Here is a 382928-nt window from a genome sequence, read left to right as displayed (position 1 = left end):
GCTAGGCCGTGTCCGGCAGGCCTCAGAAGCCCACGTCGCCGGCGTGCCCGAAGCCCGCGCCGCCGCCGACCAGGTCGGTCGAGGTGGGGGCGCCGCCCCCCCAGCCCCCCGCGGCGGGGTGCCCCGCGGGGGGGGGGGCGGAGCCCCCCCCCGCCCCCCCCGCCCCCCCCCCCCCCGCCGGCCCCCCGGGGCCCCCCCCCCGCCCCCCCCCCGCGCCCCCCCCGCCCCGCCCCGGGGCGCCCCCCCCCCCCCCCGGCGGGGGGGCCCCCACCCCCGTGCCGGCGGCCGGGGGACCGCTGCCCGGTCCCCCGACCGCCACCCTCCGCCCCCGGCGGACCCGCTCGGCGGTGCGGCTATCGTGCACGGGTGCACGAGGCGGCCCGGGACCCCGGGGCCAGGGCACGTGAGGGGAGCTCCAGGTGATCGGACGGGCGCTGAACGGGCGTTACGAACTCGTCGGGATACTCGGCGTCGGCGGCATGGCGACCGTCTGGCGCGGGGTGGACCGGGTGCTGGGCCGTCAGGTGGCCGTCAAGGTCCTCAACGGAGGCCTCGCCGACGACCCCCGCTTCGCCGAGCGCTTCAGCCGCGAGGCCCAGCACGCGGCCATGCTGGTGCACCCGAGGATCGTCATGGTCTTCGACTCGGGCGTGGACCAGGGCACCCCGTTCATCGTCATGGAGCTGGTCACCGGCCGTTCGCTGGCCGCCCTGCTGGCGGAGCAGCAGGTCCTGCCGGTGGAGCGCGCGGTCGGCATCGCGGCGGCGGTCTGCGAGGCGCTGTCGGTCGCGCACGCGGCCGGGCTGGTGCACCGGGACATCAAGCCCGGGAACATCATGATCACCGACGACGGCGGGGTGAAGGTCGTCGACTTCGGCATCGCCCGGGCCGGCTCCTCCAGCAACCTGACCCAGACCGCGAGCGTGCTCGGCACGGCCGCCTACCTCTCGCCCGAGCAGGCCACCGCCTCGGCGCTGGACGGCCGGACCGACCTGTACGCGGTCGGCTGCGTGCTCACCGAAATGCTCACCGGCGCGACCCCGTTCACCGCCGAGACCCCGGTGGCGATCGCCTTCAAGCACGTCAGCGAGCAGCCGCTGCCGCCCTCCGTCCGGCGCCCCGGCCTGCCGCCCGCGCTGGACGGGGCGGTGCTGCGGCTGCTGGCCAAGAACCCGGCGGACCGCCCGGCCGACGCGACCGCCGCCCGGGCCGAACTCCTCGGCACGGTACCGGGACTGATGGTCGGGGACCCGACGGCGGAACTGCTCGCGAACACCGCCGGCGCCGCCACCCAGCTGCTGCCGCCCGTGCCCTTCTCCCCGCCGTCGAACCAGCCATACCAGCCGAACCAGCTGAGCCAGCCGAACCAGCTGGGCCAGCCGGACCAGCAGCACACCACCCTGCTGCCGCCCCAACCCCCGGCCGCCACCTCGGTGATGGCGCCGATACCCGGCCCGGTCCCCGCCCCGATGCGCGCCCCGGCGCCCGCCCCCGCCGCCAGGCCCGCGCCCGCCCGCGGCCGCCGAAAGCCGCTGGTGCTCGGGGCATTGGGCGTGGCGGGCCTGGCCGGCGTCACGGCGCTGGCCCTGACCGCCTTCGACGAGCCGGCCGGCAACGCGGCCGCCGCCAAACCGGCCGCGGCCACCGCCCCCACCACCCCCGCCGGTCCGGCCGCGACGCCCACCCAGAAGGCCTCCCCGACCGCGACCTCGGCGGCCCCCACCACCCCCTCGGCGCCCCCGTCCGCGCCCCCGGCCCCCACCCAGGCCGTCCCGCGCAACCAGCCCGCCGCGCTGCAGATCCAGGCCTTCCGCCAGGCCGTCGCCCAGGCCCAGGTCGGCAAGGAGCGGGACAAGCAGGCGGAGCTGCTCAGGATCCTCGACACCACCGCCGCCCGCCTCAACGAGGGCAACCCGGACGACGCCGCGCAGGAGCTCAAGGACGCCCAGAAGGTGATCCGGGACATGGGCAAGAAGCACGCCGTCGACGTCCCCACCTACGCCAACTGGAACGCCCGCCTCTCCGCCCTGTACGCCACCCTCCACACCACCGCCGACTTCCAGGACGACTGACGGGCCGCCACGATGGCGGTGTGCCGACGCTCGGTACCGTCGCCCTCGGCGCCGAGCGCGTCGACTGGAAGCGCTACCCCGAGGACCCGGACTTCGTGGTCCTGGCCGACACCGAGGGCAATCGCTTCCGCATGATCGACACCGGCCGATCCTGAGCCCACAGTGTTGTCCACAGGCTGTGGACAACACTGTGCGGCAACTGGTCCGTACGTCGGGCCGGTTCAGCCCCGCTCGCGGATCCTGCGTTCGACGTTGCCGCGGATCGCCCGGGAGGCCGTTCCGGCGGCCGCCGCGAGGAAGACGAAGTTGTACCCGATCTGGAGCACCACCACGAGCCGTGCCGTCTGCCCGGCCGGGGTGATGTCGCCGTAGCCCACCGTCGCCATCGTCACGACGGTGAAGTAGAGCGCGTCCAGCCGGGTCTCCAGTCCGGCGAACTCCGCCTTGTGGGCGCCCAGGACGTAGTACGTGGCGGCGAAGATGGTCAGCGCCAGGAAGATCAGGAAGGCCAACCAGAGCACCGGCTGCCTGGCCGTCCCCCGCATCACCCCGACGATCTTGGCGAGCATCAGCCAGGTCAGCCCGACCAGCGCCCCCGCGAACACCAGCCAGCTCAGCAGCGGCCGGCGCTCGCCCAGCAACTGCAGCGGCAGCAGGAAGTACCCGAGCATCAGCAGCGTGGACGCGCCGAGCAGCCAGGACCAGGCCCGCAGGTCGGCGGGCGGCGGCAGCGGGTTCTCGGACATCCCGCTCAGCCTCGGCCACCGCACCCTCCGGCGCGCGTCGGACTGCTCCGCTCAGGCCAAGCCCGGTGCCCGGGCGGGCCGGCCCGCTCAGGCCGGGGCCCGGGTTCCTTCCCCGGGCCGCCCCGGCTCGTCCAGCAGCTCCAGCACCGCCAGGACGGCGACCAGCCCGAGCGCCAGACAGAGCGTCACCAGCACCGTCGGGTAGCTCCACAGGACGAAGGCCAGCGCCGCGAGCACCACCGCCAGCCAGCCCAGCGGGGCCTTCCAGCGGTGGACGAACCGGCCGACCGGCCCGAGCCGCAGCCCGGACCGTCCGGCCACCCGCCGTACCGCGCCCAGTCCGGCGCGCCAGCCGCCCCGGACGGCGCGTGCCCAGCGCCCGGGGCCGATGACCCAGGCGCCGAGCGCGACCAGCAGCCCGAGGGTGACCACCACCCGGACGGCCGAGCGCAGGTACCGCACCAGGGTGTCGTACACCGCCTGGGCGACGGCCTGGTCGACGTCGGCGGGGAGCCGGTCCAGGTAGACGGCCCGGAACACGCTCAGCCCGATGCCCAGCAGCAGCGCACCGCCCGCCATGCCGAGGGCCGTCGTCACCACCGCCTGGCGCCGCCGGGCCGCGAGCAGCACCCCGCCGAGCGCGCAGGCGCCGGCCAGCACCGGGACCCAGAAGCCGGCCAGGTCCAGCACCCGCAGGGCGGTGCGGACCTTGGGGATGGCGTCGGACTGCACCAGCGGGTACGAGGTGTGGATCTCCGGGATCCGGGAGGCCAGCGGGACGCCCTGGTCGACCAGCGCGGACTTCACCCGGGCGATCACCGGGGCGAGGTCCAGCACCACGGTGTCGTTGCGGACCTCGACGGCGCCGCCGCCCTGTCCGGTCACCATCTTTTCCAGGGCGGCGTGCGCGTTCCGGTTGACCTCCGTCCAGAGGGCGACGAAGGCGTCGCTGTCCACGAGCCGGGCGACCTGGGTGTGGACGAGGCCGCTGAGTCCGTCGGTCAGGGCCTGGCCGATGCCGCCCAGCAGGGCGCCGAGCTGGGGCCGGTCGGCCGGGGCGAGGCCGTCGAGCAGCGAGTCGAGCGGGAGCTGCTTCACGATCTCGGCGGTCACCCGGTCGGTGACGGCCGTCTTGATCCGGGGGTCCCTGGCCAGCGGGGCCATCGTCGCGAGGTAGCGGTCGGTGTCGCTGATCTGGGACCTCGCCCAGAAGGCGAGGGCGCTGAGCGGGGTGAGCACGCAGGCCAGCACGATCAGCAGGGCGGCGAGGAAGGAGCGCACCCGGTGCCGGGGCGGCGGACGGTCCGTCGGCTGCCGCGCCGGGCCGGTCGCCAACTGTCGGGCGAGCCGTGCCTCCTGGGCCTCGACGGCGCTCAGCCGGGCCCGCAGCTCGGCCAGCTCGTCGCCGGGCCGGTCGGTCGGCATGCCGGGACTCCGTTCCTCCGGGGGTGCAATCCAGGAGACAACGGATCAGATCGGACGGCCAGTCGGGAGGCGCGGTGGCGCGAACGGCCCCGCGACCAGCCCCTGTGCGGGCCCGCGAACGGCCCCGCGAACGGCCCGGAACGGCGGAAAGCCCCTGGTGGGGTCACCAGGGGCTTTCCGGAGGAGAAAGGAGGATCAGGCGGTCGTCTCGGGCCGCTTGGTCTCGGTGGCCTTGGTCACGTTGGTCGGCGTGACGGCCGGGCGGTCGGCGCTCTGCTGGGGAGCGGCGGTGCTCTGCGCGGTACCGGCGGCAGCGGCGTCCGCCGGGGTGTCGTCCTCGCGCATGGCCTTCGTCTCGGCCTTCAGGATGCGCATGGACTTGCCCAGGCCGCGGGCCATCTCGGGCAGCTTCTTCGATCCGAACAGCAGGATGACGACCGCCAGCACCACGAGAATGTGCCAGGGCTCAAGACCGTTCCGCAGCATCCCTGGCCACCGGTCCCTTCTTGTCTAGAGTCGTGGCGGGCGCCAGCGCCCGTGTTGGCCAGTATGCCTGGCCATGACGGAGAACGGATACACCAGCTGGGAAACGCTGGCCAAAAACCAGGTGCCGTTCGAGCGGATCGCGAGCGCCGCGCCGTCCACCTGGCCGAATGCGGGTGCCGAAGCTCACACCCGCCGACCGCTCCGCTCCGATCGGTATCCGATCAGTAGATGAACGGCACCAGACGCTTGGACGCCCGGCGGTACTCCGCGTACTCGCTCCCGAGGGCGTCCAGCAGCAGCCGCTCCTCGGCGGAGATCCGCCAGCCGTACGCGGCGAGCAGCAGGGCCGCGACCACCAGGGCGGCGGCCCAGCCGCCGGTGCCGACCGCGTAGCCGACCCAGACCAGCAGGCTGCCGGCGTAGCCGGGGTGCCGGATCAGCCGGTACGGGCCGGTGCGGACCACGCGCTGGGTGTCCACGGTGCGCAGGGTGCGGGTGTAGTAGCGGCCCAGGGTGCGCATGCCCCAGGCCCGCAGCGCCAGCCCGGCGGCCACCGCGGCCACCCCGAACCAGCGGGCCCAGGTGGGCAGTTCGCCGACCGCGGCGCGGTCGAACAGCACCACGGCCAGGACGGAGAGGGCGTAGCAGCCGAGCAGCAGCCGGGTCGACCCGCGGTCGCCGCGGTCGGCGTGCCAGCTGCCGGCGGAGGCGTCCTCGCGCCGGCGCAGCAGCAGCTCGTAGGCGATCCAGCAGAGGAGGCCGAGGAGGGAGAGGAGGGCGGGCAGGGACATGAGGGGCTCCCGGCGGTCGGGTCCGAGGTGTGCCTCCACGGTCCTCCCCGGCGGGCGGCCGGGGCACGCACCCGGGGGTGGACCCACCGTGGTCCACCCCCGGGTGGAGGTCCGGCGCGGGCGGCACGCGGGGATCGGCGCCCGGTGCGGGGTTCGGAGCGCGGAACGGCGGAGAGCCCCCGCCCGGGTGGGCGGGGGCTCTCGATGACTCGCGTGGATCGGGCCGGCCGGGTCAGGCGGTGACGGGCTCCGGGGCGGGGGCGGGGGCGGCGGCCGGGAGGTGGCGCATCAGGCGGTAGGCCAGGGCCGCGGCGCCCAGGGCGAAGAGCAGGCCGACCACGGCGGCGACGTGCAGGCCGTCGGTGAAGGCGGTGCGGGCGGTCTCCAGCAGGTCGGCGCCGAGCCGGCCGGGCAGGTGGGCGGCGACGGTGGCCGCGCCGCCGAGGGTGTCCTGGGCGGTCCGGGCGGCCTCGCCGTCGACGCCGGCCGGGAGGGCGCCGTCCAGCCGGTGGTGGTAGACGGCGGCGCCGGCCGCGCCGAGCAGGGCGATGCCGAGGGAGCTGCCGAGTTCGACGGCGGTCTCGGAGGTGGCGGAGGCGGCGCCGGCCTGCTCGACCGGGGCGGCGGAGACGACCATCTCGGCGGTCATCGTCATGGTGCCGACCGTCCCGGCGGCCAGCACGCCGGCCGCGGTGAGGACGAGTGCCAGCGGGGAGTGCGGGCCGACCTGGGTCATCATCGCGAAGCCCGCCGAGCCGACCAGGAAGCCGCCGCCCATCAGCACCGCCGGGCGGACCCGGCCGGCCAGCGCCGAGCTGACGCCGACCGCCGCGCCGACGCCCAGGCTCGGCACCAGCGACCAGAGCGAGGCGGTCAGCGGGCTCATGCCCTTGACCAGCTGGAGGTACTGGGAGGTGAAGAGGGCGAAGCCCATCATCGCGAACATCGCGATGCTGTTGACGCTGATCGCGCCGCTGAAGGTGCGGATCCGGAACAGGCCGAGGTCGAGCGGCGGGTTCGCGGCGGTGCGCTGGCGCTGGACGAAGGCGACGGCCAGCAGCAGTCCGGCGGCGACGGCGAGCCCGGGCAGGAGGCTCCAGCCCTCGACGGCGATCGTCTTGACGCCGTAGACCAGCGGCAGGATCGCGGCCAGCGACAGCGCGGCGCCGAGCAGGTCGAAGCGGCCGGTGCGGCGGGTGGAGCGGTACTCGGGGAGCAGGACGGGCGCGGTCAGCAGCACCAGGGCCATGACCGGGACGGCGAGCAGGAAGGCCGAGCCCCACCAGAAGTGCTCCAGCAGCAGGCCGCCGGCGACCGGGCCGAGGGTGGCCCCGGCGGTGAGGATGCCGCCCCAGGCGCCGAGCGCGATCTGCCGCTGCCTGGGGTCGTGGAACATCGTGCGGATCAGCGCGAGGGTCGAGGGCATCACGGTGGCCCCGGCGGCGCCGAGCACGGCGCGGGCCGCGATGAGCTGGCCGGCGTCGTGCGACCAGGCGGCCAGCAGCGAGGCGCCCGCGAAGCCGGCGGCGCCGATCATCAGCAGCCGGCGGCGGCCGATCCGGTCGCCCAGCGCGCCCATCGTGATGAGCAGCCCGGCCAGCAGGAACGAGTACATGTCCATGATCCACAGCTGCTGGGTGCCGCTCGGCGCCAGCGTGGTGGAGATGTACGGGACAGCGAAGAAGAGCACGCCCATGTCCATGGCGAGGACGAGGGTCGGGAGCAGGAGGACGGCCAGGCCGATCCATTCGCGACGGCCTGCGCGGCCGGTGGTTGCGGTCATGGGGAAGACGGTACGGATGTGTCAGACGCTTGTCTAGTACATATGTGCAAGACATCTGTTCAGTTCTTCCGTAGGATCGGGGCATGGGAAACCGCGAAGACCTGATGGCCGGCGCCAAGCGCTGCCTGTACGAGAAGGGCTACGGGCGCACCACCGCCCGTGACATCGCGACCGCCTCCGGCGTCAGCCTGGCCGCGATCGGCTACCACTTCGGCTCGAAGGAGACGCTGCTCAACGCGGCGATGATCGAGGCGATCGGGGAGATGGGGGAGGCGCTCGGCGCGGTGGTGATCGCCGCCAACCAGGTGTCGGACGACCCGGAGGTGCGCTTCGCGGCCGTCTGGGACGGGCTGCGGGACGTCTTCGTCGAGCACCGCGGGCTCTGGGCGGCCCAGTTCGAGGCGCTCGCCCAGGCCGGGCACGCCCCCGAGCTGGCGCAGGCCTTCGCGGCGGCGCAGAAGGAGGGCCGGCTGGGCCTCGCCGCGGTGTTCCGGGGGCTGCCGGAGGTGCCGGACACCGAGGAGGAGGTCGCCCGCGGGAGCTTCTACCAGACCCTGCTGGCCGGTTACTGCGCCCAGTGGCTGGCCGCGCCCGAACTCGCGCCCAGCGGGCAGGACTTCCTGCGCGGGCTGCGGCTGGTCAGCGACAGCGTGTTCAACCCCGTGCGGCCGTAGGGAACGTCCCGCCCGTGGGGTGCGTCCCGCCCGCGGGGAGCGCCCCGCGCGCCCGTAGCGGGTGTTCCGCCGCCCGCTACGCGGTGACGGCGGTCAGCAGCACCACCGAGTCGACGTGCGCCAGCAGCCCGTGCCGCTCCTGCGGGACGGGCTCCAGGCGGCCGGCCGCCAGTTCCAGCCGCCGGCCGGCGATGGTCAGCGAGACCCGGCCGCGCAGCACCTGGACGCTGCCCGCGGTGGGCGGGTTGTGCTCGTCCAGCGCGGTGCCGGCGGTCAGCGCGATCACGGTCTGCCGCAGGATCCCGTCGTGCAGGACCAGGTGGGCGCTGCGCCCGTGCGGGCTCTCGGCCGCCCGGGCGGCGTGCTCCACGGCGAGCTGTTCGAGATCGGGCATCGCGCCTCCTCCTCGCTCCGGGCGCACTCCGTGTGCCCAGGGTCGCGGACGCCCGGGGGCCCCGCACCCGGAAGCGCTCCGCACCCCGGAAGGGCCCCGCATCCCGGAGCGGCCCGAGGTGCAGCCCCCGCCGACTGCCCGCATCGTGGAGGCATGGCGACCAACCAGATCTTCAACGGGCTTCAGGTCAACCGCTCGCTGCTGGCCGGCGGCGTGGTGCTCACCGGCGTCGGTTCGCTGCTCGGCGCGGCCGGCGCGGCGATGGTGTGCGCCGCGCTGTTCACCGCCGGCCGCGGCTGGCTGCGGAACCTGGAGACCGCTCCGACCGCGCTCGCCCAGCGGGCCCTGCACGACGCGAAGGTGGCGTCCTCGGCCGGCTGGGACGCCTGGCGCGCCCAGCACGGCTCGCCCAACTGAGCCGGTGCGGCTGTCGGTCCGGGTGCGGCGGGTCACGCCTCCGGGCGGCCCGCCGCACCCGGCCCGGACGACCCGAACGGCCCTACAGCCCGAGCGACTTGGCGATGATGCTGCGCATGACCTCGCTGGTGCCGCCGTAGATCCGGAACACCCGGTTGTCGGTGTAGAGCCGGGCGATCGGGTACTCCAGGATGTAGCCGTAACCACCGTGCAGCTGGAGGCACTTGTCGATCACGGTGGAGGCCGACTCGGTGCAGAACAGCTTCGCCGCGGCCGCGTCCGCGACGGTCAGCTCGCCGTCCTGGTACAGCTCCAGCGCCCGGTCCACCATCGACTGCTGCGCCACCACCTGGGCCTCGCAGTCGGCCAGGGTGAACTTGGTGTTCTGGAACTCGGCCACCGCCTTGCCGAACACCTTGCGGTCCTTGACGTACTGCACCGCGAACCGCACCGCCGCCGCGGACGCCGCGTAGGCGCCGACGGCGATCGCCAGCCGCTCCTGCACCAGGTTGTGGGTCAGGTAGGAGAAGGCCCGGCCCTCCTCGCCGAGCAGGTTCTCCACCGGCACCCGGACGTCGCTGAACGCCAGCTCGGCGGTGTCCGAGGTGCGCAGGCCGATCTTCTGGAGCTTGCGGCCGACGGTGTAGCCCGCGGAGGAGGTGTCCACGCAGAGGATGGACAGCCCGGCCCGGCGGTTCTCCGGGTCGTACGGGGCGGTGCGGCAGACCACCAGGACGAGGTCGGCCAGCACACCGCCGGTGATGAAGGTCTTGGCGCCGTTCAGGACGTAGTGGGTGCCGTCCTCGGAGAGCCGCGCGGTGGTGGTGATGCCCGCGAGGTCGGAGCCGGCGCCCGGCTCGGTCATCGCGATCGCGGTCATGATGTCGCCGGAGACGAAGCCGGGCAGCCAGCGCCGCTTCTGCTCCTCGGTGGCGTACTCCAGCAGGTACGGCAGCACCAGGCCGGTGTGCACCCCCGACGAACCGAAGCTGACGCCCGCCCGGGCGGTCTCCTCGGCGACCACCGCCTGGTACTTGAACCCGCTCTCGCCCGCGCCGCCGTACTCCTCCGGCACCTCGATGCCGTAGACGCCGAGCGCGCCGAGCTGCCGGTAGAAGTCGCGCGGCGGGTGGCCCTCGGCCTCCCAGCTCTCGTAGACCGGGACGACCTCGTTGGCGATGAAGTCCCGGATGGTCTCCCGGAAGGCCTCGTGGTCCTCGTTGAACACGGTGCGGCGCACGGCGGCGCTCCCTTCGACGGCACCGGCCGGGGCTGCCGGCCGGGGCGGAACGTGCCTGGTGATGGCCCCACAAGTTAATCCGGGGTAGCTTCGACTGTCCAGCGTCCGAAGGCTATTGGAGCACGGGCGGCGGGGGCGGCAAGTGAATCCTTGCTAGCCTGCTGGGAGTGTCCGGGGAGACGGCGGGGAGGCGTGCCATGGTGGTCCGACGGCCGCCCGGGCGGCGCGCCCAGATCCTGGCCGTGGCCGCCGACCGCTTCCACCGCAGCGGCTACCACCAGGTCTCGATGACCGAGGTCGCCGCCGGTGTCGGCATCACCGCACCCGCGCTCTACCGGCACTTCCGCGGCAAGCCCGAACTGCTCGACCGCGCCGTCCGGTTGGGACTGGACGCGCTCGCCGAAGGCCTGCGCCCGGCCCGCACCACCGCCGACCTCGGAGCCGCGCTGGCCGCCGTCGCGGTCGGCCACCGTGCGCTCGGCACCCTGGTGCAGCGCGACGCCCGGCTGCTGCCGCCGGCCCGGCGGGCGGCGCTGCGCCGCGAGCTGCGCGCGGACGTCGCCCTGATGGTCGCCGTGCTGCGCGCAGAACGGCCGGAACTCGCCGTCGGGGACGCCGAGTTGCTCTGCTGGTCGGCGCTCTCGGCCTGCGCCGGGCTCTCCTACCAGTCGGCGGCGCCGCAGCCCCGACGGGCCGAGGCGCTGCTGCGCGAGGTGGTCGCGGCCGTCCTCGCGGTCTCCCCGGGCGGTACGGCCGCGGGGCCCGGCGCCGTGGCCGAGCCGCGGCCGACGTCGGAGCCCAGGGCACGGGCGCGCCGGGAGGAACTGCTCGCGGCGGCCGTACGACTGTTCCACCAGCGCGGCTTCGACAACGTCAGCACCGACCAGCTCGGCGCCGCCGTCGGCATCTCCGGCCCCAGCGTGTACCGGCACTTCGACAGCAAGGCCGAGCTGCTCGCCGCCTCGCTGGTGCGCAGCCGCGAGCGGCTCTGGCACGAGGTGGACGGCGCGATCGCGGCCGCCGCCGGGCCCCGGGCGGCGCTCGACGCCGGGCTGGGCGCGTACGTCGACTTCGCGCTGCGCAACGGGGACTACCTGGGCGCGATGCTCAGCGAGACGGAGCGGCTGGCCCCGCCCGACCGCCGGGCCGCGGTGGACTTCCGGCGGGACTTCCTGCGCACCTGGGTCGGACTGCTGCGGCAGGTGCGTCCCGGGTACGACGCGGCGGCCGCCCGGATCCGGGTGCACGCGCTGTTCGCGCTGGTCAACGACGGGGTGCGGAACCGTCCGCACAACGCCCGGCCGGACCTCGGGGACTGCCTGCTGCGGCTCGGCCGGGCGGTGCTGGGGCTCTCCTGACCGAGGCTCCCCCGGGGCGAGTCGGCGGCGGGGCCTAGTAGAGGACGTGCGGGTAGTAGACCTGCGCGTCGACGCCGCGGTCGCGCCGGGGAGCGTCGCTCCGGAGGGACTTGTGCTGGACGGTGTTGCCCTGGTCGGCGCTGACCGTCCCGCCGTTGCCCGTCACCGCGACGCCGTTGTTCTGGTTGCCCGCACCCGAACCGGTGGCCGTCTGCTGGGTGTTGACCACATTGCCGTGGACGGTGCCGATGATGTTGCCGGAGCCGGAGTCGCTCACCACGCTGCCGTTGGAACGGTCGCCCGCACCGGCGCCGGAGCCGCTGTCGGCGTGCGCGGTGGCGGCACCGAGGCCGACGAGGAGGAGTGCTCCGAGGGCGGTGACGGCGGCGGCTGCGCGAATACGGGACACGCTGGTCTCCCTGGCGAGAAGCGAATGGTGGTGCCGCCCGGAGCGGCCGCCCCGGGGCGCCGGGACCTGGCGTCGCGCCTTCAGCATTCACCAGTGGGGTGGACGAACTCCACCGAACGGGTGGCAATTCCCCCGATGGTGGAGGGGTGGTCAATTCGACGTTGTCGAAGTTGACCGCATTCCGTCATTCCATCGGGAAGGCGTCAAGAAGAAAGAAATGGTCGCCAGATAGTCGCACTGGCACACTGAGGACCCATGTCTGATGGTGCCCCGCCCGAGTTCACCCCCGCCGAGGAGCTGCGCACGACCGAGGTCGATCTCGGCGGCCTGGTGAACGTCCTCGCCACCCACCTCTACTCCACCCCGCTGGTCGCCCTGCGCGAACTCGTCCAGAACGCCCACGACTCGCACACCCGCCGGCTCCTGGAGGACCCGGACGGCGACCACCGCCCGCTGATCCGGGTGCGCGCCGACGCCGCCCGGCGGACCGTCGCCATCGAGGACACCGGCGCCGGCCTCACCGAACCCGAGATCCACTCCTACCTGGCCACCGTCGGCACCGGCTACACCCGGATGCTGCGCGAACTGACCGGCAACCAGGAGCTGATCGGCGCCTTCGGTCTGGGCTTCCTCTCCGCCTTCTCGGTCGCCGACGAGGTCACCGTCACCACCACCTCGCACCGTGAGCCGGGGCTCGGCCACCGCTACCGCAGCCGCGGCGGCGAGCAGTACCAGGTCGAGCCGGTGCCCGCCCGGCCCCGGCCGGGCACGGTGGTCGAGCTGGCGCTCAAGGCCGAGCACGGCCACCTCGCCGACGAGGACGTCCTGCGCGACGTGCTCGGCCGCTACTGCGTGCTGCTGTCGGTCCCGGTGCACGTCGGCGAGGACGAGCGGCCGGTCAACTCCGTCGAGGTGCCCTGGCGCGGGCGTCCGGAGGGCGACCCGTACGCCGCCCGGATGCGCTTCGCCGCCGCCTTCGGCCGCCGCTTCGAGCCGCTCACCGCCTTCCCGGTCGAGCCGGTCGAGGGCGCCACCGACGCGGTCGGCCTGCTCTGGGTCCAGGACGGCGGCAGCTACGGCAGCAGCGACAACCGCGACCTCGCCGTCTACCTGCGCGGCATGCTGCTCGCCGAGGACGCCCGCGACCTGCTGCCCCGCTGGGCCGGGTTCATCGGCGGCGTGGTCGAGTCCGACCGGCTCACCCCCACCGCCAGCCGCGAGGACCTCCAGCGCGACGAGCACTACCACGCGCTCCGGAAGGCCCTCGCCGACGCCATCGTGGACGGCCTGTACGAGACGGCCCGGCTGCGGCCCGCCGCCTGGCGCCGCATCCTCACCCGGCACGGCAACGACCTGCTCGGCGCCGCGCTGTGCGACGAGCGGCTGTTCACGCTGCTCGCCGACGACGTCCCGGTGCCCACCTCCCAGGGCGACCTCACGGCCGGCGCGCTGCGCGCGGCGGGCGGCGGCGCGGTGCACGTCGCGCTCGGCAGCGGCGGCGGCTTCGAGGAGATGCTGTACCGGGCGATGCGGGTTCCGATCGCGCGCGGCGACCGCTACGCCGTCCTGCCGTTCCTGCACCGCTACGCCGAACTGCGCGGCTGCCGGGTGGTCGAGCTGGGCAGCGAACGCGGCAACCGCGAGCTGTTCCGCGACCCGGAGCGCCCGCTGCCGGAGCACGAGGCGGCCTGGCTGGCCGGCGCCCTCGCCGACCCGGGCGAGCAGCTCGTCCCGGCCCGCTTCGACCCGCCCGGCCTGCCGCTGGTGCTGGTGCCGGACCGCGAGGCCGAGCTGAAGGCCCGGATCGAGGACGACCAGGCGGACGCCCGGATACCGTCCGCCGCCCTGCGGCTGGCCCGCGCCTTCACCGCCCGCACCGACGGCGGGGTCCGGGCCCGGCTCTACCTCAACCTCGCCAGCCCGGCGGTCCAGGACCTGCTCGCCGCCTACCGCGCCGGGCACACCGGCAGCGCGACCGCGGCCGGGCTGCTCCGCTCGATCAAGGTGATCATGGCCGCGGCCTCGTCCGGCCCGTCCGAGGGCGACCTCACCGCCGCGCTGGCCGGCATCGGCACCGCGGTCTCCGCGCTGACCGCCGCCGTCCCGGCCGGGCTGCCGGAGGTCCCGGACAGCCCCGGCGCGCTCACGGAGGAGCCGTGACGGACGGACTGTCAGTGGGGTGCGGTAGACAACTCATCAGCACGACGCAGGGGGAACAGCCATGACCACCGACATCTGGGCCTGGGTGCGGGACACCCACCGGCAGCTGGCCGAGGCCGGCCACCACCGGCTGGCCGACGCCATCGTCGAGCTGCCCGAGCACGCCACCGAGGGGCGCAACGAGCAGCTGGACGCGCTCTACCCGGAGGCGGTGGCCGCCGCCCGGGCGCTCGGCCTGCCCTGGGTCGAGGTCTACCTGCGGCACTGGCGGATGCAGAACCTGCTGAACAAGCGCCAGCAGGGCGAGGCGGTGCTGCCCGAGGCGGTCGACCTGCTGGAGTTCGCCCACCGGGAGGACACCGAGGGCTGCCCGCAGTCCGTCTGCGTGGTGCAGGACTTCGCGATCTGCCACGCCCGGGTCGACGGGCCGGGGTACGTGGCCGAGCGCCTCGCCGTGGTCGGCGAGACGCTCGACCGGATCGAGCCCGACCGGGCCTGCTACGACTGCCTCTCCCGCGAGTACTCCGACGCCCTGGAGGACGACGGCCGGGCGGCCGAGGCGCTGGACCACCTGGACTCCGCGGCCAACCGGATGCGGGCGGCCGGCCAGCCGGTCTCGCTCCGCTTCCACCAGGCCCGGGCCGGCACCCTGCACCTGCTGGGCCGGCACGAGGAGGTGCTGGAGCTGCTGGCGACGGCCGAGCGGGCCGAGCAGACGCAGGGGCGCCGGCTGGACGAGCGGGACCAGCGCTGGGGCGCCCTGCTGCGGGCCCGCGCGCTCGCCGCGCTCGGCCGTACCGAGGAGTCGCTCGCCCTGCTGCCCGAGCGGGCCGAGGCCGAACGCCACGCCGACCTGCGCGGCACCTGGGCGGAGACGGCCGAGCTGCTGGTCGCGGCCGGCGCCCGGGAGAACGACGCCGAGCTGGGCGCCGTCCTGGCCGGCTGGGTCGGCTACCTGGACGGCGTCGGCGCGCACCGCCCCTGCGTGGACCTGCTGCTGGCGGCGGGCCGGCTCGCGCTCGCCCGCGGCGCCCGCACGGTGGCCCTGACCCTCGCCGCGACCGGAGAGCGCAAGCTCACCCGGCTGCGGCGCACCGACGGCGTGTCGGAGCAGGTCGCGGCCCTGCGCGCGGCCGCCGAGGCACTGCCGGAGCCCGAGCTGCCCGTCCCGCCGGGCGAGCTGACGGCGCACCTGGCCGAGGTCGGGGTGCCCTACGAGACCGGCGCCGACCTGCTCTCCGTCGCCCTGGACCGGTACCGGGGTGAGCAGGCCGGCGCCACCGAACTGGCGGTGCTCCTGGCCACCGTGCTGGGCGGCCTCGGCCACGCCCGCGCCGCGGCCGACCTGCTGTGGCGGCACCTGGAGGACGACCCGGCCGACCGCGAGCTGACCGGCGCGCTCGGCGAGATGCTGATCGACGCCCGGGACGCCGAGGGCATCCGCCGCCTCGCCGACCGGGTGGCCGTCACCGCCCCGGCCGACGGGCACTGGATACGGGCCCGCTGGGCCGCCGCCGAGGGCCGCTGGGCCGAGGCGCTGGAGCGGTGCCAGGAGATCCTGGCGCTGGACGACGAGGTGCTCAACACCCGCCGCCTCGCCGCCCACGCCGCCACCGAACTGGGCGACCACGCCACCGCCCAGCGGATGTACCTGGAGCTGCTGGAGCGCGCGGCGCCGGCCGACGGCGCCGCCGAGGAGGAGGACGGCCACCGGACGGTCCAGGAGCCGGACCTCTGGCACCTGATCACCGCCGCCACCGCCAACCGGGACTGGGCCGTGGTCCGCTCCACCGGCGCGCTGCTCGACATCGAGTTCGACGAGCCCGAGGGCCCGGTGGACGAGGAGTGGCAGCTGGTCACCGTCCGCGCCACCCGCACCAACGGCGCGACGTCCGACCTGCCCGCGCTCCGGACGGGCCCGGCCACCGCCCGCATCCTGCCGGTGCTCGGCGACGACCTGACGCTCAACCACGGCGACGTGGTGGTCTTCGCCCCGGCCCTGCTGGAGCGCCCGCCGGCCGAGGACGCCCCCGAGGAGGAGCGGCAGCGCTGGCGCCCGGTGTTCGAGCTGCTCACCCTGCTCGACCCGGCCGGGTACACCACGTACTGGATCGACGGCGGCTGGCCCGGCGACGAGCCGTGGTCGGCGCTGCGCGAGGAGCTGCACGAGGCCGGGTGCGCGGTCTGGGTGTACAGCGGCGACGAGTACCGGATCACCGACCCGGCGGAGGGCGGCGACACCCTGCCCGGCGTCTACGCGGCCCTCGGCGTGCCGCCGACCGCCTCGGCCGCCGAGGCCGACGCCCTGCTGCTGCGGCTGACCGGCGGCTGGGCGCACCCGCTCGCCTGGCCGGAGCTGGCCAAGGCGGCCGGCGCGGACCTCGCCCGGCACGAGGAGACGGTCGAGCGCTACGGGCTCTGACCGCCCCCGACCGTACGGCCCCGGCGGGCCGGCCCTCCCGGGCCCCCGCCGGGGCCGCACGCGTTCCCGGGCTCTCACCGCGTGCGGCCCGCTCCCTGCCCGCGCCGCGTCCGTCCGTCCGACGGGAACCATCCGGTGCCGCCCCGAGTCTTTGTCAATGCTTTACCATTCCATTGCCAAGACCCGACCTTCGGAGTGCCCGCACCGTGACCAGCCTCGCCCTCGGCCCGTCCTGGCTCGATCCGACCACCCTGATCTCCACCTTCGGCCTGATCGGCATCCTGGCCATCGTCTTCGCCGAGTCCGGCCTGCTGATCGGCTTCTTCCTGCCGGGTGACTCGCTGCTGTTCACCACCGGCCTGCTGGTGGCCGGCGGCACCTACCTGCACCAGCCGCTCTGGCTGGTCTGCGCGCTGATCGTGGTCGCCGCGGTGGCCGGGGACCAGGTCGGCTACCTCTTCGGCCGCAAGGTCGGCCCGAGCCTGTTCCGCCGCCCCGACTCCCGGGTCTTCAAGCAGGAGAACGTGGAGAAGGCCGCCGCCTTCTTCGACCGGCACGGGCCCAAGGCGATCGTGCTGGCCCGCTTCGTGCCGATCGTGCGCACCTTCACCCCGATCGTGGCCGGGGTGAGCAGGATGAACTACCGCGGCTTCGTGGTGTTCAACCTGGTCGGCGGCGTGCTGTGGGGCGGCGGGGTCACCGTGCTCGGCTACTTCCTGGGGCAGATCCCGTTCGTCCGGGACAACATCGAGGCCATCCTGGTCGGCATCGTGCTGGTCTCGGTGATCCCGGTGGCGGTCGAGCTGCTGCGGGCACGCCGCTCCGGTGCGGCCGCCGCCGACCGGCACCGCGCCGGGTAGGCGTCCGCCGCTCCGGCCACGGGACGCCGCGTACATGTGCGTCGGGCTGTTCGATCAGGCAAGGTGTAACCCGAGATCGAGCGGTGGCCGGCGGCCGCCAGGGGCGGCAAGGAGTGGAAGTGCCTAAGCGGGGCCGACCGGGTGCGGGCAAGCGGGCGAGGGGAGGCCGGGCGGCCCGACAGCCGCGGCAGGCGTCCCCGAAGCCGGTGCACCCCGCCGACGCCCCGCCCACCGAGGGCCTGCTCGGCCACCCCGCCCCGGTGGTCGAGCCCACCACCGTCGTGCCGCTCGTGCCGCCCGTCCCGGAGACCAGGGGCCTGCTGGCCCCGGAGCCCGAGCGGGTGTCCGAGCCGGTGCCCGCGTCCGTGGCCGGGCGGGTCGAGGCCGGGCGGGTCGAGGACGAGCGCCCGGTCCGCCGCCGCTCGGTCGCCGAGGACACCCTCACCCCCGAGGAGTGGCGGGCGGCCGGCTACACCCCGCCCACCGGCATCCCGGTCCCGGACCTGACCCCCGGCGCCCCCGGCGAGGCGCCCTGGCCGGACCGGATGCGCACCCTGCTGCGCACCCCGATGTCCGAGCGCCCCGCCTTCGAGCGCACCGCCCGCGAGATGCACCCCTCCGCGGCCGTCACCCGCAACGTCCCGCGCATCCTCGACCTGACGCTGCGCATCGGCGAGCTGCTGCTGGCCAGCGGCGAGGCCGCCGAGGACGTCGAGGCGGCGATGCTCGGCATCGCGCACGCCTACCGGCTGGACCGCTGCGAGCCGCAGGTCACCTTCACCCTGATCGGCATCTCGTACCAGCCCTCGCTGGTCGAGCCGCCGGTCACCGCCGACCGCGTGGTGCGTCGCCGCACCTCCGACTACACCCGGCTCGACGCGGTGTACGCGCTGGTCGCGGACATCACCGCGGAGCAGGTGACGGTCAACGACGCCTACCGCCGGCTCGCGGCGATGCGCCGCAACCGGCACCCGTACCCGGCCTGGTTCCTCGCCCTGACCACCGGCCTGCTGGCCGGCGCGGCGACCTTCCTGGTCGGCGGGAAGATCGACGACAAGGCCTGGCTGGTGTTCGCGAGCGCCTTCGTCGCGGCCGTCCTCGGCGACCGGCTGGCCTCCGCCCTGGCCAAGCGCCGGCTGCCGGAGTTCTACCAGTTCGTGGCGGCCGCGATGCCGGCCGCGGCCTCCGGCATCATCCTGTCGCTCAACGACTGGGGCCTGCGCGGCTCGGTCGTGATCACCGGTGGCCTGTTCGCCCTGCTGCCCGGGCGCGCCCTGGTCGCCGCCGTGCAGGACGGCCTGACCGGCTTCTACATCACCGCCGCGGCCCGTCTGCTGGAAGTGGTCTACCTGGTCGCGGGCATCGTGATCGGGGTGATGGTGATCCTCTACCTGGGGGTCGGCTTCGAGGCGAACCTGCGCCCGGACGAGAGCCTGGTGGGCGTCAACTACCCGCCGGTCCAGATGGTCGCCGCGATGCTGCTGACCCTGGCCTTCGCCACGCTGCTCCAGACCGACCGCCGCACCCTGGCCCTCGTCACCGTCAACAGCGGCATCGGCTGGGCCAGCTACGGCGCGCTGGTGTACAACGCGGGCGTCAACCCGATCGCGGCGACCGGTGTGGCGGCCGGCCTGGTCGGCCTGTTCGGACAGCTGATGGCGCGCTACCGCAACGGTTCGGCGCTGCCGTACGTGACCGCCGCGATCGGCCCGCTGATGCCCGGTTCGGCGCTCTACCTCGGGATGCTCGCCTTCGCCCAGGGGCACTCCAGCGCCGGTCTGGTGTCGGTCTTCCGGGCGGCGGCGATCGCGATGGCGCTGGCGGTCGGGGTGAACCTCGGCGGGGAGATCGCCCGGCTGTTCCTGAAGCTGCCGGTCGGCGCCGAGCGCCCGTCGCTCTACCCGGTCATGCCCCGCCGGGCGGCCAAGCGCACCCGGGGCTTCTGACCGGACGGCGACCCGGTGTTGGGGGAGACGTGGGCCCCGGGCCACGTCACGGCAGGCAGGACGCAGGACCAGGAACGAAGGTAAGACCCATGACGACACTGCTGGACGGCTACCGCGAGCACATCGTCGCCGCGCACAAGCAACCGCTGTTCCTGCTGCTGGTCGGATTCATCACCTCCTTCGTCTTCATCCGGTTCAGCGTCCGGATGATCCGCGCCCAGGTGCGCTGGTGGCCGGGCAACGTGACCCCGGGCGGCCTGCACATCCACCACATGGTGTTCGGCCTGGGCTTCCTGCTGCTCGGCGGCATCGGGGTGTTCGCCACCTACGGCGGGCACCCGTGGATCGACTGGTTCGGGCTGGCCTTCGGCATCGGCTGCGGCCTGGTGCTGGACGAGTTCGCGCTGATCCTGCACCTGGACGACGTGTACTGGAGCGAACAGGGCCGCAAGTCGGTGGACGCGGTGATCTTCGGCATCCTGTTCACCTCCCTGCTGCTGGTCGGGTACGTGCCGCTCGGCGTGGTGCCCGGCGAGGAGACCAGGTGGGGGCTGATCACGATCATCTCGGTGAACTCGCTGGCCTCGGTGGTCACCCTGCTCAAGGGCAAGGTGTGGACCGGCCTGCTCGGGATCATGGTCCCCGGCCTGTCCTGGATCGGGGCGATCCGGCTGGCCCGCCCGAGCAGCCCCTGGGCCCGCTGGCGGTACGCCACGCGCCCCCGGCGCCGGGCGCGTGCGCTGCGGCGTGAGCGCCTGCTGCACCGGCGCGCGGACCGGGCCCGCACCTGGCTCTTCGACCTGATCGCCGGGGCCCCCGACAAGGTGCCCGCCAACCACCCGGCCGCGCACCGGGTGGCCGAGCGGATGGCCGCCCGGGCCAGCGCCCACCTCGACGCGCACGCCGCCCGGGCGCTGGCCCGCCGTCAGGCCCGCCTGGCCGACCGTCGCTCGGCGGCCGCCGCCGGGACGGCGGGGCGGGCCCCGGGTGCGGCGGACCCGGCGGTCGGGCCCGGTCCGGACCGCTCCCGCCTGGCGCAGCAGCGTCGCCGTACGGTTCGGGCGGGGCGCAGCCGGGCCTTCGCCGTTGGTCCGACCGGGCTGGAGAGCCGGCCCGCGCGGCACCCCAGGCTGCGGACGCACACCCGCCGGATCGGCCGGTAGCCCGCCCTGGCCGCCGCCCGCTCTCGTCCGCCCTGCTCGGCCCGCCTCGGGCGCCCGGTCGGAGCCGACATTTGGTCAGATCATCTGATCGTCACCCGACCGGCGGAGCACTTTTCCAGGTGTGAAGCCTGCCGGAATTGAGAACATGAGCGTCATGTGACCGTTCTGTCACGTGATGGGATGATTCATCGGACTCCCCGCCACCACCGGGCCGCCGGGCCGTCGCCCGCCCGCCCCGATGCCGCGCACCGTCCGACGCCGTCCCCTCCGGACCCGTCAGAAGGGATGATGTCGCGTGGCTCGCAGGCTCCTGCCGACCCTCCTGTTGTCCCTCACCGCACTGCTCGGACTGCTCCCCGCCGCCCAGACCGCCCCCGCGCTCGGCGAACCCGTCACGGGTGTACCGGCGGTCGGCCGGCCCGGCGACGAGGAGCCGTACCCGACCACCGAGGAGATCGACCGGGCCCGGACCGAGGCCGAGCGCAAGGCCTCCTCGGCCGCCGCCCTGGAGGCCGCCCTCACCGCCGCCCGGGCCGAGCTGGACCGGGCCGGGCGCACCGCCGAACAGGCCGTCGAGGCCTACAACGGCGCCCAGCTCGCCCTCGCCCGGGCCCGCGCCGAGGAGGCCGCCGCCGCACAGCGCGCCGCGGCCGCCGAGACCGAGCGGGTGGCCGCCGCCGAGGACGCGGCCCGGCTCGCGGCCGAGACCTACCGGCAGGGCGCGGGCGCCGAACTGTCCGCCCTCAACGCCCTGCTCGGCGCCCACGGCCCGCGCGAGGCGGGCGAGCGCGCCGCCGCGGTCGGCCAGGTCAGCGAACGCACCCGGCAGATCCTGGACGCCGCCACCTCCACGGCCGCCGCCGCCCGCCGCGCCTCCGCCGAGGCCCGGGCCGCCACCGGGGCCGCCGGGAAGGCCGCCGCCGAGGTCGGCGCGGCCAAGGCCCGGGCCGAACAGCGGCTGGCCGCCCAGCAGAGCGAGGTGGCCGCCGCCGGGCAGCGCCGCGAGCAGCTGCTCGTCGAACTGGCCGCCGCCCGGAACACCACCGTCGAGCTGGAACGCCGGCGCCGCGAGGCCCTGGAGGCGATCGCCGCCCGCGAGGCCGAGGCCGCCGCCCGCGCCGCCGCCGAACAGGCCGCCCGGGAAGCCGAGGCCGCGGCGGCGGCAGAGGCAGCGGCGGCGGCCGCCGCTGCCAGGGCCCAGGCCCCGCCCCCCGCCCGTCCGTGGTCCGCCGAGGGCGCGGCCGCCGCCATCGCCTTCGCCAAGTCCAAGATCGGCCTGCCCTACGTCTGGGGCGGCGAGGGCCCGGGCGGCTACGACTGCTCCGGGCTGACGATGATGGCCTGGCGCGAGGGCGGCCGGCAGCTCAACCACTTCGCCGCCGACCAGTACGCCCAGAGCACCCCGATCGGCTACCGCCAGCTGCGCCCGGGCGACCTGGTCTTCTGGACCGACACCGGCCGCGCCGCCGACATCTACCACGTCGGGCTCTACATCGGCGACGACCAGATGATCGAGGCCCCGCGGGCCGGCATGCCGGTCAAGCAGGCCAGCCTCTGGATCATGGGCACCCCGAACTTCTACGCCCGCCCCTGACCCCCGGGCCGGCGAGCGGCGGTCAGCACCTCGACGGGGGCGGTCGGCACCACCCCCTCGGCGGCGGCCACGAGGCCGGGGTCGAGGGTGACCAGGGCGTCCGCCTGGAGCCGGGTCAGCGCGAGGTACTCGGCGTCCAGGGTGTCCGGCAGGCCGAGCCGCTCGGCGATCCGCCAGGCGGTGGCCTGCAGGACGCGGTCGCCGAGCAGCCGGATCCGCAGCGCCCGCACCGCGTCGAGCGCGCGTTCGGCGTCCCGCTCGGCCAACTCGCCGCGCCGGACGGCCCCGTAGAGGAGCGACAGCAGCTGCGAGCGCAGCAGGGTCGGGGCCGGCAGCTGGTGCCCAGCGGGGGCCGCGGCCCCGTCCCGGACCAGGTGGAGGGCCACCTCCGGAGTGATCACGTACGTGGCCATGGCGGTGGCGGCCTCCTCGGGGCGCGGGGATCGCCGACCAGTCAACTCCGGCGGGCGCCGCCCGTGGTGGACGCCACGAGGACCGCCGTGAAGGCCGTCACGAAGGCCGCCGCTCCGGCGGGCTACCGGTCGGCCAGGTCGGCCAGGGCCTGGCGGCTGTCGCGCAGCCGCACGACGGTCCAGCCCCAGGCGGCGGCGAACGGGATCGACACGAGGAACACGGCGAGCGCGCCACCGATCCGGCCGATCATCTCGGAGTCGCAGGCCTCCGCCATGTGGAAGCCGGTCGGCTCGTAGAAGGCCGGTGTACCGCAGATCCCCGCGGCCGGGAGGAAGACCAGCCACAGCGCCCAGAGCCAGCCGGCCACGGTCAGCCCGCCGACCAGCTTCGCCGCCAGCGACCAGCTCTCGTAGTCCTTCAGCCGGCGGACGTACTGGTCCTCCATGGTTCCCCCCGAAAACGGATCGTTTGTGCCTGAACCGGCACGAGGATGCCAGGTCGGGCCGCCGGGGCGCCACTGTCGGCGGGTCGCGCTAGCGTGGCCGCCGGACCGGCACTGAGGAGGCGTCATGCGGCTGCGGGATGTTCGGGCGGGGGACGTCGAGGCGTACGTCCGGATGCGGTGCGACCCGGTGATGATGGCCGAGCTGGGCGGGCCGCTGCCCCGGGAGAAGGTGGAGGCGCGGCTGCGCAAGGACCTGGCCGAGGTGGCCGCGGACGGCGCCTGGATCAGGATGATCGTGCCGGACGGCGCCGGGGGCGACGAGGCCGCGGGCGTCGTCACGCTCTGGTCGGACGAGGAGGACGGCGTGCCGGTCTCCGAGATCGGCTGGATGGTGCTGCCCGAGTACCAGGGCCGCGGCCTCGCCAAGGCGGCCGTCCGCCTGGTGCTGGACGCCGCCGCCGAGGACGGCCGCTGGGGCGAGGTGCACGCCAACCCGGGGACGTCCAACGGGCCGTCCAACGGGATCTGCCGGGCGCTCGGCTTCCGGCTGCTCGGCGAGCGGGACCTGGACTTCGCGGACCGCGTCCTGCGGACCAACCACTGGGTGGTGGTGCCGGGCGAGCACACCGGGTCGCGCACGGAATAAATCGGATGCCGCCCCCGAAAGGCCGCCGTACGGTGGCCCCATGGGCAACAGCAACGATCACGCGGCCGTCGACACCGTGAGCGGGCTCCAGGTCCGGGCCGTCTCGGTGGACGAGGTCGCGGAGTGGAACCGGGCGCTCAACTTCGGCTTCCTGCGCCCCGAGGTGGCCGTCGCGGAGGACCTGCGCCGCCGCTACTGGGAGCCCGGCCGGATGCTGGCCGGCTTCGACGGCGAGCGCCAGATCGCCACCTTCCGCAGCTTCGACACCGAACTGACCGTCCCGGGCGGGGCCGTCGTGCCGGCCGACGCCATCACCAACGTCGCGGTCACCGCCACCCACCGCCGCCGCGGCCTGCTCAGCGCGATGATGCGGCGGGACCTCGCGGCCGCCGCCGAGCGCGGCAGCGCGGTCGCGATCCTGGCCGCCGCCGAGTACAACATCTACGGCCGCTTCGGCTTCGGCCCGGCCACCCAGGGCGCCGGCTGGAACATCGAGCTGCGCCGCACCCGCGGTCTGCGCGAGGGCCTGCCGGGCGTCCCCGGCGGCCGGACCGACTTCGTGACCATGGCGGAGCTGCGCGAGCTGGGAGCAGACCTGCACGAGCGCTGGCGGCGCACCCAGCCGGGGGCGATCGAGCGCGACACGCTCTGGTGGGAGCGCACCTCCGGTGAGGTGCGGGCGCCGGGCGACGAGTTCAAGGAGCCCTTCGCCGCCGTCCACCGGGACGCCGCGGGCGAGGTCACCGGCCTGGTGCTCTACCGGATCGCCAACAAGTGGGACGGCGCCTACCCCGACTGCAAGCTCACCGTGAGCGAGTTCATCGCCCTCGACCTGCCCACCGCCGTCGAGCTGTGGCGCCTGGTGCTGTCGGTCGACTGGGTGTCCCGGGTCGAGGTGCCCAAGCTCGCCCCGGACGACCCGCTGCCGCTGCTGCTCCAGGACCCGCGCGCGGCCACCCCGCACGAGGACAACGGGGACCTCGTGTGGCTGCGGGTGCTGGACGTCGAGGCCGCGTTCGGCGCCCGGAGCTACGGCGCCCCCGGCCGGGTGGTGCTGGAGGTCGACGACAGGCTCGGCTACGCCTCCGGCCGTTGGGCGCTGGAGACGGCCGAGGACGGCACCGGCCGCTGCGTCCGGACCACGGACGACGCCGACCTCGCGCTCGGCGCCTCGGAGTTGGGCTCGCTCTACCTGGGCGCGGAGACGGCGTCGAGGCTGGCCGCGGCCGCCCTGCTCACCGAACTGCGCCCGGGCGCGGCCGCCGCCGCCGACCTGCTGCTGCGCACCCCGCTGCGGGCCTGGACGCCGACCGAGTTCTGATCCCGCGCACACGCCGGAGGCCGACCCGTTCGCGGGCCGGCCCTCCGGCATGGCGGCGGACGCAACAGCCGCGCGGGGCTCAGGAGATGGTGTAGACCTGCTTGCTGCTCGCCCGGTAGGAGTCGAGCAGCACGGCGCGCCACGAGCTGACGCGCAGTTCCAGCTTCTCGCCCTTGTTCAAGGTCCCGGAGACCTTCACGTCGGCGACGTGCGGCGACTTCTTGCAGTCCGCCTCGTTGGACTGCTTCCAGCTCTGGCTGGCGCCTCCGTACTCGAGCCACGTGGTGACCCTGGTGGGGCCGTCGCAGGTCGCGTCGGCGGTTCCCGTGAAGGAGTATCCGCCCTCGCCGTTCCAGGACAGCGTGCCCTTGACCGCGCCCATGCCTTCGGCGTTCTGCACCCAGAGGTCGACGGCGGTGGAGCCCGGTGCCACCGAGTTCGGGGCCGCCACCGCGTGGGGCGCGGCCAGGGCCGTCGTGCAGGCGGCGAGCAACACCACGGGAGCCATACGGGACTTGAGAGTCGAGGCCAGGGAACGCATGTGAACTGATCTCCTTGTCTTCCTGTCGGATTTACATGTTCACGCTAGATCGCTGCGGTGGGCGTTTCCATCCCTCGAACGGGTGAATGATCTTCGGCCACATCGAATCCCGGGCCGTCTCGATCCGGCGAGGGAGGGGCGATTGACGATGAGTCAGGACATGGAGGGCGGGCCCCCGAACGCATCCGGCCGGGCACTCCCGGTGGGGGAGTGCCCGGCCGGAGCGTTCCGTCCGTGGCCGGGGCGGGTGCTACTTGACCGCCGCCTTGCCGATGGTGGGCAGGATGAAGTCCTGGATCAGGCCCTTGGCGTCGCGGACGATCGGCCGGAAGACCCGGTAGCGGGACAGGTTGATCATCCGCGCCGCGAGCGGCGTCGAGCGCCGGACGAACTCCCTGGTCCGCTCGGTGTCCGGGGTGCGGTCGAAGACCCAGTACAGCACCACGATCATCAGGTAGAGCCAGAGCACGTCCGGCAGCAGCTCGACCAGTTCGGCGTCCAGCTTGGGCGCCAGCTCCGAGCCCTGGAGGACGTCGCGGAACAGCTCGACCGCCGTCGCCCGGGCCGGGTGGGACTCGTTGGAGAACGGGCTCAGCGAGCTGGTCGGGTCGGCGGCGGTGCGGAAGAACTGCGCGGAGAACTCGTGGTACGGCGCGGCCGTGTCGAGCCAGGAGTCCAGCGCGATCCGCAGCCGCTCGGAGAAGTCCCGGGTGTGGGCCATCCGGCGCCTGGCGTCGGCCGCGTGCTCGTAGGTCATCCGGTCGTAGAACCCCTGGATCAGGAATTCCTTCGCCGAGAAGTAGTAGTAGGCGTTGCCCACCGAGACGCCGGCCTCGGTGGCGATGGCGCGCATGGTGGTCTTCTCGTAGCCCCGTTCCTGGAACAGCCGCATGGCCGTCTCCAGGATCAGGGCACGGGTCGCCTCACTCTTGTCGGTCTTCGGCTGGGCCCGGCCGCCGGGCAGGGGCCCGCCCTCCGGTGCGGGGCCGCCCTCCGGTCCGGGCACGGCCGGAGCCCCGGCCGTGCCGTTCCCGCCGTCCGTTCGGTTCGTCGCTGCCAGGTCGTCCACGAGGACGAGCCTAGCCGGAGACGACGTTCCATCCGGTGTCGGTGTTCGTGGCACCGGATGCCCCCTCCGCACCCGGTACCACGATGACCCCCTGAATTTCGAACGCGTTCAAAAGCTGAGTGGAACTGTAGACGCTTCGGTTGAACATGTTCAACTCCATCTCTGTGGGAGGCTGGTCACATGATCAGTTCAGGACAGATCGTCATTCGGCGCGGCGGAGTGCGGGACGCCGAGGCCGTCGCCGAGCTGCACGCCCACAGCTGGCGCACCACCTACCGGGGGATCGTCCCGGCGGAGGGGCTGGGCGACGGGATGGCGGCCCAGCGGCGCGAGCTGTGGGAACTGCGCCTGGACGCCGACTACGGGGAGCCGGAGAACACGCCCGAGCTCCTGATCGCCGAACGGGCCGGTGCGGTGGTCGGGTTCATCTACCTCGTCCCGCAGCCGGACGGCGGGGTGCTGATCGACAACCTGCACGTGCGCCCCGGCCTGAACGGTGGCGGCATCGGCCGCGAGCTGCTGACCGCGGGCCGCGCCCATGTCGCCGAGCGGCACCCCGGGGCCGCACTCTCCCTGGAGGTGCTGCGGGACAACACCCGCGCGATCGCCTTCTACGAGCGCGAGGGTGCTGAGCGGGTCCGGGCGCAGGAGGGGGAGTTCCCCGGCGGATTCCTGCTGCCCGAGTACGTGTACGCCTGGCCGGCCGAGCGCGTGGCGACCGGGGCCGACCGGCCGGAGCCGGCGGACCGGTAGGAACGGACCGATGGGAACGGATCAGTAGGAACGGATCGGTGGACGTGGAAGCGGCGCCGGAGCGGCCCGGTCAGTCGAAGTCGTAGACCGTCACCGGGACGCCCCGGTCCGTCAGCCGGGCGGTGACCAGCGGCTCGACCCGCTCCCAGCGCCCGCCCGCCAGACCGCAGCCGATCCGCGGCATGTGGACGGAGGCGCCGAGCCGGAGCGCGTGCCCGCCCAGCGCGTCCAGCCCGGTGTCGATCGCCTCGTACCGCACGGGCACCCCGGTGGAGCGCCCCGTCCGGATGCCGCGCTGGCCGACCAGGTTGGCCACCCAGACGTGCGGATCGACCTGCACCAGCTGGACGGCGCCGAGCCCGAAGTCGTTCGTCGCCCGCTCCCGGTGCCAGCGCCGGTACGCCGCCTCCGGCTCGGGCCAGCGTCTGGAGAGCGCGAGCACGAAGCCCTTGCCCCAGCCGCCGAGGTCGTTGCAGACGTGCGCGATCACCTTCACGCCCTTGCCGTGCGGCGTGGTGGCATCGCCTCGGACGTAGGTGATTTCCTCCATGCCTCGACGTTAGAGGGAGGCACTGACAATCCGCTCGGAATTATCCGCCGCAGCCGAACCCGCCGAGGCCGCCGTACCCGCCGCACCGTCCGAGCCGGGGCCCGAGGCGCCGCCGGTCGTCGCCGTCCCCGGCGTCGCCAGGTGCCGCCGCCCCGCCAGCGCGATCAGCAGCGCGAGCCCGGCGGCCGCGGCGGGCAGGGCGTAGCCGGTGCCCGGAGCGGCCCGCTCGGCGACCGCCCCGGCGAGCGCCGCCCCCGCCGAGATGCCGACCACGATGCCGGACACCGCCATCGCCATCCCCTCGTTGAACTGCCGCCGCGGCAGCAGCTCCTGGACCAGCGTCATTCCCGTCACCATGGTCGGCGCGGTGGCGGTGCCGGCCGCGAACAGCGCCACGCCGAGCAGTCCGAGACCGGCCCCGCCCAGTCCGGCGGCGAGCGGCAGCAGCAGCACCGCGACCATCGCCGTGGCGCCGAGCAGGAAGCGCTGGCCCGGCGCCCGACGCGGGGCCAGCAGTCCGAACAGCAGCCCCGCCAGGCAGGAGCCGGCCGCGACCAGGGCCAGCAGCAGGCCGGCCGACGCCTTGTGGCCGAGCGCGTCGGCGTACGCCACGGTGGTGATCTCGGTCGCGCCGAAGACCATGCCGGTCGCCAGGAAGGTCAGCACCAGCACCCGCAGCCCGGGCACCCGCAGCGGGGAGCCGGCCGAGTCGGCCGAGCCGACAGAGCCGGCCGAGACGGGCGGCGGCAGCGGCGGTTCGGTGCGCCGCTGGGCGGCGAACAGCAGGGCGCCGGCGGTGCCGAGGGCGCCGGCGGTGACCAGTCCGGCCTCCGGGGCGAACGTGGTGCAGAGCACCATCGCGAGCACCGGTCCGGCCATGAAGCAGAGTTCGTCCAGCGCCTGCTCGAAGGAGTTGGCCAGGTGCCGGGCGGCCGGGTCGTCCCGGTGCAGGTGCGCCCAGCGGGAGCGGGCCATGCCGCCGAGGTTGGGTGCCGCCGCCCAGGCCGCGGAGCAGAGGAGGAGCGTCCAGTCGGGTGCGCCGAGCCGGACGCAGAGCAGCAGGCCGGTCAGCGGAACGGCGTTGTACAGCGCGGCCGGTACCGTCACCCGCGCCTGCCCGTACCGGTCCACCAGCCGTCCGATCAGCGGCATCCCGATCGCGCCGGTGACCAGCCCGGTCGCCGAGACCGCCCCGGCCAGCCCGTACGAGCCGCGCCGTTCGGAGAGCAGCACCACCAGTGCGACGCCGTTCATCGACAGCGCCAGCCGGCCGAGCAGTCCGGTCAGGGTGAAGGCGACGGCACCGGGGGCCGCGAACAGCCGCCGGTAGGAGGTGAGGAGGGCGCGCGAGGGCATCGGGCTCCTGTGAGCAGGTGGGAAGGGGGTGCCCCCAGCCTGGTGCCGGCGGCGGGCGGCCGTCCAACACCTGTTTCGCCGCACTCACAACACCCTGTTGTTAATCTGCCGCCCATGCCCCGTGACCTGCACCCCCGTCTGCTCCGCGGCTTCGTCGCGACCGCCGAGACCCTGCACTTCGGCCGGGCCGCCGAGCGGCTGCACACCGCCCAGCAGGCGCTCAGCCGGGACGTCCGGACCCTGGAGGGGCTGCTCGGCGACGCGCTGTTCACCCGAACCACCCGCAGCGTCGAACTCACCCCGGCCGGGCGGCGGTTGCTGCCCCGGGCGCGCCGGTTCCTCGCCCTGCACGACGAGATCCTCGCCGAGGCGGCGACCGGGGCCGGGGCCGCCGCCCGGCCGCTGCTGCTCGACCTCAACAGCGACGTCAACGGCCCGGACCTCGCCGCCGACCGGGTGCTCGAACGGGCCCGCGCCGCCTGGCCGGAGGGCGAACTGCTGGCCCGCTTCCACGGCGGGCTGGCCGCGGCCGCCGCCGAGCTCCTGGCCCACCGGCTGGACGCCTCCTTCGGGCGCTTCGCCGGACTGCCCGCCCCGGTGCGCGGTCAACTCGTCCAGCTGCCGGTGCGGTTGGAGCGGGTTTCGGTGATGATGGCGGACACCCATCCGCTGGCCGACCGCGCCGCGCTGCGCCTGTCGGACCTGGTCGGGCACCCCGTCGACGTCTGCGTGGGCAATCCGGCCACCACCGAGTGGGCCGACCTCGGCACCCGGCTGCTGCGCGAGCACGGCCTGACGGCGGCCGCGCCGTACGCGCCGCCGGTCGGCGTGGACGAGACCGCCCGCTACCTGGTCCGGCACGGCGATCCGATGCTGACCACGGTCGGCGGTCCGCGGATGCCGGGGACGGTGAACGTGCCGCTGGTGGAGCCGGTGCCGCTGACCCTGGTCAGCCTGGTGCACCGGCCCGGCGAGCGTCACCCGGGGCTGCGGGCGCTGGCCGCGGCGGCGGACGAGCTCGGCGCGGCCGAGGGCTGGCTGCGCCGCCCGCCGGGCAGCTGGCTCCCCGCGGCGGACGCGGCGCTGCTGCCCCCGGGGTAGGCGAAAACCGCCCCTGCCCCCGGGGGGAGGGGCAGGGACGGCGCTCAGGGGGCGGCCCGCGACGGGGCGAGGCCGGCCGCGACGGGGGCGACCCGCGACGGGGACGGCCGGCTCAGGCCGCCTTGACGGCGGAGATCTCGAAGCTGAGCTTGACCTTCTCGCCGATCAGCACGCCACCGGTCTCCAGCGCGGCGTTGTAGGTCAGGCCGAACTCGGTGCGGTCGAGGACGGCCTTGCCCTCGAAGCCGACCCGGTCGGCGCCGTACGCGTCGGTGGCGCTGCCGGTGTACTCCAGGTCGAGCACGACCGGGCGGGTGGTGCCCTTGATGGTGAGGTCGCCGGTCATCCGGTACGAGTCGCCGCCGACCAGCTGGGCGGAGGTGCTGCGGAAGCGGATCTCCGGGTGGGCGTCGGCGGCGAAGAAGTCGCCGGTGCGCAGGTGCTCGTCGCGCTGGGCCTGGTTGGTGTCGACGCTCGCGACCTTGATCACCAGCTCGGCCGTGGAGTTGCCCGGGTGGGTCCCGTCCAGGTGCAGCGCGCCGTCGTACTCGGTGAAGCGGCCCTTGACGTTGGTGACCATGGCGTGGCGGACCGAGAAGCCGATCTCGCTGTGCGTGGTGTCGATCGTCCAGTCGCCGGTCAGGTGGGCGAGGTCCGGGCCGGACGGGGTCCGGACGGCGGCCGCGGCGGGGGCGGTGACGGTCTTGGTGCGGTTGAACAGGCCCATGGCTTCCTCCTTGGTTCGAAGCCAGTTGTTTAGGCTTCAACTTGTTGGCTCCAGCGTAGGACAACTTCGTTCAACTTTCAACCATGACGTCCGGGCTTCCCCCGAACGGCTCAGCGGACCGGTCCTGTCGGCCCTCCCGGTTAGGCTGCGAAGGACGGTTCCCACCCCGCCCGGAAGGCCCCCGATGTTCGTCCTGCACGCGCTCTGGCGGGCGGACGGGCGGCTGGCGCTCTGGGCCGAGGACGCCCGCGCCCACCCCGGCGCCCCCGAGCCGCACCCCGACCGGCCCGCCCCGCGCGCCCACCCCTACGCCTGCCCGGCCGGCGAGCTGGCCGCCGTGCTCGGCGGCATCGGCCCGGGCCTCGGCTGGCTCGCCGGCCAGGCCCCCGAGCGCTGGGCCACCCTGCTGCTGCCCACCGTCGGCACCGCCCCCGCGCCCTCGCCCGACCTGCCGGTCACCCCGCCGCGCGGCGGTGCCGTGCTCACCCCCTGGCGGGTCCCGGCCCTGCTCTTCGACGCCGGGGCCGCCGCCCAGCTGCTCGGCGAGGTCTTCGACCCGGTCTGGGCCGTCACCGGCACCGACCTGCCCGGCGCCGGACGGGTCGAGGTGGTCCACGGCCCCTCGCTGCGCTGGCTCACCGGGGTGCACGACCTCGCCTGGCGGACGGTCGGCCGGGGCCGGGTGCTGCCGCTGCCCGTGACCGCCGCCGACGGCCGGCCGCGGGCCCGGTGGCGGCCCGACCCCACCCCGGCCGGGCGCCGCGAGGCCGCCGCCCTGGCCGCCGGCTGCCCGCCCGTCCTGCTGGGGGAGTGGCCGCACGGGCCCGGCAGCGGCGAGGCGCTGCTGGGCGCCGCCCTGGGCGCACTGGTGGACGCCGAGGCCCGCGCCGCACTGGCGGACACCCCCTTCCCCGCGCCGGGGGAGGCCGTCGCCGAGCGCTGGCTGCACGCCCTCGCCACCCCCGGCGGCGCGATCGACGGCGCCCCGGCCGGGGAGGTCGCCGAACTTCGCCGCCGGCTCGGCGCCTGGTACGCCGCCGCCGAGCCCGTCGACCCGGCGCTGCGGCTCTGCTTCCGCCTGGTCGAGCCGCTCGGCCCCGACGCGGACGACCCCGAGGGCCGCCCCTCCGACGACGCCTGGCGGCTGGAGTTCCTGCTCCAGGCCGTGGACGAGCCCTCCCTGCTGGTCCGCGCCGCCGACCTGCACGAGGGCGGCGCCGCCCACGCCGCGCTCGCCCGCAAGGCCGCCGACCCGGTCGACGTCCTGGTCGCCGAACTCGCCCGCGCCGCCCACCGCTGGCCCGCCCTGGACGGGCTGCGCCACCGCTCCCGCCCGTCCGCCCTGCCGCTCGACCGGGCCGGTGCGCTGGACTTCCTGCGCACCGCCGCGCCCGCCCTCGCCGAGGGCGGCTTCGGGGTGCTGCTGCCCGCCTGGTGGCGCCGCCGCCCCCGGCTCGGGCTCGCCCTGCGCGCCACCACCCCGCCCGCGCCCGGCACCCTCGCGGTCATCAGCCAGGTGGACCGGGACGCCGTGGTCGCCTTCCGGTGGCAGGCCGCGCTCGGCCCGGAGGGGGAGCCGCTCACCGAGCGCGAACTGGCGGAACTCGCCGCCGCCAAGCAGGGGTTGGTCCGGGTGCGCGGCACCTGGCTGGAGGCCGACCCGGCCCAGATCGCCGCCGCCCTCGCCTTCCTCGCCGACCGGCGCGACGGCGTGCTCGCCGCCACCGAACTGCTCCGGCTCGCCCTCGACCCGGACGCGACGGTCGCCGGGCTGCCGGTCACCTCGGTGCGCGCGGACGGCCCGCTCGGCGACCTGCTCGCCGGGCGGGGCACCGGCGCGGTGGCGCCGGAGCTGCCGCCGGACTTCCGGGCCGAGCTGCGCCCGTACCAGGAGCGCGGGCTGGCCTGGCTGCGGACCATGTCCGGGCTCGGCCTCGGCGCCGTGCTGGCGGACGACATGGGCCTCGGCAAGACCGTCCAGACGCTCGCCCTGCTGGCTGCGGAGAAGGCCTCCGAGAAGGTCCCCGGGAAGGCTTCCGAGCGGGCCTCAGGGAAGGCCTCCGAACGGCCCGGTGCCGCCGCCGGCCCGACCCTGCTGGTCTGCCCGATGTCCCTGGTCGGCAACTGGCAGCGCGAGGCCGAGCGCTTCGCCCCCGGCCTGCGGCGGTACGTCCACCACGGGGCCGGCCGCCTCGGCGCGGAGCAACTCGCCGAAGCCGTACGGGGCGTGGACCTGGTCATCACCACCTACGGGCTGGTCCAGCGCGACCTCGCCGCCCTGCGCGCGATCCGCTGGCGCCGGGTGGTCGCCGACGAGGCCCAGCACATCAAGAACACCGGCACCGCGCAGTCCCGGGCGATCCGGTCGCTGCCCGTCACCCGGCACCGGATCGCCCTCACCGGCACCCCGGTGGAGAACCGGCTCGCCGAACTGCACGCCGTCCTGGACTTCGCCAACCCCGGCCTGCTCGGCCCGGCCGAGCGCTTCAAGGAGCGCTACGCGATCCCGGTCGAGCTGCACCGCAACCCCGAGCGCACCGCCGAACTCCTGCGCCGCACCGCCCCGTTCGTGCTGCGCCGGGTCAAGTCCGACCCGGCGGTGGCGGCCGAGCTGCCCGCCAAGCAGGAGATGACCGTCTGGTGCAACCTCACCGCCGAGCAGGCCGGCCTCTACCAGGCCGTGGTCGCCGACCTGCTGCGGAGGGTCGAGGGCATCCGGGGCGTGGAGCGGCGCGGCACGGTGCTGGCCTCGATCGGCAAGCTCAAGCAGGTCTGCAACCACCCGGCCCAACTGCTGCACGACGGCTCGGCGGTGGCCGGGCGTTCGGGCAAGGTCGCCCGGCTGGCCGAACTGCTGGAGGAGGCGCTGGCCGAGGGCGACCGGACGCTGGTCTTCACCCAGTACGCCGAGTTCGGCGCGATGCTCCGCCCGTACCTGGAGCGCCGGCTCGGCGAGGAGGTGCTCTACCTGCACGGCGGCCTGGCCCGGGCGCGCCGCGAGGAGCTGGTCGACCGCTTCCAGTCCCCGGACGGGCCGCGGGTGTTCCTGCTCTCGCTGCGGGCCGGCGGCACCGGCCTCAACCTGACCGCCGCCAACCAGGTGATCCACCTGGACCGCTGGTGGAACCCGGCGGTCGAGGAGCAGGCCACCGACCGCGCCTTCCGGATCGGCCAGCGCCGGGACGTCCAGGTCCGCCGACTGGTCTGCGTCGGCACCGTCGAGGAGCGGATCGACGAACTCCTCACCGCCAAACGCTCGTTGGCCGAGGCGGTGGTGGGGGAGGGGGAGCGCTGGCTCACCGACCTGCCGGTCGACGCACTGCGCGAACTGGTCGCCCTCACCCGGGAGGACGCCGTGGCCGAGGAGGACGTGTGACCGGCCCTGGAACCGAGGAGGACGCGTGACCGACGAACCGAGACCGCCCGTGGTCAACGTCGCCGCCTACTGGCGCGGCGACTTCACCCTGAGCCCCGCCCCGGCGGAGGAGGAGGACGGCCCGGACGAGCCCTCGCTGCGCCGCCTCGGCCGCTCCGGCATCACCGCGTACGGCCGCGACCTCTCCGCCGTGCTGGCCCCCGCCTACGAGGCCTTCCGGAGCTGAGCGCGACGACTACCGTGCGGTAGCGTCGCGCGGGTGACCGACACCCACGAGACCGGGCCGGCCGGTGAAGCCGGGCAGACCAGCGCGACCGGGCCGACCGACCCCCGGCTGGCCGACTTCGAGCGGCACCGGCGGACGGTCTTCGGCATCGCCTACCGGATGCTCGGCAGCGTCGCCGACGCCGAGGACCTGGTCCAGGACACCTGGCTGCGCTGGAGCGGCGTCACCGGCCCGGTCGCCAGTCCCGGCGGTTTCCTGGCCCGTACGGTCACCAACCTCGCCCTCAACAAGCTGGACTCGGCCGCCGTCCGCCGCGAGTCCTACGTCGGCCCCTGGCTGCCCGAGCCGCTGGTCGCCGAGCCGGACGCGACCGACGGCGTCGAGCGGGCCGAGACCGTCTCGGTCGCCCTGCTGGTGGTGCTGGAGAGCCTGTCCCCGCTGGAGCGGGCGGTGTTCGTGCTCAAGGAGGCCTTCGGTTTCTCCTACCAGGAGATCGCCGAGGCCCTGGACCGCACCGAGGCCGCCTGCCGCCAGGTCGGCAGCCGGGCCCGGGCGCACGTGCGCGCCCGCCGGCCGCGCTACGACGCCCCGCCCGAGCTGCGCCGCCGCGCCACCGACGAGTTCCTGTCGGCCTGCGTCGGCGGCGACCTCAACCGGATGCTGGAACTGCTCGCCCCCGACGTCACCAGTTGGACGGACGGCGGCGGGGTGATCAGCGCCGCGCTGCGGCCGGTCACCGGCGCCGACAACGTCGCCCGCTTCGTCCTCGGGGTGCTCCGCCGGCTGGGCGAGGGGGCCGGTGTCCGTCCGGTGCTGGTCAACGGCGTGCCCGGCGTGCTGGTCACCGTGGACGGCGCGGTCGACTCCGTCACGGTCTTCGAGTTCGCCGAGCAGCCCGACGGCGCCGTGCGGATCTCCGAGATCCGGGCGGTCCGCAACCCGCACAAGCTGGCCCACCTGGCCGGCCCGGCCCCCGTCCCCGTCCCCGGCGCCGACGGCAGCGCCGACGGCTCCGGCCCGGCTTGACCCTCGACCAGGTCGAGCCCGCAGAGTCACCGGCATGGAGAGCGAGCTGCACAGCATCGGCGAACTGGCCCGCGCCAGCGGCCTGGGCGTCGGCACCCTGCGCTACTACGACGGCGCCGAGGTGCTCACCCCCGCCTGGGTGGACCCGCAGACCGGCTACCGCTGGTACCGGCCCGGCCAGCTCGCCGACGCCCGGCTGCTGGCCCGGCTGCGCCGGGTCGGCCTGCCGCTGGCCGGCATCCGCGCCGTGCTCGGCGCCGCGCCCGGCAGCGGCGAGGCCCGGCAGGTGCTCGACGCACACCTGCGCCGGCTGGAGGACGGCCTCGCCGACGCCCGCCGCGAGCTCTCCCTGATCCACGCGATGATCGACCAGAGGGAGCAGCCGATGACCACCACCCCCGCCGGACTCCGGCTCACCGTCCCGGCCGAGGAGCTCGCGGCCGCCCTGGACGCGGTCCGCTTCGCGGTCTGCGGGCGCCCGGAGCTGCCCTCGCTCGCCGGCGTGCTCTTCGAACCGGACGGACCGGTGCTGCGCCTGGTCGCCACCGACCGCTACCGGATGGCCCTCGCCGAGGTGCCCGCCACCGGCGACACGCCCGAGCAGCCGGTGGCCGGCACCGTCGTCCCGACCGCGCTGGTGGACGCGCTGCGCGCACTGCTCGGCGCGGGCCCGGCCGAGGTGGCACTCACCCTCGGGGACGGACCGGTCCGGGCCGAGGTCGGGGAGCACCGCATCGAGGGCGTCGCGTTGGACGTCGACTACCCCGACCACCGGGCCGTCACCCGGCTCGAACCGGAGCACCGGATCACCCTGTCCGCCGCCGACCTGCGCGCCGCCGTCGCGACCGGCGCCACCCGTACCCTGCCCTCCGGCCCGGACGGCGCCGACTGCGAGGTCACCGTCCTGACCCTGGCCGGGGACGGAAGCCTGACGGTCGCCGACGACCCGGCCCCCGAGGGCTACCGACTGGCCGTCAACCGGGACTTCCTGCTCGACGCCCTCGACGCCGGGCGGCCTGGACAGCTGCTCCTCGAACTCGGCGGCCCGATCGCCCCGTTGGCCGTCCGCACCCCCGGGCGGGCGGGCACCTTCTCGGTCCTGATGCCCGTCCGGCTGCCCGAGTCCGCCTGACCGCCTGACCGCCTGACGGCCGCGGCCTGACCGGCTTGACCGGCCGGGCCTGACGCGGGCTCTGGAAGGATCACCGCATGAGCCCGCACCCCGATCCCCGCGCCTCCGAGGTCCACGTCCCGGCCCCCGGCGGCGGCCGGCTGTGGGCGGAGCGCCGCGGCACCGGCAGCCCGGTGGTCCTGCTGCACGGCTCCGGCATGGACTCCCGGCTGTGGGACGCCGTCGCCCCGGCGCTGTCCCGGCACCACGACGTGATCCGCTACGACGCCCGCGGCCTCGGCCGGTCCGCCGCGCCGGAGCGGGCCTTCGACGACGTCGCGGACCTGCTCGCCGTCCTGGACCACTTCGGTCTGCGCCGCGCCGCGCTGGTCGGCCTGAGCATGGGCGGGGAGACCGCGCTGGACTTCGCCCTCGCCCACCCCGACCGGGTCGCCGCGCTCGGCCTGGTCGGCGCCTCGGTCAGCGGCCACGACTGGCCGCCGTCCCCGGAGACCACCGCCTACGCCGAGGCCCGGCGCCGGGGCGACACGGCGGCGCTGGCCGAACTGGAGCTCTCCGTCTGGGCCGCCATGGGCCGCGACGCGCCGGGCGGCGAGCTGGTCGCGACGATGGTCGAGGAGAACGCGGCCCGCCGGATCGTCAGCGAGCACCACCTCGCGGGCGCGCCGGCCCGGGCGGCCGAACCGCTCCTCGGCACCGTCACCGCGCCCGCCCTGGTCGTCCACGGCGACCGCGACCACCCGGAGATCGCGGCGATCGCCCGGCGGCTCGCCGCCGACATCCCCGGCGCCCGCGGCCACCTCGTCCCGGACGCCGACCACTACCTCCCGCTGCGCACCCCCGAACGGCTCATCGAGCTCCTCCTCGCCCACCTGGCCTGACCCCCGGCCCCGGCCCGCCCACCCGGCCGGCCTCCCGGCAGGGCCCGTTTGCTGTCGCTAGCACCCTGCTTGCATTTGCAAGCAGGGTGTTGCAGGCTGTCCGCATGGCCTCACTGAACGTCGGCTCGCTGGGCGAGTACATCCGCGAGCAGCGCCGCAACGCCCAGTACTCGCTGCGGCAGCTGGCGGAGGCCGCCGGCGTGTCCAACCCGTACCTCAGCCAGATCGAGCGCGGGCTGCGCAAGCCGAGCGCGGAGATCCTCCAGCAGATCGCCAAGGCGCTGCGGATCTCGGCGGAGACGCTGTACGTCCAGGCCGGGATCCTGGAGGAGCGGCGGGGCGAGGGCCTGGAGCTGCGGGCCTCGATCCTGGCCGATCCGCTGATCAACGAGCAGCAGAAGCAGGCGCTGCTCGCGGTCTACGACGCCTTCCTCAAGGAGAACGCGTCGTCGGCTCCCAAGCCGACGGCCGACGGCCCAGCCACCCAGAACACCCACCGGGAGGACCGGTAACCATGCCCATCACCGACGAGATCAAGAAGACCCTCGGCGACCCGACCCCGCTGTACGCCCTGGCCGGCGCCGGGGACCTCGCGTACGAGAAGCTGCGCGAGGTGCCGGGCCGGGTCGAGGCGCTGGCGGCGGACCGCAAGGGTGCGCAGGAGAAGGCGACCGCCAGGCTCCAGGAGGCGCAGTCGCTGCTGACCGGGGCGCAGGCCAAGGTCACCGAGACCGTCACCACCCTGCCGACCGACCTCAAGGCCCTGCAGGAGCGGGCCCAGGGCTTCGCCCTGCAGCAGGTGGCCCGCGCGGTCGAGCTGGCGGTGAAGGCCAAGGAGACGTACGACGAGCTGGCCGAGCGCGGCAAGGTCGTGGTGGACAAGGCCCGCCCGGGCACGCCGGACGAGGCCGAGCGGCCCGAGCCGGCCGCGGAGCTGGTCGAGGCCGAGCCGGTGGCGGAGGTAGCGGAGGTCGTGGAGGTCTCGGAGGTCGACGCCGAGCCCGCCCCGAAGAAGTCCGCGCGGGCCCGCAAGGGCGCCGCCGACGCCGCGGAGTGACCCGGGGCGTGTCCGACACGCCCCCGTACCCCGTGGGGCACATCCGGTGACCACGGGACGTTGAGCCCGTCGCGGACGGTCGTCGTGCCAGGATGGGCAGCGGTCGCAGCGCCGGAGTCGAGAGCAGAGGAGATCGAAATGGTCGGAGTGTTGCAGATTCTGGCCTTTTCCTACCTGAACCCGATCTGGTGGGCGACCATCGCCATCCTCGCCTACAAGCTGTTCGCCCTGGCCGACGCGGTCACCCGCCGGGAGGACGCCTACCGGGCGGCCGACAAGAAGACCAAGGGCTTCTGGGTGGCGATCCTGGCGATCTCCTTCGGCTGGGACTTCCTGTTCGGGGTGAACTTCTTCACCGGCATCGGCACCCTGGCCGGCCTGGTCGCCTCGATCGTCTACGTGGTGGACGTCCGCCCGGCGATCCGGGCGCTGACCGGCGGCAGCGGCGGCCGGGGCGGTCGGAGCAACACCGGGCCGTACGGCCCCTGGTAGGAGCGGCAGCCGACAACGTGACGGCCCGGGCGGGGAGTTCACCCGCCCGGGCCGTCACGTTGTCCGCCCTCGTTCTTCGTCGACCGCTTCCGCGCCCGTCCGCGCGTCCCTCGGCCGGGGATCAGCCGAGGATCAGCTGCACCGGGTTGCGCTCCAGCAGCAGCACCGCGACGTCGTCGGTCAGCGCGCCGCCGTTCAGCTCCTCGACCTCGGCGATGGCGCTGTCGATCAGCCGCCCCCGGGTCAGTCCGGCGGCCTGGTGGTCGCCGATCAGGTCCGCGAGCCCGTCCTGGCCCAGCCGGCGCGATCCGGCCCCGACCCGGCCCTCGATCAGTCCGTCGGTGTAGAGCAACAGCCGCCAGCCGGCCCGCAGTTCGACCTCGTGGGCGGGCCAGGCGGACTGCCCGTCGTGGCACGGCAGCAGGCCGAGCGCGGGCCCGGCGAGGTCGGCGGGCAGGGTGATCGGCTCGTGGTCCCGGCCGAGCAGCAGCGGCGCCGGGTGCCCGGCGAGGTAGAGCCGGGCCCGCTCGCCGGTGCCGAGCGAGTCGAGGCCGCTGCCGGGGCCGCCGGGCTCGATGACCAGCATGCAGAGCGTCGCGAAGATCTCGTCGCTGCGCCGTTCGTGCTCCAGCACGTGCTGGAGGGTGGTGAGCAGGGTCTCGCCGGTGAGGCCCGCGAAGACCAGGGTGCGCCACGCTATCCGGAGCGCGACACCGAGCGCGGCCTCGTCCGGGCCGTGGCCGCAGACGTCTCCGATCACGACGTGGACGGCGCCGTCGTCGGTGCGCACGGCGTCGTAGAAGTCGCCGCCGAGCAGTGCGCGGCGGCGGCCGGGGCGGTAGCGCCGGGTGAAGGAGAGCCCGGCGCCGTCGAGCAGCGGGGTGGGCAGCAGGTGGCGCTGGAGGCGGGCGTTCTCCTGGCCGCGCAACTCGGCCTCGACCAGGCGGCGCTGGGACTCGTCGGCGCGCTTGCGCTCGACGGCGTAGCGCAGGGCGCGGGCGAGCAGCGGGCCGTCCGTCTCGTGCTTGAGCAGGAAGTCCTGGGCGCCGGCGGCGACGGCGGCCGCGCCGAGTTCGGCCCCGGCGGCGTCGGTGAGCACCACGACCGGGGTGTGCGGGGCCCGGCGGAGCAGCTCGTGCAGGCCCTCCAGCCCGTCCGAGGAGTCGGTCGGGTGCGGCAGGTCGGCGGGCGCGGCGAGGTCGAGCAGCACGCAGCCGAACTCGGGGGTGCGGGAGCGCCCGCGCCGGGCCCAGTTCACGGGCGGGGCGAGCAGTTCGGTGGCCTGGTCCAGGCCGCGGGCCCAGTGGATCTCGATCGAGGTGCCGCTGTCGGCCACCGCCGCCTTGATCAGCTGGGCGTCCGAGGCGTCGTCCTCGATGACCAGCAGCCGCAGCGGGGCGCCGTCGGCCGGTCCGTCCGCCGCCGGGCCGCCCGGGTCGGAGATGTGGGACGGGTGGGAGGCGTGCGCGGCCCGCGAGCGGGGGTGGGGTATCGGGGGAGCCGCCGAGGCCGGTCCGGTCGTGACGCGGCTTCGGGCATGACCGACGGGGGCGCCGTCATGGGCGCCCGGCAGGCCCGCGGCACCAGGTGCCCGCCCGTCTCCCGTTGCGGGCATCGGTGGTTCCTCCCTTTCCCCGACTGCGTAACGGTCGACGTCCGTCCGCAGTGCCCGCCTGGCACCGCGCGTCGGGGAACTTCTCGCGACCATAACGTGATCTCCGGGGATTTCTCTGGCCGACCGGCGCCGTTGTGGCTATTGCCACGCCGGTGGTGGTGTGGTGACTGGACTCGGACGAGCACCCGGGCTCCGTCGGGTGGCTGCCGGAAGGGCTGCCGGGCGGCTCCGGGAAAGGGGAGAGGGCGATGGTTGCGCGGATCACTCTGGTGGAGGGTGACATCACGGAACAGCCGGTGGACGTCGTGGTGAACGCCGCCAACTCGTCCCTGCTGGGCGGTGGTGGGGTGGACGGCGCGATCCACCGCAAGGGCGGACCGCAGGTCCTGGAGGAGTGCCGTCGGCTGCGCGCCTCGCACTGGGGCAAGGGGCTGCCCACCGGTCGGGCGGTGGCGACGACGGCCGGACGGCTGCCCGCCCGGTGGGTGGTGCACACCGTCGGGCCGGTGTACCGGGCGGAGGAGTACGAGGAGCGGGCGGAGCTGTTGGCCTCCTGCTATCGCGAGTCGCTGCGTGCCGCGGCGGGGCTCGGCGCGCGCACGGTGGCCTTCCCGGCGGTGTCGGCCGGGATCTACGGCTGGCCGCCGGCGGACGCGGCCCGGATCGCGCTCGGCACCGTCGCGGAGGTGCTGGACGGCGGCGACGCGGAGGCGGGCGCGGAGCTGGCGGAGGTGCGGTTCGTGCTGTTCGGGTCGGAGATGTACGGGGTGTTCGAGCGGGCCCGGCGGGAGCTGTTCGGCCGGGAGGTCTGAGGGCGGGACCATCGTGGCGTGTCGGGGCGTCAACACGCCAGAGATATTCGATAACTCGTTCGAGTGAACGTATCGAATCGCTCACCGGCTCCCGGCGCGCACCGCCCGCACGACGGCCACAGCGGCTACGGCGCGAGCGCCGACCAGGGCACCGTGACCTCGCCCTGCCGCCACCGTCCGCGAGCGTCCACCAGCGGCCAGCTGCCCGCCAGCGCCGTGCAGGCCGCCACCCAGCGCTGCCGCGCCCCGAACGCCCCGTACGGCGCGGCCGCGGCCCAGGCCCGGTCGAAGTCGGCCAGGAAGGCGTGCACGGGCCGCCCCGGCACGTTGTGGTGGATCAGCGCCTTCGGCAGCCGCTCGGCCAGGTCGGAGGGCTGGCCCAGGCCGCCCAGCCGGGCCGCGAAGGTCACCGTCCGGGGCCCCTCCGGGCCGAGCGCGACCCAGACGTGCCGCCGCCCGATCTCGTCGCAGGTGCCCTCGACCAGCAGCCCGTCCGGGGCGAGCCGCGCGCACAGCCGCTCCCACACCCCGGCGACCGCCGCCTCGTCGTACTGCCGGAGCACGTTCGCGGCCCGGATCAGCTGGGCCGGCCCGCCGCCGTCCAGCGGCACCTCGAAGCCCCCGCGCCGGAAGGTGAGCAGCGGCGGCTCGGCGTACGGCAGCGCGGCGGCGACCCGCTCCGGCTCGATCTCGATCCCGACCACCCGGACGTCCGGCCGCACCGTGCGCAGCCGTCCGGCCAGTTCGACGGCGGTCCACGGCGCGGCGCCGTAGCCGAGGTCCACCGCGACCGGTGGCCGCCCGGCGGCGCGCAGCGCGCGGCCGAGGGTGTGGGCGATCCAGCGGTCCATCCGGCGCAGCCGGTTGGTGTTGGTGGTGCCCCGGGTGACCGTCCCGACCGGGCGCCCGGTCCGTCCGCGGGCGGGCGCGGCGGGAGCGGGGTCGAAGGAGGCAGCCATGCCCAGAAGGGTAGTCGGGTCGCCGACGGCACCGTGCTGACCTGGGGCGATGGCGGCCGTTCCGGCCGGTGGGCCGGGGCGGGAATGCCGGGCGCGGTCCGTGTGGTTGGCACCCTGATGGTGATGTGTGCCCGGACGGGGCTGCGCACACCGGACAACGGGCGGCCCGGCGCGGACCGCCTCGACGGGCCGCACAGAGGAGGCTTCAGCCAGGTGATCCAGCACCCCGTCCGTTCGGTACGCCGGGCCCAGCCCGCCGCCCCCGCGCGCGGCCGGCTCCAGTCGCTCGTCCCCGGTCGCCGCCGCCCGCGCCGGATAGCCATGCTGAGCGTCCACACCTCGCCGTTGCACCAGCCCGGCACCGGGGACGCCGGCGGGATGAACGTCTACATCGTGGAGCTGGCCAAGCGCCTGGCCGACCTCAACATCGAGGTCGAGGTGTTCACCCGGTCGATCTGCTCGGACGACGCGCCGACGGTCGAGCTGGCCCCGGGCGTGCTGGTCCGCCACGTCACCGCCGGTCCGTACGAGGGCCTGGTCAAGGAGGACCTGCCGGCCCAGCTGTGCGCCTTCACCCACGGGGTGCTGCGGACGGAGGCGGGCCACCGCCCCGGCCACTACGACCTGGTGCACTCGCACTACTGGCTCTCCGGGCAGGTCGGCTGGCTGGCCGCGCAGCGCTGGGGGGTGCCGCTGGTGCACACCATGCACACCATGGCGAAGGTCAAGAACGCCGCGCTGGCCGAGGGCGACACGCCCGAGCCCGCGGCCCGGGTGATCGGCGAGACCCAGGTGGTGGAGGCGGCCGACCGGCTGATCGCCAACACCACCGAGGAGGCCGCCGAGCTGGCGCTGCACTACGCCGCCCGGCCGGACCAGCTGGCCGTCGTGCACCCCGGGGTCAACCTGGACGTCTTCCGCCCCGGCGGGCCGCGGACGCCCGCCGCCGCGCGGGCCCGGCTGGGCCTGCCGCAGGACGCCGCGGTGCTGCTGTTCGCGGGCCGGATCCAGCCGCTGAAGGCCCCGGACGTGCTGCTGCGGGCGGTCGCCGCGCTGCTGGGCCGCCGCCCGGAGCTGCGCGAGCGCCTGGTGGTGCCGGTGGTCGGCGGGCCGTCCGGCACCGGGCTGGCCCGGCCGGAGAGCCTGCACAAGCTCGCCGCCCAGCTGGGCATCGGCGACGTGGTCCGGTTCCACCCGCCGGTCGGCCAGCCGGACCTCGCCGACTGGTACCGCGCGGCGTCGGCGCTGGTGATGCCCTCGTACAGCGAGTCCTTCGGGCTGGTCGCGCTGGAGGCGCAGGCCTGCGGCACCCCGGTGGTGGCGGCCTCGGTCGGCGGCCTGCCGGTCGCGGTGCGGGACGGCGAGACCGGCACCCTGGTGCAGGGCCACGACCCGCTGGACTGGTCGTACGCGCTGGAGCCGTACGTCACCGACCGGGGCCTCGCGGCCCGGCGCGGCGAGGCGGCGGCCCGGCACGCGTCCCGCTTCGGCTGGGACACGGCCGCGGCGACCACCGCCGAGGTGTACGCCGGGAGCATGGCCCGCCCGGCCGGGCGGCTGGCCGGGGTCCGTCGCCGACCGGCCTGAGCGGAGGCCCGGGCGGAAGCCCCGGGGTCGAGCGGCCTGGGGCTGCGCCCGCCCGGTACCGACGAGTAACGTCACCCCCATGGCAATCCGCACCAAGGACGAGGCCCTGACCCTCCTGCGCGCCGCCCTGGACGACGCCGGGGTGGCCTGGGAGCCGGCCGCCACCGACCCGTACACGCTGGTGGCGGCCCTCCCGGGCACCCGCAAGCTGAGCACCACCTGCGCCCTGCGGGTCGGCGACCACACCCTGTCGGTGAACGCCTTCGTGATCCGCCGTCCGGACGAGAACCACGAGGCCGTCTACCGCTGGCTGCTGGAGCGCAACACCCGGCTGTACGGCGTCGGGTACGCGATCGACGCGCTCGGCGACGTCTACCTGGCCGGCCGGCTGCCGTTGGAGGCGCTCACCCCGCAGGTCGTGGACCGGCTGCTCGGCACGGTGCTGGAGAACGCGGACGAGCCGTTCAACACCCTGCTGGAGCTGGGCTTCGCCACCGCGATCCGGCGCGAGTGGGAGTGGCGGACCAAGCGCGGGGAGTCCACCCGCAACCTGGCCGCCTTCGCCCACCTGGCCGCCCCGCGGGACGCCTCGGCCGAGGCCCCGGACACGCCGGACACCCCGGCCGCCGGCTGACCCGCGGGCCGGTCAGGCGCCCGCCGGGGCCTTCCCGGCCGGCTCCGCCGCGGGCTCCGCGGCCGCGGGCGCCGTGGCCGTGCGCGCCGGAGCCCCCACCGCGGGCGCCGGGACCTCCGTGGCCACGGGCCGACGGCGCCCGGCCGCGCCGGTCCGGCGGGCCAGCACCACGTACCCGAGCGCGGTGACCGTCCCGACCGCCCCGCAGGCCGTCCAGAGCACCGCCGGCCCCGCGTGCTGGAGCAGCAGCCCGCCGCCCGCCGGGCCGAGGAACGAGGCGAGCGACCAGGAGAGGCTGTGCACGCCCTGGTAGCGGCCGCGCCCGTGGGTCGGCGCCAGCTCGGCGACCAGGCCCATCATCACCGGCGTGTTGAGGATCTCGCCGACCGTCCAGACGGCCACCGAGAGCGCGAACAGCCAGGCCGAGGACCCGGCCAGCGCGGCCAGCCCGAAGCCCCAGCCGGTGAGCAGACAGCTGGTGATCAGCAGCCCGGTCCGTGAGCGGCCCTCCATCCAGCGGGTCAGCGGGATCTGCAGGACCACGATCAGCAGCCCGTTCAGGCCGATGACCAGGCCGTACTCGGTGGAGGTGATGCCGGAGGCGCCCATGTCCACGGCCAGCGTGGTGCTGCCCTGCTGGAAGACCAGCGCGAGCAGCAGGGTGAGCCCGACCAGCGCCATGAACGGGGCGTCCCGGAACACCGAGAGCAGGCTGACCGGCGGTTCGGCGGAGCCGTCCGCCCGGCCGGGCGCGGCCTGCGGCCTGGTCTCCGGGATCCGGATGAAGATCACCACCGCGCAGACCAGGGTGGAGAACGCGTCCAGCAGGAAGAGCGTGAGGTAGCCGTGGGTGGCGATCAGGCCCGCCACGGCCGCGGAGAGGCCGAAGCCGATGTTGATCGCCCAGTAGTTCAGCGAGTACGCGCGGACCCGGTCCTCGGCCGGCACCAGGTCGGCGATGATCGCCGAGGTGGGCGGCCGGGTGGCGTTGTTGCACAGGCCCACCAGGAAGGCCACCACGGCGATCGCCACCTGGCCGTCCGCGAAGCCGAGCACGGCGGTGAACAGCGCGGTGCCGAGCTGGGCGGCGAGCAGGGTGGGCCGGCGCCCGATCCGGTCGGCCAGCACGCCCGCGAGGATCGCCGCGACGGCCGAGCCGAGGCCGAACAGCGAGGCCACCAGGCCCGCGTAGGAGGCCGAGTACCCCCGGTCGACGGTCAGATACAGCGCCAGGAAGGTGACGACGAAAGCGCCGAGCTTGTTCACCAGCGTGCTCACCCAGAGCCACCAGAACTGTCGCGGCAGCCCGCCCACGGTCTCCTGTACGAGTCTTCGGATCCGGGGGTTGGCGACCAGGGCGACGAGCATGTGGGGGCTCCCGTGGGCAGGCGTCCGCCGAACGGTGCGGCAGGCCCGGTCAGCCGACGCATGTAAGTGTCAGATGCGCTGAGCACACATTACACATCGGCCGAAGGTCCCCACCAGGGGTTTTCCGACCCCCCACTAAGCTGGGGGCCATGGCTGACACGACGTACCGACTCATCCTGCTCCGCCACGGCGAGAGCCAGTGGAACCAGAAGAACCTGTTCACCGGTTGGGTCGATGTCGACCTCAACGAGAAGGGCGAGAAGGAGGCCGCCCGCGGTGGCGAGCTCCTGGCCGCCGAGGGTCTGCTCCCCGACGTGCTGCACACCTCGCTGCTGCGCCGCGCCATCCGCACCTCCCAGATCGCCCTGGACAAGGCCGACCGGCACTGGATCCCGGTCAGCCGCAGCTGGCGGCTGAACGAGCGCCACTACGGCGCGCTCCAGGGCAAGGACAAGGCCCAGACCCTGGCCGAGTTCGGCGAGGAGCAGTTCCAGCTGTGGCGCCGCTCGTACGACACCCCGCCGCCGGTGCTGGCCGACGACGCCGAGTACTCGCAGGCCGGTGACGCGCGCTACGCCGACATCCCGAGCGAGCTGCGTCCGCGCACCGAGTGCCTGAAGGACGTCGTCGACCGGATGCTGCCGTACTGGTACGACGCCATCGTCCCGGACCTCGCCGCCGGCCGGACCGTCCTGGTCACCGCCCACGGCAACAGCCTGCGCGCGCTGGTCAAGCACCTCGACGGCATCTCCGACGAGGCCATCGCCGGCCTGAACATCCCGACCGGCATCCCGCTGGTCTACGAGCTGGACGCCGACTTCAAGCCCGTCACCCCGGGCGGCCGCTACCTCGACCCGGACGCCGCCGCGGCCGCCATCGAGGCGGTCAAGAACCAGGGCAAGAAGTAGGCCGCTTGCCGCTACGGCCCCGTCGCCCGGTCCGACCGGGCGGCGGGGCCTTCGTTCGTTTTCGGTCGGTTCGGGGTCAACCCGCTTGCCTGGTGGGGGAGTTGGGTAGGTGGGAAAATGGTTCAGACCATTGACGGCCGCAGTCGGCGGCTCCTACCGTGAGGGCACCGGACTGGCGCAGGCATGCCAGGATCTCCCCGTCCGGGCCGCCGCACCCCCACGCGCGCGCGTCTGTGCCCCCGGCGCACACTCCATCCACCCCCACGGAGGAGCACCATGCGCACACGCCACATCGTCGGGGCGGCCGTCGCCGCGCTGGCGATCCCGCTGACCCTCGCCTTCCCGGCCGCGTCCCACGGCTGGATCACGACCCCGCCCAGCCGGGCCGCGCTCTGCGACACCCACGTGGACGGCGTCCCGTGGGACTGCGGTGACATCCAGTGGGAGCCGCAGAGCGTCGAGGGCCCCAAGGGCTTCCCGGCCCTCGGCCCCTCGGACGGCACCATCTGCGCCGGCGGCAACGCGCGCTTCGCCGAGCTGGACGACCCGCACGCGGGCGCCTGGCCGACCACGCCGGTGACGGCGGGCGGGCAGCTCACCTTCACCTGGAAGTTCACCGCCCGGCACGCGACCACCGACTTCCGGTACTACATGACCAAGCCGGGCTACGACGCGAGCCAGCCGGTCACCCGGGCCAACCTGGACCTGACGCCCTTCTTGACCGTCCCGTACGGCGGGCAGCAGGTGCCGAGCACGCTCAGCCACACCGCGACCATCCCGGGCGGGCGCACCGGCCACCAGGTGGTCGTCGCGGTCTGGACGATCTCCGACACCGGGAACGCCTTCTACTCCTGCACCGACGTCGCGTTCTGACGTCCGGTCCCGACGCCCGGCCCGACGCGGACACGGGCACGGACGCGAACGAGGTGCACGGCCGCCGGAAGACCGTGCACCTCGGGGACTCCTCGGACGGCGGCGCGCTCAGTGGCCGCCGCAGCAGCCGCCGTCGGCACCGCCGCACTGGCAGGGCGCGCCGGACTGGCAGCCGCAGCCGCAGCCCGGGCCGCAGCCGCAGCCGGCGGCGAGGACGGGGAGCAGCTTCGGGGCGGGTGGCTCGACGGTGGTGTGGGCGGATGCCGGTCGGGTCGGGTGGGCCTTCATCGAGCTTCCCTCCTTGTGACGGGCACAGTCCTGTGCCCCCAACGTCGAGTGAAGCCGCCGAATGGACGGAGCGTCAACGGGCGCGCGGTGGTGGGGCGCACGGAGTGCCGTGCGCCCGCACCACCCTCGTCGCAGGTTTACTCACCCCGGGGGTGAGCCGGGAGCGGCCACGAAGCACCGCCCGGACCGGAGGTCAGTCGACCGGCGCGGCCTCGGCGGCCTCGGTGGCGGCCACGAACTCGGCCACGTGCTCGCCCGTCACCAGGTACACCACGCGCTTGGCGACCGACACCGCGTGGTCCGCGAAGCGCTCGTAGTAGCGGCCGACCAGGGTGATGTCGACGGCGGTCTCGATCCCGTGGTGCCAGCGCTCGTCGATCAGGTGCGACAGCAGCTCGCGGTGCAGGGTGTCGATCGCGTCGTCGTCCTGCTCCATCTCCAGTGCCTTGTCGACGTCCTTGGTGGCGATGACCAGGCCGGCCTTGGCCACCAGGCGCTGGGCGAGCTGGCCCATCTCCAGGACGGTGGAGTGCAGGTCGCTCGGCACGGCGGTGTCGGGGTAGCGCATCCGCGCGACCTTGGCGACGTGCCGGGCGAGGTCGCCGCAGCGCTCCAGGTCGGCGCTCATCCGCAGCGAGGTGACGACGATGCGCAGGTCGGTGGCGACCGGCTGCTGGCGGGCGAGGAGGTCGATGGCCCGGTTCTCCAGGTCGTGGTGGAGCTCGTTGACCTTCTCGTCGGCGGCGATCACGCCCTCCGCCAGGGCGAGGTCCGCGTCGAGGAGGGCGGTGGTGGCGCGGCCCATGGCAGAGCCGACCAGCCGGGCCATCTCGACCAGGCTGTCGCCGATCGCATCGAGTTCCTCGTGGTACGCGTCGCGCATGTTCTCTCCTCAGTAGCTGTGTCGGTGGCGGTGCCGACCGGTCAGCCCGTCCGACCGTCGTTCCGGTGTCCGGGTGACCGCTGCTGGTGGCGCGCATCGTACGCGCACACCCGAGCCGGTGGCCGCTGTTCGGCACACCGATCTCTCCCACACGGGCTGCCTGGCCAACTTTCGGCCGCCTGGGCGACGGTGCACGGCCGCTCCGGTGAATCGGCGGCTACCTGAAGGTGAATTCTCGGCAACGCGTGGTCGATGCCTTGATCGGGTGCTTGGGGACTGGCCTGGCCGTGCGCTTACGCTGGCCACATGGACGTGAACGTGGCCGCCGCCGCTGCCTGTGCCATAGCCGGGCTCGGTGTCGGCCTCACCGCCTCCATCGCCTTCCGCTGGAGCGAGCGCGAGCAGGCCAAGGGCAGGTACAGCGCAACCGGCGGCAGGAACCCCGGCCGGTACCAGTCACTGGGTACCGGCAACCCCGAGCCGCCGCTGCCGCCCGGGGTCGACACCGTGCTCTCCGTGCTCCGCTCCTGCGCGATCGTGCTGGGCGAGGGCGACGAGGTGGTCAAGGCCAGTTCGGCGGCGTACGCGATGGGCCTGGTGCGCGGCGGTGCCGTCGCGGTGGACCAGATGCTCGCGCTGGCCCGCTCCACCCGCCGGGACGGCGAGATCCGCCAGGTCGAGCTGGAGGTGCCCCGGCCGGGCGCGGCCCGCGCGGCCGAGCCGCTCGCGGTCTCCGTCCGGGTCGCCCCGCTCGGCTCCCGGCTGGTGCTGGTGCTGGTCGAGGACCAGACCGAGCGCCGCCGGGTGGAGGCCGTCCGCCGGGACTTCGTGGCCAACGTCAGCCACGAGCTCAAGACCCCGGTCGGCGCCCTGTCGCTGCTCTCCGAGGCGGTCGTGGACGCGTCCGACGACCCGGAGGCGGTGCAGCGCTTCGCCGGCCGGATGCAGGTCGAGGCGGCCCGGCTGGCCAGCCTGGTCCAGGAGATCATCGACCTCTCCCGGGTCCAGGACGACCGGCTGATGATCGACCCGGAGCCGGTCGCGGTGGACGAGCTGATCGCCGAGGCGATCGACCGCTGCCGCCAGCAGGCCGCCGCCAAGCAGATCCTGATCGCGGCGGGCGGCATCGCCGGCCTCTACCTGCACGGCAACCGCGGCCAGCTCGCCGCCGCGCTCGGCAACCTGGTCGAGAACGCCGTCAACTACAGCCCGCCCCGCACCCGGGTGGCCATCGCCACCCGGCGGATCTCCAGCGCCGCGGCGCTCGGGGAGGCGGACGGCGAGCTCATCGAGATCTCGGTCACCGACCAGGGCATCGGCATCTCCGAGAAGGACCGCGAGCGGGTCTTCGAGCGGTTCTACCGCGTCGACCCCGCCCGCTCCCGGGCGACCGGCGGCACCGGCCTGGGCCTGTCCATCGTCAAGCACGTCGCGGCCTCGCACGGCGGCACCGTCTCGGTGTGGAGCGTCGAGGGCCAGGGGTCGACCTTCACCGTCCGCCTGCCCGCCGGGCAGGCACCCACGGAGGACGAGCCCGACGACGCGTTCGACGACGAGTTCGGCGACGAGCCGGACCACACGCCGGACGGCGGCCCCGCCGGCCCCGCCGCCGCACCCCGAACCCTCACCACGGACCGGACGGACCGCGCTCCCCGCGCGCCCCGCACGGACCGTTCGCTCCCCACCGGGGAGCGGGCACCACACCTGTCAGACACAACCCCGCAGCTTGCCCCGGAGGCCTGATCGTGACCCGAGTACTGGTGGTCGAGGACGAGGAGTCGTTCAGCGACGCCCTCTCGTACATGCTCCGCAAGGAGGGCTTCGAGGTGGCCGTGGCCGCCACCGGCCCCGACGCCCTGGAGCAGTTCGAACGGAACGGCGCCGACCTCGTCCTGCTCGACCTGATGCTGCCGGGCCTGCCCGGCACCGAGGTCTGCCGCCAGCTCCGGGTGCGTTCCAACGTCCCGGTGATCATGGTGACCGCGAAGGACAGCGAGATCGACAAGGTCGTCGGTCTGGAGATAGGCGCTGACGACTACGTCACCAAGCCGTACTCCACCCGCGAGCTGGTCGCGCGGATCCGCGCGGTGCTGCGCCGCCGCGGCGAGGACGGCGGCGCGGGCGACAACGGCGGCGGCCCGGGCGCCCTGGAGGCGGGCCCGGTCCGGATGGACGTGGACCGCCACGTGGTGACCGTGGACGGCGCCAAGGTCGACCTGCCGCTCAAGGAGTTCGACCTGCTGGAGATGCTGCTGCGCAACGCGGGCCGGGTGCTCACCCGGATGCAGCTGATCGACCGGGTCTGGGGCGCGGACTACGTCGGCGACACCAAGACCCTGGACGTCCACGTGAAGCGCCTGCGGGCCAAGATCGAGCCGGACCCGGGCGCGCCGCGCTACCTGGTCACCGTTCGCGGCCTGGGCTACAAGTTCGAGCCGTAAACCGTCCCCACCACGCGGAAGGCCCCCGCCGGCAGCAGCCGGAGGGGGCCTTCGCGTCGCTCCGGCGGGCCCTGGAGGGCCCGCCGGGGGCGGGGTGCGGCGTCAGTGCGCGGCCGGGACGGCCGGGGCGGTGGTGCCGGCCGGGACGGCGGCACCGGTGGCCGGCGCGCCCGGGGTGGTGGCGCCGGGGGCCGGAGCGGTGGCACCGGGGGTGGCCGCGCCGGGGGTGGTGGTCTTGGCCGGGGTCGCGGTCGGCGACGGGGTCGGACCGAAGCCCTTGTACAGGCCGCGGCCGTCTGCGCCCGAGTCCGGGCTCACGGCGGCCTGGGCCTCGACCTTCTGGCCGTCCTTGAAGGTGAACACGGTCGGGGCGAAGCCGCCGACGTGGACGGTCGCGGAGGCGGCGGTGGCGGACGGGTTGCCCTGGCCGCCGATCACCACCGCGCCGCGGGCCGGGACGACGATGCCGGACAGCGGAGCGCCGGCGGCGTCCGCGAAGGTGGTGGCGGCACCGCCGACGGTGACGGACTGGAGCTCGGCCGGGGCGTCCGCGGTGTTCGCGATGTTCACGACCACGTTGGCGGGACCGGTGTGGTCGCCCGAGGCGCCCTCCCCGGTGACGACCACGATGTTGTTCAGCCGGAGGTTCGTTCCGAGGGTCGCCGCCGCGTTGTCCGGCTTGATCTGCAGGGTGTCCGGCGTGTTGCCGGCGGCGCAGGAGGACAGCGAGGCGATGGCGATGGCGGCGAGGGCGGCGATGCTGCCGCGTCGAAGGCTGCGGCTCACGGCGGCGGCTTCTCCCTAGGTCACGTGTCGGGTGGTCAGGTCTCAGATTATCGACCTCGCTTATGCGCTCCTCACGGGGTGGTCCCCGTGTCGCACTCCCGGGGGCCGCCGGGGGCCGTCCGGCCGTACGCCGGGGGCGCGTCCGGCGGTACGTCGACATGTCCGGGTCACGCGGAGGACAAGGTTCGACCAAGATCGAATAACGATTCGGCCGCGACTCGAAAAGGGGTGAAAGCTCAAGATCCAATCATGGTTGCGGGGGTGTTGCGCAAGGGTTTCGTCGAACCCCGGAACCGCCTCCGACCTGCGGGAAGCCCCTCTCGAACACCGGTCGCAGCACGTCATGGGGGTCCTTGTCAAGCCCCGAGACCGGCCCTGACCTGCGAAAACGCCCTTCGGGTGGGCCGAGAAGCGTGTTATTCTGGAAAGCCACGGAAGGGGTCCTGTCACATGACGTTCAAGGTTGGCGACACGGTGGTCTACCCCCATCACGGGGCCGCGCTGATCGAGGCCATCGAAACTCGCCAGATCAAAGGTGTGGACAAGACCTACCTGGTGCTCAAGGTGCAGCAGGGAGACCTGACGCTCCGCGTGCCCGCCGAGAACGCGGAGTTCGTCGGTGTGCGCGATGTAGTCGGCCAGGAGGGTCTGGACCGGGTCTTCGAGGTGCTGCGGGCACCGTACACGGAAGAGCCGACCAACTGGTCCCGTCGCTACAAGGCGAACCTGGAGAAGCTCGCCTCGGGTGATGTCATCAAGGTCGCCGAGGTCGTCCGCGACCTGTGGCGCCGCGAGCGCGAGCGCGGCCTCTCGGCCGGCGAGAAACGGATGCTCGCGAAGGCGCGCCAGATCCTCGTCAGCGAGCTCGCGCTGGCGGAGAACACCAACGAGGACAAGGCGGAGACGCTGCTCGACGAGGTCCTCGCCTCGTAGCGCGCCACCGCAGTGCGGTCGGGCTGCCGCCCAACGCTCACAGCGCCCGGTGCCGGCGCGCCACTCCTCGGACGAACCGTCCGGGAGTGGTGCAGTGGCACTCCGGGCGCTGAGGCATGTCCGGACCACGCCACCCGCCCGAGCCAGCCCAGGCCTGCAAGACCGTTTCCGCACCCGTTCTTGCGCGGAACCGTTGCGCGGAACTTGCGGAGCTGTGCGGCGGACGGTGGACCGTGGTTCTTCGGAAGGGGCCCGGTGCGCCCGCCGGGCACGCCATGGCCATACCCACTTCGCCGAAGGAGTGAAACCTGAACGCGTCAGGAGCAGTCGCAGCAGCAGTGGTGCCCGCCGCCGGACGGGGTGAGCGGCTGGGGCCCGGGGCCCCGAAGGCCCTGCGGGAACTGGGGGGCGTGCCGCTCCTGGTGCACGCCGTCCGGGCCCTGGCCCGCAGTCGGGCGGTCGGCCTGGTCGTGGTCGCCGCGCCCGCCGACGGGGTGGCCGAGGTGGTCGCCCTGCTGGACAGCCACGGGCTGGACGACAAGGACATCCGGGTGGTGGCCGGCGGGGCGACCCGCCAGGAGTCGGTCCGGCTGGGCCTGGCCGCGATCCCGGACGAGGTCGGGATCGTGCTGGTGCACGACGCGGCCCGCCCGCTGGTCCCGGTCGAGGTGGTGGACGCCGTCGCGGCCGCCGTCCGGGCCGGGGCGCGGGCGGTGGTGCCCGCGGTGCCGCTGGCCGACACGGTGAAGCGGGTCGAGCCGAACCCGGGCGGCCCCGAGCCGGTGCTCGACACGCCCGAGCGCGCCACCCTGCGCGCGGTGCAGACCCCTCAGGGCTTCGACCGCGCCACCCTGGTCGAGGTGCACGCCAAGGCGCTGGCCGAGGAGAGCGCGGGCACCGCCGACGCGCCCCCGGTCACCGACGACGCCGGGCTGGTGGAGCGCTACGGCGGCCGGGTCGTCGTGGTGCCCGGCCACGAGGAGGCGTTCAAGGTCACCCGTCCACTGGACCTCGTGCTCGCCGAGGCCGTACTCGCCCGCAGGAGGGCCGCCGATGCCTACTGACCCGCAGACCCCCGTGATCCCCCGCGTGGGGATCGGCACCGACGTGCACGCCTTCGAGGTCGGCCGCCCGCTCCGGGTGGCCGGGCTGGACTGGCCGGACGCCGAGGTCGGCCTCTCCGGGCACTCGGACGCCGACGTCGCCGCGCACGCCGCCTGCGACGCGCTGTTCTCGGCCGCCGGGATCGGCGACCTGGGCGCCCACTTCGGCACCGACCGGCCGGAGTGGGCCGGCGCGTCCGGGGCGAAGCTGCTCGGCGAGGCGGCCCGGCTGGTCCGCGAGGCGGGCTTCGAGATCGGCAACGTGGCGGTCCAGGTGATCGGCGTGCGGCCGAAGATCGGCAAGCGGCGGGCCGAGGCGCAGGCCGCGCTGTCCGAGGCGGTCGGCGCCCCGGTGTCCGTCTCCGGCACCACCACCGACGGGCTGGGGCTGACCGGCCGGGCCGAGGGCCTGGCCGCGATCGCCACCGCCCTGGTGTACGAGCGGCGTTGAGCCGGTCGCGGTGAGCGGTCGGGAACAACCCGGACCTGACGGGTGTTCACCGGGTGTTCCCGGGGCCCGAGTCGCTAGTGTTCGGCTCGGGCCCGGACGGGGCTTCCGCTCGGGCCGAACGCCGACGTGAAGGGGTTTCCGATGGGTGTCGAACTTGCGGACAAGGTCAAGGAACTGCTCGACAGCACGAGCTTCGCCGTGGTCTCCACCATCCAGCCCGACGGGGGCCCGCAGGCCTCCGTGGTCTGGGTCAAGCGGGACGGCGACGACATCCTGTTCTCCACCGTCGAGGGCCGCCGGAAGCACCTCAACCTGGTCAGGGACCCGAGGGTGTCCCTCGTCATCAACGACAAGGACAACCCGTACGAGTACTTCGAGGCGCGCGGCGAGGCGACGCTGACCACCGAGGGCGGCCGGGAGCTGATCGACGAGCTGTCCCGCAAGTACCTGGGCAAGGACTACACCTTCGACGGCCCGGAGGCGGTCCGGGTGGTCGTCCGGATCTCCCCGGACAAGGTGCTCGGCAACATCTGAGTCCCGTCCGCGTCCCGCCGTTTCCCCGGGATCACGCCCCCGTTGTCCCGGGGAATGTGGCGGGGCACCCCCCGGTGCCCACTACGCTTGACGCTGTGAGCATTCGTCTGTACGACACCAGCACCCGCCAGGTACGCGACTTCGTCCCGCTTGTACCGGGTTGTGTCTCGATCTACCTGTGCGGCGCTACCGTTCAGTCGGCGCCACACATCGGGCACATCCGGTCGTACCTCAACTTCGACCTCATGCAGCGGTGGTTCGCCTACCGCGGCTACCAGGTGACCTTCGCCCGGAACGTCACCGACATCGACGACAAGATCATCGCCAAGGAGCGCGAGCTCGGCACGCCGTGGTGGCAGATCGCCTACGAGAACGAGCGCGCCTTCAACGACGGCTACGACGCGCTCGGCTGCCTGCGGCCGACGGTCGAGCCGCGGGCCACCGGGCACATCCCCGAGATGATCGCGATGATGCAGGGGCTCATCGAGAAGGGCCACGCCTACGCGGCCGACGGCAACGTCTACTTCGACGTGCGGTCGTACCCCGACTACCTGGCGCTCTCCAACCAGAAGCTGGACGACCTGCGCCAGCCCGAGGGCGAGGGCGAGACCGGCAAGCGGGACCAGCGCGACTTCGCGATGTGGAAGGCCGCCAAGCCGGGCGAGCCGAGCTGGGAGACCCCGTGGGGCCGCGGCCGTCCGGGCTGGCACCTGGAGTGCTCGGCGATGGCCCACAAGTACCTGGGCGCGGCCTTCGACATCCACGGCGGCGGGCTGGACCTGATCTTCCCGCACCACGAGAACGAGATCGCCCAGTCCAAGGCCTACGGCGACGACTTCGCCGGCTTCTGGGTGCACAACGCCTGGGTCACCATGGCCGGCGAGAAGATGAGCAAGTCGCTGGGCAACTCGGTGCTGGTCTCCGAGATGGTCCGGGCGTGGCGGCCGATCGTGCTCCGCTACTACCTGGCGGCCCCGCACTACCGCTCGATGATCGAGTACAGCGAGGAGTCGCTGCGCGAGGCCGAGGCCGGCTTCGGCCGGATCGAGGGCTTCATCCAGCGCGCCGTCGAGCGCTGCGGCACGGTCGACGCGGCGCCCGAGGTGCCGCCGGCCTTCGCCGAGGCGATGGACGACGACTTCGGCGTGCCGCAGGCGCTGGCCGTCGTGCACACCGCCGTCCGCCAGGGCAACAGCGCCCTGAACGCGGACGACAAGGAGAGCGTGGTGGCGCGACTGGCCGAGGTCCGTGCGATGCTCGGTGTACTGGGCCTCGACCCGCTCGACCCGCACTGGGCCGGGACGGAGCGCGGCGAGGACCTCCACGGAGTGGTCGACTCGTTGGTCCGTCTGGTCCTGGACCAGCGGCAGGCCGCGCGCGAGCGCAAGGACTTCGCCACCGCGGACGCCATCCGCGACCAGCTCGGCCTCGCCGGGCTGGCCATCGAGGACACCCCGTCCGGCCCGCGCTGGACGATCAACAGCCAGTAACCCCATCCGACGATCGGGGTGATGGGTGGGCCGTACCGGACCGGTGCGGCCCTCCCGCATGACGTAGCGCATGCCGTCGGCCGCCACCGGGCAGACCGGGACGGCCGGGGCATGCCGGACAGACAGGAAGTACAGCCATGGCCGGCAACAGTGCACGCAGGAACCGTCGCAACCCCGGATCGAAGAAGGGCGCGTCTGTCGGTACCGGCGGCCACAGCCGGAAGGCGCTCCAGGGCAAGGGCCCGACGCCGCCCGGTGCGGAGCGCAAGGGCCACCCGAAGCAGCGCGCCGCCAACGCCGCGATCAAGCGCGAGCGGGACGCCAAGGCCCGGGCCGGCATGCGCCGGGCCGGCGGCGGCGGCCGCGGTGGCCGCGGTGGCGCGGGCAGCGCCGAGCTGGTCTTCGGCCGCAACTCGGTGGTCGAGGCCCTGCAGGGCGACGTCCCGGCCAACGCGCTGTACGTCCAGCAGTTCATCGACACCGACGACCGGGTCCGCGACGCCTTCCAGGCCGCCAACGACCGCGGCATCCCGCTGATGGAGGCCCCGCGGCCCCAGCTGGACCAGATGACCGGCGGGATGAACCACCAGGGCCTGGTGCTCCAGGTGCCGCCGTACGAGTACGCGCACCCCGACGACCTGCTGGTCGACGCCGCCGACGCCGGCCAGGACGCGCTGATCATCGCGCTGGACGGCGTGACCGACTCGCGCAACCTGGGCGCCGTGGTCCGCTCGGCCGCCGCCTTCGGCGCGCACGGCGTGGTCATCCCCGAGCGCCGCGCGGCCGGCATGACCGCCGGTGCCTGGAAGACCTCCTCCGGCGCCGCGGCCCGGCTGCCCGTCGCCCGGGCCACCAACATGACCCGCACCCTGGAGGCCTACCAGAAGGCCGGTCTGATGGTGGTCGGCCTGGCCGCCGACGGCGAGGCCGAGATCGGCGACCTGGAGCTGCTGACCGGTCCGGTCGTGATCGTCGCGGGCAGCGAGGGCAAGGGCCTGTCCCGGCTGGTCTCGGAGACCTGCGACATGCGGGTCCGGATCCCGATGTCCGGCCTGACCGAGTCGCTGAACGCCGGTGTCGCGGCGGGCATCGTGCTGTACGAGGCCGCGCGACTGCGCGCCAAGCGCTGAGCACGGCCGGGTCGCGGCGCGCAGGAGATCTTCCGAATTCCCCGCAATCCGAGTGAAGGCGATCGGGCCCCGACCGGGCCCGATCGCTTTTTTCATGATCACTTCAAGTGTGCGCCGGACATCCACCCGGGAGAGTGTCCTAAGCGGGCGTCACCCGGTTAGACGGGCGTGGACACCAGAACACCTCGGCGCCCCCTGTTCGGCGACGGCAGCACCGGGATAGACGCGGGCCCCGGCCTCAACACCGTCAAGGTGGAGTCGGACCCTTCGCGGCTCAGCAGCACCCAGGCGAGCTTCCGGCTCCGGCTCGGCGGCCCGGTGGCGCCGCTGATCGATGCCCCGGCCGGACTGCTGTCCACCGGTGCCGCATTCGGCGACCCGTACGCCAACCAGGGCCTGATCCGCCGTCCGCTGGTCACCCCGCAGGTCGTCGTGCCCTCCTCCGCCGTCCCGGCGCTGGCCGGGGCCGGGGCCGGCGGCGCGCCGCGCCGCAAGGGCCGGGTCACCGCCGTCACCTGGACCGGCCAGGCGCCCCCCGGGGACCTCGCGGCCACCCGGCTGCTGGAGGCGGTGCGCCCCGGCGGCACCCCGGCCGGCGGCGTCCGCCTGATCGAGGCGGACACCCAGGCGCTCCCCTCCCTCGCGGGCGCCCGCACCCTCCCGCGCCAGCCCCGCGAGGGCGCCGGCACCGCCACCGACGCGGGCGTCGGCCCGGTCGGCGAGCCGCACGGCTGGACCCCGAGCGGCGAACTGCCCGAGGTCTCCGCCGTCGACGCCGCGGGCAGGCAGCCCTGGTACCCGGGCCGCCGGGTCGACCTCGGCCTGGTGCTGCTGCCGCTGCGCGCCGTCCTCGGCTCGCTCTCCGTCTACGCCGGGTTCAGCAAGCTCTGCGACCCGGTGTACTTCGACGGCGGCGAGCGCGGCTCGATGATGCGCTGGCTCTCCTCGCTGCACCCCTGGAAGGTCGCCGAACCGCTGCTGGCCTTCGCCATGGCGCACCCGGTGGGCGCCGGCCTGGTGGTGTCGTTCACCCAGATCGTGGTCGGCGTGCTGACCGTCCTCGGCCTCTGGCAGCGGCTCGCCGCCGGCGCCGCGATGGCGCTCTCCGCCGCGCTGCTGTTCACCGTCAGCTGGCGGGCCGTCCCGGTCTACGACACCCCGGACCTGATCTTCCTCGCGGCGTGGAGCCCGCTGCTGATCGCCGGAGCGCCGTTCGCCTCGCTGGACGGGCGGCTCAGCCTGGAGGCCTGGCGCCGGTACGGCGCGGACGCGCCCGGGGCGCTGCGCCGCCGGGTGCTGCGCCGCGGCACCGTGGTCACCACGGTCGTCGTCGGCCTGACCCTGCTGCTCGGCTCGATGCTCGGCGCCGCCGTCCGTACCGGCGCCCGGGCGCACCAGGCGCCGGACCGTCCGGCCACCGACTACGGCACCCCGGTCTGGCCGTCCGGCAGCCCGTCCGGCGCCCCCGGCGGCAAGGGCACGTCCACCACGCCCCAACCCGCCGCCCCGCACCCGGCCACCCCGACGCCGAGCGCGACCACCCCGGCCGCCACGCCGTCCACCAAGCCGGCCACCCCGACGCCGAGCGGCAAGGCGCACTCGGGCAAGCCGGAGGCCGGGTCGGGCTCCTCCCCGGCCGCGCCCGCCCCGTCCGGCGGCTCCGGCGGCACCGCCCCCGCCTCGCGCGGCACCCCGGGCACCGGCGGCTCGGGGCCGGCGGCCAAGTCCAGCCCGAGCTCCGGCGGGCTGCTCGGCGGAGTGCTGGGCAGCGCGCCGCTGGCCGACCTCTCCGGCGGCCGGACCTCCCACCCGGGGGTGCCGACCGCGACCTGAGGCCCTCGTGACGGCGGTCGGCCGGGTGCTCCGCGGGGAGCACCCGGCCGACGCGTGTCCGCGGGCGGCCGTACGGCTCGCGGCCCGCTGGTTACCTGGGGGACCGGCCGGCGCCGGAGGCGAGCTCCTTGGCCGCCTCGGTGAGGTCCTTGGCGGTGTCGATGGCCCGCCAGTACACGCCCTGCGGCAGCTGGTAGCCCGCCAGCCGCTTGCCGCGGGCGAGCTGGGGGAAGGTGGTGCGCTCGTGGTCGCCCACGTCCGGCAGCAGCTCGGCGAACTCGGGGCTGAACACGTACAGGCCGGCGTTGATCAGGAAGGGCGAGGGCGGCGCCTCGATGAAGTCCAGCACGTTGCCGAACTGGTCGGTCTCCACCGCGCCCCAGGGGATCCGCGGCCGGGCCAGCGCGAGCGTCGCGACGGCGTCCCGCTCGTGGTGGAAGGCGGCCATCTCGCGCAGGCTGAACCGGGTCCAGATGTCGCCGTTGGTGGCGTACCAGGGCTCGTCCGGGCGGGGCAGCGCCTTGGCCGCGTACTTGAGCCCGCCGCCGCGCCCGAGCGGCTCCGCCTCGACCACCGTGCGCACCCGCAGCGGCAGGTCCGCCTTGTCCAGCCACTCCTCCAGCACGTCGGCGAGGTGCCCGCAGGAGACCACGACGTCGGTGACGCCCTCCTCGGCCAGCCAGGCCAGCTGGTGGCCGAGGATCGGCGTGCCCGTCCCCGGGATCTCGACCAGCGGCTTCGGGCGGTCGTCCGTGTAGGGGCGCAGCCGGGAGCCCTGGCCGCCGGCCAGGATGACGGCCTGGGTGACGGGCGTCGTGGTCGGCCGCGGCGGGTGGGGCTGCGGGGGCCGGGCGGACGGGAGGTCGGCGGTGGGGCCGGAGTCAGCGGTCATGCCTGAACAATAAGGCGGCGGACGGGGGCGTCCGCCGCCTCGGGGGCCTGCCTCGGCCCCCTTGCCTTCCCTTGCGTTCCCGGCCGCCTCAGCCGACGACGCCGGCCGCGAACGCGCCGTCGCAGACCGGGCGGGCGAAGGTGCGGGCCCGCTGGACGTCGCCCTGGTACTTGCGCACCGCGGCCTTGCCCAACTCGGTGGCCAGCGAGGTGCAGTACGGCGTCAGCGAGGGCTGCTCGCGCATCGAGCGCTCCAGCAGGTCCAGCGCGGCGGAGGGGTTCTTCGCCCGCAGCTCGTCCAGCAGCACCACCCGCAGCGACTCCTGCGGGGCGAGCCCGTCCGAGGCCTTGGCCACGGCGCCGGCCGCGTTGTTGGAGCGTCCGATCCCGGCGCCGTCGCCGCTGGACGCCGCCACGACCTGCTGGTCGAGCCCGGTCGGCGGGGCCCACGGGACCCTGGTCACGGCGAGGGTGCCGGTGGTCACCAGGACGACCGGCAGGGTCAGGGCGACGGTCTGGCCGATACGGCGCAACAGCTGCTTCACCCTCAGGAGAGTAGCGGTGGGTACGGGCCGGATCGCCCTCCGTTACCCCATCGAGTGACACGGTGTCCGGGTTTGTCCCCTTGCCGTGTTGACGCGGGGGCGTCCGGACGGGGTCGAAGGGGCGGGGGTACGGACGGAGCCCGCCGGACCACGAGGGTCCGACGGGCTCCGGGTGCCGCGCTGGTCGCGGCTGTCGCGCGGGGTCGCGTCAGTTGCTCAGGCGCAGGCCGGAGCTGGTGGAGAAGACGTGGGTCTCGTTGGCGATCGGCACGACGTGGACGGTCTCGCCGCGGGCCGGGATCTGGCGGCCGGGCACGCGGACGACCAGGTCGTGGTCCTCGCCGCCGATCTGGGTGGTGCCGTAGACGAAGCCGTCCGAGCCGAGCTCCTCGACCACGTTCACGGTCACCGCGACGCCCTCGATGCCGCCCGCCGGGACGATCTCGAAGTGCTCCGGGCGGACACCGACGGTCACCGTCTTGTCGGTGCCGGCGCCGGCCAGGTCCTCGCGGGAGATGTTGACGACCGAGCCGCCGAACTTCACGCCGCCGTCCACCAGCGGCACCTCGACCAGGTTCATGGCCGGCGAGCCGATGAAGCCGGCCACGAAGAGGTTCGCGGGCTTGTCGTACATGTTGCGCGGGGTGTCGACCTGCTGGAGCAGACCGTCCTTGAGCACCGCGACCCGGTCGCCCATGGTGAGCGCCTCGGTCTGGTCGTGGGTGACGTACACCGTGGTGATGCCCAGGCGGCGCTGGAGGCCGGCGATCTGGGTACGGGTCGAGACGCGGAGCTTGGCGTCCAGGTTCGACAGCGGCTCGTCCATCAGGAAGACCTGCGGCTGGCGGACGATCGCGCGGCCCATCGCGACGCGCTGGCGCTGACCGCCGGAGAGCGCCTTCGGCTTGCGGTCCAGCAGCGTGGTGAGGTCGAGGATCTTCGCGGCCTCCTCGACCTTGGTGCGGATCTCCGCCTTGTTCACGCCGGCGATCTTGAGCGCGAAGCCCATGTTGTCGGCGACGGTCATGTGCGGGTACAGCGCGTAGTTCTGGAACACCATGGCGATGTCCCGGTCCTTCGGCGGCAGGTGGGTGACGTCGCGGTCGCCGATCCGGATCGCACCGGCGTTGACGTCCTCCAGACCGGCCAGCATGCGCAGGCTGGTCGACTTGCCGCAGCCCGAGGGGCCGACCAGCACGAGGAACTCGCCGTCCGCGATCTCCAGGTCCAGCGCGTCCACCGAGGGCTTGTCCGCCCCGGGGTACACGCGGGTCGCCTTGTCGTACGTGACAGAAGCCATGGTTGTTTGTCTCCTTCACCGGCAGGAACGTGCCGGACGATCCGAGTAAAGGGGGTCTGTTCTGCTCCGCCGGCCCACCAGTGGTCTGAACCACTGCCACGAACCGGCTCCCGGCGACGCTACCTGCGCGTCCGCCGCTTGTCAGCCCCCACCCGACCCGATTTCGGCATCGGTTCCATCACGCCCACCCATCCCACCAACCCCCGGATATACCCCCATCCCGTCACCCGGGCCCGGTAGACTGCCCCCCGGTGCCGCCGTGATCCATCGCGGACGGCCACCGTGCCTCCTTAGCTCAGCTGGCCAGAGCACCGCTCTTGTAAAGCGGGGGTCGTCGGTTCGAACCCGACAGGGGGCTCGTCGTACGGAGGGCCAGTTCGCCGGGGTGATCCGGGAGAGTTGGCCCTTCGTCGTTGCTGCGGTCCTGCTCGGGCTGTGCCACGGGCGTGCCAGAAGCGTCCGGTGTGCCGGACGTCGTGGAAGTGGATGTCCGGGGAGACACCGGCCTTGGCCTTGGCGGCTCCTGGAGAACCCGGGTGCGGCGAAGCTGCCCGATCGAGGAGGGAACCACCCGCTCAGCCCGAAGTGTGCCGGCGGCGCTCGGCACTGTCGACCTTGGTCCGGACGGGACATCCGCTGAAACAGCGCCGCCGCCCGGTGTACAGCCGTAGGCTTCGCACAAACTTCGTGATCATCCTCAGGGGGGCCTGCATGAGTGACTACGTTGACCACGCCAACGCTGCCCGCGCGTACCTGGACCGGCTGCCAAAGCATGTGTCGCCCGATGCTCTCGTCGGAGCCGCGAAGATCGAGGCGTACCTCGCGTTCGCCGCCATCCTCGCGCGCCATCTTGAAGCCCCGGCCGACACGTCCCGTCCGGCCCAGTAGCGGGGGTCGTCGGTTCGAACCCGACAGGGGGCTCCGCGCAGAACGGGAAGGGCCGGTCCGACGGGTTGTCGGGCCGGCCCTTCCGTCGTGTCCGGGGTCAGTTCGGGGGGAGGGTGAGGGTGGCGAGGGCGCCGCCGGCGGGGTGGTTGGCGAAGGTCAGGGTGGCGCCGATGACGCGGGCGTGGCCGGTGGCGATGGTGAGGCCGAGGCCGTGGCCGCGGCCGCGTTCGGGGGCGTTGGTGCGGAAGCGCTGCGGGCCGTGGCGGAGGAGGTCCTCGGGGTAGCCGGGGCCGTGGTCGCGGACGGTGATCCGCGGGCCGTCGACGTGCAGGTGGACCGGGCCGGTGCCGTGGCGGTGGGCGTTGAGGATGAGGTTGCCGAGGATGCGGTCCAGTCGGCGCAGGTCGGTGCGGACCTGCCGGTCGGCGGTGATCTCGACGGTGACGTCCAGGCCGGTGAGGGTGACGGTGCGGCGGGCCGCGCGCTCGAGGGGGACGGCGGAGAGGTCGGGGGACTCGGCGTCGGCGTCCAGGCGGGAGACCTCCAGCAGGTCCTCGACCAGGCCGCGCAGTGCCTGGACCCGGTTCTGCACGAGCTGGGTGGGGCGGCCGGGCGGCAGGAGTTCGGCGGCGGTGACGAGGCCGGTGAGCGGGGTGCGCAGTTCGTGGGCGACGTCCGCGGTGAAGCGCTGCTCGTCCTCCAGCCGGCGGTGCAGGGTGCGGGACATCAGGTCGACGGCGGCGGCGAGGTCGGCGACCTCGTCCTTGCCGTCGACGAGTTCGCCGATCCGGGTGTCCGTCCCGCCGGCCGCGATGCCCCGGGCGGCGGTCGCCGCGGTGCGCAGCCTGCGGCTGATCCGGTCGGCGACGAGCACGCCGGCCAGCACGGTGGTGAAGACCGCGGCGATGACGGTGAGCAGGATGATCCGGTCCAGGTCGGCGATGGCCTGGCGGTCCTGGGTGAAGTCCACCCGGACGGACACCACCCCGTCCGGCACCGGGCCGGCCGCCCACATCGACTCGCCGGTGCCGTCGGCGACGAGCAGCGAGCCGTGCCGGTCGCCGGCGGCGAGGGCGCGCAGCCGCTCGGGCAGCGCCGGGTCGTTCAGGACGGCGCCCCGGCCGACCGCCTTCCCGCCGCCGCGCTCGTAGTCGTTCAAGGCGGAGTCGAGGGTGGCGAGCGAGGAGGAGCGGGCCTGGTCGACGTGCTGGCGGATCATCGCCTGGTGGACCAGCAGGCCGACGGCCACCGCGACCAGGACGGCGATGGCGGCGACGGCGGCGGCGATCTGGCGGCGCAGGGTCATGCCGGGCGCCGCAGCTTGTAGCCGAAGCCGCGGACGGTCTCGATCCGGCCGGAGCCGATCTTGGCGCGCAGCCGCTGCACGTGGACGTCCACGACCCGGGTGTCGGCGCCCCACTCGTAGTCCCAGACGCGTTCGAGCAGGGTGGAGCGCTCCAGCACGATCCCGGGCGCGGCGCTGAACTCCAGCAGCAGCCGCAGTTCGGTGGGGGTGAGCGGGACGAGGCGGTCGTCCACCCGGACCTCCATGCTGTCGGTGTCCACCCGGAGGCCGTCGAAGCTGCGGACGGAGGGAAGGGTGGGCGGGGACGGCGGAGCGGGCGAAGGGGCGGGCGGGGACGGTGAGGACTGCGGGGGCGGAGCGAACGGGGCCGGCGGGGCGTCGGCCGCCGGGGCGACCGGGACGCGGCGCAGCACCGTACGGATCCGGGCGACCAGGACGGCGCTCTCGAAGGGCTTGACCACGTAGTCGTCCGCCCCGGCCTCCAGCCCGGAGACCACGTCCACCGGGTCGGTCCGGGCGGACATCATCAGGATCGGCAGCTGGCTCTCCTCCCGGATCCGGCGGCAGAGGCCGACCCCGTCGAGCAGCGGCAGCATGACGTCCAGCAGGAGCAGGTCGGGCCGGACGGCGTGGAAGGCCTCCAGGCCCTCCAGGCCGTCGGCGGCGGTGGTGACCGGGAAGCCGTAGCGCTCCAGGGCCATCCGGGTGGCCTCGCGGATCACCTCGTCGTCCTCGACCAGGAGGATGTGCGGGTGGGCGGGGGTGGCGGCGGGGGCTGCGGGGGTCATCGCTTCGCTTCCGGGAGCACGGCGGGGACGGAGGGCGCGACGGGCGCGCCGGGCACGGAGGGGGCGGAGGGCACGGAGGACGGCCGGGCGCCGCGCGGGGACGGGACGGCGGCCTCGGGGGCGGCCTGCTTCGGCGCGTACGGGGCGGGGCGGGGCGCCGGTCCGGGGTCGGGGACGGCGGTGGCCGGCCGGCCGGCGTCCGGGCCGGTGGACGGGAGCGGTATGACGCCCTCGTCCCTGCGTTCGTTCAGGGTGAGCCTCTTGCCGTCCCACGCGTAGTGGCTGGTGGTCCGGGCGTCGACGCTGGTCGGCTCGATCAGCCACAGGTCGGTGCCGATGGTCGAGGCGTTGAACGTCGGCTGGACCCGCACCCGGAGGACGGGCAGCAGCCGGTCCTCGGCGAGGGCGTAGACGTGCAGCACGGCCCGCCCGGGGGTGATGACGACGGTGATCAGCTCGGGCTGCCCGTCGCCGGTGAGGTCGCGGAACTCCGGGGCGCGGACCTCGCAGCCGGCGCAGGAGCCGAGTGCCCGGCGCTCCTCCTGGTCGACGTCCGGGTCCTTGGCGAGGACGGTGCGGACGTCGACCGCGGTGATGTCGCGCCCGGGGACGGTCACGTCCGGTACGGGCTGCGGCGGTTCCTGGGTGGTGTCGGTCGCGGACGCGGCCGGCGGCGGGGAGGTGGGCAGGTCCGGCCAGAGCGGCTGGGACACCGCCGGCGGCCTGACGGCCCGGGCCGGGCCCTGGTCGCGCAGCTCGCCGGGGGTGGCCCGGCCGAAGGCCAGGGCGGCGAGGGCGAGGACGACGACCAGGCCGGCCAGGGCGGCCACCGGGACGGCGCCGGGACGGCGGCGGGGTGGTGGGGGTGCTGTTGCTGCCACGGTCGGTGCTCGTCCTCCTGCCGGGCCCGCGCTGTCCGCGCTGCCTGCTCTGCCTGCTCTGCCTGCGTCCACGGCGACGGTTCGGCTCGTCGCCTCCCGTCGCCGCCCCGGTGGTAGGTCGTGCGGGCGGTGGCCGGCGGTTCCCCGACGGCGGTTCGTGCACCGTCAGGCCAGGTCCGCCAGCACGATGATGTTGTCCGTCCAGTGGCCGTCCGAGCCGATCCGGCCACCGCAGGTGATCAGCCGGAGCGCGGGCGCGGGCGTGTCGCCGTACACCTGCTCGGTCGGGAAGCGGTCCTTGGCGGCCTGGAGCAGCTCGCGGACCTTGAAGTCCACGGTGCCGCCGTCCGCGCGCCGGATCCGGATGAGGTCGCCGGGGCGCAGTTTCGGCAGCTGCTTGAAGACCGCCGGGCCGTGCACGGTGTCGTAGTGCCCGATGAGCACGGCGGGGCCGGCTTCGCCGGGGGTGGGGCCGTTGCGGTACCAGCCGACCTCCTCGCCCCGGTCGGCCGGCGGCACCTCGACCGTGCCGTCGGGGTTGAGGCCGAGGTCGGTCACCGGTGCGTCCACTCCGACGGAGGGCACCAGCAGGCGGGTCGGCGGCGAGGAGGCGTACGGCTTCGGGGCGGTGGGCGCGGTGCCGGTCGTGGCCGGGGCGCCCGGGGTGCCCGGGGCCGCCGCCGGGGTGTCGGCGCCGGTGCCGTGCCCGGAGGTCTCGACCCGCACCACCGGGGTCTCCCGGCCGGACAGCGCGAGCGAGGTGCCGAGCACCAGGCAGAGCAGGCCCGCGGTGCCGAAGGCGGTACGGCGCAGCGGGCCGGGGCCGGGCCGGGCGGCGCGTCGGCGCCCCCGCCGGTGGCCCGGGGCGCGTCGGTGGCTGTCGGTCCCCGCCACCGGGGCGGCCCCGGCGCCGCTTCCCCGACTGGCCGGGTACGGGGAAGCGGTGCCGGGGTGCCCGGCGGACTCGGGACCGGTGTCAGCCGCGCGCACCGGAGCGGCGGCGCAGGAGGGCGAAGCCCAGGCCCGCGGCGCCGACGGCCGCGACGGTGCCGCCACCGGCGAGCATCAGGCCGGAACCGTCGGAGGCGGTGGAGCCGTCACCGGCCTGCGCGGCGCCCTTGGGCACCTCGCGGACCTGCGGCTGGGCGCCGCCGGGGGCGGCCGGGGCCGGGGCGGCGCCCTTCGGGGCGGCCACGGCCGGCGAGGCCTCGGGCTTCGGGGCGGCGGAGGGCGTGGCGGGCGCGGGCGGGGCGGTCCGCACCGCGGCGTCGCCGGCCGGGGCGGCGGAGGGCGCGGCCGGCTTCGGCGCGCCGTCGGCCCAGGCCTGCCCGCCGGTGACGGTGGCCAGCAGCGCGGCGCCGGTCAGGGCGCAGGCGGCCAGGACGCGGCGGGCGGGGGAGTGGTGGGTACGGCTCCTGCTCATACGGGGTGTCTCCATCGTGCGTCGGTCGGTCGGTGGGTGGTGGCCGCCGGTCCGCGGTGCGGTTTCGCGGGCCCCGGCGGGCCGGTGTCGCGGGACGTCCGTCGTCGGCGCCGGAGGCGTACGTCCTCGTCGCGGACGCCCTCCGGCCGCTTCACCCGGTTCGACGGGTTCGGCCGGTGGCGTCGGGGATGACGCTAGGAGGGCCGTGTCGCGGTCCTCGGCCGGTCGTGTCACGGCCGCCCATCGGCTGCGTAACGGCGCGGACGGGCCCTCCGGAAAGCCTGACGCTGCCGCCACCCCCGCCCTGCCCTAACGCCCTGCCCTACCGTCCCGCCCTACCGCCCCGATCGCAGGCGGCGGAGCGTCCAGCCCGGGCCGAGCGGCCGGGTGTGGGCGGTGAAGAGTTCGGCGGCGCGGCGGTAGGAGAGGCGGGCGTGGCCGGTGTACGGGCAGCGGTCGCGGTCGGGGGTGCCGGCGGGGGCGCGGCGGTCGGTGAGGAAGAGCGGGCCGGTGGCGCGGCCGGCGACCAGGAGGGGGAGCAGCCGGGCGGTGCCGGACTGCCAGTGCACCGGGGTGCCGGGCGGGCGGGTGCGTCGGCGGGGCGGGTCGAGGTGGTCGGTGTCCAGGGCGAGGACGGTCTCGATCGCGGCGCCGGACTCGTGCAGCAGGTGCCAGAGCGCCTGCTCGCGCAGCGGCGCGCGGAGGGTGAACAGGGCGCGCAGTTCCTCGGGGCTCAACGGGCCGGTGGCCGTGGCGGGTTCGGGCAGTGGGCGGGGGAGCAGGCCGGTGGTCGGGTCGCCGTCGAGCCAGCCGCGGGCCCGCCACCAGGCCACGGCCGCGCGCAGGGTGGAGAGCTCCCGGTTGAGGGTGCGCGGGTCGGTGTCGGCGCCGCGCCGGGCGGCCGCGGCGCGGAGCCGCTCGGCGGCGTCGGGGTGGTCGAGCAGGGCGAGCGGCAGGACGGGCGGCCGGGCCCGTCGCCGTTCGGGGCCGGTGGGGGCGGGCCGGTCGGCGAGTGCCCAGGCCCAGGTGTCCAGTGCGATCCGGTAGATCCGCCGGGAGCCGTCGGCGAGCCCGGAGGCGGCCAGGTAGCGCTCGACGGCGACGGCGTATTCGACCGGTGGGAGTGCTGTCGCGGTTCCTGTCACGATCGCCTTCTTCCGAAGTGTCCAAGTGCCGCAGTAAATAACTGTTCCGGGACGCCTGAACCATAGTCGCTGGGCGCAGTAAACGGCAGGTGAAGAGCCATAGAGGTATGAATTTACTGCGATAGAGCGAATCCTCGTCGAATTGATTCCCAAAGGCTCAACTTTTTTCCCGCAATCCCTTGAATCCGCCCTCCGTCGACGCGCAGACTTTCTGCACATGGCAGTGCAGACCGAACGGATCCCGGCCCGTCGAAGGCGCCTGGGAGACCGGCTCGCCGTGTTCGGCGAGCGCGAGTTCACGTGGTTCTTCCTGGGGTACACGACCTCCCTGATCGGCTCCTCGATGGCGCCGGTCGCGGTCGCCTTCGCGGTGCTCGACGGCGGTGGTGGTGGAAGCGGCAACGGCGGGGGCGGCACCGCCCTGGGGTGGGTGATGGCGGCCCGGATCCTCCCCGTGGTGCTGGTGCTGCTGGCCGGCGGGGCGATCGCGGACCGGATCGGCAGCCGCCGGGTGATGCTGGGCTCGGACCTGTTGCGCGGCGTGGTCCAGGCGCTGTTCGCCGGGCTGCTGGCGGCCGGGCACGCCCCGGTCTGGGCGATGGTCGCGCTGGTGGCGGTCTGGGGGGTCGGCGAGGGGCTGTCCATGCCGGCCTTCGGCGCGATCGTGCCCGACCTGGTGCGCCGTACGGGACTGGTGGCGGACGCCAACGCCCTGCTGGGGCTGGCCCGTTCGGTGTCCACCGTGGTCGGCCCCGCCACCGCCGGCCTGGTCACCGCCGCCTGGGGCCCGGCGACGGTGCTGCTGGCCGACGCGGTGACGTACGGCGTCGGCGCCTTCGCGCTGGCCGGGCTGCGGCTGCCGGTGCGGGCGGCGGCCGGCGAGGGGTCGATGGTCCGGGACCTGCGGGCCGGCTGGTCGGAGTTCGCCTCCCGCCCGTGGCTGTGGATCACCACCGTGCAGATGGGCCTGTTCAACTTGCTGGTCTGGGCCCCCTTCCTGGTGCTTGGCCCGCTGCTCGCGCAGCGGGACCTCGGCGGTGCCCGCGCCTGGGGCCTGGTGATGGGCGTCTACGGCGCCGGCGCGGTGCTGGGCGGCCTGCTGGTGCTCGGCCGGTCGCCGGCCCGCCCGCTCGCGGTGGCGTCCCTGGCGGCGCTGGCCTGGGCGCTGCCCTCCGCGGCGCTCGCGGCCGGGGCGGGGCTGCCCTGGGTGGCCGCCGGCGCGCTGGTGGCCGGGGTCGGCTCGGCGGTCTGCGGGACGCTCTACGGCACCACCACCCAGAAGTGGGTGCCGGTGGAACTGCTCGGCCGGGTGACGGCCTTCGGCGTGCTGGGCTCCTTCGCCCTCGGCCCGCTCGGGCTGGCGGCGGCCGGTCCGCTGGCGGGCCGGTTCGGCGCGGACACCGTGCTGCTGATCGGAGCGGTCTGGCAACTGGCGGCCGGGGCCGTAGTGTTGGCCGTACCGGCGGTACGTGACCGTCGCTGGGAGGAGGGCCCGGACAGCTGACCAACCCCTCGGACGGCTCCGGGGCGCACCCCCGGCCCACCGCGCACCGCGCCCGGCCGGCCCCGGAGCGCAACCGGCTGCCCCACCCGCGCACGTACGCCTCCGCGGCGGGCGGGGCGGCCGACCCGGTCGTACGGTGGAGGACGGGGGTGACGGAGGAGGTCGATCATGCCCGGCTCGCTCACCATCAGCCATCACGGGTCCGCGGTCACCCTGGACCACGCGGACGCGGAGCGGCTCGCCACCGTACTGGCGGACCTGGCGTACCTGCTGGAGATCCCGGGGCCGAACCGGATCAACGACGAACAGCTCGCCGTGCTGTGCGAGGGCCGCGCCCCGGACCGCGCCGAGCTGGTGCACTGGTGCGCGTCGAACGCGCGCGGACTGAAGGGGCAGTTCTGACCGGAGCGGCCCGGGCCCGGGCCGCGGACCGTCCGCACCCGGGCCGCCCGCCGGAGCCCTCGGCCCGTTCGCCGGAGCCCGTTGTCCGCCCGCCGGAGCCCGCTGCCGGCCCGCCCGAGCCCGTGGATCGCGCGCCGTGGCCTGTCGGCCGCCCGCCGTACGATGGCGCGCGGGGCGGGGACGCCCCCCGGACGCCGGGGTGGCCGGCGGCCGGTCCGGCGGAGGGTGGGGGCCCGAACGTGCCGCAGTCCTGGTCGATGTCCTGGCTGACCGTGCCCACGCCGCTGCCCAGCGGGCCGATGCACATCGCGGTGACCCCGCTCGGTGTGGTGTCGGCCGGCTACCGGGGGCCGCGCGAGGGCGAGGCGCCGCCGTGCACCGACGAGTCGAAGATCGCCGCCGTCACCGGGCGGATCGGCGCCTACCTGGCGGGCCGCACCCGCGACCTGGGCCTGCCGATCGACTGGAGCCTGAGCTCGGGCCCGCACCGCGCGGTGCTGCAGGCGCTCTGGCGCGAGGTGCCGTACGGCCGGACCATCACCTACGGCGAACTGGCCGCCCGCAGCGGGGTGTTCGAGGATGTGACGGAGCCCGGCCTGGCCGCCCGCACGGTCGGGCAGATGATGGCCGCCAACCCCGTCCCGCTGCTGGTGCCCTGCCACCGGGTGGTGGCGGCGGACGGGATCGGCGGCTTCGGCGGCGGCCGGGTCGGGATCGAGGTGAAGCGCTGGCTGCTCACGCTGGAGGGCGTGCTGGAGCCGACCCTCGACTGGAACGGCCCGCTCTAGGGGCTCGGCCGCTCACCGGTGCAGCGCCCGGACCAGTGACACCCGCCCCGGCGCCCGGCGTTGAAGCACCGGCCGGATGCCGGACACCAGCGTGTACTCGATGCCGCGCACGTCCGGTTCCGCCCCCGGGTACTCCGGCCGCTCCCCGAGTGCCAGCCGCACCGCGTCCCACGGCAGGTTGAGGCCGCACAGCCGCAGCTGGTGGAGCCCGGCGGCGGGGCGGGTGTTGACGTCGATGACCACCGGCCGGCCGTCGAAGCGGCGGAACTGCACGTTGGACAGGTACGCCATGCCGGTCGCCCGGACCAGCCGCCGGACCGGGTCCAGGTAGCACTCCTCGGTGGTGAAGCCGCGGCGGCGGCCCTCCTTGGTGCGCCCGACCGCGGTGAGCGGGCCGCCGTCCCGGTCGGCGAGGCAGTCCACCGAGACCTCCGGTCCGTCCAGGTAGGGCATCACCAGCAGGTCCACCGGCTCGCCGTCCGGGCCGCCCTCGGCCAGTGCCGCGGCCACCTGATCGACCTGCACCCGGTGGTCCCAGCCGGTCAGCCGCCGCGCTCCGTACGGTTCCCGGGTGAGCACCCGGAAGCCGGCGCCGCCCGCACCGGCGGTGGGTTTGAGGCAGGCGGTGTGCCCGGCGCCCTCGATCCGCTCGACGGCGTCCCACAGCTCGCCGGGGGTGCGCACCCGCCACCAGGGCGGGGTGGGCAGGCCGGCCCCGGCGATCACCGCGTAGCCGTCGGCCTTGCTGGTGAAGGCCGCTATCGCGGTGGCCGGCGGGCAGAGCAGCGCGGTGCCGATCGCCTCGAACTCCGGCCGGGCGAGGGCGATGGCGAGCTGGTGCAGCTGCGGGACGAAGACGTCGACGGCGTGCCGGGCGCAGTAGTCCAGCGCGTAGCCGACGTAGCCGTCCGCCGGCAGGTCGGCCGGCTCGGCGCTGCCGTGGTCGGCGGCGGCGAGCACGGGGGAGTCCGGGTCGCCGTGGGTCGCGTGGACCACCACCGGGCGCGGGGCGGCGCGCAGTTGTTCGATGAAGAAGACGTTCTCGGCGTAGGTGCGGTTCAGCCAGACACGTACGGGTGCACTCATGTGACCCTCTCGGGAAGAGAGTTGACGAAGGGTCAGGGCACCCTAGCGGCCTGTTCGAACGGTCCGGACGGCGGGGGCGCCGCCCGTGGATCGTGGCGCGGGGTGGCGCGGTTCGGGGCGCGGATGGGGGAGGATGGGGCGCCGCGCTCCGAGTTGTTCGAATGGACGGTCGAACAGATATCGATCGGGTGATCTATTCGTACTATTTGTTTAGGCATTCCGAACCACTCGAACGAGTGATTGCGGGGCACCCTCGACAGGGCCCACCATGAAGCTGCAACACGCATGTGCAAGGCGACACTTCATCGGGATATGCGAAGGGCTCCCCCATGTCGACCGAAACCAATGCCGGAATTCCCGCGCCCAGTGCGCAGTCGGAGATCCGGCAGCAGCAGAGTCTGAGCACGGCCGGCGCGCGGAACCTCGCGACGACCACCAAGTCCGCGCCCCAGATGCAGGGCATCAGCCCGCGCTGGCTGCTCAGGAAGCTGCCCTGGGTGCAGGTGTCCGGCGGCACCTACCGGGTGAACCGCCGCCTGCGCCACTCGGTCGGCCGCGGCCGGGTGGGTTTCGTCAAGACCGGTGCCGAGGTGCGGATCGTCGCGCCCACGCTGGCCGAGGTGCCGGTGCTGCGCGGGTTCCAGGACGAGGCCGTGCTGGAGGAGCTGGCCTCGCGCTTCGTGCAGCGGGAGTTCGCCCCGGGCGACGTGCTGGTCCAGGCCGGCGCCCCGATCACCGAGGTGTTCCTGATCGCGCACGGCAAGCTCGACCGGCTGGGAACCGGCAAGTACGGCGAGGAGACGGTCGTCGGCACCCTCGCCGACGGCGACCACCTCGGCGACGAGGCGGTCCGGCAGGACGGCGGCGCCTGGCCGTACACCGTCCGCGCCGCGACGGCCGGCACCGTGATGACGCTGTCCTGGCCCGCCTTCCAGGAGCTGCACGACCGCTCCGAGGCGCTCCAGCTCCAGATCATCGAATACCTGAACGGCTTCCAGCAGGCGCAGAACAAGCACGGCGAGGCCGCGATCGACCTCTCCGCCGGCCACCAGGGCGAGTACGAGCTGCCCGGCGCCTTCGTGGACTACGAGCTCAAGCCGCGCGAGTACGAGCTCAGCGTCGCGCAGACCATCCTCAAGGTGCACAGCCGGGTCGCCGACCTCTACAACCAGCCGATGAACCAGACCGAGCACCAGCTGCGGCTGACCATCGAGGCCCTGCGCGAGCGCCAGGAGCACGAGCTCGTCAACAACCCCGACTTCGGCCTGCTCGGCAACGCCGCGTACGACCAGCGCTTCCAGACCCACTCCGGCCCGCCCACCCCGGACGACATGGACGAGCTGCTCAGCCGCCGCCGCGGCACCAAGCTGTTCCTGGCCCACCCCAGGGCCATCGCCGCCTTCGGCCGGGAGCTCAACAAGCGCGGCCTCTACCCGGACACGGTCGAGGTCGACGGCAAGCAGATCCAGTCCTGGCGCGGCGTCCCGGTCTTCCCGTGCAACAAGATCCCGATCGTCGGGAGCACCAGCTCGATCCTCGCGATGCGAATCGGCGAGGACAACCAGGGCGTCATCGGCCTCCACCAGACCGGAATTCCGGACGAATACCAGCCGAGCCTTTCGGTGCGGTTCATGGGAATCGACGACAAGGCCATCATTTCCTACCTGGTGAGCGCCTACTACTCCGCCGCGATCCTGGTGCCGGACGCGGTCGGCGTCCTGGAGAACGTGGACATCGCGCAGTACTGACGGTTCGCACGGCCGGTCGCGGCGCCGCGCCGTCGTGCCGTCCGTCGGGGCCGCCCATCCGGCCCCGGCGGACGGCGGCCCCGGCGCGTACGGACCCGGCCGGTACGACCCCGGCGCGTACCGACCCTGCCGGTACGACCCCGGCGCGTACCGACCCTGCCGGTACGACCCCGGTGCGTACCGACCCCGTCGGCACGGGCCCGGCCGGGGCGAGGCGCGACCGCGCCCGGCACCGCAGCGCAACTCCGGTCCGCCGTCGGCGGGCCGTCCCACGACAGGCGCCCGACAGGGGGAGAGACCCATGACGAGTCCCACGCTGGAGCGGGACCACAAAGAGGGGCACGAGGCGGCGGACATCCTCGCCCGGACCCGCGCCCTGGTCGACCCGGTCCTGCGGGCCGCCGTCGACTCGCTGCCCGGCACCATGCGCAAGGTGTCCGGCTACCACTTCGGCTGGTGGGAGGCGGACGGCACCCCCGCCGAGGCCCCCGCCGGCAAGGCGATCCGGCCGGCCATGGTCCTCGCCGCCACCCAGGCCCTGGGCGGCAGGCCCAACGAGGCCGTCGCCGCGGCCGCCGCGGTGGAGCTGGTGCACAACTTCACCCTGCTCCACGACGACGTCATCGACCGGGACGACACCCGGCGCCACCGGCCCACCGCCTGGCGGGTGTTCGGCACCACAGAGGCCATCCTGGCCGGCGACGCCATGCACTCCCTCGCGCTGCGCCTGCTCGCCGAGGACACCCACCCGGCCGCCCAGGGCTCGATCCGCCGGCTCGCCGACTGCGTGGTCGAGCTCTGCGAGGGCCAGCAGATCGACTGCGCCTTCGAGCGGCGCGACGACGTCTCGCTGCCCGAGTGCCTGGCGATGGCGGAGGCCAAGACCGGCGCGCTGCTCGGCGCGGCCTGCTCGATGGGCGCCCTGTACGGGGGCGCCTCCGAGGAGGCGGCGCAGGCGCTGGACGGTTTCGGCCGGGAGATCGGCCTGGCCTTCCAGCTGATCGACGACCTGATCGGCATCTGGGGGGATCCGGCGGTCACCGGCAAGCCGGTCGGCGCGGACCTGGTCGCCCGGAAGAAGTCGCTGCCGGTGGTCGCGGCGCTGGGGTCCGGCACCGTGGACGGCAAGCGGCTGGCCGAGCTGTACGCGATCGAACGCCCGCTGAGCCCCGAGGAGTTGGCGCAGTGCGCGGCGGCCGTCGAGGCGGCCGGCGGGCGTGGCTGGGCGCAGGGCGAGTCCTGCGAGCGGATGGCCACGGCGATGGCGCAGCTGGCCGCCGCGGTCCCGGAGCCGGCCGCGGCCGACGAGCTGCTGGCGCTCGCCGAGCTGGTCACCCGCCGCACGCACTGAGCGGGCTGCCCGGGCCGGATGCGTCCCCGGGCCTTTCCCCGGTGTCTCCCCGGGGGTGGGAAGTCGGCCCGGCCGGCTCCCCACTCCCGGCCGCCTCCACGGCCCGGCCGACCGCGCCGTCAGCCGAAGGCGGCCAACAGCCGCCGCTCCTTGGCGGGTTCGATGCCGTGCCGCACCGCCGCCCCCGGCCGCCCCTTGCGCCCCTCGGCGTCGGTGTCCTCGACCGGCCCGCGCGTCCGCAGCCACTCCCAGGTGTCCCGCGCCGTCTCGGCGAACGGCCGGCAGCGCAGCCCGGCCGCCTCCGCCCGGCCGGTGTCGGCCAGCCAGACGCCCGCCAGCTCGGGCAGGTCCGGTGCCCAGAGCGGGAGTTCGGTCCACCAGTCGACCCGGTCCGGCCCCTCGGCGAGCAGCGGCCCGTCCGGGACCCGGACCAGCTCGGTGTCCGCGGCGCCCGCCACCTCCCGGCAGGTCTCCAGCCACTCGCCGAAGCGGAGCCGCCCCGGCGGCGCCGTCGTGACGAACCGCCCCGCCGTCCCGGCCGTCAGCAGGTCCAGCCCGAAGGCGGCGAAGTCCCGGACGTCGATCACCTGCATGGTCCGCCGCGGATCCCCCGGGGCGAGCACCCGCCCGCCGCGCGCCATCCGCTCCAGCCACCAGGGCAGCCGGCCGCCGAACTCGTACGGCCCGACGAGCAGCCCGCTGTTCAGCACCAGCGTGCGCCCGGCGCCGAACCCCGCCAGCACGGCGCGCTCGCAGCCGGCCTTCAGGGCGTTGCCGGGCGGCTGGTCGGGCGGGGTGTCGGCGGGGCAGGGGTGTGGCGCGGAACCCTCGTCGACCACGCGGGCGGGCCAGTCGGCGAAGGCGTGCACGGAGGAGACGAAGGTGTAGTGCCCGGCCCGCCCGCGCAGCAGCCGGGCGCTGAGCGCGGCCTGGGCGGGCTGCTGGGCTGAGGTGTCGACGACGGCGTCCCAGCCGCAGCCGTCGACCAGCCGGGCGAGGTCCCCGGCGCTGTCGCGGTCGCCCCGGACGGCCTCGACACCGGGCAGGTCGGCGGCGCTTCGGCCGCGGTTGAAGGTGGTCACCCGGTGGCCCCTGGCGAGGGCCTCGGCAGCGTAGGCCCGTCCGAGGAAGGACGAGCCCCCAAGCAGGAGGATCTTCATACCGACGACCCTCTCCCGGCCGCCCCGCCGGTACGCCCGGATCAGCGCTCAGCAGATCCCGGCGGGCGGAAGCCGCGCGGCTTCCGGTCCGACATGCCGCCCCACCCGGCCCCGCTTAGCATCCGAGGTGTACCGCGGTCGGCGACCGCACCCCGGCCCGGTGCGCGACCCGTACGGCGGACCCGCCCGCCGCGCCGGCACCGACGGCCCGCCGGCGTCGAGCGTCCCACCGGTGCCGTGCCGGCGGCGCCGCCCCCGCCGACCGGCTGCCCGCCCCGGACGAAGGACCCGTGATGAACCAGCCCGAGCTGGAGGCCCTGGCCGCCGACGCGTACGTCTACGGCTACCCGCTGGTCGCCGGCCTCACCATGGTCGAGCGCTTCGACCGGGGCGGCCTGGGCACCCTGCCGGCGGCGCCGTTCAACCACCTCAGCCACGCCACCCGGCTGGCCGGTCCGGCCGACCGCTTCGTCTCGGTCAACAACGACACGGTCTACTCGATCGCCCAGCTCGACCTCTCCGAGGGCCCGCAGGTGCTGCGCGTCCCGGACACCGCCGGCGCCTACTACGTGCTGCAGATCATCGACGCCTGGACGGACAACGTCGCCTACCTCGGCCGCCGGGCCACCGGCACCGGCGCGCAGACCTGGCTGATCGTCCCGCCCGGCTGGCACGGCACCCCCTCGGACCCCGACCGGGTGATCGAACTGCCGACCACCGTCGGCACCCTCGTCGGCCGCTTCGCCTGCGCCGGCCCGGACGACTTCCCCCGGGTCCGGGCCCTCCAGGCCGCCCTCGAACTGGAACCGCTGGAACCCGGAGGCCTGGTCGCCGGACTCCCCGAACCGGACGCGGACGTCCCCGAGCGGCTGGCCTTCTTCGAGCGGCTGCGGGTCTGGATGCAGGCCTTCCCGCCCGCCACCGCCGACATCGAGTACCAGCGCCGCTTCGCCCCGCTCGGCCTGCTCGACGACGGCGCCTCGCCGTACCGCGCGGCCGCCGCCGAATGGACACTGGCGCTGGCCAAGGGCCTGGCCGCCGGCCGCGAACGGGTCGAGGACGCCACCCGCCCGCCCGAGGACCACCCGCCCGGCGAGTGGCGCAGCGCCCTCCACCTCTTCGACTACAACACCGACCACCTGGGCCCCGGCACCCTCGACGACCCCGAGTGGCGCATCCCCGACCGCCGCGCCGCCTACCTCAGCCGGGCCGCCGCCGCCCGGGCCGGCCTCTGGGGCAACCACGCCTACGAGGCCTCGTACGCGATGACCTACGACGACTCCGACGGCCGCCCCCTCACCGGCCTCCACGACTACACCCTGCGCTTTGACCAGCCGCCCCCGGCCGGGGCGTTCTGGTCCGTCACGATGTACTCCGTCCCGGACTACTACCTGGTGGAGAACCCGATCGACCGCTACTCGATCGGCGACCGCACCCCAGGACTGGTCCACGGCGAGGACGGCTCCCTCACCCTGACCCTCCGGCACGACCAGCCCGAGGACCCGACCGCCGCCGCCAACTGGCTCCCCACCCCACCCGGCGAGTTCCGCCCCATCCTCCGCATCTACCAACCCGAACCCGCCGTCCTGGACGGCACCTACCAAGTCCCCCCGATCCACCGCCTTTGACCCCCCCGGGCCCACCAACGCCCCGCCGCCCCGGACCCCAGCCCGCCCGGCACCCCGGCCCCTACCGCGCACACCCCGCAAGCCGCGCTGCCCCCGGGACCCCGCCGCGCTCGCCCCGCCAGCACCCCAGCTCCCACCCCCGCACGCCCCGCCGCCCCTCGATTCCCACCCCCGCCGCCCCCAGACCCCAACCCGCCGGCACCCCGGCCCCTGCCGCGCCCGCCCCGCCGCCATCTCGGACCTACCGCGCACACCCCGCGTGCCGCGCTGCCACCCCGGCCCCTGCCGTGCCCGCCCCGCCGCCACCCACCTCGGGCCCCACCCCGCACGCCCCGCCAGCACCTCGGATCCCGCCGCGCACGAGAAGTCGGGTGGGCCGACTTCTCGTGCGTTCCCGGTTTTGCGGGCGGGATTATGGCGGTCGGTCTACATATTCGGCTCCTGGCCCGCCCTCGGCGCGCGCGAGAAGTCGGCCTGATCGACTTCTGGCGCGCTCCCGGCTTCGGGCTGGCCGGTGAAATATGCAGGTCGGTCTACAAATCCAGCCAGGCTGGGCCCTGTTGCGCATGAGAAGTCGGCCGGGTCGACTTTTCGTGCATCCTCGGCCTGGGGCTCTGGAGAAGCACGCAGGTCGGTGTATTTGCCCGCTGGTGTTGCGTGGGAAGTCGGGTGGGCCGACTTCCTGTGCGGCCTTGCCGGCTACTGCGGGCGGGATTACGGCGGTCGGTCTACGTATTCGGCCCCTGGCCCGCCCCGCCGTGCACGAGAAGTCGGCCGGGTCGACTTCTCGCGCGCCCGTGCCCTCCGGGTGCCGGCCGGGAGGGAGGGCTGCCGCGTTTGCGCGGGCCGTTAGTGCTGCGACGGGGAGGCCGTTGCCGTGCCCGTCGGATGTGGCGACGAGTTCGTGGCCGTGCCCGAGGGGGACGGGGTGTTCGTCGGTGGGTCGGAGGGCGACGGGGACGCGGTGGGTGCCGCCGTGGGCGAGGTGGTGGTGGAACCGCTGGGCGCCGGTGTCGCCGGAGTCGAGGACGGTGTCGATGACGGTGACGGATCGGCCGGGGAGGAGGCGGAGCCGCCTCGGTTGTGCGGCCCGCCCTCCAGGGTGACCACCGCCTGGGAGGGCGGCAGAGCGATCCGGGCGGTCCAGTGGGTCGTCGGCGCCTGGTCCTCGTCCACGGTGACGATCACGGTGATCCGCTGGCCGGGCGCCAGGGTGCCGGCGTCGCGGCTGAGCCGGAGCCAGCCGGCGTCCGTCACCGCGTGCCAACGGATCTCCGTGGCGCCGGAGTTGGTGAGGGTGAGGATGGTCCGGCTGCCGTACTCGCCGGCCTCGACGGTGAGCAGCCCGGCCGGGGCCGGCTCGCCGGTGCCCGTCGTGGAGGCCTGGTCGGCAGCCGGGGCCGGTGCGGCGACCAGGGTCGGGCTGCTGAGCGGGGTGGCGCCGTGGGCCGGGACCGGGATGGCCGCGCCCTGGAAGGTGAGCCGCGGAAAGCCGGGAGGCAACGTTTCTGCATCGCTTCCGCGGGCGCCGCCCGCGGCCATCCCGGGCCCGGCCCCCGCCAGCTCCATCCCGGGCATGCCGGGCGCACCCGCCCCAGCCGGGCCGTCCACCGCGGGCCGGGGCCGCTGCCCGGTCGGCTGCCCGGCCGCGTCCACCCGTACCGCCGACACCGAGGCCGCCGACCCCGACCCGACACCGCCCCGGTGCCCGGCCCAGAGCGCGATCACCGGCGCCGCCAGTACGGCCGCCAGCACACCGGTGGTCACCACCCGCCGACGTACCGCCAACCCGCGCCCCGCGTCCGGCGCCCGGTGCCGGGGGAAGCCGCTCTGGTCGAACCGCAGCCCCGGCTCCGCGCCCCGAGCACCCGCTACCCGAGGACCCACAGCCCGAGCGGCCGCCGCCGGAGCGGCCGCCCCGTCGGAGGCCGCGGCGGCCCCGAGGAGGTCCGCCGGAGCCCGCAGCAGCGCCAACCCGGACAGCCCCGCCGCCCCCGCCGTACCCTCCGCCGCCTCGCCCGCGGCCACCCGTTCCGCCGTCCCCCGGCAGGTCGGGCAGTCCACCACGTGCTGCACCAGCTCCCGGCGCAGCGCCGGGCCGAGCACCCAGTCCCGCCAGGACTCCGCCCCGGCCCCGCCGAGCCGGTCCAGTTCCGGGCAGCTGCCCACGCCGAGCACCAGCAGTGCCGCCCTGGTCCGGGCGACCTCGGCCTCGGCCCCGGCCAGCAGCGCGCGGGTCCGTTCGAACGGCTGGCCCAGTACGGCCGCCACTTCGAGCGGGGTCAGCCGGTGCCGGACGGAGAGTTCCAGCGCCTCGCGCTGTTCCGGGTCGGTGCCGGCCGCCTCGGGCCAGGCGAGCGAGGAGAGCTCGCGCCGCCGCCGGGCCGCCTCGGCCTCGCCGGGCTCGGCCGGGGCGGTCCGCCCGGCCTCGGCACCGGTCGGACCCGGGGCGTCGCCGGCGAGCCGGCGCAGACAGCAGTACCGGGCGAGGGAGAACAGCCAGGCGCGCAGCAGCCCGGGCTCGGCCAGCCGGGCGCCGTGCCGTCGTGCCAGCTCGCGGACCTCGCGCAGGGCGTCGGCGGCCGCGTCGTGCTCGCAGAGCACCGAGAGGCAGTAGGTGAACAGGCCGTCCACCTGCCGGTCGTACGCCGCGAGCACGGCGGCGGCCCGCACCCCGGCCGACCCGCCGGACCCGCCGGACCCGCCGGACCCGCCGGACCCGCCCGACCCGGCAGGTCTACCCGACCTGCCCGGCCTGACCGATCGGGTCGACCGGGCAGGCCCGTCCGGCCCCACAGTTCTCGTCGTCACCCGTCCGACGGTAGAGAACGCGGACGGCTGACCCCGGCCATTCGCCGCGTATGTACTTCTTTCGGGTAACAACATCGCCCATCTGTGTGGACGCGCGGTCGGCCCGCCCGCGGACCCTGGTCGCCGGCCCCGACCCGGCCCCGCCTGCGGACCGCCGTTGTCGGACCCGGACGCTACGGTGGGCGGCATGCCTCCGCGTTCCAAGACCATCGCCAAGCCCCGCCCGGCGTACCGCTGCACCGAGTGCGGCAACCAGCTGCCCAAGTGGGTCGGCCGCTGCCCGGAGTGCAACGCCTGGGGCACGGTCGAGGAGTACGGCGCGGTGCCGATCCGCACCACGGCCGCCGGCCCGGTCAGCGCGCCCGCCCGCCCGATCGCCCAGGTGGACGGCCAGGTCGCGACGGCCCGTTCGACGGGCGTGCCGGAGCTGGACCGGGTGCTCGGCGGCGGCCTGGTGCCCGGCGCGGTGGTGCTGCTGGCCGGCGAGCCCGGCGTCGGCAAGTCCACCCTGCTGCTGGACGTCGCCGCCAAGGCGGCCACCGCGCAGCACCGCACGCTCTACGTCACCGGCGAGGAGTCGGCCGGCCAGGTCCGGCTGCGCGCGGACCGGATCAACGCCCTCTCCGAGCACCTCTACCTCGCCGCCGAGCAGGATCTCGGCGCGGTGCTCGGGCACATCGAGGCGGTCAACCCCGGCCTGCTGATCCTGGACTCGGTGCAGACCATCGCCTCCGCCGAGCTGGACGGCGCCCCCGGCGGCCCGGCCCAGGTCCGCGAGGTGGCGGGCGCGCTGATCCGGGCGTCGAAGGAGCGCGGCATGGCCACCCTGCTGGTCGGCCACGTCACCAAGGACGGCCAGATCGCCGGTCCGCGCCTGCTGGAGCACCTGGTGGACGTGGTGCTGAGCTTCGAGGGCGACCGGCACGCCCGGCTGCGGCTGATCCGCGGGGTCAAGAACCGCTACGGCGCCACCGACGAGGTCGGCTGCTTCGAGCTGCACGACGAGGGCATCGTCGGCCTGGCCGACCCGTCCGGCCTCTTCCTGACCAGGCGTGACAAGCCCGTCCCGGGCACCTGCCTCACCGTCACCCTGGAGGGCAAGCGCCCGCTGGTGGCCGAGGTGCAGGCGCTGATGGTGGATTCGCAGATCCCCTCCCCGCGGCGCACCACCTCGGGCCTGGAGTCCCCCCGGATCGCGATGATCCTGGCCGTGGTCGAGCGGCACGGCGGGGTGAAGCTCGGCAAGCAGGACATCTACACCGCGACGGTCGGCGGGGTGAAGCTGACCGAGCCCTCCGCGGACCTCGCGGTGGCGCTCGCGGTGGCCAGCTCCTCCACCGACACCCCGCTGCCCAGCAACCTGGTGGCGATCGGCGAGGTCGGCCTGGCGGGCGAGGTACGGCGGGTGACGGGTGTGCAGCGGCGGCTCGCCGAGGCGCACCGGCTGGGCTTCACCCACGCCCTGGTCCCGCCGGACCCGGGCAAGGTGCCGCCGGGCATGAAGGTGGTCGAGGTGGCCGACATCGGCGAGGCGCTGCGGGCCATCCCGGGCCGCCGCCGTTCCGCCGCCAAGCCGCGCACCGAGCCGCGCGGTGAGGCACCGTCGGCGCCGCCGTCCCCGCGTTCCGCCCGGTCCGCGGACCGCCCGGCGGCGTACCCCGAGGAGCTGATGGACGGCTGGGAGCCGCTCGACTCCGACGAACTGCGCTGACCCAAGCCCTGCCGAGGCCACACACAGTTAGACTTTCCCCAGTCTCATTGGCCAGAAGGCAGTACCGAGCGGTACTGAGCGACAGAGCAACAGACCGCGGACCGGCGCACGGCGTGAGGCGCGCGGCACGGGTCGACCGGAGGAGTCACGTGGCAGCCAGCGACCGGGGGGCGGACAAGGCCTCCCGCGAGGAGGCCCTGCTGCGGGCCTCCCTCACCGCCATCGCGCCCGGTACCGCGCTTCGTGACGGTCTGGAGCGGGTCCTGCGGGCCAACACCGGCGGTCTGATCGTGCTGGGCTTCGACCGGACCGTCGAGTCCCTGTGCACCGGCGGCTTCGTCCTGGACGTCGAGTTCAGCGCCACCCGGCTGCGCGAGCTGTGCAAGCTGGACGGCGCGGTGGTGCTCGACAAGGACATCACCAAGATCGTCCGGGCCGGCGTGCACCTGATGCCGGACTCGACCATCCCGACCGACGAGACCGGCACCCGCCACCGCACCGCCGAGCGGGTCAACCGGCAGACGGGCTACCCGGTGGTCGCGGTCTCGCACTCGATGCGGCTGATCGCGATGTACGTCAACGGCACCCGCCGGGTGCTGGAGGACTCCACCACCGTCCTGTCCCGCGCCAACCAGGCGCTGGCCACCCTGGAGCGCTACAAGCTGCGCCTGGACGAGGTGGCCGGAACGCTCTCCGCGCTGGAGATCGAGGACCTGGTGACGGTCCGGGACGTCACCGCCGTGGCCCAGCGCCTGGAGATGGTCCGGCTGATCGCCACCGAGATCGCCGGCTACGTGCTGGAACTCGGCATCGACGGCCGGCTGCTCTCGCTCCAGCTGGACGAGCTGATCGCGGGCGTGGAGCCGGAGCGCGAGCTGGTCGCCCGGGACTACTTCCCGGAGCGGGCCGCCAAGAAGGGCCGGACGGTCACCGAGGTGCTGGCCGACCTGGAGGCGCTCACCCACGCCGAGCTGCTGGACCTCCAGACCGTCGCCAAGGCGCTCGGCTACTCGGGCTCGCCGGAGTCGCTGGACTCGGCCGTCTCGCCGCGCGGCTACCGCCTGCTGGCGAAGATCCCGCGCCTGCCCAACACGGTCATAGAGCGCCTGGTCGAGCACTTCGGCGGCCTCCAGAAGCTGCTCGCCGCGAGCATCGACGACCTGCAGACCGTCGAGGGCGTCGGCGAGACCCGTGCCCGCTCGGTCCGCGAGGGCCTGTCCCGCCTTGCCGAATCGTCCATCCTGGAGCGCTACGTCTGACCGGACGGCGCCACCGTACGGACACCCGAACACCGCGACGGCCCCCGGGGGAACCTCCCCGGGGGCCGTCGCGCGTCCGCACCGCACCCCGGCCGCCCCGCGCACCCCGCCCGCGTCCGCCCCCGCCCGCGTCCGCCGTCCGCCCCCGCCCGGCACCCCGGACACGGCGGAGCCCCCGGCCGAGCGACGGCCGGGGGCTCTGAGGGAAGGTGACCGGTTCTCAGCCGTCCAGCCGGATCGAGGCCCGCGCCGAGACCTTGTCCCCGGAGAGCCCGGTGAGCTCCGCGAGCACCACGTAGGTGCCGCTCGGCGGCGGCGTCTGGTCGGCGGTCGCGCACTGCGGCTTGCTGCGGCTGCGGTCCCAGGTGAAGGTCTCGGTCTGGTTGCCGTTCGCGCCGAGCTGCACCCAGATGCTGCCCTTGTCGGTCGGGCAGTCGCCGGAGGACCAGACCCGGTCGTTGTTGCTGCCGCTCACCGTGATCACGGAGGCGGTGCGGCCCAGGTCCACCCGGCAGTTGGTGCCGGAGGAGTTCTTGACCGTCAGGGCCAGCCGGGGCTTGTCCTTGGGCTGGTACGAGTTCTGGGTGCCGGCCAGCTCCAGCGCCACCTGCGAGGAGGCGCAGACCGGCAGCGCCATGACCTCGGGGGTGTTGACCGGCGGAGCGCCGCCGCCCGTACCGCCGGAGCCGCCCGTGCCGCCTCCGGTGCCGCCGCCGGTCGCCGGCGCGGCGCCGCCCCCGGGGGCCGGGTTGGCCCCGCCGGCGCCGGTGCCGCCGCTGAGGTTGACCTCGGTGCCGCCACCGCCCGCCACCGGTCCGCCCCCGGAGCCGCCGCCCGGGCGCGCCGCGGGGCCGCTCGGTGAGGCGCCGGGCGTGATCGCCTGAGCCGGTGTCTGGTTCTGGGACTGGGAGGGAACGGCCTGTGCGGCGTTGCCCGGTGAGCCGCCGTCACCGCCCCCGCCCTGATCGATCATCAGCCAGGCGATCAGGGCGACGACCGCCGCGACGGCGACGAGCACGATGACGCGCCGACGCCAGTAGATCGAGGCCGGCAGTGGTCCGACGGGTTGACGCAGAGAAGGCACGACCAAACTCTACGAGACTGTGTGTGGCGATTGACTCACCAACACCGCACAGTCGCCCCTTCCTTCACATGATCCGCCATTTGATCCGTTCGAGCGAGCCCCAATCGGACGATTTCCGGTCGGTCCCCCGGTCGGTCCGGAGCAGACTGATCCACTTCGGCCCGGTCGGCGGGCATGGGAGGATCGAAGGGCCATGACTGCCATCACCGCCCCTGCCACCGCCGCCGACGCCGCCCGGCCGCCGATGCCCCTGCCGCTGTTCCACTCGACCGTCCTGGACTGGTACGAGGCGAGCAAGCGGGACCTGCCCTGGCGGACCCCCGACGCGACGCCCTGGGCGGTCATGGTGAGCGAGTTCATGCTCCAGCAGACCCCGGTCAAGCGCGTGCTGCCCGCCTGGGAGGCCTGGCTCACCCGCTGGCCGACCCCGGCCGACCTCGCCGCCGACGCGCCCGGCGAGGCAGTCCGGATGTGGGGCCGGCTGGGCTACCCGCGCCGGGCGCTGCGCTTGCACGCGGCCGCGGTGGCGATCACCGAGCAGCACGACGGCGAGGTCCCGGACGACCACGCCACCCTGCTCTCGCTGCCCGGCGTGGGGGAGTACACCGCCGCCGCCGTCGCCTCCTTCGCCTTCCGCCAGCGGCACGTGGTGCTGGACACCAACGTCCGCCGGGTCTTCGCCCGCGCGGTGACCGGCGTCGAGTACCCGGCCCAGGCCACCACCGCCGCCGAGCGCCGCACCGCCACCGCGCTGCTGCCGGACGACGCCGAGACGGCCGCCACCTGGGCGGTCGGCGTGATGGAGCTGGGCGCGCTGGTCTGCACCGCCCGCGGCCCGGAGTGCGGGGACTGCCCGCTGTTCACCACCTGCGCCTGGCAGCGGGCGGGCCGCCCGCCGTACGAGGGCCCGGCCCGGCGCGGCCAGTCCTACGAGGGGACGGACCGCCAGGTGCGCGGCAAGCTGCTCGCGGTGCTGCGCGAGGCGCACGGGACGGTGCCGCAGGCCCGGCTGGACGCGGTCTGGCCGGACTCGGTGCAGCGGGCCCGGGCGCTGGACGGCCTGGTGGCGGACGGCCTGGTCGAGCCGGTCGAGCAGGGCGTCTACCGGCTGCCCCAGTAGGCGGCGGAACACGAAGGCGCCCCCGGGAGAGGACCTCCCGGGGGCGCCTTCGTGCGCGGGGACCGTCAGACGGCCGCCGCCTCCAGCGAGGCCTCGGCCGGAGCCTCGCCCTTGCCGGTGCCGCGCAGCGGCACCTCGCGGAGGAACACCGCCGCGGCGATCGCGATCACGGCCACCCCGGCGCCCCACAGGAAGACGGTGTGCATGCCGTTGGACACCGCGTGGTGGTAGGCGTCCTGGACGGGCGCGGGCAGTGCGCGCATCGCGGCCGGGCTCATCTGGCCCGGGTCCTTCGCGCCGCCCGCCGAGGCCTGCTCGCCGAGCCGCTCCTTCATGGTGTCGGCCACCCGGTTGTTGAACAGCGCGCCGAACAGCGCGACGCCGAAGGAGCCGCCGATGGTGCGGAACAGGGTGGCGGTGGAGCTGGCCACGCCCATGTCCTTGAGCTCGACGCTGTTCTGCGCGACCAGCATGGTGATCTGCATCAGGAAGCCCATGCCGGCGCCGAGCACGACCATCCAGCAGGCCGAGGTGAAGCTGCTGGTCCCGACGCCCATGGTGGAGAGCAGGATCATGCCACCGGTCATCACGATGGTGCCGATGATCGGGTAGATCCGGTACTTCCCGGTCTTGGTGACGGCCTGGCCGACCACCAGCGAGATCACCAGCATGCCGAACATCATCGGCATCAGCAGCAGGCCGGAGTTGGTGGCCGAGGCGCCCTGGACGATCTGCTGGTAGAGCGGCAGGAAGACGGTCGAGCCGAACATCACGAAGCCGACGATGAAGCCGATGATCGAGACCAGGGTGAAGTTCAGGTTGCGGAACAGGCTCAGCGGGAGCATCGGCTCCTCGACCCGCTGCTCCACGTAGCAGAAGGCGATCAGCGAGGCGGCGGAGAGCGCGGCCAGGCCGAGGATCTCCTTGGAGCCCCAGGCGTACTGCTGGCCGCCCCAGGTGGTGATCAGCACCAGCGAGGTGATGCCGACGGTGAGCAGGATGGCGCCCAGGTAGTCGATCTTGGCGGTGCTGCGGACCTTCGGCAGCTTCAGCGTCACGACGACCACGGCGAGTGCGACGACGCCGAGCGGCAGGTTGATGTAGAAGGTCCAGTGCCAGCTCAGGTGGTCGGTGATGAAGCCGCCGACCAGCGGGCCGCCGATGGTGGCGAGGGCCATCACCGCGGCGAACATGCCCTGGTACTTGCCGCGGTCGCGCGGCGGGACGAGCGCGCCCATGATCGACATGACGCCGACCATCAGTCCGCCGGCGCCCAGGCCCTGCACGGCGCGGAAGCCGATCAGCTCGTTCATGTTCTGCGACAGGCCGGACAGCGCCGAGCCCACCAGGAAGATCACGATCGAGGTGAGGAAGGTGCCCTTGCGGCCGTACATGTCGCCGAGCTTGCCCCAGATCGGGGTGGAGGCGGCGGTCGCCAGGGTGTACGCGGTGACCACCCAGGACAGGTGCTCGGCACCGCCGAGGTCGCCGACGATGGTCGGCATCGCGGTGCCGACGATCAGGTTGTCGAGCATGGCCAGCAACATGGTGACGACCAGGCCGACCATCACGAGGCGGATCTCGCGGGGCGACCGCGGCTGCTCCTCCTCGGTCGTCTTGTCCTCCGGCACCGGGCCGGCGGTCTTGGACTGTGACATGAGGTGGGGTCTCCCGGAGGGTGGTTCGGACGGAGCGTCGTGCCGTGCGGCGGCTCACTTACTTGTCGCCCGGCTAGTTTATCGACCGTCGGCACGGTAGGTTGTTTCCTAGCCGGTCGTCAAGCCAGTTTCCCGACCGGACTTCTGGGCAGGGAGAATGGGCCCGGGGCGGACACCGCTCCGGGGTCCGCAGTAGTCACCGACGCAGTCATGAGGCAGGCCATGGGCACTCCGCACAGCCCCCGCAGCGACACCCGGGCTCGCATCATCGAGGTGTCACTGGAGCTCTTCGCCGAGCAGGGCTACGAGCAGACCTCACTGCGCGAGATCGCCGACCGCCTGGGCGTCACCAAGGCCGCGCTCTACTACCACTTCAAGACCAAGGACGACATCGTCCTGGGCATCGTCGAGCGGATGGCCGCGCCGATCGACGAGTCCATCGCGTGGGGCCGCAAGCAGGCCTGGAGCCCGGAGATGCGCGACGAGCTGATCCGCCGCTTCGCGGACGGGATGGCCGAGCGGGCCCCGCTGCTGCGCTTCTTCCACGAGAACCAGCCCGCGCTGCGCGAGTCCCCGGCCGGGCTGGCCTTCCGGGACCGCATGATCACCATGATGCAGCTGGTGCACGGGCCGGGGGCGGACTTCCACGACCGGCTGCGGGCCGCGATGGCGCTGTTCACCGTCCACTCGTCGCTGTTCCTGCTCAAGCAGGACAAGGCGGACTGCGGCCACACCCCGAACGTGTGGGGCGAGCAGCCGCCCCCCGCCGGCCTGGACGAGGCGATCGGGGCGGCCCGGGACATCGCGCTGGAGATCGGCGCCGGGATCAGCCACCCCGCCCGCACCACCGGCTGAGGGCGCCGGTCCCGCAGGGCCCGGCGCCCGGGGCGGCTCAGAAGTCCGTGACGCCGTGCCCCGCCAGGTACGCGATCGGGTTGACCACCGCGCCGTAGCGGTTGCTGGTGCGGATCTCGAAGTGCAGGTGCGGGCCCGTCGAGTTGCCGGTGCTCCCGGACAGCCCGATCCGCTCGCCCGCGGATACCCGCTGGCCCGCCGAGACGGTGACCGAGGACATGTGGGCGTACTGCGCGAAGTGCCCGTCCGCCAGCCGCAGCACGACCTCCTTGCCGTACGCGCCGTCCCAGCCGGCCGACACCACGCTCGCGTCGCCGACCGCCAGCAGCGGCGTGCCCGGGGAGACCGCGAAGTCCACCCCGGTGTGGTACCCGGCGGCGTAGCTGCGGTTGGCCTTCCCGTACGGGTTGCTGGTCGGCGCGTTCGGCACCGGCGCCGACCACCCGGGAGTCGGCGCGGGCCCGGGCTCCGGCGCGGGTCCGGCCTCCGGGGCCGGCTCGTCGGCGGGATCCGGCTCCGGCTCCGGTGCCGGCGGTTCGAACGGCAGCAGGTTGGGCGCCACCGTCACGAACTCCTGTGCCGAGTCGCCGTCGTCGGGCAGCTTGTACGGGCTGGGGCCGGCCACCTGGACCAGCCCCGCGCTCGGCACCTCCGCCCGCGGCACGGTGAAGGCCGAGCTGCCCGGCGTGGTGGGCCGTACGGTCTGCGCCGAGGCGGTGCCCGGGGTGGCCACCAGCAGCACGCCGGCGAGCAGCGTGGCGACCGCTCCGGCCGAGGCCAGCGCGTGGTCGTGCTCGGCCCGCTGACGGCTGCCGGGCAGGGTGGTGTGCCGGGGCGCCCCGAGGGCGCGCAGCGGCGCGGCCTGGGTGCGGACGGCGTGGCCGATCCGGGGCTGCCAGACGGCGGCCCGGGCCGCCGCCTGGGCGGCGAGCCGGCGCAGGGCCGGCCCCACGGGTGGGACGGTGGACATCTGCCGTACCTCACGGATCGTACGAGGGCAGCACGAAGCGCCCGTTCGGGCGCGTGCTGAGCGGGGGACCACTCAGGTGTAACGGTCACCGGGCGGAGTCCCAAACGCGGTGATGTACTACGGCGTGTAGTCATCGTGGCGCCGGAGATTCAAACCGACGGAGCAATGATCATGAGATCGGATCGCCCATGACCGCTCCGGGCCGTCCACCGCTTCCCCGGCCCCGCTACTACCGCCGGTCGTACCGTGCCGGAGGCCTGTGACCAGCACCACGCGCGGCCGGGGTTTCGCGGGCTCGAACCGCTTTCCGTCCGCACCGCTGACCGGTCCGGCCCGCTGCGGGACCATCGAGCCATGTATGGCAACAGGAGCGAAGACACCGACGCCGGTGACCGCCCGAGCCTGCCGGACCGCCGCTTCGCCGCCCTGCGCGGCTGCGAACGGCTGCTGTCCGGGGCCCGGCCGCAGAGCATCCGCGAACGCCTCGCCGACCTGGCCGGCCCGCCGCCGGGCGCCGCCCCCGACCCGGACGCCGCCGCCGGTCCGCACGGCGCCCCCGACCTGGACGGCCGCCCGGACCAGTACGGCGACGGCGTGGTCCGCACCCTGGAGCACCGGGTCGCCGAGCTGCTCGGCACCGAGGACGCGGCCTTCTTCCCGACCGGCACGATGGCCCAGCAGATCGCCCTGCGGATCCACGCCGAGGCCGCCGGGTGCCGCACCGTGGTCACCCACCCGCTGGCCCACACCGACCGGCACGAGCGGCACGCGCTCGGCGTGCTGTCCGGGCTGCGCAGCCTCTGGCCGACCGCCGAGCCGCGCCAGCCCACCGCCGAGGAGCTGCGGGCCCTGGACGAGCCCTACGCTGCGCTGAGCCTGGAGCTGCCGCTGCGCGACGCCGGGTTCGTGCTGCCCGGCTGGCCGGAGCTGGTGGAGCTGGCCGCGGTGGTGCGGGAGGAGCACGGCGCGGCGCTGCACCTGGACGGCGCCCGGATCTGGGAGTCCGCGGTCGCCCTCGGCCGGCCGCTGCCGGAGCTCGCCGGCCTCGCCGACTCGGTCTACGTCTCCTTCTACAAGACGCTCGGCGGGATCAGCGGCGCCGCGCTGGCCGGCCCGGGCGGCTTCGTCCGCACCGCCCGGGCCTGGCGGCACCGCTACGGCGGCCAGCTCTACCAGCAGTGGCCGTTCGCGCTCGCCGCGCTGGCCGGGCTGGAGCGCGAACTGCCGCGGCTGGCCGGGTACGTGGCGCACGCCCGGACGGTCGCCGGGGCGCTGGCCCGGGCGTTCGCCGCCGTCCCCGGCGCCCGGGTGCATCCGGCCCCGCCGCACACCCACCAGTTCCAGCTGTGGCTGCCGTACCCGGTCGGGGAGTTGGAGGAGGCCGGGCTGGGGCTGGCCGAGGACACCGGGATCGGGCTGTTCGGGGCCTGGCGCGCGGGCGGGCCGCCGGGGCTGTCGGTGACCGAGGTCACGGTCGCCGCGTCCGCCCTCGACTGGACCGCCGCCGACGTCGCGGTGGCTTCCGCCGCCTTCCTGGACCGGCTGCCGGCCGTCCGGTCCTGACAAAGCGTCCGGCCCGCCCCCGCGCGCTGCGGGGACGGGCCGGACGTGGAGTTGTCAGAGCTGCCTGGTCACAGGCCGATCGCTACCCGGGGGGCGACGATCAGAAGTTGTCGACCGGGCGGACCCGGATCCAGGTCTCCAGGTAGTTCGAGGACTCGTTCTCGACCTCGATGCTGGTCCCGGTCTTCGGGACGTTGACACCGCTGTACGGGTTGTCCTTGTTCCACCACGACTTCAGGTCGTTGAACTCGTCGACGCCCTTGGCCTTCGGGATGACGGTCTCGACGCCGGCCTTGTGCAGGGTCAGACCGGAGGTGCGGCGCGAGCCGAAGGTGGAGTCGTAGCCCTGCATGCGCGGACGCATCAGGGTGCCGTCGGTCCACTTCAGCGGAGCCGGGTGCGAGTCGACCGGCAGGATCAGGCCCTGGCCCGGGTGGGCGCTGACGTTGTTGTCGGTCTGCGACTCGTCCCAGTACCAGATCAGCAGGCCGGGCTGGTACGAGTAGTGCTCGACCCAGTTCGGCTTGTCGGCGAAGCCGAAGTTGTACGGGCCGGTCTTCAGGGTCTGGTCGAAGGACACGTACTGCCGGTTCTCCGCGATGTAGTACTGCGCGTAGTCCTTGGTGTACGAGCCGCCGAAGCGGGAGAACCCGTCGGCCACCCAGCCGTTGTCACCGTTCTCGACGTCGTCGCTGAACACGGTGGCGCCGTCGGCGACGACCGCGATGTTGTCCAGCGTCAGGCCGCGGAAGTGCAGGCCGCCGTCGGTGGTGTTGTGGTAGCGGAACTTGACCTTCTGGCCCGCGTAGGCGTCCAGGTTGAAGGACAGGTCGCCCCAGGCGGCCACCTGGCCGCTGATGGCCGGACGGCCGTTCTCGCGCGGCAGCGCGGTCCCGTTCCAGGTGCCGTCGACGACGGTCCAGGTCTTGCCGCCGTCGGTGGAGACCTCGCCGAACGCGTAGTCGAAGTCCTGCTCCAGCTCGTACCAGGCCTTGGCGTTGATGCTGGCCTTGGTCTTGCCGGTCAGGTCGATGTCACGGGTGAGCGTGACGTTCAGGTTGTCGGCGCTGCCGCTCCACCACTCACCGGTGCCGCCGAACGGCTTGTTGATCTCGGTGGTGATGCTCTTCTTCGGCAGGTCGACGATCAGACCCTGCGGCAGGTTGCTGTTGTACTCCGCCGGGCCGATGTGGTGGGTCGACTCGGTGCCCGCCTTGGCGTGGTCGGCCTTCAGCCAGCCCAGCTTGTACTTGCTCCAGGCGTCGAGGTCGTTCGGCATGTCGCCGATGCTGTCCTTGCCCTCGCCGAGCCAGGAACCGGAGGACATCAGCGACCAGAAGCCGACCGAGTTGTCGATGCCCTTGCCGGCGGTGTCGTAGAGGTCCGGCAGACCGAGGTCGTGGCCGTACTCGTGGGCGAAGACGCCGAGGCCGCCGTTCTCCGGCTGCATCGTGTAGTCGCCGATCCACAGGCCGCTGTTGCCGACCTGGACGCCGCCGAGCTTGTTGCCCTCGGGACCGGCCGTGCCCTGCAGGTTGCCGTAGACGTACGAGCGGTGCGCCCACAGGGCCTTGCTGCCCTGCTTGCCGCCACCGGCCGACTTGTCCTCGCCGGCGTGCACGATCTGGAAGTGGTCGATGTACCCGTCGGGCTGGTTGAAGTTCCCGTCGTGGTGCGAACCGTAGCGGTCCCACTGGTCGTACTGGGCCAGCGTGGCCTTGATCTGGGCCTCGGTCTGGCCCTTGGCCTGCTGGTCCTTGTACCAGATGTCCACGGCGTCGCGGATCAGGTCCTGGGCGCTGGCGCAGACGTTGGAGCCGCAGTAGTCGGAGCCGTACCGGGCCTCGTTCCACGGCACCCGGACCCAGTCCGAGACCACGCCGTCGACCGAGTAGCGGCCCGAGGACTGCTTCTCGTAGTAGGTCTTCAGCGAGGGCTTGTCCTTGGCGAAGTACAGGTCCTGGTAGTGCTGCTGGTTGTAGTCGGCCTGCCACTCGGTCGAGTTGTTGGTGGCGGGGTCCGGCTTCTCGATCTCGTTGTGCTTGGGGCCGGCCTCGCCGCCGTACTTGACCTTGCCGTCCGGCGTCTTGGTGGTGTTGTCCACCTGGTCACCGAAGTCGACCAGGATGGTGAAGATCTTGTCCGTGCGCTCGCGAGCGAGCTCGACGTACTTGTCCTTGCCGAGCTTCACGCTGGTGCTGCCGTTGTGCTGCTCGACCTCGGCGGTGCCGTTGAGGAGCTTCTCGGTGGCGGCCTTCTGCTCCGCCTCCACCTTCGCGGTCAGCGGACCCGGAAGGTTGTGCTCGGTGTTCTGGACGGCGTCGGCCGGGTCCCGCGGGACCGGGGCCGAGCCGGCGGCGACGGCGGAGGCCGGGAACAGGCCCGTGCCGAGCGCGACTATGACCGCTGCGGCCGTGGCAGCCGCAGCGGTTCTCCTGGTGTTCTTCAACGTTGTGACGTCCTCCCCGACCAGGGCCCAGCTCTTGGCCAAAGCCCGGCAAACCAAAATGAAAGACAGGTGGACGTCATTTGATCCAAGCGTGCACGGAAAAGATAGACCTTGACCATGACATGGTCACGGCGCTATCCTCCGCGACTTCCCATCATCTGACCGCCTGTCAACCGTATGTTCGTGAAAGGTCGGTGAGAAACCGAGCGCACCCGCACCAGCCAGCGCGGGGGCCAGCCGACCCGGCCCGCACCGGTTCGGTTGGCGGCGGGAGCGAACGCACCGAGCCCCCGGCGTCAACGCCGGGGGCTCGGTGGCTGTGAAGTTGTCTGTTAAAAGTTGGGTTACTTCGTCAGGTCCGGACCGGACGAGGCGACCGCGGCCGGGGTGTCCGCGACGGCCGACTTCTCCTCGCCGCGGAAGGTGAACTTGGCTTCCTTGCCCTCGCCCTCGACGTCGACGACGACGATATGGCCGGCCCGCAGCTCGCCGAAGAGGATCTTCTCGGAGAGGTGGTCCTCGATCTCGCGCTGGATGGTGCGGCGCAGCGGACGGGCACCCAGGATCGGGTCGTAGCCGCGCTTGGCCAGCAGCTTCTTGGCCTCGACGCTGAGCTCCAGGCCCATGTCCTTGTCCTTGAGCCGCTCGTCCACCTTGTCGATCATGAGGTCGACGATCTGGATGATGTCTTCCTCGGACAGCTGGTGGAACACCACGATGTCGTCGACACGGTTCAGGAACTCGGGGCGGAAGTGCTGCTTGAGCTCCTCGCCGACCTTCGCCTTCATCCGCTCGTACCCGGTCTGGGTGTCACCCGCGGCCGCGAAGCCGAGGTTGAAGCCCTTCGAGATGTCCCGGGTGCCGAGGTTGGTCGTCATGATGATGACGGTGTTCTTGAAGTCGACCACGCGGCCCTGGGAGTCGGTCAGGCGACCGTCCTCCAGGATCTGCAGCAGCGAGTTGAAGATGTCCGGGTGGGCCTTCTCGACCTCGTCGAAGAGGACGACCGAGAACGGCTTGCGGCGGACCTTCTCGGTCAGCTGGCCGCCCTCCTCGTAGCCCACGTAGCCGGGCGGGGAGCCGAACAGCCGGGAGACGGTGTGCTTCTCGGAGAACTCGGACATGTCGAGCGCGATCAGCGCGTCCTCGTCGCCGAACAGGAACTCCGCCAGCGTCTTGGACAGCTCGGTCTTACCGACACCGGACGGGCCGGCGAAGATGAACGAACCGCCGGGGCGCTTCGGGTCCTTGAGGCCCGCACGGGTGCGCCGGATGGCCTGGGAGAGCGCCTTGATGGCGTCCTTCTGGCCGATGACGCGCTTGTGCAGCTCGTCCTCCATGCGCAGCAGGCGGGACGTCTCCTCCTCGGTCAGCTTGAAGACCGGGATGCCGGTGGCGGTGGCCAGGACCTCGGCGATGAGCTCCTCGTTGACCTCCGCGACGACGTCCATGTCGCCGGCCTTCCACTCCTTCTCGCGCTTGGCCTTGGCCTGCAGGAGCTGCTTCTCGTCGTCGCGCAGGGACGCGGCCTTCTCGAAGTCCTGCGCGTCGATCGCGCTCTCCTTCTCGCGGCGCACGTCGGCGATCTTCTCGTCGAACTCGCGCAGGTCCGGCGGCGCGGTCATCCGGCGGATGCGCATTCGGGAGCCGGCCTCGTCGATCAGGTCGATCGCCTTGTCCGGCAGGAAGCGGTCCGAGATGTACCGGTCGGCCAGGGTGGCGGCGGCGACCAGGGCGGAGTCCGTGATGGAGACCCGGTGGTGGGCCTCGTAGCGGTCGCGCAGACCCTTGAGGATCTCGATGGTGTGGGGCAGCGAGGGCTCGGCGACCTGGATCGGCTGGAAGCGGCGCTCCAGCGCGGCGTCCTTCTCCAGGTGCTTGCGGTACTCGTCCAGGGTGGTGGCACCGATGGTCTGCAGCTCGCCACGGGCCAGCATCGGCTTGAGGATGCTGGCGGCGTCGATGGCGCCCTCGGCGGCGCCCGCGCCGACCAGGGTGTGCAGCTCGTCGATGAACAGGATGATGTCGCCGCGGGTGCGGATCTCCTTGAGCACCTTCTTCAGGCGCTCCTCGAAGTCACCGCGGTAGCGCGAGCCGGCCACCAGGGCGCCCAGGTCCAGCGTGTAGAGCTGCTTGTCCTTGAGCGTCTCCGGGACCTCGCCCTTGACGATCGCCTGGGCCAGGCCCTCGACCACGGCGGTCTTGCCGACGCCGGGCTCACCGATCAGCACCGGGTTGTTCTTGGTGCGGCGGGACAGCACCTGCATGACCCGCTCGATCTCCTTCTCGCGCCCGATGACCGGGTCGAGCTTGGCCTCGCGGGCGGCCTGGGTGAGGTTGCGGCCGAACTGGTCCAGGACCAGCGAGGTCGACGGGGTGCCCTCGGCGGGCCCGCCGGCCGTGGCCGACTCCTTGCCGCCGCCGGTCTGGTAGCCGGAGAGCAGCTGGATGACCTGCTGGCGCACCCGGTTGAGGTCGGCGCCCAGCTTCACCAGGACCTGGGCGGCGACGCCCTCGCCCTCGCGGATCAGGCCGAGCAGGATGTGCTCGGTGCCGATGTAGTTGTGGCCGAGCTGAAGGGCCTCGCGGAGCGAGAGCTCCAGGACCTTCTTCGCCCGGGGGGTGAAGGGAATGTGACCGGACGGGGCCTGCTGGCCCTGGCCGATGATCTCCTCGACCTGCTGGCGAACGGCCTCAAGAGAAATCCCGAGGCTCTCCAGGGCCTTGGCGGCGACGCCCTCGCCCTCGTGGATCAGACCCAGGAGGATGTGCTCGGTGCCGATGTAGTTGTGGTTGAGCATCCGGGCTTCTTCCTGAGCCAGGACGACAACCCGCCGCGCGCGGTCGGTGAACCTCTCGAACATCGTTTATCGCTCCTCAGAGCGGTCGGGCAGTTCGGGGTCCGTCCCCGCCCTGTCCTTCCGCATGCTAGTCCCGCTCAGCGGCGCGGCCCACGGATTCACTCCCCGGTAGAGGAGCGAGATGCTGCGCGACCAGCCGACACCAATCCCAACCTGGTGTTGGGAAACGGTGTTCCCACAGGTGGGCCGGATGCACCGGATTCCGCTACGCCATCGGCGAACACGTGCCGCCGACGCCGCCGCCGGAACCCCTCCGGCCGGTCGCACATACTGCCCCTGGACGGGCCGAAGAACCCGTCCACCTGCATTCATACCCGGTATCGGGGCGGTTCTCGCGCAGTTTCCGCGGTGGCGGTGTTCGCCTGGCGAGAAGTCGGGCCGCGGTGACGGCGGTTCGACGGCGGACGGGGTGCCGGGCACGTCGCCCCGGTGCCGTCCGCGTTGCCGCTTCGCCCCTACAGCGTCGCACGGCCCGTGATTGTTCCGCCGCCCGAGCCGCTACCCGAGCCGGTGCCCGAGCCGCTGCCCGGGACGGCCCCCGGGGCCGGCCGCGGCGGGCTCCTCCGGGTACGCGCCGCGGGGCGCGGAGGAGACTCCTCCGCGCCCCGTGCGTGTGATGGTGGCGGCCGTCCCCGGCCGCCGGGCCCCGCACCCGCTCCGGCGGGCCCGCGGCGCCGGGATCAGGACGCGTTGGCCTTCTCGTAGGCCTCGCGGACGTTGCTCGGAACGCGGCCGCGGTCGTTGACCTCCAGGCCCTGCTCCTTGGCCCACGCGCGGATCTTGGCGGTGTCCGGGGCGCCGCCGCCGGCCGGACGCGCCGCGGTGCCGCGGCCCGGACGACGGGCACCGGCGAGCCGGCCGCTCTGCTTGCGGCCCTTCTCCACGTACGGCGCCAGCAGGCCGCGGAGCTTGTCCGCGTTGGCGCTCTTCAGGTCGATCTCGTAGGCAACGCCGTCGAGGGCGAACGTCACCGTCTCGTCCGCCGAACCGCCGTCGAGATCGTCTTCAAGAATGACCTGCACCCTCTGTGCCACGGGCTTCCCTTTCCGCTAAACGACCCATTGCCTAAGGAAAGGAAAGCGCCTTTCTCCGGAAAACACAAACCCTTGACCCGGTTGGAGCGGCTCAGAGGTGCAGCAGCATGCGCGAGTTGCCCAGTGTGTTGGGCTTCACCCGCTCCAGGTCGAGGAACTCGGCGACGCCTTCATCGTACGAGCGGAGGAGTTCTTCATAGACATCCGTAGCGATCGCCGCCGGGTCTGTCGTACCATCATCGGTTTCCTGGACCTCGCCGATCTCGACGAAACCGTGTTTCGCGAAGAACGCGACCTCGAACGTCAAGCAGAAAATCCGACGGACGCCCAGCCAGCGCGCGGTCTGCACCAGCTTCTCCAGCAGCAGGTGCCCGATCCCGGTGCCCCGGGCGACCGGATCCACCGCGAGCGTGCGGACCTCGGCGAGGTCCTCCCACATCACGTGCAGTGCGCCGCAGGCCACCACCACGCCGTTGTCGTCCCGTTCCGCGACCCAGAACTCCTGGACGGATTCGAACAGTGTGACTGTGGGCTTGTCCAGCAGAATGCCGTCGCGTGAGTAGGTGTCGATGAGCCTGCGCACTGCCCGCACGTCCGTGGTCCGCGCCCGGCGGATGGTGACCTCCATGGTCGGGACGTTATCGCGCCGCTCCCGGTTCCGTCCCACCGGTATCCGGTCCGCCGTCCGCGGAATCCGCGCCGGCCGGATCGGGCGGGAACAGAGCGGCCACCCGCAAGGCGTCCCGGAGCGCTTCGCGTTGCTCGGGCGACATCAGGCCGAAGAAGTGCACCAGGGCCGCCGCCGGATTGTCACCGGTGGCCCAGGCGTCGTTCATCAGGGCCGCCGTGTACGCCTCACGCGAGGAGACCGGTTCATAACGATAGGCCCGGCCGACCCGCTCGCGGCGCAGCCAGCCCTTTCTGTGGAGCTTGTCCAGGACGGTCATCACCGTGGTGTACGCGATTTCGCGTTCCGACCGCAGATCCAGGAGAACCTCGCGAACCGTGACCGGTCGGTTCCACTGCCACACCCGGGTCATGATGGCGTTCTCAAGTTCGCCGAGTTGCCGGACCATAGTGCGGCCAGGATAGGGAGTGAATGGGGCAAATCTTGTGAAGTGCGCCAAACCGGCGCGCCGCCACCCCCGGGAATCGGGAATGGCGGCGCGCCGGTCGTTCGGGGCGGCTGACGGGGTCAGTCGAGGTCTTCCTTGGCCCGCTGGGCCCCGCCCTGGCTGCGGACGATGGCCCGCACCAGGAATCCGAAGCCGATCGCCATGACCAGCGGCGGCACGATCGCGCTGACGTAGTCCATCAGGTCACTCCTCCTCGGTCTTCTCCGCCGTCGCGGCGGAAGCCTTCGGCTCCGGCTTCACCAGCGGGAAGAGCACCGTCTCCCGGATGTTCTTGCCGGTCAGCAGCATGATCAGGCGGTCCACGCCGAGGCCGAGGCCACCGGTCGGGGGCATCGCGTACTCCAGGGCGCGCAGGAAGTCCTCGTCCACCTGCATCGCCTCGACGTCGCCGCCGGCCGCCAGCAGCGACTGGGCGGTGAGGCGGGCGCGCTGCTCGACCGGGTCGACCAGCTCGGAGTAGGCGGTGCCGATCTCGGTCCCGAAGATCACCAGGTCCCACTTCTCGGCCACGCCGGGCCGCGAGCGGTGCTGGCGGGTCAGCGGGGAGACCTCGGTCGGGTAGTCCTTGATGAAGGTCGGCCGGACGGCGTTCTCCTCCAGCAGGCGCTCGACCATCTCCAGCACGATCTGACCGTGGCCCCAGTCCTTCTCGAACGGGATGCCGTGCTCGGCGGCCAGCTTGCGCAGCTCCTCGACGCCGGTCTCCGGGGTGACCTCGACGCCCAGGCGGGCCGAGATGCCCGGGTAGACGCCGATCTCCTCCCACGGCTCGGCCAGGTCGATCTCGTGCTCGACGCCGTGCGCGTCCACGCCCCTGATCACCGTGGTGCCCAGCGCGTCCCGGGCCGCGTTGACGATCGTCTCGCGGATCAGCTCGGCCTGGGTGTCGTAGTCGCCGTACGCCTCGTACGACTCCAGCGAGGTGAACTCCGGGTTGTGGGTGGAGTCCGCGCCCTCGTTGCGGAAGTTGCGGTTGATCTCGAAGACCTTCTCGGCGCCGCCGACCACCAGCCGCTTGAGGTACAGCTCGGGGGCGATGCGCATGTAGAGGTCGATGTCGTACGCGTTGATGTGCGTCTTGAACGGACGCGCGTTGGCGCCGCCGTGCACCGGCTGGAGCATCGGGGTCTCGACCTCGATGTAGCCGCGGTCCTCGTAGGTGCGGCGGATCGAGCGGACGACCTTGCTGCGCAGGTGCAGGATCTCGCGGGCCTCGGGGTTGACGATGAGGTCCACGTAGCGCTGGCGGACCCGGGCCTCCGGGTCGGTCAGGCCCTTGTGCTTGTCCGGCAGCGGACGCAGGCACTTGGCGGTGAGCTCCCAGCGGTCCACCATCACGGACAGCTCGCCGCGCTTGGAGGTGATCACCTCGCCCTCGACGCCGACCTGGTCGCCGAGGTCGATGTCGGCCTTCCAGGCCGCCAGCCGCTCCGGGCCCAGCTTGTCGAGGGAGAACATCACCTGGAGGTCGCCGGTGCCGTCGCGCAGGGTGGCGAAGCAGAGCTTGCCGCCGGTGCGGGAGAGGATCACGCGGCCGGTGACGCCGGCCCGCTCGCCGGTCGCGGTGTCCGGCTCCAGGTCGGGGTGCTTGGCACGCAGGTCCGCGATGGTGGTGGTGCGGGGGAAACCGACCGGGTACGGGTCGACACCGGCCGCCCGGAGCCGGTCGAGCTTCTCGCGCCGGACGCGCATCTGCTCGGGAAGGTCGTCGGTCGCGGGAACAAGGCTCTGATCGCTCACCCCACAAGGGTAGCCAGCCACACACGGTGCTCCGCGCCGGGATTGCCGCGGGGGAGGCCGCGACGGCGGCCTCCCCCGGATCGGACGCGGACGGCTCAGCCGGTGCCGGTGGCGAGTTCGACGTCCTCGGGGGCGTCGTCGGCGGGCGGGGCGGGGTGGGCGGGGGGCTTGGGGCGGCGGCCGAACAGCTCGGCGGGGGTGGGCATCCGGTGCGGACGGGGCGGGGTCTTCGCGGCGGCGGGCTGCTCCGGGCGGGAGTCGGTGCTGCTCATGGGGGTCCGTCCTCCTACAGGGGTGGGGTGACTGTGCGGCGGTGCGGCGGGACTCGGTACGGCCACCAGGTGGCGGGGCGGTCCGCTGTGGAGGGCGAGCCGCTCGCGGACGGCGGCCTCGGCCAGCGCGTGGCAGCGCCCGGCCAGCCGGGAGCGGCGGGCCCGCTCGCCCTGGCCGCAGGGCTGGCGGCTCAGTCCGCGCAGTGCGGTGAGGTCCTCCGGCCCGGGCAGGTACCCGTCGGACACCGCCTCCTCCAGCCGTTCCAGGTAGCCGGGGGCGCTGCCGGGCAGGGCGGAGCGGTAGCGTCCGAGGTCGGCGAGCAGGAAGGCGCGCAGCCGGCCGCCCTCCTGGACGGCCTCGTCGATCGCCTCGGTGAGGCGCAGGGCGTCCTGGACGTCCTCCGCCCAGAGTTCGGCGCCCGGCCCGGCGAGGGCGGGCCGGACGGGCCCCTGGAGGTGGACGGGCACGGCGGGGTGGAGGGCTTGGGCGAGGGCGCGGCGCAGCACGCGGACTTCGTCGGCGCTGAAGGCCATGCCGCCGCGCGATCCGTGTGGCGTAGGCATGGGCTGACACTACGTGACGAATATCCGATTTGTCGGTAACGTCGCGCCGAACCACCCACGGTCGGCCCGGCGAAGAAGCCTTTCGCCGCCACCTGTAACGCCACCCGGGGCGCACCTGGTCATCCAGGTGTCAGGGGAGAACGAGCGAGGGGGCCGGGCAGGATGCGACCGGACGGTTACGGGAAGGCGGCCCGGGGCGGGCGGCGGGACGAGGACTTCCAGGCCTTCGCGGCCGCCCGCGCCAGACCGCTCTACCGGTCGGCCTGCCTGCTCACCGGCGGGGACACCCACCTCGCCGAGGACCTGGTGCAGGAGGCCCTCGGGCGGATCTACGCCCAGTGGCACCGCACCTCCTGGTTCGGGGCCAAGCGCCGGATCGACAACCCGGCCGGGTACGCGCACACCGTGCTGGTGCGGGCCTTCCTCTCGCACCGCGTCCGCCGCTCCAGCGGCGAGCGGCCGGTCGAGGCGGTGCCGGACGGCGCGGCCCCGCAGGGCGACCCGGAACTGCGGCTCGCCCTGGTGGACGCGCTCGGCCGGCTCGCCCCGCGCGACCGGGCGGTGCTGGTCCTGCGCTACTGGGAGGACCGCAGCGTCGAGGAGACCGCAGCGGTCCTGCACAGCACCCCGGGCGCCGTCCGGACCCAGGCCTTCCGCGCGCTCGGCCGGATCCGCACGGTGCTCGGCAGCAGCCTCGACGACCTCGCCGAGCACTGAGCCGGCGCGTCACGTCACGTCAACCCACTTGGTAGAGAGGTTGGTTCAGCATGTCCGCAGAGCACGACGGGCCCGAGGGGCGGTTCGAGCGGGCCTTCACCGAGGCCCTCGGCCGGGCCGGCGCGGCCTACGACACCGAACCCGGCCCGCTGGTCGACACCGGCTGGTCGCACGGCCGCCGGCTGCGCCGCAGGCGGCGGATCGGCACCGCGGCGGGCGCCGCCGCGCTGGCCCTGGTCGGGGTGGGCGGGGTCGCGCTCGGCGGCCTGCTGCCCGGGCGGGGTACGGCGGTGGCCGGTCCGGCGGCGGCCCCGTCCGCCGGTCCGGTCTCCGGCGCGGAGTTCCAGCGGATGCTCACCGAACTCCTGCCGTCGCCGACGGTGCAGGTCGGCGAGGCCCGGGGCACCGAGAGCGACACCCCGCAGCTGCGGCTGGTGGTGGACGACGGCCACGGCCCGGCGCAGTACCTGTTCTGGATCACCCGCTTCCCGGGTGGCGAGGACACCGACTGCCCGGCCGTGCCGACCGGCGACGACACCTGCACCGAGACCACCCTCCCGGGCGGCGGCCACCTGCGCCTCTACCAGGCCGGCACCCGGGACGGAGAGCCGGCCGGATCGAAGACCTGGTCGGCCAAGCTGACCGTGGACGGGTACCAGCTGATGCTCCAGGAATGGAACCGCAAGCCGCTGGAGCAGGGCACGCCGATCACCAGGACCGACCCGCCGCTGACCATGGACGAGCTCGCCGGGGTGGTCACGGCCCCGCGCTGGAAGCAGGTCATGGCGGCCATTCCGCAGGCCTCGGCGGTGGGTTCGCTCCCGAGCCCCCGGTTCGGGGTCTCGGTGCCGCTGCCGACCCCGCTGACGGGGCCGACGCAGTTCACCGTCGACGTGCCCCCGTGGTCCGGCCTGACCCCGCCGCCGGGGGGCGGCCCGATCACCCTGCCGGCCACCCCGACGCCCGCCAGCTGAGCGCCGCTCAGCTGGCGGGGCGGTTGCGCTCGTACACCAGGCGCAGGCCGATCAGGGTCAGCCAGGGCTCGTGCACGTCGATGGTGCCGGCCTCGCCGAGGACGAGCGGGGCCAGGCCGCCGGTGGCGATCACCTGGACGTCGTCCGGGTCCTTGGCGAGCTCCCGGGCCATCCGCTCGACCAGGCCGTCGACCTGGCCGGCGAAGCCGTAGAGGATGCCGGACTGCATGCCCTCGACGGTGTTCTTGCCGATCACGTTGCGGGGGCGGGCCAGCTCGATCTTGCGCAGCTGGGCACCGCGGACGCCGAGCGCCTCGACCGAGATCTCGATGCCGGGGGCGATCGCGCCGCCGACGTAGTCGCCGCGCGCGTTGACGGCGTCGAAGGTGGTCGCGGTGCCGAAGTCGACCACGATGCACGGGCCGCCGTACAGGTGGTTCGCGGCCAGCGCGTTGACGATCCGGTCGGCGCCGACCTCCTTGGGGTTGTCCATCAGGACGTGCACCCCGGTCTTCACGCCGGGCTCCACGATCACCGCGGGGACGTCGCCGTAGTAGCGGCGGGTCACCTCGCGGAGCTCGTGGAGCACGGCGGGGACGGACGAGCAGATCGCCAGGCCCTCCACCGCGGCCTCCTTCACCGCGGTGTGGCTGCCCATCAGCCCTTGCAGCAGCACCGCCAGTTCATCGGCCGTGCGGCGCGGATCGGTGGAGATCCGCCAGTGTTCCACCACGTCCTCGCCGTCGAACAGGCCGAGCGTGGTCTGGGTGTTGCCGACGTCGATGGTGAGGAGCACGGGGACGCTTTCTGCGAGTCGGGACGGGACTGCGGCCGACCTGACGGTCAGGCGCGCAGGTCCAGGCCGATGTCCAGGATCGGCGAGGAGTGGGTGAGCGCGCCCACGGCCAGGTAGTCGACACCAGTCTGGGCGACCTCGCGCGCGCTGGCCAGGGTCAGACCGCCGGAGGCCTCCAGCTTCGCCCGGCCGGCCACCAGCGCGACGGCCTCCTTCAGCTGACCGACGGTGAAGTTGTCCAGCAGGATCAGGTCCGCCCCGGCCTCCAGCACCGGCGTGATCTGCTCCAGGGTGTCCACCTCGACCTCGACCGGCAGCTCCGGGTACGCGGCCCGGACGGCGCGGAAGGCCTCGGCCACGCCGCCGGCCGCGACCACGTGGTTGTCCTTCACCAGCGCGGCGTCCGAGAGCGCCATCCGGTGGTTGGCGCCGCCGCCGCAGCGCACCGCGAACTTCTCCAGCGCGCGCAGGCCCGGGGTGGTCTTGCGGGTGTCCCGGACGACGGCGCCGGTGCCCTCCAGGGCGTCCGCCCAGGCGCGGGTGGCGGTGGCGATGCCGGACAGGTGGCAGAGCAGGTTGAGCGCGCTGCGCTCGGCGGTCAGCAGGTCGCGGGTGCGGGAGCGGACCGAGAGCAGCACCTGGCCGGCCTCGACCCGGTCGCCGTCCTCGACGTGCCGCTCGACCTCGAACTCCTCCTCGCAGACCAGCGAGACGACGGCCTCGGCGACCCGCAGGCCGGCCACCACGCCGGCCTGGCGGGCGGTGAAGTCGGCGGTCGCGACGGCCTCGGCGGGCACGGTCGCCACCGAGGTGACGTCCTCGCCGCCGGCCAGGTCCTCGGCGAGCGCCAGGGTGGCGATGTCCTCGACCTCGACCGGGTCCAGCCCGGCCTGCTCCAGCAGCTCGGCCAGCTGCGGGTCCAGACCGGTCTCGTAGCCCTCGCCGTCCCCGCAGGCGCAGCCGTCGCCGCAGCCGCCCTGGTCGGCCAGGGGGAGTTCCTCGTGGGAGTGGGTCATGGTTCTACTGCTCCTCAGGGGTGCTGACGGGACCGCCGGTGGCGGCGAGGGTGGTGATCAGGTGGCGCCGCCAGTGGGCGTCGTCGCGCTCGGGGAAGTCCTCGCGCCAGTGGCAGCCGCGGGTCTCCTCGCGCTGCGCGGCGGCCGCGACCAGGGCGGTCGCGACCAGCAGCAGGTTGGCGGCCTCCCAGGTCTCCACCCGGGGGTCGGCCGGCTTCTCCTCGGCCACGTGGGAGCGGGCCTGCTCGGCGAGCAGGGCCAGTCCGGCCGCGGTGTCGGCCATCGACGCGGCGGAGCGCAGGATGCCCGCGCCGCGCGACATCAGCCGCTGGATCTCGGCGCGCGCCTCCGACGGGGGCAGCGGGACGGGCTGCGCGGCGCGGGCGGCGGCGACGTCCACCGCGCGCTCGGGCAGGTCGCCGGCCGCGTCCAGCCCCGCCAGGTCGGCGGCGATCCGCTCGGCGAAGACCAGGCCCTCCAGCAGCGAGTTGGACGCCAGCCGGTTGGCGCCGTGCACCCCGGTGCAGGCGACCTCGCCGCAGGCGTACAGGCCGGGGACGCTGGTGCGGCCGTGCCGGTCGGTGCGGACGCCGCCGGAGGCGAAGTGCGCGGCCGGGGCGATCGGGATCGGCTCGGTGACCGGGTCGATGCCGTTGGCGCGGCAGAAGGCGAGGATGGTCGGGAAGCGGTGCTCCCACATCTCGGCGCCGAAGTGCCGCCCGTCCAGGAACATGTGCTCGGCGCCCTGCTCCTGCATGCGCCGGGTGATCGCCTTGGCGACGATGTCGCGCGGGGCGAGTTCGGCCAGCTCGTGCTGGCCGACCATGAAGCGGACGCCGTCCGCGTCCACCAGGTGGGCGCCCTCGCCGCGGACCGCCTCGGAGACCAGCGGCTGCTGGCCCTCGGCCTCCGGACCGAGCCAGAGCACGGTGGGGTGGAACTGGACGAACTCCAGGTCGGTGACGGCGGCGCCGGCCCGCAGGGCCAGGGCCACGCCGTCGCCGGTGGAGACCGCCGGGTTGGTGGTGGCGGAGAAGACCTGGCCCATGCCGCCGGTGGCGAGCACCACCGCGCGGGCCCGGACGGCGCCGACGCCGTCGCGCTGGCCCTCGCCCATCACGTGCAGGGTGAGCCCGGCGGCGTGGCCCGCCGCGTCGGTCAGCAGGTCGAGGACGAGCGCGTGCTCGATCAGCTCGATGCCCGGGTCGGTGCGGACGGCGGCGACCAGGGCGCGCGATATCTCGGCGCCGGTCGCGTCCCCGCCCGCGTGGACGATCCGGCGGCGGTGGTGGCCGCCCTCGCGGGTCAGCAGGACCTCGCCGTCCTCGCCCCGGTCGAACAGGGCGCCGGTGGCGATCAGCCGGCGGACGGCGTCCGGGCCCTCGGTGACCAGGGTGCGGACGGCCTCCTCGTCACAGACGCCGGCGCCGGCCACCAGGGTGTCGTCCAGGTGCTGTTCGGGGGTGTCCCCCTCGCCCAGGGCGGCGGCGACGCCGCCCTGGGCCCAGCGGGTGGAGCCTTCGTCCAGCACGGCCTTGGTGACCACCATGGCCCGCAGGCCGGCCTTGCGGACGTTGAGCGCGACGGTGAGGCCGGCGACCCCGGAGCCGACCACGACCACGTCGGTGGCGGCGGTCCAGCCGGGGGCCGGTGCGGTGAGGCGGTGCGTGGACATGGGTGGCTGGCTCCTTCAGCGCGAGACGGCGTCGGCCGCGCCGTTGCCGTCACCGTACGCCCTGTCACCCCGGAGCAGTCCGCTGCCCTCCGGGGCCTCCGCCGGGTCCCCGCCCAGGCCGGTGATCCGGTTCTGCTTGTCCACGAAGACGATCTTCGGCTCGTAGCCCTTGGCCTCGGCCGTGTCCATCTGCCCGTAGGCGATGAGTATGACGAGGTCGCCCGGGTGGACGAGGCGGGCGGCGGCGCCGTTGATGCCGATCACGCCGGAGCCGCGCGGGCCGGCGATGGTGTACGTCTCCAGCCGGGCGCCGTTGTCGATGTCGACGATGTGGACCAGCTCGCCGGGGAGCAGGTCGGCGGCGTCGAGCAGGTCCTCGTCCACCGTGACGGATCCCACGTAGTGCAGGTCGGCCTGGGTCACGGTGGCCCGGTGGATCTTGGACTTGAGCATGGTGCGGAGCATTGCGGGTCACGCCTCCTGTGAGTGCATGCCTGAAGGGGGTTCTTACTGCGGTACTACCGAACGATGATGCGGACGTTGTCGATCAGGCGGGTCGGGCCCACCTTCGCGGCGACGGCCAGCACCGCCTCGCCCTGGAAGTCGTCCGCCGCCTCGGAGAAGTCGTGCGGGTCGATCAGGGCGAGGTAGTCCAGGGTGACGCCCTCGGCGCCGTCCAGGGCGGCCGAGGCGGCCTCGCGGACGGCCTTCGGGCCCTGCGCGGCGGCGTCCCGGCCGGCGAACAGGGCCTTGGACAGGGCGAGCGCGTGCTCGCGGTCCTCCGCCGAGAGGTAGCGGTTGCGCGAGGACAGCGCCAGGCCGTCCTCCTCGCGGACGGTCGGCACGCCGACGATCTCGACGTCGAAGTCCAGGTCGGCGACCATCCGCTGGATGATCGCCAGCTGCTGGGCGTCCTTCTCGCCGAAGAAGGCGAAGTCCGGGTCGGTGATGTGCAGCAGCTTGGCGACCACGGTCAGCACGCCGTCGAAGTGGCCGGGCCGGGTGGCGCCCTCGAAGCGCTCGCCCATCGGGCCGGCCGCCATCCGCACCTGCGGCTCGCCGTTCGGGTAGACCTCCTCGGCGGACGGCGCGAAGACCACGTCGGCGCCGTGCTCCTCGGCCAGCCGCACGTCGTCGTCGAGGGTGCGCGGGTAGCGCTCCAGGTCCTCGCCCGGGCCGAACTGGAGCGGGTTGACGAAGACCGTCACCGCGACCCGGCCCTCGCGGCCGACCTGCTTGCGGGCGGCCCGGATCAGCGCGGCGTGGCCCTCGTGCAGCGCGCCCATGGTCATCACGACGGCGTTGTCGACCGGCTGCTCGTCCGGCCAGAACGCGGCCTCGAAGTCGTCCACGGTGCGGGTGACGACGGCCCGGTGGACCTTCGGCGTCCGCTGGGGCTTGTTCGGCTGCTTACCGCGTGCCATCAGTGCTCTCCTCGTTCAGTACGTCCAGCAGTGCCGCCGCCGACGTTTCGTCGATGGTTCCGTTGGCGAGCGCCCGCTGCGCGGTGGCGCGGGCCATCGCCCGGTAGGCCGCCGGGATGTCCGGGGACACCGTACTGAGCTGCGCCAGGTGGCGCCGCACGGTGCCCGCGTCGCCCCGGGCGACCGGGCCGGTGAGGGCCGCGTCACCGGAGCGCAGGCTGTTGTCCAGGGCGGCGCCCAGCAGCGGGCCGAGCAGCCGGCCGGGCTCGGCGACGCCGGCCGAGCGCAGCAGCTCCATCGCCTGCGCGACCAGGGTGACCAGGTGGTTCGAGCCGTGCGCGAGGGCGGTGTGGTAGAGCGGGCGGACCTCCTCGGGCACCCACTCCGGCTCGCCGCCCATCTCCACCACCAGCGCCTCGGCGACCGGCCGCAGCTCCTCGGGGGCGGTCACGCCGAACGGGCAGCCGGCCAGCCGGGCCAGGTCCACCGAGGTGCCGGTGAAGGTCATCGCCGGGTGCAGGGCCAGCGGCAGCGCCCCGGCCCGGGTGGCGGGCTCCAGGACGGCGACGCCGTGGGCGCCGGAGGTGTGCACGACCAGCTGGCCGGGGCGGACCGCGCCGGTGGCGGCCAGCCCGGCCACCAGGTCGGCCAGCGCGTCGTCCGGGACGGTCAGCAGCACCAGGTCGGCGGCGGCCAGCACCTGCGGCGGGGTGACGATCCGCACGCCGGGCAGCAGCGCCTCGGCGCGGCGGCGGGAGACGGCGGAGACCCCGGAGGCGGCGACCACGGTGTGCCCGGCGAGCTGGAGCGCCGCGCCCAGCGCGGGGCCGACCCGGCCGGTGCCGACCACGCCGACGGCCAGCCGGGCGGGGCGGTTGCCGGGGTCGCCTGGGTCGCCGAAAGCCTGGTCGGCGAAGTCGGACGGATTCACGTCCACCCTTGTCCTGCCTTGTCCTGAATGACCGTTCCAGTCCGCTCCACGGGTACCGGACGTACCGCCCCAGTCTACGGGGGCGCCCGGACGCCGAAGCGGCTCAGTCGCCGGCCCCGGCCCGGATCAGCCCGGCCTCGTACGCCAGCACCACGGCCTGGACCCGGTCGCGCAGCCCCAGCTTGGCCAGGATCCGGCCGACGTGGGTCTTCACGGTGGCCTCGGAGAGCACCAGCCGGGCCGCGATCTCGCCGTTCGACAGGCCCTGGGCGACCAGCAGGAACACCTCCCGCTCGCGCTCGGTCAGCGGGCCGAGGACGTCCGAGCCGGGAGCGCTCTGCGGGGTGGGCAGCACCTCGGCGAAGCGGTCGATCATCCGTCGGGTGGTGGTCGGGGCGACCACCGCGTCCCCGCCGTGCACCGCGCGGATCGCGGCCACCAGCTCGGTCGGCGGGACGTCCTTGAGCAGGAAGCCGCTGGCGCCGGCCTTGAGCGCGGCGAAGGCGTACTCGTCCAGGTCGAAGGTGGTGAGGATGAGCACGTGGGGGGCGTTCGGCAGCGGGCTGCCGTCCTCGGCGAGGCAGATCCGGCGGGTCGCCTGCACGCCGTCCAGCCGCGGCATCCGGACGTCCATCAGGATCACGTCCACCTCGGTGCGCCGCAGCTGCTCCAGGGCCTGCGCGCCGTCGCCCGCCTCGGCGGCGATCTCGATGTCGCCCTGCGACTGGAGGATCATCCGGAACCCGGTGCGCAGCAGTTCCTGGTCGTCGACGAGCATCACGCGGATGGTCAAGGTGGGACTCCTTGGAGGGGGTGGACGGCGGACGGGGCTAGTGGGCCGCCTTGAGCGGCAGGACGGCGCGGATCCGGAAGCCGCCGCCGGGGCGGGGGCCCACGTCGAGGCTGCCGCTGACCATGCCGACCCGCTCGCGCATGCCGATCAGGCCGTGGCCGAGGCCGTCCGCGCCGCCGGCGGCCAGGTGCTCGTCGGTGCTGCCGCGCCCGTCGTCCTCCACCAGGACGGCCAGCTCGCGCTCACCGAAGTCGACCGCGACCCGGGCGTGCGCGTCGGGGCCGCCGTGCTTGCGGACGTTGGTGAGCGCCTCCTGGACGATCCGGTAGACGGTCAGCTCGACGCCGCGCGGCAGCTCGCGCGGGTGCCCGGAGGTGGCGTAGTCCACGTCGAGCCCGGCGGTGCGGACCTGCTCCAGCAGCTCCGGCAGCTCCTCGACGCCCGGCTGCGGCACGTACTCCTCGGCCTTGGTGTCGGCGGTGCGCAGCACGCCCAGCAGGCGGCGCATCTCGACCAGCGCCTGGCGGCCGGTGGAGGCGATCGTGCCGAGCGCCTCCTTGGCCTGCTGCGGGGAGTTGTCCAGCACGTACGCGGCGCCGTCGGCCTGGACGATCATCACCGAGACGTTGTGCGCGACCACGTCGTGCAGCTCGCGGGCGATCCGGGCGCGCTCGGCGGCGACCGCCACCTTGGACTGGGCGTCCCGCTCGCGCTCCAGCCGGGCGGCGCGGTCCTCCAGCTCGGTCAGGTAGGCGCGGCGCACCCTGGTCAGCCGGCCCCAGGCCCAGCAGAGGATGAACGGCGTGCTCATCAGCAGCGTGATCAGCGCCGCCTCGCCGAAGGTGTACGGGCGGGTGTGGGCGTCGCCGGCCCGGTCGAAGACCGTCTTCACCGGCATCATCTGCCAGAACACCAGCGGCCCGGAGGCCAGGCCGGCCGTCAGGGCCAGCCGGGAGATCCACTTCTGGCCGAAGGCGGCGCCGGTGTAGGCGAAGACCAGGTAGGCGATCGAGGAGCCGGCCGGCGAGATGTCCACGAGTACCTGGCCGACGCCGATGGCGGCGGCGGCGGACACCGTGAGGTCGGGGAAGCGCCGCCGGACGACCATCAGCAGCGGCAGCACCACCGCGATCGCGAGCGAGACGTCGAAGCGCCAGCCCTCGTCGATCGAGGCGTCGTTCGGCACCAGGCCGGCGAAGAGCACCATCGCCGCCCAGGCGGCGTCGACCACCATGGGGTGACGGCGGAGCCAGGCGTTGAGTCGATGCACGTGTCCAGCGTAGGCAGTCGCTCCGTGTGCCCAGGTCCGCCGGTAGGGCGATCCGCCCTACTCCGTAGGTCGGAGAAGCACCCGATCCGATGGGGAGGGTCGACCGGGCGCCGGGTAGCGTCCAGCCCCATGACTTGGATGCGGTGGGCTCCCGCCATGGAACGGGCCCTGTACGACCCCGGGCAGGGCTTCTACCGCAGGCCGGAGGGCCCCGCCGGCCACTTCCGCACCTCCGTGCACGCCTCGCCGAGGTTCGCCCGTGCGGTGGCCCGGCTGCTGCTGGAGGTTGACGAGGCCCTCGGTCGTCCGGAGGAGCTGGCCCTGGTCGACATGGGGGCCGGGCGGGGCGAACTGCTCACCGGCGTCCTGGCCGAACTGCCCGCGGAGGTGCTGGCGCGGCTGCGCCCGTACGGCGTGGAGGTCGCCGACCGCCCGGCCGGCCTGCCGTCCACAGCCCTGTGGACGGACCGGCCGCCGCGCGGGGTGACCGGGCTGCTGTTCGCCAACGAGTGGCTGGACAACGTCCCGCTGGACGCCGGGGAGGTCGACGAGGACGGGGTGCTGCGCTACGTCGAGGTGGACACCGCGACCGGCGGGACCCGCCTCGGCGAGCCGGTCTCGGCGGCCGACGCGGCCTGGGCCGGCCGCTGGTGGCCGGTCGCGGAGCCCGGCGACGCCGTGGAGTTCGGCGGCCCCCGGGACGCCGCCTGGGCGCGGGCGGTGGCCGGGCTGGAGCGCGGCCTGGCCGTCGCCGTCGACTACGGGCACACCGCCGGGCGGCGGCCGCCGTTCGGCACGTACGCCGGATTCCGGGACGGCCGGGAGGTGGCGCCGGTGCCGGACGGCTCCTGCGACGTCACCGCGCACGTCGCGCTGGACTCCGTCGCCGTGCCCGGTCTCCACAGCCTGTGGACAACGCAGCGGGAGGCGCTGCGGGCGCTCGGCGTGAGCGGCGGGCGCCCGGCGCTCGCGCTGGCCACCAGCGACCCCGTCGGCTACCTGCGGGCGCTCAGCGGGGCGGGGGAGGGGGCCGAGCTGACCGACCCGGGCGGGCTGGGCGCCTTCGGGTGGCTGGTGCAGGCTGTCCGCATGACGGAACCAGTGAGCTTGGCGGGCCTGCCGGGATGGCAGACTCTGGGGGCATGAGGGAGACCACGGTCGGCATCGGGGCGGGAGCCGAGAACTTCACCGGCGCGGCGGGCACCACCGACATGGTGCTCAACATCGGCCCGCAGCACCCGGCCACCCACGGCGTGCTGCGCCTGAAGCTGGTGCTGGACGGCGAGCGCATCGTCAGCGCCGAGCCGGTGATCGGCTACATGCACCGGGGCGCGGAGAAGCTGTTCGAGGCCCGTGACTACCGGCAGATCATCATGCTGGCCAACCGGCACGACTGGCTCTCCGCCTTCTCCAACGAACTCGGCGTCGTCATGGCCGTCGAGCGGATGCTCGGCATGGAGGTCCCGGAGCGGGCGGTCTGGATCCGCACCCTGCTCGCCGAACTCAACCGGGTGCTCAACCACCTGATGTTCCTCGGCTCGTACCCCCTGGAGCTCGGCGGGATCACCCCGGTCTTCCACGCCTTCAACGGCCGCGAGGACCTCCAGCACGTGCTGGAGGAGGCCTCCGGCGGCCGGATGCACTACATGTTCAACCGGGTCGGCGGCCTCAAGGAGGACCTGCCGGCCGGCTGGCTCGGCCGGGTCCGCACCGCCGTCGCCACCGTGCGCTCGCAGCTGCCCGTCTTCGAGGACCTCGTCCTCGGCAACGAGATCTTCCGCGCCCGCACCGCCGGGGTCGGCGTCCTCACCCGGGCGCAGGCCGAGGCGTACGGCGTCAGCGGCCCCATCGCCCGGGCCAGCGGCCTCGACCTCGACCTGCGCCGCGACGAGCCGTACCTGGCGTACGGCTCCGAGGAGCTGCGGCAGGTGCTCACCGTGGTCACCCGCGAGGAGGGCGACTGCCTGGCCCGCTTCGAGTGCCTGCTGGAACAGACCCTCAACGCGCTCGACCTCGCCGACGCCTGCCTCGACAAGCTCGCCACGCTGCCGCCCGGCCCGGTCAACCAGCGGCTGCCCAAGGTGCTCAAGGCACCCGAGGGCAGCACCTACGCGTGGACCGAGAACCCGCTCGGGATCAACGGCTACTACCTGGTCTCGCGCGGCGACAAGACGCCGTGGCGGCTCAAGCTGCGGTCGGCGTCCTTCAACAACATCCAGGCGCTCACCGAGCTGCTGCCGGGGACGCTGGTCGCGGACATGGTGGCGATCCTGGGGTCGATGTTCTTCGTGGTCGGGGACATCGACAAGTAGGCCGGCGCCGCCGCGTGGGGCGGGCACCGGGGGCGGGCACCAGGGAGGCGGGTCAGTCCTTCTTGGCCTTCCTGACCGGGTCCGCCGGGTGCGGGGCCACCTTGCGGTCGCCCTTGGTGGCGATCCGCTCCTCGCACAGCCGGGCCAGCACCTCGTACCCCTTCCGGCCCATCAGCTCGGTGAGCTCGGGGCGGTAGCTGACGTACACCGCGTCCGCGCCCTGGTGGGCCGCCGGGGCGCCGGTGCACCACCAGTGCAGGTCGTGGCCGCCCGGGCCCCAGCCGCGGCGGTCGTACTCGCCGATCGTGACCTGGAGGTAGCGGGTGTCGTCGGGGCGGTCGATCCAGTCGTAGGTGCGGCGGATCGGCAGCTGCCAACAGACGTCCGGCTTGGTCTCCAGCGGCTCGCGGCCCTCCTTGAGGGCGAGCGCGTGCAGGGCGCAGCCGGCGCCGCCCGCGAAGTCCGGGCTGTTCACGAAGATGCACGCGCCGCCGACCCGGCGGGTCTGGCGGTCGCCGTCCTCGTCCAGCATGGTGATGCCGCCGTCGGAGACGATCCGGCCCTTGGCGTCGGTGCCCTCGGCGAAGTTCTCCCACAGCTCGGGGGTCAGCCGGGTCGCGTGCCCCAGGACGCGCTTCTCGTCGTCCTCGTCCGAGTAGTGCGCGCCCAGCGTGCAGCAGCCGTCCGACTCGCCGCGGCCCTCGCGGATGCCGTGGCAGCCCTGGCCGAAGACGCAGGACCAGCGGGAGGTCAGCCAGGTGAGGTCGCAGCGGAAGACCTGCTCCTCGTCGGCGGGGTCGGCGAACTCGACCCAGGCGCGGGCGAAGTCCAGCGGGACCTCGTCGCGCGGGATCTCGCGGCGCAGGCTCGGCATCGCGAGGTCGACGGGGGCGGGGGAGGCCTTGGGCTTCGCCTTGGACTTCTTCTTGGACGTTTCTGCTGGTGCCACCCGGCAAGGGTAGAGCTTTCGGGGGCGGGAGCGCGGTGGCGGGACCGGTGGCGGGGTCGGGGCCGGTTTGCGGCGGGGTCGGTGGTGGCGGGGCCGGCCGGGGTGAAGGCGGGGTGAAGAGGTCCGTCGGGCGCTGCGGGCGGGCCCGGGGGCGCGCCTAGGATGGCGGCCGGTCCGCGGCGGGGTCCGCGACGGGACCGCTACGGGGAGGTACGGGGATGGCAGGCGGCAGCACCGGGGCGTCCGGCGGCGCGGGCGGGGAGTTCGTCCTCAAGCCGTGGGAACTGCACGGCGAGGGCCGGGAGTTCGAGAAGCTCGGCGGCGAACTGACGAAGGCCGTCGCCGCCCTGGAGCAGGGCCTCGCCGCGCTCGGCGCCCCCTGGGGCGCGGACCAGCCGGGCAGCGGGTTCGCCACCGTGTACGGGCAGGCGCGCGGTGAACTCGTCGGCGGGCTGCGGGGGTTGGCCGGGCGGGTGGCCGGGGTCGGGGCCGGGCTGCACACGATGGCCGCGCGGACGGCGGACGCGGACAGCGCGGCGGCGGGCGGGTTCGGGGCGACGGCGGTGCCGGGGGTTTCGGGGGCGACGGCGGTGTCGGGCGTTTCGGGGGCGACGGCGGTGCCGGGGGTCGCGGGAGTTCCCGGGGTGCCGGGGGCAACCCCCGGGGTGGTGCCCGCCGTCCCCAAGGACATGTCGGTCTGACGGACCCGGCCCGAAGCCCGGCTCGAAGGGGGAAGCGCGTGTCCCGGAAACTGCCCGAGGAACTGGTCCCGGTGCTGGCCCGGACCGGCCGGCTGTGGCCGCAGGCCGACGAGGAGGGCCTGCGCAAGGCCGCCGGAGTCTGGCGCGAGTTCGGCAAGGAGGCCGACCGGCTCACCCGCCGCTGCGGCGAGTCCGTCCGGCGGGTCACCGCCGACAACTCCGGCCACGCGGTCGAGGCCTTCGGCGCGTACTGGCAGGCCTTCAGCGGCGGCGGCAAGGGCCACCTGGACGACGCGCACAGCGCGGTCGGGCTGGTCGCCGGGGCCTTCGACACGTCCGCGCGGGCCGTGGACACCTGCAAGGCCGAGATCATCGCGACCCTGCGGCAGCTCGCCGCCGAACTCCGGCAGGCCGAGGAGCAGGCGGCCAAGGCCAAGGAGGCGGCCGGCAAGATCGCCGCGGCGGCGGCCGGCGGCGACCCGGCCGGGAGCGGGGTGGCCGGGAGTGAGGTGGCCGGGAACGGGGTGGTCGGCGGATTGCGGAAGGCCGTCGGCGGCCTCGCGGCCACGGTGGAGAACGCCGCCACCGAGCAGGTCGCGGCGGGGGTGGCGGCCGTCGCCGTCGAGACCGCCGCGCTGAAGATCGGCGGACTGCTCGCCGAACTCGGCCGCGCCATGAAGGACGCCCTGTCCGGCGTGCTCGAGGAGCCGGCCGCGGTCGCCCTGCTGAAGCTCGGCAGCGCGTCGGGGACGGAGGTCACCGCCGCCTCGTACCGCAACGGCGCGTTCGACCCGCTCGCCGCCGGGCTGCCCGCCGCCCTCGGCGAACCGGGCGTGCTCGGCGCCGACGGCTCCGGGCTGGTGCTGCTCGCGGGAAAGGACGGCAAGCCGCTGGTCGGCGTGCCCGGGCTGACGGTCAAGGTGGACGAGCAGGGCAAGCCCGTCCTCGGCCCGGACGGGCAGCCGGTCATCCTCCGTGCCGACGGCACGCCGGTGGCCGACGCCACCGGGCTGCTGGTCGTCCCGGGGCCGGACGGCACGCCGGTGGTCGGGGTGGCGGACCTGGCGGTCCGGCTGGACGAGCGCGGGCAGCCGGTGCTCACCGACGAGGACGGCAAGGCGCTCCGCGGGGTGCCGCTCGCCGGGCTGACACCGGGGGCGACCGGACCGGGGGTGGTCGGGCCGTCGGCGGTCGGGCCGGGTGGCGACAAGCCGCTCGCGGGTGCGGCGCCCGACGGGTCGACGGTGCCGACGGTGCCGGGCGCGGTGTCGGTGGCCTCGGTCGCGGTGGCGGACCCGGGGGCGGTCGTCGGCGTGCCGGACGTGGCGAGCGCGGCGAGCGCTCCCGTGGGCGCGTCGGCGGGCGGTGCCGTGGCGGCCGGGGGCTCGCCGGGGCAGCACCGGGCGACGGGCGGTGGGGGCGGCGGTGACTGGGCACCGCTGGCACCGGCCATTGCCGCGCCGGCCCGGCAGAGCGGCGGGTCGGCGGGCTGGTCGGACGGGGACTACCCGCTCCAGGCGCCCGCGGCCGCCTCGCACAGCGGCGGGAGTACGGGCGGGCCGGTGGCCGTACGGACGGACTCGGTGAGCGCTCCGGCCGCGCCCGCCACCGCGCCCGTCACCGCACCGTCCGCCGGAGGACCCGCGTACGGCCCGGCGCCGGAGACCCCCTCGGCGGTCCGGCCGGTCGGGGTGCCCGGGCAGTTCGGGACCCCGGCGTACGGCGGCGGGTACGGCGGCTACCAGGCGGCCGGTCCGGTCGCCACCGTCGGGCCGGGGCCGTTGGCGGGCACCGGCGGCGGACCCGCGAACGTGGCGGCCCCGTTCGGCAGCGGCGTCGGGGCGGGGGCGGCCGGCAGTCCAGGCGGCCCCGGCGGCGTGGTGGGCGGTGGGCCGGCCGTCGGCGGTCCGGCCGCTGGAGGGCCGCCTACCGGCGCGCCGGTGGCCCGGACCCCGGTCGGCGCGGCGCCGCAGCACCCGGTCGTCGGACCGCCGCCGGTCCACACCGCGCCGCCTTCCCCGGCCGCACCCCCAGTCGTCGGGACCACCCCGGTGATCGGCCGCCCCGAGGCGCACCCGGTGGAGGCCCGACGGCGGGAGAACGCGGCGGTCCCTGCCGACCCGACCCTCGCCTGGGGCGCGGTCCCGGTCGCGACCGCCCACGCGATGGCCCTCCAACTCGCCCTGCGCGCCCGGCGCGGAGCCCAGCCGGAGGATCCGGCGTTCCGGCCGCGCAGCATCGCCGACAGCCGTCCGTACGGCCTGCCGGGCGGGCTCGCACCGGTCGACCCGGAGCACCAGGCCGAACTCGAACGCCGCGCCCCCCGGGACGCGGACGGCCTGCCCGTCCGCCACCCCGACCCGGCCGCCGGCGGCTGGGCGGAGGCCGTCAACGACGGCGGCCACCGCGAACCGGGCCGGGCCAACAACAGCCTGGAGATCGCCCTCTCGGCGGTCGAGTGCTACACCGGCCGCCCCACCTGCGCGGCCCCGCGCATCCCCACCGAGGGCGACGCCGGCGAACGCGGGGGCCGCGACCGCGCCGAACGCGAACTCGGCGCCCCCTTCCGGGACCTGGGCGACGGCGCCCCGGCCTTCGACCGCCTCGCCGACGACCTCCGCCGCGCCGGCCACGGCTCCCAGGCGGTGCTCCTCACCCTCGACGCCTACGGCCGCCCGCACGCCTGGAACGCCGTCAACCACCAGGACGCCGTCACCTACCTCGACCACCAGCTCGCCCGCCAGGCCCCCACCCCCCTCCACCCCGCCACCCACGGCCTCTGGGCCATCGCCCTCACCCCCGAAGGCCGCCCCCTCCCCCTCACCCCCGCCGCCTGACCTGCGCCACTGACCCGCACCCCACACCCCGCGCAGGAAGTCGGCCCGCCCGACTTCCTGCGCAGCCGGACGTCGTGCCCCCTGCCACCTCGCCTCCTGAGCCGCACCCCCGCCGCCTGACCCGCCCCCTGCCACCTCGTTTCCTGACCCGTACCCCACACCCCGCGCAGGAAGTCGGCCCGCCCGACTTCCTGCGCAGCCGCACACGACACCCCTTCTGCGGAGAAATCTGTAGACCGGTCGCCATATTCGCCACACGGGAACCGGGGGTAGCCCGCGCGAGAAGTCGGCCCGGCCGACTTCCTGTGCGCTATCGAGCCGGCCAGGTCGAGGTCCACCAGGCGCGGCATAGGAAGTCGGCGGAGTCGACTTCTCGTGCGCAGAGGGGCGAGGCCGGCGGCGATCTATGTAGTCCGACCGTCATATCCCTCGCGCGTGCATTGGACGGGCTCGCATGAGAAGTCGGCTGGGCCGACTTCTTGCGCGCTTACGAGCCGGTTGGGCCTGGCTGTGCCCAGAACTATGTAGACCGGCCGTCATATTTTCCCAGGTCCTACACAGGAAGTCGGCTGGGCCGACTTTTCGTGCGCAGGGTGGGGTGCGGGTCGGCAGGATCTGTAGACCGGTCTGCATATTCCTCTCGGAGGGTGCACGGAAGGTCGGGCTGATCGACTTCTCGTGCGCGGAGGGGCGGGGGCGGCGGCAGGCTATGTGGCCTGGTCTTCGCCCGCGTTGGAGGAGCTCGCGTGAGAAGTCGGCTGGGCCGACTTCCTGTGCGCTTTCGGGCTGGCCGGCCCTGGGTGTACCTGGGGCCAGGTAGGCCGGCCGTCGCATTTATCCGGGTTCTGCATAGGAAGTCGGCGGGGTCGACTTTTCGTGCGCGGGGGAGGTGTGGGGCGTCTCCCGGGGGTGCATGGAAGGTCGGGCTGATCGACTTCTCGTGCGCGGAGGGGTGGGGTCGGCGGCAGAGGGAGCTACGCCAGAAGTCGGCGGGGCCGACTTTTCGTGCAGGGGGTGTGGGCCAGTAAGGGCGTGCAGGCCGGTCGTCGCATACCTCGTGGGGGAGGCGCAGGAAGTCGGCCGGGCCGACTTCCTGCGCGGGGCGGGGAGTCGGTGGGGGCGTAGGGTCGCGGGTCGGGCAGGGTCGGGGTCGGGGAGGGCCGGATGATTTCGCGGGCGCAGGCGGTGGAGGCGGGGCAGCGGTGGATCAACGGGGATCTGCCGCAGGGGGCCGGGGTGGTGCGGCGGGTGTGCACCCATGAGTTCGAGCTCGGCTGGGTGGTGTGGGCGGAGCCCGCCCGGGCGGTGGTCGACCCGCGGACGGGGGAGCGGCGGGCGCCCGAGGAGGTGGGGGCGGCCTGCGCCGTGGTGGACCGGGAGAGCGGGCGGTTCACGGTGTGGCCCTCGGTGCCGGTGGACGAAGTGGTGGGGCTGTACCGGGACTTCGTCGGCGCGGGCGGCTACGACCCGACCCTCCAGCCGGCGACCGGCCGGGGCGCCAGGGCCGAGCTGACCTACCGGGACGGCACCGGCGAGGAGCGGTCGCTGGCCCTGCGGTCCGCGGCGGGCCTGCCGCACCCGGCACTGCGCGGCTGGTGGTGGCTGCGCGAGCAGGGCGTCGCCGCCGAGGACGTGCTGGCCGTCCGGACCGACCTGCGGCCGAGCGCCCTGCCCGGCGGCTACTGGTCGTACGCGCTGGCCGCCGAACTGCCGGACGTCCGGGTCGACTTCGAGCTTCCGTACGGCCCGCGCTTCGACCACCGGGCGGCCGCCGTACGGGCGCTGCCCGCGCCGCCGGACGGTCCGGCCCGCAACCGGGTGCCCTTTCCCCGCGCGGTGCGCGACGCGTCCGGCGGTCCCGGCACATCCGGCGAGCCCGACGCCGTGCTCGCCGCCCGGCTCGCGGAGCGGTTCGGCCCGGCGGGTGTCCAGCGCTTCGAGCCGGCCGACGTCGCCCGCGCCGAACTGCCCGGGGACGCGGCCGCGCTGCTGCTGGCGGTGGGCGTCCCGGTGGCCGTGCCGGGGTTCTTCGCGCTGCACCACCCGGGCGCGGAGGCGATCGCCGACGGCACCCGCCAGGGCACCGTCCTGCCCCCGCTCGCCGCGCACCTGGCCGGACTCGGCCGCGGCACCCGGGTGGCCGAGCGGGAGCGCCTGGCGCTCGCCGGGCAGCTGGTGCTGGGGACGGACGGCTGGGCGCTGCTGGCCCTCGACCCGGTGGACGGCGCCGTCCGGGCGGTGGACCCGGACTACGCGACCGCCCGCCACTGCAACGCGGACCTGCGCGCCTTCGTCCGCTGCCTGGAGGTGTTCGCCGGCTGGTGGCCGGCTCTGCGCGGGCTCGACCCGGTGGCCGCGGGCGGGGCGGTGGACGCCCTGCAGCACGCGCTGGCGGCCGTGGACGGCACGGTCTTCACCGACCCGGAGAACTGGTGGGCCGTCATCGTCGAGCAGCTGTGGGACGGCCTCCTCTGACGGACGGCGGGCCGCCGGAAGACCGGCCCGCCCACCGGCCCGCCCACCGGCCCACCCACCGGCCCGCGGACCGGTTCCGGACCGGCGCGAATACCGTCGCACCCCCTCTCACCAGGGCCCGGATCGCGTAGCGTGGAGAGTTATGCGACTCGGTGTGCTCGACGTAGGTTCCAACACGGTCCACTTCCTCGTGGTGGACGCCCATCCGGGCGCTGCTCCGCTGCCCGCGTACTCGCACAAGGCCGAGCTGCGTCTGGCGGAGCTGCTGGACGAGGGCGGCGCGATAAGCGAGGCCGGGGTCGAGCGGCTGGTCGGCCACGTCGCGTCCTCGCTGCGGGTCGCCGAGGACAAGGGCGTCGTCGACATCCTCCCGTTCGCGACCTCCGCCGTGCGCGAGGCCGCCAACGGCGAGGAGGTGCTGCGCCGGGTGGCCGCCGAGACCGGCGTCGAGCTGCGCGTGCTCTCCGGGCAGGACGAGGCCCGGCTCACCTTCCTGGCCGTCCGCCGCTGGTTCGGCTGGTCCTCGGGCCGGCTGCTCAACCTGGACATCGGCGGCGGTTCGCTGGAGATCGCCTGCGGCCTGGACGAGCAGCCGGACGTCGCCTGCTCGCTGCCGCTGGGCGCCGGCCGGCTGACCGCCCGCTGGCTGCCGGGGGACATCGCCGACCCGGAGGGGCTGCGCGAGCTGAGACGCCACATCCGGGCCGAGCTCGCCACCGTGGTCGGCGAGATCACCCGGCTCGGCCCGGCCCGGCACGCGGTCGCCACCTCCAAGACCTTCAAGCAGCTGGCCCGGATGACCGGCGCCGCCCCCGCCGACGCCGGTCCGTACACCGACCGCCGGCTCACCCGCAGCGGGCTGGCCGCCTGGCTGCCCCGGCTGTCGGCGATGACCGTTGCCGAGCGCGCCCGGATCCCGGGCGTCTCCGAGGGCCGGGCCAAGCAGCTGCTGGCCGGCGCGCTGGTCGCCGATGCCGCGATGGACCTGTTCGGGCTGGAGGAGCTGGACGTCTGTCCGTGGGCGCTGCGCGAGGGCATCATCCTGCGCCGCCTGGACACCATGGACAGCCCGGCCGACCGCCGCCGCCCGGCGCTCACCCCGTAAGCCGGGCGCGGACCCCGGGGCGCGCACCCGGGCGGCCGCCCGGACAGTCGTCCGGACCCGTCCCGACCGACCGCCGACCGACCGCCCCGGGGCAACGTGCCGATGGTCACTGCGCCGGTCATCCCGCCCCGTTCGCCGCGTGCTCCGCATACGCTGTCTCCCGTGGTGCAACCAGCGGGCGAGGACGGAACGCAGGAGGACCGCACTCCCGGGAGCGGGCAGTCGCGGCCGGACGGCCCGCGCCGCAGGCTCGGCAAGGCGGTCACGGGCGCCACCGCCGCCCAGGCCGCCAAGCAGGCCTCGAAGGCGGTCAAGGCCGCCCAGCGCACCGCGAAGACCGCCGCGGCGAAGACCAGCGCGGCGAAGACGGCGCGAACGGCGAAGACGGCGAAGACGCCCACCGCGAAGCAGCCCGCCCCGAAGACGAAGCAGCCCGCCGCCAAGGCCGCCCCGAAGGAGACCCGCACCGCCCGGGCCGCCGGCGCCGCCAAGGCCGCCGTCCAGTCCGTCCGCTCGGTCAAGGCCGCCAAGCGGGACGCCGCCCGCCCGCCGCTGCTGCGCACCACCGACCGGCTGGTGCTGCCCCGGCACCCGGCCCTGCACATCCCGGACACCAAGGTGGCGCTGTCCACCGCCTCGGTGTACCCGGCGAGCACCGCCGTCGCCTTCGAGCTGGCCGCCAAGCTCGGCTACGACGGGGTCGAGGTGATGGTCTGGAACGACCCGGTCAGCCAGGACATCGACGCCCTGCGCCGGCTCTCCGACGCCCACCGGCTGCCCATCCTGGCCGTGCACGCGCCCTGCCTGCTGATCACCCAGCGGGTGTGGAGCACCGACCCGTGGACCAAGCTGGTCCGGGCCCGGGCGGCGGCCGAGAAGCTCGGCGCGAGCGCCGTGGTCGTCCACCCGCCGTTCCGCTGGCAGCGCCAGTACGCCCGGGAGTTCGTCGAGGGGATCCACCGGATGGCGGGCGAGACCGACGTCCGCTTCGCCGTCGAGAACATGTACCCGTGGCGCTACCGCGACCGCGAGATGCTCGCGTACGCCCCCGGCTGGGACGTCACCGACGAGGAGTACCGGCACTTCACCATCGACCTCTCGCACGCGGCCACCTCCCGGATCGACACCTTCGCCATGGTCGAGCGGATGGGCGACCGGCTCGCCCACGTCCACCTGGCCGACGGCAGCGGCTCCGGCAAGGACGAGCACCTGATCCCCGGCCGCGGCAAGCAGCCCTGCGCCGAGCTGCTGGAGCACCTCGCCCGGACCGGCTTCGACGGCCACGTGGTGCTGGAGGTCAACACCCGCCGCTCGGCCTCCCCCGCCGAACGCGAGGCCGACCTGGCCGAGGCCCTCGCTTTTACCCGCTTGCACCTGGCCACCCCCTCGCGCGTACGCTGAGCCGTCCGGTCCGCCCGGGCGTCAACTGCCGTACGAAGGGGGACGCATGACGGAGAGTCGGAACTACCGCGAGGCCGCCGCGAGCTTCGGCGGGGTCGCCGCCGAGTACGAGCAGGGCCGCCCCGGCTATCCCGACGAGCTGTTCGACGCGCTGGAGCGGCTCTGGGGCCGCGGCCTCGCCGGTGCCCGGGTCCTGGACGTCGGCGCCGGGACGGGCATCGCCACCCGGCTGCTGGCCGCGCGCGGCGCGGAGGTCGTCGCCGTCGAGCCCAGCCCCGGGATGGCCGCCCGGTTCCTGGCCTCCTCGCCGGGCCTGCCGCTGGTCCGGGGCACCGGCGACGACCTGCCCTTCCACGACGGGTCCGTCGACCTGGTCGCCTACGCCCAGGCCTTCCACTGGACGTACCCCGAGAAGTCCGTCCCCGAGGCGGTCCGGGTGCTGCGGCCCGGGGGCGCCGTCGCCGCCTGGTGGAACGTGTACGACGAGACCGTGCCGTGGATCCGGGCCAGGAGCGAGCGGATGGCCGCCGCCCTCCCCGGCCGCTTCCACGGCTACGGCGGGATCAGCGGCCACGTCGGGCACTTCGCCCCGGCCGGCCTCGTGGTCGAACGGACGGCACTGCGCTGGGAGCGGCGGGTCACCGTCGAGCACGTGCTCACCGACCTCACCTCCCGTTCCTACCTGGCCTCGCTCAGCCCCGAGGAGCGCGCGCCGGTGCTGGCCGCCGAACGGGAGGCCATGGTCGCCGCGTTCCCGGACGGCGTCGTGGTCGAGCCGTTCAGTCTGGACCTCACCGTGGCCGTCAAGCCCGGCTGACGCCCGGACCCCGCCGCCTGCCCGCACCGCCGTCCGCCAGTGCCTCCGCCTGCCCGCATCGCGGACGGACCGTCCGCCGGCCGGACGGCGGGCGTAGGCTCGGTACCCACAGCGGCCCCCGAACCCTCCCAGCAGCGGGGTGCCCGCGAGAGCCCCGAAGGAGTGGAGCACAGTGCCCGAGCTGAGGTCCCGTACGGTCACCCACGGTCGCAACATGGCAGGCGCCCGGGCGCTTCTCCGGGCGGCCGGCGTAGCCCGCGAGGACTTCGGCAAGCCGATCATCGCGGTGGCCAACTCCTTCACCGAGTTCGTCCCCGGGCACACCCACCTCCAGCCGGTCGGCCGGATCGTCTCCGAGGCGATCAAGCAGGCGGGCGGCATCCCGCGCGAGTTCAACACCATCGCCGTGGACGACGGCATCGCGATGGGCCACGGCGGCATGCTCTACTCGCTGCCCTCGCGCGACCTGATCGCCGACTCGGTCGAGTACATGGTCAACGCGCACTGCGCCGACGCCCTGATCTGCATCTCCAACTGCGACAAGATCACCCCGGGCATGCTGATGGCCGCGCTGCGCCTGAACATCCCGACCGTCTTCGTCTCCGGCGGCCCGATGGAGGCCGGCAAGGCGACCCTGGTCGACGGCACCGTGCGCAAGCTCGACCTGGTCGACGCGATCTCCCAGGCGGTCAACGAGAACGTCTCCGACGAGGACATCGCGATCATCGAGGAGAACGCCTGTCCCACCTGCGGCTCGTGCTCCGGCATGTTCACCGCCAACTCGATGAACTGCCTGACCGAGGCGATCGGCCTCTCGCTGCCGGGCAACGGCTCGGTGCTCGCCACCCACACCGCCCGCCGGGCCCTGTACGAGCGGGCCGGGCAGAACGTCGTCGAGATCGCGAACCGCTACTACGGCGGTGACGACGCCTCGGTGCTGCCCCGGGCGATCGCCACCCGCGCCGCCTTCGAGAACGCCATGGCCCTGGACATTGCCATGGGCGGCTCGACCAACACCATCCTGCACCTGCTCGCCGCCGCCCAGGAGGCCGAGCTGGACTTCGACATGCGGGCCATCGACGCGATCTCCCGCAAGGTGCCCTGCCTGTCCAAGGTCGCGCCGAACGGCTCGTACTACATGGAGGACGTGCACCGGGCCGGCGGCATCCCGGCCATCCTCGGCGAGCTGTACCGGGCCGGGCTGCTCAACGAGGACGTCCATACCGTGCACGCCGACTCGCTCGCCGAGTGGCTCAAGACCTGGGACGTGCGCGGCGGTTCGCCGTCCGCCGAGGCCGTCGAGCTGTGGCACGCCGCCCCCGGCTGCGTCCGCTCCGCCGAGGCCTTCTCGCAGTCCGAGCGCTGGGAGTCGCTGGACACCGACTCGGCCAAGGGCTGCATCCGCGGCGCCGAGCACGCCTACTCGGTCGAGGGCGGCCTGGCCGTGCTGTACGGCAACCTCGCCGAGGACGGCTGCATCGTGAAGACCGCCGGCGTGGACGAGTCGATCTGGACCTTCAGCGGCCCGGCCGTCGTGGTCGAGTCCCAGGAGGACGCGGTCGAGGCGATCCTCGCCAAGCGGGTCAAGGAGGGCGACGTCGTCGTCATCCGCTACGAGGGCCCCAGGGGCGGCCCGGGCATGCAGGAGATGCTCTACCCGACCTCCTTCCTGAAGGGCCGGGGCCTGGGCAAGGCCTGCGCGCTGGTCACCGACGGCCGCTTCTCCGGCGGCACCTCGGGCCTGTCCATCGGCCACGCCTCCCCGGAGGCGGCCTCCGGCGGCACCATCGCGCTGGTCGAGGACGGCGACACCATCGCCATCGACATCCCCGGCCGCCGGATCTCCCTGGAGGTCCCGGACGAGGTGCTGGCCGAGCGCCGCCGCGTCCTGGAGGCCACGGGCGGCTACCGGCCGAAGAACCGCGAGCGCCAGGTCAGCCAGGCCCTGCGGGCCTACGCCGCGATGGCCACCTCCGCCGACAAGGGCGCCGTCCGCGACGTGTCCAAGCTCGGCTGAGCCCGAGGCGAACGCCGGGCCCGCACGGAAGCGGAACACCGGCCCGTACGGAACCGGAACGCCGGGCCGTACGGAACCGGAACGCCTGGCCCGCACCGAACGAGGAGGAGCCGTCCCACCGGCCGGGACGGCTCCTCCGCCGTGTGCGGCGCTCGGGTGATAATCGACGGCGTGAGCGAGCAGCCCCCCACCCCCGCCCCCACTCCCGCCGGCGCCCCCGAGCCGGAGCCGATCCGCTTCTTCGGCACGTCCTGGCTCAACCGGGACAACGGCTACTGGCCGCGCCGGGTCGGTGTCTCGGTCGGTGCCCTGGCCGCGACCGCCGCCGCCGTGCTGGTGCTGCGCTTCGGCATCGAGGGCATCGCGCTCTCCGAGGACGGCACCTTCCTCAACGGGCTGCTGACCGCCGCCATCGCGGTCTGCTCGATGATGGCCGTACGGCGCACCTGGAAGGTGCTCACCGAGGGCCGGGACCAGCTGACCGGCTGGATGGCCGAGGACAAGTCGCTCGGCGCGGTCTGGCTGATCGGCGGGGCCGGCAGCCTGGCCGCCTACTTCGTCCGCAGCCTGGTCGAGGCTCCCGGCGAGGCGGTCCGGCGGGCCGCCCACGAGCGGGCCGTCGCCCAGTACGAGAAGCGCCAGGCGGGCCGCGGCCGCCGGCCCGACACCAAGGCGCCGGGCCGGGCCAAGCGCAAGCGCTGACGGCGGTCAGGTCCGGCTGGCGGAGCCGCAGTTCCCGGTGCCCGGCGGCACCCGGTCCCGGTCGTACGGGTCCGCGGTCGGCCCGGTCGGTACCGGGCCGGGCCGGGTGGACCGGTCGAACTCCGGGTGCAGGAAGCCGTCGTAGCGGCCGCAGGTGCTGTTGCCGAAGCTCTCCACGGTCTCGTCGATCGCGAGCTTCCCCGGATCGACCTGGTACTTGGCCGGGTCGTAGAAGTGGAAGGTGTCCACCTGCCGGACGATGGTCCGGACCGTCTCCGCGAGGTCCGCGGAGCCGTTCGCCGAGGCCGCCTGGTCGGCCGTCTTCGGGCCGGGGCGCAGCGCGTACACGTAGCTGACGTCGGCCCGCATCAGGACGCCGTTCTCCCCGTCGGCCGTGACGTCGATCCGGCCCCGCACCTTGACCACGTCGGTGACCGGGACGGCCTCCCGCGGGTCGAAGCGGGTGAACCAGGCGGTGGGGTCACTGGTCGCCGAGGGGTGGTCCAGCGACGCGGCCGCGGCCTCCCGGGTGCGGCCGTCGAGCATCGCCAGCGCGACGTCCGGGCGGCCGCCGGACACCACCTTCGGGTCCAGGTGGGCCGCCGCCAGGTAGGCCCGCACCGACTGCAGCCGGGCGGCCACCTCGTCGGCACCGAACGCGCCGGTGGCCCGGGGGGTCTTCGGCAGTTCGATCCCGTCCGTGCCGGCGGCCCAGTCCTCGGCGGGGGAGCCGGCCCACGGGTGGTCGGGGGTCGGCTGCCGTCCGTCGCGCTCCGCCGCCGGGCTCGCGGAGACCGGGTGGTCGGAGGCGTAGCCGAAGTGGGTGGAGTACCAGAGCTTCAGCCCGTCGATGTTCAGTGCCACGAGCAGCACGGCGACGGTCAGCAGGACGTAGAGCGGCGTGCGCCACTCCAGGCGGCGGCGCGGACGCGGGTCGCCCCACGCGTCGACCGCCCGCGCCGGGCGGACGGGCTTGCGGACGGGCTTGCGGCGGAAGCGGCGCCCGCGCGCCGCGGGGCCGTCGTTGACCGAGCGGCGGCCGCCCGGATCGACCGGCGGGGTGTGCTTCCAGCGGGCGGACAGCATGCGGGTGCGCCCGCTCTGCTCCTTGACGGTGGCGCTGCGGACGAACTCCTCGTCCAGGACGAGGTCGGCGAACGGGTCCTTCCGGCCCGCCCCGGACGGGTCGGACCCGTTCGGCTCGTCGCCCCCGGCGGGGCGCGGTTCCGGTTCTTCGGCGATCGGCATCGCGCCAGTATGCCGACGGGGTCTGACGATCCCTCGATCGGGGGCACACCGTGTGGTGAACACCTGTGCGTCGTCCGCGGGACCGGTGCCGTTCGTCCGGAAGCGCGCCGGTGCGGGCGCCCGCTCAGTCCTTGCCGCGGGCCTGCTTGACCGAGCCGACCACCCCGGCGATCGCCAGCAGCAGGCCGGCCGGCAGCAGCGAGATGAAGAAGGCGCCGAACAGGCCTTCGTCGCCGAGGAACAGCTGGGCCAGCGTGTTCAGGACCAGCAGCCCGCCGGCGGCCGGCAGCGCCGACTGCCACGGGTGGTCGTTCGCCCAGCGGCGCAGCCTCCGGTCGGTGGTGTCGCGCCGCAGCCGGCCGCCGACGGTGCCGACCAGGAAGAAGAAGAACAGGCCCCAGCCGGCCGGTGAGGCCAGCATGCTCAGCGACCAGTCCCCGGTGATCGCATCGATCCCCAGGGCCGTCGCCCCCACCACCGCACCGACCCCCGCGGCGGTCCGCCACGGGCCCACGGTCGCCGAGGCGACGGCGAGTTGCCGGTTCTCACGTCGGGACATTTCGTCGTGTGCCATGGCTCCACGGTGCGCCCGCGGGAGCCGGGAGGCCATAGGGGAAACCCCCGAGATTTCTCCCTAGGGGCCTGTCCTCCGCCAGGCGGCAGCGCGGGCGGCGACCACGGAGCCGATGGTCCCCGCGCGGGCGGCGACCACGGAGCGGACGGTCCCCGCGCGGGCCGCGACCACGGAGCGGACGGTCCCCGCGCGGGCCGCCGGGCGGTGCGAGGATGGCGGCAGTACCGAGGCAAGGAGCGGGAGCGGACCATGGGCAGCAGCGGAGCACACGGACAGAAGATCGCCTTCCTGGGCACCGGCAAGATCGGCGAGGCCCTGCTCTCCGGTCTGCTGCGGGCCGGCAAGGACCCGGCCGACGTCCTGGTGACCGCCCGCCGTCCCGAGCGGGCGGCCGAACTCGCCGACCGCTACGGCGTGGTGGCCGTCTCCAACGCCGAGGCCGCCAAGCTCGCCGACACCCTGATCCTCGCGGTCAAGCCACAGGACATGGGCGCCCTGCTGGAGGAGCTGGCCCCGCACGTCGGCGCGGACCGGCTGGTGATCTCGGCCGCGGCCGGCGTTCCCACCGCCTGGTTCGAGGAGCGGCTCGCGGCGGGCACCCCGGTGGTCCGGGTGATGCCCAACACCCCGGTCCTGGTGGACGAGGGGATGAGCGTCATCTCGGCGGGCTCGCACGCGGGCGAGGAGCACCTGGCGCGGGCCGAGGAGATCTTCAGCTCGGTCGGCAAGGCGCTGCGGCTGCCCGAGTCCCAGCAGGACGCGGCCACCGCGCTGTCCGGCTCCGGGCCGGCCTACTTCTACTTCCTGGTGGAGGCGATGACCGACGCCGGCATCCTGCTCGGGCTGCCCCGGCAGGTGGCGCACGACCTGATCGTGCAGTCCGCGATCGGCGCCTCGGTGATGCTGCGGGACTCCGGCGAGCACCCGGTGAAGCTGCGCGAGGCGGTCACCTCCCCGGCCGGCACGACCATCGCGGCGATCCGCGAGCTGGAGAACCACGGGGTGCGGGCCGCCCTGCTCGGCGCCCTGGAGGCGGCCCGGGACCGCTCCCGGGAGCTGGCCTCGGGCGGGAAATGACCGCTGCGCGACCCCTCCCGTAATCGCGGCGCACCCCCTACGCTCTCGCCAACATCGTCCTACCGGCCGGTAGCGCGGTTCGTGTGGAGTCCGCCTGGAGGTCCGCTTGAGTGCCGCCCCGCCCGTGGTCCCGCCCGTTCCGCCCGCCGCGTCGCCGTCCCCGGTGGCGCCCGGTCTGCGCACCGGGCGGGCCGCGCTCGCCGCCGCCTTCCTGCTCCAGGGCGTCACCTTCGCCCTGCTGGTCACCTGCATCCCGGAGATCCAGCACCGGTACGGGCTGAGCGACGGGCTGCTGCCGGTCTTCCTGGCCGCGGTGCCGGTGCTGGCCGGGGTCGGGTCGATCGCCTCCGAGCGGCTGGTGAAGCGCACCGGCGCGCGGGTCGTGCTGCGGGTGGTCCAGCCCGCCGTCTGCCTGAGCCTGGCGGCCGCCGGACTGGGCGGGGCACTGTGGCAACTCGCCCTGGCGCTGGGCGCGTTCGGGCTGCTGGTGGGTGCGCTGGACGCCAGTATGAACATGCTCGGGGTGGGGCTCCAGCACCGCTACGGCCGCTCGATCATGATCGGTTTCCACGCCGCGTTCAGCCTCGGCGGCATCCTCGGCGCGGCCCTCGCGGGCCTCGGCTCGCACTACGACCTCGGGCTGCCGCTGCTGTTCGGCACGGCCGCGGCGGTGATCGCCCCGCTCGCCCTGCTGGCCGGCGCCTTCTTCGCCGGTCCGGCCGAACTCGGCGACGCCGTCCGGGAGGCGGCCGAGGCCGCCGCCCGGTCCGTCCCCTGGCGTCCGCTGCTGCCGCTCTGCCTGGCGATGGCCTTCGCGTACATCGCGGACTCCTCGGTCTCCAACTACAGCGTCAAGTACCTCACCGACGGGCTGGGCAGCCGGGAGGACCTCGCCAAGCTCTCCTACCTGGGCTACATGGTCGCGATGCTGCTCGGCCGGGCTCTGGGCGACCGCGCGGTGCAGCGCTTCGGCGCCGTCCCGGTGGTCCGCGTCGGTGCCGCGCTGGCGGCGCTCGGCTTCGGCCTCGCCGCGGTCGCGCCCGCCGCCTGGGCGGGCATCGCCGGCTTCACCGTGCTGGGCTTCGGCATCTGCGCGATCATCCCGCAGGTGTTCGCGGCCGGCGGCCGGCTCTTCCCGGCCGACTCGGACGCCGCGGTGGCCCGGCTCAACCTCTTCAACTACGTGGGCTTCCTGGTCGGTTCGCCGCTGGTCGGGGCGATCGCGGACGCGAGCTCGTACCGCTGGGCGCTGCTCGCCCCGATGCTGCTGGTGCTCGCCGTCCTGCCGCTGGCCGACCGCTTCGCCCCGGCGCCGGCGCAGGCGCAGGCGGTGGCCCCCGCCGCCGGGTGACGGTCCCGGCCCCCGCCGCCGGGTGACGGTCCCGGCCCCCGCCGCCGGGTGACGGCGGGGGCGGTCGGCGGGGCGGGGGTCAGCTGATCACGGTCTGCAGGCCGGGCATGCCGTCGAGGAAGGGGCCGCTCCTGGTCTTGACGACCGGGTAGCCGTACTCGGCGTAGACGTACGGGGCCCAGTTCAGTGTGTACGACCCGGTCCAGGGCGGTGTGGAGGTGATCTTGACGGTGGCCGTGACGGTGCGGGTGGCGCCCGGCGCGATCGGCACCGTGGGATGGAAGTTGACGGAGTTGCCGCCGAACACGCAGTCCACCTGGTCCCCGCCGCAGCCGGTGAAGGTGAACGCGCCGGTCAGCTGGTTGGAGGGGAAGCTCGGCCCGATCCACTCGTACGCGAAGGTGATGGGGGCGGATTCGGTGTTGGTGAGGGAGAGGGTCAGGGTCAGTTCATCGCCCGGTGCCGCCGTCTTCTTGTCGACGGAGGCCGAGACGCCGGTGATCACGCCGTCGTCGCGGGTGGTGGCGGAGGCCGGCTGGGCGGCGAAGATCAGGCCAAGTCCCAGTACCGTGGCGAGAATTACCCCGACGCGTTGCACGCTGAATGGCTTCATGGCGGATGAGAATAGGGAGTTGTGAAGGCCGCGTCTGCGGCTCCTTCACGCCATCTTCAACCGTTGCCGGAAAGCCCTTGCCCCCGCCGTCGGGTGACGGCGGGGGCGTTCGACGGGACGGGGGTCAGCTGATCACGGTCTGGAGCGAGGGCACCCCGAAGGTCCAGGTCTGGTCCTTGGCGGTACCGGTGGTGCCCACCTGGCCGAACTCGTAGTAGACGTACGGCGCCCAGTTCAGCGTGTACGGGGCGGTGCCCCACGCCGGGGTGTCGGTGATCTTGACGGTGAGCGTGACGCTCTTCGTCGCGCCGGGTGCGATCGGCGCGTTGAAGTGGAAGTTGGCGCTGTTCCCGGTGAACGCGCAGTCGGAGGTGTCACCGGTGCAGCCGGTGATGGTGAACGCTCCGGCCTGCGTGTTGGCCGGCCAGGTCGGCTGGACGGCCTCGTAGGCGAAGTAGATGGGACTGTTCTCACTGTTGGTGAGCGACAGCGTCAGGGTCAGCTGGTCTCCCGCCTTCGCCGTCGACTTGTCGACCGCGAAGGTGGTGCCGCTGACCGCGGCGGAGGCCGGCTGGGCGGCAAAGAACACGCCAAAACCCAGTATTGCAGCGAGAATTACCCCAAGGCGTTGCACGCTGAATGGCTTCATGGCGGAGAGGATATGGAGTCGCAAAGCTTTTGTCTGCACCGCCTCAACACCCGCCTCCACAGTCGCCCCACAACTTCCGTAGTTTCATCGCGCACCTGCCGCCCGGCCGTCCCCACGAGCGCCGCCCCGGCGCGCCCTGACGGCGGCCCGGCCACCGCCACCCGCTACGGTGGAGGCCATGCCCGAAGCCGAGCGTGACACCCCCTGCGGCCTGCACCTCTTCTGGGACGAGGCCGTCACCGCCTACGACTTCGGCCCCGGCCACCCGATGGACCCGACCCGGCTGGCCCTCACCATGCGCCTGGTCGAGGCCCTCGGACTGGACACCGGTCCCGGGGTGACCGTCCGCTCCGCGCCGCCCGCCGGCGACTCCACCCTCCGGCTGGTGCACACCCGGGAGTACGTCGAGGCGGTCCGGAACGCCGCCGCCCACCCCGACCGCTCCGACCCGCTGCACGGACTCGGCACCGACGACAACTGGTCCTTCCCGGCGATCCACTCGGCCTCCGCGCTGATCGCCGGCCAGTCGGTGGCCGCCGCCGAGGCGGTCTGGCGCGGCGAGACCCCGCACGCCGTCAACTTCGCCGGCGGACTGCACCACGCGATGCCCGGCAAGGCCTCCGGCTTCTGCGTCTACAACGACCCGGCGCTGGCCATCGCCCGGCTGCTCGAACTCGGCGCCGAGCGGGTCGCCTACGTCGACGTGGACGTCCACCACGGCGACGGCGTCCAGGCGGCCTTCTGGAACGACCCCCGGGTGCTCACCGTCTCGCTGCACGAGCACCCCGCCACGCTCTTCCCGCAGAGCGGCTGGTCGATCGAGACCGGCGGCGAGGACGCCCCCGGCTCCGCCGCCAACCTGCCGCTGCCCGCGGGCACCGGCGACGCGGGCTGGCTGCGCGCCTTCCACGCCCTGGTGCCCGAACTGCTCGACGCCTTCCGGCCGCAGGTCCTGGTCACCCAGCACGGCGCCGACACCCACCTGGAGGACCCGCTCGCCCACCTCGCCGTCACCGTGGACGCCCAGCGGCTGATCGCCGAGGCGCTGCACGACCTCGCCCACCAGCACGCCGGCGGCCGCTGGGTGGCCACCGGCGGGGGCGGCTACGCGGTGGTGGACGTCGTCCCGCGCACCTGGACCCACCTGGTCGCCACCGCCGCCGCCCGGCCCGTCGACCCGGCCACCGAGACCCCCGAGTCCTGGCGCGCCGAGGTCTACCGCCGCACCCGCCGCCCGGCCCCGCTGCGGATGACCGACGGCGCCCGCCCGGCCTGGCGCGACTTCGACTCGGGTTACGATCCGGCCGACCGACTCGATCAGGCCATCCTCGCCACCCGCCGCGCGGTGTTCCCCCACCACGGACTGCTGGCCTGAACCCGCCGTCCCGGAAGTGCCCAGCCCGGGAGGTGCGTACGCCGGGCGGTGCCATCCGCAGAGCGGCGACGTACTGCAACCGTCCTATCTCCCACCGTACGAGGACTGCACTTCCCCTCTTCCCACTGGTACCACCCATAACTACTCTGGGGATACACGTGTGCCGGTGGAGTCACCGGAGGGGAAGCCGGTGCCTTGCACACGGGTAAGGGTCGGGTGATGGTCATGAGTTCCGTCGAGCGCCCCCTTCAGGAAGTCGTCTTCCTGACCGTGGCGGAGGTCGCCGCGGTCATGCGGGTGTCCAAGATGACGGTGTACCGGCTGGTGCACAGCGGAGAGCTGCCGGCCATCCGGGTCGGACGGTCCTTCCGGGTGCCCCAGCAGGCGGTGCACGAGTACCTCAAGGAGTCCTACGTGCGGCTCGAGAGCGCGTAGCGGCGGCGCGCGGGTGCGGGTCCACGACCGTTGGACCCGCCCCCGTTCGCCGTGGATTTCCCGCGAGTTTCCCGGTCCCGGGGAACACGATTACGGCCTTCGCACCATCGACGGTAGGCTAGGCCCTCACGTCAGTCGTATGGACTCCGTCTCTCACGGACGAGAGTCTCAGTGAGCGAGGGTTGTTCCGTGGGCTCTGTCATCAAGAAGCGTCGCAAGCGTATGGCCAAGAAGAAGCACCGCAAGCTTCTGAAGAGGACCAGGGTCCAGCGTCGCAACAAGAAGTAACGCCTGAGCCTGCGCTTCGGCCCCGCCTTCGCGGGGGTCACCCGCGCACTCGCGTACAGCGGCGCAGGAAGAACTCGTTGGCCCCGCCCTTGCGGGGTTCAGGCGTTCCACCGCCCGTCCAGGCCCGTCGTGGCCTGGGCGGGCGGTGTCGTTTCACGGCCCCGTGGGGCGGCGCGGTACGGTGCACGCAGGCCGCTCGGGCCGAGGGAACGGGGGTGCAGCACCGTGGGCGTGGTCGTGCTCGTCACCGGCGTGGCGCGCCGGCTCGGTGCCCGCTTCGCCGCCGAGGTCCGCCGCCGGCCGGGCGTCGACCTGGTGGTCGGCGTGGACGTGCAGCCGCCCCGGCTGCCGCCCGAGGAGCCGTCCGGCCCGGCCGCCCCGTACCGCTTCCACCAGCTCGACCTGCGCCGTCCGGCGCTCTCCCGGGTGCTCGCCGAGCACCGGGTGGACACCGTGGTGCACCTCAGCGTCAGCGCCACCGGCCTGGGCTCCACCAACCGCTCCGCGGTGAAGGAGTCCAACGTGATCGGCACCATGCAGCTGCTCGGCGCCTGCCAGAAGGCCCCCGGGGTGCGCCGGCTGGTGGTGAAGTCCACCACCGGCGTCTACGGCTCCGCGCCCCGCGACCCGGCGGTGTTCAGCGAGCGGATGCAGCCCAAGGACCCGCCCGGCGGCGGCTTCGCCAAGGACGCGGCGGAGGTCGAGGGCTACGTCCGCGGCTTCGCCCGGCGCCGCCCGGACGTCGCGGTGACGGTGCTGCGCTTCGCCAACATCGTCGGCCCGAACGCGGACACCCCGCTCAGCGAGTACTTCGCGCTGCCCGTGCTGCCGACCGTGCTCGGCTACGACCCGCGGCTGCAGTTCGTGCACGAGGACGACGCCGTCGCGGTGCTCTGCCGGGCCGCCGACGAGCCCGAGCCGGGCACCGTCAACACCGGGACCTTCAACGTGGCGGGGGAGGGCGTCCTGCTGCTCTCCCAGTGCGCCCGCCGGCTCGGCCGGCCCACCCTGCCGCTGCTGCTGCCCGCGGTCAGCTGGATGGCCGTGCTGGCCCGGCAGACCCGGCTGGTGGACGTCTCGCCCGAGCAGCTGCGGCTGCTCACCCACGGCCGGGTGGTGGACACCGCGCGGCTGCGCGACACCTTCGGCTACCGTCCGGCGTTCAGTACTCCGGAGGCCTTCGCCGACTTCGCCGCCGCCGGGCGGCCGGGCCTGCTGCCGCCCGAGCGGCTGGCCGCCGTCACCGACCGGCTGACCGCCCTGCTCGGCCCGGAAGCCGCCGGGCCCGCCGGGCCGGGCGCCGGTCCGGACGCCGTACCGAACCGCCCCCGCCGACCGAGGAGCTGAACCCGCGATGAGTGCCGCAGCCGAGAACGCGCCGGGCGAGGCCAAGGTCATCCCGATCGAGACGGCCCCCAGCTGGACGTCGCCCGAGGGGCCGAATCCGGCCGACCGGCTCGCCGAGGCCGTCGGCGGGGCGCTGGCCGGCCCGCTCGGCCCGGTCGCCACCCGGCTGTTCGGCAAGGGCTGGGAGGGCCGCGCCGCCGAGCGGCTGGCCTTCCTGCGCCGCCGGGTGACCGGCGACTACGAGGTGGACGAGTTCGGCTTCGACCGGGAGCTCACCGAGGAGGTGCTGCTCTCGCTGCTGCGCCCGCTGGCCGAGAAGTACTTCCGGATCGACGTCCAGGGCGCGGAGCACATCCCGGCCGAGGGCGGGGCGCTGATCGTCGCCAACCACTCCGGGACGATCCCGCTCGACGCCCTGATGACCCAGGTGGCCGTCCACGACCACCACCCCGCCCGGCGGCACCTGCGGATGCTCGCCGCGGACCTGGTCTTCGTGCTGCCCGGCGTCAACGAGCTGGCCCGCAAGGCCGGCCACACCCTGGCCTGCAACGAGGACGCCCAGGCCCTGCTGGAGCGCGGCGAACTGGTCGGGGTCTGGCCGGAGGGCTTCAAGGGCATCGGCAAGCCGTTCTCCGAGCGCTACAAGCTCCAGCGGTTCGGCCGCGGCGGCTTCGTCTCCTCGGCGCTGCGGGCGCGGGTGCCGATCGTGCCCTGCTCGATCGTCGGGGCGGAGGAGACCTACCCGATGATCGGCAACGTGAAGACGCTGGCCCGGCTGCTGGGCCTGCCGTACGTACCGATCACCCCGACCTTCCCGTGGCTGGGCCCGCTCGGGGCGCTGCCGCTGCCGACCAAGTGGACGATCCGCTTCGGCGAGCCGATCGCCACCGACACCTACCCGGCGGAGGCGGCGGACGACCCGATGCTGGTCTTCGACCTGGCCGACGAGGTGCGCGAGACCATCCAGCACACCCTCTACGAGCTGCTGGTGCAGCGGCGTTCGGTGTTCTTCTAGGAGAACCCGAGGGATCCCGGGGGTTCCCGGGGGTTCCCGGGGGTTCCCTGGGGACGGCGAGGGCCCGGCGGATATCGCACTCCGCCGGGCCCCCACCGCCCTGCTGTCAGCCGCCCAGGATGCGCAGCCCGGGCAGCAGGTCCGGAAGCAGCGGGGGAACCTCGACGCCCTGCGGCTGGGCCGCGTTCGGGGCGCTGGGCGAGGCCTGCTGCGGTCCCTGCGCCGGGGCCGCGTCGGCGCTCGGCGAGGGCTTGGTGCCGGTGAGCCCGCTGGTGAGACCGCCGACCAGGCCGTTGACGGCGTCCGGGGCGCTGCTGGGCAGGGTGTCCGGCAGGACGCCGCCCTTGCCGCCGTTGCCGGAGGCACCGGCGCCGGGGTAGGCCGGGGCGTGCTCGGTGGCGCCGGGGCGGTTGCCGGCGGCGCCGGAGCCCGGGGCCTGGTCGGTGCCGGCCGAGGTGCCGGAGCCGGCCGCCGGGGAGCCGGCCGGGGAACCACCGGTCGAGTGGGACGAACCGTCGCCCGCTCCGTCGCCGGCCGCGCCACCGCTCTGAGCGGGGGGCAGGACCAGGCGCAGGGGCGCGACGTCCTCGCTTATGTCGTCGAAGAGCCGGTTCACCAGGTCGGCCTGCTGGGTGAGCTGGACGGGCAGCCGGCCCTGCAGCTCGCTCCACCGGCCGTCCTCGTCGTGGGCGAAGCCGGCCAGGGCCCGCATCGGGTCGAGCGAGCCGTTGCTGCGGTAGACCGAGCGCAGCAGCTCGCGGCCCTTGAGGGCGTCGGCGTGCATGTCGTCCAGGGCGCGGCGGACCTGTTCGACGGTGGCCGGGCTGAGCGCGCCGGCCTGGTCGGTGCGGCCGACCAGGGTCTTGGCCTCGCCGAGCCGGGTGGCCGCGTTGTCGAGCAGCATCTCGCCGCGTTCGGAGTCGGAGCCCGCGAAGTCGAGCCGGAGACCTTCCAAGCCGCGTTTGAGGCCGTACAGGCTGTCCCCGGGGAGGGCGTTGGAGCTGGCCGCGGCGACGCCGGCCAGGCTGCCGACGGCGAGCCCGGCGACCAGCCCGCCGATCGCGAACCGGCGGCTCCAGCGGCCGCGCGGCGCCGTCCGGATCGCCCGGTGGCGGCGCTGGCGGGGCACCGGGGTGCCCGTCCCGCCGGCGAAGGCCTGCTCGAACGCGGCCATCAGCTGGGCGCGTTGGACCGTATGGACCTCCCGGTCCAGCACCGGCCCGGGCAGTGCCCCCAGTGCGTCGGCCAGTCCGACCAGCCCGGCCATCGCGGCCGAACCCGCGCCGGTGGCAGCGGTGTTGTCCGATTCGGCGTTGGCCGCAGCGCGTTGCTCCGCCTGGTGGGCCTCCAGCGCCTCGGCGAAGGCCTTCGCCCGCCGGTGCTCAAGCACGTTTGCCGTCACGGGCCACACCTCCCTTCGTCGTTGTCGACAGCCCGGCCCGCCGGACGGTTGCCCCGGCTGGCCAAAGCCACTCCATCGGGTGATAGGCCGCAATTCGACTTGACCGTACGCCTGGTGGGGGCTTGCACGTTGGCCAACGAGCGGTGCGGGCGGTCGGTTACGCACGGCAGATCATCGGACCTACCGTTCACCCTGACGTGTCGGCCGGGCGCGAACGATGACGGCCGGCCGGACCGTACGGTGCCGGACCGCACGGAGCCGGTGCCGTCCTCGGCGCGGTTCATCGCGCGTCGGGCGGGAGCAGCCGGGCCAGGGTGCGGACGGCGCGGTACTGGAGGGTCTTGATGGCGCCCTCGTTCTTGCCCATGATCCGGGCCGTCTCGGCCACCGACAGCCCCTGCAGGAAGCGCAGGGTGACGCACTCCTGCTGCTGCGGGTTGAGCCGGCGCACCGCGTCCAGCAGGGCGGCGTTGGAGAGCGACTCCAGCACCGACTCCTCGGGGCTGCGCTCGCACTCGTTGGAGTCGAGCATCTCGCCGGTGGTGACCTCCAGCCGGAAGCGGCTGGACTTGAAGTGGTCGGCGACCAGGTTGCGGGCGATGGTGACCAGCCAGGCGCCGAAGTCCCGGCCCTGCCAGGTGAAGGTGCCGATCCGGCGCAGGGCGCGCAGGAAGGTCTCGCTGGTGAGGTCCTCGGCGGTGGCCCGGCTGCCGACCCGGTAGTAGATGTAGCGGTAGACGGTGTCCGCGTAGTGGTCGTAGAGCCGGCCGAAGGCCTCGCTCTCGCCGGCCTGGGCCCGTTCGACCAGCTCCATGACCGGGTTGTGCTCGGTCTCGTAGCCGGGGCTGGGCGCGGTCCGGGCGCGGCCCCGGCCGGCGCTGCCGGTGCGGCCGCGCGAGCCGGTGCCGGTCGAGCCGGCGGCGGTGGTGCGCAGTGCCAGGCCGGGCGGCTGCGGCTGCGGCTGGACGAACGGTCCGCCGGCGAGCGCGAGTTGGGGCGTGGCGGCGAACTGGCTGCGGAGCAGGGTGCGCAACAGGGTCAGGCCCGTGGAGATCTGCCGCTCGGCGGTCGGCCGGTCGCGGAGGCCGGTGCGGGGACGCAGGGGCGCGGACGACGGGCGGGAGGGTGCAGGCGCGTCGTTCCGGACGGGTGGGTACACGGGACTCCCAGAGGCAGAACTGTGGACGGATCACCTCCGCCTGCGCGGAGAGCACTCCCCGAAGCGTCCGTTCGAGCGGGGCGCGTGGTGACGTGCATCCAGGAGAGAATAACGCTTTGTGCAATGACAGCTACACCGTGTGGTCGAAGTGGTCGTTTGGGATCCATTTGTTGCGCATGTTCGGCTGACATTGACCGGAGCTGTCATCGTTCATCCGGCTTAACGTGATCGAACGGGCGCTCAGGGTGACCAATTTGGCGGCCTGGGGGGCGGTTTCCCAGCCTTGGGGCTCGGCAACCCCTGACTTTCCCGGCCTGGCGAACGATCAGAACCGGTCACCGGGCGACAGGTTCGAGCAGGTGACGCGGACTGCCCTGTGACGGCGGGGAGTTCGCCCGTAAGAGGGGCCAGGTCAGAGGCCTTGTTGACGACCGCTCACCCGCCGGGGCGAGCCCCGACCGGGCGGCCTCCGAACGGCCCCGGAGAGCCCCGGAGCGCCTCGGAGAGTCTCCGGAAAGCTTCCGGAAAGCCTCCGGCGGCCCGGACGGCCGTCCGGCGCGAGGCTCGGGGCCGGGGTTCCGGGCCGGGGTTCCGGGCCGGGGTTCGGGCGGGTGGTTCAGGCCCGGTGGCGGCGCCGGTTCAGCGCCACCCCGGCCGCCGCCGCGCCGGCCAGCACCCCGAGCGCGGCCGCCGCCGGCAGCCCCACCCGGGCCGCCTTGCGCCCGGTCCGGAAGTCCCGCACCCGCCAGCCCTGGGCCCGGGCGTGGCGCCGCAGCGCGCCGTCCGGGTTCACCACGTACGGGTGGCCGACCAGCGAGAGCATCGGGATGTCGTTGGCCGAGTCGCTGTAGGCGGCGCAGCGGTCGAGGTCGAGGCGCTCGCGCCGGGCCAGGGCCCGGACGGCGGCGGCCTTGGCCGGGCCGTGCAGCAGGTCGCCGACCAGTCGGCCGGTGTAGCGGCCGTCCCTGGCCTCGGCGACGGTGCCCAGCGCGCCGGTCATGCCGAGCCGTCGGGCGATGATCCGGGCCACCTCCAGCGGGGCGGCGGTGACCAGCCAGACCCGCTGGCCGGCGTCCAGGTGCATCTGGACCAGGGCGCGGGTGCCCGGCCAGATCTTGTCCGCCACGACCTCCTCGAAGATCTCCTCGCAGATCGCCTCCAGGTCGGCGGTGGGCTTGCCGGCCACGATGCCGAGGGCGGACTGCTTGGCGTCCGAGATGTGGTCCGGGTCCTCGGTGCCGTGCAGCCGGAACCAGGCCTGCTGCCAGGCGAAGCGGGCGATGTCGCGGCGGGTGAGGAAGCCGCGGCGGTAGAGGCCGACGCCGAGGTAGAAGATCGCGGCGCCGCGCAGGATGGTGTTGTCGCAGTCGAAGAAGGCGGCGGCGCGGGGGTCGTCCGGGTCCGGGGTGTGGTTCTCGGCGGGGGCCTTGGGGGTCCGTCCGGGCTTGGCCGCGGCCGGTGCGTCCGGCCCGGCGGCGTCCTCGGGGCCGGTGGTGCCCCCTGGTCCGGCGGTGTCCCGGGGCCCGGCGTCGGGTGCCGGCTCGGCCCGCAGCGCGGCCTCGGCCGCCTCGGCCGCGGCTTCGCCGGCCAGGGCGCTCCGCTCGCTGCTGGAACGCCTTGCCTGGGTGAGCCTTCTGAGCACGGCCATGTCATCGAGGATAGCCAGCCGGGCGCCCGGCGGCCGTGACGCAGCCGTGCCCGCGGGGTGAACAGCTCCACCGGGCGCGGGCCCCGGGGGCGGGTGGGCGCCATGGCGGAGAATGGGGTGGTGAGCCCACTGCTGCGACGTAAGAGCCCCGAGCCCGCGGGCCGGACCGTGACCCTGGTCGGCAAGCCCGGCTGCCACCTGTGCGACGAGGCCCGCGAGGTGATCCTCCGGGTGACGGGCGAGTTGGGCGCGTCCTTCGAGGAGCGGGACATCACCCGGGACGAGGAGCTGTACCGCCGTTACTGGGAGCAGATTCCGGTCACCCTGATCGACGGTCGCCAGCACGACTTCTGGCGGGTCGACGAGCGCCGGCTGCGCACCGCCCTCGGCGGCTGAGTGTGCGGCCGGGCGCGGCCGGGCGGCGGCTGAGCGGGGTCTGACCGCGCGTTCGTCCGCGCACCGGCCCCCCGCCGATCGGCGGGGGCGGTTCGCCGAATCGTTGCCAAAGACACTCCGTTCCGGCTTGGGACGGGGCGGGTTGGTCGGCTTACGATCGAACGCGTTTGCGCCCGTGGGGGGCTGAGCACACGAGGAGTGCGCCATGCTTCCCGGTCCTGTCCCTGGGGCCCCCGGAGCCCCGGAGTTCCGGACGGCCCCCCGGGGCTTCGCCGTGGTGGACGTGGAGGCGACCGGCCGCAGCCCGTGGCGGCACCGGGTGGTCGAGGTCGCGGTGGTGCTGCTCGACGAGCGGCTCCGCGCCGAGGGGGAGTTCGCCACCCTGCTGGACCCGCTGGGCCCGGTCGGCCCGACCCATGTGCACCGGATACGCCAGTGCGACGTCGAGGGCGCCCCGCGCTTCCGCGAGATCGCCCCGTGGCTGCTGGAGCTGCTGGCCGGCCGGGTGCTGGTCGGTCACCACGTCAGCTGCGACCACGCGTTCCTGGATCGTGAGTTCGCCCGGATCGGGGTGCCGCTGCCGCCCGTCCCGCTGCTGTGCACGATGCGGTTGGCCCGCGCCCACCTGCCGGAGGCCCGGAGCCACGGCCTGGCGGCCTGTGTGGAGGCGGCGGACCTCGGCTGGTACCCGGCGCACACCGCGCTGGGCGACGCCCGGGTGACCGCCGAGCTGCTGCGGTACTGCCTGGACGCCCCGTCCTGTCCGTCGGACGACTGGGCCGGCCCGCTGCGGGAGGCCGCCCGGCTGCCCTGGCCCCGGCTCGGCCGGGCCCGTTCCCGCCCGTCCGGTGCCGCCGTCCCGCTGCTGCGCCGGGAGGCGTCGTACGGCCCGTGGCTGCCCGATTCCCAGGCCCCGGAGGTCGTGCTGACCCAGGCCGGTGCTATGCGTTCGATGGCGTGATGCGCATCACTGTGCGGGGACAAAACGGACACCATCTTTGTGCACACGTTCACAAACACATAGCCTGGCTGCCTAAGCCCAGCTTCACCCACAGGAGCACCGTGGCAATCGGCCGATCACCACAGAGCAGTTCGCAGACGCCCGACCAGGGCGCCGCGCGCCGACCCTCGCGTGCCCGGGGCATCCCGGAGGCGACGGTCGCCCGCCTGCCCCTCTATCTGCGGGCCCTCACCGCGCTCTCCGAGCGCTCGGTGCCGACCGTCTCCTCCGAGGAGCTGGCCGCCGCCGCCGGCGTGAACTCGGCCAAGCTGCGCAAGGACTTCTCCTACCTCGGCTCCTACGGCACCCGCGGCGTCGGCTACGACGTCGAGTACCTCGTCTACCAGATCTCCCGCGAGCTCGGCCTGACCCAGGACTGGCCGGTCGTCATCGTCGGCATCGGGAACCTCGGCCACGCGCTCGCCAACTACGGCGGGTTCGCCTCCCGCGGCTTCCGGGTGGCCGCCCTGTTGGACGCCGATCCCCACGTGGTCGGTTCCACCGCGGCCGGACTGCCGGTGCGGCACATGGACGAGCTGGAGTCGATCGTCGAGAGCCAGCACGTCTCCATCGGCGTGATCACCACCCCGCCCGGCGCCGCCCAGCAGGTGTGCGACCGGCTGGTGGAGGCCGGCGTCACCAGCATCCTGAACTTCGCCCCGACCGTGCTGTCCGTCCCGGACGGCGTGGACGTGCGCAAGGTGGACCTCTCCATCGAGCTCCAGATCCTGGCCTTCCACGAGCAGCGCAAGGCCGGCGAGGAGCCGGACGACCGCGCCGAGTCGGTGCTGGACCGCGCCCCCGGTCCGGTCCGGGCGGCCGCCGCCAAGCTGCGCCGCGCGGCCGGCGGCAGCGGCAAGGGCCGGGGCGCCGCCGAGCCGGCGGCCAAGGACCAGGCCGAGCAGGCCAAGGGAAAGTCCGCCAAGGGCGGCGACGGGGATCTCTCCGCGGTGATGCCCGCATGAACACCGAGAGCTGTGGGGGGCGGGCATGAGCCTTCTCGTCGTAGGGCTGAGCCATCGCACGGCCCCGGTCGGGGTACTGGAGCGCGCCGCGCTGACCGGTGAGGTGCCGACCCGGCTGCTGCACGACGCGGCCGCCACCGCGACGGTCGGCGAGGCCGCGCTGCTGAACACCTGCAACCGGATCGAGCTGTACGCGGACGTGGACAAGTTCCACGCCGGCGTCGCCGAGCTGTCGCTGCTGCTGGCCCACCACAGCGGGGTGGACCTGGAGGAGCTGACCTCCCACCTGTACGTCCACTACGAGGACCGCGCCGTCCACCACCTCTTCTCGGTGGCCTGCGGCCTGGACTCGATGGTCGTCGGCGAGGGCCAGATCCTCGGCCAGCTGCGCGACGCGCTGGCCAAGGCCCAGGAGGAGCACACCGCCGGGCGCGGCCTGAACGAGCTGTTCCAGCAGGCGCTGCGGGTCGGCAAGCGGGCGCACAGCGAGACCGGCATCGACAAGGCCGGCCAGTCGCTGGTCACCTTCGGCCTGGAGCAGGTCGCGGCGGGCGCGGGCGAGATCGCCGGCAAGCGCGCGCTGGTGGTCGGGGCCGGCTCGATGAGCTCGCTGGCCGCCGCCACCCTGGTCCGCTCCGGCGTGACCGACCTGCTGATCGCCAACCGGACCCCGGCCCGGGCCGAGCGGCTGGTCGAGATCCTCGGCCCGGACGTGGCCCGGGTGCTGGACCTCGCCAAGGTGCCGGAGGCGCTCGCCGACGTGGACCTGGTGATCTCCTGCACCGGCGCGGCCGGTGTGGTGGTCCGGGCCGAGGACGTGGCCGCCGCCGTCGCCTCCCGCAGGTCCCCCGAGCCGCTCGCCCTGCTGGACCTGGCCATGCCGCGCGACGTCGACCACGCCGTGCACGAGCTGCCCGGCGCTCTGCTGGTCGACCTGGAGAGCCTCTCCCACGCGCACGCCGCCAGCCCCGGCGCCGGCGACGTCGACGAGGTCTCCCGGATCGTCTCCGACGAGGTGACGGCCTTCGGCGCCGCCCAGCGGGCCGCCCGGATCGCGCCGACCGTGGTCGCGCTGCGCTCGATGGCCTCCGACGTGGTCGCCGCCGAGCTCGGCCGGCTGGACTCCCGGCTGCCCGACCTGGACGAGCGCTCGCGCGCCGAGATCACCCAGACCGTCCGCCGCGTCGTCGACAAGCTGCTGCACGCCCCGACCGTCCGGGTGAAGCAGCTGGCCGCCGAGCCCGGCGGCGCCTCCTACGCGGAGGCGCTGCGGGAACTGTTCGACCTCGACCCGGCTGCCGTGCACGCCGTGTCGGGCACGCCCGTCGGCGGCGCGCCCCAGCCCTCGGCCGGGGGCACCAGATGAACCGTCAGCCATCCCACGAGTACCACCGGGACGATCACCTCATGAATGGTCAACCGATCACGGAGCAGCCCTCGGCCACCGCGGCCCTGCGGCTCGGCACCCGGCGCAGCGCCCTCGCCATGGCGCAGTCGGGCATGGTGGCCCGCGAGGTGACCAGGGTCACCGGGCGCCTCGTCGAGCTGGTCGAGATCACCACGTACGGCGACACCTCCCGGGAGTCGCTGGCCCAGATCGGCGGCACCGGCGTGTTCGTCTCCGCGCTGCGCGACGCGCTGCTGGAGGGCCGGATCGACTTCGCCGTGCACTCGCTCAAGGACCTGCCCACCGCCGCCCCCGAGGGCCTGGCGCTGGCCGCCGTCCCCGAGCGCGAGGACGTCCGGGACGCCCTGGTCGCCGCCGAGGGCCTGGCCCTGGAGGAGCTGGTCGAGAAGCTCGCCGGCGCCGGCCGCCCGGCCCGGATCGGCACCGGTTCGCCGCGCCGGATGGCGCAGCTGAACGCCTGGGCCAGGGCCCGCGGCGCCCAGCTGGAGACCGTCGCGATCCGCGGCAACGTGGACACCCGGATCGGCTTCGTGACCAGCGGCGAGCTGGACGCGGTGGTGCTGGCGACGGCCGGCCTGAACCGGCTCGGCCGCAGCGCCGAGATATCCCAGCACCTCGACACCGAGGTGATGATCCCGGCCCCCGGCCAGGGTGCGCTCGCGATCGAGTGCACCACCGCCGACGAGGAGCTGACCGCCGCGCTCGCCGCGCTGGACCACGCCCCCACCCGGGTCGCCGTGGCCGCCGAGCGCGCCCTGCTGGCCACCCTGGAGGCCGGCTGCTCGGCGCCGGTGGCCGCGCTGGCCACCTGGGGCCGGGAGAACGAGCTGCGGCTGGACGGCGTGGTCGGCGACCCCGACGGAACCGCCCTGCTGAAGATGTCCGCCAACGGTCCGATCGTCCTCGACGAGACCGCCGAGCAGCGGGCGGCGGCCCTCGGCCGCACGCTGGCTGACCGGCTGCTCGCCGCGGGCGCGGCCGCCCTGATGGGGGAGCGAGCCCGATGAGCCCCACCACCGCCGCCACCGACGCCCTGTTCCCGGCGGGACAGCCCGCCACCGGACGGTGCACCTTCCTGGGCGCGGGCCCCGGGGACCCGGGGCTGCTGACCCTGCGCGCGGTCGAGGTGCTGTCCACCGCCGACGTGCTGGTCGCCGACCCGCTGACCGCCGCCGCCGTGCGCAGCCACTGCCCGGCCGGCGTGCAGGTGCACGCCCCCGCCGCCGAGGGCGCCGACTTCGACCTGGCCAAGGTGGTCGCCGAGGCCGTCCGCTCCGGCAAGCACGTGGTGCGCACCGTCGACGGCGACCCCGGCCTGGACGGCTGCGCCGCCGAGGAGATGCTCAGCTGCGCGGGCGACGGGATCCCGTTCGAGGTGATCCCGGGCGTCGCCCAGTCGGTCGGCGTCCCGGCGTACGCGGGTGTCCCGCTGCGCGCCGGTTCCGGCACCGACGTGCGCTTCGTGGACGGCGCCGCGCTGCTGGCCGGCAGCCCGGTCGACCTGGGCGCGCCGGAGACCACCCTGGTGGTCCGCACCACCCTGGGCCAGCTGCCCGCCACCGCCGCCGCGCTGGTCGCGGGCGGCCGCAAGCCGGAGTCGGCGCTGAGCGCCACGCTCTCCGGCACCACCACCCGCCAGCGGACCTTCACCTCTTCCCTGTCCGGGATCGCGGCGGACCTGAAGGCCGCCCGGGTGCTGCCCTCGCCGGTCTCCGCCCCGGTCGACCCGGCCACCTCGGTGATAGCCGTGGTGGGCGAGCAGGTGGCCCACCGGGCCTCGCACTCGTGGTTCGAGACCAAGCCGCTGTTCGGCTGGAACGTCCTCGTGCCGCGCACCAAGGAGCAGGCCACCGGCCTGTCCGAGCAGCTGCGCTCGTACGGCGCGGTGCCGCAGGAGGTGCCGACCATCGCGGTCGAGCCGCCGCGCACCCCGCAGCAGATGGAGCGGGCCATCAAGGGCCTGGTCACCGGCCGCTACGAGTGGATCGCCTTCACCTCGGTGAACGCGGTGCGCGCCGTCCGGGAGAAGTTCGAGGAGTACGGCCTGGACGCCCGCGCGTTCGCCGGGATCAAGGTCGCGGCGGTCGGCGAGACCACCGCGCAGGCCCTGGTGGACTTCGGCGTGAAGCCGGACCTGGTGCCCTCCGGCGAGCAGTCCGCGGCCGGGCTGCTGGAGGACTGGCCGCCGTACGACCCGGTCTTCGACCCGATCGACCGGGTGCTGCTGCCGCGCGCCGACATCGCCACCGAGACCCTGGTGGCCGGCCTGGTCGAGCTGGGCTGGGAGGTCGACGACGTGACGGCGTACCGGACGGTGCGCGCCTCGCCGCCGCCGGCCGAGACCCGCGAGGCGATCAAGGGCGGCGGCTTCGACGCGGTGCTGTTCACCTCGTCCTCGACCGTCCGGAACCTGGTCGGCATCGCGGGCAAGCCGCACAACGTCACGGTCATCGCCTGCATCGGCCCGGCGACCGCCAAGACCGCCGAGGAGCACGGCCTGCGGGTCGACGTGATGGCCCCGGCGCCGTCGGCGGCCGCGCTGGCCCAGGCGCTGGCGGACTTCGGTGCCAAGCGCCGGGACACCGCGACGGCCGCCGGTGAGCCGGTCTACCGGCCCAGCGAGCGCCGCCCCGGCTCGCGTCGCAAGGCCCGCTGAGGATTCTTAACTATGCTGCCGGGGGCGGCCGTTCGTCGCCCCCGGCACTGCACAACCGTTCGGAGAGAGAAGCCGTGTCCGCTGAATTCCCGTACGTTCGCCCCCGCCGGCTGCGCCAGAGCCCGGCGATGCGCCGGCTGGTGGCCGAGACCCGGCTGCACCCGGCGGAGCTGATCCTGCCGCTGTTCGTCCGCGAGGGCGTCAGCGAGCCCGTCCCGGTGACGTCGATGCCGGGCGTGGTCCAGCACACCCGGGACACCCTGCGCAAGGCCGCGGTGGAGGCGGCCGAGGCGGGCCTGGGCGGCCTCATGCTGTTCGGCGTCCCGGAGGTGCAGGACGCCGTCGGCAGCGAGGGCACCAACCCGGACGGCATCCTCCAGCAGGCGATCCGGGACGTGGTCTCCGAGGTCGGCGACTCCCTGGTGGTCATGTCGGACCTCTGCCTGGACGAGTACACCGACCACGGCCACTGCGGCGTGCTGGCCGCCGACGGCAGCGTCGACAACGACGCCACCCTGGAGCGCTACGCCGAGATGGCCCGGGTGCAGGCCGACGCCGGCGTCCACCTGGTCGGCCCGTCCGGCATGATGGACGGCCAGATCGCCGTGGTCCGGCGGGCGCTGGACGAGGCCGGGCACCAGGACGTGGGCATCCTCGCCTACACCGCCAAGTACGCCTCGGCCTTCTACGGCCCGTTCCGCGAGGCCGTCGGCTCCTCGCTCAAGGGCGACCGCAAGTCGTACCAGCAGGACCCGGCCAACGCCCGCGAGGCGCTGCGCGAGCTGGAGCAGGACCTCGCCGAGGGCGCCGACATGGTGATGGTCAAGCCGGCCATGGCCTACCTGGACATCCTGCGCCAGGTCGCCGACGCCTCCCCGGTGCCGGTCTCCGCGTACCAGGTGTCCGGCGAGTACGCGATGGTCGAGGCGGCCGCCGCGAACGGCTGGATCGACCGGGAGCGGATGATCATGGAGACGCTCACCTCGATCCGCCGCGCGGGCGCCGAGCAGATCCTCACCTACTGGGCCCTCGAAGCCGCCGCGATGCTCAAGTAGCGGACCCCGTACGGCGGAAGGCCGGGCCGCTCCCGTGGGGGAGCGGCCCGGCCTTCCCGGTTCCCGCTAGGCCGTGTCCGGCAGGCCTCAGAAGCCCACGTCGCCGGCGTGCCCGAAGCCCGCGCCGCCGCCGACCAGGTCGGTCGAGGTGGCGGCGCCGCCACCGAAGCCGCCGGCGGCGGTGTCCCCGGCGTGGGCGAGGCCGAAGCCCCCGCCGGCCAGGAACGGCTGGTCGGCGGAGGCGACGAGCTCGCCGCCGCCGACGACGCCCACGTGGGCGAAGGCCGGGGTGGCGGCACCGGCGAGCGCCAGTGCGGCGGCGGCGGTCAGGGCGGCCTTGGCCAGCTTGCTCTTCATGGAACTGCCCTCTCTCTGGGAGCGCCCCCGCGGGCGCTCTGACACGTGTTCACATCCGGCGGTCCGGACCGGCCCGCCGCTCACCCGGCCGGACCGCGCTGCGGCGGTCGGCCGGACACTTCGTCCGCACAGCCCGGAGGGCCCGGGGAGGTGTTCCTCCCCGGGCCCTCCGACCGTGCCGTGCCCCGTGATCAGCCGATCAGGTGCGAGACACCCGCGTCGCCCGTGGACTGGGTGTTCTGGCCGACGTTGCAGATCTGCTTCGGCTGGTTGTTCAGGACCGGGACCTCGACCGGAACCGCGATGCCGATGACGGCGACCGCGATGTTGTGGACCTCCGGCAGGCAGATGTTCGGGTTGTCCAGAACGTGGCTGTTCGGGCTGCCGTTGCCGGCGGTGCCGGTGTGGTTGGTGCCGCCGTTGCCCTGGACGGAGGTGGCGGCGCCGTCCGAGTCGACGATGGCGGAGGCCGAGCCGGCGGACATCGCGAGGGCGGCGGCGGCCAGGCCGGCAGCGGCGAGGGACTTCTTGATCATTTCTGGTTTTCCTCTCGGGGTGAATCGGGGGGCGATTCGAAGGTGGAACAGCGGGTGGTGCAGGGAGATCAGGGCGGCGACCGATCAGCCGATCAGGTGGGACACGCCGCCGTCGCCCTGGCTCTGGGTGCCCTGGCCGACGGTGCAGTACTGCCGACCGCCGTTGTTGGCGATCGGGACCTCGACCGGGACTGCCACACCGAGCACGCCGACGGCGATGTTGTGGATCTCCGGCAGGCAGATGTTCGGGTTGTCCAGGAAGTGGAAGTTCGGGCTGTTGTTCCCGACCGTGCCCGTGAAGTTGGTGCCGCCGTTGCCCTCGATCGAGGCGGCGGCGCCGTCCGCGTCACCGATGGCCGAGGCCGGGCCGGCGGCACCGGCCAGCGCGGCGACGGCCAGGCCGGCGGCGGCGAAGGACTTCTGGATCATGGGAGATCCCTCTCTGAAATGCTCTTTGGATTCCTTGCGTACGGCGCTGAGAACGCTCAGACCCGGTCGGCAGTCACTGACGTTCAGATCAAAGAATGACGGCACGGAAGGTTACGGGGATTCTGGAAAAGAGTCCCGGAGGCGCGACGGTCAACGGAATCCGGTCGGATTATTAAGCCGAACCGGTTAACGGCCGCAATCCGAGCTCCCGGTCACTCGTTGAGCAGAACGCTTTCCGGCTGCGCCCCCGCAGCCGCTCCCAGTGATCCCCAGTACGGACAGCAGAACGGTGAAAAGCATGAAGTTCTCCAAGCGGGCCGGCGTGATGCTGCTGGCGGTCGGTGCCGGTGTGCTCGCCTCCCAGGGGGCGGCCTCTGCCGCCGCCCCGATCGGCCCCGACCAGGTGGGCGCCCTGGAGGACTCGCTGGCCACCCAGCAGGTCCCCGCGGACATCCCGCTCGCCCCACTGGGCAGCCGCCTCACGGCCGGCATCCCGACCTCGCTGCTCATGCCGCCGGCGCCCGGCCGGACCACCAGCTCCGACGGGGCGCTGCTCCCGGAGCAGATCGTCCCCCAGCTGACCACCGGCAAGGTGGGCCCGAGTGCCAAGGCCGAGCTGCCGCTCCCGCTGGTCGACCAGGGCGCCGACCTCGGCAAGGTGCTGCTGGACGCCCCGGCCGCGCCGCTGCACGCCAAGACCCCCGGGCTCACCCTCGGGCAGCCGCTCTCGCTCGCCCGGGACGGCGCCGGCCAGCTCGCCGACGGCCGGCTGAAGGTGGACGAGATCGACCCGCGGCTGGTCTCCGGCGCGGTGCAGGTGATCCCCGGGGCCAAGGCCAGCCTCGGCGGCGACGACAGCCGGCTCTCGCTCACCGACACGGCGGGCGCCCTGGCCGGCACCACCACCACGACCGCCACCACCGTGGTGGGGCAGACCGGCCTGACCGACCTGACCCAGCTCTGACCCGGCTCTGACCCGGGATCCCATCCGGTACGAGAGCCCGGCACCCCGGCCGCGCGGCGGGATGCCGGGCTCTCGCGCGCCCGGTGGGGCGCTCAGCCCGGCAGGACGCCGGTCAGCCCGCCGACCAGCGGGAGGTCCTTGACGCCGCCGCCGGCGCTCAGCGGGCCGGTGAGCGTCCCGGTGCCGATCGCGGGCAGGCCCTGGTCCGGCTGGAGGGCCGCGCCGTTGTTGAGGAAGTCGGCCGAGGAGTTCGCCCACGGGTCCAGCCGCAGGCTCTTGATCGGCGCGACGCCGTAGCCGAGGCCGGTGGTCGTCCCGCCCAGCGCCTGGCCGAGGTCGGTCTTGGTCAGCTTGGCCGGGCCGGCCGGGGCCTCGCCCGGGGCGGTGGCGGCCTGCGCCGAACCGGCGCCGAGCAGCACCGCGGCACCCACGGCGGCGGCCAGGCCGGCCGCGCTCTTCTTCGAAACCATCGTGATCACCCTTCGGTGGATCGGAGGTACCGGACGGTTGTCCGGAGACGCCGAACTGCCCCCCGGCCGACTGGTCGGGGGGCAGGACGGCCGGTACGCGTGCCGATCGGGATCAGCAGTCGTCCGCGGGCTGCGGGACGGCCTCGACGTTGGCGCAGGCGTTGCCGAAGGCCGGGTTCAGCAGGCCGACGACGTTGATGCTGTTGCCGCACAGGTTGATCGGCACGTGCACCGGGATCTGGATCTGGTTGCCCGAGACGACACCGGGGGAGTTGGCGGCCACGCCCTCGGCGCCGGCGCTGGCGGCGGCGGAGCCCGCCGCGCCCAGCACCAGGCCGGCTGCGGCGGCGGAGAGGACGGCGGCCTTCTTCATGTTCTGCATGGGGGGTTGATCTCCTCGATCACACACGGGTGGAGCGTGCCGCGCCCCGGCGCTGCGGGGCGCGGCACGGGCTCGGTGAATCAGCTGTCGCCGACGTGGCGACCGCGGGTTCAGCCGACGTTGGCGCACTGGTTGCCGAAGGCCGGGTTCAGCAGGCCGATGATGTCGATGCTGTTGCCGCACAGGTTGATCGGGATGTGGATCGGGATCTGGATCTGGTTGCCGGAGAGCACACCGGGGGAACCGGCGGCGACGCCCTCGGCACCGGAGCTGGCGACCGCACCGCCGGCGGCGCCGAGCACCAGGCCGCTGGCGGCCAGCGACAGGACGGCGGCCTTCTTGAAGTTGCGCATGTCATTCCTCCGATTTCTGCCCGACGGAAGGGAAATGTCGGGAGTCGGGCGAGCACGAATACTCACCCGAAGGCTGTAGGGATTTCCGTGATTGTCACTCGGGCGGCGCACACCGGCGTGTTCCGCCCATGGCTCGGGCGTGGCCGCGGCCGCCGTGTCGCGATGCCCCGCGAAGCGATTCCCGCACGGCCGGGAAAGGCTTCGGACAAAGGCGCGACGGTTGGAATTCCGGTCAGGCGTTCCGGCACGGATTGCCGGACGCCGGGTAGGGGAGGCCCGCCGCGCCGACCGAGCCGCCGGTGGCCGCGATGCCGACGACGGCGTGGGCGTGCTTGCGCATGGGCGGTACTCGATTCGTGCGTAGGGGCCGGTGGAGACCGGGTTCCATCAGGGAGAACGAGGCACCGCGGGCGGGGAAACGGTCGGACCCTCCGATCACCCGAATGCCCGGTCCGCGGCACCGTTGCGCCGGATGGGTGACAGTGCGGGGAGCGTCGCAACCGGTCCGGTGGGGTCTCGTTCTAGATGTCGCACTCCCCGTGCATATCTGTCGAACAGTCAGGAGGCTCGTATGAGCATCAAGAAGACCGCCGCTGTCGGCGCGGCCGTGGTGGGCATCGTTGCCACCGGCGCCGGTACCGCGATGGCCAGCTCCGGCGCCCAGGGCGTTGCCGCCGGTTCCCCCGGTGTCATCTCGGGCAACCAGATCCAGGTCCCGGTGCACGTTCCGGTCAACGTCTGCGGCAACACCATCGACATCATCGGCCTGCTGAACCCGGCCTTCGGCAACAAGTGCGCCAACGTGGGCTGAGCCCGCACCCGGTTCGGCCGGTGCGAGCCGCCGTTCCGCGCTTCCCTCCTGGGGCGTGGGGCGGCGGCTCTTCGTCGTGCCGGGGCGGCGACGCCCCGTCAGTTCCCGGTGGTGTCACAAGCCTTGTTGCGTTACTTGTCAGTACCTAGAATGTGAGACCTGCTCACCTTTCCTGCTCCTCTCTTGCTCCGCGCCGCTCGGCGCCCCGCCCGGGCGGCCCCCCACCCCCGCAAGGAGACGCGTGTGACCAGGTCCCCACGGTCGGCGGCGCGGCGGACACGCACCGGGTCCTCCCGGTGCGCCGCATTGCTCGCCACCGGAACCCTCCTCGCCACCCTCGGCCTGGCCGGCGCCCCCGCCGCCCTGGCCGACCCCGCCCCGGCCGCGCCCGCGGCCACCCGACCGGCCGCGGTCGTCGCCCTCGGCGACAGCGCCATCTCCGGGGAGGGCGCCGGCACCGACACCAACGACGGCTACTTCCCGGAGACGGACAGCCCCACCAACTACTGCCACCGCCACCCCAAGTCGGAGATCTTCGTCACCGACATCCCCGGGGTCACCCCGATCGACCTCGCCTGTTCCGGAGCCCAGACCGGCGACCTGGTCAGCGACCCGGAGCTGGCGAAGGTCACCGGCCCCGGCAGCGGCGACTTCGGCGAGCCCAAGCAGGACGTCAAGCTGGCCGACACGGCGGCGAAGTACGACGTCAAGATGGTCGTCGTCACGATCGGCGCCAACGACGACTTCGACTTCAGCGGCATCATGATGCACTGCCTCGCGCAGTACTTCCCGATCCCCAAGGACCAGGGCTGCCGGGACACCATCGGCAGCGACGAGATCCGCCGGCGCGCCAAGGGCGTCCAGCCCAAGGTGGTCGCGGCGCTCCAGAACATCCGTCAGACCATGCGCCGGGCCGGCTACGCCGACTCCTCGTACCAGCTGGTCTACCAGTCGTACTTCAACCCGATCACCCCGGACATCCGGCGCAACGACTACCTCGGCAAGGTCGCCGACGGCTGCCCGGCCTTCCCCGAGGACCTCGCCTGGGGCCACAACTGGGTGGTGCCGACGCTCAGCGACGCGCTGCGCGGCGCGGCCGAGCAGGTGCCCGGCGTCCGGTACCTCGACCAGCGGCGGGTCGCCTTCGGCCACGAGGTCTGCGCGGAGTGGACGAGCTCCCCGTACGAGTACACCAACGGGGACGTCATCAACCTCTCCGAGTGGGTGCGCAACGGCTGCGACTCGCAGATCGGCATCCCCGGGCTGTGCATGAACATGGTCCGCCAGTCGTACCACCTGCGGGTGGCCGGCTACCGCGGCGAGGGCGTCTGCCTCGGCCAGTTCTACGCCCGGCCCGAGCTGGCGCAGGCGTACTGCACCCTCAACCAGCAGAACACCACCTCGATCCAGCCGCTCACACCCGGACAGCCGTTCGGCGACGTCCCCGAGGACGGCGCCTGGTACCAGCTGACCAACGCGGCCAGCGGCAACGCGCTCGACCTCACCGGCGGCGGCAGCTACGGCGACTCGACCAACGGCCGGGCCGCGATCACCTATCCGGCCACCGGCGGGCTCAACCAGTCCTTCGTCCTGGAGGCGAAGGCCGGCGGCAGCTACGAGCTCGACTTCAGCGGCAACCGGAACATGTGCCTGGACGCCAACGCCGCCTCCACCGCCCCCGGCACCCGGATCCAGCAGTGGGGCTGCACCGGCGGCGGCAACCAGCACTGGGTGTTCAAGCCGGCCGGCAACGGCCGCTACAAGATCGCCGACTCCCAGGACCAGGGCAAGGTCCTGGCCGCCGGCGCCACCCTCGACGCCAAGGGCAACCCGTACGTCGAACTCGCCGCCGACACCGGCGCCGCCGACCAGCTCTGGCAGCTCACCAAGCTCGGCATCGTCTACGTCCACGGCTGATCCGCCCCGCACGTCCTGAGGCCCCGGCCGCCGCCGCCCCCACCCGGGCGGCGGCGGCCGCGTGCACGACCGGGCCGGTGTGGTGCTCGGCACGGGTGGCGTGGTGCTGCGCGCCGGTCCGGAGGGCGCCAGGGGCCGTCGGTTCGGGGTCGTGCCGTAGGCTCACGGGAAAATCGTTGCGCCGGAGCCGCGCGGACCACGAGCGGGGCGGGGAGTACCCAGACCAGATGAGCACGGCATCGAGCACCGAGTCGTCCAGCACCCAGCCCGGAGCGCCCGGGGCGGCGCCCGCGGAGGCCCCCGAGGAACGGACGGGCCCGGCGTCCGGACGGTTCGGGGCACTGGTGGACCGCTTCGCGCCCGCGCTGGGCGCGTACGCGGTGGTCAAGGCCATCGGCCTGACCGTCTTCCTGCTGCTGCTCTCGCACACCGGCGACTACCTGAAGAAGCAGCCGGGCCGCGGCGGCGGCGCCCACGCCTGGGACGTGCTGGGCACCTGGGACGGCATCTGGTACCAGCGGATCGCCGAGAACGGGTACAACCCGCAGCTGATCCCGCTGCACGGCTTCCCGCTGGCCACCTACTACGAGAACTCGGCCGCCTTCTTCCCGCTCTACCCCTGGCTGATGCGGCTGGTCGGCGCCGTCACCGGGCTCGGCCCGTACGGCTCCGGGATCGTCGTCTCGGTGATCGCCTCGCTGGTCGCCGCGGCCGGGATCTTCGCCGTCGCCGAGCGGCTGGGCGGCTTCCGGGCGGGCGTGATCGCCGCGGTGCTCTGGGGCCTGTTCCCGGGCTCCGGCGTGGAGTGGGCGGTCTACTCGGACTCGCTGTTCGTCGCGCTGTCCGCCTGGGCCTGCTACTGCGTGATGACCCGCCGCTGGGTGGCGGCCGGCCTGCTGGCGCTGGTGGCGGGCCTCAACCGGCCGACCGCCGCCGCGCTGATCGCCGCCGTCTCGATCGCCGCGCTGGTCGCGCTGGTCCGCCGCACCGACGGGGTGGCCCGCCCGCTGACCGCGATGCTGATCACCCCGTGGGGCCTGATCGGCTACGTCGCCTGGGTCGGCTGGAAGATGGGCGACTGGGGCGGCTACTTCAAGCTCCAGCAGGGCGCCTGGAACCGCTACTTCGACGGCGGCGCCTCCACCCTGCGCACGATCATGGACGTGATCACCGGCCACTGGGACTTCTGGCAGTCCAACCCCGTCCCGGACCTGATCGCGATCGCCCTGCTGATCGCCCTGCCCGGCTTGCTGGTACTGCTCTGGCGCACCCGGCCGCCGCTGGTGCTGTGGGTCTACACCGCGCTCACCATCATCACCGCGCTGAGCAGCAACCAGATCTTCGGCAACATCTCGCGCTACCTGCTGCCCGCCTTCCCGCTCTGCATCGGCCTGGCGGTGGCGCTGCGCAAGCTGCGGACCTCCTCGCTGGCCGGGCTGCTGGCCATGCCGGTCCTCGCGGCGGGCTGGTACGCGGGCTATGCGCTGTTCGAGTTGGGCATCCCGTAGACCCGGCGTTGGTTGGCAACGGGATCATCCGGCAGCAGACGGGCCGTTGCTAACCTCGGACGTATGACGACGACCCCGCCGCCCGTGCGCCAGATCCGCGACATCTCCGGGCTGATGGACCACGCGAGCCACGTGCTGGCCACCCGGATGGCGGCCGCCTTCACCGAGCTCGGGATCACCCCGCGCGCCTACTGCGTGCTGTTCCACGCGCGGGCGGGCGAGCGCACCCAGATCCAGCTGGCCGAGCTGGCGGACCTGGACAAGACGACCATGGTGGTCACCGTCGACGAGCTGGAGAAGGCGGGCCTGGCCGAGCGCCGCCCGTCCGCGACCGACCGGCGGGCCCGGATCGTCTCGGTCACCGAGGCAGGCGAGCGGGCCGTGGTGCGGGGCAGCGCGATCGCCGACCGGGTGCACCGCGAGCTGCTGGAGTCGCTGCCGCAGCCCGAGCGCGAGGTGTTCCTCTCGGCCCTGATCCACCTGGTGGACGGCCACCTCGCGGAGCCCGTCGAGGTCGAACGCACCGTCCGCCGCGCCCGCCGCTCCCGGGGATAGTCGCCGGCCGCCCGCCCCGGACCGCTTCCGCGGGCTCGCCGCCACCGTCCCGTGGTCGACCGGGTGCGAGAATCGACCGTCCGTCAACTCGCTTGAATGCGACCGGTGTTCGAAGGGTCAGCCTGGATCCGGCCCGCGTTCGAACGGCGGACCGGACCCCGGGGTGCTACGGCCAGACCAGGCAGTACAGCTGGTGCCCGGCCTCGTGCAGCCGGTTGGCGAAGTCCTGCCACTCGTGCAGCATGCTGTAGATCACGAACGCGTCCCGCGGCCCGCGCCGGTCCGGCACGGTGGACCAGATGAAGGCGGCGGCGCCGAGCTCGGTCTCATCGGCCTTGCGCAGCGGCTCGACGACGTTGTGGGGGAGCTGGACGACGGCGTAGTCGGGGTGCAGCACCACCAGTTCCAGCGGCGGCACCTGGTGCAGCGGGACGCCCTGGATGCCGGTGAGCACCATGGCGCTCATCGTCTCCGGTTTGATCTTGGTGGAGAGGTGGCCGGTGGGGGAGCCGCTGGTCTCCATCAGGTCGCCGAGGCGGCCCAGTGCGCCGAGCTCGCCGGCCTCCAGGCCGAGCCCGCCCGGCCCGAGGGCGGTGGGGACTCTGGCGGCCGTCGCGCGGTCCGGGGCTCCGAAGTACTTGTAGGTCACCCCCACGCGTCCCTCACCCCGCCTCTCACCGCCGCGACGACCACGACCCGTACCCGCTCCCGTACCCCCGCGTGCGGTCTCGGCGGGCCTGCGGGAGCCCCCCGCGGCCTCGTCGTAACCGTCCTGCGCCTCGGACACTCGGACCATCCTCACCGGAATTCGCCGGAATCGACAGACCCCCGCACGTCCGGCGCCCACCGGACGTGCTCCTTACCCGTCATGCGCCGCCGTACCCATTCGCGGTACGCGGCAGTCCTCTCCACACCCCTGCACACAGACCGGAGGTCCTGTGCACTCTGTGTACACAGTCTGACTGGTCCCCGGTCCGGTGAAGTCAGCGGCCCCTGCTGTACGGACAACCGTACAGACAACGGTGCCCGGATCATCGTTCCAGATGATCGGGTCGGACATGCAGAGCGTGAGGACACGATTTGAGACCATGTCTTTTGTGAGCTACCCCTACGAAGCCCCCCAGTCCCAGTCGCTGTTCGACCGCGCCTCCGTGGTGACGCCCGGCGGCGTCAACTCCCCGGTGCGCGCCTTCCGCGCGGTCGGCGGCACGCCGCGCTTCATGGTGTCCGGCACCGGTCCCTACCTCACCGACGCCGACGGCCGCGAGTACGTCGACCTGGTGTGCTCGTGGGGTCCGATGATCCTCGGCCACGCGCACCCCGCGGTGATCGACGCCGTCCAGCGGGCCGTCTCCCGCGGCACCTCCTTCGGCACCCCCGGCGAGGGCGAGGTCGAGCTGGCCGAGGAGATCGTCGCCCGGGTCGCCCCGGTCGAGCAGGTCCGCCTGGTCTCCTCCGGCACCGAGGCCACCATGTCCGCGATCCGGCTGGCCCGCGGCTTCACCGGCCGCGCGAAGGTGGTGAAGTTCGCCGGCTGCTACCACGGTCACGTGGACGCGCTGCTGGCCGCCGCCGGTTCCGGCGTGGCCACCTTCGGCCTGCCGGACACCCCGGGCGTCACCGGCGCCCAGGCCGGCGACACCATCGTGCTGCCGTACAACGACCTGGCCGCCGTCGAGCAGGCGTTCGCCGCCCACCCGGGCGAGATCGCCTGCGTGATCACCGAGGCCTCGCCCGGCAACATGGGCGTCGTCCCGCCGCTGCCCGGCTTCAACGGCGGCCTGGCCCGGCTCTGCCGGGAGAACGGCGCGCTGTTCATCTCCGACGAGGTGATGACCGGCTTCCGCGTCTCCAAGGCCGGCTGGTACGGCCTGGAGGCGGCGCACGAGGGCTGGGCGCCGGACCTGCTGACCTTCGGCAAGGTCATGGGCGGCGGCTTCCCGGCCGCGGCCTTCGGCGGCCGCGCCGACGTGATGGCGCACCTGGCCCCGGCCGGCCCGGTCTACCAGGCGGGCACCCTGTCCGGGAACCCGGTCGCCACCGCGGCGGGCCTGGCCCAGCTGCGCGGCTGCACCGACGAGGCGTACGCGACGGTGGACAAGGTCGCCGCCGAGGTCTCCGGCCTGGTCGCCGACGCGCTCGCCAAGGAGGGCGTCGCGCACCGGCTGCAGACCGCCGGGAACATGTTCTCGGTGTTCTTCACCGAGGCCCCGGTCACCGACTACGACGAGGCCAGGACCCAGGAGGCGTACCGTTTCACCGCCTTCTTCCACGCGATGCTGGCCGAGGGCGTCTACCTGCCGCCGTCCGCCTTCGAGTCCTGGTTCGTCTCGGCGGCCCACGACGAGCGGGCGATCGAGCGGATCGCCGCCGCCCTGCCGGCCGCCGCGCGCGCCGCTGCCGCCGCCACGGCCTGACCGCCGCGGCCCGTACCCCGATTCCCAGGAGTAGTCGAGAAGTGAGCGCCAAAGAGATCACCGTCGTCCACGTGATGCGGCACGGCGAGGTGCACAACCCGGAGGGCGTCCTGTACGGGCGCCTGCCGGACTACCACCTGTCCGAGCTGGGCCGGAAGATGGCCGAGCGGGTCGCCGAGGACCTGGCCGACCGGGACGTCACCCACGTGGTGGCCTCCCCGCTGGAGCGGGCCCAGGAGACCGCCGCGCCGATCGCCGAGGCGCACGGCCTGGACATCGCGGTGGACGCGCGGCTGATCGAGGCGGAGAACGTCTTCGAGGGCAAGACCTTCGGGGTCGGCGACGGTTCGCTGCGGAACCCGGGCTACTGGAAGTACCTCACCAACCCGTTCAAGCCGTCCTGGGGCGAGCCCTACCTCGACCAGGCGGTGCGGATGATGGGCGCGATCGGCGCGGCCCGGGACGCCGCGCGCGGGCACGAGGCGGTCTGCGTCAGCCACCAGCTTCCGATCTGGATCCTCCGCTCCTTCGCCGAGCGCCGCCGGCTCTGGCACGACCCGCGCAACCGGCAGTGCTCGCTGGCCTCGCTGACCAGCTTCACCTTCGAGGGCGACCGGATCGTCTCGGTCGGCTACCGCGAGCCGGCCCGCGACCTGCTGCCCGCGCACCTGGTGGGCAAGGGCCGCAAGGGCGACAAGCCGGTGGGCAAGAGCTTCGGCGCCTAGCCTCCCGTAAGCGGCGTGTAAGTATGACTTCGGGTCACCCGGCGACTGCCGGGTGACCCGATTTCGTCGCAGGTCAGAAGGGGTGCGACGCGCAAGGGAGGACCCCGGCGAACCGGCCCGGAACTCCATGCGAAACTTTTCACATGTCTGCCATGACGCGCCCCCGTCCCCGTGTCGCCGCAGCAGCCGCCGCCACCGTCGCCGCCGCTGCGCTCGCCCTCACCGGCTGTTCCTCCTCGGGCTCGTCGGGCGGCGGCGAGGGCCAGGTCGGCTTCGTCACGGTCAAGGGCACCAACCTGTCGAAGGCGGACGCCGGGAAGCGCGGGGACGCGCCGGACATCTCCGGGGACACCCTGGAGGGCACCCCGGCCAAGCTCTCCGACTACCGGGGCAAGGTCGTCGTGCTGAACGTCTGGGGCTCCTGGTGCGGCCCGTGCCGGGCCGAGGCCAAGAGCCTCCAGAACGTCTCGGAGAAGTACAAGGACCAGGGCGTCCAGTTCCTCGGCATCAACACCCGGGACACCGAGAAGCAGAACGCCGTCCGCTTCGAGCAGGAGCAGGGCGTCACCTACCCGAGCCTCTTCGACCCGGCCGGCACCCAGCTGCTCAAGTTCCCCAAGGGCAGCCTCAACCCGCAGTCCATCCCGACCACCCTGATCGTCGACCGGGACGGCAAGCTGGCCGCCCGCGCCGTCGGCGGCACCACCGAGGACGCGCTGGAGTCGATCCTCCAGCCGGTGGTCGCGGAGCAGAAGCAGTGAGCCTGCCGCAACAACTCGCCGACAACACCGGGACCCTCCAGAGCGGAGCGCTGCTGGTCGCCGCGCCGATCGCGCTGGCGGCCGGACTGGTGTCGTTCTTCTCGCCCTGCGTCCTGCCGCTCGTCCCCGGCTACCTGTCGTACGTGACCGGCTTCTCCGCCGCCGACCTCGCGGACGCGCGCGGCGCGCGGCGCGGCCGGATGCTGCTCGGGGCGACGCTGTTCATCCTCGGCTTCACCGCCGTGTTCGTCTCGGGCGGGGCGCTGTTCGGGCAGTTCGGCGACACCCTCCAGGAGCACAAGCGGGTCATCTCGATCGTGCTCGGGGCGGTGACGATCGTGATGGGCCTCGCCTTCATGGGCCTCGTCCCCGGTCTGAGCATGCGCGAGGTGCGCTCCCACCGCCGTCCGTCGGTCGGCCTGCTCGGCGCGCCGCTGCTGGGCGTGGTCTTCGGCGTCGGCTGGACCCCCTGCATCGGCCCGACCCTGGCGACCGTCCAGAACCTCGCCCTGAACCAGGCCGACGCCGCGCGCGGCGCCCTGCTGATGACCTTCTACTGCCTGGGCCTCGGCGTACCGTTCATCGTGGCCGCGCTGGCCTTCCGCCGGGCGCTGGGCGCCTTCGGCTGGGTCAAGCGGCACTACCCGCTCGTCATGAGGATCGGCGGCGGCATGCTCGTCGCGGTCGGTCTGCTGCTCGTCACCGGGATCTGGGACTCGATGCTGAGCCAGCTGCAGTCCTGGACCGCCGACTTCCAGATCGGAATCTGACCGTGAGCAACACCACGACCGAGACCGAGCAGCCCCCGGCGCCGGACGACGTCGCCGCCGAGCGGCTCAGCACCGCGCCGGTCGAGTCCGACGGACCGACCGGCATAGGGGCGTTCGGCTGGGCGCGCTGGATGTGGCGCCAGCTGACCTCGATGCGGGTCGCCCTGATCCTGCTCTTCCTGCTGTCGCTGGCCGCCATCCCCGGCTCGCTGATCCCGCAGTACCAGAACGGCCAGGGCCAGCTGAAGGTCGAGGCCTGGAAGGCGCAGCACGCCACGGTCGCGCCGATCTACGAGAAGCTCCAGCTGTTCGACGTCTACAGCTCGGTCTGGTTCTCCGCGATCTACATCCTGCTGTTCGTGTCGCTGGCCGGCTGCATCGTCCCGCGCACCTGGCAGTTCGTCGGCGTGCTGCGCTCCCAGCCGCCGGCCGCGCCGCGCAACCTGACCCGGATGCCGGTGCACGCGGCCTGGCGCACCGAGGCGGACGCCGCCGCGGTGAACGCCGCCGCGCACCGGCTGCTGCGCAAGCGCGGCTTCCGCGCCCACCTGTCCGGCGGCGCGGTGGCGGCCGAGAAGGGCTACCTGCGCGAGGTCGGCAACCTGCTGTTCCACCTGTCGCTGTTCGCGCTGCTCGGCGGCTTCGCCTGGGCCAGCCTGGCCTCGGGCACCGGCGGCAAGCTGATGGTCCAGGGCGAGGGCTACTCCAACACCATCACCCAGCTCGACGACTTCAACGGCACCCGGTTCTACGGCAACCAGGACCTCGACCCCTTCTACCTGAAGCTGGACAGCTTCACCTCGAAGTTCCAGACCAAGGGCGACCAGATCGGCGCCGCCCGGCAGTTCACCGCGAACGTCGAGTACTACGAGGGCAGCGACCAGTCGAAGCTGAAGAAGTCGACGATCGAGGTCAACCACCCGCTGGAGATCGGCGGCAGCAAGGTCTACCTGATCGGCCACGGCTACGCCCCGTTCGTCAGCGTCAAGAACGGCAAGGGCGAGGTCGTCTACCGCGGCGCCGTCCCGTTCTTGCCGCAGGACGGCAACCTGACCTCCACCGGTGTCGTGAAGGTCTCCGACTACGGCGTGGGCCCCGACGGCAACAAGACCCAGATGGGCTTCTCCGGCTTCTTCCTGCCGACCGCCCCGCTGAGCTTCGAGGGCACCGGCCCGGTCTCGCTGTTCCCCGGTGACGCCGAGCCCGAACTCGTGCTGAACGCCTTCGCCGGCGACCTCGGCACCGACTCCGGCCTGCCGCAGAACGTCTACCAGCTCAACACCCGCAAGCTCACCCAGCTCACCCAGGACGGCCAGCCGGCCAAGGCCCGGCTCAAGCCCGGCCAGGCCTGGGACCTGCCCGACGGCTACGGCTCGGTGACCTTCGAGGGCTACAAGCAGTGGGCCAGCTTCAACATCTCGCACCGTCCGGGCAACGCGATCGCCCTGAGCGGCGGCGTGCTCGCGATCCTCGGCCTGATCGGCTCGCTGTTCATCCAGCGCCGCCGGATCTGGGTGCGGGCGGTCGCCCTGCCGGGCGGCGGCACCCAGGTGGAGCTGGCCGGCCTGGCCCGCAGCGAGTCGGCGAAGATCGCCGAGGAGCTGGCGGAGCTCGCGGTCGACCTCCAGGACGACGCTCCCGCCTCCGAGGACGAGGAGGACGACGTCCCGGCCCCCGAAGGTGAGGACGGCACCCCGGCCTCCGCGGGCGAGGACGCCGACACCGAAACGGACGTACCCGAGGAGACCGGGACCCCCACAGTCCCGGCGGCCTCCCCGGAACCCGCAGTCCCTGCCGACCAGAACTCCAAGGAGTAGACGGTGCATCTCGCCTCGGCGGTCGACCCACAGCTGGCCGACCTCTCCAACAAGCTGATCTATTCGGCGATGGTGGTCTACACCCTCGCCATGTTCGCCCACATGATCGAGTGGACCTTCGGCAGCAAGGGCGCCGTCGCCGTCCGCTCGACCGAACAGGCGGGCAGCCTGGGCGAGACCGTCGCCGCGGCGGACAAGAAGGCCGCGAAGAAGGTCACCGTCACGGTGGCCGGGGCCGGCGGCGGCACCACGACGCTCACCCGCACCGCGATCGCGGGCGAGGGCGCGACGGTGGTCACCACCGGGCGCGGCGCCGAGGAGGAGGACGGCCCGGGCGCGGCCGGCACCAGCGTGCGGGCCGACCTGGCCGGCCGGATCGCCGTCTCGCTCACCGTGCTGGCGCTGGCGCTGCACGGCGGCGGCATCATCACCCGCGGCCTCTCGGTCTCCCGCTGGCCGTGGGGCAACATGTACGAGTTCTCCTGCGCCTTCGCCTTCGCGATGACGGCCGCGTACCTGGTGCTGCTGGCCGCGAAGAAGAAGGTCCGCTGGCTCGGCCTGCCGGTCGTCCTCGCGGTGCTGCTGACCCTCGGCATCGCCACGACGGTGCTGTACACCGACTCCGAGCAGCTCGTCCCGGCGCTGCACTCGCCGTGGCTGGCGATCCACGTCTCCACCGCGATCTTCTGCGGCGGCGCCTTCTACGCGGCGTTCATCGCCACACTGCTGTACCTCGGCAAGGAGTCCTTCGAGAAGCGGACGGCGGCCGGCCTCACCACCGGCCCGCTGGGCACCTCGGCCTCGATCTGGCGCCGACTGCCCGCCGCGTCCACCTTCGACAAGCTGTCCTACCGGATCAACGCCCTGGTCTTCCCGCTGTGGACGTTCACCATCATCGCGGGCGCGATCTGGGCCGAGGCGGCCTGGGGCAAGTACTGGGAGTGGGACCCGAAGGAGACCTGGTCGTTCATCACCTGGGTCGCCTACGCCTGCTACCTGCACGCCCGTGCGACGGCCGGCTGGAAGGGCCGCAAGGCCGCCTACCTGGCGCTGGCGGCGTTCGCCTGCTGGCTCTTCAACTACTACGGGGTGAACATCTTCGTCACCGGAAAGCACTCCTACGCGGGGATCTGACCGGGGCACACGATCACCCACCGGCCCGGCTCTCTCCCACAGGTAGCCGGGCCGATGTGTGAAACGGGGTAGTGCGCGCCGGCCGCCGGCCGGTGCGAGAGGGAACTGAGGAGGAAATCGCGCAATGGAGTGCGACGAGGTCATGCTGACCGTCCGAATCACCGCCGCCGAGCGCACGCTGCTCCGCAGGCTCGCCCAGGGACACCGGAGCGACGTGTCGGAGGTGGTGTCCGACGCGCTGCTGGACATCATCCCGACGCTCAGCGCGCCGGGGGACGCCTACCGGTTGCTGGGGGCGCTGGCCGTGCCCGCGCCGTGCGCCCTGACGGTGTGGCTGCCGACCCCGCTGGCCGATCTGCTGGTGCCGGGCGCGGCCCGGATCGCGCAGATCACCGACGTCCGGGTCGAGTCGGCCAGCGCGGCCCTGGGCGCGGCGCTGCGGCTCTGGCTGTCCCAGGACCCGGTCCGGCTGGCGACCAACCTCAGCGTGATGCACGCGGGCCGGCCGGCCGCCCTGGTGGCCGCCTGACGGGCCCGGGGCGTCCCTAACTCGCCAGCGGCAGCCGGGTGCCCCCGAGGCCCGGCAGGGGAGGGCCGGGTACGGCGGGGCGGCCGTCGTAGGCGTCCCGCCGGACCGGCACCCCCGGGCCCTCGGCCGGTCCGTCCACCGGCACGGTGAGCAGCAGGCACTCGGCCGCCGTCCGGCCGTCCTGGAGCAGCTCGACCCGTACCGCGAGCCGCCCGTTCGCCGCGGCCGGCCCCTCGGTCGGCCCGGGGGCCGGTTCGGGGGCGGCCCGGACGAAGCAGGGCCGGTCCAGCTCGATGTAGTGGTCGAAGGAGGTCACCAGCTCGACCGGGACCACCGGCTCGGGGTGGCGCAGCCGCTGGGCGGCCTGCCGGGCGGCCTCCAGCACCAGCATCCCGGGCACGTGGTCCAGCTCGTGGTCGAACAGCACCGGGTGGGTGGCGTCGGCGCGCAGCAGCCAGGTGTCCGGCGCCAGGGTCGGGCTGAGCACCACGTCCGCCGGCTGTGCGCGGCCGACCAGCTCGGGCGCGGCGGGCGCCGGCGGGCGCGGCGGGAGGGTGCGCCGCGCGGGGCCGCGCAGCCGGGCGTACGAGGCGGGGGAGACCACCCGCAGCCGTCCGCTGCCGCGGCCGATCGGCCGGCCGTTCCGGGTGACGTCGACGCAGACCCGGAGCGAGGCGAGCTCGCCGTGCCGCATCCGGACGTCCTCGCAGCCGACGGCCAGCATCAGCGAGGCGGGGCCGGTGGTGACGGCGAGGCCCGGCAGGCCGGTCCCGTCGAGCGCGTAGGAGAGGTCCTCCATCATGAAGTGGTGGCCGCGCGGCACCCCGAACCCGGCGTGGCCGATCAGCAGCCCGGTCTGCCGGATCGTTTCGGCCAGCAGCACCGGGTCGTGGTAGCGGTCCCCGGGCAGCCGGTAGAAGCCGTGCAGCCGGGGCCACTGGGCGCCGAGCAGGAAGTCGTACGGGCCGGTGGCCTGCCAGCCGGTGAGGAACACCTCGGACACCGAGGCGCGGTGCACCAGGTGCCGGGAGACGGTCCGGTCGTGGAAGTCGTAGCCGGTGGCGGGGCCGTGGTGGAAGTCGTAGCCGGTAGTGGGGCCGTCGTCGAACCCGAAGCCGCCGGCGCTGCCCGGGCCGGGGTGGGCATACGGATCGTGCGGGTCCGGCTCTACGATCGATGGCATGACGGGCCCCCGCTTCAGGGTGTCGGTCGGAGCGGCCGCCACGGCCGTCCGAGCAAAACATACATACCACCCGGTTTGTGTTCGGCGGCTGGGGTGCCCAGGCCGAACGCTCCGGCCCGGCCACGCTACCTGCCCCCCTGGGCTGCGGGAATGCCCGTTCGGGAGGCCTCGGACCATCGGTGGGGGGCCGTCCCCGCTGGACGGCGGGGGCGAAGCAAGCGCTAGATTAGATACCAACCATGCGGTTTCGGAGGGTGCCGTCCGCATGCGAGCGCCGCCCCCGCAGGGGCCGCGCCGACAGCAGCCGGGTGGGGCGGGGATCGCGCCCGGCCGAGTCCGGAGGGGGCCAGTGGTCAAGCAGGAGCGGGCTGGGCGGACCCGGCGGGCCGTACTGCTCGCCGCCGCGGAGACCTTCGCGCGGGTGGGCTTCGAGGCCGCCAGCCTGGTCGACATCAGCCGCCGGGCCGGGGTGAGCAAGGGGGCCCTCTACTTCCACTTCGTGTCCAAGCAGGCCCTCGCCGACGGGGTGCGCCGCGCCTCCGGGCGGGAGGTCGGCTCGGCCGCGCTGCGCGCGCTGCGGGCCGACGGCCCGGCCCTCCAGGGGCTGATCGACTTCTCGCACGAGCTGGCCCGGATGCTGCGCGAGGACGTGGTGGTGCGGGCCGGCGTCCGGCTCGGCCGCCAGGGCCCGCGCCGGGACGGTGCCCAGGAGGGGCCGGACGGCCCGCCCGTGGCCTCCGACGTCGCCTGGCGCAGCCTCACCGCCGTCGTCCACCGGCTGCTGGACCGCGCCGCCGAGGCCGGCGAGCTGCGCCCCGGGGTGGACCGGCGGGCCGCCGCCGAACTGCTCACCGCGGTGGCGGCCGGCCAGGTGCTGCTCGCGGGCGAGGAGACCGGCCGGCCCGGTCCTGAGGCGGTGAGCCGGCTCTGGACGGCCGCGCTGCCGGCCCTGGTGGCGGCGGAGCACCGGGCGGGCTACCGGGTCTGACCGGCCCCGGCCCCGGGGCTCCCGGAGTCGGGGCTCAGGCGCGCTCGGCGACGCTCAGCCGGGCGAGCGCGTGCGGCTGGACCAGGCCGGGCAGCAGCAGCGTCCAGAGGTCGGACAGCCGCTGGATCAGGTCCTGCCGGTCGGCCAGCACCTGGGAGCTCAGCTGGATGCCGGTGACGGCCCCGGTGATCACCCCGGCGGCCGCGGTCAGGTCGACCCCCGGGTGGAGGTCGCCGGCCTCCCGGGCGTGCTCCAGCAGGACGCGGACGGTGTCCATCCAGCCCTGGTAGGCCGCGAGCTGCGGCTGGGTGAAGCTGCCGTGCTCGATCGTCAGCCGGATGCTGCCGCGCACCAGCGGGTCGGTCTGGAGCGCGCGGGCGAAGGCGTACCCGAGGTCGATCAGGTTCTGCACCGGGCTGTCCGAGGCCGGTGTCCAGCCGGAGATGAAGACGCCCTGTCCCTCGATGACGGCGAGCGCCAGCTCCTCCTTGGAGCGGAAGTGGAAGTACAGCGCGCCCTTGGTGACGCCGGCGCGGTCCAGGATCTCGGACATCGTGGCGGCGGCGTAGCCCCGCTCGTCGAACACCTCGGCCGCCGCGACGAGTACCGTCTGGCGGGTCGCCAGCGCGCGGGCCTGCCTGGCCATCGCAGCCTCCCTGGAAAGTTCTGGTCTCGGCAGCGGCCGATCCTATGGGGGCGGACGGGGCGGCGGACGCATACCGTCCAGTAGGCATCCTACCGAGCCCGCCGCGGGCCCCTCCGGCCCCGGCCGACCGGGCGGGAGCACCGCCGACGCGGCCCCGGACCAGCGCCGACGCGGCTCCGGACGAAGCCCGAGGCGGCCCGGGCAACGCCGGACGGCCGGTCACCCGAGCGGGGTGACCGGCCGTCGGCACGGGCCGTGGGCCGTCAGGCCGCCTGCTGCCAGCTGAACGGCGAGTAGTACGCCGGGCGGCGCTCCAGGCGCTGCCAGTTGGCGATCGGCTCGATCGGCGCGGCGGCGGCGGCCTGCTGCGCGACGGCGGCGCGCGCGGCGAGGACGGCGGTCAGGGCGGCGAGTTCCTCGTCGGTGAGGCTGCCGCGGACGATGCGGACGAGGGGTTCGGCGGAAGCGGTCATGTCCTGGTTTCTCCCCCGGGTGGCTGCGGTCTGAGGTGGTGGCGCGTCGGTGCGGGCTGCTGCTGCGGTGCGGGCTGTCGCGGCGGTGCGCGCCACTACATCGGCGGGTTGCCGTGCTTGCGGCTGGGCAGGTCGGCGTGCTTGGTGCGGAGCATGGCCAGGGCGGAAGCGATCACCTGGCGGGTCTCGGCCGGGTCGATGACGTCGTCCACGAGGCCGCGCTCGGCCGCGTAGTACGGGTGCATCAGCTCGTTCTTGTATTCCTTGATCTTCTGGGCGCGCATGGCGTCCGGGTCCTCGGCGGCGTTGATCTCGCGCCGGAAGATGACATTGGCCGCGCCCTCGGCGCCCATCACGGCGATCTCGTTGGTCGGCCAGGCGTACGAAAGGTCGGCGCCGATCGAGCGGGAGTCCATCACGATGTACGCGCCGCCGTAGGCCTTGCGCAGGATCAGCGAGATGCGCGGCACGGTGGCGTTGCAGTACGCGTACAGCAGCTTGGCGCCGTGGCGGATGATGCCGCCGTGCTCCTGGTCGACGCCGGGCAGGAAGCCGGGGACGTCGAGCAGGGTGACCAGCGGGATGTTGAAGGCGTCGCACATCTGGACGAAGCGGGCGGCCTTCTCGCTCGCGTTGATGTCCAGCACGCCGGCCAGCGACTGCGGCTGGTTGGCGATGATGCCGACGACGTGGCCGTCGATCCGGGCGAGCACGCAGAGCACGTTGGTGGCCCAGCGCTCGTGGACCTCCAGGTACTCGCCGTGGTCGACGATCTCCTCGATCACCTTGCGCATGTCGTACGGGCGGTTGCCGTCGGCGGGCACCAGGTCCAGCAGGCTGTCGTTGCGGCGCTGGACCGGGTCCTCGGTCACCACGGACGGCGGCATCTCGCGGTTGTTCTGCGGCAGCAGCGACAGGAGGTAGCGGACCTCCTCGATGCAGGACTGCTCGTCGTCGTAGACGAAGTGCGAGACGCCGGAGACGCCGGCGTGCACGTCGGCGCCGCCGAGGCCGTTCTGGCTGATCTTCTCGCCGGTCACCGCCTGGACCACGTCCGGGCCGGTGATGAACATCTGCGAGGTCTCGCGGACCATGAAGACGAAGTCGGTCAGCGCGGGGGAGTACGCGGCGCCGCCGGCGCACGGGCCGAGCATCACCGAGATCTGCGGGATGACGCCGGACGCCTTGGTGTTGCGCTGGAAGATGCCGCCGTAGCCGGCCAGGGCGGTGACGCCCTCCTGGATGCGGGCGCCGGCGCCGTCGTTCAGCGAGACCAGCGGGGCACCGGCCGCGATGGCCATGTCCATGATCTTGTGGATCTTCTGGGCGTGGGCCTCGCCCAGCGCGCCGCCGAAGATCCGGAAGTCGTGCGCGTACGTGAAGACGGTGCGCCCGTGGACGGTGCCCCAGCCGACGATCACGCCGTCGGTGTGCGGCTTCTTGGCCTCCAGGCCGAAGCCCTGGGCGCGGTGCCGGCGAAACGGCTCGACCTCCTGGAAGGAGCCCTCGTCCAGCAGCAGCTCGATGCGCTCGCGCGCGGTCAGCTTGCCCTTGGCGTGCTGGGCCTCGGTGGCCTTGTCGCTGGGGCCGCGGCGGACCTTCTCGCGCAGCTCGTGCAGCTCGGCGACCCGCCCGCGGGCGTCGGCCGGGACCTCGGGGACCTCGCCGTCGACCGGCGCCTCATGCACAACCGTCATCTCGAACCACTCCAAGGGTGAGGGAACTGTCCGACAGCCAACGTCTGCTGTGCCCCCGGCTGCGAATCACTTTCTTCACTTATGACTGTACGAGGGGCCGTGCGCTGGTTTCGGCGTCGATTCCGTACAAGGTCGAGTTCGTTTAGCTGTCAGGCCTGGACAGAAGCGGTCGGATCGTTGACTGAGCGCTCGGTGTTCATTCGGATACCGGGGGTTGTCGGACAGATGATGGTCCGATGATCTGAGCATGAAGGAAAGCGCAGGTCAGGGCCGTCTCCCAGTACTGTAGGCCGGTCCTCTTGGGCCCCGCTCAAGGTCCGCTCAAGCCCGGCGGGCAGGGGGTCGCCGTCCGGGTTAGGGGTTGCGCAGTCGTAGGGAAGCACCAAAAATGCCGCAGCCCACCCCGCACGGTGGGGGTGGGCTGTCCGGGCGAGCGGGCGGACCCGCTCCGATCAGCTCTTCCTGCCGTCCTCGGGCTCGTCGCGGTCGCGCAGCTCCCGCTCGCGACGGCGCAGATCGGCCTCCCACTGCTTGAGCATGGACTCGTGGTCTTTGTCGTCCTTCTTCAACGAGGCGAGGAACTCGGGGTCGTCGTCCGGCGCCAGCGGGCGCCCGCCGCGCGCGGCGGGACGGCCCGCCCGGTCGTCGGCCGGGTACCCCGGGTGGGCCCCGGCGGACGCGGCCCGCAGGAAGCCGCGCTGCTTGCCGGCGATCAGCCAGGCGATCGGGCCCAGCGGCGGGAAGAGCAGCACGATCAGCACCCAGACCACCTTGGGCAGGTGCTTCACCTCGTCCTCGGGCGTGGTCAGGCAGTCCACGAACGCCCAGACCCAGAGCGCGAGCGGAAGGATGATGGTCAGAAGAATCCTCGGCACGGCTGGGATCTCCCCCCGGGCGGCGATGGTGGCGGGCGCCTTCCAGGGGCCCTTGACCCGGCCAGGCTATCGGGTGGCGGATACTGACAGGCATGGCATACGACGATCTCCGCTCGTTTCTCCGGGCCCTCGACCGTGAGGGCGACCTCAAGCGCATCAAGGCGGAGGTGGACCCGCACCTGGAGATCGGCGAGATCGTCGACCGGGTGCAGAAGGCCAAGGGCCCGGCGCTGCTCTTCGAGAACGTCAAGGGCTCGTCGATGCCCCTGGCGATGAACGTCTTCGGCACCGAGCGGCGGCTGGCCAAGGCGCTCGGCCTCAAGGGCCCGGACGACATCTCCGAGAAGATCGCCGGCCTGCTCAAGCCCGAGCTGCCGCAGGGCTTCACCGGCTTCCGGGACGCCTTCGGCAAGCTCGCCTCGATGGCGCACGTCCCGCCCCGGCACGTGAAGCCGGGTGACGCCCCGGTGCAGGAGGTCGTGCTCACCGGCGACGACGTCGACCTGGACGACCTGCCCGCGCTCTTCACCTGGCCGCAGGACGGCGGCTCCTTCTTCAACCTGGGCCTGACCCACACCAAGGACCCGGACAGCGGCATCCGCAACCTGGGCCTCTACCGGCTCCAGCGGCACGACCGCCGCACCATCGGCATGCACTGGCAGATCCACAAGGACAGCCGCAACCACGCCGCGGTGGCGGCCAAGCGCGGTGAGCGCCTCCCGGTCGCGATCGCCTTCGGCTGCCCCCCGGCCGTCACCTACGCGGCCACCGCGCCGCTGCCCGGGGACATCGACGAGTACCTCTTCGCCGGCTTCGTCGCCGGGGAGCGGGTCCGGATGGTCGACTGCAAGACGGTGCCGCTCCAGGTCCCGGCCGACGCCGAGGTGGTCCTGGAGGGCTGGCTGGAGCCCGGCGAGATGCTGCCCGAGGGCCCGTTCGGCGACCACACCGGCTTCTACACCCCGCAGGAGCCGTTCCCGGCGCTGAAGATCGACTGCGTGACGATGCGCCGCCGCCCGATCCTCCAGTCCATCGTGGTCGGCCGCCCGCCGACGGAGGACGGCCCGCTGGGCAAGTTCACCGAGCGGTTCTTCCTGCCGCTGCTGAAGATCATCATCCCGGACATCGTCGACTACGACCTGCCCGAGGCCGGCGGCTTCCACAACTGCGTGATCGTCTCGATCGACAAGAAGTACCCCAAGCACGCCCAGAAGACGATGCACGCGATCTGGGGCGCGCACATGATGTCGCTGACCAAGCTGATCATCGTGGTGGACGCCGACTGCGACGTGCACGACTACCAGGAGGTCGCCTGGCGGGCCTTCGGCAACGTCGACTACAGCCGGGACCTGACCGTGGTCGAAGGCCCGGTGGACCACCTGGACCACGCCTCGTACCAGCAGTTCTGGGGCGGCAAGGCGGGCATCGACGCGACCCGCAAGCTGCCGGAGGAGGGGTACACCCGGGACGGCGGCTGGCCGGAGATGGTGTCCTCCGACCCGGCCACCGCCGAACTGGTGTCGCGTCGCTGGAAGGAATACGGACTGTGAGCACGGCCGCTGTCGAGACACCGGGGCGCACCAGGGCGTTCCTCCGCCTGGTGATGATCGAGCACTCGGTCTTCGCGCTCCCGTTCGCGTACATCGCCGCGCTGACGGCCATGTTCCTCGCGGACAAGCGGGTGCACTGGGGCGAGCTGTTCGTCGTCACCGTGTGCATGGTGGGGCTGCGCACCTTCGCCATGGCGGCGAACCGGATCATCGACCGGGAGATCGACGCCCGCAACCCGCGCACGGCCACGCGTGAACTGGTCACCGGAGCGGTGTCCTTGAAGACCGCGTACGTCGGCTCGGCCGTCGCGCTGGTGGTCTTCCTCGGCGCGGCCGCGATGCTCAACCCGCTCTGCCTGGCGCTCGCGCCGGTCGCCGTGGTGCCGATGGTGGTCTACCCGTACGGCAAGCGGTTCACGAACTTCCCGCAGGCGATCCTCGGCATCGCCCAGGCGATGGGGCCGGTCGGCGCCTGGCTCGCGGTCACGGGCAGCTGGTCGTGGGAGGCGGTCGTGCTGGGCGTGGCCGTCGGCATCTGGATCGGCGGCTTCGACCTCGTCTACGCCTGCCAGGACGTCGAGTCCGACCGCGAGCACGGGGTCCGTTCGGTGCCCGCGCGGTACGGCGTGCCGGCGGCCATCCGGGGCGCGCGGGTGTGCCACGTCCTGACGACGCTCCTGCTGGGCTGGTTCGCGCTCCTGACGGACGCCGGAGCGGCGTTCTGGATCGGCCTCGTGGTCGTCGCGGGGGCCTTCGTGTACGAGCACACCATCGTGCGGCCGAACGACCTGTCGAAGCTCAACCGGGCGTTCTTCCAGACCAACAGCTTCGTGGGGATCTCGCTGTTCTTCTTCGCGCTGGTGGACCTGGTCGTCCGGGGGCTCGGGATCTGATCCGCGCGTCCGCCGGCGGGCTCACGGGGCGCTCCTCCCGCCTCGTCCGGGCCCGCCCGCCGCTCGGGGACCGGCTCAGCGGAACAGGGCCGCGTGGTCCCTCGCCCAGGCGTGGAAGCTGCGGGCCGGGTGGCCGGTGACGTCCTGGACGGTGCTGGTGGCCGGCTCGGGGGCGGTGAGGCGGGCGTGGACGAGGTCCAGGGCGCCGTCGACGGCGGCCGACGGGCGGCCGGCGGCGGACAACCGGTGGCGGGCGGTCTCGCGGGGGACCTCCTGCCAGGTGGCCGGGCGCCCTGCGGCCGCGCCGATGATCTCCACCTGCTCCGCCTGGGTCGGCGACTCCGGGCCGGTGAGGACGTACCGGGCGCCGTCGTGGCCGTCCTCCACCAGGGCCCGGACGGCCACCGCCGCGACGTCCCGCTCGTCCACCGGGTTCAGCCCGGCCGCGCCGCCGTAGCCCCGCACCGTGCCCCCGGCCCTGATCTCCTCCGCCCACTGCAACGCGGCGGCGAAGCCGTGCGCCCGCAGCACCGTGTGCCGCACCCCGCTGCCGGTGAGCAGCGCCTCGATCCCGCCCTCCGGCCGGCCGGGGACGGCCGAGGACAGGAACACCACCCGCCCGACCTCCCGGGCCAGCACGCCGACGGCCTCCGTGGCCCCGTCCGCCGTCGGGAACGGCCACCCCAGCAGCACCGCGCCGGCGCCCTGCACCGCGGCCTCCAGCGATGCCGGGTCGCGCAGCTCCCGCCGGGGCAGCGTCCGCACCCGCACGCCGGCCGCCGCGAGCTGCAGCCCGACGTGCCGCCCGACCGCTCCGGAGACGCCGATCACCAGCACCGGCGACGTGTCGTCAACTCGCTCATCTGTCATGCATCGAACGTAAGCGAGAAGGATGAGACGCCCAATGCGCACGGGTCTCGGGTCCATGCGCCAGCGTCTACCCCGCGGCGCGCGCCAACTCCCGCACGCCCCCTGATGCTTCGCGCTCTGGGCGGCCGCCGCCCTCCTCGGCCCCGCGGTGCGGGGTGCGGGTCCGGAGGTGCCGCGGGGTCAGTCGCCCAGGTGGGGGGCGTCCGGGTGGTAGGTCCGCTGGCGTTCGACCGGGGCGGCGGCGAAGTCGCCGTTGCCGTTGACGACCTCGCCGACGCCGACCCGGAGGCCCCGGCCGGGGCGGCCTCAGTTGTGCAGGAAGCCCTCCAGCGCCGTCGCGAGGGCCACCGGGGCCTCGTACATCGGGTAGTGCCCGCTGCCGGCGAGTTCCTCCAGCTCGGCGTTGGGGTAGTGGGCGAGGAAGGTGCCGCGCATCACCTCGGCGGTGAGGGCGAGGTCGTGCTCGCCGACGATCACCTTGACCGGCACCGGGTTGCCGTCGATCCGGCGCCGCAGGTCGGCCGTCGTCCAGTCGTGGACGTAGCGGCCGAAGGCCTCGGGGGTGGACTGCCGCAGGGACTGGTCGACCATGCGGTCGAGCCAGACCCGGCCGGCCCGCTGCCCGGTGACCAGGTCGAGGATCGCGAAGCGCTTCTCCCGGTCCTCGGCCGCGCCGTAGAACAGGGCCTCGCCCGCCGCGTCCATCGGGTACTCCCCGGCCGGCACCGGGGCCAGGCCGACCAGCTTGCGCACCCGCAGCGGCGCCTCGGCGAGCACCTGCTGGGCCGCCTTGCCGCCCATGGAGTGGCCGACCAGCGAGAAGCGGTCCCAGCCGAGCTGGTCGGCCAGGGCGAGCGCGTCGGAGGCGATCTCGGCGAGCGTGTACGCGCCGGTGACGCCCTTGCGCAGCCCGTAGCCGCGGTAGTCGAGGAAGGCGTAGCCGAAGGCCTTGCCGTCGAGGTAGTCGAGGAACGGGCCCCAGCCCGCGCTGGTGCCGAACCAGTCGTGCAGGACCAGGACGTGGTGGTCGCCGGTGCCGATCAGGCGGTGAGGGATCGTCATGCCAACGGTCGTTCCCCGCGATCCGCCCGTCCGAACGGACGGTTCGCGGGGATCCGGGGCGGATGCCGCCCGCCGGGGCTCAGGCGTCGCGCCGGGCGAAGGCCGGTGCGTGCTCGGGGAGCGGGCCGAAGGCGATCAGGCGGGAGAGCAGCACCGGGAAGCCGGGGACGTGCCGGGCGAGGGCCACCAGCCGGGCGGGCGGGCCGGCCCGCTCGCCGGTGAGGACCGGCTCGAACAGCACGCTGTGCAGGACCCGCTGCATCCGCTGCATGATCACCGTCGGCCGCAGCCGGCGGTGCTGGACCCGGGCCAGGGCCGCCACGGTCGGACGGCCGCGGCGCAGCGGTTCGGCGAGCAGGGTGGCGGCCGCGACGGCGTCCTGGATGGCGAGGTTGATGCCCACCCCGCCGGCCGGGGACATCGCGTGGGCGGCGTCGCCGATCAGCAGCAGCCCGTCGGTGTACCAGCGGTCCAGCCGGTTGAGCCGGACGTCGAGCAGGTGCAGGTCGTCGAGGCTCGCCAGTTGGTCGACCCGGTCCGCGTACTGGGGCAGCAGCCGGGCGATCCGCTCGCGGAACCGCTCGATCCCCTCGGCGCGCAGCTGCGGGTCGGCGCCCTTGGCGCGGAAGTAGGCGATCTGGAAGTAGTCGGTCCGGGCGAAGCTCAGCACCATGTCGCCGGCCCCGAACCCGGGGACGAGGCTGGGCGGCTGGGCCTGCTCGTGGGGGTGCCGGGGCAGCCGGAACCACCAGGTGTCGAAGGGCACCGGGAACTCCTGGGCGGCCAGGCCGGCCGCCCGGCGCAGGGTGGAGTGCCGGCCGTCGGCGGCGACGGTGAGGTCGGCGCGCAGCTCGCCCTCCTCGCCGTCCCGGGTGCGGTACCGGACTCCGGTGACCCGGCCGCCGTCCCGGAGCAGTCCGGTCGCCTCGGTGTTCATCCGCAGGGTGAAGGTCGGCTCCTGCCGGGCCTCCGCGACCAGGAAGTTCAGGAGGTCCCACTGCGGGATCATGGCGATGTAGTTGTACGGGGGTCGCAGCCGCTCGTAGGCGCTCAGCGCGACGGGGGCGGAGCCGGGGGGCTGCACCACCAGGTTGCCGAGGCGGCTCTGCGGCAGCGCGGCGAACTTCCGGCCGAGGCCGAGTTCGTCCATCAGCCGCACGGTGGAGGCGTGGACGGTGTCGCCGCGGAAGTCGCGCAGGAAGTCCCCGTGCTTCTCCAGCACGGTCACCTCGACACCGGCGCGCGCCAGCATCAGGCCCAGCATCATTCCGGCCGGCCCGCCCCCGGAGATCACGACGCTCATGGCTCTCCCCTTTCAGTGCTCGATTGATCACTGTCCGTGTGGAACCTGCATATACAGAATCTCTGGAACCGTCCCAGGTGTCAAGTAGTACGATGCTTCACATGAAGGAGCTGGTGACGGCCGCCCTCACGGCGGCGAAGGAACGGGGCCAGGACGTCGCGGACGTCCCGCTCACGGCGATCGCCGCGACGGCCGGCATCTCCCGCAGCACGCTGCTGCGCAGGCTCGGCGGCTCCCGGGCGGTGCTGGACGAGGCCGTCCGGGAGGCGGGCGTCGACCCGGGCGGACGGCCGCCGGTGCGCGAACGCGCGATCGCGGCGGCGGCACTGCTGGTGGCCGAGCGCGGCCTGGCCGGGGTCACCCTGGACGCCGTGGCAGACCGGGCCGACTGCTCGCTGCCCAGCCTGCACACCGTCTTCGAGGGGCGGGACGGCCTGCTCGCCGCCGTGTTCGAGCGGCACTCCGCGCTGCCCGACCTGGAGGCCCTCGCCGCCGACCCGCCGGAGACCCTGGAGGAGACCGTCCGGGCGCTCCACGCCACCTTCGCCGCGGCCTTCGTGCACGAGCCGCGGATCGTCCCGGCGGTCTTCGCCGACCTGCTCGGCCGCCCGGACGGCCCCGCCGCCCGGGTGATGGCCGCCACCCTGCCGCAGGCGCTCGCCGGCCTGGACCGGCTGCTGCGCCCGCACGTGCGGGCCGGCCGGCTGAGACCGCTGCCCACCCCGGTGCTGACCCAGCTGATGATCGGCCCGCTGCTCAACCACGCGCTGATGCGGCCGGTGCTGGAACCCGCCCTGGGGGACGGGCTGCCGTCGACGGACGAGACCGTGGAGCTCTTCGCCCAGGCCTACCTGCGCGCGGTCGCCCTCCCCGCGGCGGAGTCCGGGAGCGTCGGCGACACCCCCTGAGGGGGCCCGTGACCGGCACCCCGCGGTGCCTCGTACTCGGCTGCCGGTTCGCGAGGGCCAAGTCGCCCTTCGGGCAAGGGCGGTGACGGACGCGGGGGCGGTGGTCAGCCGAGGAGCAGCCGGTCGCCGACCCGCAGGCGGCCCGGGGCGGCGACCTCGGCGAGGGCGTCGAGCCGGCCGTCGTGGGCGTGCACCACGGCCTTGAGGATCTCGGGGGCGTGCGGCAGTCCGGGCTGCGGGGCGCCGGTCATCGCGCAGCGCTCGCTGGAGGCGACGAAGGAGAGCTTGGCGCTGCCGGGGGCCTCGCCGGAGGCCTGGCGGCCGAGCCAGGCGTCCTCGACGAACGGCGGGGTGCCGGGCGGGGTGCGCAGCACGATGTTGGGGCGGAACCGCCGCTCGTCGACCACGGTGAAGGGGACGGCCTCGCGGACCCAGTCCAGGGTGGCGGTGCTGAGCACGCTGACCGGCAGCCGGTCGAAGTGCGAGACGGCGTCCTCGCGGGCGAGTTCGACGTCCTCGCGCTGGAGGTAGGCGCGCAGGAAGGAGTTCGGCCGGTCGACCGGGCGGCCGAGCGGATCGAACAGTTCGGGGCCGTCGATCCGGTGGCCGAGCCGGGCGGAGAGGCGGAGCAGGCCGTCCATCCGGCGGAAGCGGCGGGTGTTCTTGCCCGAGCCGAGCTTCCCCGCGGCGTCGCGGACGGCGTAGAGGCGGTCGCCGGCCAGGCCGCGCTCGTCCACCTCGACGGAGTCGAGCCGCTCGCCGCCGGTGGACTTCACGGGGTAGCGCCAGAGTCGCTCGATCACTCCGATGATCTCAGCCATGGCCGGAAAGCGTACTGGCGTTGACGGGGGATGGTCTAGACCAAGTCCCCGGCCCGGGCGGAGAGTCCGGCTCAGCCCAGCCGGGCCACCGCCCGTACCGGTGCGCCGTCCGCCGCGACCAGCCGCAGCGGGAACAGCGAGACCTCCACCGGCAGGCCGGCCTCCTGGGCCGCCAGCAGCGGCCGCAGGTCGGTCAGGTTCTCGGCGATCACCCCGCCGCCGGGCGCCCCCAGCAGCACCCGGTGCGCGGCGAGCGTGGGCTCGTCGGCGGCGCCGTGGTCGTGCTCGTCGGTGAGGTCGGCGAGCAGGGCGGCCACCGCAGGGTCGCCCGGGCCCGGGTCGGGGGTCGGGTCGACGCTGAGCGCGTCCACCCCGACCGTCCGCACCCCGGCGGCGACGATCGCCTCGGCGGCGGCCGGGGTCAGGGCGGGGTGGGCGAGGTAGGCGTCGGTGCCCCAGTGCCGGGCCCAGCCGGTGGCCAGCAGCAGGACGGTGCCCTCGCCGGAGTCCGCGACCCGCTCCAGCGCGGCCGCCAGCAGCCCGGGGGTGACGGCCGACCGGGGCTCCAGCCCGCGCAGGTCGGCGACCACGGCGGGGCCGGTGAACCGCTCCAGCGGCAGCCCGTCCAGGGTCGGCCAGGTGACGTCCACGTGGTACGGCGCGTCCACGTGCGTCCCGGACTGCGAGCCGAGGTGCAGGGCCAGCACGTTCACCCCGGCGGTGGCCGTGGTGAGCGCGGGCTCCAGCAGGACGGCCGGATCGCCGGGGTAGACCGGCATCGCGGTGGTCACCTGATGGGTGAGGTCGACGAGGGTCGCTGCCATGCGCCCATCCTCCCAGGGGCGGGCGCTCCCGGACCCCTCCCGGTCGGCCCGGTCCGGAACCACGGGTGGAGCCGGGACAGAATTGCCCCATGGGAACTGCGAAGCGTCAGCCGTGGGTGGTCGGGGTCTCGGGTGCGTCGGGGACGCCGTACGCGGCCTCGGTGATCCGCGCGCTGCTGGCCGCCGGCGAGGCGGTGGACCTGGTCGTCAGCCGTGCCGCCCGGCTCACCATCCTGGACGAGACCGGCATCTCCTTCCGGGACGCCCACTGGCGCACCGACCTCGCCGCCTGGCTCGGGAGCGACGAGGGCCTGGACGACGTCCGCTACTGGCCGGCCGGGGACTTCGCGGCCGGTCCGTCCAGCGGCTCCTACCCGGCCAAGGGCATGCTCGTGGTGCCCGCGACCACCGGCGCGGTGGCCGGGATCGCGCTCGGCCTGAGCAAGGACCTGCTGCAGCGCGTCGCCAGCGTCACCCTCAAGGAGCGCCGCCCACTCGTCGTCTGCGTGCGCGAGACGCCACTCAACGGGGTGACGTTGAAGCACCTGGTGGAGCTCGACGCGCAGGGGGCGGTCGTCCTGCCCGCTTCGCCCGGTTTCTACGCCGGCGGCTCCACCGTGCGCGAACTCGTGGATTTCGTGGCCGGACGGGTGCTGGACGCCGTCGACGTGCCGCATTCCCTGTACCTGCGCTGGGAAGGGGAGTTGGGGGCGGCCGCCCGCAAGACGGCCGCCGGCGAGGGCGCACCGGCTGAGGGGGAGTAAGGAGACCCGGGGCGGGAGAGTATCTTCTCTGCGATATCCGGGTCGTTCGGCGCACGGCGCCTTTGAATCCGGATAATGATCTGTGGGTCTGGTGAGGTTCGGAAGGACGCGGACGGTATATGGACACGGTGGACAGACAGCTCATCCAGGCGCTCCGGGAGAACGGCCGTGCGTCCTACGCCGAGTTGGGCCGGCTGGTCGGGCTCTCCGGCCCGAGCGTCACGGACCGGATCAACCGCCTGGAGCAGGCCGGGGTGATCACCGGCTACCGGGCGACGGTCAACCCGGCCTCGCTCGGCTTCGGCGTCACGGCCCTGATCGGCCTTCAGCTCACCGACGCCGCGGACCACGAGGACGTCGCGCACCGGCTGAAGGACCTCAACGAGGTCGAGGACTGCTGGTTCATCGCCGGTGACGACTCCTACATGCTGAAGGTCAGGGTGGCCGACGTGGCCGGCCTGGAATCGGTGGTCAAGCGGATCTCGGGCACGAAGGGCGTGGCCCGGACCCGCACCACCGTCGTACTCTCCACCAAGTGGGAAAACCGGGTGAGTGAACTTCCTCCTGTAGGAGAGTGACGTATGGCACTGGTCGGACTGGAGGAGCTGCGCGCGGCTCGGCAGCGGATCGCGGGGGTCGCCGTGCGCACCCCGCTGGTTCCCGCCCCCTGGGCGGCCGAGGGGGAGCGGCGGCTCTGGCTGAAGCCCGAGAACCTCCAGCCGACCGGGGCCTTCAAGACCCGCGGCGCCTACAACCGGCTGGCCGCGCTCACCGAGGACGAGCGCGCCCGGGGCGTGGTGGCCCAGTCCAGCGGCAACCACGCGCAGGCGGTGGCGTACGCGGCCCGGGAGCTCGGCATCAAGGCCGTGATCGTGATGCCGGACACCTCGCCCGCGGTGAAGGTGGAGGCCACCCGCTCGTTCGGCGCCGAGGTGATCCTGGTGGCGCCGGAGGAGCGGGACACCCTGCCCGCCGAGCTGGCCGGGAAGCACGGCTACGTCTGGGTGCCCCCGTACGACGACCCGTTCATCATCGCGGGCCAGGGCACGGTCGGCCTGGAGATCGCCGAGGACGCCCCGGCCGACCTGGACACCGTCCTGGTGCCGGTCAGCGGCGGCGGCCTGATCGGCGGGACGGCGGCCGCGCTCAAGCTCACCCGCCCCGGCATCCGGGTGATCGGCGTGGAGCCCGAGCTGGCCGCCGACGCCCGGGCCAGCCTGCGGGCCGGCCGCCGGGTCGAGTGGCCGGTCGCCGACACCTACCGGACCATCGCGGACGGGCTGCGCACCCCGTCGCTCGGCGTGCTGCCGTTCGAGCACGTCGCCGCCTACGTGGACGACATCGTCACCGTCACGGAGGACGAGATCCGCGCCACCGTGGCCGTGCTGGCCCGCCGCGGCCGGCTCGTCGCCGAGCCCTCCGGGGCGGTCGCCCCGGCCGCCTACTTCCACCGCGCCGCCGAGACCGGGGGCCAGTCGGTGGCGGCCGTGGTCAGCGGAGGCAACATCGACCCGACACTGCTCGCCGAGCTGCTCTCGGCATAGGCGTACGCTCATTCCGGCAAGGAATCGAATGTCGGAGGAGGCGGGTCACCGCATGGACGCAGGGCTCAAGCGCGAGCTGGAGGCGAAGGTCTACGCGGGTGAGCGGCTGACCCGCGAGGACGGGATCGCGCTCTACGAGAGCGACGACCTGGCCTGGCTGGGCGGGCTGGCCCACCACGTGCGGACGCGGAAGAACGGCGACGTCGTCCACTTCAACGTCAACCGTCACCTCAACATGACCAACGTGTGCAGCGCGTCCTGCGCGTACTGCTCGTTCCAGCGCAAGCCGGGCGAGAAGGACGCGTACACGATGCGCATCGAGGAGGCCGTCCGCCTCGCCAAGGCGATGGAGGTCGACTCCCTCACCGAGCTGCACATCGTCAACGGGCTGCACCCGACGCTGCCGTGGCGCTACTACCCGCGCTCGCTGCGGGAGCTGAAGGCGGCGCTGCCGAACGTCTCGCTGAAGGCCTTCACCGCCACCGAGATCCACTGGTTCGAGAAGATCAGCGGCCTGCCCGCCGACGAGATCCTGGACGAGCTGATCGACGCCGGCCTGGAGTCGCTGACCGGCGGCGGCGCGGAGATCTTCGACTGGGAGGTCCGCCAGCACATCGTCGACCACGACACCCACTGGGAGGACTGGTCGCGGATCCACCGCCTCGCGCACGGCAAGGGCCTCAAGACGCCCGCCACCATGCTGTACGGCCACATCGAGGAGCCCCGCCACCGGGTGGACCACGTGCTGCGGCTGCGCGAGCTCCAGGACGAGACCGGCGGCTTCCAGGTCTTCATCCCGCTGCGCTACCAGCACGACTTCCACGACTCCAAGGACGGCGTCGTGCGCAACAAGCTGATGGCCCGCACGGAGATGGCCACCGGCGCCGAGGCGCTGAAGACCTTCGCGGTCTCCCGGCTGCTCTTCGACAACGTCCCGCACGTCAAGGTCTTCTGGGTGATGCACGGCGTCACCACCGCCCAGCTGGCGCTCAGCCACGGCGCGGACGACATGGACGGCTCGGTGGTCGAGTACAAGATCACCCACGACGCGGACAACTTCGGCACCCCGAACAAGCTCGGCCGCGACGACCTGCTCGGGCTGATCCGCGACGCCGGCTTCCGCCCGGTGGAGCGCAACACCCGCTACGAGGTCATCCGCGAGTACGACGGCCCCGACCTGGAGCGTCGCGAGACCCCGCAGGCGATGCGCCTCTGACCTGCGAAGATCCCCGCCGCCTGGACCGCTCGTCGGCCCGGGCGGCGGTTGTCTTCACGGCCTCCGCACCTGACCCGGGTTTACCAACGGGTACGGCGTTTGGCAGGATCGACAGCATGTCCGGTTCTCATCGCGCCACCGAGTACCCGTCGTACGAGCCGATGCGGGAGCCGGTGTACGGGGTGCCGCAGCAGTCGTACGAGCAGCCGTACCCCGAGCACGAGGCGTACCGGCAGCCCGTTCCGCAGGAGTACGGCCAGGGCGTGTACCAGCCGTACCAGCAGACTCCTGACGGCTACTCCGAGGCGTACGACCAGCCGTTCCAGGCCTACCAGGGTGAGCCGGAGGGCGGCTACGAGGCGGCGTCGGTGTACCAGCCGGTGCCCGCGCCCGAGACCGTCCCCTTCGAGCCCGGGCCCGTCGTGCTCGCCGCCGCTCCCGCCGCACCCGTGGCGGGCTCCCGGACGGCCGCGCGGGGACGCCGGCGCAAGGCCAAGCAGAAACGTCACGGCAAGGCCGTGATGGCCGGCACCGCGCTGCTGGTCGCCGCCACCGCCGGCTGGTACGCCGTCGGCCAGGACGGCGCCAAGCCCGGCATCGCCGCCGCCGACGGCCCCGGCCCGGAGGGCGTCAGCAAGCCCGACCACCCCGCCCCGGCCCCCGCGGCCGCCCAGGCCGCCTCCGACCGGCAGGCCGCGGCCCCCGCCGCCGACCGCAGCCAGACCCGTACGGACGGCTCGGTCGCCGCGATACCCGGCCTCGGCGCGAAGTTCACCGCGCAGATCCCCGCCGAGACCGCCCAGGTGCTGGTCGCCTCCGGCCAGGACAAGAACACCGACAAGAACGCCGTCACCCTCTGGACCCGCACCCCCGAGGGCCGCTGGCTGGCCGGCGAGACCTGGCAGGGCCACAACGGCAAGAGCGGCTGGACCACCGACCACAACGAGGGCGACCTGCGCAGCCCGATCGGCGTCTTCAGCCTCACCGACGCGGGCGGCCGCAAGGCCGACCCGGGCAGCAAGCTCCCGTACGACAAGGACCCGAGCTTCGTGGTCTCCGGCACGGGCTTCTTCGGGGACCAGCTGGCCGGCTCCTTCGACTACGTGGTCGCGATCAACTACAACCGCGTCCCCGGCAACTCCCCGCTCGACCCGCGCCGCCCGATGGGCTCCAAGAAGGGCGGCGGCATCTGGCTCCACGTGGACCACGACGGCCCGACCCACGGCTGCGTGTCGATCCCCGAGGACAAGATGGCCCAGCTGATCCGCACCCTGGACCCGGCCGCCCACCCCGTCGTCGTGATGGGCGACGCCTCCACGCTGGCACTCTGACCCCGGAGTCCGCGGAAGCCGGGCACGGAACCCGGGCGCCCCAAGGCCCCTTGTCCACCTCCTACAGATCGAGGGGGCGGATCCTGTCGCCGGTCATACCATGCTGACCAGCGGGTAACCCGGTTCCATGGCAGTATGAGCGGTTCGCGCATTGTGGCACTCGGCCACTACCAGCCCCCCAAGGTCCTCACCAACGACGACCTGGCGGGGCTCGTCGACACCGACGACGAGTGGATCCGCACCCGTGTCGGCATCCGCAGCCGGCACATCGCCGAGGACGAGACCCTGGTCGACCTCGCCACCGAGGCCGCGCAGAAGGCGCTCGCCAACAGCGGCCGGACGGCGGACGAGATCGACCTCGTCGTGGTCGCCACCTGCACCGCGATCGAGCGCAGCCCCAACACCGCCGCCGCCGTGGCCGCCCGGCTGGGCGTGCGCTCGCCGGCCGCGTACGACATCAACACGGTCTGCTCCGGCTTCTCGTACGCCCTGGCCACCGCCGACCACGCGATCCGGGCCGGCTCGGCCCGCCGCGCCCTGGTGATCGGCGCCGAGCGGATGTCCGACACGCTCGACTGGACCGACCGCTCCACCTGCGTGATCTTCGGCGACGGAGCGGGCGCCGCGGTGGTCGAGGCCCAGGAGGAGGGCGCCGAGCCCGGCATCGGGCCGGTGGTCTGGGGCTCCGAGCCCGAGCGGGGCGACGCCGTGGTGATCACCGGCTGGGACCCGGTGATCAGCCAGCAGGGCCAGTCGGTCTTCCGCTGGGCCACCACCCAGCTCGCCCCGCTGGCCCGCCAGGCCTGCGAGCGGGCCGGGATCGCCCCGTCCGAGCTGAAGGGCTTCGTCCCGCACCAGGCCAACCTGCGGATCATCGACGCGATCGCGGGCAAGCTGGGCCTCGGCGAGGACGCGGTGGTGGCCCGGGACGTGGTCCACTCCGGCAACACCTCGGCCGCCTCCATCCCGCTGGCCTTCTCCAAGCTGGTCGAGCGCGGCGAGCTCTCGCCCGGCGACCCGGTCCTGCTCTTCGGCTTCGGCGGCGGGCTGGCCTACGCCGGCCAGGTCGTGCGCTGCCCCTGACCCCGACCCGGCGGCGCCACGAGGCCGCCTGAGGGCCGCCACAAGGCCGCCCGAGGGCGCCGCGAGGCCGTCCGGACCCGAACAGCGCCGCTGGGCGGGCACCCTGTCACGGGTGCCCGCCCAGCGGCATGTCTGGCGCGCTTGCGGTACGTCGGCGGACCTCCCCCGAGGACACGGCCGCCGTCCGTCGTTCCCCGGACAGGAGGCCGGGGCTGCGCGCGGAGCGGATGGTGGGTCGGTGGACGGTCCTACTTGGGCGCCTTCTTGCCGGTGACGCCCAGGTACACCAGGGGAGCGAGGTTGGGCTTGAGGTCCTTGACCTTGACGCCCCAGGAGGTGAAGGCCTTCTGGTGCTCGGCCGCCGAGGCGAGCAGCGAGACCAGGGCCCCGGCCACGGCGTTCGGGTCGAGCGACTTGTCGGCCTGACCCTTCGCCTGGAGTTCCCTGACGGCCTCCGCGAGCGGCTTGGCGACCGCGTTGAGGACCGTCATGCGGATCTTGAAGAACCGCTTGTCCCCTTCGGCGGCACCGAGCGTGACCACTCGGAGAATGGCGTCGTTCTTGCGCCAGAAGGCGAGGAATCCGTCGACCAGTTCTTCCGAAGTGGTCGGTCCGGACTTCCCTGCCCAGGACTTTCCGGCCACCAGCTCTTTGAGCTGGTCGGCGTCCTTGGCCATTTCCTCGGCGATTTCGAGGACAGCGCCCTCGACATCCGGGAAGTACTGGTAGAAGGTCGCGGGGGAGGTACCCGCCATACGGGCGACGTCGATGACCTTGACGTCCCGATAGGGCGACGTGCTGAGCATCTCGCGGAGGCAGTCGAGCAGCTTCTGCCGCGTCTCCTGTCCGCGTCGCCCGGCGACGCGACCGTCGACGGTGCGAACTTGTCCTGTCATGCCGTCAGCTTACCGTGGCACGATCTTGGCGCGATTCGGTGATGCGACTATTACTCCGCACGGGGGTTGGTATAGCGGCATGAACCACTTCGGACGGATATTCACCGGGCTTCGAAGCCCCTGTTTGAAGCCCCCCCGTGTGCTTGCGATCTCACAGCGTGACGGCGAGTCCGCTGAGGGGTGGTCGGGTGACAGAGCGTGACGATGACCGAAGAGTGCGGTGCCGTCCGGAAGTGGACGGTCCGGAGCCCCGGGCGCAAGCCGCCCCCGGAGCGGGCGTCAGGATCCGGTCGTTCCGTCCTCGCTGGTCAGAGGCCTGTCCGGGGCGTCCTCCGGGCCGGGACGACGTGTTTCAGGGGGTGGGGGAGGTTGGATATGCGCGGGACGGCATTGGAGAATCGGGTCCGGCACCACGCGGCGGGTGCGGACAACGGGGAGGTGGCAGCGGAGTGGACCAGCTGACGGCGCACGATCCGAGGCGGATCGGGCCCTTCGAGGTGCTGGGGCGGCTCGGCGCGGGTGGGATGGGGCTGGTCTACCTGGCGCGTTCCGCGGCCGGGCGGCGGGTGGCCATCAAGACCGTGCGGGGTGAGCTGGCCGAGGACGAGCTGTTCCGGGTCCGCTTCGCCCGGGAGATCGCGGCGGCCAAGACGGTCGGCGGCTTCTACACGGCGGCGGTGGTGGACGCCGACGCGGACGCCCGGGTGCCCTGGCTGGCCACCGCCTACATCCCGGCGCCCTCGCTGGAGGACCTGGTCGAGGAGTGCGGCCCGCTGCCGGTGGAGGCCACCCGCTGGCTGGTCGCCGGCATCGCCGAGGCCCTGGAGTCCATCCACGCGGCCGGGCTGATCCACCGCGACCTCAAGCCCTCCAACGTCCTGGTGGTCGAGGACGGCCCGAAGGTGATCGACTTCGGGATCGCGGCCGGGGTCTCCAGCACCCGGCTCACCATGACCAACGTCGCGGTCGGCACCCCCGCCTACATGTCCCCCGAGCAGGCCCGGGACAGCCGCACCGTCCGGGGCGCCAGCGACGTCTTCTCGCTCGGCTCGCTGATGGTCTTCTGCGCCACCGGGCACCCGCCCTACCGGGGCACCAACCCGGTCGAGACGGTGTTCCAGCTGCTGCGCGAGGAGCCGGACCTGACCGGCATGCCGCCCGAGCTGATGGACCTGGTCCGCCGCTGCATGCAGCAGGCCCCCGAGCGCCGGCCCACCCCGGCGCAGATCCAGACCGAGCTCGCCCCGCACCTCTTCTCCCGGGACGACGCCACCGGCGAGGCCGGGGACTGGCTGCCCGCCCACGCGCTGGAGCTGATCGAGCGCAAGCGGGGCCGGCGCCCGGCCGCCCAGCCGCCGCGCCCGCCCGCCGAGCCGGCCCAGCCGCCCCCGCACCCCCAGGCGCCGCCCGCGCACGTCCCGCCGCAGCACCCCGGCCCGGCCGACCCGCGCACCAATCCGGGCGGGCGGCACGCCCAGTCGCCGGCCGGGCCGGTGCACAGCCTGCCGCAGCGCGCCCCGGGCTCGGACGCCGAGATCCCGACCGCGAAGATCGCCTCCCCGAACCGGCACCGGGCGCCCACCGGCGGCGCCGTCGAGGTGCAGCTCTCCGGCGCCTCCGTCCGGATAGGCCCGGGGCCGCGGGCCGAGCACGAGCAGCCCGGCCCGAGCACCGCCCCGGCCACGACCGACTGGGTCCGCCGGGCCCCCGTCCCGCCGCCCCCGCCGGTCGCCCGCTGGCGCCCCTGGCGGTTCCGGATGTCCAACGACGTCTGGGGCACCCCGGTGGTCGCCGACGGGACGCTGTTCGTCTCCAGCTTCGAGGTGCACGCGCTGGACATCGCCTCCGGCGAGCGCCGCTACAAGACCCGGGACGTGGCCTGGGCGCTCGCGGTGGACGCCGGCCGGGTGCACGCCGCGGACGGCCCGCACCTGTACACCGTGGACGCCGCGGACGGCACCGAGCGCTGGCGCACCTCGCTGGACGGCTGGGTCTACTCGCTCTCCGCCGCCGACGGCGTGCTCTGCTGCGGCATCAGGGGCGGCGGCGTCCAGCTCCGCTCGGCCGCCAACGGCGCCGAGCTGTGGCGCGCCGACGACGCCCAGCAGGACTTCGAGAACCCGCAGTCCGGCCCGGTCCTGGTGGGCGGCGCCGCCTACTACTACGGCGGCGGGCGGCTGCGCTGCGTCGACCCGCGCGGCGCGGGCCTGCGCTGGTCCTTCCCGGTCGGCGAGGAGGTGCCCTCGCACCCGGTCGAGCGCGGCGGCGTGCTGTACGTGTCGGCCGGCACCCGGGTGTACGCGCTGGACGCGGCCAGCGGGGCCGAGCGCTGGCGCTTCGACGCCCCGGTGGTGCTGTTCACCCCGCCCGCCCTGGACGCCGACGCGGTCTACGTGGCCGACTACCTGGGCACGGTCTACGCGCTGGACGCGGCCACCGGCCGGGACCGCTGGCGCGGGGTCACCGGCCGCCGCCAGGGGGCCGACCCGGTGGTGGTCTCGGACGGCATGGTGCTGGTCGGCAACGGCGAGGTGCTGTACGCCTTCGAGGCGGCCACCGGCCGGGAGCGCTGGCGCTACACCGCCCGCGGCGAGATCGTCGGCTCCCCGGCGGTGGCCGACGGCCTGGTGCACCTGGGCAGCCGGGACCACTCGCTGCACACCCTGGACCTGGCCAGCGGTCAGCTGCGCTGGGAGCTCGGCACCAAGGGCGAGCTCACCGGCTCGCCGGTGGCGGTCGGCGGCCGGGTCTTCGTCGGCTCCAAGGACCGCTGCGTGTACGCGCTGGACGCCTTCTACGGCACGGCGGTGCCCGCCCGCTGAACCGCGGGGCGGACACCGCCGGACGGGCGCCGTCGGATCAGGCCCTGCGGGCCCCGGGGTGGCGGCTGCACCAGCCGTCCCACGCGGAGGAGACCATCTCGGTCACGTCGTGGCGGGCGGTCCAGCCCAGCTCGCGGTGGATCAGGTCGGCGGAGGCCACCACCCGGGCCGGGTCGCCGGGGCGGCGCGGGGTCACCTCGGCGGCGGTGTCGTAGCCGGTGACCTTGCCGATCACCGCCAGCATCTCCTTGACGCTGACGCCCTCGCCGCGGCCGATGTTCAGCACCAGGGAGGTCGCGCCGGCCGGGTCGGCGGCCATCCGCTTGGCGGCCGCCACGTGCGCCGAGGCGATGTCGGAGACGTGGATGAAGTCGCGGACGCAGGTGCCGTCCGGGGTCTGGTAGTCGTCGCCGAAGACCCGCGGGGCCTCGCCGGCGGTGAGCCGCTCGAAGACCATCGGGATCAGGTTGAACACCCCGGCGTCGGAGAGCTCGGGGGAGGCGGCGCCGGCCACGTTGAAGTAGCGCAGGGCCACGGTGGACATGCCGTGGGCCTTGCCGGCGGCGGCGACCAGCCACTCGCCGGCCAGCTTGGTCTCGCCGTACGGGCTCATCGGGGCGCAGGGCGTGGACTCGGTGACCAGGTCGACGTCCGGCATGCCGTAGACCGCGGCGGAGGAGGAGAAGAGGAAGCGCTTCACCCCGCCCTCGGCGGCGGCCTCCAGGACGGTCTGGAGGCCGATCATGTTCTCGCGGTAGTACAGGAACGGCTGCTCGACGGACTCGCCGACCTGCTTCTTGGCGGCGAAGTGCAGGATGCCCTCGACGCCGTGCTCGCGGATCGCGGCGTCCAGGGCGGCGCGGTCCAGGGTGGAGCCCTCGATCAGGGGGACGCCGGCCGGCAGCCGGGAGGCGTCGCCGGTGCTGAGGTCGTCCAGGACGGCGACGCGCTCCCCGGCGTCGAGCAGCTGTCGGACGACGTGTCCGCCGATGTATCCGGCACCGCCGGTGATCAACCAAGTCATGTGCCGATCCTAGGGGCGCGCCTCGGGGATCTCCGGCGCACCCGCGTTCGGATCCGACCGCCACGTTCGGGCGAGTCGAAGCCACAAAGCGGACAAAACGGTGAAAAGCTGACAAGGATTTCCGTGCGCTCATGCCCGCGCCCCCCGGCGTGGTGACGAATCGGAGGCAGCCAGGTGCACCGTCGCAAGGAACACACCAGCCCCCTGCCCGGCGGGCGGCTGCCGGCCGCGGCCGTGGTCGCCGTGGCGGCCGCGCTGGCGCTGGCCGGCTGCAGCAGCGGCACGTCCTCCTCCGCCACCGTCGCCGCCACCGGCTCGCCCTCGTCCCCCGGCTCCACCCAGGCCTCCGCGGCGTCCGGCCAGTCGAACGGCGGGACCCAGCTGCAGGACGCCTACCAGGCGGTGATCGCCAACGTGCTGCCCTCCGTGGTGCAGATCACCACCGGCGACAGCCTCGGCTCCGGGATCGTCTACGACGACAAGGGCGACATCGTCACCAACGCCCACGTGGTCGGCTCCGCGAAGACCTTCACGGTGACCCTCGCCAACAGCACCACGACGCTGGACGCCGGCCTGGTCGCCAGCTACCCCGACTCCGACCTCGCGGTGATCCGGCTGAACAACCCGCCGAGCGGTCTCCGGCCGGCCAGCTTCGGCGACTCGGGCAAGGTCCAGCTCGGCCAGATCACCCTCGCCATGGGCAGCCCGCTGGGGCTCTCCAGCAGCGTCACCCAGGGCATCGTCTCGGCCACCGGGCGGACCGTCTCCGAACCCCAGGGCCCCGGCTCGCCGGGCGCCACCATCGGCAACATGGTGCAGACCTCGGCGGCGATCAACCCGGGCAACAGCGGCGGCGCGCTGGTGAACCTGGACAGCAAGGTGATCGGCATCAACACGCTCGCCGCGACCGAGCCGCAGAGCAACGGCGCGGCCGCCCCCGGCATCGGCTTCGCCATCCCGGCGAGCACCATCACCAACATCGCCGACCAGCTGATCAAGCAGGGCAAGGTCACCAACTCCGGCCGGGCCGCGCTCGGCATCACCGCCCGGACCAGCTTCAACCAGCAGTTCCAGCCGGCCGGCGCGGTCATCGTGGCGGTCACCCCGGGCGGGGCGGCGGCCTCGGCGGGGCTCCGGGCCGGCGACGTCATCACCAGGATCGGCGACACCCAGGTCGACTCGCTGAACGCGCTCACCACCGCGCTCGCCTCGCTCACCCCGGGCAGCAAGGTCACCGTCACCTACACCCGGGACGGCGGCAGCAAGACCGCCGACGTCACCCTCGGCGAACTGGAAGGCGCCCAGACCTCCTCCCCCTGAGCCCCGGTACGGGGACGCCGGGCCGCACGCCGCGCAAGGGTTCAGCGGGCCGGGTGCCGTACCGGAACGGCGCCGGGACCTCGTCTTCGCCTCGACGAGGTCCCGGCGCCCTACTGTGCCGTGCTGTTCCCGTGGTCAGCGGCGGGCGGTGCGGGTGCGCCAGGGCAGCTCGACGGTGACGGTGGTCGGGCCGCCGTCGGGGCTGTCCACCAGGAAGACCCCGTCCACCGCGCGGATCCGCTCGGCCAGCCCGGCCAGGCCGCTGCCCGGGTACGGGGCCGCGCCGCCCTTGCCGTCGTCCTGGACCAGCACCATCAGCTGGTTGTCCGAGCGCCAGACCTCGACCGTGGCGGTGCGGGCGCCGGCGTGCTTGGAGACGTTGGTCAGCAGCTCGCTGACGGTGAAGTAGGCGATGCCCTCGACCGCCGAGTCCGGGCGCTCGGGCTGCCCGTCCGGGCCGCTCAGGTCGACGCTCACCCGGACGCCGCCGGGGACGGTGCAGCGGGCGGCGACCGAGGACAGCGCGGCGTCCAGGCCGCGGTCGGTGAGCACCGCCGGGTGGATGCCGCGGGCCAGGTCGCGCAGCTCCTGGAGGGCCAGCTTCACCTCGCCGTGGGCGTTGTCGACCATCTTCGCGGCGGCCGCCATGTCGTCCTCGGACTCCACCTCGCGCAGCCGCTCCTTGGCCATGCCGAGGTCCATCGCCAGGGCGACCAGCCGGGCCTGGGCGCCGTCGTGCAGGTCGCGCTCGATCCGGCGCAGGTCGGCGGCGGCGGTGTCGACCACGGTGCCGCGGTCGTCCTCCAGCTCGCGCACCCGCTCGGCCAGGGCGCCCGGGAAGAGCAGCGACTCGATCAGGATGCGGTCGACCGAGGCCAGCCCGCGGATCACCCAGGGCAGCACCGGCCAGAGCACGATCACCGAGACCAGGGTCAGGGCGAAGCTGAGCACGCCCCAGGGCAGCATCAGCACGTTGTAGAGCGCCGAGCGCCAGTTCAGCAGGTCGGTGAGCTGGGCGATGGTGTAGCCGACCACCCCCGGGCGGCGCGGCTTCACCGGCTCCGGCTCGTCGATCGCGGAGCCGTACGCGGCGCGCGCCCGCCGCCGGCCCAGCGTGCCCAGGGAGCGCGAGACGGCCAGGCCGCCGGCCAGCATCGGCAGGCCGAGCACGGTGACCGACAGGCCCAGGCCGACCGACAGCGCGGTCATGGCCAGCACGAAGCCGAAGATGCCGAGCGGCAGGTTCAGCAGCAACTGGCCGACCTGGTGCCACATCCTCGTGCCGTACAGCGGTGGGCGCTCCATCCGGGCGTCCTGCTCCTTGATGGCGTCCACGGCGCGGTGCAGCGGCTTCATGCGGATCTACCGTCCCTACTTCGTCGTGCGGCTGGACCAAGCTTCCCGAACCGGGAGCGGTGGGGGCCATGGGGGTGATACATCTTCCCGGCCGGGGGTTAACCCCACCCCCGCGCCCGGTCACCGGACGCCCGCCCGGGTGTCCACCGGCCGTCTTGCGGAGCGGGCAGGGTTCGGGCGGAGCGGAGCGGTCCCCTTAGACTCACGCTTTGGCCATGGTTGGGCCGGTGAGAGCAAACGTCGTAGAACTGTCTTGAGGGCGGGTTCACGGCCGAGGTGGAGGCGAAGGCATGGAGGGGAAGCACGCGGCTGCCGTCGCGGCCGACCCGGCGGTCGGCAGCGGCTACTTCGACGCGTACGCCGCGATGGGCCTGATGGCCGTCGTCGGGGTGCTCTTCGTCGCCGTGGCGTTCACCGCCAACCGGCTGCTGCGGCCCGTGGTGTACTCGCCCGAGAAACTCCTCGCCTACGAGTGCGGGGTGGACCCGGTGGGCGAGGACTGGGCGCACACCCAGATCCGCTACTACGTGTACGCCTTCCTGTACGTGATCTTCGCGGTGGACGCGATCTACCTGTTCCCCTGGGCGACCGTCTTCGCCACCGCCGGGTACGGCGCCGGGACGCTGATCGAGATGTTCCTGTTCATCGGCTTCCTCGCGGTCGGGCTGCTCTACGCCTGGAAGAAGGGCGTTCTGGAATGGACGTGACGCACTCCCACTCGCACGGCGGCGCACAGGGCGGTCCCGTCCCGCTCGGCCTGCCGGACCCCGCGCGCCCCGGTGCCGTCGAGCGCCGCGGCCTCGGCCCGCTGGCCCGGCTCGCGCCGGACCCGGTCAAGGTGGTGCTCAACTGGGGGCGCCGCTACAGCCTCTGGTGCTTCAACTTCGGGCTGGCCTGCTGCGCGATCGAGTTCATCGCCGCCTCGATGGCCAAACACGACTTCATCCGGATGGGTGTCATCCCGTTCGCGCCCGGACCCCGTCAGGCTGATCTGATGATCGTCTCCGGGACGGTCACCGACAAGATGGCGCCCGCCGTCAAGCGCCTCTACGAGCAGATGCCCGAGCCGAAGTACGTCATCTCCTTCGGCGCCTGCTCCAACTCCGGCGGCCCCTACTGGGACTCCTATTCGGTCACCAAGGGCGTGGACCAGATCATCCCGGTGGACGTCTACGTGCCCGGCTGCCCGCCGCGGCCGGAGGCGCTGCTCCAGGGCATCCTCAAGCTCCAGGAGAAGATCGCCGCCGAGTCCCTGCCGGACCGCTACACCGTGCCCGCGCCCGCGGCGGCGCTGCGCCGGCCGCTGGTGGCCGGGCCTTCGGGGGCTTCCGCGGCCGGTACCGCGAGCGGCTCCGCGGCAGGCTCCGCGCCCGAGACTGCGGCCGGGACCGCGGCCGGTTCCGCGGCCGGCGCTTCGACCGAGGGAGGGGTCTCGTGACATCCGCCGAGCAGTACGCGGCGTCGGTCGGGGAGTGGGCGACCGGCGCCGAGGCGTACGGGCTGGTCACCGTCGACGTCCCCGCCGAGCACTGGACCGAGGCGCTCACCAACGCCCGGGACGTCCTGGGCCTGGGCTTCTTCGACTGGCTGAGCGCCGTCGACGAGCTCGCCGAGGGCTTCTCCGTGGTCGCCCACCTGGCCGCCGTCGAGGCGCCCGGCGTCCGGCACCTCGCGCTGCGCACCCGGGTGCCGCGCGACCGGGCCGCGCTGCCGACCGCCGTCCCGGTGTACGCCGGTGCCGCCTGGCACGAGCGCGAGACCCACGAGATGTTCGGCATCGACTTCCCCGGGCACCCCCACCTGGCCACCCTGCTGCTGCCGGACGGCTTCGAGGGGAACCCGCTGCGCAAGGAGTTCGTGCTCGCGGCCCGGGTCGCCAAGGACTGGCCGGGCGCCAAGGAGCCCGGCGAGTCCGACCACGGCGGCGGGCCGGCCCGGCGCAAGATGCAGCCGGCCGGCGTGCCGGACCCGAACGAGTGGGGGCCGCTCAAGGGCACCCTGCCGCCGGTCGCCGAGCGGCCCGCGCGCGGTGCGCGGGCGGCGGGGGCGGCGGCGCGGACGCCCCGGGCGGCTGCGGGTGCGGGCGCGGGTGCCGCTGGTGCGGCCGGTGCCGGTGCCGGTGCCGGTGCGGCTGCCGCGGGCGCCGAGGGCGGTGCCCCGGTGCGGGCGGACCGGCCGCGGCGGACCCGGTCGGTGTCGGAGGGGTCGGCGAGCCAGGCGGGCGCCGAGGCTCCCGCGGCCGCTCCGGCCGAGGGCGCCCCGCCGGTGCGGGCGGACCGGCCGCGACGGACCCGGTCGGTGTCCGAGGGGTCGGCCAGTCAGACGGACGCCGAGGCTCCCGCCGAACCGGTCGCCGAGCCGACGGCCGAGCCCGCGGCTCCCGTACGGCCCCGGCCTTCCGACGCGCCCCGGTCCTCCGACGCGCCCTGGCACAACCCGGTGCCCGCCCACGACGAGAAGCCGTCGGGCGAGAAGCCGGGCGAGCCCGCTGAACCCGTTGAGCCCGCCGAGCCGGGCAAGCCGGTCGAGCAGAAGGACGAGACCTCGGCCGGACCGGCCGACCAGGACGGAGAAGGCGCGTGAACCTGCTCGACACGGTGCTGCGCTGCGTCGCCACCCTCGTCGTCTTCCTGGTCCTCCCGCTGGTCATCGGCCAGACCGAGCACAAGGTCATGGCGCACATGCAGGGCCGGCTCGGCCCGATGTACGCGGGCGGCTTCCACGGCTGGGCGCAGCTCGTCGCGGACGGCGTGAAGTTCGCGCAGAAGGAGGACATCGTCCCGGCCGGGGCGGACCGCCGGGTCTTCCAGCTGGCGCCCGCCGTCTCGCTGCTGCCGTACCTCTTCGTGCTGCTGGCGATCCCGGTCGGCCCGGACGGCTTCGTCGGCCAGGCGATCGACGCCGGGCTGTTCTTCGTGCTCGCCGTGATGGGCGTCGGCGTGATCGGCAAGCTGATGGCCGGCTGGGCCTCGGCGAACAAGTTCTCGCTGCTCGGCGGCCTGCGCACGGCCGCGCAGCTGATGTCGTACGAGCTGCCGCTGGTGCTGGCGGCGGCCTCGGTGGCGATGGCCGCCGGAACGCTGTCGCTGCCCGGGATCGTGGACGCCTGGGAGTGGTACTGGCTGCCCTGGCAGCTGATCGGGGCGTTCGTCTTCTTCACGGCCGGTCTGGCCGAACTCCAGCGCCCGCCGTTCGACATGCCGATCGCCGACTCGGAGATCATCTTCGGCGCGTACACCGAGTACACCGGCCTGCGGTTCGCCCTGTTCCTGCTGTCCGAGTACGTGGGCATCCTGGTGGTGTCCGCACTGACCGCGGTGCTCTTCCTGGGCGGCTGGCACGGACCGCTGCCGGACCAGCTCGGCTGGCTCTGGATGCTCCTCAAGACCTTCGCGCTGGCCTTCGTGGTCATCTGGCTGCGGGTCACCTACCCGCGTCTGCGCGAGGACCAGCTGATGCGCTTCGCGTGGACGGTGCTGATCCCGCTCGCGCTGGTCCAGCTGGCCCTCACCGGCATCATCAAGGTGGCGATCTCATGAGTTTCCCCGGTATCGGGCTCGCCAAGGGCCTGGCCGTGACGCTGCGGACGATGACGAGGAAGAGCGTCACCGCGCAGTACCCCGACGTGCAGCCGGTGCTGCCGCCGCGTTCGCGCGGCGTCATCGCGCTGCTGGAGGAGAACTGCACGGTCTGCATGCTCTGCGCGCGCGAGTGCCCGGACTGGTGCATCTACATCGACTCCCACAAGGAGACGCTGCCGGCCGCCGAGCCGAACGCCCGGGCCCGCACCCGCAACGTGCTGGACCGGTTCGCCATCGACTTCTCGCTCTGCATGTACTGCGGGATCTGCATCGAGGTCTGCCCCTTCGACGCGCTGTTCTGGTCGCCGGAGTTCGAGTACGCGGAGACCGACATCCACGAGCTGACCCACGAGCGGGAGAAGCTCCGCGAGTGGATGTGGACCGTCCCCGCGCCGCCGGCGCTGGACCCGGCGGCCGAGGAGCCCAAGGAGATCGCCACCGCGCGCAAGGCCGCGGACAAGCTGGCGGCCGCCGCCGCGGCGGCCCTCGAGGAGAAGGGTGACGACGCGTGACCGGTGCCACCACGCTTCTCGCGGCGACCGGCTCCCTGGAGCCGGCCGCCCGTTCGTTCCTGTCCCCGACCGGGCAGGAGATCGTCTTCCTGCTGGTCGGGATCGCCGTGCTCGGCTCGGCCGTGGTCTCGGTGACCACCCGGCAGCTGGTGCACGCCGCGCTCTGGCTGGTGGTCGCGCTCGGCGGGCTGGCGGTGGAGTTCCTGCTGCTCACAGCCGAGTTCATCGCCTGGGTGCAGGTGCTGATCTACCTCGGCTCGGTGGTCGTCCTGGTGCTGTTCGGGCTGATGCTCACCAAGGCGCCGATCGGGCGCTCGCCGGACGCCGACTCCAAGAACCGCTGGGTGGCCCTGGTCGTGGCGCTGGCCGCGGCCGGGACGCTGGTCACGCTGGTGGTCGACGCCTTCCGGACCTCCTGGATCGACCTCGGCCAGGGCGGCGGCTCGGCCGCCGTCACCGGGGCCAGCCTGTTCCGGCACTGGGTGCTGCCCTTCGAGGCGCTGTCCGTGCTGCTGCTGGCGGCGCTGGTCGGCGCGATCGTGCTGTCGCGCGGCTCGGGGCGGCGGGTGCCGCCGCCCCGGGCGGGCAGGCTGCGCGCCGGGCGGCCGGTCGGGTCCAACGGGACGGTCGCCGCGAACGCGGCCGCCGGCACGACTGCGGGCGCCCCCACTGCCTCGTCCGCGCCGTCCGCGTCGGAGGAGAGCTGATGCACCTCGCCTACCCCGCCGTCCTCGCCGCGCTGCTGTTCAGCGTCGGCGTGTACGGCGTGCTCGCCCGGCGCAACGCCGTCCTGGTGCTGATGTCCGTCGAGCTGATGCTCAACGCCGTCAACCTCAACCTGGTCGCCTTCGACGCGTGGCTGCGGGACTCGCTGCACGCCGGGCAGGCGCTCACCCTGTTCACCATCACCGTCGCCGCCGCCGAGGTCGGGCTGGGGCTCGCCATCGTCCTGCTGCTGTTCCGGGCCCGGGGCACCGCGGACATCGACCGGGCCACCGCGCTCGGCGACCCGGGCGAGGCGCTCGCCGTCGAGGAGACGCCGGTCGGCGCCGGGACGCCGACCGGAGCCGAGGCACTGAAGGGCCAGGCCGCCGCATGAACCTCGCCCTGCCCGTACTCGTCCCCGCGCTGCCCGCGCTCGGCGCCGCCGCGACCCTGGCCGTCGGCCGGAAGGCGCCCGGGCTGGCCCGGCCGCTGGCGATCGTCCCGGTCGCCGTCGCGGCCGTGCTCGCCCTGGTGGTCGCCCTCCAGCTCGGCACCGGCCGGACCCTGGACGCCGGCACCCGGCTCACCCCGACCGGTGGCCCGGACATCACGCTCGGCCTCCACCTGGACGGCTTCAGCTCGCTGATCTCCGTGCTGGTCGGCCTGGTCGCCACCTGCGTCCAGGTCTACTCGACCGCGTACCTCAAGGAGGACCCGCGCTACCCCTCGTACGCGGCGCTGGTCTCGCTGTTCACCGCGGCGATGTTCCTGGTGGTCTACTCGGGCGACCTGATCGTGCTGCTGGTCGGCTGGGAGGTGATGGGCCTGTGCTCGTACTTCCTGATCGGCCACCACTGGGAGACCGCGGACGCCCGCTCGGCCTCGCTGAAGGCCTTCCTGGTCACCAAGCTCGGTGACGTGCCGTTCCTGTTCGGGATCTTCCTGCTCGGCGCGGACGCCGGCAGCTTCCGCGTCCCGGACGTGCTGGCGGCCGCGACGGAGGGCCGGCTCGGGCACCCGACGCTGACCGCGCTGCTGCTGCTCGCCGGCGTGGCCGGCAAGAGCGCCCAGTTCCCGCTGCACACCTGGCTCCCGGACGCGATGGCCGGCCCGACCCCGGTGTCCGCGCTGATCCACGCCGCCACCATGGTCGCGGCCGGCATCTACCTGGTCGCCCGGCTGCTGCCGGTGTTCCTGCTGTCGGGCGCGGCGCTGGTCGTGCTCGCGGTGATGGCCGCCGTGACGATGATCGGCTCGGCGCTCTGCGCGCTCGCCCAGGACGACCTCAAACGGGTGCTCGCCTACTCCACCGTCGGCCAGCTCGGCTACATGGCCGGCGCGCTGGCCAGCGGGGACCGCGAGGCCTCGGTCTTCCACCTGGTCAGCCACGGCGCGTTCAAGGCGCTGCTGTTCCTGGCCGCCGGCGTGGTGATCCACGCCGCGCACACCAACTCGATCTCCGCGATGTCCCGCATGCCCGGGCTGCGCAAGCGGGTGCCGGACGCCTACTGGACGACGGGCATCGCGCTCGTCGCCCTGGTCGGGCTGCCGCCGTTCTCCGGCTTCTTCAGCAAGGAGGCGGTGCTGACCGCCGCCGAGCACGCCGCCAACGGCGAGGCGCTGACCAACGGGCTCGGCTCGGCCTCGGCGGTGCCGCAGGCGGCCGGGTGGATCGTGCTGATCTCCGCCGGGCTCACCGCGCTGCTCACCGCCGCGTACGCGACCAGGCTCTTCCTGCTGGCGTTCCACAGCCCGGCCGGGGCCGCCGTGCCGACGGCCGCGGCCGCCAAGGCCCGGGTCCAGGTCCTGGCACCGGCCGACCACGAGGCCGGCGCGCCGTACTCGCCCGAACTCGACGAGGCCGACCCGGCCACCGCCGAGCCGCCCGCGATGCGCTGGCCGCTCTGGGTGCTGGCCGTGCCGACCATGGGCTTCGGCATCGTCGGCCTGCGCTCGGACTGGCTACCCGCGCTCCTGGACGGCGGCTCGCTGCGGCCCTCCGCGGTCACGGCGGTCACCGGGACCGGGCTCGCCGCGGTCGGCGTGATCGCCGCGTACGGCGCCTGGCGCTCGGCGACCGCCCGGCTGGGCACCGGCCGCCCGGCCCCGGCCGGAGGCTGGGGGAGGGTGCCCGAGCAGGGCGGAGCCCCGGCCGCCGAGGTGATCGTCGCCGACCCCGGGCGCACCCTGCTGGGCCCGCTGTTCGGCCCGGCACGGCACGGCTTCGGCGTCGACCGGCTCTACCACGCGCTGTTCGTCCGCCCGGTGGGCGCCGCCGCGAAGCTGGTCCGCTTCCTCGACCGCGAGGTCGTCGAGACCTACGTGCGCGGCAGCGGAGCGGGCGCCAACCTGCTCGGCCGGGCCGTCCGGCTCGCGCAGACCGGCAACGCGCAGACGTACCTCAGCGCCCTGCTGGCCGGCGTCGTCCTGCTGGCCGTCCTGGTGGCGGTGTAGCCGGTGCTGCTGTCCTCGACCTCCGCCACCTCGACCGCTGCTGGGAGCCCCCGATGAACGCAGTCCTCATCGCCCTCCTGCTGCTGCCGCTGCTCGGTGCCGCACTCACCCTGGCGCCGGTGTTCGGGCCGGACCGGGCCGTGGCCGACCGGCGGGCACTGCGGCTGAACACCGTCGTCACCGGCGCGGTGCTCCTGCTCGCCGTCGCCCTCGCGGCCGGCTTCGACCACGACGAACCCGCCCGGATGCAGGCCACCACCGACGTGTCCTGGATCCCGGCCCTGCACGTGCGCCTCCACCTCGGCGTGGACGGCGTCTCGCTGCCGCTGGTCGTGCTGACCGCGCTGCTCACCTTCCTCTGCGCGCTGTACTCGGAGAAGCGGCTGCCGGACGGGGAGACCGTGCCCTCGGCGCAGGCCTTCGTCGGGCTGTTCCTCCTGCTCGAGGTCGGCATGCTCGCCACCTTCGCGGTCCTGGACCTCCTGCTCTTCTTCCTGGCCTTCGAGATCGTGCTGATCCCGATGTACTTCCTGATCGCCCGCTGGGGGAGCGGCGCGAAGGTGCCGTCCGCCAACCGCTTCATCCTCTACACGCTGCTCGGCTCGGCCGTGATGCTGCTCGGCTTCCTGCTGATCGGCAGCAAGGCCGGCACCTTCGACATGCAGGCCCTGGCCGCCGCGCACGGCAGCGGCCTGAGCCACACCACCCAGGTGATCGCCGCGCTGGCGATCCTGGTCGGGCTCGCGGTCAAGGCCCCCGCCTGGCCGCTGCACAGCTGGCTCCCCGACGCGCACACCGCCGCCCCGACGGTGGGCTCGGTGCTGCTCGCCGGCGTGCTGCTGAAGATGGGCACCTACGGCCTGGTCCGCGTCCTCCTCCCGGTCGTGCCGGACGGCGCCGCCACCCTGGCCCCCTACCTGGGAGCCTTCGCGGCCGTCGGCATCGTCTACGGCTCACTGGCCTGCCTGGCGCTGGCCCGCCCCGGCGCCAAGGGCGACCTCAAGCGCCTGATCGCGTACTCCTCCGTCGGCCACATGGGCTTCGTACTGCTCGGCATCGCCTCCCTCACCCCGGTGGGCGTCAACGGCGCGCTGTTCGCCAACATCGCCCACGGCCTGATCACCGGCCTGCTGTTCTTCGTCGTCGGCGCGCTCAAGGACCGCTACGGCACGGCCGACCTCGACACCCTGGCCGGCGCCACCGGCGCCGCCCTGTACGGCCGGGCCCCGCGGCTCGGCGTACTGCTCGCCTTCGCCGCCGTCGCCAGCCTCGGGCTGCCCGGCCTGGCCGGCTTCTGGGGCGAGCTGCTCGCCATGTTCGGCGCGTTCGACCCGGCCGCCGGCCTGTCGCGCCCCGCGTTCGTCACCTACATGGTCCTGGCCGGCCTCGGCACCCTCCTCACCGCCGCGTACCTCCTGATCGTGGTCAAGCGCGTCTGCATGGGCGACCCCGAGCAGCCCGCCCCGGTGGCCGAGCTCGCCGACCTGCGCCCGTACGAGGCCGTCAGCTGGACGCCGCTGGCCGCGCTCACCCTGCTCGCCGGACTCTGGCCCGCGCTGCTGCTCGGCCTCTCCGACCCCGCCGTCAAGCACCTCCTCGGGGGTGGCTGACCGTGCTCGCAGCCCAGACCGCCGCACTCGGACCTCACTCCACGGGGCAGCACACTGTGACCTCCCTCGCCGTAGCCAACCCGGGCAGCCTGATCCAGTCCGTGGACTGGGTGGCGATCGCGCCCCCGCTGATCGCCGCCGTGGCCGCCCTCGCCGTGCTGCTCACGGACCTGTTCCTGCCCGAGCGGCACAAGAAGTGGCTCGGCCGCCTCACCGCGGCCGGACTCGCCCTCGCCCTCATCGCGCTCCTTCCCCTCACCGGATCGTCACCCCGCGCCACCTTCTGCGTGCAGAACGTAGCAGGGGGGTCCGACAACGGCGGCTGCTCGTACGTCGCCGACCACTTCGCCCTGGTGTTCCAGCTGCTCGCCCTCGGCGGCGCGCTGATCGCGGCGCTGCTGTCGACGCACACCGTGGAGGACGAGAAGCTGCCGCGCGGCGAGTACTGGTTCCTGCTGCTCTCCAGCGCCACCGGCGCCGCCCTGCTGCCCGCCTCCCGGGACCTCGCCACCATGGTGATCGCCCTGGAGGTCGCCTCGCTGCCCGCCTTCGCCCTGGTCGCGCTGCGCCGGGACGGCCGGGGCGCCGAGGCCGCGTTCAAGTTCTTCGTCTCCTCGGTGACCGCGACCGCCGTGATGCTGCTCGGCGTCGGCTTCGTCTACGCGGCGAGCGGCAGCCTGCACCTCGGCGCCGTCGCCCAGGGCCTGGAGCACGCCCCCGGACAGCTCAGGCCGCTGGCCGAGGCGGGCGCGGTGCTCACCCTGGTCGGCTTCGCCTTCAAGGTCGCCGCCGTCCCGTTCCACTTCTGGGTGCCCGACACCTACACCGGCGCCCCGCTGCCGGTGGCCGGCTACCTCTCGGTGGTCGGCAAGGCGGCCGGCCTGTCCGGGCTCGCGCTCGCCACCACCGTCGCCTTCCGCCCGTACGCCCACACCTGGGGCCTGGTGCTCGCGGTGCTGGCCGCCGTCACCATGACCGTCGGCAACGTCGGCGCGCTGCGGCAGCGCTTCGACACCCGGTACAGCGCGGTGCGGCTGCTCGCCTGGTCCTCGGTCGGCCAGGCCGGGTACCTGCTGGTGCCGCTCGCCGCGGCCGGCTACGCGCCCACCGGCGTCGACCCGCTCGGCGCCACCGCCGCGTACGCGCTGATCTACGGCGTGGTGAACCTCGGCGCCTTCGGGGTGGTCGCCGCCGTCGGCCGCCGGGCCGGGACCAGCGTGGACGACTTCCGCGGCCTGTTCGCCCGCAACCGCTGGACGGCGCTGGCGCTCGCCTTCTTCCTGCTCTGCCTGGCCGGGCTGCCGCCGGGCGTGGTCGGCCTGTTCGGCAAGGTCGTGGTGTTCCGCGCGGCGGTCGACGCCGGGCTGGGCTGGCTCGCCGTGGTGATGGCCGTCAACGTGGTCGTCGCCCTGTACTACTACCTGCTCTGGACGGCCCGGCTGTTCGCCCCGGCGGGCGACGCGCCCCTCGACGGGGCCGCCGCCGGGCACCGCCTGCCGGTGAGCCTCACCGCGACGCTCGGGCTCACCGCCTCCGCCGCCGTGGTCCTCTCGGTGGCGCCGCAGCTGGTCCTCCAGGTGGCGGGCGGCTCGCTGTTCTGAGCCCGGGCCGGGCCGTGGTTCCGGGCCCGGGTCGGGCCGATCCGGGGGTGAGGCCGGGCCGCTCCGCCGTGACGGCCCGGTGACGGTGCGGTGGTACCGGGGGTGCGGCCCGGCGGTGTCACGTCGGTCACAAGGGAACAAGGTCCCCGGCCCCACCCGTTGACCGGGCAAGAGGGACGAGGCAGAAAGGGCTTCCCCACCGCACCATTGGAGGGCCTGACGTGCACAGCCGGCACAACGGACTGAGGACCGCCGTCCTGCTCGGAGGCCTCTCCGCGCTGATCCTGGTGATCGGCGGCCTCTTCGGCCGCACCGGCTTCGTGATCGCCCTGCTGGTCGCCCTCGGGACCAACGCCTACGCCTACTGGAACAGCGACAAGCTCGCGCTGCGGGCCATGCGGGCCCGGCCGGTCAGCGAGTTCGAGGCACCCGGGCTGTACCGGATCGTCCGCGAGCTCTCCACCTCCGCCCGCCAGCCGATGCCCCGCCTCTACATCTCCCCGACCCCGGCCCCGAACGCCTTCGCCACCGGCCGCAACCCGCGCAACGCGGCGGTCTGCTGCACCGAGGGCATCCTGGGGATCCTGGACGAACGCGAGCTGCGGGGCGTGCTCGGGCACGAGCTGAGCCACGTCTACAACCGGGACATCCTGATCTCCTCGGTGGCCGGGGCGCTCGCCTCGGTGGTGATGTTCCTGGTGAACTTCGCCTGGCTGGTGCCGTTCGGGCGCAGCGACGACGACGACGGCCCGGGGCTGTTCGGGATGCTCGCCATCATGATCCTCGGCCCGCTCGCGGCCGGGCTGATCCAGATGGCGGTCAGCCGTTCCCGCGAGTACCAGGCCGACGCCGACGGCGCCCGGATCACCGGGGACCCGCTCGCCCTCGCCAACGCCCTGCGCAAGCTCGACGCGGGCACCCGTCAGCTGCCCCTGCCGCCCGAGCCGCAGCTCCAGACCGCGAGCCACATGATGATCGCCAGCCCGTTCCGGCCCGGCGAGGCCGGTGCGCGGCTCTTCTCCACCCACCCGCCGATGGCCGAGCGGATCGCCCGCCTGGAGCGGATGGCGGGCGGGCGGGTCTAGCAGCGCCCCGGGGCGTCAGTCCGCGAGCTCCTCGTACGCGAGCCGCAGCCGGTGGACGCCCTCGGCGACCTGGGCGGAGCTCTCGGCGGCGGCGTAGCTGAGCCGGAGGTGGGGGGCCGGGGGCTCGGCGGGGTGGTACGGGCGGCCGGGGGAGAGCTGGACGCCGGCGCGCAGGGCGGCCCTGGCGAGGGTGGTGTCGTCGACGCCGTCGGGGAAGCGCAGCCACAGGTGGTAGCCGCCGGGGCGGTGGGTGCCGACGACGCCGGGCAGCTCGCGGTGCAGGGCGGCGACGGCGGCGGTGCGGCGGTCGCGCAGTTCGGCGCCGAGGGTGCGCAGGTGGCGGGCCCAGGCGGGGTCGGAGACCAGTTCCAGGGTGGCCTCCTGGAGCGGCCGGGGCACGAAGAAGCTGTCCACCACCTGGGTGGCCCGCAGCCGGGCCAGCGCCGGGCCGCGCGCGGTGAGGGCGCCGACCCGCAGGTTGGGGGAGGCCGCCTTGGTCAGCGAGCGCAGGTGCACCACGACCCCGTCCCGGTCGTCGGCGGCGAGCGGGCGCGGCAGCGCGGGGGCGTCCGCGTGGACCAGCAGCCGGGCGAAGTCGTCCTCGACCACGAAGGCCCCGGCCGCCCGGGAGATCCGCAGCACCTCCTCCCGCCGTACGGGCGACAGCACCGCGCCGGTGGGGTTCTGGAACAGCGGCTGGCAGAGGAAGACCCGTGCCCGGGTGGCCGCGAAGGCCTCCGCCAGCAGGTCGGTGCGCACGCCGTCGGCGTCGACCGGCACCGGGACGGGCCGCAGCCCGGCCGCCCGGACGACCGCCAGGATGCCCGAGTACGTCGGCGACTCCACCAGCACCGGCGAGCCGGGCGCGGCGAGCGCCCGCATGGCGACGGTCAGCCCGCTCTGCCCGCCGGCGGTGATCAGGACGTCCCCGGCGCCGATCGGCCCGCCGTGGCCGCCGATGTCGCGGGCGAACCAGCCGCGCAGTTCGGTCAGCCCGTCGGTGGGCGGGCGGTCCCAGGCGCCCGGCCGCCGGCCGGCCCGGGCGAGGACGGCGGCGAGCAGCCGTTCGGGCAGCAGCGAGGCGTGCGGGTAGCCGCTGTTGAGGTCGATGACGTCGGGCGCGGGCACCCGGAGGGTGTCGAACACCGGGGCGGCGAGCAGGTCGCGCGGGCCGGAGTCGGCGCTGAGCGCGATCTCCTGCCAGGAGAGGTCGCCGGTCCGGCCGGCCGGCGGGGCGGGGACGGCCGGGGCAGCGGCGAAGGCGGCCGCCCGGAACACCCCGGCGCCCGGCCGGGAGACCACGAGCCCCTCGGCGACGAGCACCGCGATGGCCCGGGAGACCGTCACCGGGCTGACCTGGTGGCGTTCCACCAGCGCCCGGCTGGCGGGCAGTTTCCGCCCCTCCGGGTAGCGCTCCACTTCCCGCCGCAGGATGTCGGCGAGTTCGGTCACGCTGCTACGCTCGTTCATGACGGCACAAGATAGCGCTATCCGCCCGAAGGCGATAGCACCTCGACCGGCCCCCGCTTCCGGTACCGCCCTCGCGGCCCTCGGGGTGGCCTCCTTCTCGCTCACCTTCCCCGCCACCGCGTGGGCCCTGACCGGCTTCGGCCCGTGGACCGCGACCGGTCTGCGCGGCGTCCTGGCCGCTGTGCTGGCCGCGCTCTACCTGCTGGCCGTCCGCGCCCGGCCGCCGCGGCGGGGGCAGTGGCCCGGGCTGCTGGTGGTCTCGGCCGGCTGCGTCCTCGGCTTCCCGCTGCTCACCACGCTCGCCCTGCGCACCTCCTCGACCGCCCACTCGGCGGTGGTCATCGGCGTGCTGCCGCTGGCCACGGCGGTGGTCTCGGCGCTGCGCACCGGCCGCCGGCCGTCCGGGGCGTTCTGGGCGGCGGCGCTCGCCGGGGCTGCGGCGGTGCTCGCCTTCACCCTGGTCCAGAGCCACGGCCGGCCGACCGCCGCCGACCTCTACCTCTTCGTGGCGGTGCTGCTCTGCGCCGCCGGGTACGCCGAGGGCGGGCGGCTCTCCCGGGACCTGCCGGGCGGGCAGGTGATCGCCTGGGCGGTGCTGGTCGCGCTGCCCGCGACGCTGCTGACCGCCGTGCTCGGGCTGGGCGCCGAGCCGGTCCGGCTCGGGGCGAAGGCACTGGCCGGGCTGGCGTACACGGCGGCGGTCTCGCAGCTCGGCGGGCTCGTGCTCTGGTACCGGGGGATGGCCGCGATCGGGGTGCCGAGGGCCAGCCAGCTCCAGCTCGCGCAGCCGCTGCTGACGCTGGTCTGGTCGGTGCTGCTGCTCGGCGAGCACCTGCCGGCCGCGGCGCCGGTCACCGCGGTGGTGGTGCTGGTCTGCATCGCGGTGACCCAACGGGCCCGGAGCTGACCGGGCGGGCGGCACCGGCCCCGGAGCTGACCGGGCGGGCGGTACCGGCCCCGGAGCGGAGCGGCGCCGTACGCCCCCGAACCCTCGCTCCGACCGGATCGGCGCGGCCCCGCGCTCGTTAGGATGAACCCGCGCCCGCCGGTCCGGGCGCGGCATCCGGAGGGAGTGGGCCGTCATGGCAGACCAGAGGCACGCCCCGACGGCCGGGGACGCGCCGCCCCGACGACGAGGCCAGGGCGAGCTGGAGGCGCAGGTGCTCGCGGTGCTCCAGCAGGCGCCCGGCCCGGCCGCCGCGGGGTGGGTCCAGGAACGCCTGGAGGGCGACCTGGCGTACACCACCGTGATGACCATCCTGTCCCGGCTGCACGCCAAGAACGCCGTGACCCGGACCCGCGCCGGCCGTTCCTACCTGTGGCAGGCCTCCGCGGACGCCGCCGGGCTGGCCGCGCTGCGGATGCGCCGGATGCTCGACGGGGAGGCCGACCGGGACGCGGTCCTGGCCAGCTTCGTCAGCGCGCTGCTGCCGCACGACGAGGAACTGCTGCGGGCGCTGCTGGACGCCGCGTCCGCCGATCCGGCGGCGCCCGACCGTGAGAGCTGACCCGTGGGCTTCTTCGTCTTCCTCCCGCTCGTCCTGCCGCTCACCGCGGTCCCGATCGCGCGCCTGACCGAGCAGCACCTGCATCCGCGCGGCGCGGCCCGGCTGATGACCGTGATCAGCGCGGTGATGGCGGTGTGCAGCGTGCTCTGCCTCGGACTGATCGGCGTGGTCGGCACCGCGCAGATCCCCGGCAACCCGCTGCCGGACAGCTGGTCCGACCCGGAGGTGCGGGCCGCGCTGCCGTACCACGAGACGGTCGGCACGGCCGCGATGTGGCTGCTGGCCCTGGTGGTCCTGGCCTGCGCCCGGACGGTCGTCCGGCACCTGCGGGTGCGGAACCGGGCCCGCCGGGCGCTGAGCGGGCTGCCCGCGGAGCCGGGGGAGTCCGGCGACCTCGCGGTGCTGCCGGACCACAGCCCGTACGCCTACGCGCTGCCCGGCTCGCCCGGCCGGGTGGTGGTCTCCACCGGGATGCTGGCCGGCCTGGCCGCCGACGAGCGCGAGGCGCTGCTCGCGCACGAGCGGGCGCACCTGCGCCACCGGCACCACCGGTACCTGCTGACCACCCAGCTCGCCGCCTGCGTCAACCCGTTCCTGCGGCCGCTGCAGCACGCGGTGGCGTTCAGCGCGGAGCGGTGGGCGGACGAGGAGTCGGCGCAGGCCGTGGGGGACCGCCGGATCACCGCGCGGGCGGTGGCCCGGGCGGCGCTGGTCTCGCACGCCGCCCCGGCCCCCGGCTTCGCGGCCTTCGCGACGCCGACCGCGGCGGCGGCCGCGGCCGGCCCGGTGCCGCGCCGGGTCGCCGCGCTGCTCGGCCCGGTGCCGACCTCCCGCAACTGGCCGCCGGCCAAGACCCCGGCGGGCCTGGCGGCGATGGTCGCGGCGATCGGCACGGCGGTGTCGGCGCTGTGCGCGCTCAACGCCGCCGTGGCCCTGCTGGTGGTGCTCAAGGCCGTCACACCGCTGTAGCGGCCGCCCGGCCAGGCCTGTCAGGGCGGCTCAGAGCGTCGCGGCCAGCTCGTCGAGGGCGGCCTCGGCCGCCGCCAGCGACTCGGCGGCGAGCGGCTGGAGGGCGTTCAGCGCCGGGACGTCCGCGGCCCTGGTGAGCTCGGCGGTGACCACGTGCAGGTGCTCCGGCGCGACCCCGATCCGGTCGAAGTACGCCCGCAGGTACGGGACCTGGAAGTCGCAGTGGGCGCGCGGGGCGCCCGGTGTGTAGCCGCCGCCGCGGACGGCGACGACCACCACGCGGGTGTCGCGCAGCAGCGGCTCGCCGGTCTCCGGGTCGTGGTGGACGCCGGGGAAGGTGACCCGGTCGATCCACGCCTTGAGGCCGGCCGAGACGGTGTAGTTGTACATCGGGCTGCCGACCAGCAGGGTGCCGGCGGCCCGCAGCTCCTCGATCAGCGGGCGGCTGAGCGTCCACTCGTGCGCCTCGTCCGGCCCTTCGGCGAGGCGGCCGATGTCGTCCAGCGGGAGTATCCCCTTGCGCTCGGTGCGGCGGCCGAGGGCGTCGTAGGCGGCGAGCACCGCGGGCACCGGGTCGGCGGCGAGGTCGCGGTACCGGTACCGGTCCCGGCCGGCGGTGCCGTGCCGGGCGTGCCAGGCATCGGCGAAGCGGGCGGTCAGGGCGCGGCTGACCGAGCCGGACGGGCTGATGCTGGAGTCCAGGTGGAGCAGCGTGGTGGAGGTCATGGTGGTCTCCCGGTCACCTCGGAGGAGGACGGATCGTCATAGCGGTGACGGGCCGCGCCGAGGAAAGGTGACCGATGGACCGGGACGCGATGTCGGGAGCGGCGGCCGGGGCGGCGGCGGCCCCGGGGCGGCGGGCCGAGGCGCCGGAGGAGCGCTTCGAGGCCGAGCGCGGCCGGCTGCGGGCGATCGCCCAGCGGATGCTCGGCTCGACCGGCGAGGCCGAGGACGCCGTGCAGGAGGCCTGGCTGCGGCTGGTCCGCACCGGTCCGGCGGAGATCGACAACCTGCCCGGCTGGCTGACCACGGTGGTCTCCCGGATCTGCCTGGACCTGCTGCGGGCCCGTGCCGCGCGCCGCGAGGAGCCGGCCGACGAGGCGCTGCCGGAGGCGGCGGGCGGCGGCCCGGAGCCGGAGCGGGAGGCGCTGCTGGTCGAGTCGGTGGGCCGGGCGCTGCTCGTGGTGCTGGACCGGCTGGGCCCGGCCGAGCGGGTCGCCTTCGTGCTGCACGACGGCTTCGCGGTGCCCTTCGACCAGATCGCGCCGATCGTCGGGCGGACCCCGGTGGCCGCGAAGAAGCTGGCCAGCCGGGCCCGGCAGCGGGTCCGGGGGACGGCCGCGCTGCCCCCGGAGCCGCTGGCCGGGCACCGGCGGGTGGTGGAGGCCTTCCTGGCCGCCGCCCGGGGCGGGGACCTGGCCGACCTGCTGGCCGTCCTGGCGCCGGACGTGGTGCGCCGGGCCGATCCGGCGGCGCTGCCACCGGGCCGCGCCCTGGTGGCCCGGGGCGCGCAGGCCGTCGCCCGGGAGACCACGGTCTTCGGCCGCCGGGCCCGGTACGGCGTGGTGGCCCTGGTGGACGGGGTGCCCGGGATCCTGATCGCCCCGGACGGGCGGCTACGGCTGGTGCTGCGGATGGCGGTCGCGGACGGCCGGGTGGCCGGCTACGAGGTGGTGGCCGACCCGGCCCGGCTCGCCGCGCTCGACCTGGCCGTGCTGCCGCTGCCCGGGTGACTGCCGCCGGGATGGGCGCTGCGGCGGAGCACGCGGTGGTCAGTCGGCGATCCGGACCAGCATCTTGCCGGTGTTCTCGCCCCGCAGCATGCCGAGGAAGGCGTCCACCACCCGGTCGAAGCCGTCCACGACCGTCTCGTCCGGGACGACGGCGCCCGAGCGCAGGTGCGGGACGAGGAAGTCGTACAGCTCCGGCCGGGCGTCGAGGTGGTCGCGGACCAGGAAGCCCTCCAGCCGCAGGCTCTTCCCGACCACGTCGAACAGGTTGCGCGGGGCGGCCGGCGGGTTCCCGAGCCGGTTGTACTGGGCGACCGCGCCGCACCAGGCGATCCGGCCGCGCTCGCGCAGGGCGCCGATGGCGGCCTCCAGGTGGTCGCCGCCGACGTTGTCCAGGTAGACGTGCAGCCCGTCCGGCGCGGCCTCGCGCAGTCGGTCCGCGATCGGGCCGTCGTGGTAGTCGAAGGCGGCGTCGAAGCCGAGCCGCTCGGTGAGGCGGGCGGCCTTGGCGGCGGAGCCGGTGCTGCCGACGATCCGTCCGGCGCCGAGCAGGCGGGCGAGCTGTCCGGCGGCGGTGCCGACGCCGCCCGCGGCCGCCGAGACGAAGAGCGTCTCGCCGGGCTGGAGCCGGGCGATCCTGGTCAGCGCGACCCAGGCGGACAGGCCGGTGCCGCCGAGCACCGACAGGTGGGCGCTGAGCGGGACGCCGGCGAGGTCGGGGAGCAGGCTGGCCCGTTCGGCGGTGACCACCGAGAGGGTGCGCCAGGCCTGGCGGTGCTGGACCAGCGCCCCGACCGGCAGGGCGTCGGCCCGGGACTCCACCACCCGGCCGAGGGTGCGCCCCTCCAGCGGGGCGTGCAGCGCCCAGCCGCCCTCCTCCATCTCCTCGCGCATGTACGGGTCGACGGACTGGTAGAGGTTCTCGACGAGGGCCTCGCCCGCCGCGAGGGCCGGGACGGTCTCGTCGACGAAGGCGAAGTCCGCGGCGGTCGGCGCGCCGTCGGGGCGGGCGACCAGGTGGACGGCGCGGGCGGTGGGACGGGACATCGGGGCTGCTCCAGGTGCGCGGGGGGCTCGGCGGGACGTGATCACCGTAGGAAGCGCGGGAGCGGCCGGGCAGGGGCGGCGGTCGATGGAACGGGCCGGTCCATGAGCGGGATCGATGGATCGCGGGCCCGCGGATTAGATTCGGGCGCATGACCGATCTCGCCCCGCACGAGCTGCGGACCCTGGTCGCCGTCGAGGAGGAGCGGAGCTTCACGGCGGCCGCCGCACGCCTGGGCACCACCCAGTCCGCCGTCTCGCACGCCGTCCGCGCCTGCGAGCGGAAGCTGGGCACGGTGCTCTTCGACCGCGGGCGCCACGGCGCACGCCCCACCGAGGGCGGCGCGCGGGCGGTGGCGTACGCCCGCCGGATCCTGCGGCTGCTGGACGCGATGGGCCCCGAGGTGCGCGGCGCGGGAGCGGACGGGCCGCTGACCGGCACCCTGCGGATCGCCGCCTTCCGCAGCGCCGCCGCCCATCTGCTGCCACCCGTCCTGGCCCGGCTCGCCGAGCGCCACCCCGGGCTCGGCACCCGGGTCCGGATCGTCCGGGAGCTCGGCCGGGGCAGCGCCGGGGAGGTCGCCGACGGGCGCGCCGACCTCGGGCTGGCGACGCTCGACGCGGGCGGCCCGCCGCCCGTCCCGGGCCTGGTCGCGGTGCGGCTGTACGAGGAGTCGTACGCGCTCGCGCACCCGCAGGGCCACCCGGCGCCGCGCGAACTCCCGCTGGTCGACTGGGACGAGAACTGCGGCTCGTACACCCGGGACTGGTGGCAGCGGCAGGACTGGATCCCGCCCGCGACCGTGGACGTGGAGGACGACACGGTGGCCGTCTCGCTGGTCGCCCAGGGCCTCGGCATGGCGATCATGCCCCGGACCGCCCTGCTCGGCGCCCCGGCCGGCCTCGCCGTCACCGACCTCGGGCCGCGGCCGCCCAGCCGCTCCGTCGGGTACGTCACCACGCCCGAGCTGGCCGGGACGGCCGCCGTCCGGGCGCTGATCCGGGAACTGCGCGAACTGCCGCTGCCCGCCGGGCTGGTGGCGGCCCGGCTCTCGGGGGCGGCGCGTCCTTCGGCGCCGGCCGGGGCTCCGGAAGAGGCCCCGGCCCCGGCGGCCGCTCAGCCCCCGACGGCCTCCCGGAGCCTGCGGAACTCCTCGGCCAGCCCGTCCAGGGTGTAGTGGGCGTTGAGGCCGCTGGGGTTCGGCAGCACCCACACCTCGGTGTCGCCGATGCCCTCCGGCTGCCGCCCGAGCGGGGCCCGGCGCTGCCCGAAGGCCGTCCGGTAGGCGCCGATGCCGAGCACGGCCAGGGCGCGCGGGCGCAGCCGCAGCACCCGCTCGCGCAGCGCGGCGCCGCCCTCGCGCAGCTCCTCGGTGGTCAGTTCGTCCGCCTTGGCGGTGGCGCGCGGGGCGACGTTGGTGATGCCCAGCCCGAGCGCGAGCAACTCCCGCTGCTCGTCCGGGCGGTACTGGCGCCCGGTGAAGCCGGAGCGGTGCAGGGCCGGCCAGAAGCGGTTGCCCGGGCGGGCGAAGTGGTGGCCGGTGGCGCCGGACCACAGGCCCGGGTTGATGCCGCAGAACAGCACCCGCAGCCCGGGCCCGGAGACGTCCGGGATGGTGCTGTCCTTGGCGGCCAGCAGCTGCTCGGCGGTGGGCTTCATCGGTGCGCTCGGATTCACCCGGCCAAGTCTGCCGTGCCCTTGGCGGGGGCCTCGGTCCGGGCCGTGCCCTCGGCCGGGGCCTCGGTCGCGTCCTCGGCCGAGGCCTCGGTACGGACCGGGGCCGGGGCCTGGGTCGTGCCTTCGGCCGTCGCCTCGGTACGGACCGGGGCCGGGGCCGCGAGCGGGGCCGAGGCCCTGGCCGCCCGGCGGTCGCGCAGCCGGCGCAGGCCGAACACCACCGCGGCCGCGTACGCCCAGCCGACGAAGACGTCGATGATGAAGTGCTCCGCGCCGTACACCAGGGTGAAGGTCATCGCGAGCGGGTAGGCGACCAGCACCGCCCGCAGCCAGCGCTTGGCGGTGGGCCAGAAGAAGAACAGCAGCATCGCCGGGTAGGCGGAGTGCAGCGAGGGCATCGCGGCGACGTCGTTGGCGAACTGGCTGCCGTTCTCCAGCAGCGAGTCGGCCTGCGGCAGCCCGCTCACCGAGATCACCTCCCAGACCACCCGGGACAGGTGCGGCAGGTTGCCCTCCTGGGCGACCAGCCACGGCGGGTCGGCCGGGTAGAGGAGGTAGGTGGCGAAGCCCGCGAAGGTGAGCGTCAGGTAGGCGGCGAGCAGTTGGCGGAAGCGCTGGTGGGCGCGCCGCCAGAGCACCGCGAGCAGCAGGAAGACGACGAAGAAGTGCGAGAGGTAGACGGCCACCGCGGCGTAGTCGTACCAGTGCGGCGAGCCGGCGGTGTAGAGGGCGTGCTGGAGCCGGACGGTCCAGGTCTCGCCGAAGCCGAGCACCTCGTCGAAGCGCAGCTGCGGCAGCCAGTGCGGGGCCCACGGGGTGTGCGCGCCGTAGCCGCGCAGCAGCGAGTACGTCCACACCACGGCCATCACCGGGACCCAGTCGCGCAGGACCAGGAGGAAGCCGCGGGGGCCGTGCCCGCTGTGCACGGCGCCGGTCAGCAGGGCGGCGATCAGCCAGAGGAACAGCACGTCGTTGGCCGCGGGGATGCCCTCGGTGCGCAGGAACCAGAGGAGGCACGTCAGGTAGAGCGGCCAGGCCAGCCATCGGAGTCTCGACCAGCCCGTCACGCGGGGGCGGGGCGGAGGCACCGGGCGCGGCTGCCCGGCCCGCACGTCGTGCGGGGCCGGGGAGAGGGTCTTGGTCATGCGCACTGAAACTAGCAACCCAAACTTGGAGGTCTCTGGGTGAAATATGACCGGATCGTAAGAACGTCCGACCCGGTCGTCACCCGGTTCGACACACGGTCAGGCACCGGAAGGCGCCCTCGGGCACCTGCGGACACCGTCGGGCGCCTTCCGGCACCGTCCGGCGCCCTCAGGCCACGATGCCCAGCTCGTGCGGGGTGTTGTTGAAGCGGCGGCTGCCGGCCGGGGTGACGGTGACGATGTCCTCGATCCGCACCCCGAACCGGCCGGGCAGGTAGATCCCGGGCTCGATGGAGAAGCACATGCCGGGCACCAGCGGCCGCTCCTCGCCCTCGACCAGGTACGGAGGTTCGTGCGTGGTGGTGCCGATGCCGTGGCCGGTGCGGTGGATGAAGTACTCGCCGTACCCGCCCTCGGTGATCACCCGGCGGGCGATCCGGTCGATCTCCTGGCAGCCGACGCCGGGCCGGACCGCCTCGAAGGCGGTCTGCTGGGCCAGCCGGACCAGCTCGTGCACCGTCCGCACCTCGTCCGGGACGTCCGGGCCGACGTGCACGGTCCGGGTGGTGTCGGAGCCGTAGCCGTCCTTGAGACCGCCGAAGTCCAGCACCACCGTGTCACCCGTACGGATGACCCGCTCACCGGCCTCGTGGTGCGGGTCGGCACCGTTCGGGCCGGAGCCGACCACGGTGAAGTCGACCTGGCTGTGCCCGTACTGGATGAGCAGCGCGCCGAGGTCGGCGGCCACGTCGGTCTCCCGGCGGCCGGCGAAGGGGACCTCCAGGATGCCCCGGTAGGCGGCGTCCGCCGCGCCGCTGGCCGAGGCCAGCCGCTCCAGCTCCTCGGTGTCCTTGACGGCGCGCAGCATCGGCAGGCTGTCGGTGAGCGAGGTGAAGGAGACGCCGGGCAGCGCGGCCTGGAAGCCGAGCAGGTGCAGGGCCCAGGTGTTGTCGGAGACGCCGTACCGGCCGGCCGGGTCGAGCAGCGGGCCCGCGGTGGCGAACGGGTCCTCGCCGTCGGACCAGTCGAGCAGCCGGACGGCCGGGGCGCCGACCGCCTTCTCGGCGTCCGGACGTTCCAACTTGGGCACCACCAGGGTGGGTTCGCGTCCGGCCGCGAGCACGAGGGCGGTCAGCCGCTCGGTGATCGCGGTGGGCGAGTAGCCGCACAGGTAGGCCAGGTCGGGGCCGGGGGCGACGACCAGGCCGGCCAGTCCGGCGGCGGTCGCCTCGGCGGTGGCACGGGCCATCCGGTCGGTGTGGTCCTGCACGGTGAAGGGGCGGGGCACGGCGGTTCCTCCTCTGGGGCCGGACGGGCTCTGCTGAGCCTCCGTCGCGTCAACTCCATCACTTCCGGGAGGAGTTGGTGAAGCCCTCGGGGAAGCCCCGGCGGGCCGGCGAGGTGCCGGCGGGTCCGGCGCTCCCCGGCGGGGGCCGCCGCGGCCCCCGCCGGAGGCCGGTCCTGCCGGTCCTGCTGGTGCGATCGGCGGGGTCGGTGCGATCGCTCCTGCCGACAGCCGGAGCGCGAGCGCCGGGACGAGGCCGAGCAGGATGCGGGCCGGCCCGCGGAGCGCCAGGGCTGGTGCGGCGGCGGCCGTCCGGCTCGGCGGGGGTCTGTCCGGCGCATGCATGCGGTCCTCCTCCGTACGGCCCCGGCCGGGAGCGCCCGACCGCGCGGGAGCCGGGGGAGGGGTCGGGAAGAGAGGCCGTACCCGGCCAGTCCACCGGGGCGCCGCGGCCGCCGCATGCCGCGAGCACCCGAGCGGGTGACCGGCGGCAGAACCGGAGGAGCAACGTCTACGGCGCGATCCGGGCCCCGCGGACCGGCCGCGGACCGCTCCAAAGGCCCCGCAGCCTGCTCTACGGTCTCCGACCGGGCACGGAATCATAAATTCCGGGCCGACTGTCGGTGCGGTGGGACACCATGGCCGCCATGTCCTATGAACTCCAGGCGCTGATAGGAACACGGGAGCTGCTGACGGTGGCGGCCGCGGAGGTTCCGGCGGCCCGGGTGGTGCCCTTGGCACAGGGGCTGGCGATGATCCCGGTCACCTCCGCCGTCCTCTCCGCGCTCCAGGGGGACGGCAGCGTGCGCAAGCCGCGCGGCGGGGCCGGGTTCGGCTGGCACTCGGACGGCTTCGAACTCCGGCTGGCCGCCTGGTCGAAGGCCGGCCCGATCGCCTGCGTCGAGGCCGAGTACTTCGGCGGCAGCGGCACCCAGCGCGCCGCCGTCTGGGCGGACGGCACGGTCACCCTCGGCCCGCTCACCATCGGCGAGTTCGAGCCCGCCCCGGCCGACGGCACCCCGATCTCCCACGTCCTGCGACGGATCGGCGCGCGCACCGAGGAGGGCCGGGCGGACGAGTTCGAGTCGGTCGGCCTGGGCCGGCACCGCAGCACCGCCGGCTGGGCGGAGTCGGCCGGCTGACCCGACCCCCGCGCCCCACCGCCCACCGCCCGTCGGCCCCGCCGCCCGCCCCGGCCCGCCGACGCGAACGGCCCCGCCCCCGAAGCGGGGAGCAGGGCCGCGCCGTCGTCCGTCGAACCGGCCGACCGGAGGGTCAGCGGTAGTTCACGTACTGGATCGCGAAGTCCAGGTCCTTGCCCTTGAGCAGGGCCTGCACGGCCTGGAGGTCGTCGCGGCTCTTCGAGCTGACGCGCAGCTCGTCGCCCTGGACCTGCGCCTTGACGCCCTTCGGGCCCTCGTCACGGATGATCTTCGCGACCTTCTTCGCGTCCTCCGTGGTGATGCCCTCCTTGACGTTGGCGAAGATCTTGTACTCCTTGCCGGACAGCTGGGGCTCGTTGGCGTCCAGGGCCTTCAGCGACAGGCCGCGCTTCACGAACTTGGTCTGGAGGATGTCGAGTACGGCGCGCACGCGCTCCTCGCCGTTCGCCTTCATCTCGATCTTCTCGCCCGAGCGGCTGATCTCGGCGCCCACGTTCTTGAAGTCGAAGCGCGTCGCGATCTCGCGGGAGGTCTGGTTGATCGCGTTGTCGACCTCCTGCCACTCGACCTTCGAGACGATGTCGAAACTGGAGTCGGCCATGGGTATTGGTCTCCTTGATGCTCTGGTCTTCACTGGCACGGGCCCGCCCCTCGGGGGCGCCCGCGACCCCAGCCTATCCAGCGCCACACCGGCCCCGCCCGTAGCGGGCGCCCGCGGTTTCTTGATCGTCGCGTGATCTATCGAGTGGCGGAGCACCCCCCGGCATCGGGTATGGTTTACCAAGTCGAACGGGGTGAACACCCCGGGAAACGAAGATCCTGGCTGGTTGCCCGAGCGGCCAAAGGGAGCAGACTGTAAATCTGTCGCGCAAGCTACGCAGGTTCGAACCCTGCACCAGCCACAGGATAGAGAAACAGCCCCCGATCTGCGGAAACGCGGATCGGGGGCTGTTTCGTTTTGCCGGGGCGGCCCTGCCGGGGGCGGGGGAGCGGGGAGTCGGGAGGGCGGGCGCCGGGCCGACTTATTGCACATTGCTTGCAATTACGGGTGCCAGGCAGCAGAGTGGGGCCCGGGGGTGGGAGTCCTTCGACAGAGCTGATCGTCTTCCCAGCCGGCGACCGCCGGGACAAACGGCTCGCCCCACCCCCGCCAACAGCCACCCGACGGAGGCCGGCGCGGCGTGACGGCCGCGTCAAGGGCGCGTCAAGGCCGCTCGTGGCGGCGTCAGGAACGCGTAGGGGCCCGGCGGGCGACGGGCGCGCGGACCGCAGGATCGGAGCAACTACCGACTGCGGAGGTCCCGTCCGATGTCCAGCGCCATCACCACCCCGGCCGTCACGGCCGACTCCGAGCCGCCTGGCACCGGCGCGGGAGACGAGCGGCACCGGCTCAGCGCGCTCGGCGGGCTGGCCGCGCTCTCGCTGGACGCCATGGCCTCGGTCGCGTACGGGCCGGAGTCGATCGTGCTGGTGCTGGCCGCCGCCGGGGCGTACGGGCTGGGCTTCACGCTGCCGGTCACCGCGGCGATCGCCCTGCTGCTGGCGGTGCTGGTGGCCTCCTACCGGCAGGTGATCGCGGCGTTCCCGGACGGCGGCGGCGCCTACGCGGTGGCCAAGGCGCACCTCGGCCGCCGGACCGCGCTGACCGCGGCCGCCTCGCTGGTCGTCGACTACGTGCTGAACGTCGCGGTCTCGGTCACCGCCGGCGTCGCCGCGCTCACCTCGGCCGTCCCGGGCCTGTACGACGACCGGGTCTGGCTCTGCCTGGGGGTGCTCGCGCTGGTCACCGCGGTGAACCTGCGGGGGATCGCCGAGTCGGCGCGCTGGTTCATGGCGCCGACGGCCGTCTTCGTGCTCTCCATCCTGGCGATCGTCGTGGTCGGCCTGTTCCGGGACGCCCCGGCCAGCACCGCGGCCGCCGCCGGCCACGCCTCGACGCTCGCCGAGAACGCCACCACCGTCGGCGCGCTGCTGCTGCTCAAGGCCTTCGCGGCCGGCTGTTCCGCGCTGACCGGGGTGGAGGCGGTGGCCAACGCCGTCCCCTCCTTCCGCGCCCCGCGGGTCAAGCGCGCCCAGCACACCGAGGTCGCGCTCGGCGCCCTGCTCGGCGTGATGCTGATCGGACTGGCCGTGCTGATCGGCCGCTTCCACCTCCAGCCGGTCGAGGGCGTCACCGTGCTCGCCCAGCTCGCCGACGCCTCGCTCGGCCACGGCTTCGGCTTCTACGTCGTCCAGTTCGCCACCGTGGTGCTGCTCGGGCTGGCCGCCAACACCTCCTTCGGCGGGCTGCCGGTGCTGCTCGACCTGCTGGCCCGGGACAACCACCTCCCGCACCTGTTCGCGCTGCGCGCCGACCGCCAGGTGTACCGGTACGGCGTGCTGTTCCTGGCCGCGGTCTCGGCGGCGCTGCTGGCCGGCTCCGGCGGGGACGTCAACAGCCTGGTGCCGCTGTTCTCGATCGGCGTGTTCGTCGGCTTCACCATCTGCCAGGTCGGCATGGTCCGGCACTGGCTGCTGCACCGGCCGTCCGGCTGGCGGTGGAAGGCCGCGCTGAACGGCTTCGGGGCGCTGCTCACCGGCGTCGCGGCGCTGGTCGTCACCGGCACCAAGTTCACCGAGGGCGCCTGGGGCATCGTGGTGGCCCTGCCGCTGCTGGTGGTGCTGTTCGAGGCGGTCCACCGCAGTTACGGGCGGATCGGCGAGCGGCTGGAGCTGGGCCGGGTGCCCGGCCCGGTGACCAGGCAGCGCAGTCTGGTCGTCGTCCCGGTGACCGCGATCACCCGGCTGACCAGGGACGGCCTGTCGGCGGCGCTCTCGCTCGGCGACGAGGTGATGGCGGTGACCGTGGTGCACGAGCCGGCCGCCGCCGAGGCGCTGCGCCGGGACTGGGAGCTGTGGCGGCCGGGCGTGCCGCTGGTGGAGATCCCGGACGTCCACCGCCGGCTGGGCCGGCCGATCGCCGACTTCGTCAACGAGCTGGGGGCGGAGCACGCCTACGACCGGCTCACCGTGCTGATCCCCGAGGTGGAGCCGGCCCGCTGGTGGCAGCGGGCGCTCCAGAACCGGCGCGGCGCCGTGATCGACCGCGCCCTGCGGCGGCACACCGACGCGGTGGTCTGCCGGTTGCGCATGCGGATGTGATCAGGGGACGGGTACGGAACGGCCCCGGACGGCAGCCCGCCGTCCGGGGCCGTTCCGTACCCGGGCGTGCCCCCGGCGGCCCGCCGCCGAACGCGCCCCCGTCCCGCCGCCGTGTCTCGGCCCGATCACGACGGTCTCGGTCCGGTGAAGCGCCCGTCAAGGCCGCGTCAACGTCGCGCTGTCACCCGTATGGAGGGCGTCAGGGCCCCATAACGCGCCGCTGACGGCTGGTTTGCTGCATCTGCCGGTCGTCCGCCGGCGCCGCGCGAGCCCCTTCGGCCCAGGTCGCGGCATCTCCCGAACCACTCTGGTGGAGCCCATGTCCGATCTCATCTACGTCGGTGTCACGGTCGCCGTGTTCGCCGTCATCGCCCTGATCGCGCGGGGGGTGGAGAAGCTGTGAGCGCCGAGAACATCGCTGGTCTGGTCGTGGCCGTCGCGCTCGTCGGCTATCTCGTCGTGGCGCTGATCTTCCCGGAGAAGTTCTGACATGGGATCCACTCTCGCGGGCTGGCTCCAGGTCATCGCCCTCGTCGGCGCGCTGGCCCTGTGCTACCGCCCCCTCGGCGACTACATCGCCAAGCTCCTCACCTCCGCCAAGCACCTCAGAGTCGAGCGCGGCATCTACAAGCTGATCGGCGTCGACGGCGACGCGGACCAGCGCTGGCCGTCGTACCTCCGCTCGGTGCTGGCCTTCTCGGCCGTCTCCGTCCTCTTCCTCTACGGCCTGATCCGCCTCCAGGGCTACCTGCTGCTGAACCTGGGTGTTCCGCAGATGGAGGGCCACCAGGCCTGGAACACCGCGATCTCGTTCGTCGCCAACACCAACTGGCAGTCCTACGGCGGCGAGTCCGCGATGGGCCACCTGGTGCAGATGGCGGGCCTGGCGGTGCAGAACTTCGTCTCCGCGGCCGTCGGCATCGCCGTCGTCGCCGCGCTGATCCGGGGCTTCACCCGCAACCGGACGGACCGGATCGGCAACTTCTGGGTGGACCTCACCCGGATCAACCTGCGCCTGCTGCTGCCGATCTCGATCGTCTTCGCCCTGGTGCTGGCCGCCAACGGCGTGATCCAGAACTTCCACGGCTTCCACGAGGTGACCTCCCTCGCCGGCGAGGTCCAGAAGATCCCGGGCGGCCCGGTGGCCTCCCAGGAGGTCATCAAGCTGCTCGGCACCAACGGCGGCGGCTTCTTCAACGCCAACTCGGCGCACCCGTTCGAGAACCCGACCGGGTTCACCAACCTGGTCGAGATCTTCCTGATCCTGCTGATCCCGTTCGCGCTGCCGCGGACCTTCGGCCGGATGGTGGGGGACAACCGCCAGGGCTACGCGATCGTCGCCGTGATGGGCCTGTTCTGGGCCGCCTCGGTGGCCCTGCTGACCCTCGCCGAGTCGCAGCACCACGGCACCGCCCTGCAGGCCGCGGGCGCCGCGATGGAGGGCAAGGAGCAGCGCTTCGGCATCGCCGCGAGCTCGCTGTTCGCCGCCTCGACGACGCTGACCTCGACCGGCGCGGTGAACTCCTTCCACGACTCGTACACGCCGTTCGGCGGCGGGCTGACGGTCTTCAACATGATGCTGGGCGAGATCGCGCCCGGTGGTGTGGGCTCCGGCCTGTACGGGATGCTCGTGCTGGCGGTCATCGCGGTGTTCGTGGCGGGCCTGATGGTCGGCCGCACCCCCGAGTACCTGGGCAAGAAGCTCGGCGGCCGGGAGATGAAGTTCGCCTCGCTGTACATCCTCACCACGCCGACGATCGTGCTGGTCGGCACGGGTGTGGCGATGGCCCTGCCGGGTGAGCGCGCCGGGATGCTCAACTCGGGCGCCCACGGCTTCTCCGAGGTGCTGTACGCCTTCACCTCGGCCGCCAACAACAACGGCTCGGCCTTCGGCGGCATCACCGTCAACACCGACTGGTACGACACCGCGCTCGGCCTGGCGATGATCTTCGGCCGGCTGCTGCCGATCGTCTTCGTCCTGGCGCTGTCCGGCTCGCTCGCCCAGCAGCAGCCGGTCCCGGCCACCCCGGGCACCCTGCCCACCCACAAGCCGCTGTTCGTGGGCCTGCTGTCGGGCGTGATCCTGATCGTCGTCGGCCTCACCTACTTCCCGGCCCTGGCTCTCGGGCCGATCGCGGAAGGTCTGTCCTCCTGATGTCCACCCCTACGCTCAACCCCGCACCGGCCGACAAGGCGGAGCCCGCCGCGCCGCACAGAGTGTCGAGCGGCCTGCTCGACCCGAAGCTGATCCTCGCGTCCCTGCCGGACGCGGTGAAGAAGCTCGACCCCCGGGTGATGGTCAAGAACCCGGTGATGTTCGTGGTCGAGGTCGGCTCGGTGGTCACCACCATCGCCGCGATCGCCGACCCGTCCGTGTTCGCCTGGGCCATCACCGTCTGGCTCTGGCTGACCACGATCTTCGCCAACCTGGCCGAGGCCGTCGCCGAGGGCCGCGGCAAGGCGCAGGCCGACACCCTGCGCAAGACCAAGAGCGACACCATGGCCCGCCGGCTCACCGACTGGCCGGCCACCGGCGCCGAGGAGGAGGTGCCCGGCACCGCGCTCCGGCTCGGCGACCACGTGGTGGTCGAGGCCGGGCAGGTCATCCCCGGCGACGGCGACGTGGTCGAGGGTGTCGCGAGCGTCGACGAGTCGGCGATCACCGGCGAGTCCGCGCCCGTCATCCGGGAGTCCGGCGGCGACCGCAGCGCCGTCACCGGCGGCACCAAGGTGCTGTCCGACCGGATCGTGGTGAAGATCGCCTCGGAGCCCGGCAAGTCGTTCATCGACCGGATGATCGCCCTGGTCGAGGGCGCCGCCCGGCAGAAGACGCCGAACGAGATCGCGCTCAACATCCTGCTGGCCTCGCTGACCATCGTCTTCCTGGTCGCGGTCGTCACGCTCCAGCCGATGGCCACCTACGCGGGCGCCCCGCAGTCGATGATCGTCCTGGTCGCCCTGATCGTGGCGCTCATCCCGACCACCATCGGCGCGCTGCTCTCCGCGATCGGCATCGCCGGCATGGACCGGCTGGTGCAGCGCAACGTGCTGGCGATGTCCGGCCGCGCCGTCGAGGCCGCCGGCGACGTCAACACCCTGCTGCTCGACAAGACCGGCACCATCACCCTGGGCAACCGCCAGGCCGCCGAGTTCCTGCCCGCCCCGGGCGTCTCCACCGAGGACCTGGCCAGTGCCGCGCAGCTCTCCTCGCTCGCGGACGAGACCCCGGAGGGCCGCTCGATCGTGGTCCTCGCCAAGACCGAGTACGGTCTGCGGGCCCGCGCCCAGGGCGAGCTGACCCACGCCACCTGGGTCCCGTTCACCGCCCAGACCCGGATGTCGGGCGTCGACCTGGACGAGGAAATGGAAGGGGCGGAGCGCAGCGACTCGGACAAGGGCGGTGGTGGGCGACGGGTGGGCGTCCACCAGGTCCGCAAGGGCGCCGCCGGCGCCGTCTCCAACTGGGTGACCGGGAACGGCGGTTCGGTCGGCGACGAGGTCTCCACCCTGGTCGACGGGATCTCCGCCGCGGGTGGCACCCCGCTGGTCGTGGCCGCGAAGACCGGCAGCGCGCCCGCCCGCGTCCTGGGGGTCATCCACCTCAAGGACGTGGTCAAGGAGGGCATGCGGGAGCGCTTCGACGAGCTCCGCCGGATGGGCATCAAGACCATCATGATCACGGGCGACAACCCGCTGACCGCCAAGGCGATCGCGGAGGAGGCCGGCGTGGACGACTTCCTCGCCGAGGCCACGCCCGAGGACAAGATGGCCCTGATCAAGAAGGAGCAGGAGGGCGGCAAGCTGGTCGCGATGACCGGCGACGGCACCAACGACGCCCCCGCGCTCGCCCAGGCCGACGTCGGCGTCGCGATGAACACCGGGACCATGGCGGCCAAGGAGGCCGGCAACATGGTCGACCTGGACTCCAACCCGACCAAGCTGATCGAGATCGTGGAGATCGGCAAGCAGCTGCTGATCACCCGCGGCGCGCTGACCACCTTCTCGATCGCCAACGACGTGGCCAAGTACTTCGCGATCATCCCCGCGATGTTCGCCGGGGTCTACCCGGGCCTGAGCCACCTCAACATCATGGGCCTGCACAGCCCGCAGTCCGCGATCACCTCGGCGATCATCTTCAACGCCCTGGTCATCATCGGCCTGATCCCGCTCGCCCTGCGCGGCGTGCGCTACCGCCCGTCCGACGCCAGCTCGCTGCTGCGCCGCAACATCGGCGTCTACGGCTTCGGCGGCCTGGTGGTGCCGTTCGTCGGCATCAAGCTGATCGACCTGATCGTCCAGTTCATCCCCGGCCTCAGCTGAAGCGGGAAGGAGAGAAAACCATGTCCAAGCCCCTGCCGACGATCCTCCGCACCCACTTCACGGCCCTGCGAGCGCTCCTGGTGCTCACCGTGATCCTCGGGGTCGTCTACCCGCTCCTGATCACCGGTGTCTCCCAGGTCGCCTTCTCCGACAAGGCGAACGGCTCGCCGGTGACGTCCGAGGGCAAGGAGGTCGGCTCCAGCCTGATCGGCCAGAGCTTCAACCTCCCGAAGACCAACCCGGACGACCCGAAGGAGGAGGCCCAGCCGGACCCGAAGTGGTTCCAGCCCCGCCCCTCCGCGGCCGGGACCGGCTACGACGCCTCCTCCTCCAGCGCCAGCAACCTCGGCCCGAACAGCGAGGACCTGCTGAAGGCCGTCAACGACCGCCGCGCCGCCGTCGCCGCGTTCGACGGCGTCGACCCGGCGAGCGTCCCGGCCGACGCGCTGACCGCCTCCGGCTCCGGCCTCGACCCGCACATCTCCGTCGCGTACGCCAAGGAGCAGGTCGAGCGGGTCGCCAAGCACCGCGACCTGCCGGTGGAGACGGTGGGCAAACTGGTCGAGAAGTACACCGAGAGCCGCTCGCTCGGCTTCCTCGGCAACGAGGGCGTCAACGTCGTGCTGCTCAACAAGGCGCTCAGCGAGCAGAAGTGACACCACCTCGTACAGACGGGTGACCGGGCCGGCCCGGGCACGGGGGCACGCCTCCCGCGCCCGGGCCGGCCGACCCGCGTCCGCAGACGTGCACCACCTCCCGATGGAAAGAGCAGTGCCCATGGCCCGCGACCTCACCCCCGGCACCGGCATCCGCGGCGGCCGGCTGAGGGTGTACCTCGGCTCCGCGCCGGGGGTCGGCAAGACGTACCGGATGCTGGACGAGGCCCGGCGCAGACAGGAGCGCGGGGCCGACGTCGTGGTCGGGTACATCGAGTGCCACGGCAGACCGCACACCGAGGCCATGCTGGCGGGCCTGGAGGTCGTGCCCCGCGTCCACCGCGACTACCGGGACGCCGGGTTCGACGAGATGGACCTCGACGGCGTGCTCGCCCGCCGCCCGTCCGTCGTGCTGGTGGACGAGCTGGCGCACACCAACATCCCCGGCGGCCGGCACGCCAAGCGCTGGCAGGACGTCGAGGAACTGCTCGCCGCCGGGATCGACGTCGTCACCACCGTCAACATCCAGCACCTGGAATCGCTGAACGACGTCGTCCGGAAGATCACCGGCATCCCGCAGCGGGAGACCGTCCCGGACGAGGTGGTCCGCCGGGCCGACCAGATCGAACTCGTCGACATGGCCCCGCAGGCGCTGCGCCGCCGGATGGCCCACGGCAACGTCTACAAGGCGGAGAAGGTGGACGCCGCGCTCTCGAACTACTTCCGGGTCGGCAACCTCACCGCCCTGCGCGAACTCGCCCTGCTCTGGGTGGCCGGGCGGGTGGACGAGGGACTGCGCGACTACCGGGCCAGCCACAACATCGACCGGGTCTGGGAGACCCGCGAGCGGGTCGTGGTCGCCCTCACCGGCGGCCCCGAGGGCGAGACCCTGATCCGCCGCGCCGCCCGGATCGCCGACCGCACGGCCGGCGGCGAACTGCTGGCCGTCCACGTCTCCCGCAGCGACGGCCTGGCCGGCGCCTCCTCCGGCGCCCTCGCCCAGCAGCGGCAGCTGGTGGAGACCCTCGGCGGCAGCTACCACGTGGTGGTCGGCGACGACGTCCCGACCGCGCTGCTCACCTTCGCCCGCGCCCACCACGCCACCCAGCTGGTGCTCGGCACCAGCCGCCGCGGCCGGATCAACCGCTTCCTCACCGGCCCCGGCACCGGGCAGACCACCGTGGACGACTCCGAGGACATCGACGTCCACATGGTCACCCACGAGTTCACCGGCCGCGGCCGGCTGCCCTCGCTCGGCCGCCGCCACTCCCGGCGCCGCACCATCGCCGGCTACCTGGCCGGCCTGGCGGTGCCCTGGCTGCTCACCGTCCTGCTCTCGCAGGCGGACCACAGCATCAACCTGACCACCGACGCGCTGATCTTCCAGCTCGGCGTGGTGATCGTCGCCCTGCTCGGCGGCGCGGTGTCGGCCCTGCTGGCCTCGGTCGTCGCCTCGGTGCTGCTCAACTACTACTTCATCCCGCCGGTCCACAGCCTGACCATCGGCGAGACCAACAACATCGTCGCCCTGGTGGTCTTCGCCGCGATCGCGCTCACCGTCTCCACCGTGGTCGACCACGCCGGCCGGCTCACCAGCCGGGCCGCCCGCGCCACCGCCGAGGCCGAGACCCTCTCCACCCTGGCCGGCAGCGTGCTGCGCGGCGCCGACGCGCTGCCCGCCCTGCTGGAGAAGTCCCGGACGGCCTTCGGCATGCGGGCCGTCGCGCTGCTCTCCCGGGGCGACGGCGAGGTGCTCGCGCACAGCGAGGGGGACCACCAGGGCGACGGCGAGGGGCCGCACGAGACCGCCGAGGTCCCGGTCGGCGCGGACGCCCTCCTGGTGCTCACCGGCCGCCGGCTGCCCGCCGCCGACCAGCGGGTGCTGACCGCCTTCGCCGCCCACGTCGCCGCCGCGCTGGAGCGGGACCGGCTGGCCGTGGTCGCCGCCGAGGTCGAGCCGATCAAGGCCGCCGACCGGATGCGCACCGCCCTGCTCGCCGCCGTCAGCCACGACCTGCGCACCCCGCTGGCCGCCGCCCGGGCCTCGGTCGGCTCGCTGCGCAGCCCCGACGTCGAGTTCTCGCCCGAGGACCAGGCCGAACTCCTCGCCACCGCCGACGAGTCGCTGGTCAAACTCACCCGGCTGGTCGACAACCTGCTCGACATGAGCCGCCTCCAGGCCGGCGCGCTCACCCTGCACCTCACCGAGACCCACCTCGACGAGATCCTGCCCCGGGCGCTCGACAGCCTCCCCGACCCGTACGCGCCGGTCCAGCCGCTCGACCTGGACACCGCCCCGCCGGTGCTCGCCGATCCGCCGCTGCTGGAGCGGGTGCTCGCCAACGTGATCACCAACGCGCTGCGGTACAACGCCCCCGGCGCGCCCGTCCTGGTCACCGCCAGCCACCACGCCGACCAGGTGGAGATCCGGGTGATCGACCGCGGCCCCGGCATCGCCCCCGAGGACCGCGACCGGGTCTTCCTGCCCTTCCAGCGCCTCGGCGACACCGACAACACCACCGGCGTCGGCCTCGGCCTCGCCCTCTCCCGCGGCCTCGCCGAGGCGATGGGCGGCAGCCTGGAGGTCGAGGACACCCCGGGCGGCGGCACCACCATGCTGCTCACCCTGCCCGCCGCCACCACCACGCCCAGCACCACCGAGCCTGGAGACTCCGGGGAGGAACCTCCACATGAGTGAACGAAGTGAACGAACCATCGAAAGGTGCGTGTCTCGCGAAGCGACTGCCGAGCGAAGCGAGGCGGGCGCATGAGTGAGATTCTGGTCGTCGACGACGAGCCCGCCCTCCTGCGCACCCTGCGGATCAACCTCAGCGCCCGGCACTACGCCGTCCGCACCGCCGCCAGCGGCGGGGAGGCGCTGGACCGCGCCGCGCACAGCGCCCCGGACGCCGTCCTGCTCGACCTCGGCCTGCCCGACCTCGACGGGATGGACGTGCTGCGCGGCCTGCGCACCCACAGCGCGGTGCCGATCATCGTGCTCTCCGGCCGGACGGACGCCGCCGACAAGGTGGGCGCCCTGGACGCGGGCGCCGACGACTACCTCACCAAGCCGTTCCTGATGGACGAGCTGCTGGCCCGGCTGCGCGCCGTGCTGCGCCGGCCGCTGGGCGACGTGCCGCTGGGCCGGCCGGTGATCGGCGACCACACCGTGGACCTCGCGGCCACCGCGGTGCACGGCCCGAACGGCCCGGTCCGGCTCACCCCGACCGAGTGGCGCATCCTCGCCCTGCTGCTCGCCAACCCGGGCCGGCTGGTGCCCGGGAGGCAGATCCTGCGCGAGGTGTGGGGCCCGGCCCAGGAGGGGCGCGGCAACTACCTGCGGGTCTACTTCGCCGGGCTGCGCCGCAAGTTGGAGCGCGATCCGGCCCGGCCGCGGCACCTGGTCACCGAGCCGGGGATCGGGTACCGGTACGTGCCGTGACGGACCGGCGCACCGGTGCCGGCGCGCCCCCGTCAACGAGCCGTCAAGAGCGGCCCGGTGGGCGACAGGGGGGCGTCAAGGCCGCTCGGCGGCGGTGTTCCGCGGGCGTAGTGTCGGTGTCGAACGAGCGGCCCCTGCTCCGTGTGGGGGAGGTCCGGGGCCGCTCCAGCCGCCGCCCGAGGCGGCCAGCAGGTGGGGGAGGGGCGCGCGACACCAGTCGCGCGCCCCCATCTGCCGTCAGGGGCCATCAGGCCCACTCCGGGACCGGCTCAGCCGTCCCCGCCCCCGGACTGCCGGGGCAGCGCCAGCGCCACCGTGTCCGCGAACTCCCGGACCGCGCTGGTCCGGCTGACCACCCGGCCGCTGTGCACCACCAGCCGGCTGTGCCCGCCCGCGAGCGCCCCGGCCAGGCTGTCCCCGCGCACCGCCAGCAGCTCCGCCGGGAACCCGGCGTCCACCCGGACGGGTGCCAGGCCGAGCGCCGCCCGGGCCTGGTTCGCCACCGCGTCGTACGCCGCCTCCGGGGTCAACTCCCCACCGGCCGCCAGCAGGTAGGCCGACTCCAGCGGATCCGCCCGGCCGACCGGGTTGGACGGGTCGCGCAGCGCCCCGCTGCCCGCCGCCAGCGGCACCCCGGCGGCCGCCAACTCCCGTACCAGGCCCGGCCGCAGGCCCGCCGAGCGGCCCTCCATGCCGGTGCAGCAGCCGTTCTGCGGCAGGCAGACCACCCGGACCCCGCTGGTCGCCAGCACCGTCGACGCGCCCCGGGGCAGCGCCCCGCACGGGCCGAGCGCCACCCGGGGCCGCAGTGGGGCCAACGCCCCGGTCATCCGGGCGAGTTGGGCGGCGTCGCCGGCGCCGGTGTGCAGGTCCACCGGGCAGTCCGCCTCCCGGGCGGCCTCCAGCAGCAGCTGCACGTACCCGGCCGGGTCCGGGTCCAGCTCCGGGCAGCCGCCGGCCGCCGTGGCGCCCAGCTTGAGCGCCTCGCGCAGCTGCGCCCGCCCGTCCGCGCCGGCCCGTCCGGTGAGCAGCCGGGGCATCGCCACCGCCTGGAGCTCGGCCAGCCCGCCCAGCGCCTGCCGGGCGGTCAGCACCGCCTCCAGCCGGCGCAGCCCGTGCACGTCGCCGATCCGGACGTGGGTGCGCTGGGCGGTGGCGCCGTAGCCGAGCGAGGTCAGCGCGGCCTCGGTGACCCGGCGGGTGAGGTCGGCCGGGGTGTCCGGCGGCGGGGTGGGCAGGGCGGCGGAGAAGGCGGTGTCGTAGTGGGCGTGCGCCTCGGCGGGGGCCGGGAGCAGCAGGTAGCCGCGCAGGTCGATCCGGGCGCCGGTGGTGACGGTGGGCGCGCCGGGCAGGGCGGGCAGCGGGCCGAGGCTGCCGACGGTGCCGACCGCCTGGATCCGGTCGCCGCTGATCCGGACGTCCACCACCCGCCCGTCCGCCAGCCGGGCGCCGGTGAGGAGCAGGACCGGGCCGTGCCCGAGCGGGTTGGCCGCCGGGCCGGGCCCGGAGTGCGGCCCGTCGGCGGCTGCGCTGTCCATCGCCCGGCTCCTTCTCGGGCCGGCCCGTGCGGTCGGCCCCGTACGGCTGGCCCGTACCGCCGGCCAGTCCTCCCGATCAATGAGCGTCGAGCCTATGGGCCCGGGGGGCGGGTCGCCGGGAGGCGGGCAATAGTCGTATCGGGTCGGGCCGTGCGGCTCGCGGGCCGATCGAACGCCGGGCCTTGGATCGTCCGTCCGTACCCCTCGCCCACCTGCGGTCTTCGCCGCGGGATACGGATTTCACCTCCGGGCGCGAAACGTGTAATCTCTTCCTCGTTCGCCCCTATAGCTCAGTCGGTAGAGCGTCTCCATGGTAAGGAGAAGGTCTGCGGTTCGATTCCGCATGGGGGCTCTGGTGAGAAGCGGTCAGCTCCGGCTGTGCCGCGGATCACTGTGGCGGTGTAGCTCAGTTGGTAGAGCAAGCGGCTCATAATCGCTGTGTCACCGGTTCAAGTCCGGTCACCGCTACCCCGCGTAGTCGGTCGGGAGATCGCACTCCCGGTCGGCTACTCTTGTTGTGTTCTTATTCGTTGTCCAAGGAAGGCACTCCCGTGGCTGCCACCGACGTCCGCCCGAAGATCACGCTGGCCTGCGTGGAGTGCAAGGAGCGGAACTACATCACCAAGAAGAACCGGCGTAACGACCCGGACCGTCTTGAGATGAAGAAGCACTGCCCCCGCTGCAACTCGCACACCGCGCACCGCGAGACCCGCTGACCCTCTTGCAGGGCGACGGGCCTGTGTGAATTCAGGTCTCTTGCTCCGGGCCGCATCCCTCACAGGGGGTGCGGCCCGGAGTTTTTTTCGTATCCACCCGCGTTCCGAGGAGCCGCCATGGCGCTCGACCCCTCCTTCATCGGGCGTAGCTACCCGCCCACCGAGCCGTACGAGGTCGGCCGGGAGAAGATCCGCGAGTTCGCGACCGCGGTCGGCGACGCCAACCCGGCGTACACCGACCCGGAGGCGGCGAAGGCGCTGGGGCACCCCGACGTGATCGCCCCGCCGACCTTCCCGTTCGTGATCACCTACCGCGCGGCCGGCCAGGTGGTCGAGGACCCGGAGCTGGGTCTGGACTTCAGCCGGGTGGTGCACGGCGACCAGAAGTTCGCCTACACCCGCCCGGTGCGGGCCGGTGACCGGCTGTCGGTCACGGTGACCATCGACAACATCAAGTCGCTGGCGGGCAACGACGTGCTCACCGTGCGTGGCGAGGTGACGGACGCGACCGGCGGGCACGTTGTGACGTCGGTCATGACCCTGGTGGCCCGGGCCGCCGACGAGGCGGGGGAGTGAGCGCGATGGCGATCGACTACGACGAGGTCGAGGTCGGCACTGAGCTGCCGGCGCAGTCCTTTCCGGTGACCCGCGACACACTGGTGCGGTACGCGGGGGCCTCGGGCGACTTCAACCCGATCCACTGGAACGAGAAGTTCGCCCTGGAGGTCGGCCTGCCGGACGTGATCGCGCACGGCATGTTCACCATGGCCGAGGCGATCCGGGTGGTCACCGACTGGGTCGGCGACCCGGCTGCGGTGGTCGAGTACGGCGTGCGGTTCACCCGGCCGGTGCCGGTGCCGAACGACGGGGTCGGCGCGGTGGTCGAGGTCTCGGCCAAGGTCGCCAAGAAGCTGGACGACCGCAGGGTGCAGGTCGACCTGCTGGCCACCACGGGCGGCCAGAAGGTGCTCGGCATGTCCCGGGCCGTCGTCCGGCTCGGCTGAGCGGCCCCGGGGGGCGCGGCGGCCGGGGTCCCGTACGGGATCTCCGGCCGCCGGCGCGGGCCTTGCGTAGATAGTGATTGGCCACTAACTTGGGGCCCATGGCGAAGTCGAGCATCCGGATGAGCGCGGAGGAGCGGCGCGAGAGCGTCGTCCGGGCCGCCCTGACCGAGTTCGCCCGGGGCGGGTACCACGGCACCTCCACCGAGGCGATCGCCCGCCGGGTGGGCGTCTCGCAGCCGTACCTGTTCCGGCTGTTCCCGAGCAAGCAGGCGATCTTCGCCGCGGCCGCCGAGCGCTGCGTCGAGGAGACCTGGCGGGTGTTCGACGAGGCCTCGGCCGGGCTGTCCGGCGAGGCGGCCGCGGAGGCGATGTCCACCGCGTACCTGGGCCTGGTCGAGAACGGCGACCAGCTCATGATGCAGATGCAGCTCTACGTCTCGGCGTCCGCGGCCAGGGCGGCCGGTGAGGACGAGGTGGGGGAGACCGCCCGGCTGCTGTGGGAGGACCTGTTCGACCGGGTCAGGATCCGGATCGGCGGCGGAATGAAGGACGCCACGCAGTTCTTCGCGTACGGGATGCTGATCAACACCCTGGTGGCGCTCGGCTATCCGCCGGACCACCGGATCTGGGCCGGCTTCGACGGGTGCGAGCCGCCCGAGTAGGCGCGCCGCCCGGATGGACGGGCCGCACGGGGTGTCCGTGCGGCCTCTTTTCGGCCCAAAGAAGTTATTGAGCAATAACTACCTAAGGAACCTGGGGGACGTCATGACGGAGAAACCTGCCATGGGCAGAGCGGCGGTCTGGACCCTGGTGATCGTCAGCGCGGCCAGCTTCATGGCCGCCCTGGACAACCTGGTGGTCACCACCGCGCTGCCGTCGATCCGCGAGGAGCTCGGCGGCGGACTGTCCGACCTCGAATGGACGGTCAGCGCCTACACCCTGAGCTTCGCCGTGCTGCTGATGTTCGGCGCCGCCCTCGGCGACCGCTTCGGCCGCCGCCGGATCTTCCTGGTCGGGCTGGCGGTCTTCACCGCCGGCTCCGCCGCGGCCGCGCTGTCCCCGGGCATCGGCGAACTGATCGCCGCCCGCGCCGTCCAGGGCACCGGGGCCGCGGTGATGATGCCGCTCACCCTCACCCTGCTCACCGCCGCGGTGCCCGAGGGCAAGCGGGGGATGGCCTTCGGCATCTGGTCGGGGGTCAGCGGCCTCGCCGTCGCCGCGGGGCCGCTGATCGGCGGCTCGCTGACCGAGCACTTCTCCTGGCAGTGGATCTTCTGGGTGAACGTCCCGGTCGGCCTCGTCCTGCTGCCGCTGGCCTACCTGCGGCTCGGTGAGAGCCGGGGCCCGGGCCGGGCCCTGGACGTGCCCGGAACCCTGCTGGTCAGCCTGGGGATGTTCGGCGTCGTCCTCGGCCTGATCCGCGGCAACCCGGACGGCTGGACCAGCCCGCTGGTCCTCGGCGCCCTGATCGGCGGCACCCTGCTGCTGGCCGCCTTCGTCCGGTACGAGCAGCGGGTCGCCGCCCACCCGATGCTGCCGATGCGACTGTTCCGCAGCCGGGCCTTCTCCGCCGTCAACGCGGCCAGCCTGCTGATGTACCTGGGGATGTTCGGCTCGATCTTCCTGATCAGCCAGTACCTCCAGGGCGTCGGCGGCTTCAGCCCGCAGGAGGCGGGCATCCGGATGCTGCCGTGGACGGCGATGCCGCTGCTGGTCTCGCCGATCGCGGGCATCCTCTCCGACCGGATCGGCGGCCGGCCGATCGTGGTCGCCGGGCTGGCGCTGCAGGCCGCGGGCCTGGCGCTGTACGGCCTGGTGGTGGACGGGAGCACCGGCCTCGACTACGTCGCCCAGATACCGGCCACCGTGATCTGCGGGATCGGCATGTCGCTGTACTTCGGCCCGACCGCCCAGCTGGTGATGGCCAGCGTCCGGCCGCAGGAGCAGGGGATCGCCTCCGGCGCCAACAACGCGCTGCGCGAGGTCGGCGGGGCGCTCGGGGTCGCCGTGCTCGCGGCGGTGTTCTCGGGGCAGGGCGGCTACCAGTCGGTGCGGGCCTTCACGGACGGGCTGGTGCCCGCGCTGTACGTCGGCGCCGCCGCCGTCGGGCTCGGCGCGCTCGCCGCGGTGTTCATCCCGCGGCGGCGGAAGGCGCCGGTCGCGGCGGCGGGGGAGCGGGCGGCGGACCGGGCCGAGCTGGCCCGGGTCTGAACGGGGGCGTAGGGGAGGGGCCCGCCGACGGGAATCGCGTTCCGGTCGGCGGACCCCTCCCCCGTACGCTGGTGGGCGTGCTGGTAGAAAACGACTCCCCCCTCGCCCCGCTGACCACGCTCCGGCTCGGCGGCCCGGCCCGCCGCCTGGTGACCGCCCACACCGACGACGAGGTGATCGCCGCCGTCCGCGAGGCCGACGCGGCCGGCGAGCCGCTGCTCGTCCTCGGCGGCGGCTCCAACCTGGTGATCGGCGACGCCGGCTTCCCCGGCACCGTGCTGCGGATCGCCACCGAGGGCTTCGCCCTGGACGGCACCGCGTTGGAGGTCGCGGCCGGCGAGACCTGGTCCGAGGTCGTCCACCGCACCGTGCGCGACCACGGGCTGGCGGGCATCGAGTTCCTGGCCGGCATCCCCGGCTCCGCGGGCGCCACCCCGGTGCAGAACGTGGGCGCGTACGGCCAGGAGGTCGCCCAGTCGATCACCGAGGTGGTCGCGTACGACCGCACCGCCGACGAGGTCGTCACCCTCTCGAACGCCGAGTGCGGGTTCTCCTACCGGCACAGCCGCTTCAAGGCCGAGCCGGACCGCTACGTGGTGCTGCGGGTGCGGTTCCGCCTGGAGGACAACGACGGGCTCTCCACCCCCGTCCGCTACGCCGAGACCGCCCGGCACCTGGGCGTCGAGCCGGGCGCCCGGGTGGCGGTCGGCACGGCCTGGACGGCGGTGCTGCTGCTGCGCTCCGGCAAGGGCATGGTGCTGGACCCGGCGGACCACGACACCTGGTCGGCGGGCTCCTTCTTCACCAACCCGGTGCTCACGGCCGCGCAGTACGAGTCCTTCCGCACCCGCCCGGGCACCGAGGACGCCCCCGCCTACCCGGCCCCGGAGGGCTGCACCAAGACCTCGGCGGCCTGGCTGATCGACCGGGCGGGCTTCGGCAAGGGCTACGGCGGCGGCCCGGCGACGCTCTCCACCAAGCACACCCTGGCGCTCACCAACCGCGGCTCGGCCACCGCCGAGGACCTGCTGGCACTGGCCCGGGAGATCCGGGACGGGGTCCGCGCGGCCTTCGGGGTGGAGCTGGTGAACGAGCCGGTGATGGTGGGCGTCAAGCTCTAGCCGCGGCCCTAGGTCCTGTCCTAGGCGGGTACGGCGGCCGCCTCCGCGGGGGCGCGGTCGCCGACCAGCCAGGCGTCGATGTCCGCCAGCAGCTCCTTGCGGACGGCCTCCGGCGCGACCGAGCCGCGCACCGACTGCCGTGCCAACTCCGCGAGTTCGGCGTCGGAGAAGCCCAGCACGTCCCGGACCAGCTCGTACTGGGCGGCCAGCCGGCTGCCGAACAGCAGCGGGTCGTCCGCGCCCAGGGCGAGCGGCACCCCGGCATCGAAGAGCCGGCGCAGCGGCACCTCCTCGGGGCGCTCGTAGACGCCGAGCGAGACGTTGGAGGACGGGCAGACCTCGCAGGTGACCTGCCGGTCCGCCAGCCGCTCCATCAGCCGGGGGTCCTCGGCGGCCCGTACGCCGTGGCCGATCCGGGCGGCGCCCAGGTCGTCCAGGCAGTCCCGGACGGACTCCGGGCCGGACAGCTCGCCGCCGTGCGGGGCCGCCAGCAGCCCGCCGTTGCGGGCGATCGCGAAGGCCCGGTCGAAGTCCCGGGCCAGGCCCCGGCGCTCGTCGTTGGAGAGGCCGAAGCCGACCACCCCGTGGTCGGCGTAGCGGACGGCCAGCCGGGCCAGCGTCCGGGCGTCCATCGGGGACTTCATCCGGTTGGCCGCGACCAGGACCCGGATGCCCACCCCGGTCGCCGCGGCGGCGTGCTCCACCGCGTCCAGGATCAGCTCCAGGGCGGGGATCAGTCCGCCCAGCCGGGGCGCGTACGACGTCGGGTCGACCTGGATCTCCAGCCAGCGGGAGCCGTCCCGCCGCTCGTCCTCGGCGGTCTCCAGGACCAGCCGGCGGATGTCCTCCTCGTCCCGCAGCACCGAGCGGGCGGTGTCGTACAGCCGCTGGAAGCGGAACCAGCCCCGCTCGTCGGTGGCCCGCAGCCGGGGCGGCTCGCCGGAGCTGAGCGCCTCCGGCAGCCGGACGCCGTGCTTGTCCGCCAGCTCCAGGAGGGTGGCGGGCCGCATCGAGCCGGTGAAGTGCAGGTGCAGGTGGGCCTTCGGGAGGCCCCTGACGTCTCGCGGGTTCAACAGGCGTTCCATTCACCGATACTGCCGTATACGGCCCCTGAACGGGAACCGCCCCCTCTACATCCCCTGAAGGGGTGAAAGGGGGCGGTGCGCCGGGTGAAACCCTGGCGTCGGGTTGACGTCGGCGGACGGACCCGAGGTCAGTCGCGGGCCTCGCCGAGCAGCTTCTGGACCCGGCTGACGCCCTCGACCAGGTCGGCGTCGCCGAGCGCGTAGGAGAGCCGCAGGTAGCCGGGGGTGCCGAAGGCCTCGCCCGGGACGACCGCGACCTCGGCCTCGTCCAGGATCAGGGCGGCCAGCTCGGCGGAGGTCTGCGGGCGCCGGCCGCGGATCTCCTTGCCCAGCAGGCCCTTGACCGACGGGTAGGCGTAGAAGGCGCCCTCGGGCTCGGGGCAGAGCACGCCCTCGATCTCGTTGAGCATCCGCACGATGGTCTTGCGGCGGCGGTCGAAGGCCTCGCGCATCTCGGCGACCGCGTCCAGGTCGCCGGCCACGGCGGCCAGGGCGGCGCGCTGGGCGACGTTGGAGACGTTCGAGGTGGCGTGCGACTGGAGGTTGGTCGCGGCCTTGATGACGTCCTTCGGGCCGACCACCCAGCCCACCCGCCAGCCGGTCATCGCGTAGGTCTTGGCGACACCGTTGACCACGATGCACTTCTCGGCCAGCTCGGGCAGCAGGGCCGGCAGCGAGGTGAAGGTGGCGTCGCCGTACACCAGGTGCTCGTAGATCTCGTCGGTGAGCACCCACAGGCCGTGCTCCAGCGCCCAGCGGCCGATCGCCTCGGCCTCGGCCTCGGTGTACACCGCGCCGGTCGGGTTGGACGGCGAGACGAACAGCACCACCTTGGTGTTCTCGGTGCGCGCGGCCTCCAGCTGCTCGACCGAGACCTTGTAGCCGGTGGTCTCGTCGGAGACGACCTCCACCGGGACGCCGCCGGCCAGCTGGACCGACTCCGGGTAGGTGGTCCAGTACGGGGCCGGGATGATGACCTCGTCGCCCGGGTCCAGGATCGCCGCGAACGCCTCGTAGATCGCCTGCTTGCCGCCGTTGGTGACGAGCACCTGGGAGGCGTCCACCTCGTAGCCGGAGTCGCGCAGCGTCTTGGCGGCGATCGCGGCCTTCAGCTCGGGCAGGCCACCCGCCGGGGTGTAGCGGTGGTTCTTCGGGTCGCGGCAGGCCTCGACGGCCGCCTCGACGATGTAGTCCGGGGTGGGGAAGTCGGGCTCGCCGGCACCGAAACCGATGACCGGGCGGCCGGCGGCCTTGAGGGCCTTGGCCTTGGCGTCCACGGCGAGGGTCGCGGACTCGGCGATCGCGCCGATCCGGGCGGAGACCCGGCGGTCGGCGGGGCGGATGGACTGGTCGGGCTGCGGGGTGGAAGCGCTCATGCCTGCATCGTCGCAGAACCGGGACCTACCGGGCATCGGGGTATCGGCATCCGTACGTTCCCGTCCGAATCGCGGCCCGACGGTCCGTCGGAAGGGGCCCCGCCGGACCGGACGTCCGCCGGGGGAGCGGCCGGTCCGGAAGAGAAGCCGGAAGAAGAAGTTCGACCAAACACCCCTCGACCACGTACACTCGCTGCTCGACGGCCCGCCGAGAACCGGAGCTTTCACCGCCTGTACAGACAGCGGGGGGAGATACGGTAGGTTGGTCGCCACCGGAGCCGCGAGGCACCGTAGGGCAATAGCTCAATTGGTAGAGCACCGGTCTCCAAAACCGGCGGTTGGGGGTTCGAGTCCCTCTTGCCCTGCTGCTAGATCCGTTTTCAGCCCGTTCGCTCCACAGGAGTGAGCGGGCTTGATGCGGAGATGGCACCGATCAGCACCGCTAGCCGACTGGCCGCCCCCACCGGGTGCGCGGCGAAGCCGGCAGGACCCGGATTCAGGTGAGGACGAGTGACGGAGACCACGGGCTCCACCGCAACGCCTGAGAGCGGCAACCCCGAGGGTGCCGACGGCGCTGCCGAGATCGCATCGGCCGAGGGCGACAAGAAGTCCGGCAAGCAGAAGAAGTCGGGCAAGCGGGCCAAGAAGGGCCTGTTCGCACGGACCGCCCTCTTCTACCGCCAGATCATCGCCGAGCTGCGCAAGGTCGTCTGGCCGACCCGCGGCGAGCTCACCAACTACACCGCCGTGGTCGTCACCTTCGTGGTGGTCATGATGGCCTTCGTGGCCGGCCTGGACTACGGCTTCTCCAAGCTGAGCCTCCTGGTCTTCGGCTGACCGGCCGCCCCACCTCTCGAACAGCCTCCCGACCCGGGCCGATTACTCGGCCCGGGTCGAGCTGTCGGCGCCGGACGTACGCGCGGCTACCGTGGACTCGGTACTGTTGAAGTCTCCGAGACCTCACCTGGCGCCCGCGCGAGCGGCCGTCCGCCGGGCCGGTCGAGGAGCGCGCCACCTTCACCATCTCCAGGAAAGAAGCCGCCACCGTGTCTGAGTCCCCCCTGTACGACGCCGACGAGACCGTCCGCGAGGCGGATGGCGCCGCCGAGCTGGACGCGGCCGAGCCGGCTGACGACGCCGAGTCCGCCGAGCAGATCGTGGACGCCGCGGACAGCGACGAGGACGAGGTCGAGGCGTACGACGAGGCCGAGGCCGGCGAGCCCGCCGAGGAGGCCGCGCTGCACGTGGAGGGCGACGCCGAGGCCGAGGAGTCCGTCGAGGACGCCGAGGACGCCGAGGAGGCCGAGGAGGAGTCGGCCGACGAGGTCGACCCGGTCGCCAAGTTCCGCGAGGACCTGCGCTTCATGCCGGGCGAGTGGTACGTGATCCACACCTACGCCGGCTACGAGAACCGGGTGAAGCAGAACCTGGAGCAGCGCGCCGTCTCGCTGAACGTCGAGGAGTACATCTTCCAGGCCGAGGTGCCGCAGGAGGAGGTCGTCCAGATCAAGAACGGCGACCGCAAGACCATCCGCCAGAACAAGCTCCCCGGCTACGTCCTGGTGCGCATGGACCTCACCCCCGAGTCCTGGGGCGTCGTGCGCAACACCCCGGGTGTCACCGGCTTCGTCGGCAACGCCTACGACCCGTACCCGCTGACCCTGGACGAGGTCGTCAAGATGCTCGCCCCCGACGTCGAGCGCCAGGCGGCCAAGGAGGCCGGCAAGCCCTCGCCGATCAAGCCGAGCGAGATCCAGGTGCTGGACTTCGAGGTCGGCGACTCGGTCACCGTCACCGACGGTCCGTTCGCGACCCTCCAGGCGACCATCAACGAGATCAACCCGGACTCGAAGAAGGTCAAGGGCCTGGTCGAGATCTTCGGCCGGGAGACCCCGGTCGAGCTCTCCTTCGACCAGATCCAGAAGAACTAGTCATACCGTCTTCGGGTTCGGGGCGGGGGCGAGGAGCCTCCGCCCCGAACCCGTTTTGGTCCAGCGGCGCGGACGCGTTAGCCTGGTCCGATGTGTGTGCTGGCGGCCGGGTGTCGCCCCGGTTTCGCACGCACCAGCAATCACCTCTCGGAAGGACCCGGAGAGACATGCCTCCCAAGAAGAAGAAGGTCACGGGGCTTATCAAGCTCCAGATCAACGCCGGTGCGGCCAACCCGGCGCCGCCGGTCGGCCCCGCGCTGGGCCAGCACGGCGTCAACATCATGGAGTTCTGCAAGGCCTACAACGCTGCGACCGAGTCGCAGCGCGGCATGATCGTGCCGGTGGAGATCACGGTCTACGAGGACCGTTCCTTCACCTTCATCACGAAGACGCCGCCGGCCGCGCGCCTCATCCTGAAGGCCGCGGGTGTCGACAAGGGCTCCAGCGAGCCGCACAAGACCAAGGTCGCCAAGCTCACCAGCGCCCAGGTCCGCGACATCGCCACGACCAAGATGCCCGACCTGAACGCCAACGACCTGGACGCCGCGGAGAAGATCATCGCCGGCACCGCCCGGTCGATGGGCATCACCGTCGAGGGCTGAGTTCCCTTCTCGTCCCCTGTGGTAGGGCCCGCGCAGGCCCGTGACACCACAACTCCATTCATCATTCAGGAGCAGCCATGAAGCGCAGCAAGGCCCTGAAGGCCGCGGACGCCCAGGTCGACCGCGAGCGCCTTTACGCCCCCCTCGAGGCCGTCCGCCTCGCCAAGGCGACCAGCACCACCAAGTTCGACGGCACCGTCGAGGTCGCCATGCGTCTGGGCGTCGACCCGCGCAAGGCCGACCAGATGGTCCGCAGCACCGTGATCCTCCCGCACGGCACCGGTAAGACCGCTCGGGTCCTGGTCTTCGCGACCGGCGAGCGTGCCGAGGCCGCGCGTGCTGCGGGCGCCGACATCGTCGGCTCCGACGAGCTCATCGACGAGGTCGCCAAGGGCCGCCTCGACTTCGACGCCGTCGTCGCCACCCCGGACCTCATGGGCAAGGTCGGCCGCCTCGGCCGCGTGCTCGGTCCCCGTGGCCTGATGCCGAACCCGAAGACCGGCACCGTGACCCCGGACGTGGCCAAGGCCGTGAACGAGATCAAGGGCGGCAAGATCGAGTTCCGCGTCGACAAGCACTCGAACCTGCACTTCATCATCGGTAAGGCCTCCTTCACCGACGAGCAGCTGGTCGAGAACTACGCCGCCGCGCTGGACGAGGTGCTCCGCGCCAAGCCGTCCGCCGCCAAGGGCCGCTACATCAAGAAGACCGCGTTCTCGACCACCATGGGCCCCGGCGTCCTGGTGGACCCGAACCGCACCCGCAACCTCCTCGCCGAGGAGGACCCGGCCGCGGTCTGAGCCCCAGTGCTCTAGAGCAGTCCGTACGACGGGCCCGTACCCCCTTCACCGGGGGTGCGGGCCCGCCGTCGTTCCCGGGGAAGGAGCCGGTACGGGGCCCGGCGCGGGCCGGTCGGGCCGACGGGCCGGAACGGTTGCCGGATCGGGACACCGGCGGATGGGAACGACGGGCCGAACCGTCGTACGCTCTGCCGGTCAGACCATGTGGAGCACCTGTGACCGCCGGAGTGTGCCGTGCTGCCCGCCCCTCGCCCCACCGTTCTCGTGGCGGCCCTGCTGCTGCTCACCACCACCGGGTGCAGCCTGCTGGCCGTCCCGACCACCCGTACCCCCGGGGGCCCCGCTCCGGTGCCGCCCAAGCAGGTGGTGCTCTCGGCCGCGCAGGGGCTGGACGACGCCGGCGGCGCCCGGATCGACGTGGTCCAGGAGGGCCCGGCCGGCCGGCGCACCGCGAGCGGCTCCCTGGTCTGGGGCGCCGCGGACGAGGCCGGGCTGGCCGTCACCGACGAGCTGGGCACCGGACGGCTGACCGTGAAGGACGGCGCGCTCGACCTCGTCTACCAGGGCGGCGCGGCCAAGCACGCGGAGCGGAGCACCGCCGAGTCGGTGGACCCTGCGGCGGGCCCCGACCCGGAGGGCTTCGCGGGCGGCTGGACGACCGCGCTGATCACCAACCCGGGCAGCCGGGCGTACGAGGTCGCGCAGGGCGTCAAGCTCACCTCGCTCGGCGGCGAGCAGCTGGCCGGGGTGACCGTGGCGCACTACCGGGGCTCCGCGCCGGTGGCCGAACTGTTCGGCAAGGACGACGAGTTGAGCCCGCAGCGGCGGGCCGCCACGCTGGACTGGTACCAGCGGCACGGGGTGACGGCGATCGGCTACGACGTCTGGGTCGGCCCCGGCATGCAGCTGCTGCGGCTGCGCGAGACGGTCCGGGGGAGTGCGGGAACCACGGTCACCACGACCGATGTCTCGGCTCCCGGAGCGGCGGACGCGACGCCCGCCGCCGGCGGGTGACGGGGGAGCGGATATCCGGCGCGTGGGGCTTCCGGCGATCCGTTAGAGTCCGGATGAGAAACGCATGAGAAGAGCTGACAATCAGCTCTTCGAGGGGGGAAGTCATGGCTGGAACCCGCAAGGCCGCCGTCACCGTCGTCCTCGCCGCCCTGGCGCTGACCGCGACCGCGTGCAACAACGACAAGCCGGCGGACAAGAACGCCGCCCCGGCCGCGCCGACCACGGCCGCCGCCCCGGCCACCCCGTCGGCCGCCGCCCCGACCGGCGCGAAGCCGGAGAAGGTCAGCCCGGCGGTCTTCCTGGAGCAGGTCACCCAGAAGACCGGTGCGGCCAAGTCGGCGAAGGTCGACGAGCTGATCCAGGTCGGCGAGATCACCATGAAGGGCCAGGGCGCGCTGTCCTGGGCCGACGGCCTGGAGGCCGACCTCGCGATGGACCTGTCGGGCTCCCCGCTGGGCAAGGTCCTGGCGCCGATCACCGGCGGGCCGAAGGCGCACTACCTGTACACCAAGGACGCGGTGTTCCTGGGCCTCGGCGGGGAGCTGCTGCAGAACAGCGGCCCGCGCTGGGTGCGCTACACCATGGCCGACATGGCCAAGGCCTCCGGCGGTGCGACCGACCAGCTGCAGAGCGCGGACCCGGTGCAGGGCGTCCGGACGCTGATCGCCGGCGGCAAGGTCACCGAGGTCGGCCCGGAGACGGTGAACGGCAAGGCGACCACCCACTACTCCGGCGTGATCAGCGCCGCGGACCTGGCCATCGCCTCCACCCAGGGCATCACCCAGGCGCAGGCCGACCGGATCAAGAAGGGCCTGGACGCGGCCGGCATCGCCAGCGAGCAGGTCGACGTCTGGGTCGACGCCGACAAGCTCGTGGTCAAGCGGACCGAGCAGGCCGAGAGCAAGGTCGGCGCGGTGAACGTCTCCGTCAGCTACTCGGACTACGGCACCCCGGTGATCGCCGCCACCCCGGTGGACTACATCGACCTCGCCGACCTCCAGAAGGCCGCCGCTGGCAGCTGATCCCCGCCGCCCCGGACCGGAGCCCCGGCGCCGGTCCGGGCTCGGCCGACCCGGTGGACCCGCCCGCCCGAGGGGGGCCGCCACCGGGCCGGTCGGAGACGGGTGGCAAGGTGGCCGGAACGGGGCCGCCGTCGGACGGGGGCGGGCGAGAGGGGAACGGACGATGGCGGCACGGCAGCGCTTGGCGGCGGTGGCCGTCGTCGCCCTGCTGACCAGCGGGCTGAGCGGGTGCGGCGGGGGCGGGGAGACGTCCGCCACGCCGTCCGGCAGCCCGAGCCTGAGCACCGCCTCGCCGTCCACCGCCTCCCCGAGCGCCCAGGCCAAGCCCACCGACCGCTCGCCGCACGGGGTGCTGCTCTCCGCCCAGCTGGCCATGCAGACCGCCCGCCGGGCCAAGGTCAGCTACCGGCTCGGCCCGGACGCCGGGTCCGGCCCGCTGTTCTGGCAGCCCAAGACCGCGCTCCAGATCAAGCGCTCCACCCCCGCCGAGGCCGAGCAGCTGATCGTCGTGGACACCGTCGCCTACCAGGGCGGGGACGCCGCCACCGCGGCCAGGCAGGGCGGCCGGCACTGGGAGCGCTTCACCGTCCCGCCGGACGCGGACGGCCACAAGGAGGTCCCGTACGCCGGGCTGATCGACCTGCTGAACCCGGTCGAGGCGCTGACCGCGGCCACCGCCGAGGGGACGGACCCGGTCTTCGTCGGCGAGGAGAAGTTCGAGGACTCGACCGTCGAGCACTACCGGGTCGCCACCACCGCCGAGAAGTACGCGGCCGCCCAGGCCCAGCTGACCGCGGCCCGCCGGGACGGCCTGCGGGCCGCGCTCTCGCCCGGCGGCTCGGCCTCGCTCACCCTGGACCTCTGGCTCAACGACAAGGACCAGCTGGTCCGGCTCCAGCGGACCGGCACCGGGGACAGCGGCCGGCAGGACGACTCGGTGCTCTACACCGACCTCGCCGGGGCGCTGCTCTCGGCACAGGCGCCGGCCGAGTCGGACACCGTGGACACCGGCGTCCGGACGGTCTCCCCGCTGGCCCGCTGAGCCGACGGCCCGTTGAACCGCCGGACCGTGCCGCGGCGACCCCGGGGGATGCCCCGTCCGAGGGCGATTTGCACCTGGTGAGGGGCTCCGGTTACTGTTGCCGAAGCCAAAGACCGCTGGTTGTCGCCGCGCCCGTCAGGGATCGGTGGCCGAAGGATCTGCGCTTCGTCGCAGGCAGCCCGCGCAGGTGTGTCTGGAGCTTCGACTTCCGGGTCCGCGTTCGCGCGATCGCCCGTCGAGGTCGTCACGAGCCCCGTGCGCCTGCGCACCGGGGCTCATTGCGTTTTCGCAGGAGCTTTCCTTCCCTCCAGTCGGTCCACGGCGACCCAGGTCGACTTTTGCGGTCGGCCCGACTTCGACATCACGGAAGGAGGCGTAAGCCTATGGCCAGGCCCGACAAGGCTGCCGCCGTCGCCGAGATCACGGACAAGTTCCGTGGCTCCTCCGCGGCGCTGCTGACCGAGTACCGCGGTCTCTCGGTGAAGCAGGTCAAGACCCTGCGTCGCTCGCTCGGCGACAACGCCGAGTACGCCGTGGTGAAGAACACGCTGACCAAGATTGCGGCCAATGAGGTCGGGATCACGGAGCTCGACGACCTGTTCAACGGTCCGACGGCTGTCGCCTTCGTCACCGGTGACCCGGTGGAGTCGGCGAAGGCTCTGCGTGACTTCGCCAAGGAGAACCCCGCTCTCATCATCAAGGGCGGTGTCCTTGACGGTAAGGCGCTGTCCGCCGATGAGATCAAGAAGCTCGCGGACCTCGAGTCCCGCGAGGTGCTGCTCGCCAAGCTGGCGGGTGCCCTGAAGGCCAAGCAGTCCCAGGCTGCCGCGCTCTTCCAGGCCCTGCCGTCGAAGCTCGTCCGCACTGTGGACGCGCTGCGCGACAAGGTCGAGCAGGGCGGTGCCGGTACGCCGGCTCCCGCCGCCGAGGACGCGGCCGCCGAGTAATTCGGCAGGCTCACGCCTCGCTGCGGGCCCGTGCCCGCCCAACCCGTACATACGGCACCACCTGCCGATTTAGTGGAAGGACGCCATCATGGCGAAGCTGACCCAGGACGAGCTGCTCGCGCAGTTCGAGGAGCTCACCCTCATCGAGCTCGCTGCCTTCGTGAAGGCCTTCGAGGAGAAGTTCGACGTCACCGCTGCCGCCCCGGTCGCCGTTGCCGCCGCCGGTGGCCCGGCCGCCGTTGAGGCCGTCGAGGAGCAGGACGAGTTCGACGTCATCCTCGATGGTGCCGGCGACAAGAAGATCCAGGTCATCAAGGAGGTGCGCACCCTGACCTCCCTCGGCCTGAAGGAGGCCAAGGACCTCGTTGACACCGCTGGTGCCAAGGTCCTGGAGAAGGTTGCCAAGGACGTTGCCGAGAAGGCCAAGGCCGCCCTCGAGGGTGCCGGCGCCAAGGTCACCGTCAAGTGACTTCTCGCCCCCTCTGAGGGGGCCTGAAGCCGGGCCGATCACCCTTGCGGGTGGTCGGCCCGGCTTTTTCGCGTTCCCGGGCCCCTGGGCCGGGCGCGGGGCCCCGTTCCGCCGCCCCCGGCCGGCCCGGTCCACCGGTGTGGCCGAACGCCCACTCGGCACCGTCGGTGCCGGACGGTATGGTGATCACCGTCGTCGAGGGCGGCCCCACCACGGCTTCTGTAACGCCGAGGGGGTCGCGGTCGATAGACCGGTCGAGGCCCGCACCGTCGGCGGGCCCTTGACGAACCCGGCGGGGCGCGCGATTCTCAAGGCGCGAGTCCGCCCGGTTGGTCCGCTACTGGATGCATAACCAGTGGCTCCGGCGGGAAATGACTCCACGTGAGTTAGAGCAGTACCCGGTGGGCGTCCGCGCTCGCCGGCTACCGGGAGGAGTCTCCGATTCGGTCTCCGAATCAGAGCTGGACAGCAGTGTGGCCATTGGCTACACTGTCCCTTTGCGCTGCCTGTTAGCTGCTCCGTGACTCGTCGCCCGGAGTTTGCGTTGCCCTGAAGGGGTCTGGCATCGCCTCCGCAAAGCGGCTCTGACCTGGGACTTCGATCCCGGCGGAGGCCAGTGGCGAGGAGGCGGGACCAAGCCCGTGAAGGCCCGGCTGGTACGCGCGTAGTGAGCTCCGAGCCCTCGGAAGGACCCCCCTCTTGGCCGCGCCGCGCAACGCCTCGAACAATTCCGCCGCATCCACCGCCCCGCTCCGCGTCTCGTTCGCGAAGATCAAGGAGCCCCTCGAGGTCCCCAACCTCCTGGCCCTGCAGACCGAGAGCTTTGACTGGCTGCTCGGCAACGCGGCCTGGAAGTCCCGGGTCGAGGCGGCCCTGGAGAGTGGTCAGGACGTCCCCACGAAGTCCGGTCTGGAGGAGATCTTCGAGGAGATCTCCCCGATCGAGGACTTCAGCGGGTCGATGTCGCTGACCTTCCGCGACCACCGTTTCGAGCCGCCGAAGAACTCCATTGACGAGTGCAAGGACCGCGACTTCACGTTCGCGGCCCCGCTCTTCGTCACCGCCGAGTTCACCAACAACGAGACCGGTGAGATCAAGTCTCAGACGGTCTTCATGGGCGACTTCCCGCTCATGACCCACAAGGGCACGTTCGTGATCAACGGCACCGAGCGTGTCGTCGTGTCGCAGCTGGTCCGCTCCCCGGGTGTGTACTTCGACTCCACCCTGGACAAGGTGTCCGACAAGGACATCTACTCCTGCAAGGTCATCCCCTCGCGTGGTGCCTGGCTGGAGATGGAGATCGACAAGCGCGACATGGTCGGCGTCCGCATCGACCGCAAGCGCAAGCAGTCCGTCACCGTGCTGCTCAAGGCGCTCGGCTGGACCAACGAGATGATTCTCGAGGAGTTCGGCGAGTACGAGTCGATGCGCGCCACCCTGGAGAAGGACCACACCCAGGGCCAGGACGACGCGCTGCTGGACATCTACCGCAAGCTGCGCCCGGGCGAGCCGCCCACGCGCGAGGCCGCGCAGACGCTTCTGGAGAACCTCTACTTCAACCCGAAGCGCTACGACCTCGCGAAGGTCGGCCGTTACAAGGTCAACCGCAAGCTGGGCAACGCCGAGTCGCTGGACTCCGGCGTGCTCACCGAGCCCGACATCATCGGTGCGATCAAGTACCTGGTGAAGCTGCACGCGGGCGAGACCGAGTGGCGTGACGACGAGGGCCGCGACATCGTGGTCGAGGTCGACGACATCGACCACTTCGGCAACCGCCGCCTGCGCAACGTCGGCGAGCTCATCCAGAACCAGGTCCGTACGGGTCTCGCCCGTATGGAGCGCGTCGTGCGCGAGCGCATGACCACCCAGGACGTCGAGGCGATCACGCCGCAGACCCTGATCAACATCCGGCCGGTCGTCGCCTCCATCAAGGAGTTCTTCGGCACCAGCCAGCTGTCGCAGTTCATGGACCAGACGAACCCGCTGTCGGGCCTGACCCACAAGCGTCGTCTGTCCGCGCTCGGCCCTGGCGGTCTCTCCCGTGAGCGCGCCGGCTTCGAGGTCCGTGACGTGCACCCCTCGCACTACGGCCGCATGTGTCCGATCGAGACGCCCGAAGGCCCGAACATCGGTCTGATCGGCTCGCTGGCCTCGTACGGCCGGGTCAACGCGTTCGGCTTCATCGAGACGCCGTACCGCAAGGTCGTCGACGGTGTGGTCACCGAGAAGGTCGACTACCTGACGGCCGACGAGGAGGACCGCTACGTCATCGCCCAGGCGAACGCCCCGCTGACCGCGGACCTGCACTTCGCCGAGCCGCGTGTCCTGGTCCGCCGCCGTGGCGGCGAGATCGACTACATCCCGGGCTCCGAGATCGACTACATGGACGTCTCGCCGCGCCAGATGGTGTCGGTCGCGACCGCCATGATCCCGTTCCTCGAGCACGACGACGCCAACCGCGCGCTCATGGGCTCGAACATGATGCGCCAGGCGGTGCCGCTGCTGAAGAGCGAGGCCCCGCTGGTCGGTACCGGCATGGAGTACCGCTGCGCCGTCGACGCCGCGGACGTCATCACCGCCGAGAAGGCCGGTGTCGTCCAGGAGGTCTCGGCCGACTACGTCACCGTGGCCAACGACGACGGCACGTACACCACGTACCGCGCCGCCAAGTTCACCCGCTCCAACCAGGGCACCGCCTTCAACCAGAAGGTGCTCGTGGACGAGGGCGCCCGGGTCGAGGTCAACCAGGTGCTGGCCGACGGCCCGTGCACCGACGAGGGCGAGATGGCCCTCGGCAAGAACCTGCTCGTGGCGTTCATGTCGTGGGAGGGTCACAACTACGAGGACGCGATCATCCTGTCGCAGCGCCTCGTGCAGGACGACGTCCTCTCCTCGATCCACATCGAGGAGCACGAGGTCGACGCCCGTGACACCAAGCTCGGCCCCGAGGAGATCACCCGGGACATCCCGAACGTCTCCGAGGAGGTCCTGGCCGACCTCGACGAGCGCGGCATCATCCGCATCGGCGCCGACGTCGTCACCGGCGACATCCTGGTCGGCAAGGTCACGCCCAAGGGCGAGACCGAGCTGACCCCGGAGGAGCGCCTGCTCCGCGCGATCTTCGGCGAGAAGGCCCGTGAGGTCCGCGACACCTCGCTGAAGGTGCCGCACGGTGAGTCCGGCAAGGTCATCGGCGTCCGCGTCTTCGACCGCGAAGAGGGCGACGAGCTGCCCCCGGGCGTCAACCAGCTGGTCCGCGTCTACGTGGCCCAGAAGCGCAAGATCACCAACGGTGACAAGCTCGCCGGCCGTCACGGCAACAAGGGCGTCATCTCGAAGATCCTGCCGGTCGAGGACATGCCGTTCCTGGAGGACGGCACCCCGGTCGACATCATCCTCAACCCGCTGGGTGTCCCGTCCCGAATGAACCCGGGACAGGTCCTGGAGATCCACCTCGGGTGGCTCGCCAAGCAGGGCTGGGACGTCTCCGGCCTCGCCGACGAGTGGGCCCAGCGCCTCCAGGCGATCGGCGCCGACACGGTCGAGGGCGGCACCAACCTCGCCACCCCGGTCTTCGACGGCGCCCGCGAGGACGAGATCACCGGCCTGCTGGACAACACCACCCTCACCCGTGACGGTGAGCGCCTGGTGAACTCCACCGGCAAGGCCCGCCTGTTCGACGGCCGCTCCGGCGAGCCGTTCCCGATGCCGGTCTCGGTCGGCTACATGTACATCCTCAAGCTGCACCACCTGGTCGACGACAAGCTGCACGCCCGCTCGACCGGTCCGTACTCGATGATCACCCAGCAGCCGCTCGGTGGTAAGGCGCAGTTCGGTGGTCAGCGCTTCGGTGAGATGGAGGTGTGGGCCCTCGAGGCGTACGGCGCCGCCTACGCGCTCCAGGAGCTGCTCACCATCAAGTCCGACGACGTCCTCGGCCGCGTCAAGGTCTACGAGGCCATCGTCAAGGGCGAGAACATCCCCGAGCCCGGCATTCCCGAGTCCTTCAAGGTCCTCATCAAGGAAATGCAGTCGCTCTGCCTCAACGTGGAGGTGCTGTCCTCGGACGGCCAGTCCATCGAGATGCGGGACTCCGACGAGGACGTGTTCCGCGCCGCCGAGGAGCTCGGCATCGACCTGTCCCGGCGCGAGCCCAGCAGCGTCGAAGAGGTCTGACGGAGGTTGGGCCGGCCGCAGCAGCGGCCGGCCCGCCCCCAGGCCCCCCTCAGACCACATGAACGACTCTCGACTTACGAAAGAGGGCTTGACGACCAGTGCTTGACGTCAACTTCTTCGACGAGCTCCGCATCGGCCTGGCCACCGCCGACGACATCCGCCAGTGGTCGCACGGCGAGGTCAAGAAGCCGGAGACCATCAACTACCGCACCCTGAAGCCGGAAAAGGACGGGCTCTTCTGCGAGAAGATCTTCGGCCCCACCCGGGACTGGGAGTGCTACTGCGGTAAGTACAAGCGCGTCCGCTTCAAGGGCATCATCTGCGAGCGCTGCGGCGTCGAGGTGACCCGCGCCAAGGTGCGCCGCGAGCGGATGGGCCACATCGAGCTGGCCGCCCCGGTCACCCACATCTGGTACTTCAAGGGCGTGCCGTCCCGCCTGGGCTACCTGCTGGACCTGGCGCCGAAGGACCTCGAGAAGGTCATCTACTTCGCCGCCTACATGATCACCTGGGTCGACGACGAGCGCCGCCAGCGCGACCTGCCGTCCCTGGAGGCGCACGTCTCGGTCGAGCGCCAGCAGATCGAGAACCGCCGCGACTCCGACCTCGAGGCCCGCGCCAAGAAGGCCGAGACCGACCTGGCCGAGCTGGAGGCCGAGGGCGCCAAGGCCGACGTGCGCCGCAAGGTGCGCGAGGGCGCCGAGCGCGAGATGAAGCAGCTGCGCGACCGCGCGCAGCGCGAGCTCGACCGCCTCGACGAGGTGTGGGCCCGCTTCAAGAACCTCAAGGTCCAGGACCTCGAGGGCGACGAGCTGCTCTACCGCGAGCTGCGCGACCGCTTCGGCACCTACTTCTCCGGCTCGATGGGCGCGGCGGCCCTCAAGGACCGCCTCGAGACCTTCGACCTGGCGGAGGAGTCCGAGCGCCTGCGCGAGATCATCCGCACCGGCAAGGGCCAGAAGAAGACCCGTGCGCTCAAGCGCCTCAAGGTCGTCTCCGCGTTCCTGCAGACCACCAACAAGCCCAACGGCATGGTGCTGGACTGCGTCCCGGTCATCCCGCCGGACCTGCGTCCGATGGTGCAGCTGGACGGTGGCCGCTTCGCGACCTCCGACCTGAACGACCTGTACCGCCGCGTCATCAACCGCAACAACCGCCTGAAGCGCCTGCTCGACCTCGGTGCCCCCGAGATCATCGTGAACAACGAGAAGCGCATGCTCCAGGAGGCCGTCGACGCGCTGTTCGACAACGGCCGCCGCGGCCGTCCGGTCACCGGCCCGGGCAACCGCCCGCTGAAGTCCCTCAGCGACATGCTGAAGGGCAAGCAGGGTCGTTTCCGTCAGAACCTCCTCGGCAAGCGAGTCGACTACTCGGCCCGTTCGGTCATCGTCGTCGGCCCGCAGCTCAAGCTGCACCAGTGCGGTCTGCCGAAGGCCATGGCGCTGGAGCTCTTCAAGCCGTTCGTGATGAAGCGCCTGGTGGACCTGAACCACGCGCAGAACATCAAGTCGGCCAAGCGCATGGTCGAGCGCGCCCGTCCGGTCGTGTGGGACGTCCTCGAAGAGGTCATCGCCGAGCACCCGGTCCTGCTGAACCGTGCGCCCACCCTGCACCGCCTCGGCATCCAGGCCTTCGAGCCGCAGCTGGTCGAGGGCAAGGCCATCCAGATCCACCCGCTCGTCTGCACCGCGTTCAACGCGGACTTCGACGGTGACCAGATGGCCGTCCACCTGCCGCTCTCCGCGGAGGCGCAGGCCGAGGCCCGCATCCTGATGCTGTCCTCGAACAACATCCTGAAGCCGGCCGACGGTCGCCCCGTCACCATGCCGACCCAGGACATGGTGCTCGGTCTGTTCTTCCTGACCTCGGACCGCGACAACGTGAAGGGCGCCGGCCGCACCTTCTCGTCGACCGCCGAGGCGATCATGGCCTTCGACGCCCGCGACCTGGACGTCCAGGCCCCGATCGAGCTGCGCCTGCCGGCCGGCACCGTCCCGCCGCGCGGCTGGACCCCGCCGGTGGACGAGGAGGGCCAGTCCGGCTGGTTCGACGGCGAGCCGTTCCGCCTGACCACCACCCTGGGCCGCGCGCTCTTCAACGAGCTGCTGCCCGAGGACTACCCGTTCGTCGACTACGAGGTGGGCAAGAAGCAGCTCTCCGCGATCGTCAACGACCTGGCGGAGCGCTACCCCAAGGTCGTCGTCGCGGCGACGCTGGACAACCTGAAGGCGGCCGGCTTCCACTGGTCGACCCGCTCGGGCGTCACCGTCTCGATCTCGGACGTCGTCGTCCCGCCGAACAAGCCCCAGATCCTGGAGGGCTACGAGGCGAAGGCGGAGAAGGTCCAGCGTCAGTACGAGCGCGGCCTGATCACCAACGACGAGCGCAAGCAGGAGCTCATCGGCATCTGGACCCAGGCGACCAACGAGGTCGCCGAGGCCATGAACGAGAACTTCCCGAAGACGAACCCCATCTTCATGATGGTCGACTCGGGTGCTCGTGGAAACATGATGCAGATGCGCCAGATCGCCGGTATGCGTGGTCTGGTGTCGAACGCCAAGAACGAGACCATCCCGCGACCCATCAAGGCGTCGTTCCGTGAGGGTCTGTCCGTGCTGGAGTACTTCATCTCCACCCACGGTGCCCGTAAGGGTCTGGCCGACACCGCCCTCCGTACCGCCGACTCCGGCTACCTCACCCGTCGTCTGGTCGACGTCTCCCAGGACGTCATCATTCGCGAGGAGGACTGCGGCACCGAGCGCGGCCTGAAGCTGGCGATCGGCTCCGTGGGCCCGGACGGCGTGCTGCGCAAGGCCGACGACGTCGAGACCAGCGTCTACGCCCGCATGCTGGCCGAGGACATCACGGTGGACGGCAAGCTCCTCGCCACCGCCAACACGGACCTCGGCGACGTCCTGATCGACGAGCTGATCCGCCACGGCATCGGCGAGGTCAAGACCCGCTCGATCCTGACCTGTGAGTCGGCCGTCGGCACCTGCGCCATGTGCTACGGGCGCTCGCTGGCCACCGGCAAGCTGGTCGACATCGGCGAGGCGGTCGGCATCATCGCCGCCCAGTCCATCGGTGAGCCCGGTACCCAGCTGACCATGCGTACCTTCCACACCGGTGGTGTGGCCGGTGACGACATCACCCAGGGTCTGCCGCGTGTCGTCGAGCTCTTCGAGGCCCGTACCCCCAAGGGTGTGGCCCCGATCTCGGAGGCGCAGGGCCGGGTCCGCATCGAGGACACCGAGAAGACCCGCAAGCTGGTCGTCACCCCGGACGACGGCAGCGACGAGATCGCCTACCCGGTCTCGAAGCGCGTGAAGCTGCTGGTCAGCGAGGGCGAGGCGGTCGAGGTCGGCCAGAAGCTGACCATGGGTGCCACCAACCCGCACGACGTCCTGCGCATCATGGGCCAGCGTGCCGTCCAGGTCCACCTGGTCGCCGAGGTCCAGAAGGTCTACAACTCGCAGGGTGTGTCGATCCACGACAAGCACATCGAGATCATCATCCGGCAGATGCTCCGCCGCGTGACGATCATCGAGTCGGGCGACGCCGAGCTGCTGCCCGGCGAGCTGGTCGAGCGCGGTCGCTTCGAGCAGGAGAACCGCCGCGTCGTCGCCGAGGGCGGTCACCCCGCCTCCGGCCGTCCGCAGCTGATGGGTATCACCAAGGCCTCGCTGGCCACCGAGTCCTGGCTGTCGGCCGCCTCCTTCCAGGAGACGACCCGGGTCCTCACCGACGCGGCGATCCACGCCAAGTCGGACCCGCTGCTGGGCCTCAAGGAGAACGTCATCCTCGGTAAGCTCATCCCGGCCGGTACGGGTCTGCCCCGCTACCGCAACATCCGGGTCGAGCCGACCGAGGAGGCCAAGGCCGCGATGTACTCGGCCGTCGGCTACGACGACTACGACCTGTCGCCCTTCGGCGCCGGCTCCGGCCAGGCGGTCCCGCTGGACGACTACGACTACGGCCCGTACACCGGCTGAGTCGCGCGTCACTGACGCAGGGCGGTCACCCCTCACGGGGTGGCCGCCCTGCGGCGTTCCCGGGGGCCGTCAGGGGCCTTCGGGGCGGGCCGGGCAGCCGGACCCGCCGGGGGCGGCGGGGAGCCTTCAGGGGGCGGACGGAAGCCGATTAGGTCATTCGGCGGAAGTCGCGTAGAGTCGTGTTTACCGACGCGGGGTGGAGCAGCTCGGTAGCTCGCTGGGCTCATAACCCAGAGGTCGCAGGTTCAAATCCTGTCCCCGCTACAAAGAAGAAGGGCCCGGAGGCATCAAGCCTCCGGGCCCTTCGGCGTTTCCCGGGCCGGGCGTTCGCGGGGCCGGCGCCCCCGGAATTTCGGTGGCCGGGGCCGGGCCGCCGCCCGTACCGTCCGGGGTATGAACGCGAAGCGTCCCCTGATCGCCGTGCTCACCGGCGCGGGCATCTCGACGGACTCCGGCATCCCCGACTACCGCGGCCCGCAGGGCCTGTGGCAGAAGGACCCGTCGGCCGAGGAGCTGGTCACCATCGGGCCGTACCGGGACGATCCGCAGGTGCGCCGGCGGGCCTGGCGGATGCGGCTGGAGACGGGCGCACTGGCCGCCGAGCCGAACGCCGGGCACCGGGCGCTGGTCGACCTGGAGCGCTCCGGTCTGCCGCTGCGGGTGCTCACCCAGAACATCGACGGGCTGCACCAGAAGTCCGGGCTGCCCGCCCGCAAGGTGCTCGAACTGCACGGCACGGCCCGGGAGACGCAGTGCCTGCGCTGCCGGGTGGTCGGGCCGATGGCGGAGGCGCTGGCGCGGGTCGAGGCGGGGGAGCCGGACCCGGCGTGCCGGGCCTGCGGGGGGATCCTGAAGCCGCGCGTGGTGATGTTCGGCGAGAACCTCGACCCGGAGGTGCTCGGGCAGGCCGACGCGATCGTTCGGGCCTGCGACGTGTTCATCGCGGTCGGCACCAGCCTCCAGGTGTTCCCGGTGGCGGCGCTGCCGCTCGACGCGGTGCGGAGCGGGGCGGAGCTGATCATCGTGAACGGCGAGCCGACGCCGTACGACGGGGCCGCGGCCGAGGTGATCCGGGAGCCGATCTCCCAGGCGCTCCCGGAGCTGGTGCGCCGACTTGTCCTGGAGCGGGCCTGAGCAGGGGCCGGAAGGGTCATATTCCCGGACGTACCGCGTGCGTACGATGATCCTTCCGGCTTCCCCCCTCTGGCCTGGAGTGATCGACCGATGACGACGACGGCGAAGTTCGACCCCTGGTCGGCGGCGTTCGTGGCCCACCCGTACGACGCGTACGCCGAGCTGCGCGAGCACGCGCCGGTGACGTACTTCGAGCCGACGAACCAGTGGCTCGTCTCCCGCCACGAGGACGTCAGCGCCCTGCTGCGCGACCGCCGGCTGGGCCGCACCTACACCCACCGCTTCAGCCACGCGGAGTTCGGCCGCCCCGAGCCCGACCCGGCGCACGAGCCCTTCCACACCCTCAACGACAACGGGCTGCTGGACCTGGAGGCCCCCGACCACACCCGGATCCGCCGGCTGGTCTCCAAGGCCTTCACCCCGCGCATGGTCGAGGGCCTGCGCCCCACCGTGCGGCGGCTGGCCGGCGAGCTGGTCGACGAGCTGCTCGCGGCCGGCGGCGGCGACCTGATCGCCACCGTCGCCGAGCCGCTGCCGGTCGCCGTGATCGCCGAGATGCTCGGCGTGCCGGAGGGCGACCGGCACCTGCTGCGGCCGTGGTCCGCCGACATCACCGGGATGTTCGAGCTCAACCCCGGCGAGGAGACCGCCCGCCGGGCCGTCACCGCCAGCACCGAGTTCTCCGACTACCTGCGCACCCTGATCCGCGAGCGCCGGGCGGCCCCGGGCACGGACCTGATCAGCGCGCTGATCCAGGCCCAGGAGGGCTCCGACGCGCTCAGCGAGCAGGAGATGATCTCCACCTGCGTGCTGCTGCTCAACGCCGGCCACGAGGCGACCGTCAACACCACCGGCAACGGCTGGTGGGCGCTGTTCCGCAACCCCGGGGAGCTCGCCCGGCTGCGCGGCTCGGTGGACGAACTGCTGCCCACCGCCGTCGAGGAACTGATGCGCTGGGACACCCCGCTGCAGATGTTCGAGCGCTGGGTCCTGGAGGACATCGAGGTCCGCGGCGTCACCGTCCCGCGCGGCGCCGAGATCGCCCTGCTCTTCGGCTCCGCCAACCGCGACCCCGAGCGCTTCGCCGACCCGGACCGCCTCGACCTCGGCCGCACCGACAACCCGCACATCACCTTCGGTGCCGGAATCCACTTCTGTCTCGGCGCCCCGCTTGCCAGACTGGAGCTCACCGAGTCCTACGGCACCCTGCTGCGCCGGGCGCCGGGCCTGCGGCTGGTCCGCGAGCCCGAGTGGAACCCGGGCTACGTGATCCGGGGGCTCAAGGAGCTGCTGGTCGAGGTCTGACGACTGAGGGGGAGAGGGCCGTGGGCAAGGCAACAGGGGCGCTGCTGGGGCTGGCGATCGGGGACGCGATCGGTCGGCCGACCGAGTTCAAGAGCGTCGAGGTGATCGCTGCCGACCACCCGGACTGGCGGCAGCTCCCGTTGCCGCAGCGGGCATTGGTCACCGACGACACCCAGATGACCCTCGCCCTCGGCCGCGGCCTGCGCACCGCCCTGGCGCGCGGGCCGCTCACCCCCCTCCGGCTGGTGCGGCCCGTCCGCGAGGAGTTCGTCGACTGGTGGCGCTCCCCGCAGAACAACCGGGCCCCCGGCATGACCTGCCTGCGCGCCTGCGAGCGGCTCAGCCACGACGAGTACCGCTGGCAGCAGGCCAGCGACGTCGGATCCAAGGGCTGCGGCGCCAACATGCGGGTCGCCCCGATCGGGCTGATCCGCGAACTGGACGCCCGGCAGCTCTCCGGCGCCGCCCAGCTGCAGTCCGCGCTCACCCACGGCCACCCGACCGCGCTCGCCGCCGGCGACCTCACCGCGTACGCCGTCCGCAAGCTGGCCGAGGGCGTCCCGCCCGCCGGGCTGCCGGCGGTGCTGCGGGCGTACGCGCTGGCGAGCCGCGAGCGCTACGACGAGTTCTGGCTCGGCGACCTCGCCGACCGCTGGTACGGCAGCTCCCCGCAGGCCGTCATCGCCCGTGGCTGGGACGACTGCCTCACGGTGCTCGACCAGCTGGAGGCCGCCCTCGCCGCCCCCGACGTCGAGGCCGACCCCTGCCTGGCCACCGGCGAGGGCTGGGTCGCCGAGGAGGCCTTCGGCACCGGCCTGCTCTGCTTCCTGCTGCTGCCCGACGACCCGGTCGCCGCCGTCCGCCGGGCCGCCTACTCCAGCGGCGACTCCGACTCCCTCGCCTGCCTGGCCAGCGCCTTCGCGGGCGCCCACCACGGCGAGGCGGCCTGGCCGGCCGACTGGGTGGAGCGGATCGAGCACCGGGACGAACTGCTGGAGCTCGGGGCGCTCTGGGACTGACGCCGTACGGGCCGGAACCCGATCCGGGGGCGGCGCGTCGAAGGGCCATGACGAACCGCAGCACCGGAACCCGTCGCACCCTCCGCCGCCCGGCGGCGCTGCTCCTCGCCGCCGCGCTCGCCACGCCGCTGCTCGCCGGCTGCGGCGGCACCGGAGCCGCCGCGCCCGTGGAGCTCCGGGCGGCCGCGCCCGCGAGCCGCCCGGCCGTCGACCCGGCGCGGGTGGCCGCCACCGCGGCCGCCACCGACGCCTTCGGCCTCGACCTCCTGCACGCCCTGACCGCCCAGCCGGACGCCGCCGGCGGCAACCTCGTGGTCTCGCCGTCCGGCCTGGCCACCCTGCTCGCGATGCTGCTGCCCGGCGCCCGCGGCGCCACCGCCGGGGAACTGGCCAAGGCCTTGCACACCGAGCTCGACCCGCTGCAGTACGCGCTCGCCACCGGCGCGCTGAACCGGCCGGTCCCGGCCACCGACCGGCTCACCCTGCGCCGCAGCGACGACCTCTGGACGCAGCAGGGCCTGGCCGTCGAGCCGGACTACCTGGCCGACCTGGCCGCCGCCTTCGACACCGGCGTGCACCAGGCCGACTTCGCCAAGGACCCGGACGGGGCCCGCAAGACCGTCAACGCGGCCGTGGAGAAGGCCACCGACGGCCGGATCAAGGACCTGTTCGGCCGGGACGCGATCACCCCGAGCACCCGGCTGGTGCTCACCGACGCGCTCTACCTGAAGGCCCGGTGGGCCGCCGCCTTCAAGCCCTCGCACACCGCCGACCGCCCGTTCCACAAGCTCGACGGCTCCACCCCGGCCGTCCCCACGATGGCGCAGACCGGGGAGTTCAAGTACGCCGACGGCTCCGGCGGGATCCTCGGCGAGCCCTGGCAGGCCGTCGAGCTGCCGTACGCGGACGGCGCACTGGTGATGGACCTGATCGTCCCCGCGCAGGGCGGCTTCGCCGCCTTCGCCAAGGGCCTGGACCAGCCCCAGCTCGACCGCGTCCTCGGCGCCCTCGCCGAGCGGCCGGTCGACCTCCGGCTGCCGCGCTTCCGCTTCGGCACCTCGAAGGAGCTCACCCCCGCGCTGCGCTCGCTCGGCGTCTCCTCGGCCTTCGACAAGGCCGATCTCACCGGCATCGCCAAGGAGCCGCTGGTCGTCGGCACGGTGGTGCAGAAGGCCACCGTCGAGGTCGACGAGGAGGGGACGGTCGCGGCGGCCGGCAGCGGTGCCGGGGTCGAGGCGGCGGCGGCGCCGAACGCCGACCGGCCGGTCCAGCTGTACCTGGACCGGCCGTTCCTGTTCCTGATCCGGGACGCCCGGGGCGGGGCGCCGCTGTTCCTCGGCCAGGTCACCGACCCGCTGGCGAAGTAGCCGACGGGCCGGGGCGGCCTCCGAGGGGCCGCGGGCTCACCAGGCCGGGTAGCGCCCGCCGAGCGCCGGGTGCCGGGGGTCGCGGCTGCCGAACAGCACCAGCAGGTCGTCCGCGACCTGCCGCAGCTCCGCCCGGCCCTCGACCGCCCCGGCCCATTCGGCGGGCAGCGCCGCGGCGCCGTACGCCGCCCCGACCAGGTTGCCGCAGACCGCGCCGGTCGAGTCGCTGTCCCCGGAGTGGTTCACCGACAGCAGCAGCGCGGTGCGCACCGGGTCGGGGTCCAGGGTGGCCGCCAGCAGCGAGTACACGGCGATGGCCAGGCACTCCTCGGCGATCCAGCCGAGCCCGACCCGGTCCACCGTCTCCGCCGCGGGCTCGGCCTCCTGGGCCAGCCGCACCGCCCGGGCCAGCGCCTGGACGGTCTCCTTGGAGCTCGGCAGCTCGCGGATCTGCTCCACCGTCTCGCCGACCGCCGCCCACGGCTCGGTGCCGTGCGCGAGCCGCTCGACCAGCGCCGCGAAGGCGCCCGCCGCGAGGTAGCCGGTCGGGTGGCCGTGGGTGAGCTGGGCGCACTGCACCGCCAGCCCGAAGGACTGCTCGACGCCCAGCCGGGCCAGCCCGAACGGTGCCGAGCGCATCACCGTGCCGCAGCCCTTGGAACCCGGGTTGATCGGCCCGGTCAGCCCGATCGCGGACGGCGCCTCGAACACCGGGTGCTCGGACACCCCGCTCAGGCAGGCGTTGCCCGGCGCCCGCCGCGCGTACAGGAAGGGCCGGCTCAGCAGCCAGCCGTCGTACGGGCGGGGCTGCGGCCCGGTGTCCGGCGCGTCCTGGAACTGGGTGCGCAGCCAGCGCCGGTAGGCGCCGTGCACGGCCTCCGGCACCGAGCCGCCGCCGCCCGTCCAGCCGCGGACGAAGCCGCGGATCAGGCCCTCGGCGGTGAACAGCGTCATCTGGGTGTCGTCGGTGACCTCGACCGGCCCGGACCCGGCCGGCAGTGTGGTCACGCCCTGCGGCCCGTACCGGTCCTGGATCTGGTGGAGCTGCTGGAACTCCACCGGCCAGCCCAGCGCGTCGCCGATCGCTCCGCCGAGCAGCGTTCCGCGCACCCGGTCCCGGTACCCCGACTCCGCCGCCGGTTCCGTCACGTCGAGCCCCCCTTTGTTCGTGGCGGACTACGTTCTATCAGGTCCCCCGGGAGGCGGGGCGACTCCTGTGGATCTTGCGCGGGTCGGCCGGGGGACCGCCGGGGTGTGACCGCCTACCGGCGGATCGCCCCGGCGCGCCCGTGCAGCGCGGCCCGGTCGGCGGCGGCGCGTCCGGCCGCCCAGCCCACGCCGTCGCTGACCCGCACCCGCTGCGAGACCAGCTTCGGGAACAGCCGGCCGATCTCCTGGTCCACCGCCTCGGAGCGGGCGGCGAGCGCGGGCAGCAGCCGCGCGTCGGGCAGCAGCTGCTCCTCGGTGCCGTCCTCGCGCAGGTGCCGTCCGGCCGCGGCGGCGCTGGTGGCGCGCTCGGTCGCGGCGGTCAGCCGCTCGCGGATCCGCGCCGCGTACGCGACCAGGAAGGACTGCCGGAACGCCTTGCTGCGCGAGTCCTTGCGGGAGCCCGCCTTGTTGAGCGCGTGGGTGGCCTGCACCAGCAGCGAGGTGTAGAGCAGCTCGACGCCGTCCAGGTCGCCGTCGAAGCCGACCACGGTGCAGAAGCCGAACTCCTTCGCCCACACCACCCGGCACCGGTTGGCCGCCGCGACCGCGTCCAGCAGCATCGTCTTGGGGCCCTCGTACGGGTTGTCCACCCCGATCCGCAGCGCCGCCGGGGTGTCGCGGTCGGCACCGGACGCGGCCAGCAGCGCGTCGTCGATGCTGTGCTGGGCCATCAGCTGCTGGGCCTTGGCGGTCAGCGCCTCGGCCTCCTCCGGGTACTCGGTGGACTCGGCCTTGGCCAGCAGCGCCCGGATCCGCGCCAGCATCCGCGGCTCGCCGCTCACCGGCCCCGCGTGCTGCGGCCGCACCGCCTGCCCGGGGGCGGGCCCCACCGGGGCGATCGGCGGCAGCCGGCCCCAGGTGCGCAGCAGCTCCAGGGCGGCGGTGGCGAGCGCGAAGCGGTCCAGCCGGTGCCGGTCGGCGAAGGCGCCGAGGTACTCGTCGTCGCCGGACCACCACACCTCGGCCTCCAGCTCGCGCAGCTGCTCCAGCCAGCGCCGGTCCAGGGCGGCCGCGGGGTGGCGGCGGCCCTCGGCGGCGATCAGGTCCACCGCGAGGGCCAGGTGGACGGGCTTCAGCTCGCGCCGCACCACCCGGGCCAGGTCGGCCGGCCGCCACCCGGCGGACCAGCAGCGGCCGACGGCCGTGTCCGCGTACCCGAGCAGCGCCCGGCCGACCTCCGGCCACTGCCCGGCCGAGGCGGCCAGCAGCGAGGCCCCGGTGTCCAGGGCGAGGTCCAGCGCCTCCTCCGGGGCCGTCACCACCGACCGCACCGCCTGCTCCAGCAGCGGTCCGGCGGTCCCGGCCTGCTGCGCGCGCTCGCCCACGGTGTGTCCCTGCTCTCCTCGACGGTGCCACGACGGCCCGGCTCCTCCTGCCCATGATGCCGGAGCGGCGGCGCGGACCGACGGGAGAGCGGTTCAGCGCTCGACGGCCTTGGCGAGGATCTCCGGGGTGCGGTCCAGCAGGCGGGCCGCCGCGAGGCGGACGCCGAGGGCCGCGACCAGGGCGCCGTACAGCGGGCCGACCAGCAGCACCGGCCAGCTCGGGCCGTCGGAGACCAGGGCCCAGGCGAGGTAGCCGCCGACCGGCAGCGCCAGCAGGGCGACGCCGAGCATCGAGCCGAACTGGTTGAGCAGGATCAGCCCGCCCTGGCCCGGGGCGGCGTTGCGCATCGGGTTGCTGTCGGCCGGCATGGTGTACGGCGCCAGGACGCTGAACATCGCGCCCAGCGCGATCCCGCAGCCGAGCAGCGTCAGCGCCAGGCCGAGCGCGGACGGCAGCTCGCTCCACCGGCCGGTGACGGCCGCCAGGACCAGCCCGAGCAGCAGCGTCACGGGGACGGCGTACGACAGCACCGCGTACGCCCGGCCGCGCAGCTCGGAGCGGGCGTCGGCCGGGGTGCGCAGGGTGGCGGCGACCATCCAGAACGCCGAGCCGTCCATGCCGAACAGGTTGAGCATCTGCAGCCCGAGGAACACCCCGGTCATCGCCAGCAGGTAGACGCTCGCCCAGCCCTGGACCATCGACAGCACGCAGATCACCAGCGTCATCCCGATGCTGGTGAACAGCGCCGCCTTGGCCCGCGGCTCGCGCCAGGCGTACCGCAGGTGCCGCTGCATCACCGCGCCGGTCCGGCCCTGCGGCAGGAACCGCCAGCCGCGCGAGTCCTGCACCCCGCGGGCGACCTCCAGGGTGGAGGAGTCGGCGGTCACCATCAGCTCCTGCAGGCTCCGCCGCCACCAGCGCAGCAGCAGCGCCAGCAGCGCGGCGGCCGCGGCGAGCTGGAGCAGCGCCAGCCCGTACCGGCCCTCGCCGGCGGTGCGCGGCGCGTCCGCCGCGCTGATCGGCGGGATCCAGCGCAGCACGGAGGCGATCGGCTTGAGCGGGCTGAGGTCGATCGGCCCGCCCCGGCGGCCGAGGATGCTCTGCGAGCCGACGTTGGCGACCTGCACCAGGAGGGCGAAGGCCAGGCCGCCGAAGATCGCGAAGTCCTTGCCGCGCCGGCTGGAGAGCATCCGGGCGTTGCCCGCCGCGACCGCCCGGGAGAGCGTGACCAGGCAGAGCAGCGCGAGCGGCACGCCGAGCACCGCGACCGCGGCCGAGGCGCCGCCGGTCGCGCCGGCCAGCACCGCGGCGGTCACCAGCACCAGGCTGACCAGCGGCCCCGGTCCGATCAGCGCGGCCAGCAGGGTGCCGCGCAGCAGCGGGCCGGGGCGCAGCGGCAGCATGGTCAGCCGGGTCGGGTCGGCGCTCTCGTCGCTGGAGAAGAGGAACAGCGGCAGCGCGGCCCAGCTCAGGGTCAGCACGCCGAGCAGCACCACCCCGGCGTCCCCGGAGCCCGCGTAGCGCCCGTTCAGCGCGGTCATGGCGACGGCGACGCCGGCCGCGAGGGCCAGGCCCGCGACGCCGCCGATCACGTAGACGGTGGTCCGGCCGGGGCTGCGCCGCAGCCCGTTGCGCAGCAGCCGCAGCTTGAGCGCCACCAGGGCACGGACCACCGTCCGCCCGTCGGGCACCGGGGCATTGTTCACAGGGTGCCCCCGGCCTGCCCGCCGCCGAGCCAGCCGAGCGCCTGCCCGTCGTCCTCGCGGACGCCGATCAGCTCCAGGAAGGCCTCGTGCAGGCTGCGCCCGCCCCGGACGGAGTCCAGCGGCCCCTGGGCTATCACCTGGCCGGCGTTGACCACCGCGACCCAGTCGCAGAGCTGCTCGACCAGCTCCATCACGTGGCTGGAGAAGATCACCGTGGAGCCGGCCGCGGCGTACCGCTTGAGCACGCCGCGGATGGTCTGGGCGGAGACCGGGTCGACGCCCTCGAAGGGCTCGTCCAGGAACAGCACGTCCGGGTTGTGCAGCAGCGCGGCGGCCAGGCCGATCTTCTTGCGCATGCCGGTGGAGTAGTCGGCGACCAGCTTGTCGGCGTCCCGGCCGAGGTCCAGGACGGCCAGCAGCTCCTCGGCCCGCCGGTCCACCTCGGCGCCGGGCAGGCCGCGCAGCCGCCCGGTGTACTGGAGCAGCTCGCGCCCGCTGAGCCGCTCGAACATCCGCAGGCCCTCGGGCAGGATGCCGATCCGGGCCTTGACCGTGACCGGGTCCGCCCACACGTCGGCGCCGTGCACCAGGACGGTGCCCTGGTCGGGCCGGAGCAGCCCGGTGACCATCGACAGCGTGGTGGTCTTGCCGGCACCGTTCGGCCCGACCAGGCCGATGAACGCCCCGGCCGGCAGCTCCAGGCTCAGCCCGGCCACCGCGGCCTGGGGGCCGAAGTGCTTCCAGAGCCCCTGGATGCTGACGGCGGACGGGGTTCCCGGCCCGGAGAGGTCGGGGGACGGCGGCGCTGACGCCTGCATGGCGGCCTTCTCTGCTCGTGGTGGTGGACGTCGTCGTGGTGCGGGTCTCTCCGGGCTCAGCCTGTCATCGTGCGGACCGGCTGTCGCCCGAGTTGAGCATCCCCTGAGAGTGTCCGCCGAACGGGTGAGGCACGCCGCCCGTTTTCCTCGTCCGGGCGACTACTGGGCCGATTTGGCAACTACTCAGTTCGGCTGTTCGTCCTGCACTATGAGGGAGCAGTGACGTGCGCGGGGGTGCCGCGCTACCGGGAGGTGGCGGATGTCCGTACAACCATGGGGCGAGCCTGGTTCCGGCTATCCGCCCGGCAGGCCGGCGGGTGGCTGGCAGCCGGCGCCCGCGCCCGCGGTGGCGTCGCAGGCCGCGATGCGGGCGGGCCACGCGGACCGGGACCGCACGCTGGACGTGCTCAAGGCCGCGTTCGCCGAGGGGCGGCTCACCGTCCAGGAGTACGAGCAGCGCCACGAGGCGGTGGCCGCCGCGCAGACCTACGGCCAGCTGGCCGTGCTGGTGGCCGACCTGCCCTCGGGGCCGATGACGGCGCCGCCGCCCACCGCGGCCACGCCCGTTCCGGCCACCTTCATGCCGGTCCCGCCGCCGCCCCAGGCCCGCCAGACCAACGTGCTCGCCGTGGTCTCCCTGGTGGCCGGCCTGGTCGGCCTCTCCGCCCCCGCCGTGGTCACCGGCCACATCGCCCGCGCGGAGATCCGCCGCCGCAACATGGACGGCGACTGGGCGGCCGTCCTCGGCCTGGTCATCGGCTACCTGGGCTGCGCGTTCTGGACCCTGATGATCCTGATCGGCATCGCCTGAGGCGGGCCCGCCCGGGCGGCCCGGGGGCGGTTCGTCCGTCTTCCCGATGGGGTCTTCCTCAGGCGTAGGACCTATGATGCCCGGGGCTGCCGCCGTGCGCCCGGAAGCAGTACGGTCTCCGTCACCGGCCGACGCCGAAGGGTGGGGCGGGCCGAGCGAGCGACCACGAGCTGAGGACCGTTACCAGTGACAGTCAGTGCCCAAGAGGCCTCCAGGATCCCGCCGATCGGAGGGCGTCCGCTGATCCCGGGATCCGCGCGCCGCTCCGCGGCTCGGCTCTGGACGTCGGCCCCGGCACTGCTCGCGGGTGAGGCCCTGATCGCCTTCCTGGCCGCCCTGGTGCTCCCCGTGATGGCGAGCAAGTTCCACATGGACCCGCTGGACCGGATCGCCCAGGTGAGCGGTCTCGCCGCGCTGCAGCTGCGGTTCGCGGTCATCGGCTTCCTCCTGCTCGGCGCGGTCGTGCTCGCGATGCGCTTCCGCTCGGGCCGGCACTTCGGCCTGGTGGCCCGGTTCTCCGCGGCCGCCATCGCGGGCCTCGCCAGCGGCTTCGTGGCGGCCGGCGCGGTGATGGCGCTGCTCGGCACGCCCTGGCCGATGTTCGGCCTGAACGGCGACAGCGGGCGCATCGTCGAGTGGGCCCACGCCCTGGCGAACGGCCAGCCCTCGGGCTCGGCGGTCTACCCGCCGGCGCCGCTCTACACCCTGGGCTACTACGCCGAGTGGTTCCGCGGCGGCAACACCGCGTACGCCTTCAAGGACCTGCAGATCCTCGGCGCCGCCGCGTTCGGCCCGCTGGTCTACCTGTCGTGGCGGATGCTGCTCAGCCCGGTCCGGGCGCTCGCCTTCGGCGTGCTGCCGGCCTTCGCCCTGATCGACGCCTACAAGCCGTACAGCCAGACCGTGCTGGTCGTCCTGGTGCCCGTCCTGGTCGCCGTGGTGGTGCACCTGCGCCGGAGCGGGACGGACGGCTGGCGGCTGCTGCTGCTGAAGGCGGCCGGCTTCGGCGCGCTGCTGGGCCTGCTGTTCCTCACCTACTCCGGGTGGTTCCTGTGGAGCGCCATCGGCGTGGTGGTCGCGGCGCTGGCGTACTTCCCCTGGCGTGACAGCCGGCTCAAGGGCCTGGTCTACCTGGCCGCCACCGTGGGCGCGTTCCTGCTGGTCTGCGGCAGCTACCTGGTGACCATGCTGACCGACGGCCAGGACACCAAGGACCCCAACTTCCGCTTCGACAACTTCACCGACCCGGCGTACTTCCTGATGTGGCGCACGGACATGCCGGGCAAGGTGGGGGACTGGCCGATCCCCGGCGAGTTCGGCGGCATGGACCTGTTCGCCGTGGTGATGTTCGTCGCACTGGGCGCCGCCCTCTGGCTGGGCATCCGCAAGCCGGTGGTCGTCACCATCAGCTGCATGTTCGCGAGCGCCTGGGTGATGCGGATGTACATCGCCTCGCACATGTACGAGACGCAGACGGTCCAGCTCTACACCCGGACCAACAACCAGCTGCTGTACTGCGGCCTGCTGCTGTGCGCCCTGCTGGTCCACCTGGTGTCGCTCCGGCTGGCCGAGCACCGCCGGGTCGCGGGGGCCGACGGGACCGGGGAGGCCGCCGGGACCGGGGGACTCGCCGGAACGCCCCTGCCGGGCCCGCAGGCGGCCGTCGTCGGTACGCTGTTCGCTCTCCTCTTCCTGTTCGGTACGGTCTCGTCGTCGATGTCGGACCGCTACCTGCCGGCCAAGGAGAACACCTACCGCATCCTGCCGTGGGTGTCGCACACCGTGCAGAACCTCGACGGCACCTGCCCGAAGTTCGCGCCGGGTGGGCACTGCTCCAAGACCGGTGACCAGTCATGGCTCAGCATGATCAAGTAACCAGTTCCCGCCCATGAGCCCGAACTGACCCCGAAGGCCCAATCCTGATGATGATCACCGCCGTCAAGAGCCTCGCCGACCGGCTCGTCTCCTCGCCGAGGCGTCTGTGGGCAGTGGCTTTCGCGATCCTGTTCGCCCTGAGTGCGTCCTGGTCGATCGCCACCCCGATCGGCGCCTCGCCGGACGAGCACGCCCACCTCATCCGGGCCGCGGCCGTCGCCCGGGGGCAGGTCGAGGGCCGCGAGGTCATGGTCCCGCACCTGGTGGGCGGCATCGAGGGCCAGTTCGCCGAGACCGGGGTCGAGCTCCCGCGGATCTACCAGGAGCTCAAGGACGTCAACTCCTGCTACGTCTTCAAGCCCGAGACCCCGGCCTCCTGCGCGCCGCGGCTCATCGACCGGCCGGGCGAGGCCCTGGTGACCACCGCGGCCGGCCGCTACCACCCGGCGTACTACTTCGCGGTGGGCTGGCCCAGCCTCCTGGTCCCGGGGGCGAAGGGCTTCTACCTGATGCGCCTGATGTCGGCGCTGATCTGCTCCGCCCTGGTGGCGAGCGCGGTGGTCTCGGCGGCCGAGTGGCGGCGGCGGTCCTTCACCCTGCTGGGCACGGTCACCGCGGCCACGCCGATGGCGCTGTTCCTGTTCGGCATGGTCAACCCGAGCGGTCCGGAGATCGCGGCGGGCATCCTGGTCTGGAGCGCCGGGCTGCCGATGCTGATGAACCCGGACCCGCACCTGCTGAACCGCCGGCTGGCCCGGCTGGGCATCGGCGCGCTGGTGCTGATCAGCATCCGCCCGCTGGGCATGATCTGGTTCGCCGGGGCCCTGTTCTTCGCGCTGCTGCTGAGCCAGAAGGGCGCGGTGCGGGAAGTGGTCCGCCGCAAGGTGACCTGGCTCTGGGGCGGCCTGGGCGCCGCGTCCGCCGTCGCGGCCCTGGCCTGGTCGTCGAGCCACCCGGACAACTCGATCATCAACACCCCGAGCGACCTCACCCCGCTGGCCGCGGCCCGGAAGACCTTCGACTTCGGCCTGCTGTACATGAAGCAGATGATCGGCTACTTCGGCTGGCTGGACGCCGAGGCGCCGGCCGCGACGCTGCTGGTTTGGTGCGGGGTGGTGCTCGCCCTGGCGATGTTCGCGCTGTGCTACGCCCGGTTCCGGGACGCCCTGGCGATCGTCGGGGTGATGGTCGGCATCGTGGTGATACCGATAGCGGCTCAGGCCATGCAGGCGCGCCAGCTGGGCATGATCTGGCAGGGCCGCTACCTGCTGCCGTTCGCCGTCGGGCTGCCGATCCTGTGCGCCGCGATCTGCCACGAGCGGCTGCCCTGGGGCGGCTTCGCCTGGCGCCGGCTGCTGGTGATCTCCGGCTTCTCGCTGTCCCTGGTCAACGCCGCGGCCTTCCTCTGGGCGCTGCGCCGCAACACGGTCGGCAGCACCGGCCCGCTGCTGATCAACCCGGCGCACTGGTCCCCGCCCGGCACCTGGATGCTGTGGCTGGCCGTGTACACCCTGGCCGCGCTCGCGCTGGGGCTGTTCGCGGCGGTGTCGGACAACCGGGACCGTCCGCTGCCGCAGTCGGCCGGGGCGGCCGACGGCGGTGCCGCGCAGGATCCGCCCCGGCTCGCCGGGGCCCACGCGGAGGCGTAGGGTCGCGGTGCGGGGGCTGCCCGGTTGTGGTAGGGAGCCCCGCCCCGGCCCGGTTCCCGGGCCGCTTCCGGTGCCGGCCCCGCGACCTGCGGCGTTGCATTTGTTTTGACCGAGCCCGATGCGCTAGGTACGCTCTGACCTTGTGCCTGGGGTGTCCCCGGGTCCTTGTGCGTGCATGCACACCGGTCGCCGCGCCGAGCCGGAGCGCTTCCCAGCGTCCCGCGCGTAGAGCGCCGTCGCTGTACAGCAGCCATGGGATTCCGTGTCGTAACAAGCCCAACACACCCGACCGCGTGGGTCGACCACGGGGCCGTGTGTGAGGGGAGACACCGCAGGTTAGTTCCACCAAGCCTTGGCACACAGAAAACGGAGAAACGGTGCCTACGATCCAGCAGCTGGTCCGAAAGGGCCGGCAGGACAAGGTCGAGAAGAACAAGACTCCCGCGCTGAAGGGTTCCCCGCAGCGCCGTGGGGTCTGCACGCGTGTGTACACGACCACCCCGAAGAAGCCGAACTCGGCTCTCCGCAAGGTCGCCCGTGTGCGCCTCACCAGCGGGATCGAGGTCACCGCTTACATCCCGGGCGAGGGCCACAACCTGCAGGAGCACTCCATCGTGCTGGTGCGCGGTGGTCGTGTGAAGGACCTTCCTGGTGTCCGCTACAAGATCATCCGCGGTTCGCTTGACACCCAGGGTGTCAAGAACCGCAAGCAGGCTCGCAGCCGCTACGGCGCCAAGAAGGAGAAGTAAGAATGCCTCGTAAGGGCCCCGCCCCGAAGCGCCCGGTCATCATCGACCCGGTTTACGGCTCCCCGGTCGTCACCCAGCTGGTCAACAAGATCCTGCTGCACGGCAAGCGTTCCACCGCTGAGCGGATCGTCTACGGCGCCCTCGAGGGCGTCCGTGAGAAGACCGGCTCGGACCCCGTCGTGACGCTGAAGCGCGCGCTGGAGAACGTCAAGCCGGCCCTCGAGGTCAAGTCCCGCCGTGTCGGTGGCGCGACCTACCAGGTTCCGGTCGAGGTCCGTCCGGGCCGCGCCAGCACCCTGGCGCTGCGCTGGATGGTCGGGTACTCCCGCGCCCGTCGCGAGAAGACCATGACCGAGCGCCTGATGAACGAGATCCTCGACGCCAGCAACGGCCTGGGCGCTTCCGTGAAGCGTCGCGAGGACACCCACAAGATGGCCGAGTCCAACAAGGCCTTCGCGCACTACCGCTGGTAGTCCGTACCCCGTCACTAGACAGAGAGAGAACGAGCCACAATGGCTGCAACCTCCCTTGACCTCGCCAAGGTCCGCAACATCGGGATCATGGCGCACATCGACGCGGGCAAGACCACCACCACCGAGCGGATCCTGTTCTACACCGGTGTGTCGTACAAGATCGGTGAGGTCCACGATGGCGCTGCCACCATGGACTGGATGGAGCAGGAGCAGGAGCGCGGCATCACGATCACGTCGGCCGCGACGACCTGTCACTGGACGGTCGACGACGCCGACCACACCATCAACATCATCGACACCCCGGGTCACGTCGACTTCACCGTCGAGGTGGAGCGTTCGCTGCGCGTCCTCGACGGTGCCGTGACGGTGTTCGACGGTGTCGCCGGTGTCGAGCCCCAGTCCGAGACCGTGTGGCGGCAGGCTGACCGCTACGGCGTCCCGCGCATCTGCTTCATCAACAAGCTGGACCGCACGGGCGCGAACTTCTTCTTCTGCGTCAAGACCATCGTGGACCGCCTCGGCGCCACCCCGCTGGTCATGCAGCTCCCGATCGGTGCCGAGTCGGACTTCCAGGGCGTTGTCGACCTGGTCCGCATGAAGGCGCTGGTCTGGTCCGCCGAGGCCGCCAAGGGCGAGATGTACGACATCGTCGACATCCCGGCCGAGCTGCAGGAGCAGGCCGACGAGTACCGCGAGGCGCTCATCGACACGGTCTCGAACGTCAGCGACGAGATCATGGAGCTCGCCCTCGAGGGCGAGGAGATCCCGGTCGAGCTGCTGCAGGCCGCGATCCGCAAGGGCACCCTGAACTCGGACTTCACCCCGATCTTCTGCGGTACCGCCTTCAAGAACAAGGGCGTCCAGCCCCTGCTCGACGCGGTCGTCAAGTACCTGCCGTCCCCGCTGGACATCGAGTCCATCGAGGGCACCAAGCCGGGCGACGACAGCGTCAAGATCTCCCGCAAGGCCTCGGACGACGAGCCGCTCGCCGCGCTCGCGTTCAAGATCATGTCGGACCCGCACCTCGGCAAGCTCACCTTCGTCCGGGTCTACTCGGGCCGCCTGGAGTCCGGCACCTCGGTGCTGAACGCCGTCAAGGGCAAGAAGGAGCGCATCGGCAAGATCTACCGCATGCACGCGAACAAGCGTGAGGAGATCGACTCGGTGGGCGCCGGCGACATCATCGCCGTCATGGGCCTGAAGCAGACCACCACCGGTGAGACGCTGTCCGACGAGAAGAACCCGGTCATCCTGGAGTCCATGGACTTCCCGGCCCCGGTCATCCGCGTCGCGATCGAGCCCAAGTCCAAGGGTGACCAGGAGAAGCTGGGTGTTGCCATCCAGCGTCTCGCCGAGGAGGACCCGTCCTTCCAGGTCAACACGGACGAGGAGACCGGCCAGACCATCATCGCGGGTATGGGCGAGCTGCACCTCGAGGTGCTGGTCGACCGTATGCGCCGTGAGTTCAAGGTCGAGGCCAACGTCGGCAAGCCGCAGGTCGCGTACCGCGAGACCATCCGCCAGGCGGTCGAGCGCATCGACTACACCCACAAGAAGCAGACCGGTGGTTCCGGTCAGTTCGCCAAGGTGCAGATCGCGATCGAGCCGCTCGAGCAGGCCGAGGGCTACGAGTTCGTCAACAAGGTCACCGGTGGCCGCGTTCCGCGGGAGTACATCCCGTCGGTCGACGCCGGTTGCCAGGAGGCCATGGAGTTCGGCATCCTCGCCGGCTACCCGCTGCAGGGTGTCCGCGTGAGCCTGCTGGACGGCCAGTCGCACGACGTCGACTCCTCCGAGCTCGCGTTCAAGATCGCCGGTTCGATGGCCTTCAAGGAAGGCGCGAGGAAGGCCAAGCCGGTCCTCCTCGAGCCGATGATGGCCGTCGAGGTCACCACGCCCGAGGACTACATGGGCGACGTGATCGGCGACATCAACTCTCGCCGTGGCCAGATCCGGTCCATGGACGAGCGTCACGGTGCCCGCGTCGTCACGGCGCTGGTGCCCCTCTCCGAGATGTTCGGCTACGTCGGTGACCTGCGCAGCAAGACCTCTGGTCGCGCGAGCTACTCGATGCAGTTCGACTCGTACGCCGAGGTTCCGAAGAACGTGGCGGACGACATCATCGCCAAGGCCAAGGGCGAGTGACGTCCCGATAATCGGGACGATTGCGAAGCCTTAGGCTATTCGGAGGCGTCTCGGGAGGATCCGGTCGGATCCTCCCGGGAGCCTCCGGCCCCCCCACCAGCGGGACGGCACGGGATGTCCTCCGGGCAACCCGCACCAAAACCGATCAAAGACCAACTGGCGTCAGCACGGCGTACAGGAACTGTCCTCAGGAGGACTCAGTGGCGAAGGCGAAGTTCGAGCGGACGAAGCCCCACGTCAACATCGGCACCATCGGTCACATCGACCACGGCAAGACCACGCTGACCGCGGCCATCACCAAGGTGCTGCACGACGCGTACCCGGACCTGAACCCCTTCACGCCGTTCGACCAGATCGACAAGGCCCCGGAGGAGCGTCAGCGCGGTATCACCATCTCGATCGCGCACGTCGAGTACCAGACCGAGGACCGTCACTACGCGCACGTTGACTGCCCGGGTCACGCCGACTACATCAAGAACATGATCACCGGTGCCGCCCAGATGGACGGCGCCATCCTGGTGGTCGCCGCCACCGACGGCCCGATGCCGCAGACCAAGGAGCACGTCCTCCTGGCCCGCCAGGTCGGCGTTCCGTACATCGTTGTCGCCCTGAACAAGGCCGACATGGTGGACGACGAGGAGATCCTGGAGCTCGTCGAGCTCGAGGTCCGTGAGCTGCTCTCCGAGTACGAGTTCCCGGGCGACGACCTGCCGGTCGTCCGCGTCTCCGCGCTGAAGGCCCTCGAGGGCGACGCCGAGTGGGGCCAGAAGCTCCTCGGCCTGATGAAGGCTGTCGACGAGAGCATCCCGACCCCGGCCCGCGCCGTGGACCAGCCGTTCCTGATGCCGATCGAGGACGTCTTCACGATCACCGGTCGTGGCACCGTCGTCACCGGTCGCATCGAGCGCGGCATCCTCAAGGTCAACGAGACTGTCGACATCATCGGCATCAAGGAGACCAAGACCACCACCACGGTCACCGGCATCGAGATGTTCCGCAAGCTGCTCGACGAGGGCCAGGCCGGTGAGAACGTCGGTCTGCTGCTCCGTGGCATCAAGCGCGAGGACGTCGAGCGCGGCCAGGTCATCATCAAGCCGGGTTCGGTCACGCCGCACACCGACTTCGAGGCCCAGTCGTACATCCTGTCGAAGGACGAGGGTGGCCGTCACACCCCCTTCTTCAACAACTACCGCCCGCAGTTCTACTTCCGTACCACGGACGTGACCGGCGTCGTGACCCTCCCCGAGGGCACCGAGATGGTCATGCCGGGCGACAACACCGCCATGACGGTCGCGCTGATCCAGCCGATCGCCATGGAGGAGGGCCTGAAGTTCGCCATCCGTGAGGGTGGCCGCACCGTCGGCGCCGGCCAGGTCACCAAGATCATCAAGTAATTGACGATCTGACCTGCCTGCCTCGTACAGGCTCGTCCGAAGGGCCCCGCGCACCGCACGGTGCGCGGGGCCCTTCGGCGTCTCATGGGCAGTTCACCGGAGCGCACCGCCTTTCAGCGGCCGCTCATCGCAGACTGTTATGGTCGGGCCACCATCCAGCCCGCCGTCGCGGAAAGTGGGACCAACGCATGTCAACGGCACCGCTGTTGTCGGTCGTGATGCCGATCTACAACGAGCAGGAGGCGCTCCCGCTGACCGTCGAACGGCTGCGGCCGATCCTCGACGGGCTCGACGTGGCCTACGAGGTGGTCGGGGTGGACGACGGCAGCACCGACGTCACCCCGGTGCTGATGCAGAAGATCCGCCAGGACTGGCCGGAGTTCCGCATCGTCCGCTTCGCCCGCAACTCCGGGCACCAGGCCGCCCTCACCGCCGGCATCCACCGCGCCCACGGCGACTACGTGGTCTCCATCGACGCCGACCTCCAGGACCCGCCGGAGAAGATCCCCGAGATGCTGGAGCTCGCCCGCGAGCAGCACCTGGACATCGTCTACGGCGTGCGCGGCGACCGCGGCACCGACACCTTCTTCAAGCGGCACACCGCCGGCGGCTACTACTGGCTGATGCGCAAGCTGGTCGGCAAGCGGATGCCCAACCAGGCCGGCGACTTCCGGCTGCTCAGCCGGGCGGCGGTGGACGCGCTCAAGGCGATGCCCGAGCACCAGCCGGTCTACCGGCTGCTGGTGCCGTGGCTGGGCTTCCCCAGCGGCGAGGTGGTCTACGTGCGCGAGGAGCGGGTCGCGGGCAGCACCCACTACCCGCTCTCGAAGATGCTCCGGCTCGCGCTGGACAGCGTCACCAACTTCTCCGCCGCCCCGCTGCGGCTGGCCACCTGGCTGGGGCTGTTCAGCTTCCTGGTCTGCCTCCTGCTGGCGATCTACACCACGGTCGCGTACGCCGTCGGCTCCACCGTGCCCGGCTGGTCCTCGCTGTTCATAGGGATGCTCTTCATCGGCGCCGTGCAGCTGGTCTGCGTCGGCCTGCTCGGCGAGTACGTCGGCCGGATCTACTCGGCGGTCCAGGCCCGGCCCGCGTACTTCGTCGGCTACGACTCCGCCGAGGAGCAGGACCGGTACGGTACGGGCGCGTGAACGAGACCCTCTCCGCGGACCGGGGCGAGCGCGACGAGCCCGCCGGGGCGGCCCGGCCGGTCCGCCGGCAGCTGCCGTCCTTCCTGGTCATCGGGGTGCTGAGCACCCTCTTCTACCTGGCCCTGTTCGTCCTGCTGCGGCTGGTCGCCTCCTCGCAGGCGGCCAACCTGGTGGCCCTGGCGGTCAGCGCGGTGGCCAACACCGCGGCGAACCGCCGCTTCACCTTCGGCATCACCGGCTCGGACGGCGCGGTGCGCCACCAGCTCCAGGGCGCGGTCGCGTTCCTGATCGGGCTGGGCCTCAGCAGCGGCGCGCTGGCGCTGCTGGACGCGGCGCTGCCGCACGCCTCCCGGGTGGTCGAGGTGGCCGGGCTGGTGGCGGCCAACGGCCTCGCCACGGTGGCCCGGTTCGTGCTGCTCAAGCTGTGGGTCTTCCGGAGGAGCTGAGCCCGGCGCGCGGCCGGCGGCCGGTACGACGACGGAGGGGACGCGTGCCGCTGCACGCGTCCCCTCCGTGGGTCGGGCTCCGCCGTTACTGCTGCTTCAGCGAGTCCGTGTAGGCCTTGCAGGCCTGGTAGTCCGGCAGCAGGCCGGTGGCGAGCGCCTCCGCGAGGGTGGGCGCGACCGCGTCACGGGCGGAGAGCTGCGGGGCGTCGGTCGGCCACTCGATGCCGAGGTCCGGGTCCAGCGGGTGCACGCCGTGCTCGCCGGTCGGGTTGTACGTCGCCGAGCAGAGGTAGGTCAGCGTGGCGTCGTCGCTCAGGGCGCAGAAGCCGTGGCCGAGGCCCTCCGGGATGTAGACGGCCGTGCGCTCGGTGTCGTCCAGCCGGACGAACTCCCACTTGCCGAAGGACGGCGAGCCGACCCGCAGGTCGACGATGACGTCCAGCACCGCGCCGCGGGTGCAGGCCACGTACTTGGCCTGGCCGGGCGGGACGTCGGCGAAGTGGATGCCGCGGACGACGTCCTTGGCGGACAGCGACAGGTTGGCCTGGGCCAGGTCCAGCGGGTGGCCGACGACCTCGGCGAGGAGGTCGAAGCGGTACCACTCGGTGAAGTGGCCGCGGGCGTCGCCGTGCACCTGCGGGGTGATCTCGAAGGCGCCCTCGATGGAGAGCTCGCGGAACTTCACTTGGCGGCCGCCTCGTCGAGCAGGTCCACCAGGTACTGGCCGTAGCCGCTCTTCAGCAGAGGCTCGGCGAGCTCGCGCAGCTGGGCGTCGTCGATCAGCCCGGCCCGCCAGACGGCCTCCTCGATGCAGCCGATCTTGAAGCCCTGGCGCTCCTCGATGACCCGGACGAACTCCGAGGCCTGGACCATCGACACGAACGTGCCGGTGTCCAGCCAGGCGGTGCCGCGGTCGAGGGTCGTCACGTGCAGGTCGCCGGTGCGCAGGTAGGCGTCGTTGACGGCGGTGATCTCCAGCTCGCCGCGGGCGCTCGGCTCCAGGGTGCGGGCGATCTCGACGACCCGGTTGTCGTAGAAGTACAGGCCGGGGACGGCGTAGCGGGACTTGGGCTCGGTCGGCTTCTCCTCGATGGAGATGACCTGGCCGCTCTCGTCGAACTCGACCACGCCGTACGCGGTCGGGTCGGCCACGGGGTAGGCGAAGACCCGGCCGCCCTTGATGTCGGAGTGCTCGGTGAGCGAGGTGCCCAGGCCGGTGCCGTGGAAGATGTTGTCGCCGAGGATCAGGGCCACCGGCTCGTCGCCGATGAAGTCCGCGCCGAGCACGAAGGCCTGGGCGATGCCCTCGGGCTTCTCCTGGACGGCGTACTGCAGCTTCAGGCCGAACTGGGAACCGTCGCCCAGCAGCCGTTCGAACTGGTCCCGGTCGTTCGGGGTGGTGATGATCAGGATTTCGCTTATCCCGGCCATCACGAGGGTCGAGAGGGGGTAGTAGATCATCGGCTTGTCGAAGACCGGGAGGAGCTGCTTCGACACCGCACGGGTCAGGGGCCACAGCCGCGAGCCGGTGCCGCCGGCCAGGAGGATTCCACGCATGGGAGCACCCTATTCGAGATCGGTGAACGCGGGAGGGGCCGGGTCGGAGGGGCGTTCGGGCGGCGGTAGACTACGCGCATTATGCGCATCCTCGTGACCGGCGGCGCCGGGTTCATCGGTTCGGAGTTCGTCCGTCAGCTCCTCGGGGCTGACGAGAACGCCCGGATCACGGTCTTTGACAAGCTCACCTACTCGGGCGTCCTGGAGAACCTCGCCCCGGTGGCCGACCACAAGGGCTACACCTTCGTCCAGGGCGACATCTGCGACGCGGACGCCGTCGACCAGGTCATGCCGGGCCACGACGTGGTGGTGCACTTCGCCGCCGAGTCCCACGTGGACCGCTCGATCGCCGGTGCGGGCCCGTTCGTGCTGACCAACGTCGTCGGCACCCAGGTCCTGCTCGACGCCGCGCGCAAGCACGCCGTCGGCCGCTTCGTGCACATCTCCACCGACGAGGTGTACGGCTCGATCAGCGAGGGCTCCTGGACCGAGACCTGGCCGCTGGAGCCGAACTCCCCGTACTCGGCCTCCAAGGCCTCCTCCGACCTGCTGGCGCTGGCGTACCACCGCACCCACGGCATGGACGTCGTGGTGACCCGCTGCTCCAACAACTACGGGCACTACCAGTTCCCGGAGAAGGTCATCCCGCTGTTCACCACCAACCTGATCGACGGCAAGAAGGTGCCGCTGTACGGCGACGGTGGCAACGTCCGCGACTGGCTGCACGTCTCCGACCACTGCCGGGGCATCGAGCTGGTCATGCGCGGCGGCCGCGCGGGTGAGGTCTACAACATCGGCGGCGGCACCGAGGCCACCAACAAGGAGCTGACCGGCCTGCTGCTGGAGGCCGCCGGCGCGGGTTGGGACATGGTCGAGCACGTCGAGGACCGCAAGGGCCACGACCTCCGCTACTCGATCGACATCAGCAAGATCCGTGAGGAGCTCGGCTACGAGCCGCAGGTCCGCTTCGAGGACGGCCTCGCCGCGACCATCGCGTGGTACCGCGAGAACCGCGCCTGGTGGGAGCCGCTGAAGCAGAAGGCGGCCCTGGCCAAGTGACCGCGAACGCCGCCGCGCCCGTGCGCTGGCTGGTCACCGGCGCGGCCGGGATGCTCGGGCAGGACCTGCTCTCGGTGCTGGGCGCCGACGGGACCGCCGAGATCACCGCGCTGCGCCGGGCGGACCTCGACATCACCGACCCGGCGGCCGTCCAGGCCGCCGTCGAGGGCCACGACATCGTGGTCAACTGCGCCGCGTGGACGAACGTCGACGCCGCGGAGGCCGAGGAGGACGCCGCCACCGCCGTCAACGGCACCGGTGTGCGCCACCTGGCCGAGGCCTGCGCCAAGAGCGGCGCGCGGCTGCTGCACGTCTCCACCGACTACGTCCTGCCGGGCGACGCCACCGAGCCCTGCCCGGAGGACGCCCCGACCGCGCCGGTGAACGCGTACGGCCGCGGCAAGCTGGTGGGGGAGCGGGCGGTCGCCGAACTGCTCCCCGAGCACGGCTACGTCGTGCGCACCGCCTGGCTGTACGGCGAGCACGGCCCGAACTTCGTGGCCACCATGCTCAAGCTCGCCGCCCAGCGCGACACCCTGGACGTGGTGGACGACCAGCACGGCCAGCCGACCTGGTCGTACGCGCTGGCCGGCCGCCTGGTCGAGCTCGGCCGGGCCGCGCTCGCCGGGCAGGCCCCGGCCGGGGTCTACCACGGCACCGCGAGCGGCCGGACCACCTGGTGCGGACTGGCCCGCGAGACCTACGCGCTGAGCGGGCTGGACCCGGAGCGGATCCGCCCGACCACGTCGGAGGCCTTCGTCCGCCCGGCCGCCCGCCCCGCCTTCAGCGTGCTGGCCCACGACCGCTGGGCCGCCGCCGGGCTGGCGCCGCTGCCCGAGTGGCGGACCATGCTGGCCGAGGCCCTGGCCACGCCCGTCTTCGCCGAACTGGCCGCCACGGCCCGGACCACGGAGAGCGACAGACCTCAGTGAAGAACGCACTGACGAAGGTGGCTGCCGCGCTACCGCCGGGAACCCTGGCGGTGGCCGGCGGCACCGTCGTACTGGGTGCCGCCTCCTACATCCACCTCGGAGTGGCGGGCCACAGCCTGTCGGTCGACGACATGGCGAACGTCTCGCTGCTGTGGACGATCGTGATGTCGGTCGGCATCGGCGTCTTCTTCCCGATCGAGCAGGAGCTCACCCGGATCGTCTCGGCGCGCGCGGCGCTCGGCCACGGCGCCGCGCCGGTGCTGCGCCGGGCGACCCTGCTCACCGGCGGGATCCTCGCGGCGACCCTGGTCGCCCTCGGCGCCGCCTCCGGCCCGATCGCCCGGTCGATGTTCCACGGCGACCGCTCGCTGGTGCTGGCGCTCGGCGGGGCCTTCACCGGCATGGCCGTCTGCTACCTCACCCGCGGCGTGCTGGCCGGCCTCGGCCGCTTCGGCGCGTACGGCACCCAGCTCGGCCTGGACGGCGGCCTGCGGATCGGCCTGGCCTTCGCCTTCGCCGTGGCCGGTGTGCACTCGGCGCTCGCGTTCAGCCTGATCCTGGCCGTCGCGCCGATCATCGCCACGATCGTCACGCTGCCGCCGCTGCTGCGCGCGGTGAAGCCCGGCGAGCAGGTCGGCTGGTCCGAACTCTGCTCCGGGCTCGGCCTGCTGATCTGCTCGACGCTGCTCTCCCAGGTCGTGGTGAACGCGGCCGTGGTGAGCACCAAGCTGCTCGCGCCCTCCGACTCCGCGCTGATCGCCGCCCTGCTCAACGCGCTGGTGCTGGCCCGGGTGCCGCTGTTCGTCTTCGGCTCGCTCCAGGCCTCGCTGCTGAACGGCCTCTCCGCCGCGATCGCGGTCGGGGACCGGGCCGCCTTCACCGGGATGCTCAAGAAGATCGGCGCCGTGGTCGGCGGACTCGGCGTGCTCGGCGGCATCCCGGCGGTCGCCCTCGGCCCCTGGCTGATCCAGGTGCTGTTCGGCGCCAAGCCGGTGCTCGGCTGCCTCGACTTCTTCTGGATGTCCGCCGGAACCGTGGCGTACATGTTCGCGATGGTGCTCGGTCAGGCGCTGATGGTATTCAAGCGGCACAACCTTCAGCTGCTCTGCTGGGCGGTCGGCACGGCGGTCCTCGCCGCGATCACCTTCATGCCGGGCGACGTGTCCACCCGCGTGGTCGTTGCGTACACGGCGGGTTCCGTGGCCACCGTCCTCGGTATGCTGGCGGTCCTGAGGCAGAGTTTCGCCCGTTCGGCGACGAACTCCGCCGGCCTCGTCCAGCAGTCGGGGGACCCGAACGCCGCGGTGTTGAGCAGCCGGACGGCCGGTGACTGACCGTGTCCGCCCCTCATCTTCAGATCGCCGCGCAGCAGCGCGGGCCAGACCCCATTCATGGAGCCTCCGTGTCCCAGTACGACGATGTTTGGCTGGTGATCCCGGCCTACAACGAGGGCCAGGTGATCGCCGACGTTGTGGAGGGGGCGCGAAAGACGTTCCCGAACATCGTGGTCGTCGATGACGGCAGCGGCGACGACTCGGCCAAGCACATCATGGAGACGGGCGCGCACCTGGTGCGCCACCCGGTCAACCTCGGCCAGGGTGCCGCCCTCCAGACCGGCCTCGCCTACGCCCTGGCCCAGCCGGGCGCCAAGTACTTCGCCACCTTCGACGCGGACGGCCAGCACCAGACCGCCGACGTCGAGAAGATGGTCGCCCTGCTGCGGGAGGGCGACACGGACGTCGTCCTCGGCTCGCGCTTCATCGAGCAGAACGGGCAGGTGCCGTGGATCAAGCGGGTCGTCCTGCGCACCGCGGCGACCGTCAGCCCGACCGCTCGCAAGCTCAAGCTGACCGACGCCCACAACGGTCTGCGCGTGCTGAACCGCGAGGCCGCCGGCCGGCTGCGGATCACCATGAACGGCATGGCGCACGCGTCGGAGATCGTCAGCTTCCTCGCCGGCTCGGACCTCCGGGTCGCCGAACTCCCGGTGGACATCCTGTACACCGACTACTCACGCGCCAAGGGTCAGTCCCTGATCAACGGCGTCAACATCATCTTCGACATCTCGCTGCGGGAGCGTAGCCGCCGATGAAATTCTTCTGGATCCAGCTGGTTCTCATTCTCGGCTCGGTCACTCTCGCCTTCATGTTCATCCGGCGTTGGGACCGTGCCAACACCCGCGCCTGGAAGCGCATCGCGTTCTCGGTCTTCGTGGTCGTGAACATCTACGCGGTGCTGCGTCCCACCGACGTGACCTGGCTGGCCCACCAGCTCGGTGTCGGCCGCGGCACCGACCTGGTGCTGTACGGGATGGTGCTGGGGATGGGCTTCCTGACCCTGAACACCTTCCTGCGCTTCCGCTCGCTGGAGAAGAAGCTCACCGACCTGGCGCGGACCGTGGCGATCAACGAGGGCGCCCGTCTGAACGAGGAGCGCTTCGACCTGGACCTGCCGGTCTCGGCGCCGGTCGACCGCAGCAAGGCCTGATCCCGTGGCGACCTTCGAGTTCATGCTGCCGTACTACGGCGACGTGGCGCTGATGCAGGCCGCGGTGCGGAGCATCCTCGCGCAGACCGACCGGGACTTCCGGCTGACCGTCATAGACGACGGCAAGGAGCCGGACGTCCCGGGCTGGTTCGCCTCGCTCGGCGACGACCGGGTGAGCTACCTGCGCAACGAGCACAACCTCGGCATCACCAAGAACTTCCAGAAGTGCGTGGAGCTGTCCACGGCCGACCACGTGGTCATCATGGGCTGCGACGACCTGCTGCACCCGCACTACCTGGAGACCGTCCGGGCGATCGTCAAGGACAACCCGGACCTGGGCATGGTGCAGCCGGGCGTCGAGGTCATCGACGGCAACGGCGAGGTCAGCCGCTCCGGCCTGGCGGACAACGTCAAGGAGAAGATCTACGCGCCGACCGTCAAGGGCCGGCGGCTGATGGGCGGCGAGGAGCTGGCCGCGAGCGTGCTGCGCGGCAACTGGCTCTACTTCCCGTCGATCTGCTGGCGGGGCGAGGCGCTGCGCGCGGTCAACTTCCGCGACGAGTACTCGGTGATCCAGGACCTGGCCCTGGTCGTCGATCTGCTGGAGCGCGGCGAGCAGATGCTGGTGGACAACACCACCGTCGTCTTCCAGTACCGGCGGCACGCCGTCAGCGAGTCCTCGGTGCAGGCCTTCTCCGGCACCCGGTTCACCGAGGCGGAGCGGTACTTCAACGCGGTGGCGGAGCGGATGGACGCCCGCGGCTGGCCGAAGGCCGCCCGTGCGGCCCGGTTCCGCAGCGCCTCCCGCCTGCACGCGCTGACCATGCTGCCGGGCGCCCTGAAGCGCGGCGAGCGGGCCGGCGCCAAGGTGCTGGTCCGCCACGCGCTGACCGGCGGCGACCGGCACTGACCGCTCGCACCCACTGGTACGGCACTGGGCCGGTAGTCCGAGTTCGGACTACCGGCCCAGTGGCGTTCGCGGGCGGCCCGCCGGGGGCTACTCGCCGAAGCCGGAGGGGCCCAGCGGGTCGGGCTGCCGGGGCGGGTACGGGTTGACCTTCGGGCACATCAGCTTCCCGGGGTCGGGCAGCGGCACGAGCAGGTCGCTGATGTCCCGCGGCTGCTTGCACTGGCCGTTGGGCGCGTAGCGCGAGCAGTGCCCCTTGGTGTCGGCGGTGCTCTGCGCGATCCAGGCCAGCGCGCCGGGGCCCCAGTGCGGGTCCGGCATGTACTTGCTGGCGGTGGCGGAGCCGGCCATGCCGAAGAGCAGGCCCAGCGCGCAGATGGCGCCGACGGCCACACCGCGCGGGTTGAGGCGCAGCGGCAGCCGGCGGCCGGTGTCCTCGGCCGACTCGGCGGCGGGGGCCGCGGCGGGGCCCTGGCGGCGGCGGACGACCAGGTAGCACGCCAGGCCGACGAGGACCAGCAGGCAGTAGAGCAGCTGGGCGCTGGTGCGCGGGTAGAGCATGACGGCCTGGTCGCGCTCCATGTGGGAGGCGTACCAGTAGCGCATCAGCAGGGCGCTCGCGGTGCAGGCGGCGGCGGTCAGGACGGTGGTCCGGCCGATCCCGAGGGCCAGCGCCACACCCAGGCCGACCAGCAGCAGGATCGTGAAGAGGCCGACTCCGCCGATCTCCCCGGGGACCGGCCAGGTGCTCTGGCCGTCGGTGCCGGGGAGGTCGTCGCGCCACATCGCGAAGTAGGTCGGCTCGGTGTAGGTGTCGAAGTAGCAGTACCGGTCGATGGTGCTGCCCGCGGAGCCGAGCAGCCGGACCAGGTAGACGCCGGAGACGAGCAGGAAGACCCCGCCGGCGGCGCCGATCGCGCACAGGCCGTTGAGCAGGCCGCGGGTGCCGCCGGTCCGGCGGGCGCGCAGCAGCAGCACCACGGTGAGCACCACCACTCCGGCCGCGGACCACACGAACCAGCCGGAGTAGAGGAGGAACAGCAGCCCGATCCCGAGGCCGAGCACGGCGCCGCGGACGGCCGCGGTGCGGCGCGGGAGCTCCGGAGCGCGCTGGAGGAGCTGCATCAGCTTCGCCAGCACGGGGAGGAAGGCGACGAGCACGAAGGTGGTGTACGGCTTGTACGGCTGCGCCATCGGCAGGGCGGCGGTGACGCCGATCCCGAGCGCCCAGAGCGGGGGCAGCAGCAGGCGCCAGGACAGGTAGGCGAGCGGGCCGAGCATCGCGACGAACAGCAGGTCGACGAGCTTGAGCGCGTAGCCGACCTGCCCGTGGGTGACGTGCTCGGCGACGAAGGCGACGATGTGCGGGAACAGCGGCGGGTAGGCGCCGTCGAGGGACTTGCCGTCCATCAGGGCGCCGACCCAGGCCTGGAGGCTGCCGGAGTCGCCCTGCTGGGCGTACAGCGGCCAGTTGGTGTCGCGCAGCGCGAGCGAGATGCCGGCGGCCAGGACGCCGGAGGACAGGCCGGCGACCGCGGCGGCGGCGAACCGCACCGGGAGGTCCGCCCAGCGGCGCATCGCCGGCACCAGGACCAGGACGACGACGCCGATCAGCAGCAGGAGCCGGAGCTGGAGCGCGGCGAGGCCGCTGACCTGGCCGACCCTCGACATGGGGTTCAGCCGGACGGACCAGGCCAGCCCGGTCATCAGCAGCGCCGCCGTGGCCGCGGTCAGGATCTCCGCGGTCCAGAGGACGGCGGGGAGGCGAAGAGCGGCGGCCCGTCTCCTCTGACTGGGCGGTATGCCCTGATGCCTGCCCTCGGCGGGGGCGGGCTGGACGCTCGTCGTCACTGTTCGGTCCTTCTGCTCTCCCGCAGCGGTTCGGATGCGGGGGCGGTGTGTGGTTTCGGTGGCCGGACACCGCGATTCTGCCAGCACCTCGGTCGGGGGATCCGCACGGGCCGAACCACCGTTCCCGTACGGGCCGTTGTCGTCAACGGGGGAGGCGCGCGTTGGCTCCGGCCGATCACCGCGTGGCACACTGCCGATGCGCTTCGACGAGTGGTGGGAACCGTGGCGCGCCGTCCGGAGCCGGCCATGACGAGATCGTCAACTCATACAAGTAGGGAAGTGTCTCGGTGCAGCCGCTGATCGACTCTGCCCACACGTCCGACGGGCCGGGCCGGGGTGAGGAAGGCGGCGGGAGCGCGCCCGCCACCCGGGCCCTGGCCGTGCCGCCCCGGCTGCGGGCGCTGGCCGCCCACCGCTGGTTCTGGGCGGTGGTCCTGCTGCTCGGGTACGGCGGCCAGGTGGCGTTCCGCCTGGTGCTGTCGATCCACAACTACTTCCCGTCGGTGCACGCCGACGAGGACTCCTACCTGGTGATCGCGCGGGTGCTGGCCGGGCGGCCGACCACCGAGATGCCGGTCGGCGTGGTGATCCCCGGCGGGTACCCGCTGCTGATCTCGCCGGCGCTGCGGATCGCCGGCACCCCGGCCGCCGCGTACCACCTGATCATGGGCATCAACGCGCTGCTCAACGCGCTGGTGTTCCCGCTCGCCGTGGCGGCGGCGCGCCGGGTGGGCCTGTCCCGGCCGCACGCGTACCTGGTGGGCGCCGCCGTGGCGCTGGTGCCGCCGGTGGTCTTCTACTCCCAGTTCGTGATGTCGGACACCGTGCTGCCGGTGATCCTGCTGGCCTGGCTGCTCGCGATGCACGGCTGGCTCTCGCCCGGAACGACGCGCCGCCGCGCGCTGTACGCGGCCGGGACGGGCCTGGCGGCCGGCTTCTCGATGGCGACCCACGATCGCGGCGGCGTGGTCGTGGCGCTGACCGCGCTGGTCCTGGTGGTGGTGCTGGCGCTCGGCTGGGCGCCGCGGCTCGCCTCGCTGGCCGGCGTCGGCGGGCTCGGGCTGTCGTACCTGGGCGCGAAGCTGCTGGCGCGCTTCGTCGAGAACCAGTTCAAGGACGTGCCGCCGAGCACCGTCGGCAACAAGGTCTTCGAGAACCTCGGGGACAGCAAGTACATCGGCACGATCATCGCCCGCACCTTCGGGCAGCTCTGGTACTTCATGACCTCGACGTACGGCTTCGGGGCGGTCGCCCTGGTGCTGTGCGTGGTGGTCGTCTTCCGGCGCCGGTACACGGTGGCCGAGCGGGTGGTGGCCTTCACCATGGTGGCCCTGCTGTTCGGCACCGCGCTGGCCTCGGCGGCCGGGCTGGCGGACAACGACCGGACCGACAACTGGGTGTACGCCCGGTACTGCGCGGTGCTGGTGCCGATGTTCATGGTGGTCGGCCTGGCCGCGCTGTGGCGGGCCGGGGTCCGCGCGCTGCTGTGGACGGCGCTGGCCGGCGTGGCGGCGATCGGGATCATCCAGCTGTCGGTCGGCGCGTACGCGGGTGCCGCGCTCAAGCTCTGGGTCAGTCCGTGGACGGTGCCGGACGCGATGTTCCTGGCCTCGACCTGGGACGACCTGCACATGGTCCGGACGAGCTTCGGCGCGCTGGCGGTGCTGGGCGCCTGCCTGCTGCTGCGGGTGGCCGGCGGGCGCCGGGTGGTGGCCGCGGTGGTGGGGTGCGTGACGCTGTTCGCCGCCTACGCGACGGTCGCCGTCACCGACAACGTCTCCGAGCCGCACGCCAAGGCCCGCAAGTACCAGGCGGTGGGCGTGGCCAAGGAGGCGGGCCTGCGCAAGGGCGACAACGTCGTCCTGGACATGGACCTCGACTGGGACACCCGGATGTCGATGGCCTACGAGGTCTACTGGGGCCGGGTCTGGTCGGACGACCTGAAGGACGGCTCCGCCCCGCCGGAGGCGGCCACCGCGTACCTGGCCGGCTGGAGCAAGGGCGACCTGCCGCAGACCAGCTGGCCGGACGCGCGGCCCGGCTGGCACGTCGCGAAGTTCAACAAGGACCGGGGCTGGGTGCTCTGGCGCAAGGACTGAGCGGGGACGTCACCCCATCGGGGCCGGTGAGGAGCGCCTCACCGGCCCCGATTGGCATCCGGGCTGCTCCATGTGGCAGTATGTCCAAGTTGCTCGGTTGAGTGCCGATGCTGCGCGCCTCCCGCCGGGAGGACCGGAAGCGAGTCCCATGTACTCGTCGTTCCCGTGATGGCCGTCAAGCGTGAGTTCTACGCCACGGCAGCTGCGGGGCGAAAGTACGGGAATCTTCCGGGAAGCGTGTGCGGGGCCTCGACCCGGCACCCCTCACCCCGAAAGTTTTAAACCGACGAATTACTTCGCCGGTTTTTTGCAAGCGCGAGTGCGACACGCCCGAGCGCGGGGGTCGGAGGGGGAGTCGCGAAGTGACTAAGGACAAAGGACTACTGAGTAGCCATGGCGGGACAGAAGATCCGCATCCGGCTCAAGGCCTACGACCACGAGGTCATCGACTCCTCGGCGAAGAAGATCGTCGAGACGGTGATTCGTACTGGTGCGCAGGTCGCGGGCCCGGTGCCGCTGCCCACTGAGAAGAACGTGTACTGCGTCATCCGCTCGCCGCACAAGTACAAGGACTCGCGCGAGCACTTCGAGATGCGTACTCACAAGCGTCTGATCGACATCCTCGACCCCACGCCGAAGACGGTTGACTCGCTCATGCGTCTCGACCTGCCGGCTGGCGTCGACATCGAGATCAAGCTCTGAGAGGCGCACCGAAGATGGCTAAGCAGATTAAGGGCATCCTGGGCGAGAAGCTCGGCATGACCCAGGTCTGGGACGAGAACAACCGGGTCGTCCCGGTGACCGTCGTCAAGGCTGGGCCCAATGTCGTGACCCAGGTCCACACCGCCGACAGCCCGGCCGGCTACGACGCCGTCCAGATCGGCTTCGGCGAGATCGACCCCCGCAAGGTGAACAAGCCCCTCGCGGGCCACTTCGCCAAGGCCGGTGTCACCCCGCGCCGCCACCTGGTCGAGCTCCGTACCTCGGACGCCTCCGAGTACACCCTGGGCCAGGAGATCACCGCCGAGCTGTTCGAGGCGGGTGTCAAGGTCGACGTGACCGGCACCTCCAAGGGCAAGGGCTTCGCCGGTGTCATGAAGCGCCACAACTTCCGGGGCCTCGGCGCCGGTCACGGTGTGCAGCGCAAGCACCGCTCGCCCGGCTCGATCGGTGGCTGCGCCACCCCGGGTCGCGTGTTCAAGGGCGTACGGATGGCCGGCCGGATGGGCCACGAGCGTGTGACCACCCAGAACCTGACCATCCATGCCGTTGACGCGGAGAAGGGGCTGCTCCTGATCAAGGGCGCAATCCCGGGCCCGAACGGCGGCCTCGTCCTCGTCCGCACCGCGGCGAAGGGGCTGTGAGGATATGAGCACCATTGACATCCTGTCGCCCTCGGGCGACAAGACCGGCAGCCTCGAGCTTCCGGCCGAGATCTTCGACGCGAAGGTCAGCGTTCCGCTGATGCACCAGGTCGTCGTGGCGCAGCTCGCTGCGGCCCGCCAGGGCACCCACAAGACCAAGACTCGTGGCGAGGTCCGCGGTGGCGGCAAGAAGCCGTACCGCCAGAAGGGCACCGGCCGCGCCCGTCAGGGCTCGACCCGTGCGCCGCAGTTCGCCGGCGGTGGCGTCGTGCACGGTCCCGTGCCGCGCGACTACTCGCAGCGGACCCCGAAGAAGATGATCGCCGCCGCTCTGCGCGGTGCGCTCACCGACCGGGCCCGCCACAACCGCATCCACGTCGTCACCGACGTGGTCGCGGCCGAGGTGCCGTCGACCAAGGCCGCCAAGAGCCTGTTCGGCAAGATCACCGAGCGCAAGAACGTCCTCCTGGTCGTCGAGCGCGAGGACGAGCTGGGCCTGAAGTCCGCTCGCAACCTGCCGCACGTGCACATCCTGGACGCCGGTCAGCTGAACACCTACGACGTGCTCGTCTCCGACGATGTGGTCTTCACCCAGGCCGCCTTCGAGCGTTTCGTGGCCGGTCCGGCCGCGTCCGCCAAGGCCGTTGCCGCTGAGGGCGAGCTCGAAGGGAGCGCCGCCTGATGAGCGACGTTACGAGCAAGACGTTCACGGACCCCCGTGACGTCCTGGTGAAGCCGGTCATCTCCGAGAAGAGCTACAGCCTTCTCGACGAGAACAAGTACACGTTCATCGTGTCGCCGGGCGCCAACAAGACCCAGATCAAGCAGGCCGTCGAGGCGGTCTTCTCGGTCAAGGTCGAGGCTGTCAACACGATCAACCGTCAGGGCAAGCGCAAGCGCTCCAAGACGGGCTTTGGCAAGCGCAAGGACACCAAGCGCGCCATCGTGACGCTGGCCGAGGGCAACCGCATCGACATCTTCGGTGGTCCGGTCTCCTAACGGAGATCGTGATCGTCGATAAGGACGAGGACGAGAGAGCCAAATGGGCATCCGCAAGTACAAGCCGACTACGCCGGGCCGTCGTGGCTCCAGCGTGGCCGACTTCGTAGAGATCACGCGGTCCACCCCGGAGAAGTCGCTGGTTCGCCCCCTGCACAGCAAGGGCGGCCGTAACAACGCCGGTCGGATCACCGTTCGCCACCAGGGTGGCGGTCACAAGCGCGCCTACCGCGTGATCGACTTCCGTCGTCACGACAAGGACGGCGTGCCGGCGAAGGTCGCGCACATCGAGTACGACCCGAACCGCACCGCGCGCATCGCGCTGCTGCACTACGCGGACGGCGAGAAGCGCTACATCATCGCGCCGCGCGGCATCACGCAGGGCGACCGGATCGAGAACGGCGCTGGCGCCGACATCAAGCCGGGCAACAACCTGCCGCTGCGCAACATCCCGGTCGGTACCACCATCCACGCGGTGGAGCTGCGTCCCGGCGGCGGTGCCAAGCTGGCCCGCTCGGCCGGCTCCGGCATCCAGCTGCTGGCGCGTGAGGGCAAGATGGCGCACCTGCGCATGCCCTCCGGCGAGATCCGCCTGGTCGACGCGCGCTGCCGCGCCACCGTCGGCGAGGTCGGCAACGCCGAGCAGTCGAACATCAACTGGGGCAAGGCCGGCCGCATGCGCTGGAAGGGCGTTCGCCCGACCGTGCGTGGTGTCGCCATGAACCCGATCGACCACCCGCACGGTGGTGGTGAGGGTAAGACCTCTGGTGGTCGCCACCCGGTCTCGCCGTGGGGCCAGAAGGAGGGTCGTACCCGTCGCCCGAAGAAGGCGTCGGACGCTCTCATCGTGCGCCGCCGCAAGACCAACAAGAAGCGCTAGGAGCAGGTCAGATGCCGCGCAGTCTCAAGAAGGGCCCCTTCATCGACGGCCACCTTCTCAAGAAGGTGGACGCGCAGAACGAGGCGGGTACCCAGAACGTCATCAAGACCTGGTCCCGCCGCTCCGTGATCTTCCCGGCCATGCTCGGCCACACGATCGCGGTTCACGATGGTCGCAAGCACGTCCCGGTGTTCGTCACCGAGTCGATGGTCGGCCACAAGCTGGGCGAGTTCGCTCCGACCCGCACCTTCCGCGGCCACGTCAAGGACGACCGCAAGTCGAAGCGTCGCTAGTCGCCTGAGCTTCACCGCCAGAACGACTCAATGACTTACTCCATTAAGGGGACAACCATGGAAGCCAGGGCCCAGGCGCGGTACATCCGCGTCACGCCCATGAAGGCCCGCCGCGTGGTGGACCTCATCCGTGGCCTGCCGGCCACGGAGGCCCAGGCCGTCCTGCGTTTCGCTCCGCAGGCCGCCACCGTGCCGGTCGGCAAGGTGCTCGACAGCGCCATTGCCAACGCCGCGCACAACTACAACCACTCCAACGTGGACGACCTCGTCATCAGCGAGGCGTACGTTGACGAGGGTCCGACCCTGAAGCGGTTCCGCCCGCGTGCCCAGGGCCGCGCCTACCGGATCCGCAAGCGGACCAGCCACATCACCGTGGTCGTCAGCAGCAAGGAAGGGACCCGGTAATGGGCCAGAAGGTTAACCCGCACGGGTTCCGCCTCGGCATCAGCACGGACTTCAAGTCCCGCTGGTACGCCGACAAGCTGTACAAGGACTACGTCAAGGAAGACGTTGCCATTCGTCGCATGATGACGAAGGGCATGGAGCGCGCCGGCATCTCGAAGGTTGAGATCGAGCGCACCCGCGACCGCGTCCGCGTCGACATCCACACCGCCCGCCCCGGCATCGTCATCGGTCGCCGTGGCACCGAGGCCGACCGCATCCGCGGCGACCTCGAGAAGCTGACCGGCAAGCAGGTCCAGCTGAACATCCTCGAGGTCAAGAACCCCGAGCTGGACGCCCAGCTCGTGGCTCAGGGCGTCGCGGAGCAGCTGTCCTCCCGCGTCTCCTTCCGCCGTGCCATGCGCAAGTCGATGCAGGGCACCATGAAGTCCGGCGCCAAGGGCATCAAGGTCCAGTGCTCCGGTCGTCTCGGCGGCGCCGAGATGAGCCGGTCGGAGTTCTACCGCGAGGGTCGTGTGCCGCTGCACACCCTGCGTGCGAACGTCGACTACGGCTTCTTCGAGGCCAAGACCACCTTCGGCCGCATCGGCGTGAAGGTCTGGATCTACAAGGGCGACGTCAAGAACATCGCCGAGGTCCGCGCTGAGAACGCCGCTGCCCGCTCGGGCAACCGCCCGGCCCGTCCCGAGGGTGGTCGTCCCGCCCGCGGTGGCGACCGCCGTGGTGGCGAGCGCGGTGGCCGTGGCCGTCGTCCCGCCGCTGCCGAGGCCCCCGCGGCCCCGGCCGCTGAGGCGCCGGCTGCCGAGAACACCGGAACGGAGGCCTGACTCCCATGCTGATCCCCCGTCGGGTCAAGCACCGCAAGCAGCACCACCCGAAGCGTCGTGGCGCTGCCAAGGGTGGCACCGAGCTCGCCTTCGGCGAGTACGGCATCCAGGCCGTCACCCCGGCCTACGTGACGAACCGGCAGATCGAGTCCGCTCGTATCGCCGTCACCCGTCACATCAAGCGTGGCGGCAAGGTCTGGATCAACATCTACCCGGACCGTCCGCTCACCAAGAAGCCGGCCGAGACCCGCATGGGTTCCGGTAAGGGTTCGCCCGAGTGGTGGATCGCGAACGTGCACCCGGGTCGGGTCATGTTCGAGCTGTCGTACCCCAACGAGAAGGTGGCTCGTGAGGCGCTGACCCGCGCAGCTCACAAGCTCCCGATGAAGTGCCGGATCATCCGGCGCGAGGCAGGTGAGAGCTGATGTCGGCCGGCACCAAGGCTGCTGACCTCCGCGAGCTGGACAACGAGGGTCTCGTTGCCAAGCTCCGTGAGGCCAAGGAGGAGCTGTTCAACCTCCGCTTCCAGGCGGCGACCGGGCAGCTCGACAACCACGGACGGCTCAAGCTCGTCCGTAAGGACATCGCGCGGATCTACACCCTGATGCGCGAGCGCGAGCTGGGCATCGAGACGGTGGAGAGCGCCTGATGACTGAGAACACCAACGAGACGCGCGGTTTCCGCAAGACCCGTGAGGGTCTCGTCGTCAGCGACAAGATGGACAAGACCGTCGTCGTCGCCGTCGAGGACCGCGTCAAGCACGCTCTGTACGGCAAGGTCATCCGCCGTACGAACAAGCTGAAGGCGCACGACGAGGCGAACGCCTGCGGCATCGGCGACCGGGTCCTCCTCGCGGAGACCCGCCCGCTGTCCGCGACGAAGCGCTGGCGCGTCGTCGAGATCCTCGAGAAGGCCAAGTAACGAAGTTGATGCGGTACGGCCGTATGTGCACCAGGTCCCTCGCGGGCGCTGGTGTGAGCAGCGGCCGGCCCGTCAGCTCTCGTTGACGATCAGGAGAAAGCTGTGATCCAGCAGGAGTCGCGACTGCGTGTCGCCGACAACACGGGCGCGAAGGAAATCCTTTGCATCCGCGTTCTCGGTGGTTCCGGTCGCCGCTACGCCGGTATCGGGGACGTCATCGTCGCGACCGTCAAGGACGCGATCCCCGGCGGTTCGGTGAAGAAGGGTGACGTCGTCAAGTGCGTCGTCGTCCGTACCGTGAAGTCGCGCCGTCGTCCGGATGGCTCGTACATCCGCTTCGACGAGAACGCCGCGGTCGTTCTGAAGAACACCGATGGTGACCCCCGTGGTACCCGCATCTTCGGCCCGGTGGGCCGCGAGCTGCGTGACAAGAAGTTCATGAAGATCATCTCGCTTGCGCCGGAGGTGCTCTAACTCATGGCGAACAGCATGAAGATCAAGAAGGGTGACCTGGTTCAGGTCATCACCGGCAAGGACCGCGGCAAGCAGGGCAAGGTCATCCAGGCCATGCCCGCCGAGAACAAGGTCCTGGTCGAGGGTGTGAACCGGGTCAAGAAGCACACCAAGCCGGGCCCGGGCACTCAGGGTGGCATCGTCACCGTCGAGGCGCCGGTGCACGTCTCCAACGTCCAGCTGGTCGTGGAGAAGGACGGCAAGAAGGTCGTCACCCGCGTTGGCTACCGCTTCGATGACGAGGGCAACAAGATCCGCGTTGCCAAGCGAACCGGTGAGGACATCTGATGTCTGAGACGACTGTTGAGAAGGTGACCCCCCGTCTCAAGGAGCGTTACAACTCCGAGATCAAGGGTCAGCTGCAGGAGCAGTTCTCGTACGAGAACGTCATGCTGACGCCCGGCCTGGTCAAGGTCGTCGTCAACATGGGTGTCGGCGAGGCCGCCCGTGACAGCAAGCTGATCGAGGGCGCGATCCGCGACCTGACCGCGATCACCGGTCAGAAGCCGGCCGTGACCAAGGCTCGCAAGTCCATCGCGCAGTTCAAGCTGCGCGAGGGCCAGCCGATCGGCACCCACGTCACCCTCCGTGGTGACCGCATGTGGGAGTTCCTGGACCGTCTGGTGTCGCTGGCCCTGCCGCGTATCCGTGACTTCCGTGGCCTCTCCCCGAAGCAGTTCGACGGCCGTGGCAACTACACCTTCGGTCTGACCGAGCAGGTCATGTTCCACGAGATCGACCAGGACAAGGTCGACCGTCAGCGCGGTATGGACATCACCGTCGTGACCACCGCCCAGACCGACGACGAGGGCCGGGCGCTCCTGCGCGCTCTGGGCTTCCCGTTCAAGGAGGCGTAACACATGGCGAAGAAGTCCCTCATCGCGAAGTCCGAGCGCAAGCCGAAGTTCGGCGTCCGGGCCTACACCCGGTGCCAGCGCTGCGGCCGTCCGCACTCGGTGTACCGCAAGTTCGGCCTGTGCCGTGTCTGCCTTCGTGAGATGGCGCACCGCGGCGAGCTGCCGGGCGTGACCAAGAGCTCCTGGTAGTCCTCTCCCAACAGAGGGACCAGGCACTTTAGGCACACAGCGAAGCAGAGGTGCCCGATCCCACACCGGCCCGTTTTGGGCCTACCGTACGGATTCCCGTAAGGTAGTGGGGTCGGGCCCCCTGCCACGGCTTCCCCATGGACGCCCGTGGCCCTTCTGGAGGGCTCGCACCCAGTCTTACGACGTCGCAGGTCCCCTGCGCTTGTGCCCCTGACGAACTCGGAAGAGTGCGGCAGGGGGACCTGGCGCGGAGAAACCGCGGCGAGAGAGGCCTGAGGCCATCATGACCATGACCGACCCCATCGCAGACATGCTCACGCGTCTGCGTAACGCGAACTCGGCGTACCACGACTCCGTGGCGATGCCGGCCAGCAAGATCAAGGCGCACGTCGCCGAGATCCTGCAGCAGGAGGGGTACATCTCCTCCTACAAGGTTGAGGAGCCCGTCGAGGGCGAGGTCGGCAAGAAGCTGACCATCGAGCTCAAGTTCGGCCCCAACCGTGAGCGCTCCATCGCCGGCATCAAGCGCATCAGCAAGCCGGGTCTGCGCGTTTACGCAAAGTCCACCAACCTGCCGAAGGTGCTCGGCGGCCTGGGCGTGGCGATCATCTCCACGTCTTCGGGTCTCCTCACCGACAAGCAGGCCGCCAAGAAGGGCGTAGGCGGAGAAGTTCTCGCCTACGTCTGGTAATTCGGGAAACGGAGGTACAGCAATGTCGCGCATTGGACGGCTGCCCATCCAGGTCCCCGCTGGCGTGGACGTCACCATCGATGGCCAGGCGGTCTCGGTGAAGGGCCCGAAGGGCACCCTCACCCACGTTGTCGCCGCGCCGATCGAGATCGGTAAGGGCGAGGACGGCACGCTGCTCGTCACCCGCCCCAACGACGAGCGTCTGTCGAAGGCCCTGCACGGCCTTTCCCGCACGCTGGTGGCGAACATGATCACCGGCGTGACCGCGGGCTACCGCAAGTCGCTGGAGATCAGCGGTGTCGGCTACCGAGTTCTGGCGAAGGGCTCCAACATGGAGTTCCAGCTGGGCTACAGCCACCCGATCCTCGTCGAGGCCCCCGAGGGCATCTCCTTCGTCGTCGAGTCGGCCACCAAGTTCCACGTGGACGGCATCGACAAGCAGAAGGTCGGCGAGGTCGCCGCGAAGATCCGCAAGCTGCGCAAGCCGGACCCGTACAAGGCCAAGGGTGTCAAGTACGCGGGCGAGGTCATCCGCCGCAAGGTCGGAAAGAGTGGTAAGTAAGCGATGAGTGTCTCTGTCAAGATCGGCAAGGGCAACGCCTACAAGAGCGCCGCTCGCAAGCGCCGCGCGATCCGCGTTCGCAAGCGCGTCGTCGGCACCGAGGTGCGTCCGCGCCTCGTCGTGACGCGTTCGAACCGTCACATGGTCGCCCAGGTCATCGACGACGCCAAGGGTCACACCCTGGCGTCGGCGTCCACCCTCGACGTGTCCATCAAGGGCGCCGAGGGCGACAAGACCGAGCTGGCCAAGAAGGTCGGGAGCCTGGTCGCCGAGCGCGCCAAGGCCGCCGGCATCGAGTCGGTCGTCTTCGACCGCGCGGGCAACCGGTACGCCGGCCGCATCGCCGCCCTGGCGGACGCGGCTCGTGAGGCCGGGCTCGACTTCTAAGCCGCTCGTCGGCTCAGTCGACGGACGTAATCGAGAGAGGTAATTCCAATGGCTGGACCCCAGCGCCGCGGTAGCGGCGCCGGCGGCGGCACCGGCGGTGGCGAGCGGCGCGACCGTAAGCGTGACGACCGGGGCAACGCCCCCGCCGTCGAGAAGACCGCTTACGTCGAGCGCGTTGTCGCGATCAACCGTGTCGCCAAGGTTGTCAAGGGTGGTCGTCGTTTCAGCTTCACCGCGCTGGTCGTGGTGGGCGACGGTGACGGCACCGTGGGTGTCGGTTACGGGAAGGCGAAGGAGGTTCCGGCCGCCATCGCCAAGGGTGTTGAGGAGGCCAAGAAGAACTTCTTCAAGGTCCCCCGTATCCAGGGCACCATCCCGCACCCGATCCAGGGTGAGAAGGCCGCCGGCGTCGTGCTCCTGAAGCCCGCCGCCCCCGGTACCGGTGTTATCGCCGGTGGTCCGGTGCGCGCCGTCCTGGAGTGCGCCGGCATTCACGACATCCTGTCGAAGTCGCTCGGCTCGGACAACGCGATCAACATCGTGCACGCCACCGTGGCTGCTCTGAAGGGCCTCGTGCGCCCCGAGGAGATCGCCGCCCGTCGTGGCCTGCCGCTGGAGGACGTGGCCCCCGCCGCTCTGCTGCGGGCGCGTGCTGCTGGGGTGAGCGCCTGATGGCTCGCCTGAAGATCACGCAGACCAAGTCGTACATCGGCAGCAAGCAGAACCACCGTGACACCCTGCGTACGCTTGGTCTCAAGCGCATGCACGACGTCGTGGTGAAGGAGGACCGTCCCGAGATCCGCGGGATGGCCCACACGGTCCGTCACCTGGTGACGGTTGAGGAGGTGGACTGATCATGGGCGACAACCCGATCAAGATCCACAACCTGCGTCCCGCCCCGGGTGCCAAGACCGACAAGATCCGCGTGGGTCGTGGTGAGGGCTCCAAGGGTAAGACTGCCGGTCGTGGTACCAAGGGCACGAAGGCCCGCTACCAGGTTCCGCAGCGCTTCGAGGGTGGCCAGATGCCGCTCCACATGCGCCTGCCGAAGCTGAAGGGCTTCAAGAACCCGTTCAAGATCACGTTCCAGGTTGTCAACCTCGACAAGCTGGCCGAGCTCTACCCGCAGGGTGGCGAGGTCACTGTCGAGGACCTGGTCGCCAAGGGCGCGGTTCGCAAGAACTCCCTCGTCAAGGTGCTCGGCACCGGCGAGGTCTCGGTTGCGCTGCAGGTGACGGTCGACGCCGTCTCCGGCTCCGCCGCCGAGAAGATCAAGGCCGCCGGCGGTACGGTCACCGAGCTCGTCTGAGCCCGCTGAGATCCGCCTTCGAGCCCCGCACCTCCTCCGGGAGGTGCGGGGCTCGTGCCGTTCCCGGGGACATCGGGCCGGAAGGCGCTCGTTCTTTTGTGTGGCAAACCCGGGCATCCCGTACCCCGTGAGTGGGGGAGGGGCGGTACGCGCTTCTTCCGAGTGGCTGCGCACTGTTAGAGTCCGTGGAGTTCCCTTGTAGGCTGCGCGTAGGCTCGCCTGTGCCGTCTGTACGGGGGCCCGAACCGCAAACTCCCCATTCAGGACCGACCCTCCCGCCGACGACGCGCGGGAGGCGCAGGAGGCACCGTGCTCAGTGCGTTCGCGCGGGCGTTCCAGACGCCCGACCTGCGCAAGAAGCTGCTGTTCACGCTGGGCATCATGGTGCTGTTCCGCCTGGGCTCGCACATTCCGATGCCGGGCGTGAGCTTCACGGCCGTGAACGAGTGCGTGAAGGAGACCAAGAACAGCGGTCTCTTCGGGCTCGTCAACCTGTTCAGCGGCGGCGCGCTCCTCCAATTGACGATCTTCGCCCTCGGCATCATGCCGTACATCACTGCGAGCATCATCCTCCAGCTCCTCACCGTCGTGATCCCGCGACTGGAGATGCTGAAGAAGGAGGGCCAGGCCGGCCAGGCCAAGATCACCCAGTACACCCGTTACCTGACCATCGCGCTCGCCGTGCTCCAGGGCACCGGCATCGTGGCGACGGCCTCCAGCGGCGCGCTGTTCTCCGGCTGCCCGCTGGCCAACCAGATCGTCCCGGACACCAGCGTGTTCCGGATCGCCGTCATGGTGCTCACGATGACGGCCGGCACCACGGTCATCATGTGGCTCGGTGAGCTGATCACCGACCGCGGCATCGGCAACGGCATGTCGCTGCTGATCTTCACCTCGATCGCGGCGCAGTTCCCGTCCTCGATGTGGGCGATCAAGACCTCCGGCACCATCGGCGGCGGCTGGGTCGAGTTCCTCTCCGTGGTCGCGGTCGGCGTCATCGTCGTGATGCTGGTCATCTTCGTCGAGCAGGCCCAGCGCCGGATCCCGGTCCAGTACGCGAAGCGGATGATCGGCCGCCGCGCGTTCGGCGGGACCTCGACCTACATCCCGCTCAAGGTGAACCAGGCCGGTGTCATCCCGGTCATCTTCGCCTCGTCGCTGCTGTACATCCCCGCCCTGGTGGTCCAGCTGACCAACAGCCAGGCCGGCTGGGCCACGTGGATCCGGACGAACTTCGTCAAGGGTGACCACCCGATCTACATGGCCACGTACTTCCTGCTGATCGTCTTCTTCGCCTTCTTCTACGTCGCCATCTCCTTCAACCCCGAAGAAGTTGCCGACAACATGAAGAAGTATGGTGGGTTCATCCCGGGCATCCGGGCCGGCCGACCGACGGCCGAGTACCTGAACTACGTGCTGACCCGAATCACGTGGCCGGGTTCGCTCTACCTGGGCCTGATCGCGTTGATCCCGATGATCGCCCTGGTCGCCTTCGGACAGCAGACCAACTTCCCGTTCGGCGGCACCAGCGTGCTCATCGTCGTCGGCGTCGGACTCGAAACTGTGAAGCAGATCGAGAGCCAGCTCCAGCAGCGCAATTACGAAGGGTTCCTCCGCTGATGCGTATCGTCCTCGTTGGTCCTCCCGGGGCCGGGAAGGGTACTCAGGCGCACCTGCTCGCCAAGACCCTGTCCATCCCCCACATCTCCACCGGCGACCTGTTCCGTGCGAACATCAGCCAGGGCACCCCGCTGGGCCTCGAGGCCAAGTCCTACATGGACGCGGGGCGCCTGGTGCCGGACGAGGTCACCATCGGGATGGCCAAGGACCGCATGCTCCAGGCGGACGCCGTCAACGGCTTCCTGCTCGACGGCTTCCCCCGCAACCTGGGGCAGGCCAAGGCGCTGGACGAGTTCCTCGCCGAGCAGGGCATCAAGCTGGACGGCGTGCTGGACCTGGAGGTCCCCGAGGACGAGGTCGTCCGCCGGATCGCCGGCCGCCGCCTGTGCCGCAACGACGGTGGCCACGTCTTCCACGTGGACTACAACCCGCCGAAGGTCGACGGCGTCTGCGACGAGTGCGGCGGCGAGCTGTACCAGCGCTCGGACGACACCGAGGACAAGGTGCGCACGCGCCTGGAGGTCTACCACACGGAGACCGAGCCGATCATCGACTACTACGTCCAGCAGGGCCTGGTGGCGACCATCTCGGCCCTCGGCAAGGTGGACGAGGTCACCGCCCGCTCGATCGAGGCGCTGAAGCAGGACAGCTGAGTCTCTCGGCGAACGTACGACGGTACGGCCGGGTCGCCCGCCCCACGCGGGTGGCCCGGCCGTTTCGGCGTCGTACGGTGGTAGCAGTGGTAATCCGGACTTGGAAGGCGTGACCAGATGGTGGAGATCAAGACCCCCGAGCAGATCGCGAAGATGCGAGCGGCCGGGCTGGTCGTCGCCGAGGCCCTGAAGGCCTGCCGCGAGGCGGTCGCCCCCGGGGTGACCACCCAGGAGCTCAACGACGTCGCGGACAAGGTCATCACCGACCACGGCGCCACCTCGAACTTCCGGGCCAACCACGGCGGGCTCTGGTTCCCGGGCGTGATCTGCGCCTCGGTGAACAACGAGGTCGTGCACGGCATCCCCGGCGACCGGGCCCTCCAGGAGGGCGACATCATCTCGATCGACTGCGGCGCCATCCTGGACGGCTGGCACGGCGACTCGGCCATCACCGTGGCGGTCGGCGAGGTCCGCCCGGAGGTCGAGATGCTGAGCCGGGTGACCGAGGGCTCGATGTGGGCCGGCATCGCCCAGATGAAGAAGAACAACCGCCTGGTGGACGTCTCCAAGGCGATCGAGGGCTTCATCCGCCGCCAGCCGCTCCCGCCGAAGGGCAAGTGGGGCATCACCGAGGGCTACGGCGGCCACGGCATCGGCACCGCGATGCACATGGAGCCGCACGTGCTGAACTACGTCGAGCGCGGCCGCGGCAAGGGCCCGAAGCTCGTCCCCGGCACCGTGCTGGCGATCGAGCCGATGGTCTCGCTCGGCACCCCGCACACCACCGTGCTGGAGGACGACTGGACGGTCGTCACCAACGACGGCACCTGGGCCTCGCACTGGGAGCACTCGGTGGCCGTCACCGAGCAGGGCCCGCTGGTGCTGACCGCCTTCGACGGCGGCAGGGCGGAGCTGGCCAAGCTGGGCATCACCGCAGCTCCGGACCCCCTCGCGTAGTCCTGACGGTGCTCAACTGCCGCTGCTGACAAGGGATCAGGGCCCTGGAGGTTTGGACCTCCAGGGCTTTTGTCCTATTTTTATGCGCTGGCAGTGGTCGGCTCCGGCCGGTCCGGTTACGAGCGATGCAGGAGAGAGCACGTGCTCAAGGGATTCCGCGACTTCATGATGCGCGGCAACGTCGTCGACATGGCGGTCGGTGTGGTCATCGGTGCCGCGTTCACCGCGGTGGTGACCGGCTTCGTGTCCGCCTTCCTCACCCCGCTGGTGGGTGTGGTGGTCGGCGCCGCCGGCGACTTCAGCTCGTACAAGGCGCACATCGCGGGGGTGACCTTCCCGTACGGGCAGTTCCTCAACGTGCTGATCGCGTTCTTCATGACCGCCGCGGTGCTGTACTTCTGCGTGGTGCTGCCGATCACCAAGGCGACCGCGCGCTACATGCCGAAGAAGCCGAAGACGCCGAAGCGCCCGTGCCCCGAGTGCCTGACCGACATCCCCGAGGCCGCCCGCCGCTGCTCGGCCTGCACCGCCCACGTCGAGCCGCTGACGGTCCTCAGCAAGGCCTGACGTAGCAGATGTGACGGCGACCGCTTTCCGGGACCCCCGTTTTGGTGCACCGGACGCGCTGGCGTAGGATGGACCGTCGGCTCACTCGTAGCGTGCTTCAGCGCGCCCTCTTCCCCCCGGGGAAGGGGTGAACCCAGGTTCGCACGAGCGTTCCGCATACGGTAGCCGGTCCCGGAAGGTGGATCTCGCAGTTCATGGCTAAGAAGCAAGGCGCCATTGAGATCGAGGGCACCGTGATCGAGTCTCTGCCGAACGCGATGTTCAAGGTCGAGCTGCAGAACGGTCACAAGGTCCTCGCGCACATCAGTGGCAAGATGCGCATGCACTACATCCGCATCCTGCCGGACGACCGGGTCGTCGTGGAGCTCAGCCCCTACGACCTCACGCGCGGGCGGATCGTCTACCGCTACAAGTAAGAACGTCAGATCTAGACCCGGAGAACCTGAAACATGAAGGTCAAGCCGAGCGTCAAGAAGATCTGCGACAAGTGCAAGGTGATCCGCCGCCACGGCCGGGTCATGGTGATCTGCGACAACCTGCGCCACAAGCAGCGCCAGGGCTGATCACTCTTCAGCATTTCTCGTAGTACTTCGCGCGACGCGAAAACGTCATAAGCGGGCTACCCGATCCGTCCGTTCCCCGGACGGACTGCCACCCCCGGTCAGAGGCCGGGGCTCCCTCACCGTGAGGTGTCGGAGTAGGTAGCACGCAAGACCTCTGAAGAACCACAGGAGCCTTGAATGGCACGCCTCGCCGGCGTTGATCTCCCCCGTGAGAAGCGGATCGAGATCGCCCTTACGTACGTGTACGGCATCGGCCGTACCCGCGCCCAGCAGACCCTGGCCGAGACCGGTGTCAACCCGGATGTCCGCGTTCGCGACATCTCCGAGGACGACCTCGTCAAGCTGGGCCAGTACATCGACGCCAACTACACGGTCGAGGGTGACCTCCGCCGTGAGGTGGCCGCCGACATCCGCCGCAAGGTCGAGATCGGCTGCTACGAGGGTCTGCGTCACCGCCGCGGCCTGCCGGTCCGCGGCCAGCGCACCCACACCAACGCGCGTACCCGCAAGGGCCCGCGTCGCGCGATCGCCGGTAAGAAGAAGCCGGGCAAGAAGTAGTCCGTCCCGTAACCGGACATCCCTCCGGCCCGCGGGTCAGCGGACCGACCACCTCAGTAGGAGAACAGACTTATGCCCCCCAAGGGTCGTCAGGCTGCCGGCGCGAAGAAGATCCGCCGCAAGGAAAAGAAGAACGTCGCTCACGGCCACGCGCACATCAAGAGCACGTTCAACAACACCATCGTTTCGATCACCGACCCCGCGGGCAACGTGATCTCCTGGGCCTCCGCCGGTCACGTCGGCTTCAAGGGCTCGCGCAAGTCGACCCCGTTCGCCGCGCAGATGGCCGCCGAGGCCGCTGCCCGTCGCGCGCAGGAGCACGGCATGCGCAAGGTCGACGTCTTCGTGAAGGGTCCGGGCTCCGGCCGCGAGACCGCGATCCGTTCGCTCCAGGCCACCGGCCTGGAGGTCGGCTCGATCCAGGACGTCACCCCCACCCCGCACAACGGCTGCCGTCCGCCGAAGCGCCGCCGCGTCTGACGCAGCGCCTTCGGGCACACGGGTGATGTTTTAACCTCGTACGGGCTCCCACGCAGTGATTGGTCGCTGCCTACGGGAGCCCGTACGCTTGGTCCTGTCGGCATCAAATAGTGGGTGCCGAAGACAACTGGAGGATTCCCCCCATGCTTATCGCTCAGCGCCCCTCGCTGACCGAAGAGGTCGTCGACGAGTTCCGCTCGCGGTTCGTGATCGAGCCGCTGGAGCCGGGCTTCGGCTACACCCTCGGCAACTCCCTGCGCCGCACGCTCCTGTCGTCGATCCCGGGTGCCGCTGTCACCAGCATCCGCATCGACGGCGTCCTGCACGAGTTCACCACCGTGCCGGGCGTCAAGGAGGACGTGACCGACCTCATCCTCAACATCAAGCAGCTGGTCGTCTCCTCGGAGCACGACGAGCCGGTCGTGATGTACCTGCGCAAGCAGGGCCCGGGTGTCGTCACCGCCGCCGACATCGCCCCGCCGGCGGGTGTCGAGGTGCACAACCCGGAGCTGGTCCTCGCCACGCTGAACGGCAAGGGCAAGCTGGAGATGGAGCTGACCGTCGAGCGCGGTCGCGGCTACGTCTCCGCCGTCCAGAACAAGGCCTCCGGCCAGGAGATCGGCCGCATCCCGGTCGACTCGATCTACAGCCCCGTGCTGAAGGTCACCTACAAGGTCGAGGCCACCCGTGTCGAGCAGCGGACCGACTTCGACAAGCTGATCGTCGACGTCGAGACCAAGCCCGCCATGCGTCCGCGCGACGCCATGGCCTCGGCCGGCAAGACCCTGGTGGAGCTGTTCGGCCTCGCCCGCGAGCTGAACATCGACGCCGAGGGCATCGACATGGGCCCGTCCCCGACGGACGCCGCCCTGGCCGCCGACCTGGCGCTGCCGATCGAGGAGCTGGAGCTCACGGTCCGCTCCTACAACTGCCTCAAGCGCGAGGGCATCCACACCGTGGGTGAGCTCGTCGCCCGCTCCGAGGCCGACCTGCTCGACATCCGCAACTTTGGTGCGAAGTCGATCGACGAGGTCAAGGCGAAGCTGGCCGGCATGGGCCTGGCCCTCAAGGACAGCCCGCCCGGGTTCGACCCGACCGCTGCCGCCGACGCCTTCGGCGCCGACGACCTCGACGACTCGCACTTCGCCGAGACCGAGCAGTACTGAGAGAATTGGCCGCGGGGGCGGTTCCACGAACCGCCCCCGTCGTCGTGAAAGTCGTACGGGCAACAGTGCCCGTACGCCCGCTGCGGTACCTGATACGGCCGTAGTCGGAGATCCAAGGAGTAATCCATGCCGCGTCCCACCAAGGGTGCCCGCCTCGGCGGCGGCCCGCACCACGAGCCGCTGCTGCTCGCCGGTCTGTGCCGGGAGCTGTTCCAGTACGGCCGCATCACCACGACCGAGGCCAAGGCCCGTCGGATGCGCCCGCTGGCGGAGAAGCTGATCACCAAGGCGAAGAAGGGCGACATCCACAACCGTCGCCTGGTGCGCAAGACCATCACCGACGTGTCGGTGCTGCACACCCTCTTCACCGAGATCGCGCCGCGCTACGAGAACCGCCCGGGTGGTTACACCCGTATCACCAAGATCGGTCCCCGTCGTGGCGACAACGCCCCGATGGCCGTGATCGAGCTGGTCGAGGCGCTGACCGTCGCGCAGACCGCCGTCGGCGAGGCCGAGGCCGCCACCAAGCGTGCCGTCAAGGAGGCCGACGCCAAGGTCGAGGAGACCAAGGCCGACGCCGCCGAGGCCGAGCAGGCCTGACACCTCTAGGTGTGTTGCGGGCCCGCTTCCCCAGTGATGGGGGAGCGGGCCCGTTCCTTGTTCTTCGAGGTCCCGGGAGAAGAGAAGCAGTGGTCAACGAGTGCGTCGAGCAGCCGCCGGTGAAGGACGGCCCGGCCGACGGGTACGTCCGGGTTCGGCTCGACCTCGCCTACCAGGGTGCCGAGTTCTCCGGCTGGGCCCGCCAGAAGGGCGGCCGCCGGACGGTCCAGGAGGAGATCGAGAGCGCGCTGCAGGTCGTCACCCGCAGCCCGGAGCTGTTCCCGCTGACCGTGGCCGGCCGCACCGACGCCGGAGTGCACGCCCGCGGCCAGGTCGCCCACGTCGACCTGCCGGCCGAGCTGTGGGCGGAGCACCGGGAGAAGCTGCTGCGCCGGCTGGCCGGCCGGCTGCCCGGGGACGTCCGGATCTACCGGGTCGGCGAGGCGCCGGCCGGGTTCGACGCCCGCTTCTCGGCCGTCTGGCGCCGGTACGCGTACCGGGTCTCCGACCACCCCGGCGGGGTGGACCCGCTGCTGCGCGGCCACGTGCTCTGGCACGACCGGCCGCTGGACGTGGAGAAGATGAACGCCGCCGCGAAGCTGCTGCTCGGCGAGCACGACTTCGCCGCGTACTGCAAGAAGCGCGAGGGCGCCACCACCATCCGCACCCTGCTGGAGCTGCACTGGGACCGCGTCCCGGTGGACCCGTACGCCGCCCAGGAGGGCTCGCTCGCGGTCGCCACCGTGCGGGCCGACGCCTTCTGCCACAACATGGTCCGGGCGCTGGTCGGTGCGATGCTGCTGGTCGGCGACGGGCACCGGCCGGTGGAGTTCCCCGGCGAGGTGCTGGCCGGCGGGGTGCGCAACTCCGCCGTCAACGTGATCCGGCCGTACGGGCTCACGCTGGAGGAGGTCGGCTACCCGCCGGACGACCAGCTGGCCGAGCGCAACCGGGCGGCCCGGCGGATGCGGACCCTGCCCGGTCAGCCGGCCATCGGTTAATCCGTTTTGGCCCGGCGCGTCCGCTTGGGAGAATCGTTCCCATGGGACACGTCGAGATTTCGCACCTGGAGTACTACCTGCCGGACGGGCGCGTGTTGTTCGACGACGCGTCCTTCCGGGTCGGAGAGGGCGCCGCGGTCGCCCTGGTCGGTGCCAACGGCGCCGGCAAGACCACCCTGCTCCGGATGATCGCGGGGGACATCCAGCCGCACGGCGGCACGGTGACGATCAGCGGCGGGCTCGGCGTGATGCGCCAGTTCGTCGGCACCACCGGCCGCGAGGACCAGCAGTCCACCCCGGGCGCGCTGCCGGCCGACGCCTCGGTGCGCGACCTGCTGGTCTCCGTCGCCCCCGAGCGGATCGCCAAGGCCGCCCGCGCGGTGGACGCCGCCGAGCTGGCGATGATCGCCCAGGACGACGAGAAGACGCAGATGGCCTACGCCCAGGCGCTCTCCGACTGGGCCGACGTCGGCGGCTACGACTACGAGACCGACTGGGACGTCTGCACCATGGCGGCCCTCGGGGTGTCCTTCGACAAGGCCCAGTGGCGCGGCCTGAACACCCTCTCCGGCGGCGAGCAGAAGCGGCTGGTGCTGGAGGCGCTGCTGCGCGGCCCCGAAGAGGTGCTGCTGCTCGACGAGCCCGACAACTACCTGGACGTCCCGGCGAAGCGCTGGCTGGAGGAGGCCCTCAAGGCCACCTCGAAGACCGTCCTGTTCATCTCGCACGACCGCGAGCTGCTCTCCAAGACCGCCGACAAGATCATCTCCGTGGAGTCCGGCGCGGCGGGCAGCAGCGTCTGGGTGCACGGCGGCGGTTTCGACTCCTTCCACGAGGCCCGCAAGGACCGCTTCGCGCGGTTCGAGGAGCTCGGCCGGCGCTGGGACGAGGAGCACGCCAAGCTCAAGAAGCTGGTCGTCACCCTGCGCCAGGCCGCCGCCGTCAGCCACGCCCTGGCCACCCGCTACGCCGCCGCCCAGACCCGGCTGAAGAAGTTCGAGGAGGCCGGGCGGCCGGAGGAGCCCCCGCGCGAGCAGAGCATCACCATGCGGCTCAAGGGCGGGCGCACCGGTGTGCGCTCCTTCACCCTGGAGCAGCTGGAGCTCACCGGCCTGATGCGGCCCTTCGACCTGGAGGTCTTCTACGGCGAGCGGGTCGCGGTGCTGGGCGCCAACGGCGCCGGCAAGTCGCACCTGCTGCGGCTGCTCGCGGGGGACGAGACCGTCGAGCACGCCGGCGCCTGGAAGCTCGGCGCCCGGGTCGTGCCCGGCCACTTCCGGCAGACCCACGCCCACCCGGAGCTGTTCGGCCGCACCGTGCGGTCGATCGTCGAGGAGGAGCACGCGCTCAGCCGCGGCGCCGCGATGGGGGCGCTGCGCCGGTACGAGCTGGACCGCCAGGAGGAGCAGAAGTTCGAGTCGCTGTCCGGCGGGCAGCAGGCCCGGCTGATGATCCTCAAGCTCGAACTCTCCGGTGTCACGGCCCTGTTGCTGGACGAGCCGACCGACAACCTGGACCTGGAGAGCGCCGAGGCGCTGCAGGCCGGCCTGGAGGCCTTCGACGGCACCGTGCTGTGCGTCACCCACGACCGCTGGTTCGCCAAGACCTTCGACCGTTTCCTGGTGTTCGGCGCGGACGGCCGGGTGTTCGAGTCGCCGGAACCGGTCTGGGACGTGACCCGCGTGGAGCGCGAACGCTGAGTGACGGCCGGGCCTCCGGCCGGAAGGAGCCGACCCATTTTTGACCCCTTCGGATCCGGCCGGTAACCTGGACGCTTGATGTGCGTATTGGCTCGCTCTATCTCACGTGAGAGGTCGGTACGCCGGAGACATCAGGTCGTCGACCAGCGGTCACCCTTGAATTGCGTCCAAGGTTGGCCAGGCTGCTCTGCCGTCCGGGTGCTCCTGTCAGGACTCACTCACTGAAAAGCGAAGGCTACGACCGTGCGTACGTACAGCCCCAAGCCCGGCGACGTCCAGCGTCAGTGGCACGTCATCGACGCGACCGACGTCGTGCTCGGCCGCCTGGCCTCCCAGGCCGCCAACCTCCTCCGGGGCAAGCACAAGGCGATCTACGCGCCGCACGTTGACACTGGTGACTTCGTCATCATCATCAACGCCGACAAGGTGCACCTGTCCGGTAACAAGAAGACCCAGAAGCTGGCCTACCGCCACTCGGGCTTCCCGGGCGGTCTGCGCTCGGTGCGCTACGACGACCTGCTGGCGAACAACCCGGAGAAGGCCGTCGAGAAGGCCATCAAGGGCATGATCCCCAAGAACAGCCTGGGCCGCCAGATGCTCTCGAAGCTGAAGGTCTACTCGGGCGACCAGCACCCCCACGCTGCCCAGCAGCCGGTGCCGTTCGAGATCACCCAGGTCGCGCAGTAATTCGGCCACCAAGCCCCCCAACACTGAAAAGAGCTGAGGAACACCGTGGCCGAGACCACTGAAACCCTTGAGGTCGACTTCGACGAGGCCGTTGAGGCCGTCGAGGGCGAGTACACCTCCGAGGAGAGCTACACCTCCGAGTCGCTGGCCGGCCGCTTCGGCGAGGCCGTCCCCGGCGCCGGCCTGGGCCGTCGCAAGGAGGCGATCGCCCGCGTGCGCATCGTCCCCGGCACCGGCCAGTGGAAGATCAACGGTCGCACCCTCGAGGGTTACTTCCCCAACAAGGTGCACCAGCAGACCGTGAACGAGCCCTTCAAGCTCCTCGAGCTGGACGGCCGTTACGACGTCGTCGCCCGCATCAGCGGTGGCGGCGTCTCCGGCCAGGCCTACGCGCTGCGCCTCGGCGTCGCCCGTGCCCTGAACGAGGCCGACGTGGACAACAACCGCGGCGCGCTGAAGAAGGCCGGCTTCCTGACCCGTGACGCCCGCGCCGTCGAGCGCAAGAAGGCCGGTCTGAAGAAGGCCCGCAAGGCGCCGCAGTACAGCAAGCGCTAATCGCCTCCCCCGGGGGTGCGGTCCGCCCTGGCGGCGCACCCCCTGGTTGCGCGAAAAACCGTCGCCCCGGAGTACCTCGCGTACTCCGGGGCGACGTGTTCCCCGGCTACTGCGCGGCGGCCGGGATCATCGGTTTGGGTTCCGAGCAGTGGTGATGGAGGACGGGACAGTGGGACGACTCTTCGGTACGGACGGCGTGCGCGGGGTGGCCAACGAGGGCCTGACGGCGGAGCTGGCGCTCGGCCTGTCGGTCGCCGCGGCCCATGTGCTCGGCGAGGCCGGCGCCTTCGACGGCCACCGGCCGGTCGCGGTGGTCGGCCGTGACCCGCGCGCCTCGGGCGAGTTCCTGGAGGCCGCCGTCATCGCCGGTCTGGCGAGCGCCGGCGTCGACGTCCTGCGGGTCGGCGTCCTGCCCACCCCGGCCGTGGCGTACCTCACCGGCGCGCTCGGCGCCGACTTCGGCGTGATGCTGTCCGCCAGCCACAACGCCATGCCGGACAACGGCATCAAGTTCCTCGCCCGCGGCGGCCACAAGCTGGACGACCGCATCGAGGACGCGATCGAGACCCACTACCGCAAGCACACCCTCGGCGACGAGGACTGGAACCGTCCGACCGGCGCGGCCGTCGGCCGGGTGCGCGAGTACACCGAGGGCTTCGACAAGTACGTCGCCCACCTGATCGGCGTGCTGCCCAACCGCCTGGACGGCATCAAGGTCGTCATCGACGGCGCCCACGGCGCGGCCGCCTACGTCGCCCCCGAGGCCTTCGCCCGGGCCGGCGCCGAGGTGGTCCACACCCTGGGGGCCGAGCCCACCGGCCTCAACATCAACGACGGCGTCGGCTCCACCCACCTGGACCGGCTGCGCGTCGCCATGAAGGAGCACCGGGCCGACCTCGGCATCGCCCTGGACGGGGACGCCGACCGCTGCCTGGCCGCCGACGCCGAGGGCAACGAGGTGGACGGCGACCAGATCATCGCCATCCTCGCGATCGCCATGAAGGAGGCCGGCACCCTGCGCGGCAACACCGCTGTGGCCACCGTGATGTCCAACCTCGGCTTCAAGCTGGCGATGGAGCGCGAGGGCGTCGAGCTGGTGGAGACCGCCGTCGGCGACCGCTACGTGCTGGAGGCGATGAAGGAGCACGGCTTCGCGCTGGGCGGCGAGCAGTCCGGCCACGTGATCCTGCTGGACCACGCCACCACCGGTGACGGCACCCTGACCGGCCTGATGCTGGGCGCCCGGCTGGCCGCCACCAAGCAGCCGCTGGCCGACCTGGCCGCCGTGATGACCCGGCTGCCGCAGGTGCTGATCAACGTCAAGGGCGTCGACAAGTCCCGGGTGAGGACCAGCACCGAGCTGGCCGCCGCGGTCGCCGAGGCCGAGGCCGAGCTGGGCTCCACCGGCCGGGTGCTGCTGCGCCCGTCGGGCACCGAGCCGCTGGTCCGGGTGATGGTCGAGGCCGCCGACCCGGCACAGGCCGAGACGGTCGGGCAGCGCCTGGCCGAGGCCGTGCGCACCCACCTGGGCTGAGCCCCGGAGACACGGTGAAGGGCCCCCGCGCGCCGCGGGGGCCCTTCGTGTCGTGCGCTCCTCCGGAGGTGCCTCCCCGGGCGCGCCCCTCGGGGGGCGCTCGTCGGGGCGCGCTCTTCGGGACGCGCTCGTCGGGGGGCGCTCTTCGGGGTGGGCTCAGAGCTTGCGCAGCAGGGCCCGGCGGACCTTGTGGTCCTGGCCCTTCTGGAGGATCAGGGTGGCCCGGCCGCGGGTCGGCAGCACGTTCTCCAGCAGGTTGGGCTTGTTGATGGTGCGCCAGACCTGCCGGCCGTACTCCATCGCCTCCTCCTCCGGCACCTCGGTGAAGCGGCGGAAGTAGGAGTTCGGGTCCTGGAAGGCGGTCTGCCGCAGCTTGCGGAAGCGGTCCAGGTACCAGTGCTCGATGTCGTCGGTCCGGGCGTCGACGTAGATCGAGAAGTCGAAGTAGTCGGCCACCGCGAGGCGGGTGCGGCCGTCGCTGCCGGGCAGGGCCGGCTGGAGCACGTTCAGGCCCTCGACGATCAGGATGTCCGGGCGCTCCACGGTCAGCCGCTCGCCCTGCACGATGTCGTACACCAGGTGCGAGTAGACCGGCGCGCTGACCCGCTCCTTGCCCGCCTTCACGTCCGCGACGAAGCGCATCAGCGCCCGGCGGTCGTACGACTCCGGGAAGCCCTTGCGGGCCATCAGGCCGCGGCGGCGCAGCTCGGCGTTGGGGAGCAGGAAGCCGTCGGTGGTGACCAGTTCGACCCGGGGGTGCTCGGGCCAGCGGGCCAGCAGCGCCTGCAGCAGACGGGCGGTGGTGGACTTGCCGACCGCGACGGAGCCGGCCACGCCGATGATGAACGGGGTGCGGGTGCGCTCGGTGTCCGGGGTGTCCAGGAACGTGCCCAGCGTCCCGCGCAGCTCGTGCGTGGCGTGGATGTACAGGTTCAGCAGGCGCGACAGCGGCAGGTAGACGTCGCGGACCTCGTCCAGGTCGAGGGCGGTCCCGAGGCCGCGCAGCCGTTCCACCTCCTCGGCGGTCAGCGGCAGCGGCGTACGCTCGCGCAGCGCGCTCCACTCGGCCCGGCTGAGGTCCACGTAGGGGGACGGGGACGGGCCGGGCGTGGCGGCGCCCGGCGTACAGAGTTCGGTCAGCACATGCTCCATTGTGAGCCGTCGCGGCGTTCACGGTGGCTGTGGTGTCGGTCACGCAGTGTTCCCGCGCGGCGGGAAAACGGCCACAGAACCGCCCTTATGCTGGCACGCATGTGCGGAATTGTTGGATACGTGGGCGCTCAGACCGCCCTCGACGTAGTAATCGCAGGCTTGCAGCGACTGGAGTACCGGGGCTACGACTCGGCCGGTGTCGCGGTGCAGGTCCAGGACTCCGAAGGGCAGTGGAGCCTGGCCACCGACAAGCGGGCGGGCAAGCTCGCCAACCTGGAGAAGTCGCTCGCCGAGACCCCTCTGCCCGGCGGCACCACCGGCATCGGCCACACCCGCTGGGCCACCCACGGCGGCCCGACGGACGCCAACGCCCACCCCCACCTGGACGACCGCGAGCGGGTCGCGGTGGTGCACAACGGCATCATCGAGAACTTCGCCCAGCTGCGCGCCGAGATCGCCGAGCGCGGCCACACCCTCCGGTCCGAGACCGACACCGAGGTCGTCGCCCACCTGCTGGGCGAGGCCTACACGGGCGACCTCGCCGAGGCCATGCGGGCGGTCTGCCGTCAGCTGGAGGGCGCCTTCACCCTGGTCGCCGTGCACGCGGACGCGCCGGACGTGGTCGTCGGCGCCCGCCGCAACTCGCCGCTGGTGGTCGGCCGCGGCGAGGGCGAGAACTTCCTCGCCTCGGACGTCGCCGCCTTCATCGCCCACACCCGTGAGGCGATCGAGCTGGGCCAGGACCAGGTGGTCGAGCTGCGCCGGGAGGGCGTGACCGTCACCAACTTCGACGGCACCCCGGCCGACGTGCGCGAGTACCACGTCGACTGGGACGCCTCCGCCGCCGAGAAGGGCGGCTACGACTACTTCATGCTCAAGGAGATCGCCGAGCAGCCGAAGGCGGTCGCCGACACCCTGCTCGGCCGGATCGGCACCGACGGCCGGCTGACCCTCGACGAGCTGCGGATCTCCGACGCCGACCTGCGCTCGGTCGACAAGGTCGTCATCGTGGCCTGCGGCACGGCCTTCCACGCCGGCATGATCGCCAAGTACGCGATCGAGCACTGGACCCGCATCCCCTGCGAGGTCGAGGTCGCCTCCGAGTTCCGCTACCGCGACCCGATCATGGGCCCGGGCACGCTGGTCATCGCCATCTCGCAGTCCGGCGAGACCATGGACACCCTGATGGCCCTGCGGCACGCCCGCGAGCAGGGCGCCAAGGTGCTGGCGATCTGCAACACCAACGGCTCCACCATCCCGCGCGAGTCGGACGCGGTGCTGTACACCCACGCCGGTCCGGAGGTCGCGGTCGCCTCCACCAAGGCGTTCCTGACCCAGCTGGTCGCCTGCTACCTGGTCGCCCTGTACCTGGGCCAGGTGCGCGGCACCAAGTGGGGCGACGAGATCTTCGCCGTCATCAAGGAGCTCGGCGACGCGCCGAAGCAGGTCGAGCAGGTCCTGGAGACCATGGAGCCGGTGCGCGAGCTGGCCCGCTCGCTGGCCGACGCCCGCTCGGTGCTGTTCCTCGGCCGCCACGTCGGCTTCCCGGTGGCCCTGGAGGGCGCGCTCAAGCTCAAGGAGCTGGCGTACATGCACGCCGAGGGCTTCGCGGCGGGCGAGCTCAAGCACGGCCCGATCGCGCTGATCGAGGAGGGGCTGCCGGTCGTGGTGGTCGTGCCCTCGCCGCGCGGGCGGTCGATCCTGCACGACAAGATCGTCTCCAACATCCAGGAGATCCGGGCCCGCGGCGCCCGCACGATCGTGATCGCCGAGGAGGGCGACGAGGCCGTCGTCCCGTACGCGGACCACCTGATCCGCATCCCGGCCACCCCGACCCTGCTCCAGCCGCTGGTCTCCACCGTCCCGCTGCAGGTCTTCGCCTGCGAGCTGGCCACGGCCAAGGGCCACGAGGTCGACCAGCCGCGCAACCTGGCGAAGTCGGTCACCGTCGAGTAGCCGCTCGGCCGTACGGCGCCCCTGCGGTGGCTGCGTCCTACCGCAGGGGCGCCGTGTCGAGTGCGAACGAGAAGGGGGCGGGCAGGTCGATCGCCTTGCCGAACTCGACCTTGGTCTGGGTGATGTAGTCCTCGCCGTCGGGTTCAGTGAACAGGGTGATCATGCCTTCGCCGCGGTCGATCAGCAGGTAGCAGGGGATCCCCGCAGCGGCGTAGCCCCTGCGCTTGGGCTCGCGGTCCTTGTGCGGGTTGATCGACGTGATCTCGAAGACCAGCAAGACCCCTTCTGCAGAAGCCCACGAGTCGGCGTGCTCGAAATGGCCGACCGGGCTCAGAGTGCCGTCGGGGATGAACCGTCCTTTGGGCGTGATCAGTCCCTTGTTCCCGGACAGGTCGAACTCGGCCTCGGCCTTGCGCATGAACTGCCTGTTCAGCAGGGAGAATGCGGTCTCGTGTTCGCCGTCCGGCGGTGGTGTCACGACGATCTCCCCTTCGATGAACTCGGCCTTGCTTCCCAGCGGGGTGTCCAGCCCCAGAAACGCCTGGAGGAGGCTCTCCTCGCCCAGCGGGTGCTCGACTGCCGGCATGGCGACCATGGCCCTTCTCCCTCCTGCTGGTCTGTACCGAGCGACAAAGTAGGCGTACGGACCGGAGCCGGTGGGGGATCGAAGTGGGTGTCACTCGAAAGTGTGCCGCAGGCCCGGCTCCCGTGGGGCGGTGACGCGGGCTAGCGTCGGCGGTAGCCGACCGCTGAAGGAGTTCTCCCCATGCGTCATGCACACCCTGTGGAAACCGTCCGGGCCGCCGAGGCCGAGCTGATGGCGCGGCTGCCGGAGGGCACGCTGATGCAGCGGGCGGCCGTGGGGCTGGCCGCGACCTGTGCGCGGCTGCTGACCGGGCGTCGGGGGCGGGTGTACGGCAGTCGGGTGACGGTGCTCGCGGGCAGCGGGGACAACGGGGGTGACGCCCTGTACGCGGGGGCCGCGCTGGCCCGGCGCGGGGCGCGGGTGACGGCGGTGCTGCTGGTGCCGGAGAAGGCGCACCCGGGCGGGCTGGCCGCGCTGCGGGCCGCCCGTGGGCGGGTGACGGTGGAGCAGGAAGTCGGCCTGGCCGACTTCTCGCGCGCGGACCTGGTGCTGGACGGCATCGTCGGCATCGGCGGCCGGGGCGGGCTGCGCCCCGCGGCGGAGCCGTACGCGCGGGCGGCGCGACGCGGGGCGGTGGTCGCGGTGGACCTGCCGAGCGGGGTGGACGCCGACACCGGAGAGGTGCCGGGGGTGGCGCTGCGCGCGGACGTCACGGTCTGCTTCGGCACGTACAAGCCCGGTCTGCTGATCGACCCGGGAGCCTCGTACGCGGGCGCCGTGCAGCTGGTCGGCATCGGGCTGGAGCCGCCCGCCGCGGAGGTGACGGCGCTCCAGCACGCGGACGTGGCGGCGCTGCTGCCGGTGCCGGGCGCGGAGAGCGACAAGTACCGGCGCGGCGTGGTCGGGGTGGCGGCCGGCTCGGCGACCTACCCGGGGGCGGCGCTGCTCGCGGTGGCCGGGGCGCTGCACGGGGGCGCGGGCGCCGTCCGGTACGTGGGCACGGCGGCGGAGGAGGTGGTGCGGCGCTTCCCGGAGGTGCTGGTCACCGAGGGCGGTCCGGCCGGGGCCGGGCGGGTGCAGGCCTGGGTGGTCGGGCCGGGCGGCGGCGAGGGGGCGCGGCAGGCGCTGGCCGAGGCGCTGGCGAGCGACGTCCCGGTGCTGGTGGACGCGGACGGGCTGACCGAGTTGGGCCGGCTCGGCCCGGACGCGCTGGCCGGCCGCACCGCGCCCACCCTGCTCACCCCGCACACCGGCGAGGCCGCCCGGCTGCTCGCGGGTGCCGGGGGCGGCACGCCGCCGGCCGCCGACGACCTGGCCGCGGCCCGGCTGGCCACCGCCCGCCGGCTGGCGGCCGACTACCGCGCGACGGTGCTGCTGAAGGGCTCCACCACGGTGGTCGCCGACCCGGGCGGGGCCGTCCGGGTGAACCCGACCGGCACCTCCTGGCTGGCCACGGCCGGCAGCGGCGACGTGCTGGCCGGGCTGGCCGGCTCCCTGCTGGCGGCAGGCCTCGCGCCGCTGGACGCCGCGTCGGCGGCCGCCTACCTGCACGGCCTGGCCGGCCGCGAGGCGGCGGGCGAGCCGGGCGCCCCGACGACGGCGCTCGCGGTGGCCGGCGCGCTGCCGGCGGTGTGGCGGGCGGTCCGGACGCCCTGACCGGGAGGGCAGGGAAGGCGCCCGGAGGGCCGGGAACCGGAACCGGACGGTCCGTCGAACGCGTCCGTGCAAGGGACGGACGAGCGGTTCGCCGCAGGTCGGCGCGGTGCGCGCGGCCCGGTCGTCGGCCGCCGCGCCGACGGGCCGTTCGGCGAGGACTCCGGGACGTCTGGGAGACTGACCCTGATGACAACTGCGAACACGATCGGCACAGCCACCCTCACCGACGGCGTACGGGCCGAGGCGACCATCGATCTCGCCGCCCTGCGCGGCAACCTCGCCGCGTTGCGCGAGCGCGTCGGCAGCACGGCGGTGATGCTCGCGGTCAAGGCGAACGCCTACGGCCACGGCGCGGTCGAGTGCGCCCGGGAGGCGGTCGCGAACGGGGTCGGCTGGCTCGGCTGCGCGACGCCGGACGAGGCGCTGGCCCTGCGGGCCGCGGGCATCCGCCCCGAGCAGGCCCGCATCCTGTGCTGGCTGTGGACGCCGGGCGGGCCGTGGCGAGAGGCGCTGCGCGCGGGCCTGGACATCTCGGTCAGCGGCCAGTGGGCGCTGGACGAGCTGCTGCCCGCCGTGCGCGAGACCGGCATCCCGGCCCGGGTGCACCTGAAGGCCGACACCGGCCTCGGCCGCAACGGCTGCCAGCCGCACGACTGGCCGCGGCTGGTGGCGGCCGCCCGCCGGGCCGAGGCGGAGGGGCTGCTGACGGTCGTCGGCGTCTGGTCGCACTTCGCCGCGGCGGACGAGCCCGGCCACCCGTCGATCCAGGCCCAGCTGGACTCCTACCGCGTCGCGCTGGCCACGGCCGAGGCCGCCGGGCTGCGCCCCGAGGTCCGGCACCTGGCGAACTCCCCGGCCACCCTGCTGCTGCCGGAGTCGCACTTCGACCTGGTCCGCACCGGCCTGGCCGCGTACGGGCTGTCGCCGGTGCCCGAGGTGGGCTCGCCGGCGGACTTCGGGCTGCGCCCGGTGATGGCGCTGACCGCGCGGCTGGCGCTGGTCAAGCACGTCCCCGGCGGGCACGGGGTCAGCTACGGCCACCACTACACGACGCCGGGCGAGACGACGCTGGGCCTGGTCCCGGTCGGCTACGGCGACGGCATCCCCCGGCACGCCAGCGGCACCGGCCCGGTGCAGATCGACGGCAAGTGGCGCACGGTGGCCGGCCGGGTCGCGATGGACCAGTTCGTGGTGGACCTCGGCGGCGACGCCCCGGCGATCGGCGACGAGGTGCTGCTGTTCGGCAACGGCGAGCGCGGCGAGCCCACCGCCGAGGACTGGGCCCGCGCCTGCGGCACCGTCTCGTACGAGATCATCACCCGGATCGGTGCCCGGGTGCCCCGCCGCTACCTGGGCGGCAGCCACGCCGAGGTCCGGTCGGCATGACCGGGGGGCCGGCCGAGGGCAGTCCGGTCGCGGCGGTCGCCAGGGCGGCCGGTGCCGCCTCCGGGGTGAGCCGGGCCGGTGTGATCGGGATCTCGGTCGGCGTGCTGGCGGCCGGGGCGGCCGCGGGCGTCGCGATCGAGCGGCTGACCGTCGGCCGGGCGATGCGCCGCCGGGCCCGGGCCGAGCTGGACGCGAACGCCCCGTACGGTTCGCTGCGCGGGCGCCCGAGGACGGTGGCCGCGCCGGACGGCACCGAGCTGTACGTCGAGCTGGACGGCACCGGCTGGAGCGGGCCGGACGGCGGGACCGGTGCCGAGCCGCTGACCGTGGTGTTCTGCCACGGCTACTGCCTCAACCAGGACAGCTGGCACTTCCAGCGGGCCGCGCTGCGCGAGGGCCTGCGGCTGGTCTTCTGGGACCAGCGCAGCCACGGCCGCTCCGAGCGCTCCCGCTCGTACCTGGCGGGCGAGCCGGCCGGCATCGACCAGCTGGGCGGCGACCTCAAGGCGGTGGTCGACGCCGTCGCGCCGACCGGGCCGCTGGTGCTGGTGGGCCACTCGATGGGCGGCATGACGGTGATGGCGCTGGCCGACCAGCACCCGGAGCTGTTCCGCGAGCGCGTCGCCGGGGTGGCGCTGATCGGCACCCTCGCCGGGGACTGGAACGAGGTCAGCCTCGGCCTGCCGAAGGCCGGCGCGAAGCTGTTCAAGAAGGTCGCGCCCGGGGTGGTGAAGCTGCTGGGCCGCCAGGTCGACCTGGTCGAGGCGACCAGGCGGCTGGGCTCGGACGTGGCCGCCGTGTTCTACCGGAGGTTCTCCTTCGGCGGCCGGGACGTCGACCCCGGCGTGGTGCGCTTCGCCGAGCAGCTGCTGGACGCCACCCCGATCGACGTGGTCGCCGAGTTCTACCCGGTGTTCGGCGCGCACGAGAAGTACGGGGCGCTGGACGCCCTGCGCGGCCTGCCCGCGCTGGTGCTGGCCGGGACGAAGGACCTGCTGACGCCCTCGACGCACAGCGAGGCGATGGCCGAGCGGCTGCCCGGCGCGGAGCTGGTGCTGGCCGAGGGCGCCGGGCACCTGGTGATGCTGGAGTGCCCGGAGCTGGTCGACCACGAGCTGGCCCGGCTGCTGCGCCGGGCCGTCGGCTTCGCCGGGGCCGCGCCGCTGCCCGCGGCCGTCCTCGACCTGGCCGGGGAGCGGACCGCGGAAACCGTCGTCGACCCCGCCTGAGGCCCGGGTGCCCGTCCGAAGGGCCCACCCGCCGCGCGGGTGCCCGCCGATGTGGCACGGTAGCGGTGGCGGCCGGTGGTCGGCGCGCCGTACGGACCGAAGGGCAAGACACGCGCATGGGCTCGCACGCCACTCTCACCGTCCCCACCCCGGAGCGGATGGGCCGGCTCGGCCGGGAGCTGGCCGCGCTGCTGCGGCCGGGTGACCTGGTGCTGCTCTCCGGCGAGCTGGGGGCGGGGAAGACCACGCTGACCCGGGGCCTGGGGGAGGGGCTGCAGGTCCGCGGGGCGGTGACCTCGCCGACCTTCGTGATCGCCCGGGTGCACCCCTCGCTGGTCGGCGGCCCGGCGCTGGTGCACGTGGACGCGTACCGGCTGGGCGGGGACCTGGACGAGATGGAGGACCTCGACCTGGACGTCTCGCTGCCCGAGTCGGTGGTCGTGGTCGAGTGGGGCGAGGGCAAGGTCGAGCGGCTGTCCGAGGACCGGCTGGAGGTCCGGATCGAGCGCGCCATCGGCGGCACCGAGGGCGGGGACGACCAGGACCCGCGCCGGGTGGTGCTGACCGGCATCGGCCCGCGCTGGGCGGACGCGGCGCTGGCGGAGCTCGGATAGCCGGGAGGGCGCCGACGACCCGCCGACGGGGCTCCGACGACTCGCCGACATCTTGCCGACAGACTGTCGGCAAGATGTTGCGGCCGGGGTGCCGGGCGTGGTGGGATGGGTGCTGCGGTTAGGTCTGCCTAACTAGGGAGGCGCCATGTCGAGCACCACCCCCGCCCCGCAGCGCGCGGTCACCGCCGCCGGGGCCGGAGAGTCCGCCCGTCGCGTTCCGGGAGAGCCGATGCGGGCGCTGCTGGCCGCCTGCGCGGCCGCCGAGGCGGTGTCCACACCGCCCGGACCGCGCCCCCGTCAGGACGGACCGCGGCCCGGACACGACGAACGGCCCGAGGCGCGGACGCCCCGGGCCGCCTGAGGCCGCTCCTCCCGAACCCGGATTCGAACCCGAACCCGAATCCGGGCCGCCCGGTCCCGTCCGGGCTCAGGCGATCACGACCACCTTGGTGTCCTTCGGCGCGAAGTCCCAGAGCAGCTGTCCCTCGGCGCGGCCGCTGCGGATGCCGCCGGTCTTGGCGCTCGGATCGGTGGTCGGCGTCGCGCCGTCCACCGCCGCGCTGAAGCCGAACACCACGCCGTTCTGCTGCGCGAAGCGCACCACGTGCTCGATCTGCTTGCCGTCCGTCCCGGTGGTGGTCGGGGTGCGGCTGTACACCGCGTAGCTGCCCGGGGCCGGCTCGACCGAGCCCGGGGTGACCGGGAAGGCGGCCGCGACCTGAGGGCTCTTCTTCGGGTCGACCAGCCAGACGTAGTGGCTGCCGACCGAGTACACCACCCGGGTGCCGGTGCCCGAGGTGGCCGGCAGCGGGGGGACGGTCGGGGTGGCCGCGGCGGTGGGCGCCGCGGCGGTGGCCGTGCCGGTCGCCGTGGTGGTGGCGGTGGGCTTGGGGCCGCCGGCCCGGTCCTGGGCGCCGTTGGCCTGGAAGGCCAGCAGGCTCACCACCGCCAGGGCCCCCAGGGTCAACCCCGTGACCACCACTCCAGGACCCATCTTCGCCACGTTGCCGCTCCCGCCGCCGTCCCTTTACGTACGGCCCCATCGTGCCAGGTTCATCCGCGCGGGTCGCAGTGCCTCGGATCTGTGTTCCCGCCTGGTACACCCTGCCGATCGGCCGGTCGGCCCAACGTCGGTCTAACCTTGACCCGTGCTGCTGCTCGCGTTCGACACCGCTACCCCCGCCGTCACCGCCGCCGTCCACGACGGCACGGCCGTCCTCGCCGAGACCCACCAGGTCGACGCCAGGCGCCACGGCGAACTGCTGCTGCCCGCGATCGACCAGGTGCTGCGGGCCGCCGGGGTGGACAAGCACCGGCTGACCGGCATCGCGGTCGGCGTCGGCCCCGGCCCGTACACCGGCCTGCGGGTCGGCCTGGTGACCGCCGCCGCGCTCGGCCACGCCCTCGGGCTGCCGGTGCACGGCGTCTGCACGCTGGACGCGATCGCCTTCCAGGCCCGCGCCGAGGGCCTGGCCGGGCAGCCGTTCACGGCCGCCACCGACGCGCGCCGCAAGGAGGTCTACTGGGCCTCGTACGACGCCGAGGGCCGCCGCACCGAGGGCCCCGCCGTGGACCGCCCGGCCGAGCTGACCCCGCAGCCGCGCTCCGTCGGCGCCGGCGCGCTGCTCTACCCCGACGCCTTCCCGGGCGGGCACGGCCCCGAGCACGTCTCGGCCGGCGCCCTGGCCGGCTTCGCCGCCGCCGAGCTGGCCGCCGGGCGCGAGCTGCTGCCCAACCACCCGCTGTACCTGCGCCGCCCGGACGCCCAGGTCCCCGCGGCCTACAAGAACGTTCTGGGAGGCAAGGCGGTGCTCCCGGCGTGAACCACGGCACCACCCTGCGCCCGATGCGCTGGTGGGACATCGCGCCGGTGCTGGAGCTGGAGCTGCGGCTCTTCCCCGAGGACGCCTGGTCCGCCGGGATGTTCTGGTCCGAACTGGCCGAGTCCCACCCCGGCGGCACCCGCCACTACACCGTCGCGGCCGCCCCGGACGGCAGGATCGTCGGCTACGCCGGACTGATGGCGATCGCCGGCGAGGGCGACGTCCAGACCATCGCCGTCGACGAGCGCCACCAGGGCGCCGGCCTCGGCACGGCGCTGCTCACCGACCTGATCCGGGAGGCCGCCCGGCGCGAGTGCGCCGAGCTGCTGCTGGAGGTGCGGGTGGACAACCCGCGCGCCCAGCGGCTGTACGAGCGCCACGGCTTCGAACCGGTGGGCATCCGGCGCGGCTACTACCAGCCCGCCAACGTCGACGCGCTGGTGATGCGCCTCGACCACCCGAGCACTGACAGCACTGACCCGAAGGACATTGAGGACACCCGCCATGGCTGACGAACCGCTCGTCCTCGGTATCGAGACCTCCTGCGACGAGACCGGCGTCGGCATCGTGCGCGGCACCACGCTGCTGGCCGACGCGGTCGCCTCCAGCGTCAACGACCACGCCCGCTTCGGCGGCGTCGTCCCGGAGATCGCCAGCCGCGCGCACCTGGAGGCGATGGTCCCGACCATCCAGCGCGCCCTGGACACCGCCGGGATCAAGGCGAGCGACCTGGACGGCATCGCCGTCACCGCAGGCCCCGGCCTGGCCGGCGCGCTGCTGGTCGGCGTCAGCGCCGCGAAGGCGTACGCCTGGGCGCTGGACAAGCCGCTGTACGGGGTCAACCACCTCGCCTCGCACATCTGCGTCGACCAGCTGGAGCACGGCCGGCTGCCCTCGCCGACGATGGCCCTGCTGGTCTCCGGCGGGCACTCCTCGCTGCTGCTCAGCGAGGACATCACCAGCGACGTCCGCCCGCTCGGCGCGACCATCGACGACGCGGCCGGCGAGGCCTTCGACAAGGTCGCCCGGGTGCTCGGCCTCGGCTTCCCCGGCGGCCCGATCGTCGACCGCACGGCCCGCGAGGGCGACCCGAAGGCGATCGCCTTCCCGCGCGGGCTGAGCGGCCGCAACGACCCGGCGTACGACTTCTCCTTCTCCGGCCTGAAGACCGCCGTCGCCCGCTGGGTGGAGGCCAAGCGCCGGGCCGGCGAGGAGGTGCCGGTCGCCGACGTGGCGGCGTCCTTCCAGGAGGCGGTCACCGACGTGCTCACCCGCAAGGCCGTCAAGGCGTGCAAGGACAACGGCGTCGACCACCTGATGATCGGCGGCGGCGTGGCGGCCAACTCGCGGCTGCGCGAGATGGCCCAGCAGCGCTGCGACCGGGCCGGCATCCGGCTGCGGGTGCCCCGGCCGGGCCTGTGCACCGACAACGGCGCGATGGTCGCGGCGCTGGGCGCCGAGATGGTGTGGCGCGACCGCACGCCGTCCGCCCTCGACCTGTCGGCGGACTCCTCGCTGCCGGTGACCGAGACCCACGTGCCCCACACGGACTTCCACGGCCAGGCCTACGACGCCCTCGGCGGCGGCGCGGCATGACCGTCGCCGCGATGTGGGAGGCCCGGGCGGCGACCGGCCGGGGCGACGAACTCGCCGCCTGGGTACGGGAGTCGGTGCTGCCCGCGGTCCGCGGCTCGGCCGGTCTGGAGCGCCTCGAACTGCTCTCCGCCCCGGGCGAGCGGGTGCTGCTGATCACCTGGTGGAACGGCGAGCCGGTGCCCGTCGCCGACCCGCCCGCCGGGCTGCTCGGCCGTCCGGTGCACCGCTGGTCCTTCACCAGCGAGCACGTCGAGTAGCCCCTGGCCGGGAACCGCCGCGGCGGTCGGTACCGTGCATAGCTGAGAGAAGGCTGGACGGGAACCGGGAGCGCGCAGCGTTGATCAGGCGGAGCAGGACCAGGACGTACGGGGTGGGGGCGCTGGCCCTGCTGGCCTTCGCCACCGCGTGCGGGGACAACGGGGGCGGTGGCGGTGCCGCCCCCGCCGCCACGACGGCGGCGGCCACGCCCCGGCCCACCGGCGCGGCGCCGACCAGCGCCTCCGCGCCCCCTTCGGCGGGCGCCCCGGCGGGCGCGGACGCGGCGGCCTGGGCCAAGTGGAACCTCACCCCGCTCGCCCCCGCCCCGGCGCCGCCCGCCGACAAGCCGATCAAGCTCGAACGGACCGGCCCCGTACCGGTGTTCAGCGATGTGAAGACCAGCGACAAGGTCGTCTTCATCACCATCGACGACGGCGCGGAGAAGGACCCGAAGTTCGTCGAGATGCTCACCGACCTCAAGGTGCCGATCTCGATGTTCCTGACGAAGGACATCGTCAAGAACGACTACGGCTACTTCAAGCCACTCCAGGCGCTGGGCAACCACATCCAGAACCACACCGTGGACCACCCGGTGATGAGCAAGCTGTCGGCCGACAAGCAGAAGGCCGAGATCTGCGACGACCAGGCCGCGCTCACCCAGCAGTACGGCACCGCCCCGTTGCTGTTCCGCCCGCCGTTCGGCGACGGGGCCAACACCCCGATGCTCAACACCTCGGTGCAGCAGTGCGGCCCGCGCGCGATCGTGCTCTGGCGCGAGTCGATGCAGATCCACGACATGCAGTACCAGGCCGCGGACAAGAAGCTGAAGCCCGGCGACATCGTCCTGGCGCACTTCCGCGGCCCCAAGGAGCTCAAGGGCGCCACGATGACCCAGATGTTCGGCGACCTGCTGGCCCGGATCCAGGAGCAGGGCTTCTCGGTGGCCCGGCTGGAGGACTACATCCAGGCGCCCGCCTCGTAGCCCCGTCCCGGTCCCGGGCCCGGCGCCGTGGGCCGGGCCGCCGCGCCGGGGGTCAGACCGGCTGCCCCAGCATCATCAGCGGCCCGTTGTCGGTGCGGCTGAGGATCACCGTGACGGTGTTCGGCCCGGAGGGCTTGAGCTGGCGGCGCAGCTCCTCCGGGGTGATCGCCATCCCGCGCTTCTTGATCACCACCGTGCCGACCGCCCGCTCGCGCAGCAGCGCCTTCAGCTTCTTGATGTTGAACGGCAGCACGTCGGTGAGCTCGAAGGCGTGCGCGTACGGCGTCGCGACCAGCTCGTCCGAGGTCAGGTAGGCGATCTTCGGGTCGATCAGCCGGCCGCCCACCTGCCCGGCCACCTCGGCCACCAGGTGGGCCCGGATCACCGCGCCGTCCGGCTCGTACAGGTAGCGCCCGACCGGGCCGGCCGGCGGGTCGGGCAGGTCGCCGCCGGTCAGGCTGGCGCCGTGCGGCAGCAGGGTGGCGCGGTGCGGGCTGGTGGCCTTGGTGCCGAACCAGAGCACCGCCTCCTTGACGTCGCCGTGGTCCGAGACCCACTCGGCCTCGGCGTCCTCCGGCACGGCCTCGTGCGGGATGCCCGGCGCGACCTTCAGCGCGCCGATCGGGGTCCGCCGGCCGGCCTCGATCGCCCAGGAGAGCGGCGGGGCGTACGCCTCCGGGTCGAACACCCGGCCGCGCGCGGTGCGCCGGGCCGGGTCGGTGAACACCGCGTCGTAGCCGGTGACGTCCACCTCGGCGACGTCCGCGCAGCGCACCTCGACCAGGTCGGCCAGGCCCAGCGCGGCCGCGTTGGCCGCGGTGGCGGCGCAGGCCGCCGGGTCCTTGTCGACGGCCAGCACCTCGATGCCGGCCCGGGCCAGCGCCAGCACGTCCCCGCCGATGCCGCAGCACAGGTCCGCCAGCCGCCGTACGCCCAGGTCGGCGAACCGCCGGGCCCGCCACTCGGCCACGCTGCGCCGGGTGGACTGCTCGACCCCGTTGGGCGTGAAGTACATCAGGTCGGCGTCCGCCCCGAACTTCGCCCGCGCCCGCTGCCGCAGCCGCGCCTGCCCGAACGCGGCCGACACCAGCTCCGCCGGGTGCTCCCGCCGCAGGCGGGTCGCCAGCGCGAGCTCCTCCTCGGGGGTGAACTCGCGCAGCTCGGCGAGCAGGGCCTGGCCCTCGGGGGTCAGCAGCGGCTGGAGGTTCTCGGTGTCCACGGGGCCATTCTCGCGGGTCGGCCGGGTGGCCGGTCGGCCGGAGCGGCCGCGCGGCGTTCACCGGCCGATGACGGGGACGTCGGAGGTCAGCCAGAACACCAGCGGCATCAGCGGCGCGGCCGCCAGCGCGGCGTACGGGGTGATCCGGTACCCGAGCCGCCGGGTGCCGAGGCCGGTCAGTGCCAGCAGGACGAGCATCACCACGACGCCGAAGACGTCCAGGGCCTCCACCCCGGGGCCGTACAGGGCGAGCAGCTTCAGCCAGTTGAGCACGAACGACCCCGACGGACGCCGCCGCGACGGCCCCGGCGACCACCACCGCGGCGAGCACCAGGTCCGGCGCCCAGTGGACCGGCGGCCGCCCGGGCACGCCGTGGGGCCGGCTCACCGGAGCCACCCCGCGCCGGCGAGGGCGGTCAGCAGGGCGGGGCTGACCGCGGCGGCGACCGGGGTGATCCGGTAGCCCCGCCGGTGGGTGTACCGGGCCACCGCCACGACCGGGACGAGCAGCAGCGCGGTCGCGGCGCCCCGGGCCGCCCAGCCGCCGATCGCGGGGTGGGCCTCCAGCGCGAGCGCGGCCAGGAAGGCCGCGATCCAGCCGAACCCCAGCAGCGAGGCGGCCCCCAGGACCGTCAGCAGCGCGAGCAGCAGGTCCGTCGGACGGCCGACCGGGCGCAGCGGGTCGGCGAGCGGCAGCCGGTTCACCGCCACAGCACGCCCGAGGAGAGGACCGCCGGCAGCGCGAACGGGGCGAGCCCGGCGGCGACCGGGAGGAGCCGGTAGCCGGACCGCCGGCTGCGGAAGGCCACCACGAGGCCCGCCGCCAGGGCGACCACCGGGGCGGCCAGCATCCCGATGCCCAGGAAGGCCCACCCGCGCCCGTCCCCGTCGTCCCCGTAGCCGGGGATGGTGCCGAGGCAGGCGACGAGGAGGAAGGCGACGAACGGCAGCACGCCCCCCAGCAGGGGCAGCGACAGCAGGGCGAGGGCGGCGTCCTTGGGCCGGGACGGGCCGATGCGCACCGGGATCGAGGTCATGGCAGGAGTCTGGCGGGGCCGGGCCCGGTCGTACATGAGTACGGCTACTCATTCGCGAACCGGGGACTTCCGGGACTCGCCGTTGGCACTCTGGTTGACTGAGTGCTAACACGGCCCTATGGTCATCCTTGGCACTCACCACTAGGGGAGTGCTAACGCGACGACGTGTGTCTGACCCCCGCGACGGCAGGCCCGCAGGATCGCCCCTACCCGTTAGAAAACCCCGTAATCTCCGAAGGGGAGCTCGGACGTGACCACCAGCAGCAAGGTTGCCATCAAGCCGCTCGAGGACCGCATCGTGGTCCAGCCGCTCGACGCCGAGACCACCACGGCCTCCGGCCTGGTTATCCCGGACACCGCCAAGGAGAAGCCCCAGGAGGGCGTCGTCCTGGCCGTCGGCCCGGGCCGCTTCGAGGACGGTCAGCGTCTGCCGCTCGACCTCGCCGTCGGCGACATCGTCCTGTACTCGAAGTACGGCGGCACCGAGGTGAAGTACAAGGGCGAGGAGTACCTCGTCCTCTCGGCCCGCGACGTTCTCGCGGTCATCGAGAAGTAAGACGTACCGACCCGCCCCGGATCCGTGTCCCAGTGACAGGGGCCCGGGGCGTGGTTGTTGGTTCACGTAGTTCGGCGGCCGGTGGGCCGGCCGCAGCCCCGAGGGAATAGGGAACATGGCGAAGATCCTGCAGTTCGACGAGGACGCCCGCCGCTCGCTGGAGCGCGGTGTCAACAAGCTGGCCGACACCGTCAAGGTGACCATCGGCCCCAAGGGCCGCAACGTCGTCATCGACAAGAAGTTCGGCGCCCCGACCATCACCAACGACGGTGTCACCATCGCCCGCGAGGTCGAGCTGGACGACCCGTACGAGAACCTTGGCGCGCAGCTCGTCAAGGAGGTCGCCACCAAGACCAACGACGTCGCGGGTGACGGCACCACGACCGCCACCGTGCTGGCCCAGGCCCTGGTCAACGAGGGTCTGCGCAACGTCGCCGCCGGTGCCGGCCCGGCCGCCCTGAAGAAGGGCATCGACAAGGCCGTCGCCGCGGTCTCCGAGCACCTGCTGTCCGTCGCCCGCGAGATCGAGGGCAAGGACGACGTCGCCGCCGTCGCCTCCCTCTCCGCGCAGGACACCCAGGTCGGCGAGCTGATCGCCGAGGCGATCGACAAGGTCGGCAAGGACGGTGTCATCACCGTCGAGGAGTCGAACACCTTCGGCGTGGAGCTGGACTTCACCGAGGGCATGCAGTTCGACAAGGGCTACCTGTCGCCGTACTTCGTCACCGACGCCGAGCGCCAGGAAGCGGTCCTCGAGGACCCGTACATCCTGATCAACCAGGGCAAGATCTCCTCCATCCAGGAGCTGCTGCCGCTGCTGGAGAAGATCCTCCAGGGCGGTGCCTCCAAGCCGCTGCTGATCATCGCCGAGGACGTCGACGGCGAGGCGCTGTCGACCCTGGTCGTGAACAAGATCCGTGGCACCTTCAACGCCGTCGCCGTCAAGGCCCCGGGCTTCGGCGACCGCCGCAAGGCGATCCTCGGCGACCTGGCCGTCCTGACCGGTGGCCAGGTCATCTCCGAGGAGGTCGGCCTCAAGCTCGACCAGGTCGGCCTGGACGTGCTGGGCACCGCCCGCCGCGTGACCATCACCAAGGACGAGACCACGGTCGTCGACGGTGCCGGTGACTCCGAGGCCGTCGCCGGCCGCGTCGCCCAGATCAAGGGCGAGATCGCCGCGACCGACTCCGACTGGGACCGCGAGAAGCTGCAGGAGCGCCTGGCCAAGCTGGCCGGCGGCGTCTGCGTCATCAAGGTCGGCGCCGCCACCGAGGTGGAGCTGAAGGAGCGCAAGCACCGCCTGGAGGACGCCATCTCGGCGACCCGCGCCGCGGTCGAGGAGGGCATCGTCGCCGGCGGTGGCGCCTCCCTGGTCCACGCCGCCAAGGTGCTGGACGAGGGCCTGGGCCTGTCGGGCGACGAGGCCACCGGTGTCGCCGTGGTCCGCAAGGCGCTGCACGAGCCGCTGCGCTGGATCGCCCAGAACGCCGGCCTGGAGGGCTACGTCATCACCTCCAAGGTCGCCGAGCTGGAGATCGGCCAGGGCTACAACGCCGCCACCGGCGAGTACGGCGACCTGGTGAAGGCCGGCGTCATCGACCCGGTCAAGGTCACCCGCTCCGCCCTGGAGAACGCCGCCTCGATCGCCTCCCTGCTTCTCACCACCGAGACCCTCGTGGTGGAGAAGAAGGAGGAGGAGGCCGACAACGGTCACGGCCACGGCCACGGCCACTCGCACTGAGGCTCCGACGCCTGACCGGAGGCCCGGTCCGCTCCCCCCGGGGGGCGGGCCGGGCCTCCGGCGTTCCGTCCGAGGTTCCGCTTGAGGCTTCAACTATCAGCAGAATTTTGCAGAATGCAAAGATTGCCTTATAACTAAGGCATGATCGAGGCCCGCCATCTGCGCGTTCTGCGTGCCGTCGCCCGCACCGGCTCCTTCTCCGCCGCCGCCCGCGAGCTGGGGTGTACGCAGCCCGCCATCAGTCAGCAGATGAAGGCCCTGGAGAAGTCGGTGGACACCCCGCTGGTGGTCCGCTCGGGCCGCGGGATGCAGCTCAGCGAGGCCGGCCGGGTCCTGCTCAAGCATGCCACCGGAATCCTGGCCGGGCTCTCCGCCGCCGAGGAGGAGGTGGCCGCGATCGCCGGGCTGCGGGCCGGACGGGTGCGGCTGGTCTCCTTCCCGACCGCGAGTTCCACCCTGGTGCCGCCCGCGGTCGCCCGCCTGCGGGACAGCCATCCGGGGGTGCGCGTGTCGCTGGTCGAGGCCGAGCCGCCGGAGTCGCTGGCGATGCTGCGCGGCGGTGAGTGCGAGATCGCGCTGGCCTTCCGCTACCCGCAGTCCGACGGCGCCGTCGCGCTCCCGGCGCCCGCCCACGGCACGCCGCGCGAGGCCCGGGCCGAGGCCAACCTGGAGGCGCAGCAGCTGACCGCCGGGACCGACTGGTCCGACCTGGTGGTCACCCCGCTGCTGGACGACCCGCTGGTGGGCGTGCTGCCGGCCGGCCATCCGCTGGCCGGGCGGGGCGGGGCGGTGGGGCTGGCCGAGCTGGCGGAGGAGCAGTGGATCGCCGGCTGCCCGCAGTGCCGGGGGCACCTGGTGGAGCTGTGCACCGGGGCGGGCTTCGAGCCGCGGATCGACTTCGCGACGGACGACTACCCGGCGGTGGTCGGCCTGGTGGCGGCCGGTCTCGGGGTGGCGGTGCTGCCCCGGCTGGCGCTGCGGTCGGTGCGTCCTGACGGCGTGTCGACGGTGCCGGTGCGGACGGCCTCCGGGGCGCCCGCGGTGCGCCAGGTGGTCGCGCTGACCCTCCCGGACCTGGCCGAGGTGCCGGCCGTGGCGCTGATGCTGGAGCGGCTGGCGGGGGCGGCCGCCGACCGCTGACGGTGGGTGACGGGGCTGCCAGGGTCCGGTACGTACGGTGAGCCAGAAGACTGAAGCGCCGCGAAGAAACGTTTCTTCACGGCGCTCAAGGAGACGGGTCTACCGCTGGGCGACCGCCGGCGGGGCCAGCGGAACCTCGACCAGTCGGTGCCGCGAGCGCCCCAGCATCTCCTCGCGTTCGTCCTCGGTCATCCCGCCCCACACGCCGTACGGCTCGCGGACCGCCAGCGCGTGCGCCGCGCACTCGGCGATCACCGGGCAGCGCATGCAGACCTCCTTGGCGCTGGCCTCGCGCGAACTGCGCGCCGCCCCGCGCTCGCCCTCGGGGTGGAAGAAGAGCGAGCTGTCCACGCCACGGCAGGCTGCGGAGAGCTGCCAGTCCCAGAGGTCCGCGTTGGGACCGGGGAGGCGGGAGAAATCTGCCATGGCTCATTCCCTTCAGAGGCTGTCGGCCGTCGGCCGGGCGTTCGGCGGGGCTGCTGCCGAGCGGTGCGGCGGGGCTTCGATGCACTGGTGTGGACACCTGGAAATATGACTTAAGGCAACTCCATGGACAAGTCACCCACACACTGGCACAACAGTCAATGACCATACGAAAGCTATAAAAACGGGCATAGTGGGCAAGGGGCTCCAGCGGGCGCGGACGTGGCAATCGGGTGGTCGACGGGCGCGCGGGGTGCCGAATCGATGTGCGGGTCGTACGCCGACCGCGCGCGAGCTGCGCAAAAGAGCGGCGTGTGCACCGCGATGCGGCTGATCGGTAATGGGTTGGCCACGTACAGTGGTGGAGATGGCCCCGAAGGCCGTAACTCATTCGAGTGACGGTCGTTGGAAGTGCGGAGGCGGTTAGCGGGCGCCGGACGTCGGGAACGATCGCGGGCAGGTTGGGGCGATCACCGCGGAGTCCGTCGCCGATCGGCCGTGTCGTAGAGGTTCGTACCAGCCAGGAGGCTCAACGTGACGCGGATCAGCTGCGGAGGACGACGGTCATGACTTCCGTTCTCGTTTGCGACGATTCCCCGCTCGCCCGCGAGGCGCTTCGCCGCGCGGTCGCGACCGTACCCGGTGTGGACCGGGTCACCACCGCGACGAACGGGGAGGAGGTCCTCCGCCGCTGGGTGGCCGACCGCTCCGATCTCGTTCTGATGGACGTCCGGATGCCCGGCCTCGGCGGGGTCGAGACGGTCCGGCGGCTGCTGTCCGCCGACCCGGGCGCGCGGATCATCATGCTCACCGTCGCCGAGGACCTCGACGGGGTCGCGCTCGCGGTGGCCGCGGGCGCCCGCGGGTACCTGCACAAGGACGCCTCGCGCGCCGAGCTGCGGGCCACCGTCACCCAGGCCCTCGCCGACCCGACCTGGCGGCTCGCCCCCCGCCGGCTGCGCAGCCCCGACATGGGCGCGGCGCCCACCCTGACGGCGCGTGAGATCCAGGTGCTGGAGGGCATGAGCCACGGCCGCAGCAACGCCGAGATCGGCCGCGAGCTGTTCCTCTCCGAGGACACCGTGAAGACCCACGCCCGACGGCTGTTCAAGAAGCTCGGGGCCTCCGACCGGGCGCACGCGGTGGCGCTGGGCTTCCGCTGGGGCCTGGTCCGCTGACCACCGGCGGCGCCGCCGGTTGCGGCGTGCCGCCGGAGGTTCCCGGAGCGGGCGCCGCACGGGCGTGTGACGTTACGGTCCCGAGGTTGCACCATGGAGGAGTGGAGCACCTCGGGGACCAGCGGACAGGCACTGCGGCGAACCACGCAGCCGCAGGACACTCGGCGGACGGCGCGACGGACGGGACCGCCGACGGCGGCGGGGCGGGAGGCGGCACGGTGCAGGAGGGGCCGGTGGTGCGCGGGACGCCGGACGGTGCCGCAGCGCATAACGTTCCGGTGCACAACTCCGGACGCGGTGCCGCGTTTTCCCGCTCGACCAGGCACCATGGACCGATGCGCGACGACGTCGCCGGTGCGACCGGCCAGGCGGACCCGGTGGAGGCCGAGCCCTCCGGTCCGGGCCACGGTCCGTCGTACGCCGAACCCGGCGGTTCCGCCGGTGGGACCGGGCCGGGCCGCCGGCCGGTGCTCGGCACGGGCGGCTCGCCGCTGGTGGGCGAACTGGTCGCGGCCGCGGTGCGCGGCGAGAACCCGGCGATCGACGCGCTGCTCGCCTACGTCCACCCGCTGGCGCTCCGGTACTGCCGCGCCAAGCTGGTCCGGCTGCCCGGCGGGGCCCGCCACCACGTGGACGACGTCGCGCAGGAGGTCTGCGTGGCGGTGCTCTGCGCACTGCCCCGGTACAAGGACCAGGGGCGCCCGTTCGAGGCCTTCGTGTACGGGATCGCCGCGCACAAGATCGCCGATCTCCAGCGGGCCGCGATGCGCGGGCCCGGCTCGACCGTCGTGCCGCAGGACGACCTGCCGGAGGTGCCGGACGAGGCGCTCGGCCCGGAGGAGCAGGCGCTGCTGAGCAGCGACGCGGCCTGGGCGAAGGAGCTGCTCTCCAACCTGCCGGCCCGTCAGCGCGAGCTGGTGCTGCTGCGGGTGGCCGCCGGGCTGTCGGCGGAGGAGACCGGCGAGGTGCTCGGGATGTCGCCGGGTGCCGTCCGGGTGGCCCAGCACCGGGCGCTCAGCCGGCTGCGGGCGCTCGCGGAGGAGTCCTCCTGACCACTCCTCCCGTTGCGTGCCGTTTCCGCCGGTTGCGGGCGGAATGATCCACGGGGCGGGGTTGTTGTCAAGGGCACACGAGGACACATTCGCGGTGCCAGTACCATGGGGTATCGGCGCCTGGGCGGGTTGCCAAAGTTTGACGGGTGCGCGCGGGGTCCCCTTGGAGGATCCTCCTATTCGTACCCGGCTTCGGCGGTCTGCGCGAGTGAGCGATGAATGCGCCCCCACCCTCAGGGCGTGAGCGGATTAGGCCGGCCACGGAAGGTACCCCCCAAATGTCTTACAACGCCGCAGGCGTACCCGAGAAGTTCGCCATGCTCGGGCTCACGTACGACGACGTCCTGCTGCTGCCCGGGGCCTCCGAGGTGCTGCCGAACCAGGTGGACACCTCCTCCCGGGTCTCCCGGAACGTGCGCGTCAACATCCCGCTGCTGTCCGCGGCGATGGACAAGGTCACCGAGTCGCGCATGGCCATCGCGATGGCCCGCCAGGGCGGCGTCGGCGTGCTGCACCGCAACCTCTCGGTCGAGGACCAGGCCAACCAGGTCGACCTGGTGAAGCGGTCCGAGTCCGGCATGGTCACCGACCCGATCACGGTCGGCCCGGAGACCACCCTGGGCGAGGCCGACGCGCTGTGCGCCAAGTTCCGCATCTCCGGCGTGCCGATCGCCGACGAGGCGGGCAAGCTGCTCGGCATCGTCACCAACCGCGACATGGCCTTCGAGTCGGACCGCACCCGCCAGGTCCGCGAGATCATGACCCCGATGCCGCTGATCACCGGCAAGGTCGGCATCTCCGGCGTGGACGCGATGGCCCTGCTGCGCCGCCACAAGATCGAGAAGCTGCCGCTGGTCGACGACGAGGGCCGGATCAAGGGCCTGATCACCGTCAAGGACTTCGTCAAGGCCGAGCAGTACCCGAACGCCGCCAAGGACGCCGAGGGCCGGCTGCTGGTCGGCGCCGCCGTCGGTGCCAGCGCCGAGGCGTTCGACCGGGCCCAGGCCCTGGTCGAGGCCGGTGCGGACTTCCTGGTGGTGGACACCTCGCACGGCCACAGCCACAACGCGCTGGCCTGGATCGCGAAGATCAAGTCGGCCGTCGGGATCGACGTGGTCGGCGGCAACGTGGCCACCCGGGACGGCGCCCAGGCGCTGATCGACGCCGGCGTGGACGGCGTCAAGGTCGGCGTCGGCCCCGGCTCCATCTGCACCACCCGCGTGGTCGCCGGCATCGGCGTCCCGCAGGTCACCGCCATCTACGAGGCCGCCCAGGCCTGCCTGGCGGCCGGCGTGCCGGTCATCGGCGACGGCGGCCTGCAGTACTCGGGCGACATCGGCAAGGCGCTGGCCGCCGGTGCCGACACCGTGATGCTCGGCTCGCTGCTGGCCGGCTGCGAGGAGTCCCCGGGCGAGCTGATGTTCATCAACGGCAAGCAGTTCAAGTCCTACCGCGGCATGGGCTCGCTGGGCGCCATGCAGTCCCGCGGCCAGGGCCGCTCGTACTCCAAGGACCGCTACTTCCAGGCCGAGGTGGCCTCGGACGACAAGCTCGTCCCCGAGGGCATCGAGGGCCAGGTGCCCTACCGCGGCCCGCTGTCGGCCGTGCTGCACCAGCTGGTCGGCGGTCTGCGCCAGACCATGGGCTACGTCGGCGCCGGCACCGTCGCCGAGATGGAGAGCAAGGGCCGCTTCGTCCGGATCACCTCGGCGGGCCTCAAGGAGAGCCACCCGCACGACATCCAGATGACCGTCGAGGCGCCGAACTACTCGGCCCGCTGAGCCACCGGCCACCGAGGGGCCCGCTGCCGCACCGCGGCGGCGGGCCCCTGCCGGTGCGCCCGGGCGCGGGCCGTCGGGGCGGGACCAGCGGCAGTACGGGATACTGGGGGGCGGCCGGGGTGACCCGGCGGGCATGAGCAACAAAGCAGAAGGGCTCGAAGTGACTGAGATCGAGATCGGGCGAGGCAAGCGCGGCCGACGGGCGTACGCCTTCGACGACATCGCCGTCGTCCCCAGCCGCCGGACCCGGGACCCGAAGGAGGTCTCGATCGCCTGGCAGATCGACGCCTACCGCTTCGAGCTGCCGTTCCTGGCCGCCCCGATGGACAGCGTGGTCTCGCCGCAGCAGGCCATCCAGATCGGCCGCCTCGGCGGTCTGGGCGTGCTGAACCTCGAAGGCCTGTGGACCCGCTACGAGGACCCGCAGCCGCTGCTGGACGAGATCGCCGCGATCACCGACGAGTCCACCGCGACCCGCCGGCTCCAGGAGATCTACGCCGCGCCGATCCGCGCCGAGCTGATCAAGCAGCGGATCCAGGAGGTCCGCGACTCCGGCGTGGTCACCGCCGCCGCGCTCTCGCCGCAGCGCACCGCCGAGTTCTCCAAGGCCGTGGTGGACGCCGGCGTCGACGTCTTCGTCATCCGCGGCACCACCGTCTCGGCCGAGCACGTCTCCAGCGCCGCCGAGCCGCTCAACCTCAAGCAGTTCATCTACGAGCTGGACGTCCCGGTGATCGTCGGCGGCTGCGCCACGTACACCGCGGCCCTGCACCTGATGCGGACCGGTGCCGCCGGTGTGCTGGTCGGCTTCGGCGGCGGCGCCGCCCACACCACGCGGAACGTCCTGGGCATCCAGGTGCCGATGGCCACCGCCGTGGCCGACGTGGCGGCCGCCCGTCGCGACTACATGGACGAGTCCGGTGGCCGCTACGTGCACGTCATCGCGGACGGCGGCGTCGGCTACAGCGGGGACATCCCGAAGGCCGTGGCCTGCGGCGCGGACGCGGTCATGATCGGCGCCGCGCTGGCGCGGGCGACGGACGCCCCGGGCAAGGGGATCCACTGGGGGATGGAGGCCGTCCACGAGGAGCTGCCGCGCGGCAAGCGCGTGGACCTCGGGACCGTCGGTACCACCGAGGAGATCCTGACCGGGCCCTCGCACACGCCGGACGGGACCATGAACCTGTTCGGCGCGCTGCGTCGGGCGATGGCCACCACGGGCTACACGGAGCTCAAGGAGTTCCAGCGGGTCGAGGTCACCGTCAACCCGGCGCTCGACCACCGCTGAGTCCTGACCTGACCTGATCGAGGGGCCCCTGCCGGGTGACGGCGGGGGCCTTCTCCTTTTCCCGGTGCGGGAGGCGGGTGCGGTGCGGTGCGGGGAGGGGACGGGGCGGGCGGTCAACTCCGCGTGGCGCTGCGGCGGGTGAGGAGGAACCCGCCGATGAGGGCGATGGCGTAGAAGGCGGCGTCGAGGGGGCGGAGGTCGGCGCGCCAGGCGGTGACGGTGTCGTGCAGCAGGCCGCCGGGGGCCGGGCCGTCGGCGTGGACGCGGCGGAGGTGCTCGATCAGCTGGCCGAGGAGCAGGGCGCCGGCGGCGAGGAGGGCGCCGAGCGGGGGGAGTAAGCGGCCCTGGCCGCCGAGCCGGCCGAGCGGGAGGGCGACCAGGCCGGCCGGGGCGATGGCCAGCCAGCCGAGGCTGTCGGCGGCGCGCAGCGGGGCGCTGCCGTAGGCGAGGCCGCCGAGGAGCATGGCGAGGAGGGCGAGGGAGACGGCCAGGGCGGTGCGGTGCCGGGGGGTGGTCCTGGGCGTGGGTTCGACGGGGTCGAAGCCGGCCACGGGGGCGCCGGGCATGCCCGGGGCGACGTAGCCCTCGGGGGAGACGGGGGGTGGTGCGACCGAGTAGTGCTGGGCGGTGTGCGGCCGGATCGATGGGCCGTCAGTGCCCGGTGCGGGTGCGGTCATGGGCGTCGAATCCCCCCGGAATACGATGAGCTGCCGAACGGTAGCAGTGGTCCGGACAGATCTTGGCGAGTTTTCGATCACAGATCGGGCACGGAGCGCCGCCTCCGTTCCGGTTCGTACCGGCTCGATGCGGGGGCCGGGTGGTCGCGGGCCCTCCGGACAGGAGATGATGGAGGCTTGGGCGTCCGGGCCCCAGGTCGGGCCGACGCGCCGTCACCACGACCGCCAGCAGCACATGGGGGAACGTTCCGAATGACCCAGGCGCAGGGTTCCACCGGCCGCCTCCTGGCCGGCCGCTACCGCCTGAACGGCGTGCTCGGGCGCGGCGGCATGGGCACCGTCTGGCGCGCCGAGGACGAGATGCTGGGCCGGACCGTCGCGGTCAAGGAACTGCGGATGAACGCCAGCGTCGACGAGGAGGAGAAGCACCGGCTGATCACCCGGACGCTGCGCGAGGCCAAGGCGACCGCGCGGATCCGGCACAGTTCGGCGGTGACGGTCTTCGACGTGGTCGACGAGGACGACCGGCCGTGGATCGTCATGGAGCTGGTCGAGTCCCGCTCGCTGGCCGACGTGGTCCGGGAGGACGGGCCGCTGGCCCCCGCCCGGGCGGCGGAGATCGCGCTCGACGTGCTGGGCGTGCTCAGCGCGGCGCACGCGCTCGGCATCCTGCACCGCGACGTCAAGCCGTCCAACGTGCTGATCGGCGAGGACGGCCGGGTCGTGCTCACCGACTTCGGCATCGCCAGCGTGGAGGGCGACGCCTCCGTCACCTCGACCGGGATGCTCGTCGGCGCGCCCTCGTACATCTCCCCGGAGCGGGCCCGCGGGCAGAAGCCCGGGCCGCCGGCCGACCTGTGGTCGCTGGGCGGCACGCTGTACGCGATGGTCGAGGGCCGGCCGCCCTACGACCGGGGCTCGGCGCTGGCCACGCTGACCGCGGTGATGACCGAGGACCTGATCGCGCCGGTGAACGCCGGGCCGCTGCAGCCGGTGATCGAGGGGCTGCTGGCGAAGGACCCGGCCGAGCGGCTGGACGCCTCGCAGACCCGGTCGATGCTCAAGCGGGTGGTCGCGGAGGCGACCGCGCGGGCCGAGTCCACCACCGAGCACGCGGTGCCGCTGGAGAAGCCGGCCGAGGAGCCGGAGCCGAAGGCCTCGAAGGCGTCGGGGCTGTCGAAGGCGGCGGGGCCGGCGGAGGCGTCGAACGCCGCGGAGCCGTCCGAGCCGTCGGCGTCGACCTCGGCGGAGTCCGCGGAGCCCTCGGAGTCTTCGCCGAAGGAACCGGAGCAGACCGGGAACGGCCGCAAGCGGTCGGTGGGCGGGCTGCTGGGGACGGTCCGGGTCGGGAGTCGGGCCCAGGACGCGGAGCCCGCCGGGACGCCGTCCGAGGAGCCGGGCGCGGAGCCGATCCGGCCGGTGACCAGCGAGTGGACGATGGGCGCGACCCAGGCGGCCGGGGCCGATCCGCGCACCGGCCGGCGACGGCTGGCCATCGCCACCGTGATCGTGGTGCTGCTGCTGATCGCGGGAGTGGTGGCGGTCGTCCGGATGGTCGGCACCGACGACGGCGGCGCGAACGGCGCGGCCTCGCAGAGCGCGGTCGCCACCTCGCCGGGGGCGACCGGTACCGAGCCGGTGCCGACGTCGGCACCGACGGGCGAACCCGCGCCCGCCCCGGCGCCCGCCCAGCCGACCGGCGACCCGGCCGCGGCGCCGGACGCGCCCGCGCAGTCCGCCGGTGCGCCGGCGGCTCCCGTCCAGCCCCCGGCGGCACCGGCCCAGCCCGCGCCGGCCGCGCCGGGTGCCGTACCGGCCGGGTACCACGAGTACAAGGACCCGAGCGGCTTCTCCGTCGTGCTGCCGGACGGTCTGCAGCCGACCGGGTCGGACGCCAACCGGCGGATCTTCAAGAACGCGGCCGACGGCAGCCAGCTGCGGATCGAGTGGACCACGTCGCCCGGGGCGAGCGCGGTCGCGGACTGGCAGGATTCGGAGCCGAACGTCCGCGGTCAGGTCAGCAACTACCAGCGGCTCAACCTGGCGGCGATCACCTACCGGCAGTGGACCAACGCGGCGGACTGGGAGTGGACCAACGGCACGCCCAGGATGCACTCGCTCAACCGCGGCTTCGTGACCGGGACCCCGCCCAAGTACGGGTACTCGATCTACTGGATAGTCCCGGACGCGGAGTGGGCCGCCCAGGCCCCGCTCCGGGACGTCGTCTTCAACAGCTTCCAGCCCGCGCCGTAGGGCGGCAGCCCTAACCGATCAGGCGCTGCTTGGCGCGGGTGAACTCGTCCTCGGTGAGCGCACCGGAGGCGCGCAGGGCGGCCAGCCGTTCCAGCTGGCCGATGAGCTGCTCGCCGGCGGACGCCTCGACCGGGGTGGCGGCGGGCCCGGCCTTCGGGGCGTTCCGGGCGGCCCGGGCGGAGGCCCGGAGCTGCTCGGCGAAGAACTCGGCCTTGGCCACGTCCTCGAAGCGGTGCGAGCCGCTGAGCGCCACCACCAGGAGCACTTCGCCGTTGAGCTTGGTGCGGGTCACGGTGACGTCGGTGACGGCGGCGAGCGGAACCGGGACCGGCGGCTTCCCGTCCTTCAGGAAGAGCAGCCGATGGGTGGTCAGCACGAGCACTCCCTTGCGGAAGTGGTCGGGGTGGCGCCCGGCGGTGGAGGCGACCGGCTTCTCGCCGTCGATGACGGTCGCCTCGACGGCGCGGACGGCCTCGGCCTGGTTGGCTTTGCTGCTGTTCCCGGATGCCTCGAAGGCGGTGTCGATCAGATCGGTCCAGTCCATGGGATCGAGCCTAAAGGAGCCGCTCAGTAGGCTGCTCGGTGAGTGAGAGGAACTGGCATGCGAGGCGGCCCCGGTCAGTTGCTGGCGGGGCGGTACCGGCTGACGGACCGCCCCGAACCCTTGCGCGCCCAGGCGGTGGACGAGCGGACCGGTGAATCGGTGCTGCTGGGCGCCCTGGAGCTGCCGGGGGTGCTGACGGCGGGCCAGGATCCGGAGGCGGCCGCCGCGGCGCAGGCGGACCGGATGGTGCGCCGGGTGGCGGCGGTCGGTTCGACCGCGCCGGTCGCGCATCCGCGGCTGCTGCGCGGGGTCGGCGCGTTCGTCGAGGGCGAGCTGCTGTGGACGGTGGAGGAGCGGCCGGTCGGGCGGACGGTGGCCGAGCTGCTCGCCGAAGGGCCGCTGCCGCCGTACCGGGCGGCCGAGTTGGCGGCGGACCTGGCCGGGGCGCTGCGGGCGCTGCACGCGGCCGGGCTGACCCACGGCGCGCTGACCGCGGAGGCGGTGCTGGTCTGCGAGGACGGCGCGGCGATGCTCGGCGGGCTGCTCGCCGGGGTGGCCGAGGAGGCGCTGGCCGAGGAGCTCGGCGGGCCGGGCGGGCGGCGCCGGTACGAGGTGCGGGCGACCCTGGTCGGACCGGTGGCGGAGCGTTGGCCGCTGGACGGCGGCCCGGCGGGCGACTGCTGGGCGCTCGGGGTGCTGGTGCACCGGCTGGTCACCGGCCGTTCGCCGTACCCGGAGCGGGACGTGCCGGAGCTGGTGACGGCCGTACGGGACGGGCGGCGGGAGCCCTCGGTGGTGTGCGGGCCGCTCGCGCCGCTGGTGGAGCGGCTGTTGCAGCCCGATCCGGTGCTGCGGCCGACGGCGGAGGCGGTGCGCGAGGAGCTGGCGGGGCTGCTGGCGGGGGCGCCGGAGCCGGTCGACGGGGAGGCGGAGGAGCGGAGCCGGGCCGCAGGGGGGCCGGTGCCGGTGCCGGAGACGCCGGCGGTGCCGCGCGGGCGCGGCGGGAGGGCCGTCGGCTCCAGGGCTGGGAGGAGTGCCCGAAAGGGCCGGAACGGTGGGGACTTGGGGGCAGGGGGCGGGGCGAAGCCGCCCCGGATACCCCCCTCCCTGTGGGGCCCGCTGCTGGTGGGCGGAGTGTTCGTGCTGCTGGTGCTGGGAATCGTCGCGGTGGTGCTGTTCGCAGGCTGACGGCCCGCCCGGATTCCGTTCCACCGGTCCGGGGGGTGGGCGTGATTACCGGGGGCGGCAAGGTGCGCCTAATGTGTGCGTGGGATTTGTTCGAACAGTGGTCTGCACCAGGCCCTCCGTCGCGGTGACGGCAGGCGGAATGTGTGGGGGAGCGGGCGCAGATGGGCGTGCAGGACCGGCCGGAGGCGGCCGAGGCGGAGCGTTTGCTGGCCGGGCGGTACGAGCTCGGCGAGCGGCTCGGCCGGGGCGGCATGGGCACCGTCTGGCGGGCCTGGGACCGGATGCTCGACCGGGAGGTCGCGGTCAAGGAGCTGACCGTCAACCACCTGCCCGAGGAGGACCTGCAGATCCTGCACACCCGGATGAAGCGCGAGGCCAGCGCGGCCGCGCGGATCAAGCACCCCGGTGTGATCACCGTGCACGACGTGCTGGAGCAGGACGGCCGGCCGTGGATCGTGATGGAGCTGGTCGACGGCCGCTCGCTGGCCGACGTGATCAGCCAGGACGGCACCCTGCAGCCGCGCGCCGCCGCCGAGGTCGGCAGTCAGGTGCTGGCCGCGTTGCACCGCGGCCACCAGCTGGGCGTGCTGCACCGGGACGTGAAGCCGGCCAACGTGCTGCTGGAGCGCGGCACCGGGCGGGTGGTGCTGCTGGACTTCGGCATCGCGAAGTACGAGGGCTCGACCGAGCTGACCCGGCCGGGCGACCTGGTCGGCTCGCCGGACTACCTGGCGCCGGAGCGCGCCCAGGGCGAGCGGCCCGGTCCCGCCTCCGACCTGTGGGGCCTCGGGGCGACGCTGTACGCGGCGGTCGAGGGCCAGTCGCCGTTCCGGCGGGACTCGCCGATCACCACGCTCGCCGCGGTGGTCGACGAGCCGCTGCCGGAGTCGCGGCGGGCCGGGCCGCTGGGGCCGGTGCTGGCCGCGCTGATGGCGAAGGACCCGGCCGAGCGGCCCACCGCGGACGAGGCGGCCGCGATGCTGGCCGAGGTGCGGGCCGGGCACACGATGGGCCTGAAGTCGGTCCCGTCGGTGCGTACGCCCACCCGGTCGGTGCCGGTGGTGGACCGCACCGAGGGCCCGGTGGCCGTGGCGGAGCCGGCCGAGGGCTCCGAGGAGCCGACCGAGCCGAAGGCCTCCGGGGCCGCCGTCCCCGCTGCCGCTGCTGTGCCCGCCGTCCCTGCGGTCGCCGCTGTTCCTGCCGCGCCCGTCCTCGCCGAACCGGACACCGCCGGGGGCGCGCAGGACGCTGCCCGGGCGCACACCGGTCCCGTCGCGCCGGTGTCGCACTCCATTGCGCCGGAGCGGGGACCGGCCAAGCGCCGCAACCTGCTGAAGATCGTCGGCATAGCGGTGGCCGTCGGCCTGCTGGCCGCCGCGGGCACCTTCCTGGTCACCCGGCACGTGGTCGGCGGCGACACCCCCGACGACCCGACGCCGACCGCCGCCGAGTCCACCGGACCGGAGCCCACCAGCGACGCCACCCCCGCGGCGGCGCCGCCCAGCGGCTACCACTGGGTCGACGACCCGGCCGGCTTCCGCTTCCCGCTGCCGAACGGCACCCCGTCCTGGCAGCGGATCAGCGCCGGGGACAACCAGATCTACTACAGCCCCGACGGCAAGGTGCACTACCTCCAGTTCGCCGTCACGGTCGGCCAGTCGGTCAAGCCGCTGGAGCACATGCGGCAGATGGAGGCCACCGTCGCCAAGTCGCTCAAGGACTACAAGCAGCACCGGATGGCCGGCACGGCGGTGAAGGGCCAGGAGGCGGCGGTCTGGGAGTTCAGCTACCTGGCCAAGGAGGGCGGCCGCCGGCGCGCGATCGAGACCGAGTTCATCAGCCAGGACGGCACCAGCTACGCGATCTACTCGTCCAGCCCGGACCGGGGCAACGAGTGGAACGAGGCCGAGCAGCGCTTCTACGCGGTGCTCAACAACTTCGCCCCGAGCCGCTGACCGGGTCGGGCGGGGGCGCCCGCTTTCGCCCGACTGCGGCAGATTCTTGTTACCGACGGGTACCGGACCGGCCGCCGAGCGCCTAGGCTGCGCCGTATGTCGGACCTCACAGCAGACGCAGTGGCCACCGAACCCTCCGGCGCCGGCAACCCGGCGGCCCCCGGCGGCGGCCGGACCGTCGCCGCGGCCGTCCCGCCGTCCCTGGTCGCCAGGCTTGCCACCGGCGTCACCGCCACCGGTGAACCCGACCTGGTGGAGACCGTCGCCCCGCTGACTGGCGAACGGCTGGCCAGCCTGCCGCAGTCCACCCCGGCCGACGTCGAGGTCGCCTTCCAGCTGGCCCGCCGCGCCCAGGGGGCCTGGGCCGCGCTGCCGGTGCGCCGCCGCGCCGCCGTCCTGCTGCGCTTCCACGACCTGCTGCTCAAGCGGCAGGACGAGGTGCTGGACCTCGTCCAGGCGGAGACCGGCAAGGCCCGGCTGCACGCCTTCGAGGAGGTGCTGGCCGTCGCCATGGCCGCCCGGCACTACGGGCGGGCCGCGCACGGGTACCTCAAGGACAAGCGGCACGGCGGCGCGCTGCCGGTGCTCACCCACGCCGTCGAGGCCCGCCGCCCCAAGGGCGTGGTCGGCCACATCTCGCCGTGGAACTACCCGCTGGAGCTGTCCGTCGGCGACGCCCTGCCGGCCTTCGTGGCCGGCAACGCGGTGGTCAACAAGCCCGACACCCAGACCGCGCTGACCGCGCTGTGGGCCCGCGAGCTGCTGATCGAGGCCGGACTGCCCGCCGACCTGTGGCAGATCGTGATCGGCGACGGCCCGGTGATCGGCCCCGCCGTGGTGGAGCACGCCGACTACGTCTCGTTCACCGGCTCCACCCGCACCGGCCGCGACGTCGCCCAGCGCGCCGCCGCCCGGCTGGTCGGCGCCTCGCTCGAACTCGGCGGCAAGAACGCCATGCTGGTGCTCGCCGACGCCGACCTCGACGCGGCCGCCGCGGGCGCCGTACGGGCCTGCTTCTCCTCCGCCGGACAGCTCTGCATCTCGATCGAGCGGCTGCTGGTGCACCGCTCGGTGGCCGACGAGTTCCTGGAGCGCTTCGCCGCCCGCACCCGGGCGCTGCGCCTCGGCGGCGGCCTCGCGTACGGCGCGGACATGGGCTCGCTGGTCTCCGCCCGCCAGCTGGAGACCACCGGCCGGCACGTGGAGGAGGCGGTCAAGGCTGGTGCCACCGTGGTGGCCGGCGGGCGCGCCCGGCCGGACCTCGGCCCGCTCTTCTACGAGCCGACCATCCTCGACGGCGTCACCCCGGAGATGGCGGTCTGCGCCGAGGAGACCTTCGGCCCGGTCGTCTCCCTCTACCGCTTCGACACCGAGGAGGAGGCGGTGGCCGCCGCCAACTCCACGCCGTACGGCCTGAACTCCAGCGTCTGGACCAGGGACCTGCGGCGCGGCCGGGCGGTCGCGGCCCGGCTGCGCACCGGCACGGTCAACGTCAACGAGGCGTACGCCGCCGCGTACGGCTCGGTCGGCTCGCCGATGGGCGGCATGGGCGACTCCGGGCTGGGCCGCCGGCACGGCGCCGAGGGCATCCTGCGCTTCACCGAGGCGCAGACCGTCGCGACCCAGCGGCTGATGCCGATCGCGCCCTCGTTCGGCCTGGACGACAAGCAGTTCGCCGCCCTGATGACCGGCGGGCTGCGGGCGCTCAAGGCGCTGCGCTTCAAGTAGGCCCCCGTAGACAGGCCCCAGGGCCCCGCACCTGCGGCGGGGCCCGGTTCGCGGTACCCACAGGCAGGTTCACCCGGTGAAGGAGCGGTGGCAGATGGTGCAGTCCGGCGGTGCGGCGGAGTTCGACTACGACGTGGTGGTGGTCGGGTCCGGCTTCGGCGGTTCGGTCGCGGCCCTGCGGCTGACCGAGAAGGGCTACCGGGTCGCCGTCCTGGAGGCCGGCCGGCGCTTCGACCGGGACGAACTGCCCAGGAACTCCTGGGACCTGCCGAACTACCTGTGGGCGCCGGCGCTCGGGCTGTACGGCATCCAGCGGATCCACCTGCTGGCCAACGTGCTGATCCTGGCCGGCGCCGGGGTCGGCGGCGGCTCGCTGAACTACGCCAACACCCTGTACGTGCCGCCGAAGGCCTTCTTCGAGGACCGCCAGTGGCGCCACATCACCGACTGGCAACAGGAGTTGGCGCCGTTCTACGACCAGGCGCAGCGGATGCTCGGGGTCCGGCTCAACCCGACCCTCACCCCCTCCGACGTCCACCTCAAGGCGGCCGCCGAGCGGATGGGCGTCGGTGACACCTTCCACATGGCGCCGGTCGGGGTCTTCTTCGGCGACGGCGAGGACACCGACGGCACCGCCAAGGCGGCCCCCGGGAGCGAGGTCGCCGACCCGTACTTCGGCGGTGCCGGCCCGGCCCGCAAGGCCTGCGTGGAGTGCGGCGAGTGCATGACCGGCTGCCGGCACGGCGCCAAGAACATGCTCACCGAGAACTACCTGTACCTGGCCGAGCGGGGCGGGGCGGAGATCCACCCGCTCACCACGGTGGCCCGGATCCGGGAGATCGAAGGGGCCGACGGGAGCGGCGGCTACGCGGTGGACGTGCGCCGCACCGACGCGCGGTCGAGGACCGACCGGGTGAAGGCGGGCGCGCGGACCGTCACCGCGGCCCGGGTGGTCGTCGCGGCCGGCACCTACGGCACCCAGTCGCTGCTGCACCGGATGCGGGACGGCGGCCACCTGCCCCGGATCTCGGCGCGGCTGGGCGAGCTGACCCGCACCAACTCCGAGGCCCTGGTGGGCGCGCAGACCACCGACCGGCGCTACGGCGGCAAGGCGGACTTCACCAAGGGCGTGGCGATCACCTCCTCGATCCACCCGGACGCCAACACCCACATCGAGCCGGTCCGCTACGGCAAGGGCTCCAACGCGATGGGCGCGCTGTCCATCGCCCAGGTCAGGGGCGGTGGGGCGGTCCCGCGCTGGCTGCGCTACCTGGGCAACACGGCGCTCCACCCGGTGACCTTCGCCCGCTCGATGAACCAGCGCCGCTGGTCCGAGAAGACGATCATCGGCCTGGTGATGCAGTCGCTGGACAACTCGATCACCGTCTCGCTGAAGAAGGGCCCGCTCGGCAAGGCCCGGCTCACCTCCGGCCAGGGCCACGGCGAACCCAACCCGACCTGGATCCCGGCGGCGGAACAGGGCGCCCAGGCGCTGGCCGACGAGATCAACGGCTTCCCGGGCAGCACCGTCGGCGAGATCTTCGACATCCCGATGACGGCGCACTTCCTCGGTGGCTGCCCGATCGGCGACGCCCCCGAGACCGGCGTGGTGGACCCGTACCACCGGCTGTACGGCTACCCCGGGATCAGCGTGGTGGACGGTTCGGCCGTCTCCGCCAACCTGGGCGTCAACCCCTCGCTCACCATCACCGCCCAGGCCGAGCGCGCCATGTCGATGTGGCCGAACAAGGGCGAGGCGGACCAGCGCCCGGCCCAGGGCGCGGAGTACCTGCGGGTGGCGGCGGTGGCGCCGGCCCGGCCGGCCGTGCCCGAGGGCGCGTTCGGCGCGCTGCGGCTGCCGCTGCTGCCCGTCCCGGAGGTCCCGAAGAAGCGCGGCTGAAACCGGCCCGACGGGCCAATCCGCCTGCCCCGGTTCCCGGTTGACATCCGTTCGGGTCCGATGGGATAAACGGGCTCCCTGGAGCGGCCAGGGACTCGTCGAGCGGGGGGAACGCGGGCCATGGCCAACTGCACATCGTGCGGGGCGACTTCGGAGGAGGGGGCGCCCGCCTGCGGGTCGTGCGGTCGGCCGTTCGCGCCCCCTGCCCCGGCGGCCGCCGCCCCGCCCGCCGCCCCGCCCGCCGCCCCGCCCGTCCCGCCGCCTCCGCCGGGTGCGGCTCCGCCCGTCCCGCCGCCGTACGGACCGCAGCCCGGGTACGGACCCCAGCCGGGGTACGGGCCGGTGGCCGCGGTCCCGCCCGCCCTGGGCAGCTGGGGTGCCGGGCAGGAGTACGACAAGCAGCCCGCCTTCCAGCGCCTGCTGACCGCCGCGGACTGGCGCCCGGCCGTCAAGGTGGCCGTCGCGCCGACCCTCGTCCTGCTGGCCGCCGCGCTGATCGCGGCGATCCCGAGCGACTACCAGTACGAGTACCGGTTCCAGTCGGCCGGCTTCGGCGAGCGCTTCGGCTCGGCGGTGTCGATGGCCCTGAACGCGCTCGGCGCACCGTTCCGGCTCGGGTACCAGAGCCCGCTGGGCCACGACCGGACCGACCGGCTGGAGATCGCCCTCCGGGTGCTGCCGATGACCGTCACCGTCCTGTGGTGCCTGGCGCTCTGGCTCGGCCTGCGGGCCGGGCTGCGCCGGCGCAAGGCCGTGGTGGGCCAGCTCACCCGGGGCCAGGCCGCCGCCGAGGCGCTGCGCACCGCCCTGGTCCTCGCGGCGGTGAGCGGACTGCTCGGGCTGCTCGGCGGCACCGAATGGAACCCCTCGGGCCGCGCCGCGAAACCCGACTACTTCGGCGACTTCGGCTCCGGCGCCCAGAAGTCCGGTCAACCGCTGATCACGGCGGGCTCCGGCTGGCTGGAGGCGGTCGCCTGGACCGCGGTGCTGGCCGGCCTGCTGGCCTTCCTCGTCCACGGCACCGACGCGCTGCGCTGGGCCGCCTGGCGCAGCCGCGCGGTGCGCGGCTGGGCGGTGTCCGCGCTGGCCGCCGGCCAGGCGCTGGCGGTCACGGTCGGGCTGTCCTCGGTGACGGCCTTCGTCCTGGTCGCGGCCACCAGCGAGAGCGGGGCGCAGACCGGGATCTCGCTGGCCTTCCTGCCCAACCTCGGCCTCAACCTCCTCGGCTTCGGCTCGGGGGCGACCTTCCGGGCGCACTCCGGACTGTCCGGCAGCGACGGCTCCCGCGGCGACTCCTCCTGGGGCGACCGCAGCAGCGAGACCGACTTCTCCTTCTTCGACCTGCACGACCTGACCGGCGACTGGCGCTGGGCCGGGCTGCTCGCGCTCGTCTCGGCGGCCCTGCTCGGCCGGGTGGCGTTCCGGCGGGGGCTGGACGCGGCCGACCGGCTGCGCCTGGCCGCCGTGCACGCCGGGGCGCTCACCCTGCTGATGACGGTCTCCGGCGTGCTGATGACGCGGACCACGTCCAGCTCGGGCTGGATCGGCTCGGCGCGGATGGAGATCTCCCAGGAGGAGTCGGGCGGGCTGGCCTTCGTGAGCGTGCTGGTGGCCAACGCGGTCTGGGCGCTGGCCGGCGCGCTGCTGGTGCCGCCGCTGCTGGCGGCCTTCCGCGGCCGGGGCGCGGGTGCGCCGCAGGGCGCCGTGCCGTACGCCGAGTCCCCGTTCGCCCCGGGGCGGGGCACGGTGCCCCATCCGGCGGTGCCGCCGCAGGTGCCGTACGCGACGCCGCCGTACGGCGTTCCGGCTCAGGGGGTGCCTGCTCAGGGCGTTCCGGGCCACGGGGTGCCGCCGCAGGCCGACGCGCCGCAGGACGCGCCGTTCGCCCCCGGCGGCGGGGTGAGCGAGGTGCTCGGCTCGCACGAGGAGCCGCCCGCCCCGACCGGCGGGACGCCGGTGCCCGGCGCGGTCCCGCCGCCTCCGGCCGAGGAGCCGGTCGACCCGAGCGTGTGGCGCGAGCACCCCTGAGCGGGCACCCCTGAGCGAGCGTCCCTGAGGAAGAGGAAAGGGCAAAGGGCCCCGCGGGGGAACGGGGCCCTTTGTCGTTCAGCACTCGGCGTCAGGGCCGCGCCGGTGCTGGGGTGACGGCGCCGGGGGAGGAGCGCCGTCGGGTCGGTCGGCTTCGGGGCGCGCCGCGCGGCTCCGGCGTGGGTGGCCGGCCGCGCGGGGCGCGCACGCCCGTGCGCGGTGGCTCGGCGCACAGGTCTGCGCCGGTCCTACGCTCACGGAGCGTGAACTGAGGAACCGCGGCCGCCTTCCGTGGCGCGGCTGCGGAGAACGCCGTCGCGGGCCCCCTCGGTGAGCCGTGAGGCGCCGGGAGAACCGCGTACAACGAGCATCGTGCTGGACGGAGGGCTCGCTCTGCAACCGGTTCGGCACAGTTCGGCACAGAGCATTTCCTGCCGGGGCCGCCGTCGATGATCACGGTGCGTAGTGGTCTGGATGGTTGTGGCGCACGGGGACGCGCGTAGCGGCGCGGGGTGAAGGGGGGAGTGCGCCCGGGCGCGCACCGGACCGGACCGGGGGTGCGACGGCCGGCCCCGGGCGTCCCCGGACTCCGGCCGTCCCACCTCTCGGCCCAGTCGCGGCCGGGGTCGCTGTCCCCTGCTGGCCGGCCGCGGCACCCGCGCACGGTCCCACGGTGCCGCTGCCCGGCGGGCCGGGCGGCGGCACCACGTGCGCCGGTGGACTGGGATGGAACTCCACGCGTGGTCCTGCTGCCGTACGGCGGTGCCCCCGCGGGGGCGGGCGGCGCGTCTGGCGGACGCGCCGCGGCCGTACGTTCGTAGGAAGCAACGAACCGCCGCCCCGCCCGGTCACGGTCGTTCGGACGGGCAGACGAGTGAAACCGGACAGCCCGGTAGAATCGGTGTCCAGACACCCCACACCGTCCGCCGCAGCCGCAGCCCCCCTGCCGGGGAGGCGGTCACGCGCGGGCACCTCGATACCGCTGCCGGAAGGCCGTCTGTGTCCTCTGCAATTCCCGTCCAGTCCGCGCCGGACAACGACCCCGTTCTGGTGGTCGACTTCGGCGCCCAGTACGCCCAGCTCATCGCCCGTCGGGTGCGTGAGGCGCGGGTCTACAGCGAGATCGTGCCGAGCAGCATGCCGGTCGCCGAGATGCTCGCCAAGAACCCCAAGGCGATCATCCTCTCCGGCGGCCCGTCGTCGGTCTACGAAGAGGGCGCGCCGCAGATCGACCGCGCGATCTTCGAGGCCGGTGTCCCGGTCTTCGGCATGTGCTACGGCTTCCAGCTGATGGCCAAGACCCTCGGCGGCACCGTCGACAACAACGGCGCCCGCGAGTACGGCCGCACCCCGCTGACCGTCTCCCGCAGCGGCTCCACCCTGTTCGAGGGCGTTCCGGCGCAGCACTCGGTGTGGATGTCGCACGGCGACGCCTGCTCGGCCGCCCCGGAGGGCTTCGCCGTCACCGCCTCCACCGACCTGGTCCCGGTCGCGGCCTTCGAGAACGACGAGGCCCGGCTGTACGGCGTCCAGTACCACCCCGAGGTGCTGCACTCCGACCACGGCCAGCAGATCCTGGAGCACTTCCTCTACCGCGGCGCCGGCATCGCCCCCACCTGGACCACCGGCAGCGTGGTCGAGGAGCAGGTCGCCCTGATCCGCGAGCAGGTCGGCGACAAGCGCGCCATCTGCGGCCTGTCCGGCGGCGTGGACTCCGCGGTCGCGGCCGCGCTGGTCAACCGCGCCATCGGCGACCAGCTGACCTGCGTCTACGTCGACCACGGCCTGATGCGCAAGGGCGAGACCGAGCAGGTCGAGAAGGACTTCGTGGCCGCCACCGGCGTCCAGCTGAAGGTCGTCGACGCCTCCGAGCGCTTCCTGAACGCGCTGAAGGGGGTCACCGACCCCGAGGAGAAGCGCAAGATCATCGGCCGCGAGTTCATCCGCGTGTTCGAGCAGGCCCAGGCCGAGATCATCGCCGAGGCCGGCGAGCACGGCGAGTCGGTCGACTTCCTGGTCCAGGGCACCCTGTACCCGGACGTGGTGGAGTCCGGCGGCGGCGAGGGCACCGCCAACATCAAGTCCCACCACAACGTCGGCGGCCTGCCCGAGGACCTCCAGTTCCAGCTGGTCGAGCCGCTGCGCAAGCTGTTCAAGGACGAGGTCCGGATGGTCGGCCAGGAGCTGGGCCTGCCGGAGGAGATCGTCCAGCGCCAGCCGTTCCCGGGCCCGGGCCTGGGCATCCGGATCGTCGGCGAGGTCACCAAGGAGCGTCTGGACCTGCTCCGCGACGCCGACGCGATCGCCCGCGAGGAGCTGACCGCGGCCGGTCTGGACCGCGAGATCTGGCAGTGCCCGGTCGTGCTGCTCGCCGACGTCCGCAGCGTGGGCGTGCAGGGCGACGGCCGCACCTACGGTCACCCGATCGTGCTGCGCCCGGTCTCGTCCGAGGACGCCATGACCGCCGACTGGTCGCGCCTGCCGTACGACGTGCTGGCGAAGATCTCCACCCGGATCACCAACGAGGTCCGCGACGTGAACCGCGTCGTCGTCGACGTCACCAGCAAGCCGCCGGGCACCATCGAGTGGGAGTGACCCCTCCCACCGGTCGCCGGGGCGCTTCGTCGTCCTGAGGCCGATGCCTGAACGGCCGCGCCGTCGTTCCCGTACTGAAGGGAGCGACGGCGCGGCCGTTTCGCGGTGCGGGCGCCGCTCTCCGGGAGGGACCTCCCACCGAAAGCGGTCGGGAGCGGGCAGAATGCGGACCGGACCTGTCAGGGAGTGGCGGGCGGCGAGGGAAGGTGTGAGGGATGTCGGAGGCCAGCAACCCGGTGCCGGCCGGTGGGGGAGCGGCCGGCCGGGCCGCCCGGGCGGCGCAGCGGAGGGCGCTCGCGTCCAGGTACGCGCTGCTGCCCCTGCGGCTCTTCCTCGGCGTCACGTTCGTCTACGCCGCCCTCGACAAGCTCTCCGACGCCCACTTCCTGGCCGGAGCGGGCGACCCGGCCTCCTTCGTCTCGCAGACCCAGGCCGCCAAGGCGGGCGGCAGCCCGATCTCCTTCCTGCTCGGCCCCGCCCTCGACCACCCGACCCTGTTCGCGCTCGCCATCGCCTTCGGCGAGCTGGCGGTGGGCCTCGGCACCCTGGTCGGCCTCTGGGGCCGGGCCGCCGCGCTCGGCGGCGCCCTGCTCAACCTCAGCCTGTGGCTGACCGTCAGCTGGAGCGTCTCGCCGTACTACCTCGGCAACGACCTGGCCTACCTGATGGCCTGGACGCCGCTGCTGCTGGCCGGCACGCCGTACCTGTCGGTGGACGGCTACCTGGCCCGCCGGGCCGGGCGGGACCGCGAGCGCGGGCTGGGCGAGGACCACGTCAAGCGCCGGGCCCTGGTGGACGGCGGGATCGCGGCCGTCGCGATCGGCGGGGCCGGGCTGCTCACCGGCTCGCTGACCCGCACCTTCGGCCGGGACCGGACGGCCGCGCCCAAGCAGTCGGCGGCCCCGGCCTCCGGCGCCCCGGCCCCCGGTGCCCCGGCCGCCACCGCCCCGGCCCCCGCGGTGCCCGCCGCGAGCGTGCCGGTCGGCGGCTCGGCCCAGGTCAAGGACCCGGCCACCGGGGACGCCGTCTACATCGTCCAGCCCAAGGCCGGCCAGTACTGCGCCTTCTCCGCCGTGTGCACCCACGCGGGCTGCGCCGTGGACGCGCCGAAGAACGGCCAGCTGTACTGCCCCTGCCACGGCTCCCGGTTCGACGCCGCGACCGGTGCGGTGGTCAACGGGCCGGCGGTCAAGCCGCTGCCCAGGTACGCCGTCAGCAAGGACGGGGACCGGCTGACCCTGGGCCCGCAGCAGAGCTGACGCCCTAGGGTCGGGCGGGGCGGGTCACTCCTCGCGGTCGGGCCGGCCGCGCCGGGCCACCGCCGCGACCGCGCCGGCCAGGCCGCCGACGCCGAGCACGATGAAGGTGACCGGGATGACGATCCGCCCGTTCACCGACTGGTCGTTGAGCGCCGCGACCAGGTAGAGCACGGCGATCACCGTGAACAGCGCGCCCGCGATCAGCGAGAACAGGTCGAGCCGGTGCTTCCTCACTGCTGGACCACCTTGATGTTGCCGAGCCCGATCCCGAGTTCGAGATTGAGGGTCCCCTTGGCCGGCTGCCCGTTGGCAGGGCCGATCAGGTAGGTGTGCCGCCCGGTGCCGTCGCTCCGGTCACCGGGGAGGGCGACGTTGCCGAGGCCGATCCGGGTCACCAGGTTCACCGTCACGTCGTCCGGCACGGTGACGGTCATGTCGCCGACGCCCAGGTCGACCTTGGTGGCGAGGGCGGCCCCGGCCGGGTCGAGTCCGGACAGGTCCAGCCTGATCTCCCCGGCGCCCAGGTTGTACCGGTCGTGCAGGTCGGAGACCGAGGCGACGGTCCAGGCGCGGTCGCCCACCGCGTCGCGCACGGAGTCCGGCGAGTGGCCGACGAAGGCCAGCGCCAGGGTGAGCAGCAGACCGGTCACCGCCAGCCGCCGGGCCCGGCCGAACTTCGCGCCGACCAGCAGCGTCAGGCCCACCACCAACAGCGCGGTGGCCAGCACCGTCGCGCTCAGCACGGTGGGGTTGTGGCCGCGGTCGACGGAGGCGGACCAGACCGCGGCGGCGGCGCCGATCGCCAGCAGGAAGCCGAAGAAGCCGAGTGCCGAGCGCTCCCGGGGGCGCCGTGCGGCGGCGGCCTCGGGGCGGCGCTTCGCGCCCTCCTTGCGCAGCGGGTCGCCCTCCGGCAGGTCGGCGCGCTGCCACCAGGGCTGGGCCGGGGTGCCGGCCGGCGGCACCGGGGTGCCGTACGGCGGGGTCGGCGTGCCGTGGGGCGGGGTCGGGGCGGCCGGGGCGGTGGCCCCGTACGGGTTGCGCTCCGGGTGGCGCGGGTCCCACAGGTAGCCGCCGGCGCCGTCGGCGGGGGCCTTCCCGGCGGCCCGGGCGGCCCCGTCCTGCTCCGGCCGCGGCCAGCGGTAGGCCCCGGCACCGTCCGCGGCGGTGCCGCCGGTGCCCTCGGACCCGGGGAAGTGGCGGTCGTACGGGCCGCCGTTCCGGTGCTCGCGCCCCCGGCCCCGGCGGCGGTCCGGGTCGTAGCGCACCGCCAGGAAGACCAGGGCGGCGAGCAGCAGCAGCGGGAACAGCTGGCCGCCGTCACCCATCGAGGAGAAGAAGACCCCGGTGCCGATCACGGTCAGCAGCACCGCGCCGACCGACTGGCCGTCCACCCGCCCGGTGAGCACCCGCTGGAGCTCGGTGCGCCCGCCGCGGCCCTTGGCCCCGTCGTCGGTCGGGACGATCAGCCAGGCCAGGCCGTACAGGAACAGCCCGAGGCCGCCGGAGAGGCAGAGCACCACCGTGACGACCCGGAAGACCACCGGGTCGATGTCCAGGTGCCGGCCGAGGCCGCCGCAGACGCCGGCCACCACGCGGTGGTGCTCGGTCCTGGTCAGTGGCGGGCGGTCCGGTTCCGGCGGGGCGGCGGGCCCGGTTTCCTCGATGCGGGGGTCCTCGGTCATGGACACCATCCTTCCGGCAGAGGACCGCCCGGCCCAACCGGGTCGAGCCCTGTCCGTACCCTGACTTGTCCCTGATACGGGATGGGGACACACCCTGATGCGCCCGCGGGTGCCCGCGTGGAACCATCGGTGGCGTGGCAGCCCCCGGTACCGATCCCCGATCCATCGCCCCCGACACCGCGTCGTCGGCCGGCGCCGACCCGAGCGCGCCCGACGACGGGCGGCCGCCCTACCGCCGGCTCTACCGCAGCCCGCAGGGACGGATGCTGGGCGGCGTCGCGCACGGCCTGGCGGTGCACCTCGGGCTGCCGGTGCGGTGGGTGCGGATCGCCTTCGTCGTGCTGTTCTTCGCGCAGGGGATCGGCGCGCTGCTGTACGCCGCCTTCTGGTTCGTGGTGCCGATCGGCATCGGCGAGCCCTCGCAGCGCGCCGGCGCCCAGTGGGTGTACTTCAACGGGGCGTTCGTCCCGGCCTCGCCGGGGGTGCAGGGCGGCCTGCTGAGCAAGGCAGGCCAGGCCGGCGGCTGGGTGGGCCGGATGCGCCGGCTGCTCCAGCTCACCCTGCAGGGCGAGCCGGTGGGCGCCCCGGCGGAGGGGGAGGAGGCCGAGTCGGCCGGCAAGGCCGGGCAGGGCGGCCTCGGCCAGCTCGCCGCCCTGGTGATGACGGTGGTCGGCGTGATCGCCCTGCTCAACGTGCTCGGCTGGCAGACCGCCAAGCCGTACACCTGGCCGCTGCTGGCGATCGGCGTCGGCGTGGCGCTGGTCTGGCGGCAGGCCGACGACTCGCGCTGGCAGCGCTGGTTCGGCATCGAGGAGGGTGAGAAGCGGCGCGGCGCCTACACCCGGGTCGGCGCCGGCGTGCTGCTCGCGGTCGCGGGCACCATCGCGCTGCTCGCCATGCAGGGCAGCGGCTCCACCCTCGCCTCGGTGATCGAGGCCTCGCTCGCCGTGCTGGCCGGTGTGCTGGTGCTGCTCGGCCCGTACGGCCTGCGGCTCTGGCAGGACCTCGGGGCCGAGCGCACCGCCCGCATCCGGGCCCAGGAACGCGCCGAGATCGCCGCGCACATCCACGACTCCGTGCTGCACACCCTGACCCTGATCCAGCGCCGGGCCGAGGACCCCAAGGAGGTGCTGCGGCTGGCCCGCTCGCAGGAGCGCGAGCTGCGGCTGTGGCTGTACCGCCCGGAGGCCGCCGCCGAGGCCGCGCCGGACACCATGGCGGAGAGCCTGCGGGCCGCCGTCGCCGAGGTCGAGGACCGGCACGGCGTCCCGGTCGAGCTGGTGATCGTCGGCGACTGCCCGATGGACGAGCGGATCGCGGCCCAGATGCAGGCCGCGAGGGAGGCGACCGTCAACGCGGCCAAGTACGGTGGCGGGGGACCGGTCCAGGTCTACGCCGAGGTCGAGGGGAGGACGGTGTCGGTGTTCGTCCGCGACCACGGCCCCGGCTTCGACCCCGACACGGTGCCCGAGGACCGGATGGGCGTACGGGAGTCGATCATCGGCCGGATGAAGCGCAACGGCGGCACCGCACGGGTGCGGCCGGCGGCGGGCGGCGGCACCGAGGTCGAGCTGGAGATGGAGAGAACGAATGACTGAGGCAGCTCCGGAGCGCACGGCCCGGGTCGTGCTGGTGGACGACCACCGGATGTTCCGGACGGGGGTCAGGGCCGAGATCGGCCGCACCGAGGTGACCGGCATCGACGTGGTCGGCGAGGCCGACGACGTGGACTCGGCGGTCCGGGTGGTCGCCGAGACCAGGCCGGACGTGGTGCTGCTCGACGTCCACCTGCCGGGCGGCGGCGGCGTCGAGGTGCTGCGCCGCTCGGTCGGGGTGATGGGCGAGCAGGGCGGGGTGAAGTTCCTGGCGCTGTCGGTGTCGGACGCCGCCGACGACGTCATCGGCGTCATCCGCGGCGGCGCGCGCGGCTACGTCACCAAGACCATCACCGGCACCGACCTGGTGAACGCGATCTTCCGGATCGCCGACGGCGACGCGGTGTTCTCGCCCCGGCTGGCCGGCTTCGTGCTGGACGCCTTCGCCGCCACCGACACCCCGCCGGTGGACGAGGACCTGGACCGGCTCACCCAGCGCGAGCGCGAGGTCCTGCGGCTGATCGCCCGCGGCTACGCCTACAAGGAGATCGCCAAGCAGCTCTTCATCTCGGTGAAGACGGTCGAGAGCCACGTCTCCGCCGTCCTGCGCAAGCTCCAGCTCAGCAACCGCCACGAGCTGACCCGCTGGGCCACCGCCCGCCGCCTGGTCTGAGGCACCCCGGCGTCCTGGGGCGCCGCCACGGAGCCCGCCCGCCCCGGATCGTCCGGGGCGGGCGGGCTTGTCGGTGGGTGGCCATAGACTCGATGTGCCATGAGTAGCCTCTTTGACGACCTTCCGCTCCCCGGTTTCGAGGCACCCGCCGCCGGGTCGAAGCAGCCCGACGCGTCCGTCGACGCCATCGGTGAGGAGCCCCCGCCGTACGAGGAGGAGGCCCCGTACGACGCGTACGAGGAGGCCATCCCGGACGGCCTGTTCCAGACCGACCACGCCGCCGAGGCGGAGCGGGACGCCTGGTACCGCAACGGTGCCGCGCGGACGGTGGTGGACCCGGCGCAGCTGCTGGAGGGGATGAACGACCCGCAGCGCGAGGCGGTGCTGCACGCGGGCTCGCCGCTGCTGATCGTGGCCGGCGCCGGCTCGGGCAAGACCCGGGTGCTGACCCACCGGATCGCCCACCTGCTGGGCGCCCGCGGGGTGCAGCCGGGGGAGATCCTGGCGATCACCTTCACCAACAAGGCGGCCGGCGAGATGCGCGAGCGCGTCGAGGCGCTGGTCGGCCCGCGCGCCCGGGCGATGTGGGTCTCCACCTTCCACAGCGCCTGCGTGCGCATCCTGCGCCGCGAGTCCAAGCAGCTGGGCTTCACCTCCAGCTTCTCGATCTACGACTCGGCCGACTCGCAGCGGCTGATGTCGCTGGTCTGCCGCGACCTCGACCTCGACCCGAAGCAGTTCCCGCCGAAGTCGTTCACGGCGAAGGTCAGCAACCTCAAGAACGAGCTGATCGACGAGGAGACCTTCGCCGACCAGGCCGCCAACCCGATGGAGAAGAAGCTCGCCGAGGCGTACGCGCTCTACCAGCGGCGGCTGCGCGAGGCCAACGCGCTGGACTTCGACGACATCATCATGACGACGGTGAACCTGCTGCAGGCCTTCCCCGACGTCGCCGAGCACTACCGGCGCCGGTTCCGGCACATCCTGGTCGACGAGTACCAGGACACCAACCACGCCCAGTACATGCTGGTCCGGGAGCTCAGCGGAGGATCCGTCGCCGCCGCGCCCAGGCGCACCGTGGACGGCGAGCTGGTGAACCCGGCGGCCGGGCGGCTGGCCGAGGTGCCGCCGGCCGAGCTGTGCGTGGTCGGTGACGCGGACCAGTCGATCTACGCCTTCCGCGGCGCGACCATCCGCAACATCCTCCAGTTCGAGGAGGACTACCCGAACGCGACCACGATCCTGCTGGAGCAGAACTACCGCTCCACCCAGACCATCCTGAGCGCCGCCAACGCCGTCATCGAGCGCAACGCCAACCGCCGCGAGAAGAAGCTGTGGACGGCCGGGGACCACGGCGAGAAGGTCGTCGGCTACGTCGCGGACGACGAGCACGGCGAGGCCCAGTTCATCGCCGACGAGATCGACCGGCTCACCGACAAGGGCGAGGCCAAGCCCGGCGACGTCGCGATCTTCTACCGGACCAACGCCCAGTCCCGCGTGTTCGAGGAGGTGTTCATCCGGGTCGGCCTGCCGTACAAGGTCGTCGGCGGGGTGCGCTTCTACGAGCGCAAGGAGGTCCGGGACGTCCTGGCGTACCTGCGGGTGCTCTCCAACCCGGAGGACACCGTGCCGCTGCGCCGGATCCTCAACGTGCCCAAGCGCGGCATCGGCGAGCGGGCCGAGGCGATGATCGACGCGCTGGCCTCGCGGGAGCGGATCTCCTTCGCCCAGGCGCTGGTGCGGGTCGACGAGGCGTACGGGATGGCCGCGCGCTCGGCCAACGCCGTCAAGAAGTTCAACACCCTGATGGCCGGACTGCGCCAGGTGGTCGAGTCGGGCGCGGGCCCGGCGGCGGTGCTGGAGGCCGTCCTGGAGGAGACCGGCTACCTGGCCGAGCTCCAGGCCTCCACCGACCCGCAGGACGAGACCCGGGTGGAGAACCTCCAGGAGCTCGCCTCCGTCGCCCTGGAGTACGAGCAGGACCCGGGCGAGCGGCCGGACGCCGACGAGGAGGGCACGCCGCCGGTCGGCTCGCTGGCCGACTTCCTGGAGCGGGTCGCGCTGGTCGCCGACTCGGACCAGATCCCGGACGACGACGAGGACGGGCAGGGCGTCATCACGATGATGACCCTGCACACCGCCAAGGGCCTGGAGTTCCCCGTCGTCTTCCTGACCGGCATGGAGGACGGGATCTTCCCGCACATGCGGGCGCTCAACCAGGTCAAGGAGCTGGAGGAGGAGCGCCGGCTCGCGTACGTCGGGCTCACCCGGGCCCGCGAGCGGCTGTACCTGACCCGCTCGGTGCTGCGCAGCGCCTGGGGGCAGCCGGCCTACAACCCGGCCTCGCGGTTCCTGGAGGAGATCCCGGAGACGCTGGTGGAGTGGAAGCGCACCGGGGCGGCCCAGGCGCCGGTCCAGCGCGGCTACTCCTCGGGCTCGTCCTGGGGCAAGTCCTCCTCCGGGGGCGGGAGTTCGCGTTCCTCCTCGTCGGCCGCGGCGGCCAAGCCGAAGGCCGGCTGGGGGCAGTCGGCGCGGCGCGGCGGACAGCTGGTGGAGCGCGAGGCGGTCTCGCTCGCGGTCGGCGACCGGGTCACCCACGACAGCTTCGGGCTGGGCACGGTGGTGGCCGTCACGGGCGTCGGCGACCGGGCGCAGGCCACCGTCGACTTCGGCACCGACGGGCGCAAGCAGCTGCTGCTGCGCTACGCGCCGGTGGAGAAGCTCTGAGCGGCGGAGCGGCTCTGCCCCGCGGAGCCGCTCCGACCCGCTAGCGCGGGTCCAGCCCGTTCGAGAGGAGCCAGGGCAGCGGGTCGATCGGCCCGTTGCCCTGCGGCCGGATCTCGAAGTGCAGGTGCGGGCCGGTGCTGTTGCCGCTGCTGCCGACGAAGGCGATCACGTCGCCCTGCTTCACCGGGCCCTTGCGCACCTTGTACGCCCGCAGGTGGCAGTACCAGGCCTCGGTGCCGTCGGGCATCTTGAGGATCGTCATGTAGCCGTAGAACGGGTTCCACTGGGTGCGGATCGTGCCGTCGGTCACGGCGTAGACCTCGGAGCCGCCGTCCACCGGGAAGTCGATGCCGGTGTGCCGGTTGGCCCAGTGGGTGCCGGCCTCGCCGAACAGTTCGCCGAGGCCGTGCCGGGCGACCGGCATGACCACCGTGGGCTTCACCGGTTCGGGGGCGGGCTCGGCGGTGGGCTGCGCGGTGGGGGCCTCGGTGGGCTGGGCGCCGGCCAGCGGCTGGCGTGCGTCGCCGCGCGAGGCCTGGGCCGGCGCGCCGGCCGCGAGCGCCTGGGTCGCCGCGTGCGCGGCCGCGGTGTCCGGCGCCGTGGCCTGCGGCGTCCGTCCGGCGGCCTGGGCGCGCTGCTGGTCGGCCTCCCCCTGCACGGTGACCGCCGCGGCGGCGGCCACCCCGAGCGCGGCCACCGAGGGCAGCGCGACCCGGAACAGGGCCGTCCGGGTGGCCGCCTTGGCGGCGCCGCGGCGCTGGGCACGGGACTGCTCGCGGGCGGCGAGGCGCAGCTCCGCGCGGGTCGGACGGGCGGCTGCATCGGGAGCCATCGGGGGCTGCCTCCTCGGTGGGCCTCGGGCGTCGTCGGACGAGGGGAGAACAGCCGTGACTGTAGTCCCAAGGGCAGCCGTGACTGTAGTCCCATGGGCGACGCCCCGGAAAAACCTCCGGATGTCAAGGGGTCGGCCGGGGGGTCTGTGCGGAGGTTGCGGGAAGGACGGGTATACCCGCTGGTAGCAAGGCCCGGAGCTGTGACTTTGCCCTCCTCTTCGGGGGCGGCGCGGTCAACCGTGCCGGGTGGCGCTAACCTCCCCTCAGGTTGGTTATCGACCGTTAACCGCGCCGGCGGCCCACGAGGCCCGGTCGGATGGTGGACGACGAGGTCCAGGAGGCAGTCATGAGTGTGTCGGGGCCGATCCGTGTGGTGGTCGCCAAGCCCGGGCTCGACGGTCACGACCGTGGTGCCAAGGTCATCGCGCGAGCCCTGCGCGACGCCGGTATGGAGGTCATCTACACCGGACTGCACCAGACGCCCGAGCAGGTCGTCGACACCGCGATCCAGGAGGACGCGGACGGCATCGGGCTGTCGATCCTCTCCGGTGCCCACATGACGCTGTGCGCCCGGGTGCTGGAGCTGCTGAAGGAGCGCGACGCGGAGGACATCAAGGTCTTCTGCGGGGGGATCATCCCGGACGAGGACATCGCCGAGCTCAAGGCGCTGGGCGTCGCGGACATCTTCACCCCGGGCACGCCGACCCGGGACGTGGTCGCCTGGGTCGAGTCGAACCTGCGGGCCGGCTGAGCCACGGCGCGTCGAGCGGGCCGGCCCTCCCGGGGGCCGGCCCGCTCCGTCGTCTCCGTCGTCTCCGTCGTCTCCGTCGTCTTCGGAGGCGTACCGCGGGCCCGGCCCGCCCTCAGCCCGCCAGCTCCGCGAGCATCGCCGCCCGGAAGCGCAGGGTGCCGGCCAGCCGGGAGAAGGTCTCGGACCACGCGGAGTCCGGGGCGGCCCCGGCGGCCAGCTCCTCCACCGCGGCGGCCGTCTCCGGGGCGAGCGCGCGCTCCGTCATCCCGAGCACCCCGCTGTGGCTCCACGGGTACGCCCCGGAGGCCGCCGCCCGGGCCAGGGCGGTCACCACGGCGGTGGACAGCGGCGGCGTCCACGGGGTGGCGCAGGCGCCGAGCAGCTGGAAGGCCTCGCCCAGCCCGTGCACCGTGATGAACGCGGCCGTCCAGACCGCCCGCTCCTCCGGCGGGAGGACGGCCAGCAGCTTGGCCGGGGCGCCGGTGGTGCGCAGCGCGCGGGTCCGGGCGCCGCGCCCGGACGGGACCGGGGCCGGGGCCGGGCCGAGCAGCGCCCGGGCCCAGTCGGCGTCCTGCTGGCGGACGGCGGCCCGCGCCCAGGCCTCCCGCAGGTCGTCGGCCCAGCTGCTGCTGGTCTCGTCGATGCTGTCGCCGACCCGCAGGGCGAGCAGCTGCCCGGGCGTCAGCCCGGTGCTCTCCGGCCACAGCGACAGCGGTGCGGCGGCCACCAACTCGCCGAACCACCAGGCCCGTTCACCGCGCCCGGTGGGCGACTTGGGGGCGATCCCGTCGCGCTGCATCTGCGCGTCGCACGCGGTGGGCGGGGTGACCAGCAGGTGCGTGCCGGTGTCGGCGAGCCGGACGGCGGCCCGCGCCCGCTCGGCCATCCGGCGGGCCAGCGCGGAGCCGGGCAGGGTGGAGAGCAGCTCGGCGGCGGTGGCCCGGACGTTCTTGCTGCGGTCGCCGAGGGCGGCCTCCAGGAACGGTTCGTCGGCGGGGGAGAGGCCGTCCTGGAGGGCGTCCAGGAAGAGCAGGCGGTCCTCGGCGCGCTCGGTGGACCAGGTGCCGCGCAGCAGCTCCAGGCCGGCCGCGGGATCGCGGCGGCGCAGCTGCGTGAGGTGGGTGACCCGTTCGGCGAACAGGCCCTCGTGCCAGAGCCGGTCGTCGGTGGGCCGCTGCGGCAGCTCGGGGGCGGTGGTGCGCAGCACGAACCGCCAGTCGGGGTTCTGCTCGGCCAGCCAGCGGCCCGGCGGACCGGCCAACGCCACGGCGTCGGCGCGCAGTTCGCTGCGGGCGCGGGCGGCGTCGAGCAGGCCGGGGATCAGCGCGGTGGGCGGGCGCAGGCCGCTCGCCCGGGCGGTGGCGAGCCACTGCGGCAGCAGCTCGGACAGGTTGGCCAGGGTGCCGCCGGCGCCGGTGCCGCCGCCGGTGCGCCCCGAGAGCAGGACGGCCAGCCGGCGGGCGGCCGGCTCGGGCAGCTCCGGGCGGGCGTCCTCGGCCGCGGGCGGGCCGGGCGGCCCGTCGGCCGGTACGGGCAGCGCGCCGGCCCGGCGGCGGACGGCGGCCAGCGCGGCCAGCTCCAGCAGGGCGGTGGCCGGATCGCCCTGGTCCACGGCGTCGGCGAGCGGCAGGGCGGTGGCCGGGAGCGGACGGCGGTCGGTGCCGAGCAGGGCGCTGGTGTGCAGCGTCTCCCACGGGTCCTGGGTGATCGTCATTCCTGGTGCTCCTGGGCGTGTCTTGTGGGTTTTGTCGGATCAGGGCGCGGCGTTGGGGTGCGTGCATCGCAAGGCGGAGGAGGGAGCCACTGCGGTGGGGGCACCTCCCGGCCGAAGGCTGGGGGCCATTGGCGACCGACGACAACGCGGCGAGGTGCGTTTGTGCCCTGGGGGTACCTCCCGGCCGAAGGCTGGGGGAGCGTCGCGCGCCCGGCAGGGATCCACAAGACACGCCCTAAAGGTTGGTGAGGCCGACCGGGCGCTGGTCGGCGGCCCAGGCCGTGACCGGGGCGAAGCCCTGGTGGCCGTACTCGCCGAAGACCGTCAGCGGGCGGCCGGTGGAGACCGCGGCCAGCCGCCACAGCGCGGCCTCCGGGACGGCCGAGGCGCGGACCGGCACGGTGTGGTGGCCGTCCGTCAGGAACCAGCCGTCCGGGGTACGGACCGGGACGACGTCGCCGAGCACGGTGGGCCGGCTCTCCAGCCACGGGTCGTCGGCGACGGCGGTGCCGTAGCCGGCCACCGCCTCGGCGACGGTGAGCCCGGCGGGCGGGCCGGCGGGGCCAGGCTCGGGGGCGCCGTAGCGCTCGCGGAGGTCGGCGCGCAGCGGGTGGGCGGCGGGGAAGTAGGCGAGGTCGGCCTCGACCAGGCGGCCGGTGGGCAGGGCGAGGGCGGGGGCCTGGCCCTGGTGGCCGAAGGAGAGCAGCAGGGCCGGGCGGCCGGTCTTGGCGCCGCGCAGCCAGACCCGGCGGGTGGTGAGCCGCTCGTCCGTGGTGTCCCGGGTGCCGAGGACCAGCCAGCGGTCTCGGACGGTGGGGCCGGCCGTGCCGGGGTCCGCGGGGAAGCCGACCCGGGTGCGGACGGTGGCGGCCAGTTCGGCCGGCAGTTCGTCCATCCGGGTGGCGGCGGTGGCGAGCAGGTGCAGCATGGCGTACTCCTCCAGCAGCCGCTCCTGCGGCAGCGCGTCCAGTTCGCGGACCCGGGCGGCCAGGCCGGGGGCCTGCGCGTCGACCATCCGGGCGGCGACCTCCTCCCAGGGGCCGGCGGTGGACTGGTCGGCCAGGCCGTGCCGGACCCGGTCGGCCAGCCGCAGCCGCAGCTCGGCGGCGCCGACCGCGACCTTGGCGCCGCGCTTCTCGAGCCGGCGCCGGGTGGCCTCCGGGTCCTCCTCCTTCTTCTCCGCGCGCTTCTCGGCGCGCTCCTGGCGGGAGGCGAGCCACTCGGAGACCCAGTCGGCGGGTTCGCCGGCCGGGACGGCCGCCGGGGTGCCGCTCCACAGCAGGAGGAGCCCGAGCGCGTGCTTGCACGGGAACTTCCGGCTGGGGCAGGTGCACTGGTAGGCGGGCGTGGCGAGTTCGATCGCGGTGCGGTACGGCGTGCGGCCGCTGCCCTTGCACTCGCCCCAGAGCGCGGTGCCGTCGGTGCCGGTGCCGGACCACGGCGCGGGCGCGGAGAGCTTGCCCGCGGCCTTCTGCGAGGCGGCGTCAGGTGCCAGGGACAGGACGTGTTCGGTGCTCCAGCGTTCCTCCATGCGACCGACCGTAGGCGGCGGCACTGACAGTGGCTGACGGCCCGTCCGCGGCCCCCGGCGGGTTGTCAGTGGCTCGGTGCAGGGTTGGTTCCACAGGCCGGGACGCCGACCTGGCTCCCCCCGATCACCACTCCGCCCGGGGCACCGGTGTGCCCGGCGGCCGACCCGAAGGAGCCCCCATGACCGACGTTCTGCGGCAGCACGCCGAGGACGCGTTCGCCGGTGAACTGGCCGCGCTGGCCGCGCAGGACGACCGTCCGCGCCCCGAGCGCTGGAAGCTCTCGCCGTGGGCCGTGGCGACGTACCTGCTCGGCGGCGAACTGCCCGACGGCACCCGGATCACCCCCAAGTACATCGGCCCGCGCCGGATCGTCGAGGTCGCCGTGACGACCCTGGCGACGGACCGGGCGCTGCTGCTGCTCGGCGTGCCGGGCACCGCGAAGACCTGGGTGTCCGAGCACCTGGCCGCGGCGATCAGCGGCGACTCCACGATGCTGGTGCAGGGCACGGCCGGCACCCCCGAGGAGGCCGTCCGCTACGGCTGGAACTACGCCCAGCTGCTCACCAACGGGCCCAGCCGGGACGCCCTGGTGCCCTCGCCGCTGATGCGGGCGATGGCGGACGGGAAGATCGCCCGGGTCGAGGAGCTCACCCGCATCCCGGCCGACGTGCAGGACAGTCTGATCACCATCCTGTCCGAGAAGACGCTCCCGATACCGGAGTTGGGTGCCGAGACGCAGGCCGTGCGCGGCTTCAACGTGATCGCCACCGCCAACGACCGCGACCGCGGCGTCAACGAGCTGTCCAGCGCGCTGCGCCGCCGCTTCAACACCGTGGTGCTGCCGCTGCCGGGCTCGCTGGACGAGGAGGTCGACATCGTCACCCGGCGGGTCGGCCAGCTCGGCCGCTCCCTGGACCTGCCCGAACTGCCCGGCGGCGCCGAGGAGATCAGGCGCGTGGTCACCGTCTTCCGCGAGCTGCGGGCCGGGATCACGGTGGACGGCCGGACGAAGGTCAAGACCCCGAGCGGCACCCTCTCCACCGCCGAGGCGATCTCGGTGGTGACCAACGGACTCGCGCTGGCCGCCCACTTCGGCGACGGCGTGCTGCGGGCCGGGGACGTGACGGCCGGCATCCTCGGCGCCGTCGTCCGCGACCCGGTGGCGGACCGGGCCGTCTGGCGCGAGTACGTCGAAGGAGTGGTGCGCGAGCGCGACGGCTGGAAGGACTTCTACCGCGCCGCCCGCGAGGTGACCGTATGACGAGCCCTGAGGTCGCCCTGCTGGGCATCCGCCACCACGGTCCCGGTTCGGCCCGGGCGGTGGCCGCCGCGCTGGCGCAGTGGCGGCCGGACGCGGTGCTGATCGAGGGCCCGCCGGAGGCCGACGCGATCGTCCACCTGGCGGCCGAGAAGGACCTGGTCCCGCCGGTGGCGCTGCTCGCCCACGCGGTGGACGACCCGGCGAAGGCCGCCTTCTGGCCGTACGCCGAGTTCTCCCCGGAGTGGGTGGCGATCCGGCACGCCGTGGACCACGACCTGCCGGTCCGCTTCATCGACCTGCCCGCCGCGTACGGCTTCGCGCCCGCCGAGCCCGTCGGTCCCGCCGTTCCTGCCGAGGACGGTGAGGCCTGCGACGCCGAGGAGAACGACGCCGATGAGGCCGGCGCCGACCCGGTCGCCGACCCGCTGGCGCTGCTCGCCGAGGCGGCCGGGCACGACGACGCCGAGCGCTGGTGGGAGGACGTGGTCGAGCACCGCGCGCCCGGCACCGACGCGCTGGCGCCGTTCGCCGCCGTCGCCGAGGCGATGGGCGCGCTGCGCGCCGAGGGCCTCGGCGAGTCCCGCCGGGACCAGCTGCGCGAGGCGTACATGCGCCAGCAGATCCGCGCCGCCCGGCGCGCCGGGCACCTGCGGATCGCCGTGGTCTGCGGGGCCTTCCACGTCCCCGCGCTGGAACGGATGCCCACCGTCGCCCACGACCGGGCGCTGCTCGCCGGCCTGCCGAAGAAGGTGCGCACGGACATCACCTGGGTGCCGTGGACGCACCGCCGGCTCTCCCAGGCCACCGGCTACGGCGCGGGCGTGCAGTCGCCCGGCTGGTACCACCACCTGTTCACCACCGACGGGGACCCGGTGCCGCGCTGGCTCACCCGGGCCGCCGACCTGCTGCGCGCCGAGGACCACCCGGTCTCCTCCGCGCACGTGATCGAGGCGGTCCGGCTCGCCGAGACCCTGGCCGTGCTGCGCGGCCGCCCGCTCGCCGGGCTGACCGAGACCCTGGACGCCGTGCGCGCGGTGCTCTGCGAGGGCTCGGACGTCGCCCTGGAGCTGGTCCGGGACCGCCTGGTGGTCGGCGACGCGCTCGGCGAGGTCCCGGACGCCGCACCGGCGGTGCCGCTCCAGCGCGACCTGACCCGCTTGCAGCGCTCGCTGCGGCTCAAGCCCGAGGCCGCGCCGAAGGACGTCGACCTCGACCTGCGCAAGGAGAACGACGCGGCCCGCTCCCGGCTGCTGCACCGGCTGCGGCTGCTGGGCGTGGACTGGGGCGTGCCCGCGCGCTCCTCGGTGAACTCGACCGGGACGTTCCGGGAGAGCTGGCGGCTGTGCTGGCAGCCCGAGTTCGCGGTCCGGATCGCCGAGGCCGCCCAGTGGGGCACCACGGTCGAGGAGGCGGCGGCCAACAAGGCCGTCGGCACCGCCCGGGCCGCCGAGGAACTCGCCGAACTGACCGGCCTGGTGGAGACCTGCCTGCTGGCCGGGCTGTCCGGCGCCCTGCCCGCGGTGATGCGGGTGCTCGCCGACTGCGCGGCCCTGGACACCGACGTCGCGCACCTCGCGGGCGCGCTGCCCGCCCTGGTCCGGGCGCTGCGCTACGGCGACGTGCGCGGCACCGACCACGGCGCGCTGGCCGGGGCGGCCTCGGGCCTGGCCGAGCGGATCTGCGTCGGGCTGCCGCCCGCCTGCGTCGGCCTGGACGCCGAGGGCGCGGCGACGATGCGCGGCCGCCTCGACGAGGTGCACGGCGCGATCGGCCTGCTGGCCGTCGATCCGGGCACCGCCGCCGACACCGCTGCCGCCACCGCCGGCACCGCCTCCGACGCCGTGCCGGAGCCCGACGGCCTGGCCGGCCTGGCCGACCGCTGGGCCGCCGCCCTGGGCTCGCTGGCCCGCCGCGAGCCGGCCGGCGGACCGGCCACCGGAGCCCCCGGGCTGCTGCGCGGCCGGGCCGTGCGACTGCTGCTGGACGACGGCCGGCTCGACTCCGAGGAGGCCGGCCGCCGGCTCCGGCTGGTGCTCTCCGTCGCCAACGCCCCGGCGGACGCGGCCGGTTGGGTCGAGGGCTTCCTGACCGGCGGCGGCGCCCTGCTGCTGCACGACCCGCGGCTGCTCGCCCTGCTGGACGAGTGGCTGACCGGGGTGGGCGACGAGGTCTTCACCGACGTCCTGCCGCTGCTGCGCCGCACCTTCGCCGCCCTGGAGGCGGGTGTGCGCACCACCATCGGCGGCCGGGTCGCGGCCGGCCCGCTCGACGAGCTCCCGGCCGTCCGGGCCGAGGGCGGCGAGCTGGACCGGGCCCGCGCCGACGCCGCCGTCCCCGTGGTGGCCCTGCTGCTCGGGATCCGTCCGACGATCCCCCGGCAGGCCGCCGGCCGGGACACCTGACCTCCGGCCCGCACACCCCACCCAAGACACCCGACACCCACGACACCCGACCCATGACGCCCGACCCGGCGAAGGAGGACGAGATGGCAGCGCCCACGACCGACGAACGGCTGCGCCGCTGGCGGCTGGTGCTCGGCGGTGAGGCCGACGGCACCGGCTGCACCCTGCGCGGCCGCGACGCCGCGATGGACGGCGCCCTCGGCGCGCTCTACCGCGGCGCCCCCGAGGAGGGCGCCCGGGCCGCCCGCGGCGGCCGCCGCAGTGCCGGGCTGGGCGGCTCGGCCCCGCAGGTGGCCCGCTGGCTGGGCGACATCCGCACGTACTTCCCGTCCACCGTCGTGCAGCTGATGCAGCAGGACGCGATCTCCCGGCTCGGCCTGGACCGGCTGCTGCTGGAGCCGGAGATGCTGGAGGCCGTCGAGCCGGACGTGCACCTGGTCGGCACCCTGCTGTCGCTCAAGCACGCGCTGCCCGAGACCACCCGGGAGACCGCCCGGGCGGTGGTCGGCAAGGTGGTCGCCGACCTGGAGCGCCGGCTCGCCGACCGCACCCGGGCCACCCTCGGCGGCGCCCTCGACCGCAGCGCCAAGGTCAACCGGCCCCGCCACCGCGACATCGACTGGGACCGCACGATCCGGGCCAACCTGAAGAACTACCTGCCCGAGCACGGCACCGTCGTCCCCGAGCGGCTGGTCGGCTACGCCCGCGCCCAGCGCGCCGTGAAGAAGGACGTCATCCTCTGCGTCGACCAGTCCGGCTCGATGGCGCCCTCGGTCGTCCACTCGGCGGTCTTCGGCGCGGTGCTCTCCTCGATGCGCACCCTGGACACCCGCCTGGTCGTCTTCGACACCTCGGTGGTCGACCTCACCGAGCAGCTCACCGACCCGGTCGACGTCCTGTTCGCCACCCAGCTCGGCGGCGGCACCGACATCAACCGCGCGCTCGCCTACTGCCAGTCGAGGATCACCCGGCCCTCCGAGACCGTCGTGGTGCTGATCAGCGACCTGTACGAGGGCGGCATCCGGGACGGCATGCTCAAGCGGGTCGCCGCGATGAAGGCGGCCGGCGTCCAGTTCATCGCCCTGCTGGCGCTCTCCGACGAGGGGGCCCCGGCGTACGACCACGCGCACGCCGCCGCCCTGGCCTCGCTCGGCGCCCCGGCCTTCGCCTGCACCCCGGACGCGTTCCCGGAGATCATGGCGGCGGCCATCGAGAAGCGCCCGATCCCGCGGGGCCTGATCAGGGGGGCCGACCAGGGGGCGTGAGGAATTCACCCGGACGCGCTAATCCGCGCGATCGGCGGACCGGCCGTCCACCCCGTCCCGCCGGGCTGTTTGTGACGGTTCTCACCCGGGGCGGACAGGCCCCGGGCGGAACTGCCCGGCCCTGCGGGGATAACCTGCCAGACGGACGTGACGCGCGTGTTGATTGACGTGAGCGCCCGTGGCTGTGTGGGCCGCAAGGCCGTACCTCTGCGTACCCGCACCGCCCCGACGACCCGCAGCGAAGATCCTGCCGTGGCACGCTCGTAGAGACACAATCCGCGACCACGAACAAGGACAAACACGTGGACCTGTTCGAGTACCAGGCGAGGGACCTCTTCGCCAAGCACGGTGTGCCCGTGCTTGACGGCGATGTCATCGAGACCGCCGCAGACGCTGCCGCCATCGCGGAGCGCTTCGGCGGCCGCGCCGTCGTCAAGGCTCAGGTGAAGGTGGGCGGCCGAGGCAAGGCCGGCGGCGTCAAGCTCGCCGCCGACCCGGCGGACGCCGTCGCCAAGGCCGAGCAGATCCTCGGCATGGACATCAAGGGCCACACCGTTCACAAGGTGATGCTGGCCCAGACCGCGGACATCAAGGACGAGTACTACGTCTCGTTCCTGCTGGACCGCACCAACCGCACCTTCCTGGCCATGGCCAGCGTCGAGGGCGGCGTGGAGATCGAGGTCGTCGCCGAGCAGAACCCCGAGGCGCTCGCCAAGATCCCGGTCGACGCCAACGAGGGCTGCACCCCGGAGAAGGCCGCCGAGATCGTCGCCGCGGCGAAGTTCCCGGCCGAGGTCGCCGACCAGGTCGCCGAGGTCCTGCAGAAGCTGTGGACCGTCTTCATCAAGGAGGACGCCCTCCTCGTCGAGGTCAACCCGCTGATCAAGTCCGGTGACGGCAAGATCATCGCGCTCGACGGCAAGGTCTCCCTGGACGAGAACGCCGAGTTCCGCCAGCCCGAGCACGAGGCCCTGGAGGACAAGGCCGCGGCCAACCCGCTGGAGGCCGCCGCCAAGGCCAAGGGCCTGAACTACGTCAAGCTCGACGGCCAGGTCGGCATCATCGGCAACGGCGCGGGCCTCGTCATGAGCACCCTCGACGTGGTCGCCTACGCCGGTGAGAACCACGGCGGCGTCAAGCCCGCCAACTTCCTCGACATCGGTGGCGGCGCGTCCGCCGAGGTGATGGCGAACGGCCTGGAGATCATCCTGGGCGACCCCGACGTCAAGTCGGTCTTCGTCAACGTCTTCGGCGGCATCACCGCGTGCGACGCGGTCGCCAACGGCATCGTGCAGGCCCTGGCGCTCCTGGAGAGCAAGGGCGAGAACGTCTCCAAGCCGCTGGTCGTCCGCCTGGACGGCAACAACGCGGAGCTGGGTCGCAAGATCCTCGACGACGCCAACCACCCGCTGGTGCAGCGCGTGGACACCATGGACGGCGCCGCTGACCGCGCCGCCGAGCTGGCCAACAAGTAAGGAAGGGGACTTAACACCATGGCTATCTTCCTTACCAAGGACAGCAAGGTCATCGTCCAGGGCATGACCGGCGCCGAGGGCATGAAGCACACCCGCCGCATGCTCGCCTCCGGCACCCAGATCGTCGGCGGCGTCAACCCGCGCAAGGCCGGTACCACGGTCGACGTCGACGGCACCGAGATCCCGGTCTTCGGCACCGTCGCCGAGGCCATGGAGAAGACCGGCGCCGACGTCACGGTCCTCTTCGTCCCGCCGGCCTTCACCAAGGCCGCCGCGATCGAGGCCATCGACGCCGAGATCGGCCTGGCCATCGTCATCACCGAGGGCGTCCCGGTGCACGACACCGCCGCCTTCTGGGCGCACGCCGGTGCCAAGGGCAACAAGACCCGCATCATCGGCCCGAACTGCCCGGGTCTGATCAGCCCCGGACAGTCGAACGCCGGCATCATCCCGGCCGACATCACCAGCTCCGGCAAGATCGGCCTGGTCTCGAAGTCCGGCACCCTGACCTACCAGCTCATGTACGAGCTGCGGGACATCGGCTTCACCTCGGCCGTGGGCATCGGTGGCGACCCGGTCATCGGCACCACCCACATCGACGCGCTCAAGGCCTTCCAGGAGGACCCGGAGACCGAGCTCATCGTCATGATCGGTGAGATCGGTGGCGACGCCGAGGAGCGTGCCGCGGCCTTCATCGCCGAGCACGTCACCAAGCCGGTCGTCGGCTACGTCGCCGGCTTCACCGCCCCCGAGGGCAAGACCATGGGCCACGCCGGCGCCATCGTCTCCGGCTCCTCGGGCACCGCCCAGGCGAAGAAGGAGGCCCTCGAGGCCGCCGGTGTCAAGGTCGGCAAGACGCCGTCCGAGACCGCCCGCCTGGCCCGCGAGATCATCGCCGCCCAGGGCTGATCCCGCCCCGCGCGTGACGAGCGCCCCCGCCCTCCCCGGGCGGGGGCGCTCGCCGTTTCCGGCGCGCCCCCGGTCGCTCAGCGCTCCCTCGGCCCCGTGGTGCAGGGCAGCGGTGACCACAGCGGACAGGCCACCGGGCCCTGCGGCGGGGGAGCGGCGCCCCGGGCCGCCGCCGGCAGCTCCCAGCGCGCGGCCGCCTGCGGCCGCGGATCCACCAGGACGGCCTCCAGACCGGGCGCCGGGCTGCACCAGATGCTGGTGATGCCGTTCGGCGCCCCGCCGGGCAGCAGCGGCACACCCGGCCCCGCCGCGTTCGCCGCGTCCGCCGAGTCCGTCGCCTCCGACCCGGGGGCGGGCGGAGCGGCGGGCAGACAGGCCGCGGGCGTCGGTGGGGCGGACGGCCGGAACAGCCCCGCCGGGCGCACCCCCGCCAGGGTCGCCAGCACCGCCCCGCCCACCGCGAGCGTCAGCAGCGCCGCCGCACCCGTCCGGCTCGCCGTCCAGAGCCGGTGCCGGGCCCGCAGCACCGCCACCGGCGCACGGTGCGGCTCCGGGCAGCCGCGCACCGCCGCCCGGTGCAGCAGCCCGCTCAGCCCGTCCGCGAAGCCCGGCTCCGCCGGATCCGGCCCGACCAGCTCCGGCACCCACTGCGCCAGCGCCGCCCGCGCCGCCCACACCCGCCCCTCGGCCGCCGCCTGGGTGGACTCCACCTCCACCGCGACCGCCGCCGCCGGGAACCCCAGGCCGTCGTGCAGCACCAGCGCCCGGCGCTGGGGACGGGACAGCCGCTTCAGCGCCTTCAGCAGCGCCCGGTCCCGGTCGGTCAGCCGGTCGTGGTCCGGCAGCACCGCCTGCGACTCGTCGGCCGGCCGCACCCTGATCCGCCGGTGCGGCAGCCCCCAGGCGTGCGACCGCCGGGGCCCGCCCCGGTGCCACGGGGACAGCGCCAGCTCGCAGGCGCGCACCCGCACCCACCCCTCCGGGTTCCCCGAAGCGGTGACCGCGCCCCAGCTCCGGCGCGCCTCCCCGAACGCCCGCCGGACGCAGTGCACCGCCCGGTGCCGGCAGGCGGTCAGCAGGAACACCTGCTGCACCAGCCGGGTGTGGACGGTCTCGTAGAGCTCCTCGAAGGTGACCGCCGGGGCCTCCGCGTCGAGGTCGTCCTCCGCGCTCGAGGGCGCGGCGGCGGCCAGCGCCGCCCGGCCGGGGCTGACGGGGCCGCGCCCGGCGGGGGCGGCGTGCTCCTTCGGTGCCTGACCGGGGTCGGCGGACGCGCGCTCCACGGGGTCGGGTGCCGGCTGCCCCCCGTCGGCATCCTGCGTGGCCGGGGCCCGGTACGGTGCGCCGCCGCGGCCGTCCGCGTCCGTGGCGGCCGTCGGCGCGTGGCCGGGGTCCGCGGACGGGGAGTTCTCCGTCCGGCCCTGTCCGGTGTCGGGGGCGTCAGCGTGCCGACCGGGATCGGCAGGGGGCGCCGACCCGTCTCCGCCGCCGGGTGGGCCGGGGTCGGCAGCGGCCGTCGGCTCGTGGTCCGTGGCGGCGCCTCCGGTCGGGAGCGCGGGCGTGCACGCCCCCTGCGCGCGCCCGGGGGTGGCGCCCCTTGTGGAGGCCTGGCGCGGATCCTCGGCCGGAGCCCCGGGGCTCGCGCCGCCCTCCACGCCCCGCGTCGGCCGGGCCGTCCGCGCGCGCTCGTCGGCGGCGGCCCGCGGGGTGTCGCCGGAGGGTGCCGGGGCGGGCTTCCCGCTCCGGGTGCGGCGCCGCTTCCCGGTCGCGTCCCCGCCTGCCCCCGTCCCCGCCCCCGCTCCGGGGCCGGCAGCGGCCGGGTCCAGGCCGGCGGGGTTCGCCGGGCGCCCGGTCGGGCCGGGGTCCGGGGGGTGCGGCAGCGCGCCCGCCAGCAGGGCGAAGGCCTCCGCCTCGGTGCGGGTGCCGAGCTTGCGCAGGGCGCGCTGGAGGTAGCTGCGGGCGGTGTTCGGGGTGACCCCGAGGGCGGCGGCGGTGCGGGGGAGGTCGTGGCCGGCCGCGAGGTGGGCCAGGGTCTGGGCCTCGCGGGGGGTCAGTTTCCGCAGCAGGCGGCCCGCGTCGGTCCCGGCCTGGTCGGGCTTGCGGTGGCGCTCCGGGGTGGGGGAGTCGGCGGTGGGTGGCGTGGTCATCAGACGCTCCGGGCCGGGGCGCCGGCGGCTTGGGGGCAGGGTCTGAAAATGCGCATAAGCCAATAATCTGGGACACGGCGGCGGTTTGGCGCTTCACGGAGCATGGCGAGTCGCCTTGGCACCATGTGGCCCATGACGCAGCTGATGGGTCGTCCGATCCTGGAACCGCCCGGCGTGTTGGGCGGACGCCCCGCGCTGGCCGACCTGTTGGCGGGAGTGCGGACGGCGCTGGTCGGCCTGGCGGCGGTCGGGCTGCCGGTGCTCGGGCTCTGGGTCGCGACGCCGTACGCGGACGACGGCGCGGCCGCTGTCACCCGGTTGGCGGGGGTGCTCTGGCTGCTCGGGCACGGGGCGCCGCTGCTGCGCGGGCCGACGGACGCCCCGCTGACCGTCACTCCGCTGCTGCTCGGCGTCCTGGCCGTGGTCCGGCTCCACCGGGCGGCCGCCGGGGTGGCGGCGCGGCGCGGGCCGCGCCCGCGCTGGGGCGGCCCGGCGGCGGTGTGGGCGGGGTACTGCGCGGTGGCCGTGGGGGTGGCGCTGCACTGCGCGGGCGACGGGCTGTTCCGCAGCCGGGTGCTGCTGGACGTCCTGGTGGTGGCGTCGGTCGCGGGCCTGGCGACGGCCGCCGGGGCCCGCTCGGTGACCGTCCTCGACGTGCCGGCCGACTCCCCGCTGGACCTCCTCCCGCCCCCGTACCGCCCGGTCGACGGCGCGCCGGTGGTCCGGGCCGCGGCGCTGGCGGCCGGGGCCGGGCTGGTCGCGGCGGGCGGCCTGCTGGTGGTGTGCTCGGCGGTGCTGGACGCGGTGGCCGGTGGCGGGCGCGGGATGGCGCTGCTGGGGAGCGGGCCCGTCGCGGTGGTGGGGCTGCTGCTGCTCGCGCTGGTGCTGCTGCCGAACGCGGTGCTGTGGGGCGCGGCGTACGCGCTGGGTCCGGGCTTCGCGGTGGGCGCCGGGACGGTGGTGTCGCCGGTCGGTACGGCGCTGGGCCCGGTGCCGGAGTTCCCGCTGTTCGCCCTGCTGCCGGCGGACGGGCCGGGCGGCTGGCGGCTCGCGGTGTCGGTGCTGCCGCTGCTGGCCGGGGTGGTGCCGGCGGTGCTGCTGGGCCGGGCGGCGGCGGGCCGGCGGCTGCCGGGCGCCGGGTCGGGGGAGCGGCCCGAGCCGTGGCCGCCGGCCGCGACGGCGGTGGCCGCGCTGGCGGCGGCGCTGTCGGTCGGGGCCGGGGCGGCGGTGCTGGGCTGGCTCTCCGGCGGGGCGCTGGCGGGGGAGCGGCTGGCCTGGGTGGGGCCGGTGCCGTGGACGGGCCCGGCGGCGGCGGGCTGGATCGCGCTGGTCGCCGTCCCGGGCGCGCTGCTGGTCCGGTACCGCACGCTGGGCCCGGCGGACGGCGGGGGCGTGTACGCCCGGCTCGTGCGGCAGGCCCGCCGGGGCGCACTGGAACTGCGCGCCGGTACGTACGCCCTGGTGCTGCGGCTCTCCGGACCGGGCGTCGGGACCGCCGACGAACCGGGCCCCGAGGACCGGGACCCGGCCGGCCCTAAGGATCAGACCGCCCGCACGGATCAGGCCGTCCGCACGGATCGGGCCGCCCGCGCGGACCGGACCGAATGAGCCGCCCGGGAGACCCGACCGGTCCCGGAGGCCCGGCTACTCGGCGTTCCCGGTGAAGTCCACGTACCACTGCGGCGCGTACCGGTCGCAGTTCTGGGCGCCGACGGAGGTCAGCGAGTCCTGGACGCAGGTGACGTACTCGCGGTAGTGGTACCCGAGGCCGATCACCGAGGTGGCGACCACGATGGTCATCGCGCCGGTCAGGATCCCGGCGAGCGCGGCCGGGGTGAGCGGGTTCGACGCGGGGGCGACGGGGTACGGGCCGCCCGGCCCGGCGAGCGCGCCGGCGGCCGGGGCGGGCCGCCGGGCCCGCAGCGCGCCGACGCCCCAGACGATGCCGAGCGCCCCGGCCAGCAGGGCGATCCAGTGGAACCCCGTGAACAGGCAGACCAGCGCGAACGGTCCGGCCAGCGCGGCGTTGCGGGCCTTGCGGTGGGCCGGGTCCGCGGGGTCGAGCCGGGGCGGCTGCGGGACCGGCGGCCGCTGGCCGGGGCGGCCGTCGCCGCCGGGGCCCCACGGCGGCGGAAGCTGCGGGCGCCCGCCGTCCTCGCCGCCGGGGCCTGCCGGCCCGCCGGAGCCGTCCTGGCCCCCGCCGGCCCAGGGGCTGCGCGGCTGCCACGGCTGGTCCGGGGTATCCGCCGGCGGCGGCGCGAAGGGGTTGCGCTCGCCGGTGTCGTCGCCGCTGCTCATGGGTTCAGCCATTCCTTCTCGGTCGGGGCTCGTTCGGAGGTTCTCGGGTCGGAGCGGTCTTCCGCGCCCCAATGATCCCGCAGGCCGATCCGGCGGCCGTCCGGCGGGATGGTCCCGCGGCCGTCCGTCGGGCCGCCCGCTGCCCGTCGGTGGGCCGGTGCGGGCCGGGGCAACTCCGGTGCGGCGGGCCGGAGGAGATCCCCGTCTCAACTACGCGCGTAGCGCCGCCGGGAGGGTGCGGAGGCCGTCCGACCAGCCGTTATCGTGGTGACGGTCAGCAGCCCACAGAGGTTCCCCCGGGCCCGCGTCGCGGCGGGTTTCCCCGGAGTTCCCCCTCGCTCGACCTGCCGTTCGTAGTGGCCCCACCGCCGGTGGACGTACCAGCGGACGGCGCCCGACCTACGGAGAAACGCGCAGTGGCCGCCGCCCCCGCCCAGCACTTCCCGCCCCGTACGCCCGGACCGGCCCGCCTGGTCGTGCTGGTCTCCGGCTCCGGCACCAACCTGCAGGCGCTGATCGAGGCCGCCGCCGATCCGGCGTACGGCGCCGAGATCCTCGCCGTCGGTGCGGACCGGGACGGGATCGCCGGTCTGGAGCGGGCGGAGAAGGCGGGCCTGCCGACCTTCGTCCACCGGGTGAAGGACCACCCGGACCGGGCCGCCTGGGACCGCGCGCTGACCGCCTCCGTCGCCGAGTACCGGCCGGACCTGGTGGTCACGGCCGGGTTCATGAAGATCCTCGGCCCCGAGTTCATCGCCGCCTTCACCGGGCGGATCGTCAACACCCACCCCGCACTGCTGCCCGCCTTCCCCGGCGCCCACGGCGTCACCGACGCGCTCGCGTACGGGGTGAAGGTCACCGGCTGCACCGTCCACCTGGTCGACTCCGGCGTGGACACCGGGCCGATCATCGCGCAGGGCGTCGTCGAGGTCGTCGACGCCGACCACGCCGATGGCGGCGAAGCGCTGCACGAGCGCATCAAGACTGTCGAGCGCAAGCTGCTCGTCGACATCGTGGGCCGGCTGGCCCGCGAGGGTCACCGCATCGAGGACCGAAAGGTATGGATTCCGGCATGAGTGCCAGCTCCACCACGCCCGTTTCGGAGAACGTTCGTCCGATCCGTCGCGCGCTGATCAGCGTGTACGACAAGACCGGTCTGGAGGAGCTGGCCCAGGGCCTGCACGCCGCCGGGGTCGCCATCGTCTCCACCGGCTCCACCGCCGGCCGGATCGCCGCCGCCGGCGTCCCGGTGACCGAGGTCTCCGAGCTGACCGGCTTCCCGGAGTGCCTGGACGGGCGCGTGAAGACGCTGCACCCCCGCGTGCACGCCGGCGTGCTGGCCGACCTGCGGCTGGAGTCGCACCGCGCCCAGCTGGCCGAGCTCGGCGTCGAGCCCTTCGACCTGGTCGTGGTGAACCTCTACCCGTTCAAGGCCACCGTCGCCTCCGGCGCCACCCCGGACGAGTGCGTCGAGCAGATCGACATCGGCGGCCCGAGCATGGTGCGCGCCGCCGCCAAGAACCACCCCTCGGTGGCCGTGGTGGTCGACCCGGCCCGCTACGGCGACGTGCTGAAGGCCGCCCAGGAGGGCGGCTTCGACCTGGCCACCCGCAAGCGCCTGGCCGGCGCCGCGTTCGCCCACACCGCCGCCTACGACGTGGCCGTCGCCTCCTGGTTCGAGGCCGGCTACGCGCCCAGCGACGAGCGCTTCCCCGAGTTCCTCGGCGCCACCTGGGAGCGCCAGAACGTGCTGCGCTACGGCGAGAACCCGCACCAGGGCGCCGCGCTGTACAGCGACGGCACCGGCGGCCTGGCCGGCGCGCAGCAGCTGCACGGCAAGGAGATGTCGTACAACAACTACGTCGACACCGACGCCGCCCGCCGCGCCGCCTACGACCACGCCGAGCCGGCCGTCGCGATCATCAAGCACGCCAACCCGTGCGGCATCGCGACCGGCGCCGACGTCGCCGAGGCGCACCGCAAGGCCCACGAGTGCGACCCGGTCTCCGCGTACGGCGGCGTGATCGCCGTCAACCGCCCGGTCACCGTGGCGCTGGCCGAGCAGATCGCCCCGATCTTCACCGAGGTCGTCGTGGCCCCCGGCTACGAGGAGGGCGCCCTGGAGGTGCTCACCCGCAAGAAGAACCTGCGGGTGCTGCTCGCCCCCGAGGCCCCGGCCAACCGCCAGGAGGTGCGCCCGGTCTCCGGCGGCGTGCTGCTCCAGGACGCCGACCGGGTGCACGCCGAGGGCGACGACCCGGCGAACTGGACCCTCGCCACCGGCGAGGCGCTGACCGCGGCCGAGCTGGCCGAGCTGGCCTTCGCCTGGCGGGCCTGCCGGGCCGTCAAGTCCAACGCGATCCTGCTGGCCAAGGACGGCGCCTCGGTCGGCGTCGGCATGGGCCAGGTCAACCGGGTGGACTCCTGCAAGCTCGCGGTCGAGCGGGCCGGCGAGCGCGCCAAGGGCGCCTACGCGGCCTCGGACGCCTTCTTCCCGTTCGCGGACGGTCCGGCGATCCTGATCGCGGCCGGCGTCAAGGCGATCGTCCAGCCCGGTGGCTCGATCCGTGACGAGGAGGTCGTCGCGGCGGCCGCCGAGGCCGGCGTGACCATGTACTTCACCGGCGCGCGGCACTTCTTCCACTGATCCCGCCGCCGGCGTGACGGCGTGACGGAACGACAGAGCGGCCCGGCCCCCTCCGAGGAGGGAGCCGGGCCGCTCCGGCGTGGTCCTGCGGGCCGGTCAGTACCGCGGCCGGTTGAACCAGTTGACGCCGTCCTGGACGCACATGGCGGTGATCCAGATGATGCTGATCGCCAGCCAGAGCAGGGCCATGACCAGGCCGACCGCGGTGCCGCCGGTGATGGCGCCCAGCAGGATCAGCAGGCCGATCAGGGCGCCGAGCGAGCCGTACACGATGGTGGTGACCCGGACGGCGTTGCCGCCCTTGCCGAACTTCGCGCCGAGCGTGATGGAGAGCGCGGCGAACAGGCCGAACAGCACGGCGACGACGATCAGGACGCCGGCGGCGGCGTCGCCCAGCGCGGTGAACGGGTTGTCCTCGCTCGCGGCCCGGGTGGCGTTGGTGGCGTCCTTGGCGACCGCCCCGATGACCATGTAGAGGATCGCGAGCAGCGTCTGCACGCCGCCGACTATGAACAGCAGCACGCGGGCGGTGGTCACCAGGCCCGGCATGGACGGCGGGGCCATCGGCGCGTAGCCGTAGGCCGGGGCGGCCTGCGGGTAGCCGTAGCCCGGGGCGGCCTGGGGCGGCGGGGCCTGCTGCGGGTAGCCGTAGCCCGGGGCGGCCTGCGGCTGGCCGTACGGGTTGTTCGGGTCGGGCGGGTAACTCATGGATGCCTCCGGGCAGTTACGGGGACGCGGGGACGGGACGCTGACGGCCCGGTGCCGGCCGGTGACGAGGGTCACCGGCCGAAGGGGACGTTAGCCGAGCGGGGTGACAGCCCGGCGGCGGTGACGGGCGCCGCGGCTCGGCAGCGTGGTGAGCGTCAGGGGCGCGAGGCAGCCGACGGGTGCGGTGCGGGCGGGACGGTGCCCCCGCGGTCGGACTGCTGGCTCTGCTCTGGTCGGCTCACTGGCTCTTTCCCCCGGGTACGCCCCACCGCGGGTCCGTCGGCCCGTCACCGGGCCGGTTCGCGGCGGGAATGCGCTTATCGTCATCCGGACGACGGCGCCCTGTCCAGCCGGTTCCGCGTGCCGCGCCGAGACTGTGGCGCAACCGCAATGTGCGGTGGACCTTCGTACCCGTCCGTTCACCCGCCGGTTCCCCCGGCTGTTCCCCCGCCCGGCCGCGCGCCCGTTCCCCGGCCCGGCCACCCCCGGAACCGCGGCCCGAGCGGTCGGACGCCCTCGGTACGGAGACCCCCGGCGATCCGGGAGAATGGGGTCATGACTGCCCAGATTCTCGATGGCAAGGCCACCGCCGCCGCGATCAAGTCCGAACTCGCCGCCCGCGTGGCGGCCCTCAAGGCGAAGGGCGTCACGCCCGGCCTCGGCACCGTCCTGGTCGGCGACGACCCGGGCAGCCGCTGGTACGTGAACGGGAAGCACAAGGACTGCGCCGAGGTCGGCATCGCCTCGATCCAGCGCGAGCTGCCCGCCACCGCCACCCAGGAGGACGTGGAGAACGTCGTCCGCGAGCTCAACGCCGACCCGACCTGCACCGGCTACATCGTCCAGCTGCCGCTGCCCAAGGGCCTGGACCAGAACCCGGTCCTGGAGCTGATGGACCCGGACAAGGACGCCGACGGCCTGCACCCGACCTCGCTCGGCCGGCTCGCCCTGGGCATCGACGGCCCGCTGCCGTGCACCCCGCTCGGCATCGTCGAGCTGCTGCGCCGCCACGACGTCGAGATCAACGGCGCCGAGGTGGTCGTGGTCGGCCGCGGCATCACCGTCGGCCGTTCGATCGGCCTGCTGCTGACCCGTCGCAGCGAGAACGCCACCGTCACCCTGTGCCACACCGGCACCCGGGACCTCGGCGCCCACCTGCGCAAGGCCGACATCATCGTGGCCGCCGCCGGCGTGCCGCACCTGGTCAAGCCGGAGGACGTCAAGCCGGGCGCGGCGGTGCTGGACGTGGGCGTCAGCCGCAGCGAGGGCAAGATCGTCGGCGACGTGCACCCGGGGGTGGCCGAGGTGGCCGGCTGGATCTCCCCGAACCCCGGCGGCGTGGGCCCGATGACCCGCGCGATGCTGCTCAACAACATCGTCGAGGCGGCCGAGCGCCGCGCCGGCATCTGACACCCCAGGGACGGCGAGCATGACTGAACCGCGATCGGCCCGGTCCCGCCGCAGGCCGGTCAAGACCACCGGCACCCTGCCGCCCGAGGGCTCGGCCGCGGCCCTCGGACGCGATCACGCCCTGCCGGTCCGGCAGTGGCCGATCACGCTCGTCCTGCTGGTCGTCGGCGCCGGCCTCGCGGTCACCTGGTTCGCCGACTTCAAGGACGGCTTCAAGTACGGGCTGCTGATCCTCGGCGGCGGCGTGCTGCTCGGCGCGGTGCTGCGGCTGGTGCTGCCCGAGGTCGGGATGCTGGCGGTGCGCAGCCGCTTCACCGACGTGATCGTGCTGAGCTTCCTGGGCCTCTCGATCGTGCTGCTGACCCTGGTGGCGCAGCCGAACCCGTGGGTGCAGATCCCGTTGCTCGACAACATCGGCCAGCTGATGGGCCGGCCCCGGCACTGACCCGCGGCCCGTGACGGCCCCCGCCCGACGCCATGGAAATCCAGGGCCCGGGCGGGGGCCGCCTTTCTTCTGTGACGCATCAGCCACGCCGGGACACCAGGCGTACGCTTCCCTTTGCGATAACCTGACGCCGGTCTCTCGACGTCGAGAGAGATCATCCTGGCTCCAGTGCCGGTGTGCCTGGGGCGCCTGGCGATTTGCTGGAGAAGGTAGAAATGACCCGCACCCCCGTCAACGTCACCATCACCGGCGCGGCCGGCCAGATCGGCTACGCGCTGCTCTTCCGCATCGCCTCGGGCCACCTGCTCGGCGCCGACGTGCCGGTGAACCTGCGCCTCCTGGAGATCCCGCAGGGCCTCAAGGCCGCCGAGGGCACCGCCATGGAGCTCGTCGACTGCGCCTTCCCGCTGCTGCGCGACATCACCATCACGGACAACCCGAACGAGGCCTTCGACGGCGCCAACGTCGCGCTGCTGGTCGGCGCCCGTCCGCGCACCGCGGGCATGGAGCGCGGCGACCTGCTGCAGGCCAACGGCGGCATCTTCGGCCCGCAGGGCAAGGCCATCAACGACCACGCCGCGGACGACATCAAGGTCCTGGTCGTCGGCAACCCGGCCAACACCAACGCCCTGATCGCCCAGCGCAACGCCCCGGACGTCCCGGCCGAGCGCTTCACCGCGATGACCCGCCTGGACCACAACCGCGCCGTCGGCCAGCTGTCCGCCAAGACCGGCGCCCTGGTCTCGGACATCAAGCGCGTCACCATCTGGGGCAACCACTCCGCGACCCAGTACCCGGACGTCTTCCAGGCCGAGATCGCCGGCAAGCCGGCCTTCGAGGCCGTCGGCAGCGACCTGGCCTGGCTGGAGAACGACTTCATCCCGACCGTCGCCAAGCGCGGCGCCGCCATCATCGAGGCCCGTGGCGCCTCCTCGGCCGCCTCGGCCGCCAACGCCGCCATCGACCACGTGCACACCTGGGTCAACGGCACCGCCGAGGGCGACTGGACCTCCATGGGTGTCGTCTCCGACGGCTCCTACGGCGTTCCGGAGGGCCTGATCTCCTCCTTCCCGGTCACCACCAAGGACGGCAGGTTCGAGATCGTCCAGGGCCTGGAGATCTCCGACTTCTCGCGCGCCCGCATCGACGCCTCGGTCAAGGAGCTGACCGAGGAGCGCGACGCGGTCCAGGAGCTGGGCCTCATCTGAGCCCGCCCCGCACGGCTCCACCGGCGGCCCGCCGCTTCCTTCCCGGAAGCGGCGGGCCGCCGCCGTGTCCGGACCGGGTTCCGCCGTCGTGCGGGCCCGGGTTCCGCGGCGGCGTCCGGACCGGTGCTCCGCCGTCGTGTCCGGCCCCGGCCGGTACCGGCCGTCCTACACTGGCCCGCTGTGAACGAAACACTCGGGGACGCCGCGCTCGTCCTCGTCTTCATCCTGCTGGGCGGGTTGTTCAACGTCGCCGAGATCTCGCTGATCTCGCTGCGCGAGGGCCAGATCCGGACGCTGGAGGCGCACGGCACCCGCCGCGCCGCCCGGGCCGCGCACCTGGCCGCCGACCCCAACCGCTTCCTGGCCGCCGTCCAGGTCGGGGTGACCTGCATGGGCTTCCTGTCCGCCGCCTTCGGCGCGGACACCCTGGCCGGCAAGGTCGCCCCGCTGTTCGTCCGGGCCGGGCTGTCCGAGGGCGTGGCCGCCGCGGTGGCCCTGGTCGGCCTCACCCTGGTGATCAGCTACGCCTCGCTGGTGCTGGGCGAGCTGACCCCCAAGCGGATCGGCCTGCAGCGCGCCGAGTCGATCGCGGTCGTCGCCGCCCCGGTGGTGGACGTGATGTCGGTGGTGCTGCGGCCGGTGATCTGGCTGCTCGGCCACTCCACCAACCTGATGGTCCGGCTGCTCGGCGGCGACCCGACCGCGGGCCGCGGCTCGATGAGCTCCGAGGAGCTGCGCGGCCTGGTCGCCGCCAACACCGAACTCGGAAGCGACGAACGGGCGTTGATCGCCGACGTGTTCTCCGCCGGGGAGCGCCAGCTGCGCGAGGTGATGGTCCCGCGCACCGAGGTGACCTTCCTGGACGCCGAGCGCCCGCTGGCCGCCGTCCGGCACCAGGCCGACACCTCGCCGCACTCGCGCTACCCGGTGGTCGAGGGCAGCGCCGACGCGGTGGTCGGCTTCGTCCACGTCCGCGACCTGTACGGCGCGCGCGGCGAGCAGGCCGTCAAGGTCCGTGACCTGGCCCGCCCGGTGAAGCTGCTGCCCGGCACCAAGCGGGTGCTGGAGGCGATGGGCGAGATGCGCCGGGAGGGCCACCACCTGGCCATCGTGGTGGACGAGTACGGCGGCACCGCCGGGATCGTCACCCTGGAGGACCTGGTCGAGGAGGTGATCGGCGAGATCCGGGACGAGTACGACAGCCCGGCGGCCGCCCCCACCCGGCGGCTGGCCGGCGGCGGCATGGAGCTGGACGGTCTGCTCAACCTCGGCGACTTCGCCGAGGAGACCGGCGTCACCCTGCCCGAGGGCCCGTACGAGACGGTGGCCGGCTGCCTGGTCGCCGCGCTCGGCCGGCTGCCCCGGGACGGCGACCAGGTGCGGGTGCCCGTCGAGGGGGGCGGCGGGGTACTGCTGACGGTGGCCAAGGTCGAGGGCCGGCGGATCGCCCGGGTGGGGGTGAGTGCGGTCACACTGGCCGAGCCCGCGGGGGCGGAGGTTTCCTGAGCGGTCGGTGGAACTGGAAGAATGGCCCGCATGGTCAACGCAGCGGTCACTGGTCCGGTCAAGGACCGTCCCCGGGTGCTCTCCGGCATCCAGCCCACTTCCGGCTCGTTCCACCTCGGCAACTACCTGGGCGCGGTGCGCCAGTGGGTCGACCTGCAGAAGGACAACGACGCCTTCTACATGGTCGTCGACCTGCACGCGATCACGGTGCCCCAGGACCCGGCGACGCTGCGCGAGAACACCCGGGTCTCCGCCGCCCAGCTGCTCGGCGCGGGCCTGGACCCGGACCACTGCACGCTGTTCGTCCAGTCGCACGTGCCCGAGCACGCGCAGCTCGCCTGGGTGATGAACTGCCTCACCGGCTTCGGCGAGGCCTCGCGGATGACCCAGTTCAAGGACAAGTCCTCCCGGTACGGCGCCGAGGGCACCACGGTCGGCCTGTTCACCTACCCGATCCTCCAGATCGCGGACATCCTGCTCTACCAGGCCGACGCCGTCCCGGTCGGCGAGGACCAGCGCCAGCACGTGGAGATCACCCGCGACATCGCCGAGCGCTTCAACACCCGCTACGGCCGGACCCTCACGGTGCCGAAGCCGTACATCCTCAAGGAGACGGCGAAGATCCAGGACCTCCAGGACCCGGCCGTCAAGATGAGCAAGTCGGCCTCCTCGCCCAAGGGCCTGGTGAGCCTGCTGGACGACCCGAAGGCCAGCGCCAAGAAGTTCAAGAGCGCCGTCACCGACACCGGCACCGTCGTGTCCTACGACGAGGAGGGGAAGCCGGGCGTCTCCAACCTGCTGCGCGTCCACTCCGCGCTCAGCGGCCAGTCGGTCGAGCAGCTGGTCGCGCACTTCGAGGGCAAGATGTACGGCGCCCTGAAGACCGAGCTGGCCGAGCTGTTCACCGAGTGGGTCACCCCCTTCCAGGAGCGCACCCGGCTGTTCCTGGACGACCCGGCCGAGCTGGACCGGGTGCTGGCGATCGGCGCCGAGAAGGCCCGCGAGGTGGCGTCGGTGACGCTGGAGACGGTGTACGACCGGATCGGCTTCCTCCCGGCCGCCAAGCGGTGAATCCCCTCACACGCCTGCCCGGTGGTGACGGCCTCCCCGAGGTCGTCACCATCGGCGTGTCCGTGAGCGTCCCGGACCCGTACGGCACGGCGATCCAGGACGCCCGGGCCGGGCACGGCGACCCGCTGGCCCGGTCGATACCCACGCACGTCACCCTGCTGCCGCCGACCGAGGTGCCCGCGGGGGAGCTGCCGAAGATCGAGGAGCACCTGGCGACGGTGGCGGCCGCGCACCGGCCGTTCCGGATGCTGCTGCGCGGCAGCGGGACCTTCCGCCCGGTCTCCCCGGTGGTGTACGTCCGGGTCGAGGAGGGCGCGCAGGAGTGCCGGCTGCTGGAGGCGGACATCCGCTCCGGCCCGCTGGCCCGCGAGCTGGCGTTCCCGTACCACCCGCACGTGACGGTCGCCCACGGTCTGCCGGAGGACGTGCTGGACCAGGCGTACGAGCAGGCGCGCGGCTTCCGGGCGGACTTCCCGGTGCCGGGCTTCGGCCTCTCCCGCTTCGACGCGGACGAGGTCTGGCGGCCCTGGCGGAGCTACCCGTTCGGGTGAACCGGGGTGTGCTCCGGGGCGTCTCCGAGGGCGTGTCCGAGGGTGTGTCCTAGCCCTCCCCGGCCGCCGAGTTCGAGCATCCGGTCGACCACCCGGCGGGCCGCGCCGCCGTCGTCCAGCGCGCAGTGCTCGGCCCGGAAGCGCCGGTAGCGCTCGGCGTAGCCGGGCGGCGGCCCGCCGTCGCCGTCGGCCAGTTCGCGCAGCGCGCCGAGGAGTTCGGCCGACGTGGGCACCAGCGGGCCGGGGGCGTTCGACTCGAAGTCGAAGGAGAAGCCGCGCAGGGTGTCGCGGTAGTGCTCCAGGTCGTAGGTGAAGAAGTACATCGGGCGGCCGGTGATGGCGAAGTCGAACATGATCGACGAGTAGTCGGTCACCAGCACGTCCGCAACCAGCAGCAGTTCCTGCGGGTCGGGGTAGTCCCCGCAGTCGTACAGGAAGCCGTCACCGGCGCCCGGCAGCGGCTCGCGGACGTGCGCGTGCGGACGGACCAGCAGCACGTGGTCCGCGCCGAGCAGGCGCCGCGCGTGGCCGAGGTCCAGCCGCAGGTCGAGCCGGAACCCGTCGCCGTCGCCGCGCTGCTGGTCCTCGCGCCAGGTCGGCGCGTACAGCACGATCCGCCGGCCCTCGGGGACGCCGAGCCGGCGGCGGACGGCCGCGGCGGCCCGCGGGTCCGGGCGGGCGAGCACGTCGTTGCGCGGGTAGCCGGACTCCAGCAGCTCGCCGCCGTAGCGGAAGGCGCGCCGGAGGATCGGGGTGGCGAACGGGCTGGGGGAGAGCAGCAGGCTCCACTGCGGGGTCTCCCGGTCGAGCGCCCGCAGGTAGCCGCGGTCGGCCAGCCAGGGGCTCTCGACGTCGTGGGCGATCCGCTTCAGCAGGGAGCCGTGCCAGGTCTGCACGACGACCTGGCCGGGGCGGCGCTCCAGGAAGTCCGGGAAGTGGGTGTTGCCGACCAGGTACCGGCAGGTGGCCAGCGCGCGGTACCACTCCGGGCTCCAGCTCCGCACCGGGACGACTCCGGGCGGCAGCGCGGCCTGGGCGTCGTCGACCACCCACAGGTGCTCCAACCGGCCGTCCCGGCGGGCGAGTTCGGCGTGCACCGCGCGCGGGGAGTCGGCGTAGCCGCGGCCGCCGAACACGTCGTACAGCACCGCCTCGCGCAGCGGCGCGCGGCGGGCGGCCGGGTAGCGCTCGGTGCGCAGCCGGTGCTGGGTCCAGGCGCTGCGCTCGGTGGCGGTGAGCACCGGGGTGGAGTCGACCACCAGGGTGTCGTGCCACCGGCGTTGCAGCAGGATCCGCTTGCCGCCGGCGGTGGTGGCGGCGGGGAGGGCGGTCAGCGCGGCGGGGGCGGCGAGCAGCGGCCGGCCGTCCCCGGGGCGGCCGACCGGCTCCAGCGCGGCCTCCCAGACGCCCTTGCGCAGCGGCAGCGGGACGCCGTCCGAGCCGGTCCGGGTGGCGGGCACCCGGGCCCGGAAGCGGCCGTCCGGGCCGGTGCCGACCGGGGTGCGGACCTCGCTCGCGGAGCCGGGGTGGCGCAGCACCAGCTCCAGTGCCGAGGCCGGGCCCGGGCAGTGGCCGGACAGCTCGAAGCCGCCGTCCCGTACGGCGATCCGGTCGACCAGGCCGGCCGCGGGCTGGACGCAGAGCTGGAGCCGGCCGTCGGCGAGGTGCTTGAGGTAGAGCACCCGGTCCGGGGCGCCGGGCAGCGGGTGCTGGCCGGCCACCGGGCCGCCGCGCTCGTCGAGGCAGGGCTGCACGGCGGCGCCGTCGGGGTACAGCAGTTCGGCGTCCCAGTGCTCCAGCCGGCCGCCGCCCCGCCCGTCGGCGGTGAACGGCCGGTACGGCACCCGGACGGTGAAGGTGTTGCCGGTGCGGGCGAGCGGCCGCTCGACCACCGCGTCGCTCTCCCGGTGGCGCAGCCGCAGCACGGTGCCGGAGGGGCAGGTGTCGGCGACCCCGTCCAGGTCCAGGCCGTCGGGGGCGGGGGCGGCCCGGGTGACCAGGACGGCCGGGCGCTCCAGCCGCAGGTGCAGCCGGCCGTCGGCGAAGAACGGCTGGAGCCGGACGTCGTGGTCCACCCAGTGGGCCGGCGGGTACTCGCCGGACCCGCACCAGTACGGGGCGAGGGCGCCGTACCGGCGGCGCACCCGGGCGGGGCGGGGGCGGGTGAAGAGCGTGGCCTCGATCCGCCAGTCGCCGAGCAGCCAGTGGCCCCCGCGGCGCAGCCGGCCGGGGGCTATCAGGGCGGTGAAGCCGGACCAGTCGTGGTTGTGCTCGGACTGGGCGCTGTCGTCGGTGACCTCGGGCATCCGGCGGGGGCGGGAGCGCAGGTGCAGCGGCGGCTGGGAGCGGTTCTGGTGGCGCAGGGTCAGCCAGGTCCAGGCGGAGCCGGGCCGGCCGGTGTCCTGGCCGTCCGGGCGGGCGAAGCCGGTGAGCTCCAGGCCGCGGCCGTGCCAGCGGGCGCGCAGCAGGCCGAAGGCGACGTCCTCGTCGGCGGCGGGGTGGTCGGCGGCCACCCGGGGGGCGGCGTGCGGCAGGACCAGCCGGGTGAGCACAGGCATGGCGGTGGGAGCCCTTCGGGAGGGAGATCCACATCCCATCCAGAAATGGCGCCGGGGTCAATTGCACGCTTTTTCGAATGCGCCGGGGAATTGCGTTTCCGGGAACGCCCATTCGACATTCGAAATCGGTTTTCCGGTCGTTTCCGGATCCGGCTCCGGAAACGACCGGGCGCCCGGCCCCCCTCGGGGGCCGGGGCCCCCCCGCTCGTTCGCGGGGGGGAAACCCTTGGGGGGCGCGCGGCGCCCCCCCCGGGGGCGGCCCAGGCGGCGGC

At 73.3% G+C, this 382928-nt stretch carries 355 protein-coding genes and 6 tRNA genes; 246 read left to right on the top strand and 115 right to left on the bottom strand.

The genetic code is table 11. The annotated features are described in order from the left end of the window. Nucleotides 1-419: 419 nt before the first annotated feature. Complete coding sequence (locus ACFY4B_RS11365) at nt 420-2072, top strand: protein kinase (RefSeq protein WP_387967296.1); 1653 nt, start codon at nt 420-422, stop codon at nt 2070-2072. Between the two features lie 20 nt (nt 2073-2092). Further along, entirely contained in the window at nt 2093-2227 is a 135-nt protein-coding gene (locus ACFY4B_RS11360; RefSeq protein ID WP_274538674.1) for a hypothetical protein, read from the top strand. A 66-nt stretch (nt 2228-2293) separates the two neighbouring features. Here the strand turns inward: ACFY4B_RS11360 and ACFY4B_RS11355 are convergent, their stop codons facing one another. The 5 genes from ACFY4B_RS11355 to ACFY4B_RS11335 form a co-directional block, all read right to left on the bottom strand. Then, nucleotides 2294-2818 (bottom strand): ion channel, encoded by a 525-nt coding sequence (locus ACFY4B_RS11355; protein ID WP_053112473.1) that lies wholly within the window; start codon nt 2816-2818, stop codon nt 2294-2296. An 87-nt stretch (nt 2819-2905) separates the two neighbouring features. Continuing rightward, nucleotides 2906-4243, bottom strand: coding sequence for a hypothetical protein (locus ACFY4B_RS11350; RefSeq protein WP_387967293.1), 1338 nt, complete (start codon nt 4241-4243; stop codon nt 2906-2908). Nucleotides 4244-4438: 195 nt separating this feature from the next. Beyond that, entirely contained in the window at nt 4439-4729 is a 291-nt protein-coding gene (tatA, locus tag ACFY4B_RS11345; protein WP_049659292.1) for a Sec-independent protein translocase subunit TatA, read from the bottom strand. A gap of 221 nt (nt 4730-4950) precedes the next feature. Next, nucleotides 4951-5520, bottom strand: coding sequence for a methyltransferase family protein (locus tag ACFY4B_RS11340; RefSeq protein WP_387967291.1), 570 nt, complete (start codon nt 5518-5520; stop codon nt 4951-4953). Nucleotides 5521-5752: 232 nt separating this feature from the next. Further along, a complete protein-coding gene (locus tag ACFY4B_RS11335; RefSeq protein ID WP_387967288.1) occupies nt 5753-7303 on the bottom strand; it encodes an MFS transporter in 1551 nt (516 codons plus the stop codon). Between the two features lie 83 nt (nt 7304-7386). On the opposite strand from ACFY4B_RS11335, the gene ACFY4B_RS11330 reads away from it, so the two are divergent. Continuing rightward, nucleotides 7387-7977, top strand: coding sequence for a TetR/AcrR family transcriptional regulator (locus tag ACFY4B_RS11330; protein WP_049659214.1), 591 nt, complete (start codon nt 7387-7389; stop codon nt 7975-7977). 76 nt (nt 7978-8053) lie between these two features. Here the strand turns inward: ACFY4B_RS11330 and ACFY4B_RS11325 are convergent, their stop codons facing one another. Then, nucleotides 8054-8371, bottom strand: a complete 318-nt coding sequence (locus ACFY4B_RS11325) for a hypothetical protein (protein WP_049659213.1) — start codon at nt 8369-8371, stop codon at nt 8054-8056. Nucleotides 8372-8524: 153 nt separating this feature from the next. On the opposite strand from ACFY4B_RS11325, the gene ACFY4B_RS11320 reads away from it, so the two are divergent. Then, complete coding sequence (locus ACFY4B_RS11320) at nt 8525-8788, top strand: hypothetical protein (RefSeq protein WP_049659212.1); 264 nt, start codon at nt 8525-8527, stop codon at nt 8786-8788. 82 nt (nt 8789-8870) lie between these two features. Here the strand turns inward: ACFY4B_RS11320 and ACFY4B_RS11315 are convergent, their stop codons facing one another. After that, on the bottom strand, nt 8871-10028 hold the full coding sequence (locus ACFY4B_RS11315; RefSeq protein WP_049659211.1) for an acyl-CoA dehydrogenase family protein: 1158 nt from the start codon (nt 10026-10028) through the stop codon (nt 8871-8873). Nucleotides 10029-10225: 197 nt separating this feature from the next. Between ACFY4B_RS11315 and ACFY4B_RS11310 the strand changes: the two genes are divergently transcribed. Next, nucleotides 10226-11386, top strand: coding sequence for a TetR/AcrR family transcriptional regulator (locus tag ACFY4B_RS11310; RefSeq protein WP_387967285.1), 1161 nt, complete (start codon nt 10226-10228; stop codon nt 11384-11386). A gap of 34 nt (nt 11387-11420) precedes the next feature. Here ACFY4B_RS11310 and ACFY4B_RS11305 read toward each other — a convergent pair whose 3' ends face one another. Then, on the bottom strand, nt 11421-11795 hold the full coding sequence (locus tag ACFY4B_RS11305) for a hypothetical protein (protein ID WP_063780386.1): 375 nt from the start codon (nt 11793-11795) through the stop codon (nt 11421-11423). Nucleotides 11796-12050: 255 nt separating this feature from the next. Here ACFY4B_RS11305 and ACFY4B_RS11300 point away from each other — a divergent pair, with 255 nt between their 5' ends. From ACFY4B_RS11300 to ACFY4B_RS11275, 6 genes are all read left to right on the top strand, one after another. Continuing rightward, nucleotides 12051-13955: an ATP-binding protein gene (locus ACFY4B_RS11300; protein WP_387967283.1), complete on the top strand. Its 1905-nt coding sequence runs from the start codon at nt 12051-12053 to the stop codon at nt 13953-13955. 61 nt (nt 13956-14016) lie between these two features. Beyond that, on the top strand, nt 14017-16377 hold the full coding sequence (locus ACFY4B_RS11295) for a hypothetical protein (RefSeq protein ID WP_387967281.1): 2361 nt from the start codon (nt 14017-14019) through the stop codon (nt 16375-16377). A 206-nt stretch (nt 16378-16583) separates the two neighbouring features. Further along, nucleotides 16584-17237 carry a DedA family protein gene (locus tag ACFY4B_RS11290; RefSeq protein ID WP_049659017.1) on the top strand — a complete coding sequence of 218 codons (654 nt, stop codon included), beginning with the start codon at nt 16584-16586 and terminating at the stop codon, nt 17235-17237. A 119-nt stretch (nt 17238-17356) separates the two neighbouring features. Continuing rightward, complete coding sequence (locus ACFY4B_RS11285) at nt 17357-19183, top strand: threonine/serine exporter family protein (protein WP_387967279.1); 1827 nt, start codon at nt 17357-17359, stop codon at nt 19181-19183. 89 nt (nt 19184-19272) lie between these two features. Then, the gene (locus ACFY4B_RS11280; protein ID WP_181970613.1) at nt 19273-20346 is read left to right on the top strand and encodes a hypothetical protein; all 1074 of its coding nucleotides are present in this window, start codon (nt 19273-19275) and stop codon (nt 20344-20346) included. A 295-nt stretch (nt 20347-20641) separates the two neighbouring features. Beyond that, nucleotides 20642-21940, top strand: a complete 1299-nt coding sequence (locus ACFY4B_RS11275; RefSeq protein WP_387967277.1) for a C40 family peptidase — start codon at nt 20642-20644, stop codon at nt 21938-21940. Here ACFY4B_RS11275 and ACFY4B_RS11270 read toward each other — a convergent pair. Both ACFY4B_RS11270 and ACFY4B_RS11265 read right to left on the bottom strand, forming a co-directional pair. Continuing rightward, the gene (locus ACFY4B_RS11270) at nt 21925-22353 is read right to left on the bottom strand and encodes a type II toxin-antitoxin system VapC family toxin (protein ID WP_387967275.1); all 429 of its coding nucleotides are present in this window, start codon (nt 22351-22353) and stop codon (nt 21925-21927) included. The genes ACFY4B_RS11275 and ACFY4B_RS11270 overlap by 16 nt on opposite strands. Before the next feature lie 122 nt (nt 22354-22475). Beyond that, nucleotides 22476-22799, bottom strand: a complete 324-nt coding sequence (locus ACFY4B_RS11265) for a hypothetical protein (RefSeq protein ID WP_117488445.1) — start codon at nt 22797-22799, stop codon at nt 22476-22478. A gap of 124 nt (nt 22800-22923) precedes the next feature. On the opposite strand from ACFY4B_RS11265, the gene ACFY4B_RS11260 reads away from it, so the two are divergent. Beyond that, a complete protein-coding gene (locus ACFY4B_RS11260) occupies nt 22924-23445 on the top strand; it encodes a GNAT family N-acetyltransferase (protein ID WP_380780832.1) in 522 nt (173 codons plus the stop codon). Nucleotides 23446-23485: 40 nt separating this feature from the next. Further along, nucleotides 23486-24766: a GNAT family N-acetyltransferase gene (locus tag ACFY4B_RS11255; RefSeq protein ID WP_049658674.1), complete on the top strand. Its 1281-nt coding sequence runs from the start codon at nt 23486-23488 to the stop codon at nt 24764-24766. Nucleotides 24767-24845: 79 nt separating this feature from the next. On the opposite strand, the gene ACFY4B_RS11250 is transcribed toward ACFY4B_RS11255, so the two are convergent. Both ACFY4B_RS11250 and ACFY4B_RS11245 read right to left on the bottom strand, forming a co-directional pair. Next, complete coding sequence (locus ACFY4B_RS11250; protein WP_387967272.1) at nt 24846-25307, bottom strand: hypothetical protein; 462 nt, start codon at nt 25305-25307, stop codon at nt 24846-24848. Between the two features lie 250 nt (nt 25308-25557). Beyond that, nucleotides 25558-26376 (bottom strand): TetR/AcrR family transcriptional regulator, encoded by an 819-nt coding sequence (locus tag ACFY4B_RS11245; protein ID WP_234348640.1) that lies wholly within the window; start codon nt 26374-26376, stop codon nt 25558-25560. 180 nt (nt 26377-26556) lie between these two features. Between ACFY4B_RS11245 and ACFY4B_RS11240 the strand changes: the two genes are divergently transcribed. Then, nucleotides 26557-27129 carry a GNAT family N-acetyltransferase gene (locus tag ACFY4B_RS11240; protein ID WP_107086613.1) on the top strand — a complete coding sequence of 191 codons (573 nt, stop codon included), beginning with the start codon at nt 26557-26559 and terminating at the stop codon, nt 27127-27129. Nucleotides 27130-27199: 70 nt separating this feature from the next. Here the strand turns inward: ACFY4B_RS11240 and ACFY4B_RS11235 are convergent, their stop codons facing one another. Next, nucleotides 27200-27679, bottom strand: coding sequence for a macro domain-containing protein (locus ACFY4B_RS11235; RefSeq protein WP_074001740.1), 480 nt, complete (start codon nt 27677-27679; stop codon nt 27200-27202). Between the two features lie 9 nt (nt 27680-27688). Then, on the bottom strand, nt 27689-29035 hold the full coding sequence (locus ACFY4B_RS11230; protein WP_387967268.1) for an MFS transporter: 1347 nt from the start codon (nt 29033-29035) through the stop codon (nt 27689-27691). Nucleotides 29036-29149: 114 nt separating this feature from the next. On the opposite strand from ACFY4B_RS11230, the gene ACFY4B_RS11225 reads away from it, so the two are divergent. After that, nucleotides 29150-30136, top strand: a complete 987-nt coding sequence (locus ACFY4B_RS11225) for a LysR family transcriptional regulator (protein WP_387967266.1) — start codon at nt 29150-29152, stop codon at nt 30134-30136. 112 nt (nt 30137-30248) lie between these two features. Here ACFY4B_RS11225 and ACFY4B_RS11220 read toward each other — a convergent pair whose 3' ends face one another. Further along, nucleotides 30249-30863 carry a YceI family protein gene (locus ACFY4B_RS11220; protein ID WP_387967264.1) on the bottom strand — a complete coding sequence of 205 codons (615 nt, stop codon included), beginning with the start codon at nt 30861-30863 and terminating at the stop codon, nt 30249-30251. Between the two features lie 184 nt (nt 30864-31047). Here ACFY4B_RS11220 and ACFY4B_RS11215 point away from each other — a divergent pair, with 184 nt between their 5' ends. From ACFY4B_RS11215 to ACFY4B_RS11180, 8 genes are all read left to right on the top strand, one after another. Then, a complete protein-coding gene (locus ACFY4B_RS11215) occupies nt 31048-34239 on the top strand; it encodes an SNF2-related protein (protein ID WP_387967261.1) in 3192 nt (1063 codons plus the stop codon). A 25-nt stretch (nt 34240-34264) separates the two neighbouring features. Beyond that, the gene (locus ACFY4B_RS11210) at nt 34265-34465 is read left to right on the top strand and encodes a hypothetical protein (RefSeq protein ID WP_049654144.1); all 201 of its coding nucleotides are present in this window, start codon (nt 34265-34267) and stop codon (nt 34463-34465) included. A gap of 33 nt (nt 34466-34498) precedes the next feature. Further along, nucleotides 34499-35491: an RNA polymerase sigma-70 factor gene (locus tag ACFY4B_RS11205; protein WP_387967258.1), complete on the top strand. Its 993-nt coding sequence runs from the start codon at nt 34499-34501 to the stop codon at nt 35489-35491. Nucleotides 35492-35525: 34 nt separating this feature from the next. Continuing rightward, nucleotides 35526-36623 (top strand): MerR family transcriptional regulator, encoded by a 1098-nt coding sequence (locus tag ACFY4B_RS11200; protein ID WP_387967256.1) that lies wholly within the window; start codon nt 35526-35528, stop codon nt 36621-36623. 77 nt (nt 36624-36700) lie between these two features. Further along, on the top strand, nt 36701-37504 hold the full coding sequence (locus ACFY4B_RS11195) for an alpha/beta fold hydrolase (RefSeq protein ID WP_387967254.1): 804 nt from the start codon (nt 36701-36703) through the stop codon (nt 37502-37504). A gap of 104 nt (nt 37505-37608) precedes the next feature. Next, nucleotides 37609-38016: a helix-turn-helix domain-containing protein gene (locus ACFY4B_RS11190; protein WP_049654148.1), complete on the top strand. Its 408-nt coding sequence runs from the start codon at nt 37609-37611 to the stop codon at nt 38014-38016. Between the two features lie 2 nt (nt 38017-38018). Next, entirely contained in the window at nt 38019-38561 is a 543-nt protein-coding gene (locus ACFY4B_RS11185; RefSeq protein WP_387967252.1) for a hypothetical protein, read from the top strand. A 138-nt stretch (nt 38562-38699) separates the two neighbouring features. Then, nucleotides 38700-39053 carry a DUF2516 family protein gene (locus ACFY4B_RS11180; RefSeq protein WP_049654152.1) on the top strand — a complete coding sequence of 118 codons (354 nt, stop codon included), beginning with the start codon at nt 38700-38702 and terminating at the stop codon, nt 39051-39053. A gap of 121 nt (nt 39054-39174) precedes the next feature. On the opposite strand, the gene ACFY4B_RS11175 is transcribed toward ACFY4B_RS11180, so the two are convergent. Then, nucleotides 39175-40668 (bottom strand): PP2C family protein-serine/threonine phosphatase, encoded by a 1494-nt coding sequence (locus ACFY4B_RS11175; protein WP_049654153.1) that lies wholly within the window; start codon nt 40666-40668, stop codon nt 39175-39177. A 248-nt stretch (nt 40669-40916) separates the two neighbouring features. Here ACFY4B_RS11175 and ACFY4B_RS11170 point away from each other — a divergent pair, with 248 nt between their 5' ends. Beyond that, nucleotides 40917-41480 carry an O-acetyl-ADP-ribose deacetylase gene (locus ACFY4B_RS11170; RefSeq protein ID WP_049654154.1) on the top strand — a complete coding sequence of 188 codons (564 nt, stop codon included), beginning with the start codon at nt 40917-40919 and terminating at the stop codon, nt 41478-41480. A 125-nt stretch (nt 41481-41605) separates the two neighbouring features. Here ACFY4B_RS11170 and ACFY4B_RS11165 read toward each other — a convergent pair whose 3' ends face one another. Next, entirely contained in the window at nt 41606-42439 is an 834-nt protein-coding gene (locus ACFY4B_RS11165) for a class I SAM-dependent methyltransferase (RefSeq protein ID WP_387967249.1), read from the bottom strand. Nucleotides 42440-42655: 216 nt separating this feature from the next. On the opposite strand from ACFY4B_RS11165, the gene mshA reads away from it, so the two are divergent. Together mshA and ACFY4B_RS11155 are read left to right on the top strand one after the other, a co-directional pair. Beyond that, nucleotides 42656-44026 (top strand): D-inositol-3-phosphate glycosyltransferase, encoded by a 1371-nt coding sequence (gene mshA / locus ACFY4B_RS11160; protein ID WP_369808316.1) that lies wholly within the window; start codon nt 42656-42658, stop codon nt 44024-44026. A 79-nt stretch (nt 44027-44105) separates the two neighbouring features. Continuing rightward, entirely contained in the window at nt 44106-44660 is a 555-nt protein-coding gene (locus tag ACFY4B_RS11155) for a YbjN domain-containing protein (RefSeq protein WP_387967247.1), read from the top strand. A 12-nt stretch (nt 44661-44672) separates the two neighbouring features. Here the strand turns inward: ACFY4B_RS11155 and ACFY4B_RS11150 are convergent, their stop codons facing one another. Then, the gene (locus ACFY4B_RS11150) at nt 44673-46028 is read right to left on the bottom strand and encodes an MDR family MFS transporter (RefSeq protein WP_387967245.1); all 1356 of its coding nucleotides are present in this window, start codon (nt 46026-46028) and stop codon (nt 44673-44675) included. 149 nt (nt 46029-46177) lie between these two features. Here ACFY4B_RS11150 and ACFY4B_RS11145 point away from each other — a divergent pair, with 149 nt between their 5' ends. Together ACFY4B_RS11145 and ACFY4B_RS11140 are read left to right on the top strand one after the other, a co-directional pair. Continuing rightward, a complete protein-coding gene (locus ACFY4B_RS11145) occupies nt 46178-46936 on the top strand; it encodes a phosphoglyceromutase (protein ID WP_049657900.1) in 759 nt (252 codons plus the stop codon). Nucleotides 46937-47212: 276 nt separating this feature from the next. Further along, a complete protein-coding gene (locus tag ACFY4B_RS11140; protein WP_074001728.1) occupies nt 47213-47809 on the top strand; it encodes a lytic polysaccharide monooxygenase in 597 nt (198 codons plus the stop codon). A gap of 108 nt (nt 47810-47917) precedes the next feature. Here ACFY4B_RS11140 and ACFY4B_RS11135 read toward each other — a convergent pair whose 3' ends face one another. Continuing rightward, nucleotides 47918-48097, bottom strand: a complete 180-nt coding sequence (locus ACFY4B_RS11135; RefSeq protein ID WP_074001727.1) for a hypothetical protein — start codon at nt 48095-48097, stop codon at nt 47918-47920. Between the two features lie 193 nt (nt 48098-48290). Continuing rightward, nucleotides 48291-48980 carry a phosphate signaling complex protein PhoU gene (gene phoU / locus ACFY4B_RS11130; protein ID WP_049657907.1) on the bottom strand — a complete coding sequence of 230 codons (690 nt, stop codon included), beginning with the start codon at nt 48978-48980 and terminating at the stop codon, nt 48291-48293. 306 nt (nt 48981-49286) lie between these two features. On the opposite strand from phoU, the gene ACFY4B_RS11125 reads away from it, so the two are divergent. Continuing rightward, nucleotides 49287-50723, top strand: coding sequence for a sensor histidine kinase (locus ACFY4B_RS11125; protein ID WP_375876597.1), 1437 nt, complete (start codon nt 49287-49289; stop codon nt 50721-50723). Nucleotides 50724-50725: 2 nt separating this feature from the next. Further along, nucleotides 50726-51421: a response regulator transcription factor gene (locus ACFY4B_RS11120; RefSeq protein WP_031069385.1), complete on the top strand. Its 696-nt coding sequence runs from the start codon at nt 50726-50728 to the stop codon at nt 51419-51421. A gap of 102 nt (nt 51422-51523) precedes the next feature. Here ACFY4B_RS11120 and ACFY4B_RS11115 read toward each other — a convergent pair whose 3' ends face one another. Further along, nucleotides 51524-52207 carry a hypothetical protein gene (locus tag ACFY4B_RS11115; protein WP_074001726.1) on the bottom strand — a complete coding sequence of 228 codons (684 nt, stop codon included), beginning with the start codon at nt 52205-52207 and terminating at the stop codon, nt 51524-51526. 450 nt (nt 52208-52657) lie between these two features. Between ACFY4B_RS11115 and ACFY4B_RS11110 the strand changes: the two genes are divergently transcribed. The 7 genes from ACFY4B_RS11110 (at nt 52658) to ACFY4B_RS11080 (ending at nt 59681) form a co-directional block, all read left to right on the top strand. Next, on the top strand, nt 52658-53140 hold the full coding sequence (locus tag ACFY4B_RS11110) for a CarD family transcriptional regulator (protein ID WP_014136563.1): 483 nt from the start codon (nt 52658-52660) through the stop codon (nt 53138-53140). Nucleotides 53141-53448: 308 nt separating this feature from the next. Further along, nucleotides 53449-54204 carry a 2-C-methyl-D-erythritol 4-phosphate cytidylyltransferase gene (ispD, locus tag ACFY4B_RS11105; RefSeq protein ID WP_074001725.1) on the top strand — a complete coding sequence of 252 codons (756 nt, stop codon included), beginning with the start codon at nt 53449-53451 and terminating at the stop codon, nt 54202-54204. Beyond that, a complete protein-coding gene (ispF, locus tag ACFY4B_RS11100; protein ID WP_387967240.1) occupies nt 54194-54694 on the top strand; it encodes a 2-C-methyl-D-erythritol 2,4-cyclodiphosphate synthase in 501 nt (166 codons plus the stop codon). The genes ispD and ispF overlap by 11 nt, the downstream gene beginning before the upstream one ends. 141 nt (nt 54695-54835) lie before the next feature. Beyond that, on the top strand, nt 54836-55228 hold the full coding sequence (locus ACFY4B_RS11095; protein WP_049657181.1) for a PPOX class F420-dependent oxidoreductase: 393 nt from the start codon (nt 54836-54838) through the stop codon (nt 55226-55228). 95 nt (nt 55229-55323) lie between these two features. Beyond that, complete coding sequence (gene cysS, locus ACFY4B_RS11090; protein WP_049657179.1) at nt 55324-56718, top strand: cysteine--tRNA ligase; 1395 nt, start codon at nt 55324-55326, stop codon at nt 56716-56718. A 137-nt stretch (nt 56719-56855) separates the two neighbouring features. After that, nucleotides 56856-57848, top strand: coding sequence for a 23S rRNA (guanosine(2251)-2'-O)-methyltransferase RlmB (gene rlmB / locus ACFY4B_RS11085; RefSeq protein ID WP_049657177.1), 993 nt, complete (start codon nt 56856-56858; stop codon nt 57846-57848). A 168-nt stretch (nt 57849-58016) separates the two neighbouring features. Continuing rightward, nucleotides 58017-59681 carry a DoxX family membrane protein gene (locus ACFY4B_RS11080; RefSeq protein ID WP_117488413.1) on the top strand — a complete coding sequence of 555 codons (1665 nt, stop codon included), beginning with the start codon at nt 58017-58019 and terminating at the stop codon, nt 59679-59681. A 91-nt stretch (nt 59682-59772) separates the two neighbouring features. Here ACFY4B_RS11080 and ACFY4B_RS11075 read toward each other — a convergent pair whose 3' ends face one another. The 3 genes from ACFY4B_RS11075 to ACFY4B_RS11065 form a co-directional block, all read right to left on the bottom strand. Beyond that, nucleotides 59773-60573 (bottom strand): nucleotidyltransferase family protein, encoded by an 801-nt coding sequence (locus ACFY4B_RS11075; RefSeq protein WP_107086556.1) that lies wholly within the window; start codon nt 60571-60573, stop codon nt 59773-59775. 88 nt (nt 60574-60661) lie between these two features. After that, on the bottom strand, nt 60662-61117 hold the full coding sequence (locus ACFY4B_RS11070; RefSeq protein WP_049656385.1) for a hypothetical protein: 456 nt from the start codon (nt 61115-61117) through the stop codon (nt 60662-60664). A 208-nt stretch (nt 61118-61325) separates the two neighbouring features. After that, nucleotides 61326-62417 carry an ABC transporter ATP-binding protein gene (locus ACFY4B_RS11065; protein WP_049656383.1) on the bottom strand — a complete coding sequence of 364 codons (1092 nt, stop codon included), beginning with the start codon at nt 62415-62417 and terminating at the stop codon, nt 61326-61328. A gap of 284 nt (nt 62418-62701) precedes the next feature. Here ACFY4B_RS11065 and ACFY4B_RS11060 point away from each other — a divergent pair. Continuing rightward, nucleotides 62702-62775, top strand: a tRNA-Thr gene (locus ACFY4B_RS11060). 353 nt (nt 62776-63128) lie between these two features. After that, nucleotides 63129-63305, top strand: coding sequence for a hypothetical protein (locus tag ACFY4B_RS11055; protein WP_380781439.1), 177 nt, complete (start codon nt 63129-63131; stop codon nt 63303-63305). A gap of 97 nt (nt 63306-63402) precedes the next feature. Here the strand turns inward: ACFY4B_RS11055 and ACFY4B_RS11050 are convergent, their stop codons facing one another. The 6 genes from ACFY4B_RS11050 to ACFY4B_RS11025 form a co-directional block, all read right to left on the bottom strand. Beyond that, nucleotides 63403-64611, bottom strand: coding sequence for a sensor histidine kinase (locus tag ACFY4B_RS11050; RefSeq protein ID WP_387967237.1), 1209 nt, complete (start codon nt 64609-64611; stop codon nt 63403-63405). Then, entirely contained in the window at nt 64608-65399 is a 792-nt protein-coding gene (locus ACFY4B_RS11045; RefSeq protein ID WP_380742667.1) for a response regulator, read from the bottom strand. The genes ACFY4B_RS11050 and ACFY4B_RS11045 overlap by 4 nt, the downstream gene beginning before the upstream one ends. Then, nucleotides 65396-66280: a hypothetical protein gene (locus tag ACFY4B_RS11040; RefSeq protein ID WP_387967234.1), complete on the bottom strand. Its 885-nt coding sequence runs from the start codon at nt 66278-66280 to the stop codon at nt 65396-65398. The genes ACFY4B_RS11045 and ACFY4B_RS11040 overlap by 4 nt, the downstream gene beginning before the upstream one ends. Before the next feature lie 165 nt (nt 66281-66445). Next, on the bottom strand, nt 66446-67174 hold the full coding sequence (locus tag ACFY4B_RS11035) for a class F sortase (protein ID WP_259316635.1): 729 nt from the start codon (nt 67172-67174) through the stop codon (nt 66446-66448). A gap of 82 nt (nt 67175-67256) precedes the next feature. Next, the gene (locus ACFY4B_RS11030) at nt 67257-67703 is read right to left on the bottom strand and encodes a sortase-dependent protein (RefSeq protein WP_387967231.1); all 447 of its coding nucleotides are present in this window, start codon (nt 67701-67703) and stop codon (nt 67257-67259) included. A 335-nt stretch (nt 67704-68038) separates the two neighbouring features. Continuing rightward, a complete protein-coding gene (locus tag ACFY4B_RS11025) occupies nt 68039-68848 on the bottom strand; it encodes a hypothetical protein (RefSeq protein ID WP_387967229.1) in 810 nt (269 codons plus the stop codon). A 217-nt stretch (nt 68849-69065) separates the two neighbouring features. Between ACFY4B_RS11025 and ACFY4B_RS11020 the strand changes: the two genes are divergently transcribed. The 3 genes from ACFY4B_RS11020 to ACFY4B_RS11010 all read left to right on the top strand — a co-directional run bounded on the left by ACFY4B_RS11020 (nt 69066) and on the right by ACFY4B_RS11010 (nt 71542). Beyond that, a complete protein-coding gene (locus tag ACFY4B_RS11020) occupies nt 69066-70352 on the top strand; it encodes an MFS transporter (protein ID WP_387967226.1) in 1287 nt (428 codons plus the stop codon). A 168-nt stretch (nt 70353-70520) separates the two neighbouring features. Next, nucleotides 70521-70754, top strand: a complete 234-nt coding sequence (locus ACFY4B_RS11015) for a hypothetical protein (RefSeq protein WP_049661653.1) — start codon at nt 70521-70523, stop codon at nt 70752-70754. Between the two features lie 239 nt (nt 70755-70993). Further along, nucleotides 70994-71542: a methylated-DNA--[protein]-cysteine S-methyltransferase gene (locus ACFY4B_RS11010; protein ID WP_387967223.1), complete on the top strand. Its 549-nt coding sequence runs from the start codon at nt 70994-70996 to the stop codon at nt 71540-71542. A gap of 12 nt (nt 71543-71554) precedes the next feature. Here the strand turns inward: ACFY4B_RS11010 and ACFY4B_RS11005 are convergent, their stop codons facing one another. Next, nucleotides 71555-72628: an ATP-grasp domain-containing protein gene (locus ACFY4B_RS11005; RefSeq protein WP_049657134.1), complete on the bottom strand. Its 1074-nt coding sequence runs from the start codon at nt 72626-72628 to the stop codon at nt 71555-71557. Nucleotides 72629-72957: 329 nt separating this feature from the next. Here ACFY4B_RS11005 and ACFY4B_RS11000 point away from each other — a divergent pair, with 329 nt between their 5' ends. Further along, on the top strand, nt 72958-74376 hold the full coding sequence (locus ACFY4B_RS11000; RefSeq protein WP_074001715.1) for a family 2B encapsulin nanocompartment shell protein: 1419 nt from the start codon (nt 72958-72960) through the stop codon (nt 74374-74376). A gap of 301 nt (nt 74377-74677) precedes the next feature. Then, on the top strand, nt 74678-75727 hold the full coding sequence (locus ACFY4B_RS10995; RefSeq protein WP_049657139.1) for a family 2 encapsulin nanocompartment cargo protein polyprenyl transferase: 1050 nt from the start codon (nt 74678-74680) through the stop codon (nt 75725-75727). 119 nt (nt 75728-75846) lie between these two features. Here the strand turns inward: ACFY4B_RS10995 and ACFY4B_RS10990 are convergent, their stop codons facing one another. Beyond that, complete coding sequence (locus ACFY4B_RS10990) at nt 75847-76887, bottom strand: NAD-dependent epimerase/dehydratase family protein (protein WP_387967220.1); 1041 nt, start codon at nt 76885-76887, stop codon at nt 75847-75849. Nucleotides 76888-77180: 293 nt separating this feature from the next. On the opposite strand from ACFY4B_RS10990, the gene ACFY4B_RS10985 reads away from it, so the two are divergent. Continuing rightward, a complete protein-coding gene (locus ACFY4B_RS10985) occupies nt 77181-78515 on the top strand; it encodes a DUF1254 domain-containing protein (RefSeq protein ID WP_117488356.1) in 1335 nt (444 codons plus the stop codon). 849 nt (nt 78516-79364) lie between these two features. On the opposite strand, the gene ACFY4B_RS10980 is transcribed toward ACFY4B_RS10985, so the two are convergent. Further along, nucleotides 79365-81188 carry a sigma-70 family RNA polymerase sigma factor gene (locus ACFY4B_RS10980; RefSeq protein ID WP_387967218.1) on the bottom strand — a complete coding sequence of 608 codons (1824 nt, stop codon included), beginning with the start codon at nt 81186-81188 and terminating at the stop codon, nt 79365-79367. Nucleotides 81189-81513: 325 nt separating this feature from the next. On the opposite strand from ACFY4B_RS10980, the gene radA reads away from it, so the two are divergent. After that, complete coding sequence (gene radA / locus ACFY4B_RS10975) at nt 81514-83037, top strand: DNA repair protein RadA (RefSeq protein ID WP_387967216.1); 1524 nt, start codon at nt 81514-81516, stop codon at nt 83035-83037. Between the two features lie 200 nt (nt 83038-83237). After that, entirely contained in the window at nt 83238-84296 is a 1059-nt protein-coding gene (gene disA / locus ACFY4B_RS10970) for a DNA integrity scanning diadenylate cyclase DisA (protein ID WP_049659060.1), read from the top strand. Between the two features lie 220 nt (nt 84297-84516). On the opposite strand, the gene ACFY4B_RS10965 is transcribed toward disA, so the two are convergent. Then, on the bottom strand, nt 84517-85380 hold the full coding sequence (locus ACFY4B_RS10965) for a hypothetical protein (protein ID WP_074001711.1): 864 nt from the start codon (nt 85378-85380) through the stop codon (nt 84517-84519). A gap of 193 nt (nt 85381-85573) precedes the next feature. Between ACFY4B_RS10965 and ACFY4B_RS10960 the strand changes: the two genes are divergently transcribed. After that, on the top strand, nt 85574-86500 hold the full coding sequence (locus ACFY4B_RS10960) for an A/G-specific adenine glycosylase (RefSeq protein ID WP_049652529.1): 927 nt from the start codon (nt 85574-85576) through the stop codon (nt 86498-86500). A 65-nt stretch (nt 86501-86565) separates the two neighbouring features. On the opposite strand, the gene ACFY4B_RS10955 is transcribed toward ACFY4B_RS10960, so the two are convergent. Then, nucleotides 86566-88158, bottom strand: coding sequence for an MDR family MFS transporter (locus tag ACFY4B_RS10955; protein WP_387967213.1), 1593 nt, complete (start codon nt 88156-88158; stop codon nt 86566-86568). A 222-nt stretch (nt 88159-88380) separates the two neighbouring features. On the opposite strand from ACFY4B_RS10955, the gene ACFY4B_RS10950 reads away from it, so the two are divergent. Continuing rightward, the gene (locus ACFY4B_RS10950; protein WP_053112112.1) at nt 88381-89013 is read left to right on the top strand and encodes a TetR/AcrR family transcriptional regulator; all 633 of its coding nucleotides are present in this window, start codon (nt 88381-88383) and stop codon (nt 89011-89013) included. Nucleotides 89014-89050: 37 nt separating this feature from the next. On the opposite strand, the gene ACFY4B_RS10945 is transcribed toward ACFY4B_RS10950, so the two are convergent. Continuing rightward, entirely contained in the window at nt 89051-89983 is a 933-nt protein-coding gene (locus ACFY4B_RS10945) for a M23 family metallopeptidase (protein ID WP_375877322.1), read from the bottom strand. 354 nt (nt 89984-90337) lie between these two features. Here ACFY4B_RS10945 and ACFY4B_RS10940 point away from each other — a divergent pair, with 354 nt between their 5' ends. Continuing rightward, nucleotides 90338-91546 (top strand): threonine aldolase family protein, encoded by a 1209-nt coding sequence (locus ACFY4B_RS10940; protein WP_387967211.1) that lies wholly within the window; start codon nt 90338-90340, stop codon nt 91544-91546. A 100-nt stretch (nt 91547-91646) separates the two neighbouring features. On the opposite strand, the gene ACFY4B_RS10935 is transcribed toward ACFY4B_RS10940, so the two are convergent. From ACFY4B_RS10935 to ACFY4B_RS10905, 7 genes are all read right to left on the bottom strand, one after another. After that, a complete protein-coding gene (locus ACFY4B_RS10935; RefSeq protein WP_049652524.1) occupies nt 91647-93995 on the bottom strand; it encodes an immune inhibitor A domain-containing protein in 2349 nt (782 codons plus the stop codon). Between the two features lie 344 nt (nt 93996-94339). Continuing rightward, entirely contained in the window at nt 94340-96859 is a 2520-nt protein-coding gene (locus tag ACFY4B_RS10930) for an ATP-dependent Clp protease ATP-binding subunit (RefSeq protein WP_049652522.1), read from the bottom strand. A 677-nt stretch (nt 96860-97536) separates the two neighbouring features. Next, the gene (locus ACFY4B_RS10925; protein WP_049652521.1) at nt 97537-97890 is read right to left on the bottom strand and encodes an Lsr2 family protein; all 354 of its coding nucleotides are present in this window, start codon (nt 97888-97890) and stop codon (nt 97537-97539) included. A gap of 91 nt (nt 97891-97981) precedes the next feature. Next, nucleotides 97982-98518 carry an amino-acid N-acetyltransferase gene (locus ACFY4B_RS10920; RefSeq protein ID WP_049652520.1) on the bottom strand — a complete coding sequence of 179 codons (537 nt, stop codon included), beginning with the start codon at nt 98516-98518 and terminating at the stop codon, nt 97982-97984. Nucleotides 98519-98528: 10 nt separating this feature from the next. Further along, nucleotides 98529-98966 (bottom strand): BlaI/MecI/CopY family transcriptional regulator, encoded by a 438-nt coding sequence (locus ACFY4B_RS10915; protein WP_074001706.1) that lies wholly within the window; start codon nt 98964-98966, stop codon nt 98529-98531. 243 nt (nt 98967-99209) lie between these two features. Then, a complete protein-coding gene (gene lysX, locus ACFY4B_RS10910) occupies nt 99210-100766 on the bottom strand; it encodes a bifunctional lysylphosphatidylglycerol synthetase/lysine--tRNA ligase LysX (RefSeq protein ID WP_074001705.1) in 1557 nt (518 codons plus the stop codon). 95 nt (nt 100767-100861) lie between these two features. Beyond that, nucleotides 100862-101602 (bottom strand): hypothetical protein, encoded by a 741-nt coding sequence (locus tag ACFY4B_RS10905; RefSeq protein ID WP_074001704.1) that lies wholly within the window; start codon nt 101600-101602, stop codon nt 100862-100864. Between the two features lie 162 nt (nt 101603-101764). Here ACFY4B_RS10905 and ACFY4B_RS10900 point away from each other — a divergent pair, with 162 nt between their 5' ends. Both ACFY4B_RS10900 and ACFY4B_RS10895 read left to right on the top strand, forming a co-directional pair. Continuing rightward, nucleotides 101765-102319, top strand: coding sequence for a SigE family RNA polymerase sigma factor (locus tag ACFY4B_RS10900; protein WP_387967209.1), 555 nt, complete (start codon nt 101765-101767; stop codon nt 102317-102319). Between the two features lie 50 nt (nt 102320-102369). Next, the gene (locus tag ACFY4B_RS10895) at nt 102370-103293 is read left to right on the top strand and encodes a hypothetical protein (RefSeq protein ID WP_387967207.1); all 924 of its coding nucleotides are present in this window, start codon (nt 102370-102372) and stop codon (nt 103291-103293) included. A 7-nt stretch (nt 103294-103300) separates the two neighbouring features. Here ACFY4B_RS10895 and ACFY4B_RS10890 read toward each other — a convergent pair whose 3' ends face one another. The 8 genes from ACFY4B_RS10890 to ACFY4B_RS10855 form a co-directional block, all read right to left on the bottom strand. Continuing rightward, nucleotides 103301-104089, bottom strand: a complete 789-nt coding sequence (locus ACFY4B_RS10890) for a type III pantothenate kinase (RefSeq protein ID WP_074001702.1) — start codon at nt 104087-104089, stop codon at nt 103301-103303. Nucleotides 104090-104136: 47 nt separating this feature from the next. Then, nucleotides 104137-105105, bottom strand: coding sequence for a carboxylating nicotinate-nucleotide diphosphorylase (gene nadC / locus ACFY4B_RS10885; RefSeq protein WP_049660205.1), 969 nt, complete (start codon nt 105103-105105; stop codon nt 104137-104139). Between the two features lie 4 nt (nt 105106-105109). Continuing rightward, a complete protein-coding gene (locus ACFY4B_RS10880; RefSeq protein WP_387967205.1) occupies nt 105110-106780 on the bottom strand; it encodes an L-aspartate oxidase in 1671 nt (556 codons plus the stop codon). Nucleotides 106781-106795: 15 nt separating this feature from the next. Continuing rightward, nucleotides 106796-107245, bottom strand: coding sequence for an aspartate 1-decarboxylase (gene panD, locus ACFY4B_RS10875; RefSeq protein ID WP_074001700.1), 450 nt, complete (start codon nt 107243-107245; stop codon nt 106796-106798). A gap of 53 nt (nt 107246-107298) precedes the next feature. Further along, nucleotides 107299-108204 (bottom strand): pantoate--beta-alanine ligase, encoded by a 906-nt coding sequence (panC, locus tag ACFY4B_RS10870; protein ID WP_074001699.1) that lies wholly within the window; start codon nt 108202-108204, stop codon nt 107299-107301. Further along, complete coding sequence (locus ACFY4B_RS10865) at nt 108191-109135, bottom strand: Rossmann-like and DUF2520 domain-containing protein (protein ID WP_074002121.1); 945 nt, start codon at nt 109133-109135, stop codon at nt 108191-108193. Before ACFY4B_RS10865 ends, panC begins: the two co-directional genes overlap by 14 nt. Nucleotides 109136-109238: 103 nt before the next feature. Continuing rightward, nucleotides 109239-109928: a response regulator transcription factor gene (locus tag ACFY4B_RS10860; protein WP_049660140.1), complete on the bottom strand. Its 690-nt coding sequence runs from the start codon at nt 109926-109928 to the stop codon at nt 109239-109241. A 37-nt stretch (nt 109929-109965) separates the two neighbouring features. Continuing rightward, a complete protein-coding gene (locus tag ACFY4B_RS10855) occupies nt 109966-111162 on the bottom strand; it encodes a sensor histidine kinase (protein WP_387967311.1) in 1197 nt (398 codons plus the stop codon). Nucleotides 111163-111327: 165 nt separating this feature from the next. On the opposite strand from ACFY4B_RS10855, the gene ACFY4B_RS10850 reads away from it, so the two are divergent. Together ACFY4B_RS10850 and ACFY4B_RS10845 are read left to right on the top strand one after the other, a co-directional pair. Beyond that, complete coding sequence (locus ACFY4B_RS10850) at nt 111328-112344, top strand: SAM-dependent methyltransferase (RefSeq protein ID WP_074001696.1); 1017 nt, start codon at nt 111328-111330, stop codon at nt 112342-112344. After that, nucleotides 112341-113510, top strand: coding sequence for an NADH-quinone oxidoreductase subunit D (locus tag ACFY4B_RS10845; protein WP_049660332.1), 1170 nt, complete (start codon nt 112341-112343; stop codon nt 113508-113510). Before ACFY4B_RS10850 ends, ACFY4B_RS10845 begins: the two co-directional genes overlap by 4 nt. 52 nt (nt 113511-113562) lie before the next feature. Here ACFY4B_RS10845 and ACFY4B_RS10840 read toward each other — a convergent pair whose 3' ends face one another. Then, a complete protein-coding gene (locus ACFY4B_RS10840; protein WP_387822721.1) occupies nt 113563-114459 on the bottom strand; it encodes a hypothetical protein in 897 nt (298 codons plus the stop codon). Between the two features lie 218 nt (nt 114460-114677). Here ACFY4B_RS10840 and ACFY4B_RS10835 point away from each other — a divergent pair, with 218 nt between their 5' ends. The 8 genes from ACFY4B_RS10835 to ACFY4B_RS10800 all read left to right on the top strand — a co-directional run bounded on the left by ACFY4B_RS10835 (nt 114678) and on the right by ACFY4B_RS10800 (nt 126514). Then, nucleotides 114678-115160 carry a hypothetical protein gene (locus ACFY4B_RS10835; protein ID WP_387967201.1) on the top strand — a complete coding sequence of 161 codons (483 nt, stop codon included), beginning with the start codon at nt 114678-114680 and terminating at the stop codon, nt 115158-115160. Nucleotides 115161-115198: 38 nt separating this feature from the next. Beyond that, the gene (locus tag ACFY4B_RS10830; protein ID WP_387967198.1) at nt 115199-117997 is read left to right on the top strand and encodes a toxin glutamine deamidase domain-containing protein; all 2799 of its coding nucleotides are present in this window, start codon (nt 115199-115201) and stop codon (nt 117995-117997) included. A gap of 1164 nt (nt 117998-119161) precedes the next feature. Then, entirely contained in the window at nt 119162-120472 is a 1311-nt protein-coding gene (locus ACFY4B_RS10825) for an SUKH-4 family immunity protein (RefSeq protein WP_387967196.1), read from the top strand. 142 nt (nt 120473-120614) lie between these two features. Continuing rightward, nucleotides 120615-121577 (top strand): Ppx/GppA family phosphatase, encoded by a 963-nt coding sequence (locus tag ACFY4B_RS10820; RefSeq protein ID WP_387967194.1) that lies wholly within the window; start codon nt 120615-120617, stop codon nt 121575-121577. A gap of 573 nt (nt 121578-122150) precedes the next feature. Beyond that, on the top strand, nt 122151-122978 hold the full coding sequence (locus ACFY4B_RS10815; RefSeq protein ID WP_079272395.1) for a sugar phosphate isomerase/epimerase: 828 nt from the start codon (nt 122151-122153) through the stop codon (nt 122976-122978). A 46-nt stretch (nt 122979-123024) separates the two neighbouring features. After that, complete coding sequence (locus ACFY4B_RS10810) at nt 123025-123795, top strand: class I SAM-dependent methyltransferase (protein WP_074004028.1); 771 nt, start codon at nt 123025-123027, stop codon at nt 123793-123795. A gap of 172 nt (nt 123796-123967) precedes the next feature. After that, on the top strand, nt 123968-125812 hold the full coding sequence (gene ilvD, locus ACFY4B_RS10805) for a dihydroxy-acid dehydratase (RefSeq protein WP_074004027.1): 1845 nt from the start codon (nt 123968-123970) through the stop codon (nt 125810-125812). 171 nt (nt 125813-125983) lie between these two features. Then, a complete protein-coding gene (locus ACFY4B_RS10800) occupies nt 125984-126514 on the top strand; it encodes a hypothetical protein (protein WP_107418827.1) in 531 nt (176 codons plus the stop codon). Between the two features lie 6 nt (nt 126515-126520). On the opposite strand, the gene ACFY4B_RS10795 is transcribed toward ACFY4B_RS10800, so the two are convergent. Together ACFY4B_RS10795 and ACFY4B_RS10790 are read right to left on the bottom strand one after the other, a co-directional pair. Beyond that, the gene (locus ACFY4B_RS10795) at nt 126521-127762 is read right to left on the bottom strand and encodes a hypothetical protein (RefSeq protein WP_387967191.1); all 1242 of its coding nucleotides are present in this window, start codon (nt 127760-127762) and stop codon (nt 126521-126523) included. Between the two features lie 124 nt (nt 127763-127886). After that, a complete protein-coding gene (locus tag ACFY4B_RS10790; protein WP_143204615.1) occupies nt 127887-128336 on the bottom strand; it encodes a hypothetical protein in 450 nt (149 codons plus the stop codon). A 249-nt stretch (nt 128337-128585) separates the two neighbouring features. Here ACFY4B_RS10790 and proC point away from each other — a divergent pair, with 249 nt between their 5' ends. Together proC and ACFY4B_RS10780 are read left to right on the top strand one after the other, a co-directional pair. Beyond that, nucleotides 128586-129413 (top strand): pyrroline-5-carboxylate reductase, encoded by an 828-nt coding sequence (proC, locus tag ACFY4B_RS10785; RefSeq protein WP_049652199.1) that lies wholly within the window; start codon nt 128586-128588, stop codon nt 129411-129413. 175 nt (nt 129414-129588) lie between these two features. After that, on the top strand, nt 129589-130764 hold the full coding sequence (locus ACFY4B_RS10780) for an MFS transporter (RefSeq protein ID WP_387967308.1): 1176 nt from the start codon (nt 129589-129591) through the stop codon (nt 130762-130764). 79 nt (nt 130765-130843) lie between these two features. Here the strand turns inward: ACFY4B_RS10780 and ACFY4B_RS10775 are convergent, their stop codons facing one another. Both ACFY4B_RS10775 and ACFY4B_RS10770 read right to left on the bottom strand, forming a co-directional pair. Continuing rightward, nucleotides 130844-131377: a hypothetical protein gene (locus tag ACFY4B_RS10775; protein WP_380739280.1), complete on the bottom strand. Its 534-nt coding sequence runs from the start codon at nt 131375-131377 to the stop codon at nt 130844-130846. Nucleotides 131378-131501: 124 nt separating this feature from the next. Then, entirely contained in the window at nt 131502-131966 is a 465-nt protein-coding gene (locus ACFY4B_RS10770) for a DUF11 domain-containing protein (protein WP_049652197.1), read from the bottom strand. A gap of 238 nt (nt 131967-132204) precedes the next feature. Here ACFY4B_RS10770 and ACFY4B_RS10765 point away from each other — a divergent pair, with 238 nt between their 5' ends. From ACFY4B_RS10765 to ACFY4B_RS10745, 5 genes are all read left to right on the top strand, one after another. Beyond that, nucleotides 132205-133401 carry an acetoin utilization protein AcuC gene (locus tag ACFY4B_RS10765; RefSeq protein ID WP_049652196.1) on the top strand — a complete coding sequence of 399 codons (1197 nt, stop codon included), beginning with the start codon at nt 132205-132207 and terminating at the stop codon, nt 133399-133401. A gap of 225 nt (nt 133402-133626) precedes the next feature. After that, on the top strand, nt 133627-133836 hold the full coding sequence (locus ACFY4B_RS10760; protein ID WP_045699258.1) for a helix-turn-helix domain-containing protein: 210 nt from the start codon (nt 133627-133629) through the stop codon (nt 133834-133836). Between the two features lie 189 nt (nt 133837-134025). Beyond that, the gene (locus ACFY4B_RS10755; RefSeq protein WP_003948845.1) at nt 134026-134124 is read left to right on the top strand and encodes a 30S ribosomal protein bS22; all 99 of its coding nucleotides are present in this window, start codon (nt 134026-134028) and stop codon (nt 134122-134124) included. Nucleotides 134125-134349: 225 nt separating this feature from the next. Next, nucleotides 134350-135471 carry an NAD-dependent epimerase/dehydratase family protein gene (locus tag ACFY4B_RS10750; protein WP_380777104.1) on the top strand — a complete coding sequence of 374 codons (1122 nt, stop codon included), beginning with the start codon at nt 134350-134352 and terminating at the stop codon, nt 135469-135471. A gap of 7 nt (nt 135472-135478) precedes the next feature. Next, complete coding sequence (locus ACFY4B_RS10745; protein WP_375877604.1) at nt 135479-136486, top strand: lysophospholipid acyltransferase family protein; 1008 nt, start codon at nt 135479-135481, stop codon at nt 136484-136486. Between the two features lie 106 nt (nt 136487-136592). Here the strand turns inward: ACFY4B_RS10745 and ACFY4B_RS10740 are convergent, their stop codons facing one another. The 3 genes from ACFY4B_RS10740 to ACFY4B_RS10730 form a co-directional block, all read right to left on the bottom strand. Then, nucleotides 136593-137888: a DUF5667 domain-containing protein gene (locus tag ACFY4B_RS10740; RefSeq protein WP_074004022.1), complete on the bottom strand. Its 1296-nt coding sequence runs from the start codon at nt 137886-137888 to the stop codon at nt 136593-136595. 280 nt (nt 137889-138168) lie between these two features. Continuing rightward, nucleotides 138169-138942, bottom strand: a complete 774-nt coding sequence (locus ACFY4B_RS10735) for an ECF subfamily RNA polymerase sigma factor, BldN family (protein ID WP_049660260.1) — start codon at nt 138940-138942, stop codon at nt 138169-138171. Between the two features lie 721 nt (nt 138943-139663). Then, nucleotides 139664-140695, bottom strand: coding sequence for an HAD family hydrolase (locus ACFY4B_RS10730; RefSeq protein WP_387967188.1), 1032 nt, complete (start codon nt 140693-140695; stop codon nt 139664-139666). 102 nt (nt 140696-140797) lie between these two features. Between ACFY4B_RS10730 and ACFY4B_RS10725 the strand changes: the two genes are divergently transcribed. The 7 genes from ACFY4B_RS10725 to hemB all read left to right on the top strand — a co-directional run bounded on the left by ACFY4B_RS10725 (nt 140798) and on the right by hemB (nt 148175). Next, nucleotides 140798-141091 (top strand): glutaredoxin family protein, encoded by a 294-nt coding sequence (locus ACFY4B_RS10725; RefSeq protein ID WP_049650473.1) that lies wholly within the window; start codon nt 140798-140800, stop codon nt 141089-141091. Between the two features lie 205 nt (nt 141092-141296). Beyond that, nucleotides 141297-142052: an exonuclease domain-containing protein gene (locus tag ACFY4B_RS10720; protein WP_387967186.1), complete on the top strand. Its 756-nt coding sequence runs from the start codon at nt 141297-141299 to the stop codon at nt 142050-142052. Nucleotides 142053-142159: 107 nt separating this feature from the next. Beyond that, entirely contained in the window at nt 142160-143056 is an 897-nt protein-coding gene (locus ACFY4B_RS10715; RefSeq protein WP_049650497.1) for a redox-sensing transcriptional repressor Rex, read from the top strand. A 25-nt stretch (nt 143057-143081) separates the two neighbouring features. Continuing rightward, nucleotides 143082-144422, top strand: a complete 1341-nt coding sequence (locus ACFY4B_RS10710) for a glutamyl-tRNA reductase (protein ID WP_387967184.1) — start codon at nt 143082-143084, stop codon at nt 144420-144422. 41 nt (nt 144423-144463) lie between these two features. Next, nucleotides 144464-145471, top strand: a complete 1008-nt coding sequence (hemC, locus tag ACFY4B_RS10705; protein ID WP_387967181.1) for a hydroxymethylbilane synthase — start codon at nt 144464-144466, stop codon at nt 145469-145471. Next, nucleotides 145468-147120, top strand: a complete 1653-nt coding sequence (locus ACFY4B_RS10700; protein WP_049650477.1) for a bifunctional uroporphyrinogen-III C-methyltransferase/uroporphyrinogen-III synthase — start codon at nt 145468-145470, stop codon at nt 147118-147120. The genes hemC and ACFY4B_RS10700 overlap by 4 nt, the downstream gene beginning before the upstream one ends. A gap of 74 nt (nt 147121-147194) precedes the next feature. Continuing rightward, nucleotides 147195-148175, top strand: a complete 981-nt coding sequence (gene hemB / locus ACFY4B_RS10695) for a porphobilinogen synthase (RefSeq protein ID WP_074004018.1) — start codon at nt 147195-147197, stop codon at nt 148173-148175. Between the two features lie 87 nt (nt 148176-148262). On the opposite strand, the gene ACFY4B_RS10690 is transcribed toward hemB, so the two are convergent. The 3 genes from ACFY4B_RS10690 to ACFY4B_RS10680 form a co-directional block, all read right to left on the bottom strand. Then, nucleotides 148263-148532, bottom strand: coding sequence for a hypothetical protein (locus tag ACFY4B_RS10690; RefSeq protein ID WP_380744907.1), 270 nt, complete (start codon nt 148530-148532; stop codon nt 148263-148265). 191 nt (nt 148533-148723) lie between these two features. Next, nucleotides 148724-149068 carry a rodlet layer protein gene (locus ACFY4B_RS10685; RefSeq protein ID WP_074004017.1) on the bottom strand — a complete coding sequence of 115 codons (345 nt, stop codon included), beginning with the start codon at nt 149066-149068 and terminating at the stop codon, nt 148724-148726. An 84-nt stretch (nt 149069-149152) separates the two neighbouring features. Next, nucleotides 149153-149497: a hypothetical protein gene (locus tag ACFY4B_RS10680; RefSeq protein WP_049650481.1), complete on the bottom strand. Its 345-nt coding sequence runs from the start codon at nt 149495-149497 to the stop codon at nt 149153-149155. 298 nt (nt 149498-149795) lie between these two features. On the opposite strand from ACFY4B_RS10680, the gene ACFY4B_RS10675 reads away from it, so the two are divergent. After that, nucleotides 149796-150461: a hypothetical protein gene (locus ACFY4B_RS10675; RefSeq protein WP_049650482.1), complete on the top strand. Its 666-nt coding sequence runs from the start codon at nt 149796-149798 to the stop codon at nt 150459-150461. A gap of 92 nt (nt 150462-150553) precedes the next feature. Here the strand turns inward: ACFY4B_RS10675 and ACFY4B_RS10670 are convergent, their stop codons facing one another. The 3 genes from ACFY4B_RS10670 to ACFY4B_RS10660 all read right to left on the bottom strand — a co-directional run bounded on the left by ACFY4B_RS10670 (nt 150554) and on the right by ACFY4B_RS10660 (nt 151666). Next, nucleotides 150554-150931 (bottom strand): hypothetical protein, encoded by a 378-nt coding sequence (locus ACFY4B_RS10670; RefSeq protein WP_147409124.1) that lies wholly within the window; start codon nt 150929-150931, stop codon nt 150554-150556. 112 nt (nt 150932-151043) lie between these two features. Then, a complete protein-coding gene (locus ACFY4B_RS10665) occupies nt 151044-151313 on the bottom strand; it encodes a chaplin (RefSeq protein WP_117488309.1) in 270 nt (89 codons plus the stop codon). Between the two features lie 110 nt (nt 151314-151423). Continuing rightward, nucleotides 151424-151666, bottom strand: coding sequence for a chaplin (locus ACFY4B_RS10660; RefSeq protein ID WP_049650485.1), 243 nt, complete (start codon nt 151664-151666; stop codon nt 151424-151426). A 571-nt stretch (nt 151667-152237) separates the two neighbouring features. Here ACFY4B_RS10660 and ACFY4B_RS10655 point away from each other — a divergent pair. The 4 genes from ACFY4B_RS10655 (at nt 152238) to ACFY4B_RS10640 (ending at nt 156457) form a co-directional block, all read left to right on the top strand. Continuing rightward, a complete protein-coding gene (locus ACFY4B_RS10655) occupies nt 152238-152477 on the top strand; it encodes a chaplin (protein ID WP_049650486.1) in 240 nt (79 codons plus the stop codon). Between the two features lie 306 nt (nt 152478-152783). Next, nucleotides 152784-154394 carry an RICIN domain-containing protein gene (locus tag ACFY4B_RS10650; protein ID WP_049650498.1) on the top strand — a complete coding sequence of 537 codons (1611 nt, stop codon included), beginning with the start codon at nt 152784-152786 and terminating at the stop codon, nt 154392-154394. Nucleotides 154395-154621: 227 nt separating this feature from the next. Then, nucleotides 154622-155902 (top strand): glycosyltransferase family 39 protein, encoded by a 1281-nt coding sequence (locus ACFY4B_RS10645; protein WP_049650487.1) that lies wholly within the window; start codon nt 154622-154624, stop codon nt 155900-155902. Nucleotides 155903-155965: 63 nt separating this feature from the next. Further along, nucleotides 155966-156457 (top strand): MarR family winged helix-turn-helix transcriptional regulator, encoded by a 492-nt coding sequence (locus ACFY4B_RS10640; RefSeq protein ID WP_387967178.1) that lies wholly within the window; start codon nt 155966-155968, stop codon nt 156455-156457. Between the two features lie 166 nt (nt 156458-156623). On the opposite strand, the gene ACFY4B_RS10635 is transcribed toward ACFY4B_RS10640, so the two are convergent. Beyond that, nucleotides 156624-157106, bottom strand: a complete 483-nt coding sequence (locus tag ACFY4B_RS10635) for a hypothetical protein (RefSeq protein WP_074004012.1) — start codon at nt 157104-157106, stop codon at nt 156624-156626. Nucleotides 157107-157545: 439 nt separating this feature from the next. On the opposite strand from ACFY4B_RS10635, the gene hemL reads away from it, so the two are divergent. The 7 genes from hemL to ACFY4B_RS10600 all read left to right on the top strand — a co-directional run bounded on the left by hemL (nt 157546) and on the right by ACFY4B_RS10600 (nt 164610). Continuing rightward, complete coding sequence (hemL, locus tag ACFY4B_RS10630) at nt 157546-158874, top strand: glutamate-1-semialdehyde 2,1-aminomutase (RefSeq protein WP_375876951.1); 1329 nt, start codon at nt 157546-157548, stop codon at nt 158872-158874. 74 nt (nt 158875-158948) lie between these two features. Further along, on the top strand, nt 158949-159599 hold the full coding sequence (locus ACFY4B_RS10625; protein ID WP_049650499.1) for a histidine phosphatase family protein: 651 nt from the start codon (nt 158949-158951) through the stop codon (nt 159597-159599). A gap of 143 nt (nt 159600-159742) precedes the next feature. Continuing rightward, nucleotides 159743-160360: a TlpA disulfide reductase family protein gene (locus ACFY4B_RS10620; RefSeq protein WP_049650491.1), complete on the top strand. Its 618-nt coding sequence runs from the start codon at nt 159743-159745 to the stop codon at nt 160358-160360. Further along, nucleotides 160357-161130 (top strand): cytochrome c biogenesis CcdA family protein, encoded by a 774-nt coding sequence (locus ACFY4B_RS10615; protein WP_234348286.1) that lies wholly within the window; start codon nt 160357-160359, stop codon nt 161128-161130. Before ACFY4B_RS10620 ends, ACFY4B_RS10615 begins: the two co-directional genes overlap by 4 nt. 2 nt (nt 161131-161132) lie before the next feature. Continuing rightward, nucleotides 161133-162947 carry a cytochrome c biogenesis protein ResB gene (locus ACFY4B_RS10610; RefSeq protein ID WP_387967176.1) on the top strand — a complete coding sequence of 605 codons (1815 nt, stop codon included), beginning with the start codon at nt 161133-161135 and terminating at the stop codon, nt 162945-162947. Between the two features lie 3 nt (nt 162948-162950). Further along, the gene (gene ccsB, locus ACFY4B_RS10605) at nt 162951-164081 is read left to right on the top strand and encodes a c-type cytochrome biogenesis protein CcsB (protein ID WP_049650493.1); all 1131 of its coding nucleotides are present in this window, start codon (nt 162951-162953) and stop codon (nt 164079-164081) included. Between the two features lie 142 nt (nt 164082-164223). Further along, nucleotides 164224-164610: a hypothetical protein gene (locus tag ACFY4B_RS10600; RefSeq protein ID WP_143204614.1), complete on the top strand. Its 387-nt coding sequence runs from the start codon at nt 164224-164226 to the stop codon at nt 164608-164610. 16 nt (nt 164611-164626) lie between these two features. Here the strand turns inward: ACFY4B_RS10600 and ACFY4B_RS10595 are convergent, their stop codons facing one another. After that, nucleotides 164627-165793: a ScbA/BarX family gamma-butyrolactone biosynthesis protein gene (locus ACFY4B_RS10595; protein WP_387967174.1), complete on the bottom strand. Its 1167-nt coding sequence runs from the start codon at nt 165791-165793 to the stop codon at nt 164627-164629. Nucleotides 165794-166142: 349 nt separating this feature from the next. Between ACFY4B_RS10595 and ACFY4B_RS10590 the strand changes: the two genes are divergently transcribed. Then, entirely contained in the window at nt 166143-166781 is a 639-nt protein-coding gene (locus ACFY4B_RS10590; protein ID WP_387967172.1) for a ScbR family autoregulator-binding transcription factor, read from the top strand. Nucleotides 166782-166815: 34 nt separating this feature from the next. On the opposite strand, the gene ACFY4B_RS10585 is transcribed toward ACFY4B_RS10590, so the two are convergent. The 4 genes from ACFY4B_RS10585 to ACFY4B_RS10570 all read right to left on the bottom strand — a co-directional run bounded on the left by ACFY4B_RS10585 (nt 166816) and on the right by ACFY4B_RS10570 (nt 170472). Then, the gene (locus tag ACFY4B_RS10585; protein WP_049661418.1) at nt 166816-167427 is read right to left on the bottom strand and encodes a ScbR family autoregulator-binding transcription factor; all 612 of its coding nucleotides are present in this window, start codon (nt 167425-167427) and stop codon (nt 166816-166818) included. A 263-nt stretch (nt 167428-167690) separates the two neighbouring features. Then, nucleotides 167691-167900 carry an acyl-CoA carboxylase epsilon subunit gene (locus tag ACFY4B_RS10580; protein WP_049651530.1) on the bottom strand — a complete coding sequence of 70 codons (210 nt, stop codon included), beginning with the start codon at nt 167898-167900 and terminating at the stop codon, nt 167691-167693. Nucleotides 167901-167995: 95 nt separating this feature from the next. Continuing rightward, nucleotides 167996-169597, bottom strand: a complete 1602-nt coding sequence (locus tag ACFY4B_RS10575; protein WP_049651531.1) for an acyl-CoA carboxylase subunit beta — start codon at nt 169595-169597, stop codon at nt 167996-167998. A gap of 452 nt (nt 169598-170049) precedes the next feature. Further along, the gene (locus ACFY4B_RS10570; RefSeq protein WP_375876948.1) at nt 170050-170472 is read right to left on the bottom strand and encodes a PLD nuclease N-terminal domain-containing protein; all 423 of its coding nucleotides are present in this window, start codon (nt 170470-170472) and stop codon (nt 170050-170052) included. Between the two features lie 92 nt (nt 170473-170564). Between ACFY4B_RS10570 and ACFY4B_RS10565 the strand changes: the two genes are divergently transcribed. Beyond that, the gene (locus ACFY4B_RS10565; RefSeq protein ID WP_049651533.1) at nt 170565-172022 is read left to right on the top strand and encodes a menaquinone biosynthesis decarboxylase; all 1458 of its coding nucleotides are present in this window, start codon (nt 170565-170567) and stop codon (nt 172020-172022) included. Then, nucleotides 172019-172915: a menaquinone biosynthesis prenyltransferase MqnP gene (mqnP, locus tag ACFY4B_RS10560; protein ID WP_369808292.1), complete on the top strand. Its 897-nt coding sequence runs from the start codon at nt 172019-172021 to the stop codon at nt 172913-172915. The genes ACFY4B_RS10565 and mqnP overlap by 4 nt, the downstream gene beginning before the upstream one ends. A 75-nt stretch (nt 172916-172990) precedes the next feature. On the opposite strand, the gene ACFY4B_RS10555 is transcribed toward mqnP, so the two are convergent. From ACFY4B_RS10555 to ACFY4B_RS10545, 3 genes are all read right to left on the bottom strand, one after another. Then, nucleotides 172991-173785 carry a nucleoside-diphosphate sugar epimerase gene (locus ACFY4B_RS10555; RefSeq protein WP_387967169.1) on the bottom strand — a complete coding sequence of 265 codons (795 nt, stop codon included), beginning with the start codon at nt 173783-173785 and terminating at the stop codon, nt 172991-172993. A gap of 306 nt (nt 173786-174091) precedes the next feature. Beyond that, nucleotides 174092-174847: an alpha/beta fold hydrolase gene (locus ACFY4B_RS10550; protein WP_375876946.1), complete on the bottom strand. Its 756-nt coding sequence runs from the start codon at nt 174845-174847 to the stop codon at nt 174092-174094. 79 nt (nt 174848-174926) lie between these two features. Then, complete coding sequence (locus ACFY4B_RS10545; protein WP_387967167.1) at nt 174927-176150, bottom strand: FAD-dependent oxidoreductase; 1224 nt, start codon at nt 176148-176150, stop codon at nt 174927-174929. A 101-nt stretch (nt 176151-176251) separates the two neighbouring features. Here ACFY4B_RS10545 and ACFY4B_RS10540 point away from each other — a divergent pair, with 101 nt between their 5' ends. After that, entirely contained in the window at nt 176252-177058 is an 807-nt protein-coding gene (locus ACFY4B_RS10540) for a TetR/AcrR family transcriptional regulator (RefSeq protein WP_049651539.1), read from the top strand. Between the two features lie 104 nt (nt 177059-177162). On the opposite strand, the gene ACFY4B_RS10535 is transcribed toward ACFY4B_RS10540, so the two are convergent. After that, nucleotides 177163-177879: an MOSC domain-containing protein gene (locus tag ACFY4B_RS10535; protein ID WP_387967165.1), complete on the bottom strand. Its 717-nt coding sequence runs from the start codon at nt 177877-177879 to the stop codon at nt 177163-177165. Between the two features lie 71 nt (nt 177880-177950). Beyond that, nucleotides 177951-178703, bottom strand: coding sequence for a cyclase family protein (locus ACFY4B_RS10530; protein ID WP_074004000.1), 753 nt, complete (start codon nt 178701-178703; stop codon nt 177951-177953). 89 nt (nt 178704-178792) lie between these two features. Here ACFY4B_RS10530 and ACFY4B_RS10525 point away from each other — a divergent pair, with 89 nt between their 5' ends. From ACFY4B_RS10525 to ACFY4B_RS10500, 6 genes are all read left to right on the top strand, one after another. After that, nucleotides 178793-179467, top strand: a complete 675-nt coding sequence (locus ACFY4B_RS10525; RefSeq protein WP_049651542.1) for a UbiX family flavin prenyltransferase — start codon at nt 178793-178795, stop codon at nt 179465-179467. Nucleotides 179468-179586: 119 nt separating this feature from the next. After that, a complete protein-coding gene (locus ACFY4B_RS10520; RefSeq protein WP_049651543.1) occupies nt 179587-180045 on the top strand; it encodes an Lrp/AsnC family transcriptional regulator in 459 nt (152 codons plus the stop codon). Nucleotides 180046-180048: 3 nt separating this feature from the next. Further along, on the top strand, nt 180049-181011 hold the full coding sequence (locus ACFY4B_RS10515; RefSeq protein ID WP_049651544.1) for a threonine/serine dehydratase: 963 nt from the start codon (nt 180049-180051) through the stop codon (nt 181009-181011). 52 nt (nt 181012-181063) lie between these two features. Next, a complete protein-coding gene (mqnE, locus tag ACFY4B_RS10510) occupies nt 181064-182227 on the top strand; it encodes an aminofutalosine synthase MqnE (protein WP_049651548.1) in 1164 nt (387 codons plus the stop codon). 116 nt (nt 182228-182343) lie between these two features. Next, nucleotides 182344-183558, top strand: a complete 1215-nt coding sequence (locus tag ACFY4B_RS10505; RefSeq protein WP_338016324.1) for a L,D-transpeptidase family protein — start codon at nt 182344-182346, stop codon at nt 183556-183558. 135 nt (nt 183559-183693) lie between these two features. Next, nucleotides 183694-184641, top strand: a complete 948-nt coding sequence (locus ACFY4B_RS10500) for a beta-ketoacyl-ACP synthase III (RefSeq protein WP_049651545.1) — start codon at nt 183694-183696, stop codon at nt 184639-184641. 248 nt (nt 184642-184889) lie between these two features. Here ACFY4B_RS10500 and ACFY4B_RS10495 read toward each other — a convergent pair whose 3' ends face one another. Further along, entirely contained in the window at nt 184890-185537 is a 648-nt protein-coding gene (locus ACFY4B_RS10495; protein ID WP_049651546.1) for a TetR family transcriptional regulator, read from the bottom strand. A 449-nt stretch (nt 185538-185986) separates the two neighbouring features. Here ACFY4B_RS10495 and ACFY4B_RS10490 point away from each other — a divergent pair, with 449 nt between their 5' ends. After that, entirely contained in the window at nt 185987-188359 is a 2373-nt protein-coding gene (locus ACFY4B_RS10490) for a PQQ-binding-like beta-propeller repeat protein (RefSeq protein WP_117488283.1), read from the top strand. Nucleotides 188360-188396: 37 nt separating this feature from the next. On the opposite strand, the gene galE is transcribed toward ACFY4B_RS10490, so the two are convergent. Further along, entirely contained in the window at nt 188397-189383 is a 987-nt protein-coding gene (gene galE / locus ACFY4B_RS10485) for a UDP-glucose 4-epimerase GalE (protein ID WP_074003997.1), read from the bottom strand. A 204-nt stretch (nt 189384-189587) separates the two neighbouring features. On the opposite strand from galE, the gene ACFY4B_RS10480 reads away from it, so the two are divergent. Then, nucleotides 189588-190703 (top strand): S1C family serine protease, encoded by a 1116-nt coding sequence (locus ACFY4B_RS10480; RefSeq protein ID WP_074004053.1) that lies wholly within the window; start codon nt 189588-189590, stop codon nt 190701-190703. Between the two features lie 135 nt (nt 190704-190838). Here ACFY4B_RS10480 and ACFY4B_RS10475 read toward each other — a convergent pair whose 3' ends face one another. Further along, a complete protein-coding gene (locus ACFY4B_RS10475) occupies nt 190839-192008 on the bottom strand; it encodes a sensor histidine kinase (protein ID WP_387967306.1) in 1170 nt (389 codons plus the stop codon). A gap of 341 nt (nt 192009-192349) precedes the next feature. Here ACFY4B_RS10475 and ACFY4B_RS10470 point away from each other — a divergent pair, with 341 nt between their 5' ends. From ACFY4B_RS10470 to htpX, 11 genes are all read left to right on the top strand, one after another. Then, nucleotides 192350-192766, top strand: coding sequence for an NADH-quinone oxidoreductase subunit A (locus ACFY4B_RS10470; RefSeq protein ID WP_049657666.1), 417 nt, complete (start codon nt 192350-192352; stop codon nt 192764-192766). Beyond that, on the top strand, nt 192757-193497 hold the full coding sequence (locus ACFY4B_RS10465) for an NADH-quinone oxidoreductase subunit B (protein ID WP_387967162.1): 741 nt from the start codon (nt 192757-192759) through the stop codon (nt 193495-193497). The genes ACFY4B_RS10470 and ACFY4B_RS10465 overlap by 10 nt, the downstream gene beginning before the upstream one ends. Beyond that, nucleotides 193494-194642: an NADH-quinone oxidoreductase subunit C gene (locus tag ACFY4B_RS10460; protein ID WP_387967160.1), complete on the top strand. Its 1149-nt coding sequence runs from the start codon at nt 193494-193496 to the stop codon at nt 194640-194642. Before ACFY4B_RS10465 ends, ACFY4B_RS10460 begins: the two co-directional genes overlap by 4 nt. Further along, nucleotides 194639-195598 carry an NADH-quinone oxidoreductase subunit NuoH gene (gene nuoH, locus ACFY4B_RS10455; RefSeq protein WP_375876941.1) on the top strand — a complete coding sequence of 320 codons (960 nt, stop codon included), beginning with the start codon at nt 194639-194641 and terminating at the stop codon, nt 195596-195598. Before ACFY4B_RS10460 ends, nuoH begins: the two co-directional genes overlap by 4 nt. Then, complete coding sequence (locus ACFY4B_RS10450; RefSeq protein WP_380670562.1) at nt 195595-196152, top strand: NuoI/complex I 23 kDa subunit family protein; 558 nt, start codon at nt 195595-195597, stop codon at nt 196150-196152. Before nuoH ends, ACFY4B_RS10450 begins: the two co-directional genes overlap by 4 nt. Continuing rightward, nucleotides 196149-196859 carry an NADH-quinone oxidoreductase subunit J gene (locus tag ACFY4B_RS10445; RefSeq protein WP_387967158.1) on the top strand — a complete coding sequence of 237 codons (711 nt, stop codon included), beginning with the start codon at nt 196149-196151 and terminating at the stop codon, nt 196857-196859. The genes ACFY4B_RS10450 and ACFY4B_RS10445 overlap by 4 nt, the downstream gene beginning before the upstream one ends. Next, nucleotides 196859-197251 (top strand): NADH-quinone oxidoreductase subunit NuoK, encoded by a 393-nt coding sequence (gene nuoK / locus ACFY4B_RS10440; protein ID WP_049660586.1) that lies wholly within the window; start codon nt 196859-196861, stop codon nt 197249-197251. The genes ACFY4B_RS10445 and nuoK overlap by 1 nt, the downstream gene beginning before the upstream one ends. Next, nucleotides 197248-199311: an NADH-quinone oxidoreductase subunit L gene (locus ACFY4B_RS10435; protein WP_387967156.1), complete on the top strand. Its 2064-nt coding sequence runs from the start codon at nt 197248-197250 to the stop codon at nt 199309-199311. Before nuoK ends, ACFY4B_RS10435 begins: the two co-directional genes overlap by 4 nt. Before the next feature lie 53 nt (nt 199312-199364). Continuing rightward, nucleotides 199365-200921: a NuoM family protein gene (locus ACFY4B_RS10430; RefSeq protein ID WP_380776510.1), complete on the top strand. Its 1557-nt coding sequence runs from the start codon at nt 199365-199367 to the stop codon at nt 200919-200921. 56 nt (nt 200922-200977) lie between these two features. Beyond that, nucleotides 200978-202522 (top strand): NADH-quinone oxidoreductase subunit N, encoded by a 1545-nt coding sequence (locus tag ACFY4B_RS10425; RefSeq protein ID WP_387822800.1) that lies wholly within the window; start codon nt 200978-200980, stop codon nt 202520-202522. A gap of 221 nt (nt 202523-202743) precedes the next feature. Further along, nucleotides 202744-203607: a zinc metalloprotease HtpX gene (gene htpX / locus ACFY4B_RS10420; protein WP_117488274.1), complete on the top strand. Its 864-nt coding sequence runs from the start codon at nt 202744-202746 to the stop codon at nt 203605-203607. Between the two features lie 15 nt (nt 203608-203622). Here htpX and ACFY4B_RS10415 read toward each other — a convergent pair whose 3' ends face one another. Next, on the bottom strand, nt 203623-205077 hold the full coding sequence (locus ACFY4B_RS10415; RefSeq protein WP_049656596.1) for a PLP-dependent aminotransferase family protein: 1455 nt from the start codon (nt 205075-205077) through the stop codon (nt 203623-203625). On the opposite strand from ACFY4B_RS10415, the gene ACFY4B_RS10410 reads away from it, so the two are divergent. From ACFY4B_RS10410 to ACFY4B_RS10400, 3 genes are all read left to right on the top strand, one after another. After that, on the top strand, nt 205076-205984 hold the full coding sequence (locus ACFY4B_RS10410; RefSeq protein WP_074003988.1) for a DMT family transporter: 909 nt from the start codon (nt 205076-205078) through the stop codon (nt 205982-205984). The genes ACFY4B_RS10415 and ACFY4B_RS10410 overlap by 2 nt on opposite strands. Nucleotides 205985-206159: 175 nt before the next feature. Next, nucleotides 206160-206585 carry a BlaI/MecI/CopY family transcriptional regulator gene (locus ACFY4B_RS10405; protein WP_049656591.1) on the top strand — a complete coding sequence of 142 codons (426 nt, stop codon included), beginning with the start codon at nt 206160-206162 and terminating at the stop codon, nt 206583-206585. Between the two features lie 3 nt (nt 206586-206588). Next, nucleotides 206589-207554 carry a M48 family metalloprotease gene (locus tag ACFY4B_RS10400; protein WP_375876934.1) on the top strand — a complete coding sequence of 322 codons (966 nt, stop codon included), beginning with the start codon at nt 206589-206591 and terminating at the stop codon, nt 207552-207554. 30 nt (nt 207555-207584) lie between these two features. Here the strand turns inward: ACFY4B_RS10400 and ACFY4B_RS10395 are convergent, their stop codons facing one another. Continuing rightward, nucleotides 207585-208280, bottom strand: a complete 696-nt coding sequence (locus ACFY4B_RS10395) for an NAD(P)H-dependent oxidoreductase (RefSeq protein ID WP_387967153.1) — start codon at nt 208278-208280, stop codon at nt 207585-207587. 89 nt (nt 208281-208369) lie between these two features. Between ACFY4B_RS10395 and ACFY4B_RS10390 the strand changes: the two genes are divergently transcribed. Beyond that, the gene (locus ACFY4B_RS10390; protein WP_387967304.1) at nt 208370-209287 is read left to right on the top strand and encodes a sigma-70 family RNA polymerase sigma factor; all 918 of its coding nucleotides are present in this window, start codon (nt 208370-208372) and stop codon (nt 209285-209287) included. Nucleotides 209288-209326: 39 nt separating this feature from the next. Here ACFY4B_RS10390 and ACFY4B_RS10385 read toward each other — a convergent pair whose 3' ends face one another. Beyond that, the gene (locus ACFY4B_RS10385; protein ID WP_387967151.1) at nt 209327-210331 is read right to left on the bottom strand and encodes an NADP-dependent oxidoreductase; all 1005 of its coding nucleotides are present in this window, start codon (nt 210329-210331) and stop codon (nt 209327-209329) included. Between the two features lie 149 nt (nt 210332-210480). On the opposite strand from ACFY4B_RS10385, the gene ACFY4B_RS10380 reads away from it, so the two are divergent. Next, nucleotides 210481-211506 (top strand): LysR family transcriptional regulator, encoded by a 1026-nt coding sequence (locus ACFY4B_RS10380; protein WP_387967149.1) that lies wholly within the window; start codon nt 210481-210483, stop codon nt 211504-211506. Here ACFY4B_RS10380 and mug read toward each other — a convergent pair. The 3 genes from mug to ACFY4B_RS10365 form a co-directional block, all read right to left on the bottom strand. Continuing rightward, nucleotides 211446-211988, bottom strand: a complete 543-nt coding sequence (gene mug / locus ACFY4B_RS10375; protein ID WP_049652089.1) for a G/U mismatch-specific DNA glycosylase — start codon at nt 211986-211988, stop codon at nt 211446-211448. The two genes, ACFY4B_RS10380 and mug, sit on opposite strands and share 61 nt — an antisense overlap. A 14-nt stretch (nt 211989-212002) precedes the next feature. Next, nucleotides 212003-213151 (bottom strand): phosphatase PAP2 family protein, encoded by a 1149-nt coding sequence (locus tag ACFY4B_RS10370; RefSeq protein WP_387967147.1) that lies wholly within the window; start codon nt 213149-213151, stop codon nt 212003-212005. Nucleotides 213152-213320: 169 nt separating this feature from the next. Next, on the bottom strand, nt 213321-214400 hold the full coding sequence (locus ACFY4B_RS10365) for a M24 family metallopeptidase (protein ID WP_387967301.1): 1080 nt from the start codon (nt 214398-214400) through the stop codon (nt 213321-213323). A 683-nt stretch (nt 214401-215083) separates the two neighbouring features. Here ACFY4B_RS10365 and ACFY4B_RS10360 point away from each other — a divergent pair. Further along, complete coding sequence (locus tag ACFY4B_RS10360) at nt 215084-215578, top strand: hypothetical protein (protein ID WP_387967145.1); 495 nt, start codon at nt 215084-215086, stop codon at nt 215576-215578. A gap of 133 nt (nt 215579-215711) precedes the next feature. Here the strand turns inward: ACFY4B_RS10360 and ACFY4B_RS10355 are convergent, their stop codons facing one another. Continuing rightward, nucleotides 215712-216200 (bottom strand): YajQ family cyclic di-GMP-binding protein, encoded by a 489-nt coding sequence (locus tag ACFY4B_RS10355; protein WP_049652087.1) that lies wholly within the window; start codon nt 216198-216200, stop codon nt 215712-215714. Between the two features lie 220 nt (nt 216201-216420). Between ACFY4B_RS10355 and ACFY4B_RS10350 the strand changes: the two genes are divergently transcribed. The 8 genes from ACFY4B_RS10350 (at nt 216421) to ACFY4B_RS10315 (ending at nt 227158) form a co-directional block, all read left to right on the top strand. Further along, nucleotides 216421-216501 (top strand) — tRNA-Tyr (locus ACFY4B_RS10350). Nucleotides 216502-216907: 406 nt separating this feature from the next. Beyond that, a complete protein-coding gene (locus ACFY4B_RS10345) occupies nt 216908-218740 on the top strand; it encodes an APC family permease (RefSeq protein ID WP_375876928.1) in 1833 nt (610 codons plus the stop codon). 399 nt (nt 218741-219139) lie between these two features. After that, the gene (gene kdpF, locus ACFY4B_RS10340; protein WP_045693083.1) at nt 219140-219229 is read left to right on the top strand and encodes a K(+)-transporting ATPase subunit F; all 90 of its coding nucleotides are present in this window, start codon (nt 219140-219142) and stop codon (nt 219227-219229) included. A gap of 1 nt (nt 219230) precedes the next feature. After that, on the top strand, nt 219231-220895 hold the full coding sequence (gene kdpA, locus ACFY4B_RS10335; RefSeq protein WP_117488258.1) for a potassium-transporting ATPase subunit KdpA: 1665 nt from the start codon (nt 219231-219233) through the stop codon (nt 220893-220895). Beyond that, nucleotides 220895-223060: a potassium-transporting ATPase subunit KdpB gene (kdpB, locus tag ACFY4B_RS10330; RefSeq protein ID WP_380745530.1), complete on the top strand. Its 2166-nt coding sequence runs from the start codon at nt 220895-220897 to the stop codon at nt 223058-223060. The genes kdpA and kdpB overlap by 1 nt, the downstream gene beginning before the upstream one ends. Before the next feature lie 20 nt (nt 223061-223080). Next, complete coding sequence (gene kdpC, locus ACFY4B_RS10325; protein WP_387967142.1) at nt 223081-223716, top strand: potassium-transporting ATPase subunit KdpC; 636 nt, start codon at nt 223081-223083, stop codon at nt 223714-223716. Nucleotides 223717-223837: 121 nt separating this feature from the next. Next, nucleotides 223838-226414 carry an ATP-binding protein gene (locus ACFY4B_RS10320; protein WP_387967140.1) on the top strand — a complete coding sequence of 859 codons (2577 nt, stop codon included), beginning with the start codon at nt 223838-223840 and terminating at the stop codon, nt 226412-226414. Between the two features lie 69 nt (nt 226415-226483). Further along, nucleotides 226484-227158, top strand: a complete 675-nt coding sequence (locus tag ACFY4B_RS10315; protein WP_049652081.1) for a response regulator — start codon at nt 226484-226486, stop codon at nt 227156-227158. A gap of 269 nt (nt 227159-227427) precedes the next feature. Here ACFY4B_RS10315 and ACFY4B_RS10310 read toward each other — a convergent pair whose 3' ends face one another. Next, nucleotides 227428-228696 carry a hydrolase gene (locus tag ACFY4B_RS10310; RefSeq protein WP_074003979.1) on the bottom strand — a complete coding sequence of 423 codons (1269 nt, stop codon included), beginning with the start codon at nt 228694-228696 and terminating at the stop codon, nt 227428-227430. 279 nt (nt 228697-228975) lie between these two features. On the opposite strand from ACFY4B_RS10310, the gene ACFY4B_RS10305 reads away from it, so the two are divergent. The 8 genes from ACFY4B_RS10305 (at nt 228976) to ACFY4B_RS10270 (ending at nt 233748) form a co-directional block, all read left to right on the top strand. Beyond that, a tRNA-Thr gene (locus ACFY4B_RS10305) sits at nt 228976-229048 on the top strand. 43 nt (nt 229049-229091) lie between these two features. Next, a tRNA-Met gene (locus ACFY4B_RS10300) sits at nt 229092-229164 on the top strand. Nucleotides 229165-229247: 83 nt separating this feature from the next. Beyond that, nucleotides 229248-229412, top strand: coding sequence for a 50S ribosomal protein L33 (gene rpmG, locus ACFY4B_RS10295; protein ID WP_006604855.1), 165 nt, complete (start codon nt 229248-229250; stop codon nt 229410-229412). 117 nt (nt 229413-229529) lie between these two features. Then, nucleotides 229530-229988 (top strand): MaoC family dehydratase N-terminal domain-containing protein, encoded by a 459-nt coding sequence (locus tag ACFY4B_RS10290; RefSeq protein WP_117488252.1) that lies wholly within the window; start codon nt 229530-229532, stop codon nt 229986-229988. A 5-nt stretch (nt 229989-229993) separates the two neighbouring features. Continuing rightward, complete coding sequence (locus ACFY4B_RS10285; protein ID WP_049651990.1) at nt 229994-230416, top strand: MaoC family dehydratase; 423 nt, start codon at nt 229994-229996, stop codon at nt 230414-230416. A 98-nt stretch (nt 230417-230514) separates the two neighbouring features. Next, the gene (locus ACFY4B_RS10280) at nt 230515-231078 is read left to right on the top strand and encodes a TetR/AcrR family transcriptional regulator (RefSeq protein WP_234348396.1); all 564 of its coding nucleotides are present in this window, start codon (nt 230515-230517) and stop codon (nt 231076-231078) included. A 103-nt stretch (nt 231079-231181) separates the two neighbouring features. Further along, entirely contained in the window at nt 231182-232627 is a 1446-nt protein-coding gene (locus ACFY4B_RS10275) for an MFS transporter (RefSeq protein ID WP_387967137.1), read from the top strand. A 71-nt stretch (nt 232628-232698) separates the two neighbouring features. After that, a complete protein-coding gene (locus tag ACFY4B_RS10270) occupies nt 232699-233748 on the top strand; it encodes a UDP-N-acetylmuramate dehydrogenase (RefSeq protein ID WP_387967135.1) in 1050 nt (349 codons plus the stop codon). Nucleotides 233749-233768: 20 nt separating this feature from the next. Here the strand turns inward: ACFY4B_RS10270 and ACFY4B_RS10265 are convergent, their stop codons facing one another. Together ACFY4B_RS10265 and ACFY4B_RS10260 are read right to left on the bottom strand one after the other, a co-directional pair. Then, on the bottom strand, nt 233769-234833 hold the full coding sequence (locus ACFY4B_RS10265; RefSeq protein ID WP_049651987.1) for an adenosine deaminase: 1065 nt from the start codon (nt 234831-234833) through the stop codon (nt 233769-233771). A gap of 128 nt (nt 234834-234961) precedes the next feature. Next, nucleotides 234962-236209 (bottom strand): pyridoxal phosphate-dependent aminotransferase, encoded by a 1248-nt coding sequence (locus tag ACFY4B_RS10260; RefSeq protein WP_375876145.1) that lies wholly within the window; start codon nt 236207-236209, stop codon nt 234962-234964. 292 nt (nt 236210-236501) lie between these two features. On the opposite strand from ACFY4B_RS10260, the gene ACFY4B_RS10255 reads away from it, so the two are divergent. The 17 genes from ACFY4B_RS10255 (at nt 236502) to ACFY4B_RS10175 (ending at nt 257029) form a co-directional block, all read left to right on the top strand. Beyond that, nucleotides 236502-236574, top strand: a tRNA-Trp gene (locus ACFY4B_RS10255). Between the two features lie 145 nt (nt 236575-236719). Next, nucleotides 236720-237046, top strand: coding sequence for a preprotein translocase subunit SecE (gene secE, locus ACFY4B_RS10250; RefSeq protein ID WP_049651985.1), 327 nt, complete (start codon nt 236720-236722; stop codon nt 237044-237046). A 209-nt stretch (nt 237047-237255) separates the two neighbouring features. Further along, complete coding sequence (gene nusG, locus ACFY4B_RS10245; RefSeq protein ID WP_387967133.1) at nt 237256-238140, top strand: transcription termination/antitermination protein NusG; 885 nt, start codon at nt 237256-237258, stop codon at nt 238138-238140. A 167-nt stretch (nt 238141-238307) separates the two neighbouring features. Then, complete coding sequence (rplK, locus tag ACFY4B_RS10240) at nt 238308-238742, top strand: 50S ribosomal protein L11 (protein ID WP_049651984.1); 435 nt, start codon at nt 238308-238310, stop codon at nt 238740-238742. A 77-nt stretch (nt 238743-238819) separates the two neighbouring features. Then, nucleotides 238820-239542, top strand: coding sequence for a 50S ribosomal protein L1 (rplA, locus tag ACFY4B_RS10235; RefSeq protein ID WP_049651983.1), 723 nt, complete (start codon nt 238820-238822; stop codon nt 239540-239542). Between the two features lie 234 nt (nt 239543-239776). Beyond that, nucleotides 239777-240556, top strand: coding sequence for a hypothetical protein (locus tag ACFY4B_RS10230; RefSeq protein ID WP_049651982.1), 780 nt, complete (start codon nt 239777-239779; stop codon nt 240554-240556). 104 nt (nt 240557-240660) lie between these two features. Then, nucleotides 240661-241578: a hypothetical protein gene (locus tag ACFY4B_RS10225; protein WP_387967132.1), complete on the top strand. Its 918-nt coding sequence runs from the start codon at nt 240661-240663 to the stop codon at nt 241576-241578. Nucleotides 241579-241741: 163 nt separating this feature from the next. Then, a complete protein-coding gene (locus tag ACFY4B_RS10220) occupies nt 241742-242620 on the top strand; it encodes a hypothetical protein (protein ID WP_117488240.1) in 879 nt (292 codons plus the stop codon). Between the two features lie 383 nt (nt 242621-243003). Then, nucleotides 243004-243567: a 50S ribosomal protein L10 gene (gene rplJ, locus ACFY4B_RS10215; RefSeq protein ID WP_045693068.1), complete on the top strand. Its 564-nt coding sequence runs from the start codon at nt 243004-243006 to the stop codon at nt 243565-243567. A gap of 85 nt (nt 243568-243652) precedes the next feature. Further along, nucleotides 243653-244036 (top strand): 50S ribosomal protein L7/L12, encoded by a 384-nt coding sequence (gene rplL, locus ACFY4B_RS10210; RefSeq protein ID WP_198959424.1) that lies wholly within the window; start codon nt 243653-243655, stop codon nt 244034-244036. 699 nt (nt 244037-244735) lie between these two features. Then, a complete protein-coding gene (gene rpoB, locus ACFY4B_RS10205) occupies nt 244736-248212 on the top strand; it encodes a DNA-directed RNA polymerase subunit beta (protein ID WP_074003975.1) in 3477 nt (1158 codons plus the stop codon). Between the two features lie 98 nt (nt 248213-248310). Beyond that, complete coding sequence (locus ACFY4B_RS10200; RefSeq protein ID WP_074003974.1) at nt 248311-252204, top strand: DNA-directed RNA polymerase subunit beta'; 3894 nt, start codon at nt 248311-248313, stop codon at nt 252202-252204. 190 nt (nt 252205-252394) lie between these two features. Then, nucleotides 252395-252468, top strand: a tRNA-Met gene (locus ACFY4B_RS10195). Nucleotides 252469-252597: 129 nt separating this feature from the next. After that, on the top strand, nt 252598-253338 hold the full coding sequence (locus ACFY4B_RS10190; protein WP_049651978.1) for a Sir2 family NAD-dependent protein deacetylase: 741 nt from the start codon (nt 252598-252600) through the stop codon (nt 253336-253338). A 90-nt stretch (nt 253339-253428) separates the two neighbouring features. Then, nucleotides 253429-254643: a cytochrome P450 gene (locus ACFY4B_RS10185; protein WP_387967129.1), complete on the top strand. Its 1215-nt coding sequence runs from the start codon at nt 253429-253431 to the stop codon at nt 254641-254643. Next, nucleotides 254640-255662: an ADP-ribosylglycohydrolase family protein gene (locus tag ACFY4B_RS10180; RefSeq protein ID WP_387967299.1), complete on the top strand. Its 1023-nt coding sequence runs from the start codon at nt 254640-254642 to the stop codon at nt 255660-255662. Before ACFY4B_RS10185 ends, ACFY4B_RS10180 begins: the two co-directional genes overlap by 4 nt. Nucleotides 255663-255709: 47 nt before the next feature. Next, nucleotides 255710-257029 (top strand): serpin family protein, encoded by a 1320-nt coding sequence (locus tag ACFY4B_RS10175; protein ID WP_387967127.1) that lies wholly within the window; start codon nt 255710-255712, stop codon nt 257027-257029. A 36-nt stretch (nt 257030-257065) separates the two neighbouring features. Here the strand turns inward: ACFY4B_RS10175 and ACFY4B_RS10170 are convergent, their stop codons facing one another. From ACFY4B_RS10170 to ACFY4B_RS10155, 4 genes are all read right to left on the bottom strand, one after another. After that, a complete protein-coding gene (locus ACFY4B_RS10170) occupies nt 257066-258178 on the bottom strand; it encodes an ADP-ribosylglycohydrolase family protein (protein ID WP_387967125.1) in 1113 nt (370 codons plus the stop codon). A gap of 113 nt (nt 258179-258291) precedes the next feature. Beyond that, nucleotides 258292-259563, bottom strand: a complete 1272-nt coding sequence (locus ACFY4B_RS10165) for a DUF2786 domain-containing protein (protein WP_074003970.1) — start codon at nt 259561-259563, stop codon at nt 258292-258294. 93 nt (nt 259564-259656) lie between these two features. Continuing rightward, nucleotides 259657-261255, bottom strand: a complete 1599-nt coding sequence (locus tag ACFY4B_RS10160) for a transporter (RefSeq protein ID WP_387967123.1) — start codon at nt 261253-261255, stop codon at nt 259657-259659. An 11-nt stretch (nt 261256-261266) separates the two neighbouring features. Then, a complete protein-coding gene (locus ACFY4B_RS10155) occupies nt 261267-262088 on the bottom strand; it encodes an ABC transporter ATP-binding protein (protein WP_074003968.1) in 822 nt (273 codons plus the stop codon). A 259-nt stretch (nt 262089-262347) separates the two neighbouring features. Between ACFY4B_RS10155 and ACFY4B_RS10150 the strand changes: the two genes are divergently transcribed. The 9 genes from ACFY4B_RS10150 (at nt 262348) to ACFY4B_RS10110 (ending at nt 272781) form a co-directional block, all read left to right on the top strand. Then, entirely contained in the window at nt 262348-262899 is a 552-nt protein-coding gene (locus tag ACFY4B_RS10150) for a DUF1707 and DUF4190 domain-containing protein (RefSeq protein ID WP_375876152.1), read from the top strand. Between the two features lie 186 nt (nt 262900-263085). Beyond that, nucleotides 263086-264774, top strand: coding sequence for a hypothetical protein (locus ACFY4B_RS10145; RefSeq protein WP_049649028.1), 1689 nt, complete (start codon nt 263086-263088; stop codon nt 264772-264774). Nucleotides 264775-264821: 47 nt separating this feature from the next. Continuing rightward, a complete protein-coding gene (locus tag ACFY4B_RS10140; protein WP_049649029.1) occupies nt 264822-266423 on the top strand; it encodes a DUF2142 domain-containing protein in 1602 nt (533 codons plus the stop codon). Nucleotides 266424-266800: 377 nt separating this feature from the next. Beyond that, a complete protein-coding gene (gene rpsL, locus ACFY4B_RS10135) occupies nt 266801-267172 on the top strand; it encodes a 30S ribosomal protein S12 (RefSeq protein WP_014144289.1) in 372 nt (123 codons plus the stop codon). A 2-nt stretch (nt 267173-267174) separates the two neighbouring features. Continuing rightward, a complete protein-coding gene (gene rpsG, locus ACFY4B_RS10130) occupies nt 267175-267645 on the top strand; it encodes a 30S ribosomal protein S7 (protein WP_030055803.1) in 471 nt (156 codons plus the stop codon). 39 nt (nt 267646-267684) lie between these two features. Continuing rightward, complete coding sequence (gene fusA, locus ACFY4B_RS10125) at nt 267685-269790, top strand: elongation factor G (protein ID WP_049649030.1); 2106 nt, start codon at nt 267685-267687, stop codon at nt 269788-269790. A 200-nt stretch (nt 269791-269990) separates the two neighbouring features. Further along, a complete protein-coding gene (tuf, locus tag ACFY4B_RS10120; RefSeq protein WP_049649031.1) occupies nt 269991-271184 on the top strand; it encodes an elongation factor Tu in 1194 nt (397 codons plus the stop codon). Between the two features lie 188 nt (nt 271185-271372). Then, nucleotides 271373-272335 carry a glycosyltransferase family 2 protein gene (locus tag ACFY4B_RS10115; protein WP_049649032.1) on the top strand — a complete coding sequence of 321 codons (963 nt, stop codon included), beginning with the start codon at nt 271373-271375 and terminating at the stop codon, nt 272333-272335. Further along, nucleotides 272332-272781, top strand: a complete 450-nt coding sequence (locus tag ACFY4B_RS10110; protein WP_387967120.1) for a GtrA family protein — start codon at nt 272332-272334, stop codon at nt 272779-272781. Before ACFY4B_RS10115 ends, ACFY4B_RS10110 begins: the two co-directional genes overlap by 4 nt. Nucleotides 272782-272866: 85 nt before the next feature. Here the strand turns inward: ACFY4B_RS10110 and rfbC are convergent, their stop codons facing one another. Both rfbC and rfbA read right to left on the bottom strand, forming a co-directional pair. After that, nucleotides 272867-273466, bottom strand: coding sequence for a dTDP-4-dehydrorhamnose 3,5-epimerase (gene rfbC / locus ACFY4B_RS10105; RefSeq protein ID WP_049649033.1), 600 nt, complete (start codon nt 273464-273466; stop codon nt 272867-272869). Then, nucleotides 273463-274338: a glucose-1-phosphate thymidylyltransferase RfbA gene (rfbA, locus tag ACFY4B_RS10100; protein ID WP_049649034.1), complete on the bottom strand. Its 876-nt coding sequence runs from the start codon at nt 274336-274338 to the stop codon at nt 273463-273465. The genes rfbC and rfbA overlap by 4 nt, the downstream gene beginning before the upstream one ends. An 81-nt stretch (nt 274339-274419) precedes the next feature. On the opposite strand from rfbA, the gene rfbB reads away from it, so the two are divergent. The 6 genes from rfbB (at nt 274420) to ACFY4B_RS10070 (ending at nt 279726) form a co-directional block, all read left to right on the top strand. After that, nucleotides 274420-275397: a dTDP-glucose 4,6-dehydratase gene (gene rfbB / locus ACFY4B_RS10095; RefSeq protein WP_049649035.1), complete on the top strand. Its 978-nt coding sequence runs from the start codon at nt 274420-274422 to the stop codon at nt 275395-275397. After that, the gene (gene rfbD, locus ACFY4B_RS10090) at nt 275394-276329 is read left to right on the top strand and encodes a dTDP-4-dehydrorhamnose reductase (protein ID WP_074003961.1); all 936 of its coding nucleotides are present in this window, start codon (nt 275394-275396) and stop codon (nt 276327-276329) included. The genes rfbB and rfbD overlap by 4 nt, the downstream gene beginning before the upstream one ends. Beyond that, a complete protein-coding gene (locus ACFY4B_RS10085; RefSeq protein WP_181970608.1) occupies nt 276326-277663 on the top strand; it encodes a lipopolysaccharide biosynthesis protein in 1338 nt (445 codons plus the stop codon). The genes rfbD and ACFY4B_RS10085 overlap by 4 nt, the downstream gene beginning before the upstream one ends. Before the next feature lie 68 nt (nt 277664-277731). Further along, the gene (locus tag ACFY4B_RS10080; RefSeq protein WP_049649036.1) at nt 277732-278421 is read left to right on the top strand and encodes a glycosyltransferase family 2 protein; all 690 of its coding nucleotides are present in this window, start codon (nt 277732-277734) and stop codon (nt 278419-278421) included. Continuing rightward, nucleotides 278418-278816 (top strand): DUF2304 domain-containing protein, encoded by a 399-nt coding sequence (locus ACFY4B_RS10075; protein ID WP_049649037.1) that lies wholly within the window; start codon nt 278418-278420, stop codon nt 278814-278816. Before ACFY4B_RS10080 ends, ACFY4B_RS10075 begins: the two co-directional genes overlap by 4 nt. Before the next feature lie 4 nt (nt 278817-278820). After that, nucleotides 278821-279726 (top strand): glycosyltransferase family 2 protein, encoded by a 906-nt coding sequence (locus ACFY4B_RS10070; protein WP_220450048.1) that lies wholly within the window; start codon nt 278821-278823, stop codon nt 279724-279726. Between the two features lie 87 nt (nt 279727-279813). On the opposite strand, the gene ACFY4B_RS10065 is transcribed toward ACFY4B_RS10070, so the two are convergent. Beyond that, the gene (locus ACFY4B_RS10065) at nt 279814-281574 is read right to left on the bottom strand and encodes a hypothetical protein (protein WP_159028300.1); all 1761 of its coding nucleotides are present in this window, start codon (nt 281572-281574) and stop codon (nt 279814-279816) included. Nucleotides 281575-281861: 287 nt separating this feature from the next. Between ACFY4B_RS10065 and ACFY4B_RS10060 the strand changes: the two genes are divergently transcribed. The 37 genes from ACFY4B_RS10060 (at nt 281862) to glmM (ending at nt 306508) form a co-directional block, all read left to right on the top strand. After that, nucleotides 281862-283673 (top strand): hypothetical protein, encoded by a 1812-nt coding sequence (locus ACFY4B_RS10060; RefSeq protein WP_387967117.1) that lies wholly within the window; start codon nt 281862-281864, stop codon nt 283671-283673. 393 nt (nt 283674-284066) lie between these two features. Then, nucleotides 284067-284375, top strand: coding sequence for a 30S ribosomal protein S10 (gene rpsJ, locus ACFY4B_RS10055; RefSeq protein WP_012785157.1), 309 nt, complete (start codon nt 284067-284069; stop codon nt 284373-284375). A 14-nt stretch (nt 284376-284389) separates the two neighbouring features. Continuing rightward, a complete protein-coding gene (gene rplC / locus ACFY4B_RS10050; protein WP_030055817.1) occupies nt 284390-285037 on the top strand; it encodes a 50S ribosomal protein L3 in 648 nt (215 codons plus the stop codon). Between the two features lie 4 nt (nt 285038-285041). Next, a complete protein-coding gene (gene rplD, locus ACFY4B_RS10045; RefSeq protein ID WP_049649040.1) occupies nt 285042-285719 on the top strand; it encodes a 50S ribosomal protein L4 in 678 nt (225 codons plus the stop codon). Beyond that, on the top strand, nt 285719-286036 hold the full coding sequence (gene rplW / locus ACFY4B_RS10040; RefSeq protein WP_030280768.1) for a 50S ribosomal protein L23: 318 nt from the start codon (nt 285719-285721) through the stop codon (nt 286034-286036). Before rplD ends, rplW begins: the two co-directional genes overlap by 1 nt. A 43-nt stretch (nt 286037-286079) precedes the next feature. After that, entirely contained in the window at nt 286080-286916 is an 837-nt protein-coding gene (gene rplB / locus ACFY4B_RS10035; protein ID WP_030393297.1) for a 50S ribosomal protein L2, read from the top strand. A gap of 11 nt (nt 286917-286927) precedes the next feature. After that, the gene (rpsS, locus tag ACFY4B_RS10030; protein WP_030055821.1) at nt 286928-287209 is read left to right on the top strand and encodes a 30S ribosomal protein S19; all 282 of its coding nucleotides are present in this window, start codon (nt 286928-286930) and stop codon (nt 287207-287209) included. A 57-nt stretch (nt 287210-287266) separates the two neighbouring features. Beyond that, a complete protein-coding gene (rplV, locus tag ACFY4B_RS10025; RefSeq protein WP_030055822.1) occupies nt 287267-287614 on the top strand; it encodes a 50S ribosomal protein L22 in 348 nt (115 codons plus the stop codon). After that, on the top strand, nt 287614-288438 hold the full coding sequence (gene rpsC / locus ACFY4B_RS10020; protein WP_049649041.1) for a 30S ribosomal protein S3: 825 nt from the start codon (nt 287614-287616) through the stop codon (nt 288436-288438). The genes rplV and rpsC overlap by 1 nt, the downstream gene beginning before the upstream one ends. Before the next feature lie 5 nt (nt 288439-288443). After that, entirely contained in the window at nt 288444-288863 is a 420-nt protein-coding gene (gene rplP / locus ACFY4B_RS10015) for a 50S ribosomal protein L16 (protein WP_030055824.1), read from the top strand. Next, nucleotides 288863-289087 (top strand): 50S ribosomal protein L29, encoded by a 225-nt coding sequence (rpmC, locus tag ACFY4B_RS10010; RefSeq protein ID WP_049649042.1) that lies wholly within the window; start codon nt 288863-288865, stop codon nt 289085-289087. The genes rplP and rpmC overlap by 1 nt, the downstream gene beginning before the upstream one ends. Next, a complete protein-coding gene (gene rpsQ, locus ACFY4B_RS10005) occupies nt 289087-289359 on the top strand; it encodes a 30S ribosomal protein S17 (RefSeq protein ID WP_030055826.1) in 273 nt (90 codons plus the stop codon). The genes rpmC and rpsQ overlap by 1 nt, the downstream gene beginning before the upstream one ends. 102 nt (nt 289360-289461) lie before the next feature. Then, nucleotides 289462-289833, top strand: coding sequence for a 50S ribosomal protein L14 (gene rplN / locus ACFY4B_RS10000; protein ID WP_030393301.1), 372 nt, complete (start codon nt 289462-289464; stop codon nt 289831-289833). 15 nt (nt 289834-289848) lie between these two features. Beyond that, nucleotides 289849-290160 carry a 50S ribosomal protein L24 gene (gene rplX / locus ACFY4B_RS09995; protein WP_030055828.1) on the top strand — a complete coding sequence of 104 codons (312 nt, stop codon included), beginning with the start codon at nt 289849-289851 and terminating at the stop codon, nt 290158-290160. After that, on the top strand, nt 290160-290729 hold the full coding sequence (gene rplE / locus ACFY4B_RS09990; protein ID WP_030393302.1) for a 50S ribosomal protein L5: 570 nt from the start codon (nt 290160-290162) through the stop codon (nt 290727-290729). Before rplX ends, rplE begins: the two co-directional genes overlap by 1 nt. A gap of 3 nt (nt 290730-290732) precedes the next feature. Continuing rightward, the gene (locus tag ACFY4B_RS09985; RefSeq protein WP_030055830.1) at nt 290733-290918 is read left to right on the top strand and encodes a type Z 30S ribosomal protein S14; all 186 of its coding nucleotides are present in this window, start codon (nt 290733-290735) and stop codon (nt 290916-290918) included. Nucleotides 290919-291201: 283 nt separating this feature from the next. Beyond that, a complete protein-coding gene (gene rpsH / locus ACFY4B_RS09980) occupies nt 291202-291609 on the top strand; it encodes a 30S ribosomal protein S8 (protein WP_030055831.1) in 408 nt (135 codons plus the stop codon). 22 nt (nt 291610-291631) lie between these two features. After that, nucleotides 291632-292171: a 50S ribosomal protein L6 gene (rplF, locus tag ACFY4B_RS09975; protein WP_049649043.1), complete on the top strand. Its 540-nt coding sequence runs from the start codon at nt 291632-291634 to the stop codon at nt 292169-292171. Between the two features lie 3 nt (nt 292172-292174). Continuing rightward, nucleotides 292175-292558, top strand: coding sequence for a 50S ribosomal protein L18 (gene rplR / locus ACFY4B_RS09970; protein ID WP_030280785.1), 384 nt, complete (start codon nt 292175-292177; stop codon nt 292556-292558). Nucleotides 292559-292606: 48 nt separating this feature from the next. Then, the gene (gene rpsE / locus ACFY4B_RS09965; RefSeq protein ID WP_030055834.1) at nt 292607-293230 is read left to right on the top strand and encodes a 30S ribosomal protein S5; all 624 of its coding nucleotides are present in this window, start codon (nt 292607-292609) and stop codon (nt 293228-293230) included. Further along, on the top strand, nt 293230-293412 hold the full coding sequence (gene rpmD, locus ACFY4B_RS09960) for a 50S ribosomal protein L30 (RefSeq protein WP_049649044.1): 183 nt from the start codon (nt 293230-293232) through the stop codon (nt 293410-293412). Before rpsE ends, rpmD begins: the two co-directional genes overlap by 1 nt. Before the next feature lie 2 nt (nt 293413-293414). Further along, nucleotides 293415-293867 carry a 50S ribosomal protein L15 gene (gene rplO, locus ACFY4B_RS09955; RefSeq protein WP_030280790.1) on the top strand — a complete coding sequence of 151 codons (453 nt, stop codon included), beginning with the start codon at nt 293415-293417 and terminating at the stop codon, nt 293865-293867. Nucleotides 293868-294176: 309 nt separating this feature from the next. After that, nucleotides 294177-295487 carry a preprotein translocase subunit SecY gene (gene secY / locus ACFY4B_RS09950; RefSeq protein ID WP_030055837.1) on the top strand — a complete coding sequence of 437 codons (1311 nt, stop codon included), beginning with the start codon at nt 294177-294179 and terminating at the stop codon, nt 295485-295487. Further along, a complete protein-coding gene (locus tag ACFY4B_RS09945) occupies nt 295487-296140 on the top strand; it encodes an adenylate kinase (RefSeq protein WP_049649045.1) in 654 nt (217 codons plus the stop codon). The genes secY and ACFY4B_RS09945 overlap by 1 nt, the downstream gene beginning before the upstream one ends. A gap of 117 nt (nt 296141-296257) precedes the next feature. Then, nucleotides 296258-297097, top strand: a complete 840-nt coding sequence (map, locus tag ACFY4B_RS09940; protein ID WP_049649046.1) for a type I methionyl aminopeptidase — start codon at nt 296258-296260, stop codon at nt 297095-297097. 141 nt (nt 297098-297238) lie between these two features. Beyond that, nucleotides 297239-297664: a large conductance mechanosensitive channel protein MscL gene (gene mscL / locus ACFY4B_RS09935; RefSeq protein ID WP_049649047.1), complete on the top strand. Its 426-nt coding sequence runs from the start codon at nt 297239-297241 to the stop codon at nt 297662-297664. Between the two features lie 194 nt (nt 297665-297858). After that, entirely contained in the window at nt 297859-298080 is a 222-nt protein-coding gene (infA, locus tag ACFY4B_RS09930; RefSeq protein ID WP_003956442.1) for a translation initiation factor IF-1, read from the top strand. 33 nt (nt 298081-298113) lie between these two features. Then, nucleotides 298114-298227 carry a 50S ribosomal protein L36 gene (gene rpmJ / locus ACFY4B_RS09925; protein ID WP_003956441.1) on the top strand — a complete coding sequence of 38 codons (114 nt, stop codon included), beginning with the start codon at nt 298114-298116 and terminating at the stop codon, nt 298225-298227. 177 nt (nt 298228-298404) lie between these two features. Further along, complete coding sequence (gene rpsM / locus ACFY4B_RS09920) at nt 298405-298785, top strand: 30S ribosomal protein S13 (RefSeq protein WP_049649048.1); 381 nt, start codon at nt 298405-298407, stop codon at nt 298783-298785. 72 nt (nt 298786-298857) lie between these two features. Then, complete coding sequence (rpsK, locus tag ACFY4B_RS09915) at nt 298858-299265, top strand: 30S ribosomal protein S11 (protein WP_030232513.1); 408 nt, start codon at nt 298858-298860, stop codon at nt 299263-299265. A 143-nt stretch (nt 299266-299408) separates the two neighbouring features. Further along, nucleotides 299409-300431 (top strand): DNA-directed RNA polymerase subunit alpha, encoded by a 1023-nt coding sequence (locus tag ACFY4B_RS09910; RefSeq protein WP_049649049.1) that lies wholly within the window; start codon nt 299409-299411, stop codon nt 300429-300431. Between the two features lie 126 nt (nt 300432-300557). Beyond that, the gene (gene rplQ / locus ACFY4B_RS09905) at nt 300558-301031 is read left to right on the top strand and encodes a 50S ribosomal protein L17 (RefSeq protein ID WP_049649050.1); all 474 of its coding nucleotides are present in this window, start codon (nt 300558-300560) and stop codon (nt 301029-301031) included. Between the two features lie 89 nt (nt 301032-301120). Next, nucleotides 301121-302032: a tRNA pseudouridine(38-40) synthase TruA gene (gene truA / locus ACFY4B_RS09900; RefSeq protein WP_074003957.1), complete on the top strand. Its 912-nt coding sequence runs from the start codon at nt 301121-301123 to the stop codon at nt 302030-302032. A 41-nt stretch (nt 302033-302073) separates the two neighbouring features. Continuing rightward, on the top strand, nt 302074-303732 hold the full coding sequence (locus ACFY4B_RS09895; protein ID WP_387967114.1) for an ABC-F family ATP-binding cassette domain-containing protein: 1659 nt from the start codon (nt 302074-302076) through the stop codon (nt 303730-303732). A gap of 243 nt (nt 303733-303975) precedes the next feature. Next, nucleotides 303976-304419: a 50S ribosomal protein L13 gene (gene rplM / locus ACFY4B_RS09890; RefSeq protein WP_030055846.1), complete on the top strand. Its 444-nt coding sequence runs from the start codon at nt 303976-303978 to the stop codon at nt 304417-304419. A 45-nt stretch (nt 304420-304464) separates the two neighbouring features. Next, nucleotides 304465-304974: a 30S ribosomal protein S9 gene (gene rpsI, locus ACFY4B_RS09885; RefSeq protein ID WP_049649053.1), complete on the top strand. Its 510-nt coding sequence runs from the start codon at nt 304465-304467 to the stop codon at nt 304972-304974. Between the two features lie 169 nt (nt 304975-305143). Next, nucleotides 305144-306508: a phosphoglucosamine mutase gene (gene glmM, locus ACFY4B_RS09880; RefSeq protein WP_049649054.1), complete on the top strand. Its 1365-nt coding sequence runs from the start codon at nt 305144-305146 to the stop codon at nt 306506-306508. Nucleotides 306509-306664: 156 nt separating this feature from the next. Here the strand turns inward: glmM and coaA are convergent, their stop codons facing one another. Further along, nucleotides 306665-307660: a type I pantothenate kinase gene (gene coaA / locus ACFY4B_RS09875; RefSeq protein ID WP_049649055.1), complete on the bottom strand. Its 996-nt coding sequence runs from the start codon at nt 307658-307660 to the stop codon at nt 306665-306667. A 99-nt stretch (nt 307661-307759) separates the two neighbouring features. Here coaA and glmS point away from each other — a divergent pair, with 99 nt between their 5' ends. Then, entirely contained in the window at nt 307760-309616 is a 1857-nt protein-coding gene (glmS, locus tag ACFY4B_RS09870) for a glutamine--fructose-6-phosphate transaminase (isomerizing) (RefSeq protein WP_074003955.1), read from the top strand. A 37-nt stretch (nt 309617-309653) separates the two neighbouring features. Here glmS and ACFY4B_RS09865 read toward each other — a convergent pair whose 3' ends face one another. Further along, a complete protein-coding gene (locus tag ACFY4B_RS09865) occupies nt 309654-310202 on the bottom strand; it encodes a Uma2 family endonuclease (RefSeq protein WP_049649063.1) in 549 nt (182 codons plus the stop codon). Between the two features lie 180 nt (nt 310203-310382). On the opposite strand from ACFY4B_RS09865, the gene ACFY4B_RS09860 reads away from it, so the two are divergent. From ACFY4B_RS09860 to ACFY4B_RS09840, 5 genes are all read left to right on the top strand, one after another. Beyond that, on the top strand, nt 310383-311858 hold the full coding sequence (locus tag ACFY4B_RS09860; protein ID WP_387967112.1) for an NAD(P)H-hydrate dehydratase: 1476 nt from the start codon (nt 310383-310385) through the stop codon (nt 311856-311858). A gap of 186 nt (nt 311859-312044) precedes the next feature. Continuing rightward, entirely contained in the window at nt 312045-313244 is a 1200-nt protein-coding gene (gene alr / locus ACFY4B_RS09855; RefSeq protein WP_049655958.1) for an alanine racemase, read from the top strand. Next, entirely contained in the window at nt 313241-314473 is a 1233-nt protein-coding gene (locus ACFY4B_RS09850) for an alpha/beta fold hydrolase (protein ID WP_117488211.1), read from the top strand. Before alr ends, ACFY4B_RS09850 begins: the two co-directional genes overlap by 4 nt. A gap of 116 nt (nt 314474-314589) precedes the next feature. Next, complete coding sequence (tsaE, locus tag ACFY4B_RS09845; protein WP_049655956.1) at nt 314590-315087, top strand: tRNA (adenosine(37)-N6)-threonylcarbamoyltransferase complex ATPase subunit type 1 TsaE; 498 nt, start codon at nt 314590-314592, stop codon at nt 315085-315087. 145 nt (nt 315088-315232) lie between these two features. After that, nucleotides 315233-315448 carry a hypothetical protein gene (locus ACFY4B_RS09840; RefSeq protein WP_049655953.1) on the top strand — a complete coding sequence of 72 codons (216 nt, stop codon included), beginning with the start codon at nt 315233-315235 and terminating at the stop codon, nt 315446-315448. Between the two features lie 66 nt (nt 315449-315514). On the opposite strand, the gene ACFY4B_RS09835 is transcribed toward ACFY4B_RS09840, so the two are convergent. After that, nucleotides 315515-316081 carry a hypothetical protein gene (locus ACFY4B_RS09835; protein ID WP_049655963.1) on the bottom strand — a complete coding sequence of 189 codons (567 nt, stop codon included), beginning with the start codon at nt 316079-316081 and terminating at the stop codon, nt 315515-315517. A gap of 154 nt (nt 316082-316235) precedes the next feature. Between ACFY4B_RS09835 and tsaB the strand changes: the two genes are divergently transcribed. The 5 genes from tsaB (at nt 316236) to ACFY4B_RS09810 (ending at nt 319746) form a co-directional block, all read left to right on the top strand. Continuing rightward, nucleotides 316236-316910 carry a tRNA (adenosine(37)-N6)-threonylcarbamoyltransferase complex dimerization subunit type 1 TsaB gene (gene tsaB, locus ACFY4B_RS09830; RefSeq protein ID WP_380775144.1) on the top strand — a complete coding sequence of 225 codons (675 nt, stop codon included), beginning with the start codon at nt 316236-316238 and terminating at the stop codon, nt 316908-316910. Between the two features lie 23 nt (nt 316911-316933). After that, nucleotides 316934-317422, top strand: a complete 489-nt coding sequence (gene rimI, locus ACFY4B_RS09825; RefSeq protein WP_049655961.1) for a ribosomal protein S18-alanine N-acetyltransferase — start codon at nt 316934-316936, stop codon at nt 317420-317422. Further along, on the top strand, nt 317415-318506 hold the full coding sequence (gene tsaD / locus ACFY4B_RS09820; protein ID WP_049655951.1) for a tRNA (adenosine(37)-N6)-threonylcarbamoyltransferase complex transferase subunit TsaD: 1092 nt from the start codon (nt 317415-317417) through the stop codon (nt 318504-318506). The genes rimI and tsaD overlap by 8 nt, the downstream gene beginning before the upstream one ends. Beyond that, entirely contained in the window at nt 318503-318763 is a 261-nt protein-coding gene (locus ACFY4B_RS09815) for a hypothetical protein (protein WP_074003950.1), read from the top strand. The genes tsaD and ACFY4B_RS09815 overlap by 4 nt, the downstream gene beginning before the upstream one ends. An 80-nt stretch (nt 318764-318843) precedes the next feature. Next, nucleotides 318844-319746, top strand: coding sequence for a polysaccharide deacetylase family protein (locus tag ACFY4B_RS09810; RefSeq protein WP_107418825.1), 903 nt, complete (start codon nt 318844-318846; stop codon nt 319744-319746). Between the two features lie 52 nt (nt 319747-319798). Here ACFY4B_RS09810 and ACFY4B_RS09805 read toward each other — a convergent pair whose 3' ends face one another. From ACFY4B_RS09805 to ACFY4B_RS09790, 4 genes are all read right to left on the bottom strand, one after another. Beyond that, nucleotides 319799-320965 carry an SAM-dependent methyltransferase gene (locus ACFY4B_RS09805; protein ID WP_387967109.1) on the bottom strand — a complete coding sequence of 389 codons (1167 nt, stop codon included), beginning with the start codon at nt 320963-320965 and terminating at the stop codon, nt 319799-319801. A gap of 57 nt (nt 320966-321022) precedes the next feature. Further along, entirely contained in the window at nt 321023-321238 is a 216-nt protein-coding gene (locus tag ACFY4B_RS09800) for a hypothetical protein (RefSeq protein ID WP_387967107.1), read from the bottom strand. Between the two features lie 111 nt (nt 321239-321349). Beyond that, complete coding sequence (locus ACFY4B_RS09795; protein WP_143204611.1) at nt 321350-321670, bottom strand: hypothetical protein; 321 nt, start codon at nt 321668-321670, stop codon at nt 321350-321352. Beyond that, nucleotides 321667-322002: a hypothetical protein gene (locus ACFY4B_RS09790; RefSeq protein WP_143204610.1), complete on the bottom strand. Its 336-nt coding sequence runs from the start codon at nt 322000-322002 to the stop codon at nt 321667-321669. The genes ACFY4B_RS09795 and ACFY4B_RS09790 overlap by 4 nt, the downstream gene beginning before the upstream one ends. A gap of 250 nt (nt 322003-322252) precedes the next feature. Between ACFY4B_RS09790 and groES the strand changes: the two genes are divergently transcribed. The 3 genes from groES (at nt 322253) to ACFY4B_RS09775 (ending at nt 325439) form a co-directional block, all read left to right on the top strand. Then, nucleotides 322253-322558, top strand: a complete 306-nt coding sequence (gene groES / locus ACFY4B_RS09785; RefSeq protein ID WP_049654366.1) for a co-chaperone GroES — start codon at nt 322253-322255, stop codon at nt 322556-322558. A 115-nt stretch (nt 322559-322673) separates the two neighbouring features. Beyond that, nucleotides 322674-324299: a chaperonin GroEL gene (gene groL, locus ACFY4B_RS09780; RefSeq protein WP_049654364.1), complete on the top strand. Its 1626-nt coding sequence runs from the start codon at nt 322674-322676 to the stop codon at nt 324297-324299. 141 nt (nt 324300-324440) lie between these two features. After that, a complete protein-coding gene (locus ACFY4B_RS09775) occupies nt 324441-325439 on the top strand; it encodes a LysR family transcriptional regulator (RefSeq protein ID WP_074003946.1) in 999 nt (332 codons plus the stop codon). 99 nt (nt 325440-325538) lie between these two features. Here the strand turns inward: ACFY4B_RS09775 and ACFY4B_RS09770 are convergent, their stop codons facing one another. After that, nucleotides 325539-325865, bottom strand: coding sequence for a WhiB family transcriptional regulator (locus tag ACFY4B_RS09770; protein ID WP_049654358.1), 327 nt, complete (start codon nt 325863-325865; stop codon nt 325539-325541). A 563-nt stretch (nt 325866-326428) separates the two neighbouring features. Between ACFY4B_RS09770 and ACFY4B_RS09765 the strand changes: the two genes are divergently transcribed. The 4 genes from ACFY4B_RS09765 (at nt 326429) to ACFY4B_RS09750 (ending at nt 331161) form a co-directional block, all read left to right on the top strand. Further along, nucleotides 326429-327040: a response regulator transcription factor gene (locus ACFY4B_RS09765; protein WP_014136228.1), complete on the top strand. Its 612-nt coding sequence runs from the start codon at nt 326429-326431 to the stop codon at nt 327038-327040. A 335-nt stretch (nt 327041-327375) separates the two neighbouring features. Then, nucleotides 327376-328092 (top strand): RNA polymerase sigma factor ShbA, encoded by a 717-nt coding sequence (gene shbA, locus ACFY4B_RS09760; RefSeq protein ID WP_074003945.1) that lies wholly within the window; start codon nt 327376-327378, stop codon nt 328090-328092. Between the two features lie 278 nt (nt 328093-328370). Continuing rightward, nucleotides 328371-329873, top strand: coding sequence for an IMP dehydrogenase (gene guaB / locus ACFY4B_RS09755; protein WP_074003944.1), 1503 nt, complete (start codon nt 328371-328373; stop codon nt 329871-329873). A 160-nt stretch (nt 329874-330033) separates the two neighbouring features. Continuing rightward, nucleotides 330034-331161 (top strand): GuaB3 family IMP dehydrogenase-related protein, encoded by a 1128-nt coding sequence (locus ACFY4B_RS09750; protein WP_049654353.1) that lies wholly within the window; start codon nt 330034-330036, stop codon nt 331159-331161. A gap of 113 nt (nt 331162-331274) precedes the next feature. On the opposite strand, the gene ACFY4B_RS09745 is transcribed toward ACFY4B_RS09750, so the two are convergent. Then, nucleotides 331275-331838, bottom strand: coding sequence for a hypothetical protein (locus tag ACFY4B_RS09745; RefSeq protein WP_117488203.1), 564 nt, complete (start codon nt 331836-331838; stop codon nt 331275-331277). 252 nt (nt 331839-332090) lie between these two features. On the opposite strand from ACFY4B_RS09745, the gene ACFY4B_RS09740 reads away from it, so the two are divergent. Further along, on the top strand, nt 332091-334091 hold the full coding sequence (locus ACFY4B_RS09740; RefSeq protein ID WP_387967102.1) for a protein kinase: 2001 nt from the start codon (nt 332091-332093) through the stop codon (nt 334089-334091). 10 nt (nt 334092-334101) lie between these two features. Here the strand turns inward: ACFY4B_RS09740 and ACFY4B_RS09735 are convergent, their stop codons facing one another. After that, a complete protein-coding gene (locus ACFY4B_RS09735; protein WP_074003941.1) occupies nt 334102-334635 on the bottom strand; it encodes an SHOCT domain-containing protein in 534 nt (177 codons plus the stop codon). Nucleotides 334636-334692: 57 nt separating this feature from the next. On the opposite strand from ACFY4B_RS09735, the gene ACFY4B_RS09730 reads away from it, so the two are divergent. The 7 genes from ACFY4B_RS09730 to ACFY4B_RS09700 all read left to right on the top strand — a co-directional run bounded on the left by ACFY4B_RS09730 (nt 334693) and on the right by ACFY4B_RS09700 (nt 347288). Beyond that, nucleotides 334693-335823 carry a protein kinase gene (locus ACFY4B_RS09730; RefSeq protein WP_147409121.1) on the top strand — a complete coding sequence of 377 codons (1131 nt, stop codon included), beginning with the start codon at nt 334693-334695 and terminating at the stop codon, nt 335821-335823. 161 nt (nt 335824-335984) lie between these two features. After that, nucleotides 335985-337778 (top strand): serine/threonine-protein kinase, encoded by a 1794-nt coding sequence (locus ACFY4B_RS09725; protein WP_387829519.1) that lies wholly within the window; start codon nt 335985-335987, stop codon nt 337776-337778. Between the two features lie 96 nt (nt 337779-337874). After that, nucleotides 337875-339506, top strand: coding sequence for a succinic semialdehyde dehydrogenase (locus ACFY4B_RS09720; protein ID WP_074003938.1), 1632 nt, complete (start codon nt 337875-337877; stop codon nt 339504-339506). 94 nt (nt 339507-339600) lie between these two features. Continuing rightward, a complete protein-coding gene (locus tag ACFY4B_RS09715; protein ID WP_049657027.1) occupies nt 339601-341406 on the top strand; it encodes a GMC family oxidoreductase in 1806 nt (601 codons plus the stop codon). A gap of 342 nt (nt 341407-341748) precedes the next feature. Beyond that, nucleotides 341749-343434 (top strand): hypothetical protein, encoded by a 1686-nt coding sequence (locus ACFY4B_RS09710; protein WP_387967099.1) that lies wholly within the window; start codon nt 341749-341751, stop codon nt 343432-343434. 999 nt (nt 343435-344433) lie between these two features. Next, nucleotides 344434-346029: a glutamine-hydrolyzing GMP synthase gene (gene guaA / locus ACFY4B_RS09705; RefSeq protein ID WP_049659666.1), complete on the top strand. Its 1596-nt coding sequence runs from the start codon at nt 344434-344436 to the stop codon at nt 346027-346029. 215 nt (nt 346030-346244) lie between these two features. Continuing rightward, nucleotides 346245-347288: a Rieske 2Fe-2S domain-containing protein gene (locus ACFY4B_RS09700; RefSeq protein ID WP_074003935.1), complete on the top strand. Its 1044-nt coding sequence runs from the start codon at nt 346245-346247 to the stop codon at nt 347286-347288. A gap of 24 nt (nt 347289-347312) precedes the next feature. Here ACFY4B_RS09700 and ACFY4B_RS09695 read toward each other — a convergent pair whose 3' ends face one another. Both ACFY4B_RS09695 and ACFY4B_RS09690 read right to left on the bottom strand, forming a co-directional pair. Further along, nucleotides 347313-347522 carry a hypothetical protein gene (locus tag ACFY4B_RS09695; RefSeq protein WP_049661234.1) on the bottom strand — a complete coding sequence of 70 codons (210 nt, stop codon included), beginning with the start codon at nt 347520-347522 and terminating at the stop codon, nt 347313-347315. After that, the gene (locus ACFY4B_RS09690) at nt 347519-348970 is read right to left on the bottom strand and encodes a PspC domain-containing protein (RefSeq protein ID WP_387967095.1); all 1452 of its coding nucleotides are present in this window, start codon (nt 348968-348970) and stop codon (nt 347519-347521) included. The genes ACFY4B_RS09695 and ACFY4B_RS09690 overlap by 4 nt, the downstream gene beginning before the upstream one ends. A gap of 134 nt (nt 348971-349104) precedes the next feature. Between ACFY4B_RS09690 and ACFY4B_RS09685 the strand changes: the two genes are divergently transcribed. The 3 genes from ACFY4B_RS09685 (at nt 349105) to pcrA (ending at nt 353965) form a co-directional block, all read left to right on the top strand. Further along, on the top strand, nt 349105-350568 hold the full coding sequence (locus tag ACFY4B_RS09685; protein ID WP_380717728.1) for a PspC domain-containing protein: 1464 nt from the start codon (nt 349105-349107) through the stop codon (nt 350566-350568). Next, a complete protein-coding gene (locus tag ACFY4B_RS09680) occupies nt 350561-351238 on the top strand; it encodes a response regulator transcription factor (RefSeq protein ID WP_049658372.1) in 678 nt (225 codons plus the stop codon). Before ACFY4B_RS09685 ends, ACFY4B_RS09680 begins: the two co-directional genes overlap by 8 nt. Before the next feature lie 99 nt (nt 351239-351337). After that, the gene (gene pcrA / locus ACFY4B_RS09675) at nt 351338-353965 is read left to right on the top strand and encodes a DNA helicase PcrA (protein ID WP_387967094.1); all 2628 of its coding nucleotides are present in this window, start codon (nt 351338-351340) and stop codon (nt 353963-353965) included. A gap of 40 nt (nt 353966-354005) precedes the next feature. Here the strand turns inward: pcrA and ACFY4B_RS09670 are convergent, their stop codons facing one another. Further along, complete coding sequence (locus tag ACFY4B_RS09670) at nt 354006-354797, bottom strand: M23 family metallopeptidase (protein WP_074003933.1); 792 nt, start codon at nt 354795-354797, stop codon at nt 354006-354008. 347 nt (nt 354798-355144) lie between these two features. On the opposite strand from ACFY4B_RS09670, the gene ACFY4B_RS09665 reads away from it, so the two are divergent. Next, entirely contained in the window at nt 355145-355549 is a 405-nt protein-coding gene (locus ACFY4B_RS09665; protein ID WP_049660544.1) for a cobalamin B12-binding domain-containing protein, read from the top strand. A 112-nt stretch (nt 355550-355661) separates the two neighbouring features. On the opposite strand, the gene ACFY4B_RS09660 is transcribed toward ACFY4B_RS09665, so the two are convergent. Further along, nucleotides 355662-357263 carry a DUF5691 domain-containing protein gene (locus ACFY4B_RS09660; RefSeq protein WP_387967092.1) on the bottom strand — a complete coding sequence of 534 codons (1602 nt, stop codon included), beginning with the start codon at nt 357261-357263 and terminating at the stop codon, nt 355662-355664. A gap of 235 nt (nt 357264-357498) precedes the next feature. Continuing rightward, nucleotides 357499-358794: an SWIM zinc finger family protein gene (locus ACFY4B_RS09655; protein WP_117488193.1), complete on the bottom strand. Its 1296-nt coding sequence runs from the start codon at nt 358792-358794 to the stop codon at nt 357499-357501. A gap of 179 nt (nt 358795-358973) precedes the next feature. On the opposite strand from ACFY4B_RS09655, the gene ACFY4B_RS09650 reads away from it, so the two are divergent. The 5 genes from ACFY4B_RS09650 (at nt 358974) to sucD (ending at nt 366107) form a co-directional block, all read left to right on the top strand. Then, nucleotides 358974-360056, top strand: a complete 1083-nt coding sequence (locus tag ACFY4B_RS09650; RefSeq protein WP_049659200.1) for an AAA family ATPase — start codon at nt 358974-358976, stop codon at nt 360054-360056. Then, nucleotides 360053-362458, top strand: coding sequence for a DUF5682 family protein (locus ACFY4B_RS09645; protein WP_387967090.1), 2406 nt, complete (start codon nt 360053-360055; stop codon nt 362456-362458). The genes ACFY4B_RS09650 and ACFY4B_RS09645 overlap by 4 nt, the downstream gene beginning before the upstream one ends. Before the next feature lie 83 nt (nt 362459-362541). After that, entirely contained in the window at nt 362542-363723 is a 1182-nt protein-coding gene (locus ACFY4B_RS09640; RefSeq protein ID WP_049659290.1) for a VWA domain-containing protein, read from the top strand. Between the two features lie 302 nt (nt 363724-364025). Then, nucleotides 364026-365198 (top strand): ADP-forming succinate--CoA ligase subunit beta, encoded by a 1173-nt coding sequence (gene sucC, locus ACFY4B_RS09635; RefSeq protein ID WP_049659288.1) that lies wholly within the window; start codon nt 364026-364028, stop codon nt 365196-365198. 18 nt (nt 365199-365216) lie between these two features. Continuing rightward, nucleotides 365217-366107 (top strand): succinate--CoA ligase subunit alpha, encoded by an 891-nt coding sequence (gene sucD, locus ACFY4B_RS09630; RefSeq protein ID WP_074003930.1) that lies wholly within the window; start codon nt 365217-365219, stop codon nt 366105-366107. Nucleotides 366108-366184: 77 nt separating this feature from the next. Here sucD and ACFY4B_RS09625 read toward each other — a convergent pair whose 3' ends face one another. After that, entirely contained in the window at nt 366185-368254 is a 2070-nt protein-coding gene (locus tag ACFY4B_RS09625; protein WP_387967088.1) for a sigma factor-like helix-turn-helix DNA-binding protein, read from the bottom strand. A 132-nt stretch (nt 368255-368386) separates the two neighbouring features. On the opposite strand from ACFY4B_RS09625, the gene ACFY4B_RS09620 reads away from it, so the two are divergent. Beyond that, nucleotides 368387-369862 (top strand): DUF6350 family protein, encoded by a 1476-nt coding sequence (locus ACFY4B_RS09620; protein WP_387967086.1) that lies wholly within the window; start codon nt 368387-368389, stop codon nt 369860-369862. A 36-nt stretch (nt 369863-369898) separates the two neighbouring features. Here the strand turns inward: ACFY4B_RS09620 and ACFY4B_RS09615 are convergent, their stop codons facing one another. Continuing rightward, the gene (locus ACFY4B_RS09615; protein WP_387967084.1) at nt 369899-370552 is read right to left on the bottom strand and encodes a hypothetical protein; all 654 of its coding nucleotides are present in this window, start codon (nt 370550-370552) and stop codon (nt 369899-369901) included. Between the two features lie 416 nt (nt 370553-370968). On the opposite strand from ACFY4B_RS09615, the gene purN reads away from it, so the two are divergent. Further along, the gene (gene purN, locus ACFY4B_RS09610; RefSeq protein WP_387829541.1) at nt 370969-371628 is read left to right on the top strand and encodes a phosphoribosylglycinamide formyltransferase; all 660 of its coding nucleotides are present in this window, start codon (nt 370969-370971) and stop codon (nt 371626-371628) included. Next, nucleotides 371625-373199, top strand: a complete 1575-nt coding sequence (gene purH / locus ACFY4B_RS09605; RefSeq protein ID WP_380744980.1) for a bifunctional phosphoribosylaminoimidazolecarboxamide formyltransferase/IMP cyclohydrolase — start codon at nt 371625-371627, stop codon at nt 373197-373199. The genes purN and purH overlap by 4 nt, the downstream gene beginning before the upstream one ends. A gap of 96 nt (nt 373200-373295) precedes the next feature. Here the strand turns inward: purH and ACFY4B_RS09600 are convergent, their stop codons facing one another. Continuing rightward, on the bottom strand, nt 373296-373907 hold the full coding sequence (locus tag ACFY4B_RS09600) for a hypothetical protein (protein WP_049654791.1): 612 nt from the start codon (nt 373905-373907) through the stop codon (nt 373296-373298). A gap of 555 nt (nt 373908-374462) precedes the next feature. Between ACFY4B_RS09600 and ACFY4B_RS09595 the strand changes: the two genes are divergently transcribed. From ACFY4B_RS09595 to ACFY4B_RS09570, 6 genes are all read left to right on the top strand, one after another. Beyond that, nucleotides 374463-375317, top strand: coding sequence for a bifunctional methylenetetrahydrofolate dehydrogenase/methenyltetrahydrofolate cyclohydrolase (locus ACFY4B_RS09595; protein ID WP_049654792.1), 855 nt, complete (start codon nt 374463-374465; stop codon nt 375315-375317). A gap of 19 nt (nt 375318-375336) precedes the next feature. Next, a complete protein-coding gene (locus tag ACFY4B_RS09590; RefSeq protein ID WP_049654793.1) occupies nt 375337-375762 on the top strand; it encodes a DUF3017 domain-containing protein in 426 nt (141 codons plus the stop codon). Nucleotides 375763-375977: 215 nt separating this feature from the next. Then, entirely contained in the window at nt 375978-376970 is a 993-nt protein-coding gene (locus ACFY4B_RS09585; RefSeq protein ID WP_074003925.1) for a malate dehydrogenase, read from the top strand. Between the two features lie 180 nt (nt 376971-377150). After that, nucleotides 377151-378476 carry a hemolysin family protein gene (locus ACFY4B_RS09580; RefSeq protein WP_049654801.1) on the top strand — a complete coding sequence of 442 codons (1326 nt, stop codon included), beginning with the start codon at nt 377151-377153 and terminating at the stop codon, nt 378474-378476. Between the two features lie 30 nt (nt 378477-378506). Then, nucleotides 378507-379547, top strand: a complete 1041-nt coding sequence (gene trpS, locus ACFY4B_RS09575; protein ID WP_049654802.1) for a tryptophan--tRNA ligase — start codon at nt 378507-378509, stop codon at nt 379545-379547. Nucleotides 379548-379609: 62 nt separating this feature from the next. Further along, nucleotides 379610-380098, top strand: a complete 489-nt coding sequence (locus ACFY4B_RS09570) for a 2'-5' RNA ligase family protein (RefSeq protein ID WP_387967081.1) — start codon at nt 379610-379612, stop codon at nt 380096-380098. Here the strand turns inward: ACFY4B_RS09570 and ACFY4B_RS09565 are convergent. Further along, nucleotides 380083-382656 carry a CDP-glycerol glycerophosphotransferase family protein gene (locus ACFY4B_RS09565; protein WP_387967079.1) on the bottom strand — a complete coding sequence of 858 codons (2574 nt, stop codon included), beginning with the start codon at nt 382654-382656 and terminating at the stop codon, nt 380083-380085. The genes ACFY4B_RS09570 and ACFY4B_RS09565 overlap by 16 nt on opposite strands. Between the last annotated feature and the right edge of the window lie 272 nt (nt 382657-382928).

Origin of the sequence: Kitasatospora sp. NPDC001261 (assembly GCF_042896795.1) — a bacterium.
Classification (GTDB): Bacteria; Actinomycetota; Actinomycetes; order Streptomycetales; family Streptomycetaceae; genus Kitasatospora.
The sequence above is the reverse complement of the archived record's forward strand: the minus strand, read 5'-3'. Positions and strand labels throughout refer to the sequence as shown.

Excerpts from the sequence above, each read along its gene's own strand:
- ACFY4B_RS10520 (WP_049651543.1), top strand. The coding sequence starts at position 179,587 with ATGGACACGGTGGACAGACAGCTCATCCAGGCGCTCCGGGAGAACGGC.
- ACFY4B_RS09640 (WP_049659290.1), top strand. The coding sequence starts at position 362,542 with ATGGCAGCGCCCACGACCGACGAACGGCTGCGCCGCTGGCGGCTGGTG.
- ACFY4B_RS09740 (WP_387967102.1), top strand. The coding sequence starts at position 332,091 with ATGACCCAGGCGCAGGGTTCCACCGGCCGCCTCCTGGCCGGCCGCTAC.
- panD (WP_074001700.1), bottom strand. The coding sequence starts at position 107,245 with ATGCTCCGCACCATGCTCAAGTCCAAGATCCACCGGGCCACCGTGACC.
- ACFY4B_RS09565 (WP_387967079.1), bottom strand. The coding sequence starts at position 382,656 with ATGCCTGTGCTCACCCGGCTGGTCCTGCCGCACGCCGCCCCCCGGGTG.
- ACFY4B_RS11175 (WP_049654153.1), bottom strand. The coding sequence starts at position 40,668 with ATGCCCGCAACGGGAGACGGGCGGGCACCTGGTGCCGCGGGCCTGCCG.
- ACFY4B_RS10475 (WP_387967306.1), bottom strand. The coding sequence starts at position 192,008 with ATGGAGCGCCCACCGCTGTACGGCACGAGGATGTGGCACCAGGTCGGC.
- ACFY4B_RS09585 (WP_074003925.1), top strand. The coding sequence starts at position 375,978 with ATGACCCGCACCCCCGTCAACGTCACCATCACCGGCGCGGCCGGCCAG.
- ACFY4B_RS09660 (WP_387967092.1), bottom strand. The coding sequence starts at position 357,263 with ATGACGATCACCCAGGACCCGTGGGAGACGCTGCACACCAGCGCCCTG.
- ACFY4B_RS10575 (WP_049651531.1), bottom strand. The coding sequence starts at position 169,597 with ATGACGGTTGTGCATGAGGCGCCGGTCGACGGCGAGGTCCCCGAGGTC.
- coaA (WP_049649055.1), bottom strand. The coding sequence starts at position 307,660 with ATGGAGCATGTGCTGACCGAACTCTGTACGCCGGGCGCCGCCACGCCC.
- rfbA (WP_049649034.1), bottom strand. The coding sequence starts at position 274,338 with ATGCGTGGAATCCTCCTGGCCGGCGGCACCGGCTCGCGGCTGTGGCCC.
- rpsC (WP_049649041.1), top strand. The coding sequence starts at position 287,614 with ATGGGCCAGAAGGTTAACCCGCACGGGTTCCGCCTCGGCATCAGCACG.
- ACFY4B_RS10985 (WP_117488356.1), top strand. The coding sequence starts at position 77,181 with ATGAACCAGCCCGAGCTGGAGGCCCTGGCCGCCGACGCGTACGTCTAC.
- ACFY4B_RS10355 (WP_049652087.1), bottom strand. The coding sequence starts at position 216,200 with ATGGCCGACTCCAGTTTCGACATCGTCTCGAAGGTCGAGTGGCAGGAG.
- rlmB (WP_049657177.1), top strand. The coding sequence starts at position 56,856 with ATGGCCGGCAACAGTGCACGCAGGAACCGTCGCAACCCCGGATCGAAG.
- rplB (WP_030393297.1), top strand. The coding sequence starts at position 286,080 with ATGGGCATCCGCAAGTACAAGCCGACTACGCCGGGCCGTCGTGGCTCC.
- ACFY4B_RS11270 (WP_387967275.1), bottom strand. The coding sequence starts at position 22,353 with ATGGCCACGTACGTGATCACTCCGGAGGTGGCCCTCCACCTGGTCCGG.
- ACFY4B_RS10285 (WP_049651990.1), top strand. The coding sequence starts at position 229,994 with ATGGCGATCGACTACGACGAGGTCGAGGTCGGCACTGAGCTGCCGGCG.
- ACFY4B_RS10625 (WP_049650499.1), top strand. The coding sequence starts at position 158,949 with ATGCGGCACGGCGAGGTGCACAACCCGGAGGGCGTCCTGTACGGGCGC.
- ACFY4B_RS10530 (WP_074004000.1), bottom strand. The coding sequence starts at position 178,703 with ATGGCAGCGACCCTCGTCGACCTCACCCATCAGGTGACCACCGCGATG.
- rplD (WP_049649040.1), top strand. The coding sequence starts at position 285,042 with ATGAGCACCATTGACATCCTGTCGCCCTCGGGCGACAAGACCGGCAGC.
- ACFY4B_RS10675 (WP_049650482.1), top strand. The coding sequence starts at position 149,796 with ATGAAGTTCTCCAAGCGGGCCGGCGTGATGCTGCTGGCGGTCGGTGCC.
- ACFY4B_RS11325 (WP_049659213.1), bottom strand. The coding sequence starts at position 8,371 with ATGCCCGATCTCGAACAGCTCGCCGTGGAGCACGCCGCCCGGGCGGCC.
- ACFY4B_RS10415 (WP_049656596.1), bottom strand. The coding sequence starts at position 205,077 with ATGAACGAGCGTAGCAGCGTGACCGAACTCGCCGACATCCTGCGGCGG.
- ACFY4B_RS10880 (WP_387967205.1), bottom strand. The coding sequence starts at position 106,780 with ATGTCCACGCACCGCCTCACCGCACCGGCCCCCGGCTGGACCGCCGCC.
- infA (WP_003956442.1), top strand. The coding sequence starts at position 297,859 with ATGGCTAAGAAGCAAGGCGCCATTGAGATCGAGGGCACCGTGATCGAG.
- ACFY4B_RS10595 (WP_387967174.1), bottom strand. The coding sequence starts at position 165,793 with ATGCCATCGATCGTAGAGCCGGACCCGCACGATCCGTATGCCCACCCC.
- ACFY4B_RS11300 (WP_387967283.1), top strand. The coding sequence starts at position 12,051 with ATGTCTGATGGTGCCCCGCCCGAGTTCACCCCCGCCGAGGAGCTGCGC.
- ACFY4B_RS10790 (WP_143204615.1), bottom strand. The coding sequence starts at position 128,336 with ATGGCACACGACGAAATGTCCCGACGTGAGAACCGGCAACTCGCCGTC.
- ACFY4B_RS09815 (WP_074003950.1), top strand. The coding sequence starts at position 318,503 with ATGACCGTCGCCGCGATGTGGGAGGCCCGGGCGGCGACCGGCCGGGGC.
- ACFY4B_RS09590 (WP_049654793.1), top strand. The coding sequence starts at position 375,337 with ATGACTGAACCGCGATCGGCCCGGTCCCGCCGCAGGCCGGTCAAGACC.
- ispF (WP_387967240.1), top strand. The coding sequence starts at position 54,194 with ATGCCTACTGACCCGCAGACCCCCGTGATCCCCCGCGTGGGGATCGGC.
- ACFY4B_RS10550 (WP_375876946.1), bottom strand. The coding sequence starts at position 174,847 with ATGACGATCCCTCACCGCCTGATCGGCACCGGCGACCACCACGTCCTG.
- rplR (WP_030280785.1), top strand. The coding sequence starts at position 292,175 with ATGAGTGTCTCTGTCAAGATCGGCAAGGGCAACGCCTACAAGAGCGCC.
- ACFY4B_RS10745 (WP_375877604.1), top strand. The coding sequence starts at position 135,479 with ATGAGTGCCGCAGCCGAGAACGCGCCGGGCGAGGCCAAGGTCATCCCG.
- ACFY4B_RS11075 (WP_107086556.1), bottom strand. The coding sequence starts at position 60,573 with ATGACCGCTGACTCCGGCCCCACCGCCGACCTCCCGTCCGCCCGGCCC.
- ACFY4B_RS09895 (WP_387967114.1), top strand. The coding sequence starts at position 302,074 with ATGGGACACGTCGAGATTTCGCACCTGGAGTACTACCTGCCGGACGGG.
- ACFY4B_RS09680 (WP_049658372.1), top strand. The coding sequence starts at position 350,561 with ATGACTGAGGCAGCTCCGGAGCGCACGGCCCGGGTCGTGCTGGTGGAC.
- ACFY4B_RS10495 (WP_049651546.1), bottom strand. The coding sequence starts at position 185,537 with ATGACAGGACAAGTTCGCACCGTCGACGGTCGCGTCGCCGGGCGACGC.
- ACFY4B_RS10075 (WP_049649037.1), top strand. The coding sequence starts at position 278,418 with ATGAAATTCTTCTGGATCCAGCTGGTTCTCATTCTCGGCTCGGTCACT.
- rpsM (WP_049649048.1), top strand. The coding sequence starts at position 298,405 with ATGGCACGCCTCGCCGGCGTTGATCTCCCCCGTGAGAAGCGGATCGAG.
- ACFY4B_RS11020 (WP_387967226.1), top strand. The coding sequence starts at position 69,066 with ATGGCAGTGCAGACCGAACGGATCCCGGCCCGTCGAAGGCGCCTGGGA.
- ACFY4B_RS10175 (WP_387967127.1), top strand. The coding sequence starts at position 255,710 with ATGACGAACCGCAGCACCGGAACCCGTCGCACCCTCCGCCGCCCGGCG.
- ACFY4B_RS09725 (WP_387829519.1), top strand. The coding sequence starts at position 335,985 with ATGGGCGTGCAGGACCGGCCGGAGGCGGCCGAGGCGGAGCGTTTGCTG.
- map (WP_049649046.1), top strand. The coding sequence starts at position 296,258 with ATGGTGGAGATCAAGACCCCCGAGCAGATCGCGAAGATGCGAGCGGCC.
- ACFY4B_RS10280 (WP_234348396.1), top strand. The coding sequence starts at position 230,515 with ATGGCGAAGTCGAGCATCCGGATGAGCGCGGAGGAGCGGCGCGAGAGC.
- ACFY4B_RS11320 (WP_049659212.1), top strand. The coding sequence starts at position 8,525 with ATGGCGACCAACCAGATCTTCAACGGGCTTCAGGTCAACCGCTCGCTG.
- ACFY4B_RS10310 (WP_074003979.1), bottom strand. The coding sequence starts at position 228,696 with ATGGACAGCGCAGCCGCCGACGGGCCGCACTCCGGGCCCGGCCCGGCG.
- ACFY4B_RS09600 (WP_049654791.1), bottom strand. The coding sequence starts at position 373,907 with ATGAGTTACCCGCCCGACCCGAACAACCCGTACGGCCAGCCGCAGGCC.
- ACFY4B_RS10710 (WP_387967184.1), top strand. The coding sequence starts at position 143,082 with ATGAGCCTTCTCGTCGTAGGGCTGAGCCATCGCACGGCCCCGGTCGGG.
- ACFY4B_RS10265 (WP_049651987.1), bottom strand. The coding sequence starts at position 234,833 with ATGGAACGCCTGTTGAACCCGCGAGACGTCAGGGGCCTCCCGAAGGCC.
- ACFY4B_RS11125 (WP_375876597.1), top strand. The coding sequence starts at position 49,287 with ATGGACGTGAACGTGGCCGCCGCCGCTGCCTGTGCCATAGCCGGGCTC.
- ACFY4B_RS10155 (WP_074003968.1), bottom strand. The coding sequence starts at position 262,088 with ATGCAGGCGTCAGCGCCGCCGTCCCCCGACCTCTCCGGGCCGGGAACC.
- rfbB (WP_049649035.1), top strand. The coding sequence starts at position 274,420 with ATGCGCATCCTCGTGACCGGCGGCGCCGGGTTCATCGGTTCGGAGTTC.
- ACFY4B_RS10990 (WP_387967220.1), bottom strand. The coding sequence starts at position 76,887 with ATGAAGATCCTCCTGCTTGGGGGCTCGTCCTTCCTCGGACGGGCCTAC.
- rpmJ (WP_003956441.1), top strand. The coding sequence starts at position 298,114 with ATGAAGGTCAAGCCGAGCGTCAAGAAGATCTGCGACAAGTGCAAGGTG.
- fusA (WP_049649030.1), top strand. The coding sequence starts at position 267,685 with ATGGCTGCAACCTCCCTTGACCTCGCCAAGGTCCGCAACATCGGGATC.
- ACFY4B_RS10525 (WP_049651542.1), top strand. The coding sequence starts at position 178,793 with ATGGGAACTGCGAAGCGTCAGCCGTGGGTGGTCGGGGTCTCGGGTGCG.
- ACFY4B_RS10950 (WP_053112112.1), top strand. The coding sequence starts at position 88,381 with ATGGGCACTCCGCACAGCCCCCGCAGCGACACCCGGGCTCGCATCATC.
- ACFY4B_RS09655 (WP_117488193.1), bottom strand. The coding sequence starts at position 358,794 with ATGGAGGAACGCTGGAGCACCGAACACGTCCTGTCCCTGGCACCTGAC.
- kdpA (WP_117488258.1), top strand. The coding sequence starts at position 219,231 with ATGGGATCCACTCTCGCGGGCTGGCTCCAGGTCATCGCCCTCGTCGGC.
- ACFY4B_RS10795 (WP_387967191.1), bottom strand. The coding sequence starts at position 127,762 with ATGCCGATCGCCGAAGAACCGGAACCGCGCCCCGCCGGGGGCGACGAG.
- ACFY4B_RS09730 (WP_147409121.1), top strand. The coding sequence starts at position 334,693 with ATGCGAGGCGGCCCCGGTCAGTTGCTGGCGGGGCGGTACCGGCTGACG.
- ACFY4B_RS11155 (WP_387967247.1), top strand. The coding sequence starts at position 44,106 with ATGGCAATCCGCACCAAGGACGAGGCCCTGACCCTCCTGCGCGCCGCC.
- ACFY4B_RS10545 (WP_387967167.1), bottom strand. The coding sequence starts at position 176,150 with ATGAGCGTCGTGATCTCCGGGGGCGGGCCGGCCGGAATGATGCTGGGC.
- ACFY4B_RS10395 (WP_387967153.1), bottom strand. The coding sequence starts at position 208,280 with ATGACCTCCACCACGCTGCTCCACCTGGACTCCAGCATCAGCCCGTCC.
- ACFY4B_RS10410 (WP_074003988.1), top strand. The coding sequence starts at position 205,076 with ATGACGGCACAAGATAGCGCTATCCGCCCGAAGGCGATAGCACCTCGA.
- ACFY4B_RS11045 (WP_380742667.1), bottom strand. The coding sequence starts at position 65,399 with ATGACCCCCGCAGCCCCCGCCGCCACCCCCGCCCACCCGCACATCCTC.
- ACFY4B_RS11055 (WP_380781439.1), top strand. The coding sequence starts at position 63,129 with ATGAGTGACTACGTTGACCACGCCAACGCTGCCCGCGCGTACCTGGAC.
- nadC (WP_049660205.1), bottom strand. The coding sequence starts at position 105,105 with ATGACCCACTCCCACGAGGAACTCCCCCTGGCCGACCAGGGCGGCTGC.
- galE (WP_074003997.1), bottom strand. The coding sequence starts at position 189,383 with ATGACTTGGTTGATCACCGGCGGTGCCGGATACATCGGCGGACACGTC.
- ACFY4B_RS09745 (WP_117488203.1), bottom strand. The coding sequence starts at position 331,838 with ATGACCGCACCCGCACCGGGCACTGACGGCCCATCGATCCGGCCGCAC.
- ACFY4B_RS10810 (WP_074004028.1), top strand. The coding sequence starts at position 123,025 with ATGACGGAGAGTCGGAACTACCGCGAGGCCGCCGCGAGCTTCGGCGGG.
- ACFY4B_RS10115 (WP_049649032.1), top strand. The coding sequence starts at position 271,373 with ATGTCAACGGCACCGCTGTTGTCGGTCGTGATGCCGATCTACAACGAG.
- tatA (WP_049659292.1), bottom strand. The coding sequence starts at position 4,729 with ATGCTGCGGAACGGTCTTGAGCCCTGGCACATTCTCGTGGTGCTGGCG.
- ACFY4B_RS09770 (WP_049654358.1), bottom strand. The coding sequence starts at position 325,865 with ATGGCAGATTTCTCCCGCCTCCCCGGTCCCAACGCGGACCTCTGGGAC.
- ACFY4B_RS10825 (WP_387967196.1), top strand. The coding sequence starts at position 119,162 with ATGATTTCGCGGGCGCAGGCGGTGGAGGCGGGGCAGCGGTGGATCAAC.
- ACFY4B_RS11295 (WP_387967281.1), top strand. The coding sequence starts at position 14,017 with ATGACCACCGACATCTGGGCCTGGGTGCGGGACACCCACCGGCAGCTG.
- ACFY4B_RS10565 (WP_049651533.1), top strand. The coding sequence starts at position 170,565 with ATGGCATACGACGATCTCCGCTCGTTTCTCCGGGCCCTCGACCGTGAG.
- rplA (WP_049651983.1), top strand. The coding sequence starts at position 238,820 with ATGAAGCGCAGCAAGGCCCTGAAGGCCGCGGACGCCCAGGTCGACCGC.
- ACFY4B_RS10835 (WP_387967201.1), top strand. The coding sequence starts at position 114,678 with ATGGCAGGCGGCAGCACCGGGGCGTCCGGCGGCGCGGGCGGGGAGTTC.
- ACFY4B_RS10515 (WP_049651544.1), top strand. The coding sequence starts at position 180,049 with ATGGCACTGGTCGGACTGGAGGAGCTGCGCGCGGCTCGGCAGCGGATC.
- ACFY4B_RS10140 (WP_049649029.1), top strand. The coding sequence starts at position 264,822 with ATGATGATCACCGCCGTCAAGAGCCTCGCCGACCGGCTCGTCTCCTCG.
- rplV (WP_030055822.1), top strand. The coding sequence starts at position 287,267 with ATGGAAGCCAGGGCCCAGGCGCGGTACATCCGCGTCACGCCCATGAAG.
- ACFY4B_RS11310 (WP_387967285.1), top strand. The coding sequence starts at position 10,226 with ATGGTGGTCCGACGGCCGCCCGGGCGGCGCGCCCAGATCCTGGCCGTG.
- ACFY4B_RS10895 (WP_387967207.1), top strand. The coding sequence starts at position 102,370 with ATGTCCGCAGAGCACGACGGGCCCGAGGGGCGGTTCGAGCGGGCCTTC.
- ACFY4B_RS09910 (WP_049649049.1), top strand. The coding sequence starts at position 299,409 with ATGCTTATCGCTCAGCGCCCCTCGCTGACCGAAGAGGTCGTCGACGAG.
- ACFY4B_RS10670 (WP_147409124.1), bottom strand. The coding sequence starts at position 150,931 with ATGGTTTCGAAGAAGAGCGCGGCCGGCCTGGCCGCCGCCGTGGGTGCC.
- ACFY4B_RS11180 (WP_049654152.1), top strand. The coding sequence starts at position 38,700 with ATGGTCGGAGTGTTGCAGATTCTGGCCTTTTCCTACCTGAACCCGATC.
- ACFY4B_RS10275 (WP_387967137.1), top strand. The coding sequence starts at position 231,182 with ATGACGGAGAAACCTGCCATGGGCAGAGCGGCGGTCTGGACCCTGGTG.
- trpS (WP_049654802.1), top strand. The coding sequence starts at position 378,507 with ATGGTCAACGCAGCGGTCACTGGTCCGGTCAAGGACCGTCCCCGGGTG.
- ACFY4B_RS10945 (WP_375877322.1), bottom strand. The coding sequence starts at position 89,983 with ATGTCCACCGTCCCACCCGTGGGGCCGGCCCTGCGCCGGCTCGCCGCC.
- groL (WP_049654364.1), top strand. The coding sequence starts at position 322,674 with ATGGCGAAGATCCTGCAGTTCGACGAGGACGCCCGCCGCTCGCTGGAG.
- rpsE (WP_030055834.1), top strand. The coding sequence starts at position 292,607 with ATGGCTGGACCCCAGCGCCGCGGTAGCGGCGCCGGCGGCGGCACCGGC.
- ACFY4B_RS10855 (WP_387967311.1), bottom strand. The coding sequence starts at position 111,162 with ATGGTGGTCGACGCCGCCTGGGCGGCGATGGTGCTCTTCGCCGGCCTG.
- ACFY4B_RS10720 (WP_387967186.1), top strand. The coding sequence starts at position 141,297 with ATGCTTCCCGGTCCTGTCCCTGGGGCCCCCGGAGCCCCGGAGTTCCGG.
- ACFY4B_RS11330 (WP_049659214.1), top strand. The coding sequence starts at position 7,387 with ATGGGAAACCGCGAAGACCTGATGGCCGGCGCCAAGCGCTGCCTGTAC.
- ACFY4B_RS09625 (WP_387967088.1), bottom strand. The coding sequence starts at position 368,254 with ATGACCACGCCACCCACCGCCGACTCCCCCACCCCGGAGCGCCACCGC.
- ACFY4B_RS11005 (WP_049657134.1), bottom strand. The coding sequence starts at position 72,628 with ATGAGTGCACCCGTACGTGTCTGGCTGAACCGCACCTACGCCGAGAAC.
- ACFY4B_RS10600 (WP_143204614.1), top strand. The coding sequence starts at position 164,224 with ATGCTGACCGTCCGAATCACCGCCGCCGAGCGCACGCTGCTCCGCAGG.
- ACFY4B_RS09945 (WP_049649045.1), top strand. The coding sequence starts at position 295,487 with ATGCGTATCGTCCTCGTTGGTCCTCCCGGGGCCGGGAAGGGTACTCAG.
- ACFY4B_RS10640 (WP_387967178.1), top strand. The coding sequence starts at position 155,966 with ATGACGACGACCCCGCCGCCCGTGCGCCAGATCCGCGACATCTCCGGG.
- ACFY4B_RS10585 (WP_049661418.1), bottom strand. The coding sequence starts at position 167,427 with ATGGCCAGGCAGGCCCGCGCGCTGGCGACCCGCCAGACGGTACTCGTC.
- ACFY4B_RS10680 (WP_049650481.1), bottom strand. The coding sequence starts at position 149,497 with ATGATCCAGAAGTCCTTCGCCGCCGCCGGCCTGGCCGTCGCCGCGCTG.
- sucD (WP_074003930.1), top strand. The coding sequence starts at position 365,217 with ATGGCTATCTTCCTTACCAAGGACAGCAAGGTCATCGTCCAGGGCATG.
- ACFY4B_RS10260 (WP_375876145.1), bottom strand. The coding sequence starts at position 236,209 with ATGAGCGCTTCCACCCCGCAGCCCGACCAGTCCATCCGCCCCGCCGAC.
- ACFY4B_RS11050 (WP_387967237.1), bottom strand. The coding sequence starts at position 64,611 with ATGACCCTGCGCCGCCAGATCGCCGCCGCCGTCGCCGCCATCGCCGTC.
- rpsS (WP_030055821.1), top strand. The coding sequence starts at position 286,928 with ATGCCGCGCAGTCTCAAGAAGGGCCCCTTCATCGACGGCCACCTTCTC.
- ACFY4B_RS09765 (WP_014136228.1), top strand. The coding sequence starts at position 326,429 with ATGACTTCCGTTCTCGTTTGCGACGATTCCCCGCTCGCCCGCGAGGCG.
- ACFY4B_RS11145 (WP_049657900.1), top strand. The coding sequence starts at position 46,178 with ATGGCTGACACGACGTACCGACTCATCCTGCTCCGCCACGGCGAGAGC.
- ACFY4B_RS10435 (WP_387967156.1), top strand. The coding sequence starts at position 197,248 with ATGAACCTCGCCCTGCCCGTACTCGTCCCCGCGCTGCCCGCGCTCGGC.
- ACFY4B_RS10190 (WP_049651978.1), top strand. The coding sequence starts at position 252,598 with ATGAACGCGAAGCGTCCCCTGATCGCCGTGCTCACCGGCGCGGGCATC.
- ACFY4B_RS10665 (WP_117488309.1), bottom strand. The coding sequence starts at position 151,313 with ATGCAGAACATGAAGAAGGCCGCCGTCCTCTCCGCCGCCGCAGCCGGC.
- ACFY4B_RS10225 (WP_387967132.1), top strand. The coding sequence starts at position 240,661 with ATGGCTGGAACCCGCAAGGCCGCCGTCACCGTCGTCCTCGCCGCCCTG.
- ACFY4B_RS10290 (WP_117488252.1), top strand. The coding sequence starts at position 229,530 with ATGGCGCTCGACCCCTCCTTCATCGGGCGTAGCTACCCGCCCACCGAG.
- kdpC (WP_387967142.1), top strand. The coding sequence starts at position 223,081 with ATGTCCAAGCCCCTGCCGACGATCCTCCGCACCCACTTCACGGCCCTG.
- ACFY4B_RS09850 (WP_117488211.1), top strand. The coding sequence starts at position 313,241 with ATGACCGGGGGGCCGGCCGAGGGCAGTCCGGTCGCGGCGGTCGCCAGG.
- ACFY4B_RS10620 (WP_049650491.1), top strand. The coding sequence starts at position 159,743 with ATGTCTGCCATGACGCGCCCCCGTCCCCGTGTCGCCGCAGCAGCCGCC.
- ACFY4B_RS11225 (WP_387967266.1), top strand. The coding sequence starts at position 29,150 with ATGCCCCGTGACCTGCACCCCCGTCTGCTCCGCGGCTTCGTCGCGACC.
- rpmC (WP_049649042.1), top strand. The coding sequence starts at position 288,863 with ATGTCGGCCGGCACCAAGGCTGCTGACCTCCGCGAGCTGGACAACGAG.
- rplC (WP_030055817.1), top strand. The coding sequence starts at position 284,390 with ATGGCTAAGCAGATTAAGGGCATCCTGGGCGAGAAGCTCGGCATGACC.
- rplP (WP_030055824.1), top strand. The coding sequence starts at position 288,444 with ATGCTGATCCCCCGTCGGGTCAAGCACCGCAAGCAGCACCACCCGAAG.
- ACFY4B_RS10955 (WP_387967213.1), bottom strand. The coding sequence starts at position 88,158 with ATGTCACAGTCCAAGACCGCCGGCCCGGTGCCGGAGGACAAGACGACC.
- ACFY4B_RS10820 (WP_387967194.1), top strand. The coding sequence starts at position 120,615 with ATGCGACTCGGTGTGCTCGACGTAGGTTCCAACACGGTCCACTTCCTC.
- rpsK (WP_030232513.1), top strand. The coding sequence starts at position 298,858 with ATGCCCCCCAAGGGTCGTCAGGCTGCCGGCGCGAAGAAGATCCGCCGC.
- nuoK (WP_049660586.1), top strand. The coding sequence starts at position 196,859 with ATGCACCTCGCCTACCCCGCCGTCCTCGCCGCGCTGCTGTTCAGCGTC.
- ACFY4B_RS10320 (WP_387967140.1), top strand. The coding sequence starts at position 223,838 with ATGGCCCGCGACCTCACCCCCGGCACCGGCATCCGCGGCGGCCGGCTG.
- ACFY4B_RS10725 (WP_049650473.1), top strand. The coding sequence starts at position 140,798 with ATGGCGGAGAATGGGGTGGTGAGCCCACTGCTGCGACGTAAGAGCCCC.
- ACFY4B_RS10700 (WP_049650477.1), top strand. The coding sequence starts at position 145,468 with ATGAGCCCCACCACCGCCGCCACCGACGCCCTGTTCCCGGCGGGACAG.
- ACFY4B_RS10930 (WP_049652522.1), bottom strand. The coding sequence starts at position 96,859 with ATGTTCGAGAGGTTCACCGACCGCGCGCGGCGGGTTGTCGTCCTGGCT.
- ACFY4B_RS10405 (WP_049656591.1), top strand. The coding sequence starts at position 206,160 with ATGGCAGACCAGAGGCACGCCCCGACGGCCGGGGACGCGCCGCCCCGA.
- kdpB (WP_380745530.1), top strand. The coding sequence starts at position 220,895 with ATGTCCACCCCTACGCTCAACCCCGCACCGGCCGACAAGGCGGAGCCC.
- ACFY4B_RS10765 (WP_049652196.1), top strand. The coding sequence starts at position 132,205 with ATGCCCGAAGCCGAGCGTGACACCCCCTGCGGCCTGCACCTCTTCTGG.
- ACFY4B_RS11250 (WP_387967272.1), bottom strand. The coding sequence starts at position 25,307 with ATGCGTTCCCTGGCCTCGACTCTCAAGTCCCGTATGGCTCCCGTGGTG.
- ACFY4B_RS11335 (WP_387967288.1), bottom strand. The coding sequence starts at position 7,303 with ATGACCGCAACCACCGGCCGCGCAGGCCGTCGCGAATGGATCGGCCTG.
- ACFY4B_RS11015 (WP_049661653.1), top strand. The coding sequence starts at position 70,521 with ATGCCCGGCTCGCTCACCATCAGCCATCACGGGTCCGCGGTCACCCTG.
- rplO (WP_030280790.1), top strand. The coding sequence starts at position 293,415 with ATGGGCGACAACCCGATCAAGATCCACAACCTGCGTCCCGCCCCGGGT.
- rimI (WP_049655961.1), top strand. The coding sequence starts at position 316,934 with ATGCGCTGGTGGGACATCGCGCCGGTGCTGGAGCTGGAGCTGCGGCTC.
- ACFY4B_RS10360 (WP_387967145.1), top strand. The coding sequence starts at position 215,084 with ATGTCCTATGAACTCCAGGCGCTGATAGGAACACGGGAGCTGCTGACG.
- mqnE (WP_049651548.1), top strand. The coding sequence starts at position 181,064 with ATGGACGCAGGGCTCAAGCGCGAGCTGGAGGCGAAGGTCTACGCGGGT.
- ACFY4B_RS11260 (WP_380780832.1), top strand. The coding sequence starts at position 22,924 with ATGCGGCTGCGGGATGTTCGGGCGGGGGACGTCGAGGCGTACGTCCGG.
- tsaE (WP_049655956.1), top strand. The coding sequence starts at position 314,590 with ATGGGCTCGCACGCCACTCTCACCGTCCCCACCCCGGAGCGGATGGGC.
- ACFY4B_RS11030 (WP_387967231.1), bottom strand. The coding sequence starts at position 67,703 with ATGAGCAGGAGCCGTACCCACCACTCCCCCGCCCGCCGCGTCCTGGCC.
- rpsQ (WP_030055826.1), top strand. The coding sequence starts at position 289,087 with ATGACTGAGAACACCAACGAGACGCGCGGTTTCCGCAAGACCCGTGAG.
- guaB (WP_074003944.1), top strand. The coding sequence starts at position 328,371 with ATGTCTTACAACGCCGCAGGCGTACCCGAGAAGTTCGCCATGCTCGGG.
- tsaD (WP_049655951.1), top strand. The coding sequence starts at position 317,415 with ATGGCTGACGAACCGCTCGTCCTCGGTATCGAGACCTCCTGCGACGAG.
- ACFY4B_RS10645 (WP_049650487.1), top strand. The coding sequence starts at position 154,622 with ATGAGCACGGCATCGAGCACCGAGTCGTCCAGCACCCAGCCCGGAGCG.
- purH (WP_380744980.1), top strand. The coding sequence starts at position 371,625 with ATGAGTGCCAGCTCCACCACGCCCGTTTCGGAGAACGTTCGTCCGATC.
- ACFY4B_RS10365 (WP_387967301.1), bottom strand. The coding sequence starts at position 214,400 with ATGGCCCGTGCCACCGCCGAGGCGACCGCCGCCGGACTGGCCGGCCTG.
- ACFY4B_RS11230 (WP_387967268.1), bottom strand. The coding sequence starts at position 29,035 with ATGCCCTCGCGCGCCCTCCTCACCTCCTACCGGCGGCTGTTCGCGGCC.
- rplF (WP_049649043.1), top strand. The coding sequence starts at position 291,632 with ATGTCGCGCATTGGACGGCTGCCCATCCAGGTCCCCGCTGGCGTGGAC.
- ACFY4B_RS11240 (WP_107086613.1), top strand. The coding sequence starts at position 26,557 with ATGATCAGTTCAGGACAGATCGTCATTCGGCGCGGCGGAGTGCGGGAC.
- ACFY4B_RS11095 (WP_049657181.1), top strand. The coding sequence starts at position 54,836 with ATGGGTGTCGAACTTGCGGACAAGGTCAAGGAACTGCTCGACAGCACG.
- ACFY4B_RS09620 (WP_387967086.1), top strand. The coding sequence starts at position 368,387 with ATGACGCAGCTGATGGGTCGTCCGATCCTGGAACCGCCCGGCGTGTTG.
- ACFY4B_RS10385 (WP_387967151.1), bottom strand. The coding sequence starts at position 210,331 with ATGTCCCGTCCCACCGCCCGCGCCGTCCACCTGGTCGCCCGCCCCGAC.
- rplE (WP_030393302.1), top strand. The coding sequence starts at position 290,160 with ATGTCTGAGACGACTGTTGAGAAGGTGACCCCCCGTCTCAAGGAGCGT.
- ACFY4B_RS10905 (WP_074001704.1), bottom strand. The coding sequence starts at position 101,602 with ATGCCTACGCCACACGGATCGCGCGGCGGCATGGCCTTCAGCGCCGAC.
- ACFY4B_RS10940 (WP_387967211.1), top strand. The coding sequence starts at position 90,338 with ATGTATGGCAACAGGAGCGAAGACACCGACGCCGGTGACCGCCCGAGC.
- ACFY4B_RS09595 (WP_049654792.1), top strand. The coding sequence starts at position 374,463 with ATGACTGCCCAGATTCTCGATGGCAAGGCCACCGCCGCCGCGATCAAG.
- ACFY4B_RS10150 (WP_375876152.1), top strand. The coding sequence starts at position 262,348 with ATGTCCGTACAACCATGGGGCGAGCCTGGTTCCGGCTATCCGCCCGGC.
- ACFY4B_RS11185 (WP_387967252.1), top strand. The coding sequence starts at position 38,019 with ATGCCCATCACCGACGAGATCAAGAAGACCCTCGGCGACCCGACCCCG.
- ACFY4B_RS10845 (WP_049660332.1), top strand. The coding sequence starts at position 112,341 with ATGAGGGAGACCACGGTCGGCATCGGGGCGGGAGCCGAGAACTTCACC.
- ACFY4B_RS10655 (WP_049650486.1), top strand. The coding sequence starts at position 152,238 with ATGAGCATCAAGAAGACCGCCGCTGTCGGCGCGGCCGTGGTGGGCATC.
- ACFY4B_RS11135 (WP_074001727.1), bottom strand. The coding sequence starts at position 48,097 with ATGAAGGCCCACCCGACCCGACCGGCATCCGCCCACACCACCGTCGAG.
- ACFY4B_RS10465 (WP_387967162.1), top strand. The coding sequence starts at position 192,757 with ATGGACGTGACGCACTCCCACTCGCACGGCGGCGCACAGGGCGGTCCC.
- ACFY4B_RS09670 (WP_074003933.1), bottom strand. The coding sequence starts at position 354,797 with ATGGCTCCCGATGCAGCCGCCCGTCCGACCCGCGCGGAGCTGCGCCTC.
- ACFY4B_RS11215 (WP_387967261.1), top strand. The coding sequence starts at position 31,048 with ATGTTCGTCCTGCACGCGCTCTGGCGGGCGGACGGGCGGCTGGCGCTC.
- ACFY4B_RS10660 (WP_049650485.1), bottom strand. The coding sequence starts at position 151,666 with ATGCGCAACTTCAAGAAGGCCGCCGTCCTGTCGCTGGCCGCCAGCGGC.
- ACFY4B_RS10685 (WP_074004017.1), bottom strand. The coding sequence starts at position 149,068 with ATGATCAAGAAGTCCCTCGCCGCTGCCGGCCTGGCCGCCGCCGCCCTC.
- rplQ (WP_049649050.1), top strand. The coding sequence starts at position 300,558 with ATGCCGCGTCCCACCAAGGGTGCCCGCCTCGGCGGCGGCCCGCACCAC.
- hemC (WP_387967181.1), top strand. The coding sequence starts at position 144,464 with ATGAATGGTCAACCGATCACGGAGCAGCCCTCGGCCACCGCGGCCCTG.
- rplW (WP_030280768.1), top strand. The coding sequence starts at position 285,719 with ATGAGCGACGTTACGAGCAAGACGTTCACGGACCCCCGTGACGTCCTG.
- ACFY4B_RS09775 (WP_074003946.1), top strand. The coding sequence starts at position 324,441 with ATGATCGAGGCCCGCCATCTGCGCGTTCTGCGTGCCGTCGCCCGCACC.
- ACFY4B_RS10920 (WP_049652520.1), bottom strand. The coding sequence starts at position 98,518 with ATGGAGGTCACCATCCGCCGGGCGCGGACCACGGACGTGCGGGCAGTG.
- ACFY4B_RS09690 (WP_387967095.1), bottom strand. The coding sequence starts at position 348,970 with ATGACCGAGGACCCCCGCATCGAGGAAACCGGGCCCGCCGCCCCGCCG.
- ACFY4B_RS10390 (WP_387967304.1), top strand. The coding sequence starts at position 208,370 with ATGTCGGGAGCGGCGGCCGGGGCGGCGGCGGCCCCGGGGCGGCGGGCC.
- ACFY4B_RS10505 (WP_338016324.1), top strand. The coding sequence starts at position 182,344 with ATGTCCGGTTCTCATCGCGCCACCGAGTACCCGTCGTACGAGCCGATG.
- ACFY4B_RS11065 (WP_049656383.1), bottom strand. The coding sequence starts at position 62,417 with ATGGCTTCTGTCACGTACGACAAGGCGACCCGCGTGTACCCCGGGGCG.
- hemL (WP_375876951.1), top strand. The coding sequence starts at position 157,546 with ATGTCTTTTGTGAGCTACCCCTACGAAGCCCCCCAGTCCCAGTCGCTG.
- rpsG (WP_030055803.1), top strand. The coding sequence starts at position 267,175 with ATGCCTCGTAAGGGCCCCGCCCCGAAGCGCCCGGTCATCATCGACCCG.
- ACFY4B_RS11235 (WP_074001740.1), bottom strand. The coding sequence starts at position 27,679 with ATGGAGGAAATCACCTACGTCCGAGGCGATGCCACCACGCCGCACGGC.
- alr (WP_049655958.1), top strand. The coding sequence starts at position 312,045 with ATGACAACTGCGAACACGATCGGCACAGCCACCCTCACCGACGGCGTA.
- ACFY4B_RS11150 (WP_387967245.1), bottom strand. The coding sequence starts at position 46,028 with ATGCTCGTCGCCCTGGTCGCCAACCCCCGGATCCGAAGACTCGTACAG.
- rplX (WP_030055828.1), top strand. The coding sequence starts at position 289,849 with ATGAAGATCAAGAAGGGTGACCTGGTTCAGGTCATCACCGGCAAGGAC.
- ACFY4B_RS11350 (WP_387967293.1), bottom strand. The coding sequence starts at position 4,243 with ATGCCGACCGACCGGCCCGGCGACGAGCTGGCCGAGCTGCGGGCCCGG.
- ACFY4B_RS11110 (WP_014136563.1), top strand. The coding sequence starts at position 52,658 with ATGACGTTCAAGGTTGGCGACACGGTGGTCTACCCCCATCACGGGGCC.
- ACFY4B_RS10470 (WP_049657666.1), top strand. The coding sequence starts at position 192,350 with ATGGAGGGGAAGCACGCGGCTGCCGTCGCGGCCGACCCGGCGGTCGGC.
- ACFY4B_RS10995 (WP_049657139.1), top strand. The coding sequence starts at position 74,678 with ATGACGAGTCCCACGCTGGAGCGGGACCACAAAGAGGGGCACGAGGCG.
- ACFY4B_RS11340 (WP_387967291.1), bottom strand. The coding sequence starts at position 5,520 with ATGTCCCTGCCCGCCCTCCTCTCCCTCCTCGGCCTCCTCTGCTGGATC.
- ACFY4B_RS10690 (WP_380744907.1), bottom strand. The coding sequence starts at position 148,532 with ATGAAGAGCAAGCTGGCCAAGGCCGCCCTGACCGCCGCCGCCGCACTG.
- ACFY4B_RS09985 (WP_030055830.1), top strand. The coding sequence starts at position 290,733 with ATGGCGAAGAAGTCCCTCATCGCGAAGTCCGAGCGCAAGCCGAAGTTC.
- ACFY4B_RS09840 (WP_049655953.1), top strand. The coding sequence starts at position 315,233 with ATGTCGAGCACCACCCCCGCCCCGCAGCGCGCGGTCACCGCCGCCGGG.
- ACFY4B_RS09860 (WP_387967112.1), top strand. The coding sequence starts at position 310,383 with ATGCGTCATGCACACCCTGTGGAAACCGTCCGGGCCGCCGAGGCCGAG.
- ACFY4B_RS10500 (WP_049651545.1), top strand. The coding sequence starts at position 183,694 with ATGAGCGGTTCGCGCATTGTGGCACTCGGCCACTACCAGCCCCCCAAG.
- ACFY4B_RS11195 (WP_387967254.1), top strand. The coding sequence starts at position 36,701 with ATGAGCCCGCACCCCGATCCCCGCGCCTCCGAGGTCCACGTCCCGGCC.
- ACFY4B_RS11200 (WP_387967256.1), top strand. The coding sequence starts at position 35,526 with ATGGAGAGCGAGCTGCACAGCATCGGCGAACTGGCCCGCGCCAGCGGC.
- ACFY4B_RS11140 (WP_074001728.1), top strand. The coding sequence starts at position 47,213 with ATGCGCACACGCCACATCGTCGGGGCGGCCGTCGCCGCGCTGGCGATC.
- ACFY4B_RS10185 (WP_387967129.1), top strand. The coding sequence starts at position 253,429 with ATGACGACGACGGCGAAGTTCGACCCCTGGTCGGCGGCGTTCGTGGCC.
- ACFY4B_RS11190 (WP_049654148.1), top strand. The coding sequence starts at position 37,609 with ATGGCCTCACTGAACGTCGGCTCGCTGGGCGAGTACATCCGCGAGCAG.
- rpsH (WP_030055831.1), top strand. The coding sequence starts at position 291,202 with ATGACCATGACCGACCCCATCGCAGACATGCTCACGCGTCTGCGTAAC.
- ACFY4B_RS10850 (WP_074001696.1), top strand. The coding sequence starts at position 111,328 with ATGACTTGGATGCGGTGGGCTCCCGCCATGGAACGGGCCCTGTACGAC.
- ACFY4B_RS10345 (WP_375876928.1), top strand. The coding sequence starts at position 216,908 with ATGTCCAGCGCCATCACCACCCCGGCCGTCACGGCCGACTCCGAGCCG.
- radA (WP_387967216.1), top strand. The coding sequence starts at position 81,514 with ATGCCTCCGCGTTCCAAGACCATCGCCAAGCCCCGCCCGGCGTACCGC.
- ACFY4B_RS11000 (WP_074001715.1), top strand. The coding sequence starts at position 72,958 with ATGTCGACCGAAACCAATGCCGGAATTCCCGCGCCCAGTGCGCAGTCG.
- ACFY4B_RS10535 (WP_387967165.1), bottom strand. The coding sequence starts at position 177,879 with ATGGCTGAGATCATCGGAGTGATCGAGCGACTCTGGCGCTACCCCGTG.
- ACFY4B_RS10730 (WP_387967188.1), bottom strand. The coding sequence starts at position 140,695 with ATGGCCGTGCTCAGAAGGCTCACCCAGGCAAGGCGTTCCAGCAGCGAG.
- rpsJ (WP_012785157.1), top strand. The coding sequence starts at position 284,067 with ATGGCGGGACAGAAGATCCGCATCCGGCTCAAGGCCTACGACCACGAG.
- rpmD (WP_049649044.1), top strand. The coding sequence starts at position 293,230 with ATGGCTCGCCTGAAGATCACGCAGACCAAGTCGTACATCGGCAGCAAG.
- ACFY4B_RS10760 (WP_045699258.1), top strand. The coding sequence starts at position 133,627 with ATGAGTTCCGTCGAGCGCCCCCTTCAGGAAGTCGTCTTCCTGACCGTG.
- ACFY4B_RS10915 (WP_074001706.1), bottom strand. The coding sequence starts at position 98,966 with ATGGTCCGGCAACTCGGCGAACTTGAGAACGCCATCATGACCCGGGTG.
- ACFY4B_RS10900 (WP_387967209.1), top strand. The coding sequence starts at position 101,765 with ATGCGACCGGACGGTTACGGGAAGGCGGCCCGGGGCGGGCGGCGGGAC.
- ACFY4B_RS11255 (WP_049658674.1), top strand. The coding sequence starts at position 23,486 with ATGGGCAACAGCAACGATCACGCGGCCGTCGACACCGTGAGCGGGCTC.
- ACFY4B_RS10960 (WP_049652529.1), top strand. The coding sequence starts at position 85,574 with ATGACTGCCATCACCGCCCCTGCCACCGCCGCCGACGCCGCCCGGCCG.
- ACFY4B_RS09735 (WP_074003941.1), bottom strand. The coding sequence starts at position 334,635 with ATGGACTGGACCGATCTGATCGACACCGCCTTCGAGGCATCCGGGAAC.
- ACFY4B_RS09790 (WP_143204610.1), bottom strand. The coding sequence starts at position 322,002 with ATGACCTCGATCCCGGTGCGCATCGGCCCGTCCCGGCCCAAGGACGCC.
- ACFY4B_RS09865 (WP_049649063.1), bottom strand. The coding sequence starts at position 310,202 with ATGCCGGCAGTCGAGCACCCGCTGGGCGAGGAGAGCCTCCTCCAGGCG.
- ACFY4B_RS11170 (WP_049654154.1), top strand. The coding sequence starts at position 40,917 with ATGGTTGCGCGGATCACTCTGGTGGAGGGTGACATCACGGAACAGCCG.
- proC (WP_049652199.1), top strand. The coding sequence starts at position 128,586 with ATGGGCAGCAGCGGAGCACACGGACAGAAGATCGCCTTCCTGGGCACC.
- ACFY4B_RS10555 (WP_387967169.1), bottom strand. The coding sequence starts at position 173,785 with ATGACAGATGAGCGAGTTGACGACACGTCGCCGGTGCTGGTGATCGGC.
- ACFY4B_RS11220 (WP_387967264.1), bottom strand. The coding sequence starts at position 30,863 with ATGGGCCTGTTCAACCGCACCAAGACCGTCACCGCCCCCGCCGCGGCC.
- rplK (WP_049651984.1), top strand. The coding sequence starts at position 238,308 with ATGCCTCCCAAGAAGAAGAAGGTCACGGGGCTTATCAAGCTCCAGATC.
- ACFY4B_RS10380 (WP_387967149.1), top strand. The coding sequence starts at position 210,481 with ATGACCGATCTCGCCCCGCACGAGCTGCGGACCCTGGTCGCCGTCGAG.
- phoU (WP_049657907.1), bottom strand. The coding sequence starts at position 48,980 with ATGCGCGACGCGTACCACGAGGAACTCGATGCGATCGGCGACAGCCTG.
- ACFY4B_RS10220 (WP_117488240.1), top strand. The coding sequence starts at position 241,742 with ATGGCGGCACGGCAGCGCTTGGCGGCGGTGGCCGTCGTCGCCCTGCTG.
- glmS (WP_074003955.1), top strand. The coding sequence starts at position 307,760 with ATGTGCGGAATTGTTGGATACGTGGGCGCTCAGACCGCCCTCGACGTA.
- shbA (WP_074003945.1), top strand. The coding sequence starts at position 327,376 with ATGCGCGACGACGTCGCCGGTGCGACCGGCCAGGCGGACCCGGTGGAG.
- ACFY4B_RS10430 (WP_380776510.1), top strand. The coding sequence starts at position 199,365 with ATGAACGCAGTCCTCATCGCCCTCCTGCTGCTGCCGCTGCTCGGTGCC.
- rplJ (WP_045693068.1), top strand. The coding sequence starts at position 243,004 with ATGGCCAGGCCCGACAAGGCTGCCGCCGTCGCCGAGATCACGGACAAG.
- ACFY4B_RS10315 (WP_049652081.1), top strand. The coding sequence starts at position 226,484 with ATGAGTGAGATTCTGGTCGTCGACGACGAGCCCGCCCTCCTGCGCACC.
- ACFY4B_RS11265 (WP_117488445.1), bottom strand. The coding sequence starts at position 22,799 with ATGGAGGACCAGTACGTCCGCCGGCTGAAGGACTACGAGAGCTGGTCG.
- ACFY4B_RS09645 (WP_387967090.1), top strand. The coding sequence starts at position 360,053 with ATGACGAGCCCTGAGGTCGCCCTGCTGGGCATCCGCCACCACGGTCCC.
- ACFY4B_RS10775 (WP_380739280.1), bottom strand. The coding sequence starts at position 131,377 with ATGAAGCCATTCAGCGTGCAACGCGTCGGGGTAATTCTCGCCACGGTA.
- mug (WP_049652089.1), bottom strand. The coding sequence starts at position 211,988 with ATGAAGCCCACCGCCGAGCAGCTGCTGGCCGCCAAGGACAGCACCATC.
- ACFY4B_RS10540 (WP_049651539.1), top strand. The coding sequence starts at position 176,252 with ATGAAGGAGCTGGTGACGGCCGCCCTCACGGCGGCGAAGGAACGGGGC.
- ACFY4B_RS09715 (WP_049657027.1), top strand. The coding sequence starts at position 339,601 with ATGGTGCAGTCCGGCGGTGCGGCGGAGTTCGACTACGACGTGGTGGTG.
- pcrA (WP_387967094.1), top strand. The coding sequence starts at position 351,338 with ATGAGTAGCCTCTTTGACGACCTTCCGCTCCCCGGTTTCGAGGCACCC.
- ACFY4B_RS09700 (WP_074003935.1), top strand. The coding sequence starts at position 346,245 with ATGTCGGAGGCCAGCAACCCGGTGCCGGCCGGTGGGGGAGCGGCCGGC.
- ACFY4B_RS09835 (WP_049655963.1), bottom strand. The coding sequence starts at position 316,081 with ATGGGTCCTGGAGTGGTGGTCACGGGGTTGACCCTGGGGGCCCTGGCG.
- ACFY4B_RS09615 (WP_387967084.1), bottom strand. The coding sequence starts at position 370,552 with ATGAGCAGCGGCGACGACACCGGCGAGCGCAACCCCTTCGCGCCGCCG.
- ACFY4B_RS09720 (WP_074003938.1), top strand. The coding sequence starts at position 337,875 with ATGTCGGACCTCACAGCAGACGCAGTGGCCACCGAACCCTCCGGCGCC.
- ACFY4B_RS11280 (WP_181970613.1), top strand. The coding sequence starts at position 19,273 with ATGACGACACTGCTGGACGGCTACCGCGAGCACATCGTCGCCGCGCAC.
- ACFY4B_RS09650 (WP_049659200.1), top strand. The coding sequence starts at position 358,974 with ATGACCGACGTTCTGCGGCAGCACGCCGAGGACGCGTTCGCCGGTGAA.
- ACFY4B_RS10580 (WP_049651530.1), bottom strand. The coding sequence starts at position 167,900 with ATGACCGCTTCCGCCGAACCCCTCGTCCGCATCGTCCGCGGCAGCCTC.
- ACFY4B_RS11165 (WP_387967249.1), bottom strand. The coding sequence starts at position 42,439 with ATGGCTGCCTCCTTCGACCCCGCTCCCGCCGCGCCCGCCCGCGGACGG.
- ACFY4B_RS11355 (WP_053112473.1), bottom strand. The coding sequence starts at position 2,818 with ATGTCCGAGAACCCGCTGCCGCCGCCCGCCGACCTGCGGGCCTGGTCC.
- panC (WP_074001699.1), bottom strand. The coding sequence starts at position 108,204 with ATGGCACGCGGTAAGCAGCCGAACAAGCCCCAGCGGACGCCGAAGGTC.
- ACFY4B_RS10450 (WP_380670562.1), top strand. The coding sequence starts at position 195,595 with ATGAGTTTCCCCGGTATCGGGCTCGCCAAGGGCCTGGCCGTGACGCTG.
- ACFY4B_RS09665 (WP_049660544.1), top strand. The coding sequence starts at position 355,145 with ATGAGTGTGTCGGGGCCGATCCGTGTGGTGGTCGCCAAGCCCGGGCTC.
- ACFY4B_RS10370 (WP_387967147.1), bottom strand. The coding sequence starts at position 213,151 with ATGACCAAGACCCTCTCCCCGGCCCCGCACGACGTGCGGGCCGGGCAG.